Annotated in this window: 441 protein-coding genes, 7 tRNA genes and 1 riboswitch (2 of these 449 only partly in view); of the genes, 177 read left to right on the top strand and 271 right to left on the bottom strand. The window is 60.3% G+C overall.

What is annotated here, in order from left to right; translation table 11 throughout:
- Positions 1 to 232 carry the 5' portion of an Rrf2 family transcriptional regulator gene (locus tag FHT93_RS15455; protein WP_112543006.1) on the bottom strand. The gene continues 215 nt to the left of window position 1, outside the view, so only the first 232 of its 447 coding nucleotides appear in the window; the start codon lies at positions 230 to 232; its stop codon lies beyond the left edge, outside the window.
- A gap of 419 nt (positions 233 to 651) precedes the next feature.
- On the opposite strand from FHT93_RS15455, the gene FHT93_RS15450 reads away from it, so the two are divergent.
- Genes FHT93_RS15450 through cysN form a run of 3 tightly spaced genes read left to right on the top strand, consistent with a single transcriptional unit; the run spans position 652 to position 3,852 of the window.
- The gene (locus tag FHT93_RS15450; RefSeq protein ID WP_112543005.1) at positions 652 to 1,395 is read left to right on the top strand and encodes a phosphoadenylyl-sulfate reductase; all 744 of its coding nucleotides are present in this window, start codon (positions 652 to 654) and stop codon (positions 1,393 to 1,395) included.
- Between the two features lie 17 nt (positions 1,396 to 1,412).
- The gene (cysD, locus tag FHT93_RS15445; RefSeq protein ID WP_112543004.1) at positions 1,413 to 2,366 is read left to right on the top strand and encodes a sulfate adenylyltransferase subunit CysD; all 954 of its coding nucleotides are present in this window, start codon (positions 1,413 to 1,415) and stop codon (positions 2,364 to 2,366) included.
- A 1-nt stretch (position 2,367) separates the two neighbouring features.
- Positions 2,368 to 3,852, top strand: a complete 1,485-nt coding sequence (cysN, locus tag FHT93_RS15440) for a sulfate adenylyltransferase subunit CysN (protein ID WP_183848212.1) — start codon at positions 2,368 to 2,370, stop codon at positions 3,850 to 3,852.
- Between the two features lie 27 nt (positions 3,853 to 3,879).
- Here cysN and FHT93_RS15435 read toward each other — a convergent pair whose 3' ends face one another.
- Positions 3,880 to 4,932, bottom strand: coding sequence for a LacI family DNA-binding transcriptional regulator (locus tag FHT93_RS15435; RefSeq protein ID WP_113015054.1), 1,053 nt, complete (start codon positions 4,930 to 4,932; stop codon positions 3,880 to 3,882).
- Between the two features lie 521 nt (positions 4,933 to 5,453).
- Between FHT93_RS15435 and FHT93_RS15430 the strand changes: the two genes are divergently transcribed.
- Entirely contained in the window at positions 5,454 to 6,959 is a 1,506-nt protein-coding gene (locus FHT93_RS15430) for a DegQ family serine endoprotease (RefSeq protein ID WP_183848210.1), read from the top strand.
- A 51-nt stretch (positions 6,960 to 7,010) separates the two neighbouring features.
- On the opposite strand, the gene FHT93_RS15425 is transcribed toward FHT93_RS15430, so the two are convergent.
- Positions 7,011 to 8,417 carry a PLP-dependent aminotransferase family protein gene (locus FHT93_RS15425; protein WP_183848208.1) on the bottom strand — a complete coding sequence of 469 codons (1,407 nt, stop codon included), beginning with the start codon at positions 8,415 to 8,417 and terminating at the stop codon, positions 7,011 to 7,013.
- 106 nt (positions 8,418 to 8,523) lie between these two features.
- Here FHT93_RS15425 and FHT93_RS15420 point away from each other — a divergent pair, with 106 nt between their 5' ends.
- Both FHT93_RS15420 and yghU read left to right on the top strand, forming a co-directional pair.
- Complete coding sequence (locus FHT93_RS15420) at positions 8,524 to 9,192, top strand: GNAT family protein (protein WP_183848206.1); 669 nt, start codon at positions 8,524 to 8,526, stop codon at positions 9,190 to 9,192.
- A gap of 240 nt (positions 9,193 to 9,432) precedes the next feature.
- Entirely contained in the window at positions 9,433 to 10,311 is an 879-nt protein-coding gene (gene yghU, locus FHT93_RS15415; RefSeq protein WP_183848204.1) for a glutathione-dependent disulfide-bond oxidoreductase, read from the top strand.
- Positions 10,312 to 10,647: 336 nt separating this feature from the next.
- Here the strand turns inward: yghU and FHT93_RS15410 are convergent, their stop codons facing one another.
- Positions 10,648 to 10,833, bottom strand: a complete 186-nt coding sequence (locus FHT93_RS15410; protein ID WP_112542999.1) for a hypothetical protein — start codon at positions 10,831 to 10,833, stop codon at positions 10,648 to 10,650.
- Between the two features lie 197 nt (positions 10,834 to 11,030).
- A tRNA-Pro gene (locus FHT93_RS15405) sits at positions 11,031 to 11,107 on the bottom strand.
- 261 nt (positions 11,108 to 11,368) lie between these two features.
- On the opposite strand from FHT93_RS15405, the gene FHT93_RS15400 reads away from it, so the two are divergent.
- Complete coding sequence (locus FHT93_RS15400) at positions 11,369 to 11,779, top strand: hypothetical protein (protein WP_112542998.1); 411 nt, start codon at positions 11,369 to 11,371, stop codon at positions 11,777 to 11,779.
- Positions 11,780 to 11,874: 95 nt separating this feature from the next.
- Here the strand turns inward: FHT93_RS15400 and FHT93_RS15395 are convergent, their stop codons facing one another.
- The 3 genes from FHT93_RS15395 to FHT93_RS15385 form a co-directional block, all read right to left on the bottom strand.
- Positions 11,875 to 15,270 (bottom strand): acyl-[ACP]--phospholipid O-acyltransferase, encoded by a 3,396-nt coding sequence (locus FHT93_RS15395; protein ID WP_183848202.1) that lies wholly within the window; start codon positions 15,268 to 15,270, stop codon positions 11,875 to 11,877.
- 91 nt (positions 15,271 to 15,361) lie between these two features.
- On the bottom strand, positions 15,362 to 15,643 hold the full coding sequence (locus FHT93_RS15390; protein WP_008529123.1) for a YiaA/YiaB family inner membrane protein: 282 nt from the start codon (positions 15,641 to 15,643) through the stop codon (positions 15,362 to 15,364).
- Between the two features lie 34 nt (positions 15,644 to 15,677).
- Entirely contained in the window at positions 15,678 to 16,364 is a 687-nt protein-coding gene (locus FHT93_RS15385; RefSeq protein ID WP_113014989.1) for a PspA/IM30 family protein, read from the bottom strand.
- A 111-nt stretch (positions 16,365 to 16,475) separates the two neighbouring features.
- Between FHT93_RS15385 and FHT93_RS15380 the strand changes: the two genes are divergently transcribed.
- On the top strand, positions 16,476 to 17,093 hold the full coding sequence (locus FHT93_RS15380) for a TetR/AcrR family transcriptional regulator (protein ID WP_112542995.1): 618 nt from the start codon (positions 16,476 to 16,478) through the stop codon (positions 17,091 to 17,093).
- Positions 17,094 to 17,099: 6 nt separating this feature from the next.
- On the opposite strand, the gene FHT93_RS15375 is transcribed toward FHT93_RS15380, so the two are convergent.
- Positions 17,100 to 17,174, bottom strand: a tRNA-Gln gene (locus FHT93_RS15375).
- 157 nt (positions 17,175 to 17,331) lie between these two features.
- On the opposite strand from FHT93_RS15375, the gene FHT93_RS15370 reads away from it, so the two are divergent.
- The 3 genes from FHT93_RS15370 to FHT93_RS15360 are packed head-to-tail and all read left to right on the top strand — an operon-like array spanning position 17,332 to position 19,003.
- Positions 17,332 to 17,628 (top strand): cupin domain-containing protein, encoded by a 297-nt coding sequence (locus FHT93_RS15370; RefSeq protein WP_112542994.1) that lies wholly within the window; start codon positions 17,332 to 17,334, stop codon positions 17,626 to 17,628.
- A gap of 2 nt (positions 17,629 to 17,630) precedes the next feature.
- Positions 17,631 to 18,545, top strand: coding sequence for an MBL fold metallo-hydrolase (locus FHT93_RS15365; RefSeq protein WP_113014990.1), 915 nt, complete (start codon positions 17,631 to 17,633; stop codon positions 18,543 to 18,545).
- A 2-nt stretch (positions 18,546 to 18,547) separates the two neighbouring features.
- Positions 18,548 to 19,003, top strand: coding sequence for a thiol-disulfide oxidoreductase DCC family protein (locus FHT93_RS15360; protein WP_113014991.1), 456 nt, complete (start codon positions 18,548 to 18,550; stop codon positions 19,001 to 19,003).
- 152 nt (positions 19,004 to 19,155) lie between these two features.
- On the opposite strand, the gene FHT93_RS15355 is transcribed toward FHT93_RS15360, so the two are convergent.
- Positions 19,156 to 20,061 (bottom strand): DUF1499 domain-containing protein, encoded by a 906-nt coding sequence (locus tag FHT93_RS15355; protein WP_113015056.1) that lies wholly within the window; start codon positions 20,059 to 20,061, stop codon positions 19,156 to 19,158.
- 225 nt (positions 20,062 to 20,286) lie between these two features.
- On the opposite strand from FHT93_RS15355, the gene FHT93_RS15350 reads away from it, so the two are divergent.
- Positions 20,287 to 20,676 (top strand): hypothetical protein, encoded by a 390-nt coding sequence (locus FHT93_RS15350; protein ID WP_112542991.1) that lies wholly within the window; start codon positions 20,287 to 20,289, stop codon positions 20,674 to 20,676.
- A gap of 53 nt (positions 20,677 to 20,729) precedes the next feature.
- Here the strand turns inward: FHT93_RS15350 and FHT93_RS15345 are convergent, their stop codons facing one another.
- On the bottom strand, positions 20,730 to 20,975 hold the full coding sequence (locus FHT93_RS15345; RefSeq protein WP_007818080.1) for a hypothetical protein: 246 nt from the start codon (positions 20,973 to 20,975) through the stop codon (positions 20,730 to 20,732).
- A 108-nt stretch (positions 20,976 to 21,083) separates the two neighbouring features.
- On the opposite strand from FHT93_RS15345, the gene FHT93_RS15340 reads away from it, so the two are divergent.
- Positions 21,084 to 21,281, top strand: a complete 198-nt coding sequence (locus tag FHT93_RS15340) for a hypothetical protein (protein ID WP_113014992.1) — start codon at positions 21,084 to 21,086, stop codon at positions 21,279 to 21,281.
- 73 nt (positions 21,282 to 21,354) lie between these two features.
- A complete protein-coding gene (locus tag FHT93_RS15335) occupies positions 21,355 to 21,630 on the top strand; it encodes a hypothetical protein (RefSeq protein ID WP_113014993.1) in 276 nt (91 codons plus the stop codon).
- Here FHT93_RS15335 and ppdK read toward each other — a convergent pair.
- The 4 genes from ppdK to FHT93_RS15315 all read right to left on the bottom strand — a co-directional run bounded on the left by ppdK (position 21,624) and on the right by FHT93_RS15315 (position 29,709).
- Positions 21,624 to 24,290, bottom strand: a complete 2,667-nt coding sequence (ppdK, locus tag FHT93_RS15330; RefSeq protein WP_113014994.1) for a pyruvate, phosphate dikinase — start codon at positions 24,288 to 24,290, stop codon at positions 21,624 to 21,626. The two genes, FHT93_RS15335 and ppdK, sit on opposite strands and share 7 nt — an antisense overlap.
- 442 nt (positions 24,291 to 24,732) lie before the next feature.
- Positions 24,733 to 28,191, bottom strand: a complete 3,459-nt coding sequence (locus tag FHT93_RS15325) for a chromosome segregation SMC family protein (protein WP_113014995.1) — start codon at positions 28,189 to 28,191, stop codon at positions 24,733 to 24,735.
- A gap of 78 nt (positions 28,192 to 28,269) precedes the next feature.
- A complete protein-coding gene (locus tag FHT93_RS15320) occupies positions 28,270 to 28,968 on the bottom strand; it encodes a DsbA family protein (RefSeq protein WP_112971049.1) in 699 nt (232 codons plus the stop codon).
- 249 nt (positions 28,969 to 29,217) lie between these two features.
- On the bottom strand, positions 29,218 to 29,709 hold the full coding sequence (locus FHT93_RS15315; RefSeq protein WP_112971050.1) for a DUF721 domain-containing protein: 492 nt from the start codon (positions 29,707 to 29,709) through the stop codon (positions 29,218 to 29,220).
- A 97-nt stretch (positions 29,710 to 29,806) separates the two neighbouring features.
- Here FHT93_RS15315 and mutY point away from each other — a divergent pair, with 97 nt between their 5' ends.
- From mutY to FHT93_RS15300, 3 genes are read left to right on the top strand one after another with little or no spacing between them, the layout of a single operon-like run.
- Positions 29,807 to 30,898: an A/G-specific adenine glycosylase gene (gene mutY, locus FHT93_RS15310; RefSeq protein WP_183848201.1), complete on the top strand. Its 1,092-nt coding sequence runs from the start codon at positions 29,807 to 29,809 to the stop codon at positions 30,896 to 30,898.
- 2 nt (positions 30,899 to 30,900) lie between these two features.
- Positions 30,901 to 31,515 carry an HAD family phosphatase gene (locus FHT93_RS15305; RefSeq protein ID WP_112971052.1) on the top strand — a complete coding sequence of 205 codons (615 nt, stop codon included), beginning with the start codon at positions 30,901 to 30,903 and terminating at the stop codon, positions 31,513 to 31,515.
- A 3-nt stretch (positions 31,516 to 31,518) separates the two neighbouring features.
- The gene (locus FHT93_RS15300) at positions 31,519 to 31,884 is read left to right on the top strand and encodes a nuclear transport factor 2 family protein (RefSeq protein ID WP_112542982.1); all 366 of its coding nucleotides are present in this window, start codon (positions 31,519 to 31,521) and stop codon (positions 31,882 to 31,884) included.
- Positions 31,885 to 32,013: 129 nt separating this feature from the next.
- Here FHT93_RS15300 and FHT93_RS15295 read toward each other — a convergent pair whose 3' ends face one another.
- From FHT93_RS15295 to FHT93_RS15285, 3 genes are all read right to left on the bottom strand, one after another.
- Positions 32,014 to 33,144, bottom strand: a complete 1,131-nt coding sequence (locus FHT93_RS15295) for a site-specific DNA-methyltransferase (RefSeq protein WP_113116267.1) — start codon at positions 33,142 to 33,144, stop codon at positions 32,014 to 32,016.
- 147 nt (positions 33,145 to 33,291) lie between these two features.
- Positions 33,292 to 33,651 carry an antibiotic biosynthesis monooxygenase gene (locus tag FHT93_RS15290; RefSeq protein WP_112542980.1) on the bottom strand — a complete coding sequence of 120 codons (360 nt, stop codon included), beginning with the start codon at positions 33,649 to 33,651 and terminating at the stop codon, positions 33,292 to 33,294.
- Complete coding sequence (locus FHT93_RS15285; RefSeq protein ID WP_112971054.1) at positions 33,648 to 33,977, bottom strand: NIPSNAP family protein; 330 nt, start codon at positions 33,975 to 33,977, stop codon at positions 33,648 to 33,650. The genes FHT93_RS15290 and FHT93_RS15285 overlap by 4 nt, the downstream gene beginning before the upstream one ends.
- Positions 33,978 to 34,048: 71 nt before the next feature.
- Here FHT93_RS15285 and FHT93_RS15280 point away from each other — a divergent pair, with 71 nt between their 5' ends.
- On the top strand, positions 34,049 to 34,735 hold the full coding sequence (locus FHT93_RS15280; protein WP_113116268.1) for a helix-turn-helix transcriptional regulator: 687 nt from the start codon (positions 34,049 to 34,051) through the stop codon (positions 34,733 to 34,735).
- Positions 34,736 to 34,813: 78 nt separating this feature from the next.
- On the opposite strand, the gene FHT93_RS15275 is transcribed toward FHT93_RS15280, so the two are convergent.
- Positions 34,814 to 35,482, bottom strand: a complete 669-nt coding sequence (locus FHT93_RS15275; RefSeq protein WP_112543128.1) for a GntR family transcriptional regulator — start codon at positions 35,480 to 35,482, stop codon at positions 34,814 to 34,816.
- Positions 35,483 to 35,642: 160 nt separating this feature from the next.
- Here FHT93_RS15275 and FHT93_RS15270 point away from each other — a divergent pair, with 160 nt between their 5' ends.
- Positions 35,643 to 36,332, top strand: a complete 690-nt coding sequence (locus FHT93_RS15270) for an HAD family hydrolase (RefSeq protein WP_113015001.1) — start codon at positions 35,643 to 35,645, stop codon at positions 36,330 to 36,332.
- Positions 36,333 to 36,486: 154 nt separating this feature from the next.
- On the opposite strand, the gene FHT93_RS15265 is transcribed toward FHT93_RS15270, so the two are convergent.
- A complete protein-coding gene (locus FHT93_RS15265) occupies positions 36,487 to 37,173 on the bottom strand; it encodes a hypothetical protein (protein ID WP_183848403.1) in 687 nt (228 codons plus the stop codon).
- 262 nt (positions 37,174 to 37,435) lie between these two features.
- Here FHT93_RS15265 and thrC point away from each other — a divergent pair, with 262 nt between their 5' ends.
- From thrC to FHT93_RS15240, 5 genes are all read left to right on the top strand, one after another.
- Positions 37,436 to 38,836 carry a threonine synthase gene (gene thrC / locus FHT93_RS15260; protein WP_183848199.1) on the top strand — a complete coding sequence of 467 codons (1,401 nt, stop codon included), beginning with the start codon at positions 37,436 to 37,438 and terminating at the stop codon, positions 38,834 to 38,836.
- A 27-nt stretch (positions 38,837 to 38,863) separates the two neighbouring features.
- On the top strand, positions 38,864 to 40,162 hold the full coding sequence (locus FHT93_RS15255) for a pitrilysin family protein (protein WP_112542974.1): 1,299 nt from the start codon (positions 38,864 to 38,866) through the stop codon (positions 40,160 to 40,162).
- 30 nt (positions 40,163 to 40,192) lie between these two features.
- Positions 40,193 to 40,807, top strand: a complete 615-nt coding sequence (locus FHT93_RS15250) for a GNAT family protein (RefSeq protein WP_112542973.1) — start codon at positions 40,193 to 40,195, stop codon at positions 40,805 to 40,807.
- On the top strand, positions 40,804 to 43,716 hold the full coding sequence (locus tag FHT93_RS15245) for a sensor domain-containing phosphodiesterase (RefSeq protein ID WP_112542972.1): 2,913 nt from the start codon (positions 40,804 to 40,806) through the stop codon (positions 43,714 to 43,716). Before FHT93_RS15250 ends, FHT93_RS15245 begins: the two co-directional genes overlap by 4 nt.
- A gap of 113 nt (positions 43,717 to 43,829) precedes the next feature.
- Positions 43,830 to 44,138, top strand: a complete 309-nt coding sequence (locus FHT93_RS15240; protein ID WP_112542971.1) for a Dabb family protein — start codon at positions 43,830 to 43,832, stop codon at positions 44,136 to 44,138.
- A gap of 10 nt (positions 44,139 to 44,148) precedes the next feature.
- Here FHT93_RS15240 and FHT93_RS15235 read toward each other — a convergent pair whose 3' ends face one another.
- The 6 genes from FHT93_RS15235 to FHT93_RS15215 form a co-directional block, all read right to left on the bottom strand.
- Positions 44,149 to 45,048, bottom strand: a complete 900-nt coding sequence (locus tag FHT93_RS15235) for a zinc ABC transporter substrate-binding protein (protein WP_113116273.1) — start codon at positions 45,046 to 45,048, stop codon at positions 44,149 to 44,151.
- Positions 45,049 to 45,063: 15 nt separating this feature from the next.
- Positions 45,064 to 45,936 (bottom strand): metal ABC transporter permease, encoded by an 873-nt coding sequence (locus FHT93_RS15230; protein ID WP_112971058.1) that lies wholly within the window; start codon positions 45,934 to 45,936, stop codon positions 45,064 to 45,066.
- Complete coding sequence (locus FHT93_RS15225) at positions 45,933 to 46,673, bottom strand: ABC transporter ATP-binding protein (protein ID WP_183848197.1); 741 nt, start codon at positions 46,671 to 46,673, stop codon at positions 45,933 to 45,935. Before FHT93_RS15225 ends, FHT93_RS15230 begins: the two co-directional genes overlap by 4 nt.
- A complete protein-coding gene (locus FHT93_RS35895) occupies positions 46,670 to 46,801 on the bottom strand; it encodes a hypothetical protein (RefSeq protein WP_281413546.1) in 132 nt (43 codons plus the stop codon). The genes FHT93_RS15225 and FHT93_RS35895 overlap by 4 nt, the downstream gene beginning before the upstream one ends.
- Positions 46,802 to 46,957: 156 nt before the next feature.
- Positions 46,958 to 47,443 carry a peroxiredoxin gene (locus tag FHT93_RS15220; RefSeq protein WP_112542967.1) on the bottom strand — a complete coding sequence of 162 codons (486 nt, stop codon included), beginning with the start codon at positions 47,441 to 47,443 and terminating at the stop codon, positions 46,958 to 46,960.
- Between the two features lie 68 nt (positions 47,444 to 47,511).
- Positions 47,512 to 48,351, bottom strand: a complete 840-nt coding sequence (locus FHT93_RS15215; protein ID WP_183848195.1) for a protein-disulfide reductase DsbD domain-containing protein — start codon at positions 48,349 to 48,351, stop codon at positions 47,512 to 47,514.
- A gap of 141 nt (positions 48,352 to 48,492) precedes the next feature.
- Between FHT93_RS15215 and FHT93_RS15210 the strand changes: the two genes are divergently transcribed.
- The 3 genes from FHT93_RS15210 (at position 48,493) to FHT93_RS15200 (ending at position 50,546) form a co-directional block, all read left to right on the top strand.
- Complete coding sequence (locus FHT93_RS15210; RefSeq protein ID WP_112542965.1) at positions 48,493 to 49,098, top strand: YqgE/AlgH family protein; 606 nt, start codon at positions 48,493 to 48,495, stop codon at positions 49,096 to 49,098.
- Positions 49,099 to 49,192: 94 nt separating this feature from the next.
- Positions 49,193 to 49,384, top strand: coding sequence for a CsbD family protein (locus FHT93_RS15205; RefSeq protein ID WP_112542964.1), 192 nt, complete (start codon positions 49,193 to 49,195; stop codon positions 49,382 to 49,384).
- An 85-nt stretch (positions 49,385 to 49,469) separates the two neighbouring features.
- Positions 49,470 to 50,546, top strand: a complete 1,077-nt coding sequence (locus FHT93_RS15200; RefSeq protein WP_183848193.1) for a putative zinc-binding metallopeptidase — start codon at positions 49,470 to 49,472, stop codon at positions 50,544 to 50,546.
- Here the strand turns inward: FHT93_RS15200 and rnhA are convergent, their stop codons facing one another.
- From rnhA to FHT93_RS15175, 5 genes are all read right to left on the bottom strand, one after another.
- Positions 50,547 to 50,999: a ribonuclease HI gene (rnhA, locus tag FHT93_RS15195; RefSeq protein ID WP_112542962.1), complete on the bottom strand. Its 453-nt coding sequence runs from the start codon at positions 50,997 to 50,999 to the stop codon at positions 50,547 to 50,549.
- Positions 50,996 to 51,961 (bottom strand): homoserine kinase, encoded by a 966-nt coding sequence (locus tag FHT93_RS15190; protein WP_113116277.1) that lies wholly within the window; start codon positions 51,959 to 51,961, stop codon positions 50,996 to 50,998. Before FHT93_RS15190 ends, rnhA begins: the two co-directional genes overlap by 4 nt.
- Positions 51,962 to 52,026: 65 nt before the next feature.
- Positions 52,027 to 53,031 carry a 4-hydroxy-3-methylbut-2-enyl diphosphate reductase gene (gene ispH / locus FHT93_RS15185; RefSeq protein WP_113015009.1) on the bottom strand — a complete coding sequence of 335 codons (1,005 nt, stop codon included), beginning with the start codon at positions 53,029 to 53,031 and terminating at the stop codon, positions 52,027 to 52,029.
- A 64-nt stretch (positions 53,032 to 53,095) separates the two neighbouring features.
- Positions 53,096 to 53,845, bottom strand: a complete 750-nt coding sequence (locus FHT93_RS15180; RefSeq protein ID WP_183848191.1) for an SURF1 family protein — start codon at positions 53,843 to 53,845, stop codon at positions 53,096 to 53,098.
- Entirely contained in the window at positions 53,838 to 54,218 is a 381-nt protein-coding gene (locus FHT93_RS15175) for a DUF983 domain-containing protein (protein ID WP_112543126.1), read from the bottom strand. The genes FHT93_RS15180 and FHT93_RS15175 overlap by 8 nt, the downstream gene beginning before the upstream one ends.
- A 125-nt stretch (positions 54,219 to 54,343) precedes the next feature.
- On the opposite strand from FHT93_RS15175, the gene FHT93_RS15170 reads away from it, so the two are divergent.
- Positions 54,344 to 54,985, top strand: a complete 642-nt coding sequence (locus FHT93_RS15170) for a chloramphenicol phosphotransferase (RefSeq protein ID WP_183848189.1) — start codon at positions 54,344 to 54,346, stop codon at positions 54,983 to 54,985.
- Positions 54,986 to 55,061: 76 nt separating this feature from the next.
- On the opposite strand, the gene FHT93_RS15165 is transcribed toward FHT93_RS15170, so the two are convergent.
- The 6 genes from FHT93_RS15165 to coxB form a co-directional block, all read right to left on the bottom strand.
- Positions 55,062 to 55,940, bottom strand: a complete 879-nt coding sequence (locus FHT93_RS15165) for a cytochrome c oxidase subunit 3 (protein ID WP_112542957.1) — start codon at positions 55,938 to 55,940, stop codon at positions 55,062 to 55,064.
- Positions 55,941 to 55,997: 57 nt separating this feature from the next.
- The gene (locus tag FHT93_RS15160) at positions 55,998 to 56,603 is read right to left on the bottom strand and encodes a cytochrome c oxidase assembly protein (RefSeq protein WP_112542956.1); all 606 of its coding nucleotides are present in this window, start codon (positions 56,601 to 56,603) and stop codon (positions 55,998 to 56,000) included.
- A gap of 4 nt (positions 56,604 to 56,607) precedes the next feature.
- Positions 56,608 to 56,745 carry a hypothetical protein gene (locus FHT93_RS15155; protein ID WP_183848187.1) on the bottom strand — a complete coding sequence of 46 codons (138 nt, stop codon included), beginning with the start codon at positions 56,743 to 56,745 and terminating at the stop codon, positions 56,608 to 56,610.
- A complete protein-coding gene (locus FHT93_RS15150) occupies positions 56,745 to 57,701 on the bottom strand; it encodes a heme o synthase (RefSeq protein ID WP_183848185.1) in 957 nt (318 codons plus the stop codon). The genes FHT93_RS15155 and FHT93_RS15150 overlap by 1 nt, the downstream gene beginning before the upstream one ends.
- Positions 57,702 to 57,768: 67 nt before the next feature.
- Positions 57,769 to 59,472, bottom strand: coding sequence for a cytochrome c oxidase subunit I (gene ctaD / locus FHT93_RS15145; RefSeq protein ID WP_183848183.1), 1,704 nt, complete (start codon positions 59,470 to 59,472; stop codon positions 57,769 to 57,771).
- A 17-nt stretch (positions 59,473 to 59,489) separates the two neighbouring features.
- Positions 59,490 to 60,383, bottom strand: coding sequence for a cytochrome c oxidase subunit II (coxB, locus tag FHT93_RS15140; protein WP_183848181.1), 894 nt, complete (start codon positions 60,381 to 60,383; stop codon positions 59,490 to 59,492).
- Between the two features lie 314 nt (positions 60,384 to 60,697).
- Between coxB and FHT93_RS15135 the strand changes: the two genes are divergently transcribed.
- The 4 genes from FHT93_RS15135 (at position 60,698) to FHT93_RS15120 (ending at position 64,024) form a co-directional block, all read left to right on the top strand.
- Positions 60,698 to 61,360 (top strand): invasion associated locus B family protein, encoded by a 663-nt coding sequence (locus FHT93_RS15135; protein WP_183848179.1) that lies wholly within the window; start codon positions 60,698 to 60,700, stop codon positions 61,358 to 61,360.
- 78 nt (positions 61,361 to 61,438) lie between these two features.
- Positions 61,439 to 62,854: a metalloprotease TldD gene (gene tldD / locus FHT93_RS15130; protein ID WP_113015013.1), complete on the top strand. Its 1,416-nt coding sequence runs from the start codon at positions 61,439 to 61,441 to the stop codon at positions 62,852 to 62,854.
- A 12-nt stretch (positions 62,855 to 62,866) separates the two neighbouring features.
- Positions 62,867 to 63,355, top strand: coding sequence for a GNAT family N-acetyltransferase (locus tag FHT93_RS15125; protein WP_113015014.1), 489 nt, complete (start codon positions 62,867 to 62,869; stop codon positions 63,353 to 63,355).
- A 42-nt stretch (positions 63,356 to 63,397) separates the two neighbouring features.
- Positions 63,398 to 64,024 (top strand): hypothetical protein, encoded by a 627-nt coding sequence (locus tag FHT93_RS15120; protein WP_162728524.1) that lies wholly within the window; start codon positions 63,398 to 63,400, stop codon positions 64,022 to 64,024.
- Here FHT93_RS15120 and FHT93_RS15115 read toward each other — a convergent pair.
- Together FHT93_RS15115 and FHT93_RS15110 are read right to left on the bottom strand one after the other, a co-directional pair.
- Positions 64,005 to 64,313: a pyrophosphatase gene (locus FHT93_RS15115; RefSeq protein WP_113015016.1), complete on the bottom strand. Its 309-nt coding sequence runs from the start codon at positions 64,311 to 64,313 to the stop codon at positions 64,005 to 64,007. The two genes, FHT93_RS15120 and FHT93_RS15115, sit on opposite strands and share 20 nt — an antisense overlap.
- A gap of 65 nt (positions 64,314 to 64,378) precedes the next feature.
- Positions 64,379 to 65,665 (bottom strand): D-alanyl-D-alanine carboxypeptidase family protein, encoded by a 1,287-nt coding sequence (locus FHT93_RS15110; RefSeq protein ID WP_113015017.1) that lies wholly within the window; start codon positions 65,663 to 65,665, stop codon positions 64,379 to 64,381.
- Positions 65,666 to 65,898: 233 nt separating this feature from the next.
- Between FHT93_RS15110 and FHT93_RS15105 the strand changes: the two genes are divergently transcribed.
- On the top strand, positions 65,899 to 66,933 hold the full coding sequence (locus tag FHT93_RS15105) for a polysaccharide deacetylase family protein (RefSeq protein WP_113015018.1): 1,035 nt from the start codon (positions 65,899 to 65,901) through the stop codon (positions 66,931 to 66,933).
- Between the two features lie 5 nt (positions 66,934 to 66,938).
- Here the strand turns inward: FHT93_RS15105 and pdxH are convergent, their stop codons facing one another.
- Entirely contained in the window at positions 66,939 to 67,559 is a 621-nt protein-coding gene (gene pdxH, locus FHT93_RS15100) for a pyridoxamine 5'-phosphate oxidase (RefSeq protein WP_112542946.1), read from the bottom strand.
- Positions 67,560 to 67,623: 64 nt separating this feature from the next.
- Between pdxH and FHT93_RS15095 the strand changes: the two genes are divergently transcribed.
- The 4 genes from FHT93_RS15095 to FHT93_RS15080 all read left to right on the top strand — a co-directional run bounded on the left by FHT93_RS15095 (position 67,624) and on the right by FHT93_RS15080 (position 71,139).
- On the top strand, positions 67,624 to 68,082 hold the full coding sequence (locus FHT93_RS15095) for an RT0821/Lpp0805 family surface protein (protein WP_112542945.1): 459 nt from the start codon (positions 67,624 to 67,626) through the stop codon (positions 68,080 to 68,082).
- A 281-nt stretch (positions 68,083 to 68,363) separates the two neighbouring features.
- On the top strand, positions 68,364 to 69,575 hold the full coding sequence (locus FHT93_RS15090) for a DnaJ C-terminal domain-containing protein (protein ID WP_183848177.1): 1,212 nt from the start codon (positions 68,364 to 68,366) through the stop codon (positions 69,573 to 69,575).
- 122 nt (positions 69,576 to 69,697) lie between these two features.
- Positions 69,698 to 70,516: an enoyl-ACP reductase FabI gene (gene fabI, locus FHT93_RS15085; protein WP_112542943.1), complete on the top strand. Its 819-nt coding sequence runs from the start codon at positions 69,698 to 69,700 to the stop codon at positions 70,514 to 70,516.
- Between the two features lie 32 nt (positions 70,517 to 70,548).
- A complete protein-coding gene (locus FHT93_RS15080) occupies positions 70,549 to 71,139 on the top strand; it encodes a histidine phosphatase family protein (protein ID WP_112542942.1) in 591 nt (196 codons plus the stop codon).
- A 16-nt stretch (positions 71,140 to 71,155) separates the two neighbouring features.
- Here the strand turns inward: FHT93_RS15080 and FHT93_RS15075 are convergent, their stop codons facing one another.
- On the bottom strand, positions 71,156 to 71,416 hold the full coding sequence (locus tag FHT93_RS15075) for a DUF1344 domain-containing protein (protein ID WP_112542941.1): 261 nt from the start codon (positions 71,414 to 71,416) through the stop codon (positions 71,156 to 71,158).
- Between the two features lie 246 nt (positions 71,417 to 71,662).
- On the opposite strand from FHT93_RS15075, the gene FHT93_RS15070 reads away from it, so the two are divergent.
- From FHT93_RS15070 to ribB, 3 genes are all read left to right on the top strand, one after another.
- On the top strand, positions 71,663 to 74,836 hold the full coding sequence (locus FHT93_RS15070; protein ID WP_112542940.1) for an EAL domain-containing protein: 3,174 nt from the start codon (positions 71,663 to 71,665) through the stop codon (positions 74,834 to 74,836).
- A 179-nt stretch (positions 74,837 to 75,015) separates the two neighbouring features.
- Positions 75,016 to 76,113, top strand: a complete 1,098-nt coding sequence (gene aroC, locus FHT93_RS15065) for a chorismate synthase (protein WP_183848175.1) — start codon at positions 75,016 to 75,018, stop codon at positions 76,111 to 76,113.
- A gap of 10 nt (positions 76,114 to 76,123) precedes the next feature.
- A complete protein-coding gene (gene ribB / locus FHT93_RS15060; protein ID WP_112971078.1) occupies positions 76,124 to 77,227 on the top strand; it encodes a 3,4-dihydroxy-2-butanone-4-phosphate synthase in 1,104 nt (367 codons plus the stop codon).
- A gap of 33 nt (positions 77,228 to 77,260) precedes the next feature.
- On the opposite strand, the gene FHT93_RS15055 is transcribed toward ribB, so the two are convergent.
- Entirely contained in the window at positions 77,261 to 78,451 is a 1,191-nt protein-coding gene (locus FHT93_RS15055) for a winged helix-turn-helix domain-containing protein (protein ID WP_183848173.1), read from the bottom strand.
- Positions 78,452 to 78,576: 125 nt separating this feature from the next.
- Between FHT93_RS15055 and FHT93_RS15050 the strand changes: the two genes are divergently transcribed.
- The 3 genes from FHT93_RS15050 to FHT93_RS15040 are packed head-to-tail and all read left to right on the top strand — an operon-like array spanning position 78,577 to position 80,446.
- The gene (locus tag FHT93_RS15050; RefSeq protein WP_112542936.1) at positions 78,577 to 79,251 is read left to right on the top strand and encodes an ABC transporter ATP-binding protein; all 675 of its coding nucleotides are present in this window, start codon (positions 78,577 to 78,579) and stop codon (positions 79,249 to 79,251) included.
- Complete coding sequence (locus FHT93_RS15045; protein WP_113208669.1) at positions 79,251 to 79,859, top strand: energy-coupling factor transporter transmembrane protein EcfT; 609 nt, start codon at positions 79,251 to 79,253, stop codon at positions 79,857 to 79,859. Before FHT93_RS15050 ends, FHT93_RS15045 begins: the two co-directional genes overlap by 1 nt.
- A 23-nt stretch (positions 79,860 to 79,882) precedes the next feature.
- Positions 79,883 to 80,446, top strand: a complete 564-nt coding sequence (locus FHT93_RS15040; protein WP_113116294.1) for a biotin transporter BioY — start codon at positions 79,883 to 79,885, stop codon at positions 80,444 to 80,446.
- On the opposite strand, the gene FHT93_RS15035 is transcribed toward FHT93_RS15040, so the two are convergent.
- Complete coding sequence (locus FHT93_RS15035; protein WP_112542933.1) at positions 80,443 to 80,844, bottom strand: acyl-CoA thioesterase; 402 nt, start codon at positions 80,842 to 80,844, stop codon at positions 80,443 to 80,445. The genes FHT93_RS15040 and FHT93_RS15035 overlap by 4 nt on opposite strands.
- A 186-nt stretch (positions 80,845 to 81,030) precedes the next feature.
- Between FHT93_RS15035 and FHT93_RS15030 the strand changes: the two genes are divergently transcribed.
- From FHT93_RS15030 to dxs, 5 genes are all read left to right on the top strand, one after another.
- Positions 81,031 to 81,966: a histone deacetylase family protein gene (locus FHT93_RS15030; protein ID WP_112542932.1), complete on the top strand. Its 936-nt coding sequence runs from the start codon at positions 81,031 to 81,033 to the stop codon at positions 81,964 to 81,966.
- A gap of 2 nt (positions 81,967 to 81,968) precedes the next feature.
- Positions 81,969 to 82,220 (top strand): exodeoxyribonuclease VII small subunit, encoded by a 252-nt coding sequence (locus FHT93_RS15025; protein ID WP_003545921.1) that lies wholly within the window; start codon positions 81,969 to 81,971, stop codon positions 82,218 to 82,220.
- A gap of 89 nt (positions 82,221 to 82,309) precedes the next feature.
- Positions 82,310 to 83,077: an SDR family oxidoreductase gene (locus tag FHT93_RS15020; protein WP_113213029.1), complete on the top strand. Its 768-nt coding sequence runs from the start codon at positions 82,310 to 82,312 to the stop codon at positions 83,075 to 83,077.
- An 89-nt stretch (positions 83,078 to 83,166) separates the two neighbouring features.
- A complete protein-coding gene (locus FHT93_RS15015) occupies positions 83,167 to 84,090 on the top strand; it encodes a pirin family protein (protein ID WP_112542930.1) in 924 nt (307 codons plus the stop codon).
- Between the two features lie 102 nt (positions 84,091 to 84,192).
- Positions 84,193 to 86,109: a 1-deoxy-D-xylulose-5-phosphate synthase gene (gene dxs, locus FHT93_RS15010; RefSeq protein WP_183848171.1), complete on the top strand. Its 1,917-nt coding sequence runs from the start codon at positions 84,193 to 84,195 to the stop codon at positions 86,107 to 86,109.
- A 29-nt stretch (positions 86,110 to 86,138) separates the two neighbouring features.
- On the opposite strand, the gene FHT93_RS15005 is transcribed toward dxs, so the two are convergent.
- Entirely contained in the window at positions 86,139 to 86,468 is a 330-nt protein-coding gene (locus FHT93_RS15005) for an Atu4866 domain-containing protein (RefSeq protein WP_112542928.1), read from the bottom strand.
- A gap of 2 nt (positions 86,469 to 86,470) precedes the next feature.
- On the bottom strand, positions 86,471 to 87,208 hold the full coding sequence (locus FHT93_RS15000; protein ID WP_183848170.1) for an SDR family oxidoreductase: 738 nt from the start codon (positions 87,206 to 87,208) through the stop codon (positions 86,471 to 86,473).
- Positions 87,209 to 87,381: 173 nt separating this feature from the next.
- On the opposite strand from FHT93_RS15000, the gene FHT93_RS14995 reads away from it, so the two are divergent.
- Positions 87,382 to 88,257 carry an AraC family transcriptional regulator gene (locus FHT93_RS14995; protein WP_183848168.1) on the top strand — a complete coding sequence of 292 codons (876 nt, stop codon included), beginning with the start codon at positions 87,382 to 87,384 and terminating at the stop codon, positions 88,255 to 88,257.
- Between the two features lie 121 nt (positions 88,258 to 88,378).
- Here the strand turns inward: FHT93_RS14995 and FHT93_RS14990 are convergent, their stop codons facing one another.
- The gene (locus tag FHT93_RS14990; RefSeq protein ID WP_113208674.1) at positions 88,379 to 90,322 is read right to left on the bottom strand and encodes a methyl-accepting chemotaxis protein; all 1,944 of its coding nucleotides are present in this window, start codon (positions 90,320 to 90,322) and stop codon (positions 88,379 to 88,381) included.
- A 311-nt stretch (positions 90,323 to 90,633) separates the two neighbouring features.
- On the opposite strand from FHT93_RS14990, the gene FHT93_RS14985 reads away from it, so the two are divergent.
- Together FHT93_RS14985 and FHT93_RS14980 are read left to right on the top strand one after the other, a co-directional pair.
- Entirely contained in the window at positions 90,634 to 91,380 is a 747-nt protein-coding gene (locus FHT93_RS14985) for a TlyA family RNA methyltransferase (RefSeq protein ID WP_112543123.1), read from the top strand.
- Positions 91,377 to 92,627 carry a class I SAM-dependent RNA methyltransferase gene (locus FHT93_RS14980; RefSeq protein ID WP_183848166.1) on the top strand — a complete coding sequence of 417 codons (1,251 nt, stop codon included), beginning with the start codon at positions 91,377 to 91,379 and terminating at the stop codon, positions 92,625 to 92,627. Before FHT93_RS14985 ends, FHT93_RS14980 begins: the two co-directional genes overlap by 4 nt.
- 4 nt (positions 92,628 to 92,631) lie before the next feature.
- On the opposite strand, the gene FHT93_RS14975 is transcribed toward FHT93_RS14980, so the two are convergent.
- From FHT93_RS14975 to FHT93_RS14960, 4 genes are all read right to left on the bottom strand, one after another.
- Positions 92,632 to 93,105: an SRPBCC family protein gene (locus tag FHT93_RS14975; RefSeq protein ID WP_183848164.1), complete on the bottom strand. Its 474-nt coding sequence runs from the start codon at positions 93,103 to 93,105 to the stop codon at positions 92,632 to 92,634.
- A 4-nt stretch (positions 93,106 to 93,109) separates the two neighbouring features.
- Positions 93,110 to 93,442: a metalloregulator ArsR/SmtB family transcription factor gene (locus FHT93_RS14970; RefSeq protein WP_348649770.1), complete on the bottom strand. Its 333-nt coding sequence runs from the start codon at positions 93,440 to 93,442 to the stop codon at positions 93,110 to 93,112.
- Between the two features lie 323 nt (positions 93,443 to 93,765).
- Complete coding sequence (locus tag FHT93_RS14965; RefSeq protein ID WP_183848160.1) at positions 93,766 to 94,518, bottom strand: crotonase/enoyl-CoA hydratase family protein; 753 nt, start codon at positions 94,516 to 94,518, stop codon at positions 93,766 to 93,768.
- A gap of 10 nt (positions 94,519 to 94,528) precedes the next feature.
- Positions 94,529 to 96,307: an acyl-CoA dehydrogenase gene (locus FHT93_RS14960; RefSeq protein ID WP_183848159.1), complete on the bottom strand. Its 1,779-nt coding sequence runs from the start codon at positions 96,305 to 96,307 to the stop codon at positions 94,529 to 94,531.
- 309 nt (positions 96,308 to 96,616) lie between these two features.
- Here FHT93_RS14960 and FHT93_RS14955 point away from each other — a divergent pair, with 309 nt between their 5' ends.
- Positions 96,617 to 97,609, top strand: a complete 993-nt coding sequence (locus FHT93_RS14955; protein WP_112542919.1) for a transporter — start codon at positions 96,617 to 96,619, stop codon at positions 97,607 to 97,609.
- Positions 97,610 to 97,664: 55 nt separating this feature from the next.
- On the opposite strand, the gene FHT93_RS14950 is transcribed toward FHT93_RS14955, so the two are convergent.
- Both FHT93_RS14950 and FHT93_RS14945 read right to left on the bottom strand, forming a co-directional pair.
- Positions 97,665 to 98,150, bottom strand: a complete 486-nt coding sequence (locus FHT93_RS14950) for a BA14K family protein (RefSeq protein WP_113015036.1) — start codon at positions 98,148 to 98,150, stop codon at positions 97,665 to 97,667.
- A 143-nt stretch (positions 98,151 to 98,293) separates the two neighbouring features.
- Complete coding sequence (locus FHT93_RS14945; RefSeq protein ID WP_112543122.1) at positions 98,294 to 99,538, bottom strand: aromatic ring-hydroxylating dioxygenase subunit alpha; 1,245 nt, start codon at positions 99,536 to 99,538, stop codon at positions 98,294 to 98,296.
- Positions 99,539 to 99,931: 393 nt separating this feature from the next.
- Here FHT93_RS14945 and FHT93_RS14940 point away from each other — a divergent pair, with 393 nt between their 5' ends.
- From FHT93_RS14940 to FHT93_RS14930, 3 genes are all read left to right on the top strand, one after another.
- Complete coding sequence (locus FHT93_RS14940; protein WP_112542917.1) at positions 99,932 to 100,540, top strand: DUF6656 family protein; 609 nt, start codon at positions 99,932 to 99,934, stop codon at positions 100,538 to 100,540.
- A gap of 89 nt (positions 100,541 to 100,629) precedes the next feature.
- On the top strand, positions 100,630 to 101,604 hold the full coding sequence (locus FHT93_RS14935; RefSeq protein WP_183848158.1) for an L-threonylcarbamoyladenylate synthase: 975 nt from the start codon (positions 100,630 to 100,632) through the stop codon (positions 101,602 to 101,604).
- A 19-nt stretch (positions 101,605 to 101,623) separates the two neighbouring features.
- Complete coding sequence (locus tag FHT93_RS14930; RefSeq protein WP_183848157.1) at positions 101,624 to 103,054, top strand: FAD-binding oxidoreductase; 1,431 nt, start codon at positions 101,624 to 101,626, stop codon at positions 103,052 to 103,054.
- Between the two features lie 116 nt (positions 103,055 to 103,170).
- Here the strand turns inward: FHT93_RS14930 and FHT93_RS14925 are convergent, their stop codons facing one another.
- The gene (locus FHT93_RS14925) at positions 103,171 to 106,893 is read right to left on the bottom strand and encodes a DUF1217 domain-containing protein (RefSeq protein WP_183848156.1); all 3,723 of its coding nucleotides are present in this window, start codon (positions 106,891 to 106,893) and stop codon (positions 103,171 to 103,173) included.
- Positions 106,894 to 107,193: 300 nt separating this feature from the next.
- Between FHT93_RS14925 and FHT93_RS14920 the strand changes: the two genes are divergently transcribed.
- On the top strand, positions 107,194 to 107,760 hold the full coding sequence (locus tag FHT93_RS14920) for a DUF6101 family protein (protein WP_112542913.1): 567 nt from the start codon (positions 107,194 to 107,196) through the stop codon (positions 107,758 to 107,760).
- A gap of 76 nt (positions 107,761 to 107,836) precedes the next feature.
- Here FHT93_RS14920 and ubiA read toward each other — a convergent pair whose 3' ends face one another.
- From ubiA to FHT93_RS14895, 5 genes are all read right to left on the bottom strand, one after another.
- Positions 107,837 to 108,796 (bottom strand): 4-hydroxybenzoate octaprenyltransferase, encoded by a 960-nt coding sequence (gene ubiA, locus FHT93_RS14915; RefSeq protein WP_183848155.1) that lies wholly within the window; start codon positions 108,794 to 108,796, stop codon positions 107,837 to 107,839.
- A gap of 167 nt (positions 108,797 to 108,963) precedes the next feature.
- Positions 108,964 to 109,773, bottom strand: a complete 810-nt coding sequence (locus tag FHT93_RS14910; protein WP_112542911.1) for a MipA/OmpV family protein — start codon at positions 109,771 to 109,773, stop codon at positions 108,964 to 108,966.
- Positions 109,774 to 109,891: 118 nt separating this feature from the next.
- Entirely contained in the window at positions 109,892 to 110,470 is a 579-nt protein-coding gene (locus tag FHT93_RS14905; protein WP_183848153.1) for a histidine phosphatase family protein, read from the bottom strand.
- A 48-nt stretch (positions 110,471 to 110,518) separates the two neighbouring features.
- Positions 110,519 to 111,778: a cyclopropane-fatty-acyl-phospholipid synthase family protein gene (locus tag FHT93_RS14900; protein ID WP_183848151.1), complete on the bottom strand. Its 1,260-nt coding sequence runs from the start codon at positions 111,776 to 111,778 to the stop codon at positions 110,519 to 110,521.
- 133 nt (positions 111,779 to 111,911) lie between these two features.
- The gene (locus tag FHT93_RS14895) at positions 111,912 to 114,221 is read right to left on the bottom strand and encodes a Tex family protein (protein WP_183848149.1); all 2,310 of its coding nucleotides are present in this window, start codon (positions 114,219 to 114,221) and stop codon (positions 111,912 to 111,914) included.
- A gap of 238 nt (positions 114,222 to 114,459) precedes the next feature.
- Here FHT93_RS14895 and glyS point away from each other — a divergent pair, with 238 nt between their 5' ends.
- The gene (gene glyS / locus FHT93_RS14890; protein WP_183848147.1) at positions 114,460 to 116,637 is read left to right on the top strand and encodes a glycine--tRNA ligase subunit beta; all 2,178 of its coding nucleotides are present in this window, start codon (positions 114,460 to 114,462) and stop codon (positions 116,635 to 116,637) included.
- A 47-nt stretch (positions 116,638 to 116,684) separates the two neighbouring features.
- Here glyS and FHT93_RS14885 read toward each other — a convergent pair whose 3' ends face one another.
- Positions 116,685 to 116,894, bottom strand: coding sequence for a 4-oxalocrotonate tautomerase family protein (locus FHT93_RS14885; protein WP_112542906.1), 210 nt, complete (start codon positions 116,892 to 116,894; stop codon positions 116,685 to 116,687).
- A gap of 97 nt (positions 116,895 to 116,991) precedes the next feature.
- On the opposite strand from FHT93_RS14885, the gene FHT93_RS14880 reads away from it, so the two are divergent.
- Positions 116,992 to 117,906, top strand: coding sequence for a LysR family transcriptional regulator (locus FHT93_RS14880; protein WP_183848145.1), 915 nt, complete (start codon positions 116,992 to 116,994; stop codon positions 117,904 to 117,906).
- A gap of 32 nt (positions 117,907 to 117,938) precedes the next feature.
- On the top strand, positions 117,939 to 118,460 hold the full coding sequence (locus FHT93_RS14875) for a DUF523 domain-containing protein (RefSeq protein ID WP_183848143.1): 522 nt from the start codon (positions 117,939 to 117,941) through the stop codon (positions 118,458 to 118,460).
- Between the two features lie 37 nt (positions 118,461 to 118,497).
- Here FHT93_RS14875 and FHT93_RS14870 read toward each other — a convergent pair whose 3' ends face one another.
- From FHT93_RS14870 to FHT93_RS14825, 10 genes are all read right to left on the bottom strand, one after another.
- Complete coding sequence (locus FHT93_RS14870) at positions 118,498 to 120,321, bottom strand: methyl-accepting chemotaxis protein (RefSeq protein WP_183848141.1); 1,824 nt, start codon at positions 120,319 to 120,321, stop codon at positions 118,498 to 118,500.
- Between the two features lie 279 nt (positions 120,322 to 120,600).
- On the bottom strand, positions 120,601 to 122,424 hold the full coding sequence (locus tag FHT93_RS14865) for a methyl-accepting chemotaxis protein (RefSeq protein WP_183848139.1): 1,824 nt from the start codon (positions 122,422 to 122,424) through the stop codon (positions 120,601 to 120,603).
- 348 nt (positions 122,425 to 122,772) lie between these two features.
- On the bottom strand, positions 122,773 to 123,225 hold the full coding sequence (locus tag FHT93_RS14860) for a plant virulence effector HPE1-like domain-containing protein (RefSeq protein ID WP_113014684.1): 453 nt from the start codon (positions 123,223 to 123,225) through the stop codon (positions 122,773 to 122,775).
- Between the two features lie 198 nt (positions 123,226 to 123,423).
- On the bottom strand, positions 123,424 to 124,695 hold the full coding sequence (purD, locus tag FHT93_RS14855; RefSeq protein WP_183848137.1) for a phosphoribosylamine--glycine ligase: 1,272 nt from the start codon (positions 124,693 to 124,695) through the stop codon (positions 123,424 to 123,426).
- Positions 124,696 to 124,786: 91 nt separating this feature from the next.
- Positions 124,787 to 126,724 (bottom strand): DUF2207 domain-containing protein, encoded by a 1,938-nt coding sequence (locus FHT93_RS14850; protein ID WP_183848136.1) that lies wholly within the window; start codon positions 126,722 to 126,724, stop codon positions 124,787 to 124,789.
- 34 nt (positions 126,725 to 126,758) lie between these two features.
- Entirely contained in the window at positions 126,759 to 128,030 is a 1,272-nt protein-coding gene (aroA, locus tag FHT93_RS14845; RefSeq protein WP_183848134.1) for a 3-phosphoshikimate 1-carboxyvinyltransferase, read from the bottom strand.
- A gap of 83 nt (positions 128,031 to 128,113) precedes the next feature.
- Positions 128,114 to 128,665, bottom strand: coding sequence for a LemA family protein (locus FHT93_RS14840; RefSeq protein WP_112972466.1), 552 nt, complete (start codon positions 128,663 to 128,665; stop codon positions 128,114 to 128,116).
- Positions 128,666 to 128,768: 103 nt separating this feature from the next.
- A complete protein-coding gene (locus FHT93_RS14835) occupies positions 128,769 to 129,728 on the bottom strand; it encodes a glycine--tRNA ligase subunit alpha (RefSeq protein WP_112972467.1) in 960 nt (319 codons plus the stop codon).
- A gap of 135 nt (positions 129,729 to 129,863) precedes the next feature.
- Positions 129,864 to 130,055 carry a hypothetical protein gene (locus FHT93_RS14830; RefSeq protein ID WP_112541381.1) on the bottom strand — a complete coding sequence of 64 codons (192 nt, stop codon included), beginning with the start codon at positions 130,053 to 130,055 and terminating at the stop codon, positions 129,864 to 129,866.
- An 18-nt stretch (positions 130,056 to 130,073) separates the two neighbouring features.
- The gene (locus FHT93_RS14825) at positions 130,074 to 130,934 is read right to left on the bottom strand and encodes a S49 family peptidase (RefSeq protein WP_183848132.1); all 861 of its coding nucleotides are present in this window, start codon (positions 130,932 to 130,934) and stop codon (positions 130,074 to 130,076) included.
- Between the two features lie 194 nt (positions 130,935 to 131,128).
- On the opposite strand from FHT93_RS14825, the gene FHT93_RS14820 reads away from it, so the two are divergent.
- Entirely contained in the window at positions 131,129 to 132,472 is a 1,344-nt protein-coding gene (locus tag FHT93_RS14820) for an Nramp family divalent metal transporter (protein WP_183848130.1), read from the top strand.
- A gap of 80 nt (positions 132,473 to 132,552) precedes the next feature.
- Here FHT93_RS14820 and FHT93_RS14815 read toward each other — a convergent pair whose 3' ends face one another.
- Together FHT93_RS14815 and FHT93_RS14810 are read right to left on the bottom strand one after the other, a co-directional pair.
- Positions 132,553 to 133,329, bottom strand: a complete 777-nt coding sequence (locus FHT93_RS14815; protein ID WP_183848128.1) for a methyltransferase — start codon at positions 133,327 to 133,329, stop codon at positions 132,553 to 132,555.
- A 3-nt stretch (positions 133,330 to 133,332) separates the two neighbouring features.
- Positions 133,333 to 133,560, bottom strand: coding sequence for a DUF2007 domain-containing protein (locus tag FHT93_RS14810; protein ID WP_113014691.1), 228 nt, complete (start codon positions 133,558 to 133,560; stop codon positions 133,333 to 133,335).
- A 109-nt stretch (positions 133,561 to 133,669) separates the two neighbouring features.
- On the opposite strand from FHT93_RS14810, the gene FHT93_RS14805 reads away from it, so the two are divergent.
- The 4 genes from FHT93_RS14805 to moaB all read left to right on the top strand — a co-directional run bounded on the left by FHT93_RS14805 (position 133,670) and on the right by moaB (position 138,170).
- Positions 133,670 to 134,686, top strand: coding sequence for a polyprenyl synthetase family protein (locus FHT93_RS14805; RefSeq protein ID WP_007814299.1), 1,017 nt, complete (start codon positions 133,670 to 133,672; stop codon positions 134,684 to 134,686).
- 200 nt (positions 134,687 to 134,886) lie between these two features.
- Positions 134,887 to 136,719 (top strand): tetratricopeptide repeat protein, encoded by a 1,833-nt coding sequence (locus FHT93_RS14800; RefSeq protein WP_113014692.1) that lies wholly within the window; start codon positions 134,887 to 134,889, stop codon positions 136,717 to 136,719.
- 6 nt (positions 136,720 to 136,725) lie between these two features.
- On the top strand, positions 136,726 to 137,619 hold the full coding sequence (locus FHT93_RS14795) for a 4-(cytidine 5'-diphospho)-2-C-methyl-D-erythritol kinase (RefSeq protein WP_183848126.1): 894 nt from the start codon (positions 136,726 to 136,728) through the stop codon (positions 137,617 to 137,619).
- A complete protein-coding gene (gene moaB, locus FHT93_RS14790) occupies positions 137,619 to 138,170 on the top strand; it encodes a molybdenum cofactor biosynthesis protein B (RefSeq protein ID WP_112972474.1) in 552 nt (183 codons plus the stop codon). The genes FHT93_RS14795 and moaB overlap by 1 nt, the downstream gene beginning before the upstream one ends.
- A gap of 23 nt (positions 138,171 to 138,193) precedes the next feature.
- Here moaB and FHT93_RS14785 read toward each other — a convergent pair whose 3' ends face one another.
- Positions 138,194 to 138,508, bottom strand: coding sequence for a hypothetical protein (locus FHT93_RS14785; protein WP_113014694.1), 315 nt, complete (start codon positions 138,506 to 138,508; stop codon positions 138,194 to 138,196).
- 182 nt (positions 138,509 to 138,690) lie between these two features.
- Complete coding sequence (locus tag FHT93_RS14780) at positions 138,691 to 139,209, bottom strand: glycosyl transferase (protein WP_112972513.1); 519 nt, start codon at positions 139,207 to 139,209, stop codon at positions 138,691 to 138,693.
- Between the two features lie 139 nt (positions 139,210 to 139,348).
- On the opposite strand from FHT93_RS14780, the gene FHT93_RS14775 reads away from it, so the two are divergent.
- Positions 139,349 to 140,506, top strand: a complete 1,158-nt coding sequence (locus FHT93_RS14775) for a PA0069 family radical SAM protein (RefSeq protein ID WP_113115803.1) — start codon at positions 139,349 to 139,351, stop codon at positions 140,504 to 140,506.
- A 281-nt stretch (positions 140,507 to 140,787) separates the two neighbouring features.
- Positions 140,788 to 141,480 carry a ribonuclease HII gene (locus FHT93_RS14770; RefSeq protein WP_112541391.1) on the top strand — a complete coding sequence of 231 codons (693 nt, stop codon included), beginning with the start codon at positions 140,788 to 140,790 and terminating at the stop codon, positions 141,478 to 141,480.
- Between the two features lie 143 nt (positions 141,481 to 141,623).
- Here the strand turns inward: FHT93_RS14770 and FHT93_RS14765 are convergent, their stop codons facing one another.
- The 11 genes from FHT93_RS14765 to FHT93_RS14715 all read right to left on the bottom strand — a co-directional run bounded on the left by FHT93_RS14765 (position 141,624) and on the right by FHT93_RS14715 (position 152,903).
- Positions 141,624 to 142,115 (bottom strand): F0F1 ATP synthase subunit B, encoded by a 492-nt coding sequence (locus FHT93_RS14765; protein WP_112541392.1) that lies wholly within the window; start codon positions 142,113 to 142,115, stop codon positions 141,624 to 141,626.
- 3 nt (positions 142,116 to 142,118) lie between these two features.
- Positions 142,119 to 142,739, bottom strand: a complete 621-nt coding sequence (locus tag FHT93_RS14760) for a F0F1 ATP synthase subunit B (protein WP_113014697.1) — start codon at positions 142,737 to 142,739, stop codon at positions 142,119 to 142,121.
- A gap of 78 nt (positions 142,740 to 142,817) precedes the next feature.
- On the bottom strand, positions 142,818 to 143,045 hold the full coding sequence (locus FHT93_RS14755; RefSeq protein WP_003588243.1) for a F0F1 ATP synthase subunit C: 228 nt from the start codon (positions 143,043 to 143,045) through the stop codon (positions 142,818 to 142,820).
- A 67-nt stretch (positions 143,046 to 143,112) separates the two neighbouring features.
- Positions 143,113 to 143,865 carry a F0F1 ATP synthase subunit A gene (locus FHT93_RS14750; RefSeq protein ID WP_112541394.1) on the bottom strand — a complete coding sequence of 251 codons (753 nt, stop codon included), beginning with the start codon at positions 143,863 to 143,865 and terminating at the stop codon, positions 143,113 to 143,115.
- A gap of 60 nt (positions 143,866 to 143,925) precedes the next feature.
- Entirely contained in the window at positions 143,926 to 144,264 is a 339-nt protein-coding gene (locus FHT93_RS14745) for an AtpZ/AtpI family protein (RefSeq protein WP_112541395.1), read from the bottom strand.
- A 283-nt stretch (positions 144,265 to 144,547) separates the two neighbouring features.
- Positions 144,548 to 145,726, bottom strand: coding sequence for a cell wall hydrolase (locus FHT93_RS14740; RefSeq protein WP_112541396.1), 1,179 nt, complete (start codon positions 145,724 to 145,726; stop codon positions 144,548 to 144,550).
- A gap of 357 nt (positions 145,727 to 146,083) precedes the next feature.
- Positions 146,084 to 147,982, bottom strand: a complete 1,899-nt coding sequence (locus tag FHT93_RS14735; protein ID WP_112541397.1) for a potassium transporter Kup — start codon at positions 147,980 to 147,982, stop codon at positions 146,084 to 146,086.
- Between the two features lie 18 nt (positions 147,983 to 148,000).
- Positions 148,001 to 148,978: a magnesium transporter CorA family protein gene (locus FHT93_RS14730; RefSeq protein ID WP_112541398.1), complete on the bottom strand. Its 978-nt coding sequence runs from the start codon at positions 148,976 to 148,978 to the stop codon at positions 148,001 to 148,003.
- Between the two features lie 404 nt (positions 148,979 to 149,382).
- On the bottom strand, positions 149,383 to 150,531 hold the full coding sequence (locus FHT93_RS14725; RefSeq protein ID WP_112541399.1) for an Mrp/NBP35 family ATP-binding protein: 1,149 nt from the start codon (positions 150,529 to 150,531) through the stop codon (positions 149,383 to 149,385).
- 565 nt (positions 150,532 to 151,096) lie between these two features.
- Complete coding sequence (locus FHT93_RS14720; protein ID WP_112541401.1) at positions 151,097 to 151,828, bottom strand: LuxR family transcriptional regulator; 732 nt, start codon at positions 151,826 to 151,828, stop codon at positions 151,097 to 151,099.
- A 259-nt stretch (positions 151,829 to 152,087) separates the two neighbouring features.
- Positions 152,088 to 152,903 carry an IclR family transcriptional regulator gene (locus FHT93_RS14715; RefSeq protein WP_183848124.1) on the bottom strand — a complete coding sequence of 272 codons (816 nt, stop codon included), beginning with the start codon at positions 152,901 to 152,903 and terminating at the stop codon, positions 152,088 to 152,090.
- 112 nt (positions 152,904 to 153,015) lie between these two features.
- Here FHT93_RS14715 and FHT93_RS14710 point away from each other — a divergent pair, with 112 nt between their 5' ends.
- The 5 genes from FHT93_RS14710 to FHT93_RS14690 all read left to right on the top strand — a co-directional run bounded on the left by FHT93_RS14710 (position 153,016) and on the right by FHT93_RS14690 (position 157,103).
- Positions 153,016 to 153,777 carry an SDR family oxidoreductase gene (locus tag FHT93_RS14710; RefSeq protein ID WP_112541403.1) on the top strand — a complete coding sequence of 254 codons (762 nt, stop codon included), beginning with the start codon at positions 153,016 to 153,018 and terminating at the stop codon, positions 153,775 to 153,777.
- The gene (locus tag FHT93_RS14705) at positions 153,777 to 154,694 is read left to right on the top strand and encodes a 2-dehydro-3-deoxygalactonokinase (protein ID WP_112541404.1); all 918 of its coding nucleotides are present in this window, start codon (positions 153,777 to 153,779) and stop codon (positions 154,692 to 154,694) included. Before FHT93_RS14710 ends, FHT93_RS14705 begins: the two co-directional genes overlap by 1 nt.
- Before the next feature lie 31 nt (positions 154,695 to 154,725).
- Positions 154,726 to 155,358 (top strand): 2-dehydro-3-deoxy-6-phosphogalactonate aldolase, encoded by a 633-nt coding sequence (locus tag FHT93_RS14700; protein ID WP_112541405.1) that lies wholly within the window; start codon positions 154,726 to 154,728, stop codon positions 155,356 to 155,358.
- Between the two features lie 4 nt (positions 155,359 to 155,362).
- A complete protein-coding gene (locus FHT93_RS14695) occupies positions 155,363 to 156,250 on the top strand; it encodes an SMP-30/gluconolactonase/LRE family protein (RefSeq protein WP_112541406.1) in 888 nt (295 codons plus the stop codon).
- 223 nt (positions 156,251 to 156,473) lie between these two features.
- Complete coding sequence (locus tag FHT93_RS14690; RefSeq protein ID WP_113014822.1) at positions 156,474 to 157,103, top strand: PRC-barrel domain-containing protein; 630 nt, start codon at positions 156,474 to 156,476, stop codon at positions 157,101 to 157,103.
- Positions 157,104 to 157,164: 61 nt separating this feature from the next.
- Here the strand turns inward: FHT93_RS14690 and FHT93_RS14685 are convergent, their stop codons facing one another.
- The gene (locus tag FHT93_RS14685; RefSeq protein ID WP_112541407.1) at positions 157,165 to 158,532 is read right to left on the bottom strand and encodes an EAL domain-containing protein; all 1,368 of its coding nucleotides are present in this window, start codon (positions 158,530 to 158,532) and stop codon (positions 157,165 to 157,167) included.
- 128 nt (positions 158,533 to 158,660) lie between these two features.
- Positions 158,661 to 160,373 (bottom strand): response regulator, encoded by a 1,713-nt coding sequence (locus FHT93_RS14680; protein ID WP_183848122.1) that lies wholly within the window; start codon positions 160,371 to 160,373, stop codon positions 158,661 to 158,663.
- Between the two features lie 183 nt (positions 160,374 to 160,556).
- Between FHT93_RS14680 and mutL the strand changes: the two genes are divergently transcribed.
- A complete protein-coding gene (mutL, locus tag FHT93_RS14675) occupies positions 160,557 to 162,374 on the top strand; it encodes a DNA mismatch repair endonuclease MutL (RefSeq protein WP_183848120.1) in 1,818 nt (605 codons plus the stop codon).
- A gap of 67 nt (positions 162,375 to 162,441) precedes the next feature.
- The gene (locus FHT93_RS14670; RefSeq protein ID WP_183848118.1) at positions 162,442 to 162,669 is read left to right on the top strand and encodes a DUF2093 domain-containing protein; all 228 of its coding nucleotides are present in this window, start codon (positions 162,442 to 162,444) and stop codon (positions 162,667 to 162,669) included.
- Here the strand turns inward: FHT93_RS14670 and lpxK are convergent.
- The 6 genes from lpxK to FHT93_RS14640 form a co-directional block, all read right to left on the bottom strand.
- Positions 162,666 to 163,709: a tetraacyldisaccharide 4'-kinase gene (gene lpxK / locus FHT93_RS14665; protein WP_183848116.1), complete on the bottom strand. Its 1,044-nt coding sequence runs from the start codon at positions 163,707 to 163,709 to the stop codon at positions 162,666 to 162,668. The genes FHT93_RS14670 and lpxK overlap by 4 nt on opposite strands.
- Positions 163,710 to 163,813: 104 nt before the next feature.
- Positions 163,814 to 164,536 carry an HAD family hydrolase gene (locus FHT93_RS14660; RefSeq protein WP_183848114.1) on the bottom strand — a complete coding sequence of 241 codons (723 nt, stop codon included), beginning with the start codon at positions 164,534 to 164,536 and terminating at the stop codon, positions 163,814 to 163,816.
- Between the two features lie 9 nt (positions 164,537 to 164,545).
- Positions 164,546 to 165,865 (bottom strand): lipid IV(A) 3-deoxy-D-manno-octulosonic acid transferase, encoded by a 1,320-nt coding sequence (gene waaA / locus FHT93_RS14655; protein WP_112541412.1) that lies wholly within the window; start codon positions 165,863 to 165,865, stop codon positions 164,546 to 164,548.
- Between the two features lie 166 nt (positions 165,866 to 166,031).
- A complete protein-coding gene (locus tag FHT93_RS14650) occupies positions 166,032 to 166,280 on the bottom strand; it encodes a DUF4170 domain-containing protein (protein WP_112541413.1) in 249 nt (82 codons plus the stop codon).
- A 61-nt stretch (positions 166,281 to 166,341) separates the two neighbouring features.
- Positions 166,342 to 167,148, bottom strand: a complete 807-nt coding sequence (locus FHT93_RS14645; RefSeq protein WP_183848113.1) for a 3'(2'),5'-bisphosphate nucleotidase CysQ — start codon at positions 167,146 to 167,148, stop codon at positions 166,342 to 166,344.
- 16 nt (positions 167,149 to 167,164) lie between these two features.
- Positions 167,165 to 168,514, bottom strand: coding sequence for a TldD/PmbA family protein (locus tag FHT93_RS14640; protein WP_112541414.1), 1,350 nt, complete (start codon positions 168,512 to 168,514; stop codon positions 167,165 to 167,167).
- 114 nt (positions 168,515 to 168,628) lie between these two features.
- Between FHT93_RS14640 and FHT93_RS14635 the strand changes: the two genes are divergently transcribed.
- Positions 168,629 to 170,440, top strand: a complete 1,812-nt coding sequence (locus FHT93_RS14635; protein WP_183848111.1) for a monovalent cation:proton antiporter-2 (CPA2) family protein — start codon at positions 168,629 to 168,631, stop codon at positions 170,438 to 170,440.
- Between the two features lie 68 nt (positions 170,441 to 170,508).
- A complete protein-coding gene (locus FHT93_RS14630) occupies positions 170,509 to 170,898 on the top strand; it encodes a hypothetical protein (RefSeq protein ID WP_183848109.1) in 390 nt (129 codons plus the stop codon).
- Positions 170,899 to 170,929: 31 nt separating this feature from the next.
- On the opposite strand, the gene FHT93_RS14625 is transcribed toward FHT93_RS14630, so the two are convergent.
- The 3 genes from FHT93_RS14625 to FHT93_RS14615 are packed head-to-tail and all read right to left on the bottom strand — an operon-like array spanning position 170,930 to position 174,443.
- Positions 170,930 to 171,811 carry a patatin-like phospholipase family protein gene (locus FHT93_RS14625; RefSeq protein ID WP_183848107.1) on the bottom strand — a complete coding sequence of 294 codons (882 nt, stop codon included), beginning with the start codon at positions 171,809 to 171,811 and terminating at the stop codon, positions 170,930 to 170,932.
- A gap of 21 nt (positions 171,812 to 171,832) precedes the next feature.
- The gene (gene rsmD / locus FHT93_RS14620; RefSeq protein WP_112541417.1) at positions 171,833 to 172,393 is read right to left on the bottom strand and encodes a 16S rRNA (guanine(966)-N(2))-methyltransferase RsmD; all 561 of its coding nucleotides are present in this window, start codon (positions 172,391 to 172,393) and stop codon (positions 171,833 to 171,835) included.
- Positions 172,374 to 174,443, bottom strand: a complete 2,070-nt coding sequence (locus FHT93_RS14615; RefSeq protein ID WP_183848105.1) for a pseudouridine synthase — start codon at positions 174,441 to 174,443, stop codon at positions 172,374 to 172,376. Before FHT93_RS14615 ends, rsmD begins: the two co-directional genes overlap by 20 nt.
- 90 nt (positions 174,444 to 174,533) lie before the next feature.
- On the opposite strand from FHT93_RS14615, the gene FHT93_RS14610 reads away from it, so the two are divergent.
- Positions 174,534 to 174,971 (top strand): nucleoside deaminase, encoded by a 438-nt coding sequence (locus FHT93_RS14610; protein ID WP_112541419.1) that lies wholly within the window; start codon positions 174,534 to 174,536, stop codon positions 174,969 to 174,971.
- A gap of 63 nt (positions 174,972 to 175,034) precedes the next feature.
- Here the strand turns inward: FHT93_RS14610 and FHT93_RS14605 are convergent, their stop codons facing one another.
- Complete coding sequence (locus FHT93_RS14605; RefSeq protein ID WP_112541420.1) at positions 175,035 to 175,664, bottom strand: hypothetical protein; 630 nt, start codon at positions 175,662 to 175,664, stop codon at positions 175,035 to 175,037.
- A gap of 131 nt (positions 175,665 to 175,795) precedes the next feature.
- A complete protein-coding gene (ileS, locus tag FHT93_RS14600; RefSeq protein WP_113014714.1) occupies positions 175,796 to 178,702 on the bottom strand; it encodes an isoleucine--tRNA ligase in 2,907 nt (968 codons plus the stop codon).
- Positions 178,703 to 179,175: 473 nt separating this feature from the next.
- On the opposite strand from ileS, the gene FHT93_RS14595 reads away from it, so the two are divergent.
- On the top strand, positions 179,176 to 180,390 hold the full coding sequence (locus tag FHT93_RS14595; protein WP_183848103.1) for an MFS transporter: 1,215 nt from the start codon (positions 179,176 to 179,178) through the stop codon (positions 180,388 to 180,390).
- A 62-nt stretch (positions 180,391 to 180,452) separates the two neighbouring features.
- Here the strand turns inward: FHT93_RS14595 and FHT93_RS14590 are convergent, their stop codons facing one another.
- The 4 genes from FHT93_RS14590 to FHT93_RS14575 form a co-directional block, all read right to left on the bottom strand.
- Complete coding sequence (locus FHT93_RS14590; protein WP_112541963.1) at positions 180,453 to 181,436, bottom strand: bifunctional riboflavin kinase/FAD synthetase; 984 nt, start codon at positions 181,434 to 181,436, stop codon at positions 180,453 to 180,455.
- Between the two features lie 14 nt (positions 181,437 to 181,450).
- Complete coding sequence (locus FHT93_RS14585; RefSeq protein ID WP_183848101.1) at positions 181,451 to 182,299, bottom strand: TIGR01459 family HAD-type hydrolase; 849 nt, start codon at positions 182,297 to 182,299, stop codon at positions 181,451 to 181,453.
- A 228-nt stretch (positions 182,300 to 182,527) separates the two neighbouring features.
- Positions 182,528 to 183,016 carry an SRPBCC family protein gene (locus FHT93_RS14580; protein WP_183848401.1) on the bottom strand — a complete coding sequence of 163 codons (489 nt, stop codon included), beginning with the start codon at positions 183,014 to 183,016 and terminating at the stop codon, positions 182,528 to 182,530.
- Complete coding sequence (locus tag FHT93_RS14575) at positions 182,991 to 183,347, bottom strand: metalloregulator ArsR/SmtB family transcription factor (RefSeq protein WP_112541424.1); 357 nt, start codon at positions 183,345 to 183,347, stop codon at positions 182,991 to 182,993. Before FHT93_RS14575 ends, FHT93_RS14580 begins: the two co-directional genes overlap by 26 nt.
- Positions 183,348 to 183,494: 147 nt before the next feature.
- On the opposite strand from FHT93_RS14575, the gene FHT93_RS14570 reads away from it, so the two are divergent.
- The 4 genes from FHT93_RS14570 (at position 183,495) to FHT93_RS14555 (ending at position 187,684) form a co-directional block, all read left to right on the top strand.
- On the top strand, positions 183,495 to 184,136 hold the full coding sequence (locus FHT93_RS14570) for a dihydrofolate reductase family protein (protein WP_113014717.1): 642 nt from the start codon (positions 183,495 to 183,497) through the stop codon (positions 184,134 to 184,136).
- 451 nt (positions 184,137 to 184,587) lie between these two features.
- Positions 184,588 to 184,884, top strand: coding sequence for a co-chaperone GroES (gene groES, locus FHT93_RS14565; protein ID WP_004675403.1), 297 nt, complete (start codon positions 184,588 to 184,590; stop codon positions 184,882 to 184,884).
- A gap of 56 nt (positions 184,885 to 184,940) precedes the next feature.
- Positions 184,941 to 186,578: a chaperonin GroEL gene (gene groL / locus FHT93_RS14560; protein WP_112541426.1), complete on the top strand. Its 1,638-nt coding sequence runs from the start codon at positions 184,941 to 184,943 to the stop codon at positions 186,576 to 186,578.
- A gap of 659 nt (positions 186,579 to 187,237) precedes the next feature.
- Positions 187,238 to 187,684: a hypothetical protein gene (locus FHT93_RS14555; protein ID WP_113014718.1), complete on the top strand. Its 447-nt coding sequence runs from the start codon at positions 187,238 to 187,240 to the stop codon at positions 187,682 to 187,684.
- Positions 187,685 to 187,796: 112 nt separating this feature from the next.
- On the opposite strand, the gene FHT93_RS14550 is transcribed toward FHT93_RS14555, so the two are convergent.
- Complete coding sequence (locus tag FHT93_RS14550) at positions 187,797 to 188,507, bottom strand: glutathione binding-like protein (RefSeq protein ID WP_112541428.1); 711 nt, start codon at positions 188,505 to 188,507, stop codon at positions 187,797 to 187,799.
- Between the two features lie 203 nt (positions 188,508 to 188,710).
- Here FHT93_RS14550 and FHT93_RS14545 point away from each other — a divergent pair, with 203 nt between their 5' ends.
- On the top strand, positions 188,711 to 189,160 hold the full coding sequence (locus tag FHT93_RS14545; RefSeq protein WP_183848099.1) for a DoxX family protein: 450 nt from the start codon (positions 188,711 to 188,713) through the stop codon (positions 189,158 to 189,160).
- A gap of 72 nt (positions 189,161 to 189,232) precedes the next feature.
- Here FHT93_RS14545 and hisG read toward each other — a convergent pair whose 3' ends face one another.
- The 3 genes from hisG to hisS are packed head-to-tail and all read right to left on the bottom strand — an operon-like array spanning position 189,233 to position 192,562.
- The gene (gene hisG, locus FHT93_RS14540) at positions 189,233 to 189,928 is read right to left on the bottom strand and encodes an ATP phosphoribosyltransferase (protein WP_183848097.1); all 696 of its coding nucleotides are present in this window, start codon (positions 189,926 to 189,928) and stop codon (positions 189,233 to 189,235) included.
- Complete coding sequence (locus FHT93_RS14535; RefSeq protein WP_112972502.1) at positions 189,925 to 191,046, bottom strand: ATP phosphoribosyltransferase regulatory subunit; 1,122 nt, start codon at positions 191,044 to 191,046, stop codon at positions 189,925 to 189,927. The genes hisG and FHT93_RS14535 overlap by 4 nt, the downstream gene beginning before the upstream one ends.
- A 1-nt stretch (position 191,047) precedes the next feature.
- Complete coding sequence (gene hisS, locus FHT93_RS14530; protein ID WP_112972503.1) at positions 191,048 to 192,562, bottom strand: histidine--tRNA ligase; 1,515 nt, start codon at positions 192,560 to 192,562, stop codon at positions 191,048 to 191,050.
- 134 nt (positions 192,563 to 192,696) lie between these two features.
- Here hisS and FHT93_RS14525 point away from each other — a divergent pair, with 134 nt between their 5' ends.
- The 3 genes from FHT93_RS14525 to FHT93_RS14515 all read left to right on the top strand — a co-directional run bounded on the left by FHT93_RS14525 (position 192,697) and on the right by FHT93_RS14515 (position 194,310).
- Positions 192,697 to 193,452 carry a hypothetical protein gene (locus FHT93_RS14525; protein WP_183848094.1) on the top strand — a complete coding sequence of 252 codons (756 nt, stop codon included), beginning with the start codon at positions 192,697 to 192,699 and terminating at the stop codon, positions 193,450 to 193,452.
- A gap of 44 nt (positions 193,453 to 193,496) precedes the next feature.
- Positions 193,497 to 193,880 (top strand): hypothetical protein, encoded by a 384-nt coding sequence (locus FHT93_RS14520; protein WP_183848092.1) that lies wholly within the window; start codon positions 193,497 to 193,499, stop codon positions 193,878 to 193,880.
- A gap of 70 nt (positions 193,881 to 193,950) precedes the next feature.
- Entirely contained in the window at positions 193,951 to 194,310 is a 360-nt protein-coding gene (locus tag FHT93_RS14515) for a DUF305 domain-containing protein (protein ID WP_112972506.1), read from the top strand.
- Between the two features lie 61 nt (positions 194,311 to 194,371).
- Here the strand turns inward: FHT93_RS14515 and FHT93_RS14510 are convergent, their stop codons facing one another.
- Complete coding sequence (locus FHT93_RS14510; protein WP_183848090.1) at positions 194,372 to 195,421, bottom strand: aldo/keto reductase; 1,050 nt, start codon at positions 195,419 to 195,421, stop codon at positions 194,372 to 194,374.
- Between the two features lie 255 nt (positions 195,422 to 195,676).
- Between FHT93_RS14510 and FHT93_RS14505 the strand changes: the two genes are divergently transcribed.
- Positions 195,677 to 196,381: an HAD family hydrolase gene (locus FHT93_RS14505; protein ID WP_112972508.1), complete on the top strand. Its 705-nt coding sequence runs from the start codon at positions 195,677 to 195,679 to the stop codon at positions 196,379 to 196,381.
- A 17-nt stretch (positions 196,382 to 196,398) separates the two neighbouring features.
- Here FHT93_RS14505 and FHT93_RS14500 read toward each other — a convergent pair whose 3' ends face one another.
- Positions 196,399 to 196,896, bottom strand: a complete 498-nt coding sequence (locus tag FHT93_RS14500; protein ID WP_113014725.1) for a hypothetical protein — start codon at positions 196,894 to 196,896, stop codon at positions 196,399 to 196,401.
- Positions 196,893 to 197,522, bottom strand: a complete 630-nt coding sequence (locus tag FHT93_RS14495) for a DNA-3-methyladenine glycosylase I (RefSeq protein WP_112541438.1) — start codon at positions 197,520 to 197,522, stop codon at positions 196,893 to 196,895. Before FHT93_RS14495 ends, FHT93_RS14500 begins: the two co-directional genes overlap by 4 nt.
- Positions 197,523 to 197,732: 210 nt before the next feature.
- Between FHT93_RS14495 and FHT93_RS14490 the strand changes: the two genes are divergently transcribed.
- The 3 genes from FHT93_RS14490 (at position 197,733) to FHT93_RS14480 (ending at position 200,120) form a co-directional block, all read left to right on the top strand.
- Positions 197,733 to 198,485, top strand: coding sequence for a L,D-transpeptidase (locus FHT93_RS14490; protein WP_113014727.1), 753 nt, complete (start codon positions 197,733 to 197,735; stop codon positions 198,483 to 198,485).
- A gap of 135 nt (positions 198,486 to 198,620) precedes the next feature.
- The gene (locus FHT93_RS14485; protein ID WP_112541440.1) at positions 198,621 to 199,292 is read left to right on the top strand and encodes a L,D-transpeptidase; all 672 of its coding nucleotides are present in this window, start codon (positions 198,621 to 198,623) and stop codon (positions 199,290 to 199,292) included.
- A 120-nt stretch (positions 199,293 to 199,412) separates the two neighbouring features.
- On the top strand, positions 199,413 to 200,120 hold the full coding sequence (locus FHT93_RS14480) for an outer membrane beta-barrel protein (protein ID WP_183848088.1): 708 nt from the start codon (positions 199,413 to 199,415) through the stop codon (positions 200,118 to 200,120).
- A gap of 69 nt (positions 200,121 to 200,189) precedes the next feature.
- Here the strand turns inward: FHT93_RS14480 and FHT93_RS14475 are convergent, their stop codons facing one another.
- From FHT93_RS14475 to FHT93_RS14460, 4 genes are read right to left on the bottom strand one after another with little or no spacing between them, the layout of a single operon-like run.
- Complete coding sequence (locus tag FHT93_RS14475; RefSeq protein WP_112541442.1) at positions 200,190 to 200,630, bottom strand: hypothetical protein; 441 nt, start codon at positions 200,628 to 200,630, stop codon at positions 200,190 to 200,192.
- Positions 200,631 to 200,681: 51 nt separating this feature from the next.
- A complete protein-coding gene (glcF, locus tag FHT93_RS14470) occupies positions 200,682 to 201,992 on the bottom strand; it encodes a glycolate oxidase subunit GlcF (protein WP_183848086.1) in 1,311 nt (436 codons plus the stop codon).
- Between the two features lies 1 nt (position 201,993).
- Positions 201,994 to 203,199: an FAD-binding protein gene (locus tag FHT93_RS14465; RefSeq protein ID WP_183848084.1), complete on the bottom strand. Its 1,206-nt coding sequence runs from the start codon at positions 203,197 to 203,199 to the stop codon at positions 201,994 to 201,996.
- Positions 203,196 to 204,635: an FAD-linked oxidase C-terminal domain-containing protein gene (locus tag FHT93_RS14460; protein WP_183848082.1), complete on the bottom strand. Its 1,440-nt coding sequence runs from the start codon at positions 204,633 to 204,635 to the stop codon at positions 203,196 to 203,198. Before FHT93_RS14460 ends, FHT93_RS14465 begins: the two co-directional genes overlap by 4 nt.
- Before the next feature lie 136 nt (positions 204,636 to 204,771).
- On the opposite strand from FHT93_RS14460, the gene FHT93_RS14455 reads away from it, so the two are divergent.
- Positions 204,772 to 205,668: a LysR family transcriptional regulator gene (locus FHT93_RS14455; RefSeq protein ID WP_112541446.1), complete on the top strand. Its 897-nt coding sequence runs from the start codon at positions 204,772 to 204,774 to the stop codon at positions 205,666 to 205,668.
- An 8-nt stretch (positions 205,669 to 205,676) separates the two neighbouring features.
- On the opposite strand, the gene FHT93_RS14450 is transcribed toward FHT93_RS14455, so the two are convergent.
- Positions 205,677 to 206,528, bottom strand: coding sequence for a LysR family transcriptional regulator (locus tag FHT93_RS14450; protein ID WP_183848080.1), 852 nt, complete (start codon positions 206,526 to 206,528; stop codon positions 205,677 to 205,679).
- 103 nt (positions 206,529 to 206,631) lie between these two features.
- On the opposite strand from FHT93_RS14450, the gene FHT93_RS14445 reads away from it, so the two are divergent.
- Positions 206,632 to 207,618: a zinc-dependent alcohol dehydrogenase family protein gene (locus FHT93_RS14445; RefSeq protein ID WP_183848078.1), complete on the top strand. Its 987-nt coding sequence runs from the start codon at positions 206,632 to 206,634 to the stop codon at positions 207,616 to 207,618.
- 52 nt (positions 207,619 to 207,670) lie between these two features.
- On the opposite strand, the gene FHT93_RS14440 is transcribed toward FHT93_RS14445, so the two are convergent.
- Positions 207,671 to 208,828, bottom strand: coding sequence for an adenosylhomocysteinase (locus tag FHT93_RS14440; RefSeq protein WP_183848076.1), 1,158 nt, complete (start codon positions 208,826 to 208,828; stop codon positions 207,671 to 207,673).
- A gap of 90 nt (positions 208,829 to 208,918) precedes the next feature.
- Positions 208,919 to 209,797 (bottom strand): LysR substrate-binding domain-containing protein, encoded by an 879-nt coding sequence (locus FHT93_RS14435; RefSeq protein WP_183848074.1) that lies wholly within the window; start codon positions 209,795 to 209,797, stop codon positions 208,919 to 208,921.
- Positions 209,798 to 210,064: 267 nt separating this feature from the next.
- Between FHT93_RS14435 and FHT93_RS14430 the strand changes: the two genes are divergently transcribed.
- The 5 genes from FHT93_RS14430 to FHT93_RS14410 all read left to right on the top strand — a co-directional run bounded on the left by FHT93_RS14430 (position 210,065) and on the right by FHT93_RS14410 (position 215,388).
- Positions 210,065 to 210,577 (top strand): NUDIX hydrolase, encoded by a 513-nt coding sequence (locus FHT93_RS14430; protein ID WP_112541965.1) that lies wholly within the window; start codon positions 210,065 to 210,067, stop codon positions 210,575 to 210,577.
- 62 nt (positions 210,578 to 210,639) lie between these two features.
- Complete coding sequence (locus FHT93_RS14425; RefSeq protein WP_183848073.1) at positions 210,640 to 212,136, top strand: inorganic phosphate transporter; 1,497 nt, start codon at positions 210,640 to 210,642, stop codon at positions 212,134 to 212,136.
- 14 nt (positions 212,137 to 212,150) lie between these two features.
- Complete coding sequence (locus FHT93_RS14420) at positions 212,151 to 212,888, top strand: 16S rRNA (uracil(1498)-N(3))-methyltransferase (protein WP_183848071.1); 738 nt, start codon at positions 212,151 to 212,153, stop codon at positions 212,886 to 212,888.
- Between the two features lie 140 nt (positions 212,889 to 213,028).
- The gene (locus FHT93_RS14415) at positions 213,029 to 214,402 is read left to right on the top strand and encodes a glutamate--cysteine ligase (protein ID WP_183848069.1); all 1,374 of its coding nucleotides are present in this window, start codon (positions 213,029 to 213,031) and stop codon (positions 214,400 to 214,402) included.
- A gap of 95 nt (positions 214,403 to 214,497) precedes the next feature.
- The gene (locus tag FHT93_RS14410) at positions 214,498 to 215,388 is read left to right on the top strand and encodes a DUF937 domain-containing protein (protein ID WP_113211422.1); all 891 of its coding nucleotides are present in this window, start codon (positions 214,498 to 214,500) and stop codon (positions 215,386 to 215,388) included.
- A gap of 86 nt (positions 215,389 to 215,474) precedes the next feature.
- On the opposite strand, the gene FHT93_RS14405 is transcribed toward FHT93_RS14410, so the two are convergent.
- Positions 215,475 to 215,774 carry a DUF1127 domain-containing protein gene (locus FHT93_RS14405; RefSeq protein ID WP_112969800.1) on the bottom strand — a complete coding sequence of 100 codons (300 nt, stop codon included), beginning with the start codon at positions 215,772 to 215,774 and terminating at the stop codon, positions 215,475 to 215,477.
- Positions 215,775 to 215,980: 206 nt separating this feature from the next.
- Between FHT93_RS14405 and FHT93_RS14400 the strand changes: the two genes are divergently transcribed.
- Positions 215,981 to 216,940, top strand: a complete 960-nt coding sequence (locus FHT93_RS14400; RefSeq protein WP_112541456.1) for a LysR substrate-binding domain-containing protein — start codon at positions 215,981 to 215,983, stop codon at positions 216,938 to 216,940.
- 5 nt (positions 216,941 to 216,945) lie between these two features.
- Here the strand turns inward: FHT93_RS14400 and FHT93_RS14395 are convergent, their stop codons facing one another.
- The 4 genes from FHT93_RS14395 to FHT93_RS14380 form a co-directional block, all read right to left on the bottom strand.
- Positions 216,946 to 217,587: a TetR/AcrR family transcriptional regulator gene (locus tag FHT93_RS14395; RefSeq protein ID WP_183848067.1), complete on the bottom strand. Its 642-nt coding sequence runs from the start codon at positions 217,585 to 217,587 to the stop codon at positions 216,946 to 216,948.
- A gap of 258 nt (positions 217,588 to 217,845) precedes the next feature.
- The gene (locus FHT93_RS14390; RefSeq protein WP_183848065.1) at positions 217,846 to 218,721 is read right to left on the bottom strand and encodes a dienelactone hydrolase family protein; all 876 of its coding nucleotides are present in this window, start codon (positions 218,719 to 218,721) and stop codon (positions 217,846 to 217,848) included.
- A 116-nt stretch (positions 218,722 to 218,837) separates the two neighbouring features.
- Positions 218,838 to 219,254, bottom strand: a complete 417-nt coding sequence (locus tag FHT93_RS14385) for an MAPEG family protein (RefSeq protein WP_112969802.1) — start codon at positions 219,252 to 219,254, stop codon at positions 218,838 to 218,840.
- A gap of 100 nt (positions 219,255 to 219,354) precedes the next feature.
- Positions 219,355 to 220,110 carry an SDR family oxidoreductase gene (locus tag FHT93_RS14380; RefSeq protein WP_113147044.1) on the bottom strand — a complete coding sequence of 252 codons (756 nt, stop codon included), beginning with the start codon at positions 220,108 to 220,110 and terminating at the stop codon, positions 219,355 to 219,357.
- A 100-nt stretch (positions 220,111 to 220,210) separates the two neighbouring features.
- On the opposite strand from FHT93_RS14380, the gene FHT93_RS14375 reads away from it, so the two are divergent.
- Entirely contained in the window at positions 220,211 to 221,125 is a 915-nt protein-coding gene (locus FHT93_RS14375; RefSeq protein ID WP_183848063.1) for a LysR family transcriptional regulator, read from the top strand.
- A 3-nt stretch (positions 221,126 to 221,128) separates the two neighbouring features.
- Here the strand turns inward: FHT93_RS14375 and FHT93_RS14370 are convergent, their stop codons facing one another.
- The 3 genes from FHT93_RS14370 to FHT93_RS14360 form a co-directional block, all read right to left on the bottom strand.
- Positions 221,129 to 221,677, bottom strand: coding sequence for a hypothetical protein (locus tag FHT93_RS14370; RefSeq protein WP_113116570.1), 549 nt, complete (start codon positions 221,675 to 221,677; stop codon positions 221,129 to 221,131).
- Positions 221,678 to 221,679: 2 nt separating this feature from the next.
- Positions 221,680 to 223,164 carry an IMP dehydrogenase gene (gene guaB / locus FHT93_RS14365; RefSeq protein WP_112541462.1) on the bottom strand — a complete coding sequence of 495 codons (1,485 nt, stop codon included), beginning with the start codon at positions 223,162 to 223,164 and terminating at the stop codon, positions 221,680 to 221,682.
- Positions 223,165 to 223,388: 224 nt separating this feature from the next.
- Positions 223,389 to 224,381 (bottom strand): MBL fold metallo-hydrolase, encoded by a 993-nt coding sequence (locus FHT93_RS14360; RefSeq protein ID WP_183848061.1) that lies wholly within the window; start codon positions 224,379 to 224,381, stop codon positions 223,389 to 223,391.
- Positions 224,382 to 224,634: 253 nt separating this feature from the next.
- On the opposite strand from FHT93_RS14360, the gene FHT93_RS14355 reads away from it, so the two are divergent.
- Positions 224,635 to 226,053 carry a DHA2 family efflux MFS transporter permease subunit gene (locus tag FHT93_RS14355; RefSeq protein WP_183848059.1) on the top strand — a complete coding sequence of 473 codons (1,419 nt, stop codon included), beginning with the start codon at positions 224,635 to 224,637 and terminating at the stop codon, positions 226,051 to 226,053.
- On the opposite strand, the gene FHT93_RS14350 is transcribed toward FHT93_RS14355, so the two are convergent.
- Genes FHT93_RS14350 through FHT93_RS14340 form a run of 3 tightly spaced genes read right to left on the bottom strand, consistent with a single transcriptional unit; the run spans position 226,046 to position 228,775 of the window.
- The gene (locus tag FHT93_RS14350; RefSeq protein WP_183848057.1) at positions 226,046 to 226,444 is read right to left on the bottom strand and encodes a VOC family protein; all 399 of its coding nucleotides are present in this window, start codon (positions 226,442 to 226,444) and stop codon (positions 226,046 to 226,048) included. The two genes, FHT93_RS14355 and FHT93_RS14350, sit on opposite strands and share 8 nt — an antisense overlap.
- Positions 226,445 to 226,499: 55 nt before the next feature.
- Positions 226,500 to 227,219, bottom strand: coding sequence for an RlmE family RNA methyltransferase (locus FHT93_RS14345; protein ID WP_112541465.1), 720 nt, complete (start codon positions 227,217 to 227,219; stop codon positions 226,500 to 226,502).
- Between the two features lie 2 nt (positions 227,220 to 227,221).
- Positions 227,222 to 228,775: a Ppx/GppA phosphatase family protein gene (locus FHT93_RS14340; RefSeq protein ID WP_183848055.1), complete on the bottom strand. Its 1,554-nt coding sequence runs from the start codon at positions 228,773 to 228,775 to the stop codon at positions 227,222 to 227,224.
- A gap of 246 nt (positions 228,776 to 229,021) precedes the next feature.
- On the opposite strand from FHT93_RS14340, the gene FHT93_RS14335 reads away from it, so the two are divergent.
- The 3 genes from FHT93_RS14335 to FHT93_RS14325 all read left to right on the top strand — a co-directional run bounded on the left by FHT93_RS14335 (position 229,022) and on the right by FHT93_RS14325 (position 230,667).
- A tRNA-Gln gene (locus tag FHT93_RS14335) sits at positions 229,022 to 229,095 on the top strand.
- 134 nt (positions 229,096 to 229,229) lie between these two features.
- Positions 229,230 to 229,787, top strand: coding sequence for a hypothetical protein (locus FHT93_RS14330; protein WP_183848053.1), 558 nt, complete (start codon positions 229,230 to 229,232; stop codon positions 229,785 to 229,787).
- A gap of 232 nt (positions 229,788 to 230,019) precedes the next feature.
- Positions 230,020 to 230,667, top strand: coding sequence for a hypothetical protein (locus tag FHT93_RS14325; RefSeq protein WP_183848051.1), 648 nt, complete (start codon positions 230,020 to 230,022; stop codon positions 230,665 to 230,667).
- A gap of 31 nt (positions 230,668 to 230,698) precedes the next feature.
- Here the strand turns inward: FHT93_RS14325 and FHT93_RS14320 are convergent, their stop codons facing one another.
- Genes FHT93_RS14320 through FHT93_RS14310 form a run of 3 tightly spaced genes read right to left on the bottom strand, consistent with a single transcriptional unit; the run spans position 230,699 to position 232,682 of the window.
- Positions 230,699 to 231,493 (bottom strand): anti-sigma factor, encoded by a 795-nt coding sequence (locus FHT93_RS14320; protein WP_112969813.1) that lies wholly within the window; start codon positions 231,491 to 231,493, stop codon positions 230,699 to 230,701.
- The gene (locus FHT93_RS14315; RefSeq protein ID WP_183848049.1) at positions 231,494 to 232,096 is read right to left on the bottom strand and encodes an RNA polymerase sigma factor; all 603 of its coding nucleotides are present in this window, start codon (positions 232,094 to 232,096) and stop codon (positions 231,494 to 231,496) included.
- Positions 232,097 to 232,145: 49 nt separating this feature from the next.
- The gene (locus FHT93_RS14310) at positions 232,146 to 232,682 is read right to left on the bottom strand and encodes a tetratricopeptide repeat protein (protein WP_183848048.1); all 537 of its coding nucleotides are present in this window, start codon (positions 232,680 to 232,682) and stop codon (positions 232,146 to 232,148) included.
- Between the two features lie 174 nt (positions 232,683 to 232,856).
- Between FHT93_RS14310 and FHT93_RS14305 the strand changes: the two genes are divergently transcribed.
- The 3 genes from FHT93_RS14305 to FHT93_RS14295 all read left to right on the top strand — a co-directional run bounded on the left by FHT93_RS14305 (position 232,857) and on the right by FHT93_RS14295 (position 235,733).
- Entirely contained in the window at positions 232,857 to 233,909 is a 1,053-nt protein-coding gene (locus FHT93_RS14305; protein ID WP_112541472.1) for a type III polyketide synthase, read from the top strand.
- The gene (locus FHT93_RS14300; protein WP_183848046.1) at positions 233,906 to 234,409 is read left to right on the top strand and encodes an isoprenylcysteine carboxylmethyltransferase family protein; all 504 of its coding nucleotides are present in this window, start codon (positions 233,906 to 233,908) and stop codon (positions 234,407 to 234,409) included. Before FHT93_RS14305 ends, FHT93_RS14300 begins: the two co-directional genes overlap by 4 nt.
- Positions 234,410 to 234,485: 76 nt before the next feature.
- Complete coding sequence (locus FHT93_RS14295) at positions 234,486 to 235,733, top strand: FAD-binding oxidoreductase (RefSeq protein WP_113209222.1); 1,248 nt, start codon at positions 234,486 to 234,488, stop codon at positions 235,731 to 235,733.
- Here the strand turns inward: FHT93_RS14295 and FHT93_RS14290 are convergent.
- The 8 genes from FHT93_RS14290 to FHT93_RS14255 all read right to left on the bottom strand — a co-directional run bounded on the left by FHT93_RS14290 (position 235,723) and on the right by FHT93_RS14255 (position 244,100).
- Complete coding sequence (locus tag FHT93_RS14290; RefSeq protein ID WP_183848045.1) at positions 235,723 to 236,259, bottom strand: gluconokinase; 537 nt, start codon at positions 236,257 to 236,259, stop codon at positions 235,723 to 235,725. The genes FHT93_RS14295 and FHT93_RS14290 overlap by 11 nt on opposite strands.
- 42 nt (positions 236,260 to 236,301) lie before the next feature.
- Positions 236,302 to 237,144, bottom strand: coding sequence for a dipeptide ABC transporter ATP-binding protein (locus FHT93_RS14285; protein WP_018114133.1), 843 nt, complete (start codon positions 237,142 to 237,144; stop codon positions 236,302 to 236,304).
- Complete coding sequence (locus FHT93_RS14280; RefSeq protein ID WP_112969818.1) at positions 237,144 to 237,995, bottom strand: ABC transporter ATP-binding protein; 852 nt, start codon at positions 237,993 to 237,995, stop codon at positions 237,144 to 237,146. The genes FHT93_RS14285 and FHT93_RS14280 overlap by 1 nt, the downstream gene beginning before the upstream one ends.
- Before the next feature lies 1 nt (position 237,996).
- Entirely contained in the window at positions 237,997 to 238,887 is an 891-nt protein-coding gene (locus tag FHT93_RS14275; RefSeq protein ID WP_112541477.1) for an ABC transporter permease subunit, read from the bottom strand.
- A 9-nt stretch (positions 238,888 to 238,896) separates the two neighbouring features.
- Positions 238,897 to 239,901, bottom strand: coding sequence for an ABC transporter permease subunit (locus FHT93_RS14270; RefSeq protein WP_112969819.1), 1,005 nt, complete (start codon positions 239,899 to 239,901; stop codon positions 238,897 to 238,899).
- Between the two features lie 86 nt (positions 239,902 to 239,987).
- The gene (locus tag FHT93_RS14265; RefSeq protein WP_183848043.1) at positions 239,988 to 241,583 is read right to left on the bottom strand and encodes an ABC transporter substrate-binding protein; all 1,596 of its coding nucleotides are present in this window, start codon (positions 241,581 to 241,583) and stop codon (positions 239,988 to 239,990) included.
- 349 nt (positions 241,584 to 241,932) lie between these two features.
- Positions 241,933 to 242,406 carry an iron-responsive transcriptional regulator RirA gene (gene rirA, locus FHT93_RS14260; protein WP_018115077.1) on the bottom strand — a complete coding sequence of 158 codons (474 nt, stop codon included), beginning with the start codon at positions 242,404 to 242,406 and terminating at the stop codon, positions 241,933 to 241,935.
- A 197-nt stretch (positions 242,407 to 242,603) separates the two neighbouring features.
- A complete protein-coding gene (locus FHT93_RS14255) occupies positions 242,604 to 244,100 on the bottom strand; it encodes a CoA-acylating methylmalonate-semialdehyde dehydrogenase (protein WP_183848041.1) in 1,497 nt (498 codons plus the stop codon).
- A 172-nt stretch (positions 244,101 to 244,272) separates the two neighbouring features.
- Between FHT93_RS14255 and FHT93_RS14250 the strand changes: the two genes are divergently transcribed.
- The gene (locus tag FHT93_RS14250; protein ID WP_183848039.1) at positions 244,273 to 244,587 is read left to right on the top strand and encodes a putative quinol monooxygenase; all 315 of its coding nucleotides are present in this window, start codon (positions 244,273 to 244,275) and stop codon (positions 244,585 to 244,587) included.
- Positions 244,584 to 245,465 carry a LysR family transcriptional regulator gene (locus FHT93_RS14245; RefSeq protein WP_183848037.1) on the top strand — a complete coding sequence of 294 codons (882 nt, stop codon included), beginning with the start codon at positions 244,584 to 244,586 and terminating at the stop codon, positions 245,463 to 245,465. Before FHT93_RS14250 ends, FHT93_RS14245 begins: the two co-directional genes overlap by 4 nt.
- On the opposite strand, the gene FHT93_RS35525 is transcribed toward FHT93_RS14245, so the two are convergent.
- From FHT93_RS35525 to FHT93_RS14225, 5 genes are all read right to left on the bottom strand, one after another.
- Positions 245,413 to 245,634: a hypothetical protein gene (locus tag FHT93_RS35525; protein ID WP_246781604.1), complete on the bottom strand. Its 222-nt coding sequence runs from the start codon at positions 245,632 to 245,634 to the stop codon at positions 245,413 to 245,415. The genes FHT93_RS14245 and FHT93_RS35525 overlap by 53 nt on opposite strands.
- A gap of 30 nt (positions 245,635 to 245,664) precedes the next feature.
- On the bottom strand, positions 245,665 to 246,102 hold the full coding sequence (locus tag FHT93_RS14240) for a DUF4174 domain-containing protein (protein ID WP_183848035.1): 438 nt from the start codon (positions 246,100 to 246,102) through the stop codon (positions 245,665 to 245,667).
- Between the two features lie 111 nt (positions 246,103 to 246,213).
- On the bottom strand, positions 246,214 to 246,453 hold the full coding sequence (locus FHT93_RS14235) for a helix-turn-helix transcriptional regulator (RefSeq protein ID WP_018115082.1): 240 nt from the start codon (positions 246,451 to 246,453) through the stop codon (positions 246,214 to 246,216).
- Between the two features lie 224 nt (positions 246,454 to 246,677).
- A tRNA-His gene (locus FHT93_RS14230) sits at positions 246,678 to 246,754 on the bottom strand.
- 131 nt (positions 246,755 to 246,885) lie between these two features.
- Complete coding sequence (locus tag FHT93_RS14225; protein ID WP_018115083.1) at positions 246,886 to 247,335, bottom strand: phasin; 450 nt, start codon at positions 247,333 to 247,335, stop codon at positions 246,886 to 246,888.
- Between the two features lie 215 nt (positions 247,336 to 247,550).
- Between FHT93_RS14225 and FHT93_RS14220 the strand changes: the two genes are divergently transcribed.
- Positions 247,551 to 251,258 (top strand): PAS domain-containing sensor histidine kinase, encoded by a 3,708-nt coding sequence (locus tag FHT93_RS14220; RefSeq protein WP_183848024.1) that lies wholly within the window; start codon positions 247,551 to 247,553, stop codon positions 251,256 to 251,258.
- A gap of 277 nt (positions 251,259 to 251,535) precedes the next feature.
- Here the strand turns inward: FHT93_RS14220 and FHT93_RS14215 are convergent, their stop codons facing one another.
- Entirely contained in the window at positions 251,536 to 253,488 is a 1,953-nt protein-coding gene (locus tag FHT93_RS14215; protein ID WP_183848022.1) for an acetoacetate--CoA ligase, read from the bottom strand.
- Positions 253,489 to 253,650: 162 nt separating this feature from the next.
- On the opposite strand from FHT93_RS14215, the gene FHT93_RS14210 reads away from it, so the two are divergent.
- Positions 253,651 to 255,549, top strand: a complete 1,899-nt coding sequence (locus tag FHT93_RS14210) for an AsmA-like C-terminal region-containing protein (protein WP_183848020.1) — start codon at positions 253,651 to 253,653, stop codon at positions 255,547 to 255,549.
- Between the two features lie 12 nt (positions 255,550 to 255,561).
- On the opposite strand, the gene FHT93_RS14205 is transcribed toward FHT93_RS14210, so the two are convergent.
- From FHT93_RS14205 to FHT93_RS14185, 5 genes are all read right to left on the bottom strand, one after another.
- A complete protein-coding gene (locus FHT93_RS14205; RefSeq protein ID WP_018115087.1) occupies positions 255,562 to 256,380 on the bottom strand; it encodes an ABC transporter permease in 819 nt (272 codons plus the stop codon).
- 3 nt (positions 256,381 to 256,383) lie between these two features.
- Positions 256,384 to 257,295, bottom strand: coding sequence for an ABC transporter permease subunit (locus FHT93_RS14200; RefSeq protein ID WP_018115088.1), 912 nt, complete (start codon positions 257,293 to 257,295; stop codon positions 256,384 to 256,386).
- 4 nt (positions 257,296 to 257,299) lie between these two features.
- The gene (locus FHT93_RS14195) at positions 257,300 to 258,442 is read right to left on the bottom strand and encodes an ABC transporter ATP-binding protein (protein WP_183848018.1); all 1,143 of its coding nucleotides are present in this window, start codon (positions 258,440 to 258,442) and stop codon (positions 257,300 to 257,302) included.
- Positions 258,443 to 258,532: 90 nt separating this feature from the next.
- Positions 258,533 to 259,630, bottom strand: coding sequence for a polyamine ABC transporter substrate-binding protein (locus FHT93_RS14190; RefSeq protein WP_018115090.1), 1,098 nt, complete (start codon positions 259,628 to 259,630; stop codon positions 258,533 to 258,535).
- Between the two features lie 128 nt (positions 259,631 to 259,758).
- Positions 259,759 to 261,153 carry an XRE family transcriptional regulator gene (locus tag FHT93_RS14185; protein ID WP_183848016.1) on the bottom strand — a complete coding sequence of 465 codons (1,395 nt, stop codon included), beginning with the start codon at positions 261,151 to 261,153 and terminating at the stop codon, positions 259,759 to 259,761.
- Between the two features lie 179 nt (positions 261,154 to 261,332).
- On the opposite strand from FHT93_RS14185, the gene aceA reads away from it, so the two are divergent.
- The 3 genes from aceA (at position 261,333) to FHT93_RS14170 (ending at position 264,078) form a co-directional block, all read left to right on the top strand.
- Positions 261,333 to 262,622: an isocitrate lyase gene (gene aceA / locus FHT93_RS14180; protein WP_183848014.1), complete on the top strand. Its 1,290-nt coding sequence runs from the start codon at positions 261,333 to 261,335 to the stop codon at positions 262,620 to 262,622.
- Between the two features lie 13 nt (positions 262,623 to 262,635).
- The gene (locus tag FHT93_RS14175; protein ID WP_018115093.1) at positions 262,636 to 262,872 is read left to right on the top strand and encodes a hypothetical protein; all 237 of its coding nucleotides are present in this window, start codon (positions 262,636 to 262,638) and stop codon (positions 262,870 to 262,872) included.
- 105 nt (positions 262,873 to 262,977) lie between these two features.
- The gene (locus FHT93_RS14170; protein WP_183848012.1) at positions 262,978 to 264,078 is read left to right on the top strand and encodes a helix-turn-helix transcriptional regulator; all 1,101 of its coding nucleotides are present in this window, start codon (positions 262,978 to 262,980) and stop codon (positions 264,076 to 264,078) included.
- Between the two features lie 10 nt (positions 264,079 to 264,088).
- Here FHT93_RS14170 and FHT93_RS14165 read toward each other — a convergent pair whose 3' ends face one another.
- Entirely contained in the window at positions 264,089 to 264,958 is an 870-nt protein-coding gene (locus tag FHT93_RS14165) for a LysR family transcriptional regulator (protein WP_183848010.1), read from the bottom strand.
- A gap of 14 nt (positions 264,959 to 264,972) precedes the next feature.
- Between FHT93_RS14165 and FHT93_RS14160 the strand changes: the two genes are divergently transcribed.
- Positions 264,973 to 265,287: a hypothetical protein gene (locus FHT93_RS14160; RefSeq protein ID WP_246781603.1), complete on the top strand. Its 315-nt coding sequence runs from the start codon at positions 264,973 to 264,975 to the stop codon at positions 265,285 to 265,287.
- On the opposite strand, the gene FHT93_RS14155 is transcribed toward FHT93_RS14160, so the two are convergent.
- The 4 genes from FHT93_RS14155 to FHT93_RS14140 form a co-directional block, all read right to left on the bottom strand.
- Positions 265,260 to 267,104, bottom strand: coding sequence for a methyl-accepting chemotaxis protein (locus FHT93_RS14155; protein ID WP_183848008.1), 1,845 nt, complete (start codon positions 267,102 to 267,104; stop codon positions 265,260 to 265,262). The genes FHT93_RS14160 and FHT93_RS14155 overlap by 28 nt on opposite strands.
- Positions 267,105 to 267,360: 256 nt before the next feature.
- Positions 267,361 to 269,889 carry a HAMP domain-containing methyl-accepting chemotaxis protein gene (locus tag FHT93_RS14150; protein ID WP_018115098.1) on the bottom strand — a complete coding sequence of 843 codons (2,529 nt, stop codon included), beginning with the start codon at positions 269,887 to 269,889 and terminating at the stop codon, positions 267,361 to 267,363.
- Positions 269,890 to 270,197: 308 nt separating this feature from the next.
- Positions 270,198 to 270,341, bottom strand: a complete 144-nt coding sequence (locus tag FHT93_RS14145; protein WP_018115099.1) for a hypothetical protein — start codon at positions 270,339 to 270,341, stop codon at positions 270,198 to 270,200.
- Positions 270,342 to 270,507: 166 nt separating this feature from the next.
- The gene (locus FHT93_RS14140; protein ID WP_183848006.1) at positions 270,508 to 271,689 is read right to left on the bottom strand and encodes an NAD(P)/FAD-dependent oxidoreductase; all 1,182 of its coding nucleotides are present in this window, start codon (positions 271,687 to 271,689) and stop codon (positions 270,508 to 270,510) included.
- Positions 271,690 to 271,818: 129 nt separating this feature from the next.
- Between FHT93_RS14140 and FHT93_RS14135 the strand changes: the two genes are divergently transcribed.
- From FHT93_RS14135 to edd, 5 genes are all read left to right on the top strand, one after another.
- Positions 271,819 to 273,255, top strand: coding sequence for a glutamine synthetase family protein (locus tag FHT93_RS14135; RefSeq protein ID WP_112541494.1), 1,437 nt, complete (start codon positions 271,819 to 271,821; stop codon positions 273,253 to 273,255).
- Positions 273,256 to 273,264: 9 nt separating this feature from the next.
- A complete protein-coding gene (locus FHT93_RS14130; protein ID WP_113015386.1) occupies positions 273,265 to 274,560 on the top strand; it encodes an FAD-binding oxidoreductase in 1,296 nt (431 codons plus the stop codon).
- 135 nt (positions 274,561 to 274,695) lie between these two features.
- Positions 274,696 to 276,171 carry a glucose-6-phosphate dehydrogenase gene (gene zwf / locus FHT93_RS14125; protein WP_018115103.1) on the top strand — a complete coding sequence of 492 codons (1,476 nt, stop codon included), beginning with the start codon at positions 274,696 to 274,698 and terminating at the stop codon, positions 276,169 to 276,171.
- 18 nt (positions 276,172 to 276,189) lie between these two features.
- Positions 276,190 to 276,888: a 6-phosphogluconolactonase gene (gene pgl / locus FHT93_RS14120; protein WP_113116593.1), complete on the top strand. Its 699-nt coding sequence runs from the start codon at positions 276,190 to 276,192 to the stop codon at positions 276,886 to 276,888.
- A gap of 68 nt (positions 276,889 to 276,956) precedes the next feature.
- Positions 276,957 to 278,783, top strand: a complete 1,827-nt coding sequence (edd, locus tag FHT93_RS14115; protein WP_018115105.1) for a phosphogluconate dehydratase — start codon at positions 276,957 to 276,959, stop codon at positions 278,781 to 278,783.
- Between the two features lie 75 nt (positions 278,784 to 278,858).
- Here the strand turns inward: edd and FHT93_RS14110 are convergent, their stop codons facing one another.
- The 6 genes from FHT93_RS14110 to FHT93_RS14085 all read right to left on the bottom strand — a co-directional run bounded on the left by FHT93_RS14110 (position 278,859) and on the right by FHT93_RS14085 (position 285,900).
- Positions 278,859 to 279,272, bottom strand: coding sequence for a hypothetical protein (locus tag FHT93_RS14110; protein WP_029616458.1), 414 nt, complete (start codon positions 279,270 to 279,272; stop codon positions 278,859 to 278,861).
- 115 nt (positions 279,273 to 279,387) lie between these two features.
- Positions 279,388 to 280,479, bottom strand: coding sequence for a sn-glycerol-3-phosphate ABC transporter ATP-binding protein UgpC (gene ugpC / locus FHT93_RS14105; protein ID WP_183848004.1), 1,092 nt, complete (start codon positions 280,477 to 280,479; stop codon positions 279,388 to 279,390).
- Positions 280,480 to 280,500: 21 nt separating this feature from the next.
- Positions 280,501 to 282,153 (bottom strand): alpha-glucosidase, encoded by a 1,653-nt coding sequence (locus FHT93_RS14100; protein ID WP_183848002.1) that lies wholly within the window; start codon positions 282,151 to 282,153, stop codon positions 280,501 to 280,503.
- A gap of 35 nt (positions 282,154 to 282,188) precedes the next feature.
- Positions 282,189 to 283,352, bottom strand: coding sequence for a carbohydrate ABC transporter permease (locus FHT93_RS14095; protein ID WP_112541499.1), 1,164 nt, complete (start codon positions 283,350 to 283,352; stop codon positions 282,189 to 282,191).
- A 1-nt stretch (position 283,353) separates the two neighbouring features.
- Complete coding sequence (locus FHT93_RS14090) at positions 283,354 to 284,367, bottom strand: sugar ABC transporter permease (RefSeq protein WP_113116597.1); 1,014 nt, start codon at positions 284,365 to 284,367, stop codon at positions 283,354 to 283,356.
- Between the two features lie 171 nt (positions 284,368 to 284,538).
- A complete protein-coding gene (locus tag FHT93_RS14085) occupies positions 284,539 to 285,900 on the bottom strand; it encodes an ABC transporter substrate-binding protein (protein ID WP_112541500.1) in 1,362 nt (453 codons plus the stop codon).
- 295 nt (positions 285,901 to 286,195) lie between these two features.
- Between FHT93_RS14085 and FHT93_RS14080 the strand changes: the two genes are divergently transcribed.
- The gene (locus tag FHT93_RS14080) at positions 286,196 to 287,221 is read left to right on the top strand and encodes a substrate-binding domain-containing protein (RefSeq protein ID WP_018115111.1); all 1,026 of its coding nucleotides are present in this window, start codon (positions 286,196 to 286,198) and stop codon (positions 287,219 to 287,221) included.
- A 14-nt stretch (positions 287,222 to 287,235) separates the two neighbouring features.
- On the opposite strand, the gene folD is transcribed toward FHT93_RS14080, so the two are convergent.
- From folD to FHT93_RS13950, 26 genes are all read right to left on the bottom strand, one after another.
- On the bottom strand, positions 287,236 to 288,135 hold the full coding sequence (gene folD / locus FHT93_RS14075) for a bifunctional methylenetetrahydrofolate dehydrogenase/methenyltetrahydrofolate cyclohydrolase FolD (RefSeq protein ID WP_183847999.1): 900 nt from the start codon (positions 288,133 to 288,135) through the stop codon (positions 287,236 to 287,238).
- A 120-nt stretch (positions 288,136 to 288,255) separates the two neighbouring features.
- Positions 288,256 to 290,031, bottom strand: coding sequence for a succinoglycan biosynthesis protein exop (locus FHT93_RS14070; RefSeq protein ID WP_113015391.1), 1,776 nt, complete (start codon positions 290,029 to 290,031; stop codon positions 288,256 to 288,258).
- Positions 290,032 to 290,152: 121 nt separating this feature from the next.
- Positions 290,153 to 291,001: a WecB/TagA/CpsF family glycosyltransferase gene (locus tag FHT93_RS14065; protein ID WP_018115114.1), complete on the bottom strand. Its 849-nt coding sequence runs from the start codon at positions 290,999 to 291,001 to the stop codon at positions 290,153 to 290,155.
- A gap of 289 nt (positions 291,002 to 291,290) precedes the next feature.
- Positions 291,291 to 291,833, bottom strand: coding sequence for a hypothetical protein (locus FHT93_RS14060; RefSeq protein WP_018115115.1), 543 nt, complete (start codon positions 291,831 to 291,833; stop codon positions 291,291 to 291,293).
- Positions 291,833 to 292,198, bottom strand: coding sequence for a hypothetical protein (locus FHT93_RS14055; protein ID WP_018115116.1), 366 nt, complete (start codon positions 292,196 to 292,198; stop codon positions 291,833 to 291,835). The genes FHT93_RS14060 and FHT93_RS14055 overlap by 1 nt, the downstream gene beginning before the upstream one ends.
- Before the next feature lie 11 nt (positions 292,199 to 292,209).
- Entirely contained in the window at positions 292,210 to 292,776 is a 567-nt protein-coding gene (locus FHT93_RS14050; RefSeq protein ID WP_029616459.1) for a rod-binding protein, read from the bottom strand.
- Between the two features lie 34 nt (positions 292,777 to 292,810).
- Positions 292,811 to 293,221 (bottom strand): hypothetical protein, encoded by a 411-nt coding sequence (locus FHT93_RS14045; protein WP_018115118.1) that lies wholly within the window; start codon positions 293,219 to 293,221, stop codon positions 292,811 to 292,813.
- A 6-nt stretch (positions 293,222 to 293,227) separates the two neighbouring features.
- On the bottom strand, positions 293,228 to 293,980 hold the full coding sequence (gene fliR, locus FHT93_RS14040; protein ID WP_018115120.1) for a flagellar biosynthetic protein FliR: 753 nt from the start codon (positions 293,978 to 293,980) through the stop codon (positions 293,228 to 293,230).
- Positions 293,977 to 296,064: a flagellar biosynthesis protein FlhA gene (gene flhA / locus FHT93_RS14035; RefSeq protein WP_112541503.1), complete on the bottom strand. Its 2,088-nt coding sequence runs from the start codon at positions 296,062 to 296,064 to the stop codon at positions 293,977 to 293,979. Before flhA ends, fliR begins: the two co-directional genes overlap by 4 nt.
- 91 nt (positions 296,065 to 296,155) lie before the next feature.
- Entirely contained in the window at positions 296,156 to 296,422 is a 267-nt protein-coding gene (gene fliQ, locus FHT93_RS14030) for a flagellar biosynthesis protein FliQ (protein WP_112541504.1), read from the bottom strand.
- Between the two features lie 116 nt (positions 296,423 to 296,538).
- A complete protein-coding gene (flgD, locus tag FHT93_RS14025; RefSeq protein WP_112541505.1) occupies positions 296,539 to 296,997 on the bottom strand; it encodes a flagellar hook assembly protein FlgD in 459 nt (152 codons plus the stop codon).
- A complete protein-coding gene (gene flbT / locus FHT93_RS14020; protein WP_112541506.1) occupies positions 296,988 to 297,437 on the bottom strand; it encodes a flagellar biosynthesis repressor FlbT in 450 nt (149 codons plus the stop codon). Before flbT ends, flgD begins: the two co-directional genes overlap by 10 nt.
- A complete protein-coding gene (flaF, locus tag FHT93_RS14015) occupies positions 297,434 to 297,781 on the bottom strand; it encodes a flagellar biosynthesis regulator FlaF (RefSeq protein WP_112541507.1) in 348 nt (115 codons plus the stop codon). The genes flbT and flaF overlap by 4 nt, the downstream gene beginning before the upstream one ends.
- A 36-nt stretch (positions 297,782 to 297,817) precedes the next feature.
- Positions 297,818 to 298,870, bottom strand: coding sequence for a flagellar hook-associated family protein (locus tag FHT93_RS14010; protein WP_112541508.1), 1,053 nt, complete (start codon positions 298,868 to 298,870; stop codon positions 297,818 to 297,820).
- Positions 298,871 to 298,873: 3 nt separating this feature from the next.
- Positions 298,874 to 300,328: a flagellar hook-associated protein FlgK gene (flgK, locus tag FHT93_RS14005; RefSeq protein WP_112541509.1), complete on the bottom strand. Its 1,455-nt coding sequence runs from the start codon at positions 300,326 to 300,328 to the stop codon at positions 298,874 to 298,876.
- Between the two features lie 20 nt (positions 300,329 to 300,348).
- Positions 300,349 to 301,650 (bottom strand): flagellar hook protein FlgE, encoded by a 1,302-nt coding sequence (locus tag FHT93_RS14000; RefSeq protein ID WP_112541510.1) that lies wholly within the window; start codon positions 301,648 to 301,650, stop codon positions 300,349 to 300,351.
- A gap of 127 nt (positions 301,651 to 301,777) precedes the next feature.
- Positions 301,778 to 302,449 carry a winged helix-turn-helix domain-containing protein gene (locus FHT93_RS13995; protein ID WP_112541511.1) on the bottom strand — a complete coding sequence of 224 codons (672 nt, stop codon included), beginning with the start codon at positions 302,447 to 302,449 and terminating at the stop codon, positions 301,778 to 301,780.
- A 280-nt stretch (positions 302,450 to 302,729) separates the two neighbouring features.
- Complete coding sequence (locus tag FHT93_RS13990) at positions 302,730 to 303,293, bottom strand: lytic transglycosylase domain-containing protein (RefSeq protein WP_183848395.1); 564 nt, start codon at positions 303,291 to 303,293, stop codon at positions 302,730 to 302,732.
- Positions 303,235 to 304,677: a flagellar hook-length control protein FliK gene (locus FHT93_RS13985; protein WP_183848397.1), complete on the bottom strand. Its 1,443-nt coding sequence runs from the start codon at positions 304,675 to 304,677 to the stop codon at positions 303,235 to 303,237. The genes FHT93_RS13990 and FHT93_RS13985 overlap by 59 nt, the downstream gene beginning before the upstream one ends.
- A gap of 4 nt (positions 304,678 to 304,681) precedes the next feature.
- Positions 304,682 to 305,980 (bottom strand): chemotaxis protein MotC, encoded by a 1,299-nt coding sequence (gene motC / locus FHT93_RS13980; RefSeq protein WP_183847997.1) that lies wholly within the window; start codon positions 305,978 to 305,980, stop codon positions 304,682 to 304,684.
- Positions 305,981 to 305,984: 4 nt separating this feature from the next.
- Positions 305,985 to 307,265, bottom strand: a complete 1,281-nt coding sequence (locus tag FHT93_RS13975) for a MotB family protein (protein WP_183847995.1) — start codon at positions 307,263 to 307,265, stop codon at positions 305,985 to 305,987.
- Positions 307,262 to 307,900 carry a hypothetical protein gene (locus FHT93_RS13970; protein WP_183847993.1) on the bottom strand — a complete coding sequence of 213 codons (639 nt, stop codon included), beginning with the start codon at positions 307,898 to 307,900 and terminating at the stop codon, positions 307,262 to 307,264. The genes FHT93_RS13975 and FHT93_RS13970 overlap by 4 nt, the downstream gene beginning before the upstream one ends.
- Before the next feature lie 195 nt (positions 307,901 to 308,095).
- Positions 308,096 to 309,049, bottom strand: coding sequence for a flagellin (locus FHT93_RS13965; protein ID WP_112541972.1), 954 nt, complete (start codon positions 309,047 to 309,049; stop codon positions 308,096 to 308,098).
- Positions 309,050 to 309,337: 288 nt separating this feature from the next.
- On the bottom strand, positions 309,338 to 310,246 hold the full coding sequence (locus FHT93_RS13960) for a flagellin (protein ID WP_112541515.1): 909 nt from the start codon (positions 310,244 to 310,246) through the stop codon (positions 309,338 to 309,340).
- A gap of 254 nt (positions 310,247 to 310,500) precedes the next feature.
- Complete coding sequence (locus FHT93_RS13955; RefSeq protein ID WP_112541516.1) at positions 310,501 to 311,409, bottom strand: flagellin; 909 nt, start codon at positions 311,407 to 311,409, stop codon at positions 310,501 to 310,503.
- Between the two features lie 279 nt (positions 311,410 to 311,688).
- Entirely contained in the window at positions 311,689 to 312,594 is a 906-nt protein-coding gene (locus FHT93_RS13950) for a flagellin (protein ID WP_112541517.1), read from the bottom strand.
- Between the two features lie 402 nt (positions 312,595 to 312,996).
- On the opposite strand from FHT93_RS13950, the gene FHT93_RS13945 reads away from it, so the two are divergent.
- Positions 312,997 to 314,916 carry a glycosyl transferase gene (locus FHT93_RS13945; protein ID WP_183847991.1) on the top strand — a complete coding sequence of 640 codons (1,920 nt, stop codon included), beginning with the start codon at positions 312,997 to 312,999 and terminating at the stop codon, positions 314,914 to 314,916.
- Positions 314,917 to 315,020: 104 nt separating this feature from the next.
- Here FHT93_RS13945 and fliP read toward each other — a convergent pair whose 3' ends face one another.
- The 13 genes from fliP to flgF form a co-directional block, all read right to left on the bottom strand.
- Positions 315,021 to 315,758, bottom strand: coding sequence for a flagellar type III secretion system pore protein FliP (gene fliP / locus FHT93_RS13940; protein WP_112541519.1), 738 nt, complete (start codon positions 315,756 to 315,758; stop codon positions 315,021 to 315,023).
- Positions 315,755 to 316,258 (bottom strand): flagellar basal body-associated FliL family protein, encoded by a 504-nt coding sequence (locus FHT93_RS13935; protein ID WP_112541520.1) that lies wholly within the window; start codon positions 316,256 to 316,258, stop codon positions 315,755 to 315,757. Before FHT93_RS13935 ends, fliP begins: the two co-directional genes overlap by 4 nt.
- Before the next feature lie 12 nt (positions 316,259 to 316,270).
- Positions 316,271 to 316,984, bottom strand: coding sequence for a flagellar basal body L-ring protein FlgH (flgH, locus tag FHT93_RS13930; protein WP_112541521.1), 714 nt, complete (start codon positions 316,982 to 316,984; stop codon positions 316,271 to 316,273).
- The gene (locus FHT93_RS13925) at positions 316,981 to 317,520 is read right to left on the bottom strand and encodes a MotE family protein (protein WP_183847989.1); all 540 of its coding nucleotides are present in this window, start codon (positions 317,518 to 317,520) and stop codon (positions 316,981 to 316,983) included. The genes flgH and FHT93_RS13925 overlap by 4 nt, the downstream gene beginning before the upstream one ends.
- Entirely contained in the window at positions 317,517 to 318,638 is a 1,122-nt protein-coding gene (locus FHT93_RS13920) for a flagellar basal body P-ring protein FlgI (RefSeq protein ID WP_112541523.1), read from the bottom strand. The genes FHT93_RS13925 and FHT93_RS13920 overlap by 4 nt, the downstream gene beginning before the upstream one ends.
- Positions 318,635 to 319,117 carry a flagellar basal body P-ring formation chaperone FlgA gene (flgA, locus tag FHT93_RS13915; RefSeq protein WP_183847987.1) on the bottom strand — a complete coding sequence of 161 codons (483 nt, stop codon included), beginning with the start codon at positions 319,115 to 319,117 and terminating at the stop codon, positions 318,635 to 318,637. Before flgA ends, FHT93_RS13920 begins: the two co-directional genes overlap by 4 nt.
- Positions 319,118 to 319,133: 16 nt before the next feature.
- On the bottom strand, positions 319,134 to 319,922 hold the full coding sequence (gene flgG / locus FHT93_RS13910; protein ID WP_112541525.1) for a flagellar basal-body rod protein FlgG: 789 nt from the start codon (positions 319,920 to 319,922) through the stop codon (positions 319,134 to 319,136).
- A gap of 19 nt (positions 319,923 to 319,941) precedes the next feature.
- Entirely contained in the window at positions 319,942 to 320,283 is a 342-nt protein-coding gene (locus tag FHT93_RS13905; protein ID WP_112541526.1) for a flagellar hook-basal body complex protein FliE, read from the bottom strand.
- Positions 320,283 to 320,702, bottom strand: coding sequence for a flagellar basal body rod protein FlgC (gene flgC / locus FHT93_RS13900; RefSeq protein WP_112541527.1), 420 nt, complete (start codon positions 320,700 to 320,702; stop codon positions 320,283 to 320,285). The genes FHT93_RS13905 and flgC overlap by 1 nt, the downstream gene beginning before the upstream one ends.
- A 4-nt stretch (positions 320,703 to 320,706) precedes the next feature.
- Positions 320,707 to 321,099 carry a flagellar basal body rod protein FlgB gene (gene flgB / locus FHT93_RS13895; RefSeq protein ID WP_112541528.1) on the bottom strand — a complete coding sequence of 131 codons (393 nt, stop codon included), beginning with the start codon at positions 321,097 to 321,099 and terminating at the stop codon, positions 320,707 to 320,709.
- 270 nt (positions 321,100 to 321,369) lie between these two features.
- A complete protein-coding gene (locus FHT93_RS13890; RefSeq protein ID WP_112541529.1) occupies positions 321,370 to 321,912 on the bottom strand; it encodes a flagellar protein in 543 nt (180 codons plus the stop codon).
- A 2-nt stretch (positions 321,913 to 321,914) separates the two neighbouring features.
- Positions 321,915 to 323,315 carry a flagellar protein export ATPase FliI gene (gene fliI, locus FHT93_RS13885; RefSeq protein ID WP_112969851.1) on the bottom strand — a complete coding sequence of 467 codons (1,401 nt, stop codon included), beginning with the start codon at positions 323,313 to 323,315 and terminating at the stop codon, positions 321,915 to 321,917.
- 15 nt (positions 323,316 to 323,330) lie between these two features.
- The gene (flgF, locus tag FHT93_RS13880; RefSeq protein ID WP_112541973.1) at positions 323,331 to 324,065 is read right to left on the bottom strand and encodes a flagellar basal-body rod protein FlgF; all 735 of its coding nucleotides are present in this window, start codon (positions 324,063 to 324,065) and stop codon (positions 323,331 to 323,333) included.
- 249 nt (positions 324,066 to 324,314) lie between these two features.
- On the opposite strand from flgF, the gene motA reads away from it, so the two are divergent.
- The 6 genes from motA to FHT93_RS13850 all read left to right on the top strand — a co-directional run bounded on the left by motA (position 324,315) and on the right by FHT93_RS13850 (position 329,551).
- Positions 324,315 to 325,187: a flagellar motor stator protein MotA gene (motA, locus tag FHT93_RS13875; RefSeq protein ID WP_037071050.1), complete on the top strand. Its 873-nt coding sequence runs from the start codon at positions 324,315 to 324,317 to the stop codon at positions 325,185 to 325,187.
- A complete protein-coding gene (locus FHT93_RS13870) occupies positions 325,188 to 326,135 on the top strand; it encodes a FliM/FliN family flagellar motor switch protein (protein ID WP_112541531.1) in 948 nt (315 codons plus the stop codon).
- 66 nt (positions 326,136 to 326,201) lie between these two features.
- Entirely contained in the window at positions 326,202 to 326,828 is a 627-nt protein-coding gene (fliN, locus tag FHT93_RS13865) for a flagellar motor switch protein FliN (protein WP_112541532.1), read from the top strand.
- Between the two features lie 28 nt (positions 326,829 to 326,856).
- Positions 326,857 to 327,894, top strand: a complete 1,038-nt coding sequence (gene fliG / locus FHT93_RS13860; RefSeq protein WP_112969854.1) for a flagellar motor switch protein FliG — start codon at positions 326,857 to 326,859, stop codon at positions 327,892 to 327,894.
- A 131-nt stretch (positions 327,895 to 328,025) separates the two neighbouring features.
- Positions 328,026 to 329,105 (top strand): flagellar biosynthesis protein FlhB, encoded by a 1,080-nt coding sequence (gene flhB, locus FHT93_RS13855; RefSeq protein ID WP_112969855.1) that lies wholly within the window; start codon positions 328,026 to 328,028, stop codon positions 329,103 to 329,105.
- Positions 329,106 to 329,110: 5 nt separating this feature from the next.
- Complete coding sequence (locus tag FHT93_RS13850; RefSeq protein WP_112541535.1) at positions 329,111 to 329,551, top strand: hypothetical protein; 441 nt, start codon at positions 329,111 to 329,113, stop codon at positions 329,549 to 329,551.
- 59 nt (positions 329,552 to 329,610) lie between these two features.
- Here the strand turns inward: FHT93_RS13850 and FHT93_RS13845 are convergent, their stop codons facing one another.
- The 13 genes from FHT93_RS13845 to FHT93_RS13785 form a co-directional block, all read right to left on the bottom strand.
- Positions 329,611 to 330,357: a helix-turn-helix transcriptional regulator gene (locus FHT93_RS13845; RefSeq protein ID WP_112541536.1), complete on the bottom strand. Its 747-nt coding sequence runs from the start codon at positions 330,355 to 330,357 to the stop codon at positions 329,611 to 329,613.
- An 8-nt stretch (positions 330,358 to 330,365) separates the two neighbouring features.
- Positions 330,366 to 331,112 (bottom strand): helix-turn-helix transcriptional regulator, encoded by a 747-nt coding sequence (locus FHT93_RS13840; protein ID WP_112541537.1) that lies wholly within the window; start codon positions 331,110 to 331,112, stop codon positions 330,366 to 330,368.
- A gap of 600 nt (positions 331,113 to 331,712) precedes the next feature.
- Positions 331,713 to 333,410 (bottom strand): flagellar basal-body MS-ring/collar protein FliF, encoded by a 1,698-nt coding sequence (gene fliF, locus FHT93_RS13835; RefSeq protein WP_112969856.1) that lies wholly within the window; start codon positions 333,408 to 333,410, stop codon positions 331,713 to 331,715.
- A 112-nt stretch (positions 333,411 to 333,522) separates the two neighbouring features.
- Positions 333,523 to 333,912 carry a hypothetical protein gene (locus FHT93_RS13830; protein ID WP_112541539.1) on the bottom strand — a complete coding sequence of 130 codons (390 nt, stop codon included), beginning with the start codon at positions 333,910 to 333,912 and terminating at the stop codon, positions 333,523 to 333,525.
- Between the two features lie 16 nt (positions 333,913 to 333,928).
- On the bottom strand, positions 333,929 to 334,483 hold the full coding sequence (gene cheD, locus FHT93_RS13825; protein ID WP_112541540.1) for a chemoreceptor glutamine deamidase CheD: 555 nt from the start codon (positions 334,481 to 334,483) through the stop codon (positions 333,929 to 333,931).
- On the bottom strand, positions 334,480 to 334,869 hold the full coding sequence (locus FHT93_RS13820) for a response regulator (protein WP_007816129.1): 390 nt from the start codon (positions 334,867 to 334,869) through the stop codon (positions 334,480 to 334,482). The genes cheD and FHT93_RS13820 overlap by 4 nt, the downstream gene beginning before the upstream one ends.
- Entirely contained in the window at positions 334,869 to 335,915 is a 1,047-nt protein-coding gene (gene cheB, locus FHT93_RS13815) for a protein-glutamate O-methylesterase CheB (RefSeq protein ID WP_183847985.1), read from the bottom strand. Before cheB ends, FHT93_RS13820 begins: the two co-directional genes overlap by 1 nt.
- Positions 335,912 to 336,823: a protein-glutamate O-methyltransferase CheR gene (gene cheR / locus FHT93_RS13810; RefSeq protein ID WP_112541542.1), complete on the bottom strand. Its 912-nt coding sequence runs from the start codon at positions 336,821 to 336,823 to the stop codon at positions 335,912 to 335,914. The genes cheB and cheR overlap by 4 nt, the downstream gene beginning before the upstream one ends.
- On the bottom strand, positions 336,820 to 337,287 hold the full coding sequence (locus tag FHT93_RS13805; RefSeq protein ID WP_112541543.1) for a chemotaxis protein CheW: 468 nt from the start codon (positions 337,285 to 337,287) through the stop codon (positions 336,820 to 336,822). The genes cheR and FHT93_RS13805 overlap by 4 nt, the downstream gene beginning before the upstream one ends.
- Positions 337,288 to 337,293: 6 nt before the next feature.
- Complete coding sequence (locus FHT93_RS13800; RefSeq protein WP_183847983.1) at positions 337,294 to 339,594, bottom strand: chemotaxis protein CheA; 2,301 nt, start codon at positions 339,592 to 339,594, stop codon at positions 337,294 to 337,296.
- Positions 339,595 to 339,614: 20 nt separating this feature from the next.
- Positions 339,615 to 339,980, bottom strand: a complete 366-nt coding sequence (gene cheY1 / locus FHT93_RS13795) for a chemotaxis response regulator CheY1 (RefSeq protein ID WP_003570362.1) — start codon at positions 339,978 to 339,980, stop codon at positions 339,615 to 339,617.
- Entirely contained in the window at positions 339,977 to 340,273 is a 297-nt protein-coding gene (locus FHT93_RS13790) for an STAS domain-containing protein (protein ID WP_112541545.1), read from the bottom strand. The genes cheY1 and FHT93_RS13790 overlap by 4 nt, the downstream gene beginning before the upstream one ends.
- Positions 340,274 to 340,336: 63 nt before the next feature.
- Positions 340,337 to 341,965 (bottom strand): globin-coupled sensor protein, encoded by a 1,629-nt coding sequence (locus FHT93_RS13785; protein ID WP_183847981.1) that lies wholly within the window; start codon positions 341,963 to 341,965, stop codon positions 340,337 to 340,339.
- A 646-nt stretch (positions 341,966 to 342,611) separates the two neighbouring features.
- On the opposite strand from FHT93_RS13785, the gene FHT93_RS13780 reads away from it, so the two are divergent.
- On the top strand, positions 342,612 to 344,036 hold the full coding sequence (locus tag FHT93_RS13780) for a glycosyltransferase family 39 protein (protein WP_183847979.1): 1,425 nt from the start codon (positions 342,612 to 342,614) through the stop codon (positions 344,034 to 344,036).
- A 6-nt stretch (positions 344,037 to 344,042) separates the two neighbouring features.
- Here the strand turns inward: FHT93_RS13780 and FHT93_RS13775 are convergent, their stop codons facing one another.
- Complete coding sequence (locus FHT93_RS13775; RefSeq protein WP_113012953.1) at positions 344,043 to 344,348, bottom strand: helix-turn-helix transcriptional regulator; 306 nt, start codon at positions 344,346 to 344,348, stop codon at positions 344,043 to 344,045.
- A gap of 34 nt (positions 344,349 to 344,382) precedes the next feature.
- Here FHT93_RS13775 and ybaL point away from each other — a divergent pair, with 34 nt between their 5' ends.
- The 4 genes from ybaL to FHT93_RS13755 all read left to right on the top strand — a co-directional run bounded on the left by ybaL (position 344,383) and on the right by FHT93_RS13755 (position 350,091).
- On the top strand, positions 344,383 to 346,200 hold the full coding sequence (ybaL, locus tag FHT93_RS13770; RefSeq protein ID WP_183847977.1) for a YbaL family putative K(+) efflux transporter: 1,818 nt from the start codon (positions 344,383 to 344,385) through the stop codon (positions 346,198 to 346,200).
- 15 nt (positions 346,201 to 346,215) lie between these two features.
- On the top strand, positions 346,216 to 346,635 hold the full coding sequence (locus FHT93_RS13765) for a hypothetical protein (protein WP_183847975.1): 420 nt from the start codon (positions 346,216 to 346,218) through the stop codon (positions 346,633 to 346,635).
- Positions 346,636 to 346,729: 94 nt separating this feature from the next.
- Positions 346,730 to 349,279, top strand: coding sequence for a protein translocase subunit SecD (secD, locus tag FHT93_RS13760; RefSeq protein ID WP_113211386.1), 2,550 nt, complete (start codon positions 346,730 to 346,732; stop codon positions 349,277 to 349,279).
- Positions 349,280 to 349,374: 95 nt separating this feature from the next.
- A complete protein-coding gene (locus FHT93_RS13755) occupies positions 349,375 to 350,091 on the top strand; it encodes a HAMP domain-containing sensor histidine kinase (protein ID WP_183847973.1) in 717 nt (238 codons plus the stop codon).
- Between the two features lie 10 nt (positions 350,092 to 350,101).
- Here FHT93_RS13755 and FHT93_RS13750 read toward each other — a convergent pair whose 3' ends face one another.
- The 3 genes from FHT93_RS13750 to FHT93_RS13740 form a co-directional block, all read right to left on the bottom strand.
- The gene (locus FHT93_RS13750; RefSeq protein WP_112541553.1) at positions 350,102 to 350,539 is read right to left on the bottom strand and encodes a response regulator; all 438 of its coding nucleotides are present in this window, start codon (positions 350,537 to 350,539) and stop codon (positions 350,102 to 350,104) included.
- 30 nt (positions 350,540 to 350,569) lie between these two features.
- Entirely contained in the window at positions 350,570 to 351,274 is a 705-nt protein-coding gene (locus FHT93_RS13745) for a helix-turn-helix transcriptional regulator (RefSeq protein ID WP_112541554.1), read from the bottom strand.
- A 457-nt stretch (positions 351,275 to 351,731) separates the two neighbouring features.
- Positions 351,732 to 352,103, bottom strand: coding sequence for a response regulator (locus FHT93_RS13740; RefSeq protein WP_112969865.1), 372 nt, complete (start codon positions 352,101 to 352,103; stop codon positions 351,732 to 351,734).
- A gap of 258 nt (positions 352,104 to 352,361) precedes the next feature.
- On the opposite strand from FHT93_RS13740, the gene FHT93_RS13735 reads away from it, so the two are divergent.
- From FHT93_RS13735 to FHT93_RS13720, 4 genes are read left to right on the top strand one after another with little or no spacing between them, the layout of a single operon-like run.
- The gene (locus FHT93_RS13735; protein WP_210299301.1) at positions 352,362 to 354,449 is read left to right on the top strand and encodes a PAS domain-containing sensor histidine kinase; all 2,088 of its coding nucleotides are present in this window, start codon (positions 352,362 to 352,364) and stop codon (positions 354,447 to 354,449) included.
- A complete protein-coding gene (locus tag FHT93_RS13730) occupies positions 354,436 to 354,861 on the top strand; it encodes a response regulator (protein ID WP_112541556.1) in 426 nt (141 codons plus the stop codon). The genes FHT93_RS13735 and FHT93_RS13730 overlap by 14 nt, the downstream gene beginning before the upstream one ends.
- 3 nt (positions 354,862 to 354,864) lie before the next feature.
- On the top strand, positions 354,865 to 356,460 hold the full coding sequence (locus FHT93_RS13725) for a response regulator (RefSeq protein ID WP_183847970.1): 1,596 nt from the start codon (positions 354,865 to 354,867) through the stop codon (positions 356,458 to 356,460).
- Positions 356,461 to 356,482: 22 nt separating this feature from the next.
- Positions 356,483 to 358,123, top strand: coding sequence for a VOC family protein (locus tag FHT93_RS13720; RefSeq protein ID WP_183847968.1), 1,641 nt, complete (start codon positions 356,483 to 356,485; stop codon positions 358,121 to 358,123).
- Between the two features lies 1 nt (position 358,124).
- On the opposite strand, the gene FHT93_RS13715 is transcribed toward FHT93_RS13720, so the two are convergent.
- The 4 genes from FHT93_RS13715 to FHT93_RS13700 form a co-directional block, all read right to left on the bottom strand.
- Positions 358,125 to 359,822, bottom strand: coding sequence for a hypothetical protein (locus tag FHT93_RS13715; protein ID WP_183847966.1), 1,698 nt, complete (start codon positions 359,820 to 359,822; stop codon positions 358,125 to 358,127).
- 64 nt (positions 359,823 to 359,886) lie between these two features.
- Positions 359,887 to 360,780, bottom strand: a complete 894-nt coding sequence (locus FHT93_RS13710; RefSeq protein ID WP_112541559.1) for a DMT family transporter — start codon at positions 360,778 to 360,780, stop codon at positions 359,887 to 359,889.
- Positions 360,781 to 360,896: 116 nt separating this feature from the next.
- Positions 360,897 to 362,348 (bottom strand): FAD/NAD(P)-binding protein, encoded by a 1,452-nt coding sequence (locus FHT93_RS13705; RefSeq protein ID WP_183847964.1) that lies wholly within the window; start codon positions 362,346 to 362,348, stop codon positions 360,897 to 360,899.
- A gap of 98 nt (positions 362,349 to 362,446) precedes the next feature.
- Positions 362,447 to 362,875: an OsmC family protein gene (locus FHT93_RS13700; protein ID WP_183847962.1), complete on the bottom strand. Its 429-nt coding sequence runs from the start codon at positions 362,873 to 362,875 to the stop codon at positions 362,447 to 362,449.
- A gap of 156 nt (positions 362,876 to 363,031) precedes the next feature.
- Here FHT93_RS13700 and FHT93_RS13695 point away from each other — a divergent pair, with 156 nt between their 5' ends.
- The 4 genes from FHT93_RS13695 to ligD are packed head-to-tail and all read left to right on the top strand — an operon-like array spanning position 363,032 to position 366,941.
- Complete coding sequence (locus tag FHT93_RS13695; protein ID WP_112969871.1) at positions 363,032 to 363,295, top strand: hypothetical protein; 264 nt, start codon at positions 363,032 to 363,034, stop codon at positions 363,293 to 363,295.
- A gap of 32 nt (positions 363,296 to 363,327) precedes the next feature.
- Positions 363,328 to 363,561 carry a DUF2188 domain-containing protein gene (locus tag FHT93_RS13690; RefSeq protein ID WP_018113919.1) on the top strand — a complete coding sequence of 78 codons (234 nt, stop codon included), beginning with the start codon at positions 363,328 to 363,330 and terminating at the stop codon, positions 363,559 to 363,561.
- 12 nt (positions 363,562 to 363,573) lie between these two features.
- Positions 363,574 to 364,416 (top strand): Ku protein, encoded by an 843-nt coding sequence (locus tag FHT93_RS13685; RefSeq protein WP_183847960.1) that lies wholly within the window; start codon positions 363,574 to 363,576, stop codon positions 364,414 to 364,416.
- 2 nt (positions 364,417 to 364,418) lie between these two features.
- Entirely contained in the window at positions 364,419 to 366,941 is a 2,523-nt protein-coding gene (gene ligD, locus FHT93_RS13680) for a DNA ligase D (protein ID WP_183847958.1), read from the top strand.
- 60 nt (positions 366,942 to 367,001) lie between these two features.
- Here the strand turns inward: ligD and FHT93_RS13675 are convergent, their stop codons facing one another.
- Entirely contained in the window at positions 367,002 to 367,808 is an 807-nt protein-coding gene (locus tag FHT93_RS13675; protein WP_183847956.1) for a Ku protein, read from the bottom strand.
- Between the two features lie 188 nt (positions 367,809 to 367,996).
- On the opposite strand from FHT93_RS13675, the gene FHT93_RS13670 reads away from it, so the two are divergent.
- The gene (locus FHT93_RS13670) at positions 367,997 to 368,230 is read left to right on the top strand and encodes a hypothetical protein (protein ID WP_113012965.1); all 234 of its coding nucleotides are present in this window, start codon (positions 367,997 to 367,999) and stop codon (positions 368,228 to 368,230) included.
- Between the two features lie 26 nt (positions 368,231 to 368,256).
- On the opposite strand, the gene FHT93_RS13665 is transcribed toward FHT93_RS13670, so the two are convergent.
- The 5 genes from FHT93_RS13665 to FHT93_RS13645 form a co-directional block, all read right to left on the bottom strand.
- A complete protein-coding gene (locus tag FHT93_RS13665; RefSeq protein ID WP_113012966.1) occupies positions 368,257 to 368,487 on the bottom strand; it encodes a hypothetical protein in 231 nt (76 codons plus the stop codon).
- 2,651 nt (positions 368,488 to 371,138) lie between these two features.
- Positions 371,139 to 372,311, bottom strand: a complete 1,173-nt coding sequence (locus FHT93_RS13660; RefSeq protein ID WP_113012968.1) for a hypothetical protein — start codon at positions 372,309 to 372,311, stop codon at positions 371,139 to 371,141.
- 684 nt (positions 372,312 to 372,995) lie between these two features.
- The gene (locus FHT93_RS13655; protein ID WP_113012969.1) at positions 372,996 to 373,337 is read right to left on the bottom strand and encodes a hypothetical protein; all 342 of its coding nucleotides are present in this window, start codon (positions 373,335 to 373,337) and stop codon (positions 372,996 to 372,998) included.
- A complete protein-coding gene (locus tag FHT93_RS13650; RefSeq protein WP_113012970.1) occupies positions 373,304 to 373,633 on the bottom strand; it encodes a hypothetical protein in 330 nt (109 codons plus the stop codon). The genes FHT93_RS13655 and FHT93_RS13650 overlap by 34 nt, the downstream gene beginning before the upstream one ends.
- A gap of 182 nt (positions 373,634 to 373,815) precedes the next feature.
- Positions 373,816 to 373,977 carry a hypothetical protein gene (locus FHT93_RS13645; protein WP_183847954.1) on the bottom strand — a complete coding sequence of 54 codons (162 nt, stop codon included), beginning with the start codon at positions 373,975 to 373,977 and terminating at the stop codon, positions 373,816 to 373,818.
- 133 nt (positions 373,978 to 374,110) lie between these two features.
- Between FHT93_RS13645 and FHT93_RS13640 the strand changes: the two genes are divergently transcribed.
- From FHT93_RS13640 to FHT93_RS13630, 3 genes are all read left to right on the top strand, one after another.
- The gene (locus FHT93_RS13640; protein WP_113012971.1) at positions 374,111 to 374,323 is read left to right on the top strand and encodes a hypothetical protein; all 213 of its coding nucleotides are present in this window, start codon (positions 374,111 to 374,113) and stop codon (positions 374,321 to 374,323) included.
- A 79-nt stretch (positions 374,324 to 374,402) separates the two neighbouring features.
- Positions 374,403 to 374,678 carry a hypothetical protein gene (locus tag FHT93_RS13635; RefSeq protein WP_113012972.1) on the top strand — a complete coding sequence of 92 codons (276 nt, stop codon included), beginning with the start codon at positions 374,403 to 374,405 and terminating at the stop codon, positions 374,676 to 374,678.
- A gap of 548 nt (positions 374,679 to 375,226) precedes the next feature.
- Entirely contained in the window at positions 375,227 to 375,970 is a 744-nt protein-coding gene (locus tag FHT93_RS13630) for a hypothetical protein (protein ID WP_183847952.1), read from the top strand.
- 62 nt (positions 375,971 to 376,032) lie between these two features.
- Here the strand turns inward: FHT93_RS13630 and FHT93_RS13625 are convergent.
- From FHT93_RS13625 to FHT93_RS13580, 10 genes are all read right to left on the bottom strand, one after another.
- A tRNA-Phe gene (locus tag FHT93_RS13625) sits at positions 376,033 to 376,108 on the bottom strand.
- Positions 376,109 to 376,285: 177 nt separating this feature from the next.
- Positions 376,286 to 376,498 carry a DNA gyrase inhibitor YacG gene (yacG, locus tag FHT93_RS13620; protein ID WP_113012975.1) on the bottom strand — a complete coding sequence of 71 codons (213 nt, stop codon included), beginning with the start codon at positions 376,496 to 376,498 and terminating at the stop codon, positions 376,286 to 376,288.
- A gap of 122 nt (positions 376,499 to 376,620) precedes the next feature.
- Positions 376,621 to 377,241, bottom strand: a complete 621-nt coding sequence (locus FHT93_RS13615) for a Maf-like protein (protein WP_113012976.1) — start codon at positions 377,239 to 377,241, stop codon at positions 376,621 to 376,623.
- A gap of 59 nt (positions 377,242 to 377,300) precedes the next feature.
- Entirely contained in the window at positions 377,301 to 377,519 is a 219-nt protein-coding gene (infA, locus tag FHT93_RS13610) for a translation initiation factor IF-1 (RefSeq protein WP_003545338.1), read from the bottom strand.
- Between the two features lie 120 nt (positions 377,520 to 377,639).
- Complete coding sequence (locus FHT93_RS13605; RefSeq protein ID WP_183847950.1) at positions 377,640 to 378,125, bottom strand: low molecular weight phosphatase family protein; 486 nt, start codon at positions 378,123 to 378,125, stop codon at positions 377,640 to 377,642.
- A complete protein-coding gene (locus tag FHT93_RS13600; protein ID WP_112541621.1) occupies positions 378,122 to 378,595 on the bottom strand; it encodes a UPF0262 family protein in 474 nt (157 codons plus the stop codon). Before FHT93_RS13600 ends, FHT93_RS13605 begins: the two co-directional genes overlap by 4 nt.
- Positions 378,596 to 378,599: 4 nt before the next feature.
- On the bottom strand, positions 378,600 to 379,898 hold the full coding sequence (gene hisD, locus FHT93_RS13595) for a histidinol dehydrogenase (protein WP_112541622.1): 1,299 nt from the start codon (positions 379,896 to 379,898) through the stop codon (positions 378,600 to 378,602).
- 33 nt (positions 379,899 to 379,931) lie between these two features.
- Positions 379,932 to 380,369 (bottom strand): DUF2948 family protein, encoded by a 438-nt coding sequence (locus tag FHT93_RS13590; protein WP_112541623.1) that lies wholly within the window; start codon positions 380,367 to 380,369, stop codon positions 379,932 to 379,934.
- Between the two features lie 114 nt (positions 380,370 to 380,483).
- Positions 380,484 to 381,776 (bottom strand): UDP-N-acetylglucosamine 1-carboxyvinyltransferase, encoded by a 1,293-nt coding sequence (gene murA / locus FHT93_RS13585; RefSeq protein WP_113012978.1) that lies wholly within the window; start codon positions 381,774 to 381,776, stop codon positions 380,484 to 380,486.
- Between the two features lie 117 nt (positions 381,777 to 381,893).
- Positions 381,894 to 382,103 carry a hypothetical protein gene (locus FHT93_RS13580; protein ID WP_037101256.1) on the bottom strand — a complete coding sequence of 70 codons (210 nt, stop codon included), beginning with the start codon at positions 382,101 to 382,103 and terminating at the stop codon, positions 381,894 to 381,896.
- 153 nt (positions 382,104 to 382,256) lie between these two features.
- Between FHT93_RS13580 and FHT93_RS13575 the strand changes: the two genes are divergently transcribed.
- Positions 382,257 to 382,331, top strand: a tRNA-Thr gene (locus tag FHT93_RS13575).
- A 148-nt stretch (positions 382,332 to 382,479) separates the two neighbouring features.
- Positions 382,480 to 382,722 carry a DUF982 domain-containing protein gene (locus FHT93_RS13570; RefSeq protein ID WP_113012979.1) on the top strand — a complete coding sequence of 81 codons (243 nt, stop codon included), beginning with the start codon at positions 382,480 to 382,482 and terminating at the stop codon, positions 382,720 to 382,722.
- Between the two features lie 235 nt (positions 382,723 to 382,957).
- Here FHT93_RS13570 and FHT93_RS13565 read toward each other — a convergent pair whose 3' ends face one another.
- Positions 382,958 to 383,221 (bottom strand): hypothetical protein, encoded by a 264-nt coding sequence (locus tag FHT93_RS13565; protein WP_112541626.1) that lies wholly within the window; start codon positions 383,219 to 383,221, stop codon positions 382,958 to 382,960.
- 82 nt (positions 383,222 to 383,303) lie between these two features.
- On the bottom strand, positions 383,304 to 383,522 hold the full coding sequence (locus FHT93_RS13560; protein ID WP_246715587.1) for a BON domain-containing protein: 219 nt from the start codon (positions 383,520 to 383,522) through the stop codon (positions 383,304 to 383,306).
- 203 nt (positions 383,523 to 383,725) lie between these two features.
- Here FHT93_RS13560 and FHT93_RS13555 point away from each other — a divergent pair, with 203 nt between their 5' ends.
- The gene (locus FHT93_RS13555) at positions 383,726 to 384,007 is read left to right on the top strand and encodes a hypothetical protein (RefSeq protein ID WP_112541628.1); all 282 of its coding nucleotides are present in this window, start codon (positions 383,726 to 383,728) and stop codon (positions 384,005 to 384,007) included.
- 111 nt (positions 384,008 to 384,118) lie between these two features.
- Complete coding sequence (locus tag FHT93_RS13550; RefSeq protein WP_113012980.1) at positions 384,119 to 386,179, top strand: ATP-dependent helicase; 2,061 nt, start codon at positions 384,119 to 384,121, stop codon at positions 386,177 to 386,179.
- Positions 386,180 to 386,201: 22 nt separating this feature from the next.
- On the opposite strand, the gene FHT93_RS13545 is transcribed toward FHT93_RS13550, so the two are convergent.
- The 3 genes from FHT93_RS13545 to galE form a co-directional block, all read right to left on the bottom strand.
- On the bottom strand, positions 386,202 to 387,263 hold the full coding sequence (locus FHT93_RS13545) for an enoyl-CoA hydratase/isomerase family protein (protein ID WP_113012981.1): 1,062 nt from the start codon (positions 387,261 to 387,263) through the stop codon (positions 386,202 to 386,204).
- Positions 387,264 to 387,330: 67 nt separating this feature from the next.
- Positions 387,331 to 389,286, bottom strand: a complete 1,956-nt coding sequence (locus FHT93_RS13540) for an EAL domain-containing protein (protein WP_183847948.1) — start codon at positions 389,284 to 389,286, stop codon at positions 387,331 to 387,333.
- Positions 389,287 to 389,397: 111 nt separating this feature from the next.
- Complete coding sequence (galE, locus tag FHT93_RS13535; protein WP_183847946.1) at positions 389,398 to 390,432, bottom strand: UDP-glucose 4-epimerase GalE; 1,035 nt, start codon at positions 390,430 to 390,432, stop codon at positions 389,398 to 389,400.
- Positions 390,433 to 390,897: 465 nt separating this feature from the next.
- Here galE and FHT93_RS13530 point away from each other — a divergent pair, with 465 nt between their 5' ends.
- Positions 390,898 to 391,581 (top strand): Type 1 glutamine amidotransferase-like domain-containing protein, encoded by a 684-nt coding sequence (locus FHT93_RS13530; protein WP_246781602.1) that lies wholly within the window; start codon positions 390,898 to 390,900, stop codon positions 391,579 to 391,581.
- On the opposite strand, the gene FHT93_RS13525 is transcribed toward FHT93_RS13530, so the two are convergent.
- Both FHT93_RS13525 and mscL read right to left on the bottom strand, forming a co-directional pair.
- Positions 391,578 to 392,744 carry a pyridoxal phosphate-dependent aminotransferase gene (locus tag FHT93_RS13525; RefSeq protein WP_183847944.1) on the bottom strand — a complete coding sequence of 389 codons (1,167 nt, stop codon included), beginning with the start codon at positions 392,742 to 392,744 and terminating at the stop codon, positions 391,578 to 391,580. The genes FHT93_RS13530 and FHT93_RS13525 overlap by 4 nt on opposite strands.
- A gap of 135 nt (positions 392,745 to 392,879) precedes the next feature.
- On the bottom strand, positions 392,880 to 393,317 hold the full coding sequence (gene mscL, locus FHT93_RS13520; RefSeq protein ID WP_112541634.1) for a large conductance mechanosensitive channel protein MscL: 438 nt from the start codon (positions 393,315 to 393,317) through the stop codon (positions 392,880 to 392,882).
- A 221-nt stretch (positions 393,318 to 393,538) separates the two neighbouring features.
- On the opposite strand from mscL, the gene FHT93_RS13515 reads away from it, so the two are divergent.
- Entirely contained in the window at positions 393,539 to 397,039 is a 3,501-nt protein-coding gene (locus FHT93_RS13515; RefSeq protein ID WP_183847942.1) for a PAS domain-containing hybrid sensor histidine kinase/response regulator, read from the top strand.
- A gap of 3 nt (positions 397,040 to 397,042) precedes the next feature.
- On the opposite strand, the gene FHT93_RS13510 is transcribed toward FHT93_RS13515, so the two are convergent.
- Positions 397,043 to 397,606, bottom strand: a complete 564-nt coding sequence (locus tag FHT93_RS13510; RefSeq protein WP_113146961.1) for a TetR/AcrR family transcriptional regulator — start codon at positions 397,604 to 397,606, stop codon at positions 397,043 to 397,045.
- Positions 397,607 to 397,893: 287 nt separating this feature from the next.
- Between FHT93_RS13510 and FHT93_RS13505 the strand changes: the two genes are divergently transcribed.
- Positions 397,894 to 399,081, top strand: a complete 1,188-nt coding sequence (locus tag FHT93_RS13505) for an MFS transporter (protein ID WP_183848391.1) — start codon at positions 397,894 to 397,896, stop codon at positions 399,079 to 399,081.
- 99 nt (positions 399,082 to 399,180) lie between these two features.
- Here the strand turns inward: FHT93_RS13505 and FHT93_RS13500 are convergent, their stop codons facing one another.
- Positions 399,181 to 400,203 carry an LLM class flavin-dependent oxidoreductase gene (locus tag FHT93_RS13500; protein WP_112541638.1) on the bottom strand — a complete coding sequence of 341 codons (1,023 nt, stop codon included), beginning with the start codon at positions 400,201 to 400,203 and terminating at the stop codon, positions 399,181 to 399,183.
- 256 nt (positions 400,204 to 400,459) lie between these two features.
- Here FHT93_RS13500 and FHT93_RS13495 point away from each other — a divergent pair, with 256 nt between their 5' ends.
- Positions 400,460 to 400,771, top strand: a complete 312-nt coding sequence (locus FHT93_RS13495; protein ID WP_112541639.1) for a metalloregulator ArsR/SmtB family transcription factor — start codon at positions 400,460 to 400,462, stop codon at positions 400,769 to 400,771.
- Between the two features lie 79 nt (positions 400,772 to 400,850).
- On the opposite strand, the gene FHT93_RS13490 is transcribed toward FHT93_RS13495, so the two are convergent.
- The 5 genes from FHT93_RS13490 to FHT93_RS13470 form a co-directional block, all read right to left on the bottom strand.
- Entirely contained in the window at positions 400,851 to 401,321 is a 471-nt protein-coding gene (locus FHT93_RS13490) for an SRPBCC family protein (protein ID WP_112541640.1), read from the bottom strand.
- Positions 401,318 to 401,665: a metalloregulator ArsR/SmtB family transcription factor gene (locus tag FHT93_RS13485; RefSeq protein WP_112541641.1), complete on the bottom strand. Its 348-nt coding sequence runs from the start codon at positions 401,663 to 401,665 to the stop codon at positions 401,318 to 401,320. Before FHT93_RS13485 ends, FHT93_RS13490 begins: the two co-directional genes overlap by 4 nt.
- A 244-nt stretch (positions 401,666 to 401,909) precedes the next feature.
- Positions 401,910 to 404,123: a 3-hydroxyacyl-CoA dehydrogenase NAD-binding domain-containing protein gene (locus FHT93_RS13480; protein WP_183847940.1), complete on the bottom strand. Its 2,214-nt coding sequence runs from the start codon at positions 404,121 to 404,123 to the stop codon at positions 401,910 to 401,912.
- 12 nt (positions 404,124 to 404,135) lie between these two features.
- Entirely contained in the window at positions 404,136 to 405,344 is a 1,209-nt protein-coding gene (locus FHT93_RS13475) for an acetyl-CoA C-acetyltransferase (RefSeq protein ID WP_112541643.1), read from the bottom strand.
- Positions 405,345 to 405,480: 136 nt separating this feature from the next.
- Positions 405,481 to 407,274: an acyl-CoA dehydrogenase C-terminal domain-containing protein gene (locus tag FHT93_RS13470; protein ID WP_183847938.1), complete on the bottom strand. Its 1,794-nt coding sequence runs from the start codon at positions 407,272 to 407,274 to the stop codon at positions 405,481 to 405,483.
- 234 nt (positions 407,275 to 407,508) lie between these two features.
- Here FHT93_RS13470 and FHT93_RS13465 point away from each other — a divergent pair, with 234 nt between their 5' ends.
- The 8 genes from FHT93_RS13465 (at position 407,509) to FHT93_RS13430 (ending at position 416,674) form a co-directional block, all read left to right on the top strand.
- Positions 407,509 to 407,898: a hypothetical protein gene (locus FHT93_RS13465; protein ID WP_112541645.1), complete on the top strand. Its 390-nt coding sequence runs from the start codon at positions 407,509 to 407,511 to the stop codon at positions 407,896 to 407,898.
- 87 nt (positions 407,899 to 407,985) lie between these two features.
- Positions 407,986 to 408,669, top strand: a complete 684-nt coding sequence (locus FHT93_RS13460) for a DNA-3-methyladenine glycosylase I (protein ID WP_183847936.1) — start codon at positions 407,986 to 407,988, stop codon at positions 408,667 to 408,669.
- A gap of 76 nt (positions 408,670 to 408,745) precedes the next feature.
- Complete coding sequence (locus FHT93_RS13455; protein WP_113012995.1) at positions 408,746 to 409,447, top strand: SDR family NAD(P)-dependent oxidoreductase; 702 nt, start codon at positions 408,746 to 408,748, stop codon at positions 409,445 to 409,447.
- An 89-nt stretch (positions 409,448 to 409,536) separates the two neighbouring features.
- Positions 409,537 to 409,902, top strand: a complete 366-nt coding sequence (locus FHT93_RS13450; protein ID WP_112541648.1) for a VOC family protein — start codon at positions 409,537 to 409,539, stop codon at positions 409,900 to 409,902.
- Between the two features lie 284 nt (positions 409,903 to 410,186).
- A complete protein-coding gene (locus tag FHT93_RS13445) occupies positions 410,187 to 413,939 on the top strand; it encodes a peptidoglycan-binding protein (protein ID WP_113012996.1) in 3,753 nt (1,250 codons plus the stop codon).
- 225 nt (positions 413,940 to 414,164) lie between these two features.
- Positions 414,165 to 415,088, top strand: coding sequence for a sulfite exporter TauE/SafE family protein (locus tag FHT93_RS13440; protein ID WP_112541650.1), 924 nt, complete (start codon positions 414,165 to 414,167; stop codon positions 415,086 to 415,088).
- On the top strand, positions 415,088 to 415,888 hold the full coding sequence (locus FHT93_RS13435) for a TIGR02186 family protein (RefSeq protein ID WP_112969896.1): 801 nt from the start codon (positions 415,088 to 415,090) through the stop codon (positions 415,886 to 415,888). Before FHT93_RS13440 ends, FHT93_RS13435 begins: the two co-directional genes overlap by 1 nt.
- Before the next feature lie 225 nt (positions 415,889 to 416,113).
- Positions 416,114 to 416,674 (top strand): dihydrofolate reductase family protein, encoded by a 561-nt coding sequence (locus tag FHT93_RS13430; RefSeq protein ID WP_112541652.1) that lies wholly within the window; start codon positions 416,114 to 416,116, stop codon positions 416,672 to 416,674.
- On the opposite strand, the gene FHT93_RS13425 is transcribed toward FHT93_RS13430, so the two are convergent.
- Positions 416,675 to 417,250: a TetR/AcrR family transcriptional regulator gene (locus FHT93_RS13425; RefSeq protein WP_112541653.1), complete on the bottom strand. Its 576-nt coding sequence runs from the start codon at positions 417,248 to 417,250 to the stop codon at positions 416,675 to 416,677. It abuts the gene before it with no gap.
- Positions 417,251 to 417,336: 86 nt separating this feature from the next.
- Here FHT93_RS13425 and FHT93_RS13420 point away from each other — a divergent pair, with 86 nt between their 5' ends.
- Positions 417,337 to 418,278, top strand: coding sequence for an alpha/beta fold hydrolase (locus tag FHT93_RS13420; protein ID WP_183847934.1), 942 nt, complete (start codon positions 417,337 to 417,339; stop codon positions 418,276 to 418,278).
- 57 nt (positions 418,279 to 418,335) lie between these two features.
- Positions 418,336 to 418,917: a transglycosylase SLT domain-containing protein gene (locus tag FHT93_RS13415; protein WP_112541655.1), complete on the top strand. Its 582-nt coding sequence runs from the start codon at positions 418,336 to 418,338 to the stop codon at positions 418,915 to 418,917.
- Between the two features lie 5 nt (positions 418,918 to 418,922).
- Here the strand turns inward: FHT93_RS13415 and pdeM are convergent, their stop codons facing one another.
- A complete protein-coding gene (gene pdeM, locus FHT93_RS13410; RefSeq protein WP_112541656.1) occupies positions 418,923 to 419,648 on the bottom strand; it encodes a ligase-associated DNA damage response endonuclease PdeM in 726 nt (241 codons plus the stop codon).
- A 35-nt stretch (positions 419,649 to 419,683) separates the two neighbouring features.
- A complete protein-coding gene (locus FHT93_RS13405) occupies positions 419,684 to 422,194 on the bottom strand; it encodes a ligase-associated DNA damage response DEXH box helicase (RefSeq protein ID WP_112541657.1) in 2,511 nt (836 codons plus the stop codon).
- Positions 422,195 to 422,289: 95 nt separating this feature from the next.
- Between FHT93_RS13405 and FHT93_RS13400 the strand changes: the two genes are divergently transcribed.
- Positions 422,290 to 422,790, top strand: coding sequence for an Rrf2 family transcriptional regulator (locus FHT93_RS13400; RefSeq protein ID WP_112541658.1), 501 nt, complete (start codon positions 422,290 to 422,292; stop codon positions 422,788 to 422,790).
- Between the two features lie 35 nt (positions 422,791 to 422,825).
- Positions 422,826 to 423,287: a carboxymuconolactone decarboxylase family protein gene (locus FHT93_RS13395; RefSeq protein WP_112541659.1), complete on the top strand. Its 462-nt coding sequence runs from the start codon at positions 422,826 to 422,828 to the stop codon at positions 423,285 to 423,287.
- A gap of 66 nt (positions 423,288 to 423,353) precedes the next feature.
- Here the strand turns inward: FHT93_RS13395 and FHT93_RS13390 are convergent, their stop codons facing one another.
- The 3 genes from FHT93_RS13390 to FHT93_RS13380 all read right to left on the bottom strand — a co-directional run bounded on the left by FHT93_RS13390 (position 423,354) and on the right by FHT93_RS13380 (position 425,415).
- Positions 423,354 to 423,521, bottom strand: coding sequence for a hypothetical protein (locus FHT93_RS13390; RefSeq protein WP_162709948.1), 168 nt, complete (start codon positions 423,519 to 423,521; stop codon positions 423,354 to 423,356).
- A 130-nt stretch (positions 423,522 to 423,651) separates the two neighbouring features.
- Positions 423,652 to 424,287, bottom strand: a complete 636-nt coding sequence (locus FHT93_RS13385) for a YitT family protein (RefSeq protein WP_112541660.1) — start codon at positions 424,285 to 424,287, stop codon at positions 423,652 to 423,654.
- Between the two features lie 195 nt (positions 424,288 to 424,482).
- Positions 424,483 to 425,415, bottom strand: coding sequence for a methyltransferase (locus FHT93_RS13380; protein ID WP_113114879.1), 933 nt, complete (start codon positions 425,413 to 425,415; stop codon positions 424,483 to 424,485).
- A gap of 140 nt (positions 425,416 to 425,555) precedes the next feature.
- On the opposite strand from FHT93_RS13380, the gene FHT93_RS13375 reads away from it, so the two are divergent.
- The 3 genes from FHT93_RS13375 to FHT93_RS13365 are packed head-to-tail and all read left to right on the top strand — an operon-like array spanning position 425,556 to position 427,700.
- Positions 425,556 to 425,822 (top strand): DUF6460 domain-containing protein, encoded by a 267-nt coding sequence (locus tag FHT93_RS13375; protein ID WP_112969906.1) that lies wholly within the window; start codon positions 425,556 to 425,558, stop codon positions 425,820 to 425,822.
- 1 nt (position 425,823) lies between these two features.
- The gene (locus tag FHT93_RS13370) at positions 425,824 to 426,321 is read left to right on the top strand and encodes a CAP domain-containing protein (RefSeq protein ID WP_183847932.1); all 498 of its coding nucleotides are present in this window, start codon (positions 425,824 to 425,826) and stop codon (positions 426,319 to 426,321) included.
- 32 nt (positions 426,322 to 426,353) lie between these two features.
- Positions 426,354 to 427,700: an MATE family efflux transporter gene (locus tag FHT93_RS13365; protein ID WP_183847930.1), complete on the top strand. Its 1,347-nt coding sequence runs from the start codon at positions 426,354 to 426,356 to the stop codon at positions 427,698 to 427,700.
- On the opposite strand, the gene FHT93_RS13360 is transcribed toward FHT93_RS13365, so the two are convergent.
- Complete coding sequence (locus FHT93_RS13360) at positions 427,676 to 428,764, bottom strand: quinone-dependent dihydroorotate dehydrogenase (protein WP_183847928.1); 1,089 nt, start codon at positions 428,762 to 428,764, stop codon at positions 427,676 to 427,678. The genes FHT93_RS13365 and FHT93_RS13360 overlap by 25 nt on opposite strands.
- Positions 428,761 to 429,114: a DUF952 domain-containing protein gene (locus tag FHT93_RS13355; RefSeq protein ID WP_113114649.1), complete on the bottom strand. Its 354-nt coding sequence runs from the start codon at positions 429,112 to 429,114 to the stop codon at positions 428,761 to 428,763. Before FHT93_RS13355 ends, FHT93_RS13360 begins: the two co-directional genes overlap by 4 nt.
- 113 nt (positions 429,115 to 429,227) lie before the next feature.
- Between FHT93_RS13355 and FHT93_RS13350 the strand changes: the two genes are divergently transcribed.
- From FHT93_RS13350 to FHT93_RS13330, 5 genes are all read left to right on the top strand, one after another.
- A complete protein-coding gene (locus FHT93_RS13350; protein WP_183847926.1) occupies positions 429,228 to 429,626 on the top strand; it encodes a hypothetical protein in 399 nt (132 codons plus the stop codon).
- Positions 429,627 to 429,716: 90 nt separating this feature from the next.
- Positions 429,717 to 430,364 (top strand): response regulator transcription factor, encoded by a 648-nt coding sequence (locus tag FHT93_RS13345; RefSeq protein WP_113203348.1) that lies wholly within the window; start codon positions 429,717 to 429,719, stop codon positions 430,362 to 430,364.
- A 217-nt stretch (positions 430,365 to 430,581) separates the two neighbouring features.
- Complete coding sequence (locus tag FHT93_RS13340; protein ID WP_112969913.1) at positions 430,582 to 431,250, top strand: helix-turn-helix transcriptional regulator; 669 nt, start codon at positions 430,582 to 430,584, stop codon at positions 431,248 to 431,250.
- A 10-nt stretch (positions 431,251 to 431,260) separates the two neighbouring features.
- Positions 431,261 to 432,037: a thermonuclease family protein gene (locus FHT93_RS13335; protein WP_183847924.1), complete on the top strand. Its 777-nt coding sequence runs from the start codon at positions 431,261 to 431,263 to the stop codon at positions 432,035 to 432,037.
- A gap of 48 nt (positions 432,038 to 432,085) precedes the next feature.
- Positions 432,086 to 432,499: a tellurite resistance TerB family protein gene (locus FHT93_RS13330; protein WP_007821246.1), complete on the top strand. Its 414-nt coding sequence runs from the start codon at positions 432,086 to 432,088 to the stop codon at positions 432,497 to 432,499.
- Between the two features lie 65 nt (positions 432,500 to 432,564).
- Here the strand turns inward: FHT93_RS13330 and FHT93_RS13325 are convergent, their stop codons facing one another.
- Complete coding sequence (locus FHT93_RS13325; RefSeq protein ID WP_183847922.1) at positions 432,565 to 433,440, bottom strand: transporter substrate-binding domain-containing protein; 876 nt, start codon at positions 433,438 to 433,440, stop codon at positions 432,565 to 432,567.
- A 445-nt stretch (positions 433,441 to 433,885) separates the two neighbouring features.
- Between FHT93_RS13325 and FHT93_RS13320 the strand changes: the two genes are divergently transcribed.
- Entirely contained in the window at positions 433,886 to 435,886 is a 2,001-nt protein-coding gene (locus FHT93_RS13320) for a methyl-accepting chemotaxis protein (protein WP_183847920.1), read from the top strand.
- Positions 435,887 to 435,947: 61 nt separating this feature from the next.
- On the opposite strand, the gene FHT93_RS13315 is transcribed toward FHT93_RS13320, so the two are convergent.
- Positions 435,948 to 436,331 carry a VOC family protein gene (locus FHT93_RS13315; protein ID WP_183847918.1) on the bottom strand — a complete coding sequence of 128 codons (384 nt, stop codon included), beginning with the start codon at positions 436,329 to 436,331 and terminating at the stop codon, positions 435,948 to 435,950.
- Positions 436,332 to 436,691: 360 nt separating this feature from the next.
- On the opposite strand from FHT93_RS13315, the gene FHT93_RS13310 reads away from it, so the two are divergent.
- The gene (locus tag FHT93_RS13310) at positions 436,692 to 436,973 is read left to right on the top strand and encodes a hypothetical protein (RefSeq protein ID WP_112969918.1); all 282 of its coding nucleotides are present in this window, start codon (positions 436,692 to 436,694) and stop codon (positions 436,971 to 436,973) included.
- 10 nt (positions 436,974 to 436,983) lie between these two features.
- Here the strand turns inward: FHT93_RS13310 and FHT93_RS13305 are convergent.
- Together FHT93_RS13305 and FHT93_RS13300 are read right to left on the bottom strand one after the other, a co-directional pair.
- Positions 436,984 to 437,057 (bottom strand) — tRNA-Gly (locus tag FHT93_RS13305).
- 59 nt (positions 437,058 to 437,116) lie between these two features.
- Positions 437,117 to 438,211, bottom strand: coding sequence for a 2'-deoxycytidine 5'-triphosphate deaminase (locus FHT93_RS13300; protein ID WP_183847916.1), 1,095 nt, complete (start codon positions 438,209 to 438,211; stop codon positions 437,117 to 437,119).
- 73 nt (positions 438,212 to 438,284) lie between these two features.
- A riboswitch (SAM riboswitch) is annotated at positions 438,285 to 438,363 on the top strand.
- Between the two features lie 46 nt (positions 438,364 to 438,409).
- On the opposite strand from FHT93_RS13300, the gene FHT93_RS13295 reads away from it, so the two are divergent.
- A complete protein-coding gene (locus tag FHT93_RS13295; protein WP_113146935.1) occupies positions 438,410 to 439,594 on the top strand; it encodes an O-succinylhomoserine sulfhydrylase in 1,185 nt (394 codons plus the stop codon).
- A gap of 188 nt (positions 439,595 to 439,782) precedes the next feature.
- Positions 439,783 to 440,175 carry a Co2+/Mg2+ efflux protein ApaG gene (gene apaG, locus FHT93_RS13290; RefSeq protein WP_112541673.1) on the top strand — a complete coding sequence of 131 codons (393 nt, stop codon included), beginning with the start codon at positions 439,783 to 439,785 and terminating at the stop codon, positions 440,173 to 440,175.
- Between the two features lie 60 nt (positions 440,176 to 440,235).
- Here the strand turns inward: apaG and FHT93_RS13285 are convergent, their stop codons facing one another.
- From FHT93_RS13285 to FHT93_RS13270, 4 genes are all read right to left on the bottom strand, one after another.
- Positions 440,236 to 440,826: a hypothetical protein gene (locus tag FHT93_RS13285; RefSeq protein ID WP_112541674.1), complete on the bottom strand. Its 591-nt coding sequence runs from the start codon at positions 440,824 to 440,826 to the stop codon at positions 440,236 to 440,238.
- A 129-nt stretch (positions 440,827 to 440,955) separates the two neighbouring features.
- Positions 440,956 to 441,951 carry an Hsp33 family molecular chaperone gene (locus FHT93_RS13280; protein WP_183847914.1) on the bottom strand — a complete coding sequence of 332 codons (996 nt, stop codon included), beginning with the start codon at positions 441,949 to 441,951 and terminating at the stop codon, positions 440,956 to 440,958.
- Positions 441,952 to 442,042: 91 nt separating this feature from the next.
- On the bottom strand, positions 442,043 to 442,960 hold the full coding sequence (argF, locus tag FHT93_RS13275) for an ornithine carbamoyltransferase (RefSeq protein WP_112541676.1): 918 nt from the start codon (positions 442,958 to 442,960) through the stop codon (positions 442,043 to 442,045).
- 45 nt (positions 442,961 to 443,005) lie between these two features.
- Positions 443,006 to 444,205, bottom strand: coding sequence for an aspartate aminotransferase family protein (locus FHT93_RS13270; RefSeq protein WP_112541677.1), 1,200 nt, complete (start codon positions 444,203 to 444,205; stop codon positions 443,006 to 443,008).
- 425 nt (positions 444,206 to 444,630) lie between these two features.
- Here FHT93_RS13270 and FHT93_RS13265 point away from each other — a divergent pair, with 425 nt between their 5' ends.
- Positions 444,631 to 445,161 carry a GcrA family cell cycle regulator gene (locus FHT93_RS13265; RefSeq protein ID WP_112969922.1) on the top strand — a complete coding sequence of 177 codons (531 nt, stop codon included), beginning with the start codon at positions 444,631 to 444,633 and terminating at the stop codon, positions 445,159 to 445,161.
- Between the two features lie 298 nt (positions 445,162 to 445,459).
- The gene (locus FHT93_RS13260) at positions 445,460 to 446,248 is read left to right on the top strand and encodes a pyrroline-5-carboxylate reductase (protein ID WP_183847912.1); all 789 of its coding nucleotides are present in this window, start codon (positions 445,460 to 445,462) and stop codon (positions 446,246 to 446,248) included.
- Between the two features lie 133 nt (positions 446,249 to 446,381).
- Here FHT93_RS13260 and phoB read toward each other — a convergent pair whose 3' ends face one another.
- The 6 genes from phoB to FHT93_RS13230 form a co-directional block, all read right to left on the bottom strand.
- Positions 446,382 to 447,065: a phosphate regulon transcriptional regulator PhoB gene (phoB, locus tag FHT93_RS13255; RefSeq protein WP_003570612.1), complete on the bottom strand. Its 684-nt coding sequence runs from the start codon at positions 447,063 to 447,065 to the stop codon at positions 446,382 to 446,384.
- Positions 447,066 to 447,193: 128 nt separating this feature from the next.
- A complete protein-coding gene (gene phoU / locus FHT93_RS13250; protein WP_037101140.1) occupies positions 447,194 to 447,907 on the bottom strand; it encodes a phosphate signaling complex protein PhoU in 714 nt (237 codons plus the stop codon).
- A gap of 44 nt (positions 447,908 to 447,951) precedes the next feature.
- A complete protein-coding gene (pstB, locus tag FHT93_RS13245) occupies positions 447,952 to 448,767 on the bottom strand; it encodes a phosphate ABC transporter ATP-binding protein PstB (protein WP_003588779.1) in 816 nt (271 codons plus the stop codon).
- A gap of 14 nt (positions 448,768 to 448,781) precedes the next feature.
- Entirely contained in the window at positions 448,782 to 450,104 is a 1,323-nt protein-coding gene (gene pstA, locus FHT93_RS13240) for a phosphate ABC transporter permease PstA (protein ID WP_113203359.1), read from the bottom strand.
- Positions 450,101 to 451,582, bottom strand: a complete 1,482-nt coding sequence (gene pstC / locus FHT93_RS13235; protein ID WP_112541681.1) for a phosphate ABC transporter permease subunit PstC — start codon at positions 451,580 to 451,582, stop codon at positions 450,101 to 450,103. The genes pstA and pstC overlap by 4 nt, the downstream gene beginning before the upstream one ends.
- Before the next feature lie 168 nt (positions 451,583 to 451,750).
- On the bottom strand, positions 451,751 to 452,651 hold the 3' portion of the coding sequence (locus FHT93_RS13230) for a substrate-binding domain-containing protein (RefSeq protein ID WP_112541682.1). It continues 134 nt past the right edge of the window; only the last 901 of its 1,035 coding nucleotides appear in the window; the start codon falls outside the window, past its right edge — the gene reads right to left on this strand; it ends in the stop codon at positions 451,751 to 451,753.

The raw sequence follows: 452,651 nt of genomic DNA, 5'->3' as shown, positions 1-452,651 counted from the left end.
TCTCGCCGAAGGTGATGCTGTGGGCTGGCTTCAACAGCAGGTACCCGCCCTGCTTGCCGCGGCGGCTGACGACGATACCGTGGTGTTTGAGGTCGAGCAGGATCTGTTCGAGAAACTTCTTCGGGATCTTTTGCTGCACAGCAATGTCGGAAATCATGACCGGTTCGTCGGCCGCAGCTTCCGCCAGAACCGTGAGCGCCCGCAGCGCATATTTTGCCTTTTGCGTAATCATCTCGGACCGTCGACACACACAGGGCGGTGTCGAATCCGACATCGCGAAAAAAGCTAATTGCCTCTATTGCACGGCCAGCATGAACGGAATTTGAACGCGCTGGAAAAAGCCTTGAGAGACAAGTATTTTGGCCCTGTTTTTTACCCTCGGCCAACAGCTGGTAATCTATTACAAAAGAGGGCAATTTTCATCATCCGTGCCATCAATTCAGATTTCCAATTGACAGGCGCCGTGTAACACTACTATTTCTATAGACATTAAGTTCGAGGTGCGATTTCTGCGCCTGCGGCTGCTTTTCTGCATTGCGGCAGGATGGGAGAGATATTTGCTCCGCTAAGCAGTCCTTTCGAAATCCCTTTTTCTGTCCGATCCATCTTTGAGCTGCGATACTCCGGCCAATATCAAGGACAGGATCCCCCATGACTGTTATCAATCCGATCGAAGAAGCCGAGGCTTTGGCTGACAAGCTTTCGGGTCTCGACCTTGCCGGCCGGCTTTCGTTCGTCGCCGGCCTTGGCGGGCGTGTGGTCTTCACCACCTCGCTCGGCATCGAGGACCAGGTCATATCGGCCGAGATCGGCACGCATCGCCTGCCGATCGACGTCGTTACCCTGCAGACAGGCCGGCTTTTTCCCGAAACGCTTGCGCTGATCGACGAGACCGAGAGCCAGTACGACATCCACATAACCCGCTACGAACCGGAGCAGGCGGATATCGACGCCTATGCGGCGAAATACGGCATGAACGGTTTCTACGAGAGCGTCGAAGCCAGGCATGCCTGTTGTGGCGTGCGCAAGCTGAAGCCGCTTGCGCGGGCGCTGGCAGGCGCCACGATCTGGATCACCGGCCTGCGCCGCGGCCAGTCGGCCAACCGCGCCGAGACGCCCTTTGCTGAATATGACGCCGAGCGTCATCTGCTGAAGGTCAACCCGCTCGCCGACTGGGACATCGAGAAGATCAAGTCCTTCGTCGCCGATAACAGCGTGCCGGTAAACCCCCTGCATGCCCGCGGCTACCCCTCGATCGGCTGCGAGCCCTGCACCCGCGCCATCAAGCCCGGCGAGCCCGAACGCGCCGGCCGCTGGTGGTGGGAGCAGGACGAAAAGCGCGAATGCGGTCTGCATGTCGCCGAAGAGGCCGCCGCGATCGCCGTGCAGCAATAAGAAGTCTGGAGTATTTTATGCCCGATACCCGTCAGGATACGGAACTCACCAATCCGCAGAGCGCCAAGCCGCCGCTCGACCCGCATCTGAAGGCGCTGGAAAACGAAGCGATCCACATCTTCCGCGAAGTTGCCGCCGAGTTCGAGCGTCCGGTGATGCTCTATTCGATCGGCAAGGATTCCTCTGTGCTGCTGCATCTGGCACGCAAGGCCTTCTATCCCGGCCGCGTGCCCTTCCCGCTGCTGCATGTAAATACCGGCTGGAAGTTCGCGGAAATGATTACCTTTCGCGACGAGATTGTGAAGAAATACGATCTCGACCTGATTGAACATATCAATCCGCGCGGCAAGGCTGAAAACATCACGCCGTTTACCTACGGCTCTGCCCGCTACACCGACATCATGAAGACGGAAGCTTTGCGCAATGCGCTTGATGCCGGCCAGTTCGACGCGGCCTTCGGCGGCGCGCGGCGTGACGAGGAAGCGTCCCGCGCCAAGGAACGCATCTATTCCTTCCGCACGCCCGACCACCGCTGGGATCCGCGCAACCAACGCCCGGAGCTCTGGAACGTATATAACGGCCAGATCCGCAAGGGAGAGAGCGTTCGCGTCTTCCCGCTGTCGAACTGGACCGAGGTCGATATCTGGCGCTATATCCAGGCCGAGGAAATCCCGATCGTACCGCTCTACTTTGCGGCCAAGCGCCCTTATGTTGAGCGCGACGGCATGATGATCGCGGCATCCGATCCGCGCCTGGAACTGCTGCCCGGCGAAACGAAGCAGGAAGATTTCATCCGCTTCCGGACGCTCGGCTGCTTCCCGCTGACCGGCGCGATCCGCTCGACGGCCACCACCCTTGAAGACATTATCGCGGAGCTGGAGATCGCCACGGTTTCCGAGCGCCAGGGCCGCGCCATCGACCGCGACCAGTCCGGCTCCATGGAAAAGAAGAAGCGTGAAGGATATTTCTGAGATGAGTGCAGCAATTCCCGCAAACGTCGTCGCCGTGCCCGCCGCCGAGCCTCTGAAGGCCGTGCGCGACTCGCGCCCGTTGCGCCTCATCACCTGCGGCAGCGTCGATGACGGCAAGTCCACCCTGATCGGCCGCCTGCTCTGGGACACCAAGGCAGTCAAGGAAGACCAGGCAGCAGCGCTTCGCCGCGATTCCACCGGCAAGCAGAACGATCTCGGCCTGCCCGATTTCGCGCTGCTGCTCGACGGCCTGCAGGCCGAGCGCGAACAGGGCATCACCATCGATGTCGCCTATCGCTATTTCTCGACCGACAAGCGCTCCTTCATCGTCGCCGACACACCCGGCCACGAGCAGTATACCCGCAACATGGCGACCGGCGCTTCGACCGCCGATCTTGCTGTGCTGCTGGTCGATGCCCGCGCCGGCATTCTCGAGCAGACGCGCCGCCATGCGACGATCGCCTCCTTGCTCGGCATCAAGCAGTTCGTACTCGCCGTCAACAAGATCGACCTGACGAACTATGACCGTGCCGGCTTCGACAAGATCACCCACGAGTTCAAGGAATTTGCGCTGTCGCTTGGCGTCAAGCAGATTACTGCGATCCCGATGTCGGCATTGAAGGGCGAGAACGTCGTCTATTCCGGCCAGGCAGCCATGCCGTGGTATAACGGCCCGACGCTGGTCGAGACGCTGGAACACGCAACCGTGCGCTCCGGCCAGTCGACCGGCTTTCGCCTCTCGGTACAGCGCGTCTCGCGCCCCGGCGAAAGCTTCCGCGGCTATCAGGGCACGGTTGCCGGCGGTTCGGTGAAGCCTGGTGACAGCGTCATGATCCTACCGTCGGGCATGGTCGCCAATGTCACCAAGATCGTCACCTTCGATCTGGTGCGCAATGCGGCCGTTGCCGGTGATGCGATCACGCTCGTTCTCGACCGTCAGGTGGATGTTTCGCGCGGCGACATGATCGTCTCGATCGACAGCCAGCCGCAGACCGGGCTTTCCTTCGACGCGCAGGTCGTTGCCCTGCAGCCCGAAGGCATTGAAGCCGGCAAGCGCTACTGGCTGAAGAGCGGCTCGCGCCGCCAGCGTGTCCAGGTCGAACCCGTCAGCCAGCTGGAGCTGAAGAGCGGTACCTGGAACTCGGCTCAGCGGCTCTACATGAACGCCATCGGCAAGGTGCGCCTGGTTTTCGACGAAGCCGCGATCTTCGATCCCTATGAACAGAACCGGGCCACCGGCTCCTTCATCCTGATCGACCCGGAGACCAACAACACGATCGCCGGCGGTATGGTGACCGGTAAGCGCGCCGACGTCAGCGGCCTTCATGGCAATGATGCCCGCGTGATCCTGTCGCTTCCGGCCGATCTCGCCGAGCAGATCATGGCAAGCGAGTTGTTCGCCAAGCGCAGTCACGAAGCGGAGGTGCGCCGCATGACGGCATCGGAAGCGGCCGAACTCTGGTCGAGCGCGGCAAGCGATATCTAAGAAAAAAGGGGCCGACTGGCCCCTTTTTTATTGCTTCGGCATCGAGCGTGTCGACCCGCGCTCGATGATCGAGAAGCCGAGATCGACCCTCTGCTCTTCCGGCGGCTCCTCGCGGATGGCGCGCAGCAGCATATCGGCGGCGCGGCGGCCGAGGTCATGACGCGGAACATGCACCGTCGTCAGGGATGGCGAGGTAAACTGCGCGAATTCCAGATCGTTGAAGCCGCAGATACCGAAATCATCCGGCACCTTGATGCCGCGTTCATTGCACTCGATCAGAGCGCCAAGAGCGAGATCATCATTTTGCGCGAGGATCGCATCGAGATCGGGCATCCGCTCCAGCAACTCGGTGAACAGTCGCCGTCCGAGACCGATGCTCGTGGAGCCGTCGACGCCGTGCATCAGCGATGGATTGCCGAGGCCAGCCTGGCGCATTGCCTCCTCATGTCCCGCACGACTGCGGCGCGAGCGGATGTCGCTTATCCCGCCGATGAAACCAATCCGCTTGTATCCTTTCGACAGGAGGAAACGGGTGGCGGCTGTCGCGGCCACATGATGCGACATGCCGACAAGCAGCGTTTCCGGCGGCTGGCTGAGATCGGCAACGTGGGCGACCGGAAAGGCGGCTGCATCCATCAGCATCGCAAGGCCATCATAATATTCCGCGTTCACGAGGATGATCCCGGCCGGCTTCTGCGCCAGGAAGGATTTGAACTGGCTGATTTCCTGATCCGCGTCGTTGAGGGTATTGGCATATTGCACGCGCAGATCCGTAGCGCGCAACCGCTCCTCGATGCCCATCATCACGCCGGTAAAGCAGGGGTGGTGAAGCGAGGGCGTTATGACCCCGACGATGCCGCTGTGACGGCCGGCAAGCGCGCGAGCGGCGAGATTGGGGATGTAACCCATTTCGTCGACAGTGCGCAGGATGACCTCGCGCAGCTCTTCTGAGACGATTTCGGGGTTGCGAAGCGCGCGCGATATGGTGATCGGACTGACCCCTACCCTCTTTGCGACGTCGCTCAGCTTCACATGGGAACCGCGCTTCTTTTCCCGCCCCGGCTTCACTGAATCCCTCATCGCTTCCCGCATGCCACCGCGAGCCCCGCCTCCCGTCGATTCGCAGCTTCCCTTTTCTGAAGAAAAATTAATTTAGAGTCCACTAACATTTTAAAGTCCATCTCAACCGAAACGCGAAAAAACATGAACAAATATCGCAAATGTTTCGGTTTAATACGTCGCTTGCAGGCTGATGGATCACGGAAAAGTGGAATATATTTCACTATTCTGGCGCCTCGCGAGGCAGGCAACACGAGCGCCGGGATAATTTCGGCAATGCTTGGCCAGTCAAGATTAAATTATAGTAATGTGTTACGATACCGTAATATAAACATGATCAATGTTTAATTTGTAAATCCCGCAGAACGGATCATATAGGTATCAAGCGCCAATTCTTACCGATCATAGTATTCGCCAAATAATACAGGCGAAATATAAGTAATCAACGGTAAAAGCTGGTGGAAATACTCGTTGACGCCAAGGTCCATGGCATGGAACCAAGACGCCATTCAATGCCAACGCTCTCGCAAGGGACTTCCACTATGTCAAACATTCTTCGCAAGCACCGGGCCGCAGCACTTGTCGGAGCGGCCATCGTTCTCGGCGCGGCCTCGCTGCCGTTTGCCCTTTCCTCTTCCTCGACGGCTCTTGCCGCGCCGGCTGAGGCAGGGGGCGTTCTTACCTCCAGCGGCTCCTTTGCTGCCGTCGTCGATGCCGACAAGCCGGCCGTTGTGACCATCACCACCACGATGAAGGCCACCAATACCAGTGCAGACGGTTCGCCGATGGACGAGCAGTTCCGGCAATTCTTCGAACAGCAGGGTATTCCGCTGCCACATCAGGCACCGCAGCAGCAACAGCCGCAGCAGCATGCCATGGCGCTCGGCTCCGGTTTCGTCATCAGCCCCGACGGCGTGATCGTTACCAACAACCACGTCATCGACAACGCCATCGACATCAAGGTCACGCTCGACGACGGTACCGAACTGCCGGCCAAGCTGCTCGGCGCCGATCCCAAGTCCGACCTCGCCGTTCTGAAGGTCCAGGCTCCGCATCCGCTTGCCACCGTCGCCTGGGGCGATTCCGACAAGCTGAAGCTCGGCGACCAGATCCTGGCCATCGGCAATCCGTTCGGCATCGGCACCACGGTAACGGCGGGCATCGTCTCGGCCCGTGGCCGCGACCTGCACAGCGGCCCGTACGATGATTTCATCCAGATCGATGCGCCGATCAACCATGGCAATTCCGGTGGTCCGCTGGTCGATCGTGATGGCAATGTCGTCGGCATCAATACCGCCATCTACTCGCCAAACGGCGGCAGCGTCGGCGTCGGCTTCGCCATTCCTTCCTCCGAAGCAAAGGTGATCGTTGCCAAGCTGCAGAAGGACGGTTCGATCGATCACGGCTATCTCGGCGTGCAAATCCAGCCGGTCACCCAGGATGTCGCCGATGCTGTCGGTCTCTCCAAGGCTGAAGGCGCGCTGGTTGCCGCCGTCACCAACGGGACGCCTGCCGCCCATGCCGGGATCAAGACAGGTGACATCGTAACCGCCGTCGGCAGCGAAAATGTCAAGACGCCGAAGGATCTGTCGCGCCTCGTTGCCGACCTGTCGCCGGGTGCGAAGGAAACGCTGGCCGTCTGGCGTGACGGCAAGACGGTCGATCTCAACGTGACCGTCGGCGGCAATGAAGACACGCAGAAGCAGGCCGCCGTCGAAAGCAGCGATGATCAGGGCCAGGCTGCCGGTCAGCCGAGCCTCGGCATCGGCCTTGCCGACCTGACGCCTGATATCCGCCAGCAGCTGAACCTGCCCCACAGCGTTGCCGGCGCCGTCGTTGCCAACGTCAACCCGGACAAGTCAGCCGCTGCTGCCGGCATCCAGCCCGGCGACGTGATCGTCTCGGTCAACGACAAGCCGGTGCACGACGCCCGTGACGTCAAGACCGCCGTTGCCGATGCCGGCAAGTCCGGCCGCAAGTCGGTGCTGCTCCTGATCGAACGCGGCGGCAACAAGACCTTCGTGGCCGTGCCCTTCGCCGCCGCTTGAAGGGCACCCACGTGAGCACTGCGCCCGGACCCGCTCCGGGCGCATGTGTTCTCAGCTCAGGATCCGATCGAGATCGGCTGCCAGTCTTTGAACGGCAGCCGTTTCCGCTTGGGAGATACCGAAAAGGATGCCGGGGTCGGCTTTGCCGATGAAGAAGGCTGACATCGGCATCAGTCCATAGCCTAACGCATTGGCCTTGGCGACGAACGCCCGGTCGTCCACCGTCTGGTCGCAAAACCAGGCGGCAAGCTGCAGTCCGCCATTGCCACCCGAAACGGCCAGCCTGCCCGCGAAACGGCTCTCCAGCATGTCGGTCATCAAGACCATGCGTTCGGCATATTGCTGGTTCATGCGCCTGAGATAGGCACGCAGCCGGCCTTCATTGATGAAATCGGCAAGAGCCGCCTGAATATGAGTGGCGACGGCAACACCTCTGCGATGCAGCGCTTCCGACGCCTCCGGCACCAGCCAGCGTGGCACGACAACGTAGGCGACGCGCAGGCCGGGAGCCAGCACCTTGGAGAAGGTGCCGATGTAGGCCACGACTTCCGCCCTGTCGATGCCCTGCAGGGCGGCGATCGGCCGCGAGCCATATTGAAAGTCGCTGTCATAATCATCCTCGACAACGAGGCTTTCGTGCCGGCGTGCAGCTTCCAGCAGTGCCAGCCGCCGCGGCAGGCTCAGCGTCGCGCCGGTCGGATACTGGTGCGATGGCGTCACGTAGATCAGCGCCGGCTGCGGGCCTTCCACCCTGGAGACGTCGATGCCCTGCTCATCGCAGGGGACCGGCACGATGTCGGCACCTGCATCGTCGAGCAGCAGGCGGGCGGCGCTATAGCCCGGGTCTTCCATCCATGCGGTCTTGCGCCCGCTCCTTCTCAGCATTGCCCTTGCGAGCATGTCGATCGCCGCGCGCGTAGAGGGCACGATCATGACCTGCCCCGGCTCGGCGACCACGCCGCGCGTCGTCGAGATATGTTCGAGGATCGCTTCGCGCAACTCGCCGATCCCCGTCGGGTTCTCATAGCCGAGATGATGGCTGCGCAGAGACCGGCTGGACGAAGCGAGGTGACGGCTCCAGGCACCATGCGGGAAATCCGATACATCGGACACACCGGGCCGGAACAGGCCGCGGTAGGAGGGCCGGTCCGATCTCGCCTCCTCAAGAGGAGCGCGGTCGTCCCGCTGGCGTTCCGGCCGCATGCGTTCGAGGGCGGCAACCCGTGTCGCCGCACCGGCGGAGGCCTCGATATAACCTTCGGATTTCAGCCGCTCATAAGCTTCCACCGCCGTAGACCGCGCGACCTCGAGCGAGGCCGCTAGAGCGCGAGTCGACGGCAATTTGTGTCCGGCCGGAAGCTGGCCGAGCAGGATTCGGTCGCGCAGGCTTCGATAAATCTGGCCGGACAGATCGCCGCCGCTTCGATCGAGGTTCAGCCATGCAGGTGCCGATGTCATCAGTCAACTGGTCTGCCAATAAGTTTAAAACTGGACTTTTACTCCAGTCCATTTGCAAGGCAAGAGCAGCGGGAGTTCAATGCATCACTTCAATGGGACGACGGATATGACAAAGGAACTTACCGACTGGAAGGGTGTTTCGCGCCCCGACCGCGCGCCGATTGAAGGCCGCTACACCCGCCTGGAGCCACTGGATGCCGCAAAGCACGGCGCCGATCTGCTCCGCTCTGCGCAACAGCCGGGCGCTGAAGACCGCTTCCGCTATCTCTTCGAACAGGCACCGGCCGATATGGAAGCCTTCATGCCCTGGCTGGAAAAATCCGTCGCGAGCGAAGACCCGCTGTTCTTTGCCGTGGTCGACAAGGCGACGGGACGTGCCGAAGGCCGGCAGGGGCTGATGCGGATCGATACCGCCAATGGCGTGATCGAGATCGGCAACATTCTCTGGGGACCTGAGATCGCGCGCAAGCGGGTGGCGACCGAAGCGCTCTATCTTTGCGCCGCTTACGTCTTCGACACACTCGGCTACCGCCGTTTCGAGTGGAAATGTAACAACCTCAACGAACCTTCGAAGCGCGCGGCACAACGCTTCGGCTTCGCCTTCGAAGGCATCTTCCGCCACCACATGGTGCAAAAGGGGCGCAACCGCGACACCGCCTGGTTTGCGATGACGGACGGCGACTGGCCGAAGCTGAAGGCGGGATACGAGGCATGGCTGGCACCTGAGAATTTCGACGCCGAGGGCCAGCAGAAGAGCAAGCTCAGCTTCCAATAGAGATCCAAAGCGTCTCACGATCTTTCAGATGGACGTGTCACGCGCCTTGGTCTTCTGTGTCGCACGTGCTTATCGCAAAACGCAGTGCACGTTTGCGCGAGCACTGCCACCCGCGGCGATTAAAAATCCGCCGCCCTGATGACAATAACTTCATTGCTACCAATATGTTCAGGGGTCCCAGTTGAGGTTAAGGATTGGGCCGCTCATTCAACGCACGAAGTTATTCCGTCAGGAGATCACATGACCAGCTCGTCCGACTATACGCCCCCCAAGATCTGGACCTGGGACAAGGAAAACGGCGGCCAATTCGCCAGCATCAACCGCCCGATTGCCGGGCCGACCCGTGAAAAGGAACTGCCGGTCGGCCGGCACCCGCTGCAGCTCTATTCGCTGGGAACGCCGAATGGCGTGAAAGTGACGATCATGCTGGAAGAGCTGCTGGCGCTTGGCCATAGCGGCGCGGAATACGATGCCTGGCTGATCAGGATCGGCGATGGCGACCAGTTCGGCAGCGGTTTCGTCGAGGTCAACCCGAACTCCAAGATCCCGGCGCTGATGGACCGCAGCGGCGAGAAGCCTGTTCGGATCTTCGAATCCGGCGCGATCCTCACCTATCTTGCGGAAAAATTCGACGCCTTCCTACCGACCGATCCGGCCAAGCGCGCCGAATGTTTCTCCTGGCTGTTCTGGCAGGTAGGCAGCGCGCCCTATCTCGGCGGCGGCTTCGGCCATTTTTATGCCTATGCACCGACGAAGATCGAATATGCGATCAACCGGTTCGCCATGGAGACCAAGCGTCAGCTCGACGTGCTCGACCGGCGTCTCGCCGAGAGCAAATATATCGCCGGCGACGAGTTCACCATCGCCGACATGGCGATCTGGCCCTGGTATGGTGGCCTCGTGAAAGGCTGGATGTACGGTGATTCCGCCGAATTCCTGCAGGTGCAGGAGTACAAGCACATGAACCGCTGGGCCGACATGATCGGCGACCGCCCGGCCGTCAAGCGCGGTCGCATGGTCAACCGCGTCAGCGGCGAGCCCTCGAGCCAGCTCCACGAGCGCCATAACGCCAGCGACTTCGAGACCAAGACGCAGGACAAGCTGCAGGCAGCCGGCTGACGGGATCAAAGGTCAGGCGCGCCGTTGCGGACGGCGTGCCTGCGTTCGGAGAAAAAACGGCGCGAGGCGGAAATCGCAAATTTTCCCACTAAAAATGATGGGTTTTTAGGCGAACTGTACCGAATCCGGCAAAAGTGCCCTCGCCTCATTCTTCCAGTCTTGCTGAAATGCCCAAGCTCTCCTGCCACCTTTCGGAGAGCTTTCCCCATCTACCCCGCCGAAAGCCACCGGCGGGGCTTTTTTATTCCAGCGTCAGAGAACGGGGAACTCTCACCCGCGTCGGAGCGGACTGGCGCCGACGATCATGAGCAAAGCTTTGGGTGAAAGAGATTCCAGTCAGCGCCACTTCGGCTGAGGTTTCGGAGCATTCGCCTGGATCTCATGGAGCGGTGCCCGATGGCCCAGGAGCTTCTTGAGCTTCTCCTCCTCGGCCGGGCCTATGCCGAATTTTCGGCAATGCTCGGTGATGTCCTGATCTTTCGGGCCGGGAATTCGAACTTGTCGATTGTTCATCTTCTTCATTGATGCTTCCTCCTCCGAAGGAAACCAGCTTAGCGCCAATTTGTTCGTTAGCAAAATCTAAAATTCCGGGCTTGCATGGTTCAAACCGGTGCATTTGCGGGAACGATCTGATGGGCGTGGCGAGCGCGTCCCAGGGGACATTGAGGAAGGACAGAAAGCCAGAAAAGAAAAAACCCCGCCGAAGCGGGGTTTTCGGCTGGTCGGAGTGGAGTGATTCGAACACTCGACCCCCACGTCCCGAACGTGGTGCGCTACCAGACTGCGCTACACTCCGTGACCAGCGGCGCCTCTATAGACCGGCCTATTATGTTGCGCAAGCACCAAAATTCAAAAAGGCGCGGGAATTTTTGACGGGCTCGTGACAAGGTGTTTCAGCCCACCGTGCAGCAAAAAGCCACACCCTCGGCAAATTCTTCAGAAGCGGCCAAGTGGCAATTTTCTTTTGCCGGGTTACAGGCTAAAGGGCTTGACGGGACAGGCGAAACCGTCGCGAAGGCGGCTTCGCAGCCACTGGCTAGATATCAGGGACGACACGATGAAACTCCGCACCATGACCGGGGCCGCCGCGCTTGCGATTGCGCTTGCCGGATGCACCACCATACCTTCCGCCGGCAACCCGATCGAGGCGCGCTGGGTCGGCCAGTCGGCCGGCAAGTTCTTTGCCGCCTATGGCCCGCCGCTCAGCGACCGCGACGAAGGCTCCTCGACGATCTACACCTGGAAGGGCGGTTACAAGACGGTGCGCGTGCCCGCGAAATATGCCGAAGGTGCTGACGGCAAGCGCGGCAAGCAGATTGCGAGCGCCCGCACGCTTTATCTGCGCTGCCAGGCCGAAATCACCACCAGTTCCGACTATACGATCCGCGATATCCGCACCGTCACCGATATCCCCGGTGTGAACGGTCCTTCCTACTGCGCCGAATTCCTGGCGCCGGAACAGAAGTAAACCGGATTATTCGTCCGATAATGCCAACAGGCGGCCCGCAAGCCGCCTGTTTTGTTTTCACTTATGATCACTGCTGCCGGAGAATGAAGCCGGTTTTACGCCGCCTGCTCCGGCTGGGCCGCGCTCTCGGCCAATCTGCGCGCCGTCACAAAATCCACCTTCCCAGAGCCGAGGACCGGCACATTGCCGATGTTAACCTCGGCCGGCACCATCATGTCCATGGCGCCCTTCGATTTGGCGAAAGCGAGGAATTCGGCGCGAGTGGCAGTCGGCGCATCGGTCAGAAGTACGAGCCGCTCGCCCTTCTTTGCGTCCGGAATCGAGGAGACGACCGAAAGAGCGCCTGGCCAGAGTTCTGCGGCAAGGGCCTCGACCGCCGCGAGAGATATCATCTCGCCGCCGATCTTGGCAAAGCGCTTGGCGCGGCCGCGGATCTTGACGAAACCGTCCTCGTCGATGGTGACGATGTCTCCGGTATCATGCCAGCCGTCTACAAGCGGTTCGAGCACACCGGGATTTTCGGCACGCAGATAGCCGGCCATGACGTTGGCGCCGCGGACGACGAGGCGGCCACCGTCATCGATGCCGGGTACGGGTTCGAGCTTCCATTCCATGCCCGGCAGGATTTTGCCGACAGTGCCGGACTTGTTGTACATCGGCGTGTTGATCGAAATCACCGGCGCCGTCTCGGTGACGCCATAGCCTTCCAGAATGCGCAGGCCGAATTTCTCCATGTAGGTGGCGCGGGTGGACGCCTTCACCGGCTCGGCACCGGAGAAAATATAGCGGATGGAGCGGAAGTCGTAAGGGTGGGCCGTCCGGCTGTAGCCGTTGAGGAAGGTATCGGTGCCGAAGATGATCGTAGCATTCGAGACATAGATCAGTTCCGGCACGATGCGGTAGTGCAGCGGCGACGGATAGAAATAGACCGGCACACCCGAGATCAGCGGCAGCACGGTGCCGGCCGTCAGCCCGAAGGAGTGGAAGACCGGCAGGATGTTGAACACCTTGTCGCCGCTGTGGAAATCGATGCGGGCGGCGGCCTGGGCTGCATTCGACAGGATGTTGCGATGGGTCAGCACCACGCCCTTCGGCGTACCTTCTGAGCCCGAGGTGAAAAGTATGACGGCCGGATCATCAGGCTTGCGCTTCACCAGCGGCCGTGCCTTGTGCAGATAGCCCCTGATCTTGCTCACAAGGCCGATTTCGGTGCGGAGATCGTCAAGCCAGACGATCTTAACCTGCTTTTCCATCTCCTCGATGACCGGGCCGAGCTTGGCCTGGGTCACGAAGGCGCGGGATGTTAGGACATGCTTCACCTCCGCCGCCTTGCAGGCGGACAGGATATTGGCCGCACCGGCGGTGAAATTCAGCATGGCCGGCACCTTGCCTGCCGTCATCACGCCGAGGAGCGTTGCGGCGGCGCCATTGGCGTTCGGCAGCATGACGCCGAGATTGCGTTCCGGGAACATGCTGCGGAATTTCGCACCGAGCACGGCAGCACCCGTCAGCAGTTTGCCGTAAGTGAGCTTGCCGGTGACCGGATCCTCGACGGCGAGTTTGCTCATGCCGAATTCGTGGCTCGCCTCGATGATGCGATCGATGACGGTCGAGGATGTATCGGCGGTCCTGAACATTAGGTTCGACATGACCTGGTAGAGGGCGGCACCGGCTGCCGTGCGGCGCTTGCGGCCCTTGAGTTCGGCCGGAACTTCGAGCTTCACCGGTTCGAGAATGGTGACCTTGACCTTGGGGAACAGCCGGCGGCGGATCTTGCCGTCGTTGAGGTAAGAGAGATAGCTCTTCTCCAGGCCGTCGATGCGCACCGGCACCACCATCGCTCCGGTCTTGTCGGCAACCATGGCGGCGCCGTCATAAACCTTCATCAGCGTGCCGGTTACTGTCAGGCGCCCCTCGGGAAAGATACCGATCGGGCTGCCGTCCTGCACCACCTTGATCAGCGAGCGCGTTGCCATAGGCTTGGTCGGATCGAGCGGCAGGAATTTGCACATTTTCAGGAAGGGTCTTACCCACCAGGCTTGGGCGATCTTGTAATCGACCGCAAAGACCGGCTCTTCCTCGGTGATGGCGAGCGCCAGCGCACCGTCGAGCAGGCTGACGTGATTGAGCGCGATGATCGGGGCCGGCCCTGCTTTCTTGATATTTTCGAGGCCTTCGACTTCCAGCCGCATGAAGGCACGGAACAGGATCGAGACGAAATCGCGGAAGGCATTGGTCGGCAGCGTCTTCAGCATCAGCCAGGCAACGGCGAAATTGATGATGCCGAGGCCGATCAGGATCTGCGGAATAGAGGCACCAAGGGCCTGGACAACGGCAACAGCACCAAGGCCGACAGTGATGAAGAGCGCCGACAGGACATTGGCGGCACCGATGACGCGGGCGCGGCGGTCCTCATGCGCCCAGGTCTGCAGCGCGGCGAAAGTCGGAACTGCGATGAAGGCGCCTGATATCGCCATGCCGGCGAGATCGATTGCGACGCGGATCGTGTTTTGGCCGGCGAAGAAAGCCAGGATGGTTGTCGCATGGCTGGTCGATTGCAGACCCCACAGGTTCCAGGCGAGATCGAGGCTGAAGATGGCAAGCAGAGCCGTGCCGATCGGCGCAGGCAGAAGCACAATGCGGCCTGATGACATCCAGGCGGCGATGGCGGAGCCCACTGCGACTGCGACGGCAAAGACCGTCAGATAGGCCGGCACGACAATTTCCGAACCACCGAGCAATTCGGTGACCATGGTCGGCAGGATAGACAGCACGAATGCGCCGACCAGCCAGAACCAGCAGTTCATCAGCGCCGAACGCCACAGGCGCTTGTCGCTGCGAATTTCCATGACGAGGTTGTAGCTGGAGCGGATGACGTTGGTATCGATCTCGAGATCGGGAGCCTTGGAGCCGGTTGCCGGGATCATCCGGCTGGCAAACCAGCACAGCACCGAAAGACCGATCATCATCGTGCCGAAGACGAGGACATTGTCTCCGCCGGAAAAGGCGAATGCGGCAACGATGGTGCCGCCGAGGATGGCGATGAAGGTGCCGCCCTCGATCCAGGCATTGGCCTTCGGCAGGTCGCGGCGTTCCAGGTGATCAGGCAGAATGCCGTATTTGATCGGGCCGAAAAGCGCGGAGATGACGCCAAAGCCAAACAACGCCGCCATCAGGATCCAGATGGAGGAGAAGGCAAGACCGACGACAGCAACGACCGCCACCGCAATCTCGCATCTCTTCAGGAGTTCGGCGACCTTGGCCTTGTCGTGCTTGTCGGCGAGTTCGCCGCCGATTGCCGAGAGCAACAGGAATGGAATGATCAGGACGACGCCGGCAAGTGTGACCAGTGCCGCGCCCTCGGCAGCCGACATCTGGAAGAGGATCAGGAATACAAGAGTATTCTTCAGGAAGTTGTCGTTGAACGCGGTGAGGAACTGCGTCCAGAACAGCGGCGCGAATTTCCTTGATGTCATCAGGTTGGTTTGCACGGCAGATCCTCCATTGGCTCGCAGAGAAGGCCACAGAGTTGTTACGCAAGAGTTGAGTATAGCAACAACTCTGTGGTGTAGTTAATGAAGATTAGTCTTCACCGTTACGATTGAACTTGACGAGCAGCTTCTCGGTGCGGGCGTCTTCAACCTTGCGGATCAGCTTTTCGGATTCAGCATTGTCGCGCAGCGTCTTGGTTATATTCACCGTCGTCTGAACCAGCATCAGGATGCCCATTGCCAGGTAGCCTTTGCCCCAGAGATCGAGCGGCATCATATAGAGGCCGAGCGCCAGCATGAAGGCTGCGGCGCCGAAGGAGATGTAGGAGAAGCTGACCCAGCTGGCGGAGTGTTTCTGGAAACTGTCGTTCATTGTCGTGATTCCCTCAGGTTTGATGATGCTGATTTTAAGCGGCGGGGTTGATGCGGCTGCGCAGGCGGGCGAGCACGTCATCGGCGGAAGAGCGCAACGGCGCACCGCATCCGGCATTGGCAAGCTTCTCGATGATGCCGGCAGGAGCGGTCGAAGTCTCCATCGCCCTTAGGGCCGAGGCCGTCATCTCATTCTGGTTCTGGCGGATGCGAAGGCGCGCAAGCGTCTCCTCGGCATCGTCAAGCGTCGCAAGGCCTGTGCCGGCAACGACGGCATCGAGCTTCTGCGTCTCTTCGGTGGCGCGGGCCAAACGCTCGCCACGCTGTAGTTCCTGCAACCGCATTTCGGAGATGCGGACAATTCCCTTCAGCTTGTCGATAGCAGTCGTGAACTGCGCCTGGGCCTTTTCGGATTGATCGCGCTCGGCCTCGAGATAGGCGATCGCTTCGGCAGCCTCACGGGCCAGTACTTCATTGCCCTTGGCAAGCGCAGCAGCGGCGCGGGTCTCGAGATCGTCGATCCGGGAAACGATCGTTGCGTGCTGAGCCCGCTCCTGCTCGTTCTGGGCAATGGCGATCGCCACGCTGCGGCGGGCCGACTGGATCGATTGTGCGGCATCACGGATCTGCTGGGCGAGGAGAGGTACGGCATTGCAGTCGGCAAAGGCCTGTTCGGCATCGTAAGCCCTGCCCCGCAACAAAGTCGAAATCAGTTTGAACATTTCTTTCCTCCGGTTTATGAACGTTGTTCACGAGTTGAGTTATGGCAGAATCATGAACGCCGTTCAAGAATAATTTTGAACGTCGTTCATGAAGTCGAAGCGAGATGGTTAATGGCCGGGAAAAGAGAAGAAAAACGCGAAGATCTGAGGGCGCGGCTGATCGATGCGGCACGAAGCCGGATTATGCGAGAGGGGCTTGCAAACCTCAGGGCGCGCGAGATCACCCAGGATGCCGGCTGTGCGCTCGGCGGCCTCTATACGGTCTTCGCCGACCTCGCCGAACTCGTCATCCATGTGAATTCCACGACGCTGAAGGCGCTGGAAGCAAGGCTCACCTTGCCCGAGACCAGGGACAGGACACCGACGGACCGGTTGCGCAATCTGGCGCAGGGATATTTAGGTTTCGCAGTGGAAAACCGGAACCTCTGGAAAGCGCTCTTCGAGCACTACCCGCCTGAAACCAGCCCGACGCCGCAATGGCATCTCGATGAACATCTCTTCCTGATGGACGTGATCGCAGAACCGCTCGCCGAGCTGCAGCCTGATATGACGGCGGAAGACAGAGCGATACGCGCCCGCACGCTGTTCGGCGCCGTACATGGCGTCGTCAGCATCAGTCTCGAAGGCCGCTTCGTCGGTCTGCCGGCCGAGCGCCTTGCGCGGGAAGTAGATGAGCTTGTGGTGACGATTGCCGCGGGTGCGGCGACAAGGCGTTTACAAGCTACTTGAACGTTGTGGCTGGGGCGCCTGGATTCGAACCAGGGGATGGCGGTACCAAAAACCGCTGCCTTACCGCTTGGCTACGCCCCACCAGAGCTGAAGCGAATGCCGCTTCGCCAAAACGTGGCCTGATTAGCAAAGGTCGGTCTGCCCCACAATCACTAAGTTCACTGCGACGTCATATTTGTATGCGCGGCCATGCCGGCATGGTAGGACTGCAAGCATCGAACCGCCAATGGAGACACCGTTGAGCCAATATCGCGCCCGTCCACCAGCGCTTGCGACGCTGATCCTCGATGATGCCATCGTGCGCATCACCCAGTGGGATTTCGAGCCGGGTGCCGATACTGGCGTCCATACGCATGGCTTCGGCTATGTGGTCGTGCCGATGACCGATTGCCAGTTCCTGATCGAGGATGCCGAGGGCAGCCGGCGGGTGGATGTGGCCAAAGGGGCTGCCTATCGCCGCGAGGCCGGTACCGAGCACAATGTCGTCAATGCCGGCGAGCAGCCCATGTCCTTCATCGAGATCGAATATAAATAGACATGTCCGGCGCGAACTTCGATCTTTTCTTCGATCCGGCCTATGGGCGGGCGGTTCCGGTCGCAGAGGGCATCCAGCGCCTGACGGCGAATAATCCGAGCCCTTTCACCTTTCACGGCACGAACAGCTATATCGTCGGCGGCTCATCGGTCGCCGTTATCGATCCGGGACCGGCGAATGCGGCACATTTCGACGCGCTGATGACAGCGCTTGCCGGCCGGCAAGTGACGCATATTTTCATCAGCCATACTCATCGGGACCACTCGCCGCTTGCAAAACGGCTGAAGGCGGAAACCGGCGCGCTGACGGTCGGCGAAGGACCGCACCGCCCCTCGCGGCCGCTGCGCGAGGGCGAAGTCAACCCCTTTGCCGAAAGCTCCGATACGGATTTTGTGCCCGATATCGCTATTTGTGACGGGCAGACGATTTCCGGCGACGGCTGGGCGCTGACGGGGGTGCTGACGCCCGGCCACACGGCCAATCACGCAGCCTTCGCGCTCGAGGGAAGCGGCATCCTTTTTTCCGGCGATCATGTGATGGCCTGGGCAACGACGATCGTCGCACCGCCGGACGGATCCATGGCGGACTATATGGCCTCGCTCGACAAGCTGCTTGCCCACGATGACGGCCTGTTGCTGCCCGGCCATGGCGGGCCGGTGACTTCGCCTGCGCCCTTCCTGCGCGGGCTGAAGACCCATCGGCGCCTGCGGGAACGCTCGATCATCGAACGTATCCGGACGGGGGAAAGCACCATCCCCAGGATGGTCGAGATGATCTACCGCGATACCGATAAGCGACTGCATGGCGCGGCGGCACTTTCGGTACTGGCGCATATCGAAGAACTGATGGAGCGTGGCGAAGTCACCGCCGATGGGCCGCCTTCGCTTGTTGCGCATTATCGGTTGGCCGGAGGCTGAGAATGGCAAGGTCCGCGGATTACACCTATCGCGACGATCCTTCCGTGCCGGCCTTTGCTGATGACAAGCCGCTGATCCTCTTCGATGGCGAATGTGTCTTCTGCTCCGGCTGGGTTCAGTTCCTGTTGAAGCGGGACAAGGAAAAGCGCTACCGCTTCATCGTCGCCCAGACGCCGCTCGGCGAGGCGCTCTACCGGCACTACGGGCTGGAGACGCGGGATTACGAGACCAATCTGCTGATCGACAAGGGCCGTGCCTATTACAAATCCGATGCGACGATCCGGATGCTGGAAGGGCTTGGTTTGCCCTGGGCTCTGGCCGGTGTGTTGCGGATCGTGCCGCGGCGGATTGCGGATGTCGTCTATGGGATGGTTGCGCGGAACCGGTTGAGGATTGCAGGGCGGCGGGAGAGTTGCATGGTGCCGACGGCTGACGTGCGGGAGCGGTTTTTGGGGTAGTCTCCCTAAGCCTCGGTGCATGATAGCGGACAAGTTCCTGGTAAGGGCGTTTTCGTGTGCCTCACCGTATCCCGGCCCTTCGCATGGCTCAGGGCGTTCGGCCCTGCAATCGATCCACTGGATCGATTACTGCCGCTTTGCGGCACCGGGGCTCACCCACCCGCAATCCCGAGAAGCTCTGAATCGAGGGCACCAAGATATTGCTCGGCCTCTTCGGCGCTGAAGCCAAGGTCGTGCTGGCCATAGCGGGAGGCGACGCGCACGTCGACGAAGGTGGTTTCGGCCTCTTCGCGCAGGCGGATGATGAAATCGAAACGCAGGCCGAGGACGAGGGTGCGGGTCGTGCCTTGCAGGATCACGCCATTGGCGCCGCGGATCATCTTCGCCACATCATCCTCATAGGGGCGCGGCGTCGGCACCGGGATGACATCGGGCGAATCAGCCACACCGCTTTCCGGCTGGGCCGGAACCGGCTTGTCCTCAAGCTCGCGGCCGGGCGTCGTATCGCCTTCGCTTTTGGTGATGGTGACGCCGTTCTGCTTGGCGACCTTCTTCACGGCCTCCAGAACACGGTCGAGCGCTCCGTCGTAACGGCGGCCCGTGAGCTCCGGATAGGCGGAAAGCTGCTTCTCGCGGTCGCCTGAGGTCACGACCGGTTCACGAGGCAGCCAGATCTGGTCGGCCTGCGGCGTCGACAGCCAGTCAGGCGCGGAGGCGGTATCCGTGGTCACGTCGTAGATTGCCGGCAGGGTGAAATAGCGCTCCGCCGCAAAGGCGCCGATGCCGAGCGGAAAGGCGGCATAGATGAGCGCCGCCAGCGCATTCGTCCCGCCCTCGGCACCGGTCATCCAGAGGCTGCGCAGGCCGATGGCAGCCAAGAGGGTCGCGAGGACCGCGCAGCCGACAGAAACGAGCAGCACGAGGATGAGATAGGGTGTCGCCAGACCGCCGAAGCGATGGGCAATCAGCACCGCTACCGAGAGCACGAGCGCAAACGCCCCGAAATGCCGCGATAAGCGGGCAGCGCTGGAAACGGGACGATCGAAACGGATGGCCATCAAAACTACCGGTTGGTCGGCGGCGAGCAATCGAATGAAGCTGCAGCCATCGACTTTTCTAGTGCAAGATTCGTCTAAATTGAAACTCTTGTCTGAGCATTGACGAAGCAATCCACGTCAAAGGTTCAAGTCTGAGGGCGCTCCCTCTGTAAGCTATTGCTGATATGCCGTAAAAAGGCCATTCTACCGGGGTCTGATACATGTCCCACGAAACAGGAGAGACAGATGATCTCGTCCGAAATGAGGGAAAGGCCGCAGGCATCTTCGCTTGGCGGCATCGAGCGTGGCGAGCCGCTCTTGCCGCTGGAACTTCTCGAACTCGAACTCTCGCTGGAAGGCTATGCCGATGGCGAGGCCGGATTCTGCGAAGCGGTGCGCAGAGCTGCTGCCGAAACCCGAGGCGAATTTCTCTTCGACCTGCCGGCGGCGGGGCTCGTCGAAGATTGCAGGCGAATCGCCGTGCTGCGCATCCCGACGTCGGATAAGACGATGCGGGTGGTTCTGGCCTTGCTCGACCAGAACGGTACGGAAATCCGAATGCAGGCGCCCGATGAGGACACCGAACATCTGGTGCGCTTCGCCGATGCCTTCATCGAGGTCCTCGAGCGCATCTGAATCCCAAGCGTGTCGTTAGCGCAAACCCGCTGCAGATTTTTGCGGGCCATGCTTCAATCGCGGCCGGCCGCAGCTTCCGCGAGCGAGCGGAAAGGAAATTTGCGGCCGCATTCGCATTTCAGCATGAATGTTTCCTGATGCACCGAGGGGCGCTGCACAAAGAAGCCGCGCGGCAGCTGATCGACTTTGAAATCGGGTGTCTTGCGCTTGGCATCATCAATCTCGGAGGCCTCCGCAAAGCCGCTATTGCCGCATTGCGGACAGGTGAGTTTTTTCGAGAATCGATCGCGGATCGCCATGGTGCTCTTTCCTGTGAGTTGCCTTTGCTCTTACATAGGAATGCATGGCGGTGAAAGTGGAACCAAGCCTGCACCCTGCCGTTCCTTCTTCAGTGAAGGAGGTAAATCATGCCCAACAGAGACCCCATTCCGGCACCGGGCGCAGAGTCGCCGCTTGGCCCGCAGCCGACACCGGGTATTCCCGATCGCATCCAGGAAAAGCCGCCGTTGACCCCGGCCCAGGATCCGAGCGATACGAAAAACCCAGAGGATCCGCCGCTCAATCCGGCCCTTCTGCCGATCGGTGACCCCGCGGGCGCAGCCTGATAATATAGTCGGGTTGACGACGTCAGACGGATCGATTCTCCTGGCCTGGCGTTCATGCTCGAGGAAGATACCGATGCGCCCATATATCCTGCCCCTTCTTGCCGTTCTGGCCGCCGGGCTTGCCGCCTGCCAGACGCTGACGCCCGAGGAGCGGCGGGCACGTGACGAGCAGACCTGCACCGGCTACGGCTTCAAGCGCGGAACGGATGGTTTTGCGACCTGCCTGCAGCGGATCGAGCTCGACCGCCGTGCCCAGGCCCGCTACGACAGCGACTGGGTGATGGCCGACATGGCCTATAATCTGAACGGTCCCTATTACTACCCGCGCTATTACCGCTACCGTCACTGAGCGGCGGCAATGACCGCCTGGGCGGCCGCGAGCCGGGCGATCGGCACGCGGAAGGGCGAGCAGGAAACGTAATCGAGGCCGATCGTCTCGCAGAAATGGATCGAGGCGGGATCGCCGCCGTGTTCGCCGCAGATGCCGAGCTTCATGTCGTTGCGGGTGCGCCGCCCGCGCTCGGCGGCAATGCGGATCAGTTCGCCGACGCCATCGAAATCCAGGGATATGAAGGGATCATGCTCGATGATGCCCTTGCGCTGGTAGGTCGGGATGAAAGCCGAGGCATCGTCGCGCGAAATGCCGAAAGTGGTCTGCGTCAGGTCGTTGGTGCCGAAGGAGAAAAATTCGGCCGCCTCGGCGATGACGTGGGCACGCAGTGCGGCACGCGGCAGCTCGATCATCGTGCCGACGAGGTAATCGATGCGCATCTTGGCTTCCGACATGACATCCTGTGCCACGGCATCGATCTTCGCCTTGACGTAATCGAGTTCGGAGCGAAGGCCAACGAGCGGCACCATGATTTCGGGAACGACGGCGGCACCCGTTTCCTTTGCAGCCGCGACCGCCGCCTCGAAAATCGCGCGGGCCTGCATCTCGACGATCTCGGGATAGGAGATGGCAAGGCGGCAGCCGCGATGGCCGAGCATCGGATTGAATTCGTGCAGCGCGTCGACACGCTGGCGCAGTGCCGAAGGCTCCATGCCCATGGCATAGGCGACCTCGGCGATCTCCTCGTCACTCTTCGGCAGGAATTCATGCAACGGCGGATCGAGGAGACGGATCGTCACCGGCAGTCCGTGCATGACGGAGAACAGGCCGGTGAAATCGCCCCGCTGCATCGGAAGGAGCTTGTCGAGAGCGCGCAGCCTGCCCTTCTCGTCCTCAGCCAGGATCATCTCGCGCATGACATGGATGCGCTCGCCCTCGAAGAACATATGCTCGGTACGACAAAGGCCGATACCTTCGGCGCCGAAAGAACGGGCCGCGCGGGCATCGGCCGGCGTGTCGGCATTGGTGCGCACCGTCATGCGGCGGGCACGATCCGCCCAGCCCATGATGCGGCCGAAATCGCCTGACAGTTCCGGCTGGATCATCGGCACCTCGCCCTTGAGGACCTGACCGGCGGAACCGTCGATGGTGATGACATCTCCCTTTTTCAGCGTCACGCCGATGCCCATCAACCGCTCATTGCGGGCGTCGATGCGCATAGTGCCGGCGCCGACGACACAAGGGATCCCCATTCCGCGGGCGACGACAGCCGCATGGCTGGTCATGCCGCCGCGTGTGGTCAAGATGCCTTCGGCAGCATGCATGCCGTGAATGTCTTCGGGGCTGGTCTCGACGCGCAGCAGGATGACCTTGCGACCTTCCGATTCTGCCTCAACCGCCTCTTCCGCCGTGAAGACGATCTCGCCGGTCGCTGCACCGGGCGACGCCGGCAGGCCGGAGCCGATCACCTGGCGGCTGACACGCGGATCGATGGTCGGATGCAGGAGCTGGTCGAGCGTCGATGGCTCGATGCGCAGGACGGCTTCATCCTCGGTGATGACACCTTCGTCCACCATGTCGACGGCGATCTTCATGGCTGCCCTGGTCGAGCGCTTGCCGGAGCGCGTCTGCAGCATCCAGAGCTTGCCGCGCTCGATGGTGAATTCGATGTCCTGCATGTCGCGGTAATGCGACTCCAGCTCGGCGCAGATGCTGCCGAACTCGGCAAAGGCCTCGGGCATCAGCTTTTCCATCGAGGGCTTTTCGGAACCTGAGGCTATGCGCCCCTCCTCGGTGATGCTTTGCGGCGTGCGAATGCCGGCAACCACGTCTTCACCCTGCGCATTCACCAGGAATTCGCCGTAGAGGATCTTCTCGCCCGTCGAGGGGTTGCGGGTGAAGGCAACGCCCGTCGCCGACGCGTTGCCGAGATTGCCGAAGACCATGGCCTGGATATTGACGGCAGTGCCCCAGGCTTCCGGAATATTGTGAAGTTGGCGATAGGTGACAGCGCGCGCGTTCATCCAACTCGCAAACACCGCGCCGACAGCGCCCCAGAGTTGTACCGCCGGATCCTGCGGGAAGGCCTCGTCCAGCTCTTCTTCGATCAGCGCCTTGTAGAGCGAAACGACATGCTGCCATTCGGAAGCGCTGAGCTCGGTATCGAATTCGTGGCCAAGGCGCGCCTTCTCATCCTCGAGAATTTCCTCGAAGAGATCGTTGCCGAGCCCCATGACGACATCGGCATACATCTGGATGAAGCGACGATAGCTGTCCCAGGCAAAGCGCGCATCGCCGGCATCATGGCCGAGCGCCTGCACCGTCTCGTCATTCAGGCCGAGATTGAGCACCGTATCCATCATGCCAGGCATGGAAACACGAGCGCCTGAGCGAACGGAGAGCAGAAGAGGCTGTTTGCCCGCGCCGAAACGGCGGCCGGTGATCTGCTCGATATCCGCAATACCTGCGAGCACCTGTTCCTTCAATGCGGGATCGATCTTGCGGCCGTTCTTGTAATAGGTGGTGCAGGCTTCGCTGACGATGGTGAGGCCAGGAGGGACCGGGAGGCCGAGGCTGCACATTTCGGCGAGATTGGCGCCCTTGCCGCCAAGGATCTCCTTGTCTCGCGCCCGGCCTTCAGCCTGCCCATTGCCGAACGTATAGACCCACTTGGTCATCTTCCCCCCAACACCATTTCGGGGACCAGCTTAATCCCTTGGTGTTGAAATGAAAATCGACAAATGCGGCGAAATGTTGCGTCGCACAATAAATCCGCAACAGGAGGCAAGATCAAGCGGTTGAAACGGAGGAGGCGCGGTGCAAGCGCATAAAAAAAGCTTTGCGGGACTGCAACAACGGTCCCGCAAAGCCTTGTTTCCGTCCGGCCAGGAAAACCGGACGGGGGGTCCATCTATGCCATGTGATCTTCGACCGTTCGCCCCCAACCCGAAGACAGCATTGCAAATTCCACGGTACGCAACGACCGATTGCTACTTATCCGTACCGGCGCGGTTGCGATAAAACAACTTCTAATGCAATGCGCGCAAAAGAGCATCACCCAAATGGGGTACGCACCCGATGTCAGGGTGACCTTTTTTGGTCTTTAATTAAAATGCCGCCTCAGGCCGTCTCACGGAGACGCTCTGCAGTCTGCAGATCAACCGAGACCAGCTGAGAAACACCCTGCTCGGCCATCGTCACACCGAAGAGGCGATTCATGCGCGCCATGGTGATCGGGTTGTGGGTGATGATGACGAATCGTGTCTCGGTGGAGGCCGCCATCTCGTCCATCAGGTTGCAATAGCGCTCGACATTGTGGTCGTCGAGCGGGGCATCCACCTCGTCCAGCACGCAGATCGGCGCGGGATTGGTGAGGAAGACGGCAAAGATCAGCGCCATCGCCGTCAGCGCCTGCTCGCCGCCGGAAAGCAGCGTCATGGTCTGCGGCTTCTTGCCGGGCGGGCGGGCGAGGATTTCGAGGCCGGCTTCCAGCGGATCGTCTGATTCAATGAGCTGCAGTTCCGCCGTGCCACCGCCGAAAAGGTGGGTGAAGAGCCGCTGGAACTGGGCGTTGACGACGTCGAAGGCGGCGATCAGTCGTTCGCGGCCTTCGCGATTCAGGCTCTGGATCGCGCCGCGCAGTTTTCTGATGGCATCGATGACGTCGTCTCGTTCCTTGATGAGCGCTTCCAGCTTCTCGCTGAGCTCCTTCTGCTCCTCGTCGGCCCGCAGGTTGACGGCGCCCAGACGCTCGCGTTCGATCCTTAGCCGCTCCACTTCGCGCTCGACCTCGCGCGGATCCGGCAGCGTCTGCAGTCCCGGCCGGCCGGCGAGGCGCAACGCCTCATGGGGCTGTACATTGAGTGTCTCACGAATGCGCTGTTCGCTCTCCTGCCGCTTCTCGCGTGCGGAGACGAGGCGCTCCTCGGCGCGGCCGCGGCGCTCGCGGCTTTCAGCAAGCTCCGAAAGCGCTGTCGCCGCCTTGTGGTCGGCGTCGCGCTGCAGCAGCTCGGCTTCAGCCAGCAGATCAGCGGCATGACGGCGGGCCTCCTCGGCCTTCTGCAATTCCGTCAGCAAAGCGCGGCGCTTGTCATCGAATTCATCGGGCGCCATTTCAAGCTCGGCGGCTTCTTCGCGGGCCTCCTCCTCACGATCGCGGAGCGTTGCGATGTGATCTTCCGCACTTGCGGCGCGCTGTCGCCATGTCTCGCGCTCCTGGCCGATGGCGACGATGCGGCGTTGGCGCGCATCGTTCTCGCGGTTCAGGCTCTCATGGCGAGCGCGCGCTTCAGCAAGCGCACCGCGATCGGTCGCGACTTCGGCCTGCTGGAAGCGCAGACGGTCATCGAGCGCAGTCAGATCTGGCGCATCTTCGAGTTCGATGCGAGCATTTTCTTCCTGAACGGCAACATCTTCGAGCTGCGACTGCAACTGACTGACGGCTTCGGCGACGACATCGCGGCGGCGAATGAGATCGCCCGAGGCGCGCTCAGCAGCGGCCAGAGCCTCGCGTGCCTCGGCAAGATGACGGGCGGACAGGCGGTTCATGTCGCGGGCGTCAGTGAGCCTGCGCTCCTCTTCACGGATCGCATCGGCCGCAGCGGCAAGGCGCTCCTCTGCTTCGGTCAGAACATCGCGAGCGAGTTCGGCCTCACCTTCGAGCTCGGCGAGGCGGTTTTTCTGGGCGAGACGAAGAGCGGCCGCGCTCGGTGCGTCCGCGCCGGCGACATGGCCGTCCCAGCGATAAACGGCGCCTTCCCTGGTGACCAGCCGCTGGCCGGCCTTGAGTTCCTTCACCAGACGCGGCGCGTCGGTAGCGGCCACCAAGCCTATCTGGCGCAAGCGACGGATCAGCGCGGCGGGTGCACGAACGTGGTTCAGCAGCGGCACAGCACCAGCAGGCAATCCCGGATCGCCGGCACCATCGCCGTTTTCCGACCAATGGGCGGGCGCATTCAGGTCGAGCGGGGATTCGAGGTCGTCTCCGAGGGCGGCACCGAGCGCGGTTTCGAAACCGCGATCGACTTTCAGCTCTTCGGCAACCGGCGGGAATTCGCCTGTGGCGGCGCCTGCCAGCATGCGCTGGATTGTGCGTGCTTCCGTCTCAAGCGCGTTGAGCTTGCTGCGTGCCTGATCAACCGGAGCGCGGGAGAGCGCTTCCATCTCGCGCGCCTCGGCGAGTGCCAGTTCGACGGACTGGATCGCCGCTTCGGCATCGGCGACGGCGATCTCGCCGGCTTCCACCACGGCGCGCTTTTCTTCCGGGTCCGGCAGCGTTGCGATCCTCTCGCCGACACCGGCAAGCTCGCGGTTGGCCTCGTCCATCTGGCGTTCGAGCCTGAGCTTGCGATCGGCGAGATCGCGGATGGCGCGTTCCAGCTGGTTGCGTCCGGCCGCGGCTTCAGCGCGCTCCGCGGTCAGGGTGGTGAAGATACGCTCACTATCTGCCAGCTTGGTGGCAGCCTCTTCGAATACCTGCCGCGTCTCCTCGGCATAACGGCCGGAATCGGCGAGGGTTTCGGCGATATCGGCCTCTTCGGCATCGAGCCTTGCCAGGATGACGGCATTGTCGGCGACAAGCCGTTCCTCACGCCTGATATCTTCGGCAAGCTGCGTCAGACGACGGGTGAGTTCATCGCGACGGCGCAGGATGCGGTTGGCATCTTCCTCGAGCTGGCTGCGGGCGATCTGCAGGCGCTGGAGGGCGGCCGCGACCCTCGCCTCGCCTTCGCGCAGTTCAGGTAGTTTCAGGCTGGCAATGCCTTGGCTCTTAGCCGCCTCCATCTGGATCTGCGCCTTTTCGGCGACGACGACGGTTGCCTGATTGAGTGCGCTATCAGCCTCCGCCTCAGCTTCCTTCGCCTGCACCCAACGGATGTGCAAGAGCATAGCCTCGCGGGCGCGAATATCGGCAGAGAGCGTCTTGAAGCGGTTTGCCTGGCGCGCCTGGCGCTTCAGGCTCTCGATCTGGCTTTCGAGCTGTGACGTGACGTCATCCAGCCGCTCCAGATTGCTTTCTGCGGCGCGCAACCGAAGCTCGGCCTCGTGGCGGCGGGAGTGCAGGCCGGAAATCCCGGCCGCCTCTTCCAGCAACTGGCGGCGTGCCTGCGGCTTTGCGGAAATCAGTTCGCCGATACGCCCCTGCCCCACCATCGAGGGAGAGCGAGCGCCGGTGGAAGCATCCGCGAAAAGCAGCTGAACATCCTTGGCACGGCTTTCCTTGCCGTTGATGCGATAGATCGATCCCTGTTCACGCTCGATGCGTCGGGTGACCTGAATTTCATCGCTGTCATTGAAGGCGGCAGGCGCGGTACGTTCGCCATTATCAAGATAGAGCGCAACTTCGGCCGTGTTGCGCGCCGGGCGGTTTCCCGAGCCGGAAAAGATCACGTCGTCCATGCCGGACGCGCGCATGTTCTTATAGGAATTCTCGCCCATGACCCAGCGCAGGGCCTCGACGAGGTTGGACTTGCCACAGCCGTTCGGTCCGACGACACCCGTCAGGCCACGCTCGATGATGAATTCTGTCGGTTCGACGAAGGATTTGAAGCCGACAACGCGGAGCTTGTTGAACTTCATGCCACGGCCTCACACCGCGCAAAAGAAAAAGCGGGCGCACGGCTTTCGCCGTTGCCCGCCTTCGCAAAACGGTACGGATCAGAGGAGGCTGTCGATGAGGGCCGACATGGTGTCAACCGGCATGTCTCCAGAATAGCGCTTGCCATTGATGAGGAACGTCGGCGTGGCATTGACGCCGAAGTCCTTGGAACCCCGTTCCCGCGTGGCATTCACTTCATCCAGCAGTTTCTGGTTCGTCAAGCACTTCGTGAAGCTATCCTCAGTAAATCCGGCAAGCTTCGACATCTGCAGCAGTGCAGCGCGGCCATCATCGGCTGCTGCCCAGACCTGCTGCTGCTTGAAGAGCATGGCGACCATCGGGAAATACTGTTCGGGTGTTGCGAGCTCCTCAGGCTTCTGCGGGTTGCAGCGGGCAAGCATGAAGGCAGCGGCAGCGCGGGGGTCGAAGGGGAATTCGCGCAGGATGAACTCGACCTTGCCGGTATCGACGTATTTCTGCTTGATGGTGTCGAAGGTCGTGTTGTGGAAGTGGGCGCAGTGCGGGCAGGTCATCGACATATATTCGACGATCTTGACCGGGGCATCGGCTTTGCCGAGTGCCATTTCCGGCAGCGCGCCGGGCTCCAGCACCTTGGCCATGTCGACATCGCCGTCCGGCTTCGGAATTTCCGGGGCTGCCTGCGCCTGCGCCGTACCGTATACCGCCATGGATGCGGTTGCGGCGGCGACACCGCCCAGAAGCTGGCGTTTCGTCAATTGCATTTCAGAGATGCGCATGGGTTCCCCATAAACAAGTGTGGCAGCTGCTTGTGCGATATAACGGCCAGAAGCCGCTAACAAGGCACGCTTCGCCAACTTTCTTCAAAGAATTGTGACCTGCGAAAGACGAATAGTCAAAAGAGTGCAGGATTTTGCCCTATCGATTGAGATCGCGACGATTGCCGACAAGCAGAACCAGAAACCGGACCGCGTCGTCATCGAAATCGTCAATCACGCGACGGTCGCCGGCGAGGCGTCAAACGACAGCTATCTGCCCCGCTTGCCCAATACCGCCGTCCCCAGACGAGCGATCGCCTTTCTGATCTTTTCATCCTCCAGGCCCTGCATCATCCCTTCCAGCTTGCGGGCCGCCTCGCCCTTCAAGGGCGGCGGCGTGCGGGAACGTTTGACCGGCTGGTAGACCGGTTTCTGGACGATGCGGAGCTGGTGGACGGCGGCAAAGCCGAAGAAGCTGTTGATGCGCTGGATAAGCTCACCCTGCGCGTGGGTGAGGAAAAGAGCGCGTGCGCCTTCGCAGGCAACCGTCAGCACACCGGGACGGAAGCTTCCATCATCGCCGCCGCCGCGGGCCCAGGCAATCTTTTCCGGGCGGGTGCAATCGGCGAAGTCCTCGCCGGCGATTTCGTCCCAGGAGCCGAGAAGTGCGCTGTTGATGCCGGCACGGCGAGCGAGAACCGGATCGATGATGCCGTTCGTCAGCTCTGCAATCTGCTTCTCATCTTTGCGTGGATAACTCATCGAAACCTTGGTAAGCGACGTCCATCGGCGGCCGCCGGCTTGATCACGCCGCTTTGCTTCGCCAAGTATAGATCACTTCCCCCAATCGCGGCAAATAATGACGATACGCACATTGGACGCGCCGACTGCCTCCCCTCTCCTGGAATGGTACGACCGCCATCATCGCGACCTTCCCTGGCGGGTTTCGCCACCGATGGCCAAGCGCGGCATCAAGGCCGATCCCTATCACGTCTGGCTGTCCGAGGTGATGCTGCAGCAGACGACGGTGCAAGCGGTCAAACCCTATTTCGCGAATTTCCTGGCGAAGTGGCCAACAGTGACCGATCTCGCCAATGCACCCGTTGAAGCTGTCATGGCAGCCTGGGCGGGACTTGGATATTACGCACGGGCACGCAATCTCAAGAAATGCGCCGAGGCGGTCGCGAGCCGGCATGGCGGCATCTTTCCCAACACCGAAGAAGGCCTGAAAGCGCTGCCCGGCATCGGCGACTATACGGCCGCGGCAGTCTCGGCCATCGCCTTTGACCGGCAGGCCGCCGTGATGGACGGCAATGTCGAGCGGGTCATCTCCAGGCTCTATGCCATCGCCACGCCGCTTCCAGCCGGCAAACCGCTGATGCGCCAGAAGGTGGCGCTGCTGACGCCGGCTGACCGACCCGGCGATTTTGCCCAGGCGATGATGGATCTCGGCGCCACCATCTGTACGCCGAAGCGCCCGGCCTGCTCGCTCTGTCCGTTCAACGGATCGTGCGAGGCGCTCAGCCTGCATGATCCCGAGCAGTTTCCGGTCAAGGCCGCCAAGAAGGAAAAACCGATCCGGCGGGGTGCGGCCTTCGTGGCAGTCACCTCCGATGGCGATATCCTGCTTCGGCGGCGGATTGAAAGCGGCCTGCTCGGCGGCATGACGGAAATTCCGACGACAGCATGGACAGCGCGGCAGGACGGCGAGACCTCAGCCGAAGCGGCACCCTTCAAGGCTGACTGGGAGAGCGCCGGCAGCGTCACCCACGTCTTCACCCATTTCGAGCTCAGGCTTTCGATCTTCCGCGTGGCAATTACCAATCGCCTACAAATCGATGACGGCTGGTGGGAGCCAGTTATAAATCTTGAAGCTCAGGCGCTGCCGACTATCATGAAAAAAGCGATCGCAGCGGCTATTCCTCTCGCGTTCAAAACAGCCAAGGGATGATTATGGCAAACGACATCAAGCATATCGTTTTCGATATTGGCAAAGTTCTTATTCATTACGATCCGCAAATTCCCTTCAGCCGCCTCATTCCCGATGAGGCCGAGCGCACCTGGTTTTTCGCCAATATCTGCACGCACGACTGGAACGTCGAGCAGGACCGCGGCCGCACCTGGGCCGATGCCGAGGCCTTGCTGATCAAGGAGCATCCGACCCGCGAAGAGCATATCCGCGGCTTTCGCAAGAACTGGCACGAGATGATACCGCATGCCTATGAAGACAGCGTCGCGATCATGGAGGGCTTCATCAATGAAGGCCGGGACGTGACGATGCTGACCAACTTCGCGTCCGACACATTCCGCGAGGCGCAGGAACGCTTCCCCTTCCTCAAGAAGCCGCGCGGCGTAACCGTTTCCGGTGATGTCGGCCTCATCAAGCCCGATATCGCGATCTACGAAACGCATGCGAAGAGTTTCGACCTCGATCCGGCCGCGACAATCTTCATCGACGACGCACCCGTCAATGTCGAGGGCGCTAAGGCCGCCGGCTGGAATGCTGTGCTCTTCACCGGCGCCGACAAGCTGCGCGCCGACCTCGCGACTTACGGTTTGAGGGCCTGAGCCATGGCTTTCGATCCCGCTGACGCCATCGATCGCTTCCACGCGGCGATCAACGCGCTCGATTTCCCCGAGATCGAGCGCTGGTTCGCCGAGGATGCGACCTACGTCTCCAACGGCGTCGGCAGCCTTGCCGGCCGGGCCGAGATCATGGCTGCCTTCCGACGCTATTTCGACGATTACCCTGACCAGACAGCGGAAAACTCCCTGGTGGAAACGCTGACGCCGCTTTCCGGCCGGGCCGTCTGGTCTGTTCGGGCAACACACAGCAAGACCGGCAAACCGCTGATCCGCGAAGGCGAGGAGACGATCACCTTCAATGCGGACGGCAAGGTTACGCGGGTCGATGTGACCGACTACCAGGAATTCTGAGGCGAGATTGCTGCCGCTTTTGCAGAAACAAGAAGCCCGGGGTCTTTCGGCCCCGGGCTTCTTGTTTCTTCTTCCGTAACTGGAGGTACAAACCGGAAGAAGCTGTATCTCAATCCTGCAAGATGTTGCTCAATCCATCTTTGCAAGGTCGCTGCGGACGATGGACCGCAAGTCGTCGATCGGGCGCAGGGATTGCCCGTCGTCGAAGTGCCAGAAGGTCCACCCGTTGCATGCATCAAGGCCCTGCACTTTCGCGCCGAGACGATGAATGGAGCCGGCCTCGCCACCAGCGGCGACCGTGCCGTCGGCGCGCACCACGGCGCTGTAACGCCGTCTGGCATCCGTCAGCACCTGGCCGGGCTTGATAAGGCCGCTTTCGACCAGCACGTTGAAGGCGACGCGGGCTTCGGCCTTCTTGCCGGTCATGACGGTCAGTTCCGCCTTGCCGAGCGGCTCGACGGCGGCGATGCGGGCAGAGGCCGCATCGATATAGTCCTGCTCACGCTCGATGCCGACGAAGTGGCGGCCGAGACGCTTGGCAACGGCGCCGGTCGTTCCCGAACCGAAGAAGGGATCGAGAATGATATCGCCGGGCTTCGACGAGGCCATGATGACGCGGGCGAGCAACGCTTCCGGCTTCTGCGTCGGATGGACCTTCTTGCCATCGTCACCCTTCAGGCGCTCGTTGCCACTGCAGATCGGGAAGAGCCAGTCGGAGCGCATCTGCACATCGTCATTGGCGGCCTTCATGGCATCGTAATTGAAGGTATAGCCCTTGGCCTTGGCGTTCGGGCTCGCCCAGATCATCGTTTCATGGGCGTTCTGGAAACGACGGCCCTTGAAATTCGGCATCGGGTTCGTCTTGCGCCAGACGATGTCGTTGAGGATCCAGAAGTTCAGATCCTGCAGCGTGGCGCCGACGCGGAAGATATTGTGATAGGAGCCGATGACCCAGATCGTGCCCGTCGGCTTCAGCACACGGCGGCAGGCGAGCAGCCAGGCGCGAGTGAAGGCATCATAGGCCTCGAAGGAGGCGAACTGATCCCATTCGTCGTCGACCGCATCGACCAGCGACTGGTCCGGCCGGTGCAGTGTGCCGCCAAGCTGGAGGTTATAGGGCGGATCGGCGAAGATGACGTCAACCGACTGGTTCGGAAGAGCCTCAAGGGCTGCAACGCAATCGCCCTTGATGATCGTGTCGACCCAAGAACCCGGCTTGACGGAAGCCTTGAGGTCGGCAAGCGGAAAAACAGACGCCATTTAGATACTCACTCATACGCTTTACGCTTAACTGTCCGTTATGGTTACGCAAGTTGGTTACCAAAGACTGAAGCATCGACCCGTTTCGGGAAAATATTCGGGTTTGCGCGTAGGAGAGAGGCAGGCACAGGCCGGTGCCTGCCCCTTTCATTCCACGACATGAAGGCTATGGACGTGCCTGCTGTCTTCAGGTGCTTCGGCCCGCTCGATCATGCCATAATCCCTGATCACCTGGCCTATACGCAGGCGATAGTCTGCGAAAATGCCGTTGCGGCCGGCCGTCTGGGCCGCGCGATGGGCCTCGAGATTGCGCCACTCGCGAACCGCCTCTTCGTCCCTGAAGAAAGAGAGTGAGAGGATCTTGCCGCGCATAGTCAGGCTCTCGAAACGCTCGATGGAGATGAAGCCGTCGATCTTTTCGAGTTCGGATCTGAGTTCGCCGGCCAAGTCGAGATAGCGATGGCGTTCGCCGACATAGGGGATGACTTCGAAGATGACGGCGATCACGGCAGCACCAGTCTCGCATGTGGGGCCGAGACATTCTTCAGGAAGATGCGGTCCTCTTTCAGGATGAAGCGTTCACGGCGGGCGAATTCGTAGTTCTCCCGACCGAGCGGATCGGCGGCAAGCCTTGCGCGATAGGCCTCATAGGCTGTCAGGCTTTCGATGTTGTAGACACCGTAAGCCGTCGTCGCGGAACCCTCGTGCGGGCCGAAATAGCCGATCAGGTCGGCGCCGTTTCTCGGGATCGCCTGCCCCCAGTTGCGGGCATATTCGGCAAAGGCATCCTTGCGGAACGGGTCGATCTCGTAGCGGATGAAGCAAGTGATCATCGTTTTCTCCTTTCGTGTGAGAAGCGTTTTCGCACATTGCCGTACGAGAATGCTTCGGTTACGATCGAAGTATGAAAGAAGGGCCTGACATCGCGCAGATCGGTGCGCTCATCGGCGATCCGGCGCGCGCCAATATGCTGGCGGCGCTGACCGGCGGGCGTGCGCTGACGGCAACCGAACTTGCTGCGGCTGGCGGCATCACCCTGCAGACCGCAAGCACGCACCTTTCAAAACTCGAAGCCGGCGGCTTGCTGGCGCAGCGTAAACAGGGGCGACACCGCTACTTCACGCTCGCCGACGAGGCAGTCGCGCGGCTGATCGAAAGCATGATGGGCCTTGCGGCAAGCCGAGGGCATCTGCGCCATCAGCCCGGTCCGAAAGACCCGGCGCTGCGCAAGGCGCGTATCTGCTACGATCATCTGGCGGGCGATTTTGGCGTGCGCATGCTGGACAGCCTCGTTGCCTCCGGGTCGATCGATGCCATCGGCGACGGGCTTGCGGTGACGGTGAAAGGCGAGAGCGATCTGCAATGTATCGGCATCGATGTCGGCAGCCTCAAGTCCTCCCGCCGGCCGCTCTGCCGCTCCTGCCTCGACTGGAGCGAACGCCGCGCCCATCTTGCCGGCAGCCTCGGCAAGGCGCTGCTTTCGAATTTCATGGAGAAGGGCTGGGCAAGGCGGATACCGGAAAGCCGCTCTGTGGTCTTTTCACCCGAGGGCGAGCGGCAGTTCCTCAAGCTCTTTCCGCTGGAAGGCTAAGGCGCGACAAGCGTATTCCCGAATGGTTGCGAGCGACCGTGGTGCAAAACGCGCTCAGGTACCTACAATTTTGAGAATTCAGCCGACGATGGCAAAAGCTTCACGTTCGCCGCCCTTCTGGGCGGGCTGCGGGGCACGTCCGATCCACTGCACATGCTTCTGCAGGATGGCGGCAGCCTCCTCCGCCTTGCCCTGGCGAAGTGCGGCAAGGATGGCCCTGTGATCGTGATCCGTGCGTTTTTCCCAACCGGATCGCCAGGCCGAAAACAGGAAGCGGGCACTTGCCGCATGGAGGTCGTCGATCGAGGCGAGCAGGCGCGGCATGGCGCAAGGGGTGAGGATCAGACGGTGGAAGCGGCGGTTCGCCTCTTCCCAGGCATGCACATCGGCAGCGGCATCACCTTCGCGTGTCGCCTCCTCCGCAGCGTCAAGAATGGCGGGCGTCAAGTGGCGGCTGGCATGTGTCAAAGCAAGCACTTCGAGTGCGGCGCGCATTTCAGCGACCTCGCGCACCTCGGCGAGATCAAAGGAGGCGACGCGAACGCCACGGCGCGGCTCGCTGATCGCCAGTCCCTGCGCCTCCAGCCGACGGAAAGCCTCGCGTACCGGCACATGGCTGGTGTCGAACTCCTCGGCAATATGGTCCTGTCGAAGACGAGCGCCAGGCGCAATCTCGCCATGGACGATGCGCTCTGCAAGCACGCGGGCGATGCGCGCGGTGATGGTGTCTTCTGGTTCCCTGCTCATTGCCATCAAGTAGCGAGCCCTGCAGGACTTGTCGAGGTGGGACGGAACCTGCTCCCGGCAAAGCTGCCCGCACAATGCATTCCAGCCATGCCGTGCAGCCGATTGAGCTTTCGGCGGCCATCGTGTAAAGCCGCATCATCCCCGAATAAGGCATGAGTATATGGACGGCTTCGACCTCATCATCTTCGACTGCGACGGCGTTCTGGTCGATTCCGAAATCATCGCTGCCAACGTGGAATCGGTGCTGCTGACCGAAGCAGGCTATCCGATCAGCGTCGAGGAGATGAACGAGCGCTTCGCCGGCCTGACCTGGCAGGACATACTCTTCCAGATCGAGCGCGAGGCCAGCATTCCAATCTCGGCGTCCCTGCTCGACAAGTCGCAGCAGATCCTGGATGTGCGGCTCGAACAGGAAGTACAGGCTATCCCCGGTGTCGAATATGCCGTCAGCCGCCTTCCGATGAAGCGTTGCATCTGCTCCAATTCCTCGAGCAAGCGGCTCGATATGATGCTTGGCAAGGTCGGCCTGAAGCAGCTCTTTGCGCCAAACATCTTCTCCGCCAAGGATCTCGGCCCCGATCGCGCCAAGCCGAAGCCGGATATTTTCCTTCATGGCGCCAGCCAGATGGGCGTCTCGCCTTCCAGGACTGTCGTCGTCGAAGATTCCACCCATGGCGTTCATGCCGCGCGTGCGGCAGGCATGCGGGTTATCGGCTTCACCGGCGGCTCGCATACCTATCCATCGCATGCCGACAAGTTGACGGATGCGGGCGCAGAGACGGTGATTTCACGCATGAACGATCTGCCCGGCGTTGTCGCCGCATTGGCGGAGTGGGAAGGCGTGCTTTAAGGGCGCAGCCTTGAAACTCGAGCGGAAGAAATCCGCACCGGGAGCCCGCAACCTGCGGGCTTTTTTGCATCTAGGGTGAAGTTTGTCGCGCGGCAGCATGCACCACGCCAATGGGCGCGTTGGGTCTCGCAGGAGTGATCAAGCGGCCGATGCTTCAGCTGCTCTTCTTCTTCGAGTTCTTTGCGTTCTTGGAGGGCTGAGTGTCGAAACCGACATTGACGCGCACGAGAGCACCGGAGCCGACCGGCATCTTGATGCCTTCATGGCGGAATATGACCTGGGTCGCCGGTGCGCCGGCCGGGATCTGGGCTGGGAAATTCACGACTTCGGACGACAAAACATCCTGGCCATCCAGCACCGAGATGCGGATCGGCAAGGTGACCGGGCCGGAGGCGCCGCCCGGGCCGGCGACGAGGCGAAGCTGCGCCACGACGGTCATCGAAAGTGCCGTATCGTTCAGCGTGCACTGGCGGGTGTAGTCACCGAAGGATGCCTGGAAGACGACTTGCTGCGGGTCGCCGGCCTTTGCGCCCTTCGCGTAGGTGCGATAGATCGCATCCTGATCGCGCATGAATATCTGCGGGCAAGCGCCCTGAACCACCGGCGCGACCCTGCCTTGTGCGGTAACGCCGGTCCCGATCGGGGCCTGGTTCGACGAAGGATTGGTCGGTGCGACCGGCATGATCTGGGCATCGCCATTCGGCTGAAGCGGCGCCGGGCCGGTTGCCGCGGCGGTCGCCTCAGGCTTGCTGTCGCCGCCGAGGCCAAGCGAATTGCAGCCGGCAAGGGCGGCAAAAAGCGATGCAGAAACAATGAGACGCGAGACCTTGCCGAGCACGATATTCCACCCCTTGCAGACGCTTTTCTTCTAGGTGCTTGCGACTTTCCCGCAAGGCCTTTCATGACAGTTGGCGATGGTCTATATCAGCGGCGCAAAGAAAAATCGATTGGGTAAGCACCGTTTTGATGCACTTTTCGGCGCCGGATGCGGGCAACTTCAATAACATACCTGCGGCAATGCCCCGGCGAGCCGGCAAGCTCCCTCTTTTCAACGCGGCGACTGTCCGTTTTTCGCGCGGAAACTCTCCAGCCATAGATCAAGGATGACGAACGTGGACTATATCTCGACCCGCGGCGAGGCCCCTTCCCTCGGCTTTTGCGACGCCCTTCTGGCAGGGCTGGCGCGCGATGGCGGGCTCTATGTACCGCGCAAATGGCCGAGTTTTTCCAAGAAGGAAATCCGGGCGCTGCGCGGCAAGACGTATCAGGAGATCGCCTTCACCATCCTTTCGCCCTTCACCAATGGTGAAATCCCGGACGAAACCTTCCGGGCGATGATCGACGAGGCCTACGGCACTTTCCGCCATCCGGCGATCGCGCCGCTGGTGCAGACCGGCCCGAACAGTTTCGTGATGGAACTGTTCCACGGCACGACGCTCGCCTTCAAGGATGTGGCGATGCAGCTTCTTGCCCGCCTGATGGACTACGCGCTGGAGAAGCGCGGCGAGCGGGCAACCATCGTCGGCGCCACTTCGGGCGATACGGGTGGTGCCGCGATCGATGCTTTTGCCAACCGCGAGCGCACCGACATCTTCATCCTCTTCCCGCATGGCAAGGTTTCGCCCGTACAACAGCGCCAGATGACGACGTCGACATCAGGCAACGTGCACGCGCTTGCCGTGGAAGGCAATTTCGATGATTGCCAGAACCTCGTCAAAGCCATGTTCAATGACACGGCCTTCCGCGACAACGTGAAGCTCTCGGGCGTCAATTCGATCAATTGGGCCCGCATCATGGCCCAGATCGTCTACTATTTCACGACGGCGATCGCACTCGGCGGGCCGGACCGGAAGATCTCATTCACGGTGCCAACGGGCAATTTCGGCGATATCTTCGCCGGCTACTGCGCCAAGCGCATGGGACTGCCGATCGACAAACTCGTCATCGCCACCAACGAGAACGATATTCTGGCGCGCATGCTGAAAACCGGCCGTTACGATATGAAAGCGGTTAAGGCTACGACTTCGCCTTCCATGGATATCCAGATATCCTCGAACTTCGAGCGGCTGCTGTTCGAAGCCTATGACCGCGACGCCTCCAAGGTTCGCGCCGCAATGGAAAGCCTCAAGCAATCCAATGGTTTCGAAATTTCGCCCGACGCGCTGAAATTCATCAAGAAGGATTTCCGTGCCGGTCGCGCAAGCGAGCGTCAGGTGGCAGAAACAATTCGCAAGAACTATGAAGAAACCGGCTATCTCCTCGATCCGCATTCCGCGATCGGCGTCTTCGTCGCCGCCAAGAGGGAAAAGCCGAATACGCCGATGGTGACGCTTGCGACTGCGCATCCGGCGAAATTCCCCGCCGCCGTAAAATCCGCCTCCGGTATTGACCCGGCGCTTCCGACGTGGCTTGCTGATGTGATGCACAGGGAGGAGCGCTTCCAGATCATCGAGCCCGAGCTCAAAGCGGTTGAAACCTTTATCGGCAAGCATGCCCGCAGCTAGATGACGGCAAGCGCAGAAAGATAGCACATGACAGTTGAGTGCACCCGGCTCAAATCCGGGCTGACAGTAGTCACACAGACCATGCCGCACCTTGAAAGCGCTGCGCTCGGAGTCTGGATCAAATCAGGTTCGCGTAACGAGACGGAAGACGAACACGGTATTGCCCACCTGCTCGAACACATGGCCTTCAAGGGAACGGCACGCCGCTCCGCCCGCGAGATCGCCGAGGAAATCGAGGATGTCGGCGGCGAAGTGAATGCTGCGACCTCCACCGAAACGACCTCTTATTATGCCCGTGTCCTGAAGGATCATGTACCGCTCGCCGTCGATATCCTCGCCGATATCCTGACGGAATCCGCCTTCGAGGAAGAAGAGCTGGAGCGCGAGAAGCAGGTCATCCTACAGGAGATCAACGCGGCCAACGACACGCCCGACGACGTCGTCTTCGACCGCTTCTCCGAGGTCGCCTATCGCGGCCAGACGCTCGGGAGACCGATCCTCGGCACGCCGGAAACCGTCGTTTCCTTCACGCCGCAGCAGATTCGCACCTATCTCGGCCGCAACTACACGACCGACCGGATGTTCGTGGTGGCGGCGGGCGCCGTCGAGCATGACGAATTCGTTCGCTTGGTCGAAGACCGCTTCGCCAGCCTGCCGACCACGCCCAATGCGCCGCCGGTCATGGAGCCAGCGCGCTACATCGGCGGCAATGTGCGTGAGCCGCGCGACCTCATGGACGCGCAGATCCTGCTCGGCTTCGAGGGCAAGGCCTACCACGCCCGCGATTTCTACTGCTCACAGATCCTCGCGAATATCCTCGGTGGCGGCATGTCCTCCCGCCTCTTCCAGGAAGTGCGCGAGTTTCGTGGCCTCTGTTATTCCGTCTACGCTTTCCACTGGGGCTTTTCCGATACCGGCATCTTCGGTATCCACGCCGCAACCGGTGGCGAGAACCTGCCGGAACTGGTGCCCGTCATCATCGACGAGTTGCACAAGTCGGCCGACAGCATCCATCAGAAGGAAATCGAGCGCGCCCGCGCGCAAATCCGCGCCCAGCTTCTCATGGGCCAGGAAAGCCCCGCCGCCCGTGCCGGCCAGGTCGCCCGGCAGATGATGCTCTACGGTCGCCCGATCTCCAATCCGGAGATGATGGAGCGCTTGGAAGGCATCACCATAGAGCGTCTGACCGACCTAGCGGGTCGCCTGTTCTACGACACCGTTCCGACGCTTTCGGCGATCGGTCCGCTTGAGCAGCTTGCCCCGATGGAAGACATCACCGCCTCGCTTTCGGTCCCGGCACCGAAGACGAAGCAGGCGAGCCTCTGACCGACACATCCGTTGCGCCGAGGGGTATCGATGCCAAAATCGGTTTTTCGGTTCCTGTCGCGACAGCCTGAAGCGGTCGAACTCGAAAACGATAAATATGTCTTGCGCCTGCCGCGCTATCAGGATTTCAGCCAGTGGCACCGGCTTCGCGCCGATAGCCGCCGATTTCTGGAGCCCTGGGAGCCGACATGGCGGCGCGACGAGCTGACCGAGGGATCGTTTCGCGCCCGGGTGATCCGCGGCAAACAGGAATATGCTTCGGGACAGGCGGTCCCGCTCTTCATTTTTCTCAGAAAGGACATGACGCTCGTTGGCGGCGTCACCATCGGCTATATCCGCCGGGGTGCGGCCCAAAGCTGCATGATCGGCTATTGGATGGGCGAGCGTTTTGCCGGCCAGGGCCATATGTTTGCCGCACTTCAACTGGTTATTCCTTATATCTTCGCCGGGCTTGAGTTGCACCGTATTGAAGCAGCCTGTATTCCAGACAATGCACGGAGCATTCGCCTGCTTGAGAAAGCCGGGTTCCAGCGGGAAGGCTACCTGCGCGGATATTTGAAGATCAACGGTCAGTGGCATGATCACGTGATGTTTTCACGTCTGGCCAGTGACGCGGATACAGGCAGGAAACCCAACAGCCGATGAACAAAGACCGCATGCTGCTGACGTCACCGTCCGGACGAGTGATCACGGTGATCGCAGCCCTTCTCCTGTCGGTATTCGCCCTTGCCGCGGGAACCGTGCAGGCGGCCGAGCCGGTGAAGATTTCCCGCGACGATACTGCGCTGGACCTGACTGCCACGACCGAAATCTACGCCAACCAGGGCGAAGCCTTCCAGGTTTCCACCGCGGCCGGCGCCGATGGTATCCGCCGGCGTATCGAAGTGCGCGCAAGTTCGGAAAACCATCAGGGCGACTGGGCAGTCTTTGCGCTTGCCAATGTCTCGGAAGAGCAGCTTGAGCGCGTCATCGTCGCGCCGCACTTCCGTCTCGTCAATTCCAAGCTGTTCTGGCCCGATCTCGGCTCGCAGCGCATCATTGCCATTACCCCCAGCGAAGGTTTTGCACTCGACCGCCAGCCGAGCGACGAAGCCGACGTCTTCCGCATCACGCTGAACCCCGGTGCCGTCATCACCTTCGTGGCCGAGCTTGCGACACCCGACCTGCCGCAGATCTATCTGTGGGAGCCGGATGCCTACAAGGACACGATCAACGCCTTCACGCTCTATCGCGGCATCGTACTCGGCATTGCCGGCCTGCTGGCGGTTTTCCTGACCATCCTTTTCGTCGTCAAGGGAACCTCGATGCTGCCGGCGACGGCGGCACTTGCCTGGGCGGTGCTCGGCTATATCTGCGTCGACTTCGGCTTCCTTGGAAAGCTGATCAGCGTCGCCTCGGCGGATCAACGAATATGGCGCGCCTGTGCGGAGGTGGCGCTCGCCTCCAGTTTCGTCATCTTCCTCTTTACCTATCTCAATCTGAACCGATGGCATGTGCATCTGGGTTACGCCACGCTTGCCTGGGTGCTGGGTCTTGCGCTGCTCTTCGGCGTGGCGATCTACGATCCGTCGATTGCGGCCGGCATTGCGCGGCTTTCCTTCGCGCTGACGGCAGCGACCGGGCTGCTGCTCATCATCTATCTCGGCTTCAACCGCTACGACCGCGCCATCCTGCTCGTTCCAGCCTGGGCGCTGACGCTTGTCTGGCTGTTTGGCGCGTGGATGACGATCACCGGCCGGCTCGACAATGACATCATTCAGCCCGCACTCGGCGGCGGTCTCGTCCTTATCGTGCTCCTGATCGGTTTCACCGTGATGCAGCACGCCTTTGCGGGCGGCGCTTTCCAGCAGGGCCTGTTCTCCGATCTCGAACGCCAGTCGCTGGCGCTGACGGGCTCCGGCGACATGGTCTGGGATTGGGATGTAGCGCGCGACCGCGTCGTCACCATTCCCGATGTTTCCGTAAAACTCGGGCTCTCGCCAGGCACGATGCATGGCGCGGCGCGCAACTGGCTGCCGCGGCTGCACCCCGACGATCGCGACCGTTTCCGGGCGACGTTGGACGTGCTCCTGGAACATCGCCGCGGCCGGCTGAACCACGAGTTCCGCATCCGCGCCGAAGACGGGCACTTCCATTGGCTCCTGATCCGTGCCCGGCCGGTGCTCGGCTCGAACGGCGAAATCATTCGCTGCGTCGGCACGATCGTCGATGTGACCGAGCAGAAGAACTCCGTCGAGCGGCTGCTGCACGATGCGCTGCACGATAACCTGACGGGCCTGCCGAACCGGCAGGTCTTCATAGACCGCCTGCAGTCGGTGCTGACGCTGGCACCGGGTGGCGAGACGCTGCGTCCGACCGTGATGGTGATCGACATCGACCGCTACAAGCTGGTCAACGATTCGCTCGGAGTGGCCGCGGGCGACAATATCCTGATCGCACTCACCCGGCGTCTCCGCCGTCTTCTGAAACCGCAGGATACGCTGGCGCGTCTCTCGGGCGACCAGTTCGGCCTCATCCTTGTTTCCGAGCACGATCCGGCCAAGGTCGCGGATTTCGCCGATGCGATGAGCAAGGCGATCATGGTGCCGATCAATTTCTCCAACCGCGAGATCATCCTGACCGCTTCGATCGGCCTCACCTCCTGGGTGGACCAGCAGGAAAGTGCATCCGGCCTGCTCAGCGACGCCGAGCTTGCCATGTATCGGGCCAAGCGCGCCGGTGGCAACCGTGTCGAGCCCTTCCAGCCGGCCTTCCGCGATTTCGGCACAGACCGCCTGCAGCTTGAATCGGATCTGCGCCGCGCCATCGAACGCAAGGAACTTTCGATGGTCTACCAGCCGATCGCGCGGCTGGAGGATGTCGAGATTGCCGGTTTCGAGGCGCTGATGCGTTGGGAACATCCCAAACGCGGCAATATCCCGCCCTCGGAATTCATCCCGATCGCCGAAGCCTCCGACATCATTGGCGCGCTCGGCATCTTCGCGCTGGAACAGGCGACCAACGACCTGATGGGGTGGCAGAACCAGACCGGCGAACTGCCGATCTTCGTCTCCATCAACCTCTCCAGCGTGCAGCTTCTCAATAACGAGCTTTACGACGACGTCCGCTCGGTGCTGGCGAAAACCCATTGCGATCCTTCAAGGCTGAAGCTGGAACTGACGGAATCCATGGTGATGGAAAATCCGGAGCAGGCCCGTCTCGTCTTGCAGAAGCTGAAGGAAGCCGGCCTTGGCCTGGCGCTCGACGATTTCGGCACCGGCTATTCCTCGCTTGCCTATCTCACCCGCTTCCCCTTCGACACGATCAAGCTCGACAAGGCGCTGGTGCGCGACAACAGCGACAAGAAGGCAACCGTGCTGAGATCGGTGATCTCCATGGCGCGCGAGCTGGAGATGAAGGTGGTCGCCGAGGGCATCGAATCCAACGAGGATGCGATCGAGCTTGCCAAGATGGGCTGCAGCTATGGCCAGAGCTATCTCTTCGGTCCGCCGATGCCGTCGGAATCGGTGCTGCGACTGCTGAGGGAACGGTTTCCGCTGACGAAGCGGGCCTAGGCGGATTTAACTCGACTAGTGCCCACAGAGAATGCGGGGAGGACGCGGTTTATCGCCTTGCCCTCCCGGCCATGACAGTTATTCTGCCCGAAAACACAACCGGGAGGCCCCTTATGATCCTGCATTGCGTATTCATGCGGCTGAAGAGCGCCATGACACCAGATGACAAGCAGGCGCTGTTCGACGCCATCGTGGCGCTGAAGCAGGTAATTCCAGGCATTCTGGATATCAAATACGGGCCGAATGTTTCACCCGAGGGGCTGCATGGCGGTTTCGTCGACGGATTTGCAGTGACCTTCGAGAGCCCGGAGGCCCGGGATACCTATCTCGTGCATCCCGAGCATGTGGCCGTCGGCGAGCGTATCGTCACGTCAACGGATGGAGGCCTGGCCGGCCTCCTCGTCTTCGATCTGGTTCTCTAATATTCCTTGATCAGCTCGATTTCGCCATCGCGGCGGAGAGCTGGTCAACATTGTAGCGGAACATCTTCTCGTAGGTCGGCGCCGGGCCTTTGGTGTCCGACAGCGATTCGACGTAAAGCTCACCGCCCGGCTTGGCTCCGGTGGCGGTGGCAACCTGTTTGACGAGCCGCGGATCGTTCGAGTTTTCGAAGAAGTAAGTCTTCACGCGCTCCTGCTTGATCTGCTCGATCAGCTTGGCGACGTCAGCGGCAGACGCTTCGCTTTCAGTCGAAAGTCCGAGCGGCGCCAGGAAGCTGACATTATATTCCCGGCCGAAGTAACCGAAAGCATCGTGGCTGGTCAGCACCTTGCGGCTATTATCGGCGATCTTGTCGAACTTGGAATGGGCATAGGCATCCAGCTCGTCGAGCTTCTTCGTGTACTTTTCGGCATTGGCCTTGAAGGCTGCCGCATCGGCCGGATCGGCAGCGGACAGCGCTTTTTCGATGTTGGCGACCCAGATCTTCACATTCACGGGGCTGTTCCAGACATGCGGATCGGTAACGGTCTTTCCGTCCTCTTCCATGGTGCGGGTGTTGATGCCCTCGGAGACCGTGATGGGTTTGCCCTTGTAGCCGGAGGCGGTGATGAGGCGATCCATCCAGCCTTCCAGCCCCTCGCCACTGACGAAGGTGACCTTTGCGGCGTTCAGCGCTTTGGCATCGGCCGGCGACGGCTCGAATTCATGGGGATCGCCGTTCGGGCCGACGAGGCTTGTGACCTTGACGTGATCGCCGCCGACCTGGCGGACGACATCGGCAAGCACGGTGAAGGAAGCGACGACCTTCAGCGTTTCGGCCGAAGCCGGCACGGCTGAAAGCACCATCAGCACGGGCAAGGCGGCGGAGAGAAGCAGTCTGCGGGATATCATTGATGGCTCCTGTGATCAGCCCTTCAGATGCGGGCGGGGGAAGAAACGTCGGGCAAGGCCCGACGGCGCGAAGAAGATGGAGAGCCCGTAAAACAGCGCCGCCGTCATGATGATCGTTGGGCCGGAGGCAAGCTCGAGGTGATAGGACGCGATTAGGCCGAGATAGCCGGAAGCTGCGGCGCTGACCGCTGCTGTCATCATCATGGCCGGCAAACTGCGCGACCAGAGCTGCGCGATCGCGGCCGGCAGCATCATCAAGCCTACGGCCATCAACGTGCCGAGCGCCTGGAAGCTCGCGACAAGGTTCAGCACCACCAAGAGCAGGAAGAGAAAATGATAGACCGGGCCCCGCCCGGCGACGGCACGCAGGAAACCAGGATCGAAACATTCCGCGACCAGAGGTCGGTAGATGACCGCTAGTGCCAGCAATGTAACCGATGTGATGGCGCCGATCTGCGTCAGTGCCGGTGCATCGATGGCAAGGATCGTGCCGAACAGCACATGCAGCAGATCGATGTTGGAGCCTCGCAGCGAGACGATAAGCACGCCGAGGGCCAGCGAGGCGAGATAGAAGCTCGCAAAGCTCGCGTCTTCCTGAAGCACGGTCATGCGACTGACGACGCCGGACAGCAGTGCGACAGAAAGGCCGGCGACAAGCCCGCCAATGCCCATTGCAGTCAGCGACAGCGAGCCGGCAACGAGATAGCCGATCGCCGCCCCCGGAAGCACTGCATGGCTCATGGCGTCTCCCATCAGGCTCATGCGTCGCAGCATCAGGAAGACGCCGATGGGACCGGAGCCGAGACCAAGGCAGAGGCAGGCGACGAGCGCGCGGCGCATGAAGCCATAATCGGCAAAGGGAGCGAAGAAGATATCGTAGGCCGTCATGCCGCCGGCTCGCAGGCTTCGGCATCCTCGTCCCAACGTTCGGCCATGGCGCGAGCCTCAAGCAGATTGGCTGACGACATGACCTCCTGCGTCATCCCCCAGCCGATCAGCCGGCGGGCGAGCAGCAGGGTTTCCGGGAAATGCGCCCTCACCTGCTCGAAATCGTGGAGCACGGCGATCACTGTCCGGCCGTCGCCGTGCCAGCGGGCGATGATATCGAGCAGGTCCCTGGTCGTGCGGGCGTCGATGGCGGTGAAGGGTTCATCGAGCAGGATGACACGGGCATCCTGCAACAGTAGGCGGGCAAAGAGCACGCGCTGGAACTGGCCAGCCGAGAGCGAGCCGATGTGGCGCGCCTCGAAGCCTTCCAGCCCGACGATGCCGAGCGCGGCGCGGGCGCGCATACCGTCCTGTTTCGCAACGCTGCCGAAAGCACCAGCCGAGCGCCAGCTTCCGAGCAGCACCGTATCCAGAACGGAGATCGGAAAGCGCCTGTTGATGTCTGCTGCCTGCGGAAGGTAACCGAAATCGGCGCGCTGCAGCCGGTGCTCCACTCGCCCCTCAGCCGGGCGCAGTTCCCCCATGATCGCTTTCAGCAGCGTGGATTTCCCCGCCCCGTTCGGCCCGGCGACTGCCGTCAGGCTGCCGGGCTGGAACGTGCCGGAGAGGTGATGGACCGCCGGGTGGCGATCATAGGAAACTGTCAGATTGTGGAGGCGGATGACCGGCGCGCTCATGGCAGCAAGATCGCCCAATGGATCGCAAGCCACAGGAGCGCAACGATAATGATTGCGCCGCCGGCACGCAGCAGCGCCGATTGTCCGAGCAGGCTGCTGATGGCGAAACGTTGGGGGGCGGTCGGCATTGTTCATTCCTTTTATGTAATAACATTACGGTTATGTTATAACAATTACGGCAGGAATGAGGCAAAGACGACCGGCGCCATATCGGCGCCTGTTTCAACGACAAATAAAAAAGGCGCCCGAAGGCGCCTTTCACACAAGCATCGATGGGTTCCGGCTCAGAGCTGCTCGAGCATCGCCGCAGCACCGGAAACCGTCGCCTGCCCGGGCGATTCCTCGACATTGAGCGACTTCACGACACCGTTCTCGACCAGCATCGAATAGCGCTTGGAGCGCACGCCGAGGCCGCCTCCGGAAAGATCGGCATCGAGGCCGACCGCCTTGGTGAAGCCGGCATCCCAATCGGCGAGGAAGTGGATCTTGCCAAGGCCGCCCGAGGACTGCGCCCAGGCGCCCATGACATGCCAGTCGTTGACGGCAAGGACGGCAATATCGTCGACGCCCTTGGCGAGTATGGCATCGCGGTTTTCCAGATAGCCTGGCAGGTGGTTCAGCGAACAGGTAGGCGTGAAGGCACCCGGCACGGCGAAGAGCACGACGCGCTTGCCGGCGAACAGTTGCTCGGTGGTGGTTTCGACCGGGCCGTCGGTGGTTTTTTCCTTGAAGGTGGCGGCAGGAAGCTTGTCGCCGATCGCGATGGTCATGGATTTTCTCCTCGGTTCAGGCTGGCCGCGGCAAGGCCGCAGGGATGGGCAGGGACTATAAGATGCGGTCAATCAAAGGCAAGCGTGGTTTCCATGGCGCGCGTGCCGTCAATGACGAGCACACCCCACTGCTTGCCCCTTATGTCGTAATTCTTCGGCAACTTGCCGATCGCAATATCGGTGGAGTAGGCATTGCCGCTGCGGCCGATATTCGTCTGCTTCGTAAAGGCATAGCCGCTGGGACCGGTCGCGACGATATAGGGAGTACCGCCTCCCGCCTCCGGCAGTGTGATCTTCAACGAGAGCTGTTTGAGGTCACTCGATACGGCGTGTGCCACGACCTTAAAATCGGCAGTCGGGGCTTCGGGAAGACGGGCGGCAGCGTCGCGAAGGATCATCTCCTCCTGCGGGCGCGATTGGGCAACAGCTTCGAATTTCAGTAAAAGCTGCGCCTGGAAAGGAATGCAAATATCCTTGCAGATGCCAATGAACGCAGTGGCGTCTATTGCGACCGGCCCTGCCTTCGAAGCCGTCAGCGATAGTGGCAGGGTTACCGGTGCATCATAGCCGATGTCCTCGACCTTGCCGCGGGAGATATATTTCGGGACGGGATAGGAAATTGCGTCAAGCGTTACGCCGCTTTGCGGTACGATGGTGATCTGCGGGGGGATACCGTTATTGCCCGGCTCGCGCCAATAGGTAATCCAGCCAGGCTTCGGCTCGATCTGGAGGCCGGCCCTTATATGGCCATCAGCATCCGGCGGCAGAGCCACGAGACGCATCCGGCCGCCCTCATTCTCCGCCCAGTTGCTCATTTCTGCATGCGCCACCGGCAACAATCCAAGCATGGATGAAGCCGAAACGACTGCAATTAACAGGGGCCGCACAAGTAATGAAATAACTCTCATGGAACAAGGGTTTACCGAAACTCGCCAATTGCCGCTAGAAGTCCCGCCCATTTAAATCTTCATTTTCAGTTGATTGATTTGTGACATTGCCCCATGTTTCTCTTGTCGGAGCCTTAGTGCAGTCTGGCGGCAGGAGGAACCATGTCCCTTTCAACGCTGAAGAACAGACGGGAACGCGGATTTTTCGATGGTCAGTTCCTGATCGCCATGCCCGGCATGGAAGATCGAAACTTCGCACGCACGGTGATTTATATATGCGCCCACTCGGATGCGGGCGCCATGGGCTTCGTCATCAATCGCCCGCAGAGCCTTACCTTCACCGATGTGCTGCTGCATCTCGATATGATCAAGCAGGAAGATTCCATCGTGCTGCCGAAAGATGCCCGGGAATTTCCGATCCAGACCGGCGGGCCGGTCGAGAGCGGTCGCGGTTTCGTGCTGCATTCCGACGATTATATCAGCGACTCCTCCATTCCCGTCAGCGACGATATCTGCCTGACGGCGACGCTCGATATCGTCCGCGCCATCTCCAAGGGCGGCGGCCCGAAGCGGGCCACCATGCTGCTTGGCTACTCCTCCTGGGGTGCGGGCCAGCTCGAAAACGAAGTGGCCGCCAACGGCTGGCTCAATTGCGCGGCCAATGAGGAGCTGATCTTCGATCGCTGCCTCGACGACAAGTATGAGCGGGCGCTTGCCAGCATGGGTATTACACCGGCCATGCTTTCGGCCGAAGCCGGTCACGCCTGAGACTGCACCATTCCGGAACGAAATTCTTCCATTGGCGTTTCCAATCGGCAAGCGCGGGCACCCCGTCCGCGATTACCCGAGAGGAGACATCGAAATGGGTAGCACTGGCGATAAGATTTCCGGCAAGGTCAACGAGATGGCCGGAAAGGCAAAGAAGACAGCGGGCAAGGCCACCGGCGACCGTGAAATGCAGGCCAAGGGCGGCATGCAGGAAGCCAAGGGCAAGGCCCAGGTCGCAAGCGGCAAGGTGAAGGACAAGCTTAAGGGCGCTGTCGACCGCCTCTGACCGTCGGCTTCATGCCCAATTCAATGCCTGTCGCACCCATGTGCGGCGGGCATTTTCCGTCATATCCTACCTGTAGGGGGCTGCCATGAGGTTGTTTACCTGCGACAATTGCGATCAGGTCATTCATTTCGACAACAGGCTGTGCGTGCGCTGCAACCATCGCCTGGGCTTTTTCGCCAGCGATCTTTCCATGCATGCGCTGGAATCACGCGACGAGGTGAATTGGCAGCTCGTCTCCGATCCTAACCGGCTCGTGCGATTTTGCGCCAATGCGGGTCTCGACATCTGCAACTGGCTGGTCGATGACGGCAATGATTTCTGCATTGCCTGCCGACATAACCGACTTGTGCCGAATACCGACACGCAGGAGGGTATCGATCGCTGGCGGCGCATCAGCCAGGCACAACGCCACCTCTTCTACTCGTTGTTGCGTTGGAAGCTGCCGCATCCCGACCGGCAGGAAGATCCGCAAGGCGGCCTCGTTTTCGACTTCCTCGAAGACGCCGTCCAGAACGACGGCAATATCGTGCCGGCGATGACCGGGCACGAGGAAGGATTGATCGCCATCCGTGCGGCCGAAGCAGATGATCTGACGCGCGAGCAGGCGCGCGCAGCAATGGATGAACCCTATCGCACCCTGCTTGGACATTTCCGTCACGAGACCGGGCACTTCATCTGGGACAAGCTGGTGCGTGACCGCAACGGCTTAGACGCATTCCGCGCCGTCTTTGGCGACGAAAGGCAGGATTATGCGACAGCCCTTCAGGAGCGCTACGCCAATGGGCCGGCACCCGGCTGGCAGGAAAGTTTTATCAGCGCCTATGCCTCCGTCCATCCCTGGGAGGATTTTGCAGAATGCTTCGCGCACTATCTGCACATCGTCGATACGCTGGAAACGGCCCGCAGTTTCGGCATAGCGATCGACCCGCGCGGACATGAAGAGATCGCAGCGGAGGTGGATTTCAATCCTTACCGGGCGCAGAGCGCCGAGCAGCTCGTCAGCGCCTGGGTGCCGCTCAGCCTGGCGATCAACGCCATCCAGCGCAGCATGGGACAAGCCGATTCCTATCCCTTCGTGCTGTCGCAGCCAGTCGTAGCGAAGCTGGAATATATGCACGAGCTGATCCAGGCTGCCGCGAACGAGCAGCGACAGGCTGCCTGATCAGCCTGCCTTTTTGCTCTTCTTGAAAGGTTCCATACCCTTGCGGGCGAGCTCATCGGCGCGCTCGTTCTCAGGGTGGCCGGCATGGCCCTTGACCCAATGGAGCGTGACCTTGTGCCTGTTGCGGGCTTCCTCCAGCGCCTGCCAGAGTTCCGCATTTTTCACCGGCTTGTTGTCGGAGGTCTTCCAGCCGTTTTTCTTCCAGCCGAAGATCCACTTGGAAATGCCGTCCTTCACATAGGCGCTGTCGGTGTAGAGATCGACCTCGCAAGTCTCCTTCAGTGCGCTGAGCGCGGAGATCGCAGCCATGAGTTCCATACGATTGTTGGTGGTTTCAGCCTCACCACCGGAGAGTTCCTTCTCCACATCGCCGTAACGCAACACAGCGCCCCAGCCGCCTGGGCCTGGATTGCCGGAACATGCGCCATCGGTGAAGATATCGATGTGCTTCATAGGCTCAACCCGTATTCCGCAGGCGACGAAATCTGGCGATGAAAGCGCAGCTTGCGCAGATATTCCAACGGATCCTTCTTGGTGACCATTGCGCCTTCGGGCGTCGTCAGCCAATCGTAGAGACGGGTCAGAAAGAAGCGCAACGCCGAACCGCGAGAGAGGACCGGGAGAGCCTTGATTTCTGCCTCGCTCAGAGGGCGCACGCTCTGATAACCCTCCAGCATCTGCGTACCCTTGGTGATGTTATAGGCGCCGTCCTTCTCGAAGCACCAGGCATTGAGGCAGATGGAGACGTCATAGGCCAGCAGATCATTGCAAGCGAAATAGAAATCGATGAGGCCCGACAACTCATCGCCGAGGAAGAAGACGTTGTCGGGGAAAAGATCGGCGTGGATGACACCGGCCGGCAGATCCTTCGGCCAATAGGCGCGCAGGAAATTGAGATCGCTGCGGATTTCATTCTGCAGGCCAAACTCCACCTCGTCGGCGCGCTCCTCCGACTTGTCCCAGAGCATCTGCCAGCCATCAAGCGACAGCGCATTCGGCCGTGTCAGTACAAAACCTTCACCAGCGACATGCATCTGCGCCAGCGCCTTGCCGACCTCGCGGCAGTGTTTTGCCTCCGGCTTCCTCAGCCACATGCCTTCAAGGAAGGAAATGAGCGCGGCCGGACGGCCCGACAGCGTGCCGAGCAACGCGCCATCCTTGCGCGGCAATGGCAGCGGACAAGACAGGCCGCCTGCCGACAGATGCTGCATCAAGCCGAGGAAGAAAGGCAGATCGTTCTTTTCCACCCGCTTTTCATAGAGCGTCAGGATGAGCGGCGCCTTCGACGTATGGAGCAGGAAGTTGGAATTCTCGACGCCCTCGGCGATGCCCTTGTAGGAGAGCAGCTGGCCAGCATCATATTCAGTGAGAAACCATTTCAGCTCGTCTTCGGCGATATCGGTATAAACTGCCAAGGTGGGTCTCTCACTGTCGAGGCGATGTTGTCAGATGGGTGGCGCGGAGGAGAACTCCCCTCGCCTTATTCCCCGTTCACGAATGCCATGTCAGCCGTCGTCAGCTCAAGGCTGCGCAGTTCGCGGTTGACGAGGAAGTGCTCGTTTTCCTGAACCGTTTCGGCAAGCTCGACACGGGCGTCGAAGCGAGTGCGGAATGCCTCGATGATCTCATTGACGATCACTTCCGGGGCGGAAGCGCCGGCGGAAAGGCCGAGAGTGGCAATCGGACCAATCTCATCCCAGTCGAGTTCGGAAGCGCGCTGAACGAGAATTGATTTCTTCGCACCTGCCCGCAGCGCCACTTCGACGAGCCGCTTGGAATTGGAAGAATTCGGGGCGCCGACGATGATGAAGAGATCGCAGCCGGGGGCCGCTTCCTTGACCACTTCCTGGCGGTTGGTCGTGGCGTAGCAAATGGAATCGGCAGCTGGCGCATGCAGCTTGGGAAAGCGCTCTTCCAGACGCTTGATGACGCCGGCGGTATCGTCGACCGAGAGCGTCGTCTGCGTCACGTAGCCGAGATTATCGGGATCACCAGGCTCGTAGGCATCCACATCCTCGACCGTTTCGATGAGAGAGACGGTCCCTTCGGGCAGCTGGCCCATGGTGCCGATCACTTCCGGGTGGCCGGCGTGGCCGATCAGGATGACGTGGCGGCCGAGGCGATTGTGGCGCATTGCCTGCTTGTGAACCTTGGAGACCAGCGGACAGGTGGCGTCGAGATAGAAGAGGTTGCGGGCATTCGCATCCTCGGGCACGGATTTCGGCACACCATGGGCGGAGAAGACGACCGGCTGGGCACGGTGTTCGGCCGGGATCTCGTCAAGCTCCTCGACGAAGACCGCACCTTTTGCTTCCAGCCCTTCAACGACATACCGGTTGTGCACGATCTCATGGCGGACATAGACAGGTGCGCCATAGGCCTTCAACGCCAGTACGACGATCTGGATTGCGCGGTCGACGCCGGCACAGAAGCCTCGCGGACCACAAAGCCTGATCGTCAAAGGAGGTTTAGCCGCAATATTCATAACATACCCAGTTTGAGCTTCAGGGACCTCTAACCCAATATGGGGCGGAATTGAAGCGATACTATTACGCAGCACCCTTGCGGGGGCGAAACCAGGAGATGGCGACGACGACGGCGAGAACCACCGCCAGCCCATACCAGGTGAAGGCATATTGCAGATGGTCGTTCGGCAGATCGATCTGCGTGACGCCGCCGATCGGAAAACCCGCCGGATTGGGCGTGGAATCGGCATCGACGAAGAAGGGGATGACGCGGGCCTTGTCGAGATCGACGCTGGAGGCCATCACATCGAGATCCTTCCAGTAGAAGATGTTCTTCGCCACGTCATTGTCCGGCACCAGCGTGGACGGTTTTCCCGGAAGCTTGGCGCGCGCGAGGCCGGTCACCGTCTGCTGATCGGTCAGCTGGCCCTGCATGCGCATTTCCGGCTCCTTGTTCTCGTAGGGAACGAAGCCTCGGTTGACGAAAAGATAGCGCCCGTCCTCAAGCTGCAGCGGCGTGTAGATGTAATAGCCGGTCCGGCCGCGCCAGGTTGCGAAGAAGTGGCGCTCCTTGTTGTTGATATAGCGGCCGGTGGCGGTGACCGTGCGGTATTCGATATCGCCGCCCCGAGACGCCATGGACTCGATATCGGCAAGCGGAACCGGGGCTGCGACACGACGCTCGGCAATATCGGCGAGGAGGCCTTCTTTCCAGTGCAGGCGCTCCACCTGCCAGGTGCCGAGCGAGATCAGGATGGCGAGTGCGATGAGAACGGCAATGCCGGTAAAGATCGGCAGCTTGCGGCGCGGAGCCGGACTTTGGATGTCAGTCACTCAGGCGTCCCTCACGGGCATTGTGACGATATTGCATGGCGATGAGAATGCCCTTGCACCAGCGCAGTGCGAGCAGAGACAGAATGATCGTCAGCGGGCCGAAGAGCAGGATATGCACCCATATCGGCGGCGCATAATTGACCTGAAGCCAGAGCACCGAGCCGATGATGATGAAACCGACGATGAGAATGACGAAGACGGCCGGGCCATCGCCTGCATCGGCGAAGGAATAATCGAGCCCGCAGGCGGCGCAGCGCGGCTTCAGACCGAGAACGCCGTCAAAAAGCTGGCCATGGCCACAGCGCGGGCAGCATCCCCTGATGCCGGTCTTGACCGGATCGACCGGGGGAAATTGCGCGTTGTCTTCATTCATGACCATCTCCATGCAAACGGCTTTTCGCCGTCTGCCATAACTCTCCCATAAAGTATTCGCATCCCGAATGGAAATACCTGCGCGTTTTCGCCTCAGTGATTCGCGCCAACAGAAGAAGAAGACTGATGACCAACGAAAGCCATGCCGGACAGATCATTATCCTGAACGGTGCGCCGCGAAGCGGCAAATCCAGCATTGCGCGCGCAATTCAGGAAGAATTCGAGGGGCCGTGGATCAACCTCGGCGTCGACAGCTATAATGCCATGACGCCGGAGCGCTACCTGCCCGGTATCGGATTGAGGCCCGGCGGCGAACGGCCGGACCTCGAAGAACTCGTGCCGTTCCTCTACGCGGCGCTCTACGAATCGATCGCCATCCATGCCGGATTGGGCCTCAACGTCGTCGCCGATCTCGGCCACCACGACAGCTATTCGCAGCCACTCGGCATTCTCAGCGATTGCGCCAGGCGGCTCGACGGATTTTCCGTACTGTTCGTCGGCGTCAAATGTCCGATCGAGACGATCATGCAGCGGCGCGAGGTCAATCAGGACGGGCGCGAGACCCTCTACCTGCGTGCCACCGAGGAGACGCCTGTGCCGGAGCCGGTGCAGCGCTGGCAGAACGAGGTGCATCGCCCCGGCCTCTACGACATCGAGGTCGATACATCCGTGCTGACTGCGCTCGAATGCGCCGAGGCAATCCGCCATCAGCTGGATCTTGGTATCCCCGAGCCTTCGGCCTTCGAGAGGCTGGCCGGCCAGCGATAAATCAGAGAGCCACGTTGCGGCAAAGAAAAAGGCGGGGCCGAAGGCACCCGCCTTTTTGATTTCTATCCGACCCCGATCAGCCTGCTGCGACCGGAGCGCCCCAGCCGCCCCAGACGTAGATGCAGAAGAACAGGAACAGCCAGACGACGTCAACGAAGTGCCAGTACCAGGCTGCGGCCTCGAAGCCGAAGTGCTGCTTCGGCGTGAAATCACCGCGCAACGCCCTGATGAGGCAGACCAGCAGGAAGATCGTGCCGACCAGAACGTGGAAGCCGTGGAAGCCAGTGGCCATGAAGAAGGTCGCACCGTAGATCGAGTTGCGGAACTCGAACGGAGCGTGAGCATATTCATAGGCCTGGACGGAGGAGAAGAGCACGCCGAGCAGGACCGTCAACGTCAGGCCCTGGATAAGGCCCTTGCGGTCGTTGTGCAGCAGAGCGTGGTGAGCCCAGGTTACCGTCGTGCCCGAGAGCAACAGGATGACGGTGTTGTAGATCGGCAGGTGCCAGGGATCGAGAACCTCGATGCCCTTTGGCGGCCAGACGCCGCCGGTATAGGCGAGCCGCGAAGCCTGGATGGCTTCATGCGGAAAGAGGCTGGCGTCGAAATAGGCCCAGAACCAGGCAACGAAGAACATCACTTCCGAAGCGATGAACATGATCATGCCATAGCGCAGGTGCAGCGACACGACGCGGGTATGGGCGCCCTCGTGGGCTTCCTTCACGGTGTCGGACCACCAGCCGTACATGACGTAGAAAACGAGAGCGAGGCCAATGAAGAAGAGCCACGGATGGGCCCACTCGATGCCGAGAACATGCAGCGAGCCGCCGTTCAGGTAGCGCATATAGCCGACGCCGCCGAAGGCCATCAGGAATGCGCCGAGCGAGGCCAGTATCGGCCAAGGGCTCGGAGCTATGATGTGGTAGTCGTGATTCTTCTGATGAGCATCGGCCATGTCAGATCCCCGGTGTCTTCCTTCTCCGCTTCCGGCACTGCCGGAAACACTCCTCAATCAAAGTTTCTTTTCAGCCTGTCCCGCACTACCCTCATTCGAAGCCACCGGCTTCGGACCCTCTTTGGGATAGAACGTGTATGACAGCGTGACCGTGTGAATGCTTTTCGATTCAGCGGCCTTGGTAATTTCCGGATCGATGTAGAACACGACCGGCATTTCAAGCTTTTCGCCCGGCTTCAGGTCCGTTTCATTAAAGCAGAAACATTGCACCTTGTTGAAATAGGCGCCCGCTTCGCCTGGCGTGACGTTGAAGATCGCCTGGCCGCGCTGGGTTTCGTTGGACCGGTTCTCGGCGATGAAGTTGACCTGGATGGTCTCGCCGATCTTCGGATTGACCTCGCGCTCGACCGGCTTGAATTCCCATTGCAGGCCGGGAGCGACGTTCGCATCGAAAGTGACGCGCATCGTGCGGTCGAGGATGACGCTCGAAACCTGGTCCACGCGCTGTGTCGTGCCGTTATAGCCGGTCACCTGGCAGAAGAGCCGATAGAGTGGGACGGCGGCGTAGCTCGCAGCGCCCATGCCGACGACGAAGCTCAGGCACATGAAGACGACGGCAGCATTGTTGCGCGGCTTCTTCGGTGCGTTGACGGCGTCGCTCATTCCGTCAGCCTCCATGTCCCAGAAACTTGACGATGGTGATGGCGTAGAAAAGGATCACCAGACCGGCGAGTACCACACCGAGCGCGATGTTGCGATTGCGGCGCGACTTGCGTTGCGCTTCGGTCAGCTTGACCAGATCCATCAGAACGAGCCTCCTGCGTACGACACCAGCGTGGCGACCAGCCGGTCGAGCATCAGCGCGGAGAACACGGCGAAGAGGTAGAAGATCGAGAAGCCGAACAGCTTCTTGGCAGGGATCATCTTGAGATCGCCGTCAGGCATGCGCCAGACGGCGATGGAACAGTATACGAAGACCGCGCCGAGGGCTGCGGCGACGACGCCATAACCGACGCTGGCGAAGCCGAGGAAGGTCGGCAGCACCGCACAGACGGCCGTCAGCACGGCATAGGCAACGATTTGATGCTTGGTGGTGCGCTCGCCCGACACGTTCGGCAGCATCGGCACGCCAACCGCTTCGTAATCCCTCATCTTGAAGAGCGCGAGCGCCCAGAAATGCGCCGGCGTCCAGAGGAAGATGATGAGGAAAAGAACAGTGCTTTCGATCGTGACGGAATCGGTCACGCAGGCCCAGCCGATCATCGGCGGGAAAGCACCGGCCGCGCCACCGATGACGATGTTCTGCGGCGTCGAGCGCTTCAGCCACATTGTGTAGATGACGGCGTAGAAGAAGATGGTGAAGGCGAGAATGAAGGCCGACAGCCAATTGATCGCGAGACCGAGGATCGTCACCGAGAAGCAGGAGAGCACGAGGCCGAAGGCCAGAGCCTCCTTGGGCAGGATACGGCCGGCCGGAATCGGGCGCTTGGCGGTGCGGCTCATGACGGCGTCGATATCGGCGTCATACCACATGTTGAGCGCACCCGACGCACCTGCGCCGACGGCAATGCAGAGGATGGCGATCAGGCCGAGAACGGGATTGATGTGACCCGGCGCCAGCACCAGGCCGGCAAAGGCGGTGAAGACCACGAGCGACATGACCCGCGGCTTCAGAAGCTCGAAATAATCGCGCGCACTGGCCTCCGACAGGCGAAAATCGCCGTCTTCAGCAAGAGCCTCGTGATTGTCGATTACCGTCATCATTCCGTCCTGATCAAATTAACTGACAGACGCCGCAGAAGCCTGCGGCGTCTGGAAAACCGGCATCTTACTTGATGCGCGGGAGCTGTTCCCACTGGTGGTACGGCGGCGGCGAAGGCAGCTGCCACTCAAGCGTCGTTGCGCCCTCACCCCATGGATTGTCACCGGCAACGCGCTTCTTGGCGAAGGCTTCCCAGACACCGACGAGGAAGATGATCACGCCCACGAAGGAGATGTAGGAGCCGATCGACGAGACATAGTTCCAGCCGGCGAATGCATCCGGATAGTCGATGTAGCGGCGCGGCATGCCGGCGAGGCCGAGGAAGTGCTGCGGGAAGAACACCAGGTTCACGCCGATGAACATGACCCAGAAGTGCAGCTTGCCGAGGAATTCGCTGTACATGTAGCCGGTCATCTTCGGGAACCAGTAGTACCAGGCAGCGAAGATGGCGAAGACGGCGCCGAGCGACAGAACGTAGTGGAAGTGAGCCACGACGTAATAGGTGTCATGCAGCGAGCGGTCGAGGCCGGCATTGGCAAGCTGGACGCCCGTGACGCCACCGACGGTGAAGAGGAAAATGAAGCCGATCGCCCAGATCATCGGCGTGCGGAAGCTGATCGAGCCGCCCCACATCGTTGCGATCCAGGAGAAGATCTTCACGCCCGTCGGAACGGCGATGACCATCGTCGCGAAGACGAAGTAGCGCTGCGCATCGAGCGACAGGCCGACCGTGTACATGTGGTGAGCCCAGACGACAAAGCCGACGGCACCGATGGCGACCATGGCATAGGCCATGCCGAGATAACCGAAAACCGGCTTCTTGGAGAAAGTCGATACGATATGGCTGACGATGCCGAAGCCCGGCAGGATTAGGATATAGACTTCCGGGTGACCGAAGAACCAGAACAGGTGCTGGTAGAGGATCGGGTCACCGCCGCCTTCCGGCGCGAAGAAGGCTGTGCCGAAGTTACGGTCGGTCAGCAGCATGGTGATGGCGCCTGCCAGAACCGGCAGCGACAGCAGCAGCAGGAAGGCGGTGATCAGCACGGCCCAGGCAAACAGCGGCATCTTGTGCAGAGTCATGCCCGGAGCGCGCATGTTGAGGATCGTGGTGATGAAGTTGATCGCACCAAGGATCGAGGACGCACCGGCAATGTGAAGCGCGAAGATCGCAAGGTCGACTGCCGGACCCGGCTGACCGCCGACGGCAAGCGGCGGGTACATGGTCCAGCCGCCACCTGCGCCATAGGCGCCGGCCGGGCCTTCGACGAACATCGAGATGCACAGCAGCAGGAAGGCCGGAACGATCAGCCAGAAGGAGATGTTGTTCAGACGCGGGAAAGCCATATCAGGCGCGCCGATCATGATCGGCACCATCCAGTTGGCGAAACCGCCGATCATCGCCGGCATGACCATGAAGAAGATCATGATCAGCGCGTGAGCGGTGGTGAAGACGTTGAACATGTGCTTGGCGCCGTCGATGGCGGCATCACCCTCGAAGCCGTAGACCATGGAGGCCAGGCCGTGGAAGATCTGGATGCCCGGGTCCTGCAGTTCCATGCGCATGGCAACTGAGAGAAGGCCGCCGACGATGCCGGCGAAGATCGCGAAGATCAGATAGAGCGTGCCGATGTCCTTGTGGTTCGTCGAGAAGAACCAGCGGTCTGCAAAGCTCGGCGTATGCGAGTGATCGTGGTGGTCGTCATGCGCGTGTGCGTCATGAGCGTGGTGATCATGAGAATGATCGTCGTGAGCGGAAGGTCCAGCCATTGTCCCGATCCCCTATCTTACTTTGCGACGTTTTCAGCGACATCGACGGTCTTCGCAGAACCATCGGCAGCGGCGATCAGTGTCTTGTAGGCGCCGGGCAAGTCGCTGGCGGCCGTGGTCAGCCACTGCTTGTACTTGTCCTCGGAGACCACGCGGATCGCGATCGGCATGAACGCATGGTCCTTGCCGCAAAGCTCGGAACACTGGCCGTAGAAGAGGCCTTCGCGCTCGGCGCGGAACCAGGTTTCGTTCAGGCGGCCCGGAACGGCGTCGATCTTGATGCCGAAGGACGGCATGGCGAAAGCATGAATGACGTCGGTCGGCGCGGCAGTGACAAGAACGCGAACGGTCTTGTTGACAGGCAGTACGAGTTCATTGTCGACGGCCAGAAGGCGCGGATAGACAGCAAGATCGGTCTTGCCGGCAGAGGCCCGATCCGGTTCCTTCAGAAGATAGGAGTCGAAGGCGACAGGTGTTTCGCCAGAGCCCTCATATTCATAGTTCCACTGCCACTGGGTCGCGGTCGCCTTGATCGTCACATCCGGATTTTCCGGCAGGGTGAGCTGTGCGGTCAACAGAGTGAAAGAAGGAACAGCGAGGAAAAGAAGGATGAGAACCGGCCCCACGGTCCAGATGACTTCGATTACCGTATTGTGGCTCGTCTTCGAGGGAACCGGGTTTGCCGAAGCCCGGAACTTGAAACAGACGACCAGAATGAGAACGAGAACGAACAGCGTGATCGGAACGATGAACCACAGCGTATATTGTTCGAACCAGTGGATCTCCCGCATGATCGGCGTTGCTGCCGGCTGCAGTGTCGCCTGCCACGGCATCGGCTGATCGGCATATGTGCCGGAAGCAAAAAGCAGACAGACCAGCGCGGTCAGGGCTGCATAAGCCTTCTTAATCACCTTGTAATCTCCCTCGAGCGCTGATCTGCGATAAATCGAGCGCAGAATCCTTGCCATCCTGTGCGCTTCAAACCACAGTTTGGCATCCGCCGCAACAGGCAGAAGCAATTGTCTATGCGGCATTTTTGCTCAAAGACTGCCTCCTCAGCCACGGCAAAACATTCCAAGCTTTTCATCAGCATACGAAAAACCCGCTCCAGCGCCAATCCGCCCGCTGCACATTCTTTCGGCGAGGTCCTATTTCTGCCGCAGTCCCCCGGTTTTCACGGGGTGGGGCTTTTCATTTTCTGTGGGCAGCTTCACAAATAGCGGCAATGATTCGATATCCAGAGGTTTTCATGGGTTTCCGTTCCCTCGCGCGGCCTTTTGTTCTGGCCGCAGGCATCGCGACCGCCGCGACGAGCCCCGTTTTCGCGCAGCAGACGCCGACGCCCGCGCAGTCGCGTCCTGCCACGCCTGCTCCGAGGCCCGCACCGACACAGCAGCCCGCACCGTCTGCGACGCCGAACGTCGAGCAGGTAACGCCCAGCCAGGCTCAGCCGCCGGCTCCCGGCACGGTCCGTTCCAACCATGGCGCATGGTCCGTCGTCTGCGACAAGCCAGCGGGCGCCTCGGCCGAGCAGTGCGCGCTGATGCAGAACGTCATTGCCGAAGACCGTCCTGAAGTAGGCCTCTCCGTCGTCGTCCTGAAGACCGCCGACCGCAAGTCGAAGATCCTGCGCGTTCTGGCTCCGCTCGGCGTGCTGCTGCCGAACGGCCTCGGCCTCAATGTCGATGGCAAGGATATCGGCCGCGCCTATTTCGTGCGCTGCTTTGCCGACGGCTGCTATGCCGAAGTCGTTCTCGAGGACGAACTGCTCAAGACCTTCCGCAGCGGCGCGCAGGCAACCTTCATCGTCTTCCAGACGCCGGAAGAAGGCATCGGCATCCCCGTCGACCTCAAGGGCTTCGCAGAAGGCTACGACGCCCTGCCCTGATGCAGGGCTTGCTCGGGCAGTGCATCAGACCTACATCGGCTATTGAGCATTACCGCTCTTCTTGCGGAGCATAAAACCATGACCACCGATCTCCTGACGCTTTTCGATGCCGATGAAGCGACGATGCGCAAGCATGTCGCCGAGGCGCTTTCCGGCGCCGATGACGGCGAGCTCTTTATCGAGCACGCGCAGGCGGAATCGCTGACCTTCGACAATGGCCGCCTCAAGGGCGGCAGCTTCAACACAGAGCAGGGTTTTGGCCTGCGCGCGGTTGCCGGCGAAGCGGTCGGCTATGCCCATGCGGGCGACCTTTCGATTTCGGCGCTGAAGCGGGCAGCCGATGCGGTCGGCGCCGTCACGCGCGGTTATTCCGGCTCTTACGCGGCAGCACCGCAGGGTACTAACCGCAAGCTCTATACCGACGAGAACCCGATCGGTTCGCCGACCTTCGAGGAGAAGGTCAAGGTGCTGACTGATATCGACGCCTATCTGCGTGGCAAGAACGACAAGGTGCGGCAGGTCACTGCTTCGGTCGCGGCAAGCTGGCAGGTGGTCGATATCCTGCGCGCCGATGGCCATCGCGTGCAGGATATCCGTCCGATGACGCGCATCAACATCTCCGTCATGGTCGGCGACGGCGACCGGCAGGAGAGCGGCTCCTACGGCCAGGGCGGCCGCATCGGTTTCGGTGATTTCATCGCGACAGGAAGCTGGCAGCACGGTGCGGACGAAGCGCTGCGGCAGGCACTCGTCAATCTTGAAGCGATCGATGCACCCGCCGGTACGATGGATGTCGTGCTCGGCTCGGGCTGGCCCGGCGTCATGCTGCACGAGGCCGTGGGCCATGGTCTCGAAGGCGACTTCAACCGCAAGAAGACGTCTGCCTTTGCCGGTCTCCTCGGCCAGGTGGTGGCCGCCCCCGGCGTGACCGTCGTCGACGACGGTACGATCGACAGCCGCCGCGGTTCGATCACCATCGACGACGAAGGCACGCCTTCCGCCTACAACGTGCTGATCGAAAACGGTAAACTGGTCGGATACATGCAGGACCGGCAGAACGCCCGGCTGATGGGCATGGCGCCCACCGGCAACGGCCGTCGCCAGGGTTATGCACATGTGCCAATGCCGCGCATGACGAACACCTATATGCTCGGTGGGGACAAGACGCCGGAAGAAATCATCGCTTCGGTCAAGAAGGGCATTTATGCCGTCTCCTTCGGCGGCGGTCAGGTAGACATCACGTCAGGCAAATTCGTCTTCGGCTGCACCGAGGCCTATCTCATCGAAAACGGCAAGATCGGTGCGCCGATCAAGGGCGCCATGCTGATCGGCAATGGCCCGGACGCCATGAAGCGCGTATCGATGATCGGCAACGACATGAAGCTCGACACCGGTATCGGCAATTGCGGCAAGGCCGGCCAATGGGTTCCCGTCGGCGTCGGCCAGCCGCACCTGCGCATGGACCAGGTGACGGTCGGCGGCACGCAGACCTGAGGCGGTGCGATCATGGCCGAAATCGAGATTAGAACCTTCGCTCCTGACGATGCCGATGGCGTGATTTCGGTCATCCTGCCGATCCAGCGCGAAGAATTCGGCATCGACATCACCGCCGACACGCAGCCGGACCTGCGTGTCATTCCGGATTTCTATCAGTCCGGCAAGGGCCAGTTCTGGGTGGCGGTCAAGGATGGTGCCGTCGTCGGCACTCTCGGCCTCAAGGATATTGGCAACAACCAGGTGGCCCTGCGAAAGATGTTCGTGGCCGCCGAGGTGCGGGGCCGCGAACACGGTGTGGCCGCCCGGCTGCTCGAAGCGCTTTTTGCCCATGCCGGCAAAGTCGGCGTCACCGATATCTTCCTCGGCACGACGGACAAGTTCGTCGCCGCGCACCGGTTCTATGAGAAGAACGGTTTCTCCGAGATCGCCAGCAAGGACCTGCCGCGAGAATTCCCGCGAATGGCCGTCGACAGCAAGTTCTACCGGCGGACAATATAGGCTAACCTCAAGCAATAGAACATCAAGCCCATGGGGCGCTGCTTGGCGATGGAGACATTTCTGCTGAAATTCCTTTCGCCTGAGACGGGCTGCTCAGCGCACGAGATGCGCTTCGAGGCTCCGATGGAGGCTGTTGCGGCCATTCTCGACGTCGAAACATCCGAACTGGCACACCATCTCTTCTACCTTGAGAAAAGCGAACTGGACGGGCTCTCCTCGACGCTGGCCCTCCCCTCTCCCGAACCGGACGGTGAGGTCGTGCTCACCCGGCCGGGATGGATCGATTGCGTGCCCTATCTGGTCCATACTAACTTCGAGCTCGCCCTGATGCTGGACGGTCGCAAGCCATTCGCAGTGTTTTCGGACGAAGAAAACTCGGGGATTTTGGAGAAGGTCCGAGCCTACTTTCAGCCCTACGTCGATAGCGGGGCAATCATCGAACGGGTGAAGCCATTCGTTCAGGGCAAGTTTGTCCTGATTTGCATACTCTATGCACTGCCCAGGGAAGAATGGCGGTTCGATGCCTACACCGAGCTGATGAGCGGAAGACTTTGGACGGACGAAAGCGAATATCACCTGGGGCGTCTGCTCGGCTATACGGAAGAACAATGCCGATGGTGGATCGCGCAAAGACGTGAAGCAGGAAACGTTACTGCGCCGAAGGCTTGAACCGCCATTTCCGTTCGATTGCGGCGGCGAGATCCACCTCGTGACGCCGAGCAAAGAGCAAGACATGGCCGAGAATATCGGCAGTTTCGTCGGCCAGGTCGCGCTCCATCTCCTCGGGCGAACGGCCTTTGGCACGGCCGCGGCCGGTCAGGCGGTTCCAGGCCTGGGTCAGTTCTCCCATTTCCTCCTGCAGCTTCAGCAGAAACCAATCGGCATCGCGCTCGATGTCATTGGCGGCGGCGTAGGCGGACGATGAGGTCTCGAACTGGTCGGCGAGCCGTTGCAGCATGACGTTCTCCTTTTGTTTATGAGGAGAGCGCCGATTCCCGAAGTTTGTCCAGAGCGAGCCGCGGCTCAGCCCTGGTTCGGCAACAGCATGCAGTCGTAGGAGCGCTTCTTCAGGGCGTCGCAGGCAGAGGTCGCGTCTTCCTTGCTCTGGAAGCCAATGAAACGCGCGCGATAAATCGCATTGGCGCCCTTGCCGACAGCTTCCGTGTAGGGCGAGGCAGAAACCAGCGGCGCACCGGCCTCGGACTGGGCCTGCGCGAGGAGCGCGCGGGCAGCATCGGCGCTCGGGGCAGCGGAGATCTGGATTTGCCAGCCGCCTGCCTTGCCGGCCGGCGCTTTCGGTGCCTTGCCGGCATTCATGATTTCGTCCATTGCCGCCGGGCGCTCAAGCGGGACAACTCCGTCATTGGCAAAGCCAAGCGCCTTCGGTGCGGGTGCTGCTGCCTCGTCCGCAACGCGCGGCGCGTTCGCCGGCACGGGAACATCCGTCTGCTCCGCAGCCGAGGCGACCTCGACCTGCTGCTTGGCATTGATGCTTGCAGTCAAGCTGGCGCCACCGGAGGAAGCTCTGCCCATATAGCGGTCGAACAATCCGGCCATCTTGGCATCGCGGCTGCGGGCCGTGCGGCCGCCGAGCACAACGCCAACCACGCGGCGGCTGCCGTCCTTCACGGCGCTGACAATGTTGAAACCGGAGGCATTGGTATAGCCGGTCTTGATACCGTCCATGCCCTGATAGCGGTACATGAGATTGTTGTGGCCGCGGATGGTCTGGCCGCGGAAATTGAAGCTTGCGATGGAGAAGAGGCGATATTCGCCTGGATAGTTCTTCATCAGCGCCACGGCGAGCGTGGACATATCGCGCGCCGTCGTGACCTGACGCTTGTCCGGCAGGCCGGAAGCATTGACGAAGACCGTGCGGCCCATGCCGAGCTGACGGGCCCGCTGGGTCATGAGCCTGGCGAAATTGCTTTCCGAGCCGCCGAGCTTCTCACCCATGGCGGCGGCCGCATCATTGGCCGATTTGACGATCATGCCATAGACCGCCTCGCGCACCGTGATCGTGCCGCCGGCCTTCACGCCGAGCTTTGTCGGCGGACGGGAGGCAGCATATTTCGACATGGTGATCGGTGTATCCCAGGTGATCTTGCCGCGATTGAGCGCCTCGAAGGTGAGATAGAGCGTCATCATCTTCGTCAGCGAAGCCGGATGGTTCAGCGTATCACCGTTTTCCGAGGCAAGAACCTTGCCGGTGCGGGCATCGAGGACGAGGGAAGCGCTACCGGCGAAGGCCGCAACAGGTGCAGAAAGTGCCAGCGACGCGGTCAAAATGGCAGCCAAAAGCCTTCTCATGCACTTCCCCTCATTATACCCGGCGAGTCGCTACAACCGGAATTATGTCCCGTATTGTGACAGATGCCCATAATCTGGCGCGACTTTGAGGCAACGCCCAAGTTTTTTCCAAGCTTTTGTTTCGCTTGGTTAACAGCCGGTCAACAACCCGTTTTCCCTCCGGGATTCAGCAAGGTTTAACGGCGGCATTGGTAGCCTGTGTGACACGATTACAAAGCGGGGTCACGGAAAAAATGGGGCAGTGGAAGCGGCGGCTGAAGCGCATCGCGATCGGCGGCGGGCTGGAAGCGGCGTGGCTGGCGAGCGCTGCCGGGCTCATGAAGGAGGCCCGCGGACGCGGCGTCATCTTCACGCTCCATCATGTGCGCCCGCATGTCGCCCAACCGTTCGAACCGAACCAGCACCTTGAAATAACACCAGAATTTCTGGATTCAACGCTCCGGCGCCTGAGACGGATGGGCTATCGTTTCGTGCCGCTCGATGCGGTGCCCTCCCTGTTGTCGGACCCGCAGGACGATCGCCTGTTCGCCGCTTTCACACTGGATGACGGGTATCGCAACAATCTGATCCATGCCCTGCCCGTCTTCGAACGGCATCAGGCGCCCTTTACCATTTTCATAGCGCAGGGCTTTGCCGAGGGCTCGCACAGCATCTGGTGGGAAACGCTGGCACTGCTGCTTAACCGGGAAAATAGCATCGAGTTCAATTTCGGCCGCGGCAGGGAGAGACTGGCGCTCGATACGCTCGTCCGGAAATGGGACGCCTTCGACAGGCTTGCCGAGTTTATCCACAGGCAGGACGAGAGCCGCGCCCTCGCCGAGGTGGATGCGCTGGCGCGGCGCCACGGGATCGAGCCGCTCGACATTACGCGGAAACTGGTCATGGGACCGCAGGAGCTGCGCAAGCTTTCGGCAAGCCCGCTCGCCAGTCTCGGCGCCCATACTATCAGCCACAGGGCACTTGCCCGCCTGCCGCATGCCGAAGCCCGGATCGAGATGGAAATCTCGGCAGATTATGTCGAATCGATCACCGGCATTCGTCCCCGGACAATCGCTTTTCCCTATGGGACGAAGGAGGCAACAAAGGGCCGTGAAGCGGAGCTTGCGGCAAAGCTCGGCTTTGCCGTAGCCGTGACAACACAGCCGGGCTTTCCGGCAGCAAGCCAGCCCACCTATATGCCGCGTATCTCGCTCAACGGCTTTTACCAGAGGTCACGCTATGTTTCGGCGCTGGCATCAGGCATTCCATTGAAACTGCTTGGGAAATAGGTTCTTTACGGGTACATCCGCACCTTGTCCCAGCCCCCCTCGGGCGTCGGCCGGCGGAATTCGATCCGGTCGTGCAGCCGGAACTTCTGGTCTTTCCAGAACTCGATCGAGGTCGGGCGGATCCGGAAACCAGACCAGTAAGACGGGCGCGGAATATCGCCGATGGCGTAGCGCGTGGTGTATTCGGCAACCGCCTTCTCCAGGGCAAAACGGCTTTCGAGCGGGCGCGACTGCTTGGAAGCCCAGGCGCCGATGCGGCTGCCGCGGGCACGGGTCGCAAAGTAGGCGTCGGCCTCTGCGTCGGTGACCAGTTCAACAGGGCCGCGAACGCGCACCTGACGGCGCAGCGTTTTCCAGTGGAAACACATGGCAGCTTTCTTCTGTCCCAAGATTTCGCGACCTTTCTGACTCTCGAAATTCGTGTAGAAGACGAATCCGTCGGTATCGAAACCCTTCAGGAGAACCATGCGGACATTGGGCAGCCCATCTTCATCGACCGTCGCGAGCGCGACAGCATTGGGGTCGTTGAGTTCGGAAGCCTCCGCCTCCTTCAGCCACTCCCCAAAGAGCTTGAAGGGCTCTTCACTTTCCGTAAAGTCACCAGCTGTTAACCCGTTTGCCGACATATTAATTCAAATCCCGAGGTTTCTAAAAACTGACCCAGCCTCTCAGACTGGGGAAGGATGCAGGGTGGAAGTCATAGCAAAGACACATCGCCATACAAAGGGTTCGCTGCGCCGCAGCGTCAGACTCTCCATCGTCGGTATTGCGATCCTGTCACTTTCCGGCTGCATGACCGGGGGGTTCGACTTCCTGAGCTCGGCAAAGGTGGATCGTTCGGTTGCGACCGGCACGGTGCCGCAGCCCGCCCCGAGCACCGATACGCTTTCCGACGAAATGACGGTGCGCAACGCCGTGACGTCGGCCGATATCCAGAAACTCGAGGGGCAGCCGCTTCCCTGGGCCAATGCCTCGACCGGCAGCGCCGGCGTCATCGACACGATCGTCGAGAATAATGATGCCGGTCAGGTCTGCCGGCAATTCCGCACGACACGCCATTCCTATGTCGGTATCGCCAAATTCTACGGCAAGACCTGCCTTGTCGGCGGCGGAAACTGGCAGCTTCTGAGCTTCCAGCCGGAAAGCTGATCCGCTCCTTTACCCGTTTTGCGGCGTTGGCCACCCTGAAACTTCAGGGTTAATGCGGCGTGCCGATTCGCTTCAATGTTTAGTGAAAGACTAACCATTAGCGGCAAAACACCCCATATCCAGCTTCGGAAATAAGAAGTGATTAGCAACTCTCCCGCACGATCTGCCGACGAGCGTGCTTTCCTGTCGTGAACCGGGAGGCGCGTCATGAGTTGAGATTCGGTTTCCGGGAGCGCCACGAGGAAGATGCCTCCCGGATTGCGACAGCGGCGGTGCGAACAATGCGTGATCCATATAAGGTTCTGGGCGTCAAGCGCGACGCGGATGCGGACGAAATCAAGGCGGCCTGGCGCAACATGGCCAAGGCCGTGCATCCCGATCACAATCAGGGCGACCCCACGGCCACCGCGCGTTTCGCCGAGATCGGCCGCGCCTATGAAACACTGAAAGATCCGCGAAAGCGCAATCTCTTCGACAGCGCCGTACGCATGGCTGAAGCAAAGAAGCAGGAGCAGACGATCATGCAGCAGCGTCAAGCTGCGCATGAGGCTGCCGCCCGCGCCAAGGCCGCTCAGGCCAATGCCGAGCGGGTGATGGAAGAGCTTGCACGCGCCAATGCCAGTGCACAGAAGGCCGCAGCGGCAGGTGCCAAGCAGCAGCAGCAGGCAGGCTCGACCGAAGCGGCAGAAGAGATGGTCGAGCGCATCTTTGGCGCACAAGCGACCCGCAGCGCCGGCGCGCAGGCGCAACCGCAGACACAGCAAGCATACTCTCAGCAGGCGCACTCCCAGCAGGCACAGGCCAAGCCGCATGCAGCCGAGGCGGCCAGGCAGCCGGAACAGGATACAGCAGAATCCGAAACCGCCAGGGCGGAGGATGAGCAGACGGAGGCCACGACCGGCACTGGCGTCAACATGTCCCTGCCGCTCAGCCTTCTGACCTCGCTGGTGCGCCGCTTCACCGGTACCGGTCAGCCAGGCCCTGAAAAAGCACCGGATGAGGTGGCAACTGCCACCGTGACGATCGAAGACATCATGAGGGGCAGCTGGACGACGGTTTCTCTTCCGGAAGGCCGTGAAGTCGGCTTTGCCCTGCCAGCCGGCACGACCGAAGGCCATCAGGTCCGGCTCAAGGGCCAGGGATTCAAGTTGCCGGGCATGCAACGCGGCGATGCCGTCATCAACATCCATATCGCGCCCGATCCGAGATTCACCGTCGATGGTTTCGACGTGCATGCCGTGCTGCCGCTCAACATCGAGAACGCAGTGCTTGGCACCGAAGCGCGCGTCGATGGTCCGCAGGGACCGGTCAATGTAACGGTCCCCGCCTGGTCCGGTTCCGACAAGACGATCCGCATTCCCGACCAGGGGCTGACCAACGACAGCGGTGGAAAAGGCGATCTCGTCGTCGAATTGCGCATTATGTTGTGGGAAAAACCTGACGATAAGGTCACCGATCTCATGCGCAGCATGCGTGAAGGGCTATTTTTATGAAATTTTGGTGACAATCGCACCCTTTGTTACGATGCCTAACAGTTGATGATCTTGGGCCTGCTTGAACCGATTAACGGCCTATGCCATAGGCAGGATCATCAGAATTCCTAGGGAAGCGAAATATGGCTCAAGCATCCGGCCTCATGGCAGGCAAACGCGGCGTCATCATGGGTGTCGCCAACAATCGTTCGATTGCGTGGGGTATTGCCAAGGCCATTCATGCGCAGGGCGGAGAAGTTGCATTCACCTATCAGGGCGATGCCCTGAAGAAGCGCGTGGAGCCCCTGGCTGCCGAAATCGGCGCCGTCATGGTCGGCCATTGCGACGTCAGCGACGAATCGACGATCGATGCCGTTTTCGAAAACGTCGAGAAGCTGTGGGGCAAGATCGATTTCATCGTGCATGCGATCGGTTTCTCCGACAAGGACGAGCTGACCGGCCGTTACGTCGATACGACGCCTGACAATTTCACCAAGACCATGCAGATCTCCGTCTACTCCTTCACGTCGGTCGCGCGCCGCGCCGAGAAGCTGATGACGGAAGGCGGTTCGATGCTCACGCTCACCTATTACGGTGCTGAGAAGGTGATGCCGAACTACAACGTCATGGGCGTTGCCAAGGCGGCACTCGAAGCGAGCGTCAAATATCTCGCCGTCGACCTCGGACCGAAGAACATCCGCGTCAACGCCGTTTCGGCAGGCCCGATCAAGACGCTTGCGGCCTCCGGCATCGGCGATTTCCGCTACATCCTCAAGTGGAACGAGTATAACGCGCCGCTGCGTCGTACCGTGACCATCGAGGAAGTGGGCGATGTCGGCCTCTACCTGCTCTCGGACCTGTCGCGTTCCGTGACGGGTGAAGTGCATCACGCCGACAGCGGCTATCATGTCATCGGCATGAAGGCTGTGGACGCGCCTGACATTTCCGTCATCAAGGACTGAGCGTCCTTACCTGCGAAGCGGAGCCGATCCCCGTGCTTATCTATGTGATCAGACACGGCCAGACCGACTGGAATGCGGAACGCCGCCTGCAGGGGCAGAAGGATATTCCGATCAATGCGATCGGCCGCGAACAGGCAAGACAGAACGGGATCGCCCTTGCGGCGGTCCTGAAGGGCGAGGATACGGAATTCGATTTCGTCGCAAGCCCGCTCGGGCGCACGCGCGAGACCATGGAGATCATGCGATCAGCCATGGGGCTTCCGCCCAAGGACTATCGAACCGACGAACGCCTGGTCGAAGTCTCCTTTGGCGACTGGGAAGGCTATACGATAAAGCAGCTCAGGGTCTCTCAGGCCGAGCGAGTGACGGAACGCAACATCAACAAGTGGGATTTCATTCCGCCGGGCGAGGATGCGGAAAGCTACGAGATCATGTCGTGGCGAACAGGCGCATGGCTGAATTCAGTCGACCGGCCAACCGTTTGCGTCACCCATGGCGGCGTCATCAGAAGCCTGTTCAAGCTAATCTCCAACCTTCCCAAGGATGTCGCCTCCGAAGGCGAAATCCCGCAGGACCGGATTTTGAGGATCGAGACGTCGCGAGGCCAGATCGGCTGGATCTGATCCTGCAGATCCTTGCTTACTTGACGATGTCGAGATCGTTGATGACGCGCTTGCCGTCGACTTCCGTATAGAAGATCACAACCTTGACGCCGGCCTTCAGGCCTTCGAAATCGAATTCCTCGGGCGCCTGATAGGTCTTGCCGTCATCCAGCGTCAGGACGAGATTGGTAGTGTCGACCTTCTTGATCGTCGCCTCGACATCGGCACTCTCGGCAAAACTGCTCATGGGCGAAAGAAAATTTGCCGTCGCCAGAAGCGTAGCAATAACGAAACGCATGTCGGCAATCCCCTTTAAGCGCTGCCATGGATATCGAGTGGCCACAGATAAACTCCTGAATATGGCGAAAATTGCCCGGAAGAATGGCTTTCGGCGCCCAATTGATGAATAGGATTTTACGGATAATCAAGAGGCCCGTTTAACCGTCTTTTTCTCTCTGTTTACGTGATTTAGCGGCCGCGAATGCGCGCAATCGTAAATTAACCCCTGCCCCCTAAAGTCGGCGCGAATGTAGGGGTGTGTGATTTGCAATTCCGGCTGAGCAACGGCAACCAGCTGCGGCGTGTTCTGAAGAATACGCGCGTCTCTCTGCTGGTTTCCGCCATCGTGGCCATCGTCGTTATTGCCGTCGGCTTTGCACTCGACCGCGCGAATACTGCTGCCTATCTGCGCGAGCTGCACATCCGCACTGAAAACGAGACCAACCTGATCCGTGCCCGCGTGATGGCGCAGATCAATATGGATATTACCGCCGTCCGCGACCTTTCCAACCTGATCTCGCTCAGCACGCAGACGAACGAGGCGGAGATGGAGCGGCAGATCAACTGGCTGCTGATCCAGAACCCGCATTTCATCAATATTACGCTCGCGCCCGATTTCATCGTCAAATCGGTCTATCCGGCGCAATCCGACAAGGACCGAATCGGCAAGGATGTGCGCGAGCGGCTGATGGAGCGCATGTCGATCAGCCGCAATGCCGGCGACCAGTCGGCACGCTTCTACGGCCCCTTCAAGACGACGGATGCAGAAAACGCCTTCGCGATCTTCTTTCCGGTTTTCGTCAAACAGAACGGCCAGCGCCGCATCTGGGGCGCGGTCGAGGTGGTCATAGACCAAAACATGTTCTACGAGTCGACCGGCCTGATGCCAGCGCGCAACAGCGAAAATCAGGAGCGCTATCCGCATCTCGACCATCTTTCGATCGCGGTGCGCGACATCGGCATTCCGAATGAGACGGCTGCGCCCTTCTTCGGCCCCGCCAATATTTACGAAAAGGACCCGCTCCGCCGCAAGATGAGCTTCGCGGGCGGGCGATGGGAACTGGCGGCAGTGCCGAACGACGGCTGGCACGCGGTTCCCGGCAATCGGCATGAATTGCGATTGATCATCGTCGCCGCGGGCTGCGTGATCATCATCCCGATCTTTTTCGCGACCCTGCTGCTCGGCGAACGCAACCGTAACATCACGCAGCTCGAGGCCCGCGAAGCCAAACTTCTCGAACTGTCGCAGCGCCTTAACCTGGCGCTGGAATCTTCCCGCATCGGCATATGGGAGTTGCAGGAGAACGCCACCAACCTTTCCTGGGACGCCCGTGCATCCACCCTTCACGGCCTCAAGTCGATCGAAGGCAGCCGGCCGCTGGAAGTGTGGCTTTCGACGATCGTGCCCGAAGACCGCGAAATCGCCGAGGTTCATTTCTTCGGCTGCAGCATCGCGGGAGAAGCCTGCACCGCGCAGTACAGGGTGATGCGGGAAGACGGCCGGATCCGCCACCTGCGCTCCATCGGCGCCTTCTATACGGATGCCGGCGGCACAGGAAAAACAATCGGCATCGTCTGGGATGTGACAGCCGATGCGGAAGTCACCAACACGCTTCGCCTTGCCAAGGAAACGAGCGAGCTCAAGAATGCCGAGCTGGAACTCGCGCTGGAAGAACTTTCGAGCCGCGAGGCGGAGCTTTCCGAACTCTCCGGCAAGCTCGACCTCGCGCTCGATTCCTATCAATGCGGCATCTGGGAGGCCATTCTCGGCAAGCGCGGCTCGATCTGGGACGAGCGCATGCACGAGCTCTACGGATTGAAGCAGAGCAATGCCTTCGTGACCGAAGACGCCTGGCTCTCCTGCATTCACCCCGATGATCGCGGACTGGCGCTCGAAAGCGCCCGCCATTTCAAGCAAGTCGGAGACACGCATACGCTCGTCTGCCGCGTGCCGGATGAAAATGGCGGCCTGCGCTACGTGCGCTCCGTCGGCAAGGTGCATCGCACGCCGGCCGGCGAGATGAAGATCATCGGCATCGCCTTCGATTCGACCGAGGATGCGTTGATGACGCTGCGCCTCAAGGCCGCGAAGGATGAGGCGATCACCAAAAACATCGAGCTGGAACTCGCCAAGAACAGGATCGAGCACAACTCCCTGCACGACCCGCTGACCTCGCTCGCCAATCGCCGCAAGCTTGATATCGCACTGGAAAACCTGACGGATGCCGGCCGCGGCGAGCGGCAGAAATTCGCGATCCTGCATATCGACCTCGACCGCTTCAAGGAAATCAACGACACGCTCGGGCATGCCGCCGGCGACGCGATGCTGGTGCATGCTTCACGCGTACTTTCAAGAAGCCTGCGCGACAGCGATGTCGTTGCGCGTATCGGCGGTGATGAGTTCGTCATCCTCTCCTTCGACGTGGGCGATAAGGAGATGGCGGAGCTTGCCGGCCGCGTCATCGAGGAAATGCGCCAGCCGATCGATTTCCAGGGCTTTCCCTGCCGTTGTGGTGTGTCGATCGGTATTGCGCTGGCGAACGGCATCCATGTCGACGCCCGCAAGGTCCTGATCAATGCCGATATCGCGCTCTACCGGGCCAAGAGCCTCGGCCGCAATCGTTTCGAATTTTTCAACCACAATCTGCAGGCCGACATCATCAACAATAAACGCACGGCTGATGAAATCCTGGCCGGGATCGACAACGGCGAGTTCACGGCCTGGTACCAGCCGCAGTTCAGCGCCCGCACGATGAAACTGACCGGTGTCGAGGCGCTGGTGCGCTGGCGCCATCCCTCCAGGGGCTTGCTCACGCCGGACAAGTTCCTGCGCATTGCCGACGAGATCAATGTCGTGCAGACGCTCGACCGCATCGTGCTGGAGACCGCTCTGCGCGACAAGATGCGCTGGGCGGCACAGGGTATCTTCATACCAAAAATCTCCGTCAACGTTTCGGCACGGCGCCTGCATGATGGCAGCCTTCTGGAATCGCTCGAAGGCCTGCAGATCCGTCCCGGCGAAATTTCCTTCGAGCTGGTGGAATCCATTTTCCTCGATGAAAGCGAGGACGTGGTTTCGCATAACCTCGAACGGATCAAGGCACTCGGCATCGATATCGAGATCGACGATTTCGGTACCGGTCATACGTCGATCGTGTCGCTGCTCAAGCTCAAGCCAAAACGGCTGAAGATCGACCGGCAGCTCGTAAAGCCGATCGTCGCCTCCTCCCAGGAGCGCGCGCTCGTCAGTTCCATCATCGAAATCGCCCGCTCGCTCGGCGTGGAGACAGTTGCCGAGGGCGTCGAGACACTCGCCCACGCAGAATTGCTGCGCGATCTCGGCTGCGATCTCCTGCAGGGTTACGCCTTCGCACGCCCCCTCTCCTTCGATGATTTCGCCATCGAGGCGCGCGGCACGGCCTGGCTGCTGGCATCCTAGAGCGCTGTGCATCCATTCGTACGTACGAAGGCAAAATTCCGAAATACCATTTCCGCGATCGCACCATCAGGCGCAAAGAAAGGCTTTTGCCTGAACGGTTTTTTGGCCTATGAGTGTCGCGCCTTTTTGAGTAATGGCGCGGCCGGTGACGACCGGCTCCGCGCATCCGGCGGGAACACATGTCGCACAATACATTCGGTCATCTCTTCCGTGTAACCACCTGGGGCGAAAGCCACGGGCCGGCGCTCGGCGCCGTCGTCGACGGCTGCCCTCCGGGACTGCGCTTCAAGCTGGAGGACCTGCAGGTCTGGCTCGACAAGCGCAAGCCCGGCCAGAGCCGTTTCGTCACCCAGCGGCGCGAAGACGACCTGGTAAATGTTCTCTCCGGTGTGATGATGGATGCCGACGGCGAGACGATGATTACGACCGGCACGCCGATCTCCATGCTGATCGAAAATACCGACCAACGCTCCAAGGATTACGGCGACATTGCCCGGCAGTATCGCCCCGGCCATGCCGACTATACCTATGATACGAAATACGGCATCCGCGACTATCGCGGCGGCGGCCGGTCCTCTGCCCGCGAGACGGCAGCCCGCGTTGCGGCAGGCGGCATTGCCCGGCTCGTCGTGCCCGGTGTCACCATCCGTGGCGCGCTTGTGCAGATCGGCAAGCACAAGATCAACCGCGCCAACTGGGACTGGGATCAGGTCGGGCAGAACCCGTTCTTCTCTCCCGATGCCGAGATCGTGCCCGTCTGGGAAGAGTATCTCGACGGCATCCGCAAGGCCGGCTCTTCGATCGGCGCCGTCGTCGAGGTGATTGCCGAAGGCGTGCCGGCCGGCCTCGGCGCACCGATCTACAGCAAGCTCGACCAGGATATCGCTTCGCTGCTGATGTCGATCAATGCCGTGAAGGGCGTGGAAATCGGCAACGGTTTTGCTGCCGCCGAAACGAGTGGCGAGGACAATGCCGACGAGATGCGTATGGGCAATGACGGCAAGCCGATTTTCCTGTCCAACAATGCCGGCGGCATTCTTGGTGGGATTTCGACCGGCCAGCCGGTTATTGCCCGCTTCGCCGTCAAGCCGACCTCATCCATTCTCACCGAACGGCAGTCGATCGATGCCGACGGCAAGAATGTCGATATCCGCACCAAGGGCCGTCATGACCCCTGCGTCGGCATCCGTGCCGTGCCGATCGGCGAGGCGATGATCGCCTGCGCCGTTGCCGACCACTATCTTCGCGACCGCGGCCAGACCGGCCGGCTGAAATAGGACTTGTCCCATGCCTTATGACCAGAAGCGTGTTGTCGATGCTATCAGGGCCTTCGAAGCCGGCGAGATCGTCGTCGTCATGGATGACAATGATCGTGAAAACGAGGGCGACCTGATCGTCGCCGCCGTGCACGCGACGCCGGAAAAGATGGCTTTCATCGTGCGCCACACGTCGGGCATCGTCTGCGCGCCGATGCCGAAGGAAGAGGCCAAGCGACTGAACCTCAACGCGATGGTGGCGGAAAACGATTCCGCGCACACCACCGCCTTCACCGTTTCCGTCGATTTCAAGCACGGTACGACGACGGGCATTTCCGCCGACGACCGCACGCTGACAGTGCGCAACCTTGCCAACCCGAATGTCGGCGCGTCGGATTTCGTCCGCCCGGGGCACATTTTCCCGCTGGTCTCCCGCGAAGGCGGCGTGCTGATGCGCTCCGGACATACGGAAGCGGCAGTCGATCTCTGCAAGCTTGCCGGCCTGCCGCCGATCGGCGTCATCTCCGAACTCGTCAATGACGACGGCACGGTGACGCGCGGCCCGCAGGTCGTGGATTTCGCCGAGCAGCACGGGCTGAAGCTTCTGTCGGTCGCCGACCTCATTGCTTATCGCCAGCGCAAGGAAACGCTGATCGAGCTCGGTTCGAGCTTCGATATCGAGACACCGTTCGGAAAGGCCAAGGCGCACACCTATTCCCTACCCTGGGATCCGATGCAGCATCTCGCCGTCGTCTTCGGCGATATCAGGGATGGCGTCGATATTCCGGTGCGCCTGCATCCGGAAAACGTCGCCGACGATCTGTTCGGCAAGCGCAAACCGGTCGACTTCTACATGCAGAAGATCGCTGAACAGGGCCGTGGCGTCATCGTCTACCTGCGTGAAGGCTCGGTCGGCGTCGGCCATTACGACAATGGCCGCAAGGCCCGCAATCAGGGCCGCGAGGCCCATGTCGAGGCACAGACACGCGACAGCGAATGGCTGGAAATCGGCCTCGGCGCACAGATTCTGAAGGATCTTGGCGTCAGCTCCATCAAGCTTCTGACCAGCCGCGAGCGGCACTATGTCGGCCTGGAAGGTTTCGGCATCAAGATTTCCACCACCGAGATCTGCTGACCGGCGATCCCTTCCGCTCTCAAGGAGAAGGGATCATCCTTTCCAGCCGTCCAGATAGACGACTTTCTCCACGCCGGCGAAACGCGCCAGACGCTCCAGTTCTGCCTCCAGCTTTTCGAGCCGCCCGGCGGATGTCTTGACACGCGGTTCCAGCCATAGCCTTTTGACGTCCAGCGTGCCGTTCTTGCGGTCGGCCTTCATGTCGATACGGCCGATGAGCCTGTCGCCTTCCAGGAGCGGAAACACGTAGTAGCCATATTCGCGCTTCGGCTCCGGGACGAAGATTTCGATGCGGTAGAAGAAACCGAACAGTCGCTCTGTCCGGTTTCTGTCCCGGATCATCGGGTCAAACGGGCTGAGCACCCGGATTCGCGGCGGTGCTTCAGGATAGTCATCGAGCGTGCCAAGGAAATCGGCTGAAGCCCAGGAGGAACGTGGCTTGCCGCCAAGGGCCGGTTCGATCAGCACCTCGATCAATTCATCCCGATGATCAGCCACCCAAGCCTTTGCCTCATCCGGCGAGAGCAGGTCCCAGAAGGCTGCGATTTCGCCGTGCGTGGCAAAGCCCAGACGGGCAAGCGCGCTGCGGCAGGCCCAGTCGACGAATTCCTCGCGGCTTACCACCGGTTCGTGGAATTCGGCAGGGATGACGCGTTCGGCGAGATCATAGATCTTCTGGAAATTGGAGCGGCCGGCGATCGCGAATTTGCCGGTGCGCCAGAAATATTCGAGCGCTGTCTTGTTCGGGTGCCAGTTCCACCAGCCGCCGGAAACATGCCCGTCCGCCTTCATGTCGCGCGCCAGGATCGCGCCGTTCTTGGCCACCCGTTCAAAGGTCTCCTCGAAGGAGGCTTCAAAGCCTTCGCCACGCCATTTGCGCCAGCGCTCGATGATTGCCTTCTCCTCGTCGAGGAACTTGTGCTTCCAATATTTGAAGAAGGCGCTGGGCAGGATGGAGGCATCGTGCGTCCAGTGCTCGAAGAGCGAGCCATCCTTCTCCAACAGCGCGGTCAAGTGTTCGCGCCGGTAGGTCTGGTTGCGGGAAAAGAGAATCTGGTGATGGGCGCGCTCCACCGTCTGGATGCTGTCCACCTGCACGAAGCCGAGATCATGAATGAGGTCCAGCAGGCCGGCCTTGGTCAACGCGCGGTTCGGAGGCGCGCTCAGACCTTGCTTGGCGAGAAAGATACGGCGGGCATCGGAATTGGAGAGCAGATTCGTCATCCAGCCATCATAGCGCGGAAAATCTTCCTAGCCACCCGATACGATATTCCAGCCGATTTGATTTTGATCCTTTATCGGGTCATCAGCGCTCTATAAAAGCGGGAATTCAAACACGGGGACCAGAATTGAATATTCGTTTCGAGAGCGCAGGCGCCAGTTTCGGAGCAAGGGTAGCGGTCGAGCCGCTGACGCTGTCTCTCACCGAAAACCGCCTCGGCGTCATCGGGCTCAATGGCTCCGGCAAGACCACTTTCGCGCGGATGGTCAATGGGCTCATGAAACCCACCACGGGCAAGGTTATCGTCAATGGACGGGATACGCGCGACGAGAAGACGGCGCTTGCCGAAGTCGGCTTCATCTTCCAGTCGCCGCAGAACCAGATCATCCTGCCGATCGTCAGGGACGACATCGCTTTTGGACTGAAAGGCCGAGGCCTCACAAAGGCGGAGATCGAGAAAAAGGTCGAGCTGGTGCTCGCCCGGTTCAATGCCGAGGAACTGGCTCCTCGCCGGGCGCATGAGCTTTCGGGCGGCGAGCTGCAGATCGCGGCGCTTTGCTCGGTGTTGGCGACGGGTCCCGATATCCTTATCCTCGACGAGCCAACCAACCAGCTCGACCTGCGCAACCGCGCTCTGGTGCAGAAGACCATCGACGGGCTCGAAGAAAATGTCGTCGTCATCACCCATGATCTTGAATTGATTTCAGGTTTCGAGCGAGTGCTGCTGTTCCACGAAGGCAAGCTGGCAGCCGATGCGCCGGCAGCAGAAGCGATCGCCCACTACAGGGAGCTTGCGGCCTGATGCAGTCACTTTATCTCGAAGGCAACAGCGCCCTGCACCGGCTTTCGCCTCGGGCAAAGATCTTTTCGCTCTTCCTGCTCGGCTTAGTGCTGTTCATCAGCAACAATATTCCGCTGCTCGCAGTCGTCATGCTGCTGACCGTGCTCGCCTATCGCAGCGTCGGCATGCCGAAGAAGGAATCAGCCGCTCGGCTGAAACCGATCCTCCTGACAATCGCGTTCGTGGCGCTCGTCACCTTTATTGTTAATCCGTGGCATCAAGCTTTGGCAACGTTGCTACGGCTGACTGCGCTGATGCTGTTTGCCGCCGCCGTGACGGCCACAACGACGATCGCCCAGTTCATGGACGAGATAACGACGCTTGTGCGGCCACTGGAACGCATCGGCTGGGTGAAGGCCACTGATGTTGGTTTGGCGGTCGGTCTCGTGCTGCGTTTCGTGCCCGAGATCATTGCCCGTTACCATGCGATCAGCGAGGCACATGCGGCTCGCGGGCTGAAAGTGCGACCGACGACGATCCTTACCCCGCTCATCATTTTAACGCTGAGGGATGCGGATAATGTTGCTGCGGCAATTGACGCACGCGGCATTCGACGGCATGTCAGTTAACGTTTTGTGAATTGGAGATCACGATGAGCACGCGCGACCTCGTTCTTACCGCTCTTTTCGCCGCGATCATCGTGGCCCTCGGCCTGTTGCCGCCTATTTATGTCGGTATTGTCGCAGTTCCGATTACTGCACAATCGCTCGGCGTGATGATGGCAGGCGTCGTCCTTGGCGCAAAACGTGGCTCTATTGCAGTGCTTATTGTAATTGCGCTTGTCGCAATGAACCTACCGGTGCTTTCGGGCGGCCGCGGCGGAATGACGGCCCTTGTCGCCCCTACCTCAGGTTTCCTGTATGGCTGGGTGTTCGCTGCTTTTGTTACAGGCTTCCTCAGCGAGCGGCTGGTCAACGCCGGACAGTCAGGCCTCGTGCAGACGGTGAGCTTTTTCCTTGCTGCCGTCATCGGCGGCATCTTCGTGCTCTATCCATTTGGCATTATCTTTGCGGCTATTGTGGCCGATGTCACCTTGCAGAAGGCCTTCCTCGGCAGCCTTTTCTACGTCCCTGGGGACGTCCTCAAGGCCTTCGTAGCGGCCCTTGTTGGCCGAGCTGTTATGGTCGGCTATCCGTTGCTGCCGGTTCGCGCCTAATCCAGGAAGCCATAGAGCCAGTCGCGCGTTTCTTCGGGAAGCGTGACCGGCTCGCCGTCCTCACGGCTGCGTGCCTGCCAGGTGATCTCAACTTCGGCGGCACGCTCGTCTTCGATCTCGGCAGCGATAAGGAAGCCGATGGAACGGACGCCGATCTTATCGACGCCAGCAGTGAAGGTTACCGTCTCGTGATAGTGCAGTGGCCGGTGAAGGATGCAGGACACCTTGGCAGGAGTGTAAACAGGCTCGTCTTCTACGCCGGGTCTCAATGACCAGAAACCTGCAAGTACGGATTCCGCATAGGAAATATAGGAGGCCAGAAACATCTGGCCGTTCATATCGACATCGCGAAACGGCACACGCAATTCCACCATGTCCGGGCGGTTCGTCTTACTCATTTACTGGTCTGCCTTGCAGGTTATCACTGCGACCCTAGCACGGGGTCCGGCGATGTAAACGAAACAATTAAAATAGCGTAAACGCCGGCACATGGCTCTTAACTGCGGCTATGCGGCTTGTTGAAATCGGCAGGCAGTGCCCCATCTCGTGTGGATCATGACATATACGACCGATAGAGTGCCGACATGAGCACCCGTCTTTACGAACATCCCATCTTTCTCGAGCACGTGACGCCGTCTGGCCATCCCGAGCGCTCCGACCGTATCCGTGCGCTGAATGTGGCGCTGGAGCATCCGAACTTCGAGCGGCTGGACCGCAAGCAAGCCCCTCAGGCAAACGAGGATGCGGTGCTGCTTGCCCATCCGGAAGAACACCTAATCGCGGTCATGCGGCAGATCCCCGAAGAGGAAGACAAGATCAACCAGCTCGAAGCCGATACCTATGCCAGCCAGAAGAGCCTGCAGGCGGCGCTGACCGGCATCGGCGGAGCGATGGCTGCCGTCGACGACGTGTTCCGCGGCAAGGCGGACAATGTGTTCGTTGCCGCCCGCCCGCCGGGACATCACGCCGAGAAGATGACCGCCATGGGCTTCTGCTTCTTCAACAATGCGGCGATTGCCGCCCGCCATGCGCAGAAGGCGCATGGCGCAGAACGTGTGGCCATCGTCGATTGGGACGTGCACCATGGGAACGGCACGCAGGATATTTTCTGGGACGATCCTTCCGTGCTTTTCTGCTCCACCCACCAGATGCCACTCTATCCCGGCACGGGGGCAAAGGACGAGAATGGCGCGCATGGCACCATCGTCAATGCACCGCTTTCGCCCAATGTCGGCAGCGATCATTTTCGCGAGGCCTTCAAGTCGCGCGTGCTGCCGGCGCTTACCGATTTCCGGCCCGACCTCATCATCATCTCTGCCGGGTTCGACGCCCATCACCGCGATCCATTGGCGCAGATCAACCTGACAGGCGAGGATTTCGACTGGGCAACAGGCCGGCTTCTCGAAGTTGCCGACCGTAGTGCCAATAACCGGGTCGTCAGCCTGCTCGAAGGCGGGTATGATCTGGAAGGACTCGCCGAATCGGCAGGCATGCATATTCTGAGAATGATGAAGGGTTGAGAATGACTGACAGCGCCAAGCCGGAGGTTTCCGGCCTTTCCTTCGAAAAGGCGGTTGCCGAACTCGAAAGCATCGTTGCGCGCCTCGAACGCGGCGACGTGGCGCTGGATGAATCCATCGAGATCTACGAGCGCGGCGAAGCCCTGAAGAAGCATTGCGAGACGCTGCTTTCGGCCGCCGAAAACCGCATCGAGAAGATCCGCCTCGACCGCGCCGGCAAACCGCAGGGCGTGGAACCGCTCGACGGCGCCTGAGACGCGTACCGAAACTCCCTTTCAAGACACTTGGCGACCGGCTTCTGACCGATCTATGATCCCTCGATAGATATCAAGGGAACAGCAAGATGACGGACAGATTGAAGGGCAAGGTCGCCATTATCTCGGGTGGCGCGACCGGCATGGGCGGCGCTGCCTCGAAGCTCTTTGCGGCTGAGGGCGCGCGCGTCGCCATCATCGATCGCAATGGCGAGGCGGCAGCGAAAACCGTCGATGAAATCCGCACTGCGGGCGGCGAAGCCGAATATTGGACGGCCGACGTCTCCGAAGAGGCAGCCGTCAATGCCGCGGTCGCCGGCGTCGAGGAACGCTACGGGCCGGTGACCGTGCTTTTCAATCATGCCGGCACGATCGTCATCAAGCCGTTCCTGGAAACCACGCTGCAGGAATGGGATTGGCTGCACGCCGTCAACGTGCGTTCGATGTTTTTGATGACCAGGGCCGTACTGCCCAAAATGATCGAAGCCGGCGGCGGATCGATCGTCTGCACTTCATCGATCTCGGCGGTTGCCGCCACGCCGATGGAAGTGCTCTACGATACGACGAAAGGCGCGGTGCATATGTTTGCGCGTGCCATCGCGGTCGAATTCCGGGACCGCAACATCCGCTGCAATGCCGTCTGCCCCGGCTTCATCCGCACACCGCACGGCTTGCGCGAAGTGAAGGAATTGCAGGCGCATGGCGTCGATGTTTCGGACGCAGCGATTGCCGCGCAGCAGGGCCGGATCGGCGAGCCAGAGGATGTCGCCCGTGCGGCGCTCTATCTTGCCAGCGATGAATCGATCTTCGTCAATGGGGCGCATCTTTTCGTCGACAATGGCTTCACGGCGATCTGAGCGCTTAGCCGCTATCTGACAAACTGACCCTTTCGCCACAGACCGGCAGACGCTATCTGTGGCCCAGGCCTTTGTGATCGGAGTGCGTCATGTCCTTCTTCCCCGGTAAAGATCCCCTCCCCGGCGATGCCTTCGCCTGCGATGCGATCGAAAACCTGATCATCCCGCGCACCAGCGATATCGGTGGCTTCCAGGTGCGTCGTGCCCTGCCGACGCGCCAGCGCCGGCTTGTCGGGCCATTCATTTTCTTCGATCGCATGGGACCGGCGATCCTGAAGCCGGATGAGGCGCTGGACGTGAAGCCGCATCCGCATATCGGGCTCTCAACCGTCACCTATCTCTTTGACGGGGAAATCCGCCATCTCGACAGCCTCGGAACGGAAAAGGTCATCCGGCCCGGCGACATCAACCTGATGACGGCCGGGCGCGGCATCGTGCATTCGGAGCGCACGCCGGACAATCTGCGCGGCCATCCGCTCTCCATGTCCGGCCTGCAGACATGGCTGGCGCTGCCCGACGACAAGGAGGAGATCGATCCTTCCTTTGCCCATACCGAAAAGGGCGACATGCCTGTTATCGACGATGGAGGGGTGACCGGCCGTGTTGTAATCGGCTCGTTCGAAGGGCTGAAATCGCCGGTGAAGGTTTTCACCGATACGCTCTATGCGGATATTGCCCTGCAGCCGGGCGCGAAATTTCCCTTCGACGCCGCCCATGAAGAACGCGCGGTCTATGTGCTCTCGGGCGAGGTCGTCATAGCCGGCGACCGGTTCGCCCCAGACCAGCTTCTCGTTTTCCGGCCAGGCGATGCGATCACGCTCGAAGCGGGCGTCGAGGGCTGTCATCTGATGCTGTTCGGCGGTGCTGCACTCAACTCGAAACGCTACATATGGTGGAATTTCGTATCTTCCTCGAAAGAGCGGATCGAGAAAGCCAAGGAGGAGTGGCGCACCGGCCGCTTCGATATCGTCCCCGGCGACGAAGAGGAATTCGTGCCTTTGCCGGAGGGCTGAAGTGCTCTAAGGTGAAAATCTTGCGGTTATGCAAATGTAGTTGTTTTGCCGCAATTCAATCGAATAAAGCAAAGCCGATCAGTCAAAGAAGAGCGCCCGCCCGTGACACAATCCCCGAAGACCCCGCTGCTCGATCAGGTCACCTATCCTGCCGACCTGCGCAAGCTCGAGGACCGCGACCTGCCGCAGCTGGCACGCGAAGTCAGGGACGAAATGATCGACGCCGTGTCCCGCACCGGCGGGCATCTCGGCGCAGGTCTTGGCGTGGTGGAGCTGACGATCGCGATCCATAACGTCTTCAATACGCCTGACGACCGGCTGATCTTCGATGTCGGCCACCAGTGTTATCCACACAAGATCCTGACGGGGCGCCGCGACCGGATCCGGACGCTGCGCCAGGAAAACGGACTGTCCGGCTTCACCCGCCGGGCCGAAAGCGAATACGATCCCTTCGGCGCCGCACATTCCTCGACTTCGATTTCCGCCGGCCTCGGCATGGCGGTCGCCGCCGATATCGACAAGACGGACCGCCGTGTGATTGCCGTTATCGGTGACGGGGCCCTCTCGGCAGGCATGGCCTATGAGGCGCTCAACAATGCCGGCGCGCTCGATGCGCGACTGATCGTCATCCTCAACGACAACGACATGTCGATCGCCCCGCCAACGGGCGCAATGAGCGCTTATCTCGCCCGCCTTGCTTCCGGTCGCACCTATATGGGCTTCCGCGATTTCGGCAAGAAACTGACGGCCTATCTCGGCAAGAATATCGACCGCGCCATTACCCGCGCCGTCGAGCATGCCCGCGGTTATGTGACCGGCGGGACGATGTTCGAGGAGATGGGCTTCTATCATATTGGCCCGATCGACGGTCACTCCTTCGATCACCTTCTGCCCGTCCTGCGCAATGTCCGCGACAATGCGAATGGCCCGGTGCTGATCCATGTCGTGACCCAGAAGGGCAAGGGTTATGCCCCGGCGGAAGCTGCAGCCGACAAGTATCACGGCGTCAATAAGTTCGATGTCATCACCGGCACACAGGCGAAGGTAAAGCCGAATGCGCCGAGCTATACGAATGTCTTTGCCGAGACGCTGGTCCAGGAAGCTACGCTCGACGATCGCGTCGTCGGCATCACCGCCGCCATGCCAAGCGGCACGGGCCTCGACAAGTTTGCGGAGATTTTCCCGTCCCGCTGCTTCGATGTCGGAATTGCCGAGCAGCATGCCGTGACTTTCGCCGCCGGCCTTGCCGCCGAAGGTTTCAAGCCGTTTGCAGCGCTCTACTCCACCTTCCTGCAGCGCGCCTATGACCAGGTCGTGCATGATGTGGCGATCCAGGGCCTGCCGGTGCGCTTCCCGATCGACCGCGCCGGTTTTGTCGGCGCCGACGGACCGACGCATGCGGGTTCCTTCGACACGGCCTTCCTCGCCACCCTGCCCGGCTTCGTCGTCATGGCCGCCGCTGACGAGGCGGAATTGAAGCATATGGTGCGCACCGCCGTTGCCTATGATGCCGGCCCGATCTCGTTCCGCTATCCGCGCGGCGAAGGTGTTGGCGTCGACATGCCCGAGCGCGGCCATATCCTGGAAATCGGTAAGGGCCGGATCGTCAAGGAAGGTACGAAGGTTGCGCTTCTTTCCTTCGGTACGCGGCTTGCCGACTGTCTGCTTGCGGCCGAAGACCTCGATGCCGCTGGTCTTTCGACGACGGTTGCCGATGCGCGTTTCGCAAAGCCGCTCGACCACGCCTTGATCCGCCAGCTTGCCCGCCACCACGAAATCCTCATCACCGTCGAAGAAGGCGCTGTCGGCGGCTTCGGCAGCCAGGTGATGCAGTTCATGGCGATGGACGGACTGCTCGACCGTGGCCTGAAGGTTCGCTCGCTGGTGATGCCCGATATCTGGATGGAGCAGGCAAAGCCGGAGGCGATGATCGCCCATGCCGGCCTCGACCGCGCTGGCATCGTCTCGACGGTGTTCAATGCACTCGGACGCGGTGTTGCGGTCGGCGTGGCCGGCTAAGGCAGCACGCCGACACGCTTCTCTTATTCCTATTCCGGCTTTTTGCCATCACGGTAGAAGATCATTCCACCGTGATGCAGCACGCCGTCGATGAAATCGCCATCGGCGGTAAAACCGGTATCGTCCCAATATTCGATATGATCGCCGGTCACCTCATAGCGGCCCCGATAGGCGCTCGTTCGCGTACCGCGCGCCTCGTCATAACGGCCGTTCGGCAGCAATTCCTGGCGGATATGGCCGTCACCTGTAATCCACATGCCGAGATAGGGATGGTTCTGCACTTTGCTTTCCTCTGAGAAGACCGGAGATGGAGCGGCAAGCGAAAGAGCCGCCCCGACAATAGCCTCTCGGATCCGCATGGTCACATGCCCATACTGGCCGTCGGGCGGACGGTAATGTCGTTGATATCGACATCCTCGGGCTGCTCGATGGCGAAGCGGATTGCCCGGGCGATAGCGTCAGGCTTCAGGGCGATCTCGCGGAAGGAGACCATCGCCTCGGCCGAGAAGGGTTCGGTGATCGTCTCCGCCAGCTCGGATTCGACGACGCCCGGGTAGATGCAGGTCACCCGCAGTTTCCTGTTTTCCTGGCGAAGCCCATCGGAGATCGCCCGTACCGCATATTTCGTCGCGCAATAGACCGCCGCGGTCGGCACGACCGACAGACCTCCGATCGAGGAGATGTTGATGATCTGCCCACGCTCCTGCGCGTTCATGATCGGCAGCACGGCGGCAATGCCGTAGAGAACACCCTTGATGTTGACGTCGACCATGCGATCCCATTCCTCGACCTTGAGCGAGGACATCAGAGAGAGCGGCATCACGCCGGCATTGTTGATGAGCACGTCGATGCTGCCGAAAGCATCCACCGCTGCCCTGGCGAAGGCCTCGACATCGGCCCGGTCGGTAACGTCGAGCGCGCGGAATTCCACCGTGCCGCCGCTACTGTGGATTTCCTTTGCCAGTTCCTCGAGCCGGTCGGTGCGGCGCGCGCCGATCATGAGCTTTGCGCCAGCCGCGCCCAATTCGCGTGCGGTGCCGGCGCCGATGCCGCTGCTGGCGCCAGTAATCAGAACTGTCTTGCCTTTGATACCAGTCATGTTCTTTCCTCATGCTTCAATCGGGACCGCAGCCGGATGCCGCTGGTCCATACGCATGAGATTGGCCTTGCAGGGCGCCAGCCGGTAGCAAACTTTTCCGGATTTCTTGCACGATCTTCCGAAAGCGGTTGAAAGCACTTGGCATTCGACGCAGCGCGGTTCATCCTGCCTTCATGGAAAAAGTCGCCGAACTTGCAGACCTGATTGATCGCCGCACCGCGGCAGATGGCAACTTCGACACGGCGTTGCCGAGGGTCGGTATCATACGATCCTCTGCTCGCACGGAGCCTATCCACACACTCTATGAACCCTCCCTGTGCATCGTGGCCCAGGGGCGCAAGCGTGCCGTGATCGGCGATGTCGCGCATATCTATGATGCGGCGCACTATCTCGTCGTCGGCGTCGATCTGCCTGTGATCGGCGCCGTCGTCGAGGCAAGCGCCAACCGGCCCTATCTGTGTCTGCGGCTGCAGCTCGATCGCGGCCTGCTTGCCGAGATGTTGCCTGCCGTCCAGGGACGTTTATCGGAGAGCCCTGCCGCCGGTGTCAGCGCCACGACACCTGAGCTCATCGACGCAGCCGTGCGGCTGTTACGCCTGCTCGACACACCCGATGATGCAGAGGTTCTGGCGCCGTTGATCGAAAAGGAAATCCTCTACCGGCTCATCCGCGGGCCGCAGGGCGCGCTTCTGCGGCAGATCGCCAATGGCGAGAGCCGGCTCAACCAGATCGGTCGGGCGATCGACTTCGTGCGGAAGAATTTCAGCGAGCCTTTCGCCATCGAACATCTGGCTTCGGTCGCCGGCATGAGCGCCTCATCCTTCTACGAACACTTCAAGACTGTCATGGCGATGAGCCCGCTGCAATTCCGCACCCAGCTTCGCCTGCAGGAGGCGCGGCGACTGATGGTGACAGAAGGGTTGACTGCGGCCGAGGCCGGTTTCCGTGTCGGCTATGACAGCCCTTCGCAGTTCAGCCGGGACTATGTGCGCATCCATAATGTTCCGCCGCGGCGCGATATCGAGCGGATGCGCGCTTCCGCCGGCTAAAGCAATTCCAGCAAAAGTGTGCAGCGGTTTTGCGTCCGGAATTGCGTGAAAACAAAAAGATAGAGCAAAAAGAAAGGGCGGCACTGAATGCCGCCCTTTTTCGTTTCCGAAGAGGTCGCTCTCAGAACTCCGTCCAGTCTTCCTGGACGACGGCGGCTGCCGTCGCCTGCTTGCCGCCGAAGGCCTTGGTCACCTTGCTGGCAAGCGCGCGGGCCGGAGAGGCGACCGGGCGGGACGTGGCGGTTGCGGCAACCGTCCGCTGAGTTGGAGCGGCAGCCTGCGCGCCGAGCTTGAACTGGCGCAACAGATCGTCGAGGGCGGAGGCTTCCTGGGCAAGCGCGTGGCTTGCCGCCGTCTGTTCTTCGACCATGGCGGCGTTCTGCTGGGTGCCCTGGTCCATGTTGTTGACGGCGGTGTTGATCTCCTGCAGGCCGATCGACTGTTCGCGGGTGGCCGTGACGATCGCGCCAACATGACGGTTGATTTCCTGCACCTCGGCGACGATCGCTTCCAGCGCCTTGCCGGTTTCGCCGACGAGGCCGACGCCGGAATTGACCTGTTCGCTTGACGTGTTGATCAGCGCCTTGATTTCCTTGGCGGCGTTTGCCGAACGCTGGGCCAATTCGCGGACTTCCTGGGCGACGACGGCAAAGCCCTTGCCGGCTTCACCGGCGCGGGCCGCTTCGACGCCGGCGTTCAGAGCCAGAAGGTTGGTCTGGAAGGCAATGTCGTCGATGACGCCGATGATGTTGGAGATTTCGCCCGAGGACTTTTCAATCTGCTGCATGGCCGAAACCGCCTTGCGGACGACTTCGCCGGATTTTTCCGCGCCGAGGCGGGTGCGCTCGACAAGATTGCCGACATCCTCGGCGCGCTTGGCGGAGTCACGGACCGTGGTCGTGACTTCTTCGAGAGCAGCTGCGGTCTCTTCGACGGCCGCGGCCTGCTGCTCGGTGCGATGAGCGAGATCATCTGCGGCGGAGCGGATTTCACCGGCGCCGGCATTGATCGCCGAAGCGTTGCGGCCAACGGACTGCAAGGCAGCCTGCAGCTTTTCGACGGCGTTGTTGAAATCGTTGCGCAGGCTATCATACTGCGGTGCGAATGGCGTGTGGATGCGGGCTGCTACATCGCCAACGGCAAGGCCAGCAAGACCGCCGGCCAGAGCTTCGACGGCGAAGCGGATCTCGCCCTCTTCACGGGCCTTCTGCTCGTCGCTTGCCTGGCGCTGGCGCTCGGCCTCTCCGCGCATGCGGTCGGTTTCGCCGGCAAGCTGCTGTTTTTCGATCGCGGCATCCTTGAAGACCAGCACGGACTGGGCCATGCGGCCGACTTCGTCCTGACGGCCGGTTGCCGGAACCTCGATATTGTGGTCGCCGCCGGCGAGACGGTCCATGGCAGCGGTCATGCCGACGATCGGGCGGACGATGGTTCGAGACAAGGCCCAGGCAAGAGCAGCAGCGGCAAGGGCAGCGGCAACACCGCCGACCAGAAGCGTGGTCTTGAGGTCGCTGTTGGCATCCGCTTGCGCGGCAGCGAGAGCCGTCGACTTGTCACGAGCGAGCGACTTGATCTTGGCGGAAGCGGCGCGGAAGCCGTCAAGTTGGCCCTTGGTGGCGTTGACACCGATCTTGACGACGTCTGCGATCGGGGTCTCGGTTTCCTTGCGGGCCTTGGCCTGCGGCTCGGCAAGCTCATGGAAATAAAGGTCGGCAGCCTTCTGCATGTCATCGATCATCGACAGCAGTTCGGGCTGGGAAGCGGCGGTCTGCTTGGCAGCGGCAATCGCCTTCAGCATACGCTCGCGGTTGGCAAAAATATCGCCATAGGTGCTGTCGCTGCGGAAGAGGATGAAGCCGCGCAGGTTGACGGCCTGCTCCAGCATGGCCTGGAGCGCGTCATCGATCTGGTTGACGAGAAGCTCGGACTTTTCCTGTTCGGCGGAAGCGCTCGCCGATGTCGTTGCCTTGGAATAGACGAAAGCGGAAACGGAAACGAAAATAAGGATGAGTGCTGCGAAAGTGGCCGCAAGCTTACCATTCAGGGATATATTTCGGGCGAACATCGGTCAATTTCTCCTGGCGACATCAGGCGCGACAAGGGGCGACCACGCAAATGCGCAGCCACAAGACTTCTTGATGAGGAACATGATCGGCGGGGAGGACGCGGGAGCCTTCATGGCACCAAGCGATTCAAAGGCGAACCGCTACAATCAATGTGAACCTAGGCGGGCCGGATTTAAAATTGTTTAAATTTGTGCGTCGCAGCACAAGTTGCTTCGAATTATTCCAGACCGACGATGTGAGACCGTGCCCGCGTATCGGCAATATCAACAAAATGCTTGCAACCCGAGGCTTTGCCGGTCATTCACAGCCAATGTCCGATCAGAACAGCCAACGCCTCGACCAGCTTCTCGTCACCCTCGGCCTTTTTGCGAGCCGTTCACGGGCACGGGACGCCGTGTCGCGCGGCACCGTCAAGGTCGCCGGCAAGGTGGTGACGAAGGCCGGCGCCATCTTCGGGCCTGACGCGGCAATCGAGATCGACGACCCCGCGCAGGATTATGTTTCGCGTGCAGCATTGAAGCTCGTTGCGGCGCTCGACCATTTCGGGCTCGACCCGGCGGGGCGGCACTGTCTCGATGTCGGCGCTTCGACCGGCGGCTTCACGGAAGTGCTGCTCGAAAGGGGGGCTGTGCATGTCACGGCCATCGATGTCGGCCATGGGCAGATGCATCCGAGAATATCAACCGATACGCGCGTGACCAATATCGAGGGGCTCAATGCCCGCAACCTGACGGCTGAGGACATCGACCATGCGGTGGACTTCGTCGTCTCCGACGTCTCGTTCATCTCGCTGAAGCTGGCGCTTGCTCCCGCACTCGATATTGCCGAAACGAATGCGATCGCCGCGATCCTCGTCAAGCCGCAATTCGAGGCGGGGCGCGAGGCGATCGGAAAGGGCGGGCTGCTCAAGGATCCGGCCTCCGGCCCCGATGTGGCGGCAGAGCTGGAGCGCTGGTTTACTGAAGATATGGGCTGGAAGAGTTTAGGGCTCATCCCCTCGCCGATTTCGGGCGGAGACGGCAATCAGGAATTTCTACTGGCAGGGACGAAAGCGTGAGCACGGAAACCATCACCATCGACAGGCTCGGCGCACAGGGTGACGGCATTGCCGCCAGCCAGGACGGGCCTGTCTACGTACCCTTCACACTGCCCGGAGAGACGGTGGCGATCGCCCGCGTCAAGAACCAGGGCACCGTCATGTCGATCGCGTCGGCCTCGGCCGACAGGCAGGAGCCGCCTTGCCGGCATTTCGGGCCTGACGGTATCAACGGCACCTGCGGCGGTTGCACGCTCCAGCATATGGCCGATGCGCCTTACCGCGCCTTCAAGCGGCAGCTTGTTGTCGACGCGCTGAAGTCCAAGGGGCTGACGCCCGAGGTCGGCGAAATCGTCGCCGCCCATCCCGGCGAGCGACGGCGAGTGGTGTTTGCGGCGCGCAAGACCGAAAAGGACATGCTCATCGGCTTCAACCAGGCCGAAAGCCATCATATCGTCGCCATCGAGGAATGTCCCATCTCGTCGGCCGGGATCATCTCCCGGCTGCCGGCGATCAGGGCAGTCGGAGCGGCGATCGCGACCAATGCAGAGGCCTTCCGCATCGCGGTTCTGGAAACGCTCTCAGGCCTCGATCTTGCAGTCGAAGGTGTGAAGAAGCTTTCCGACCAACAGCGTCGCAAGGCGATCGAAGTCGTGCTCGGCCTTCGCGGCATCGCCCGCGTTTCGCTCGACGGCGAAATTCTCATCGAGCCAGCCAAGCCGATCGTCGAATTCGGTGGCGTGCAGGTCTCGCCGCCAGCCGGCGGTTTCACGCAGGCGACGAAGCCTGCCGAAGAAGCGATGGCGAAGCTCGTGCTTGCCCATGTCGGCAAAGCCAAGCGAATAGCGGATCTCTTTGCCGGCGCCGGTACCTTTTCGCTGCAACTTGCCCGCCTCGGACGCGTGCATGCCGTCGAAGGAGACGCCAAGGCGATCGCCGCACTCGACCACGCGGCGCGCAATACGCAGGGCTTGAAGCCTGTCACAGTCGAGAAGCGCGATCTCTTCCGCCGGCCGTTGATGACAGCGGAGCTCAAGGTCTACGACGCCGTTGTCTTCGACCCGCCGCGTGCGGGGGCCGAATTCCAGTGCAAGGAACTGGCCCGCTCGGCGGTGAAGAAGATTGCCGCCGTCAGCTGCAATCCGCTGACACTTGCCCGCGACCTCGCTATCCTCGTCGAGGGCGGCTACCGGATTACCTCGGTAACGCCGATCGACCAGTTCCTCTGGACCTCGCATGTCGAGGTGGTGGCAACGCTGGAAAAGTAAGCGGTCAGGCGACCTTCTCGCCGGCGAGGTAGCGGCCGAGCTGGTCGAGCTGTCCGGCGATGCCGGCTTGGCGATATTCGACCTTGTCGCCGCCGTCGAGGATCGTGATCTGTTCCGTTACCGTGACATGCGTGCCTTCCGGCACCGGCGTCAGGCTGATCGTCGTCAGTGACGAGGAGATGCGCCGCTCGTTGTGCGACATCGTATAGGCGTAGACGATACGGCGATCCCGGACGATATCCTCGTAACGCGCGTCGGCGACATATTCGTCACTCTTGCCGAAATTGAACCGGCTGATATCGCGGCCGCCGACGCGGAAATCATTCTCGGTATAGGTGGTGGTGAAGTCCTCGCCGATCGCCTCCCACTGCAGGCGCGCCTTCGGATCGGACCAGGCGGCAAAGACACGCGGGGCCGGCACATCGTATGTGCGCTCGATGGAGAAGGTGGAATGGAGGGTACTGTACTCTTCCTGCATGGTCTTACTCCTTTTCGGTCTTTCCAGTGTTCTCCGGCATATCCGGATTGGCTTCGAGATAGGCACCGAGCCTGTCGAGACGGTGCTCCCAGAGGATGCGGCGCTCATTGATCCAGTCTTCGGCGAAGCGCAGCGCCTGCGGCTCTATCCGGCAGGTGCGAATACGGCCGGTCTTTTCCGAACGCACCAGGCCGCTCGCTTCCAGCATCTGCAGATGCTGGAGGACGGAAGGCAGCGCCATGGGCAGCGGCTCAGCCAGTTCTTTCACAGAGGCTGGCCCTTTGCAGAGCCGATCGACCATGCTGCGCCGGGCCGGGTCCGCCAGAGCCTGAAACATCAAATCAAGTGCATGCGATTGGTTAGGCATACGCCTAACTATAGGCACAGCAGGATCGGAGTCAATAATTAGTTTGACAAACGCCTAACTATTCTGAGCCTGGAAACGGTGCAGCCGGGATGCAGGCGGCCCAAAAGCTTCGCAGCGCGGGGGTTAAGCGCGCTGCGAACGGGCGATGGCCGTGGGTGAATTCGGACAGAGGGTCGTACGAAACACGTCACGCCCGGACGGTTGGGGGATCCGTCCTCTATTCAATAATTATTCTATGCTTAAGGGATGCTTTAAATTGACAACTGATAATATTAGCTGATTTTTAGGGGTGCTCAGCGACGCATGAAAGCCTCGAAAGCCGCGCGGGCCTCAGCCGTTTTCAACCGCGCCGCGAAATGACGGGCCTCTTCGTCAATCCGCGCAATAATCTCCTCACGCGGGCCACGAATAAGATCGCGGGCAATCTTCAGCGCTTCCGGAGGCTTGGCGGCCAGCTTCGCGGCGGCAGAAAGCGTCTGGTGTTCTACCTGTTCCGCGGTCGTCACTTTCCAGATGAGACCGGCCAGCCTGGCGTCTTCCGCCGAGAAAGCCTCGCCGGCAGCGAGCATCGCAAAGGCGCGCTGCTGCCCCATGATGCGCGGAACGATCAGGCTGGAGCCCGCTTCCGGCACGAGCGCCAGATCGACGAAGGGCGTGCGGAACTGGCTGCGGTCGGAAGCGATCGTCAGGTCGCAATGCAGGTTGAGCGTGGTGCCGATACCGATCGCAAGACCATCGACGCCCGAGACGAGCGGTTTTTCGGCTTTGGCGAGTGCGTAGAGGAAATCGATCAGATCCTGCCCCATGCTGCCGCCCATGGCTGCAGCGAGGAAATCGCCGATGTCGTTTCCGGCGGAGAAACAGCCTTCCGTGCCGAAGAACACAGTCACCCTGACGCCGTTATCGCTGTTTGCGGCATTCAGCGCATCCGTCATCGTGCGATACATGTCACGGGTGAAGGCGTTCTTCTTCTCCGGCCGGTTAAAGCGGATGACCTGGACAGCGCTGTTTTCCGCGTATCGCTCGATGATGACGGGCTCGCTCATTTTCATCTCCTCAGGCAAGGATGGCACGGGCTGCGGCAAGGCTATCGGCGCCTTTGACGACACGGTCTTTCAGTGCCGCCGTTTCGGACAGAAGATTTTCAGCAGCGAAGCGGCAGAGCGCGATGCGGCTCTCGCCTGCCCCGTCCGCGGTCTGGACCAGACCACCCTTGGCAAGATAGCTGCCGGTAAGTGCAAGACCGAAAAGGCGCTGATAGGGCGTCGCGCCCGCCAGAGCCTCGGCGGATCTGCCCTCGGCAAGACGCGCGAGCAGCCAACATGTCGCCTGCTCCAGATCGGCAAGGGCGGAATCCAACCTGTCCGCCGTTGTTCCGAAACCGTCGAGGTTTGAACTGCGAACAGCCCCGGCGATCGCCTTCAACTCGGTGATGATGCCCCCGACCTGTTTGCCATCAGACAAAGGCAGCTTGCGGGTGACGAGATCGATCGCCTGAATGCCATTCGTGCCTTCGTAGATCGGGGCAATGCGGGCGTCGCGCAGATAGCGGGCAGCACCTGTTTCCTCGATGAAGCCCATGCCGCCATGAACTTGAATGCCGAGAGAGGCGACATCCACGCCGGCATCGGTAGCAAAGGACTTGGCGATCGGCGTCAGGAGAGCGGCGCGTTCCTGCCAATGTTCACGACGATCGGCAGCACGGTGCGACATATCGATTGCGTGGGCGCAGGTATAGGCAATGGCGCGTGAGCCCTGCGTCAGGGCCTTCATGGTGAGCAGCATCCTGATGACATCAGGATGCTCGATGATCGGGCTCATGCCCGGGCCGCTACAGCCCGGCGCCTTGCCTTGGGTGCGCTCCTTGGCGTAAGCGATTGCCTTCTGCGTCGCCGCTTCGCAGATCGCCACCCCCTGCATGCCGACAGCGAGGCGGGCGTTGTTCATCATGGTGAACATGCAGGCAAGGCCCTTGTTCTCTTCGCCGATCAGCCAGCCGACCGCCCCCGTCTCATCACCGAATTTGCCGTCGCCATAGATCATGGTGCAGGTGGGCGAACCGTGGATGCCGAGCTTGTGCTCCAGCGAATGGCAGTGAAGATCGTTGCGAGCGCCGAGCGAGCCGTCCTCGTTGACGAGGAATTTCGGCACGAGGAAGAGCGAGATGCCGCGTGTGCCCGCTGGCGCATCCGGCAGGCGTGCAAGGACGAGATGGATAATGTTGTCGGCAGCGTCGTGCTCGCCCCAGGTGATGAAAATCTTCTGGCCGAAAATGCGATAGCTGCCATCCTCGCGGCGTTCGGCACGCGCCTTCAGCACGCCGAGATCGGAGCCTGCATGGGGCTCTGTGAGGTTCATGGTGCCGGTCCACTCGCCAGACACCATGCGCGCCAGATATTTGTCCTTCAAAGCTACGCTGCCGTGCACATTGAGCGCCTCGACGGCGCCGATCGTCAGCGTCGGGCAGAGGGCGAAGGCCATGGACCCGGAATTCCACATTTCGAGTGCCGCGACATTCAGCATGTGCGGCAAGGCCTGGCCGCCGAACTCCTCCGGCGCGGTCAGACCGTTCCAGCCGCCGGCTGCCCAGTTGCGGTAAAGATCGCGCCAGCCGTCCGGCGTTCTTACCTCCCCGCTGGAAAGGCGGGCGCCCTGCCGGTCGCCGATGTCGGCCAGAGGGGCGATTTCCTCCGTGGCAAATCGTCCCGCCTCGGTCAGGATGGCATCGACCAGATCCTCGCCGAGATCGCCCAGAAGGCCGCTGCCCATCGCTTCGACCATGCCGGCAACATGCTTCAGCGTGAACGCGATTTCCTCGACAGGCGCCTTATACATCTTATTTTCCTCGCTTTCGGCGCACGCGCGGCAAAGCCGACGCGCAAGCCCCTCCAGCTGAAGAGCTAATTGATTTTTACGTAAACGTCAATTTGGTTTCCGTCGATAACCTCTGACGTGCGCGCCTTTTCCCTTGTGCACTTGCACAAACAAACGTCATGGAGAATCTCTAAGCGTGTCGCGATCTTTCAGGTCGGCAGCCGCGCAGCAGGTCTTTGTTTTACGCGTGCCGCTATTGCAAAACCACTGTGCAGTTTTTAGCGACATGCTTTAGTAGGATTGATCGCTTTCGCGAGAGGATCGGCAATAATGGATACCTTGCCCGTCAACATACCCGGTCTCGTATGGGCCTACCGTTTCTCGCCGGAAAGCAAGAAGGCCGTGCGGCTGCAAAACAGCGCGACGGCCGCGGAACTGACCGCCGATGACGGTTTCTACTGGCTGCATCTCAATCTTGCCGATGCCCGCGTGCCCGCCCTGCTCGACACGCTCGGGGTGATGGATGACGCCAAGTCGGCGCTGACCACCCGAGACACGCATGCCGTCCTGACCGTCGATGAGCAGATGCTCTATGGTACGCTGGTGGACTGCCAGCGCGAATTCGATCAGGACACGGCCGATCTCGGCTGGTTGCATTTCGCCATCTCCGACCGTTTCATCATCACCACGCGCCTGCAGCCGCTGAGAAGCGTAGAGCGGACGCGTGTCATGATCGAGAAGAATCCTGGCAAATTCACTCGTCCCGTCGATCTGTTCGAACTGCTTGTAACCGAGTTCCAGCGCACGCTGATCTCCGTCGTCATGGAGCTCACCGAAGAGCTCAATCTGATCGAAGACTTCGTCTACGACAACGCGCCGCGTGACGAACGCCGCAGGCTTGCTCCCGTCCGCCGCACGATCGTCCGTCTGCATCGCCACCTGCGCACGGTGCTCGCGCTGATGCGCCGAGCCGCAGCCTCCGACGAAGACGAAATGCCCTTCGGCTTCGACGATATTGCCGGGCGGCTGACGAGCCGGCTGGAGACTGTCGACCATGATGTCTACGCGCTGCAGGACCGGGCAAGGCTGCTGCACGAAGAAATCGACTCCAAGCTCTCCTCGGAGACGAACCGCCACCTTTACATCCTGTCGATCATGACGGCCTTCCTGCTTCCACCGACGCTGGTCACAGGCTTTTTCGGCATGAACACGGCCAACCTGCCCTTCGCCATCGGCGACCACGGAACGGAATATGCCATCGGGCTGATCATCGCCTCCATCGTGTTTGCGTGGTGGCTCCTGAAGCGCGTACATATCCTCTAAGCAAAAACGCCCGGCTCACTGGGCCGGGCGTTTCATCTTGGACTCTGGCTCCGCCTCAATAGTAGGGCGAATAGCACTGCTGCCGCGGACCGTTATAGGGCTGGAAAGTATTGTCGTAGGCCCTGTAGGACCGGTAGCGGTCTTCACACCAGGCGACATGGCTCGGATTGATGCCGGTGGGCGCGGGCGCGGGTGCATAGTAGCGCGGCTGAGAGGCGATGGCTCCGCCGATGACTGCACCGGCACCGAAGGCTGCCAGCGGATACCAGTAGCCCTCATAGTGACGGTAGCCTGGGCGATAGTAGGAATAACCGCGATACCCGCCATACCAGCCGGGTCGATAGGCCGGACGGTATCCCGGATAATAGCCGGGGCGATAACCCGGACGATAATAGCGACGATATTGAACGTTTTCGACAGGCGAAGACTTTTCCACCTGCGGGGCGGCCGGCATCTGGATTGCCTGCGACGGCACAAAGCTCGTCACAACGACAGCGGCGGCCATAACCGCAGTCGCGACCTTCTTACTCAGCCCAAACATTGCATATCTCCGATCAAGAGCGAAAAAGCCTGCCGAACAACGGATAAAACGGAGAAATGTTCCCGTACAACCCGTAAACGGCCCTCACGCTTATTTCTACCGGAGGCGAAATGAACCGGACATTAACCGGGTGATCTTTGCTCTCAGGCAACGACCGAGAGCTTGGCCTGATCGCCCTGCAGACGGTTGACCATGAAGTTCGAATACCATTCGAGGAACTGCATGACGCCGCCTTCATGGACCGACGAATAAGGACCAGGTTCGTAAGCCGGCGAGCGGATGCCGAATGCGTTCTCTTCGACGATGCGGCGGTCCTGATCGTTGGTTTCGGTCCAGACGTGGGTCAGTTCCTCAAGATTGTAATCGACGCCTTCGACGGCATCCTTATGGACGATCCACTTCGTCGTCACTGCCGTCTCATTGGCACTCAGCGGCAGAACGCGGAAGGAGATGGCGTGATCGCCGAGCAGATGGTTCCACGTCGTCGGATAGTGGAAGAGCAGCATCGTGCCGATACGGCTGATCTTGACGTCGTCGGAGAGCGGGCGCTTGACGGCGGGCCTGCCGGACATGGTGTAGCTTTCGGCGTCCTCAATCAGCGGCATGCGGGCGGTGCGGAACTGTCCATCTGGCGAGATCTGGAACTTGCTCGGCAGACCTGCGGCCTCGCAGCGCGCCCAATGGCCGGCGATCTCGGGATCGTCGGCACCACCATCCGTGCCGGTCACGCTCGGCGCTTCCGGATAGGTGCGGCAGAGCTCAGGATGATTTGCGGCGCAGTGATAGCACTCGCGGTTATTCTCCCATACCAGCTTCCAGTTGCCCTTTTCGATGATGGTGCTCTGGAATGCGATCTTGGCCTCGCTGATGTGATGAGGCGCCATATAGGGCTCGATCTTGTCGCGCACGGACTGGAAGTCCGGTGCGTTATTGGCGAGGCAGATGAAAACGTAACCGGCCACGATTTCGCAATGAACCGGCTTCAGTCCGTAGCCGCTCTTGTCGAAATCATCGCCCATATGGCGTGCGAAGGCGAGCTTGCCATCGAGGTCGTAGGTCCACTGGTGATAGGGGCAGACGAGGCGCACCGACGAGCCGTGCTCCTTGGTGCAGACGCGCGAGCCACGGTGGCGACAGCTATTGTGGAAGGCACGAATGACATTGTCGCGTCCGCGCACGACGACGACGGGATATTCGCCAATCTGGACGGTAAAGTAAGCGCCCGGCTTCGGCAGTTCGCAATCATGGCCGATGAAGAGCCAATCGCGATAGTAGATCATCTCCATATCCAGACGGAAATAATCCTCGTCGATGTAGAAGGGCTGTTCGAGACTGAAGCCCTCGCGGCGGCTCTTGAGCTGGCGCAAAACGTTGCTGCGAATATCCATCTGCCTATCCTCGTGCATGTGGCTGCTACTCTTCTCAGAGCCCTGCAGCGGAAGCGCGCCCGCTTCCTTCTCCATCAGGAAAACTCGTCATGGCGTTATTTAAGCACCGAGCATGCCGGCCGTTTGGTTGTAAAGCGACATCCGCTTCGAAATTGACGACAGGGAACCGAGCGGCCCTCAGAAACACTCACCAGCCTTTGATTATCGTCAATTGCGACATTTCTTGGTGCTTCAGACACAAGCGAATCCAATGCGCCGGGCACAGCTCTATCGCATTTGCGACATGCGGCCCTCAACCTTCAGCTCCCGTGCCTTCTTCCCGTTATTTTAACAGGGCGTTAAGCATGAAATTCTATCCTTGTCGGCAATCCTTCACAGCGAAGACTGCAAGCCATGGCCAAACTTCGATATTTCGACACGCGGGAAGAAATCAAGCCTGCGGAACCGCGGCTTCAAACCAAGCATTCGGAATTCCTGCGCACCGGCCGTATCAGCCGCCGCCGCGAGGACTGGCTGCCGGAAGAACGCCGCTATCTCACACATGACGAAGTCGCCGAAAAGACCGCACGCAAGCTGCAGACAGCCGGCGAAAAGACCCATCAGAACATCAACGGCTTCCACCGCTCGATCCAGTTCCCCAAGCTGATTTTCCATAGGACGCTGGCCGATAGCCCCCATCTCGGCTACTGCCATGTCACGGCCGCACGCACCAAATTCGCCCGCTACGACGAAGTGGCGTGGGCCTTCTACATCGCCAACTTCTATTCCGACATCGGCGATAACGATAATTTCTTCGACAATATCGCAGTGCAGAATTCCCGCATGTATTTCGCCGTGGCGATCAAGGCGGGTGAAAGCACGCCGGAGAGGATGGTGGTCGACCGCTCGGTGCGCGGCAATGGCCTGCTCTTCCGTACCAACGATCCGCAGATCGCCATCCGCAACATCCTCCTGCTCGGTGCCCGCAACGAGCAGCTTCGCCAGATCATTCGCCAACTGTAGCTCCAGCGACAGCTGATCCACCGTTCCGGGCGGGATTGATCGCGCCGCAAGGAAGGCCTAATGACTGCCGCAGCAAAACCGGGCAGGACATGGCAAGAATAATCGACATCAAGGCGGACAGGCAGACGGCACTCGAAGCCGGCTGCGCGGCACTTGCCGAAGGCTTTGCGATCGCCATACCGACCGAGACGGTCTACGGCCTTGCCGCCGACGCCACCAATCCGGCGGCAATCACCCGCATCTATGAGACAAAGGGGCGGCCACGCTTCAATCCGCTGATCTGCCATATGGCGGATCTTGCCATGGCCGAGACCTATGCGGAATTCGATCCCATCTCCCGTGCCCTGGCAGAAGCCTTCTGGCCGGGCCCGCTGACGCTTGTACTGCCGCTGAAATCAGGTACCGCTATCCATGCGCTGGCGACTGCAGGCCTCGACAGCGTTGGGATCCGTATACCCAAAGGTTTTACCGGCGATCTGATTCATGCCTTCGGGCGGCCGCTTGCAGCTCCAAGCGCCAATACGTCCGGCAAGGTGAGCGCCACGAGCGCTGCCCATGTCGAAGCCGATCTCGGGGGAAAGATACCCCTCATCCTCGACGCCGGCGCGAGTGCCGTCGGCGTGGAATCGACGATCGTCAAGGTCGAAAACGGCGAGCTGCGCCTCCTGCGGCCCGGCGGCCTGCCGGCCAAGGAAATCGAGCGCGTGACAGGCAAGCGTTTGCTGCGTTCGAAAAAGGCGGCAGCGGCGATCGAAGCACCGGGCATGCTCGCCTCGCATTACGCGCCAGGTGCGGCCGTCCGGCTCGACGCTACGGCACTGGAACCCGGCGAAGCTCTGATTGCCTTCGGTCCAGACAGGATGGCAGGCGCCGAGCAGGCGGCAATCGCACTGAACCTCAGCCCGCGAGGCGATCTCTCGGAGGCGGCTGCCAATCTTTTCGACTACATGAAGAGGGCCGATGCCAGCGGCGCGGCCGTCATCGCCTTTTCACCGATCCCGGACGAAGGGCTTGGAGAAGCAATCAACGATCGACTGCGGCGAGCAGCGGCTCCGCGCGAGTAAGGAAGAGGGACCGGGTTCCATGAGCAGCACAGGCATTTCTGCAGATATTGTCGAGCGTTTCACCGCCATCGTCGGCGAGAAATATGCGCTACGCAGCGAAGCTGATCTCGCGCCGCACCTCATCGAAAATCGCGGCCTTTATCATGGCTCCTCCCCTCTTCTGCTGAAGCCCGGCACGGTCGAAGAAGTCTCTGCGATCATGAAGCTTGCCACCGAAACCGGCACGGCCATCGTACCGCAGACCGGCAATACCGGCCTTGTCGGCGGGCAGACGCCGCGTGAGGGCAAGGCGGACGTCATCCTTTCGCTCGAGCGCATGAACAGGATCCGCGATGTCGATCCGGTCGCAAACGTGCTCGTCGCCGACGGCGGGGCGATCCTGGCCGAGGTGCAGAAGGCGGCCGAGGCGCATGGCCGCCTGTTTCCGCTCTCGCTCGGCTCGGAAGGTTCCTGCCGCATCGGCGGCAACCTGTCGACCAACGCCGGCGGCACGGCAGTTCTCGCCTATGGCAACATGCGCCAGCTCTGCCTCGGCCTCGAAGTTGTCCTGCCCACGGGCGAGATCTGGGACGGGCTTCGTCGTCTCAAGAAGGACAATACCGGCTACGATCTGCGCGATCTCTTCATCGGCGCGGAGGGCACGCTCGGCATTATTACCGGCGCAGTGCTGAAGCTCTTCCCGCAGCCGCTCGGCCATCAGGTTGCCTTTGCGGGGCTTTCGTCTGTCGAGGATGCGCTCGCGTTCTTCAATCTCGCTTCCAGCCTCTGCGGAACTTCGCTGACCGGCTTCGAACTGATGCCGCGTTTTGGCGTCGAGATCACCGTGCGCAATATCGACGGCGTGCGCGATCCGCTGGAGACGCCGCATGACTGGTATGTGCTTGTTGATATCTCCACCTCCGATTCCGCCGAGACGGCAGAGCGGATGATGAATGCCGTTCTGGAGCAGGGTTTCGAAGCAGGGCTCGTGCAGGATGCGGCAATCGCCTCCTCCGTCGCGCAGCAGAAGGCGCTCTGGCATATGCGCGAAAGCATGTCGGACGCTCAGAAGCCCGAGGGCGGTTCCATCAAGCACGATGTTTCCGTGCCAGTTTCGAAGATACCGCACTTCATGAAGGAGGCCGGAGAGGCGGTAATGGCGGCAATGCCCGGCGCGCGCATCTGTGCCTTCGGCCATATGGGCGACGGCAACATCCACTACAACATCTCGCAGCCGGTTGGAGCCGATAAAAATGCCTTCATCGCCCGCTGGCACGAGATGAACCATATCGTGCATGGGCTGGTGCTTGCCCATGGCGGTTCGATTTCCGCAGAGCATGGTATCGGTCAGCTGAAGCGTGACGAGCTGGCATCGGTCCGGCCCGCCATCGAGATGGAGCTGATGCGTCGCATCAAGCGCGCCTTCGATCCAGCCGGTATCATGAACCCCGACAAGGTGGTCAGCCTCTAAAGCGTGCCTTGCCACGCTTAGGTTCTTGCTTCTGCATGTCGTTAGCGCAAACCGCTGCACGGTTTTATGCGACATGCTTTTAGAACCTTCGTGGGCTCCGGCAGGCTACACCAATATCAGAGCAGCGACGACGCCTGGCCGGTACCGCCGGTCAGGAGCTGGAGCGCCGGCGACTGCTGCGTGTTGTTCTTGATGTCGTACATGGCCGTGAAACGCTTGATGAGCTTATCGACCTTCTTCGGATCCTGCAGGTCTTCGAGCTTCACGAAGCGACCGAGAAGGTCGACCTGCTTGGTCACGTCCATTGCCGAAATCTGCTGGGGCAGGCTATAGGCGGTCTGGATGACCTCATAGAGTGCCTTGTCACCGAGAATGTTGTAGAGCGACGTGACGTCACCGGCCTTGCGCTTGAAATAGAGCGCCAGGCGAACGCCATCGTTCTTTTCGCCCTCCTGGGTTTCCAGGGTCATCTGCACATATTGCTGCTGCGTGCTTGCTTCGGCCTGCTTGTCCTGGATGGCTCCCATCTTGGCACGGGTCAGGTTGCCGTCCTTGTCGAAATTGAAGGAGGCGACGATTTCCTTGAAGCGAGCGTCAGCCGTGGTGTTGAGATAGCTCTTCTTGTCGTCAGGATCGGAGGTGAAGATCTTCTTCAGCGTATCCTTGTCGTATTTCTTCGGATCGAGGCCATTTGCTTTCAGCACAAGATCCGTCAGGCGCTTGTCGGCCAGGAAATCATCGAGCGACGTTATGGTTGGAATGGTCTTGCCGAAATAATCCACTTCCTTGGTCGCATCCTTTGAAGCGCGGTCCTTTGCAGGACCGTCCTTCATGAGCATGGTCACGTGCGACTTATAATCGGTCGCATATTTCGCCATCGTGGCAGCAGAGAGCGCCGACATGGGCTCGGCAGCCTTGCCATCGGCGCCGAAATTGAAAGCACGAACCATGTTGGTGATGCGGTCATCCTTGAATGACGCGACATATCCCTTCGGATCGTAGGGGTCGCTGACGAGCAGCTTGCGCATGGTGGAGCGCGAGACGTCGTTCGTCGTCAGGCCATAGGCCTGCAGCGCCATCTGATAAAGGTCCGGATAGGAGTCGTTACCGAGGAGCGTATCGGCGGTCTTGTTGGTCTTCATGAAATCATTGACGTTCTTAACGCCATTGGCGTCATCCATTCGCGACTTGTAGTTCGCGATGATGCGGTCGATGAGATCGTTGCCCTGATTGTTGGCGCGAGCGCCGTAATTGTCTGACGTGTTCGTCGTCTGCTCACCGGTCTGGGGCGAGGTCGAGGTCGGCAGCGACCCATCCGCAGCGAAATTGAAGGCGGCGTTGAGATCAGCCTGGCCGACGGATGCTGCATGGGCCGGGTCGGTGAGAATGCTCTTCAGCTCGGCGTTGCTCGTGTCGTAGGCCAGGCCATACGCCATCTTCAGATAGTCAGTCAGGGATGAATCGGCGAGCAGCTGGTCGACATCATTGACGTCGCCCATCCGGTCAAGGGTACTTTGCTCCCGTATGCTGGCAGCCGAGTTCAAGGAGGCCATCTGCGTGGTTGTCTGCGCCGGAAGACCGGGAGCAACGGTGCCGTCCGCCTGGAAATTGAACGCAGCCTTCACATTGGCATAGGGACCGGTACCGCTTTGATCGGTGAGGATGTTGCGCAGATCAGTGTCCGAAACGCTCGCCGGAATACTGAAAGCGTAACGGATGTAATTGTTGAGCTTCTGATCGGCCAGCAACTGATCGACGCTGGCGATCGAAGGCATCGTCCTGCCGTAATAGGAGGCGGCGTCGTCCGCCTTCGTGTTCATTGCCGCAACCTGGTCGGCGCTCTGCGAGAACGTGTTTTGAGCGACCGTCCCGTCCTGACGGAAGTTGAAGAGCTGGTAGACGTCGCTATAGCCCTGGGCCGCCGCGACCGTCGGATCGGTCAGAATGCCGCGAAGCGTAGTGTCGCTGATGTCGTCGCCGATCTGCAGGTTGGTGCGCAGAAAGCTGACCAACTTGTCGTCGGCGAGGAAAACGTCAACGGCCGCGGTCGAACCGTTGTTCGAGAGATCCGGTAGCTTGGCCTGATAGTAGGACGCATTGGCTGCAGCGAGCTGATTGATGCTCTTGAGCTGCGCGGCGCTCTGGATCGTGCCGTTGATCGAACCATCCGCGTTGAAATTGAAGGCGTCATGGATGTCCTGATGGCCCGCCGTCGTGGCGTAGGCGGAATCCGTGAGGATGTTCTTCAGCTCGGCATTGCTGAAATCCTGGCCAAGGCCGTAGGCATCCTTGATGTAAGAGGTCAGAGTCTTGTCGGAAAGCAGTTCGTCGACGTTGGTGATCGTGCTCGGACCGCTCGCGGGTATCATCTTGTTCGAGAAGTAGCCGGTAACGTTCGACGCTGCATTCACCATGCCCGTCAACTGATCATAGGATTGCGCGCGCTTCGTCGGGGAGACCGTACCATCGGACTTGAAGGTGAAGGCCTTGTAAGCCTCTCCCATATCGACCGAACGGGCATAGGTCGGATCTGTCAGGACGCTCTTCAGCTGCGTAAAGCCCGGATCCATGCCGAATGCGGCGCGAACGTAGTCTGCAAGCCGCTTGTCGTTGACCAATTGATCAACATTGGTGATCGTGCCGATCTTGGACTGATAGTAGCTCTTGTTGAGATCCGACATTGCCGGGCTGGTATAGTACACATCGCTGGCTGTGCCGTCGCGGTCGACGATCTGCGGTGCAGTCTTGATGTTATACTGTTCGATGACGTTGTTCTTCTGTGTCGCAGTCTGGGCGACGCCGCCAACTGCAGGCGCGCGGAACGCGTATAGTTCTGCGACCTCATCGGTCTGGCCGGAATTCTGGGCCGAACCATCGACCGAACCATCGGCTTGGAAATTGAAGTAAGAACGAAGTTCCTTGTATTTGTCGCCGACATAGTTGAGCGACGGATTAGGGTTGTTGAGCGGCGCGTCGCCGCCAAGTGTGGCCGGATCGCTTGTCAGCACCATCTTGATGAAAGCGTCATCGGCCGTTGCCGGATCGATGCCGACGGACTGGAGCGCCACCGTGCGCAGGCGCGGATCGGCGAGCAAGTCGTCGACCGACTGCACCGAACCGATATTGGCGCGAAAATACTGGGTGTCGCCATTGTCCGGCTTGAAGTTGAACTGCTGGGCGAGCGCATAGAGCTTGTCACCGACATAGGTCTTGGTCGGATCGTAGGCCGGATCGCTCGTATCGGGTGCATTGCCGCCAAGCTTGCTGATGTCCGTGGATAGGACGCTGGCGATGTAGTCCTTCGAGATGTAGGTCGGGTCGATGCCGACGCTCTTCAACGCGTAATTCAGCAGGCGGGAATTGCCGACGAAGTCCTGGACGTTCTTCACGTCGTCCATCTGCGCGCTGTAGTATTTCGTTTCGGTGGCGGCCTGATCGGCTGCATCAGCGAAGGATTGCTTGTAGAGGCCGATCAGATCGTCTTCCTGCGCGTCCGTCTGAATATCCTTGGGCGGCGCGTGGAAATTGAAGGCGGAGGCAAATTCCTTGTAACGGGTGTCGGAAAGCTTGTTGGCGAAACTGTTCGCGTCCGTGAGATCGCTTTCCAGAACCTTCTTCATGAAGGCCTTGGCGTAGATCATGTCATCAAGCCCATAAGCCTTCATGGCGTAGCTGTAGAGCTTGTAGTCGCCAAGGAAGTCGTCGACGTCCTTCACCTTGTTGATATTGTCGGCGTAATACTGGGCATCTTTTTTGACCTGCGTCTGATTGGCGACGCGGTCGAGGCTTTTCGGCATATCACGAGACAGAATGACGTATGCCAGGGATGCCGTGATCATGAATGCGCCCTTTTCAGCAAAGTCTTTAAAGAATGACGGACTATTGGTGCGAGCATTTTGCCACGCAAAACTTACCCGAGACTTACCTGAAGCTGTCCTGCTCTGGCACGGGGCCGCGTTCATATTCCGGAAACCGTGCCATATTCGTTTTTGCTAACCATCCCCGGAGGCAGGATTTTCTTAACCGCAATTTTTAAGCTGTACGGAACGGGGGCCGCCTATTGTCGGGCCATAGAGGACGAAAAGTCCCAAGGAGAAGACCGGAAACCGGCTCTCAGGTAAGACAAGGGTAGAAATGAAATGAAGAATACCGTTCTGAAGCCCGTCTGGGCTGGCACGACATTGCGTCTTGATCCGTCTCGCTTTCCGCAGCAGGTAAGCTATGCCATCCACGACGATACCGGTGACGTCAGCATAACGATCGACGAACGCGGCGCAGTCCTGCGCAAGATTCTCCCCTCCAGCGGCCTGCCACTCTCTATCGCCCTGCCGCGACGTGTCTTCAAGGGCGTTGCAGCCCGCGCCATCGACCACGGCAATGGTGAAGTCACAGTGACGCTCGAGCTGCATCACGAAGATCCGGAACTCTGCATCCCGCTGCTCGTCGCCCACGATCTCGGCGACATCGCCGCCGACTGGCGCAGCTGGTCGGAAGCCTTCGGTATTCCCATGCTGATGGTGGAAGCCGATGGCATCGCCCGCCCCCTCGAAGAACATCTCGGCGGGCTGCGCACCAGCGAAATGAAGCCGCGCCGCCGCCACTCCTATTTCGCAAACCGTCGCCCGCGCTTCCTCGTGCGCCGCACGACCGGCAAGCTCGGCGTCCTCATGAAGATCGAAGGCAAGGAAATCATCGCTCGCAACTGAGCGATACATTCCGACCCGTTTTCAAACCCGGCCATCGCGCCGGGTTTTTCATTTAACGGACATTCCTCATATCAGTTCAAGGAATGGCGAAAAGCAGCGAGACGAACAGGCCGAGGAAGATGATCCACCCAACTCGGGTGTTCGATTTGAAGAGCGCCAGGCACTGAGCGCCGTCGTCGATGTCGAGCGTTCTGATCTGCCAGGCGAACATTCCGGCCGCAATCAACAGGCCGATGAAGGCCAGAATGCCGACGCCGGCAAGCGCGAAGGACAGGAACATCAGCACTAGGGTCAGCCCGTACAGGCCGATAAGCGCAAGATGTGTGCGCTCGCCGAACAGGCGGGCCGTCGAGCGAACGCCGATCAGTTCGTCATCCTCCTTGTCCTGATGAGCGTAGATCGTGTCGTAACCGATCGTCCAGACCACCGAGGCAAGGTAAAGCAGGACGGCAGAGAAGGAGAGGCTACCGAAAATGCCTGCCCAGCCCATGAGCGCGCCCCAGGAAAAGGCAAGACCGAGGAAGAATTGCGGCCAGTCGGTAAAGCGCTTGGCGAAGGGATAGAGGGCGACCACGCCGAGCGACAGAACGCCGAGAAGCACGGCAAACCAGTTGAACTGTAACAGCACGAAGAGGCCGACCAGCGCCTGCAGTGCGATGAAGATCTTCGCCTGCCTGCGCGTAACACGCCCTGAGGGCAGAGGACGCGAGCGGGTGCGCGCCACCTGCGTGTCGATCTCGTGGTCGACAAGGTCATTATAGGTGCAGCCGGCGCCGCGCATGGCGACAGAGCCTATAAAATACAGGAACAGATGGTAGAGAAGCAGGGCGCCGGAAAACACACGCGGTTCGATTGCCGCATTGGCGGCAAGCGTGGCCGACCAGAAGCAGGGCCACATGAGAAGCTGCCATCCGATCGGCCGGTCCCAGCGCGCAAGCTGCGCATAGGGCCACAGCCAGGGCGGCAGGATGCGATAAACCCAATTATCCGAGGGCGCATCGGCAACGCGCCCGTTGAGACCATCAATCTGTTGCATGCGGACATCTAGCGACGGGCGGCGTTGATGGTCAAGACTTCATCGCCTCCGAGGTCGCCCTTCGCGGCTCGATGGAGGTGTTTCGTCCCGCAAGGGAACTGCCCTGCGCGACAAAGGAAGTTCATCGCATCGATGGCCGGCTGGGTTTAGACGATTCGAATAGCCGATCAGTTCAGCGTGAAATTGAACTTGTAGCTTGCCGACACACCGATCAGGAACTGGTTCTTCGACCCTTTCTCCCGCACGAGGCTGCTGTCGGCTGCCGGACCAGCGAGGCGCTTATATTCCGCGAAGGCGCTCGTCGACAGGTTCTCCGTTGCGTTCCAGGTGAGTGCGGTGCCGGCACCGTACGACTGGATGCCGCCCGAGGGATCATATGGCTTCAGTCCGCTTGCAGCCGACTGCGCTTCGTTGACGCCATAATAGGAATGGAAATAGCCGCTGGTCGCAAAGGTGGCACGCGGGCCTCCCGATAGCTGCAAATCGGGCGCGATATCGGTGAAGGCATCAAGAGCCACGTCGGCCACAAGCCCGTCATGCGAGCGGATGCCCTGGCGCACTTCGGCGCGAGCGCGCAGCCAGTCGGTCGGATAGACTTCCGCAAAACCACCGATTTCGGCGCCCCATTTGACCTTCTTCAGCCCGCGCAGATCGCTGTCGTCATCCTGGTCACGCTGCGGCACGTAGCGGCCGACGATACCGGCGCGGAAGCGGCTGTTATCAACAAGGGCGAACGAGGGATTGTCGTTGCGCGAGGAAAAACGCGGGCCGGGACCTTGACGTCCTGCAGAGATCAGCGGGCTGAACTTGAATTCGTTGGTCGACGCGCCTTCGAATTTCGGTGCTGAAAAGCCCGATACGCCGACTTTCAGATACCAGTCACCCGACCACCAATGGCCGCCTTCCTGAGCAGAAGCGGTGCTGAATGAAGCAAGGGCAATAGCTAAGGAGATCGATACGACTGATCGATTAAACACAATCCGCACTCCAGAAAAACGCAATACAAGAACGGCCGCGGACGGCGGCGGTCGCTACATTTATAGCGAGGGTGTTACGTCATTCTTAACCAAGAGAGCGAGATCGAGGGGATCAGAATTACTTCTGGTTCCAGCGGCGGATGACCGGCTCGGTCAGATCGTGCTCGTAGCCGAGGACACTGACGCTCGTTGTATCCAGAATGAAGCGGGAGCCATCCTCCGGCGGCAGGCCGAGCCAGCGGGCGCCGAGAACGCGCAGGAAATGCGAGCTCGAAAAGATCAGGATCGGTGCATTGGCCTCGCGCAGTTCGGCGATGATACGATCCGCACGGGCACCGACATTGCTTGCCGCTTCACCATCCGGGCAACCATCGCGAAAGAGCCGCCAGCCGGGACGCTTGGCGAGGATTTCCTTGGTGGTGATGCCTTCATAGGCGCCGTAATCCCATTCGGCGAGATCGGCCTTGATGATTGCGCCCTCCCCGAAACCAGCAAGCGCACAGGTATTGCGCGCCCTCTGCGACGGGCTCGACCAGACGGCGGATACCGAAAGACCTGAAAGCCGCGGAGCAAGCGCGCGTGCCGCCGCCTCGCCATTTTCGGTCAGCGGGATATCGCTGCGGCCAGTATGCTGGCCGGACCGCGACCATGCCGTCTCGCCATGGCGCACGATGGTGATTTCAGGAAATGCGCTCATATCCGTCTCTCCAAAAAGAAAAAGCGCGGCCCAGCCGCGCTTTCGACATCAGAAGGTGAATTTTTCCAGGGGTGGGCGCGTCGCCTCGAATTCCCGGAGCTTCGTCTCGTTTTGCGGAATGTAATTCCGGTTATCGGGCGTCGCAAACTGGTTCTTGGTGATCTGGATCTGCTCGATGAAAAGTTCATCCCAGCGGAAGCCCATTTCGGAGCCAGCCAGATAGAATTCCCACATGCGGAAGAACTTCTCGTCGTAAAGTGCCACCGCCTCTTGCCTGCGGGCCACGAAGCGCTCGCGCCAGTGGCGCAGCGTATAGGCATAGTGAAGAGGCAGCACTTCGACGTCGCGGGTCAGCAGGCCGGCCTTTTCAAGCGGAACCAGCGTTTCGGCGATCGAGGGAATATAGCCCTGCGGGAAGATATATTTCTCGATGAATGCGTTGGTGGCGAAACTCGGCTTCGGACGCGCGATCGAATGCAGCAGCATGACGCCGTTGTCATCCAGCAGTTCGTGCACCTTCTTGAAGAAGTTGCCGTAATTGCCGATGCCGACATGTTCGAACATGCCGACCGAGACGATACGGTCGAACTTCTTGCCCGTCAGGTAACGATAGTCCTGCAGCTCGAAGCGGACGCGATCGGTAAGACCGCGTTTCTGAGCCCGTTCGCGGGAAATCTTCAGCTGCTCTTCGCTGAGCGTGATGCCGGTAACATCAAGGCCGGGCGTCGATTCCGCGAGATACATGGCCATGCCGCCCCAGCCGGAGCCGATTTCCAGCACGCGCTGACCCGGTTGCGGATTGAGCTTGGCCGCGATGTGGCGCTTCTTGGCAACCTGCGCCTCTTCCAGGCCAATGCCCGGCGGATCGAAATAGGCACAGGAATATTGCCAGTCCTCATCGAGGAAGAGTTCGAAGAGCTTTTCCGACAGGTCGTAATGGTGGGCGACATTACGCTTGTTATGGTTGACCGGTATGCGGCTCTTGAGCTGCTGCATGGCGATGCGGCCGATGAGCAGGGCGGCCATCTTGAAATCGAAGATTTCGTTGGTGGTGTTCTGCTTCACCAAGGCGAGGAAGTCGTAGATGTTGCCCTGTTCGAGGATGAACCGGCCTTCCATATACATTTCGCCGAGCTTCAGCGTCGGATCGCGACGGATCGCATCCTCGGCTTCCTGATCGGCAAGACGAGCGGCAACCGGTTCCCCGGTGCCATCGCCAATCGTGTGGGTCTCGCCGTTGGCGAGCGTAAGGGTCAAAGAACCCTTGCGGACAATTTTTTGGACAATCGATAAGAATGCCGACGCCATGGACGCCTCGCAAATGTGACAGGATGGTCACATCAACTTAATAGCTCTCTTCTGCCTTACAAGCGCCGGATTTAGCACTCCGCAGATTCAATTGCCAAAGTGTGACATTTTTGCAAATATAGGGGCTAAGCCCTTATTTTCGCTTCATGGCTTCGGCGAGCGCCGCGCCGAATGCGCCCTGGCTCTGCGGCTTGGACTGTGCCGGCTTGCGGTCCTGTTGCGGGCGCTGGCCGGCATTTGGGCGCGACTCAGCACGCGGAGAACCCGCGGAAACGCCGTCATCCTTGCGCATGGAGAGGCCGATGCGCTTGCGCTTCACATCCACCTCAACCACACGAACCTTGACGACATCGCCAGCCTTCACGATTTCGTGAGGATCCTTGATGAAGCGGTCGGCAAGCTGGGACACGTGGACCAGGCCATCCTGATGCACGCCGATATCGACGAAAGCACCGAAGGCCGCGACGTTGGTCACCGTGCCTTCCAGCATCATGCCCGGCTTCAGGTCGCTGATTTCGTTGATGCCTTCGGCGAAGGTCGCGGTCTTGAAGCTCGGGCGCGGGTCGCGGCCGGGCTTGTCGAGTTCGGCGATGATGTCCTTGACCGTCGGCAGGCCGAACTTCTCGTCGATGAACTTGCGCGGGTCGAGCGCCTTCAGCGTGGCGCTGTCGCCCATCAGCGAACGCAAGTCGCGGCCGCAAGCAGCGACGATCTTCTTTGCGACACCATAGGCTTCCGGATGCACGGAAGAAGCGTCGAGCGGCTCCCTGCCATCAGGGATGCGCAGGAAGCCGGCCGCCTGTTCGAAGGTGCGCTGGCCGAGCCGGGCTACCTTCAGGAGATCCTTGCGGCTCCCGAAAGCACCATTCTGGTCGCGGTGCAGGACGATCGCATCGGCGATCGAGCGGCCGAGGCCAGAGACGCGCGACAGGAGCGGCGCCGACGCGGTATTGAGATCGACACCGACGGCATTCACGGCATCTTCAACGACGGCATCGAGCGAGCGGGAGAGCTTCGTCTGATCGACATCGTGCTGGTACTGGCCGACGCCGATCGACTTCGGCTCGATCTTGACGAGTTCGGCGAGCGGGTCCTGCAGGCGCCGCGCGATGGAGACGGCGCCGCGCAGCGACACATCCAGCTGCGGAAATTCAGCGGCTGCGGTTTCAGACGCCGAATAGACGGAAGCGCCGGCTTCCGAGACGATGACCTTGGTGGGTTTGGGCGCCGGAAGGGCGGCAAGCATATCGGTTACCAGTTTTTCCGTCTCGCGGCTGCCGGTGCCGTTACCTATGGCGATCAGTTCGACATTATGCTTGCGGATCAACGAGGCAAGTTCGGCCTGTGTGCCGCGCACATCGTTCTTCGGCGGGAACGGATAGACGGTCGCCGTATCGAGCAGCTTGCCGGTGCCATCGATGATCGCGACCTTGACGCCGGTGCGGATACCCGGATCGAGGCCCATCGTGGCGCGCGAACCGGCGGGTGCTGCCAGAAGCAGATCCTTGAGATTGCGGGCAAAGACATGGATCGCTTCTTCCTCCGCCCTCTCGCGCAACTCGCGCATCAGGTCGAGCGACAGCGACATGGAGAGCTTCACACGCCAGGTCCAGCTTGCGGCATCCATCAGCCAGCGGTCGCCGGGGCGCGACGCGCCGATTTCATAGGCGGTCGCAATCATGCGCTCGACCGGCTTGTTCGGCGAGGCGATCTCGGCATCAGCCTCGATCGTCAGCGTCAGCACTTCCTCATTCCAGCCGCGAAGCATGGCGAGCGCGCGGTGGCCGGGAGCCGTCGCCCAGCGTTCGGAATGATCGAAATAGTCCGAGAATTTCTCGCCGGTCGCCTGCTTGCCATCCACGACCTTGGCTTTCAGAAGTGCGGCATTGCGCAGATGGGCGCGCAGCTTGCCGAGCAGATCGGCATTTTCGGCAAAACCTTCGGCGACGATGTCGCGCGCGCCTTCGAGCGCCGTCTTCACGTCGGGCACGTCGGCGGTGATATAGGCTTCGGCGAGCGTTGCCGGCTCCTTGCTGCGGTCGGCAAGGATCGCCTCGGCAAGCGGGCCGAGGCCGCGTTCCCTGGCGATTTCGGCCCGGGTGCGACGCTTCGGCTTGTAGGGCAGGTAGAGGTCTTCAAGCTCGGCCTTGGTGGCGGCGCCCGAAAGCTTCGCCATCAATTGCTCGGTCATCTTGCCCTGGCCGGTGACGGATTCGATGATCGTATCGCGGCGGGCTTCGAGCTCGCGCAGATAGACCAGACGTTCGGCCAGTGTGCGCAGCTGCGTATCGTCGAGACCGCCGGTCACTTCCTTGCGGTAGCGGGCAATGAACGGCACTGTCGCGCCTTCGTCCAGCAGCTCGATCGCAGCCTTGGCCTGATCGGGCCGGGCATTGATTTCAGCGGAGATGCTTGCTGCGAGCGAACGAAGGTCAGCGGCCATGGGATTTCCTGCGGTTTGTTAGGGTGGGCGGACCATAGCGGCGAAAAGCGGCAAGGCAATGCCTCCCGCCGCTTTCCACAGTTGAAGGCAGCGCTCCCAGCGATTTAAGCGGCATGACTGAGGCGCAATTGAGCCTTCTTCTTCCTGTTTTTGCGGTTGTGCAGATGCGGCATTCTTTGGTAGCAGAGGCGACCATTTTTGATTGCCCCTGCCCTGCAGGCGCCAGGAAAAGAGTACCATGCCGAACCTGCTTCTCGAACTTCGCTCCGAAGAGATCCCCGCCCGCATGCAGCGCAAGGCCGCCGGCGATCTCAAGAAGCTCCTGACCGATGCCCTGGTGGAAGCAGGCCTGACATACGAAGGTGCGCGCGAATATTGGACGCCGCGCCGCCTGACGCTCGATATTCACGGCCTGACGGCCCGCTCCGCCGATGTGCGCGAAGAGCGCAAGGGGCCGCGTACCGACGCTAATGAAAAGGCGATCGAGGGCTTCCTGCGTGGCGCCGGCCTTTCCTCCATTTCCGAAGCGCAGGTCGTCAGCGATCCCAAGAAGGGCGATTTCTACGTTGCCGTCATCTCCAAACCGGGTCGCAGCGCGGAAGAGATCATCGCCGAAGTCATGCCCGGCATCATCAAGGATTTCCCGTGGCCTAAGTCGATGCGTTGGGGCAAGGCTTCCTCGCAGCCGGGTTCGCTGCGCTGGGTGCGCCCGCTGCAGTCGATCGTCTGCACCTTCGGCAGCGAGCATGAAGAAACCGTTGTCATTCCCTTCGAGATCGATGGTCTCGTCGCCTCCAACGTGACCTACGGCCATCGCTTCCACGCGCCCGAGGCGATCACCGTCAAGCGTTTCGACGATTATGTCGCGAGCCTCGAAAAGGCGAAGGTCATCCTCGATGCGGAACGGCGCAAGGATATCATCCTGCATGACGCTCGCGATATTGCCTTTGCCAGCGGGCTGGAGCTGGTCGAGGACGAAGGCCTGCTGGAAGAGGTCTCCGGCCTCGTCGAATGGCCGCAGGTGCTGATAGGCTCCTTCGAGGAGGATTACCTTTCGATCCCGTCGGAGATCATTCGCCTGACCATCAAGACCAACCAGAAATGCTTCGTAACCCGCAAACAGGGCGAAGAGACGCTTTCGAACAAGTTCATCCTCGTTTCCAACATCCAGGCGACTGACGGTGGCAAGGAAATCGTCCACGGCAACGGCAAGGTCGTGCGTGCGCGCCTGTCCGACGCGCTGCATTTCTGGAAGCGCGACCAGGGCAACCTGCCGGACCTCGAAACGCTGGAAGCTTCCGCCAAGAAATTCGGCCTCGACCTTGCCAAGCCGCTCGACCAGCGCATGGCCAAGCTCGACGCGCTGAATGTGACCTTCCATGCCAAGCTCGGCACGCAGGGCGACCGCGTCGAGCGCATCCGGGCGATGGCTGCCAAGATCGCCATGCCTGTTGGTGCCGATTACAAGGTGGTGGATCGCGCCGCGGTTCTCTGCAAGGCGGACCTGCGCACCGAAGCGGTCGGCGAATTCCCGGAACTGCAGGGTGTCATGGGCCGCAAATATGCGGCGCTGCAGGGCGAAGATGTCTCGGTTTCCACCGCCATAGAAGACCATTACAAGCCGCAGGGCCCATCCGACCGCGTGCCTGACGACAAGGTTGCGATCACGGTGGCGCTCGCCGACAAGCTCGATACGCTGATCGGTTTCTGGGCGATCGACGAAAAGCCAACCGGCTCGAAGGATCCGTTTGCATTGCGCCGTGCCGCGCTCGGCATTATCCGCATCCTGCTCGAAAAGCGTGCCCGCGTGACACTATTGCCGCGCATCATCTCCCATATGCAGCGCATCGACATGGATATCGGCGCCAATATTGCTACCGACGACCTGTCGCGGCAGTTCGACCTGCTCTCCTTCTTCCATGATCGCCTGAAGGTCTATCTGCGCGACCAGGGCGCCCGCCACGATCTTATCGATGCGGTCTTGACGCCTGAATCCGACGACCTCCTGATGGTCGCCCGCCGTGTCGAGGCGCTGACCGCCTTCATCACCTCGGAAGACGGCATCAACCTTCTGGCCGGCACCAAGCGCGCGACGCAGCTTCTGGCCGCCGAGGAGAAGAAGGGCACTGTCGTTGCGGACGGCGTTTCCGAGGCCTTGCTGAAACTCGACGCTGAAAAGGAACTGTTCGCGGCCATCAGCAAGGCTGCGTCGGAAGCTGCCGGCGCCGTTGCGCATGAAGACTTCCGCTCGGCCATGGAAGCGCTGTCAAAGCTGCGTGCCCCCGTCGACCGCTTCTTCACCGATGTGCTGGTCAATGACGAGGATGCCGCGATCCGAGCCAACCGTCTTGCGCTGTTGCGGATGATCCGGGCGGCGACCGGTACGGTGGCGGATTTCTCGAAGATCGCCGGCTGAGCGGCCGACAAAAAATGGGGCCAGATGGCCCCATTTTGCTTTTGCCCTTATCGTCCCTTTTGCATCTTGGCGATGGTCAGCGTTTCGCCGGCGCGGCCATAGCCGCCGTCGACGACTTCATCGACGAGAACCATCGTGTAGGGGCGGACGCCCTCCCCGAAAAAGTCAACGAACATGGCGGTCGTGCGGAGGATGATGTCCTCCTTCTGCTCCGACGTCAGGGTACCCTCGGGAAACTTGTAATTTGCGAATGGCATGATGAACTCCTGCCCGGTTTATGTTGCGACCGGGCGAAGGTAGCGCCGATCTCGGCATGCTTGAAATTGATATGGAGTATGTGCATTCATCCACGCCATGGATTTACATGGGATCGATCTCAACCTGCTTGTCGCCTTCGACGCGCTCATGAAGGAGCGCAGCGTGACGAAGGCCGGCATTCGCATCGGCCGCACACAACCGGCCATGAGCGCTGCCTTGGCGCGGTTGCGAAGCCTGCTGAAAGACGAGCTTCTGGTGCGAGGGCCGCAGGGCCTGCAGCCGACGCCAAGAGCGCTTGATCTCGCCGAGCCATTGTCACGCGCTCTTGCCGATATCCAGCGCACACTTGATTTCACTCAGGCGTTCGATCCCGCGACCTCCTCTGCTGCCTTCACGATCGGCCTCTCCGACCACCCGACTTTCGCGCTTCTGCCGCAACTCGTTGCGCATTTCGCCAAGGCGGCTCCGGCTGCAACATTACAGGTCCGGAATTTCAGCGCGCGTAACGATGCCATCGATCTCCTGGATGCAGGAGAGGCCGATGTGACGGTGGGCGTGCCGGCAACGAAAACCGGGCGCATTCTGACCCAGCCTCTGTTTGAGGAGCGTTTCGTCAGCATCGTCAGGAAGGATCATCCGGCTGCAGCCAAGGCGCTCGATCTCGACGCCTTTCTGGCTCTTCCCCACCTGCTCGTCTCGCCTGAGAACGAGCGTTTCGGCCATGTCGATACGGCGCTTGTCAAGGAGGGACTTCAGCGGCGGCTCGCGCTAACGCTTCCCAATATGTATGCCGCACCGCTCTTGATTGCCCGCTCCGACATGATCGCAACCTTGATGGCCGGTGTCGTGGCAGCCTCCGGCCATGCGCACGAACTTACCCTGTTGGAGCCACCGCTCATGCTGGAGCCCATCCCCTTCGTCATGTCATGGCATCGACGCAACGACGCCCATCCGGCGCAGCGCTGGTTTCGGAACTGCGTTGCCGAGGCTGTGCCTGACGTCAGGCGGTGACGCCTGCATGAATATCCATTAAAGCTCCCTCCATGGTGTCCAAGATCCTCGTCAGTGCCTGTCTCATGGGCCATGCCGTCCGATATGACGGACGCGCGAAACCTCTCGTCCATCCGGCAATCGAACGCTGGATGCAGGAAGGCCTGATCGTGACAATCTGTCCGGAAATGTCGGCCGGCATGCCGGTGCCGCGGCCACCTGCCGAAATCGGCGATGCGGCTGACGGCGAGGATGTGCTGGCAGGAGCTGCCCGCGTCGTGGAACTGACCGGTGGCGATGTGACAGAGGAATTCCTGCGGGCGGCGGAAAATGCCGTGCGGCTCGCGGTCGACAGCGGCTGCCGCTATGCGCTGCTGATCGACGGCAGCCCGTCCTGCGGTTCCGGTTTTATCTATGACGGCTCCTTCTCGGGCAACCGGCGGGCCGGGAACGGCGTTACCGCGGCGGCACTGAAACGGGCAGGCATTGAAGTCTTTTCCGACCGCGAGATCGACCGGCTGATCGAACGCATCGGCGTCAACGGCACGGCCGCCGGGGATACCGGCGGCCGCTAACTTCTTTCGTGATAAAATCGCTTGCAGTCGCCCCGTCTTAAGCGGCGCGGCGACCCTGATGCATGACCGGAGCCGCAGCGGCATTGCCGATGCGGAAGCCGCGGATGAGGTTCAGCAACTCGTCGGTATCGGCAGCCAGCGTCTCGGCCGATGCCGTGGTCTCTTCGGCCATGGCAGCGTTCTGCTGGGTGGCGGCGTCGAGCTGGTTCATCGAAGACGAGATTGAGCGCAGCGTCGTATCCTGCTCGGAGGCGCTGTGGGCGATCTTGGCGACGATTTCGTTGGCAGCCTTGATCTGGTCGGAGATGCGCTTCAGCGCTTCGCCTGCCTCGCCGACGAGGCGGACACCGTGGTCGACCTGGCTGGACGAACGGGCGATCTGATCCTTGATCTCCTTGGCGGCAGCAGCCGAGCGCTGGGCCAGTTCGCGCACTTCCTGGGCGACGACGGCAAAGCCCTTGCCGCTTTCGCCGGCACGTGCTGCCTCGACACCGGCGTTGAGCGCCAGCAGGTTCGTCTGGAAGGCGATCTCGTCGATGACGCCGATGATCTTGGTGATCTCGGACGAGGACTTCTCGATGCCGCTCATGGCTTCGATGGCCTGGGTGACGATCGCATCGCTGTGGGTGGCTTCGGTCGAGACCGAGTGAACCCGCTTGCTGGCTTCATGCGCACCATCGGCGGTCTGGCGAACGGCGACGGTCAGCTCATCGAGAGCAGCCGAGGTTTCTTCCAGGCTGGCGGCCTGGCGCTCGGTGCGCTGCGACAGCTCGTTGGAGGCACGGCGGATCTCTTCCTTGGCGACGCCGATGTCACCACCCTTGGCGCTGACCTGGGCCATGGCAGCTTCCAGATGCGAGAGCGCATCGTTGAAGTTGTCACGCAGTGCCGCATATTTCTGGCCGATATCGGCGCAACGCACCGTCAGGTCGCCGCGGGCGATCTGTTCCAGCGCCTGGCCGATGGTGCTGACGACGCGGGCCTGCAGCGAGGCTTCGTCCTGCTGATGGCGCAGGTTGCTTTCGCGCTCGCTCTCGAGAGCCAGCTGCTGGGCAGCCTCGCGATCCGACATCGCGTGGCGTTCCCGGATCTTTTCCTGCAGCGACTGCGTCGCCTTCGCCATCATGCCGACTTCGTTGTTCATGCCGGTATGCGGGATCTTCAGGGAGACATCTTCCTCGGCAACCGCCTGCAGCGCCGTGTGAACGTCCTTCAGAGGGTTCGATATGCCACGGATGACCAGATAGGCGGCCACGATGGCGATAAAGAACAGCACGATGCTGCCGGACAGTGCAGACAGGATCTTGTCGTTCACCTGGGCATCGAGATCGTCCATGTAGACGCCGGTGACGACAACGACCTTCCAAGGGTCGAAAGCCAGTGCATAGGCCGTCTTGCGATAGTCACCAACGGGCTGTCCCGGCTTGGCCGTGGAATAATATTCGACGAGACCGCCGCCCTGCTGCCCAACCTTGACCAGCTCTTCGCGATAGAGCTTGCCCTTGCTATCCGGCTGACCCTTGTTGATCTGCCCGACCTTCGAGGCGTCGTAGTGGAACATCATCTGGATGTCGTAGCTGTAGCCGAAGAAATAACCGTCGGGGTCGTATTTCATGGCGTTCAGGGTGGAATAGGCCTGCTTCTGGGCGTCTTCCAGCTTCAGTTCGCCTGAAGTCACCTTCGCCTGATAGAGCTTGAGAACGGAGACCGCGGACTGGACCTCCGAGCGCAGCATGTCGTAGCGCTCCTTGTAGATCGCATTGACCGAGGAGCGGACCTGGAGGGTGGTTGCGATCGCAAACGCGATCATCAGACCGACGACCAGCAATATAAGCTGTTTCGATATTTTCAAATTTTTCATGATGCCTCGCAACGGGAATGGGTGGCTGCATTCCGGTGCGGTTTTCTACCGCCTGTGCGAGCGCGCCGGATAAAGGCGACGCATCTACCGCTGCTAAAAGAACATGCTGCGACCGGTTCGCTACGATTGGCATTCATCCTATAATAAAGCTTTAATTTTATTAGATTTTAGACAAAATTTCCCTACAAATCTGGGGGTATACCAAAAGCAAAACCGCCGGATATTCATCCGGCGGTCCGCTAATATTTTGGTGATGAAAAGGCTTGCAGTCGCCCCGTCTTAAGCGGCGCGGCGACCCTGATGCATGACCGGAGCCGCAGCAGCATTGCCGATGCGGAAGCCGCGGATGAGGTTCAGCAACTCGTCGGTATCGGCAGCCAGCGTTTCAGCCGATGCCGTCGTCTCTTCGGCCATGGCGGCGTTCTGCTGGGTGGCGGCGTCGAGCTGGTTCATCGAGGACGAGATCGAGCGCAGCGTCGTATCCTGCTCGGAGGCGCTGTGGGCGATCTTGGCGACGATTTCGTTGGCAGCCTTGATCTGGTCGGAGATGCGCTTCAGCGCTTCGCCTGCCTCGCCGACGAGGCGGACACCGTGGTCGACCTGGCTGGAGGAGCGAGCGATCTGATCCTTGATCTCCTTGGCGGCAGCAGCCGAGCGCTGCGCCAGTTCGCGCACTTCCTGAGCGACGACGGCAAAGCCCTTGCCGCTTTCGCCGGCTCGTGCTGCCTCGACACCGGCGTTCAGCGCCAGAAGGTTCGTCTGGAAGGCGATCTCGTCGATGACGCCGATGATCTTGGTGATCTCGGACGAGGACTTCTCGATGCCGCTCATGGCTTCGATCGCCTGGGTGACGATCGCATCGCTGTGGGTCGCTTCGGTCGAGACCGAGTGAACCCGCTTGCTGGCCTCATGGGCACCGTCGGCCGTCTGGCGAACGGCGACGGTCAGCTCATCGAGAGCAGCCGAGGTTTCTTCCAGGCTGGCGGCCTGGCGCTCGGTGCGCTGCGACAGCTCGTTGGAGGCACGACGGATCTCTTCCTTGGCCACACCGATGTCACCGCCCTTGGCGCTGACCTGGGCCATGGCAGCTTCCAGATGCGAGAGCGCATCGTTGAAGTTGTCACGCAGTGCCGCGTATTTCTGGCCGATGTCGGCGCAACGAACCGTCAGGTCGCCACGGGCGATCTGTTCCAGCGCCTGGCCGATGGTGCTGACGACGCGGGCCTGCAGCGAGGCTTCGTCCTGCTGATGGCGCAGGTTGCTTTCGCGCTCGCTCTCGAGAGCCAGCTGCTGGGCAGCCTCGCGATCCGACATCGCGTGGCGTTCCCGGATCTTTTCCTGCAGCGACTGCGTCGCCTTCGCCATCATGCCGACTTCGTTGTTCATGCCGGTATGCGGGATCTTCAGAGAGACATCTTCCTCGGCAACCGCCTGCAGGGCGTTATGAACGTCCTTCAGAGGGTTCGATATGCCGCGGATGAAGTAGAAGGCAGCGCCGATACCGCCAACGAAGACGATGGCGCAGGCCGTGAGAGCCTTCCACATCGTCTCATTGACCTTGGCCTGCAGGTCGTCGAGATAAACACCCGTGCCGACGACGATCTTCCAGGGTTCGAAGGCCTTCGAATAACCGCCCTTGAGGAAGACCTGGTCTTCCGGCTGGCCGGGCTTGGTCCAGTAATAGTATGTACGGCCGCCGCCGGCCTTGCCATGGTCGACGAGGGCCTGGCTGAATTTCGCGCCCGTCTTGTCGACCTGGCCGCTCATGTCCTTGCCGAGATTGACCGGGCTCGGATGGAAGACCTGGATGACGTTGTAGTCGAAGCCGAAAAGATAGCCCGATGGCTGGAAGGTCACGCGCTTCAGAATGTCGAAGGCTTCCGCCTGGGCGGCCTCATGCGTCATCTGGCCGGCCTTCTCGCGTTCGTAGAAGGTGTTGAGGACGGAGATGCCCGATTCGACCTGCGTGCGCAGCATGTCGAAACGCTCATCATAGATCGCCTGCTCGGATGTACGGATTTCAAAATAGGTCGCGACTGCAAATGCAGCCATCAGAACACCGACCAGCGCAAAAAGCTGATGGGCAATCTTGAGCTTCTTCATGATTGACCTCACGGAAAAGGTGAAAAGCAATATCCCGGATCGGTCAACTCCCGACCTGCGCGCGAGAAATCGCGCGCCCAGCTAACGCGTTCATGCGCTCTCCGGTCCTCCCTAAGTAAAATTAGAGAGGATGACTAAATTATCATTTAACAAAGGCACGACTTCTACTCGAGCGGACTAGTAGAATTGATGGGTGTCTTCTTGCAGACTTGTATAAGTTGCAATCAAGTCGCGAATGCAATCATGTAAATTAGAATATACTTATTTTAATAGAAAAACGCACCCTGCTTCTGTTCAGAGTGCGTTCGCGGTGATCGAAACTGCGATAGGAGTGGCAAAAGGATCCGACTAGAAACGGAGCTCAAACGCGGAGACGTCGAGAGGCAAGGTTCCAACAACGCCAGCCGCCACCGGCTTGGCATCGCTGCCGATAACGGCAGCTGTCGCCACATTGTCGATGCCCTCGACGGGTGCCGACGGGGCCAGCGCAAGCATCTGCTCGGGCGTTGCCTTGCTCACGAAGAGGACGGGGGAACCACCCATCCAATTTTCGGTACGATAAATTTTCTTTTCTCCGTCGACATCACGGACCTCGGCCTGCTGGAAGGCGCCGGGAAGAAGTTCCGGCACCGAATAATCCTTCTTGGAGGCTTCCGTCTGAAGCGGCGGGCAGTGGTCGCAGGTTTCGGTAATGATGCTGCCTGTTTCCTTCGCCTTGCTCGGTCCGACCACTTCGATCGATCCCGCCATGACGGAACCAGCCGCCAGCAGGAATACCGCACTGAGGAAAATCCGACGCATCAATATTACTCCGTCTCCCTTGAGAGCAGCGACGGGAAAACGGTCCACCGCTCTCAGTTTGTTCGAGCATCGGCTGTCCGAAAACCGTTTCACACTTTTCGGTCCGATGTATTGGGAGCCAGATTAGCGCAGCTTTGTTTCCATCCCGTCAGAAGAAAGGGTAAAAATTTAGCGAAACGGACCGTCGTCCGCCCCCGCTTACGCCTTTTCGCGTTCGACTGCGCGCCAGCCGATATCGCGGCGGCAGAAGCCATTTTCCCATTTCACGCCGTCGAGAAGGGCATAGGCACGGTCCTTGGCCTCACCAACCGTGTGGCCGGTCGCGGTCACGTTCAGAACGCGGCCGCCGGTTGCCACCAGAGCACCGTCCTTCAGCGATGTGCCGGCATGAAACACCTTCTCGCCCTCGCCGGCGGCCGGCAGCGCGAGGATCGGGGTGTTCTTCTCATAGGAGCCCGGATAGCCTTTCGAGGCCATGACGACTGTCAGAGCCGGGTCGTCTGTCCATTCGGCCGCGACCTGGTCCAGGGTACCGTCAGCGCATGCAAGCAGCAGCGGCAGGAGATCGCTCTTCAATCGCATCATCAGCACCTGGCATTCGGGATCCCCGAAGCGGACATTGTATTCGATGAGTTCCGGCCCCTTGGCGGTCATCATCAGGCCAGCGAAGAAGACACCGCTGAAGGGATGGCCGCTGTCGGCCATACCGCGGATAGTCGGCTCGATGATCTCCTTCATCGTGCGTTCGGTCATATCCGCCGTCATGACAGGCGCGGGCGAATAGGCGCCCATGCCGCCTGTGTTGGGTCCGGTGTCGCCCTCGCCGACGCGCTTGTGATCCTGCGCGGTTGCGAGCGGCAGAGCATTCTTGCCGTCGCACAGGCAGAAGAAGCTCGCCTCCTCGCCATCGAGATAGGCTTCGACGACGACTTCGGCCCCGGCCTGCCCGAAAGCACCTTCGAAACAATCGTCGACGGCGGCGAGCGCCTCGTCAAGCGTCATGGCGACCGTCACACCCTTGCCGGCGGCAAGGCCATCGGCCTTGACGACGATCGGCGCGCCCTGCTCTCGGATATAGGCCTTGGCCTTCGGAGCATTGTTGAAGCGTTGATAGGCACCGGTCGGGATGTTGTAACGAGCGCAGATATCCTTGGTGAAACCCTTGGAACCCTCGAGTTGAGCCGCCGCCGCAGACGGGCCGAAGACCGCAAAGCCCGCGGCACGCAGCCGATCGGCAATGCCTGACACCAATGGGGCTTCCGGTCCGACGACGATAAAGTTGATCGACTTTTGCCGGCAGAAGGCGACCACCGCATCGTGGTCATCGATATCAAGGGCAACGAGCGTGGCATGTTCGGCGATGCCGGGATTGCCCGGGGCGGCATAGAATTCCGTCATCAGCGGCGATTGCGCCAGCTTCCAGGCGAGTGCGTGCTCGCGTCCGCCCGATCCGATCAACAGAACCTTCATGCCTGATCCCTTTCCTGCCGGTCAGGCCTCTTGACCTGGCCTGTTGGTCTGGCGGTTAAGCGGGAAGGCCAAAAAGGTCAAGCGGGAATGCTTACCAGCCCCCGCCTCCGCCACCTCCGCCACCGCCACCTGAGGAACCGCCGCCGGAAAAGCCCGAGGACGAACTGGAGGGCGGTGGGGACGGAATGGTGGAAGCAATGGTCGAGGCCATCGATGACGAGAAGCCGCCAATCCGGTCCGAAAAGCTGCCGCTATTGAAGTTGCCGGAATACCAGCCAGGATTATAGGCAGCCGCGGCAGCGCCCGCCGAGGCTGCGGCCAGCCATGACTCAAAAGTCCGCGACCACGGCTTTTCGACACCGAGCGCCACCGCGTAGGGCAGCAGGGTTTCGAAATGCTGCGGCGACATTTGCGGCGCGCCGGCCATGTTCATGCGGTCCTTTTCGGCGAGCGTCAGATATTGCCTGAGGCCATCCACGCCGGCCGTCATCTTGGCGCCGAGCGGTGTCGGAGCACCCATGATGAAGAAATAGAGGATATTGAAGAGCACGATGCCGCCGACGGCAAACAGCATGGGCGTTTCGTGAAATTCCATCAGTGATGAGGCGAGCGCCAGCACGACGCTCGATAGAATGCTCAAGCCCACGAAGACGGCGATCGCGATGGCAATAACGGCGAAAATCTTGCTCACGAGCGAGCCGCCGCGATGCAGTGCTTTCGTAAAACCCGCAACGAAGATGGACAGGAAGACGGAAATGCCGATCGGGATAACCATCAGTGCGATCGTATCCGGTTCCAGCGAACCGAAGACGAAGAGGCCCACCAAAGCCGCAGCACTCAGGATCACGCCGCCGGTGATATAGCCGGCATTGGAATTGTAGTATTTGCCGCGGTGTTCCCGTTCGATCGAGGAGCGGAAGCTCTGGCCGACGGATTTGACCTTCTCGCCGTGGGCCTTGTCGATGGTCAGCGTATCGTTGCTGCCGCCCACGGCTTTCAGGAGATCCGCCTCGCCTGCCTGCAGCTTCTCCTTGCCGAGCGGCTTGTCGGTGCGGCGTATGACGATGGCGTTCTTGAGGTCATCGAGCCGGACGTATCCGCGCACGGCGAGATCGAGAGCCGTGGCCGAAAGGGCCGTCCAGCCCTGACCGGAAAAACCTCTGTTGTCGATGTAGTTGACGAGGGCCGGCGAGATGCCGGAAGGTGGATCCCATCGCGGCACGACGATCTCACGCGCCGGATCACGGCCAACCTTCAGCCAGGAGCGCGTATAATAGAGGAAGACGAGCATCAGCCCGCCGAACCCAATGAAATAATCCCGGTTATCGGTGAACCACCAGGAACTTTCCTGATCGGCACTCGGTGGATCGATCGCCCCCTTCGGCAGCTTTGCGGCAAAGGTCAGCCCCTCGCCTTCACCGAGAGGCGCGGTGGTCGCGACAACCAGCCTGTTGTCATCGATGCTTGAGCGAGCATTCTTATCCGTGGCCCCGACCGGGCCGGTGAAGAACGTCACATCCTCTGGCGTCACACCTTGGGGAAAGGTGACCGTCGCCACGGCCGAGCGGATCGGGAATATCCAGCCATTGCCGGTGACGTTCCAATAAAGTTCGTCATGATCGTTGAAATAGCGGATCTGACGGTCGGTCCGATAGGTGAAGACATATTGGTGGCGGCCGGGAGAGATCGTGACATCTTTGGAGCCGGCATAAATGCGGATGCCGCCGGAGACGGATTCCGTATGCCATGGCTCGTCCCTGCCGTCACGCTTGACCGAGACGACGCCGAAATCGACGCTGCGACGCCGCCCGCTTGCATCCCTGAACGTCAGCGGAAAATCGCGGAAAATGCCTCGCCGTATGCGGTCGCCTTCGGCATTGACGGTGATCGTTTCCGTTACCGTCATCGCCCCGCTCTTTTCCACCTGGATGGCGGAATCGAAGGACGCGATGAATTCCGCACCGATCGCTGGCTGTGCCGCAAGCGCGAGCAATAGCGCGAAACAAATGCCGAAAAACCGCCGGACCATGTCCCCTCCCGATTGCGGTCAGCCCTCGCTCAGCTCAGGCCTCGTCCTTGTAGGCAACCCCCAGCCCCGCAAGCGTACGCCAGTAAGCCGGAAAGGTCTTGCCGACACAATCAGGGTCCAGAATGGTAATGTCGTCGATCTTCAAACCGGCAAGCGCAAAGCTCATGGCGATGCGATGGTCGGCAAAGGTGTCGATATCGGCCGGTAGCGTCTGGCCCGCGAGCGCAGGGTCGGAATGGACGATCAGATCATCGCCTTCCTCGACCGCCAAACCTTCGCGAATATTGTTCAGCCCCGTGGACAGGGCGCGGATACGGTCGCATTCCTTGACGCGCAGGTTGGCAATGCCGACGAAACGGACCGGTGTCTCGTTGAAGGCGGCAAGAACCGCGATCGTCGGGATGGCGTCCTGCATCTGCGAGCCGTCTATTTCGGCCGGCAGATGCGGGAACTTGGCGATCGTCTCATAGGCCTTGGCATCTGGCTGGGTGAAGGCATCGTTCGCTACACCAAGATCGATCGTACCGCCGCTCAGCACTTCAGCGGCCCAGAGATATGTTGCCGCTGAGGCATCCGGCTCGATGACGAAATCGGTTGCGGTGTAGCCGGTCGGCTCGACGCGCCAGGTCGCGGCATCGAGTTGTTCGACCTTGGCACCGAAGGCCTCCATGGCTGCAAGCGTCAAATCCACGTAGCCGCGGGCACCGATATCGGTACCAGCAAGCGCAATAGTAACGGGCGCGTTGGCGCCTTGCTTGGCGAGCGGCGCGGCCATCAGAAGCGCAGAGACATATTGGCTGGAAAGACCGGCATCGATCTCGACGCGACCGGAGGCAAAATGCCCGTTGCCGCGCACGGTCACCGGCGGGCAGCCTGTCGGCGCCTCGGCATCGATGCCCAGCGACCTCAGCGCCGCGACGAGCGGGCCGATCGGCCGCTTGCGCATATGCTCATCGCCGTCAACCACGACCGTGCCGTCGACGGAGGCAACAGCGGCCGCCAGGAAGCGGGTGGCCGTGCCTGCGTTGCCGAGGAAAAGCGGGGCTTTCGGCTGATGGAGCGCGCCGCTGCCGGTAACGACAAAGGTCGTGTCGTCGGGCTCCTCGATCTGCACGCCCATGGCCCGCAGCGCTTCGGCCATATATTTCGTGTCGTCGCTCTTCAGCGCGCCGGTCAGCCGGCTCGTGCCCTTGGCAAGACCTGCCAAAAGCAGGGCGCGGTTAGTGATCGACTTCGAGCCCGGAACCACGGCACGACCGGTGAGCGGCTTGCCCGGCGGGATGATGGTGAGCTTGGCTTTACTCATTGCGCTTGTCTCTTCTGTCCCTTGCAGCGGCCGCGAGCGGCCTTGTCGGACTGCTCATAGCAGTTTTTGGGCAAAGACAAAGGTCAGAACTTGACTGACGGTACGGCGCGATCGGCCTCGTTGGTGATTTCGAAATATTCGCGCTTGGAGAATCCGAACTGGCCGGCAACGAGGTTCGAGGGGAAGCTTTCGACCTTGACGTTCAGATCGCGGGCAGCGCCGTTATAATAGCGGCGTGCCATCTGGATTTCGCTTTCCATCGTTTCCAGCGAGGCCTGGAGTTCGGAGAAATTCTGGTTGGCCTTGAGATCGGGATAGGCTTCGGCCAGCGCCATCACCCGGCCAAGCGCCTGCCCGAGCAGACCTTCCGCCTGCGCCCTGCCGGCAACATCGCCAGCAGGAACGGCCTGAGCCTTATTGCGAAGCTCGACGACCTCTTCAAGCGTGCTCTTTTCGTGGGCCGCATATCCCTTGACGGTCTCGATCAGGTTCGGGATCAGGTCGGCACGGCGCTTCAGCTGCACATCGATTCCGGACCAAGCCTCCTCGGCCATCTGCCGGGAACGGACGAGACCGTTATAGATGAAGATGACGTAGAGCGCGATCAGAACGATGACGCCAAGAGCGATATACATCGCGAATCCCCCCGAAAGCCAAGTCTTGCGGGAGACTACGCAGGTTTCACAGACATCGTCAAACAGTCAGAGGGGCGCGATCTTGGCTCTCGCCGCAGCAAGCTCAAGCCGCGGCGTTCACCAGCTCGAAACCACCCGCATCCGTCAGCAGGAACGCTTCGCCGCAGGCCTTGGCCAGCGTGCGCACGCGAAGGATGTAACTCTGGCGCTCGGTGACGGAGATCACGCCGCGGGCGTCGAGCAGGTTGAAGACGTGGCTTGCCTTGATGCACTGGTCATAGGCCGGGAAGACGCATTTATGCAGGCGCTGGTTGGCATTGTCGCCAGGCGCGCCGGCAGCGAGAAGCGCCTGGCATTCTTTTTCGGCATCGATGAAGTGGCGATGCAGCATCTCGGTATTGGCGAATTCGAAATTGTGGCGGGAATATTCCTGCTCGGCCTGCAGGAAGACATCGCCGTAGCTGATCTTCTCGTCGCCCTCGCGGCCGTTGAAGTTCAGGTCGTAGACGTTATCGACGCCCTGAACATACATGGCGAGGCGCTCGAGACCATAGGTCAGTTCGCCTGCGACCGGCGAGCATTCGATGCCGCAGATCTGCTGGAAATAGGTGAACTGCGAGACTTCCATGCCGTCGCACCAACATTCCCAGCCGAGGCCCCAGGCGCCGAGTGTCGGGCTTTCCCAATCGTCTTCGACGAAGCGGATGTCGTGCAGCAGCGGGTCGAGGCCGATCGCCGCGAGCGAGCCGAGGTAAAGCTCCTGCAGGTTCGGCGGGTTCGGCTTCAGGATGACCTGATACTGGTAGTAGTGCTGCAAACGGTTGGGGTTTTCGCCGTAGCGGCCGTCGGACGGACGGCGGGAGGGCTGTACGTATGCGGCTTTCCACGGCTTGGGGCCGAGCGCGCGCAGCGTCGTGGCCGGGTGAAAGGTGCCGGCGCCGACTTCCATGTCATAGGGCTGAAGAACCGCACAACCCTTGTCCGCCCAGTAATTATGCAGGGTGAGGATCAGCGCCTGGAAAGAGCGCTTCGGGTTCATATGGTCTGGAATCGTCGCGGGCATGGAAGGATACCGATTGCTTGGAATATGAGCGCGACAGGTGCCACGCAGCGCCGCAGGGGTCAAGGCTTTTGCGCCGTGTCCGGATAAAGCCGACAAACAGCCGGCCGGTCAGCGACAATCATGACCCAATTCGGCCTATTCCTCTTCCCGTTTCAGGCGATACTCGCCCGTGGCGGGATCCTTCACCAGCGTGCCGACCGCTCCCGTCTGGCGCTCCTTCTCGGCGCGGCGGGATTTTTCAGCAAGCCTCTGTGCATCGGAAACAAAGCGGCGGTAAAGCCACCAGCCCGCGCAGACGAGGATCAATAACGTAACTAGCTGTGCCATGTCCCCTCGTTTCTCCCGTTAGAGCCCGTAGCGGCTCCACAATGCCCTTTCTTCCGCCGCTTCGACAAGCCCCGATGCGAGACCGGAAGCCGCCCCTTCAAGCGAGACCGGCGAGATGCCGGGAACACGGCGACCGAGCAGGCCACGGGTGGCCGTTACGAGCTGAAGCTTCGTTTTCTGGCCATAGCGTTTTTTCAGTTCCTGGCGCATGTCGCCGAGGCCATCGATGAGGCCGAGTTCCAGGCCGCGCGTGCCGCTCCAGAAGAGGCCGGAGAAAACTGTCGCATCGTCCGTCAGCTTGCCGGCGCGGCGCTCGCGCACCATCGAGATGAAGACCTGATGGATCTCGAGCTGCAGGCTCTTCAGATATTCGATGTCCTTTTCCTTCTCGGGCTGGAAGGGATCGAGGATCACCTTGTTTTCGCCTGCCGTATAGACACGACGTTCGACGCCGATCTTCTTCAGGAGCTCCGGAAAGCCGAAGCCGCCGGAGACGACGCCGATCGAGCCGACGATGGAGGTCGGGTCGGCGATGATTTCATCGCCCGCCAGCGCGATCATGTAGCCGCCGGAGGCCGCCACATCTTCCACGAAGACCAGCACCTTCTTCTGCTTTTCGCGCGCCAGCTCACGGATGCGTGCGAAGATAAGGCGAGACTGGACAGGCGAACCGCCCGGCGAATTGATCGAGATGGCAACAGCCGGCGTGTCCTTCGCGGAGAAGGCCTTCTCCAGAACCGGCGCGACATTGGCGAGATTGAGGGTCGGGCGGAACTGACCGCCGCCGCTGATGATCGCGCCCTGCAGCTTGACGACGGGTATGACGATCCCATCCTTGCGAAACCGCTTCGGCATCAGCTTTCTCAAAAATCCAGCCATTTCTCTTCCTTCGATACGATCGGCGACGCCAGCATGCATATGCACATTACAAGGGCATTGCATGTATGCGCTGCAGTGACAAACGCAATGGCTGCGCTCTCAAAACATTGCCTCCGTATTTTCTTGTTGCGAATGACTTGCATTATCATTCTAATCAGGCATAGTGCCGGCATGGATAATTGGGTAAAAGTGGCATGGACATCATAAATCCGAACGCAAAGGGCGGCTGGCGAGCCGAGCGCGGGGAAGCCTCGCTCTCCGACGTTTACCGCACTGTTGGCACGGGACGGCACAGCTCCACATGGCGGCGCGCGGCCGCTTTCCTCGGCCCTGGCTACATGGTTGCCGTCGGCTACATGGACCCTGGCAACTGGGCGACCTCGCTCGCCGGCGGATCGAAGTTCGGTTATGCGCTGCTGACCGTCGCACTGCTTTCGAACATCATGGCGATCGTGCTGCAATCGCTTTGCGCGCGTCTTGCCATCGGCTCCGGCCGAGATCTGGCGCAGGCCTGTCGCGACGCCTATCCAAGCTATGTCGCCGTACCGCTCTGGGCCTTTGCAGAAATCGCCATCATCGCCACCGATATTGCCGAAGTGATCGGCACGGCGATCGGCCTCAATCTGCTTTTCGGAATTCCGCTCGAAATCGGCGTGGTGATCACCGCGCTCGACGTCTTCGTCATCCTTCTCCTGCAAAGGCTCGGCTTCCGGTGGATCGAGGCCTTCATCATCACGCTTCTCGGCGTCATCGCAATCTGCTTTGCGGTGCAGATCTTCCTTGCCGATCCGCAATGGGGCGCCGTCATCAGGGGCTTCCTGCCGACAACGGAGGTCGTCACCAATCCGGAAATGCTCTATCTGGCGCTCGGCATTCTGGGTGCTACCGTGATGCCGCATAACCTCTACCTTCACTCCGGCATCGTGCAGACGCGCTCCTACGGCCATACAGTGCCGGAAAAGAAGGAAGCGCTGACCTTTGCGACCCTCGACTCCACCGTGGCTCTCTGCTTCGCGCTCCTGATCAACGCCTCGATCCTGATCCTTGCCGCAGCCGCCTTCAATGCCAATGGCAAGACGGATGTGGTGGAACTCGGTGAAGCGCATTCGCTGCTGTCGCCGCTGCTCGGTCTTGCGATTGCGCCGACGCTCTTCGGCATCGCGCTGCTCTGCTGCGGCCTGAATTCCACGGTCACCGCCACGCTTGCCGGGCAGATCGTCATGGAAGGCTTCCTGAAAATCCGGCTGAAGCCATGGGTGCGCCGCCTGATCACCCGCGCCATCGCCATCGTTCCCGCCGCTTTCGTGACGATCTGGTACGGCGATCAGGGCACTGCAGAACTTCTGATCCTGACGCAGGTGGTGCTCAGCCTGCAGCTTTCCTTCGCCGTCTTCCCGCTCGTCATGTTCACGGCCAGCAAGGCGAAGATGGGGGAATTGGTGGCACCGAAGTGGCTGAGCGCCGTCGCCTATGTGATCGCTGTCGTGATCGCCGGTCTGAACGTCAAGTTGCTCCTCGACTTCGTGACCGGTGGCTAAACTTGTTCTGTGGCAATTCCTGAACTGGTTCCTTACGCAATTGCGAACGGAAACCGCGGCACAGTCTTCCTGGAATTGCTTCAGAGCCTGCCATAGGCCGCGCGGCCATTGTTGAAATCATCGACGAGAGGGGAGAACTTGTGGCTCCCCTCTTCGTGCATGACGAGAGGCGCGCGCAGGGAAAGCCTTGCCCGTGAGCCCTTGATCGCGGTCACCAGGATGCGGACGGCGTTTTCTCCTTCACGCGGATGAACGGCAGTGATCTCGATGCCGCCGAAGCGTCTGCCGCAGGCGTCGATGATCTCGGCGATCGATTGCGGCCTTGCGATCAGCGACAGTTGTCCGCCCGGTGTCATGATGGCCCCGGCCGTTCGGATCCAGCTTTCGAACAGGTCGTCCGTCATGGCATGGGCTTCGGCCTTCAGCGCATCCGGCGTCCTGCGGTCGCCGGCATCGTTGAACGGCGGGTTCATAATAACGTGATCGAAGCTTTCGTCGATGAGACCTGCGTCGTTTCGCGCCCTGGCCGTCAGCGTGACATCGGCCTCGACGACCGAGACGCGGCCCGCCATATGGGCGTTGCCAGGCAGTTCGATGCTGCGGCGGGCGTAGTCAGCCATCTCCGCCGATCGCTCGAAGAGTACGACCTCGGCCTTTGCAAGGCGCGAGGCGACGGCAAGGCCGGCTGCACCCGCTCCGGCACCGAGATCGGCCACCTTGATCGCGCGATCATCGGCAATAAGAGCAGCGAGCAGCATGGCGTCCATGCCGGCACGATGGCCCCTGCCCTTCGGCTGAACAATATGAAAAAGGCCGCGATGAAAGGCGTCTACCGTGTCAGTCATCGCCTGCGTCATCTCTCACTTCCGCTCGCGCAATTCGCCGCCGAGACCCGCATCGATGAGGATGCGCCGGGCCTGATCGGCCATCGTCTCGTCAACCAGGAGGCGGCGCGGCAGCATGCCGAGCGATCCCTCGAGCACGCTCATGCCCTGATCGGCAATGAAGCACGCAATTCCCGCATCCTTCATGAGGCTCTCGGCAAAAGAGAGCAGAACGGGATCGTTCGCGCGGATAAGCTCATGCATTTGCCGTTATTTTCCCTTCCGAATTTGCTGACAGCGACAATTCACCCCTTGCCGCCTCCATCGCCCCTTTCTATTGTCAAAGGCAACGAATGAACAGGAGTCCGGGTCGTTGGGCGTGGTCATACCGCTTGAAGAAAACAAAAACAAACTGGCTTCCATCAAGCCGCTGGTGGACCTCACCAAGGCTGACATGGAGCGGGTGAACCAGCTTATCCTTTCCAAGGCTGGCTCCGATGTCCAGATGATTCCGGAGGTGGCGAACCATCTCATCTCTTCGGGCGGCAAGCGCCTGCGGCCGATGCTGACGCTCGCTGCAGCCTCGCTTTTCGGCTACAGGGGCGAGAATCACATCAAGCTCGCCACATCAGTCGAGTTCATGCATACGGCAACGCTGCTGCATGACGACGTGGTGGACGAAAGCGACCTGCGTCGCGGCAAGTCGACCGCGCGTACGATCTGGGGCAATCAGGCAAGCGTCCTTGTCGGCGACTTCCTGCTCGGCCAGGCCTTCCGCATGATGGTCGAAGTCGGCTCGCTGGAAGCGCTGGACGTGCTTTCGTCGGCCGCCTGCGTCATCGCCGAGGGCGAAGTGCTGCAGCTTTCGGTCGCCAAGAACATGGAAACGACCGAGGATGACTACCTCTCGGTCATTCGTGCCAAGACCGCAGCCCTCTTTGCGGCTGCCGCCGAAGTCGGCCCGATCGTTGCCGAGACCAGCAAGTCCAACCGCAACGCGCTGAAATCCTACGGCATGAATCTCGGCCTCGCTTTCCAGCTGGTTGACGACGCGCTGGATTACGGCGGCAAGGCTGCCGATCTCGGCAAGAATGTCGGCGACGATTTCCGCGAAGGCAAGATCACGCTTCCGGTCATTCTTGCCTATCGCCGCGGCACGCAGGACGAGCGCGCCTTCTGGCGCGATGCGATCGAAGGCGGCAACAGCAGCGATGCCAATCTGGAAAAGGCGCTTGGCCTGATCACCAAATACGGCACGCTCAACGACACGATCCAGCGGGCCGTGCACTACGGCACGATCGCACGCGATGCGCTGGCACCGCTGCCGGACAGCCCCTGGAAATCGGCCCTGATAGAAGTCATCGATTTCTGCATCGAGCGCGTGAACTGAGGCGTGCCTCAACGAGAAGCATGACTTTGCCGCAAGGCCGCCGTCGCTTTGGCGCGGCGGGCTTTGATCAAACGTCCTTGAACGCGGGCTGAATTTCTTGCAGGGCCGCTTCAAAAAAGCCATCCTGTTGTGAATCAGTGTTTGCAACTGATTTTGCGGTCGGCACGTTGTTCCGGCCGTCCCTGAAGAAAGGTTTTCTAATGCGGCAGAGATTTGTCACCCGTCTCCTTTCGAGCGCAGCCCTCGCGGCAGTGCTTTCGCTCGGCGGGATCGGCGGCGTGAACGCCGAAGACGCGGCCAAGGCGGATGATGCCGGCAAGACCGTGACCTTTGATCCGGACAGCGTTACCACGTTCTCGGGCGCGTTTCTCGCTGCCCGCACGGCCGATGTGGACCACGACTATCCGACGGCGATCGAGCTCTACAAGAAAGCCTTGCAGATCGAGCCGGGCAACCCGGAAATCCGCCAGCGCCTGATGATCTCGCTGCTGTTGAACGGCGACATCAAGGACGGCGTGAAATATGCGAACGACCTGAAGGGTGACCCGACCGTCGAGCGTATCACCACGATCGTGCGCGGCATGGATGCGATGCGCCGTGGCGAGTTCAAATCTGCAGAATCGATCCTGAAATATGACGGGCCGAACGATCTCGACCGCATGATGAACGACCTGCTGCTGGCCTGGGCGCGCGTCGGCGCCGGCCGAGGCAAGGAAGGGCTTGCGATGGTCGAGAAGATGAAGGGCCCGGATTGGGTCCGCATCTTCCAGAACTACAATGCGGGCGCTATCGCGATCGTCAACGGCGACGTCAAATCCGCCCGCCAGCATCTCAATGATGCCGTACTGGACAAGGAAGGCGGCGCAACTGCACCCGACACTTTCATGCGCGCCATCATGGCACTCGCACGCCTCGAAGCTTCGCAGGGCAACAAGCAGAAGGCGCTCGACGCTGTGTCGGTCGGCGACAACCTGCTGCCTAACTATACGCCGCTGAACGCACTGCGCGACAGTATCGAAAAGGGCGAGAAGCAGGAACAGCAGGTCAAGAGTGCAGAAGAAGGTGCAGCCGGCGTGCTGTTTTCAGTCGGCGGCGCGCTGAACCGCGACGGTGCCGAAGATATCGTCTCGCTCTATCTGCAGACGGCCAATGCGCTCGATCCGAACAGCGCCGACACGCTGGTTCTGCTCGGCGGCATTGCCGAAAAGCAGGAACAGATGGACCGGGCCATTGCGCTTTACCAGAAGGTGCCGGCAAATTCGCCGATGCGCCGCATTTCCGAACTGCAGCTGGGCCTCGCGCTCGCGCAGGGCGGCAAAGTGGATGAAGCCCGCAAGCACCTGCAGGCGCTGATCGCTTCAGACCCGCAGGACGTCAGAAGCTATCTCGCCTATGGCAGCGTGCTTTCCGACGCCAAGGATTATCAGGCGATGGCCGATAATTACGACAAGGCTGTCGAGGTGATCGGGCCGCTGCCAGGCCGCGCAGACTGGAGCGTCTTCTTCCAGCGCGGCATCGCTTATGAGCGGCTGAAGAAGTGGGACCAGGCGGAACCTAACTTCCGCAAGGCGCTCGACCTCAATCCGAACCAGCCGCAGGTTCTAAACTATCTCGGCTATTCCTGGATCGACATGAACCGCAACCTCGACGAGGGCCTTGAGATGATCAAGAAGGCCGTCGAGCTCCGTCCTGACGACGGCTACATCATCGATTCGCTCGGCTGGGCCTATTTCCGCCTCAGCCGTTACAACGATGCCGTCGACGAATTGGAACGTGCAGCGCAGATCAAGGCTGGCGACGCGACAATCAACGACCATCTCGGCGACGCCTACTGGCGCGTGGGCCGCAAGCTGGAAGCTGTCTATCAGTGGAACCGGGCACTCGCCTCCGAACCCGAGGAAGCCCAGATCCCGAAGATCAAGGATAAGGTCGCAAACGGCTTGCCGGCGCAGGACGATGATGCCAAGGCGGCCGACAAGAAGCAGCCTGACCCTCCGCCGGCGACGCCGCCGCCGGTCGACAAGAAATCCTGAGGCAGCATGCCTGAAACGGGCATGCTGCTTTCCGGGCTCGGCGATTTCGCCGTTGCTGAAGATGCCTGCGCAAAAATCAATCTTGCCCTTCATGTGACGGGCCAGAGGGCCGACGGCTATCACCTTCTTGAAATGCTGGTGACGTTTGCGCGCCACGGCGATCGGTTGGGGTTTTCCCCAGCCGATGCCGATGACTTCACGCTTTCCGGCCAGTTCGCCGACGTGCTTGCCGATGACCCCGGCACCAATCTGGTGTTGAAGGCCCGCGACCTGCTGCGGGAAGCGGCGGGTGGTGCTCCACCTGTGCGCATTCATCTGGAGAAGAACCTGCCGATCGCTTCCGGCATCGGTGGCGGGTCTGCCGATGCAGCAGCGACACTGCGCGGGCTTATCCGCCTGTGGGACGTGCCGCTTCCGACAGAAACCATTGCTGCCCTCGCCCTAGCGCTTGGAGCCGACGTGCCGATGTGCCTGAAAAGCACGCCGCTGATTGCACGCGGCATCGGCGAACAGATAGAGACGGCCGATGCCCTGCCCTCCTTCGCTGTGGTGCTCGCCAATCCGCTGAAAGGCGTTTCCACGCCCGAGATCTTCCGGCGGCTTGTCATCAAGAATAATCCTCGCCTGGTCCTGAAAAAGTCGTCGCACTGGATGGAAGCCATACGAGCGACACGCAATGATCTTGAGCCGCCGGCGCGGGAGCTGGTTCCCGAAATTGCCGAGATTTCGGGCATGCTCGCTGCAGAAGGCGCGCTTTTCACCCGCATGTCCGGCTCTGGTGCGACCTGCTTCGGCATTTTCGAGACGCCCGTTGCCGCGCTGCGTGCCGCCGAGCGTCTTCACGCCGCGCGCCCGGACTGGTATTTCCAGGCGACGGAGACTTTCGCGGGAGGCGCGTGATGGCAGGCCTGGACGAAAAACGACCTTTTATTCCGCTCGGCATAGCGGTTCTGACTGTTTCGGATACGCGTACGCCGGCCGATGACAAATCCGGCGACACGCTGGCGGCACGAATTGCGGAAGCCGGACATCAGCTGATCGACCGCGATATCGTTCCCGACGACCGCGAGAGGATCACCGCCCGCGTGCGTGCCTGGACGGAAGCCAAGGAAATCGACGTCGTCATCACCACGGGCGGGACCGGTTTTACCGGCCGTGACGTGACGCCCGATGCGCTGGAACCGCTCTTCGAAAAGCGGATGGATGGATTTTCAGCCGTGTTCCACCGGATTTCCTACGACAAGATCGGAACCTCGACGATCCAGTCGCGCGCTACGGCAGGTGTTGCCAACGCCACCTTCATCTTCGTGCTGCCGGGCTCGCCCGGCGCCTGTAAGGATGCCTGGGACGGTATATTGAAGGCGCAGCTCGACTACCGGCAGATGCCCTGCAATTTCGTGGAGATCATGCCGCGGCTCGACGAACATCTGAAGCGCGGCGCGACGAAATAGACCGGCTGCGACAGCGATGTCCTCTATGTTGCCAGACCCGGCAGGGCGGGCATCGTTTCCCAGCTGTCGCCTGACAACAGCACGCAGCTTATGCCATGAACATCCGTGACGAGGAGCGTCCAGGTGCCGCTTTCGGCGGCATAGACCTCGAGAATGGCGTTCTGATTGATCAACCCGACTGCGGTGAGCTTTTCACCAAAGTTGCTGTCCAGAAATTTGACGATCTCGGATCGGCCTGCGCAACTGCGCATCATCTGCGATGCTGCCGGATGCGGATGCGCGATCAGCGATGTCGTCAGTATGGCGGCCAGCAGGCCGTGGACCATATTGCGTAGCATGACGCACCTCCTTTCGCCGGAAGCCCGGCAGAAGAGGAGATTTTCGTTGACCTGCTCTGCCGCTCACCGGCATCTCATGGCCATCCGTTACGAAGCGAGGCGCTTCGGCGGCGCCATGCTCCAATTATAGCGCAAAATTCGATCGCCCGCCATTTTTGCGCGATATCGCGGAAGTGCCGTAGCTACCGCGCGGCACGGGCGACCCAGGAGGGAATCAATTCGCTGGAAAGCTGACGTGGCTTCTGTGCCTTGACGAATTCGGTCAAGCGCATGCCGCTCTTTGCCGCTGAAATGGCAAGCTTCTTCGGCATGAGCAAGCCGAGTTCGAGCGGCGGCCTTGAACGACCGACGCGCTGGAAGAAGGGACGTCGATAGCCGCGCGAGGCAGTGAAGCGCGCAGGGACCTTGTTCAAGGCGACATATTCCGAAACTTCGTCGATCCAGCCCGCCTGCGGTCTTGCGCCCGGCTCGACGAAAAGCAGCCATTCGCCACGGGCCGATCGGATGATGTCCTTGATATCCCACTGCGAATGGAACCGGCAGCCGGCAGCGTCCGCCACTCGCGATGTGCCATCGCGGGAGCCGTGATCAAGCACGACCACGTCACTGACGAGGCCTTCCACGGCGCCCGCCACCAATACCGATAGGGTCTGGGCCAGCTCAGGTTCCTGATCCTGGCATTCAAGAACAACAGTCAACATTGCCTGTTTATAGAGCGCCGCACAAAATTTTGCCAGCGTGACTTTCCTTATTTTGTTCTTGCATTGTTCTCTTTTTGCCGATAGGAATATAATCATCAAAACGAGCGAAATCGAACGTTTTTCGCCGCTGGAGAATCCGATGAGACCACAGTCCCTTGCAGGGCAGACCGCATTTGCGCCTGCCAATAAGGCAGATATTGCCGACGCGATGATCGCGGCCTCGGGGCTGCGCGTCGAAGTCGACCGGCGACGCGGTCGCGGTGCGGGGCTGAACCCCACCGGCCGCTTCGAGCCGACACAGCGCGAGGCCTTCGATGATGGCTGGCAGACGCTCGAGGAACTGCCCCCCTTCAAGACGGATGTCCAGATCGAGAAGCCACGCACGGCGATTACCCGCAACGAGTCTCCCGATCTTTCCTTCGACAGGTCGATCAATCCCTATCGAGGCTGCGAGCATGGCTGCATCTACTGCTTTGCCCGGCCGACCCATGCCTATATGGGCCTGTCGGCGGGACTGGATTTCGAGAGCAAGCTCTTCGCCAAGCCGGACGCACCGAAGCTCCTGGAGCGCGAGCTTGCCAAACCCGGCTACAAGGTCCGCGTCATCGCGATCGGCACCAACACCGATCCCTACCAGCCGATCGAGAAGGAATGGCGCATCATGCGGCAGATCCTCGAAGTGTTGAACAAGGCGAACCATCCCGTTGCGATCGTCACCAAGTCAGCGATGATCCTGCGCGATCTCGATATCCTCACGGAGATGGCGGCGAAGAACATCGTGCGCGTCGGCATTTCGGTCACGACGCTCGACCGCAAGCTTGCGCGCCTCATGGAGCCCCGAGCCTCGACGCCGACGCGCAGGCTGGAGGCGATCCGCGGGCTTTCCGAGGCCGGTGTGCGTACGTCCGTGATGGCCGCGCCAATCATCCCCGCGCTCAACGATCATGAGCTGGAACGCATTCTTGATGCCGCCAAAACGGCAGGAGCGGAAGAAGCGAGTTATGTATTGCTGCGGCTGCCATTGGAAGTAAGCCCCCTGTTCCGCGACTGGCTGCTGCAGAACTATCCTGACCGCTACCGTCATGTCATGTCGCTGGTACGTTCTATGCGTGGCGGCAAGGATTATGACGCCGAGTTCGGCAAGCGCATGAAAGGCGCCGGACCCTACGCGTGGCAGATTGCCCGGCGCTTCGAGATGGCGGCGAAGCGGCTGGAGTTGACCCGTCGAAGCCTTGCCTTGCGCGACGATCTCTTCGTGCCACCGAATGGAAGCGGCGTGCAACTTTCTTTGCTGTGACTGGATATTTTCGTGCAATTCCGAAAACGCAAAACCGCGATGCACTTTTGCTGGAATTGCTTTGTTTGTTTACGCAATTCCGGACGTGAAACCGCTACGCACTTTTGCTGGAATTGTTTGTGAGCTTGCGCAAGACGTGAAGAAGACCTGCCCTGCGTCTTCTGTCCTGCGCAATTCCTGCGGATGGCCCTGACCGCACCATCTGCCGGACTGCCCCCGGCCGTCGCCGCCCTGATCCGGGGGCTTGCAGGAAATCGGGTTGGCGTGCGAGGTTCAACCGCATGAAACGTCGCACGTCACCCGATTCTCCTCTGCTCTTTGAAGAGGTCCCCCTCGTGCCGGATTTCCGGCTGGAGCTGAAGGCTCGCAAGGCCGGCCACTGGCCCGTCGCGGGCGCCGATGAGGCCGGACGCGGACCACTGGCAGGCCCTGTCGTTGCTGCGGCCGTGATCCTCGATCCCAAGCGCATTCCTGAAGGTCTCAACGATTCCAAACAGCTTTCGGCGCAGAAGCGCGAGGAGCTGTTCGTCCAAATTCTTGCAACCGCCACGGTTTCAATCGCCTCTTCCAGCTCCACCCGCATCGACGAAACCGATATCCGCAAGGCAAGTCTCGACGCCATGCGTCGCGCGATCTGCGGCCTTTCCGTACCGGCAAGTTATGTGCTGACGGATGGGCTCGATGTGCCTGTCGGGCTCGACTGCCCCGGGCAGGCTGTGGTGAAGGGCGACGCCCGATCCGTTTCGATCGCCGCCGCGTCCATCGTGGCGAAGGTGACGCGCGACCGGATGATGGCGCGCGCACATCTTGTATTTCCCGAATATGGTTTTGCCGCCCATGCGGGATATGGCACCGCGCAGCATCGCTCCGGTATCGAGAAGCATGGCCCTTGCTCGCTGCACCGGATGACCTTCCGGCCGCTGCGCAAGGATGGCGTAGAGATCGAAGCGAACGGCGAGATGCTTGGCGAGTAGCCGCGGTCGTGACTCGCATCTCAAGACCGCCCGCTCGTGTGAAACCGCCATCGCCGGCACGCGCATCAAGCCAGACAACCAACACAAATAAAAACAAAAAGCCCCGCCGAAGCGGGGCTTTTCCAATACTATCGAGCTGCAGCTCAGTTCAGGCGGGTCTTCACTTCGCCGACGGCCTGACCGAAGAGTTCGGACTGAACCTTGCCATCGGCCTGTTTACCGATAACGGCTTCGGCTGCTGCGATGGCGAGATCGACTGCGGCAGAGCGAACGGCCTTCATCGCATCGACTTCGGCCTGCTTGATCTTCTGCTCGGAAAGAGCCGTGCGGTTGGCGACGAATTCTTCCGTCTTCTTCTTGGCTTCAGCGGTCAGCATTTCGGCTTCGCGCTCGGCAGCCGCCACGATGTGGGCAGCTTCGGCTTCAGCTTCCTTGCGCTTGCGCTGATATTCGGCGAGCAGGTGCTGGGCTTCCTCGCGCAGACGCTTGGCTTCTGCCAACTCGTTGCGGATCTGATCGGCACGGTCGTCCAGCGACTTTGCCATCATGCCCGGAACCTTCAGGTAAACCATCAGGGCCAGGAAGATAACGAGGCCGACGAGGGCGAAGAAAGTTGCATCAAGAGCAAATTCCATCGATCAAGCCTCCTTCTCGGCTGCTGCGACGGCAGCGGCAACGTCAGTCTTGGCAGCGGAACCGCCGATAAGCTGTTCGACCACAGCAGACGCGGTTTCCTCGGCGATGGCGCCGACATCGGCGAAAGCCTTTGCCTTCACATCGGCAATGCGGGCCTCGGCAGCCTTCAGCTTTTCGGTCAGGCTTGCCTCAACGGCGCGGCGGTCTTCCTCGGCCTTGACCTTGGCGGCATCACGAGCGGCAGTGCCGATCGAATTCGCCTTGGCGCGGGCAGCGGCAAGTTCGCCTTCATAGGTTGCGACGGCGGCGTCGGCTTCAGCCTTCAGGCGGCCGGCCTCCTCGACATCCTGCGAAATGCGGTTGTGACGCTGCTCGATGATGGCGCCGATGCGCGGTGCGATGACCTTTTGCATGAGCAGGTAGAAAATGACAAACGTGATCACCAGCCACAGAAGCTGGGATGCATAGGTCGACGAATCGAAAGGCGGGAAAGGCCCACGCGCGTGCTCGCCTTCGGCGACGCCGGTCTCGGTATGAACCTCGCCGGCAGCCGGAGCGGCATGCGCATCCGTCGCGGTTCCCGCCGGTGCCTCTTCAGCGTAGGCCGGGGTCACAAAGTACATGCTCACCTCCAGGTGTACTGCAAATGCAAAGGATCACGGCTCGCTGTTCGCAGGCCGTGATCCATCAATCCACCGATATTAGACGGCGAAGAGCAGAAGGAGAGCAACGAGCAGCGAGAAGATGCCCAGAGCTTCCGTAACGGCGAAGCCGAATACCAGACGGCCGAACTGGCTGTCAGCTGCAGACGGATTGCGCAGAGCGCCGGAGAGGTAGCTGCCGAAGATATTGCCGAGGCCGAGAGCCGTACCGGCCATACCAAAGCAAGCCAGGCCTGCACCGATGAACTTTGCTGCTTCCGCTTCCATGTTGAACTCCTTTGAAATGGTTGTTGCGGCGAATGACTGACGCCCTTTGACGTCGATGTCGTTATCCTTAGTGCCCGCCCGGATGGATCGCGTCATTGAGGTACATGCAAGTCAGTACCGCAAAGACGTAAGCCTGAAGGAAGGCGACGAGGAACTCGAGACCGGTCAGGGCGACGGTCATGATGAGAGGAAGAACGGCTCCGCCGACACCGACTGCACCGAGGGCTCCAAGCGAGGCGACGAAGCCTGCGAACACCTTCAGCGTGATGTGACCAGCGAGCATGTTTGCGAAAAGACGAACCGACAATGAAATCGGACGGGACAGGAAGGAAATGATTTCGATCGAGACGACCAGCGGCAACAGAATGCCCGGCACGCCCGAGGGCACGAAGACATTAAAGAAGTGGAAGCCGTGCTTATAGAAGCCGTAGACGAGAACCGTGCCGATGACGAGGATCGCCAGCGCGAAAGTGACGATGATCTGGCTGGTAATCGTGAAGAAATACGGGAACATGCCGAGCAGGTTTGCCGTCAGTACGAACATAAAGAGCGAGAAGACCAGCGGGAAGAACTTCATCCCCTTGGTGCCCGCCCCTTCCTTCAGCATGCCGGCGATGAACTCATAGGACATTTCGGCAAGCGACTGCGAACGGCCGGGAATAATGGCGCGGCTCGTGGTCGAGAAGTAGAGGAAACCAGCAGCGACAGCAGCCGAAGCCACCATGAAGAGAGATGCGTTGGTGAACGAGAAATCAATCCCGCCGATCTCGATCGGCACAATCTTGAAGATCTGGAACTGATGAGTCGGATCGTTTGACACCGGTTGCTCTCTCTCTTTGATCCGCCGGAAGGCGAAAATTGCACTGGACCAGAACGGTCCTTATTTCTCAGGTGTTCTGCGATCCAGGGGTTGGGAAACCTTCCCCGCGGCGCGCAGTACATTCAGTACGCCGGCACAGAATCCAAGAAGCAGAAGAACAATCAGCCCCCAAGGCGTCGTGCCAACAAAATGGTCGAAGAGCCAGCCGAGTACAGCACCAACAACAATGGCGGAAATGAATTCACTCGAGAGCTTCATCGCCTGTGCATAACCTTTACGGCTCTGCTCGGCGCTGGCCTCCCGCGCTTCTTCCTTCCTGTCATCGACACGCTTGGAGGCGAGTTCCGCTTCCAGCTGCCGACGGCGCTGCTCAAGACTTTCTTCGCGGTCATCCGCCATCGTGCTCTCCTCCGCTCCCGTCGCCCGCAATCCCGCTACCCCGGTTTTCCGAACCACGGACGCAAAGGTTAAAGAACCTTCCGGCCCGTTCTGAAGTCGCGCGCAACATAGTTTTAGGGATTAGCATAGTCAAGGCGTAGACAGCCCGTGTCCAGCCATAAAATAACCGCAAAAAATCAAATATTTAAGCGGAATCTGGCCACCTGCGCCCGATTTCATCCAAAGAATCCGTCTTCGAACGGCGCCGGTCTGCGTAAAATCCGCAATCAGCAGCCCTTTTGCCTCAGCTCCAACCGCCGCCGTAAGTCCGGTAGAAGACATGCATGCCGATGCGGCCTACCTTTTCCATGGTCCTGGCCCAATCGGGCCGGACGTAGACGGCATGGTAATGCGTGGCCGAACCAACCTGCGGCAGCCAGATCTTGCCGGCGGTCACGGCCATGGCAACGTCGCGGGCAACGCGCCAGTGATATTGTGAATTCACGCGGTCCTTGATGTTGTCGCAGGCGAAGGAAAACTGGCAGCGGTTGCGCCAGTCCTCGTTCTGGTAGACGACGCCGCAAATGGTCTTCGGATAGGCCGGGTTACGGACGCGGTTGAGGATGACCTGCGCGACCGCCGCCTGCCCCTTCACGGATTCGCCGCGCGCTTCGAAATAGATGCCCGAAGCCAGACACTGCTGCTCACTGGCGGAGAAGACGCTTGGCGGCAGGATGCTGGCGGCCCAGGCATGGTCCTTTGGACCGATCTGCGGCACGAAGCGGCCTTCATCCTTGTCGGTCAGGATCGAATCGAAGGGGGACTGACGGGAATAATCCGGTGCGGCAGGTGCATAGGCTGTCGCCAATACGTCGGCCTTGTTGCTGGTCACGAGGCTTGCCAGCATTGCCGGAACGGCAGTGTCCTGCTGTTGCACCGGCTGTGTCTTGTAGAAGGCAGTCGCGATCTCGATCTCCTTGCCCCTGATCGCCGGCTTGACGAAGGCGGACTTGTCCTTGAGATCAAAGACCGGGCGGAAAAGGAGTTTCGTGCGCTCGAGGATGGAGCCGGCGGAGAAATCCTTCGGCGGCTGCACTCTCTCAACGGCAACGACGCGGCCCTTCTTGGCATTGCGATTGACGCGATCCTCGTCCGGGATGCCCTCGTTGCCTTTTTTGCCCGAAACGAAGGCGACCTTTCGGCCGTCCGGCAGCACCATGCCGGCGCCTGACGGGATCGAACCGGTGACCGCAGGATCGGCAAAGGCGAGTTCCGCCTGGTGAATGGAGCCTGCCGGCGAATTGGTCAGAACCATGCGCCAGCTTTCGCCATCATTATCGAGACCGGCGAGCATGGTGGCAAGATCGGCATGAGAAGCGACGCTCGGAAAGATCAGCCATCCGGCCACGCCGAAAATCGCGGGGGAGGCCCAATTCTGGGGCAAGAGACGCAGCTTGCTGCGAGAATGACCATTTCGACGCAACGCGGACTCCAGGCATGGGACGCAGGAACAGTCCCAAGAAAATCTCGCATTAACCTTGATAGCTGGTTAACGACCCGTGCCGGAATATGACCGTGAGGATTCTTGCATATGCTAATGCTCTTGGGATTTTAGGGGGATGGGTGTTCCACCCGGCGAAAAGTCCCCTCCCCACAGGCGGGAAGGGCTTAACCCGGAGAGACCGCCTTGCCGCTTTCGAAAGGCTGAAGACGTCGAAATCGTCCGCGGCAGCTTAACCCTCCCGCTTGTGGGGAGGGGTTTCGGGCGGGGTCTTTGCAAGCTCATGAGACAGCGCCGGTGCTGGATAAAGAGAGCGACGAAACCGCCCTCTCGACCCCATCAAATTATAACGTGCGAGCCCAGTTCCACCACACGGTTGGCCGGCAGGCGGAAGTAGTCAGAGGGATTGGCGGCAGCGTTGGCGAGCGCGATGTAGAGGCGGTCCTGCCAGTAGGGCATGCCGGACTTCGCATCAGGCACCAGCTTGCGACGGCCGAGATAGAAGGAGGTCGTCATGATGTCGAACTTCAGGCCGGTCTTGCGCAAGGCCGCCAGCGCCTGAGAGACGTTCTGTGATTCCATGAAGCCGAAGAGCAGTTCCACGCGCGAAAAGCGTTCGGATATCTGCTCGACCTTGTAGCGCTCCTGCGGCGAGACGCGCGGCTTGTTGACCGTGCGGATCGTCAGAATGACGTTGCGGTCATGGAGCACATGGTTGTGCTTGAGATTGTGCAGCAATGCGGCGGGTGCCGAGTCCGGATCGCTGGTCAGGAAGATTGCGGTGCCCGGAACATGGGCCGGCGAATGCTCGCTCTTGCGCTCGATGGAGCTTACGAAAGAGGCAAGCGGAATATCCGTATGGCGGGTCTTTTCCGTCAGGATCGCCGTGCCGCGACGCCAGGTCCACATGATGACGGTGAAGGCCGTGGCAATCATGATCGGAATGTAACCGCCGTCATGAATCTTCAGAAGGTTGGCGCCGAAGAAGATCAGCTCGAGAATGACCAGCGGCAGCAGCGCGATGATGGCAACAGGAAGCGACCAGTTCCAGCGGGCGCGGACGAATTCGAAGGCCATTATCGAGGTGACGACCATCGCGCCGGTGACAGAGATGCCGTAGGCGGTGGCCAGTGCATCCGAAGTCTTGAAACCGAGCACGAGGAAGATGACGCCGAAGAACAGCACCGCGTTGACCGAAGGCACGAAGATCTGCCCGGTATTGGTCTCGGACGTGAAGAGGATTTCCATGCGCGGCAGGAAGCCGAGGTTGATCCCCTGGCGCACGAGCGAGAAGGCACCGGTGATGACGGCCTGGCTGGCGATGATGGTGGCGGCAGTCGCAAGGATGACGACCGGCAGCAGCGCCCATTGCGGGTACATGAGGTAGAAGGGATCGGACATCGTCATCGGATTGCCGAGAACGAGCGCGCCCTGCCCCAGATAATTCAGCGTCAACGACGGGAAAACCAGCAGGAACCAGGCCCACTGGATCGGGCGACGACCGAAATGGCCGAGGTCCGCGTAAAGCGCTTCCGCCCCGGTGACGGTCAGGAAGACGGCGCCGAGGACCACGATGCCGTAGAAGCCCTCATGCAGCAGGAAGCTGACGGCATAATAGGGGTTGAAGGCGGCGAGAATGCCGTAATCGTCCGAAATATGGGCAATGCCGGCGGCAGCCATAACCAGGAACCAGAGCGCCGTGATCGGGCCGAAGAAGCGTGCGACCGCGCCCGTGCCGTGAGATTGCACGACGAAAAGAAGCGCCAGGATCGCCACCGATATAGGCACGATATATTCCGACAGCCGCGGCGTGACTAGCTTGATGCCTTCGACCGCCGACAGGACTGACAGTGCCGGCGTGATCATGGCGTCGCCAAGGAAGAGTGCCGCGCCCATCAGGCCGAGCAGCATGAGCAGCGCAGTGTGGCCATTGGCGGTCTTCATCAGGAGGGCCAGCAGCGACAGCGTGCCGCCTTCGCCGTCGTTGTCGGCGCGCAGCAGGAAGAGCACGTATTTGATGGTGACGATGATGGTCAGCGCCCAGATCATCAGTGAAATAAGGCTGATGACCTCGAAACGGGTGAGACCATCGTGAGCGACGGGCTTCAGCGCTTCGCGAAACGCGTAAAGCGGGCTCGTGCCGATATCCCCGTAAACGACACCTACGGAGCCTAGCGCAAGATAAAAGAGCTTGCGCGGCGTAAGGTCACGTTCTTGAGAATGGCTTTCTTCAGACATGAAGCAATTACAGGCTCCTCAGAGCCAGCCTTTCCAGCGGAAAAAGAAGAAGGGAACGACGGCTGAGATCACCATGAGGCCGAGCGAGTAAGGATAACCCGCAGCCAGGTGCAATTCCGGCATGTATTCGAAATTCATGCCATAGATGGAGGCGACCAGTGTCGGCGGCAAGAACACGACCGAAGCAATGGAAAAAATCTTGATGATGGCATTCTGCTCGATGTTGATGAGGCCAAGCGAGGCGTCGAGCAGGAAGGTGATGTTGCCGGCGACGAAGGACGCGTGCTCCGAAAGGGACTGGATGTCGCGCGAGATCGTTCGGCAGAGTTCCTTGGTTTCCTGATCGTGCTGTACGATCGGAATCGTATAGAAAAAGGTGAGAAGGCGTGAGAGCGAACCGAGACTGTCGCGCAGCTTGCTGATCATCCGGTGATGGCCGGCAATGTCCTTCAGCTTTTCTTCCAGATAGTTCGAAGGCTTGCGCACCTTCTTGGCGCGATCACCGAAGACGTGGACGGAAAGGATGTCCAGGCGGGACACCGACATTTCCAGAACTTCGGCGGTGCGATCGACAATCGTTTCCAGGAGCTTGGCAAGCAGAGCGCCACCGCTGCGCCACTGCTCGGGTATGCGGTGCAGGGCGGCGATAAAAAGGGCGAAGGATTTCGGATGGGCGTAGCGGATGGTCACCAGCTTGTCGCCGGCGAGGATGAAGGCGACATCCGTCAGGGTGGGTGCTTCCGTTTCCGCTTTCCAGATCAGCGAAGCGGTCATGTATACGGCATTGCCTTCGACGTATAGGCGGGCTGACGGCTCAATCGCCCTGAGGTCGTCCCGGGTCGGCACTTCGATGCCAAGGATCTTTTCGACATGCAGTTCTTCCTCGCGAGTCGGCTCGATCATGTCGATCCATACCATATCCGCCGGCAATTCCGGAGGATTGGCAAGATCACGGATCTCGACCGACTTGCAGTTGGAACAGTACGCTGTGATCACAGCCCGCATCTCCGGCGCCAGCGGCGCCCAACCGGCGTAACCATTTTTGTCGAAAGCCCTACCATGCCGTTGCGGGCGCGATGGCGCCTAGACGCACTCGCCATCGACCGAGACGGAAGGGGATAAAGAACGTTCATACAGCTCCGGTCATATCCGGCCTTTTCGGCCGGGTCGCTCCACCGCATCGCAGTCACCAATCCGTCGATCGACAAGCCAACTCCGAACATGCAGAGAGGCCGGAAACTTCATAAAGCAGCGGCCATACAGAGCATTTGCAGACGCGCCATCATGACGCCGGCGCGCATATGAAGCAAAGCCAGGAAATAATCAAGACATGTTACGTGAACTGCGCCTTTTCATCTCATTTCGCCCACAATTCGGGGTGATCGGCGCGTGATTCGTTTTTATTCGAATACGATCGCAGGCGCCTCACGCTGCGGCGTCTCGCCAACCTGCTCCCAGACCTTAGCAGCGATGGCGCGATAGATACCGGCGACGATGCCGTTCGGATCTGAGGCGACGAGCGGCGTTCCGGCATCGGACGTCTCGCGGATATTCATCGTCAGCGGCACTTCGCCGAGGAAGGGCACGCCGATGCGCTCAGCCTCCCTGCGGGCGCCGCCATGGCCGAAGATATCATAGCGCGTGCCGGTATCGGGCGCGACGAAATAGCTCATGTTCTCGACGATGCCGAGGACCGGCACTTCGACTTTGCGGAACATGTTGAGGCCCTTGCGGGCATCGATCAGCGCGAGATCCTGCGGCGTTGAGACAATCACAGCGCCGGCGAGCGGCACCTGTTGGGCCATGGTGAGCTGGGCGTCGCCAGTGCCGGGCGGCATGTCGACGATGAGAACATCGAGTTCGCCCCAGGCGACTTCACGCAGCATCTGCAGGAGAGCGGACTGAACCATCGGCCCGCGCCAGATCATCGCGGTTTCCTCATCGACGAGGAAACCCATGGACATGACCTTGAGGCCGTAATTCTCCATGGGATTGATGATGCGGCCGTCGATCTGGGTCGGGCGGCCGGAGATCTTCAGAAGCCGCGGCATGGAGGGGCCGTAGATGTCGGCATCGAGAATACCTACACGAAGACCGTTGGCCTGCAGGCCGAGCGCCAGATTGACCGCCGTCGTCGACTTGCCAACGCCGCCCTTGCCCGATGCGACGGCAATGATGGCGCCGATGCCGGGAACGCCGATCTTGGCAGTGCGCGGCTGCTGTGGGGCATGAGAGTGGCCGTGATGGCTATGGTCAGCCTGCGCGGCGGGACGCGCAGCAGGCGCACTGGCGGCTGCCTTCTTATCTGCGGTCAGGGCCACGAGCGCACCCTTCACACCCGGCATTTCCTTGATGACACGCTCGGCAGCAAGCCGCAGCGGCTCCAGTTCCTTGGCACGTTCGGCAGGCACGGTGATGGAGAAATAGACCTTGCCATCGGAAATGAAGACGTCGGAAACCATGCCGAGTTCGACGATATTATGCTCCAGATCCGGTCCGCGCACGGTCTTCAGCGTTTCCAGAACCTGTTCCTTGGTGACCTCGGTCATTCCGCCCTCACTGCTTCTACCTCTTCAGTAAATAGTGGAGGCTGACAGCTTCGCCAACCGAAATCGGGCAGCAGACATAACTTGCATCACGGAAAGGCAATGCGTTCTCTCTCCGCTGCGGCCATCAAGTCCGCCGGGCTTTCGCCCTGATGGCCGCAACGGACTCCCCGAGAACCGACGCAATTCGAGGCGAACTAGCGCAAGCTGAGAAAAAGACCAGAAAAAATTTTAACGAAATCGTCCGTTTTCGGAACAGAGCAACGGGCGGTTGCCCAAACGCAACAACCACCGCCGATATCGGAACGCCGGGAGAAAAGCGGCGCGATATCAGACGGCGGCGTGTCGGTCGCGCCATTGAGCTGGCGCTGTTTCAAAGTCCCCTCTGGACCTCTGCCGATAACAATGCAGGAAGCGTGCCAAATGCTGAATTTGCGGAAAAGGATGGCAATCGTCAGTTCTGGCCCGCCTGTGAAGGGCCTGGCGCTCAGATATTGAGCAGCCTGGAGTCGACTGACGTAATTTTGGGCTGCAAGGCCTGCTAAACCGGCCTTACTAAATCAGGGCCTTACTTGATGAGGCCGATGCGCAGCGCCTTGGCGACAGCCTGCGTACGGTTGACCGTATCCAGCTTCTTCGTTGCTCGGTTCAGGTAGTGATTGACCGTATGTTCCGAGAGATCGAGGATTTCGGCAATCTCGGCACTGGTCTTGCCGGCGGCGGTCCAGTTCAGGCAATCGATCTCGCGATCCGTCAGCGTGTCGGTTATGCGCGTATCGAGATTGCGGATTTCCGCCAGCCGATCGAAGACATGGATCGCGATGTAGCTCAGTTCCCGCATCTCTACCGCGGTGAAGGGCTCGCGGTCCCCGGCGAAGGAGACTGCACCGCGCGCACCTGATGGTTCGTGCGTCGGGAAATAGCCGCAGCGCACCATCTTGAAGCGTTCGAAGAGAGTCGCAACGATGCCGGCCTTGCCGTCATCGCGCGACCAGTTGGCGCGCGACGTGTCATGGAAGAACGGCAGCGTCGACGTTCGCAGCCGCCGCAGGACGGGGCTGTTCACCATCAGTCCTTCCTGATCGTAGATCGACAGCAATTCAGCGGGCCAGCTGGTGATGATCGTATTGGCCTGAAGGTCGAAGGAGGTAATCGGCGGCAGGTTCAAAACCATAAAGGCGCGGCTACGATAGGCCTCTGTCACCCGCTTCATGAAGCGAAAAATGTCGAACTGGGTTTTTAGCCCGGCGACCTCCTGGACGTAGGCGTCTTCCACCGAAGTTTGCGGTAAACTTGCCATCAGATTTTTCGCCTCCGAACCGGGCTTTGGGTAAACCGCTGGCAGCCTGTGTGGAAAAGAGGCAGGTACAGGGTGGGTTACACAACGCCCGTCAGATCAATAGGTTCAGCCTCGGCGTGCAGCGCGTTCGGCCGGTGAATTGTCGATGATTTCGCGGACGACCCCAGTTGGCGTGATTCGCCGTCAAATCTCAATAACACACACATCATAAGCATGCTATGTATCCGACGTCCAGCAATTGACTATGGTCAAGCCCGTTTCAACGCCTTGGCCCGAGGCGGATGCGCATTTCGTCCATGATTTTCCGCGCCGTCACCTGAACCGGAACGGCCCATTCCTGGAGAAGTTCCATCGACAGGCGGTAAGCGGGACCGGTAACCGAGACCCCGCCGATGAAGGAGCGGTGGTCCGACCAGATCGGGGCGGCGACACAGCGGATGCCGGCCTCATGTTCCTCACGATCGAAAGCATGACCGGCGGCAGCGATTTCGCCGATCTCCGCCAGCAGGCTCTCGGCATTCGCATGCGTCGCCGAGGTGAAGCGGTTGAAATGCAGACCTGGCAGGAGTGCATCGATTTTATCCGGTGGCAAAACCGAAAGGGCGGCCTTGCCGACGCCGGTGCAGTAACAGGGCGAGGCATTGCCGATCTGTGAATACATGCGCACCGGCTGGTGCCCTTCGACCTTGTCGAGATAAATAATGGAGGAGCCGCGCAGCACGCCGAGATGGACGGTCTCGCCGGTCTCGCGGTGAAGGGCGGCGAGGTGCGGCGCGGCGATCAGGCGAAATTCGTTGCGCGCCCAACTTCGCGAGGCGAAGTCGAGCAGCCGCAGACCCGGCGCGTAACGCCCTTCGGCATCGAGCTCGAGAAGCCCTTCTTCGACGAGATGCCCGAGCTGCCGATGCAGCGTGCCGCGCGGCTGATCGGCACGTGCGAGAATATCAGTGAAGCGCAAGGGAGCGTCGGCATGGGTGACGAGATCAAGCAGCACCATGAGCTTGCCGAGCGTACCGGTATCACGCGACGCGCCCTTGTCATCCACATGCGCCATGCTGTCGCCGCTGGAGCTCATTACCTTTCCTACCCTTGACAGGAAAGCCAGCCTATTCGAATAATTCCATATAGTCAAATTAAGTTCCAAATAGTGGAATTGGCGACAGGTGGGAGGAGAAACGGTGAGCGCTATGTCTGCACAATTTCCTGAATTCAGGGATCGCACGGTGCTGATCAGCGGCGGCGGTTCCGGGATCGGGGCCGCCCTCGTCGAGGGTTTCGCAAGGCAGGGTGCAAAGGTTTCCTTCCTCGACATCGCCGAGGCGGAAAGCCGGGCACTGGCGGAGCGGCTTTCAGAAGAGAATGCGCACCCCGTCAGTTTCTACCATACCGATCTGCGCGATATCGACGCCATCAGGCGCGCTGTCGACACTGTCGTCGCAACATCCGGGCCGATCCGGGTACTTGTCAACAATGCGGCCTGGGACGACCGGCACGAATTCGACGATGTGACCGAGGACTATTGGGACAATAACCAGGCGGTCAATCTTCGCCACGTCTTCTTCACCTCACAGGCGGCAGCCCCGTCGATGCGCGCAGCCGGCGGCGGAGCGATCATCAACATGTCGTCGATTGCCTTTAAGCTGAACATGGGCGTCTTTCCTGCCTATGCCGCCGCCAAGGCGGCAGTTGTCGGCCTGACAAAGAGCATGGCCGGAAGGCTTGGCCCAGAGAATATCCGCGTCAACTGCATTCTGCCAGGCATGGTGGTGACCGAGCGGCAGATGAAGTTATGGCTGACGGAGGAAAGCATTGCCCGCTCCGTGCAGGAGCAATGCCTGAAGACCCCATTGAAGCCGGACGCGATCGTCGGTCCGGCTCTGTTTCTTGCATCCGACTGCGCAGCCGGCATGACCGCGCAGTCCCTTATCGTCGATGGAGGCGTTCTCTGATGGCAAATCCCGCTTATGTCGCGGTGGACTGGGGCACCAGCAGCTTCCGGCTATGGCTTATCGATGCCGGTGGCGCCGTTCTCGCCGAGCGCCGCAGCGGCGAAGGCATGACGACCGCCGCCAAAACCGGCTTTTCCCAGGTTCTTGAAGGGCATCTCGCAGCCGTGGAAGCGCCTGATAACCTGCCAGTCATCGTCTGCGGTATGGCAGGCGCACGGCAGGGCTGGGTGGAGGCGGGTTATATCGACGTGCCCGCTTCGCTCGCTTCGATCCTGTCGGGCGCAGTTTCCGTGCCCGGCGAAAGCCGCGACGTGCGCATTCTGCCGGGCCTTGCACAGCGTGATGCGGCGACGCCGGATGTCATGCGCGGGGAGGAAACGCAGCTTCTCGGGGCACTCGGGCCTACGAGCCGCGGCACCCAGGCCGTCTGCATGCCGGGCACACATTCCAAATGGGTGCATGTCAGTGACGCCAAGGTCACCGGCTTTTCCACGTTCATGACGGGCGAACTTTTCGACGCCATTACCAAACATACGATCCTCACGCATGCGGTCGCCGGCGCCGAGGACCAGCCGGCCGATACCGCGGCCTTCGAAACGGCGGTTGCGGCCGCCTTCAAGCGGCCGGCTCTCGCGTCGAACCTGATTTTCACGGCCCGTTCCGGCCAGCTTCTGCACGGTATTTCGGCTGCCGCCGCCCAAGCCAAACTCTCCGGCACGCTGATCGGCCTCGAAATCGCCGGTGCGTTGCAGGACGCCGGCAAGGATACTCCCGTTACCCTCGTCGCGTCCGGACGCCTGCAGGCGCTCTACGAGCAGGCCTTCCATACGCTCTCCCTTTCCTTCACCGCCATCGACGCCGATGCCGCCGTTCGCGGCGGGCTTTCGGCCGCTGCCCAAGCCATCTGGCCGAATTGAGCCATCTCGGCGAACTGAGAAAGATATTCTGATGAACCGTGTCCCCTTCCCCAAGATGAAGCGTCCGCTGATTGCCATTCTGCGCGGCATCAAGCCCGAGGAAACCCAAGCCGTGGTCGGCGCGCTGATCGAAAATGGTCTGACGGCGATCGAGATCCCGCTGAATTCGCCGGAGCCATTCAAGTCCATCGAAATCGCAGCCAAGATGGCGCCGGCGGATGTGCTCATCGGCGCCGGCACCGTGCTGACGACAGAAGCCGTCGACAGCCTGCATGCCGCCGGCGGCAAACTGCTGGTCACACCGAATGTCGAGCCCGACGTCATCATCCGCGCCCGCGACTACGGCATGGTGACCATGCCGGGCGTCTTTACCCCGACTGAAGCGCTGCAGGCGGCCCGCGCAGGTGCGACCGGCCTCAAGTTCTTCCCTGCAAGCGTTCTGGGGCCGTCCGGCATCACCGCAATCCGCGCCATCCTGCCGCCGGAATTGGTGATTGCTGCGGTCGGCGGCGTGTCGGACAAGAACTTTTCCGACTATACCAAAGCGGGCATTTTGGCTTTCGGTCTCGGCACCAGCATTTACAAGCCCGGAATGACCGATGCAGAGGTTGCCGAGCGCGCCAAGGCGACCATCTTAGCCTATGACGCAGCCATAGGAGCATAGTCATATGACTGATATTTATGAATTCGAGGGCAAAACACTTTGCAATACCAATTCGGTTCTCGGTGAGGGCCCCACTTACGATCCCGTTTCCAATTCCGTCTGGTGGTTCAATATTCTCGGCAAGGAACTGCACGAGCTCAATCTTTCGACAGACGAGAAGAAGGTACATCCGCTGCCTGCCATGGCGAGCGTTCTGGCCCGCGTCGATTCTGGCCGCCAGTTGCTGGCGACCGAGGAAGGGCTGTTCGTGCGGGATATCGCGAGCGGCAAGCTGACCTTCTATGCGGCGCTGGAAAACGACAAGCCGGAAAACCGCTCCAACGACGGGCGCACGCACCCCTCAGGTGCGTTGTGGATCAGCACGATGAGCAAACGCGCCGAAAACCAGGCGGGCGCGATCTATCATGTTGCCGCCGGCAAGGTGACGAAGATCTTCAGCGGCATCAGCATTCCAAACTCCATCTGCTTTTCGCCCGATGGTACGATCGGCTACTTTACCGACACCCGGATCAGCCGTCTGATGCGGGTCATGGTCGATCCGCAGACCGGCCTGCCATCCGGTGAACCGATCGTCATGGTCGACAGCATGGACGAACCCGGCGGTCTCGACGGTTCAGTCTGCGATGCCGATGGCTATATCTGGAACGCGCGCTGGGGTGCCGGTGTCGTTGATCGCTACAGCCCGGATGGCCTGCGCATAGCTCGCTACAAGGTGCCGGCAGCGCAACCTTCCTGCCCGGCCTTCATCGGCGCCAATGCCGACCGGCTAGTGGTCACGACCGCCTGGGAAGGCCTGGATGAGCATGCCCGCTCCGCCCAGCCAAGTGCAGGCGCGCTGCTTGAACTCGGCATCACGGTAAAGGGCGTTTTCGATCCTGCCTATGTGATCTGAACTGCGAAGTCCGCAATTTATAAAGGCGCTCCTTGCGGGCGCCTTTTGTTTTTTTGGGGCTTTTTCCGGTCAAGGTTCCGTGAAAACTGCAAAACTTTCCGTGTCTTCGTCCGGAACCAATAGGCTGATCGGTCATTTCATTCTTGAACCGGCGCGGCAGGTATTCCTGGAAAACAGGCCCTTTCGCGCCAGGGATCACTCAAGAAACGAAGGTAGGTTCGAAATGACACGCAAACTTCTGACGACCGTTGCCGCTGGCGCATTGTTTGCCACGGCTTTCGCACCGGCAGCATTTTCGCAGACAGCTCCCCAGCCGGCTAACCCTGCTGCTCCGGCGCAGTCTGCACCCGCTGAGCCGGCCGCTCCGGCACCGGCAGAACCAGTCAAGCCGATGGCACCCGCAGGTGATGCCGCACAGGCTCCGGCCCCGGCGCCGAGCACCGACACGGCCCAAGCAGGTGGCGACAGCTATCTGACGCAGCAGGCTCCGGACCAGATCAGTGCCAATACGTATATTGGCCAGTCGGTTTACAACGGCAACAATGAGAGCATCGGCAGCGTCAACGACCTGATCATGAAGAAGGATGGCGGGCTTGTTGCGGCCATTATCGGTGTCGGCGGCTTCCTGGGGATCGGTGAAAAGAATGTCGCCGTTCCCATGAATAAGATCACCGTCGCGCAGAATACGCAGGACGGCTCCGTCAAGCTGACGACCACGGAAACTGCCGAATCCCTCAAGGCGGCACCGGAGTTCAAGACACTTGCCATGCAGTCAGCCGAAAAGGCTCCGGCGGCTACCGGCACGGCCATGCCGACGGACAATACGTCGACAGGTTCGACAACCAACAAGTAATCCGTACGGAGAGTAGAGCGTAGGTGATGGCGTCCCATGGGGCGCCATTGCTTTTTTGCCCCTATGCGCTGACGCGATCCTGTGCGCTCGTGTCGTAATAGTAGTTCTCGTGGAGGAAGCGCAGCGTGGCGATGCCATCGGCCGGCCGGCCGAAATGATAGCCCTGCCCCATGCCGCAGCCGAGCGTGCGCAGCTTGACCGCTTCGGAATAATCCTCAATCCCTTCGGCCACGACTTCCAACTCAAGGCCTTCACACATCGCAAGGATCGCCTTGATGATGTGTTCGGAAGCGCGGTCGGAATTGATGCGCGAGACAAAGGCGCGGTCGATCTTGATCTTGTCGAAGATGAAATCGCGCAGGCGCCCGAGGCTCGACTGGCCGGTACCGAAATCGTCGAGTGAGATGCGCACGCCGGCTGCCCTGAGATCGGAAATGATCCGGTGCGCCGTGTCGGCAGAACTCATGACAGCGGTCTCGGTAATTTCCAGTTCGAGGCGATGCGGGTCGAAGCCCACTCGGCCGAGGATAGACAGGATGGAGGTGCTTGTGCCCGGATCCATCAGCTGGGCGGACGATAGATTAAAGGACAGGAACAGTTCGCGCGGCCAGGAAAGGGCCGCTTCCGCAGCCTTGCGCAAGAGCGCTTCCGACAGGGCGTCGATGAAGCCTCGCTCTTCGGCGAGCGGCACGAAGACGCCGGGCGAGATGAAGCCGAGGTCAGGGTCGTTCCAGCGGGCAAGTGCCTCGAAGCCCACCACCTGATTGTTGGCGAGCGAGACGATCGGCTGGAAATGCACATCGATCGCATCCGATATGATGGCATTTCGAAGCGCCTGTTCGAGCTGGGTCGCCCGCTTCATTTCCTGCGCGATCTCGCGGGAATAGACGGTGATCTGCCCGCGCCCGCGGCGCTTGGAACGATAGAGTGCGGTTTCCGCACTTTTCAAAAGCTCTTCGCAGTCTTCGCCGGCAAATGGATAGATCGCAAAGCCGAAAGAGGCGGAAAGGCGCACATTGCGGTCGCCGAGATCGTAGGGAGCCGAGAGCACCTCACGGATCATCTGTCCGAATTTCTCCGCGCTCGCGCGCTCGAAAATCAGCGGCAGAACGAAGGCGAACTCGTCGCCATCATGACGGGTGACCAGGGCACCATCCGGAATGCAGGCCTTCAAGCGATGGGCGACCTGACACAGGATTTCGTCACCGGCAGCAGAACCGAAGAGATCGTTGATGGGCTTGAAACTGTCGAGATTGGCGATACCGATTGTGAAGGGCGCCGGATCGCTGGCCCGCTCGGCCGAAATCTGCATCACCTTATCGCGCATGCGATTGCGGTTGCCCAATCCCGTCAGCGGATCGGTATAGGCCATCGCCTGTAGCTCATTCTGACTAACGGCCATGAATGGTATTTCCGGCGACACCATCAATCCAAATCCGAGATTTTCCTCCACACCCTGGTGAAGAATGACGGCTAAGTCTTAACAATTCGATAGTAAATCGAGCAGAATACAACCCCAAGCATTCCCAAAATCTGGGGAGTTGACCGGCCTGTTGTTTAGATTTGAGCTTTGATTGGCTCGTTCATCAGATGCTTCTGAAATACCGTTTCAAGGATGTCAGGGCTGACCGGTTTCATGATGACGTCATCCATACCGGCATTGGCGCATTCTGCACGATCGCGTTCGAAGGCTTGCGTCAGCACCCCAATAATCGGCGTTCGCGTGCCCTGTCCCTCTTCCATCTGGCGAATGAGGCGCGAGGCTTCAAAGCCGTTGAAGACCGGAAGCGAAATATCCATCAGCACGATCTGCGGCCGATATTCTGCCCAGAGACGAACGACCTCTTCGCCGGTCGCTGCGATCCGATGGCGGTAACCGAGTCCTTCCAGGATCTGCGTGAAGACGATCTGGTTGATGTCGTTATCCTCGGCGACGAGAACCTGAAGACCTATGTTTTCTTCGGTCGTGGTAATTTCCCAGTCTCCCTCCGTGCCGCCGCGTCCGTTGCGGTTGAAGTGGCGGGCAATCTGGAAGGTCAGTTCGTTGGCGATCTGAAAGCCATCCATGACGAGAGTGGGAATGCCGTACTGTTCTCCAAGCTCCAGACAGCGCAGGCCCATCTGGTTGTCGATGATCAGAAGATCGAGCGAGATTCCCGAACAGCTGGCAATCTCGAGGAAACGCTCCTCCTCATCCTCGCCGCGGACCGAGCAGGATTCGAAGCCGTATTTGGCGAGCGTGCGCAGTGCGGCGGTCTCGGCAGCGAGATCCGACGTGACGACGAGGATCTTTCGGCCGGAGAAATTTTCCGGAACGATCGCCTCCATCGCTGCCGGCTCGCGGCGCTGCGATGCGTTCGGCACCGGCACATAGGCGCGGCGGTAGGTCTGATTGCTGGACGTTGTAATCTCGGAGGCCCGATGGAATTCGTCGAGATCGTCGCCGTCGCGCGGCAGGTCCTGCATGGTCGAGACGAGGAAATAACGTCCGGGCTTGCCGATCCTGTGCTTGCGGCTGACGATGTCGCGCTCGGTGCCGTCGCGGGCGATCTGGCGCTGGCGAGAGACCGACATTTCGCCGGTTTCCAGCACGTGGCGGTCGCTTTCCTCAAAGCGCTTGGCAATGTCAGGCGAAAACAGATCACCGCTCTTGCGACCCAGAACCTCGTCGGCCGTCGTCTGGTATTTCTCGCAGAATGCCTTGTTGACGGCGACATAGGCGAGGTTGCGATCCTTCACGAAGAGCGGGAACGGCAGGTGGTCGAGAATGTCCTCGGTCAGCTGCACGCGCTCAAGATCGTACCGCCACTGTTCCTCGCGCTTACGCACCTCGGAAATATCGGAAATAACGGTCACGCCGTAGCCGCTCGGCAGGCGGCGCTTGAGGAAGCGCACCCAGCGATCGGCACCGTGGCGCTCGACGGATTCAAAACGTTCGCGCCAATGGGAGGCGATGCGCTGGGACAACCAGTCCTCGCGACTGAGCAATCCCGGCTGGCGCTCGAGGGTCTGCTCGCGAATGCCGGTATCGTAGACCGCACCCAGGAAATCACGAAGGCGGGCGCCCGGGCGCAGCACGTCCTCCGACACTGGAAAGAACTCCAGGACCTGACGGCTGGCAAAGAGAAGAAGATCGTTTCGGTCATAGATGACGAATGCAGCAGAAAGACTGTCGCAAACCGCATCGAAAAGCACCGCCTGAAGATCAGCTTCAGGCGGCAGTGCGTCACTCACAGATGATGTGTCCGCCTTTTCGAAGCCGGCACTCATTCATTCACATCCCACATCTGTCCGATTTTCGCAGTCTCGGAGGTATATGAATAAAATGCCGTTTTTGTCTTAAAAGCCGCTTAACAGTAACGACCCCCAAATTTGGGGGAGAGGTCTTGAGTCATTATCTGCAGCTCGATGAAACCCCTTCCCTCCGGGCCGCGAATCCTCGAAAATAAGCCCATGGCCATCAGACAGCTCTCCGAAACGCTCATCAACCAGATCGCTGCCGGCGAAGTCATCGAACGCCCGGCGAGTGCTGCCAAGGAGCTGATCGAAAACGCGCTCGATGCAGGCGCGACCCGTATCGAAATCGCAACCGCCGGCGGCGGCAAGGCGCTGCTGCGCGTCAGCGACAACGGTTCCGGCATGGACGTCACCGATCTTGAACTTGCCGTCAAGCGACACTGCACATCGAAGATATCGGATACGCTCGACGATATCCGAACGCTCGGGTTCCGGGGCGAGGCATTGCCGTCCATCGGTTCGGTGGCGCGGCTCAGCATCGCAAGCCGCAAACGTGACAGCGCGGCGGGCAACGAAATTTCCGTTGCCGGAGGCAAGATCGTGCATCTGCGCCCGGCAGCCGCCAATCCGGGAACAATCGTCGAAGTGCGCGATCTGTTTTTCGCGACGCCGGCGCGGCTGAAATTCCTGAAGACGGAGAAGGCGGAAGCGGCGGCCATCACCGAGATCGTCAAACGCATGGCGATCGCCTTTCCGGGCGTGCGTTTCGTGCTCTCCGGCCCCGATCGCTCAACGCTGGAATTTCCGGCAACCGGCGAGGATCATCTGGCGCGCATGGCGCAGGTGCTCGGAAAGGAATTCCGTGACAATGCCATCGCCCTGGATGCCGAGCGCGAAGACGTGCAACTGACCGGCTTTGCCGGCGTGCCGACCTTCAACCGGGGCAATTCGGCTCATCAATATGCGTTCGTCAATGGCCGCCCGGTGCAGGACAAACTCATCCTCTCGGCGATCCGCGGGGCCTATGCCGAAACGATTCCCTCCGGCCGTTATCCCGTCGCGGTGCTGTCTATCACGCTCGATCCGGCGCTTGTGGACGTCAATGTGCATCCGGCGAAATCCGACGTCCGCTTCCGCGATCCGGGACTGGTGCGCGGGCTGATCGTCGGCGCAATCCGCGAAGCGCTTGCGCGTGACGGCAGCCGCGCCGCAACGACGGGCGCAAGCGACATGCTGCGCGCCTTCCGGCCTGGCTTCCAGGCGGCGCCGCAGCGACCGCAGGCACCTTGGTCGGCGGCAACCTCCCCATCCCGGCCTTATCAGCCGGCCACCGGTCTCAGCGAAAGACCGCAAGCCTCCTTCGATGGGCTTGCCCATCCGACGGCGCGTTCAGAGCCGGTTTTCGATCCCACCGCGCAAGTGCCGGCAGCAGCTGCGAGCGAACCGGCGGTACGCTATCCGCTCGGAGCCGCGCGGGCGCAGGTCCACGAAAACTATATCATTGCGCAGACAGACAACGGCATCGTCATCGTCGATCAACACGCTGCCCATGAGCGGCTGGTCTTCGAGGCCATGCGCAAGGCGCTGCATTCGAAGCGGCTGCCGTCGCAGGTGCTGCTGATCCCCGAGATCGTCGACATTCCCGAAGAGGATTGCGACCGGCTGATGGTGCATGCGGTGGAATTTTCCGAACTTGGCCTTGCGATCGAGCGCTTCGGCCCGGGCGCCATTGCCGTGCGCGAAACGCCAGCGATGCTCGGCGAGGTCGATGCGTCTGGGCTGATCCGGCAGCTTGCCGACGAGATCGCCGAATGGGATACAGCCTCCGGCCTGTCGGCCAAGCTCGAATATGTGGCGGCAACAATGGCTTGCCATGGCTCGGTGCGATCAGGACGGCGGCTACGGCCTGAAGAAATGAACGCGCTGCTGCGCCAAATGGAAGTGACCCCAGGCTCCGGCCAATGCAATCACGGGCGTCCCACCTATATCGAACTCAAGCTTGCCGATATCGAGCGACTATTCGGCCGGAGCTGAAAAAGCTGGCAAAAGGACGTTTCGGGGAGTATGGCAGACAGATGACAGACTGCGGGGAATGGAGCGCATGAACTTGTTCGAAGGATACGGAAACCGCGAGGCGAAGATCCGTTATCTGGACGGCGATTTCCAGATTCTGTCGCCCGGTTCCTATGTCGTCTGCGCACTGACAGGCAAACAGATCCCGCTCGATGAACTTCGCTACTGGAGCGTGGCGCGGCAGGAACCCTATGCCGATGTCGCCACCGCGCTTGAAGCCGACAAACGCGCCGGCATTCTGCCGAACCAGCGCTAGGCTTTCTTTTTCGCTTCCCTGAGCCGCCGCTGGCGGCAGGCTTCAAAGGCGCGATCGATAATGAGCCCGGGCGCAAGTGGATCTGTAAACGCCATCTCCACCTCTACTACGCGGCAGCGGGCCGCGAGCTGTGCCGCCTTGCCGTGATGGCCGGCGAGCCTGACAAAATCTTTAGAGGTGGTGGCGATCGTCAGATTCTGCTGGTCTGCTGTCATCAGAAGACCGTCGATCTCTTCCTCGCTCAAATGCTCGTGATCGCCGAAGGAAGTCGCGACCTCGATGCTCGCACCAAGCGAACGGACGGTGCGAAAGAATTTTTCCGGATCGGCAATACCCGCAAAGGCGAGCACTTTGAGGCCCTCCAGATAATTCTCTCCGGACACTTTCAGCCGGGCGGTGAAATAGGGTTTGGCAGCGCGCGCTGCGATCCGGACGATGCGGTCGGCCGCATTGCCTTCTCCGACCTTCAGAAGGGCGGTCGCCTCGCGCAGTTGCAGACGGATCGGCGCGCGCACCGGGCCGCCCGGCACTATATGGCCGTTGCCAAGGCCGCGTGTCGCATCGATTACCAGAAGCGCATAGTCGATTGCGAGGCGCGCACTCTGGAAACCGTCATCCATGATTATGAAATCGGCGCCCTCTTCGACCAGCCTTGCCGCACCCTCGACACGCCTGCGGGAGATTACCGTCAGTGCTTCCTGAGCCAGCAGAAGCGGCTCGTCGCCGACAGCGACTGCACGGTGATGAGAGGGATCGACGACGGTGGTGACATCGAGCGAGCCGCCATGGCCGCGACTTAGAAAACCAGGCTTGAGACCCTTTGCTTTGGCAGCACGGGCAATGGCGATTGCCGTCGGCGTCTTGCCAGCTCCGCCGACCGTGAAATTTCCGACGCAAATGACCGGGATCGGCACTGAAGCGCGGCTCGCATGGACCATGCGGTAGCCCGCCACGCGGCCATAAAGGAAAGAAAGGGGCGACAGAGCCCATGCCTGCCAACCTGCCCGCCTCCACCAGAAAGGCGGTGCTTCGGATATCATGATGCCGTCCGTTTCCCTTGCCCTCACCCCCCGTGGCGAGGTCTCACATAATCGACCGGGCGGATTGAGAAGCCAAAACGCGTGAAAATGCAAGTCTTTGGGTGTCAGGCCGGCTGCAGGTCCGACAGCAGGGCCTCGATATGCGTGATGTCGTCGAAGACATGGTCGGCGGAGGCCGAGAGGGATTCCCGCGACCCTGTGCCAGTCAAAACCGCAATCGTCAGGCCGGTTTTCGCGTTCCTGCCCATATGGAGATCGTGGTTGTTATCCCCGACCATGGCGACCTCTTCCGGCTGAAGGCCCGTTGCCGCGCAGAAGCCGAGCACCATGCCCGGCTCCGGCTTGCTGCCAAAGCCGCTGTCATAACCGGCGATGTAATCGACAAATTTAGAGATGCCGAAACGCTGGGCGGTCTGGCGGATCGAACGTTCATTGTCGCTGGAGGCAATGCCAAGCTTGAAGCCGCGCCCGTGCAGCCGTCCGAAGAAGGCGGCAAGGTCCGTCACCGGCACGGAAAATTCGGCGGCATTGGCAAAGAGATTGTCGAGCTTGATCGTCAGCTCGATCATATCGACCTTCGAGCCGGCAGCAACGAGCCCTTCGGCGATCTGGCGGGTATTGCCGGCAGCAAGCAGGCTGTCTGGAATGATATGGCCGGTGACCGGGTCCATGCCGCATTCGGCAAGAAGGTGGTCGGCAAGAACAGCGTCATCTTCGGCGGCGATCCGGGCAAGCTCACGGTTCACCGGCAACCAGCTTTCGTCGTAGTCGAGCAGCGTGCCGTCCTTGTCGAAAAGGATGCCCCTGATCTTCGTCTGCGCCGACATGGCTGCTCCTCAGGCTTGCGCCACGGCTTTCGGCAGAAGGCGCGCCTTCACCGTCAGCGGATTGATATAGGGCTCCAGCCCCTTCAACGTGGCGCTCAACGCACCGCGCATTTCATGCACGGCGGCGATGCCGGCCTGGATCATCTTGCCGCGCGCCTCGTCATTGGTCAGAAGATAATGCACGCCCTTCGCCAGCATCTCGGTATCGCGCACCATGCGGGCACTGCCGCTACGAGCGAGCTTCTGATAGGCCTCGCGAAAATTCTGGACATTGCCGCCCGACAGGATGGCGCAGCCGAGCATGGCCGGCTCCAGCGGATTCTGGCCGCCTTCGGCAAAGAGCGAGCGGCCGACGAAAGCGACTTCCGTCAGACGAAGATAAAGGCCCATTTCGCCGATCGTGTCGCCAAGGAAGATATCGACGTCGGGGGTCAGGACATCGTCCCGCGTGCGGCGGGCGACTTTCAGACCCTGCTTGACGAGGGCGGCCTCGATCTCGTCAGCGCGCTCGGGGTGGCGCGGTACGATGATGGTCAGCTGTTTGTCGCGATCGCGCAGCGCACGATGGACGATGCCGGCGGCATTTTCTTCACCGTCGAAAGTGGAGATCGCCGCCCATGTCTTGCGGTCGCCGATCTGCTTCTTGTAGCGAGCGAAAACAGCGCTGTCATAAGGCGGTGCATCCGTATCGACCTTCAGGTTGCCTGACGTGATGACCGGCACGGCGCCGAGATCGCGGAAACGTTCGGCATCGACATCCGACTGTGCAATGACGAGCGCCAGATTTTCGAAGAGTGCTTCGGCAAGCGAGGGCCGTCGCCGCCAGCGGGTGAAGGAGCGATCCGACATCCTGGCATTGACGAGGATCTGCGGGATGCGGCGATGGCCGAGTTCAAGCACCGTCGCGGGCCAGATCTCGGATTCGGCGATGATGGCGCAATCCGGCTGCCAGTAATCGAGAAAGCGGCCGACGGCGGGCTTCAGGTCGAGCGGCACATATTGATGGATCGCATCATTGCCGAGGCGCTCGGCGGCAAGCCTTGCCGAAGTGATGGTACCTGTCGTCAGGATGACATGGATGTCGCGGCGGCGAATTTCACGGATCAGGGGAATGACGGCGTTGGTTTCGCCGACACTTGCCGCGTGAAACCAGACGAGCGGGCCCTGCGGGCGATTGGCGCTCGCATAGCCGAAACGCTCCAGCCGGCGAGCACGGTCTTCCTTGCCCTTGGCGGTGCGATAGGTGATGTAGAGGCCGACGACCGGCGACGCCACAGTTCCCGCCAGACGGTACGCGTTCAGACCGATCCGCGCCATCCGAGAGCTCATTCAGCAGACCTCCGATCCATGCAGACCGACATCAATTCAATTCCCTAATTATCGTTGCGGCCGCCATGACCGATCAATTTGTTCAGAATGCGTCGAACGAGGGCGAGAACCGATGCACGAAGGCCTCCGCTGTGGACAGCGAAGGACAAGCCGATTGCTGCGCGGGTCACTTGCTCCCGGTCGTATCCTGCGGATCGAGCAAACGATGCATGTGGACGATGAAATAGCGCATATGCGCATTGTCTACCGTCTGCTGCGCCTTCGACTTCCAAGCCGTCAGTGCCGTGGCATAGTCGGGGAAAATACCGACAATATCGAGATCCTTCAGATCACGAAACTGGATGCCATCGAGGTTTTCGAGTTCGCCACCGAAGACGAGGTGCAGGAGCTGCTTTTTACCGCCGGAGTCCGTCATTTTTATTCTCTTTCTGCCTATTCTCCTCCGGCCCCTCATCTGAGGGATTTTGACGGAAACGTCAACCGTCTCTTAGCTGAGTGAACAAGTCCAGATATTCGCGGAGACGCGGGACCGGTGAAGCGCATAGCGCATCGTGGCTGACTTTCTCTCTATTATAGGTTGTCGGATGCCCCGAAAGGTCGACAAGACCGCCACCGGCACGCTCGAGGATAAGGTCGGCCGCCGCAATATCCCAGTCATGGGCATTGCGCCCGACAAACGTCGTGTCCAACCGGCCATCGGCCACCATGGCGATGCGGTAGGCGAGTGAGGGGATATATTTGACGCGCTCGCTGCGGTCGCGAACCGCCGCCGGCAAAATCCTGAACAGCTCCTCGCTGACGGCAAGCTGGCTGAGATCGGCTTCGCCGCGCGTGGAGACGGCAATCGGCTCGCCGTTCTTCAGCGCCGCACCACCCTCAACTGCCTCGTAAAGTTCATCGAGCGCCGGCGCATAAAGCACGCCGGCAACGGGGCGGCCGCGATGGACGATGCCGACGCTGACGCACCAGAGATCCTTGCCGGCAAGGAAGGCCCGCGTGCCATCGATCGGATCCACTATGAACAGTGTCTCGTATTCCAGTCGGCCTGCGTCGTCGTCAGTCTCTTCCGACAGCCACCCATAGGCCGGCCGTGCGCTGCGCAAGATGGCTTCGAGCTTTTCATTCGCGGCGAAATCGGCGGCACTGACGGGAGAGCGATCCTCGTTCTTCCACCAGACCTCCGGCGACTTGTTGAAATAACCGAGTGCAACGGCGCCGGCCTGTCTTGCAGCATCAGCGATCAACGCGAGATCGCTCTGCCAGCGGTTTTCAGGGTCGCTCATCGTTTCGATCCGTTTGTCAGCGGCCGGCAAGCGTCATGCCTTCAATCGCGAAAGTCGGAGCCGCCACACCGAACTTGCGATCGATGTCGTTGGCAAGCGTCAGCCGCATGAACATGTCCTTGAGGTTCGAAGCGATCGTCACTTCCGATACCGCGAAGGTGAGCTCGCCATTCTCGATCCAGAAGCCTGTCGCGCCGCGGCTGTATTCGCCGGTGATCATGTTGACGCCCTGGCCGATCAGTTCGGTGACGTAGAAACCGTTGCCGACGCTGCGGATCAGCTCTTCCGGCGAGATGTCGCCAGGCTCCAGCGCAAGATTGGTCGAGGCCGGCGTGACCGAGGTGCCGCCGCGGACGCCGCGGCCGTTGGTCTCGAAACCGCCGATCTCGTTTGCGGTGGAGGTGGAGAGGAACCAGTGCTTGAGCACACCGTCCTCGATCATGACCAGCTTCTCGCCGGAGACGCCTTCGCCATCGAAGGGACGCGAGGACGGGCCGCGCACGATCAGCGGATCGTCCGTGATCGAGAGGCCGGATTTCAGCACCTGCTGGCCCATCTTGTCGCGAAGGAAGCTCGTCTTGCGGGCAACCGAGGCGCCGTTGATGGCACCGGCAATATGGCCGACGAAACCCCGCGCGATGCGCGGATCGAAGATGACGGTGATGTCCTTGCCTGTCGGTACCTGGCGCGGATTGATGCGCTTGATGGTGCGCTCGCCGGCCCGGCGGCCGATTTCGGCGGGATCGTCGAGCTCGGCATAGTAAAGGCGGCTGTCGAAATCGTAGTCGCGTTCCATGCCAGTACCTTCGCCGGCGATGACGCTGACGGAATTGCCGAAGCGCGAGGCCATGTAGCTGCCTTCGAAACCGTGCGACGTGGCAAGCACCAGCCCGCCCATGCCGGCCGAAGCGCCGGCACCCGAAGAGTTGGTGACGCCTTTGACCGCAAGGGCAGCGGCTTCGGCCGCAAGGGCCGCCTCGCGCAGCTGGTCGGCGCCGACCTCGGTCGTATCGAGAAGCTGCAGGTCGGGATAGGTCTTTGCGAGCCTGTTCTCATCGGCCAGGCAAGCGAAGGGGTCTTCCGGCGAGACCTTGGCCATGGCGACGGCGCGTTCGGCCAGCGCCGTAAGGTCAAAGCCCGGATTGGCGGAAACGCTTGCCACGCGCTTGCCGACGAAGACTCGAAGCGAAAAGTCGTCGCTCTCGGAGGACTCGGTGCCTTCGACCTTGCCGAGGCGAACGCTGACAGATTGGGCGCGCGAGCGGACGACGACAGCGTCGGCGGCGTCAGCGCCTGCCTTTTTCGCCAGATCGATCAGTTGACTTGCGCGGGAAAGAAGTGTCGAGGAATCGATTTCAGAGGACATGATTTGGCCTTTCCTTCCCGTTCCATTTATTGTGCACTCCTGAAAGCATCAAGGCCGTGGATGCCGATTCTTTTCCTGGCTGCCTGCTTGCCCCGCCATCGAAAGAAATGAAGCATGTCCGCACCCAACGCGCTTTTCACGGAAACCATCCTGCTGCTCGGCGGCGCGGTCGTCGCTGCGCCGATCTTCAAGAAGCTCGGACTCGGCACGGTTCTCGGTTATCTGGCGGCCGGCATCGTCATCGGCCCGATCTTCCACGGCATCACGGATGGTGAGCAGATCCTCGATGTTGCCGAACTCGGCGTCGTCTTCCTGCTCTTCATCATCGGGCTTGAATTGAAGCCCACCCGCCTCTGGCAGATGCGGCGCGATATCTTCGGCCTCGGCACGGCGCAGGTGGTGGTGACGGGTCTGGCACTGACCGCACTCGCATGGGTCTCCGGCGCTCTCGACTGGCGCGGCAGCATCGTCGCGGGCTTCGGCCTGGCGCTCTCCTCAACCGCCTTCGCCATGCAGATCCTCGAAGGCGATGGAGATGTGAACACTCGCTACGGGCAGCGCTCCTTCTCCATGCTGCTCTTTCAGGATCTGGCGATCGTGCCGCTTCTGGCAGTCGTCACCATCCTCGATGGAAACAAGGGCAGCGGCAATCCACTGGTCGATTTCGCTATCTCAGTGGCCGCCGTCGGCGCGATGATCATCATGGGCCGATACCTGCTGACGCCCCTCTTCCAGATCATCGCGCGCACCGGCGCGCGCGAAGCGATGATCGCGGCCGCGCTTTTCGTCGTCATGGGATCAGCAAGCCTGATGCAGCTCGCCGGGCTTTCGATGGCGATGGGCGCTTTCCTCTCCGGCGTCATGCTGGCGGAATCCTCTTACCGGCACGAGCTGGAAGCCGATATCGAACCCTTCCGCGGCGTGCTTCTCGCTATCTTTTTCATTGCCGTCGGACTGTCGCTGCAGCTTCAGGTGCTGCTCGACAACGTGATCTTCATCATCATTGCCGTGCCTATCATCATGGCCGTGAAAGCGCTCATCATCTATGCGCTTTGCCGCGCGACACGCTCCTCGCACAACGATGCCGTTCGCATCGCCTTCCTGCTGCCGCAAGGCGGTGAATTCGGCTTCGTCCTCTTCACCACGGCCGCCGTCGCGGGGCTGATGTCCAGCAGCACAGCTTCGCTGCTCGTGGCGATCGTTACCCTTTCCATGGCGCTGACGCCGCTCGGTGCCGCGCTTTCCAAGCGGATGCTGTCGGGAGAAGAGCACGAAGAGCTCGACGAGGATTTCGAGGGTGCGGGCGCCGACGTGCTGATGGTCGGTTTCTCGCGTTTCGGCCAGATCGCCGCGCAGATCCTGCTTGCCGGCGGCAGGAGCGTGACCGTCATCGACTTCTCCGCCGACCGCATCCGGCAGGCATCCTCCTTCGGTTTCCGCATTTATTTCGGCGACGGCACCCGCAAGGACGTGCTGCGCTCGGCCGGCATCGACCGGGCCAAGATCGTGCTGGTCTGTACCCAAAAGAAGGAGATCACCGACAAGGTGATCGAGCTGATCCAGGCCGACTACCCGCAGACGACGCTTTTCGTGCGCTCCTATGACCGCATCCACTCGATCGAACTGCGCAACAAAGGCGTCGACTACGAACTGCGCGAAACGCTGGAATCCGGTCTGCTTTTCGGCCGACGCACTCTGGAAGCGCTCGGTGTGTCCGAAGTCGCGGCCTATGAGATCGGCGAGGACATCCGCAAGCGCGACGAGGCGCGACTGGTGCTGCAAGTATCAGAGGGTTTGCAGGCGGGACGGGATCTACTGTTTTCGACACCGATCCATCCGGAACCGTTGGTCAAGCCCAAGCGGGCAGCCGATCCTTACAAAGGCGATCCGCTGGCAAATTCGGCCGATGTAACAGCGGATGCTTAGTTTCTTCGCAATTTCGAACCCAATTGCGCTATCGCTTTTTGCGCCAATATCTCTTGGATAAGACGCTTATGAACGCGAGAATTCGAGCAAAAAGAATACTGAGGAATACCAAGCGATATGAATCTGTGCCATCGCCTATCCAGCAGCAAAGGGAGGAATTTGGCCTCTTGATAGGAGTATATTCCAATCCAAGCCCAATCGAAGATAGGATATTTATAGCGGACAAGGGCCTGTTCTGGGGTGATGGCGAAGAGGGGAGGTCATTTCTATACACTGAAGTAAAGTCGGTGTCCGTTTCAGAAGGACAACAGAGCGTTGAGATTGTTATCTTGACCAACCAGGACAGAGAATTGCGAATCCCGGTCTATGGCCGGGACGGAAAATACTCTGACTGCATGGTGATACTTCGCTTCGTCGATAGAATTACTGAGGATGCGAAGAAATATCCACACGAGTGACCCGCGCACCGATAGCCTTAGTCACGATAACCTACCGCTTCAATCGCGCCTCGATCTCCCGGTCGAGGGCATATTTCAGCTCTTCCTTCACGCCTACTGACATGGCGAGCACGTCGCGCGCCTTCAGGAAATCCATGACACCGGTGCGGCCGACGATGGGCCGCAGGAAGATATGCGGCCGCATGAGCTTCAGCTTCAGGGAAATCGCCGCCTGCATCATAAGCTGGCCGGACCCGAAAATGCTTTCCATGCGGTTCGGAATGTGAGTGCCGTCGCCTTCGGGCGCGCCGACGACATCGATGCCGATGACGATATCGGCAAGGTCCATCAGACATTCATAGGGCACGGGATTAGCGATGCCGCCATCGATCATGACCCGCCCATGCAGCCGGACCGGCATGAAGACGGCCGGAATGGCCGATGATGCGGCGAGTGCCGGGAAGAGCTCGCCGTGCTCGGCGATGACCTCAGCCTGGCCGTAATAATCCGTGGTGATCACCTTCATCGGGACCAGCAGATCCTCGAACTTCTGGGGAAGCTCCGATGGCAGGAAGGCTTTGAGAATACGTTCGAGATTGAACTGGCCGATGCGGATGCCCTTGGCGACGGCATCGCGCACGGTTGTCGGCCTCAGGCCCCAGATGCGGCTGACGACGGCGGCCTTGTTGCCCACGGTTGCCAGCGCGTGTTCGCGGATTTCAGCACCCGACATGCCGGCCGCCATGCCGGCGCCCATGATGGCGCCGATGGACGACCCTGATATTGCTACCGGGCGGATGCCGAGTTCATCCAGCGTTTCGATGATGTGGATGTGGGAGAGGCCGCGGGCACCGCCCCCACCGAAGGCGACGGCAACCGTCGGCAGATCGCTGATCGCAGGCGATTTCGGACTGATGATTTCCGCCTGCGGCACAATCTACTCCCAACGTGCCGGCTACTGCGGCTGATACCGGAAGAAATGCACTCTTGTATCGCCGAATATCCGGCTTTCGAGGAAAACATAGGAAGGATGCACCGAAACGGCAACATCGGCGCGTTCTTCCAGAACGGTAATCGCGCCAGGCTTGAGCCAGCCGCCGTCAGCAGCAGCCGCAAGCGCCTTCTCACCCAGCCCCTTGCCATAAGGCGGATCGGCAAACAGCATGTCGAAAGGCTCGAGATTGCCGACGCTGCCGAGATCGGTCGCGTCACGGCGCAACATGCGCGTGCGGCCATGCAGGCCGAGCGCATCGATATTTTCCCAGAGAAGCGCCCTGCCCTCGACGCTGTTTTCGACGAAGAGCGCATGGCGGCAGCCGCGCGAGACGGCTTCGAGACCGACTGCGCCGGTGCCGGCAAAGAGATCGAGGATCCGGGTGCCATCGATGCATTCCGGATAGGCATGGCTCAGAATGTTGAACAGGCTCTCACGCGTCCGGTCCGCAGTCGGCCGGATATCGCTGGATTTTGGTACGGCTAGCGGCCGTCCGCGAAACTCACCGCCGACGATCCGCACCGCGCGTCATTCCCTTGCCTTTCGCACCACCTCTGGACGACCCGCCGGAAGGCTTGCCGCCGCCATCGGGCCGATCGCCCTTAGGCTTGCCTGTGAAATTCTTTGCGCCACGCGGCTTATCGCCGAAGGGCTTGTCGCCAGAGGATCTTTCGCCACGGGGACGTTCCGAGCGACCTTCGCCGCCGAAGCTGCGGGCTGGACGCGACGAGCGTTCGCCGCCATCCTCACGAGCGCGGAAGGGACGTGGACCTTCTTCACCCTCTGCCCTCGGACGGCGTTCGCCGCGGGGCTTCGCACCGAAAGGCTTGTCGCCACGCGGGCGTTCCGAGCGACCTTCGCCGCCGAAGCTGCGGGCCGGACGCGACGAGCGTTCGCCGCCATCCTCACGCGAGCGGAAAGGACGTGCACCTTCTTCACCCTCTGCCCTCGGACGGCGCTCGCCGCGGGACTTCGCACCGAAGGGCTTGTCGCCACGCGGACGATCAGAGCGGCTTTCGCCGCCGAAACTGCGGGCCGGACGCGACGAGCGTTCGCCATCCTCACGCGGACGATCACGGAAGGAACGCGGACGCTCCTCCCCATCAGTGCGCGGACGACGCTCACCGCGGGGCTTGTCTCCAAATGGCTTGTCACCGCGCGGACGCTCGGAGCGACCCTCACCACGCGGCGGACGATCGCCGAAAGAGCGCTTGCGGCCGAAACCTTCGTCCTCGTCGCGCTTGCGGGGCTGCTCCTCGCTGGAACGGATCCACTCGCCATCCTCTTCGTGGACGCGATTGATCTGCGGGCGCGGACGATCCGGGCCGCGATCGAAGCGTTGTTCCTTCGCCGGGGAGGCCGTCTCGCCGCGACGACGCGCGGTCTGGGCATTCTTGGCAGCCTTGGCGGCCGCCTTCTCGCCGAGCGGACGCGCGCCGGGCGCCATCCAGACATTGGCGTTGCGACGGGTACCGAGCGCCGGGCGCTTCGGTTTGTCATCGTCGCCACGGCGATCGTCACGACGGTCATCCCGCCTGTCGTCTCGCCTGTCATCACGCTTGGTGTCGAGGCGGCTTAGCGCACGTTCGCGCTTGTCTTCATCGCGGCGCGGGCGTTCGCGGCGCTCGGGCGCCGGTTCCTCGGCCTCCTCGGCGGCAACGGCGGGCGCATTGTAGAGCGGCGCATCGAAATTCGCCTTGGCGTCTTCAATCAGCCGCGGGCCGAGCTGGTCGCGCAGCGTGCGGCCGCGCACCTCGATCACATGCCCTTCGGGTAGATCGCCGAGCTGGAAGGGGCCGTAGGAAATGCGGATCAAGCGGTTGACCTCGAGACCGAGCGCGCCGAGCACATTCTTGATTTCGCGGTTCTTGCCTTCACGCAGGCCCATGGTGATCCAGACGTTGGATCCTTGGGTGCGATCAAGCGTGGCTTCGATCGAGCCGTAGAGAACGCCGTCGACGGCAATACCGTCCTTCAGCTTGTCGAGCGCATCCTGATCGATGTCGCCATGAGCGCGCACGCGGTAGCGGCGCAGCCACCCGGTGGTCGGCAGTTCCAAGGCGCGGGCGAGGCCGCCGTCGTTGGTCAGCAGCAGCAGACCTTCGGTATTGATGTCGAGACGGCCGATCGACATGACGCGCGGCAGTTCTTCCGGCAGATTGTCGAAGACGGTCGGGCGACCCTCAGGATCGGCATTGGTCGTTACCAAGCCCTGGGGCTTGTGGTAGAGCCAGAGGCGCGTGCGCTCGATGCCGCGGATCGGAATACCATCGACCTCGATCTTGTCTTCGAGCGTGACGTTGACGACGGGCGTGTCGAGGAGCTTGCCGTTCAAGGTGACGCGGCCATCCATGATCATGCGTTCGATGTCGCGGCGGGAGGCGACGCCGGCGCGCGCCATCACCTTGGAAATGCGTTCCGCCTTGGCGTCGCTGTCCGCTTCATTGGCTACCACTTTCGCGGAAGCTGCCTTCGATGGCTTGCCGATACCGGCCTTCGGGCCGCCTTTCGGCCGCGCGTCGCGCGCAGGGGGCCGTGCGCCCGGGCGTTTTGGCTTGTCTTTGGGTGTCATTTGCTGTTTGCCTGCCTTTTGCGCCTGTCTATCAGGTCATGCACCTGCGGTTAAGTGGAAATTCTCGCGAACGTGAAGACAAATCGATTTATGGAGATGGCGTTAAAGGAAGCGCGCGCTGCGGGAGATCGCGGCGAAGTGCCGATCGGCGCCGTCGTCGTCGTCGATGGCGTGGCAGTCGCGAGCTCCGGAAACCGTACACGCGAACTCAACGATGTGACCGCGCACGCCGAGATCGCTGCGATCCGCATGGCTTCGGACAGGCTCGGCCAGGAACGGCTTGCCGGCGCTGATCTCTATGTGACGCTGGAGCCCTGCACCATGTGCGCGGCGGCTATTTCCTTTGCCCGTATCCGCCGGCTCTATTACGGCGCGGAAGATCCGAAGGGCGGCGCGGTCGACAATGGTGTGCGCTTCTATGCCCAGCCGACCTGTCATCATGCACCGGAAGTCTATTCCGGCTTCAACGAGACGGAATCGGCGGATATGCTGAGGGCATTCTTTTCGGAGAGACGAGACACGCAATAGGGCCGGTCGCAAGCGCAGCTATGCTGACGCCAAGCAGTTGATCGCCACTACGCGGCTAAAGTCCTATTGAAGGATCTGCCACCACTTTGTGCCGCTATTGGCGACCGCTGCATCCTTTTTGCGCTGCTTCGCCTTCTTCTGTTCCGGCGTACCGAGATCATCGAGCTTTGCTGGATCTTCGACAGCGCGATATTCGGTCGGCGGATCGGAAATGTAGCGGCGCTGGTCGATATAGGCGCCCTTCTGCAGGGCGCGCGCTTCGCGATAGGCTTTGGTCTGGGCTTCCGTCGTCTGGCGCCCGCCTTCGATGGCAGAGCTGGCGAGCGGCGAACGATAGCTCGGATTATCCGAGTTCTCGTCGGCTTCCTTGACGAGGCGCGTGCGGGCTTCTTCCGGGGATTCAACCCACTGCGGATTGTCCTTGTTGGCAACAGTTTCCTGCGGCTGAACGAGGGTTTCCTTCTGGTCCTTCGCGGGCATGACGAGCGTCGGACGCGGCGTATATTTCACGCCAGCATTTTTCGGGCCGGCGCCGGTCAGCGAAACCGACTGGCCGAGGTCGTCGGCAAGCTGCTCCATGGCGGTCTTGTCGGTGCCGTAAGTCGGGCTGCTGGCGCAGCCGGACATTGTGGAGCTTGCCGCCAGAACAACAGACAGGCAGGCGCCCAAACGGAACCAATGCGTCGCTAACATGAAAACCCTTCCCGCATGCCGGAATCAGTACTGCCCACCGGACAATCGTCCCCCTGACGCAAAAATCCGGCCATTTTCAGGCAGCTTTTACCGGATGAACACCATAAAGGCAATTCACCCGGCAAATATCTTCAGACCTGGATGCCGAGTTCGCGCAATGCGGCCGCATCACGCGCCGAAACATCCGGGTAGTCAGGATCGGAACCGACATCGGTGGTGATGCGCCAGGAACGGGCGCATTTCACCCCTTCGGCAAGCTTCGGAACGACAGCGACTTCAGGCACTTCCGGCAGGCGGAAGGCATCAGCCGGGCCGGCGTCCGCCTCGATCGTGATACCGGAGGTGATGCAGACTTCGCTGAAATCCTGTCCTTCGAGCGCCTTGCGCAATTCCGCGTCGGCAACGTGGACTACAGGTGCAGCTTCCAGCGACGAGCCGATGCGCTTGTCCTTGCGCTCGATTTCGAGCGCGCCGGTCACGACGCTGCGGATCGCGCGGATCTTCTTCCACTTTTCGGCGAGCGCCTCGTTGCGCCATTCCGTGGCTACCGGGGCAAACTGCTCCAGGTGCACAGAGACGGCTGAAGGATTGCGCGAGAGCCATGCCTCTTCCGTCGTAAAGGGCAGCATCGGCGCAAGCCAGGTCACCATGCAATCGAAGATCGTGCGGATGACATAGAGGGCCGAACGGCGGCGCAGGCTGGAGGGCGCGTCGCAATAGAGCGCATCCTTGCGGACGTCGAAGTAGAAGGCCGAAAGCTCGACATTGGCGAAGTCGATGAGCGCGCGGGCAATCTTCTTGAAGTCGAAGGCGTCGTAGTTTTCGCGCACGAGCTGGTCGAGCTCGGAGAGGCGGTGCAGCATCAGCTGCTCCAGCTCCGGCAGATCGGCGAGCGCGATGACCTCGCCCTTGTCGTGGGCCAGCGTGCCGAGCATCCAACGGATCGTGTTGCGCAGCTTGCGATAAGCATCGACATTGGTCTGGATGATCGTCTTGCCGACGCGCAGGTCGTCCGCATAGTCCGACGTCATGACCCAGAGGCGCAGGATATCGGCGCCGGCATCCTTCATGACTTCCTGAGGTGCGGTGACGTTGCCCTTCGACTTCGACATCTTCTCGCCCTTCTCGTCCATGGTGAAGCCATGGGTGAGGACGGCGTCGTATGGCGCCCGACCGCGGGTCGCAGCCGATTCCAGCAATGACGAGTGGAACCAGCCGCGATGCTGGTCCGAGCCTTCGAGATAAAGATCGGCCGGCCATTTCAGGTCGGGACGGTCTTCCAGCGTGAAGGTGTGGGTCGAGCCAGAATCGAACCAGACGTCGAGGATGTCCATGACCTGCGACCACTTGGCCGGGTCGTGCTCGTTGCCGAGGAACCGCTCCTTGGCGCCTTCGGCAAACCAGGCATCGGCGCCTTCGGCGTCGAAAGCATCGAGGATGCGCTGGTTGACGGCATCGTCCTGCAGCACCTGGCCCTGTTCATCGACGAAGACGCAGATCGGCACGCCCCAGGCGCGCTGACGAGAAAGTACCCAATCCGGGCGCTGCTCGATCATGGCGCGCAGGCGGTTCTGGCCGGCAGCCGGCACGAAACGGGTGTCGTCGATCGCCTTCAGCGCACGGGTGCGCAGCGTCGTGCCATCTGCCAGCGTCTTGTCCATATAGACGAACCACTGCGGTGTGTTGCGGAAGATGACCGGCTTCTTGGAACGCCAGGAATGCGGATACTGGTGCTTCAGGCGACCGCGGGCAAAGAGCGCGTTGCGCTCGATCAGCGCCTTGATGACGCGATCGTTGGCGTCACCCTTCTTGCCGTTGTCGTCGATGACGCGGGCGCCTTCGAAGCCGGGCGCGTCGGCGGTGTAGAAGCCGCCATCGTCGACCGGGAACGGGATCTTGGTTTCGATGCCGCGCGCCTCGATCTCGCGGCCATGCGCCATCCAGACATCAAAGTCTTCGCGGCCATGGCTCGGTGCGGTGTGCACAAAGCCGGTACCGGCATCGTCGGTGACGTGATCGCCATCGAGCAACGGCACCAAAAACTCGTAGCCGCCTTCGAGGCCCTTAAGCGGATGAGCGCAGGTGGCGCCGACGAGATCTGCAACCGTGACGTCGGCGAGACGCTTGTACTGCAGTTTTGCCTTGGCGAAGGATTCCTCAGCGAGATTATCGGCAAAGATCAGCTTTTCGCCCGGGCGCGGACCAAAATCGTTCTCGGCAGCCGTGACTTCATAGAGGCCATAGGCAACGCGCGAGGAATAGGCGATCGCCCGATTGCCGGGGATCGTCCAGGGCGTGGTCGTCCAGATGACGACGAAAGCGTCCTTGAGGGCATCGGAGCCTTTCGCCACCGGGAATTTCACCCAGATCGTGTCGCTCTCATAGTCATGATACTCGACTTCGGCTTCCGCGAGCGCCGTGCGCTCGACGACCGACCACATGATCGGCTTGGAGCCGCGGTAGAGCTGGCCGCTCTTGGCGATCTTCAGGAGTTCGCCGGCGATGCGGCTTTCCGCGTGGAAGTTCATCGTCAGGTACGGGTTTTCGAAATCTCCGACGATGCCGAGGCGCTGGAATTCGCCACCCTGGATGGCGATCCACTTTTCGGCATAGGCGCGGCATTCGCGGCGGAATTCGATCATCGCCGACGGCTCGGTCAGGTCAGGCTTGGCCTTGCCCTTGGCGCGGTAGTTTTCTTCCTCGATCTTCCATTCGATCGGCAGGCCGTGGCAGTCCCAGCCGGGAACGTAGTTGGAGTCGTAACCGCGCATCTGGAAGGAGCGGGTGATGACATCCTTGAGGATCTTGTTCAGCGCGTGGCCGATATGGATGTTGCCATTGGCATAGGGCGGGCCGTCGTGCAGGACGAACTTTTCGCGGCCGGCGGCGGATGCGCGCAGCTTCTTGTAAAGATCCATCTTCTGCCAGCGCGCAACGAGCTCCGGCTCCTTCTGCGGCAGGCCGGCGCGCATCGGGAAATCCGTTTCAGGCAGGTAGAGGGTCTTCGAGTAATCGATCTTTTCGGCTGTTTCGGTCATGTGTGACAATCGCTTCTGGCGGCCCGAAAAGGGCACGCGGACATGAAATCTGTGGTGACGGAAAGCGCTCGCTCAGCTCAAGCGCCAAAAACCCGGACCTTCCGGCAACTTAGCGTGCGCGGAAGACCGGGCCGATAATTCGTATCGAATGCGCCAGCCGGAATTTACTCATCGCGCCGGTTCATAGGCGCTTTTAGGCGGAAAAGGAAGAGGGATTTCAGAGCCGCGACCTTACGAAAAGCTGCACGGGGAATGCTTCGTCCCAACCGAATTCAGGAACGACACTCAGGCTCTCGCAGTTGCCCGTGCCGGTCGGCAACCGCTGGAAACAGGCGGGAGCTGCAATATTGTTGTTCCCGAGGCAAAAAACCCAACACCCCGTGTCGATTTCCCGATTGCCCGAACGTCTTTGACTTGCGGGCATCAGAAATCCATCATGCCGATCAAACCCGCTCGCAAGGAGTGATGAGGATATGAGCAGTTCCTATCGTTGGGTTATCGTCGCGGCCGGCGCACTGATGACGTGCGTTGCGCTCGGCGCCATGTTTTCTCTCGCAATCTTCCAGCAACCGATCGCCGATGCGACGGGTTGGTCGCATGCCGGTATCGCCAGCGCCATGACGCTCAATTTCATCGTCATGGGCATCGGCGGCTTCTTCTGGGGTGCTGCCAGCGACCGGTTCGGGCCACGCCCGGTGGTGCTGATCGGCGCCGTCATCCTTGGGCTGGCGCTGATGCTCGCCAGCCGCGCGGAAACGCTGCTGCAGTTCCAACTGACCTATGGCGTGCTCGTCGGCCTCTCGGCCAGCGCCTTCTTCGCGCCGATGATCGCCGCGACGACAGAGTGGTTCGACGAGAACCGCGGCCTTGCCGTCTCGCTGGTTTCGGCAGGCATGGGTGTTGCTCCGATGACGATCTCGCCATTCGCGAGCTGGCTTATTACAGCCTATGAATGGCGCCCGGCGATGATGATCATCGGCATCGGCGCGCTGATCCTGATGATCCCGGCGGCACTTCTCGTGCGCCGTCGCCCGTCGCCGCCTCAGGATATGCATGATGCCATGGTATCTGCGGATGGCGGTGCTCCCAATCTCTGGAAGGTTTTCCGTTCGCCGCAATTCATCGTTCTCGGACTGACCTTCTTTGCCTGCTGCGCAGCCCATTCCGGACCGATCTTCCATATGGTGAGCTACGCGACACTCTGCGGCGTCGCGCCGATGGCTGCCGTCAGCATCTACAGTGTCGAGGGCCTAGCCGGCCTTGGCGGACGCCTGCTCTATGGCACGCTGGCGGACCGGATCGGCGTGAAGCCGGTCATCATAGCAGGCCTGCTGGTGCAGGCCGCCGCCCTTGCCACCTATCTTGCCGTCAGCAAGCTCGGGGAATTCTATGCGCTCGCCGTCATCTTCGGCAGCGCCTATGGCGGGGTGATGCCGCTTTATGCGTTGCTGGCGCGTGAATATTTCGGCCCGCGCATCATCGGCACCGTCTTCGGCGCGGCAACGATGCTCTCCAGCATCGGCATGGCATTCGGCCCGCTGATCGGCGGCTGGATCTACGACACCTATGCCAACTATTCGTGGCTGTTCATCGGCTCCGCCCTGGTCGGGCTCGGTGCAGCAGCGATTGCGCTCGCGTTCCCGCCGCTACCCCGGCAGAAGGCTCAGCCCGCGCTTGGCACTGCCTGAGCGGTTCTTCGTTTTTGCGCAATCCCGGACGTAAAACGCTCAAGCAGTTTTGCTGGAATTGCTCAGCCGAAACAGAGCTTCCGGTCGAGCTCGCCGAGCGGTCTCACACCTGCGAGAAGAGCCCTCGCTTCCTCCTCGTCGCGCTTGATCTGCGCGACGAGCGGATCCAGCCCGTCAAACTTCAATTCGGGGCGCAGATAGCCGAAGAAGGAAACCGAACAGGTCTGGCCATAGAGATCGCCGCTGAAATCAAAAAGGTAGGTTTCGAGCAGCGGCGCACCATTTTCCGTCACCGTCGGGCGACGGCCGTAGCTTGCCACCGCATCGTAGAGCCTGCCGCTTTCGGGGCGGAAGCGGACGGCATAAATGCCGGCTGCAAGTTCCGCCTCCGGCGGCAACTGCATGTTGGCGGTCGGGAAGCCGAGCTGGCGGCCGAGCTTTTCGCCATCGATCACCTTCGCCTGCACCGTATAGTGATAGCCGAGCATGGCGGCGACCGAGGAGACATCGCCTTCCTTCAGCAGTGCGCGGATATGGCTCGATGAGACGACATCGGTGTTCTCATCGCGGAAGGCGTCGATCAGGGTGACGCCAAAGCCATATTTGTTGCCGGCATCCATCAGGAAGGCAGGGCCGCCTTCCCGGCCGCGGCCGAAGTGGAAGTCGAAGCCCGTCACAACTTCGGAAGCGCCGAGCCAGTCCTTCAATATGGAGTGGATGAAATCCTCGGCCGAACGCTGCGAGAATTCGTAGTCGAAGGGGTATTCAATGACAGCGTTGAAGCCCAGTTCTTCCAGGATACGGGCCTTGAAGGGCGCCGGTGTCAGGCGGAAGACCGGTGCATCCGGCTTGAAGACAGTACGCGGATGCGGCTCGAAGGTCAGCACCAAAGCGGGAATACCGCGCTGCCGTGCAATATCGAGAGCCCGGTTCAGCACCGACTGATGGCCGCGATGGACACCATCAAAATTGCCGATGGCAATGACGCCGCCCTTCAGATGTTCGGGCAGCGGCTCGCGGGTTTCGTTACGGTGGAACACGGTCATCGGCTTCAATTCTCTTATGCGAGGCGCGGCATCCACCACTTGGGGGCGGCTTTTTCCCGTTCGAGATAGGCGTGCAGGATCGCTTCGTCGGTCTCGCCGTTCAGCGTATATTCCTTAGCGTGGATACCGCCGCTGATGTAGAGAAGATCGAGGCCATAATTCAAGGCGCCGCGAACATCGGTCGGCATTCCGTCGCCGATCGCCAGAACGCGGTCAACGGGGAAATCGCCGTGCACTTCGCGCGCGGCGGCAAGGGTCGCCTCATAGATCGGCCGGTGCGGCTTGCCGGCGATGCGGGTGGAACCGCCGAGCTGCTCATAATAGGCAGCCATCGCGCCGGCGCAGGGAATGATGCGGTGGCCGCGCTCGACGACGAGATCGGGATTGGCGCAGATCATCGGCACGTTGCGGGCTTTGAAGTCCAGCAGCATATCGGTGTAGTCCTCGGGCTTCTGCGTTTCGTCGTCGAAGAAACCGGTGCAGACGACCGACGTGGCCTCACCTGCCGCCGCACGCTCGATATCGAGGCCTTCCAGGATCGGATTGTCGCGCTCGGGACCAAGCAGGAAAACTTCACGAGGTCCTTCAGCAATCAGCGCGCGGGTGACATCACCAGAGGTGACGATGCGGTCATAGGCGTCGTCGGGCACTCCGATCTGGCGCAACTGCTCGACGACCTGCCAGGAGACGCGGGGCGAATTGGTGATGAGAACGACCGTCAGACCCGCGGCGCGAGCGGCCTGCAGCGCCTCGCCGGCTTTCGGAAACGGATCGACCCCGTTATGCACGACACCCCAGACATCACAGAACACCGCGTCATATTGATCGGTGATCTCGGAGAAGTTCGCAATCCGCTTTGCCATTCCGCTTTCCTGCTTCGCTTTCGGTCCCCGGTGACATTGCAAAGGCAGGCTTCATTGGCAAGGCATTTCCGCAGCGACGTGACAGATACAGCCAATGGCGGCTTTCGGCACGACTTGGGTTTTCGCTGACCCCACCGAACATGTCATTTGTTGAAGCGTGAGCCTAGCATGCCGGCTTCGGCGCATCGTCGAAACCGGCAAGGCATATTACAGGCACCTCTGATGACATCAGCCGTCCAGCCAGGCGGCAAGGCCCTCGAGCGTCTGCAGCCCGTATTCCACCGCGCCGAAACCGATGACCACCTGACGCCGCTTGGCACTGGGGTGGAGCTGGCGCAGGGTCAGCACGGTCTTGCCGTCGGCCTGCTCATCAAAGGTCACGGTAACGCGGAAACGGTCGGGGTCATCAGGATCGGGCGTGCCGTAATCCATGACGATCCGCTCGTTCGGCACGATCTCCAGAAAGCGCATGAGGTTCGCGAAACGATGCTCCTTGCCCTCGAACATGCCCACCATATCGAAGCGCCAGATCCCGCCCTCGCGGATATCGGCCTCGTGGCTCTCGATGTTGAGGCCGGTCGGGCCGTACCATTTGGCCAGTGCCTTTGGATCCATCCAGGCGGCAAAGACCTTGTCGCGTGGGTGGTTCAGCAGCTTGACCAGCACGATTTCGCGATCGAGCGACCAGGTCTCAAACGGGTTTGCCATGTCCTTCATCATCCTCTTGCGTCTCGTCCAAATAGGCTTCCAGCCGATCCAGCCGCTCGGTCCAGCGCCGGCGCTCCGCTTCCATCCAGTCCGCCGCCTCGTCGAAGCGCGCCTGCACCAGCCTGCACCAGCGGCTGCGCCCGCGCTTCTCGCTGGCGATCAGCCCGCAATCTTCCAGCACCTTGAGATGCTGGGCGAAGGAGGGCAGCGCCATGTCGAAAGGCTCGGCCAGGACGCTGACCGGTACCTCGCCGGCAGCCAGGCGCGAGACGACCGCGCGGCGGGTCGGGTCGCTGAGAGCGTGAAAGGCAAGGTCGAGCGGTGTCGAGTGGTAGGGCATGTGGCCTATTAAAACGTCACCGATAGCCAGTCAAGGACAATAAGGCACTTGCCTTAGTGTTCGGCCCTCGATACAAAGGCACATGCCTTAGTGTCTGGCCTACAGATGGAGGCTGTCATGGTGCAACCACTCGCAAGGAGAACAACAGTGGTAGTTCGTGTCGATCTCATGATCTCGCTCGATGGTTTCGCGACAACGACGGACCAGACGCCGGAAGTCCCGTTCGGCGAGGACTGGTCGCGTCTCGTCGGCTCATATGTAGCAACCCGCACGTTCCGCGAGCGCGTATTCAAGGATACCAGCGGGGCTGGGACGACAGGCATCGACGACGACTACGCGAAGGCGTATTTCGAAAATGTGGGGGCCGAGATCATGGGCGCCGGCATGTTCGGTCTCCACAACTTTCCCGACGATCCGGACTGGCGCGGCTGGTGGGGTGACGAGCCGCCGTTCCGGTGTCCGGTTTTCGTCCTCACCCACAAGCCACGTCCTTCCCTGGAGATGGCTGGCGGGACAATTTTCCATTTCCTCGCCACTACACCTGCCGATGCGCTACAGCGGGCTGTCAGTGTGGCGGGCGGCAAAGACGTGCGGGTTGGCGGCGGTGCTACCGTTGTTCGCGACTTCCTCAAGGCGGGCCTTGTCGATCGCCTTCATGTCGCTATCGCTCCGATCCTGCTCGGGCGCGGCATACGCTTGTGGGACGATCTGCGCGGCCTGGAAGCCGGCTGCACGGTGAAGTCGGAAACCGCGCCGAGTGGCACCATCCACCTCACCTTCCAACGCTAGGCATTTTCTTGCGACTGGGCGACCATGGCCGTGCACAGCGGTCATGATATCGGCTTCCGTGAAGACCCTGACAATCTGCCTTGCCTGTCCAACTCGAGGCAAATGTCGACTTCCGCTGTAAAGCGGTCAACCTTGGAAGCAGGCGGGCAACGATATCGCCAGGCATTGGCCAGATGATGCGTGGCGAGTTGGCCGGCCCGCCAGCCGCCAGCCCATGTTCGCCCGGGCGGGCTAGGCTCGGAAAGGCAGGCTATGGCAAAGGCTCGGCGCCACGCGGGACAAATGCTGCATGTCTCCACAATTCCGGCACAAAAATCCGTGAAGGCTCTTCTTGACTCCTTCTGGAGCCATCCCTAAATGCACGGCGCTAGCACTCACAGGAGTTGAGTGCTAACATCCACCTTGTGGGCCACCCCGGTCCGCGAATGTCATTTGATCGAGGGATTAGACAATGGCAAGCACCAATTTCCGCCCGCTTCACGATCGCGTCGTTGTCCGTCGCGTTGAATCCGAAGAGAAGACCAAGGGCGGCATCATCATCCCGGATACCGCTAAGGAAAAGCCGCAGGAAGGCGAAATCGTCGCTGTCGGCTCCGGCGCTCGTGACGAGTCCGGCAAGGTCGTAGCACTCGACGTCAAGGCTGGCGATCGCGTTCTGTTCGGCAAGTGGTCGGGCACCGAAGTCAAGATCAACGGCGAAGACCTTCTGATCATGAAGGAAGCCGACATCATGGGCATCATCGGCTAATCAGCCGGTTGTCTTTCATCCGATATCGCTGACACCCCTTTTCAGGAGTTCTCAAAATGGCAGCTAAAGAAGTAAAGTTCGGCCGCGGCGCGCGCGAAAAGTTGCTGCGCGGCGTCGATATCCTCGCTGACGCAGTGAAGGTCACGCTTGGTCCGAAGGGCCGTAACGTCGTTATCGACAAGTCCTTCGGCGCTCCGCGCATCACCAAGGACGGTGTTTCGGTCGCCAAGGAAATCGAACTCGAAGACAAGTTCGAAAACATGGGCGCCCAGATGGTCCGCGAAGTTGCTTCGAAGACCAACGACGTCGCCGGCGACGGCACCACGACTGCAACGGTTCTCGCACAGGCCATCGTTCGCGAAGGCGCAAAGGCAGTTGCTGCCGGCATGAACCCGATGGACCTGAAGCGCGGTATCGACCTCGCTGTTGCTGAAGTCGTCAAGGATCTCCAGGCCAAGGCCAAGAAGATCAACACTTCGGAAGAAGTTGCCCAGGTCGGCACGATCTCCGCAAACGGCGAAAAGCAGATCGGTCTCGACATTGCTGAAGCAATGCAGAAGGTCGGCAACGAAGGCGTTATCACCGTCGAAGAAGCCAAGACCGCTGAAACCGAACTCGAAGTCGTCGAAGGCATGCAGTTCGACCGCGGCTACCTGAGCCCGTACTTCGTCACCAACCCGGAAAAGATGGTTGCTGACCTCGAAGACGCCTTCATCCTCCTGCACGAAAAGAAGCTTTCGAACCTGCAGTCCATGCTCCCGGTTCTCGAAGCTGTCGTTCAGACCGGCAAGCCGCTCCTCATCATCGCTGAAGACGTCGAAGGCGAAGCTCTTGCTACGCTCGTCGTCAACAAGCTGCGCGGCGGCCTGAAGATTGCTGCTGTCAAGGCTCCGGGCTTCGGCGATCGTCGCAAGGCCATGCTGGAAGACATCGCTATCCTCACGGGCGGCACTGTCATCTCCGAAGACCTCGGCATCAAGCTTGAGTCTGTCACGCTCGACATGCTCGGCCGCACCAAGAAGGTCTCGATCTCCAAGGAAAACACCACGATCGTCGACGGCGCTGGCGCCAAGTCCGACATCGAAGGCCGTGTTGCCCAGATCAAGGCCCAGATCGAAGAAACCACCTCCGACTACGATCGCGAAAAGCTGCAGGAACGTCTTGCCAAGCTCGCTGGCGGCGTTGCCGTTATCCGCGTCGGCGGTTCGACGGAAGTCGAAGTGAAGGAAAAGAAGGACCGCATCGACGACGCTCTCAACGCGACGCGCGCTGCTGTTCAGGAAGGCATCGTCCCGGGCGGCGGCGTCGCTCTGCTGCGTTCTTCCACGAAGATCACGGCCAAGGGCGAAAACGACGACCAGGAAGCTGGTATCAACATCGTTCGCCGCGCTCTCCAGGCTCTGGTTCGCCAGATCGCTGAAAACGCAGGTGACGAAGCTTCGATCGTTGTCGGCAAGATCCTCGACAAGAATGAAGACAACTACGGCTACAACGCCCAGACTGGCGAATATGGCGACCTGATCCAGCTCGGCATCGTCGACCCGGTCAAGGTTGTCCGTACGGCTCTGCAGAACGCAGCTTCGGTTGCTTCGCTGCTGATCACCACGGAAGCCATGATCGCCGAGCTGCCGAAGAAGGACGCTCCGGCAATGCCGGGCGGCATGGGCGGCATGGGCGGTATGGACATGATGTGATAGGCGTAAGCCGTCACTGACATCCATTCCGGTCTCCAGAATAGAAAGGGCGGTCTTCGGGCCGCCCTTTTTTTTGCCGATTCGAAAATACCTGCGGCTTAAACCCTTAGGCCGGCTCCTGAGGCCGCTTCTTTGGCCCGAAGCTTTCGCGAGGCTTGCGCGCCGCGCATTTTCCCCTTCAGCGCAATTCGGTTTCCGAACTGTCTAATTTACGGAAGCTGCATGCTATGGTGGGTGTGAAACCGTTTCCACAACGCATAAATGAGACTTTTGACCACAAAATTAGCGGATAACGCGCAGTCCGGGTGAAAATCCAATCATAACGTCAGCCTAACGCCCCGGAAAAAGCCGTTGCCGTTTGCGCAAAAGCTCCTATAAATCCGCGCTGCAATTGACGTTCGCACCGGAAGAATTCTCGCAACAGACGAGACCGGATACGCCAAAGGCCACGCGTGAACATTCGGGCTTTCGAAGGTCTCCGCGAACATACGAGATGACATCTTGCGGGGAAATATTCGAGCGGCGACCGTCAAAGGCGCAGCCGACCAACTGTTTCCGCAGGATGAAAGCACAGGCATGACGCCTGGTGCTACGTGATCCTGTTTCTTTGTGTTTGCCGAGCGTGTGGCAGGGGAGCCGCACCTGAACTGGGGAACGCCTTGTTTAAGATCGCCAAAGCCAATGCTGCCGCACCATTGCTGCCCGGCTCGCTGGACTACAACAATCACAACCACGACATGTTGGCACAGTTCTCGGTCTCCGAAAGCTGGATCGGAGACTTTTCGACGGGCGTGATAAAGCTCGGAGAGTGGAGCGCAATGCTGCACGGTCTCTCGGCCCAGGAATGCGGCCTGTTGAGCCTGGTGCGCTGTTACGACACCAAGGATCGCAACCACGTCCTGCAGCTCTTCGAACAGGCGGCAACGCTCTCCTCATCCTTCTGCTTCTCGACGACCATCATCATGCCGAACGGCTTCCGCCAGCCGCTTTTCTGCATGGGTGAATCGAATGGACTGGAAGAAAAGTACAGTGGCAGCATGGTCGGGGTTTTCATCTTCCCGCGTTTCAAGCTGGAAGGCGCCAGCCAGATCACCAGCCGGCAATAATCGTCCGAACGGCTCGAGGTAAAAAGGCCGGTCTCACGACCGGCCTTTCCTGTTACTTCGCTCAATTCCGGTCGTGAAACCGCTGCACGATTTTACTGGAACTGCTTCGTGATCAGGCCGGCTTCACCGGGATGTTCAGCCCCTTCTCGCTTGCAGGGCGGGCGATGCAGCGCTGCAGCCAGTCCATGACGGCGGGGAATTTCGCGTAGTCCAGGACCTCGCGGCCACCATAAAAAATGTCGGCGCCGCGGATCCACGGGAAGGTAGTGATGTCGGCGATCGTGTATTCGTCGCCCATGATCCACTGGCGGCCCTTCAGGCGGCTTTCCAGCACGCCGAGCAGGCGCTTCGCTTCATCGCGGTAGCGCTCCACCGGGTAGGAATTGTTGGCGACCTTGTCGGCGGCGAATTTATGGAAATGACCGAACTGACCGAACATCGGGCCGATGCCTGCCATCTGGAAAAAGACCCACTGGATTGTTTCATAGCGGCCTGCGGCATCGGCCGGGATCAGCTTGCCGGTCTTTTCCGCCAGATAGAGCAGGATAGCGCCGGATTCGAAGAGACCGATCGGCTTTCCGTCCGGGCCATTGGGATCGATGATCGCGGGAATGCGGCCGTTCGGATTGAGCGAAACGAATTCCGCGGTCTTCTGATCCGTCGTTGCGAAAGAAACATAATGGGGCTCATACGGCAGAGCGAGTTCCTCCAGCGCCACGGAGATCTTCACGCCGTTCGGCGTCTGAAGGGAGTAGAGCTGGATAATATCGGGGTTTTTCGCAGGCCAGCGGCTGGTGATCGGGAATGCGGAAAGATCTGCCATGGGTTTCTCCTTGGGTGGGGCGGCGACCATAGAAGATGGTCGCCATGCAAGGCAAGCCGCTCCATCGTTTCATATTAGTGAACAAACCGTCCGCTAGTGTTTATCTTTCCCTGACACCGAAAAAAGGCGAAATAGGTTGCATCCGAGGTCAACACGGTGCCGGGGCATCAAGACCTCAAGAGCCATTCAACGGAGCAACATCCATGTCGAATACGAACAACGTCCTCATCCTTCTCGCCCGCATTCTTCTGTCCTTCATGTTCATCTTCGCCGGCTTCGGCAAGGTCACCGATCCTTCAGCCACCGCCGGCATGGTCATGGGTGCCGGCCTTCCGGCCGCAACCGCGCTGACCTATCTCGCCGGCCTCTTCGAACTCGTCATGGGTATTTCCGTGCTGATCGGATATCAGGTTCGTTACACGGGCTGGCTGATCGCTGCCTTCTGTGTGTTCACCGGCATCGTCTTCCACCTGCCGACCGTCAATGTTCCTGACTTCCCGGCTGCTGCGAACGGCTGGATCAACAGCCTGAACTTCGTGAACTTCCTGAAGAACGTCACGCTTGCCGGCGCCTACATCATGCTCGCCACCAATGGCGCTGGCGCCTACTCGGTCGACGCCCGCCGCGGCCTGCAGGCGGTCGCTGCCCGCTAATTTCATACCCTCCCAAGCATGCAAAACCCGCCGTCGAAAGACGGCGGGTTTTCTATGTCACCAAGTTCGGTCTCAGAGAACCGAGCGCACGGCCTCGACGATTGCCGTCACCGTGGGCGTATCGGCATGGACGTCCTTGCGGGCACGCACCAGGCAGGCTTCCGAGCGCAGGATGACACCATCGGACAGCACCTTGAGATGGTTGGCGCGCAGCGTCGATCCAGTCGAGGTGATATCGACGATGATATCCGCCGAGCCGGATGCCGGCGCGCCTTCGGTGGCGCCCAGGCTCTCGACGATGCGATAGAGCTGGATGCCGTGCTGGCTGGAGAAGAACTGCTGGGTCAGGCGCCAGTATTTCGTGGCGATCGCCAGACGCCGGCCGTGACGGGCGCGGAAATCGGCGGCGACATCCACGAGGTCGGCCATCGTATCGACATCCAGCCAGATTTCCGGCACGGCGACGACGACATCGGCATGGCCGAAGCCGAGCCGGGCGCAGAATTCCACCCGCTTGTCGGCTTCCGCCAATCCCTCGCGCACGAGGTCTTCGCCGGTGACGCCGAAATCGACCGATCCGTTGCCGAGCTCGCGGGAAATTTCCGAAGCCGAGAGGAAGGCGATTTCCACATCGTCCCAGCCTTCAACGCGGCCGCGGTAGGAACGTTCATTGCCGACGGCGTGGATCTTCAGGCCGGCGCGCTCGAAGATTGCGGAGCAGTCGTCCTTCATGCGGCCTTTGGAGGGAAGCGCGATGGTGATCGTCATGCGGCTGCCCTTTCGGTTTCGATACGGTCGAGCCAGAGGGAGAAGCCGACGGCAGGAATACGGTCCTTGGCGCCGAGGAAGGTCATCAGCCTGTCGAAACGGCCGCCGCCGGCGAGAACCGCCGGGGAATCTTCCGCCGTCACTTCGAAGACGAGGCCGGTATAATAATCGAGCGGGCGGCCGAAAGCGGCACGGTATTCGATGAGCGAGAGATCGACGCCGGCATTGGAGAGTGCTGCCACACGGCCATCGAAACGCGCCAGCGCATTGCCTAGCTTCAGCCCCGCCGCATCGGCGAAATGCGAGAGTGCCGCAGACGCGTTGACGAGCGGTACGTTGAGCGAAAGAAACTGCTCCAGAACCTGGAAGGCCGCGTCATCCAGTCGGGTCTCGGAGAGAACGAGCTTTTCCTTGAGCCGCCGGGCAATTTCCTGCGGCGAGCGGCTGGCATTGGTGGAATAGCCGGTCGCCTGCATCGTCTCGTCGATATAGGCAATCAGCGCCGCCTCATCCTCGAGACCGACCAATTGCGCGATCTTGTCATCAAGACCGGTGACGAATTGCGGGCTGACGAGGCTCGCCAGCAGGCTCTCAAGCTGGGTCATGTTGCCGAAGGCATGGATCAGGCGCTTCTGCCAGCCGAGCGGTAGGCCGAGCGCCTGTACCACGGCCTCGAACACTGCCTGATCGCCGATGGTGACGGAGAGCGGCCGGCCGGGCAGCAGGCGCGAGAGGATGCCGACAGCATCACCGATCGCGCGGGCGTCGGCGCTGGCGATGTTGATATCGCCAAGGTCTTCGATGCCAGCCTGATAGAATTCGTTGCTGCCGTCACGTCGCTGGCGGAAGACCTCTCCGAGATAGGAGTAGCGCTTCGGCGTACCGGTGGCGCTTTCGATATGGCGCAGGCAGACGGGAATGGTGAATTCCGGGCGCAAGCAGAGGCTGGCGCCGGTTTCGCTTTCGGTCATGAAGATACGCCGGCGAAGATCTTCGCCGGCGATATCGAGAAAGGGTTCGGCCGGCTGGATGACCGGCGTGTCGATACGTTCCGCCTTGCGGGCGGAAAACTCGTCCAGAAGCTCGCCGGAGAAGTCGGGGAGATTGATGAGGGCCATATCAGCCCGCCCTCTTCCGGTCCTCCGCCTGAGCGGCGAGGATTTCCTTCACCTTGGCGATCAGGTCGGCTTCCGCAACGGTTTCCTGCGCGACACGCGCCTCGCGCCAAGTCGTGTTGTCCTCGATCTCGCCCGACAGGCGCTTGCCCTCGATGAGGTCCTTGATCTGGACGACGCCCTGCGCACGCTCGTCGCCACCCTGGATGATGGCGATCGGGCAGCCGCGGCGGTCGGCATATTTCAGCTGGTTGCCGAACTTCTTCCAGTTGCCCTGGAACATTTCGGCGCGAATACCGGCGGCGCGAAGTTCCTGCGTGAAGCGCTGGTAGCGGCCCATGGCCTCGACATCGCCATCCATGACGGTGACGAGAACAGGCTCGATAATGTCCTGCTGGCCAAGCTTGCCGAGGTTCTTCAGCGCCGTCATCAGGCGCGAGACGCCGATGGAGAAGCCGGTTGCCGGAACCGGCTGGCCCATGAAACGGGAGACGAGACCGTCATAACGGCCGCCGCCGCCAACGGAACCGAAGACGACCTTCTCGCCCTTTTCGTTGGTGACGTCGAAGAGCAGTTCGGCCTCATAGACCGGACCGGTATAATATTCGAGGCCGCGCACGACGGAGGGATCGATCTTGATGCGGTCCGACTGATAACCGGCGCTGGTGACGAGCGCGCCGATGAAATTCAGCTCCTCTACGCCCTCGACGCCCTTGCTTGTGCCGGCGACCAGCTCGGCGAGCTGGGCTGCACTTTCGGCATAATCCTTGATGCCGACGAAGAAGAGAACCTTGTCGATCTGGCTCTGGTCGAGGCCCGCACCCTTGGTGAAGTCGCCTGACTCATCCTTGCGGCCGGGGCCGAGCAGCAGGGCCACACCTTCCGGGCCGAACTTGTCGAGCTTGTCGATGGCGCGCAGGACATTGAGGCGCTGGCCGGCCTTGTCGTCGCCGCCGAGGCCGATCGCTTCCAGCACGCCGTCCAGAACCTTGCGATTGTTGACACGGATCACATAGTCGCCGCGCTTGATGCCAAGCGCTTCCAGCGTATCGGACATCATCATGCACATTTCGGCATCGGCCTGGACGCCCGGTGCGCCGACCGTATCGGCATCGAACTGCATGAACTGGCGGAAACGGCCCGGACCGGGCTTCTCGTTGCGGAAGACGTAACCGGCACGATAGGTGCGGTAGGGAAGCTGGATCTCGTTGAAATTCTCGGCGACATGACGGGCAAGCGGCGCCGTCAGGTCGTAGCGCAGCGACATCCACTGTTCGTCATCGTCCTGCAGCGAGAAGACGCCCTCGTTCGGGCGGTCGCTGTCGGGCAGGAACTTGCCGAGCGCATCGGTATATTCAAGCAGCGGCGTTTCGACCGGATCGAAACCATAATGCTCGTAGACCTCGCGGATCTTCGCGGTCATTTCGTTGACGGCGCGGAGATCGGCTGCGGAGCGGTCGACAAAGCCGCGCGGAAGGCGGGCCCTGAGCTTTTGCGGTTTCTTCTGCTTGTCGTTCATTTCGGGGGATTTCCACATATGTGACAGTGGCGGTTTCCTAGCGGATTGGGCGGGGAGCGGCAAGGGCAAGGGCCTTGATCTGGCGCCCAGAATCGATGGATCGATGCGGAAAGACCTGTCGTCAGGATATCGCCATGATCGCGGAAGCGCTTCAATATCTCGCCACAGCAGCGCTTACGGGCAGCGCGCACCGCCGCTTCGTGCGCTATTCAGTCAATCTCTGGTCGCGCGCTGGCCGCTGCAGCCGGGATTGGGCAGCCCATGAGGCCAACAGCAAGGAGGCCATTTCCACCGCGATATCAGGCCTCACGCAGCAGCGGACCGCTGTCGTGCTCGGCTCCGGATTGCTCCGGGACGTGCCGATCGAGCAACTGGCCGGGAGCTTCGATACGGTGGTTCTCGTCGACCTCGTGCATCTGGCGTCCGTGCGCCTGCGGCTGAAGGGCAAGCGCTATCGGAACGTGCGGCTGATCGAACGCGATCTCTCGGGCTATGATGACCTGGAGGCAGGGCGAGAGCCCGAGCCGCTCGGCTTCCTCAGAAGCGTGCCCTATCTCGATTTCGTCGTGTCCGCCAACCTGCTCTCGCAGATCGGGCGGGGCGTCAAACGGCGATACGAGGCCGAAGCCTCTCCCGGAATGCCGGCGGATACAGTGGAACGACTGATCGCGGCCCATATTCATGGACTGGCCGACCTGCCCTGCCGGACCTGTCTGGTCACCGATATCTCCTACGCCGTCATCGATCGCACCGGCAAGGTGCATGAGGAAGCCGATCTGCTGCACGGCGTTAAGCCACCTGAGGGGAAAGCCGGCTGGGACTGGCCCGTCGCGCCATTCGGCGAGGAGAGCCGCGACTACCAGATCGTGCACAAGGTCATTGCCGCCTGATCAGGCCGCTTGGCTTTTCGCCTGCAGCTGCCTATGTTTCTCCCATGCGCACTTTCACCCTCATGACGATGTTCTTCGGCTGGCTGGTCTACAGCACCATGTCCGCATGGGCGGGTTGCCCGACCTGCGCGTCGATGAACATGGCGGTTCAGGCCGAAGTCGGCGCGGCGCATCTCCACACCGATGGCATGGACATGGGCGGCATGATGTCGAAGAGCGGCACGGCCGCCAAGAACAATTCCGCGAAAGATCCTTGCGCCACGGGTGCTGCCCATATGCCGCTCTGCGCCGCCTGCATGGTGGTGCCGCCGGCCTATTTCATTGCCGATGACGGCAAGGCGGCTTTTGCCTATCCGGCTCCGGCGCTCGACCGGGCATTGAGGGACAACAGGCCCGCACCTCAGGCGCCGCCTCCCCGCTTGATCTGACCAATACTTTGCAAAACGGCAGCTTTTCACTGCCACCGGAACCTATTGTCAGACAGAGGAAGGAATACTCATGTCTCTGAAAATTATCACCCTTTCCGCACTCGTCGCCTTTGCGGCGCCGGCCTTTGCCGAAGATATGTCAACGATGGACATGTCCAAGCACATGGGCGGCCATGGTCCATCCAGCCAGGCCTTCACAGAGGCCAATGACAGGATGCACAAGGACATGATGATCAAACTGAGCGGCGATACCGATGTGGATTTCGTCCGCAGCATGATCCCGCACCATCAGGGCGCGATCGACATGGCGAAGATCGAGCTGCAATACGGAAAGGATCCCGAGATCCGCAAGCTCGCCGAAGGCGTCATCAAGGCACAGGAGGCAGAAATCGCCGAAATGAATGCCTGGCTGAAGAAGCACGCCAAGTAAGCGCGCGAGGAATGCGAGGGCCGCCGTCGAAAACGGCGGCCCTTTTGTTCCGACCTGTTTATTAGGCCTTGGGCTCGAAATCGACCGGTCGGCGGCCGGCGGCCTGGCGGGAAAGCATCCAGCCCGGATATTCCGAAGCGAGCGCGCTGACCTCGTCGAGGCGCTTGATGTCCTCACCATCGAGCTTCAGCTTGACGGCTGCGAGGTTCTGGTCGAGTTGGTCGACACGCTTGGCGCCGACGATCACGGTCGTCACGAAGGGCTTGGCAAGGATATAGGCAAGCGCGACGGTGGCAACGCTCACGCCATGCTTTTCAGCGATTTCGCGCATGACGGCGACACAGGCCCAGGCCCGATCCTTGTCGACAGGAGGAAAATCGAAATTGGCGCGGCGTCCTTCGCCATTGCCCGGCGCGCCCGGACCATATTTGCCCGAGAGGAGGCCGCCGGCGAGCGGCGACCAGACCATGAGGCCGAGCTTTTCTTCCTGCAGCAGCGGCACGATATCGCGTTCGAGGTCGCGGCCCGCAATCGAATAATAGGCCTGGACGGTTTCGAAACGCGCATAATCCTTGCGCTCGGAAATGCCGAGCGCCTTGGCGATGCGCCAAGCCTGCCAGTTGGACACGCCGACGTAACGCACAAGCCCACGGGACACGAGATCGTCGAGAGCGCGCAACGTCTCGTCGATCGGGGTAACCGGATCGGTGGCATGGATCTGGTAGAGATCGATATGGTCCGTCTGCAAGCGCTTCAGGCTCGCCTCGACGGAATCCATGATGTGGCCGCGCGAGGCGCCACGATCGTTCGGCTTGTCGCCCATGACGCCATAGACCTTGGTGGCGATGACGACATCCTTGCGCGGAACACCGAGGTTCTTCAGCGCCTGGCCGAGCAGCCGCTCGGATTCACCGAAGGAATAGACGTCTGCGGTGTCGATGAAATTGACGCCTGCATCCAGCGAACGCTGCACGATCTCATCGGCCGCCTTCTGGTCAACATCGGCTATGGCGCCCCAGGGGGTCCCTTCCTTGGCCTCCCCGAATGTCATGGTGCCAAGGCAGATTTCAGATACGAAAAGTCCTGTATTTCCGAGTTGATTGTAACGCATGTCGAGAAATTCCCTTGTGTCTGCCGCGATAGGGGCTTGCGGACTGCTGAACTCTATTTTTGATTATTGGCCTGCGCGCAGCAGGAACAGCCGGGGCTGGCTGCAAGGTGAGGCATTTTTCATCTAGGTCGCCGACCCGCGTTTTTCAACGGAGCCCAGCTCTGTCCAGCGCTGCGGCTACGCCCTTGTCTCGACACAGGCGAGGAATAAATTGCTTCTCGTATTTCTAGAGGGCGCATTTCAAGAGGTGCGCATATGACCGCCCGACCATTGACGACGATCGGCTTCGATGCCGACGATACACTCTGGCAGAACGAACATTATTACAGGCTGACGGAAGAGCATTTTACCAGGCTTCTTGCAGATTTCGCCGACGGCGCGAAGATTTCCGAACGGCTTCTCGAGGCGGAGAAACGCAACCTTGCCCATTACGGCTTCGGCATCAAAGGCTTCACGCTATCGATGATCGAGACGGCGATCGAGGTCACCGAAGGCAAGGTGCCGTCGAGCGTGATTGCCAAGATCCTCGATACCGGGCGCGACCTTCTGTCCCATCCGGTCGAAACCCTGCCGCATGTGCGCGATACGCTGGAAACGCTCGCCGGAAAATATCTGCTGGTCGTGATCACCAAGGGCGACCTCTTCGACCAGGAGCGCAAGCTCGCCCAGTCCGGGCTTGGCGATTACTTCGATGCTGTCGAGATCGTCTCAGACAAGACGGCTGTCACCTATCGGCGCATCTTTTCCAAGGTCGGTGATGGGCCGGAGCGAGCGATGATGGTCGGCAATTCGTTGAAGTCCGATATCGTGCCGGCCATCGCCGCCGGCAGCTACGGGGTCTTCGTTCCGCACGAACTGACCTGGGTGCTCGAGCATATCGAGGAACCGAAAGAAGCGCCGCGATTCCGCAAGATCGTCCATCTTGGCGAACTGCACGGGCTGATCGACGGTCTCGGCTGAAGCAGCTTTTGCTTCAACTACTTTCGCTTCGGAAAGAGCGACGGCTGCTCCGGCTGTTCGGTCGCCGGCTTGGCCGGTTGCGGGGCGGCCGCGAGCGGCTCGATCAGAATGCTGTAAGGTGCGCCCAGCCCGCGCCGCGGCGAAACCTTGGAATAGTAGGGGCGCAGCAGCCAGGTGGCGTTTTCCTTGACCGTCGTCTCATAGCTCGTGCCATCCTCGTCCGTGCCGAAGAAGGCCTCGTCATCGGGTTTCGACAGGTCGAAGATCGCCAGGAAGGCGAATTTGCTTTTCGTCTCGAAGCTGATCTTCACATGCTGGCCGGCACGCACCGGAAGCGTATAGACATCGCTATTGCCGAACTTGGTCCAGCCCTTCAGCTGCATGGTCACGGCCGGGAACTGCAGCTTTTCCAGCTTCTCGCCGGGATCGAGTTGCGGCGTCTGCGCAAGGGCAGCCGGGACGAAGAGAAAAAGCGCTGCGGCAAGGGTGGTAATTGATTTCACGGGCGATTTCATGGGCGCACCAATGCTGCGCGCATCGCCTCCACTTCGGCGCGGCAGAAGCAGCCTTCGAGATGATCGTTGACGAGACCCATTGCCTGCATGAAAGCATAAACTGTGGTCGGTCCGACAAAGGTCCAGCCGCGCTTCTTCAAATCCTTGGATATCCTGACAGACGTCGCCGTTGTCGGATTGGCAACGATATGTTCCCGATCAACCACAGCTGGCCGGTCTTCTGCGCGCGGCTCGTAACTCCAGAAATAGCGGGCCAGAGAGCCGAATTCGCCTCTGAGATCAATCGCACGCCGCGCGTTGTTGATCGTGGAGACGATCTTGCCGCGGTGACGGATGATGCCGGCATCGGCAAGGCAGCGGGCGATATCCTCATCGCCGAAGCGTGCCACTTTCTCGAAATCGAAACCGGCGAAGGCAGCGCGGAAATTTTCCCGTTTGCGCAGGATCGTCAGCCAGGAAAGACCGGACTGGAAACCTTCGAGACAGATCTTCTCGAAGAGCCTGATGTCATCGGTGACAGGCCTGCCCCATTCCTCATCGTGGTAACGCAGATAGTCAGGGAGATTCGCATGCCAATGGCAGCGGCTCTTGCCATCCTCGCCGATGATGATGCCGGTTTCGCTCATGCTTTTATCTCTTTTTGCGGCTTCGAATCCGGCTTTACCATTTGCAAACCTTCTTTCCAAACCGAACGATAACCCTGACGAAAAGTTTATCCGGTCCTTCGTCTTTTAATGAATCCACATTTACCATTCGCTGGCTGACGCGGTGGCAGCATGACCGCAGGCGGACAATTTCGCCAGCGCATTTTCGGTCATTTGTAGAGAGTTCGTCCGATGATGAAACCCCTTGTTCTTGCCGCAGCCATGCTCGGCATTCTGTCCACGGCCGCCCTTGCAGACGACCGCTATGCTTCCCGTCCACCCGTGGTGCTGAGCCCTGACTTGACCGCCCCCTGGATCAATCAGCTCGGCGGCGGCCGGGTCCGTCCCGTCGTTTACCAGCGTCCCGTCGTCTATCAGCAGCGCGGCCTTTTCCAGCAGCGCCGGACATACATCCAGCGCGCGCCTCAGCCGGCGCCGCAAACCGTTTCGGCCGTCCGTCCCGGTATTCCCGTCATCCGCGGGCAGGTCGAGCCGCAGTTCCTGCCGCAGATCGTCGATTACGATAACAAGGAAAGACCCGGCACGATCATCATCGATACCAATAATCGCTTCCTCTATCTCGTGATGGATGGGGGCAAGGCGCGCCGCTACGGCGTCGGCGTCGGCAAGCCCGGCTTTGAATGGGCAGGCGCCCACAAGATTACCCGCAAGTCGGAGTGGCCGGATTGGACCCCGCCTTCGGAAATGGTGAGCCGTGAAGCCGCCAAGGGCCATTATCTTCCCGCTCGCATGGATGGTGGGCCGGAAAATCCGCTCGGTGCTCGCGCCATGTATCTCGGCTCCACGCTCTACCGCATTCACGGCACAAACGCGCCCTGGACGATCGGCAGTGCCGTCTCCTCCGGCTGCATCCGCATGCGCAACGAGGACGTGGTCGACCTTTACGACCGCGTCAATGTCGGCACCCGCGTCATCGTGATGTAATGACCAAATAACACCGGCGGGCGACAAGAACAGCCGTCCGCCGGATAACAAAAACCGTATCCCTCGCCTCTCCGGCTTGAAATTCAAACCGATTTGACTAGCCTCTACGCAGTCCTGAAGGAGAGGGTATCGAATATGAAGCAATTTCTGAGGCTCGCAGCGGCGGCGGCCGTTGCGTTGTCCTGTACGGTTGTGACCGTCAGCGCTGAACCGGTCATGACGGCAACGGATGCCGTGCGTGGCGTCAAGCAGACCCGCGAGATCAAGCCGCAGTTCCGCAAGCGCGTGGTTCGTCTATCCACCAGCGAGAAGCCCGGCACGATCATCGTCGATACGAACAACAAGTTCCTTTACCTCGTGGAAGGCAACAACCGCGCCACGCGCTACGGCATCGGTGTCGGCCGTGATGGTTTCGGCTGGTCGGGTGTGGTCACGGTCGGCCGCATGTCGGAATGGCCGAGCTGGACACCGCCGGCCGAGATGCGCGCCCGCGAGGCCCGCGAAGGCCACAATCTTCCTGCCGTCCAGCCCGGCGGCCCGGACAATCCACTCGGTGCACGCGCCATGTATCTCTACAAGGGCGGCCGCGACACGATCTTCCGCATTCACGGCACCAACCAGCCCTGGACGATCGGCCTCAACATGTCCTCCGGCTGCATCCGCATGATGAATGACGACGTTTCGCACCTTTACAGCCGCGTTTCCGTCGGCACCAAGGTCATCGTCGTCGGCCCCGGCAACAAGCAGGGCAACGTCGCCTTCCAGGACAAGGGCATCGACATTCTGCGGACCATGTTTGGCGGTTGAGCAACACTTTCAATAAAAATAAAGGCGCACCCGGTGCGCCTTTTTCTCCTTTAAGATTGTGACACAGAACTCTGCCACAGAATTGAACCGATAACCTTTCTGGTGCTTCGGGGATATTCAATGGCATATGCATTGCGTCTTTCCACCTCGCTCGTGGCCACCTCGCTTCTGGCCCCCTCGCTTCTGGCAGGCCTTGCCTTTTCCGCTCTCGCGATGGCCGGCACGGCTTCGGCTGAAGATCTGGAATTTTCCATCTATGGCGGTTACCAGACGGCGCCGCATAGCCATATCGATGTTTCCGATGGCACTTCCTTCAGCGCCGGCTGGGAAGGCAAGTCGTTCGGCAGCCCTCCCTACTACGGCGGCCGCGTCACCTGGTGGCTGGGCGATTTCAACCTGCCGAACTGGGGTGTCTCTCTCGACTACACCCATGACAAGGTCTATGCCGACGACGAGACCATGGCGCGTTCGCCGGGCTGGACGCATTTCGAATTCACCGACGGCCTGAATCTCCTGACGGTCAACGGCCTCTATCGCTTCAAGGACCCGGCTCGCCGCTGGACCCCCTATCTTGGCGCCGGCGTCGGCGTGAACATTCCGCATGTCGAAGTCACCCGTCCCCAGGGCACGACCTTCGACTACGAATTCGGCGGCGTAACCTTCCAGGCACAGGCCGGCGTCGACTTCCGCGTCACCGACAACTGGTCGACCTTCGTGGAATACAAGGGCACCTATTCGCGCGTCGATGTTCCGATCGACAGCGGCGACCGCCTGAAGACGAACATCGTCACCAACGCGGTCAATGTCGGTATTTCCTATCACTGGTGATCCGGAGCAATTCCAGCAAAAGTGTCAGCGGTTTCGCTGGAATTGCGTCAAACGGAGAGAGCTGCGGGACTATTTCTTGCCGCAGCTCACCTTGCCTTCGACGACGAAAAAGCTTGTGCTACCTTCGATCCGCAAGCTGTAGGTGCCGCCGAAATCCGGCGAGGTCTTGCCGTGCTGGCTTGCGAGAACCGCGAGATCCAGCGACTCGCTTTCGGCGTCGGCACCTTCTGTCGTGAAGACTTCCAGGCGCAGATCGCCATCGCGCGACCAGCGGTTCGTCAAATCCTTCGATTCGAGGATCCGCTTGCCGAAGTTCTTAGATTTATTGTCGTCTTTGAGCATCAGCGCACCGCGGAAATGGATCAGCTGATGGCCGCCTCCATCTTCAAAAGCGCTTTCGAGCGTGAAGCGCACATCCTTGTCGTCTGCAGAACAGAAATAGCGGCCGTCTGCGTGCGCCGCACCAGCCGCGCCGAGCAATACGGCAAGCACCATCAATCCACGCCACATAGCCAGAACTCCTGAGATCGGCCCACGAAATCGGCCAATGAATCGGTGCACTCAGGCTAGCGGCAAATCCCTTAATTTTTCAGGCACAGCACCACCGTACGCCCAGTCCAGAAGCTCGACAGTGTGCAGGATCGGTATTGATGTGCCCGACCTGATCTGGGTGATACAGCCAATATTGCCCGTGGCGATGATATCCGGTTTCGTCGCTTCGATATTCCTGACCTTGCGGTCCCTAAGGCTTGCGGAAATATCCGGCTGCAGAATGTTGTAGGTGCCGGCGGAGCCGCAGCAGAGATGGCCTTCGGCGGGATCGCGAACGGTAAAACCGGCCGCCTTCAGCAGGTGCTTCGGCGCGGTGGTGATCTTCTGGCCATGCTGCATCGAACAGGCTGAATGATAGGCAACCGTAATGCCTTTCGGCGTGTGAGCGGGTAGTTCGAGCCCGGTCAAATATTCGGTGATGTCCTTGGCAAGCGCCGATACGCGCGCCGCCTTGCCGGCATAGGCAGGGTCGAGGCGCAGCATGTGACCGTAATCCTTGATCGTCGTGCCGCAGCCGGAGGCGGTGATGATGATCGCGTCGAGGCCGCCAGCCTCGATCTCGCGGATCCAGACATCGATATTGGCACGCGCCGAGGCGAGCGCCTGTTCTTCGCGGCCCATGTGGTGAACCAGGGCGCCGCAGCAAGCCTCGCCTTCCGGCACGACGACCTCGACGCCCAGGCGCGTCAGCAGCCGAATGGTCGCCTCGTTGATGGCGGGATCGAGAACAGGTTGCGCGCAACCGGTCAGGATCGCGACGCGGCCGTGACGGTCGGCCTGCGGCTGATGACGACCGGGCCGGGCGAAAGGCGATTGTGCCGGAACGCTTGACGGCGCAAGCGCCAGCATGGCTGCAAAAGGCTTCAGCGCCTCGCCGCGCAGCATGCCGGCAAACGGACGGCCGATGCGGGCAAGCGCAAGGGCCGCGCGAAAGCGACCGGGATAGGGTAGCACCGCCGCCAGAATGGCGCGCGTCAGCCGGTTCATGACCGGCCGCTTATAGGTCTTCTCGATGTGAGCCCGGGCATGGTCGACCAGATGCATGTAGTCGACGCCGGAGGGACAGGTCGTGGTGCAGGCAAGGCAGGAAAGACAGCGGTCGATATGGGTGACGACCTCGGTGTCGGCCGCACGGTCGTTCTCCAGCATGTCCTTGATCAGATAGATGCGCCCGCGCGGGCTGTCGAGCTCGTTGCCGAGGGTGACATAGGTCGGGCAGGTGGCGGTGCAGAAGCCGCAATGGACGCATTTGCGCAGGATCTGCTCGGATTCGGCCACATGCGGATCGGCAAGCTGGGCGAGGGTGAAGTTGGTCTGCATTTCAGTGTCTCGCCATCTTGCCCGGATTAAGAATCCCCGCCGGGTCGAAGCTTTCTTTCACCCGACGCGACAGCAAGGCCACGGCCTCTTCCTCGGGATGGAAGGCCGATATCGCGGCTCTCGCACCTGCCGGGGCGCGGATCAGCGTCGTGTGGCCACCGCCGAGCGCCTTGACGAAACGGCGGAGGAGATCGGCCTCGGGATCGGCCTCCATGCGCATCCAGACGAGCCCGCCCTGCCAGTCGTAGAACGCGTCGACCCCAGCTTCGAGCCTTAACGCCGCGACCAGCTGGTGGCCGATATCAGGCGCGACCGACACGCGCCAGACAGGTCGCTGCGTTTGATCGGCATAGGGGGCGACATCACGGATTTCCTGCCAGAGCTGACGGCTCGCCGTCTGGCCGAGCCTTGCGGCGTGGCCGAAGGGTACCATGGCCAACCGGAGCTTGTCCGACCGCGCGTCTACAGAACCAGGCAGGCCCTCGATGCGCAGCACTGTTGCCTCTCCCTCCGGCAACTCGCCGCCGAGGAATTTCCAGGTGACGGTCAAGGGTAGATGAGCAGCGCCGGAGACTTCCACCGGCAGGGCCATGGCTGCCGCCATCGCATTTGCGGCTTCGGCATCATTGAGGCCGGAGATGACGACGGTTTCCTCGGTCTTGGCGCGTGGCGGCACGCGGAAGGTCACTTCAGTGAGGAAACCGAGCGTGCCGTGCGAGCCGGAAAGCAACTTCACCAGGTCGAGGCCGGTGACATTCTTCATTACGCGGCCGCCGGCTTTGACGATCTCGCCCTTGCCATTGACGAAACGGATGCCGAGCAGGCTGTCGCGCGCCGCACCTGCCACGAACCGGCGCGGACCTGAGACATTGGCGGCAAAGACGCCGCCGATCGTCGGTTCGCCCGACGTGCCCATCAGGGCGCGGTGGTCCATGGGCTCGAAGGCCATCATCTGGCCGTTTTCGGCAAGGGCCGCCTCGACCTCGGCGATAGGCGTGCCCGCCCTTGCTGTCATCACCATCTCGCCGGGATTATAGGCGACGATGCCGGAGAGGGCGATCGAGCGCAGGCGGGCCTCCGCCTCCACTGCATTGCCAAAACCGGAGCGCGTATCGCCGCCGCAGATGGCAAGCGCCCTACCCTCTTGCGCATGCGCGCGGATGATGGCCGCGACTTCCTCTTCGCTTGCCGGCACCAGATCGATCATGCGGCCGAACGCCCCTCGAGCGGGAAGACTTTTGACGGGTTCAGCAGCCATTGCGGATCGAAGGCTGATCGCGCAGCCATCTGCTGGGCGAGATCGACGTCGGAATATTGATGGCGCATCAGGTCGCGTTTTTCGATGCCGACGCCATGTTCGCCGGTCAGGCAACCACCGGCATCGACGCAGAGCTTGAGGATATCGTTGCCGGCCGCTTCGGCCCTGGCGGCATCCTCGGGATCATTGGCATTGAAGAGGATCAGCGGGTGCATATTGCCATCGCCGGCATGGAAGACATTGGCAACGCGCAGGCCATAAGAGGCAACGATTTCCGAGGTGCGCTGCAGCACGAAAGACAGCTGGCTCAGGGGCACGGTGCCATCCATGCAGATGTAATCGGCAATGCGACCGGTGGCGCCGAAGGCCGACTTGCGTCCCTTCCAGATCAACGCCGCTTCGGTGGCCGACTGGCATTCGCGCACGGTTCTGACACCGTGTTTGCGAGCGATCTCCACGATGCTTTTCAGCATATCGTCCATTTCCGCTTCCGATCCCTCGACCTCAACGATCAAGAGCGCGCCGACATCGAGCGGATAGCCGGCATGGGCGAAGGCTTCGCAGATCTCGATCGCCGGCTTGTCCATGAATTCGATGGCGACGGGGATGATGCCAGCGGCGATGACATCGGCGACACAGCGGCCGGCCTCTTCCGAGCTTTCGAAACCGAACAGCACAGGACGGGCGCCCTCCGGCTTGGCGATCAGGCGCACCGTCGCTTCCGTGACGATGCCGAGCTGGCCCTCATGGCCACAGACCAGGCCGAGCAAATCGTAGCCTGCGGCATCGAGCGCCTTGCCGCCGAGTTCGATGACCGTGCCATCGGTCAGCACCATCTTGACGCCGAGCAGGTTGTTGGTCGTGACACCATATTTCAGACAGTGCGCACCACCGGAATTCATGCCGATATTGCCGCCAATCGTGCAGGCAAGCTGCGAGCTCGGATCAGGCGCATAGAAGAAACCGTCCGCCGAGACTGCTTCGGAGATATTGAGATTGGTCACACCGGCCTGAACGACAGCGCAGCGGTTGGCAAAACCGACTTCGAGGATGCGGTTCATCTTCGACAGGCCGAGCACGACGGCATCTTCCTGCGGGATGGCGCCGCCCGAGAGTGAGGTGCCGGCGCCGCGCGGGACGACCGGGATGCCATAGCGATGACAGTATTTCATCACGGCCGCCACTTCCGCGGTCGAACGCGGCAAGGCAACGGCGAGCGGCAGGCGGCGATAGGAGACGAATGCATCCGTCTCGAAAGGCACGAGTTCGCGCGCTTCGTGGATCAGGCATTCCCGCGGCAGGAGATCGACGAGATCGGCAACGATTTCCTTGCGGCGCGCCAGAACGTCAGGACGCGGAGCGAGGAACGAAATCGCGTCGGACATGGCGTTCTCCCTCGGCCAACATGACGGAAACCGGTGACAAATCCTCCCTGCAACCGGTTCTTTCGGCTTAGCACTTTCCCGATACCGGCGCAAATGTTAAGCACTTATGCCAAAAGGGAAAAAGTTATAAAAGCTTATGACCAATCTGGGTGATCTCGAAATCTTTGCCAAGGTCGTTTCAACCGGCAGCATGTCGCTCGCCGGCCGCGCGCTCGGCTTTTCCCCTGCTGTCGTTTCCAAGCGCATCAAGCGGCTGGAAGACCGGCTGGGCACGCGGCTTTTGCAACGCACGACGCGACAGATTTCGCTGACTGAAGCCGGCCAGGGTTTCTACGACCGCGTCCTCGGCATTCTGGCGGGGCTGGAGGAAGCAGAATTCTATATTTCCGGCCGCTCGGCGCAGATGCACGGCACGCTGAAAATTTCCGCCCCCACTTCCTTCGGCCGCATGCATATCGCGCCGTATCTGAAAGCCTTCATGGAGGCGCATCCGGAGCTGGCGATCAATCTGGTGCTGACCGATGAATTCAGCGACATCGTCGGCGGCGGCTTCGATCTCGCCATCCGGATCGCGGAACTCACCGATTCCAGTCTCGTGGCGCGGCGGCTGGCCCCTGTGCGCCGCGTGCTCTGCGCCTCGCCCGACTATATCGCCGCTCATGGCATGCCCAAACATATCGAAGAGCTGAAGCAGCACCGCTGTCTGCCCGCCCATAACAATGACGTCTGGCGGCTGGATGGGCCGGACGGTGCCTTCAGCCTGCGGCCCGAGGGTATGCTGATCACCAATTCCAGCGAAGTGATCCGCGAAACTGTCATTGCCGGGCTCGGCATTGCGCTGCGCTCCACATGGGATATCGGCGAGGAGCTGAAAAACGGCAAGCTCATACAGGTGCTGCCGGCCTACGAGGGCTCACACAATGTGACCCTCTCCGCAGTCTATCCGAGCCGCCAGTTTTTGCCGGCCAAGGTTCGGTTGTTCATCGATTTTCTGGCCGAGCTTTACGGTCCTGTCCCCTATTGGGAGCGCTGAGCGGGCGATTATTGCGCCAGCCTCTCGATGACGAGATCGAGAAGCGCCCTCAGCCGCGCCAGCCGCTTCATATCGCGGTGATAACCAACCCAGGTATCGCGACCTGGCGGCGGCTCGCCGAGATCGACAGGTTCGATGGCCGAAATGGCATCGCCAAGCGGGCGCGGCAGGACGGCAAGGCCGGCGCCTCTGGCACAGAGTGTCGCCTGCACATCGCGGTTATTGCTGCGCATGGCGATATCCGCCTTTGGCAACTGCCGCTGCAACCAGCCGACATCGGGCATGCCGCCGAAGGCCTCGTCCATTGTGACGAGCCGGGCGCCTTTACCATCGCCCGCCTCAGGATGCGGCAGACCGCGGCGGATATAGAGACCATAATCGATATGCAGCAGCTTGCGGGATATGACCTCGGCCTCGGTGAAAGGCGCAATCCGGAAGACGATATCGGCTTCCCGACGTGAGAGGCTGAGAAGCCGGCTGTCAGTCAGCAGTTCGATGACGACCTTGGGATAGGCAGCAGAGAACTCGGCAAGCACCGGTGAAAGAACATGGGCGCCGAACCAGTCCGACGAGGAAAGCCGCAGCAAGCCATCGAGCTGCCTGCTCTGGCCGGAGAGCTCGCGCTCCAGCCCGAGCGCTTCCTCTTCCATGCGCTCGGCATGGGCGAAGACAGTGGTGCCTTCATCGGTCAGGACAAAACCGTTGGCTGTGCGCTGAAAGAGCGTCTGGCCAAGCGAGGTCTCAAGCACCCGTAGACGCCGACCCATGGTCGGCTGCGTCAGCCCGAGGCTGCGCGCCGCGGCACCGAGTGTTCCGAGGCGTGCGATTGCGAGGAAGAGTTTGAGATCGCTCCATTCCAACAGCCTAGCCTCAAACAAAATTGCATGATCTTCATTCTGTATCTTTCATTTTCATTCATAATTCAATGAGGCATTCTGCGTCCAACAAACCAAGGAGAGTTCCATGAGCACGATGAAAGCCGCGCTTATCGAGGCGCAGAATTCAGAATTCAAGATTGCCGATATCGCAAGGCCATCGCCCCAGGCCGGCCAGATCCTCGTCCGCATCAAGGCGGCCGCACTCAATCCGCTGGATCTGAAGATCCGGGCCGGCGAGGCCGCGCATGCCCGTCACCCCCTGCCCGCCATCCTCGGCATCGATATGGCAGGTATCGTGGAAACGGTTGGCCCAGGCGTCGAAGGCTTTCGCCCTGGTGACGAAGTCTATGGCATGACCGGTGGTGTCGGCGGCCTGCAGGGATCGCTTGCCGAATTTGCGGCCGTCGATGCCGATCTCGTGGCCCTCAAGCCGCGCAATCTCTCCATGCGTGAGGCAGCGGCCTTGCCACTGATTGCAATTACCGCCTGGGAAGGCCTGGCGGAACGTACCCAGGTGAAAGCCGGACAAAAGGTGCTGGTCATCGGCGGTGGTGGCGGCGTCGGCCATATCGCCGTGCAGATGGCGGCTGCTGCCGGTGCCCAAGTCTTTGCCGTCGATGGCGGTTCGAAGGCCGAATATATCCGCAGCATCGGGGCAACGCCGATCGACCATGCCAAGGAGACTACGGAAGATTATGTTGCCCGGTACACCGACGGAAAAGGCTTCGACATCGTCTATGACACGATCGGTGGCAAGGGGCTCGACGCCGCCTTCCAGGCTGTCGCCAAGTTCGGCCATGTCGTCACCAGCCTGGGCTGGGGCACGCATTCGCTGGCACCATTGTCGTTCAAGGGCGCGACCTATTCCGGCGTGTTCACGCTGGCACCGCTGCTGACGGGTGAAGATCGCGCCCATCATGGCGAGATCCTGAAGCAAGTCGCATCACGCGTGGAAGCTGGCTCGCTGATGCCGAATCTCGACCGGCGGCAATTTGCGCTTGGAGACGTGGACGAAGCCTACCGGCTGCTCGAAAGCCGGCAGGCTGAAGGCAAGGTGGTCGTCGACATCTGACGACCACCGCAATTCCGGACGCAAAATCGCGATGCGCTTTTGCTGGATTGCTCTAGCGCGCGAGATCGAGATAGGCGCTCGCAACCATCGCATCGATATCCGCCGGAACCGACACGATGCAGGATTCGGCGCCGACGCCACGCTTTGCGACCCGCTCCAGGCAGCGGGCCTGCAGGGTGAAGCCGAGGTCCATGGATTCCACGGAATTGCCAAGCGGACGCGGGCCGGCCAGGTTGGCCATATGTCCGCCGCCGAGAACGTGGAATGACCTGCCGTTCTTGAGATGGAAGGTCTCGATAAAATCGGCATCGTAGCGATCGATATCAACGACATCGGGATGGCTGCGGAAGGCGGCCACATCGATCTCATGCGGGAAATGTCCGCCATTCATGAGGATTGCACCGTCCTTGATCAGCGCCAGATCGGCTGCTGTGACGATACCGGGGAAACCGGTAACGGTGGCGATCACGTCGGCCGAGCGGATCGCCTGTTCGCGGAGCGGCGTGATGAAACCGTCGAGATGCGCCTCGAGGCTGGTGACGGGATCGATATCGACGACGCTAACCGTCGAGAAGGCATTGCGGAAGGCAGTTGCCGTGCCCTTGCCGCAGGCGCCGTAACCGAAGACGGTCACGCGTTTGCCATTGGTGGAACGGTTGGTAAAGCGCATGTAGCTTTCGAACAGGCTCTGGCCGACGGCGTGCTTATTTTCTGCGAATTGCTTGATCGGGCTATCATTGATGACGAGGATCGGCATGGCGAGCCTTTCGCGCATCGGCAGCAGGCGGGTTCGGCCGGATGTCGTTTCTTCGGTGCCGCCGAGCAGATTGGCATAGGGCTTGTCGGCGGCAATGGCGAAAAGATCGCCGCCATTGTCCAGCAGGAGATCGGGCTTCTCGGCAACGACGGCTTCAAGGCTCTGATGGTGGGCGACAGGATCGGTCGTCTGGGTTGCGAAGACTGTGATGCCTTGCGCACGCAGGAATTCCACGGTTGCCGGCTGCGTACTGTTCAGATTGCCGGTGCAGATCAGGCGCGCCCCTCCGGCCCGCAGTGTCATCAGGAGAGCGACCGTCTTCGGCTCCAGATGGATGCCGGTGCCGATCGAAAGACCGGCAAAGGGGAGCGTCCTTTCGAATTCCACAGCCGTTGCCCTCAGCAGACGGCAGCTATTGCCGATCCAGTCTATGCGTGTCGCAGATTTTTCCATCTCATGCCCTTTCGTTCCCTCTGTTCTAGCGAGGCAACGATAGGGCGGGCATGGAGATATTTCTGATGAAAGAGCAGAAAAACTGCCCTTTCAGGACGCGCCGCCTGAGCCCAGCAGCCAGCTGCGGAGTGCCGCAATGGCCGGCCGTTTCGCGTCTGATGTCCGGCAGCAGAGGCTGTAGCCTGCCGGCCGCCGGATGAAGCCGTAAGGGGCGACCAGAATGCCGCGGTCGAGATCGCCTTCGATCGAGGCCTTCGGCGCCAGCGCAATGCCGAGGCCGGCGCGGGCGGCGCCAACAGCCAGAAGAATATCTTCAAATTCCCGAAGACGGGAAAAGGCAACCGGCGGCGTGCCGCTTTCCGCAAACCATTCCGTCCAGAGTTTCGGCGCGCTGCGGCTGACGAGGATGTTGGATTGCGCCAAGGCCGCGACATCGCCTGCAAGTCTTGCGGCGATTGCAGGTGTTGCAACCGGGCCGAATTCATCCTCCATGAAGCGTGTCTCGGTGATACCGGCAGAGGATCTGATCTCGCCGCCCATGATCACGGCATCGAAATCCGGATGTTGCGACAAGGGTTCGACCACCGTCATCGGCACAATATCGATCTCGATATCGCCAAGGCTTGCCTGCATGTCGCCCACCCGCGGCATCAGCCACCAGATGGCGAAGGCCGAGGGCACGCCGAGACGGATGCGCTGGCTGCCCGCCTCCTCGAACGCATCGGCAGCGCGCCTCAAGATGGTAAAGGCGGTTCCCGCTGCCTCGGCAAAGGCACGCGCCTTTTCGGTTGGAACCAGTCTGCGGCCGTCGCGCACGAAGAGCTTGCTGCCGAGGTGATCTTCCAGCGTCGATATCTGCTGACGCACGGCGCCGCGCACCACACCCAGCTCTTCGGCCGCCTTCAGAATGCTGCCGTGGCGACAAACGGCTTCAAAGGCGCGGATCGCATTGAGGGGCGGAAGTCGCATGGTTACCACACTTCGAAAAATACCGTGGAACAAATGGGCGCGGCATTGATTGGGATGCCGGACAGGCCCATATTGTACAGCTGTGCAAGACGACGCATTCGGGACAGAAAATGGCGGAATTTCCAAACCTGCCTGGCTTCGATTTTTTCTATGTAAGATGAAATAAATCGCGTCCCGGTTCGTTTTGCACGTATGGATCGCGCAAGCTTTTCATACCATGCTAATATAATAACGACTCAGCTCGACGATCTAAAGGTGACCCGACAATTGACTCTTCTTGCCCGCCTGGCTTCCGATGTGCAACTCATGTTTCGGCGTCCGCCGCGACAGCAGTATGCTGCACTCTGCTACCGGGTCAAGAAGAAGACCGGCAATCTCGAAGTTCTGCTGATGACCAGCCGCGACACCGGTCGCTGGGTAATCCCCAAGGGCTGGCCGATGGCGCGTAAATGCGCCTATGAGGTGGCAGCCCAGGAAGCCTTCGAGGAGGCTGGCGTGCACGGCACGGTGGAGATGGAATCCCTCGGTTATTATACGTACCGCAAGGTTCTGCGCGACGGCCTGAAAGTGACCTGCAAGGTGCAGGTCTATGCTCTCGAAACGACGAATGTGGCGAAGAACTTCAAGGAAAAGGGCGAGCGCGTCGTCGAGTGGGTTTCCTGCGATGAAGCGGTGAAGCGCGTCCAGGAGCCCGAACTGCGCAATCTCTTTCTCGCCTTCAAGCAGCGCATGACCGAGCGCCTTTCCAACGGCATATCGAAACAAATTCCGGCAGAATAAGTCTTGCCATCTTGTGCGGCTAGAAAAGGCAGCGCAAAAGCAGGACTTGGCCAGGAAACAGAATGCCGCAACGCAACCCCGTCCTTACGAAACGCACGCTTGATAAGGATCTCGACAAGGTTACCCATGTCGAGGATGCGGCTAAATATGTCTCGCGACGGCTGGTGGCACCGGGGCTTGGCCTGATCTTTCTCGGCCTGGCAATGCTTTTTGCCGGTGTCTATGTGTTCGACAGGCCGGGTGCGGTGCTTGTCATTGCGGCTGCAGCACTTGCCGCCTACATGGCGATGAACATCGGCGCCAACGACGTGACCAACAATGTGGGCGCAGCGGTCGGCGCACGCGCCATCACCATGAAACAGGCGCTCATCGTCGCCGCGATCTTCGAGGTGCTGGGCGCGACGATTGCCGGCGGCGAAGTCGTCAAGACGATTTCCTCAAGTATCGTCGACACGGTGCAAGTGCCGCAAGCAATGCTCGGCTGGATCATGATGGCGGCGCTCACGGCTGCCGCACTCTGGATCAACCTCGCCACCTGGATGAATGCGCCGGTTTCGACGACGCATGCGATTGTCGGCGCGGTGATCGGAGCAGGCGTGGGAGCGGTCGGGTTAGAGCCGGTCAATTGGCGGGTGATGCTGGAAATCACCGCGAGCTGGGTGACATCGCCGCTGATTGGCGGGCTGATCGCTGCGGGGCTCCTTTATCTGGTCAAGACACTCATTGTCTATCGCGAGGACAAGATCGCCGCCGCCAGACAATGGGTGCCGGTCATGATCGCCGTGATGGCCGGCGGTTTCATGGCCTATATGGTGCTGCAGCTCGCGCCGCGGGAACGATATCCTTCACTGACGATCCTCCTGATCGGCATCGGGATCGGTCTTGTCAGTTGGCTGGCCGCTCGGCCGATCATCCAGCGGCAGGCAGAAAATCTCGAAAACCGCAACAGCTCGCTACGCACACTGTTCCACTTTCCGCTGATCGGCTCGGCCGCCCTGCTTTCCTTCGCGCATGGCGCCAACGATGTCTCCAATGCGGTCGGCCCGCTTTCGGCGATCGTTCATTCGGCCGGTATTGCCGATAACAGCACGGTCGGCCATCCGCCACTCTGGGTGATGCTGATCGGCGCCCTTGGAATCTCGGTCGGTCTCCTGCTTTTTGGGCCGCGCCTCATCCGGCTCGTCGGCGAGGAGATCACCAAGCTCAATCCGACGCGCGCCTATTGCGTGGCGCTCTCGACCGCTTTCACCGTTATCGTCGCCTCCTGGCTCGGCCTGCCCGTCAGTACGACCCATATCGCCGTCGGCTCGGTGTTCGGCGTCGGCTTTTTTCGCGAGTGGTACACGCGCCATTCGAAGCGACGTATCGAGTTCATACGCCGCAAGACCGAAAACTTCGAGATCGACGAGCCGGAACCGAATGTCCACGAAGCCCGGCGGCGCTATCTGGTCCGCCGGTCGCATTTCATGACGATCATCGGGGCGTGGGTGATCACCGTGCCGGTTTCAGCCGCGCTTGCGGCGATGATTTATTGGGCTATGTTCGCGCTCTTCATGTGAATCAGGGTCTTAAGATGCGCGCCAATTTCCGCATGCAGCGGCTTTTCATCGATGCTCCCTTGTCAAGAGATGCCGCCGTCGAGGCCAATTCCGACCAGTTCAACTATCTCGCCAACGTGCTGCGTATGGAAGAGGGCGCGGAAATCCTGCTCTTTAACGGCCGCGATGGGGAGTGGAAGGCGAGCCTCTCCTTCCCGACACGCAAGCGTATCCTGCTGACGGCGATTGAGGAGACCCGGCCGCAGCCTGCTCCTGCCGATCTTCACTATCTCTTTGCGCCGCTGAAGGTCGGCCGCATGGATTATCTGGTGCAGAAGGCAGTGGAAATGGGAGCCGGCCTGTTGCAGCCGGTCATGACCCAGCACGTACAGGGCAAGATTACCAATCTCGACAAGATCCGCGCCAATGTCATCGAAGCGGCGGAACAGTGCGGCATTCTCGGCATTCCCGATGTAGCCGAGCCCATGCGCCTTGCCGACCTGCTCGACCGCTGGCCTTCGGACCGGCGCATCATCTATTGCGACGAGGGCGATGCCGGACAGAACCCGCTGCCGCTGCTTACCAGGGTGGCGGAAAGGAAGCTCGCGCTGCTGGTCGGCCCGGAAGGCGGCTTCTCGGAAGAGGAACGGACGCGGCTGCGCAGCCTCGATTTCGTGACCGCTATTCCGCTCGGGCCGCGCATCCTGCGCGCCGACACGGCGGCAGTCGCAGCAATGGCGGTGATACAGGCTGCCATCGGTGACTGGAATTGACTGCGCATGCCGAATGCGCGGAAGTGCCGCTATTTTTTTGATGACTTGTTGAAACAATTTCACTTGCAACTTAGCTGGCTTGCGCACTAATCACCCTTCCAATTGCCCCGGCCCCGGCGCCTTCGAATACAGGTACTTTCATGGCTCGCGATACTACCGACCAGACGCCGATCTCTTCGGTTCAGGAGCTGACCGATTATCTCGCGGCCGGCAATAAGCCGAAGGAGCGTTTCCGCATCGGCACCGAGCATGAGAAGTTCGTCTTCTTCCGCAAGGACAACAGCCCGGTTCCCTATTTCGGCGAGGCCAGCATTTCGGCGCTCTTGAAGGGCCTGCAGGCCAAGAGCGGCTGGGAGCCGATCCTGGACGGCGACAATATCATCGGCCTTGGCGAGCAGAGCGGCATGGGCGCCATCTCGATCGAGCCCGGCGGCCAGTTCGAACTCTCGGGCGCTCCGCTCGAAAACATCCACCAGACCTGCAAGGAATCCAACCAGCATCTGGCACAGGTGCGCGAGATCGCCGAGCCGATGGGCATCGGCTTCCTCGGGATCGGCGGCAGCCCGACATGGACCTATGCGGAAACCCCGCATATGCCGAAGTCTCGCTACGAGATCATGACCAGCTACATGCCCGATGTCGGCACCCGCGGTCTCGACATGATGTACCGCACCTGCACGATCCAGGTGAATCTCGACTTCTCATCGGAAGACGACATGCGCCGCAAGATGCGCGTGTCGATGAAGCTGCAGTCGCTGGCAACCGCGCTCTTTGCCTCTTCTCCCTTCACCGAAGGCAAGCCGAACGGTGCTCTTTCCTGGCGCGGCGATGTCTGGCGCGACGTGGACAACCAGCGCAGCGGCCTGCTCGACTTCACCTTCCGCGACGATTTCGGTTTCAAGGATTATGCCGAGTGGGCCCTCGACGTACCCATGTATTTCGTCATGCGCGACGGCCACTATCATCGGGCGACCCACGTCACCTTCCGCCAGTTCATGAACGGCGCGCTGAAGGGCGAAATCGCCGCGTACGAGCCGACGATGGGCGACTGGACGAACCATCTTTCGACGCTGTTCCCGGATGTACGCCTGAAGCGCTTCCTCGAAATGCGCGGTGCCGATGGCGGCCCATGGCGGCGCATCTGTGCCCTGCCGGCCTTCTGGGTCGGCCTGCTCTATGATGACACCGCTCTGCAGGCGGCCGACGAACTGACCAAAGACTGGGGCTTTGCGGAAGTGAACGCGCTGCGCAATGTGGTGCCGGACGAAGGCCTCAAAGCCACCTTCCGCGGCCATGCGCTGATCGAGACGGCGCGTGAGGTCGTCAATATTTCCCGGGCCGGTCTCAAGGCGCGCAACAGGCTCAACGGCGACGGCGTCGACGAGAGCATCTTCCTGGCGCCGCTCGACGAGGTTCTCGCCAAGAAGGCGACGCTCGCCGAGGACCTGCTGGCGCTCTATCACGGCCGCTGGAATGGCTCTGTCGAGCCGGTCTTCCAGGAATATCAATACTAAGAGGCGATTGGCCCCTTCCAAAAAGGCGTTTGCGCATTCCCATTTCGAGCTATAGTGGCACGAACATGCGCTGCGAATCTGGGAGAGGGACTTTCATGCTGCCGCTTTTCGACATGATGATGCAGGCGCAGAACGGCGCGGCGATGGATGCCATCGCCAAGCAGTACAACCTCGCACAAGAACAAGCGACGAAGGCGATGGCGGCGCTGATGCCGGCATTTTCCGCCGGCCTGAAGCGCAGCACCAGCAATCCCTATGATTTCGTCGGCCTCATGCAAGCGGTGGCATCCGGCAATTATGCCAGATATTTCGAGGACATGAGCAAGGCCTTCACCCCTGAAGGCATTTCCGACGGGAATAACGTCCTTTCCCAGCTTTTTGGATCGAAGGAAGTCTCGCGCGCCATCGCCGCGCAGGCCGCTCAGATGACCGGCATCGGACAGGAGATCTACAAGCAGATGCTGCCGGTCATGGCCGGTACGTTGATGGGCGGGCTCTTCAAGCAATCGACGGGACAGATGGCCTCGCCGGTCAATCCCTTCGTCAATACCGCCATGGGCGAGACGATCCAGAAATGGCTTGAAAGCACCGGTTTTGCGCCGAAGCCGAAGGTCGCACCCGAACCCAGCATTTTCGATAATCCGTTCACCCAGGCCATGCAGCTGATGTTCAGCGTGCCGAAGCCGGAGCCTCAGCCGCAACCCGCCAATCCCTTCCTCGACAATCCCTTCACCAAGGCATTCCAGGAGATGATGGCAGGGCTCCAGCAGCCGGCAGCCAAGGCTCCGGAACCGCCGAAGGACGCGCCGAAAGCCGAAAATGACAGCTATACCGAGATGCTGAACGCCATGTTCGACAGCGGTCTCGAAGTGCAGAGAAGCTATCAGAAGAGCCTCGAGGCGATCTTCGAGGCTTATCGGCCCAAACCTGGCCCCTCTCCCGAAGATCCCGCTTCCACAGGCCCGTCAACACCGGGCAAGAAATAAAAAAACCCGGAGATGGCTTGGGAAAGCCGATCACCGGGTTAAGCAGCAGGGCTATTGGCTATCACCCTGCGGGGAAACGCGTGCGTTCAGTCCCTGTAGGGGCGCATGACCGCAATATGCCAGCGGCGCTTGGCCGCCTGCGTCAGGTGCTCCGACGGATCTTCAAAGAAGGTCGAGGCGAGGAAAGCGGAGGTGACATCGGCCCGCGTCAGGCCGATATCCCGCAACTGATTGTCATCGAGCTCATGCAGCCCGTTCACCTGCGAGCGATTGCGCACAATGCGAAGGGCGTTTGCCAGCGGTGCAAGGCCAGCCACAAGACGTTGCATGAACGTCGGGGCGAGCTTGCCGCAGTCGAGTTCTAGTGTCTGTTCATGAGTGCGCATCGAACTCTCCTTTCTTCGGGGCGCAGAACAGCCCACCCCGCCTGCGAGGTCGTGCAGGAAGGGTCAAGCTGGTCACAGGCGGACAGGCAGGGTGTCTGTCCTTCACTTTGCTTGATTTGCATCCCGAAGATGCCAAAGAGCTATTGATCAGTCCAACGAATGTTTCTAATGATTAACATCAGAGATCTTTATGGGTGGATGGGATCATGGCGGCGCCTCTTGATATCGACCAGTTGCAGACCTTCATCGCAATCGTAGACTCCGGCAGTTTCACCAAGGCTGCCGACAAGGTCTACAAGACCCAGTCTGCCGTCTCCATGCAGATGCGCCGTCTGGAAGAGCGCATCGGAAAGCAGCTCTTCATCAAGGACGGGCGCGGCAACCGCCTGACGGTCGAGGGCGAAAAGCTGCTCAACTACGCGCGCCGCATCATCCGCCTGAACAATGAGGCTATCGCCGCCTTCGACGACAACCGGCTGGAAGGCACGCTGCGCATCGGCACGCCTGACGATTATGCCGATCGCTACATGCCCGAGATCATCGGCCGTTTCGCCAAGACGCATCCGAATGTGGAACTCTACATTGTCTGCGAGCCTTCGGTCGATCTTGCCGAGCGCATGCACAAGGGCGAGCTCGATATCGCGCTTGTCACCCACAATCCGCGCGAGCGCATTTCGGATGTGGTTCGAACAGAGCCGCTTTGCTGGGTGAGTTCCGCCAACCATCCGATCCGCGACGATGCGCCGGTGCCACTCGCCGTCGGCCGGCGCGATTGTCAGTGGCGCCAGCTCGCCTGTTCAGCACTCGATGCCGTTGGCCGCGAATATCAGGTCCTGTTCACGAGCTGGTCCTGCACCGTGGTCGCCTCGGCCGTGCTCGCCGGCATGGCGGTTTCAGTCATGCCGGAATCCGCACTTCGGACGGGTATGAAAGTCCTGAGCCAGGCAGACGGCTTCCCTGCCCTGCCCCCGGTGCAGATCGGCATCATGAAGCGGCCCGGCGTTTCGCTGTCGCTGATGAATGCGATCACGGCGCATATCACCGCCTGCCTCGACAACATCACGCCGACCGTCATCGAAGACGGGCTGGAGCAGGATGTGAAGACAGGTTATGCCCGTCACTATCCGCGGCTGAAGGCTGCGGCGAGCATGATGCCGAGCTGGTAAAAGGTTCAGGCCGCCGACGCGGATGTCGGAGCAAAGAGGGAAGCGCGGATGACGCGCTTCCATTCCTCGAGAATACGCTCGCCAAGGCCATCTTCGCTCAAGACCGCAAGGCGAATTGCCGCGCCGATCAGATGGCTGAAAAGGTAAGTGCGCGCTTTCATCTGCTCATCGCAGAATTCCGGCGCCTGACGGCGCACAGCTTCCTGGAAGATCTCCGCAACCCGGCCGCTATGCTCGATGTTCAGGCGCAGCAGGTCCTGATCTGTCTCCGTACCCATCCAGACGCCGAGATAGGCAGCATCATTGCGGTATTCGGTGTAATACCAATCGATCATCGCAGAGATCAGGTCGAGCGCTTCATCCAGGGAACGAACATCCGCGAACATCTCAGCCGTCTTCTGCTGGATTGCCTGCGCATGACGGTCGAACAGCGCTTTGACGATCGCCGCTTTCTCGGGGAAATACTGATAGACCGAGCCGATCGGAACGTTTGCGGCGACGGCAAGTTCAGTCATCCGCATGGCGCTGACGCCCTTTTCGGCAATGAGAGTGGCGGCGGCGTTGAGGATAAGGTCCAGCCGCTGGATGCTGCGCTCCTGTTTCGGCTTTCTGCGAAGAGCAATACGATCCGAAATGTCCGCGCCCATGTGGTTCCCATCTGTCTCGTTATTCAGCGGCGCAAGCGATCTGTCATACCGGCGCTTCGGGCCGATATGACATGCAGGTATTCATCCGTCGTAAATGGAAATGGTCGGATTTTAGGCAATGGCAAGAGCCAATAAAAAACGGGGCATTACGCCCCGTTTTGGTCTGTGCAAAAAGAGCGCTTAACACTTCGTTAAGCAAGCGGGCTCGGCACGCCTCACCGAGCCCGTTTCTTCCTGCGACATTCTGCGGAAGTCTGCTCAGGCAAGGTTCTGCTTCAGGAACGCGACCGTGCGGCTCCAGGCGAGATCGGCCGCTGCCTTGTCATAGCGGGCAGCCGAGGTATCGTTGTTGAAGGCGTGGTTGACGCCATCATAGACGTAGATTTCGAATTTTTTACCATTCTGCTCCAGCGCCTTCTTGTAGGCATCGATGCCGGCATTGATACGATCGTCGAGGCCGGCATAGTGAAGCAGAAGCGCCGCCTTGATGTTCGTAACCGCCGAGGCCGGCGGTTGTGCTCCATAGTAGGCCACGCCCGCTTTCAGTTCGGGCGACTTGGTGGCAAGGGTGTTGACCGCGCCGCCACCCCAGCAGAAGCCGATGGCGCCGACATTGCCGTTCGTCGTATCGAGCTTGGAGAGGTAAAGGACAGTCGCCTCGCCATTTGCGGCGACGGTGGCCGCATCGAGTTTGCTGAACATATCGCGCGCCTGATCCTCATTCTCGGGCGTGCCGCCCTGCGGCGAGAGGAAATCCGGTGCGAGTGCCACGAAACCTTCGAGCGCCATGCGGCGAGCGACATCGCGGATATGCGGATTGAGGCCGCGGTTCTCATGGATGACGATGACCGCGCCGAGCTTGCCGGATGCATTCTTCGGCTGCACCAGATAGCCTTTCATGTCGCCGCCGCTGCCCGGATAGGTAATATTCTGGCCGGTCAGTCGATCGTCATTTTCGGCGACGACCTCGGCGGCTGCCTTGTTGGCGGCAAGCAGCGGCGCGATTGCGGCTGCCGCGGTTGCAGAGCCTGCAAGCTTCGTAAGCTTGTCCATGAAGCTGCGGCGATCCAGCGTCAGATGCGTATATTCATCATAGGCGTTGATCATTGCCTGCGTAATGACGGGCTTTTCCATGACAGACCTCCTCTGTTCCCACCCCATGCCCAATCGGCAAGGGGGAACATAGGTCAGCGGCCGATAACGCAGGAACAAAACTGTGTTACCGGCCTACCTGGAGAAAATCGCGGGGATCAGGAGAATAGCATCCAGCCGGCAAGCCAGGCCCACATGCCAGCCAACACGACGAAGCCGGCGGCAAAGAGCGGGCTGCGATAGCGCAGGTCGTTGCTGGTGACGTGCACATAGGCATGCGCATAGCGCAGGGCGACGAAAAGCCAGGCAAGCACGACCGCCACCAGATTATCCGCCTCGGTGATATAAAGAAGAATGCTGCAGGCATAGAAGAGTACCGGCAGCTCGAACTGGTTGGCGAGGCTGTTCTTGACGCAGAGACTTTCGACGGGTTCGTCGCGGTTTTCGCGATAATCGGATTTCTTCATCCGGCCCTCCTGGACCACCTTGCGGCGGCGCAGGCCAAGCAGCCCGTAGAGAATAAAGACCAGCAGAACATGGGCAAGCAGAGGCCAGAACATCTCGAAGCCGGTCATCAATCATTCCTTCGTTTACGCGACTGCGCGACCAGTAGCGGAAAGGCCGGATGGATGCCAGAGCCAAGACGGCCCGCCATGGAGCGGGCCGTCTTCAGGGTCAGACCTGGGCAATACCGCCGTCGACAAAGATCTCGGCGCCGGTGATGAAGCTCGAGTCATCGGAGGCGAGGAAGAGCGCCGTTGCAGCGATTTCTTCCGGACGTCCGACGCGGCCAAGCGGAACCTGCGAGGCCAGGTAGTCCAGCAGGCCCTGCTGCTGCGCCTTGTCCTGGCCGGCGAGTTCGACGAGGCCGGTCGTCTCCGTTGGGCCGGGGCTCAGCGTATTGATGCGGATGCCGCGATCCTTGAGATCGAGGATCCAGTTGCGGGAGAAGTTTCGGATTGCAGCCTTCGAGGCCGCGTAGACGCTGAAGGCCGGCGTGCCGGTGGCGCCTGCCGTCGAGCCGGTCAGGATGACGGAGGAACCCTTGCCGAGCAGCGGCAGCGCCTTCTGCACGGTGAAGAGCACGCCCTTCACATTGCGGCCGAAGGTGTCGTCATACTGTTCTTCGGTAATTGCGCCGATCGGAGCGAACGAGCCGCCGCCGGCATTGACGAAGAGCACGTCGATACGGCCGGCCTCTGCCTTTACCTGATCATAGAGACGGTCGAGATCGGAAAGATTTGCGGAGTCGGCCTGAATGCCGGTGACATTGCCGCCGATTTCGGCGACGGCCGCATCCAATACTTCCTTGCGGCGGCCGGTAATGAACACGCGCGCGCCTTCGGCTGCAAAGCGCTTTGCGGTGGCAAGGCCGATGCCCGAAGTGGCACCAGTGATGACAGCGATCTTTCCATTCAGTCTGTTTGTCATTGTCGTCGTCTCCTGTTGTGTTCGACTGAGCTGAAGATGTGGACGGCGATATCGTTTCGGAATAGAAAGAAATGAAAGACATCATTGCAGGAATGAAACAATGAGTTTTCCGGATTTCGAAGGCCTGGCGATGTTTGCCAAGGTGGCCGAGGAGCGCTCCTTCGCTCGTGCCGCCAAGACGCTCGGAGTTTCGGTACCGACGGTTTCGCGGGCGGTAAGCCGGCTGGAGGAGCGGCTCGGCGCACGGCTCTTCAATCGCACTTCGCGGCAGCTGGCGCTGACTGATTTCGGGCTGCGGCTGGTGGATCGGGCCCAGCACATCTACGCGGAGGCAGAAGCCGCGGAGAATGCGGCGCGCGAGCTTTCGAGCCAGCCGCGCGGGCTGATCCGTCTTGCCGTGCCGATGGTGTTCGGGCGCCAATGGCTGGCGCCGATCCTGCCCGATTTCTTCGAGGCCTATCCCGAGGTCTCGATCGATATGCATATGAGCGATGCCGTAGTCGACCTCGTCGGCGAGGGTTTCGATGCGGCTCTGCGCATTGCCGTGCTGCCGGATTCCTCGCTGGTGGCAAAGAGGCTGACGCCTGTGGCGCCCTTCATTCTGGCAGCACCGGCCTATCTCAAGAAATACGGCTGCCCGCGGCATCCCCGAGAACTCGTGGCGCATCATTGCCTCGGTTATGCCTACCGGCCGCGGCAGGATATCTGGCGTTTCAGCAACAAGGCAGGAGAAGAGGAAATCGTAGTGCCGACCGGGCCATTACGCGCCACCAATTCGGAGGCCCTGATCCCGATGGCATTGCGTGGCCTCGGCATTGTCGAACTGCCGGAGTTCATGGCCTACGAATATCATGACGACGGGCGCCTGAAAGCGATCCTCACCGACTGGACCCTGCCGAAAGGCGCCGTCTATTTCGTCACGCCATCGGCGCGTGCCCGGCCGGCAAAGGTGGAAGTGCTTGGCGATTTCCTTGCAGCGAGGCTCTCGCACCCTGTCTGGCGCTGGCCGCGATAGGGTTTAGCTTTCGCGCGATTGGTGAAGAAGCGCACTGCGCACAAGCAGGATGGCGCAGACGGCAAGGCTCGCGAATTTCAGCTTGGTCATCCACGGCAGGATTTGGGCAGCAAAGCCCGCGGCACCGCTATTGCTGAACGCTACGAGGCTCGAGATGTTTTCCCCGTAATCGGCAAAGCCGTAAAGGAAGGGCAGAATATAGGTGATCCGGCCCAGAAGACGCGGCGCCTGCTTGCCGCGCCATGTCTTGATCGGCCCGAGCCGCAGGAAGATCAGGAATAGAAGGGCTGTCAGCAGGGCGGGAAAGAGGAGTTCCGGGCCGAAATACATGGCCCGGAGAATGCGGTTTGCCGTCTCGTTCTGATCGAGCAGCGTCTGCATGTGGAAGACGGCGGACACATCGTAGCCGGAGAAATAGGTGTCGAGCATCGCCTGGCCGGTCTCATGCTCGAAGGGCACGGTGTAGCCAAAGGTGGTCCAGCCGAGAACGACGAGGCAGAGGGCTGCGAGCAGCGCGATGATCCAAAGTGGAATTGCGCTGCCCGCTTTCATTGTCAGACGCCAACGCCCGGATAGTTCGGGCTTTCGCGGGTGATCGTCACGTCATGCGGATGGCTTTCGCGGAGCCCGGCACCGGAGATGCGCACAAAGGTGGCGCGCTCCTGGAACTCCTTGATGTCCTTGCCGCCGACATAACCCATGGCAGCCTTCAGGCCGCCGGCGAGCTGATGTAGGACGCCGGAGACCGGACCCTTGTACGGTACCTGGCCTTCGATGCCTTCGGGCACGAGCTTCAGCGTGTCGCGCACCTCTGCCTGGAAGTAACGGTCTGCCGAGCCGCGTGCCATGGCACCGACCGAACCCATGCCGCGATAGGCCTTGAAGGAGCGGCCCTGGTAGAGATAGACCTCGCCCGGGCTTTCATCGGTGCCGGCAAGCAGCGAGCCCACCATGACGGCGGAAGCACCCGATGCGATGGCCTTGGCCACATCGCCCGAGAACTTGATGCCGCCATCGGCGATGACAGGAATATCCTGGTCCCTTGCGGCCTCGACTGCCGACATGATCGCAGCGAGCTGCGGAACGCCAACGCCGGCGACGATACGCGTCGTGCAGATCGAACCCGGTCCGATACCGACCTTGACGGCGTCAGCACCGGCATCGATCAGCGCCTTGGTGCCATCATAGGTCGCGACATTGCCGGCCATGATGCGAACGGAGTTGGAAAGCTTCTTGACGCGGCCAACCGCTTCCAGAACGCGGGCGGAATGGCCGTGGGCCGTATCGACTACGAGCAGGTCGACGCCGGCATCGATCAACCGTTCGGCACGCTCGAAACCATCGTCACCGACGCCGACGGCAGCGGCAGCCCGCAGGCGGCCCTGCGCATCCTTGGAGGCGTTCGGGTTCAGCTGGGCCTTTTCGATATCCTTGACGGTAATGAGGCCGACGCAGCGGCCTTCGCCGTCGACAACCAGCAGCTTCTCGATACGGTGAGAATGCAAAAGGCGCTTGGCCTCCTGCTGATCGACGCTCTCCTTGACCGTCACGAGGTTTTCTCGGGTCATGAGTTCGTAGATTTTCTGGCTGGGATCTGAGGCAAAGCGGACGTCACGATTGGTGAGGATGCCGACGAGGCGGCCGGATTTTTCGACGACCGGAATGCCGGAGATGCCGTGCATCTTCATCAGCGCCAGGGCATCGGCAAGCGTCGCGTCCGGGCCGATGGTCACGGGATTGACGACCATGCCGCTTTCGAACTTCTTGACCTGGCGAACCTGTTCGGCCTGCTCGATCGGCGTCAGGTTCTTGTGAATGACGCCAAGGCCGCCGGCCTGCGCCATGGCGATCGCCAGGCGGCCTTCGGTCACCGTATCCATCGCTGCAGAAATGATCGGGATATTCAGCTCGAAGTCGGGTGCGAGGCGCGTTGCGACGCTCGTCTGGCCGGGGAGGACTTCGGAATGACCGGGTTGCAGCAGCACGTCATCGAAGGTGAGTGCGTCCAGTCCGGTTGGCGTTTCTATGATGCGAGCCATGGCCAAATTCCTTCAAGAAAGAAAAATGCGACCCACCCGGTACGAATCGTCCGCACCGGCGGTGTGCATGAGTTTATGGAAGTTGGCGAGGGCTGGTAACACGTCTATGACAGGAAGGAAATAGCAAAAAGGCCCGGCACGGGGCCGGGCTCGGTATGGCAGCCATGCAGAGAACGCGTGTCGCATGTCGTTCTCGCAAAACCGCGACGCACTTTTGCGCGACCTCAGATGTCGAACTGATAGGTCTTCGGCACGAAGCGGTAACCGGTCTCCTGTTTCTCCACGAAACCGACCGCCGGGAACGGCATGTGATAGCCGAGGAAGGCGATCTTGTCGCTGGCGATCATGTCGAACACCTTCTTGCGGGTCGCGGCCGCCTGAGCCTTGTCCATGTCGAAACGCACTTCCCAGTCCGGACGCTGCAGCGACAGGATGTAGTGGTTTGCCGTGTCACCCGTCATGATCAGCCGTTTGCCGTCGGACTCGACGTGGAAGATCACGTGGCCGGGTGTGTGGCCTGTCGCGAGCATCGCGGTCAGGCCAGGTGCGATGCTGTCGCCTTCCTTGACGAAGGTCGCCTTTTCGGCGAGCGGCACGACATTCGCAAGCACCGCCTTGTGGCCGCCCTCCGCCGGCGTGCCTTCACGCGCCTTGGCCGACCAGAAATCATATTCGGCCTGGCCGATAACATAGCGGGCATTCTTGAAGGCGGGTGCGCCATTTTCCATGAGGCCGCCGATATGGTCTCCATGCAGATGCGTCAGCGCCACGACCGTGACGTCGTCAGGCGAATAGCCTGCGGCCTTAAGACCGGCGGTGAACTGGCCCATGCCCCGCTCGCGACCGCCGGCCCCAAAGCCGGTATCGACGACAATGACATCGGAACCCGTATCAACGACCACAGGCGCATAGCTGTTTACGAACTTGTCGGTCGGCAGGAAATTGGCGGCGAGAAGCGCCTGAACGGCCTGCGGATCCTGATTGGAACCGAAGGTTTCATTCGGCTTTTCAATGACATTGAAACCATCGCGGACGGCAGTGAACTTGAATGAGCCGAGCTTGAACTGATTGATCTGCGGCTGCGGGATGACTTCCATATTGCCTGTTTCTCCAGTTGCGGCCGCCTGGGCCGTTACTCTCAAGATGACCGGCGCGGCCAGCAGACCAAGGCCTACGGCAAAAAGCGTGCGCCGCTTTATTCCATCAGATGTCGTCATATATCCATCCTCCATACTGTGCGGTGCGTCGCCGCACGACCCCCGATATGTCCTGCCGTTCCAGCGAGATTTCTTGCTCCGGCCGGGTAAGCATATGTCAATCTTGAGAGATGAAAGTGTCGAGCAAGTCGTCTCACGCAGTCGTGATCCAAACGTGTCACCGGGATCGATTGAGGGATTGGCAGAGCCCCTATCTGGGACTACACAGCACGGGCCTCCCAAGCCCCATCCGCAGCCATCAAGGCATTCGCCTATGAACCGCATCGTCCCCCTGATCCTCGCCGTTGCCCTCTTCATGGAACAGATGGACTCGACAGTAATCGCAACGGCCTTGCCGGCGATTGCGGCCGATCTGCATGTGGGACCAATTACCCTGAAGCTGGCGCTTACCTCCTACATGGTGGCGCTTGCGGTGTTCATTCCGATCAGCGGCTGGATGGCGGATCGCTTCGGCGCCAAGAAAATCTTCCGGCTGGCGATCTGCGTCTTCGTCGTCGGCTCGATCTTCTGCGCCTTCTCTTCGAGCCTCGTCGAATTCGTCATCGCACGCTTCCTGCAGGGCATGGGAGGCGCGATGATGACGCCTGTCGGACGCCTCGTGCTGGTGCGGACGACGCAGAAGAGCGAGCTGGTCTCGGCCATGGCGCTATTGACGATCCCGGCCCTTGTCGGTCCGCTTGCCGGTCCGCCGCTCGGCGGCTTCATTACCACCTATTTCAGCTGGCACTGGATCTTCCTGATCAACGTGCCTGTCGGCGTCATCGGCGTATGGCTGGCGACGATCTTCCTGCCGGAAATAGAAGCGACGGCTCCGCCGAAGCTCGATTTCAACGGCTTCATCCTGACCAGCCTTGCGGCCGCCGGCGTCGTCTTTGGCCTGTCGGTCGTCAGCCTTCCGGCCCTGCCGCCGATCATCGGCATCTCGGCCACGGCAATCGGCATCATCTGCGGCGTGCTCTATGTGCGCCATGCCCGGCGCTATCCGACGCCGATCCTTGACCTCAAACTATTCAAGAATTCGACCTTCCGCGCCTCTACGAGCGGCGGCACGCTGTTTCGCATCTGCGTCGGCGCCATGCCCTTTCTGACGCCGCTGATGCTACAGCTCGGATTTGGCCTGACGCCCTTTCAATCGGGCCTTATCACATTTGCCGGCGCGATCGGCGCCATCACCACGAAGTTCATCGCGCGCCGCGTCTACAAGGCTGTCGGCTTCCGCACGACGCTTCTGTGCGCCGGCGCCGTCACCACGGTCGTGACGGCCGTGACCGGCCTCTTCACGCCGGAGACACCGCATCTCGTCATCATCGGCGTGCTGCTATTGGGCGGCTTCTCCCGTTCCTTCATGTTTACCGGTGTCAATGCGCTGGCCTTTGCGGATATCGACGATGCGCAGGCAAGCCAGGCGACATCCATGGCCTCGGTGATGCAGCAGATCAGCCTGGCGCTCGGTGTTGCGCTTGCCGCATCGATCCTGGAAACCTCGATCTATTTCCGCGGCGCCGAACTGCAGGTCATCGATTTCCACATCGCCTTCTTTGTCATCGCCGGCCTGACCGTCATCGCAACCATCCCCTTTGCCCGCATGGCGAAGGACGCAGGGGCTTCCGTTTCCGGCCACCGCGCCAAGCGCGTGCCGCCGACGATCAACGCCGAGCAGGCCGTCAAATAAAGCGCGGTTCTTCGGCTTTCTCACAGACGGCGCACAGCTTGTTGCCGTCGAGATCCCGGACATAGGCCGCGTAGAAATGCACATGATAGGAGCGCAGCCCCGGCTTGCCTTCGTCGATAGCGCCAGTGGCCATTGCCGCCGCATGGAAGGCATCCACCGCCGCTCGCGTCTCCGCCTCGAAAGCCACCATGGAGCCGTTGCCGTTCGTCGCGCGGCGCCGGTTGAAGGGAGTTACCACCCAGAAGCGGCAGCGCGTGTCGCCATCGGAGGCATAGCCGATTTCCTCCTCCGAATTGCGCTGGCGCCGGTAGCCGAGCACCGGCAGAACGGCATCATAGAAATGCCGCGCGCGATCGAGATCGTTGGTGCCGAATGTAACGTAGAGAAGCATGGGATCGATAGCATCCAGTCCAGGGAAATCATCATCCGCAGGACTGGCGCCAAGATCAAGCGTCCTCGGGCTCCGCCTCGGCCTTGCGGCCTTTGAAACCCTTCGCCAGAAGGAACATCTCGACCGATTCGGCACGAGATGACGCAGGCTTGACGTGCACGACCTGGCGGAAATGCTGCTTCAGCATGGCGAGCAGATCTCGCTCGGTGCCGCCTTGGAAGGTTTTGGCGAGGAAGTGCCCGCCCTCCCCAAGCACCTCGACGGCAAAGTGCGCTGCGACCTCACAAAGGTGCATGGTGCGCAGGTGATCGGTGCGGTGATGGCCGGTCGTGGGTGCCGCCATGTCAGAGAGCACCAGATCCGGCGTACCGCCAACGGCTTCCATCAGCTTTTCCGGGGCTGTCGGATCAAGGAAGTCGAGCTGCAGTACCGTGACGCCGGGAAGCTGCGTCATTTCCAGAAAGTCGATTGCGGCGACGCGGATATCCTCATCCGTCGATCCGGTCACTTTTGCGGCGATCTGCGACCAACTGCCGGGAGCGGCCCCGAGGTCGATGATGCGCCTTGCGCCCTTCAGGATGTTGTATTTCTCATCGATCTCCAGCAGCTTGAAGGCCGCGCGGGCGCGATAGCCTTCCAGCTGGGCGCGCTGCACATAGGGATCGTTGATATGGCGCTCCAGCCACTGGCGTGAGGAGGCCTTGAGCTTCTTCTTCTTGACGCGTTGGCCGAGCTTGCGGCCGGTGCGGCTTCCCGCAATCGTTGGCTTGGTCATGCCTACCCCTTGTTTCCCCGCTGGCCGCGGCGGTTGCGATGGCGCCGCCAGACGCCGTCATCGGCCATCATGTCGGTGAGCAGGCCTTCCCTCAAGCCGCGATCTGCCACACGCATGCGCGGGCTCGGCCAACGGCGCCGGATCGCCTCCAGGATGGCGCAGCCGGCAAGCACCAGATCGGCGCGATCAGGCCCTATGCAGGGATTGGCAGCGCGGCTTTCGAAATTCCAGGAGAGAAGCTTCGCCTGCATGGCGGAAACCTCATCATCCGACAGCCATATGCCATCGACCTTGCGGCGGTCGTAACGCGGCAGGTCGAGATGCACGCCGGCAAGCGTCGTCACCGTGCCCGAAGTGCCGATCAGATGGAAATCGCCATCTTCGGCAATCTCGATCTCGGGGCAATCGAAACTCGACAGCATGCCCGCAACCTCGCTCACCATGCCCTCGAAAACATCGGGCGTCACATCCCGGCCACCGTGCCGTTCCGAGAGGGTGACGACGCCGACGGGCAGCGAGGTCCAGTGGGTGATGTGATTGGCAAGGCGGGCGAAGCGGTTATCGCCGATGCGGATGACGGCAATTTCCGAGGAACCGCCGCCGATATCAAAGAGGACGACGGAGCGCGTCTCGCGGCCGACCAGAGAGGAGCAGCCGGAAACGGCAAGCCGCGCCTCGGTTTCGCGATCGATGATCTCGAGCTCCAGTCCGGTCTCGACTACAACGCGCTGCAGGAACTCCTCGCCGTTGGCCGCCTGGCGGCAGGCCTCGGTAGCAATCAGCCGCATACGGCGGATGTCGCGGTTCCGGAGCTTGGAGGCGCAGATTCTGAGCGCATCGACGGCCCTTTCCATCGCCTCGTCGGACAGCCTGCCGCTGGCGGCAAGCCCTTCGCCAAGGCGCACGATACGGGAAAAGGCATCCACGACGCGGAACTGGCCGGGGCGCGTCGGCTGGGCGATCAGCAAGCGGCAATTGTTGGTGCCGAGATCGAGCGCAGCATAGAGTTCGTCCGGCCAGGGATGTTCACCCCCTGCCCGCCCCTCTTCATGACCTGGATGACGGTCCCTGCGATTCGCCGCTTCACCATCGCGCATCTCGCGCGGCAGAGGGCGCGACGGCGCTTCAGCGCGATGTTCGGGCCTGGCGGACGGCGTCGGCTGCACGGGAGCGAGCGGCCTACCCTGCAGGCCGCGCTTGCTGCGATGCTTGCGTCGGTTACGCCGGCTGGAGGACGAATCACCATCCGGCCGCGGACTATGACCTTGACTGACGGCCTGAACCACAGGCTGCGGCTGGACGACAGTATCGGATTGGGATGCGCCACGCCCACCACGACGACGGCGTTTCCGCTTGCGGGCCGGGCTTTCGGCGTCTTCCTTCGGGCGCGCTGCCTCCCCGGCGTGGCCGGAGAGATCATGCGAAGCGGGATGAGCGGCGCCGCGGGATTGCCCGCCACGCTTGCCCTTGCGACGCCTGGACTTCTTGCCGTCCTTGCGCCCTGCCGCCGACGCCCCGTCAAATTGCGGCTTCACGCCGCCTTCGGGGTCTTCCACGTTCGTTTTCCATCGCGCCGCGCAAGTCCAGAAAGGTATGCAGCAGGCGCTCATTCGATTTTTGCGTTGGCGCGAAGATATCAGCGAGTGGCGAAATCACCAAATTCTTTTTGATTCCGGATTTTAACCACCTGATTTTCACCCGCCGTGGAGGGATCGAATTTTTTCAAAACGGGTATTTGCATTCGGCGTCGTTTTGGTTATAAGCGCCGCACAGCAGCCAAGCCATGCTTCGGCAGCGCCTGCTGGGGAATAGTTCAATGGTAGAACGACGGACTCTGACTCCGTTAATCTTGGTTCGAGTCCAGGTTCCCCAGCCAAATTTTCTCTCCCGCTAAACTCTGCGATCTTCAGTTCATATCTTTTCTGCGCCCAATCTTGCGCCAACCGCAGTAGCAAAACCTCAACCTTCCGCCGCTAGAATCACCCCAGCTCCCTGGAGACGATTCGAGCCATGAAGACCTTTTCTGCGATATTGCTGGCGGCACTTCTCCTACCGGTCACCGCCCGAAGCGAGACGGCCCAGAGCGAGACAGAATGGATGGGCGAAGCGCGACAGTGGTCAGTCGGGTTCGTCGGTGATAAACCATCTTATTGCCGGCTGGTCTGGAACAACGAGCTCGGCAAGACGGTCGAATTCCGCCAGAGCCTCGATAGTGCCATGTGGCTGGTTTCGAAGGATGGCTGGGATATTCCCGAGGGCACGACGACCAAGGTGACGCTCATCGGCTATTCCGGCACCAAGGCTGTTGCGGCCGAAGCCTTCGACAGCAAAACGCTTCGCATCCTGCCGGCAACCGAGAAGACGGGCGTGGCTCAGATCAAGAAGGTCCTGAAGAATTCCTTTGTCGGCACGCCGGATATGGAGCTGGATTTTGCCGGAAATGAAGAGCCTTGGGTGGTGCCTTTCTCGCGGTTGCAACAGATGTATACGACCTACGTCAACTGCCTGAACCGCCTCGTCCCGGCCAATCAGGCCAGCCAGGTTTCGGACAAGACCCAGCCGTTCTAGAGCGCGTCGCGATCACTCGGATTCGCTTGCCAGGCTTTACCTCGTCATCTCCCCCGCAAAACCGCCGAACACTTTTGCGCGATATGCTTTCGATGCCCGCGTTCTGCGTCGCCACGCCGCAGTAGCGCGCCACAAATTCGGCCTGCGCCACAATGATCCTCACGGTCGTACCCGCCGCATTTCGTTCGTGCGGACAGTTGGATTGGTGTTCTTCCCATCTCAGGAGGCCCCTATGCAAAGGCTTCGTATCGCATTTCTCATGAGCGCCGCGGCAATCGCCGCCGCACTTACCGGCCCGGCTGTGGCCGAGAGCCTCGATCACAAATCACCCGATACCCATGTCCTCGTCGTGCGATTGCCCGATGGTTCGCTCGAGCGCATTCGTTACGCCGGTGACCGACCGCCGCAAATCCGGTTCGACAGTGAGCCGGATTCGGGCCTTTTCGATCCCTTCTGGCCTTCCGTTCCCTTTGCCGATCTGGACCGAATATCCGCGGACATGGACCGCCAGGCTGCCGCGATGATGCAACAGGCAGACAGCATGATGCAGACATCGCCGGGCAATCAAACTGATGTCGACCTCAATGGGCTGCCGGCCGGCATGCAGGGCTACTCGATGGTTTCGACCATGTCCGGCAGCGGCGTCTGCACCCGCAGCGTCCGTTATTTCAGCGGCGCTGACGGCAAGCCGCATGTCGAGAGCAGCACGTCCGGGAATTGCTCGGCCGGCAAGGCAGCGGGCGCACCGTTGCCCGCCAAGGCGCCGCGACCGACCCTGAAGCCGAAAACCTCTGGTGTCATCGAGGTCAACGCTCAGCCGCCGGAATCGGATGGCGGCGCATCACTGGCAAATCTTCTGCTTGCCAGCACGGCGAATTGACGGATGACGGCCAGAAGCCGTCAGCTGCTCGTCAGACGGAGATCTTGCTCCGTACCGCATCGGCGATCTCGGTCATGCGGTCGACAGGTGCGTGGCCAATGAGCATGAAGGCATGGGTGGCGTTCGCCCAATAGACGACATTCATGCCCTTACGGCCTTCGATATCGGGGGCCTTCGGGCCGCCGTCGGAGGCGACGATGCAGAGCGCCATTGGGCCAGTCTCGGGATCCAGATAGGCGATCTGGGCGAGCGGCTTGCCATCATATTGCAGGATCTGGGCGCGCTTGAAATCGATATCCGGCAGGGCGACCTGCTCCGGCGAGAGTTGCAGGCCGAGATTGCCGTCCAGACTGGCGAGCTGCGCTGCCTGCACATCTCTGGCCGGAACGGGACCGGCGAGCGTTTGAGGCGTATAGAGCGAGATATATTCGGCAACGACGGCGCGCCATTCGCTGTTTTCATCCTTGCGCGAGAAACTTGCCCCGACACCGATCATGGCGCGATCGACGGCGACGCCGGCAACGACCGACGCGGCAAGCGCGCCGAGAAAGCCTCGACGGCTCACGAAGGCAGCCGGCCTTGCAGGTCGGGCGGCGGGAATGGCTGATAACATGGCTACGAGCCTTGCCCGCGGAGCGGCATCGAGCAGAGGCGCAAAGGCTTGCTTGTAAGGCAGGCTTGCCCGCGCCAGGAATTCCAGCCGTTCGACGACAGCCTCGTCTTTCTCGACCATGGCCTCGATCCGGGCAGCTTCTTCAGGCCCAAGTTCACCGTCGATGAAGGCGGTCAGTTCTTCGTCGGAGGGCATTGAGTGCTTCGTGTTCATTCAAATCCCCCCTGCCGGTACGGCCTCGGAAAGCTTCGCGCGGGCAGCTGCCAGCCGGCTCATCACGGTGCCGATCGGAACATCGAGTATGGCGGCGACCTCGCGGTAGGAAAGCCCTTCCACATAGGCGAGGAAAACCGCCGAACGCTGCGCCTCTGGCAGCGCGTTCACCTGTTTCAAAACCTGGTTCGCCATGACATGCGTTTCGGTGTCGCGGGCGCCGTCAAAGGTGAGCGCTTCGTCGGCATCGACGAACCCTTGACCCTGGCGCACGCGACGGGCGCGGATTTCATTCAGCCAGATCGAATGCAGGATCGAAAACAGCCAGCGGTCGAGCCTTGTGCCTGCTACGAACTGATCGACCCGCTCCAGTGCGCGAACACAGGTTGCCTGCACAAGATCGTCAGCCACGTCGCGCTGATGCGAAAGGACGAAACCATAGCGCCACAGACGGTCGAGATGTTCCGCCAGGCCGCTCCTGATATCCGCTTCGCTCGCGATGGTCGCCTCCGCGCTGACTGGCTGTTTCAGAATCGCCGGTCGGACCGGCGATTCTGTTCTGGCGCGACTATAGGCAGGAAATGTGGTATGTGCGACCGACATCCGGAAATACCCTTCAATCAACCTTGCCTCTCTCCTGCCTCGCGCAAGCTCAGATCTTCGACGGATCGATGATGGCAGCGTTGAGGTCCTGATACTCCTCGCATCCGGTGCCGCAGATCGCCTTGATTGTCGTCAGTTGCTCCTTGGCGAGGTCGAGCTCACCCTTGATGACATAGGCTTCGCCGAGATATTCGCGGACCTTGGCATATTGGGGATCGAGCTTCACCGACTGCAGATAGTAGGAGATGCCCTCGTCCGTGCGGCCGAGCTTGCGGGTGGCATAACCGCGATAGTTCAGCCATTCGGCGTTGTTCTTGTCCTGGACCGTGTCGAGCATGGCGAGCGCTTCTTCATAGCGGCCCGCCTTGGCGAGCGAGTAGGCGTAATCGGTACGGTTGTCGTCCGTTACGTTGGCGCTCTGCTGCTTGACGCATTTCTTTGCCTTCTTGTCGTAGATCTCGCCCTTCTTGCAGACCGGCATGGTGCTGCTGTCGTCGCCGATCGCGAAGACGGGGCCGGAGAAGACAGAAGCGGCAATGCAGCTGCCGAGCACGAGGCAAGCAATGCGGACAGTCTTGGTCGTCATGGGATAACTCCTCGGAAAATGACGTTGCGAGGAGTGAACACCTCTGCCAGCAGCTTTATTCGGCCGTCTCCAGAATTTTTCGGATCACTGCTTCGTGAAATGCATCAAGTCGAATAAACTCGCCAGCCGGCGTGTTTTCCGCTTGTTCCGCCGGGAACGACCAAGGAGAATATTGTGTCGCAATCCGTTAGACTCTTAAGTCTTGTCACCGCAGTTCCAGACCATATCATCCCGCAGAGCCAGGCTGCCGAGGCCTCAGCCCGCCTGTTTGCCGACCGCTTCAAGGAATTCCGTCACCTCGCGCGCGTCTTCGAGAATGCCGGGATCGCAAAGCGTCATGCCGCCCGCCCCCTCTCCTGGTTCGAAGAGACGCATGGCTGGCAAGACAGGATGGAAGCCTATGAAGAGGTCGCCGGTGCGCTGTTCGTTGCAACGGCAAAGCGCGCGCTTGATCAGGCAGGGTTAACCGTCGATCAGGTCGATTGCGTGGTGACGGTCTCCTCCACCGGCATTACTACGCCCAGCCTCGATGCTCGGCTCGCCGGCCGGCTCGGGTTTCGCGCGGATATCGAGCGCGTGCCCGTCTTCGGTCTCGGCTGCGCTGCCGGCGTTTCCGGTTTCGGCATCGCCTCGCGGCTGGCGCGCAGCCGCCCTGGTGCCGTCGTGCTCTTCGTCGCTATCGAGCTTTGCACGCTTGCATTCCGTCTGGACGAGCTGACCAAACCGAACATCATCGCCACAGCGCTTTTCGGCGATGGGGCGGCAGCCTGCGTGCTGCGATCGGGCGAAGGCGGCGTGGCGGAAGTGGAATCGGCCGGCGATCATCTGTTTCCCGATACGCTCGATATCATGGGCTGGAAGATCGACGATACCGGGCTCGGCATCCTGCTGGCGCAGGGACTACCGCCTTTCGCAGAAAAGGAACTCGGCCCGGCAATCGATGGCATTCTGGCGCGCAGCGGGCTAAAGCGCGGCGATATCGACCGTTTCATCTGTCACCCCGGCGGCACCAAGGTGCTGACTGCGATGGAGAGCACGCTTTCGATGGCGCCCGATACGCTCGACATCGAGCGTTCGGTGCTTGCAGATTACGGCAATATGTCCTCGCCGACAGTGCTCTTCGTTCTGGAGCGCGCTATCAACAAAGGCCTGCCTGACCGGGCGGCGATGATCGCCATGGGACCAGGATTTACAGCAAGCTGCGTAACATTGCGGAGGGTCGCATGATGTGGCCTTCCATCGCTCTCCTGACCTTCGTGACCGCCCAGAGGCTCTTCGAACTCGTCATAGCGCGCCGAAACACGATGGCACTCTTTGCAAGGGGAGCGCGCGAGATCGCGCCCGACCATTACCCCTATATGGTGGCGCTCCATACGGGCTGGCTCCTCGGGCTCTGGATGCTGGCGGCGGGACAGCCGATCCAGCTCTTCTGGTTCTGTGTTTTCATGCTGCTGCAGGTGTTGCGGCTATGGGTGCTGGCGACGCTCCGGGAGCGCTGGACGACGCGCATCATCATCCTGCCTGGCGCCCCGCTCGTCGAAGGCGGCCCCTACCGCTTCTTCAAACACCCGAACTACATGATCGTGACAGGCGAGATCGCAGCCCTGCCTCTTGCCTTCGGCATGCCGTTTTATGCGCTGGTCTTTTCACTCCTCAATGCCGCCATCCTGACGGTGCGCATCAGGGCTGAAAATGCCGCACTGAAAAGCGCAATGATTTTGAAATGAAATGCGATTTTTCGTTTGCGCCGCCGCATCGAGATGGGCATTTTAGCTCTCAAAATGCAGTGGAATGCAGGCGAAAATGACCAAAAACGCAATCGTGCTCGGCGCTGGTATCGTCGGGGTTTCGACGGCCATTCATCTTCAACGCCGCGGTCGGCAGGTGACGCTCATCGACCGCAGGGAGCCGGGTCACGAAACCTCCTTCGGCAATGCCGGCCTGATCCAGCGTGAAGGGGTCATGCCCTACGGTTTTCCCCAGCAGCTCGGGCTGCTGCTGCGCTATGCGCTGAACAACCGCATCGATGCGCATTATCACCTGAAGGCACTGCCGAGCCAGCTCGCCTTCCTCGCCCGCTACTGGTGGAACTCCAATCCGAAGCGGCACGAGATGATTACCAAGGCCTATGCGCCGCTGATCGAGAATTCGATCATCGAGCACAAGGACCTGATCGAGGCGTCGCATGCCGAGGCTCTGATCCGCAGGGACGGCTGGATGAAGATCTTCCGCACCGAGGCCAAGCGCGATGAGGCCTTCGTGGAAGCTGCGGGCTGGAAGGATCAGTTCGGTGTCAGCTACGAGAGCCTGACATCTGCCGATATTGCCCGGCTGGAGCCGAGCATCACCGGGAATTTCGTTGGCGGTTTGCGCTGGGTCGATCCCTGGTCGGTTCTCGATCCGCATGCGCTGACACGCGCCTATCGCAGTTACTTCGAAAGCCTCGGCGGCCGATTCCTGACCGGCGATGCGGCATCGCTCGGGCCGGGCGGATCCGGCTGGAAGATCATGACGTCAGAGGGCTCGCTGGAGGCCGATGATGCCGTACTGGCGCTCGGTCCCTGGGCAGCCGTCGCAACGCGCCGTCTCGGCTATTCCTTCCCGCTCGGCGTCAAGCGCGGCTATCACATGCACTACGCTGTGCAGGGCAATGCTGTGCTCAACAACTGGACGCTCGATTCTGAGCGCGGCTACTTCCTGGCCCCTATGAATCGTGGCGTGCGCCTGACGACGGGGGCCGAATTCGCAACGCTGGAGGCACCGAAAACACCGGTGCAGCTCGACCGGGCCGAAGCCGTGGCGCGGACGATATTTCCGTTGGGTGAGAGACTGGATCCGGAACCGTGGATGGGTGCGCGGCCCTGCACGCCTGACATGATGCCCATCATCGGCAAGGCACCGCGCCATCAGGGCCTGTGGTTTGCCTTCGGCCACGCCCATCATGGGCTGACACTCGGGCCGGTGACGGGACGCGTGCTGGCGGAACTGATGACCGGAGAGACGCCGTTCATCAATATCGCGGCCTATTCGCCCAATCGGTTCAACCCGTAATGCCAAAGGCGGCGAGAGCCTGCAGGGCCTTCGCCGCTATATCCTCGATCGTATCGTCGATATCGACGGTCACGACACCCTTTTCGCCTGTCGGCGCTTCCAGTGTCTGCAGCTGGCTTTCCAGCAACGACGTCGGCATGAAGTGGCCCTTGCGGTGCGCCATACGATCCGTCAGCAGTTCTTTCGAGCCTTCGAGATAGACGAAATAAAGGTTATCGCCAGCTGCCGTCCGCAAACGGTCGCGGTAGATACGCTTCAGCGCAGAGCAGGAGACGATGATGCCTTCGCCCTTGGCAAGCGACGCGTTCATCGTCTCGCCGATAAGGTCGAGCCAAGGCATCCGGTCCTCATCGGTCAGCGGAATGCCCTTCGACATTTTCTCGACATTGGAAGCGGGATGCAGCGCGTCGCCTTCGACGAACGGCAGGCCGAGGCCTGCCGCTATCTTTTCGCCGATCGAGGATTTGCCGGAACCGCTGACCCCCATGACGATGATTGCATGGAGGGTTCCGTTATTCTCGGTCATCGCTGATCTCGCTCATCGTCGCTGCGTGGAATGCCTACGGGATTATGAAGCCGCAGGCAACGCAGCATTCTTGCGTGCAAGACGCGCCCTGATCGTTTCGACATCCGCGCGCGGCGTCGCTGCAAACAAGGTCTTGGTATAGTTGTGCTGCGGGTCGCTGAACACCTGATCCCGCGTGCCGTATTCGACCGCCTCGCCGAAATACATCACCATCACTTCGTCCGCCATGTAGCGCACGACCGAAAGGTCATGGCTGATGAAGACATAGGTGAGGTTCAGCTCGTCCTGCAGGTCGGCGAGCAGGTTCAGCACCTGTGCCTGCACCGACAGGTCGAGTGCGGAAACCGGTTCATCGAGAACCAACAGCCGCGGCTTCAGCATCAGTGCGCGGGCAATGGCGATACGCTGGCGCTGGCCGCCCGAGAACATGTGCGGATAACGATTGAAGTGGACGTCCTGCAGGCCGACCTTCTTCAGCATCGCCATCGCCAGATCGCGGCGTTCGGCCGCCGGCGTATTGGTGTTGATGAGCAGCGGTTCCATCAGGATATCGCCGATCTTCTTGCGCGGGTTCAGCGATCCGTAGGGATTCTGGAAGACGATCTGGACCTTGCGGCGGATCTCCGGCGTCAGGTCGCCCTTGAAGATATCGACCTTCTTGCCGTCGATCATGAGATCGCCCGAGGTTGCCGGGTCGATCATCGTGACGATACGGGCGAGCGTCGACTTGCCGCAACCACTTTCGCCGACGATTGCCAGCGTCTTGCCCTGCTCGACGGAGAAGCTCACGCCCTTGACGGCATGGACCGTTCTCGCCTTCTTGAACATGCCGCCCGGCAGGTAATAGTCGCGGACGATGTTCTTTGCTTCGAGGACTGGCGTCATCAGGCCGCTCCCTCCACAGTCTTGTTCGGATTGAAAAGTTCGCCGATGGTCGGCAGCCGGTCGCCGGTCGCATTGTCGGGAAGTGCTGCAAGCAGGGCCCGCGTGTAATCGCTCTTCGGCGCTTCGAAGAGCGAAAGAACATCAGCCTCTTCCATCTTGCGGCCCTTGTACTGAACGATCACCCGGTCGGCCGTTTCTGCAACCACGCCCATATTGTGGGTGATCATGATCAGGCCCATGCGATGTTCCGTCTGCAGGCGCATCAGCAGATCGAGGATCTGCTTCTGGATGGTCACGTCGAGCGCGGTGGTCGGCTCGTCGGCGATCAGAAGCTTCGGATTGCAGGCGATTGCAATGGCGATCATGACACGCTGGCACTGGCCGCCCGACATCTGGTGCGGGAAATGGCCAAGCCGCTCTTCCGGATCGGGAATGCCGACCGCCTGGAAAAGCTCGATCGCGCGCTTGCGGCGAGCCGCCTTGTCGAGGCCGAGATGGATTCTCAGCACTTCTTCGATCTGGAAGCCGACCGTGAAGCAGGGATTGAGGCTGGCGATCGGCTCCTGGAAGATCATCGACATATCCTTGCCGATGATCTCGCGCCGCTTGGCGCCGGACATGCCGAGCAGGTTCTGGCCGTCAAAGAGCATCTTGTCGGCCGTCACCTTTGCCGTCCAGGGCAGAAGGCCCATGGCAGCAAGCATCGAGACGGACTTGCCCGAGCCGGATTCGCCGACGATCGCCAGAACTTCGCCGGCATCGACCTTCAGCGAGACGCCGTCGACGGCGCGGAAAGGCCCGGTCGAGGTCTGGAATTCGACGACGAGATTTTCGATTTCGAGAAGCGCCATCTCAGGACCTCTTCATCTTGGGATCGAGCGCATCACGCAGGCCATCGCCCATCAGGTTGATGGCGATAACGGTGATCAGGATGGCAAGACCCGGAAATGTTACGACCCACCAGGCGCGCGAAATGAACTCGCGAGCTTCGGCAAGCATCGTGCCCCATTCGGGTGTCGGCGGCTGGGCGCCCTGCCCGAGGAAGCCAAGGGCGGCGGCATCGAGGATCGCGGCGGAGAAGGCAAGCGTTGCCTGGACGATCAGCGGTCCCAGGCAGTTCGGCAGGATCGTCTTGAACATCAGCCGGAACGTGCCGGCGCCGGCGACGCGGGAGGCGACCACATATTCCTTTTCACGCTCAGCCATGACGGCAGCGCGCGTCAGGCGCACGAAATGCGGCTGGTTGACGATCGAGATCGCGATCATGGCATTGAGCAGGCCAGGCCCGAGAACCGCAACGAGCACGAGGGCCAGAAGCAGCGACGGGAAGGCCAGGATGATATCCATGAGGCGCATGATGACGATATCGACGCGACCACGGAAATAACCGGCAACGAGGCCGATCAGAACGCCAGCAACCACCGACAGCGTGACGACCACGACACCGATGAACAGCGAGAAGCGTGCGCCGAAGATCAGACGCGACAGGATATCGCGGCCGACGGCATCCGTGCCGAGCGGATAGGAGAAGCTGCCGCCATCCATCCAGAAAGGCACGGAGAGCAGGAGCTGGCGGTTCTGCTCGTTCGGCGCATGCGGGGAGACGAGCGGTGCGAAGATCGCCAGCAGAAGGATGATGAGGAAAACGAAGAGGCCGATGACGGCGCCCTTGTTTCGCGAGAAGTAGTACCAGAATTCCGTGAGGCCGGAGGGCTGGTCGGATTTTGCAGTAACCGTGCTCATGAACCGCTCCTAGTGCCTGATACGCGGATTGATGAAGCCGTAGGCCAGGTCGACGATCAGGTTCACCAGCATGATGATGCCGGCGATCAAGAGGAGACCACCCTGGACGACTGCATAGTCGCGTTTGAAGACAGCATCGACCATCCACTTGCCGATACCCGGCCAGGAGAAAATCGTCTCGGTCAGAATGGCGCCTGCGAGCAGCACGCCAACCTGCAGGCCGATCGTGGTGATAACAGGGATCATGGCGTTTCTGAGTGCATGAACACCGACGACACGGAACGGCGCGAGACCCTTGGAGCGGGCCGTGCGCACATAGTCCTCGCCGAGCACTTCGAGCATGGCCGAGCGGGTCTGGCGGGCGATCACCGCAAGCGGGATCGTCGCCAACACCACGGTCGGCAGAATGAGATAGCTGACGGCCGAGGCGAAGGCGCCCTTCTGGCCGGACAGAAGACTGTCGATCAACATGAAACCGGTGACCGGCTTGAAGAAATACATCAGCGAGATGCGGCCGGAGACCGGCGTCCAGCCCAGATAGCCGGAGAAGAAGATGATGAGCAGCAGGCCCCACCAGAAGATCGGCATCGAATAGCCGATGAGGGCAACACCCATTACACCCTGGTCGAACCATGTGCCGCGTTTGACGGCTGCAAAGACACCCGCCGGCACGCCGAGAAGGACAGCCACCAGGATGGCGCAGAGCGACAGCTCGAGCGTTGCCGGGAAAAGCGTGAAGAACTCGCCGAGTACAGGGCGCTTGGTGACGATCGAGGTGCCGAGATCGCCATGCAGCACTTTTCCGAGATAGTCGAAATACTGCGCATACATGGGCCGGTCGAAACCGAGATCGTGCATGATCTGTGCGTGACGTTCGGGTGCCATAACACGTTCGCCCGACAATAGCATGACGGGGTCGCCAGGAAGCAGGCGGATGAACGAGAAGGCAATGAGCGAAACGCCTAGGAAGGTCGGTATCAGGACTGCGAGGCGCCCGATGAAAAATCGCAACATAGCAGGTTGTCCAATAGTTTCCGGCGGTCAGGTAAAACCTGACCGCCGGTCAAGCCCGGTTTTTGCCGGGCAGTTTATCATTTTTCTTATTCGGCGATATCAACGCCGTCGAAGCGGTGAATGCCGAGCGGGTCCATGAAGAAGCCCGACACCTTCTTGCTGACCGGTACGAAAACCAGCGAGTGGTCGAGTGCTGCCCAGGGAGCTTCCTTCTTAAAGATCACCTGAGCTTCTTCGTAGAGCTTCGTACGCTCAGCAACGTCAGCCGTCTGCTTGGCCTTGGTCATCAGAGCGTCGTAGTCCTTGTTGCACCACTGAGCGCGGTTGTTGCCGCCGACAGCGTCGCAGCCGAGCAGCGTGTCCATGAAGTTGTCCGGGTCGCCGTTGTCGCCGGTCCAGCCGAGGATGACGGCGCCATCGCGCTTCACATCGGAGGAGAGCTTCAGATATTCAGCCCATTCATGGGTGACGATCTCGACGTTGACGCCGATCTTGGCAAAGTCGGCCTGCATCAGTTCGGCGGCGCGGCGAGCGTTCAGCATGTACGGACGCGAAACCGGCATTGCCCAGATCTTCATCGACAGATCCTTGACGCCAGCGGCTTCGAGAGCCTTCTTGGCACCGTCCGGATCGTACTTGTCGTCCTCGACGTTGTCGTTATAGGACCACATGGTCGGCGGGATCGGGTTCTTGGCAACCTGGGCTGCGCCCTGGAAAACGGCGTCGATGATCGCCTGCTTGTTGATCGCCATGTTTAGCGCGCGGCGAACTTCCGGCTTGTCGAACGGAGCCTGCTGGGTGTTGTAGGCGAGGAAGCCGACGTTCAGGCCCGGTTGTTCCATAACCGTCAGGTTCGTGTCCTTCTTCAGCTCGGCAACGTCGGCTGCGTTCGGATACGGGATCAGGTGGCATTCGCCGGCCTTGAGCTTCTGGGCGCGAACAGCAGCGTCGGGGGTGATCGCGAAAACGAGATCGTCGATCTTTTCCTTGCCCTTGAAATAGGCTTCGTTGGCCTTGTAGCGGATAACGGCATCCGGCTGATAGGCGACGAAGGTGAAGGCGCCCGTGCCGACCGGCTGCTGGTTGAACTGGGCCATTTTGCCGTCAGCAGCGAGCTTGTCGGCATATTCCTTGGAAACGATGGAAGCGAAGTCCATCGCGAGGTCGGCCAGGAACGGCGCTTCCGGATGGTTCAGCGTGAACTTGACCGTCAGGTCGTCAACCTTCTCGACCGACTTGATGAGGTCGGGGAAGCCCATGCCGGCAGCGTATTCGTAGGAACCGCCTTCGACATACTTGTTCCACGGATTGTCGGACTTGATCTGGCGCTCGAAGGAGAAGACGATGTCGTCAGCGGTCAGATCACGCGACGGGGTGAAGAAATCGGTCGTCTGGAACTTCACGCCAGGATGCAGCTTGAACGTATATTCCTTGCCATCCGGGGAAACCGTCCAGCTGTCGGCGACGCCAGGCTCGATCTCCGTACCACCGTGCTTGAATTCAACGAGGCGGCTGTAAACCGTGCGCGAAGACGCGTCGAAGGTCGTGCCCGCCGTGTAGAGGCTCGGATCGAAGCCTTCCGGCGATCCTTCGGAGCAGTAGACAAGCGTCTTGGAATACGCGGCGGTGGCCATGACCGAAGCCAGGGCTGTCGCTGCGAGCAGGACAGAGAACTTTTTCATGATGTCGTTTCCCAGGTTTGTTCTTTTTTGATCTTTAGAGATCGGGAGCTCATTACCCCGATCAACGGGCCGATGGAACGATATTTATTTGCTGAAAGCAACGGCATCCGCAGAAAATTTTTCCAGAAAAGTAATTTTAGAAATTTTCGGTCAAAAATAGGCCAAAATTTGCAAGATTGAGGCAGATTTCATCCGATTCCCGTCGCTTTTGGTATAATTTCGCGTCGCGAAACGGCTTTGAAAGCGGTTTCAAGCTGACCTGATATATCACTACTCCGTGAGCGCCAACAAAAAACCACGGCCATCGAAAGCGACCGTGGTTCATGAGGCAATCGGAATAATTCTGATATCAGGCAGCTGGTGCCGGAACAGCCGGTTTGCGCAGATCACCGGTGAGGCCAAGCAGAAAGCCGATCTGCGGCCGCGCCTTGACCAGATCGTCAATCGAATATTCGGTCAACACGTCGAAGAAAGCATTCAACGCCTTGCGCAGCGCAGAGTTGAGGCCACAACTGTCCACCAAAGGGCATTCGATGGCACCATCCTCAAAGCATTCCGCCATGGCGAAACTGTCTTCGGTGACCTTCACGACATCGAAAAGGCTGATATCAGTCGCCGGCCTGCCAAGGCGCACGCCGCCGTTGCGGCCGCGCACGGTTTCGACCAGGCCCGCCTTGTTGAGAGGCTGCAGGATCTTGAACAGGAAGAGCTCGGAAACACCATATGCCCTGGCAATCTCCGGGATCCGGCTCAACTGTCCTTCATTGGCTGCACAATACATCAACATGCGAACCGCATAGTTGGTCTGCTTCGTCAACCGCATGCCAATCTCCTGAATCGTCTTTGCAAGGGGTATATAGTGGCATTCGCAGTTTTGAACAATTCCAAAATATGAAATTCACATTCAGCTTAACTGAGGCCGATTGCCGCTGGCTTCAGCCTTGGGAAAACCGCGAAAGTACAATCAAAGAAAAAGAGGGCCTTTCGGCCCTCAATTTCTGATTTCAGGTCTCTTTAGCCTTACTTCATCGTCGGCATGACGAATTCGGCGTCGCCCTTGATACCCGAGGGCCAGCGCGCGGTAACAGTCTTGGTCCGGGTCCAGAACTTGATGGAATCCGTACCGTGCTGGTTGAGGTCGCCGAAGCTCGAAGCCTTCCAGCCGCCGAAGGAATGGTAAGCAAGCGGCACCGGGATCGGAACGTTGATGCCGATCATGCCGATATTGACGCGGGAGGCGAAGTCGCGGGCAGCATCGCCGTCACGCGTGAAGATCGCAACGCCGTTGCCGTATTCATGCTTCATCGGCAGGGACAGAGCTTCTTCATAGTTATGGGCGCGGACGACCGAAAGGACCGGTCCGAAGATCTCGGTCTTGTAGATGTCCATCTCGGGCGTGACGTGGTCGAACAGGCAGCCGCCGACAAAATAGCCGTCTTCATAACCCTGAAGTTTGAAATCGCGGCCGTCGACGACGAGCTTGGCGCCTTCTTCGATGCCCTTGCTGATCAGGCCCTGGATGCGGTTATAGGCATCCTTGGTGATGACGGGACCCATATCGGCCTTGTCGTCGGTGTAAGGGCCGATGCGCAGGGACTCGATCTTCGGCACCAGCTTTTCAACGAGGCGGTTGGCGGTTTCTTCACCGACCGGGACGGCAACGGAGACGGCCATGCAGCGCTCGCCGGCCGAACCGTAGCCGGCGCCCATCAGGGCGTTGACGGCCTGGTCCATATCGGCATCGGGCATGATGATCATGTGGTTCTTGGCACCGCCGAAGCACTGGGCGCGCTTGCCGTTCGATGCAGCCGTTCCATAGACGTAACGGGCGATCGGCGTGGAGCCGACGAAAGAGACGGCACCAATATCGGGATCGGTGAGGATCGCATCAACGGCAGTCTTGTCGCCGTTGACGACGTTGAGGATGCCAGCCGGCAGACCAGCCTCGATCATCAGTTCGGCAAGGCGGATCGGCAGAGAGGGATCGCGCTCGGAGGGCTTAAGGATGAAGGCATTGCCGCAGGCGATCGCCGGAGCAAACATCCACATCGGGATCATGCCCGGAAAGTTGAAGGGCGTGATGCCCGCGCCAATGCCGACCGGCTGGCGGATCGAATACATGTCGATCGCAGGACCGGCACCTTCGGTGAACTCACCCTTGGCAAGATGCGGGATGCCGCAGACGAATTCACAGACTTCGAGGCCGCGGATCACATCGCCTTTGGAATCCTCGACCGTCTTGCCGTGCTCGCTGGAGAGCAGCGTCGCAAGCTCGTCCATGTGCTGGTTCAGGAGATCGACGAACTTGAAGAAGACGCGTGCACGACGCTGCGGGTTGGTGGCAGCCCATTTCGGCTGCGCGGCCTTGGCGTTTGCAACGGCGGCGCGCAGTTCCTCGACGCTTGCGAGCGCCACCTTTGCCTGCACTTCGCCGGTCGCCGGATTGAAGACGTCGCTGGTGCGGCCGCTGGTGCCGGCAACCTTCTTGCCGCCAATGAAATGACCAATCTCACGCATGGGTATTCCTCCTGATATTCTGGATGGCACAACAATCGCACTTCAATTTTCACAAATCAATGCGCTATAGTAAGCAACCGTTGTGCGTATATTGTAGTCCTACGACTGCAGTGAGCGCTCCTGCTACAAAACTGGCACCGCATAGGAACAAGTCAAAGGGAAGATCGAACCGATGAGTGAGAAACCTATTGTCAGAATGGCGGAGCTGGAGATCGATCCAGATACGATCGAAACCTACCGGGCGCTCCTGATCGAGGAAATCGAGGCATCAGTCGCGCTGGAAGACGGTGTCCTTTCTCTGAATGCCGTCTCCATCAAGGATCATCCGAACATAATCCGTATCCTTGAGGTCTACGCCGACCGGGACGCATATGAGGCTCATCTGCAGACGCCGCATTTCCTCAAATACAAGAAGGAGACATCAGACATGGTGACATCGCTGACGCTCATCGACGTCGATCCGATTGCGATGCGCTCAAAACCATGAACTGGGATGACGTACGAATTTTCCTGGCCGTCGCCCGCACAGGGCAAATCCTAGCCGCATCGAAGCGGCTGGGGCTCAATCACGCCACGCTCTCGCGCAGGCTGACATCGCTGGAAGAGGCGTTGAAGACACGACTTTTCATCCGCCGCACAAATGGGTGCGAGTTGACCGCAGAAGGCGACATATTCCTTGCCTCGGCAGAACGGATGGAGACGGAAATGCTCGCCGCGCAGGCCAATCTCGGCCACACCGATACGGCCATTGCGGGGACAGTACGCGTCGGCGCACCTGACGGGTTCGGTGTTTCTTTTCTTGCGCCACGCATGGGCAGGCTGATCGAGCGCCATCCGGCACTGAAGATCCAGCTGGTGCCGGTGCCGCGCTCCTTTTCGCTGTCTCAACGCGAAGCGGATATCGCCATCACGCTGGAACGACCGGAACAGGGCCGGCTGGTTTCCTCCAAGCTTACCGATTACACGCTTGGGCTCTACGCATCGGCGGAGTATCTGACGCAACGCAAAAAGCCCGGCGATATCGATGACCTGAAAGCGCATCCGCGCATCGGCTACGTCGAAGACCTGATCTTCACTGCCTCGCTGAATTTCTCCGGCGAAGTGATGCGCAGCTGGGATGCCGGGTTCGAGATCTCGACGGCGATCGGCCAGACGGAGGCCGTGCGCTCCGGTGCGGGTATTGGCATTCTGCACGACTATATCGCCCGGCAATATGAGGAACTGGTCCGCATCCTGCCGCAGGTTTCCATTCGCCGCGCCTATTGGACGACCTATCACGAAAGCGCACGCGATCTGGTGCGCGTGCGCAGCGTCATCGACTTTCTGCAGGAACTCGTCGACGAGGAAAGGCAAATCTTCCTTTGAAGCCTTTCCCGGTTCGAAGATGCTTTGCCGGTTCCTCGTTCTCATCAGGATTGGGAAGCGGCGTTTCATCCGGCAACCGATCAGGCTCCGGCTCCTTGATCGGCGGCACCGGTTTCCAGCCCGGTGATGGCATCGGCTGATCTGGAATGGGTTCGTTCGGGACGGACATGGCCGGCTCCTTTACGATTGCTATATCCGGTTATTTGTCTGCGCTGACGGCATCGGCAGCGCGCATCGGCATGCTGTCGATGATGGCGAAAAGTTCCGATGATGTGATCGGCTCGCTGACTTTCAGCTTCACCGTGCCGTCCTTGCCGAGCAGGAAGGCGGCGAATTCACCCGGGTCAGGCGCACCGAGTTCTTTCCGGAGCGCTTCGCCATCCAGCCCGTCGCCGCTTCCGAAGACCGGTTTTATGCTCGATCCAACGAGCTTGAGGACGACCATATCGCGTTCGTCGAGCGCATCGCGATCGGCAAGCAACTGGTTTTCCTGTCGTGATGCGCGGGAATTATCCCGGTCGGCAATCACAACGAAGACGCGGTTCTTCCACTGGAACTGTTCGAGGCTGGCGACGGCTGCGTAAGCCGCATTGGTCTCGTCGATCTTCGTTGCGCCGTAAAGAAGGGTCTTGGACATACACATACTCCCGTCACCGGTGAACGGTGCGGGAGCCGCAAGAGTTCCAACTATGTTGCTTTAAAAGGGACGACGGCCGATCAGAAATTGCTGATCGGCCCCGTCGCTACGTCAGATATGCAGAAACGCAGAAATCGGAACCTGCAGGGCTGCAGCAATACGCCTCAGCTTTGCGGGATCGGTACTTTCGCCGTTTTCAATTTCGAGGATTTCGCCATTGGCCAGACCGCAGGTCACTGCGAGGTCTTCAATACTGTAGCCAACCGCACTGCGTGCGCCCTTAACCGCAGCTGCCACGTCAATCGGGGAAACAGCGGTCGATTCCTCTATATTCTGAACAGAAATGGACATCAAATTCTCCTTAATGCCTCGGTGGACTGTCCCTACCCCCAGGCGGCAAGCCGCCAGCATTTCGCGACGCAACGAAAACATTGGGCAATTGCTGCATCGCACCGCACATAAATAGGTAAACTAATGTTAACGGCAATAGCAAAATGCGAGGAGGCATCATTTTGACGTCAAAAAGCGCCGATGCCGTGCACTGCCGAACAGGAATACCAACTTATGGGAGAGAATGGTACGGTTGGGGGGTCTCGAACCTCCGACCTCAGGTGCCACAAACCTGCGCTCTAACCAACTGAGCTACAACCGCACAATTGCCGCGCTCGGCGCGACGGGGGTCACATACGAGGACTTGAACTTTAATTCAAGCCCCGATTTGCCTTCAATATACAAAAAGGCCAAACACGCGGTCCAGCCTTTATTGCATATGGCGATTGTCGATCAGGCAACCTTGAAGGATGCCATGGCCTTTTCAGCGGCTTCCTTGGAAGGCTTTGCAACCTTCTCGGCAACCTGCTTGGTGGTTTCCTGCAGCGCCTTCGCCTGCTCGACGGTCACTTCAGCCTGCTTGCGCAGGAAGGAGGTCTGCAGCTCGAAGAATTCGGCGACGGACTTGACGCCGAGAAGCGCTTCCATGTGGGAGAGCGAGCTTTCGGCGTTGACGCGCAGCGCGTCGATCGCCTTGAGGCCGATTTCAACGCTGCCGGCCTGCGCGGTCTGCACCGTTGCTTCCAAGGTCTTGCCGGCTTCTTCGCCTGCAGACTTCAGCTTGGCATAGGCTTCCTTGGACTGCTGAGCACCCTTTTCGGCGAAGTCACGGAAGGACTCAGCCAGCTTGCTCGGGTCGAAAGAGGCAATTGAAAAAACGTCATCGGTCTTTATGGTAGCCATCGGATCGCGTTCCTTTAAGATGGGCAAAGCTCCTGCCCGCGATAAATTGGATGGATCTTATATAAGGCATTCCGTTGTGCATTGCAACATTATTGTGCGACGCACAATACGTTAACCTTTCCGGCCGAAAGCTCCCGGCTCTTCTGGACCGGTCGCAGACCTGCAGTTATTAATAAGCAGTTAATTTGAAGAGGCCGAAAGCGACAGGTTCGATCATGCCCGCAGTCCAGTATCCGTTCATCGATATTGCCGTTCATGCGCGGGTTCGTGAACGATTTTCGCGTGGCGAGGCCATGGTCCTGTTCTCGGGCGACCTTTCCCGTCTGCTGTGGGCAAACGGTGCGGGAGCCGAGCTTTTTGGCCATACTGCGGTCTATGATCTGCTCGACCAAGGTATCAGCCACGCCGATATCACCTTTCGCCAGCTCGAAGCGACTGCCCGCCAGCTCAGCGAAGTCGGCGACCAGAAAACCTTTGTCATCCGCATCGCCAAGGGCTTCCAGCGCGTTCAGGCTCCGGCTTCATCGGAGCTCATCCGTCTCGCTTCGGGCGAGAAGGCAATCCTGTTTTCCGTCCCGGTCTCCACTCGTCCACTGACGGCGGGCGCAAGCGCTGCGCAGATGCTGCAGGGACTCGATGATCCGGACACGCATATGGCGGTGATCGGGGCCGAAGGTGACGTCATAGCCGCTTCGCCAGGTTTCGCCTCGCTCGGCATCACTCAGCAGGCGGCAAGGACACTCATCACGCTTGCCGGAGCCCACCCGGACCGGCTGGTGAAGCGACCGGTCGCAACCGGTCGTGGCTATCTGCCGGCTGCCGTCGGCAAACTCAACGACGAGCCCGCACTCCACCTTCTCTTCGCCGTCGAGACGGCAATCGGTCATCTCGACCCGATCGAGCCCTCCGCCAATGTCGAAGAGCCTGCGCCGCAGGAAATTCCACCGGCAGAAACAGTGGCTGATATCGCTGGTGTCGCGGCGCCTGCTGCCGGCTTTACCGAAGCCGAGGCGATCGATGCCGTTTCCGGCATCGAAGAAGTCGAGGAAACGCTGGAAGACATTACCGGCGAGACGGAGGGCCCAGTCGAGGTCAGCGAACCGGCAGCGATCGAAGCCCAATCCGAGCCGCAGGTGGACGAAGGCGTTTCCGGTCCTGAAGTCGACGTCGAGAATACCGACGGGCAGATGGAGCAGCCGATTGAGGCGTCTGCTGCAACGGAAGCAACCATGAAGACAGGTGCAGAAGCTTCGGTTGCCGAACAGATCGAGCCGTCCGCTTCCGTCGCCGAAAACTTCGCGGCAGCACCCGTGGTTCCGGATGAGCCTGACAGCGCCCCGAAAAGCAGCTTCGTCTTCAAGCCGAACAGCCGTGCCACCCGCTTCGTCTGGAAGATCGATGCGGAAGGCCGTTTCAGCGAAGTTTCGCATGAATTCGCCGAAGCTGTCGGCCCGCACGCAAGCAACATCATCGGCAGCGCTTTCTCGGACATCGCGGCCCTCTTCAACCTCGATCCGGAATCAAAGCTCTCCGAGGCCCTGGCACGTCGCGACACCTGGTCCGGCAAGACGATCTACTGGCCGATCGAGGGCACGAGCCTCGTCGTACCGGTCGATCTCGCCGCCCTGCCGACCTACACACGCAACCGCGACTTCGATGGTTTCCGCGGCTTCGGGGTGGTGCGCCTGTCGGACGCGCAGGAAGACCCTCTGGCACTCGGACTAACGCTCGGGCCAGACGGCATCGGCCATGATGCCTCCTATCTTGGCCCGGCCAACGAAACGGTGCCGGAAGAGGCTGAACTGCCGCAAGAGCAATCTGACGAGGCTGCCGAGGCTGCGCCGCAGGGCGAAGACGCAGTAGCTGCCGTCGACGAAAACACCGGCTCGGACGTGGAAGCAGCGGCAGAAGAAACCGTCCCGGAAGCGACGGTTGCTTCGGAACCTGTCGCCGAGGAGCAATCTGTCGCCGAGCATCGTCACGAGCCGCGCGACGGGCAGGACGAGCCGCCGGCGCTGCGCCTTTCCGAGACGCCAAGCCGCCGCTTCACCGACAAGATCGTGCAATTGCACAGCGCTGGCAGCGGCCTGACGGCTGCCGAACAGGCAAATTTCCGTGAAATCGCCAAGCGTCTCGAGGCCTTCGGCGCGCGCCACGACGAGCCGGTCACGCCGCCGCAGCCGGAGCCTGATGTCGAACAGGCAGCGGCTCCAGAAGAGACAGTTAACGAGCCTTCCGCCTTCGAGCCGACAGTAGCTCAGGAAGCAATCTACGAAGCCGCGGCAGAACCGCTGGCGGAAGAGACTGCTGCCGAAGCGGAAGAAATTCCTGCAGCTGAAGCGGAAGACGAGGTGACGGAAGGTCTGCAGGAGACGGTCAGCCAGATCGAGGTCTTGACCAGCTTCATTCCGCCGCGCGTGAAGATGACGGACGGGCTTTCGGCTGCGACCGTCGATCTGCTGCCTGTTGCGGTACTGATCCATGCCGGCGACCAGCTGATCCATGGCAATCCGGAGTTCATGCGGCTGACGGGCTATAATTCCGTCGAAGCTCTCTCCGAAGTAGGCGGCATCGACGCGCTGCTGCAGCGCCACGACCTCGAAAACGGCACGGGTACGATGATGCTCGTCAAAGCAGATGACAGGCTGGTACCGGTCACGGCCCGCCTGCAATCGGTTCGCTGGGAAGATTCCAACGCCCTGATGCTGGCGCTGATGCCGGTCGAAAGCCGCGAAGAAGGCAAAGGCGAGGTTATCCGCCTCGACCAGCGCACCGACCGGATGGTGGAGAAGGTCGCCAAACTGCAGGTCGAGGTGGAGGAATTGCGCTCGATCCTGGAGACGGCGACCGATGGCGTCGTGGTCATCGGCACGGAAGGCGATATCCGCTCGATGAACCGTTCGGCAAGCGCCCTCTTCAACTACGACGAACAGGAAACGCGCGGCAAACCCTTCGTCATGCTGTTTGCCCATGAGAGCCAGAAAGCAGTGCTCGACTATCTGCACGGGCTTTCCGGCCACGGTGTCGCAAGCGTGCTGAATGATGGGCGCGAGGTGATCGGCCGCGAGGCTGCAGGCGGCTTCGTGCCGCTGTTCATGACCATGGGGCAACTGACCTCTTCCAACGGTTATTGCGCCGTCATTCGCGATATCACCCAGTGGAAGCGCACCGAGGACGAGCTGCGCAATGCCAAGGGCGCAGCTGAAACCGCCAATGCCCACAAGACGGATTTCCTTGCCCGCGTCAGCCATGAAATCCGCACGCCGCTCAACGCCATCATCGGCTTTTCCGACATGATGGCGAGCGAGCGCTTCGGGCCGATCGGCCATCCGCGCTACATCGAATATGCAAACGACATCGGCCGTTCCGGCCGGCATGTTCTCGATATCGTCAACGACCTGCTCGATATTTCCAAGATCGAGGCGGGTGAGATGGATCTCGACTTCGCCTCCGTCGGCCTCAACGAAGCGATCTCGGAAGCAGTGGCACTGGTGCAGCCGCAGGCAAACAGCCAGCGGGTCATCATTCGCACAGCCCTGTCGCAGTCGGTTCCCGACGTCGTCGCCGACCTGCGCTCCATCAAGCAGATCGCACTGAACATCCTGTCGAACGCCATCCGCTTCACGCCATCAGGCGGGCAGATCGTCGTTTCCACATCCTATGAGACGAACGGCAGCGTGGCGGTGCGGGTGCGCGATACCGGCATCGGCATGACGCGCAGCGAACTCGACCAGGCAATGAAGCCATTCCGGCAGGTGTCCTCCACGCAGTCGCGTCATCGCGGCGACGGCACCGGACTCGGCCTGCCGCTCACCAAGGCAATGGTCGATGCAAACAGGGCGATTTTCTCGATCAATTCTGCGCCGAATGAGGGTACGCTGGTGGAGATCACTTTTCCGTCACAACGTGTGCTAGCGGGTTAAAGCCTCGTTCTCCGCGCAATTTCAAACGCAGACCCGCTTTGCGTCTCTTCTGGAAACGCTCGCCAAAGAAAAGGCAGCCGATGGCTGCCTTCGAGAGTTGGTGCTGGTAAAACAAGAGCTTAGTCTGAGAACGTCATGTTTCGGGAACCGCGGTTCCAGACCATCTCTTCATGTATGGTCTCCAAGTTGGCTTCACCTTTGACAAACCTTTCTTAATGAAAGGTTTCCAGTACGCGGAATTGATCAACGGCAAAAGCTTGTAGTTTAGCAGCCGCTATCAGACCTTCAGTTCGTCCAGTCCAGCAAAAAGCTTGAGTGCTTCGGGGTTGGCGAGTGCCTCCTGATTTTTCACCGGCCGGCCGTGGACAACCTCGCGCACGGCAAGTTCGACGATCTTGCCGGACTTGGTGCGCGGGATATCTGCCACCGCAATGATCTTGGCGGGCACATGGCGGGGAGAAGCGCCGACACGGATGCGGGTCTTGATCGCCTTGATCAGATCTTCACCCAAGGCGACGCCGGAGGCGAGGCGGACGAAGAGGATGACGCGCACATCGTCATCCCAGTCCTGGCCGATGCAGAGCGCCTCGGCCACTTCTTCCATCTGCTCGACCTGATTGTAGATTTCCGCCGTGCCGATGCGCACGCCGCCGGGATTGAGCGTCGCATCCGAACGGCCATGGATGATGAGGCCTCCATGTTCGGTCCATTCGGCGAAATCGCCGTGGCACCAGACATTGTCGAAGCGCTCGAAGTAGGCGGCGCGGTACTTGGCGCCATCTGGGTCGTTCCAGAACATGACCGGCATTGACGGAAATGCCTTGGTGCAGACCAGTTCGCCCTTTTCCCGGCGGACCGGCTTGCCTTCGTCATTCCAGACGTCGACGGCAAGGCCGAGGCCCGCCCCCTGGATCTCACCGCGCCAGACGGGCTGGAGCGGATTGCCGAGCACGAAGCAGGACACGATGTCCGTGCCACCGGAAATCGAGGCAAGCTGGACGTCTTCTTTGATCCCTTCATAGACAAAGGTGAAACCTTCAGGCGACAGTGGCGAACCTGTTGAAGTAATCAACCGCAGGCTCGACAGATCATGGCTCACACGCGGCGTCAGTCCGCTCTTGCGTACTGCGTCGATATATTTGGCCGAGGTGCCGAAGATCGCGAATTTCTCCTTGGCGGCGTAGTCGAAGAGCACGTTGCCATCAGGCGCAAAAGGCGACCCGTCGAAGAGGCAGAGCGTGGCGCCGGAGGCTAGCCCGCTCGCCAGCCAGTTCCACATCATCCAGCCGCAGGTGGTGAAATAGAAAAGCTTGTCCCCCGGCCGCAATCCGCAATGCAGGCGATGCTCTTTCAGATGCTGGAGCAGTGTGCCGCCGGCCGAGTGCACGATGCATTTCGGTACGCCTGTCGTGCCCGAAGAAAACAGAATATAGGCCGGATGAGCGAAGGGGAGTTGCACGAAGTCGATCGGCTTCGGCTCGTGGGGAGCGATGAACTCCGAAAGCGTCACGCCGCCGGCGGTTTCGCTCGCAACGTCTTGCGCGTTGCCAGCATAGTGGACGACCAGCGTCGGCACGCCGAGGCTCTTTGCGACACTTGCCACCTTCGACTTCACGTCCTGCAGCTTGCCATTGTACCAATAGGCGTCGCAGGCGATGAACAGCTTCGGCTCGATCTGGCCGAAACGGTCCAGGACACCCTGCTCGCCGAAATCCGGAGAACAGGACGACCAGATGGCGCCGATCGAGGTTGCCGCCAGCATGGCAGCTACCGTTTCCGGCATATTCGGCATCATGGCGGCAACACGGTCGCCCTCGCCGATGCCGAGCACGCGAAAGCCCTGCTGGAGCTGTGATACAAGCGCGCGCAACCGATCCCATGACCAGCGGTCTTCGACCTTGTCCTCGCCGCGGAAAATGATGGCATCGCCCTGCCCGCTTCCGCTCAGCAGGTTTTCGGCGAAGTTCAGGCGCGCCCCAGGAAAGAAGCGCGCTTCCAGCATGCGGTCGCCGTGAACGAGAATATCCGCGCCGCGCTCTCCCTTCACGCCGCAGAAATCCCACAATGCCGACCAGAAATTTTCCCGATCGGCAATCGACCAGGCATGCAGATCCTCAAAGCCTTTCAGGCCGAGACCGAAGTCTGCGTCACAGCGCTGCATGAAGGCATGGATCGGGCTATTTTCGATCCCATCTTCCGTGGGTTGCCAAAGCGGCTGATTCTCCTGCATTCAATCCTCCTCCCCAATGCAGAACTTATATCATGCTGCATTGCATTATAAAGTGTGCAACGGCCCGATCCGCTGCGCGTTGGATTTGCATATGCCCGGTATTTCATATATCCGGCAAAATCAGAAAATAACCGGTAACCGACTGAAATTCCGGCGGAGCTCATGGGTACGTCAAGAGAAGGCAGATGGCGAAAAAGGATTGGCCCCGCCTCGCGCTGGCTGCCGGCCTTTGCCCGTGTCTCCACCATCGTATTGCTAGCCGGCCTTGCCTTCTTCCTCGCGCTCAGGATCGCCGCGCCCTATCTTATTTCCACCGGCTTCGTGCGCTCCGGCATCGAGGACGCCCTGTCGAAATGGACGGGCTATCACGCCGAGATCAAGGGCAATCCGGTTCTCGAATTCTGGCCGACGCCGCGCATCACGCTAAATGACGTCACCATCCGGCAACCGCGTGAAAGCGGCGACAAGCTGCTCGGCCGCATCGAAAGCCTTTCAGCCGATTTCAGCCTTATCGATGCGCTGCGCGGCCGAACACGCTTCCACCAATTTCACCTTCTGCGGCCCAGCCTCGCGCTGACGCGTGATGAAAACGGTCTGATCGACTGGAGTTACGCCGGCCTTCTGGCGCGGGCCATCGGTGGGGTGCGGGACGAAAGCGGCACCGAGGTTCTCGATCCGAAGCTCGACGCCGATATCGGCGCCGTGACGGTCGAGGACGGCATGCTGACCTTGACCGACACACAGACGGGCAATGTCTACCGCTTCGACGACGTCGCAGCCGATATCGCCTGGCCGAAGCTGTCGAGAGCGATTTCGGCCGTCCTTATTGCACGGCTCAACGGTCAGGACCTGAAGGTCGATTTTTCCTCGGCTGCGCCACTGCTCGTCTTTGCCGGCAAGAATGCAGAGATGAAGGCCTCGATCGCTTCGAACCTGATGACCGCGCGCTTCCAGGGCGTCGGCAGCATGGTGAGCCTCTCGTCGGTCTCAGGCAATATCAACGCCAGCTTTCCGGACGTGCCGGCCCTCTTGCAATGGTCGGGCCGGTCGATCCCCGGCATCGAGTCGCTCAAGAGCGCATCGGTGACCTCGGACGTGGCGTCGGTATCCAACGGTTTCCGCTTCAACAATGTCAGCATGACGCTGAACGATGCAAGCGCCACCGGAGTGATGGATCTGACCGTTGCACCTGGTAAGCGGCCGAAGATTGGTGGGACGCTTGCCTTCGATCAGATGAACCTCAAGCCGTTCCTCGATGCCTTCGCGCTCAGACTTGCGGCCGGCGGCCTGGGCGACATGCTGCTACCGAGCCCTCTCGGACCGCTGCAACTTCTCGATCTGGACGTCCGGCTTTCCGCGCGACAGGCGCAGATGGGGATCTTTTCGCTCGCGGATGTCGGGGCCAGCGTGATCGTCGCCGGCGAGGAAGCGAAATTCGATATCGGCGACAGCCAGTTCGAGGGCGGCGAAATGACTGCCCATCTGGAGGCGACCCGCCGCGATTTCGACGGTGGCGGCAAATTGCAGCTTTCGATCCGCAATGCGGATTTCAATGCTCTTGCCGAAAAATTGCAGCTCAAGGGGCCGCTACCACATGCGACCGGCTCTCTCGACCTTTCACTGCAGACCCCGAAAGCGATCTGGACGACGGGACTTGCCGATGTCACCGGCAAGCTGAAATTCTCGGCGGGAGCAGGATCCATTCCCGGCGTGGATATTACAGCATTTCGTACTCAGGCTGCGCAGAAGCCTTTCTTCGCCCTCAGCTCTGCCTCAAACGGGTCTTTCGCCTTCAACAAGCTCGATCTCCAGGCCGACTTCACCAACGGCACAGCAGAAATCCACGACGCGCGTTTTGCCGGTTTGGATCAATCGCTGACGCTGTCGGGTCTCATCACTTATGAGTCCAACGGACTTGCGCTCTCCGGCTCACTGGAAGCGACCGACCCGGCCAAAGTGGCCGATCTGCCGCTGCTACCCTTCTTCATCGGCGGCTCGTGGCCAAACCCGGTCATTTCGCCGGTGCCGCTGTTCAACACACCGACGAAAACCCAGCCCTAACGCAATTCAGCTTTAAGCAGTCGCCGCCGCAGCCCTCTCATCGCGCTCGCGCTGAACCTCGCGACGCTTGGTGACGACGGATGCACAGATGACGCCGACCGCTACGATCGCGATCAGGATGGTGCAGACCGCGTTGATCTCCGGCGTCACGCCGAGGCGTACCTGGCTGTAGATCTTCATCGGCAGCGTGGTCGCGCCCGGCCCGGACGTGAAGCTTGCAATCACCAGATCGTCCAGCGACAGGGTGAAAGCCAGGATCCAGCCTGAAAAAACTGCCGGCGATATGATCGGCAGCGTGATTTCGAAAAAGGTGCGCACCGGCGGTGCACCGAGATCCTGGGCCGCTTCCTCGATCGACTGGTCGAAGCTCAGAAGCCGCGACTGCACGACGACGGCGACGAAGCACATGGTCAGTGTCGTATGCGCCAGCGTAATGGTCCAGAAGCCGCGGTCAAAGCCGATCGCGACGAAGAGCAGCAGCAGCGACAGGCCGGTGATGACTTCCGGCATGACGAGGGGCGCGTAGACCAGCCCTGAAAAAAGGATGCGGCCGCGGAAGCGCGTGAAACGAACCAGGGTGATCGCCGCCATCGTGCCGAGGATCGTCGCGAATGTGGCCGACAGCAGGCCGACACGGATCGTCACCCAGGCAGCATCGAGCAGGGCCTGATTGGAGAGTAGCGAGACATACCACTTGGTCGAGAAGCCGCCCCAGACGGTGACGAGCTTCGATTCATTGAAGGAGAAGATCACCAGAAGCGCGATCGGCAGGTAGAGAAAGGCAAAGCCGAGCACGACGGAGATGATGTTGAAACGGGTCCATCTGAGCACGGCTTATCTCCCTGCCTCATCGGCTTTCGCCTGCACGTTCTGGAAGAAGACGATCGGGATCACGAGAATGAGAAGCAGGATCGTCGCCACGGCCGAGGAAACGGGCCAATCGCGATTGGAATTGAACTCGTTCCAGATCGTCTTGCCGATCATCAGCGTCTGCGAGCCGCCAAGCAGATCCGGGATAACGAATTCGCCGACGGCCGGAATGAAGACCAGCATGCAGCCGGCAATGACGCCGGGGATCGACAGCGGAAAGGTGACGCGCCAGAAGGCCCGGATCGGCGTGCAGCCGAGATCCTGCGCCGCCTCGATCAGCGTGCCGTCCATCTTTTCCAGCGCCGAATAGAGCGGCAGCACCATGAAGGGCAGATAGGAATAGACGATGCCGATATAGACGGCGGTATTGGTGTTGAGGACGATCAGCGGGTTGTCGATGAGATGCAGCGACAACAGAAGCTGGTTCAGCAGCCCCTCCGGCTTCAGGATGGCAATCCAGGCATAAACGCGGATCAGGAAGCTCGTCCAGAAGGGAAGGATCACCAGCATCAAGAGCGTCGGGCGCACGTTGCGAGGCGCCTGCGCCATGCCATAGGCGATCGGATAGGCGATCAGAAGCGTCAGCAAGGTGGAGATGCCGGCGATGACGACGCTCGAGATATAGGCGTTGAAATAGAGCGGATCGTCCGTCAGGTAGCCGTAATTGTCGAGCGAGAAGGTCGAAATCTTGTCCCAGAAACCGGCCCAGCCATCAGCGAGCGCGAAGACCGGCTCATAGGGCGGCATGGCGATCGCCGTCGCCGACAGCGAAATGCGGAACACGATGAAGAACGGCGCCAAAAAGAAGAGCAGCAGCCAAGCATAGGGAATGATGATGACGAGGCGGTTGTAGAAGCGTGCGGCCAGCGTTCCCATGGTCTCAATCCTTCAGCAGCACGCCGCCGTCCTCATCGAAGGAGACCCAGACTTCCTGATCGTAGGTGAAGGGGTCATCGACGGAGCGCTGTGCGTTGAGAGAGGAGGCCTTGACGACATTGCCGTTCGACAATCTGACGTGGAAGACCGTCATGTCGCCGAGATAACCGATGTCCCAGAGCTCGCCCTTGGCGGCATTGATCGAGGCATTGGCGGGCGCCGTGCGCGTGACGCGGAGCTTTTCCGGGCGGATCGCGAAGCCGAGCGCGGCACCGATGGCAGGCGCATCGGTCGAGGCAGTGCGGACCGTGAAGCCGCTGTCGACGGCAATCTCGACAGCACCGTTTGCGGTCGTGGTCACCTTGCCGTCGAAAATGTTTACGTCGCCGATGAAATCCGCAACGAAGCGGCAGTTCGGCGCTTCGTAGATTTCCGCCGGCGTGGCAACCTGCACGACCTTGCCATGGCTCATGACGGCAATGCGGTCGGCCATTGTCATGGCTTCTTCCTGGTCGTGGGTGACGACAACGAAGGTCAGGCCGAGGCTCTGCTGCAGGTCCATCAGTTCGAACTGGGTTTCCTCGCGCAGCTTCTTGTCGAGCGCGCCAAGCGGTTCATCGAGCAGCAACACCTTCGGGCGCTTGGCAAGAGAACGGGCAAGGGCGACGCGCTGGCGCTGGCCGCCGGAAAGCTGGTTGGGCTTGCGGGAAGCGAACTGCTCGAGCTTCACGAGCTTCAGCATCTGCGAGACACGCTCGGCCATTTCGTCCTTCGGCATGCCGTCCTGCTTGAGCCCGAAGGCGATGTTCTTCTCGACCGTCATGTGCGGGAAAAGAGCGTAGGACTGGAACATCATATTGACCGGCCGCTTGTAGGGCGGCGTACCCGAAAGATCGGTGCCATCGAGAATGATCTCGCCCGATGTCGGCTGTTCGAAACCGGCCAGCATGCGCAGAAGTGTAGACTTGCCGCAGCCGGAGGCGCCGAGCAGCGCGAAGAACTCGCGGTGATAGATATTCAGCGACAGATCGTTGACGGCGGTAAAATCGCCGAAGCGCTTGGCGACATTCCTGAAGGCAATGAACGGTTTTGCTGATGGATCGGACCAGGGTGCGAATGCGCGGCGAATATTGCCAAGAGACTTCATATTATTCCCCGAAAATACAAGGTTTCAGCCGGCCTCGACCCGGGCCGGGAATGGAAAGGCCCGGACGTTTCCGTCCGGGCCGAAATCTCGTTACTGGCCGGTGACGACCTTGGTCCAGATTCGTGTCACCAGTCGCTGCGTTTTGGGATCGAGCGGCGGCACCGTGAAGAGCTTGGCCATGATCTCCGGCGTCGGATAGATCGCCGTATCGTCGATCACTTCCTTGTCGAGGAACTGCTGCGAGGCCTTGTTGCCGTTTGCGTAGAAGACGAAGTTGGATGCCTTGGCGGCGACTTCGGGCTTCATCATGTAGTTGATGAATTCATGCGCCTCTTCGACATGCGGCGCATCCTTCGGAATGCCGAAGACATCGAAGAAAATCTGCGCACCCTGGTTCGGAACCGAATAGTCGACATTCACGCCGGCCTTTGCCTCGGCTGCGCGATCCCGCGCCTGGAAGACGTCGCCCGAAAAGCCGAGCGCAATGCAAATATCGCCGTTGGCGAGCGCGCTGATATATTCAGACGAGTGGAACTTGCGAACGAAGGGACGAACGGCGAGCAGGGCCTCCTGCGCCTTGTTCAGGTCCTCCTGCTTCTTGCTGTTCGGATCGAGGCCGAGATAGGCCAGAACGGACGGAATGACGTCTGTCGGAGAGTCCAGCATGTAGATGCCGCAATCCTTGAGCTTGGCGGCCTTTGCCGGATCGAACAGCGCATCCCAGTTCGGCTTCTCGTCCGTGCCGAGTGCGGCCTTTACCTTGTCGACGTTATAGCCGATGCCGGTCGTGCCCCACATATAGTCGACGGAATATTCATTGCCCGGATCGAAGGTGGCGACGCCCTTCGTCACGACGTCCCACATGTTCGACAGGTTCGGCAGTTTCGACTTGTCGAGTTTCTGGTAAACGCCGGCAGCGATCTGGCGCTGCATGAAGGAAACTGTGGGAACGACGACATCATAACCGGTGCCGCCGGCCAGGAGCTTGGTTTCCAGCGTCTCGTTGGAATCGAAGGTGTCGTAGACGACCTTGATACCGGTTTCCTTGGTGAAGTCTTCGAGGATCGAGCTGTCGATATAATCGGACCAGTTGTAGACGTTGACGACACGCTCCTGGGCGAAGGCCGGCGCAGCGGCAAGAAGAGCGACAACGGCAACTGCCGTCAGGTTAGTTATTCTTGACCTCATGATATCTCCTGTTTTTTTAAAGGTATCGCGCCCCCGGACACCTCTTATTCCCTCTGGTTTGGCTGCAGACTAGAAAGGAATTTCTACGCCTACAAGCTCAAAATCCTGCGGCGTCAATGATTTCACAATCACTGGAAATCGAAGCTTCCGAGACCGGCAGAGGTCTCGTCCAGAGCGAGTGGACGTGTCAGTGGCGGCTCGGCCCGGAAAAGGCATCCGCGCCTTTCACAAAGACGGCAGGCGGGGCCGACCGCGACCGATAGAGCATCGCTTCTGCCATAGACCAGACTGTCGCGCAGGGCGGCATCGCAGCCGATCAGCAGAGCCGTGCGCCGCGCCCGTTCGCCGTACTCCACAACCGGCCCTTCGAGCGTGCGCGCGATCGTCAGGAAAGCCGACCCGTCAGGCATGGTGACCGTCTCGGACAACACCCTGCCCGGCTCAAGAAAGGCGGTGTGGACATTAAGCTTCGGACAGTTGCCGCCAAAGCGGGCCTGCGGAAAACCCTGGGCGCCCGTTCTGCGAATGACATGGCCCGCAGCATCGGTTTCCATCAGGAAGAAGGGAATGCCGGCAGATCCGGGACGCTGCAGCATGGCGAGGCGCGAGGCGGCCTGGCCGAAGGAGACAGCGAAACGGGCACGGATGAGATCGATGTCGTATCGGGTATTCTGGGCGGCAAGAAGAAAGGCCCCGTAGGGCATCAGTAGCGCGAGCGCCGCAGTCCGCGTCAGCTCGAAACGGGCAATGCGCCGCGCCTCGTCGGATGACAACGGCAATTCGTCAAGCGCGGCTTCGATTTGAGATCTTAGCGCGAGCCTTGCGACTTCGATGGCTATTTCCTGCGCCTGGTCCGCCCCCGATAGACGCTCGGACAGAAAAAGACGCATCGAGTGACGATCGAAACGCCGGCGCAGGTCCGGCATGACATGGACAGGCAGAATCCGGACGCTGATCCCCCGCTCGCTCTTCAGCCAATCCTTCAGACCGGGGCCACCGGCCAGTCCATTGGCAAAGCCTTCCGCCGCCGCGTCTATCTCGCCGAAATAGGCGGGGCGGCGCTCCAGCACTTCCCTGACTTCATCCAGAGGCAGGCGGCCGGAGGCGACAGGCGCAGGGCCTTCGCCCGCCATCAAGGTCGTCAAATCGGAAAGTCGGGCAGCCTGCTCGCGATAGGCCCGGTAGAGCTTGATCATACCGCCAGCCGCATTGGGGGCGGCATCAGCCACTTCGACAAGCTCCTGCTCACCCGGCAGTTCACCCGACAGCAACGGATCGGCGAACACTTCCTTCAACTGGCCAAGGCCGCCGGCGGTTTCGCCCTGCAGTTCCTCAAGATCGATGCGGTAGACGGAAGAGAGCTTGAGCAGCAGCTGCACCGTCAACGGGCGCTGATTGCGTTCGATCAGATTCAGGTAGGAAGGGGAGATTTCCAGCGCCACGGCCATGGCCGTCTGCGTCAATGCCAGCGCATTGCGGATGCGCCTGACTTTCGGTCCTGCAAATATCTTCCGTTCCGCCATGTCACATCTTTACACGCCGAAATTTACAATCTTTTACAAAGTTACAAATTCATCCTGTAAATCCTTCTCATCCTAACCTCTTTCTGCTTCTGAAATCAAAGGTTTTTCTGGCTATTTTGTCCATTTCTGTAAAATCTGTCATCAGCGCTCAAGCGTTGAAAGCCAAAGAGGAGATTGGCATGACAGATTTTTACAAACTCATCCGTAATGCCCCCGAGGGACGTTTTGCCGGTATCGAGCGGCCGTATTCCGTTTCCGATGTCGAACGCCTGCGCGGCTCGGTGGCACTCCGCTACACGCTGGCCGAAATGGGAGCTCAGCGCCTGTGGCAACTTCTGCATGAGGAGGACTTCGTCAACGCGCTTGGCGCGCTTTCCGGCAACCAGGCCATGCAGATGGTGCGCGCCGGGCTGAAAGCGATCTATCTTTCCGGCTGGCAGGTCGCCGCCGACGCCAATACCGCCTCGTCGATGTATCCGGATCAATCGCTCTATCCCGCCAATGCCGGGCCGGAGCTTGCCAAACGCATCAACCGCACGCTCCAGCGCGCCGACCAGATCGAGACATCCGAAGGCGACAGGCTCTCCGTCGAGACCTGGTTTGCACCGATCGTCGCCGATGCCGAAGCTGGTTTCGGCGGGCCGCTCAACGCTTTCGAGATCATGAAAGCCTATATCGAGGCGGGCGCAGCCGGTGTTCATTTCGAGGATCAGCTTGCCTCGGAAAAGAAATGCGGCCATCTCGGCGGGAAGGTGCTGATCCCGACCGCCGCCCATATCCGCAATCTCGACGCGGCGCGGCTTGCGGCCGATGTCATGGGTGTGCCGACGCTCGTCATCGCCCGCACCGACGCAGAAGCCGCCAAGCTTCTGACCTCAGATATCGACGAGCGCGACCAGCCTTTCGTCGACTATGATGCCGGGCGAACGGTCGAGGGCTTCTATCAGGTGCGCAATGGGCTGGAACCCTGCATTGCACGCGCCGTCGCCTATGCATCGCATTGCGACCTCATCTGGTGTGAAACGTCGAAGCCGGATCTGGAGCAGGCGCGCCGCTTTGCCGAAGGCGTACACAAGGTGCATCCCGGCAAGCTGCTTGCCTACAATTGCTCGCCGTCCTTCAACTGGAAGAAAAATCTCGACGATGCGACGATCGCCAGGTTCCAGCGCGAACTCGCGGCCATGGGCTACAAGTTCCAGTTCATCACGCTCGCCGGGTTCCACCAGTTGAACTACGGCATGTATGAGCTGGCCAGCGGCTATCGCGAGCGGCAGATGGAAGCCTTTTGCGAGCTGCAGCAGGCGGAATTCGCAGCGGAACCACGCGGCTATACCGCCACCAAACATCAGCGCGAAGTCGGCACCGGCTATTTCGACGCCGTGTCGCTGGCGATATCCGGTGGCCGCGCCACGACCACGGCCATGGGAGAATCAACCGAACACGCCCAGTTCAAACCGGCTGCCGAGTAGAGGAGGAAACGACATGGCATCCATTGCGCGCGTCCGCGAACGGACGGAAGAGCAGGCAAGCAGCATGACGGACGATCAGCAAACGCTGATCCGTATGCTCGCCAACGATCTGCACAGGCTGAATCTATCGGTGATGAAGGCGGTCGAGGCCGGTGTTTCGGTGGAGCTTGTGCGCTCCGCCCGTCATCATGGCGGTGACGGAAACTGGGGAGATCTGCTGATCCCCGTCATCGTCGCCAACAGAAATTAGGCTTAAGGTCCGGTGACAAAGACCACCGGACCTACGCTATTTGACGCAATTGTCAGCAGAACGGAGTCGCGGCATAATTGAGCATATCTTCGAACGGAACTGCATATGCCCGGTTCGCCGCACGCAAAACTCGAAGTTCTGACCGATCTGATCTATGGCGCTCTCTTCGGCGAGACGTCGTGGCAAGCCTTTCTCGATGCCTTGGCCGCGACGATGCCGGATGCCAAGTCGACGTTGTTTTTCCACGATGCCATCGCGCGCACCGGCGGCCTCTCGCTTTCCTCCGGTCTCGCGGAAAAGGAAAGCGAGGCCTATAACCGCTATTACGCAGCCATCAATCCCTGGATGCCGCGCGCCGCCACCCGGCCGATCGGCCTTGGCGTGATCGCCGACCAGATGCTGCCGCGCGAGCAGCTCCTGAAGACGGAGTTCTACAGCGATTACCTTCGCTGGATCGGCTGCGAAAGCAGTGTCGGCGTGACGATCATGCGTGAACGCGGACGCTCCTTCAATCTTTCGACGCTGACCTCGTCTTCCGATCCGGATTTCAATCGCAGCAATGCCGAACTGCTCAGCGACCTGGCGCCGCATCTGCGCCGAACCTTCGATTTCATTCGCCGTGAGCACCGCGACCCTCATAATAATGAAAACGGATTGGCGCTCTTCGATGCGATCGGCGTCGGCATCGTCTATATCGGCGAGGATCAGAATATCCGCTCCATCAACAGTGCGGCTGAGAGGATGATCGCCGAGGGCGAGGCGATCGGCGTCTCCTCGACCGGGCGGATCATGATCAATGACGGCGAGCTTGCTTCGCGTCTGTCGGTGCTGCTGCGCCACCGCCTGCAGGCAGCTTCACCGGCGAGCACACTGATCAGAATGAAGAATTCCAGCTTCAAATGCACGCTGGTGAAGATGCAATCGGATTTCATCACCCAATTTCTCGAAGGACCGACGGTGGCAATGATCATCGAGCGGACGAGCGTGCCTCTGCGGCCCGATCTCAACGACGCCCTGCCGCGCATCGATCAGCTAACGGCAGCCGAAATGCGGATCGCAGCCGGCATCGCTGCGGGCCTGTCGCTGCGCGAGGTCGCACGGACGAACGATGTCAGCTACGAGACGGCGCGCTCGCACCTCAAGAACATCTATTCGAAGCTCGGGGTGAACAGCCAGGTGGGGCTCGTGCGGCGACTGATGCCGTAGCGCAATCCGGCTAGCTGCGGCTGGCGCGCTTGCCGGCGAAGAGGTCGGTGTAGCTTTTCAAAAGCTTCGTCATACGGTCGGCGACCGTCCGGATTTCCGGGCGGTGACGATCCTCGGCATTCATGACGATCCATTGGCGATGACGCAGTTCCGGCAGTTCACCGCCGCATCGCTCCAGTTCGGGATCGAGATCACCGACGAAACAGGGCAATACCGCCTTTCCCGCCCCCGCACGCACCAGATCCGGCAGGGAACGCGGACGGTTGACGGTCGCGACGATGGCCGATCCTGCATTCTGATAGGGCCAGCGCAGGTAGGAGGAGATTGCATCCTCCGCGCCGACGGCGATCCATCTGGCATCGTCCCGGCTGGCATTGCGCCTGACATAGACCGCATAGGCGACTTCGCCGAGCAGGCGGGCGGCGAGATTGCTTTCGTCCGGCTCGAAGGCACGGATGCCGATATCGCTTTCCCGGTAATTCAGGTTCGCCCTCGCTTCGCCGATGGTCAGCGCGATGCCGAACGCGTCCGCCGGCATGCGGATTGCCGAAAAATTCTCCGTCAGCAGCCAGGAGATCCATGTACCGGCCGTGATCCTGACGGTGCCCCCGCCCTCGGACGATTGCCTCCATGCGTCGACCTTGCGAGCGGCGGCCTCCATCTCCTGCAGATGATCGACGAGGATCTGGCCATCTGATGTCAGGCGGTAGCCTGTCTGGCTGCGGTGAAAGAGTGCGCGCCCGAGTTCCTGCTCCAGGTCGAGCATGCGCCGGCCGATCGTTGCCGGGCTCAAAGCAGTGGCGACGCTTGCGCCTGTCAGGCCGCCAGTGCGGGCGACGTGCAGGAAGAGCTGATAGGAATCCCAGTTACTGTTTTTCATGAGTGAAAAACATAATGGGATTTCGCCTGTTTAAGAAGCGAATTTTGATGTGTAGATCAATTGATGTCCACAAACGAAAGGACATCACGATGATTGAAAGTTTCCTGATCGCCGACATTGCCGGCCGGATGCAGCGGGCAAGATTGCTGCAGCGAACGAGACGCGACCGGATAAAGGAAGAAGACGCCTTTTACGACAACGCTGGAAGCAGCCCCCTGGTGCGATTTGCAGCCTGGCTGACGCTGCCGGCGGAGGCCGCCGGTCGCACGAAGGTGCGCCCCGGCAAAGACGAATGCGGGTATCAGGCCGCCTGTCTCACGCGGCCATGAGCGGCAGCGCCTTCGGCCAGCCGGAACTGCTCGATCAGCGCCATCAGCATGTCGGCCTCTTCCGCCAGCTGGCGGCTCGCCTGCGTGGCTTCGGCAACCATCGAGGCATTCTTCTGCGTCATCTGGTCCATCGCATTGACGGAACTGTTGACGTCCTGAAGGGCGGCGGACTGGTCGCGGCTTGCCGTGGCGATAGTCTCGACGTGACCGCTGATTGCGATGATCTCGTGGCTGATCGAGGCGAGCACGCTGCCGGTCTTCTGCACCAGTTCCGAACCTGCATTCACCTCGCGGGTCGACTGGTCAATCAGCGTCTTGATCTCCTTGGCAGCATTGGCCGAGCGCTGGGCAAGTTCACGCACTTCCTGCGCGACGACGGCAAAGCCCTTGCCTGCCTCACCGGCACGCGCTGCCTCGACACCGGCGTTCAAGGCCAGAAGGTTGGTCTGGAAGGCGATGTCGTCGATAACGACGATGATCTGTTCGATGCGCTGCGAGGCATCTTCGATGCGGCCCATCGCAGCGACCGCGTCGCTCACGACAGCACCGGAACTGTCGGCCGTCCGTTTGGTCGCGGCAACCACATTGTTTGCCTCATGGGCGCGTTCGGCCGATGAGCGGACCGTGACGGTGATCTCTTCGACGGCAGCGGCCGTTTCTTCAAGGCTTGCGGCCTGCGATTCCGTGCGTTTGGAGAGTTCGTCCGCCGAGGCCGAAACCGAACCGCTGTTGCGCTGGATGGAAGCGGCACTGGCGCGAATGCGTGTCAGCGTATCCTGAAGGCGCTCGAGCGACGTGTTGAAGTCCATGCGAAGCTGTTCGAGCCGGCCGACGAAAGGGGTTTCTATCATCTGCGAGACATCGCCCTGTGACAGGCGTCCCAGCCCCGCGGCAAGCTGATTGACGGCAAAATCGATCTGGCCGTCGAGCGTGCGCTTCTCTGCATCGTTGCGGGTGCGTTCGGCATCGTTCAGGGCTCGCTGTTCGGCTGCCTGCGTTTCCAGTTGCTGGCGAGCGACTGCGCTATCGCGGAAGAGAGCAAGCGCGCGGCCGATCGCACCGAATTCGTTCTTCTTTTCGACACAGGGAATAGCACTGGCAAGATCGCCCGAGGAAATGGCATGCACGCTCGATGTCAGCGCCTGCATCGGCTTTACGGAGCGACTGATCGCATAGAAGGCGAGCACACCAACGAGCAGCATCACCACCGCACCGACACTGAGAACCAGCATCTGCAATTGGTTCATCCGCTCATAGTAGACTTCCATGGGTATGCCGATGAAGAGGATGCCGATCGTGGAACCGGAGGGATTCTTGACCGGGAAATAACCCGTCATGAACTTGCGGCCGAAGAGGTCCGCCGGCCCGTAATAGGCATTGCCCTGAGCAAGCACGGGCTGGGCCGGATGATCGGCTGCGAGCTTCGTGCCGACAGCACGGTCGCCATTTTCCTTCTTCACATTGGTGGAGACGCGAACGTAATCGCCTCCCTGTTTTTCGAAAATGGTGGCGACACCGGCAATCGACTGCGCCGTGCGGTCAACCAGTGAATAGTCGCCGAAGGCCGGGATCTTGTCTTCGGTTACGCCTGCCAGTGCGTTGTTCATCACATCGACGCGGACATCAGCGTCGCTTGCGCCATAAAGAACCGCCATCGAACGGCTCGCATCCTTCGCATCGGAGACCGCACTCTCCATGACATAGGTGCCGAGATTGTAATAGGTCACGCCGACAATGGCCGCAGTACTGATCGCAAGCAGGAACAGCGTGATCGCAACGATCTGACGCACGATGGACGTTGAGAAGAAGAGCGGCATCTGGAACCCCTGGCAAACACAACTGGTATCGGGTTCATAAGAATGCGTTAGGGAAAATTTTCCCTTAACGCAGGGGTGCCGGAGGCACTTTACTTGGCTTTTTTCAAATTTAGTATGACTTGATGAGCACAGAAGTGGCCGGGAGGGAAGAAAAATTTCAATCTTCCGATTTTTTGCGCAATCTATGCGCGATTTTATCGAGAAACAAAAACGGCCCCGAAACCGGGGCCGTTGGTCTTAAAGGCTGAATGTCGGATCAGGCGGCGCGATACATATGCATGTCGCTGTCGCCGTCGATCTTGAACTGCTGCACGAGGTGCAGCAACGCGTCTGCCTCGTTTGCGAGCTCGCGGCTTGCTGCAGTGGTTTCTTCCACCATTGCAGCGTTCTGCTGGGTCATCTGATCCATCTGGTTGACAGTGGAGTTGACTTCCTGCAGCGCGCTCGACTGGTCGTGGCTTGCGCGGGCGATCATTTCGACGTGCTGGCTGATCGTGACGATCTGGGCACTGATCTTCGCAAGAACCGTGCCCGTTTCCTGTACGAACTGCGAACCGGAATTGACCTCGTTCGTCGATTTGTTGATGAGACCCTTGATCTCCTGCGCGGCAGCGGCAGAGCGCTGGGCAAGCTCGCGCACTTCCATGGCGACGACGGCAAAACCCTTGCCGGCTTCACCGGCGCGAGCCGCCTCGATACCGGCATTGAGTGCGAGCAGGTTGGTCTGGAAGGCGATCTCGTCGATGACGCCGATGATCTGCTCGATCTGGCGCGATGCGTCTTCGATGCGGCCCATCGCATCGATCGCGTTGTTGACGACGACGGCGGAGTCGTCGGCGCTGCGCTTGGCCTGGCGGACGATCTGATCGGCATCCTTGGCGCGTTCGGCGGAGGAGCGGACAGTGACGGTGATCTGGTCGACGGCGGCGGCGGTTTCTTCCAGTGATGCAGCCTGCTGCTCGGTACGCTTGGCGAGATCCTCGGAGGACTGGGCCATCTGGTTGCCGTTGCCCTGGATCATCTGCACGTTGTCGCGGATCTGGCTCATGGTGGCCTGCAGGCGCATCATCGAGCCGTTAAAATCCTGACGGAGCTGTTCGAGACGGCCGATGAAGGGCGTGTCGATCGTCGTCGAGATATCGCCCTGCGACATGCGCTCGAGACCGGCGGCAAGCGCGTTGACTGCATACTCGATCTGACGGTCCATCTCGCGCTTTTCGGCATCGTTGCGCTGACGCTCATGCTCGGCGGCCTGACGCTCTTCGTCGCTCTGCTCCTCGATGCGGATCTTGGAGATGGCATTTTCCTTGAAGATGCCGAGTGCGCGGGCCATGTCGCCGATTTCGTCGTAACGCTTCTCACCTGAGATGCTGGTGTCGAGCGCTCCTTCGGCGATGCGGCGCATGGCGGCGGTGATCTGGGCGATCGGCCGCTGCAGCGTCAGTACCAGCGCAATGCCGCCGACGATGGAAACCAGGATGCCGAGTGCGGTCGTGCCGACGGAGATGCTGTTGGCCTGATCACGCTCGGTCCCGGCCGACTGTTTCTGCTCTTCCGCGAAGCTCGTCAGCTGACCCCAGACACCATCGAGTTGCTGGCGTGCGGCGACGTAATCGCTCGTACGCTGATTGATCACATCGACAAGGCTCTGTGCGCCCTTGTCCATCGAGGCGAGAGCGGGCGTAATCGCGTCGACAATATCACCGGCGAAATTCATGCCCTTGGCGCTGGCCTGAAGGGTATTGAGCATGGTGTTGAGCGTGGCGATTTCCTGGTTCAGCCGAACGCGATTTTCCTTGCTCGGCTTGGCATTGAAATCGGCAAGCACGAGCTGCAGCGAATAGATGGAGCTTTCAAGGCGCCGTGTATCTTCCAGAACCGAGTTGGTCTGGGCGATGCGGCTGTCGAGCTCCACGAACGTTGTCGTCGCTTCACGCATCATCTGCGTGGCGGTGAGCTGAGTGTAAGTCGACATCTGGCGGAAGCGGGAAACAAGACGGCCGAGATTTGCAACGCCGTCGTCCGTGCCAGCCTCGGGCGCCGCCGCCTGAGCCTTCAGGTCGCTAACGGTCTGCGCCATGGACTGCGTCATGCTCTTCTGGTTCTGCGGGACGGAGATTTCGATCATGCGCTGCGCCTTGATGATCTGAGGCAGCGCATCGGTCACGACCTTCAGCTTGTCAGGCGAAGTCTGGGCCTTGTTGAAATCATTCATGGCGGCTGCGAGCGCATCGCCGCCCTTCAGCAGACGATCGGCAGCGCGCAGCGTTGCCGTCGCGTTGCCTTCGTCGGTACGGATGTTTTCTTCCAGCTGCTTGGCATCGTAGCTGACGTTGAAGCGGTTGGTGATCATCACCTTCTGGGCGTCATCGATCTGCTTGCGAAGAGCCATTTCCTGTTCGTGCAGGGTCCAGAGCTTGCCGACGGTATCCGAAATGCCGTTGGTTCCCTCGATCGCCGCCTGCAGGTTATCATGGCCGGAATTGTCGCCGATCTGCGCCATGGTGGCGTCCAGCGTCTGTCCCTGCGCCTTGATGTCGGCATAGAGCTTGTCGCGCGCTTGTTCGTTGGTGGTCTGCAGGAAGTCGTCCATCGAGGCGTAGAGATCCTTGAACCCACTCAGCGACTGGAGAACGCTGTTGGAAATCTCCATCCGGCCCTGCAGCAGACCGGATGCATAAAGGCCGGTCAGACCGACGGCGGATATGGTGACGACGAAAGGCAGAACAAAAATCAGAACCTTTGTCTGAATCTTGAAACGAGAAAGAATCTTGTCAATGAACATGGCGCGCCGTGCCTTTCATACACCACTCCTCCCGCCGGCAGCCTTCTGGCGCCAGCCGGGTGCATATCGAGCTGATCTACTAACAGTTGGGAAGACCCTGGAACGGGCGGCAATCATTGCCAGTTCATTTCCGGCCGGGCCGGAAATACCCAAATATTCGTCTACAATGTGTCAGATTAGATATTAATTTTCGGATAAGCGGTGAGAGCGCGTTAGCCGTGATCGCACAATAGTTGCAAATTGCACGCTGCGGAATCGCGATATATCAGTCGCGACACCGAACATTTCCATTTCAAGCTGCGGAAAGATCAGATGAAGTGGGAAAGAAGAACTGCAATGCAGGCGGCGGTTGCGCCGGCGGCGAGCATCAGATAGCGCAGAGTTACGAGCTTCGTATCAGGCTTTGCCTGGGCAATTGCAATGGCGCGGGCGCGTCGAGTGTTTCTGTTCATTGCGAAACCTCACTTCTGTCTAAACACAACAATCCAACAAAACGGCTTGTCGGTAAAGCTTAATTTAGGAACGACTTTGCCAACCTGCCATTGAGACAGGATGGCGCAGGCAATCTTAAGAAGTCTTGAATCGGCAAAAAGGTTTCACGCCTACAAATATTGGCATTTACAATGTCTCACCGGCGGCAAATCCGGAGGCCCAGGCCCACTGGAAATTATAGCCGCCGAGCCAGCCGGTCACATCGACACATTCGCCAATGAAATAAAGGCCGGGAACATCTTTCGCCTGCAGGCTGCGTGAATCCAGGGCGGCCGTATCGATGCCACCGAGCGTGACTTCCGCGGTGCGGTAGCCTTCGGAGCCGGAAGGCTTCAAGGACCAGTTCTGTGCGGCATCTGCCAGCCTGGTCAGCAGCTTGTCGGAGAGGTCGGCCATGTTGCCGATGACGCCCTCGCGCTCGACGATATGTTGCGCGAGGCGCTTCGGCAGGATCTCGCCGAGCGCGGTCTGCGCGGACTGACGTCCGTTTACCTGTTTCGCCTTTTTCAGGTGCGCGGCGATATCGATATCCGGCTCGATGTCAACGGTGATCGCATCGCCCTCCCGCCAGTAGGAAGAAATCTGCAGGATGGCTGGACCACTGAGGCCGCGGTGAGTGAAGAGCAGGGCTTCGCGAAAGGCGGTCTTGCCATGACGGATTTCGGCTGGCGCGGAAATACCTGAAAGCGGCGCGATGCTCTCGAGCAGGATTGAATCAAGCGTGAGAGGCACAAGGGCGGGGCGGGTCTCGGTAATAGCCAGGCCGAACTGCTCGGCAATGCGATAGGCAAAACCGGTCGCTCCCATCTTCGGAATGGATTTTCCGCCGGTCGCGATGACGAGCGAGGAAGCTTCGAACAGGCCTTCCGATGTCGCAATGCGGAAGCCGCCGTCAGTCTTTTCAACGCCCGATATTTCGACACCGAGATGCCAGGCAGCGCCCGCTGCGCGCATCTCGTCGAGAAGCATGAAGATGATGTCCTTGGCGCTGTTGTCGCAGAAAAGCTGGCCAAGCGTCTTTTCATGCCAGGCAATGCCGTGACGATCCACCATGGCAACGAAATCGGCCGGGGTGAAACGGGCAAGCGCCGACTTGCAGAAATGCGGATTGGCGGAGAGGAAGTTCTTCGGGCCGGCATTGATATTGGTGAAGTTGCAGCGGCCGCCGCCGGAAATTCGGATCTTCTCGCCCGGCGCGCGGGCGTGGTCCAGCACGGTGACGGAGCGACCACGCTGTCCGGCGCGGATGGCGCACATCATGCCCGCGGCACCCGCCCCGATGACGATCACATCGCTCTTGTGCCGCACAATCCGTTTTCCCTGCTGAAATCGCGTCTTCTTTTTCCATCAGAGGGCGAAAGTCAACGCCTTTGCCCCCCTCGCCAATTGCCAAACTCCGGTTATGATGGCGCTACGATCAACGCAAACCGGTGTGTCATGTCCCCAAAAAAGACGACGCTGAAGCCTGCCAGAAACGTACCCGCCTCGAAGAAATCCCCTCCCGATCCCGGATCTCTGCGCGGTGTTGCGAACTGGAAGGAAGCGGCGCAGTGGCTGAGGGCACGCGGTATCGAAGACATTGAATGCATCACGCCGGACCTTGCCGGCGTGCCGCGCGGCAAGATGATGCCGTCCTCCAAGTTCACCTCAAACACATCGCTCGCACTGCCTTCGGCGATCTACCGTCACACGATATCGGGCGAATATCCCGAGGAGACCGAAAGCTTCCGCTATGAGCCGCGCGACAGCGACCTGAAGCTCGTGCCCGACCTTTCCACCCTGTCCGTGGTTCCCTGGGAAACCGACCCGACCGCGCAGGTCATCTGCGACATCGTCAATTCCGACGGCCAGGAAGTTCCCTACACGCCGCGCAACGTATTGAAGCGCATTCTCAGCCTCTATGCCGAGCGCGGCTGGAAGCCGATCGTAGCGCCGGAAATCGAATTCTACCTGGTCGCCACGAATGACGACCCGGACTATCCGCTGCATCCGCCCAAGGGACGTTCAGGTCGTTCAATTCTCGGCGGCCAGGGCTATTCGATCGCCGGCATCAACGAGTTCGACGAACTGATCGACGACATCTACCACTTCTCGGAGAAGCAGGGCCTCGAGATCGATACGCTGATCCACGAGGAGGGACCGGCGCAGCTCGAAATCAACCTCCGTCACGGCAATCCGATCGAACTTGCCGACCAGGTGTTTCTCTTCAAGCGCACGATCCGCGAGGCAGCGCTGAAGCACAATATCTATGCCACCTTCATGGCAAAGCCGATGCAGGGCCAGCCGGGCTCGGCGATGCATATCCACCAGTCTGTCGTCGACATCGCGAGCGGCAAGAACGTCTTCTCGAACAATGATGGTTCGGCCTCGAAGGAATTCTTCCACTTCATCGGCGGCATGCAGAAATACGTGCCGAGCGCGCTTGCCATGCTGGCGCCTTACGTGAATTCCTACCGGCGCCTGCAGCCGGATATGTCCTGCCCGGTCAATAATGCCTGGGGTTACGACAACCGCACGACGGCCTTCCGTGTGCCGGTCTCCGATCCGCAGGCGCGGCGCGTGGAGAACCGCCTGCCGAGCTCGGATGCCAATCCGTATCTGGCGCTCGCTGCCTCGCTTGCCTCCGGTCTGCTCGGCATCATGAAGGAAATCGAGCCCACGGCTCCGACCGAGGATGCCGCCAACGAAGGCTCGATCGACCTGCCGCGCGGCCTTCTGGAAGCCGTGGCACTGCTGGAAGACGAGCCGGCTTTCGAAGAGGTCTTCGGCGCAGAGTTCATCGGGCTTTATGCCGGCGTGAAGCGGGGCGAGTTCGAAACTTTCATGCAGGTGATCAGCCCCTGGGAGCGGGAATTCCTCCTCCTGAACGTGTGAGGCTTCGCCATGACGCAAGAGACATGGCAAAGCCCCATTGCCCCAGGCGTCTCCTGGTATCAGGCAACGGTCGGCGAGCGGCCGGATTATCCGGCACTCGACGGCTCCAGGCAGTGTGACGTCGCCATTATCGGCGGCGGCTACACGGGCCTTCAGGCCGCCTATAATCTCGCCAGGGCTGGTGTTTCGGTGACGCTCATCGAGGGCAGCAGGCTCGGCGACGGCGCCTCCGGGCGCAATGGCGGCCAGCTCGGCACCGGCCAGCGTTGGTGGCCGGAAGAGATGGAGGAGAAGATCGGCTACGAGCGCTCCAAGGCGCTATTCGATCTTGCCGAAGATGCCAAGCGGCACCTCATGGATTTTGCGACCGAGCACCAGATCGATATGGACTATGTGTCCGGTCAGCTCAGCGTCGCCCACAAGGAAAGCTACAAGCGGTACTATTACGAGAATGCGGAAATCGCGGCCTTCCGCTACGACTATCCGCATCTGCGTTTCATGGACCGCGAAGAGACGCAGGAGCGGCTTGGTTCCAAACGCTTCTATTGCGGGGTACGCGATACCGGCACCGGCCATATCCATCCGCTGAAGCTGCTGATCGGCCTTGGCAGGGTGGCAGCCAATGCCGGGGCCGATATCTTCGAAATGACCAAGGCAAAGTCGATCGAAGAGCGCAGCGGCAAGGTCGTTATCGAAACCGAACGCGGCACGATCACTGCCAACAGGGCGCTGATTGCCTGTAACGGCCATATCGGCAATCTGGAGCCGATCACGGCCAGCCATGTCATGCCGATCCGCTCTTTCATCGGCGCGACTGTGCCGCTTGACCGGTTCCCTAATGTGATACCGGGCGGCGAAGCGGTGGCGGATTCGCGGTTCGTCGTGCGCTATTTCCGCAAATTGAAGGACGGACGGCTGCTCTTTGGCGGGCGGGAGGCCTACACGGCCGACAATCCGCGCGACATTTCGCAGCATATCCGCCGGCAGATCGCCGAAATCTACCCCGCGCTCAAGGATATCGAGATCACCCATGCCTGGGGCGGCTCGGTCGGCATCACCATGCCGCGCCAGCCCTTCGTGCGCGAAGTCATGCCGGGCGTCACCTCGATCGGCGGTTATTCCGGCCACGGCGTCATGCTGTCAAATTACTGTGGCAAGCTTTACGCAGAAATGGTGCTGGGGAAATCGGCCGATCTCGATCTGTTCAAGGCGCTCGATATCCCTGCCTTTCCGGGCGGCGCGCGCATGCGGGCGCCGCTGCTTTTCCTTGCCTTGTCGTGGTTTGCCCTCCGCGACAAGTTTTAGTTCGATTGCGGATTTCCTCACCGGACAATTCGCTCTAAAACCGATGTCCGACAGATTCATTGCACCGCACACTGGCTTTTTTAAATCGATTAGATTAAAACGGCCACCAACCAAGCCTGATTGAGAGACAAGCTCATGAGCAGCCAGATCATTCCCGTTGAGCCTTTTGATTACGTCGTCTTTGGCGGCAGCGGCGACCTTGCCGAACGCAAGCTTCTGCCGGCGCTTTATCATCGCCAGATCGAGGGCCAGTTCTCGGAGCCGACCCGTGTCATCGGCGCTTCGCGCAGCCCGCTTTCGCATGAAGAATACCGCAAGTTCGCCAAGGATGCGCTCAAGGAGCACCTGAAGAAGGGCGAATATGACGAGGCCGAAGTCGAGAAATTCTGCTCCCGTCTCTTCTATGTTTCCGTCGATGCCCGTACCGATACCGGCTGGGACGTGCTGAAGAAGCTGCTCGACGAGGGCAAGGACCGCGTGCGCGCCTTCTACCTCGCTGTTGCTCCGGGCATTTTCGGCGACATTTCGCAGAAGATCCACGACCACAAGCTGATTACCAAGTCGACCCGTATCGTCGTCGAAAAGCCGATCGGCCGCGATCTGGCTTCGGCCCTGCAGCTCAACGACAATATCGGCCGCGTCTTCAAGGAAGAGCAGATCTTCCGCATCGACCACTATCTCGGCAAGGAGACGGTGCAGAACCTGATGGCGCTGCGCTTCGCCAACGCGCTCTATGAGCCGCTCTGGAACGCCAATTATATCGACCATGTGCAGATCACCGTTGCCGAAGCCGTCGGCCTCGAGGGCCGCGCCGGTTATTACGACACCGCCGGCGCGCTGCGCGACATGGTACAGAACCACATCCTGCAGCTTCTCTGCCTGACCGCGATGGAAGTCCCCTCCTCGATGGATTCGGAAGCCGTTCGCGATGAGAAGCTCAAGGTTCTGCGCGCGCTGAAGCCGATCAACGCGTCCAATGTCGAGCAGGCGACGGTTCGCGGGCAGTACCGCGCCGGCGCTTCCGGCAGCGGTCCGGTCAAGGGCTATCTGGAAGAGCTGGAAGGCGGCGTTTCCAACACGGAAACCTTCGTCGCCATCAAGGCCGAGATCAACAACTGGCGCTGGGCGGGCGTTCCCTTCTACATCCGCACTGGAAAGCGCCTCGCCGGCCGCGTTTCGGAAATCGTCATCACCTTCAAGTCGATCCCGCACTCGGTCTTCGACCAGGCCGCCGGCCGCATCAGCCAGAACCAGCTGATCATCCGCCTGCAGCCGGATGAAGGCGTCAAGCAGTCGCTGATGATCAAGGATCCGGGCCCGGGCGGCATGCGCCTGCGGAATGTCTCGCTCGACATGAGCTTCGCCCAGGCCTTCAACGTCCGTAACCCGGATGCCTACGAGCGTCTGCTGATGGACGTTATCCGCTCCAACCAGACGCTGTTCATGCGCCGTGACGAAGTCGAAGCGGCATGGCAGTGGGTCGATCCGATCCTCAAGGGTTGGGAATCCACCGGCCAGCAGGTGCAGGGCTATACGGCCGGCACCTGGGGTCCAAGCCAGGCCATCGCGCTGATCGAGCGTGACGGCCGCACCTGGCACGACGACATCTAAGTCCAAGGGTCCGAAGATATGGCATCGACACTGCATTCCTTCGCTAACGCCGCCGAACTTGCCGCCAGCCTTGCAGACAAGGTCTCCAGCGTCCTTTCGGCAGCCATCGCAGCGCGCGGAGCGGCAAGCATCGCCGTTTCCGGCGGCTCCACGCCGAAAGCCTTCTTCCAGGCGCTTTCGACGCGCGATATCGACTGGGCCAAGGTGACGATCACGCTTGTCGACGAACGTTTCGTTCCCGCCGACAATCCGCGTTCGAACCACCTGCTGGTCGATGCCAATCTTCTTCAAAACAAGGCGAAAGCGGCACGTTTCGTGCCGCTTTACCAGCCCGCCGCCTCCGTCGAGGAGGCTGCGAAGCTTGCAACGGTAAAGAGTGCGGAGATCGGCATCCCCTTCGATGTCGTCATTCTCGGCATGGGCGGCGACGGCCACACGGCCTCGTTCTTCCCCGGCGGCAACAATCTGAGCGTTGCGCTCGATGCCAGGACACCGCGCGGCATCATCACCATGGACGCGGAAGGGGCTGGCGAACCGCGCCTGACCTTCACGTTCTCCGCACTGCAAGATGCCAAACTGCTCATTCTCCACATTGAGGGCGAAGGCAAAAAAGACGTTCTCGCCAAGGCAGAAGGCACAGGCGAAGAGGCAGACATGCCGATCCGCGCCATTCTGCGCCGGGCCACTTCCCCGGTCGAGATCTACTGGGCTCCCTGATAGGGCCTTACAGCCGCCGAAGCCGGCGAACAGAACATTGACGAACCAAAACAAGGCAGGGATTTTCCATGTCCGCTCACGCACGCATTGCTGCGATCACGAATCGCATTGTCGAACGCTCGAAGCCGACCCGCGAGCGCTACCTGGAACGCCTGCGCGCTGCCGCCTCAAAGGGCGTCAACCGTTCGGTTCTCGGCTGCGCCAACCTCGCCCATGGCTTTGCCATCTGTTCCCCCGCCGAGAAGGATGCGCTTGCGGGCGACCGTGTGCCCAATCTCGGTATCATCACCGCCTATAATGACATGCTCTCGGCCCACCAGCCGTTCGAGACCTATCCGGCGATCATCCGCGAAGCCGCTGCCCAGGCCGGCGGCATCGCTCAGGTCGCAGGCGGCGTGCCGGCAATGTGTGACGGCGTCACCCAGGGCCAACCCGGCATGGAGCTCTCGCTCTTCTCGCGTGACCTTATCGCCATGGCAGCGGGTGTCGGCCTGTCGCACAACATGTTCGATGCCGCCCTCTTTCTCGGCGTCTGCGACAAGATCGTCCCCGGTCTGATGATCGCCGCCCTCTCCTTTGGCCACCTGCCGTCGATCTTCATTCCAGCCGGCCCGATGACGACGGGCCTGGCGAACGACGAGAAGTCGCGCGTGCGCCAGCTCTTCGCCGAGGGCAAGGTCGGCCGTGCCGAACTGCTGGAAGCTGAATCCAAGTCCTATCACGGCCCGGGCACCTGCACCTTCTACGGTACGGCCAATTCCAACCAGATGCTTATGGAGATCATGGGCTTCCATATGCCCGGCTCCTCCTTCATCAACCCAGGCACTCCTTTGCGCGAAGCGCTGACCCGAGAGGCCACCAAGCGGGCGCTCGCCATCACAGCACTCGGCAACGAATTCACGCCGGCCGGCGAGATGATCGACGAACGTTCGATCGTCAACGGCGTCGTCGGCCTGCATGCGACGGGCGGTTCGACGAACCACACGATGCACCTTGTCGCCATGGCTCGCGCCGGCGGTATCGTGCTGACCTGGCAGGATATTGCCGAGCTTTCGGAACTGGTGCCGCTGCTTGCCCGCGTCTATCCGAACGGGCTTGCGGACGTGAACCATTTCCAGGCAGCCGGCGGCATGGGCTTCCTCATCAAGGAACTGTTGAAGCAGGGTCTCGTGCACGACGATGTACGCACCGTCTTCGGTCACGGGCTGCAGGCCTATACGGTCGATGCGCAGCTCGGCGAAAACGGCGCCGTCGTGCGCCAGCCCTCGCCGGAGAAGAGCCACGATCCGAAGGTGCTCGCCAGCATCGAAACGCCTTTCCAGGCGAATGGCGGGTTGAAGATGCTGCGCGGCAATCTCGGCAAGGCGGTCATCAAGATCTCCGCCGTCAAGGCGGAGCGCCATATCATCGAGGCGCCGGCAATCGTGTTCCATAGCCAGCAAGAACTGCAGGACGCCTTCAAGGAGGGCAAGCTCAACCGCGATTTCGTCGCTGTCGTGCGCTTTCAGGGACCGAAGGCCAACGGCATGCCGGAACTGCACAAGCTGACCCCACCACTCGGCGTGCTGCAGGATCGCGGTTTCCGCGTGGCGTTGCTGACCGACGGGCGCATGTCCGGTGCATCCGGCAAGGTTCCGGCGGCAATCCATGTCACGCCCGAAGCTGTCGATGGTGGCCCGATCGCCCGCATCAAGGACGGCGACATCATCCGTCTCGATGCGATCAGGGGCACGCTCGAAGTTCTCGTCGATGCTGCTGATATGGCCGAACGCGAACCTGTTACGATCGATCTTTCGGACAATGAATTTGGCATGGGCCGCGAGCTTTTCGCGCCGTTCCGCCACGCGGTCGGACCGTCCGACCAGGGTGCCAGCGTGCTCTTCCACGCGCACTGACATCCCTCATCGATGCAAAAGAAAAACCCGCGGCCGAAACCGCGGGTTTTTCATATCCAGCGAGACGCGAGACTGTTACGCGCGGATATCGAGGACGTAATCCTTGTGAGCCGGGTGCGTGCTGTAGACGAAGATCTTGTTCAGTTCTTTCTGCGTCAGCAGGCGCAGGAAGCGAACCTCGATCGTGTTATTCGGGAAAGTCTTCATCAAGAGGCAGCCAACCTTGGTGATGCGGGCATCCGGAATATCCAGGTAGAACTGTTTTGGCAGCGTATACTGCGTGAGGATCGCCAGGATCGCGCTGCTCATGGATATACGGACGATATCGCAGCGGCGCGAGGCGGCATGCATGACGCCCTTTTCCGTATATTCGATACGCGCGGCGTTCATCGTGTCTTCCATCTTGAACCGCGATTCGCGGTCGTACATGAAAGATTCTTCCTTCGCCAGGAAGTGCGATTTCGCAGGTGTTGGATTCGATGCGGCCATGGCCTTAGTCCCCTCAGTCTTGATGAGAAAAAGGCTAGCACCGCATGTTTAACAGAAAGTGAGAATCCTTCCCCTTGGCAGTCTCAGGAGGAAGGATTCCACCAAAAATGGATGATCATTTCCTATAGGTGTGACCGGCCGCATCGAAGAGGTGCAGTTTCTGCCGGTCGGCCACGAAATGCATCTTCTGGCCGCGCTTTACATCGAAGACTCCGGGCAGCTTGACGATGATCGGCTCACCCTGGACCAAGCCTTCAATGTACAGAAGCGTCACTTCGCCGAGCTGCTCGACGATCGAGACTTCGCCCTCGAACAGATAGTCTTCACTGGGATCGGCGATGCGCAGGTCTTCCGGGCGAACGCCGAAGCTTGCCTGCTTGCCCTTTTCCGATGCCGCAGTGGCGATATCGAGCGTCACGGACTTGCCGCCGGTCAGCGTCACCGTCGTCGTGGCACCGGCATCGGTGATCGTTGCCGGGATGATATTCATGGCCGGCGAGCCGATGAACTTTGCGACGAACAGGTTTGCCGGTCGCTCGTAAAGCTCCAGCGGTGCGCCCACCTGCTCGATATTGCCGGCGGAAAGAACGACGATTCGGTCCGCCAGCGTCATCGCCTCGACCTGGTCGTGCGTGACATAGATCATCGTCGTATCGGCCATCTGCTCGTTGAGCCGCGCGATCTCGATACGGGTCGCGACGCGCAGTGCCGCATCGAGGTTCGAGAGCGGCTCGTCGAAGAGGAAGACCTTCGGATTGCGGCAGATGGCGCGGCCGATCGCCACGCGCTGACGCTGGCCGCCCGAGAGCGCCTTCGGCAGGCGGTCGAGATATTTGGTCAACTGCAGGCTTTCGGCGGCAGCCCGCACGCGGCGGTCGATCTCCTGCTTGCTCTCGCCTGCGATCTTCATGCCAAAGGCCATGTTGTCGAAAACAGTCATATGCGGGTAGAGCGCGTAGGACTGGAACACCATGGCAATGCCGCGCTTGGAGGGCGGCACGTCATTGACCAGCATGCCGTCGATATACATCTCCCCGCCGGTGATGTTTTCCAGGCCGGCGATCATGCGCAGCAAGGTGGACTTGCCGCAGCCGGAGGGGCCGACGAAAACGATGAATTCGCCCTGGTTGATTTCCAGATCGATGCCGTGGAGCACGTCCACGGAGCCGTAGGATTTGCGGATATCCTTAAGCGTCAGTCCAGTCATTTTCCTCTCCCCTCCTGATCCTTAAGCGAGGCGGGCGAAATACGCCCCCCAGGCCGGAATATCGATCCTGTCGCCGTAATTGTTGCTGTTAAAGCCGTGCCCCGTCAAAGCTTGCCACTCGCCCGCCGGCAGGGTGACATTGCTTTCTGCCGGCCCCATGTTGAAGATGCAGAGCAGCGTCTCATTGCCGTATTCACGTGTGAAGACCAGGGCATCGCCCTGCGGATCCTCGAACTCGATTTCGCCCTTGGCGAAAGCCGGATGCTGCTTGCGAAAGGCGAGGAAGCGGCGGTAGTGCTCGAGCACGGAATTCTCGTCGCCCTGCTGCACGCTGACGGCGCGCAGGATGTGCTCGACCGGAACCGGCAGCCAGGGTTTCACCGTCGAGAAGCCGCCCTGTGCGACCTGGCTGTCCCAGACCATGGGCGTGCGGCAACCGTCACGCCCCTTGAACTCCGGCCAGAACTGGATGCCGTAGGGGTCCTGCAGATCCTGATAGGCGAGATCGGCTTCGGTGAGAGCGAGTTCCTCACCCTGATAAAGGCAGACCGAACCGCGCAGCGTCATCAACAGCGAAGCGTAGAGCTTGGCAAAGGAATCGTGGTCGGCAACCAGCGCGCCCCAGCGGCTGACATGGCGCATGACGTCATGGTTCGAGAAAGCCCAGCAGGCCCAGCCATCGGGAGCGGCGGCGTCGAAATCCTTCATGACTTCCTCGACGCGCTCCGGCGTCAGCGGATCGGGCGCCAGGAATTCGAAGGCATAGCACATGTGCATCTTGTCATTGCCGGAGGTGTATTCGCCGACGATTTCGAGGCCACGCTGGCTGTCGCCCACTTCGCCGACGGCGGCAATGGCGGGAAACTCTTCCAGTACGGCGCGGAAGCGCTTCAGGAATTCGAGGTTCTCAGGGCGATTCTTGTCGTAGAGATGCTCCTGGAAATTATAGGGGTTCACGGCAGGCGCGGTGGACGCATTGCGGCGTTCCGGGGCAAGCGCCGGATTGTCGCGCAGAAGCTTGTCGTGGAAATAGAAGTTGATCGTGTCGAGGCGGAAGCCGTCGACGCCGCGCTTCAGCCAGAAACGGACGACATCAAGCAGGCGGTCCTGAACCTCGGGATTATGCAGGTTCATATCCGGCTGCGAGGTCAGGAAGTTGTGCATGTAATATTGCATGCGCGTCGGATCCCAGGCCCATGCGGAACCGCCGAAGATCGACAGCCAGTTGTTCGGCGGCGTGCCGTCCGGCTTGGCATCGGCCCAGACATACCAGTCGGCCTTGGCATTGGTCTTGCTCGTGCGGCTTTCGACGAACCAGGGATGCTGGTCGGAAGAATGCGAGATGACGAGGTCGATCATCACCTTGATGCCGAGACGGTGGGCTTCCGCTATCAGCGTGTCGAAATCGATCAGCGTACCGAAGATGGCGTCGACGTTTTCGTAGTCCGAGACGTCGTAACCGAAGTCACGCATCGGCGAGGTAAAAAAGGGCGAAATCCAGATGGCGTCGGCGCCGAGATTGGCGACATGCGGCAAGCGGGCGGTGATGCCCTTCAGGTCGCCGATGCCGTCGCCGTTCGAATCCTGGTAGGAGCGCGGATAGATCTGATAGATCACCGCGCCGCGCCACCAGTCCTTGTCGGCGGTCAGATTGGATTGGGAAGCCACACTCATGGAATATCCTGTCTAAGCTTAAGTCTTGGGATGGATCAGCCTCCCTTGACCGACCCCGCCAGCAGGCCGCGCACCAGATAACGCTGCAGCGAGAAGAAGACGAGCAGCGGTATGATGATGGTGACGAAGGCTGACGCCGTCAGGATTTCCCAATTGCCGCCGCGCGAGCCAAGCAGCGCATTCAGCGCTCCTGTCAGCACGAGGTGGTCCTTGTCGGTGCCGAGGAAGACCATGGCCACAAGCAGGTCGTTCCACACCCACAGGAACTGGAAGATCGCGAAGGATGCAAGCGCGGGGAAGGACAGAGGCAAAACGATGCGGGTGAAGATCTCGAAGTCGCTGGCGCCATCGACGCGGGCGGATTCGATGATCTCCTTGGGCAGGCCGGCAATATAGGCCCGCAAGAGATAGATGGCGAGCGGCATGCCGAAGGCGGTGTGCGCCAGCCAGATGCCGGGATAGGTCTTCGACGGCTGGCCGATCGCGGTGCCGATCTCGTTATAGAGACGCAAGAGCGGGATGAGCGACATCTGCAGCGGCACGACGATGAGGCCGACGACGAGTGCAATGAGAAGCGCGCGGCCGGGGAATTCCATCCAGCTCAGCGCGTAGGCGGCAAAAGCGGCGATCAGGATAGGGATGATGGTCGCCGGAATGGTCACTGTCAGAGAGTTGATGAAGGACTGGCCGATACCCTCGCTCGTCAGAACGGTCTTATAGTTCGCGAGCGTGAATTCCGGCGGAGCCGATGCCGCGACATAGATGCGGCGCGGACGTTCATCAGGCGAAAAGGCGACATTCTTCATGTAGCGGTAGCTGCCGTCGCTGTTGATGACCAAGCTTTCGCCCTCGCCGAGGTCGGCGGTCTGACCAGCCTCGAAAGCCGAAGGCTGCTGCACACGTACGCCGAAGGCCTTGACCGAGCGGCCAGGCTGATCGGCCAGCACGTTGCCCGTGATCACATAGATATCGCCTTCCTGCTTTGCCTGATCGGGGGTGCCGAGGCGTGCGGCCACAGTCTGCGTGGAACCGGCAAAGGCGGTCCACCAGCCGGAAACGGTGATCTGGTCCTTGTCGCGCAGCGCACTGACGAAGATGCCGAGGGTCGGCACCAGCCAGATGATGACGATGACGAGAACGCAGAAGTGGACGAAAAGACGGGCCGGGCCGATCTTGAAGTAGCTTGCAGCTCTCGTCATCTCAGCGTCCCTTCAGTTCGGCATTGGCGCGGCGCACGTTCCACACCATGATCGGCGTGACGGCGAGCATGATGATGATGGCGATGACAGCGCTTCGGCCGGAATCGCCGCCGCCGCGGAACAGCCAGTTGAACATCAGGTTCGCCAGCACCATGGTCTGCCACTGGCCGTTGGTCATGGTGAGCACGATGTCGAAGACCTTGAGGACGAGGATGGTGATCGTCGTCCAGACGACGGCGATCGTGCCCCAGATCTGCGGCACCATGATGCGCCAGAAGATCTGCCAGCCATTGGCGCCATCGATGACAGCTGCCTCGATCGTCTCCTCCGGGATACCGCGCAATGCGGCCGAGAGGATCACCATGGCAAAGCCGGTCTGGATCCAGACCAGGATTACCATCAGGAAGAAATTGTTCCAGAAAGGAACGGAAATCCAGACCTCAGGCGTGCCGCCGAATGTCTGCACGATGGCGTTCAAAAGGCCAATCTGCACATCGTTGCCGCCGCGGTATTCATAGATGAACTTCCAGATGACGGAAGCGCCGACGAAGGAGATCGCCATCGGCATGAAAACGATGCTCTTGGCGATATTGCCCCACCAGATGCGGTCGGTCATGACGGCGATGACAAGGCCGAAGAAGGTGCAGCAGGCGGGCACGACGGCCAGCCAGAGAATGTTGTTGAAGATCGACTGGCGGAATTCGCGGTCGTTCAGGGCCCAAAGGTAGTTCTGCGCACCGACGAACTCGTTGCCCGACCGGTCGTAGAAGGACAGGATGAAGGTCGCGACCACAGGATAGACGAGGTAGACGACCAGCAGAAAAAGCGCTGGGAAGAGAAACAGCCAGGGCCGGATCATCGCGCGCCGGTTCAGGTTGCGTGAAGCCTGACGGATATCACCGTCCTTCACCGGCAAGGCGAGATCGAGGATCTTGTTCGAGAAAAAGAAATAGGCCGAACATGCGAAAACGGCGACGACCACGACGCCCAAAGCGGACACTATCTGCGACAGCATTTCGTCCCTCCCCTGCTTCCCTGTCTTATTTTGAAGGGTTAATGCCGGACACCGTCAATATTGCTTGTGGGTTTGACCACAGGATCCGGCACAACCGGGCTCCCCCTCTGGAGCCCGGCCGTTCATTCCGGTGATGCCGCCGGTCGCCCGGCGGCACGAAATGGCAGGAAATTACTTGATGCCGTCCCAGGCGCTCTGGATTTCGGCTGCGGAGTCCTGAGCGGACTTGCCGCCGACGAAATCAACCATGCCGGTCCAGAAGGCGCCAGCGCCGATCTTGCCAGGCATCAGGTCAGAACCGTCGAAGCGGAAGGTCGTGGCCGAGGTCAGGATCTCGCCTTCCTTCTTCATCTGCGGGTTGGCGTAAGCATCGACATTGACGCCCTTGTACGGGGTCAGGAAGCTCGACTGCGCCATCCAGAGTTCATGGGCGACCGGCGTCTTCAGGAAGTCGACGAAAGCGCGAGCGGTCGGGGAGTCCTTGGCGATGGAGACGAGCGTACCGGCACCCAGAACCGGCTTGCCGAGATCGGCATGCGCAGCATAGGTCGGCATGTAGAAGAAGTCGGCATCCGTGCCGAGCTTCGTGCCTTCAGGGAAGAAGGACGGGATGAACGAAGCCTGATGGTGCAGGTAGCACTTCGGCGGAACGGCGAAGAGGCCCTTCGGGCTATCGCGGAAGTCGGTCGATGCAACGGCTGCAACGCCGCCGTCGACATATTTTTCGTTCTTGGCGAACTTGCCGAATTCGTCGATGGCAGCAACGACGGCCGGATCGGTGAACTTCACTTCATTGGTAGTCCACTTGTCGTAGACCTCGGGCTTCTGGGTGCGCAGCATGATGTCTTCGACCCAGTCGGTTGCCGGCCAGCCGGTTGCGCCGCCGGAACCGAGACCGATGCACCACGGAACGCCGCCGTCCTTAACGATCTGGTCGGTCAGGGCGTGCAGCTCTTCCATGGTCGTCGGGACCTTGTAGCCTGCCTCTTCAAAGTTCTCAGGAACATACCAGACGAGCGACTTCACGTCGGCCTTGTAAGGGAAGGCGAAGTAGGCGTCCTTGCCGTCCTTACCCTTGTAGGTGCCGTAACCGACCCAGCTGTCGCCGGCGCCGTAGTTGTCCTTGACCCACTTGGAAGTATCGTCGCCGAGCGGCGTCAGGTAACCCTTGCTCGCGAGATCGGCCAGCAGGCCCGGCTGCGGCAGAATGGCGATATTCGGCGGGGAGCCTGCCTGCGTATCGATAACGATCTGCTGCTCGTAGTTTTCAGAGGAGGAATACTTGGCGTCGATGCCGGTCGCTTCGACGAAATAGGCGAGGATGCTCTGGAAAAAGGCTTCATCTTCGCCGCGCCAGGGACCGAAGATCGTCAGCTGCTGACCCTTCAGGTCGGCATGGGCAGCCTTGAAGTCGTCATAGCTCTTCCAGTTGAACTTGGAGTCCTGACCCGGTGCGAATTTCAGATCCGCTGCCGATGCAGCGCCCGCAAAAAGCGCCGCAAGTGCAACGCCCATCAAGAATGACTTTTTCATGTGATCAACCTCCCATCACAATCGGATAGCGCAGAATTTCTTCCAAAGGAAATCTCAAAGCGCTTTGACAACGCAACTCATTCCCTTTTGGCCGAATGAAGTCAAGCCATTTTGCGAAAACGGCAGGAATACCGCCACTGTATCGCGTCGCAGCAAGGCTTAATGGGGAATATGGAGCGATTTTTCTTGAGTCAAGCGCAGCAGATGCTACATATTTGAAAGCGCTTTGGAAGCCATTGGGAGGCGGCGGCCACTATTTTACGGCCACAGGGCAGGCCGGGAGGAAGCATAGCAGGTGAATCTCAAACAGCTATCGGAATTGCTGGGGCTTTCGCAGACAACTGTGAGCCGCGCACTCAACGGCTATCCGGAGGTCAACGAGGCAACCCGGGAACGCGTGCTCCGGGCGGTCAAGGAAACCGGATACCGGCCCAACAAGGCCGCCCAGCGGCTTGCCACCGGCAAGGCCGGCTCGATCGGCCTCGTCATGCCGACAGCGCCCGGCCATCAATCGGACGTGCATTTCGGCGAGTTCCTGACCGGTCTCGGCGAAGAAGCGGTGCGTCATGACTTTCACTTCGTCATCATGCCGGCCGACCCGGACGACGAGGTCGCAGCGCTGCGGCGTCTCGCGATCAGCGGCAATGTGGACGCGCTCTTCGTAGCCTATATGCGCGGGCACGACCCGCGGCTTGCCATGTTGAAGTCGCTTTCCATGCCCTTCGTGGTGCATGGCCGCTCCTTCGGCTCGGAACCGGACTATCCCTATCTCGACATCGACAATGAGGCGGCTTTCTACGATGCAGCGAGGCTTCTCCTGCAGCTCGGCCACACGCGCTTTGCGCTGATGAACGGGCCGCTGCATCTCGATTTCGCCATTCGCCGCAGGAACGGGCTCATTGCCGCGCTGGCCGAACGCGGGTTGGAGCTCGAGGAAGACTGCACGAGCCATACGGTCATGACGGACGAGGAAGGACTGATCGCCATGGAGCGCTTCCTGCAGCTTCCGGATCGGCCAACCGCCATTTTATGCTCCAGTACGGTGCTTGCGCTCGGTGCAATCCGCGCCGTCAATCAAGCCGGATTGAAACTCGGCGAGGACATTTCGCTGATCGCCCATGACGATGTTCTGCCGCTCCTGAAGCCGGAGAATTTCTCCGTGCCGCTGACGACGACACGCTCGTCGCTGCGGGCGGCCGGCGTGCGCATCGCGCAGCGGCTCATCGGTACGGTCAAGCAGGCGGGCCCCTTCCCCGAACAGGAACTCTGGAAGACCGAGTTGATCGTCAGGGCCTCGACAGGCGCCGCGCCCCAGAGTTGATTAAAGGGGGATGATCAGAATACCGGCGGCGTCAGTCCTGCCGAACGATGGGCGGCAATCACCGTATTGGCCATCAGCATGGCGATCGTCATCGGGCCGACGCCACCCGGAACCGGGGTGATGACGGCAGCAACCGGAGAAACCTCGGCAAAAGCGACATCGCCGACGAGGCGGGTCTTCCCCTCGCCGCGTTCGGGGGCGGCAATGCGGTTGATGCCGACATCGATGACGGTGGCACCGGGCTTGACCCAATCGGCTTTGACCATTTCCGGACGACCGACGGCGGCCACCAGAATATCGGCATTGCGGCAGATGCCGGCGAGATCCTTGGTGCGCGAATGGGCAATGGTGACCGTCGCGTTGGCATTCAGCAGAAGCTGCGCCATCGGCTTGCCGAACAGGTTGGAGCGGCCGATGACGGTGGCATTGAGGCCGGAAAGATCCTCACCATGGGTGCGACGGACGAAGACCATGGCGCCGGCCGGCGTGCAGGAGACGAGGCCGGTCTTCAGGTCACCGGTCGCAAGCTTGCCGGCATTGACGACACTCAGGCCATCGACATCCTTCTCCGGCAGGATCGACTGGATGATCGCCTCGCTGTCGAGATGTTTGGGCAGCGGCAGCTGCACGAGAATGCCGTGGATCGACGGATCGGCATTGAGCGTGGCGACGAGGGCGGCAAGCTCCTCCTGGCTCGTCTCGACCGGCAGCGTGTGCTGGACGGACTTGAAGCCGCATTCCTTGGCCATCCGGCTCTTGGAGCTGACATAGGTGTGGCTCGCCGGATCGTCGCCGACGATGATGACCGAAAGGCCCGTCCGTACGCCCTTGGCAGCCTCAAGCGCAGCATTTGCCGATTTCACGGTTTCGATCACGGATGCGGCAACCTGCTTGCCGTCGATTACTGTCGTCACGCGTCTTCTCCGCCCAGTTTCGCGCCAGTCTATTCGCCCGCGGCGGGAATGATTTCCCGATAACGCCCTATCCCGTTTAAAAACGGCAAATGCAAGAGCAATCTGCCGTCGGGCGTTCGCCTACCGGGAAGCCTGGTGGGCGTGAAGGCGATCGCGCAGGCTGGCGATCTGCGAGCGCAATGCATCGACCTCGTTCGCCGTCTGCGGGACCGGCGCCGGTTCGGGGACCTGGGCAAGTTCGGGCACAGGGGCGAGAATTTGATCCTGGACAGGAATTTCATCCGGCTGGACCGACACCTGTTCGGGCTGTCGGCGGAAGCGACGCGGCAGAAAAACGAAGCCCAGGCCTGCCACCAGACCTGCAAGGCCGCCCACCAAGGCATTGAAAGCGAAACTGCTGCCACCGGAAACCGGCAGCACAAGAGCGGGCTTGCGAACCGTGGCCCTGCCGTCGCCGATGGCACCTGTCGTGGAAACCTCTTCGTCCAGGCGCGAGCGGGCGGCAGAGGCCTTTTCCCGCAACTCGGTCAGCTTGGCGAGATCGACGCCGGTATCGCGGCTCTGGGCAATGAGCGCGTTGCGGCGGTCGCTCAGTTGCCTGCGCGCATCGACGGCAGCCTTGGCTGTCCCACTTGCGTTCTGGGCGAGGCGCACAAGTTCCTTGCCGATGCTGTCCTTCAGACCGTCGACCTCGGACTGCTGCTGGAGCAGGCGCGGATGGCGCGGCCCGAGGTCTGCCGAAAGCTGCGCGAGCGCCGTCTTGGCAATCGCATATCTGTCGCGCAGATCCTGCAGGGCGGGTGAGATCATATCCGAAGTGAGCGAGCCTTCCAGCACGTCCGCGAGCTTGGCGGCCTTCAGCTTGTCGGCCTGTTCCTTGGCGGTCAGGATATTGTCATCGGCATTCTTGAGATCGGCATCGAGGCCGGCGATCTGACGCTGCAATTGCGTCGCAACCTTGACATTGCCCTCGCCGTTCTTCTGGCCAAAAGCCATGAGCTCTGCCTGAGCCTGATCATTTTCTTTTTTCAAGGCAGTGGCCGTCTCGGCCGCCTTGCTCGCGGCACTGCCGCCGGTCACCGCATCGGACAACCGCATGGCGATTCGTGTCGATTTGTCGCCATCGGCCGTCGTTACCATCAGGCGGATCGTGCCAGTGCGGTCATCGGGAATAATCGCGAGGGCAGATTTCAGCGCGGCCTCGGCGCGCGATGCCGGATCAGCCGCCGCGCCGCTGCCGGAGAGAAGCTCGAAGGCAACACCAAGTGCATTGGCATTGTTGCCGGCAAATTCCGGATCGCGGTCCAGCTTCATCGCTGCAACAGCTGAGGTGATGACAGGTACCGAGAACAGTCTTCTGACAGTTTCCCCGACAAGCGCAGCCCGGTTACCTGCATCTGCATCCACGGCAAGTGTCGTTTCTGCTGTGTAACGCGCTGGTTCGGATGGCATCAGGACGGGGGTGGCAGCACCAACGAATGAGAGGGCAACAATGATGAGGGTGCTCCTGCCCCATTTCGCGCGCCCTATTTCGCGTGAGACCGGCAAAACGGGTGCTTTTTCGACGGGAGCGATGTGATGAACCTGGACGTATTGCGTCGCTGGCTCCGCTGCGGGAGAAGAGGGCTCAAAAGCGGGAGCGGAAACGGAAGAGATGTCGTTAGCAGCCTGAAGGCGCGAACCGAGGATCGTTTCGATCCGATCGACCAGCGGTTCAGTCTGCCGCGCTTTCGCGCGCTGCACATCAAGCAGCCGGCTTATGGCGTGCAGCAGTTCGGCTTCCGAAGGGCGGATCTCCGGTGCACTGGTACTCTCTGCTGCGTGACTTTGCCGCTGGCCGCGCGAGAAGCTGGTTGCGCGATCATGGAAACTGCTTTTCGCCCTGGAATCGTGCATTGGCGTCACATCTCATGCGCATGATAGCCGAGTTCGCTCAACCGCGCCGACGCGGATGATTAAGCTACTCTAAATATATATGGCAAAGAAATGGTTAACCGCAGCCTGCAGAAATCTGTAATCAGCCGGCTTTCTTCATCTGCTCGATTCTCTTCTGTTCGCCCGCAGCGTGCGTCGGTTCAACCGGCTGGCTGAGAATACGCGCGCGCCGGCTGAAGCGATACTGGAAGACCCGGAAGAGGAAAATCGGGATACCGATAATATAACGGCGCCAGAGGCGCGCCGGCTCCTGCACCAGGCGATAGGCCCATTCGAGACGCATCATGCGCACGGTCTTCGGCGCGCGGGGGACGGTGCCGGAAACGAAATCGAAAAGTGCACCGACCGTCAGGACGAGACGCGCGTGATCGGCGCGGATATTCTGGTGAACCCATTTTTCCTGCAGCGGCGTGCCCATGCCGACAATCAGGATATCGAGCTTCTGACGCTCCACTTCGGCGGTAACAGCTTCCGGATTTGCCTTGTCGAAAAAGCCGTCGGAGATGACGAAGAATTCGTGCCAGGGCGTATGCCTGGAAAAGTTCTCGGCCGCCTTCTCGACAACCGCACGCGCGCCGCCGATCAGACCGATACGGCGCGGCGTTTCCATGAAGGTCAGGAATGCCGGCACGAAATCGGTACCGTTCAGATTGGCGGGAAATGGCGAACCATGCGTGACCTGGGATGCGATGTTGAGGCCGATACCATCAGGCAGGACCAGATTATGCGACATGATCTGATAGTATTCGTCATCGCCCAGGGCGGTCAGCATGTTGTGGGCGTTGACGAAGCAAACCACGGTCTGCCCGACAGGGATGGAAGCCAGTTCGTTGATGAAAACCAGCGCGTCGTCCCAGCCGAGATCGCAGACCGGCAGATCGAAAATCGTCCGCCGCGATGCAAGCACCGCGAAGTTTGCAATCAAATTCATTCCAACCTCCTGCCGAGGGTGCGTCATGCGCCCGACATCCTGGAAAACAAGCCCACATTTCCGCAGCGGAGGTCTTGTGAGGACCAGCGGCGTCCCGCCTGAAGCGATTTCCCCCAACCCGTGGCGGCATCATCCCAAGCTTGTGCCGCGTTTATATCAACTCTGCTTCAAACAACCCTTAGGAAAAACCTTTGGATTTTCATGCGCGCATAAGTAGTTCGTTAACCAAGACGAGAACGCAAAAAACGGCGCCTTTCGGCGCCGTTTTGAATTGACCGATCAATGGTGATCAGTGACTGGCCGAGGGAGCCGGCGTTTCGGATGCGGGCGCGGTCTCGACGATCTTGACCGGCGCTCCAACCTTCTGCGGCTTGCCGCCGGAGGTTTCCTTCACGTCTTCCTTCGACAGATAGTCGAGCTGCTCCAGCATGACATCGGCCACATATTCGCCGCCGAGACGCTCGTTCATGCCCTTCTTGATCTGTTCGCGGAAAGCCCCGGGATCGAAGGCCTTGATATTGGAGACGTCGATCATCTTGTTACCGACGAGCAGACTGAAGAGTTCGTCGGTCGTCATTTCCGTGATCGGCAGGTTGAGGCCTGCGATCATATCCTTGTGCATCATGAAGGAGATGCGGCCGAGGAAATAACCGTTGACCGCACCGTTGCCGATAACGGGCACGGTGATCGTCTCGCCCTTCACCAGCTCGAGCGCGCTTTGCTTGGTATCCGCTTCAACCGGCGCCGGCGCAGTCGCCATGTTCACCGAGAAATAGACCGATGCCAACGTGACGGCGCAGACCCAGACGCCTGTGAGGACGAGCTTGATCATCAGGCATCCCGCGCGGCGAACTGTTCCTGGGAATAGGTGCCGTCAGCATCGGCATCCTGCACGGCGTTCTTCAAGAGATCGGCAACGGCGCGAACCGCCTCCAGATGCGCTTCGACGCGGCGGGCGTTTAGCGTAAGCTTCTTCTTGAGGCCATGAAGCTGGTCCAGATGCGAAGCGGCAAGCTCGGCCGGATCGGTGTCGCGGAAGAGCATCGAGAGCTCGTACAGGCACCGGCTCTTGTGCGCATTGGAGACCTTGAGATCGAACTGCGGATCGCTGCCGATCCGAGTGTTCTCATTGTCGATTATCATTTCGAGGCGCCCGAGAACGGATTTGATCCTGTATTCGTTCGAAACTATTTCCATTTTATCCTCGATTATGCGTCGCTTGTTGCGGACTTATTGTCGGCAGTCGGAGTGCCGAAGGTCTTGCGTTGAAAGTCGTCGATCATGCTCATTGCAGTCTTGCGGTCGTCTTCATCCGTGGAGGCGTTGACGATCTTGCCTTCCTGGCGGCGCAACTGCTCGGAATACATCTGCTTGGCAATTCCGATGCCGTCGCCCTGAGCCATGACGTTGCCGAGCTGCTCGGCCATCATGCCTTTCCAGATATCGCCCGTTGCGCCCTTGCCGAAGACATTCTCGGCATCGCTCGGCAGCATGGACTTCACGAAATTCTGCAGAACCATAGCCTCGAACTTCCGGTAGGTTTCCGGCACGTCCTCGGTCTTTTCGCGGTTCTGGATATTGTGCAGGCCGGTCTTCTGCTTGACGTTGTCGAGAATGTCCACTGCGGAAGAAAAACCGTTACCGCTGTCGGCCAGGCTTGTCGCAGCAAAAGCGGCGCGGCTGGCTTTCAGCTTTTCCTGGGCAGCCTGAACCTCCATGGGGTCGGCCGCCTTGACGACGTCCATCACCAGATCGCTGGGGGGTGAAATAGCCACGTTACAATCCTCTAATGTAAGATCGTGGCGATTATTATTTTTGAAGCTTGCTGGAGGCTGGCGTTGCGAACTGCTGATCGATTACATCGTAGACGGCATTGTCATCCGCCTCACGACGCTCGGCCTGAAGGGCATCGAGCATGCTTTCCTCCAGCCGGTCGCCCTTGGCGCGCTCGCGCGTCAGGCGCATTTCATGGACCTGCTGCATGCCGGTCAATTGCTGATCCTTGATGCTCAGCCTGCCGAAACGATCTGCATAACTCTGCGAGAAAGCACGATGGACAGGGTCCAGCGAACCGAGCGCTAGAATGGCGACATCCATGGCTGCATTGACTTCGGCGCGCTGGCGGCTGGTTTCCGCCAGATCGTACTCCGCCATTTTTTCGAGATGCCGCTGAACCGTCACCAGACGCTTGAGCTTGTCGGAGCGCTTCTTCTCCATCATCGTCCCTCACTTTCCCACGAATATGCTGCCGAAGGATTGGGCGAACTGGCTGATCAATGCAGCGATCGAGAAATAGAGCAGGAAGAGGCCGCCCATGAGCAGATAGGGCGTGGAGATGAAGTAGACCGGGATCTGCGGCGCGAGCTTGTTGATGAAGCCGATCGAGATATTGAAGATCAGTCCGTAAATCAAATAGGGGCTCGAAAGCCGCAGCATGATGTAGGTGGTCTGCTCCAGCGTATCCGTGAAGGTGATGAGCGTGGAGCGCATCTGCATCAACCCGCCGAAGGGCATGGTCGTGTAGGAATCGATCAGCGCGCGGAAGACGATGTGATGGAAATCCATGATGAAGAGAACCATCAGGCCGGTCATCGTGATAAAGGCCGTCAGACTGATTTCGGGCGAATCTTCGACGATGTCAGACGTGCTCGGCTGCGTGTAGCCGACCATCATCGAGACGATCGTGGCCGCGAACTGCAGACCGAGCGTATAGAGCCGGGCGAGCATGCCATACATCACACCGATCAGTGATTCGCTGAAAATCAGGCCGATATAGGTACCGGAACTGGTGTGGACCGACGGATAGACCGTGTCCCAGAGCACCGGCAGAACGGCAAGCGAAAGCGCGCCGGCAATGAAGACGCGCAATTGCTCCGGCACGCGGCCCGACGAAAAACCCGGAAGGGTCAGCACACAGCCGCCGATCCGGCAGAAAACCAGAAACAGCGCCAGAACTGTCCCTTGCGGGTCTGAAATCATGAAATCGAGCCCAGAATCTTGATTTCGATGCCCTTGGCCAGTTCCACATGCGAGAGAACGGGAAGCGTTGCGAAGAGTCGCTCGATGATCATGCGGACATAGGAGCGTGTTTCCGGTGAGGTGACAAGGGCGAAAGGCAGGCCTCTGTCCATGAATTCACGGATAACTTTCGTCGCCTGTTCGCTGAACTCTTCGAGCGTGCGCGGATCAATGTCGAATTCGACGACTTCGCCCTTGGCATCACGCTTGAGCGCCTGGTGGAAGGCGAGATCCCATTTGCTGCCGAGCCGCAGCACGCGCAGCACGCCGTTGTCGGCAAGGTCGCCGCAAAGCTGCTGGGCCATGCGGATGCGGACGTGCTCGACGATCTGCTCCGTCTTCCTGACATGCGGGGCAAGTTCTGCGACCGCTTCCAGAATGAGGTGCAGGTTGCGGATCGAGACGCGTTCGGCAAGAAGCAGCTTCAGCACCGCCTGCAGGCCCGAATAGGACATGTGGGACGAGCAGATCTCATCCGCGAGCTTCTTGTATTCAGGGTCGAGACGATCGATCAGGATCTTCACGTCCTTATAGGACAGAAGCTGCGGCAGGTTGTTTCTGATAACCTCGCTCATATGCGTCAGCACGACCGAGACGTTGTCGATCGGCTGGAAGCCTTCACGCTTCAAATCTTCGGCGAAGTTTTCGAGGATCGAAACCGCCGGCATGCCGAAAGCGGGTTCGCGGATTTCGTCGCCGGGAATGCTCGGCTTGCGACCGGCGCCGGTGACGACGAGAACTTCGCCGACACGCAACAGGTTCGAGGCGACAGTCGTGCCGTGGATGCGGATCTGATACGACTTCTCGGGGATGCCGATATCGTCGGTAACCTTGATTTCCGGCACGACGAAACCGTATTGGGTGGCGAACTTCTTGCGCATCTTGCCGACGCGGAAGGCGAGTTCCTGATGGGCGCCGAGCAGGCGGGTCGAGACCATCTTGCCGAGAGCAAGCTCGATTTCGGACGTGCGCAGAACCGCCTTGACCGAGTCCTTTTCGAGCTCCTTGGTCTGGACGACCTTCTTTTCCTCGGCTTCACGGCGAAGCAGATTTTCGGCTTCGGCCTGACGCGGAATGAACCAGGCGCCGAAGGCGAGAAGACTGCCGAGGATCACGAAGGGCACAAACGGCAGGCCCGGCATCAGAGCGAGGACGAACATCAGCACGGCCGACACGGAGAGTGCGCGGGGATAGCCGCTCAGCTGATTGACGACCGCCTGGTCGGTGGAGCCGGTGGTGCCGCCGCGCGAGACGAGCAGGCCGGCGGCGAGCGAGACGATGAGGGCGGGCATCTGCGAGACGAGGCCGTCACCGACCGACAACTTGACGAAAACGTCAGCTGCTTCGCCGATCGGCATGCCATGGCGGAAATAGCCGATGATGATGCCGCCGAAGACGTTGATGGCGGTAATCAGAAGACCGGCGACAGCGTCACCGCGAACGAATTTCGAGGCACCGTCCATCGCACCGAAGAAAGAGCTTTCCTCTTCCAGTTCCTTGCGGCGGCGCTGGGCTTCCTTTTCGTCGATGATGCCGGCCGAAAGGTCGGCGTCGATCGACATCTGCTTGCCGGGGATGGCGTCCAGGGTAAAACGCGCGCCCACTTCTGCGATACGCGTCGCACCCTTGGTGATAACGATGAAGTTGATGGTGATGAGGATCAGGAAGACGATCAGACCGATGACGAAGTCGCCGGACATGACCAGGCTTGCAAAGCCGGCGATGACGCCGCCCGCCGCGTCATGTCCCTCGTTGCCGTGCGAAAGGATGACGCGCGTCGTGGCGATGTTCAACGCCAGTCGCGTCATTGTCGCGATCAGAAGAATGGTCGGGAAGGACGAGAATTCGAGAGGTTTCTGAATCCACAGCGCGACCATGAGGATCAGCACCGAGAAGGCGATCGAGAAGGCCAGGCCCATGTCGATCAAAAACGGCGGGATCGGCAGGAAGAGGATGCAGATAATACCGATGATGCCCAAGGCAAAACCGATATCACGCAGACTTGGGGCGGCTTTCGGAAGGGGTAGTGCAGGTGGTTGCGCCATGGCGATTCCGTCTCTTCATGAGAGGAGGCGAACCTCAGAGTCCGCCCAATTCGGATCGACAGTTAAATGGCGAAGCTTGCGCGAAGTTGGCTCAGAAGCCTGACTGGATGCGCGAGAAGACCAGATTGGTGAAGATGGAAATCTGCGAGCCCACGAAGGGGGCCGAAATGCCGACCGTGACCAGAACGGCTACGATCTTCGGAACGAAGGTGAGTGTCGCTTCCTGCACCTGCGTGAGCGCCTGGATCAGCGCGATGACGAGACCGACGACCATTGCCGCAATGACCGCAGGACCCGCGGCAATGAGGACGGTCCAGATAGCAGCCTGGAACAGGTCGAGTGCATCAGCTTCATTCATCGTCAGGCAACCTCATATCGCCTTGAAAGCAGCCAGCCCGGCTTTAACCGGACTGGTATTTTTGGCGTCATCCAAACGAACGAGCGTCAGGCCCTTTCGGCGCCGCCGTCGTCACTTCAGGTATTATCCGAACCGCTATCGTCGCCCGAAGGATTGGTCGGCGCCGAATCAGAAATGGAGATGCCAGCCTGAATGAGGATTTTACCGCCATTGTCCAGCGTTGCAATGAGGCCGTCGGAATAAACCTTGACGGATTCAACCGTACCCTTGGTTTTGCCGTCGGCGCTTTCCATGTACTTGCCGACATAGCTGCTTGCCTGGGTCAGGCTGGAGCTCGTCAGAAGCGTATCGAGCTTCGTGTTCGTCTGGATCGTCTGCTCGACCTGCGAGAAGCTTGCAAGCTGAGACATCTGCTCGCTGGCATCCATCGGATCGGTCGGATCCTGATTCTTCATCTGCGCGACCAGAAGCTGAAGGAAGTTATCGTAGTTCAGCGTGGCCTTCTGCTGCGCAGCATTGGACGAGCCATATGTGCTGCTGCCGCCGCCTACGCTCTGGGTTCCGTCTACCGCCATGGTGCGATCTCCCTGCGAATCTGCTCGACCATTGTCGGGGGCAGCTCGTGATTGTTGAGAATGCCGTCTTCGATCGCGTAGAGACCGCGGATCGCCTTCAGCGCGTCAAAGGCGCGGCCGGTCGAAACGAGTGCGTCGATCCGCTTCAGTTCGGCGAGGATTTCCTCGTTCTTGAAGCATGTGAGCAGCATCGTGATCGATTTGCGGAACATCGCCGTCGAATGTTCCTTGCCCTCGGGATTGATGAGGATCATCTGGGCAATGAAGTAGAGCTGGCGAAGCGGCGTGGTCGCGCCTTCCGGCTGTAGCACGTGGTTTTCGAGAAGGAACGTCACATCGTTCAGGAATTCCAGTGCCACCTTACGGTCGACACGCAGGACAGCGCCGTTGATGAAGATTCTTTCTCCGGCTTTCAGAGAAATGCGAAGTGTACTTTTCATTTAAGTCCATCCCTGATGATGGTGGTAACGTCGATGATGCCCTGGTAGTTATTCGACTGACGTTTTCTAATTCTGTCGCATTCCTTCAATATCCAGATCGCAATCGAAATAAGGTTCGCCCTGAGCTCGATCTCCAGCTGGTTGTCTGGATGCTTCAAATCCTCAACGAAGCTGATCCAGACCCTGCGGGTGTAGAAGAGAGCTTCAATAGCCTCCCGGCTGTACTTCTCTTTATCGCGCGCCGCCGAAAGCAGTTCGATCGAACGTTCGAGAACCTGCCATTCCCGCTCCTTCGCGTCGGCAACCGAGTCTTGCATGACCTCGGCATAAGAGAACTGATACATTCATGCATCCTTCTTTATATTGCGCGCCTTTGATCATCAAAGGTAGTTCACGAGACTCAACTGCTGAATCTTCGATACGATCGTGTAAGCGGTTTCGAGCTGTGTTTCCAAAGTCTTGACAAGGGTCGAGGCCTCGTAGGGATCAACACCCTGGATATCGACGAGCTTGGTCTGCATGATGTTCGCCTGGGCATCGAGGGCGTCATTCGCCTTTTCGACGCGCTCCTGCGAGAGGCCGAGCTGACTGGCCTGGGTAACGAGACCCGTGGTCGCCCTCGTCGTGTATGTGATCGCCTTGGAGGAGACTGCGCTCATCGCATCGGTGCTGAGATTCTGGCCGAATAGCGCGGCCGTCGTCACAGTTGCCAGAGCGAAGTAACGCATGCCCTCGGAATTGGCGCTGGTCGAGGATTCAACGACTTCCGAATTGCTGATGCGGCTCGTCATGTTCTGACTGGACGCCTTCGACCAGCCGGTTGTCGGATCCGTCCAGGCGGCTTCGCTGAACATTGGCTCGACCTGGGTCTCGATGAATGTCTTCATCTCGTCGCCGGTGAGCTCGTTAACCGGCTTCGGCGTCGGCAGGCCTGCCGCGTAAGCATTCAAGGCTGTAACGATCGCCGCCGAAGTCGCCGCCGTCTTGTCCGTCAGCGGCTGAATGTCGGTATTGATGCCGGCGAAGAGGTATTCGCCGTTCACCATCGAGTTGGACGTGTCCATCATCGTCGAAAGCGCGCTCGTGGCCGACTGGATAGCGACCGTGACGCTGCCCGGATCGTGGCTGCTCTGCAGCGCGGTCAGCTTGGACAGGAAGCCGTCCCCGGCCGTCTTCATTTTGGTGAGCCCGGTCTGGGCCGATTCCATGCGGGCATCTACAAGCGCATTGCTGAGCTTGATCGATTTGATGCGGTCGACTTCGCGGGTGAAGTCGATGCTCTTGGCTGCGTAACCGCCCAGCGACACACCAATATCGGCGTAGGTGCCGGTGGTCGCTTCCATCGTCGCCTTCGTCATCTGGTTCTGCGCCTGGCGGATCGTCAACCGCATGGCGTTCTGAATGGCCGAACTTGAAATAAATGAGCTCTTCATGGCTTAACTCGCAATATCCAGCAATGCTTTCAACATTTCATCAACGGCGTTCAAAATCTTGGTCGCCGCCTTGTAGGACTGCTCTATGTCGAGAAGGAGCGTCAGTTCCTCGTCGAGGTTGACGCCGGTTTCATTGGAATAAGCTTCATCGGTTCGTGCTGCGGCAGCTTGAGTATTTTCCGCCGCCGTCGTCGCGTTGCTGCGGTTCTGCTCGAGCCAGCCGATCGAATTGGTGGCAAAGGTCAGGATGCTGACATTGGTGTCCAGACCGGTACTCGGATCGAATGCAATCCCTGAATCCATCGACGTATAGAGACGGTCGAGTTCTGCGGTATAACCGCTCGAACCCGTCGGGTTCGCAGCCGTGCTGCTTGCATTGATGTTGCCGTCACGCAACCGCATCGGATCGCCGCCCTTGGAGGTGACGACACGGTCATTGATCGCGATCGTTCCGGCGATGCCCTTGATGACGGTGCCAGCCGGCGGAACCCCGCCTGCGGTGCCGGTCGTCGGGTTTGTCCAGACGAAGAGGCCGGGATTGCCGTCTTCCTGGTAAAGGTTCACGAGGCCGCGAGCGACTTCGTCGAGCTGGCTCTGGAACGTCGGTGCGATATCATCGCGGATCTGCAGAAGCGAGGCGAGGCTACCCTTGGCATTCGTCGTCGAGCCCGAGCCCATATTGACGGCCACGCCATCGACATAGACCTTGTTGCCGACTGTGTCGGCCGCGTAAGACTGCGTCGGCTCGAAGCTGACTGCGCGCGGGATCGTCTCGAACAGCGTCGTGCCGTCGGCTGTGTAGAGCACCATGTCGTTGTTGGCGCGTGTCGCCGTAGACACGCCAACGATCTGGTTGATCTGCTTGAGGACCTTTTCGCGCTCATCGAGAGCGCTTGACGGATCTTCGTTGGATGATGTCGCCTTCTTGACGGCATTGTTGGCCGTTTCGAACTGCTTCAGCAGGCTGTTCAGCGAGTCGACCTGATTCTTGATCTGCTTGTCGGCATCGGAACGCTGCTGCTGCACTGCCTTGGAGGCATTGTTCAGCGAGGTTACGACGTCCTGCGCCGCCGTAATCGCACCCTGGGCAGCAATAAGGTCACCGGGGGTGGCGCGGAACGTGCCGAGCTTGTCACGGAAGGTGCGCAGGGCCGTTTCGGGCGACGTTTCGTTGTCGTTGCCGCCCATGATCGATTTCAGATCTTCAAGGCCGCTCAACAGGGTCTGTTGAGCGCTGTCCTGCGAGGACGCCTTGAGATACTGTTTCAGCAGCGCATCTTCCTGTGCGCGGCTGATCTTGACCACCTGGGCGCCGTTCAGCGAGGTGGTGAGCATCGCCTGCCGGCGCACATAGTCCTTGTTGCCGGCGTTCGAGATATTGTTCGATACGATGCTGCTCTGCGCGCCCGTATTGTTGAATATGCTCTGCGCGGTGTTAAGTGCTGAAGTGAGCGACATGGCTTACCCGTTACCCTGAATTAACGCTTGAGGTTGACGAGGACGTCCATAAGATCGGAACCCGTCTGGAACACCTTTGAGTTGGCGGTGTAGCTGCGCTGGGATTCGATCATTTCGGTCAGTTCGCCGGCGAGGTCGACGTTCGAGCCTTCGAGGGCGCCCGACTGGATCTTGCCGAAACCGCTGGTCTGCGGGAAACCGGTGACGGTCACGCCCGACTTGCCGTTGGCCGAATAGACGTTGCCGGACATCAGCGTCAGCAGGTCCGGGCTCGGCACATTGGCGAGCGGGATCTGGAAGACGGGCTTGGTGCTGCCGTCATCGTACTTCGAGTAGACGATACCGTCGGAGTCGATGGTGATATCGACCGGCGAATTCGCGCCCTGACCGTCGACGTTACCTGTACCCGAGAAATTGTCGCCGACCTGGGAAAGATCGAGCTTCATATTGATGGTGAGGCCGGTTACCGGATCGACGATATTGGTCGTCGACGGGGCCGCCGGGACAGTCATCTGACCCTTGTCGTCGAACTGGATGGAGGTGACATTCACCGCCGCCGAGGAATAGGGGAACGAGCTGGTGCCTGTCGTTGCCTTGTCGGCATTGCGGTAGACCGCCATTTCCCACTGGGTCGTACCAGCCGCGGCCGGCGGCGATGCGGGATTGGGAACCTTCGTGTAGTAGATGTCGTACATCACCTTACTACCGAGCTTGTCGTAGGTGACCATCGAGTATTTCTGTGTGTCGGACGTCACCGTAGCGGAGTTTGCGCTTGGCAGGTTGGCCGGGACCGACACAATCTTTGCGCCGGGCTTGAGGTTGCCGGTCCATGAGCCGTTTGAGGTCGGAACGGCCGCCAACTTCTGGTCGCCGAGGACGTTGATCGGAACGAGGCCGTCAAAGCCGTTGACGACGACTGCCGGAGCAGAGGAACCCCACGGATAGCCCATGAGCGTGAAGCCGGCCGAGTTGACGAGGTTGCCGCTGTCGTCCTTCGTAAAGTCGCCAGCACGCGTCAGGACGGGAACACCATCGCCGCCCTGGACGATGAAGAAGCCGTCGCCGGAAATTGCGAGGTCGTAACCGGAGGTCGTGTAGGAAATGTCGCCCTGGTCGGAGACAGCCTGGCGAACCGTCGTCGTCACGCCGCCCGAGTTGTAGTTACCGGAGCCCGACGGCAGGACCAGCGACGAAAACGCGGTCGAAACTGCCTTGTAGCCGCTGGTGTTCACGTTCGCGATGTTATCGGAGACGGTGCTGAGGCGGTTTGCCTGAGCGTTCATCCCCGATACTGCCGTCTTCATGCTGCCGAAAATGCTCATCTGAAAACCTCGTTTTACCTGTTAAGTGCAACAGTATTTGGCGGGCCTTGCGTGAAGCTGTCTGTTGTGCCGGGTCGCCGACCGAAATATTCCGGCTTTCCCGCGCGGCACGACCCGCGCCGAAAAATCAATTCCAATCAATGCAGTAGCCAAGGAAGCGCTTGGAATCGACCGGGTCGACGCCGAGCTTCTTGCGCAGCTTCTTGCGCAGCTTGGAGATGTGGCTTTCGACGACGTTTTCTTCGACTTCCTCATCGAAAATGCCGTAGATCGCATTGAAGATCTGGGTCTTGGTGACGCGACGGCCGCGATTGGCAATCAAGTATTCGAGGATGCGGCGCTCGCGGCGCGGCAAGGCGAAGGTTTCGCCGTTGATTTCCGGATCGCGCCCGTCGGAGAAGACGCGGATGGCGCCGATGTCGGTGTGGTTTGCGATCGCCTTCAGGCGACGACGGATTGCAGCGGCACGCGCGAGAATCTCACGCGGATGCACCGGCTTGCGTACAACGTCGTCCACGCCGCAGTCAAAAAGGGCCAGCGTGTTTTCGAGTGACGGTTGATCGCTGACCGCAATCACCGGCGCCATCGAGCGATCCCTGATCGCACGCGGCAATTCCATGGCCCGCTGCCCCTGGCCGATCAGAAATGCCTCGACCGCGGCGATGTCAGAATCAGCCGCCGTTTGCACCCATTCGCCGAATTCACCGGGATCAAAGCCGGTTGAGGGAATGCCCTCACGACCAAAGAGAGAAGTGTAACCATCCTTCACGAGCTCACGCTCATCAACCACTACGATCATTCGTCCGCCTCCGAATCAGTGTGGCACATCGATGATCTATGGGTACGAATCGCGCGAATCTGCAGCAACTCGTGAAAGTTAATGGCGGAAATTAATAATTGATTAAGATTTGGGTACCGATTTGATCTACATATAGTAGGTCGACGAAGTTATGCACACAAAAATTTCGTGGAAAAGTTAACGCCTGCTTAATTACGCCTTGCAAGCGGGTTTTGTGCCGAATTCTTGCCACACTATGACACAGTTCGGTCATAATTGGTGAATTCAATTATTAATTGAATTAATTTCCGCAGAAATTGCTCGCATTGGGAGTCCACTTGCCATAGCCGGTGGCAACCAGATTTGCGATGACGCGGCAGACATATTGCTTCTGCGCCGGATTATTGTTCGGCCCCGCGTGGTATCTGGCTACCGCCATCGTCCAGGTCTCATGACGATCGTGAAGATTGCGCAAGAACTTCGCTGCGTACTCCACGTTGCGGTGGGGATCGAACATTTCCTCCACGGAGCTGAAGTTTTCACCGTGGAAATAGTGATTGATTTGCATACATCCGATATCGATGAGCTTCGCGCCGTCCCTGCTGGCAGTGTCGAATTGACGCAACGCGGCTTGCTCGGAGGCAGGAAACAGCGCCTTGCCTTCGACGTTCATCGCATAGGGATAGAGCGAACCCTTGCGCCCGGTTTCCGTCAAGCCGACCGAATAGAGGATCCCCTCGGGGATCCCGTATTTGGCTGCTGCAGACTGGATCTCACGCTCGCAGGCGCCTGTGGAGGCGGATGCGCTAGAGGTAGACGCTGCCAGGGCGGCTGCCGCCAGCGTCGATAGCAGAAGCGTTCTCAACACCGTTGCCGCCCGCACCATTGAAGCCTCCATCCGTCTGCCGCGCTGTCTGGTTCTGGCGCTCGCGCGCCTCGCCGCCCTGGCCTTGCTGGGCGAGCGACTGTTGCTGCTGCTGGGAAGTCTGTCCCTGGCTGTTTGCCTGGTTGCCGGCATCGGACCGATCCACTGGCGCCATGCTGATGGTCACGTTATCGACCGCATAGCCCTGGCTGCGCAGCGCCTCGAGAATCTTGCCGTGGTCTTCCTTGAGCTGGCGATAGGCCGCGCCGGTCTCGACCTTGAGGTCGACATTCAGCGTATCGCCTGACAGCCGCATCGTCGCCGTGACGAGGCCAAGATCGATCGGGCTCATCTGGATCTTGAGGGTGTTCACCACCTTGCCGGTGCTTGTCCATTCAGCGGCGTTCGACAGAGCAGAGCTCGGCTGCATAGCCTGTGCCCATTCCTTGTCACCTGAAAGTGCCGCTGTCACGTTTGCGGAATTCGGGTTCTGAACCAGGCCGAGATAACGACGCGATTCCAGGACGGAAACATTTTCGACGCTCGACTTTCCCGACTTCTCGCCGGGTTGCTCGGTACCGATATGCATGTCCATCGACTGGCCACGGCCATCGGCACGGCTGATCCTGAACGTCTTGCCTTCGGTGCCTTCGGCATTCTCCGTTCCCGGCACACGCGCGTCATTGCCATGCGGGGCGACGGCTGCCAATGCATCCGACACGTGCGCACCAGCCTTCGCACCGTTTACGCCTTCGGCGTTGGCGTCCTTCTTGCCGGCCATTGCGTCGTCCGCCTTCGCGGCCGCATGATGAGCCGAAGCCTGCAGGACAGCCGCGGCGTCCCCGGGCTCCTTCTTCAGCAGGCCGAGAACGTCGGTGATATCGCCATCGCCGGGCTCTACGTCCGCGCCTGTATCGACAGCGGTGTCGCCGCCGAGCGCACCGATCTTGACCTGTTTGGCAGGCTTGCCCCCCGCCTGAGCAACGGTCTCGGCTGCCTCATCCTTGGCGCCCGGCTTGCCCAGTCCAAAGACAGCTGCGTCCTTCTCCCTTACAGACTTCGCAGGCATCTTGCCGGCGTTTGCGATGGTTTCGGACTGCACGTCCACCTGTCCCTGGAGCGAGGCGTCATTCAGATCGATCAACGGCTTCGGATTGCGTCCGCGCAAGTTCCGCGCCGCGGCCTCGGCGCTATCGCTGGCGTCCTGCTGGCCGGACTTATCGACGCCATCCGCATCCTGATCGCTGTTGCCGGCCTTGGAGAGGACATCGGAGAAGCCGCCGTTCTGATCCGCGGCGTCGCCTCTGCCGGCCCCCCGACCGGATCTTACGGACGCAGACGCATCCGTGCCGGGCGCTCCGCCCGAGACGCTGATATCCATCATCATCTTACTTGCCTTCTTGGGCCAGGAGACCGTCGATTTCGTCGAGCTTGGATCGATTGGTCGTCACGAAAGAGGTAAATGAAGGGTCGACATCCTGGCCCCCCGTGCCAGCAGAAGCCTCGCCTTCGACAACAGGTTCCGGGGAGACGCCATGCGCTCCTTCCGGTTGCGCGGCCGTGGCGGCTGCAGCCTGTTCAGAAGTAATTTCTTGATTAGTATTATTAGGGGTGGAGCCTTGCGTCAGGCTTGCCGGATCCGGAGCCCTCAATATCTGCTCGGCAACGGAGCGAGCAGCTGCCTGCAGTGCCTGATCCTGCGGCGAGAGAGATGCGCCGGAGATATTGGCGATATATTTGGCCGCCTGGTCAATATCGTCGGTCGGGACGTTTGCCATGCCGTTGTAGAAATCGGCGAGTGGTCCGAATGGATTGTCGGTCCCCTCGCCCAGCGACTGAACGCGCTGAGCGGCCATACGGGCGAGATCAGGCTTTCCAGCAATCGCGGCAGCGCGCGCGACGCGCAGATAGACCTCGCGCTGGCGTGGGGCATCCATGAAGGAGAGGATATCGACAACCGTCTGTGGCTTCACATCGTGATCGTGGCTGACAATCAACTTCACGAAGAGATCGGCGAATTGGCTGGCATAGGGCGAATGGAGGAAGCGGCGGATATAGCGCTGCGAATAGGCAAGCCCCCTGTCGACCTGCCCGGTTTCGACGCAGATGGCGACCGAGCGGCGCAGCGCCGCCTCTTCCACGATCGTGCCGGGTGCGTCAAGGCGCGCCTTGTCATATAATGCAAGGGCATCCGTCGGCTTCGTGGCGATCATCACATTGCCGCCGATCAACGCCAGATAGGGGCCAATCTTCTTGCCTTCATATTCCTTGGCTGTTTCTTCCAGCGTCTTGGAGACAAGAAGGCCCTTGCCGCTCAGATATTTCCGCAACACATCGGTAACGCGATTGTCGAAGTAACCGTTGACGTCATGGGCAACGAGATATTCCAGCGTCTGAGGATTGCCGCCGCTCATTACATAGATCAGCGCGGCATCGACGTTGCGATCGTCATCATAGACGGACGGATCGACATTGCGCAGGCGCTGATCGATCTTGCCAAGCATGAAGCGCTGCATTTCGCCGGCGGAATGATCGCCCGTTACAACCGAGTCCTGAACGAACTGCAGCGAGCGCAGCATTTTGTACGGCGCGAGATCGTCCGCATCTGCGGCATGGCTGATGGCTGGCGACATCATCGCCAGGCCGAAGACCGCATATCTGAAATAGCGATGCTGCCTGCGCGTCATGCGACTATCCTTGATCTGCCTGCACGAGAATCTCGATCCGGCGGTTTGACGCGTTGTAGGGGTCATCAGGCAGCTTCAGGCGACGGTCGGCGAAGCCGGAAACCTGGGAAATACGCTTCTCGTCGAGGCCGCCGCGAACGAGCATGTAATAAGCGCTCTGGGCACGGTCCATCGAAAGGCGCCAGTTCTCGTTGAGATCGCCCTTGAACGGCCGCCCGTCCGTATGGCCGCGGATGGCAACCGCTCCGCCCCTCTGCTTCAGGATCGCACCGATCTTCTGCATGGCGAGGACCATCTCCTGGCGCGGCACAGCAGAGCCGATATTGAACATGGAATCGTCGTTCTGGTCGGAAATGCTCACCAGCAGGCCGCCCTCGGACGCCGTCACCGTCAGGCCCTCGGCGAGCTTGCCGGCAACACCGGAGATCTGCTGGGCAATCTCCTGCTGCAGTTCCTCGGCCTGCTGCTTTTCTTCGGCTTGCTTAGCCTCTTCCTTCTTGTCGGCGTCCTTGGTCTTGTCCGCCTGCTTGTCCTTGGTCTTATCCGCCTTCTTGTCGGCCTGCTTCTCTGTCGAAGCGGCGACGGCAGCGCTGTTGGGATCCTTGCTCAACAGAGTGGAAGGCTGGGAATTTTCGGCCTTGGCGAGCTCATTCGGTTCGGCCTTTGAATCGAGCGGCGAAGGCTGCTGTGGCTTGCCGGCAGTCGTAACTTCGACCTGCTTGGTCCAGAAATCCGGATCGAACGGGTCGCGGTAGGCCTCGCCGCCATCGGCGCCGGTCGCCGGACCCGAATCCGCCGCACCGCCATCGCCCTTGGCGCTGACGTTTGCCTGCTGGCCAACTTCCTGGGCAATCTCGGCAAGAACCGAATAGGGGTTCTCGAAGAAATCGGCTTCCGAGTAATTGGTCTTGTCGCCGGAGGTCGAGGTCTGATCGTCGCCGTCGGCGGCAGACTTGCCCTGGTTCGGATTCTCTTCCTTTTCCTTCGACTTTTCTTGGTTCTGCTCGCCTTCAGCCTGGTCGACCGGCTTCTTCAGACCCTTTTCCGTCGGCTTTTCATCCGAAAGTTTGATCGGATTGAAATAGGTCGCGATCGAGGCCTTGGTTTCCTCGTTGGCGGCGTTGACGAGCCACATCACCAGGAAGAAGGCCATCATTGCCGTCATGAAGTCGGCATAGGCGATTTTCCACGCACCGCCGTGAGCGCCGTCATGATCTCCACCGCCATGTTTCTTGACGATGATGATCTCGTTCTTTCCGTGGTGATGGTTTTCGCCGTCGCTCATTCGGAAACTTTCTTCAAGCTGGCCGCCCAGGCGGAAATGCGGGTCACGAGTACGGTCTCGCCGATCTCGGCAGCAAGGTCGATGTCATCAGCCTCATGATGGCGGACCAAGGCGGCATGTTCTCCGAGTTCATCCTTGAGGATATCGAAAAGCTTGGCCGGACCGCGCACGACGACCGGCACCGCCGCACCGTCGAGGATCGCCTCGCGCAGCAGAACGGCAAGATTTTCGGCAGCTTTCTTCGCGAGCGCCTCGGTCATCACAGGTGCGATTGCCGCCGCGGTCACTTCGCTGACGAGCGTAGCAATCTCTTCGGCCATGTCGCGGATGCGGGAAGCGATCACCGCAGCCGCTTCGATTTCGTAGCGAAGCCTCAGTTCCTCGATCTCACCGGCATGCGCCTCGGCGGCGGCCCGGGCCTCGCTTTCGTATTTTTCGGTCAGGTCCGCAGTGGCTGCCGCGAAGCCCTCGGAAAAGGCCTCGCGCCGCTCTGCCTCGACGTCGACCTCGGGCTCCTGCGGCAATTCCGCAAACGCGGAGGCGGTTTCGGTCGCGAAATCATCTACATCGATGATCGGTGCCGAGGGACTCGGCTCACCGAAATCCTTCAAATACCGGGAAAGCATAATGCTCATAAAAAACCGTCCAGTATTCGGGATGCACGCGGCATGCCCCCGCTTGAAAAATGACCATGTCCTTGCCGGCATGCCGTTCCGGTTCGGAAGAGGCCTGGGGCCTGTTGCCGGCATGGATTCGGACGCTGCCTTCATGCCGGAAACTAGAAACCCAAACTTGCGCGAGGATGAATGGTACCGCCCTCGCGCCGATCGTTATTCGAGCAGGATCAGAATTTTGCTGGCGGACGTATTGAGGATGGAGATCGCTTCAACGGCCATCTGCTTCTGAGTTTCAATCGCCTTCTGGCGGGTCGAGGCCTCGTCCATATCGGTGTCGACGAGGGCACCGACACTCTTGTCGATAGCGTCGGACAGGTCGGCTGTGTAGTCGATCTGGTCGTCGATGCGGGCCTTCATGATACCAATCCCTGCCGCCGAATTCGTGAGCTGCTTCAGCATGGAGTCCGTAGCCGTCAGCATATCCATGAGCTGCGAGTCGGTGGTCGACTTGCTGATCGAGATTGCCGTGCCCGTCGCCGGCGTCCCGGAGTTCGCATTCAGGAGATAGTAGTTGCGCACCGGCGTGCCATCGACATTGCCGTTGACATCCTTGGTAAACAGGCCGCCACTGGCATTAGTCTTGTCGATCAGGATGGTCTGGGATGACGGAAAGTCGACGGTCTGGGCCTGATACTCGCCGGTCGGGGCGCGTACGAAGCTGCCGATGATCTTCCATTGCGGGGGCGCCGCAGGCTCGCCGTTCAACAGCCAGTTTTCGCCGGCGAAGGCCGTTCCCTCCACCATCGTCTGAAGCTGGTTCTTGTATTCCGTGATTTCCGCATTGATCTTGTCCTTGTCGGCGCCTGGCTCCCGCGCGGCAACCAGCTTGGCTCTGAGATCGCCGAGAAGATCGATGGCGGAGTTCATCGCCGTATAGGTCGAATCGACCTTCGCCGCGCCGAGGCCGAGCGCATCGCCGATGGTGCCGAGATTGGTGCTGTCGCCGCGCATGACGCTCGCGATCGACCAATAGGTCGCATCGTCGGACGCGGTCGCGACCCGTTTTGCCGTGGAAATCTGCTGCTGTACGTCGCTTGATTCTTTATTGATGCTGCGCAGCACTGCAAGCGCACTCACCGCGGCCGCGTTGGTAATCTTGACGGTCATCGACATGGTCTCGGAAAGGTGAAGGGATCAGGCCGGTTTGCCGGCAGCGACTGAAATGGCATCATGCCGCCGGCGGGTCCCCCACGCCGGTGTGTCGCAAAACAAATCAACTCCCGGCAACGTTAACCTGATATCAACCACTTCCGCAAGAGCGGAAACGGGAATAAAGCAGCGTCGCCGAAGATCCAACAAGCCATTGAAATAAAACGAAAACCGCGCCGTTTTGGCGCGGTTTCCAGGCTGCCGCGAAATGGCGGCACAAGGTTTGGTCCAGCTTCGGCCGCCGCCTTAGCTGCGGAAGAGCGTGAGGACGTTCTGAGCGCTGGAATTTGCGATCGAAAGTGACTGGATCGCCAGCTGTTGTTGCGTCTGCAGCGCCGTAAGCCTGCTCGATTCCTCTTCCATGTCGGCGTCGACGAGGCGACCGACACCCGAGTCGATCGAGTCGCCGAGGGCCGCGACGAAGTTCTCCTGCAGCTCGATACGGTTGGAGATGGAGCCAAGCTGAGAGGCTGCCTTCGTCATTGCCTCCAGGCCTGCTTCGATTGCCGTCAGCGCCATGGCGATTTCCGGCTGACCGAAGGAGGTGATGTTCATGGTGTAGATCGAGCCGATCGTACCGTTGGAGGTACCGATAATGCCGGTGCTCGAGTCGATTGTGCCCGTCGTGGTCATGCCGAACAGGACGTTGCCGTTGGAAGACGAGTCCAGGACATAATCGGTCGTCTTGACCGAGACATTGCCGTTGCCGTCGCGGACGAAGGTGGAAACGACGCTCTTGGTCGTGTTGCCGGCAACCCAGTTTTCACCGGAGAAGGAAGCCGACTGGGAGATGCTCATGAGCTGAGCCTGGAGCTGGCTGATTTCTTCCTGGATCTTGGTCTTGTCGACGCCTTTTTCAGTTGCCGCGACGATCTTGGACTTGATTTCGCTGACGACGTCGATGGCGTTGTCCATTGCCGTGTAGGCCGTGTCGACCTTTGCGGCGCCGAGACCGAGAGCGTCGGACACTGCGGAAAGAGCCTTGTTGTCCGAACGCATGGTCGTTGCGATGGACCAATAAGCTGCGTTGTCTGCTGCCTTTTCAACGCGATAGCCGGAAGATACGCGATTTTGAGTATCCTGAAGATTATTGCTGATGCCGCGGAGTGTCTGGAGAGCGGCCATGGCCGCGACGTTGGTCAAAATGCTGGTCATGAAATGATTGCCCCTTGTTGGCAGACATTAATAAAAGGGACATTCGGGAATAGCGCCCGGGAACGACGATCAGCCTTCATGCCTGTTAACCCGTTCTTAAATTTGGTTAACTCGTCGTCTCGTTGAGACGCAGAAAATAGCAATATGGTTAATCAATCGTTAACGGAAATTAAAAAAAGCCGCGCTCCATCGAAGCGCGGCTCGATTTCGATAGGACCCGCCGGTTACCCGGCGGGTTATATTTCGAGATCCTATTAGCCGCGGAAGAGCGACAGGATGTTCTGCGAAGAAGAGTTGGCGATCGAGAGAGACTGGATCGCGAGCTGCTGCTGCGTCTGGAGAGCAGAGAGCTTGGAGGACTCTTCTTCCATGTTGGCGTCGACGAGGCGGCCAACACCGGAGTCGATCGAGTCGGAGAGCGAGTTGACGAAATCGTCCTGCATGGTGATGCGGGTGGAGATCGAACCGAGCTTTGCACCGGCAGAGGTCATGGCCTTCAGAGCGTTTTCAACGGTCGTCAGAGCCGTGCCGAGGTCGCCGAGGGTCATGCTGGTGATGTCGAGGCCGTAGACCGAGCCGGTCGGGCCGTAGGACGAGCCGAGGATACCCGTGGAGGTTTCGACCTGACCGTTGGTCATGCCGAACATGACGTTGCCGACCGAGCTGTTGTCCAGGACGTAATCGGTCATCTTGACGGAAACGCCGTTCGAGCCATCGCGAACGAAGGAAGAAACAACGCTCTTCGTGCCGTTGGCGCCAGCAACCCAGTTTTCACCGGAGAACGAAGCCGACTGAGCGATGCTTACCAGCTGGTCCTGCAGCTGGTCGATTTCTTCCTGAACCTTCTTCTTGTCGACGCCGTTTTCGGTAGCGGCAACGATCTTGGCCTTGATTTCGCCGACGACGTCGATAGCGCTGTCCATGGCGGTGTAGGCAGTGTCAACCTTTGCAGCGCCGAGGCCGAGGGCGTCGGAAACAGCCGAGAGAGCCTTGTTGTCCGAACGCATGGTCGTTGCGATCGACCAGTAAGCAGCGTTGTCGGAAGCCTTCGCGATACGGTAACCAGAGGAAACGTGGTTCTGCGTCGTGTTGAGGCCCTGGTTGATGCCGCGCAGCGTCTGGAGAGCAGCCATTGCTGCGTTATTGGTGTTGATGCTGGTCATAGTTTTCTTGCCCCTTTTGGCAGATTTGAAGAAGGGACATTCCGGATTTGGGCCGGCCCACAGCGATCAGCTTCATGCCTGTTAACCATTCTCGTCAGGGTTAACTCGCCGTTTCGATGGGCTTAGAAAACACCAAGATGGTTAAAGAAAACTAAATTCAAAAATGGAATTTCGTAAAAATATCTGATACTTAGAAAGGTTTTCATTAACTGAAAATTAAAACATTCGAGGCCGGGGTTACCCGGCCTCGACGTTTTTGGCGATGTTGCTGGACCGCTCTTAGCGGAAGAGCGACAGGATGTTCTGCGAAGAAGAGTTGGCGATCGAGAGAGACTGGATCGCGAGCTGCTGCTGCGTCTGGAGAGCAGAGAGCCTGGAGGACTCTTCTTCCATGTTGGCGTCGACGAGGCGACCGATACCGGAGTCGAGCGACTTGCTGAGCGAGTTGACGAAATCGTCCTGCATGTTGATGCGGGTGGAGATCGAACCGAGCTTTGCACCGGCAGAGGTCATGGCCTTCAGAGCGTTTTCAACGGTCGTCAGAGCGTTGCCGAGGTCGCCGAGGGTCATGCTGGTGATGTCGAGGCCGTAGACCGAGCCGGTCGGGCCGTAGGAGGTGCCGAGGATACCCGTGGAGGTTTCGACCTGGCCACCGCTCATGCCGAACATGACGTTGCCGACCGAGCTGCTGTCCAGGACGTAATCGGTCATCTTGACGGAAACGCCGTTCGAGCCATCGCGAACGAAGGAAGAAACAACGCTCTTCGTGCCGCTGGCGCCAGCAACCCAGTTTTCACCGGAGAACGAAGCCGACTGAGCGATGCTTACCAGCTGGTCCTGCAGCTGGTCGATTTCTTCCTGAACCTTCTTCTTGTCGACGCCGTTTTCGGTAGCGGCAACGATCTTGGACTTGATTTCGCCGACGACGTCGATAGCGCTGTCCATGGCGGTGTAGGCAGTGTCAACCTTTGCAGCGCCGAGGCCGAGTGCGTCCGAAACAGCGCCGAGAGCCTTGTTGTCCGAACGCATGGTCGTTGCGATCGACCAGTAAGCAGCGTTGTCGGAAGCCTTGCCAACGCGGTAACCCGTCGAAACGTGGTTCTGCGTGGTATTGAGGCCCTGGTTGACGTTACGCAGCGTCTGGAGAGCGGCCTGGGCGGAAGTGTTCGTGTTAATGCTCGTCATAAGTGTGTCCCCTAGAAAAACTAGATACAAAAAGGAGGACATACCGGACTATAAATACCGGCGATGACGGACCAGCTTCATGCCACTCGGTGCCTTTATCTCTTGGCCCAAACCCGTCATGTCGAGGGCAATCTCGCAGCCAATACTTGCCAACTTCTTAAAAGCCGAGGGGTCGGCCAAGTCGCTTCAATTCCATGGTTAATGTTACTTGAATTTGTCTTCCAGGAAGCAGCTTTCCCGGAAAGCGGGTATGCGACTGCACCGGTTTCAAGCAAGCTTCGAATGCCAGTATGGCAGAAGCCGGGATAGTATCGTCGGGCAACCTGCTTTTAGCGGGACGGTCCGATTGCGCGCCCGTCGATCACCATTTCATGCCGGAACATTTCCTCACGGAGTTAGGTTTTGAACAGCAAAGTTTCGTTCTCGGCGGCATCCCGCGACTATCAGGCGGGCCGCTATACACAATCTCTGGCGACGCTCAACCAGCTCATCGACACTCAGAAGGACGCCAAGACCTACGCCCTCCTGGCCAAGAACCTGTTGCAACTGGGCTTCAAGTCCGATGCAGCCAAGGCCTATGGCCTCGCAGCCGACTGCGCCGGGCAAGGCGGGTTCGAATTCCTGAAGACTGCCGCCAAACTCCACCTGGAAGCCGGCAACGACGACGACGCCCTGCTGATCGCGATGCGCAATCTCGGCAAGGCTCAGGAAGATGCAGAACTCGCATTCATTATCTCGACGATCTATGTACGCCGGCAGCGGCGGGATCTGCTGCGCCCGTTCAAGAAAATCCTGTCCGAGAGCATGAACCCGGATCATATGCGCCTTGCCGCGCTGCTGCTCAACGACGACCTCATGGACGAGACGAACCAGCAGCTCGCCCGCAACCTCTTCCGGCGCTTCCCGGGCAACCTCGCCTTCCGTTTTCTGTATCTCGTCTGCGTGCGCGAATTCAACGAATTCGATGAGGCGAACAAACATCAGGCGCCTATCGACGCTGCCCTTGCCAAGGGCGACATCGACACGCTGAGGAAGGACAACCCGTTCTATCATCTGCATTGGTGCGGCGACGAGGATTTCAATCGCTATGCGACGATCGGCACGCAGCCGCTGGACCCGGTGCGCGTGGATTATCGACGCGGTCTGCCGCATACCTGGTCCGACAAGATCCGCATCGGCTACATGTCCTCGGACTTGTGGGACGGTCACGCGACGATGAAGCTGCTGCAGCGGGTTCTCGAGCTTCATGATCGCAATCGGTTCGAAATCACGCTCTTCGATCACACCCAGCCCGAGTTTCTGGAGAAGAACGTCGCCGATCGCAGCCGCTGGGGCAAGATCGTCAACACATACGGCCTGTCGGACGCCGCTGTCCTGAATGCCGTTCGCGCCGAGAACATCGACATCATGGTCGACCTCAAGGGCCACACCTCGGGAAGCCGCGCGTCGTCCTTCAATCAGCCGCTGGCGCCGATCCAGGTCGCCTGGCTGGGCTTTCCCGGCAGCACGGTCAATATCGACCTCGACTACGTCATTGGCGACCACTCGGTGCTGCCTGACGTCGCCAAGCCCTTCTATCACGAGAAATTCCTGCGCATGCCGGAAAGCTACCAGCCGAACGATCCGGCAAACCGCCCGCGGCCGCAGCCTGTCACGCGGGCAGAGCTGGGCCTCCCGGAAGATGCCTTCATCTTCGCCTCGTTCAACGGCAACCGAAAGATCACCTCCGAGGTCGTCGACAGCTGGTCCAGGATCCTCAAGCGTGCGCCCGACAGCGTGCTCTGGCTGATGGCAAATACGTCCCGCAACAAGGACAATCTGCTGGCGCGCTTCCAGGCCAATGGTATCTCCGCGAAACGGATCATCTTCTGCCCGCGTGCGCCCTATGAAGTTCATATCAGCCGTCAGCAGGCGGCCGATCTCGGCATCGATACATTCCCCGTCAATGGACACACGACCACCTCGGAACAGCTCTGGGGCGGCCTTCCTGTTCTGACGATGAAGGGCACGAACTTCGCCTCACGCGTCAGCGAAAGCCTGTTGAGGGCAATCGATCTGCCGGAACTCGTCGCCGACGATCTCAGTGCCTACGAGGATCTCGCCGTCGAGCTCGCGCTCAATCCGGAACGTGTCGCGGGCTACAAGAACCATCTGAAGGACAAGCGCTACATCGCGCCGCTCTTCGATGCGGAACGTTTCTGCCATCATCTCGAGCGCGGCTACGAGCTGATCATCGAGCGGCGGAAAAACGGCCTCACCCCCGACCACATCGACGTTCCCGCCCTACCGTCGCGCACCGAGCCTTTCGGCTCGAACGACTGAGGCCATCGTCATTGCAAACACGAAGCCCGCCGGAGCGATCCGGCGGGCTTCGTGTTTGTGAGAAAGGGAATGCGGCAAACTGACTGGGAGCCTGACCTTGCCCGTCAGCTGAAGGAGCGCACCAGACTTCCGACCAGAAGGTTCCAGCCGTCGATCAGGACGAAGAAGAGAATCTTGAATGGCAGCGAGATCGAGGTCGGCGGCAGCATCATCATACCCATGGCCATGGTGATCGTCGCAACGATCAGATCGATGACGAGGAAGGGCAGGACGATGAGGAAGCCGATTTCGAAACCGCGCCGAATCTCCGAGATCATGAAGGCAGGCAGCAGGATGCGGTAGTCGATCGGATCTGTCGTCTGGATATTCTGGCCGCGCTCGCGGGCTAGGTCGGCAAAGAGCGCGAGATCCTTGTCACGCGTATTGGCAGACATGAACGTGCGGAACGGTTCGGCGATGCGTTGAACCGCCGTTGATTCATCGATCTGGTTTGCAAGCAGCGGCTGGACGCCGTCCTGCCAGGCCTTATCGAAGGTCGGCGACATGACGTAGAAGGTCATGAACAGCGAGAGCGAGAGAAGGATCATGTTCGACGGGGTCGAAGACAGGCCCATGCCCGTACGCAGGATCGAAAAGGCGATGATGAAGCGCGGGAAGCTCGTCACCATGATGAGGATGCCCGGCGCGACCGAAAGCACGGTCAGAAGGCCAAATGTCCTGATGATCCAGGCGGCGGCGGAGCCGTCGACCGGGATATTCAACAGATCAGTCGGAAGCTGCTGTGCTACCGCCAGTTCCGGCACCGCCATCATGGCGGCAAGGAAAACTATGAGTCGAATCATTCGATGACAAAGGTCCTGAACATGACCTTCGATACGCGCCCTTGAGAGCGAAGGTCAACACGTTCCTGGATGTCATCCTTGAGATATTGAAAGCCCCGCGGCCCTTCGATCTGCTGAAGGGAAATGGTCCTGATATAAGCGAGGATATCCTGGTGAATATCCTCGGCGACCTTGACATCCGGCGGCCCGTTGAACATCAGCGCCACCTCGAGTCGGATCCAGTTTTCCGAGGGGTAAGCCAGGTTCGAGGTGACCGGGTCCAGCACGACGATGTTGTTGGCTTCCGTGGCGATTTTCGGAAGGCCGCCCTCGGCCTTCTTCTTGGCCTCGGCCTCCTTCGCCTGTTCGGCCTCGGTGGCGCTGCGGATGTTCGGAGCTACCATGTTGCCGACCGCCCAGCCGCCGCCGGCACCGACAAGCGTCAGCACGGCAATGCCGATGATCGTCATCACCGTGCCCGACTTCTTCTTTTTGCCTTCGTCCGTTTCGTTGTCTGCCATTTTGGTTCAGCCTCAAAGCGGCGAGAAGAGATCGACGGCCTGCTGGCCGCGCGGCGGCTGCTGCACTTCCATCAGGCGGCCGCGGCCGCCGTAGGAAATGCGGGCTTCTGCGATCTTGTCATACGAGATCTGGTTGTCGGAATTGACGTCCTGCGGACGTACGATACCGGCGACGTTAAGGATGCGCAGTTCCTGATTCAGGCGCACTTCCTGCGAGCCGCTGATGACCAGGTTGCCGTTTTCGAGGATGCCGGTAACGACCGCCGCCACCAACAGGTTGAGCTTGTCGGTGCGCTCGATCTTGCCCTTGCCGTCCGTGCTCGTGTCGGAACCGTAGGTCAGATCCGTCTTGGACTGTGGTGTCCAGCCGAAGACCTGCGCGTTGACGTCCCAGTTCATCCCGCTTGAATTCTTGCGGCTGCGGTTGGTCTCGTTGTCGAAGGAGCCCTTGTCGTTGATCTGGATATCGACCGTCAGGATATCGCCGACGTTGAGCGCGCGCGCATCCTTGAAGAGCGCGGCCTGCGAATCGCTCCACAACGAATAGCCCTGCGCAACCGCGCGCGGTTGCTTCGGATAAAGCGCCATCTGCGGCGTTTGGCCATAGGCAAGACCGCTGCCGATCGGGCTCATGGAAGGCGCGCGGCCGATCTCGTTGACTGCCGTGGATTGGCAGCCAGCAAGGAGGGCAACAGCGGCGATCACAGCCGGTAAACGCTTATTCATGAAGGATCCTTCGAGGTATTGGGATCAGATGCACTTGCGATGATGCTGGCGATGTTGGCAGCCTTGGTGGAATCCATCTCGTTCAGGATCAGGCTGGATTGGCGCGGCCCAAGCCGCATGATGACGGCTGCGGCCAGTTCTGGCTTGACGTCCTGCAGTTGAAGGGCTGCCGCATCCGGCTTCATCTTCTTATAGATGTCCGTCAGGCCGGCCTCGGCCTGCTTGAGGAAATCGTCGCGCCGCTTCAGCCAGTCCTGGTATTCGGCCTTGCGCCTGTCCATTTCGGCAACGCGGCTGTCGATATCGGCGCGCAGCTTTTCGAGCTCCTGCCTCTGCAGGAGATAGCGCTGATCGCGAGCCGGATCGGCGATATTCGTGCAGAACTGCTTGACCTCGTCCGTCGAGGTGATGTCGCCTGCCGGCGCCACTTCCTGGGCGAAGGCGCCGGGAATGGAAAGTAGTACGAGGCCCGCGGCCGGCAAGGACAGCCGGCGCAACAGCTGGACGACAGGATTCTCGCTCTTGACCTTGATCATTGCAGCACAAGCTCCGCTTGCAGGGCGCCTGCAGACTTGATGCCCTGGAGAATGGCGATGATGCCATCCGGTTTGACGCCGATATTGTTCAGACCGGCAACGAGGGTGCGCAGGTCAGGACCGTCGATGATCGCAACCCGGCCGCCCGTTTTCTGGGCCTGGATATCCGTCTGCGGCTGGACGGCCGTCTCGCCGCGAGAGAACGGCTCCGGCTGGATGATCTGCGGCGTTTCGGTCACCTGCACGGTCAAAGTTCCATAGCTGACGGCGACCGGCGAGACGCGGACATCCGAGCCGATGACAATCGTGCCGGTGCGTTCGTTGATGACGACCTTGGCCGGCGTGTCAGTTTCGACCACGAGATTTTCGATATCGGCCATCAGGCGCGTGAGATCGGCCTCGCGTGGCTTCTCGATGACGACTTCCTGCGAATCCTTGGCTTCGGCGACCGGGCCGCCGAAGCGTGCCTTGGCATAGCCATTGACGATATCGGCGATACGGATCGCCGTGGAGAAATCCGGGTTGCGCAGCTGCAGAACGAGATTGACCGAATCCTTGAAGCGGGATGGCAGCTCGCGCTCGATGATCGCGCCGCCCGGCACTCGACCGGCCGTCGTCACGCCTTCGGTCACGGTCGCCGCCTGTCCCTGGGCCTGGAAGCCGTTGACGATGGCTGCACCCTGAGCGACGGCATAGATCTGGCCGTCGGCGCCTGAGAGCGACGTCATGACGAGCGTACCGCCGCGCAGCGACGTCGCGTCGCCGAGCGAGCTGACCGTCACGTCGATCCGGCTGCCGGGGCTTGCGAAGGGCGGCAGGTTGGCCGTGACCATGACAGCCGCCGTATTCTTGGCATTCGACTGGCTGCCCTGGGTGGAAATGCCGAGGTTCTGCAGCATCGCGCGCATGGACTGCTCGGTGAAGGGCGAAGCGCGGAAGCCGTCACCTGTACCCTGCAGACCAACGATAAGGCCGTAGCCGATAAGCTGGTTGTCACGGCCGGCCTGCAGCGAGGCAATATCCTTGATGCGGGACGTCAACGCCCAGGCAGGCGCGACATCGGTCAGGCTCATCGCCAGAACCGCAACCAGGCTCAGAATACGAAAGAAGAAACTCATTTTGCCCTCACATGGACCGTACCATCGGCGAGCACGGTGCCGCTGACGATGACGCCGGAGTCCATATTGCGTGCACGGATCATCTGGCCGGTCGCACCATCTTCAAGGGGCGAACCGGCAGCGGAAATGGTCATCTGGCCGAGCTGGAAGACCAGGCGGATGTTGGAACCGCGCGTCACGGTATAGGGTTCGCGCAGGGCGGAGATCGAAATCGTCCGGCCCGGCAGGAGCGTGCGCTTGGAAACGTACCCTTCGACCTGCGAGATCGACTTTGCATAGTCGCCGGCGAGGTTGGGATTCGTGACTTCGACTTCCTGAAGCTGAGAGTTCGAAATCGTGTCGCCGGGGTAAATGATCGTCGTCGGGACGACGGCATAACCCATGCCGGCATCCGCTGCGACCGGCACGAACATGCCGGCGATTGCGATCGTGGCCGCAGCCACCCATCCCTGGACGTATCCTGCCCGGCGAAACATCATGTTCGGCCCTTCCCTCTTACTTCAGGTTCTTGCTGACGATGGATGCCATTTCGTCAGCGGTGGTGATCACCTTGGAGTTCATTTCATAGGCGCGCTGGGCCGAGATCAGTTCGGTGATTTCTTTCACCGGGTCGACGTTCGACGATTCCAGGTAGCCCTGCTTGAGGTAGCCCATGTTGTCTTCATCGGGATTGCCGATGACGGCATCGCCGGATGCCGGGGTTTCCTGGAAGAGGTTGTCTCCGATCGGCTTCAGGCCGGCCTCGTTGACGAAGTCGGCAAGCGTGATCTGACCGAGCGTCGTCGGATCGGTCTGGCCGGGCAGCTTGGCGGTCACTTCGCCGGAGCGGCTGATCGTCAGTTCGGTGGAACCCTGCGGGATGGTGATGCCGGGGATGACCTCATAGCCGTCGATGTTGACCAACTGGCCCTGGTCGTTCTTGTTCAGCGCACCGGCGCGGGAATAAAGCGTCGTGCCATCGGTCGACTGGATCTGGAAGAAACCCTTACCGACGATTGCGACGTCGAGGTCGTTACCGGTCTGGGTCAGCTCACCCTGGAGATGCAGATTGCGAACGGCAGAGGTCTGAACGCCGAGGCCGATATTGGCACCTTCCGGCACGATGGCCTGGTTGGCTCGGTTGGCGACACCCTTGGCGCGCTCCGTCTGGTAGAGAAGGTCGGTGAATTCTGCGCGGGCGCGCTTGAAACCGGTCGTATTGATGTTCGCGATGTTGTTCGCGATGACTTCCAGGTTGGTCTGCTGGGCATCCATGCCCGTTGCTGCGATGGCGAGCGCTCTCATGTGTTCGTCCTCAAATCAGTTACATCTGCATCTTGGTGACTTCGAGGAAGGCCGAAACGACCTTGTCGCGAATGGCGATTGCAGTCTGAAGGGTCTGTTCCGCCTGCAGCATCGAATCGACGACTTCGCGTGTGGAAGCCGTGCCCTTGATGCCGGCGAAGGACATGTTTTCCGCACCCTTGAGGCTGCTGACGGCTTGGGTCGCCATGTTGCCCATGACGGAAGCAAAGCTCAGGCCGCCGGATGCACCGGCCGCAGCAGACGAGGCCGCAGTCGTGGAGGAGGCGGAATTTTCGGTATCGATGGCGCCGAGGGCGCGGGTCATCGAAAGATTGCTGACATTCTGTACGCTGCTGATCATTATTGTCCGCTCTTCAGGAGATCGATCGTCGAGGAGATAAGGTCGCGAGTCTGCTTGATTGTCTGCAGATTGGCGTCATACGAGCGGTTGGCTTCACGCATGTCGGCCATCTCGATGAGGATATTGACGTTCGGCATCTTGACGATGCCCTTGTCATCCGCAGCAGGGTTGCTCGGGTCGTATTCCTTGGTGAAATCGCCTTCGTCGGTCCCGATCTTCTTGACGTTGACAGTCTCGACGCCGCTGGTGCGATCGAGCTGCTGGCCGAAGGTGATCGTCTTGCGGCGATAGGGATCGGCACCCGGCGTGTCGCCGGTCGAACGGGCGTTGGCGATGTTTTCCGAGACGATACGCAGACGTGTCGACTGCGATTCGAGCCCGGAGCCTGCGATTTTCATTGCTGCTGAAAGCGGATCCATCCGTCTACTTCCTTACCGTCATCAACATCATTCGATGAAAGGAACTGACGAGCGAGGTGTTCAGGTCATACTGACGCTTGATCTCGCCCGACTTGGAGAGTTCTTCGGCGATACCAACGGTGTTGCCGGATTCCTGGACACCGATTTCCTGATCGAGCGCGGCGTCCTTGACGTCGATATCGCCGCTCGTGCTGAAATCGTTGCCGCTCAGATGCATCGGATTGGTGCGCGCCATGGTCACGTCCGACTGGTCGAGCACGGCCTGGAAAGGCGTCACATCCTTTGCACGAAACTTCGGCGTGTTTGCATTCGCGATGTTGCCGGCAACAACCTCCTGACGGATCGTCAGCCATTCCGCCTGCTTTGAAGCCAAGTCGAAAAGTTGAATCGGTTGCATGAGAACTCTCCGTTTTTACTAGGCCGAACCTAGGGCGGTAATCTTGCGTGGGACTTACGGTAAATGCAGGATTTGCAGGCCATTGCTCGAGGTTACTTGCAGACATCGACCAACCGTCGCCCGACCGTTTCTCCGACACGGGCCTGCAGCGATTCACCTTTTGTCTGAACTGAAGCGTGTCACGATCCTCAGGGTTCGCCACCAACACTTCAGGCCTTGATTTCGCACGTCTTTGTCGCAGAACCGCTGCCCGGTTTTGCGCGGCATGCTTCAGTTGTTCTGGTAGATCTCACCCTTGGAGGTAACGATCACCCACTTGCCATCGCGCTGTTCCAATGTGGCAAGGCGGCTTTCGTCAGGCAGGATCGAGCCGACGCGCACGACATACATGCCGGAGGGATCCTCGATGAGGGCCCGGCCGTTGGCCACGTGCAGCAAACGGAAAGAACCCTTGCCGGGGAAAGGCTGGTCCTCCATCAAGGCGTCGCCGTTGCGCTCCTTACCGAGCTCGGAAACGGTTGCCGTCGTCAAATTGTCGATCGGCGGGACTTTCTTGCCCTCATCGTTCTTGTTGACCATGGCGAGCGGCGATACGCTGAAGACGTTGCGCGCCGGCCAGTCTGGCAAATCGCGGGAGGCATTGCTGTCGGCGACGTTGATGCCGAACTTGTCCTCGTTGAAGAAGACGTACCAGGGGAAGAAGGCGGACGCACCGGCAAGTGCCAGACCCAAAAAGGTCAGCGCGCGATCGAGCAGCACGCCTTTGTTGCGCTCTTTCAGTGCGGCTATCCGTTCGTCTTCGAAATCGGCCATGATCAGGCCCTCCTTTGAATAGGCGCACTCGGAGTGGGTACGCCGGCGGCGGCCTTCAGAGCACCGGCAAGATCCGCGAAGGCATCGAGCGATTCTCGGTCTCCGGGAGACTGTTTCAGGACGTCATAGATGATCGGCACCTGCCTGACCGCCATGTCGAGATCGGCATCAGCGCCCGGGCGGTAGCCGCCGATAAGGCGCAGGTCGCGCGTTTCCTCAAAGCGGTGGATCAGCACCTTGAGGCGCGAAACCAGCTTCTCCTGATCCGGGGTCCAGGCCTTGCGGGCAAGACGCGAGATGGATGCAAGCGGATCGATCGGCGGGTAGCGCCCCTCCTCCGCCAGGCTTCGCTGCAGAACGATATGACCATCCAGAATACCGCGCGTGGAGTCGGCGATCGGATCGTTATGATTGTCGCCATCGACAAGGATGGAAATGATCGCGGTGATGGTGCCCGCACCTTCCGCACCGGGACCGGCGCGCTCCAGAAGGCGCGGCAGCTCGGTAAAGACGGAGGCCGGATAGCCGCGCGCAATCGGCGGCTCACCGGAGGCGGTCGCGACTTCGCGGATTGCATGGGCAAAACGCGTAACGCTGTCGACGATGAAGAGGACGTTTTCACCCTTGTCTCGGAAGTGCTCGGCGATGGTTACGGCCGTCAGCGGCGCCATCTTGCGCAGCATCGGGCTCTCGTCACTGGTGGCAACGACCGCAATCGCCTTCTTCATATCGCTGCCGAGCGTATCCTCGATGAATTCGCGGACTTCACGACCACGTTCGCCGACCAGCGCGATCACCACCTTGTCGAAAGCATCGGCACGAGCCAGCATCGATAGCAGCGTCGATTTGCCGACACCGGAGCCGGCGAAGATGCCGAGGCGCTGGCCGAGGCAGAGCGGCGAGAAAATATCGATCGCGCGCACACCGGTCTTGAACCCTTTTTCGACGCGCTGGCGCGTCATTGAAGGCGGCGCAGTATTCGAGATCGACCGGCGGTCCAGGCCTTCAGTGATCGGGCCGAGCCCGTCGATCGGCTCGCAGAGGGAATTGATGGTGCGACCACACCAACTGTCCGACGGGGAGATGCGGAAGGCGCCCTTGCGGATGACAACGTCATGGATGCCGATCGGCTCGCCCGGTTCGATGGGGCAAACATAAACCAGATCCGGCTCTACCCGGACAACTTCGCCAAGATGGATACCCGTCGCGGATTTATGGGCGACGAACTCGCCAAGACGCACATACCTCGAAAGGCCGCGCACGGTATAGTGACCGGCTGCGATCGTATGAACGCGGCCGCCATGCGTCACAGAGAATTCTGGCGAGGCATAGCGTTCTGCAAGGGCGCCGAGATGCGTCAGCTTCGGCGAGAGTGCGTCTTCGGTCAACAGCGTGGTGTTCATGCTTCACGCCCTGCCTTAGCGGCTGCCGCCCAGCGTCTGAACCGCTTCCTTGAAGGAATCTTCGCTGTCGCGCATCAGGGACGAGACGCTTTCGAAAGCGCGGTTCACTTCGATCAGCTGCGTCATCTCATGCATCGCATTGACGTTGGAATTCTCGAGGTAGCCCTGCTCGACACCGACATCGAAGCGATCGACGACGGCACGCGGCTGCTCTGTCGTCATGACACCGCTATTTTCGTAGCGCAGGAAACCCTTGTTGAGATCCGCTTCGAAGAGGCCAAGCGAGCCGACCTGGCGGTCGTTCTGGTAGATGATGCCGTCGGTGCCGACCTTCGGTTCGCCGCCGGCTGTGTTGAGGACGATGGGCGCACCACCCGCATCGAGAACCGGATAGCCGCGGGTGGAAACCAGTTCGCCGGTATCGCGCATCGTGAAGCGGCCGTCCCTTGTCAGAACGCGGCCCGCCGGTGTGTCGAGAGAGAACCAGGCATCGCCCTTGATGGCGAAATCGAGCATGTTGCCCGTGTGCTGCATCTCACCATGGGAAGTGTCCATGTAGTCGTTGCCCTGGGAGACGAAGGCGACCTTGGTGTTCGTCTTGTTCTCGTTGTTCGCCATCATTTCGTCGAACTTTACCTCGGTGCCGCGAAAACCGGTCGTGTTCACGTTGGCCATATTGTCGGCGATCGTCGTCAGGCGTTTTTCGAGAGCCATCTGGGACGACAGGGAAACGTAAAGACCGGATTGCATGTCGGTAAGCTCCACATTGGCGATAAACGGGACGAAACACCGGGCTCCTTTTCGTTCGGCCACGGGTTCCGCTGAGCGGCATCTCAGACATGGGCGCGCATAGGCCCACTCGTCACGTTCAATATGAAGGCAAATCCTTGCGCGAAACTGGCAGCGCAAATGCATACGCCAAAACGGCATTCATCAGCCTCACGCAAGGCACAAATCCTATCCGTCGCAAAGAAAAGCAACGTTCAGATTGGGCTGACGATGAATATTATTATCGGATTTGTAGTTGTCTGCGGCTGTATCGTCGGTAGCTTCATGGCCATGGGCGGCGAAGTCGATGCTCTTTTTCAGCCCTTCGAATTCCTGATCATCGGCGGCGCCGGCCTCGGCAGCTTCATCATGGCGAACCCCATGAAGGTGGTGAAGGACTCCGGCAAGGCGCTCGGCGAAGCCTTCAAGCACTCCGTTCCCAAGGAGCGCAACTACCTCGACACGCTCGGTGTGCTCTATTCGCTGATGCGCGACCTGCGTACGAAATCGCGCAACGAAATCGAAGCGCATATCGACAATCCGGCCGAATCGACGATCTTCCAGCAGGCTCCGACAGTTCTGAAGAACAAGGAACTGACGGCCTTCATCTGCGACTACGTGCGCCTGATCATCATCGGCAATGCCCGATCACACGAGATCGAGGCGCTGATGGACGAAGAAATCAACACCATCCTTCATGACAAGATGAAGCCTTACCACGCGATCCAGATCATGGGCGATTCGTTCCCCGCCATCGGTATCGTCGCGGCGGTTCTCGGCGTCATCAAGGCCATGGCGCATATCAATGACTCGCCGGAAGTGCTCGGCCACCTCATCGGTTCGGCACTCGTCGGCACATTCCTCGGCATTCTGCTTTCCTACTGCGTCTGCTCCCCGCTGGTCTCTCAGATCAAGGTCGTCCGCTCCAAGCAGCACCGCCTCTACGTTGTCGTCAAGCAGACCCTGCTTGCCTACATGAACGGCTCGGTGCCGCAGGTCGCCCTCGAATACGGCCGCAAGACGATCTCGGCGTATGAACGCCCGTCGATCGACGCAGTGGAACAGGAAATGATGAACCCAGGTGGCGAAAACAAGGCAGCTTAAATGACTATGAGCAATGCTTCGCATGACAACCAGACAATGGATCCCGCCCTTCTTGCCAAATTGACCGGCGGTCTCGGTGACAGGGGCAGGGTTGCCAAGCTCTGCAGTTCCTTCGGCGACATATACAGCGAATTCTTTCCCGACGTCCTGAAAAGCGAAACCGGCCTCGATGTGACAGTCGGCTATCTTGGCTGCGAGATCGGCTACAAGAATCACCTGATCGACGATCTCAGCACCAACATGACGCTGGTCGATGCGACGCTGCGCAATTGGTCGCAGAACATCACCATCGGCTGTGGCAACGGTTTCATCATCACCCTGATGGAGCACCTGCTTGGGGCCACTGCCGAAACGATCGAGGAACCGGCCGACCGGCTTCTCTCCATTATCGAACTCGATCTCGCCGGCATGGTGTTCGACAAGATTTCCAAGGTGCTGCGCTCGGCCGTGAACGCGCCAGGCGGATTCGAGCCCAGCCTCTCGGCGCCCTTCGCGCATGAGGCCCGTGTGCGTCCGCCGGAAGATCGCACCGACGAATTTGCCGCTGCGATCAACATGTCGATCACGCTTGCCGGCATCGTTTCCGAATTCAGCCTGATCGTGCCGCAGACGGCACTGCTCAAGACGACGGTTTCGGCCCCGAAGCCGAAGAAGCAGCCCAGCAAATCGCCCGAGTTCACCGAGCAGATCGGCGACCAGGTTCGCCGCTCGCAGGTCACCCTCGAAGCGAAGATCCATCTCCAGGACCTGACATTGCGGACGATTTCCAAGCTAATGGCTGGCGATGTCATTCCTTTCCGGGACAGTGGCGACGTGCGCGTTGAAGTCAGCGCCAACAGCCGGGAATTGTATGTGTGCGAGTTCGGGCGTTCAGGCGACAACTACATGGTGCGCGTGAAAGACACCATGAATTCGGATGACGAGCTGATCCGGCACTTAATGAATTAATCGGTTCTCTCGCTCTCAGCGCCACAAAGGCAGTTTGAGGCAAGTTTCAACTGGAATAGTGATTTCATGGCTACGAAGAAGACACAGCAGAATAGTGACCTCTCCCTGGACATGCCGGGCAATGAAGCCGATCTGGATCAGGCTATCGACGATCTGCGCGGCGTGTTGAAGAAAGATACGGACGGCGACTTTCCGCAGTTCGGCGACGACCTGCAGAACGATGCTTTCGCAGCAGGAACGGACCTCTCGCCATTCGGCGGTGATGCCGGCGAAACATCCTTCGGCGGTGCCGATTTCGCAGGAAGCGATTTCGGGGGCGGCGATTTCGGCGACGATGCTGCCGGCACCGGTGCAGCAGGCTTTCCCAGCCTCGACGCTGCGCCGAGCTTCGGCGGCAATTCCTTCCAGTCCGCTCCGGCACCGCTCGGCAGCGCGCTGAACTCGAACTTCGACCTGATCATGGACATTCCTATCGATGTCCAGATCGTGCTCGGGACGAGCCGCATGCAGGTTTCCGGCCTGATGAACCTCACCGAGGGTGCCACTATCGCGCTCGACAAGAAGATCGGCGAGCCGGTCGAAATAATGGTGAACGGCCGCAGGATTGCACGCGGCGAGATTACGGTTCTTGATAACGACGACACGCGATTCGGTGTAAAACTGATAGAAGTTTTGAGCACGAAAAAAGCCTGATCCCTGTGTGGGACGGAGAGGTTAGACCATGATGGACTTTGACGATTTCGGCGGCGCACTTGCCGGGAAACCGTTGACCCAGGCTGAAAAGGCGGCGGCAGTTCTTCTCGCTATGGGGAAGGGGGTCGCCGGCCGGCTGCTGAAATATTTTACGCAGGCCGAGTTGCAGACCATTATCGGATCTGCCCAGGCGCTTCGTGCGATCCCGCCGGACGAGCTCCTCCAGCTCGTCAGCGAATTCGAAGATCTCTTCACCGAAGGCGCGGGTCTGATGGACAACGCCAAGGCGATCGAAGCCATCCTCGAGGAAGGGCTGACCCCTGACGAAGTCGACAGCCTTCTCGGCCGCCGCACCGCTTTCCAGGCCTACGAAACCTCCATCTGGGATCGTCTGGCCGAGGCGGAACCTGCTTTCGTCGCCCAGTTCCTGTTGCGCGAACACCCCCAGACCGTTGCGTATATCCTGTCCATGATGCCCTCGTCCTTCGGCGCGAAGGTATTGCTGCAGCTTCCCGACAACCGTCGTGCCGACATCATGAACCGCACGGTCAACATGAAGAGTGTCAGCCCGAAGGCTGCACAAATCATCGAAAACCAGGTGATGACGCTGCTTGCCGAGATCGACGCAGAACGCAACGCATCGGGCTCCACCAAGGTCGCCGACCTGATGAACGAGATGGACAAGCCACAGGTCGATACGCTGCTCACCTCGCTCGAATCGATCAATCGCGAAGCGGTCAACAAGGTTCGTCCGAAGATCTTCCTTTTCGAAGATCTCATGTTCATGCCGCAGCGCAGCCGCGTCATGCTGCTCAACGACATCTCGACCGACGTCCTCACAGTCGCCTTGCGTGGCGCATCGGCGGAAATCCGCGAATCGGTTCTTTCCTCCATCAGTCCGCGCCAGCGCCGCATGATCGAATCGGATCTTCAAAGCGGCATGGCCGGCGTCAATCCGCGCGAGATCGCGATTGCACGGCGCGCCGTGGCGCAGGAAGCGATTCGCCTGGCCAATGCCGGCCAGATCGAGCTCAAGGAAAAGGAAGGCGGTCCGGCGGCCGCCTAAATCATCGCAGCTGTTGACAATTCGACTGGCCGGCAAGGCGGCGGTTGATCGACAAGACGCACACGTCTACCCTTCCTGGAAACGGGCCGCGCTTTAGCAGCGGCCTTTTTCTTTGACGGAGGGCCGCAGACTTGGCCGATGAAGACAAGGACAGCAAAACAGAAGCCCCTACCGCGAAAAAGCGGTCTGATGCTGCCGAAAAAGGTAATACCCCCCACTCGCGTGAAATTTCGATCTTCACGACGATTCTCGCGACCTTCATCTACCTCGTCTTCTTCCTTCCCAGCGCAACGTCGCACATGGCCGAGACCCTGCGCGACATCTTCGAGCAGCCAGACCAGTGGAAGATCGAAACCGGACCTGACGTCATCTCGCTCTTTGTGAAGCTCGGCTGGGCCGTTGCGGCGCTTCTTGCCCCGGCCTTCATCATGTTCATAGTGTTCGGTATCGCCTCGTCCGTCTTCCAGAACCTGCCAACACCGGTTCTCGAACGCATCCGTCCTCAGGCTTCGCGTATTTCGCCCGTCAAGGGATGGTCGCGGCTCTTCAGCGTCCAGGGGCTCGTCGAATTCGGCAAGTCGCTGTTCAAGGTGGTCGTCGTCGGAGTGATTCTCTTCTTCGTCCTTAGAAGCGAATATTTCGGCTCGATCGATGCGATGTTCTCCGACCCGCAGACGATCATGGTTCGCATGATGACGGCCATGCGCAAGATCATCATCGTGATGCTGATCGCCACCGCCATCGTCGCCATCGCCGACGTGTTCTGGACGCGCTACCACTGGTTCACCGAACTGAAGATGACGAAGCACGAGGTGAAGGAAGAAAACAAGCAGTCGCAGGGCGACCCGTTCGTCAAGAGCAGACAGCGCTCCGTCATGCGTGACCGCGCCCGCCGGCGCATGATCGCCAGCGTTCAGCGCGCCACCCTCGTCATCGCCAACCCGACGCACTATGCCGTGGCGCTGCGCTACGTGCGCGAGGAAAACGATGCGCCGGTCGTCCTGGCCAAGGGCCAGGACCTTATTGCGTTGAAAATCAGAGAGATCGCCGAAGAGAACAGCATTCCCGTGTTCGAGGATCCACCTCTCGCACGCTCCATGTTTGCGCAAGTCTCGGTGGATAGTGTCATACCGTCAGTCTTCTATAAGGCCGTCGCGGAACTCATTCACCGGGTTTACGCCGCGGAGGCCAAGAACAAACGGGTAAGATAAGTCGAATGAAAAAATGCCCCTACTCTGCCCAGCGTGAAAAAATCCTTGCAGAAGCAATCAGCCCGGTCGCAACCGAGCTCCGGCTTCTGGACGCATCCGATCTGATTTCTCTGCTGCGTTTCGAGTATTACGGCAATCTCGCCGACCTCGTCGCCTCCGCAGCGGAACTGTTTTTCCATCCCGGCACCGTCAACTTCGGCCTGGGAGGAAATTATACGCTGGAATGGGGCGGCAAGCCCGAAGTCGTGCTCGATCTGGAAATCAAGCCGCGCGGCGTGACCGTCTATGCGCAGCTGACGCTGGCCGAGGACCATGCCGGTATCGAGATCAATCATATTTCCTTCCAGAACGCTTCCAGCGATCCGGACGCAAACACGGCTTTTCTGCAAAGAAGCCTGCACGAAGCGCGCTATATCGTGGCAAAGCCACAGGCGCTCGCCGGCTAAAGCAGTTTACGCTTGGGAATATCAGGCCCGGCCCGCAAGGCGCCGGGCTTTGCCGTTCTTTAGCTGATGTAGCCGAGCCGGATCGCCTTGGCGATCGCCTGGATACGGTTGACCGAATCAAGCTTGATGGTGGCCGAGCCGAGATAGGCGTTCACCGTGTGGACGGAAAGGCCGAGCTTGTCGGCGATTTCTTCGCTGATGCGGCCGTCGCCGGCAAGCTGAAGGCAGGCGATCTCACGCTCGCTCAGCGCTTCCGTTGCCGCCGCACGACGTTCGTCAAGCGACAGCAGGTCCATCATGACATTGCAGCATCGGCCGTGCAGCTCGATGATCGTGTCGCTCAGGGGATCGAGATCGTCGCCCGTGAAGAGCACGAAGCCGTTGCCGATAGCGCCGAGACGCACCGGAAAGGCAAGACCGGAGAAAGGGACCACCCCGTCTTTCAGCCTCACCATGAAAGGTGAGAAGTCGGCAGGACCCGGAGCCGCGCGATCATGGCTGCCCGCCCAGAACAGCGGCAGCAGCGAACGATCGATGTGATCGAGCAAAGCCTCGCCATGGGCATCGACAAAGGCCTTGCCGAAGCCGGCATTCGAGGGACCCCAGTTTTCCAGCTCGCAGATCAGTCGCTGCTTTGCCGGCACGCCGGAACCTGTGACACGAAAGACAGCGAAACCTTGCGCATCCGCGAGCTTCTGCATGGCAATCAGGCGCGGAAAAAGGTCAGACCGGCTGGAAATCCTGTTCACGCGCACCATGCGCATCTGGTCCGTATTGCCTATCGCCCTGCCTGGTTGATGCCCCATAATTCCCCTCAAACGAGATTGTTGCGAACGGCGAAGGCTATCGCCTCGGAACGCGTCTTCGTTGCAGTCTTGCGCATCACGCTGGTAATATAGTTATTGATGGTATTCCGGGAGATACCGAGGATCATGGCGATCTCGTCGCTTGTCTTGCCTTCCGCGATCCAGAAGAGACATTCCAGCTCCCGCTCCGTCAGCTCGAAATCGCGATCGACCTTCGTGCCCCCGCACCGAAGGAAGCTTGCGAAATAGCCTGCAAGAAGGCCCACGTCCCGGAGACGTTCCGGCGAAAGCACGAAACCTTCCCTGAACAGGAACATCAATGCCAACCGAGATCGGCCGACATTGAAGGTCAGAGAGCAATATTGCCGGCTTGCGCCGTGTGGCACTTCAACGCTGTCGGGCAAAAGCGCGAAGCCCGGCTGCAGCACCTGCATGCATTTTTCGAATTCGGTCGAGCGCGCATAGCCGGATACCAGGTCATTGGCGACCTCCTTCACCAGATCGAAAGGCCAGTCGGACGACACGATAAAGTCCAGACCGCTTTCCTGGATGAGGTCACAGCGCGCCATCAGATAGTGCATGGCACCGACATATTCGGTCAGCGCCTGCAAGCCGGCTTGCAACTTGCCGGTTTCGGCGATGATGCGCAGACGATTGATCAGCTCGTGGCGCGGCAGAAGATCCGGCACATTGGCGCCGACGAAGTTCGCCATTTGCTTCTCGCCTCTATTCGCCTGAAATGTGTCCATATCCATTAGCAGTGACCTGCGGCTGAGAAACTATCGATTCTCGCAAAGAAGTTCTGTTTTAGGAAAAGGATTCAAACACATGCCCCACGCGAATCCCATTTCGAATCACTTAAGGGTAAGCCAACCACCGCAAATCACCATCTCCGACTTCTGGGGATTTACTTTTGTGGCCTTCCATGCGGTGATTCGACCACCATTCCACTCTCGCGAATATAGATAAAGTAGGATGATTCTGGCTTTGGCCGCAATGTTCCTCGCCTTATGCGCGAGTGGGGCTGCGCGGAATTATCGGTCTGAATGGCGTAATTATCACAGTTCCGGCTAGGGACGCGCCGAAACCGATCGCCCAACGGAAGCAAATATCAAACGCGTGAAAGCAACGACCTGTTGTTCTATTGGAAGCATACTTACGTCGTCCGCCTTATTCAGGGCTTCAGCGTCGCGAAGACGACGCCATCTCTTTGCCGCAGGATCTCTACATCCGAATTCTTCGTTACAAAGTAATCGGGTCCTTACGGGCCGGCTACCGGTGCCGATAACGTTTCCGTTACTGATCGGTCTATCCACAGCTGAAAAAGAAAAAGGCCGGTTTCCCGGCCTTTGTTATCATGCAGCTTCGTCGATGGCCCATTTTCTGAGGATCTTCGCAGCGCGTTCCTCGTTGATCTCCACCATACGGGCAAGCTTGCGTTCCGGACCTTCCTTGACGCGGCGGTTGAAGTTGCCGTCGTCGTCGCCGAGACTGAGCAGATCCTCGGTACTGTCGAAGCCGAAGTCGGAGCCGAAGCCATCCATGAGAGCACCGCCCGCCGCAGCACCCGCCGGTGCGAAGTCGGGAAGTTCCAGGCCGGCCGATTCCGGAGTGGCGTCGCCGAAGACTGCGGCGGAGGATGTACCCGAGCCGCTGACGGTGCGGATGAGAGGACGCACGCCCAGCCAGATCACCACGAAGGCTACCGCAACGAAGGCCAGCGAGTTGATGATGCCTGCGAGGTTGCGGCTCAGCATATCCATGACATGGACACCGCCGTTAGCATCGTCGAGCAGCTGGTTTTCGAGGAAATCCATCGGGGTGACGGTGATGACGTCGCCGCGGTTCGGATCGATGCCGGCGGCCGAGGCGACGATCTTCTGCATCTCGGCAACATAGGCGTCAATCTTGGCCTGGTCGGCGGGCTCGCCTACCATCTTGGCGATACGGCCCTTGTTGACGACGACGGCGACCGAGAGCTTTTCGACCCGGTAGCTGTTGCGCGTGGTGGCCGTGGTCTTGCTGTTGATTTCGTAGTTGGTCTGTTCTTCCCGCTTGTCGGACTTGTCCTGCGATTGCGGACCATTTGCGCCGCCGGCCTGCGGGGCCGCCTGCGGAATGTTCTGCTCGACCGTCGTCGCATTGTCGGACTGATTCTGCTGCGACTGCTGTGCTTCCTTCGTGGAGCGAACGGAGCGCTCGACCTTGGATTCCGGATCGTAGGTGGTTTCCTGGATCTGCTGGGCGTCGGTGTTGAGATTGGCCGTGACGCTGGAGCGGAAGTTGTCCATGCCGAGGAAAGGTGCGAGCGCCTTGTCGATGTTGGATTCGACTTCCTGCTGGACATTCTGGACGATGTTGAGCGAGCGGTTCAGCGTGCCGTTGGCGGCATCATCGCCGGAAGCGAGAAGCTGGCCGGCCGAATCGAGGATCGTCACGTCAGCGACATCGAGCCCCGGCACGGCCGAGGCGACGAGATGGCGGATCGAGGTGGCCGCGTTTCGTCCTGTCGCGGCGCTGGCGCGAATCATGACGGAAGCCGTCGGCTTCTGTTCGGCCTTCCGGAAGTTGCCGACCTCGGGCATGACGATGTGGACGCGTGCGGCGGTGATGCCTGAGATCGACTGGATGGTGCGGGCGATTTCACCTTCGAGCGCGCGGACGCGGGTCACTTCCTGCATGAAGGAGGTGAGGCCGAGCGAGCCGACATTGTCGAAGAGTTCGTAGCCGGCATTGGCGCTGTTCGGCAGGCCACGCTCTGCAAGCAGCAGACGGGCCTTGCCGGTCATGCCGGCCGGTACGGTGATGCTGGAGCCATCTGTCCCGACCTGGAAATCGACATTGCTTTCAGCGAGCGCCATGCTGATCTGATTGAGATCAGTCGTCTCCAGGCCGACATAAAGCGTTTCCTGGGCCGGTTTGTTGACGAAAATTGCGGCCGCCAGGATGATTGCGATGGAAGCGGCGCCGACCCCACCAAGGATCATCAAACGCGTCCGCCCAAGGGAACCAAAGTTCTTAATAATCTGAACTAATTGATTTAACAGATTCATTCTGTTCTCGCACGATCCGTCAAAGACAAAGCAGGCTTATTGCCTCATTTGACGAATAGACGCCGAAACTTGTGCGAGCGTTTCGTTCAGCGCATCTAGGAGAATTGCAGTATCAGAAGAAATCGAAGTCGCCAGCAGCCTTGCTGAGCGGCTGGGAGTGGCCGTGGCGCGTACCGCCGCCGAGCGCTTTCTGCATCTCGGCAAGCTTGACGAGGCTGAGTGCGGTCGCGACATCGATCGACCAGTTATGCGGAATTTCACCGGTGATGGTGTCGATGAACTCGGCGAGGCCGCGTGATTTCTGCACGGCGAGATCGATACCCTGCATCACCTTCATGCTATCGGGAGAATTGAGGATTTCCGAGCCGCCCAGTTCGATCAGCTGAGGTTCGATCCGTTCGATCAGGTAGGCAACGTCGTGAAGCTCGGAGACAATGCGCATCAATACGTCGCTGAGCGCCTCAACCGGCGATGGCGGCTCGATCATCGGTGTAAAAGTCATATAAAAATCCTCGCCATTAAAAGAATTCGATACTGGTCTCGGCGGGCTTTTGCGGAGCGGCGGGGCGCTGCTCGAGAGCGACAGTTCTCTGGGTTTCGGCGCCGGTCAGGGGGTATTGCCGGGCACGGCCGGACACCGGCCAGTATTCGATCTTGCGTCCATGCTCACCGCCCGTGCTGGAGCTGACCACCGGAATGCCTTCATCTCGAAGGAACTGCATGGCGAAGGCTGCGTTCTGCTCGCCGACATTCGAGAATGTCGAGATCGTCTTCGCTCCTCCGAAGATCTTGGCCTCCAGCCGGTCGCGCCGCGCGCCCTTTTTCAGGAGGCCGTTAATCAGCAGTTCCATGAGATGCACGCCGTAGCGCGTGGCATCGCCGCCGGTCATCGGGGTGTTGCCTGTCCCCGGCAGCAGGAAGTGGTTCATGCCGCCGACACCTGCGACGGGATCTCTGAGGCAGGCTGCCACGCACGAGCCAAGGATGGTCGAAAGCACCGCATCCGGATCACTCAAGACCTTGTATTCACCCTGAATGATGTGCACGCGGCGGGCCGCACCCTCAGTGATCATTTCAGGGCTCCAAACACGGCTTCGATGGCCGCTTTCATCTTTTCGATGGTGAAGGGCTTCGCCAGAACGTTGTTTGCGCCAAGCTGCGCTGCCTTGGTCACCAGCGCACGGTCGCCCTGTGCGGTGAGGATGATGAAGGCCGCCTTCTTGGTGTTCGGGTTGCTGCGCACGGCCTGAAGGAAGCCGATGCCATCCATCTTCGGCATGTTGAAGTCGGAGATGACGAGATGATGGGGCTGCTCCGCCATGATCTTCATGCCCTGCTCGCCATCGCCGGCAGAGGTGATCTGCTTGAAGCCCAGCTGCGTCAGAGCGTCGCTGAGCAGCAAGCGGCTTGTAACCTGATCGTCAACGATCAGAACTTTGATTTTCTCCGCGATCGACATTATTCTGTCCCTTCCTTTCGGGCGGCTGTCATTTTCAGTATCTCTTCGCCGATAGCAGTCAGCGGTAGCTGCTGCTCAACTGCGCCAAGTTCGTAGGCAACTCTTGGCATTCCGTAAACAACGCAGGTTTTTTCGTTCTGACCGAGCGTTCTTGCCCCTGCGTGGCGCATTTTCAACAGCCCGGCGGCGCCATCGCGCCCCATGCCGGTAAGGATAACGCCAACGGCATTGCGCCCGGCGAGTTCGGCAACCGAATCGAAGAGCACGTCGACCGACGGGCGGTGGCCATTGACCGGCGCCCGTTCCACCAGCCGGCAGCAGGGCGCCGATGCATTGGAGACCTGCAGATGACGTTCGCCGCCGGGTGCGAGATAGACCTTGCCGATCTCGAGACGGGCGCCATCGGTCGCTTCCTCCACGACCGGCGCACAGAGGCGGTTCAGCCGCTCGGAAAAGCTCTTCGTGAAGGTCGGCGGCATATGCTGAGTAATGACGGTCGGCGGGCAATTCGCCGGGAATTTCTGCAGCACGGCGATCAGGGCTTCAACGCCACCGGTCGAAGAACCGATCGCGACGATCTTGCGGCCGACGCGGAAATCGGCCACTGCGGTCGGTATGACAGCGGCAGGCATGGCCGGCTTGGCGAAATTGCGCTGTGTGCGGGCGGCGGCCTTCACCTTCTCGATGAGGTCGCCGAATGGGCGCGGCTCGCCCGGCTGCGGTTTGCCGACGCAATCGAAGGCACCGATTTCGAGGGCGGCGAGTGTCGCCTCCGCGCCGCGATGCGTCATGGTCGAGACCATGATGACGGGCATGGGCCGCAGGCGCATGATTTTCTCGAGGAACTCGAGACCGTTCATGTTCGGCATCTCGATATCGAGCGTCACCACATCCGGGTTCAGCCGCTTGATCGCCTCGCGCGCTTCCAGGGCATCGCCGGCCTGACCGATGACATCGACTTCGGGATCCGAGCTCAAAACGGCCGAGATCAGGCCGCGCATGGTCGGCGAGTCGTCAACGACGAGAACTCTTGCCGGAGCGCTCATGCCTTCCTCCCGATACCCTTGGTCGTATAGCGATAGGTGGTGATGCCGATATTGTCGAAGACGTTCTTGGCTTCGCCCGAAACTCGCTCGGAGTGGCCGATATAGAGATGACCCCCTTCCGGCAGCAGGCCGGCGAAGCGCTGCCAGATCTTCATCTGCGTCGGCTCGTCGAAATAGATGACGACGTTGCGGCAGAAGATGACGTCGAACTTGCCCTTGAACGGCCACTGGGCCATCAGGTTCAGCTCGTTGTAGGTGATGAGACGCTTCACGCGGTCGTCGACCTGGTACTTGCGGCGCCCCTGCATCTCGACCTCGGTAAACCATTGCTTACGCATGGCAGGCGAGACGGTTTCCAGCGCGTTTTCATCGTAGGCACCGGTACGGGCGACCGCGAGGATCTTCGGGTCGATGTCGGTCGCGAGAATCTTGAAGTCGTAGTCGGCGACATTCGGCATCATTGAGAGGACGGTCAGCGCGATCGAATAGGGCTCCTGCCCATCCGAGGACGCAGCCGACCATATCCGCACACGGCCGCCGGCACGCGCCCGGTTCAGAAGATCGGGCAGGACGTGGTCGCGCAAGTGTTCGAAATGATGGTTCTCGCGGAAGAAGCGCGTGAAATTTGTCGTCAGGTGCGACAGCATCTCGCGCCGGGCGGCAGCACCGGCCGGCGAGGCGACAAGATCGCAATATTCGCGAAAGCCCGAAAGGCCGAGATTGCGGATGTGCTTCGACAGACGAGAGTAGACCAGCGAAGCCTTCGTCTCATTGAGAAAGATGCCGGCATCCGCATAGATCATGGCGGCGATTTCCGAGAGATCGCGGCGCGTCAGCGGGTATTCGCCGCTCGCCAGAACCTCGTCGGCACCAGGCTGCCTCTGATCTTTTACGCCAAGTGCATTCATGCGGCTTCGCTTTCGGTATCTGGGAACAGGGCTTCGAGTTCGATCAGGCAGATCATTCGCTTTTCGATCGAGAGAATGCCGCGAGCGAACTGACGCTGAAGGTCCGAGGAGATCTCGGGTGTCGGCTGAATGTCATCGTCGGTGACGGTCAGGATGTCGGAAACAGCATCGACCAGCAGGCCCACCACCTTGTGGTGGACCTGGGCGACGATGATGACGTGACGGGCACTCGGATCGGTCGGCTTCATGCCGAGCCGGGCCGACAGATCGATGATCGGCAGCACTGCACCACGCAGATTGATGACGCCCACCATATAGGATGGCGAGTGTGGCATTCCGGTCGCCGGGGTCCAGCCCCGGATCTCGCGGACCGCCATGATGTTCACGCAGAATTCCTGATCGCCGATGCGGAATGCGATAAGCTCGTTTCCGCCGAGGGTCAGATTTTTCGCCGTGTACGACATTGCCTCTTATCCTACTGCCGCCAGAGACATTTCCGCCTTGAGGGACTGTCCGCGCGAGGCGCCGACCACCGCATCCACGTCCAGGATGAGGGCCACGCGACCGTCACCGAGGATGGTTGCGGCAGCGATGCCCGGAACGTGGGTGTAGTTCGCCTCGAGGCTCTTGATAACGACCTGACGCTGCCCCTGGATCGCATCGACCATGAGGGCGCGCTGACCGCCGCCTTCGGATTCGACGAGAAGGGCGACACCTTCGACCGGGTTTGCCTGGGTGGCGCGGAAGTTCAGGATGCGACCGACATCGACCAGCGGGCAGAAGGAATTGCGGATCGAGATCAGCCGGTGGCTCGCACCGAAGGAGTGGATCGCGGCGGCTTCCGGCTGCAGGGTTTCGACGATGGCCGTCAGCGGCACGACCAGCGTCTGGCCGGCGACCGTGACCACCATGCCGTCGAGAACAGCGAGCGTCAGCGGCAGGCTCATCGTGAAGACGGAACCATGGCCCGGCTTCGAGGTGATGTTGATGCGACCGCCGAGCGCCTGGATCGAGCGCTTGACGACGTCCATGCCGACACCGCGACCGGAAATGTCGGAGATCTTGTCGGCCGTAGAGAAGCCCGGCAGGAAGATCAGGTTATCGATTTCCTCATCCGACAGGTTGGCGTCAGGCGAAATCAGCTCGTTGGCGATCGCCTTCTGGCGGACCTTCTCGCGGTTGATGCCGGCGCCGTCGTCGGCCAGTTCGATCAGGATGCGGCCCGAACGATGTTTTGCCGTCAGGCGGACCGTGCCTTCGGTGTTCTTGCCGGCAGCAGCACGCTTTTCAGGCGTTTCGATACCGTGGTCGACGGCGTTGCGGATCATGTGCGTCAGCGGCTCGGCCAGCTTGTCGATGACCGTCTTGTCCACTTCGGTGTTTTCACCTTCAGTGATCAGGCGGATCGACTTGCCGGTCATGTCGGCAATTTCGCGGACGATACGCGACATGCGCTGGAAGACCGGCTTCACGGGCTGGGCGCGGATCGCCATGACCGAGTCCTGGATCTCGCGGGTGAGCTGCTGCAGCTCTTCGAGGCCCATATTGATCGAGGACGTGCCGGTCGTATCGTTTTCGATGACGCTCTGGGAGAGCATCGCCTGGTTGATGACAAGCTCGCCGACGAGGTTGATCAGGCGGTCGACGCGATCGAGATCGACGCGGATCGTCTGGCCGGCGCTGGCAGCGGCATTGTTCTGGGCGGCAGCACTTGCTGCTGCAGCCGCAGCGGCGGCAGCCGATTCCTTCTTTTCGACACGGGCGGCAGCAGCAGCCATCTGCGTGACGTTGGTCGCCGTTTCGGCAGCAGCAACGGCCGCGGCCGTATCGTCGGCCGTGGTCTCGGCAGCAGCCGGTGCTTCAGAGGCACCGCCATCATCCAGGATCGAGAGATCGAACGGGACCGGGATCATCGGCAGTTCTTCATTGGTGTCGCCGGGCTTGCTGTCCTCTGCCGGCCTTACGGTCAGATCGCAATCCCATTCGGCGAATTCGAAGACCGAGCGGATGGCGTCTTCGCCCTTGTCCGTCTTGATCGTGATGTTCCAGAAGAAATAGGCGCCTTCCGGATCGATCTCATCGAGGCCGGGCAGAGCATCGGTGTTGCAATAGATGCTCATCTCGCCGAGGCGGGAGAGATCACGCAGCAGAAGGGTGGCGTCATTACCCTTTGAATAGAGTTCGAAGCGCGGCTTGAAGATGATTTCATAGGCCGGCAGATCGATCGGCTTCTCTTCACCGCCGAAATCGTCGAAGGAGAAGGGGATCGGCTGGAAGCCGCTATCGTCGGTCGGCTTCGGAGTCGGGGCTGCGGCAGCCGGAGCAGCAGCGGCCTTGGGAACCGGCTTCGGTGCGGGCGCCTCGGAAACTGCCGAGGGAGACGGCATCTCGCCGTGGGCAAGCGCTTCCAGTTCCTTGACCAGGCCGCGGCTTCTGCTTTCATCGACGCTGCCGCCATCGCGGGCAGCATTGGTCAGGTCGGCGAGCACGTCGGCCGACTTCAGCATGACCTTCAGGACGTCCTGGTTCGGCTCAAGCTTGTTGGAACGAACGCAATCAAGTGTGGTCTCGAAGACGTGGGCGAAGGCGACGAGGTCATCCAGACCGAAGGCACCGGCACCGCCCTTGATCGAATGGACCGCGCGGAAAACCGCATTGACGGTTTCCGGGTCGCGATCGCCATCATTCATTTTCAGGAGACCGGATTCCAGTTCGGCGAGCTGTTCCTCGCACTCCTGGAAAAAGATCTCTTTGATTTCGTTCATATCCATAGGAGCAAATCCTGGGCTTTTTAGGCGGTTACACGCTCGATGGCATCGATCAGCTTGGCGGGGTCGAAGGGCTTGACGATCCAGCCGGTGGCACCAGCCTGGCGGGCACGGTTCTTCTTTTCCGCGTCGCTTTCAGTGGTCAGCACCAGGATCGGGATCGCACGGTACTTCTCGTTGCGACGGACACCTTCGATGAAGCCGAAGCCGTCGAGGCGCGGCATGTTGATGTCGGTGACAATGACGTCAGGATTGGACTCTTCGAGAACCTCGAGGCCTTCAACGCCGTCTTCAGCCTGGATCGTCTCGAAACCCGCGTTGTTCAGGGTTACGAGAAGCATGTTCCGGATGGTACGGGAATCGTCCACCGTCAATACTTTCTTCTTCATTGCCGGATCTCCTTGGCAAGCAGATGGTCGATGTCGACGCCAACCAACTGCATGGTTTTCGTGAATGCGTCGGACACCTTCGAGAAGGTGATCGACTGCTTGTCCTGGTCCCAGGTCTTCTCGGCGGCCATCAGAACCTGGGCGCAAAGAGCGCCGATGCGTTCGACTGCCGAAGCATCGATCGCCAGAGGGTTTCCGCGCATGGAGAGAAGCTTGTCGCGCAATGCGGACGCCTCATTGAGATCAAGAACCGCTGGCAACTCCAGCGTCTTGGCACTCTTCTTTGCTGCCATCAGCTTTTCCTTGTCCCCTTGTCCCCAACCCGCGAAAGCGAGCCGGCGTCATAATCCGATAGGTTAGTAAACATTCCGCCCACCTCCCGCTCTCGCGACAGGCAACGGCATGGTAAAATCGTCGTTTTCGTATTCGTCTTCGACCGCTTCCGGACGCGCCGCGATCGCAACCTGCTGGGGCGGGGCGGCACGTGCCGGCTGCGGCCGGGTTGCATAAGTGTTTTCACGGGCAATGCGGAATTCACGGATCGTCTGGCCAAGCTCGAGAATGACCGTGTAGAGGTGATCGGCGCCTTCGGCAGAACGCTCGGCGAAGCTTGCATTGTCTGCCACTTCGCCGCCGAGACCCTTTACATCGGCAGTCGCGGCTTCGAGGCCGGCGGCATGTTCACCGGTCTCGCTGGCGATATTGGCGATCGCGGCGTTGATGTCAGTCACCTGGCGGACGATGCTGGCAATCGAATCCTGCGTGCGTCCGACCATCTGAACGCCGGCATCGACCTGCGTCTTGGTGGTGGTCACCAGCGTCTTGATTTCACGGGCCGCTTCTGCGGAGCGCTGGGCGAGTGCCCGCACTTCCTGCGCCACGACGGCAAAGCCGCGGCCAGATTCGCCGGCGCGTGCGGCTTCGATGCCAGCATTCAGGGCAAGCAGGTTCGTCTGGAAGGCGATCTCGTCGATCGCGCCGATAATCTGGCCGATCTTCTCCGCAGACTGTTCGATATCAGCCATGGCGTTGATTGCCCGGCCGACGACCTCGCCGCTTTCCTCGACGGCCGCACGGGTAGCGGCAGCAGCCTTTTCGGCGGCGCGGCTGCCGGCAGCACCCTCGCGGACCCGCTCGGCAATGCCGGCAAGGGCGGCAGCGGAAAGCTGCAGGCGCCCGGCCTGACCGGAGGCATTGCCGGCAAAGCTGCGGGATGCGCCGGCAAGCAATTGTGTTCCGGCTTCGGCCTTCGCATTGCGCTCGGCAATCGCAGCAAATTCCGTCTGGAGGTTGTCGAGGGCCGCGTTCAGCGCTGCAGCAATGTCGGCGTGAGCGCCATCGACCGGTGCGCGCTGCGTCAAGTCCCGGGCTGACAGGCTTTCTATGACGTCACTGAAGATACGGGCGATTTCCGCCTCACCTTCGGCACGCTGATCGGCGAGTACGCGCTGCTGCGTGGCGCGCAGCGCATTGAAACGCAGCGAGACGGCGATTTCGACATCGACCATCACGATACGGAGGATCGATGTCATCAGGTCGGTGATCTCGCGAGCACGACGCTTGGCCGATGGCAGGACCGGGCGGCCGGCCAGTTCATCGGCGAGACCGGAAATCACGTGCTCCAGCATGACGCCGTGGCCTGCCACGTGCCAGCGGGGATCCAGGCCGATCTTGCTTTCGGTATCGGAGAGAACCTTGACGCGTTCCGCGTAGAGGCTGTCGAAACGTGCATCCGTCAACACATCCCAGTGTGAGGATTGCAGATCGTGAAGGCGCTCGATCTGACGCTCGCTTTCGAAATTGCGCGCGGCATCCGGGAAAGACTGGAAACGATGGAAGAGATCGCGCAGGCCGGCCTTCAGATGAGCTTCAAGGGCAGGCCGATTACGGCGGACCATCTCGCACTGGTCGGTGTCGAGACCTGCAAAGCGCAGGCGATCACGCAGGCTGCCTGCCTGTGCTCCCCGAGCCTGATCTGATGGCATATCCTGCCCCAACGCCTGTCCCCAACCACTTTCCGGGCTAACCCGGCCAAAAACTTTTGACGTTTCCGAAGAACGCTACGCACGGAGACCGTCTTCGCCATCGGTAACGACCGACGGACTGAAGCCTCCTGATCAGCAATTCTGTTTCGGAGCTGCCTGAAGAGATGGATACCGGATCGACCCGGTACGGCGGGGCGGCGTCATGCCTGGTGGGAACGAGTGCATCTTCCCATTCCGACGTGTAACTCAATGTTTATGGTTAATTCCTTGCTTGAAGGTTAATAAGCCCTTCGCGTCGATAGCTTTTGAAACAATTCGCCAGACTTGACCTAGTAAATACTGGCACAGAGTTGCATCGCTGCTACAAGGCACACGCAAGCTCTATGTTATAGAGCCGATTTGAAGAGCCTGACATGATGTCAACAAGGAAAGAGAAATGATAGTTCTCGGAATGGGTTCCTGCCTGATCGCGATTGCGATCGCCGCGGCCATCACCCTCCTCGATGTGATCGCGGCACACCGCGACAGCCGCACTCTTCGCGTCTTCTAAGACGCCGCCCTCCGACGCTCCTTACCTTTCCCGTTGGCAGCCCGATACCGTTGGTGTATCGACACGCGCTCCTGTGTCAGCGGAAGTAACCAATTAATGTCAGCTCGGACCGGCCTCTTCATCATTCTGGCGTTCACGATTTTCCGCCTCGTGACGCTTCATTTTGATACAACGGATCTGTTCGTCGATGAGGCGCAATACTGGTTCTGGTCTCAGAATCTCGATTTCGGCTATTATTCAAAACCGCCGATGATCGCCTGGGTGCTCAGGATCTTTACCGAGCTTACCGGCTCCAGCGACATTTACTGGCTGCGGTTTCCCGGCCCTCTCTTCCACATGGCAACCGCGCTGGTGCTGATGAAAATGGCGAAGCGCTTCATCGGGCCGGAGATCGAAGGCTGGGTCGGCGCGACCTATATCACGCTGCCGGCGGTTGCGCTTTCCTCTGTCTTCTTTTCCACCGACGTCATCCTGCTCTTCTTCATAGGCATTGCGCTCATTGCCTATTTCGAGTTGATGCGGCGTCGCTCTGTCGGGCTGGCTCTCCTCATGGGTGTCGGCGTCGGGCTGGCGTTCCTGACGAAATATGCCGTGCTCTTCCTTGTGCCGGGCGGCGCGATCGCGATGCTGCTCATTCCGGCGGCGCGCATCTCGGTGCGCGATTTCATCATCGGGGTCGTTACATCGGCAGTCGTCGCCGTCCCGAACCTCTGGTGGAACCTCCAGAACAACAATACGACGGTGCGCCACACGCAGGATATCGCCCACTGGAGCGATCTCGGCATCAATATCCGCGGCGGGCTGGAATTCTTCTCGGCGCAGTTTGGCGTCGTCGGCCCGATCGTCTTCTTTGCCATGCTCTGGGCCGTCTGGAACATGATCCGCGGCCGCAGCGAGCCGCGCGAGAAGATACTCGTCTGGCTGTCGATCCCGGTCGTGCTGCTCATTACCTTGCAGGCGACAATTGCCAAAGCCTATGCCAACTGGGCCGTAACGGCCTATGTGGCAGGCATCGTGCTGGCCGTCTGGGTGCTTTATCGCCTGTGGCCGAAGGGGCTCAGAACATCGCTCACCATCAATGGCATTGCCTGCCTGCTCTTCCCTTTCGCACCGATCTTCTCGCATCAACTGGTGCTGCCCAACGGCAAGGAAGTCATGGAACGCTATCTCGGCCGGTCCGAAGTCAGCCGTGAGGCTGCCGACCTTGCAGCGCAGGCCGGCGCCGGCATCATCGTCACCGACAACAGGGACATGGTCGCCGACCTCTTCCACACTCTGCGGGATACGTCCTACAAGATCTATGCCCGTCCGCCGGCCGATCTGCCGGACAGCTATTACGAGCAAGAATTCGCCCTGCCGGCCGATACCAGCGGGCAAGTCCTATTCCTTACTTCCAAGCCGCTGAACTGCGCAAACGAAACGCCGGAAATGCTGAAAAGCTGGCAGCCGGAAAAAGGTAACTACAAAGGCGATACGATCTATGTCTACAAGGTCGGCGCGGCCTGCCTGATGCGGCCCTGAGGAAGTTCAATTCACGGGGCCGGGCAGGCAGAGGCCGGTTCCGCAGCCTTCTATTTCGATAAATTTTACGCCGCCCTCCTCGAAGGCAAGGCGCAACTGTGCCTCCGTCGCGCGATGGATTTCGTGATGACGGCCTTCATAGTCGCGGATCGTGCTGCGGGAGACGGCTGCCTTGTCAGCAAGATCCGTCTGAGTCCAATCAAGCAGCCCACGAGCCGCTCGGCACAAAGCGGGCGTCAGAATTGTTTCTTTTGCACCTTGACCCATAATTCCAAGCCGCCCATATTGGTCGATATAAATCATATATGTCATGTTTTGAACAGGATTTCCAGACCGGGAGAGAGCGATGCCTCACGATACGCCTTTGATTTCGACAATCGTCGGCGGCCTCGTGCTGGCATTTATTCTAGGCGCGATCGCCAATCGCCTGCGCCTTCCTCCACTTGTGGGATATCTTGTCGCGGGCGTTCTCGTCGGCCCCCATACCCCGGGTTTCGTTGCCGATCAAAGCCTTGCGCCGGAGCTTGCGGAAATCGGCGTCATCCTGCTGATGTTCGGCGTCGGCCTGCACTTTTCCCTTAAGGACCTGCTCTCCGTGCGAGGCATCGCGGTGCCGGGTGCTGTCGTACAGATCGGCTTTGCCACGCTGCTCGGCTGGGGTCTCGGCGCATTTCTCGGGTGGCCGACGGGGGGCAGCCTCGTCTTCGGCCTTGCGCTTTCCGTCGCCTCGACGGTGGTGCTGCTGAAAGCCCTGCAGGAGCGGCGTCTTGTCGAAACGGAACGCGGGCGTATCGCCGTCGGCTGGCTGATCGTCGAAGACCTAGCCATGGTGCTGGCTCTGGTGCTGATCCCGGCCGCGGCCAGTATCACCGGCGATGGTCATGGCCCGGTCGAACCTCTTTCGGCGGGCCTCAACCGGCTTCTCGGCCTCGATCTCGGCGTCGGCGGCATCATCGCCATGACGCTGGTCAAGGTCGCGCTGTTCGTCGCGCTCATGCTGGTCTTCGGCCGCAAGCTCATTCCCTGGACGATGCATCGCATCGCCCATACCGGCTCGCGCGAGCTTTTCCGCCTCGGCGTGCTGGCCATCGCACTCGGCGTCGCCTTTGGCGCATCCAAGCTTTTCGGCGTGTCGCTGGCACTCGGCGCCTTCTTTGCCGGCATGGTTCTCGCCGAAAGCGAACTCAGCCATCGCGCCGCCCAGGAAAGCCTGCCGCTTCGCGATGCCTTTGCGGTGCTCTTCTTCGTCTCCGTCGGCATGCTGTTCGATCCGAACATCCTGATCGAAAGGCCGCTGCCGGTACTCGCGACCGTCTTCATCATCGTGATCGGCAAATCCGTGGCGGCGTTCCTGATCGTCCTGCTTTTCAGGAAGCCGGTCGGCACGGCGCTGACGATCTCCGCGAGCCTCGGGCAGATCGGCGAATTTTCCTTCATCCTCGCCGCCCTCGGCGTCGATCTCGGCCTGCTGCCGGAGGAAGGCCGAGACCTGATCCTTGCCGGCGCGATCATCTCGATCATTCTCAACCCCCTGCTCTTCTTCGTCTGTGACCGCATGCGGCCGCTCCTCGAAGCCAAGCGCGAGGAGCCGGCGGAAGCTCCAGTTCCGGCAACGGATACCGTCACAGCACATGTGGAAGAACACGTTGACGCGGACGACGTTCACCCGACGGCACTGAGCGGCCACGCAATCCTCGTCGGCTATGGCCGCGTCGGCAGCATTGTCGGCCAGAACCTCAAGTCCGCAGGCACTCCTTTCCTTGTCATCGAGGATTCCGACAAGCGCATTGCAGAGCTGCTTGCGCAGGGAATCGAAGTGCTCTCCGGAAATGCCGTCAGCCGCGAAACACTCGGCCTCGCCAATATCGCCGGCGCCCGCAGCCTCGTCATCGCCATTCCGAATGCCTTCGAAGCCTGCAGCATTGCCGAGCAGGGCCGCACCATCAATCCATCGATCCTGATCGTCGCGCGCGCTCATTCCGACGCCGAGGTAGACGAACTGCGGCAATACGGCGCCGATACCGTGATCATGGGTGAGCGGGAAATTGCGCTTGGCATGGTTGACCGGCTCGCTCAAGTGCATCATGACAGTGCACCCTATGAAGACGGACCTTCGGCTGGTACAATCGTGCCGTCGGTGGAGCCTCCGCCGGAAAAAGAATGAGAGATTGGCGCGCCTTTGAGCCGATTTGGGAGTGAAATCGCTGAGACAGGGGAGACGGAGCTGGGTCAGCGCCGTCTGGCAAGTCGTATTGCCGCTTCCGTTGTCGTCGCGTTTCTCGCCTATCTCGGCCTGCTCTTCGGCGGCAATATCGTCATCAGCCCGTCGTCGGCGCCGAACAGCCTGTCGTCTTCCAGCCGGGATTCGCAGCAGTCGCAGGTGACTGCGCGCGACGCCATTCGCGGCTTGCTGATCAGCGACCGCAAGATGGCACCGAAACAGCAGGTCCACGATGCCGGCCCGGCATCGCTGAACGCTGCGCCCGCACTGCATATTGCCGACTGGCGCCAGGCCGCCCCGGCACCTGAGTTCGAAGCCCCGCTGCGGCCTGCCACAGCCCGGGCTCACCAGCCCCGCGCACCGCCGCAGGCTGCCTGAATCACGTCACCTTCGGGTGCTTCTGATCAAATAGACATGTAGACATGCCGCAGCGCGGTCGCGCGGGCCAAAGCATTATCCAAGGACTTAAAACATGCGCAATTCACCATGGCTGGTGTTCACCTATACGGTGATCATCGTGCTCGGCCTGTTGATCGCCCTTCCAAACGCGCTGCCGCCAAGCGTGCTCCAGCGCATTCCTGCCTGGCTGCCGCATAGCCAGGTCTCTCTCGGTCTAGACCTTCGCGGCGGTTCGCACCTCGTGCTCGAAGTCGATGAAGCCGACCTCACCAAGGAGCGCCTGAACTCGCTGCTGCAGGATGCGCGCCGCGTGCTGCGCGAAAAGAACATTCAGCCGAAGTCGATCGTCCGCAACAATAACAATATCGTTGTTTCGCTCGCCGATCCCCAGCAGAGCGATGCGGCCGTCACGCAGCTTCGCACCCTTGGCAATGTGATCTCCAGCGGCATCAGCGCCGGCCAGTCCGACCTTGCGGTCACGGCCGACGGCGGCAATATCACCATTGGCTTCTCGCCGGCCGGTATTGCAACCAATGTCGACAATGCCGTCGCACAGAGCCTTGAAGTCATCCGCCAGCGCGTCGACCAGGTCGGCGTTGCCGAGCCAACGATCCAGCGCATCGGCTCCAACCGTATTCTCGTCCAGCTTCCGGGCGCACAGGATCCGTCCCGCCTTCGCGAACTTCTTGGCTCCACCGCCAAGATGTCCTTCCATATGCTCGCCCCGAACGGCCAGGCCGGCCCCGGCGTGACGATCATGAAGGACGACGAAGGCAACTCCTATCCGGTTCTCGACCGCGTCGAAATTTCCGGCGACCGCCTCTCGGATGCCCGCGTCAGCTTCGACCAGAACCAGCAGCCGGTCGTTACCTTCCGCTTCGACAGCGCCGGTGCTACCCGCTTTGCCGATATTACCCGTCAGAATGTCGGCAATCCCTTCGCGATCGTGCTTGACGACAAGGTGCTGAGCGCACCTGTCATCCGCGAGCCGATCACCGGCGGTTCGGGGCAGATCTCCGGCAACTTCACGACCGAGAGCGCCAATACGCTCGCGGCCATGCTGCGCGCCGGCGCCCTGCCCGCCAAGCTGACCGTCATCGAAGAACGCACCGTCGGCGCCGACCTCGGCGCGGACGCGATCAAGATGGGCCTTTATGCCGGCGTCGTCGGCTTCGTGCTCGTCGCCGCCTTCATCTTCGTGCTCTACGGCACCTGGGGCATTCTCGCCAATATCGCGCTTCTGATCCACACGATCCTGACCTTCTCGGCACTGACGCTTGTCGGGGCGACGCTCACCCTGCCCGGCATCGCCGGCGTCGTGCTCGGCATCGGCCTTGCGGTCGACGCGAACGTCCTGATCAACGAACGCATCCGTGAAGAAACGCGCAAGGGCAAGAGTGCCTTTGCGGCTATCGACACCGGCTTCCGCCGTGCCTACTCGACCATTATCGACGGCAACATGACGGCGCTCATCGCTGCCGCCATCCTGTTCTGGTTCGGCTCCGGCCCGGTTCGCGGCTTTGCCGTGACCATGGCGCTCGGCCTGATCATCTCGATGTTCACCTCGGTCGCCTTCGTGCGTGTCACGATGATCGAGATCGCCCGTCGTCGGAAGTTGAAGGTCCTGAACATCAGGCCGCTGATCCCCTTCAGCCCCTACGACAAGCATATCCAGTTCATGAAGGCACGCTTCTTCGGCGTGACCGTCTCCGCGCTGCTGTCGATCGCTTCGATTGCCCTGTTCATCTATCCGGGCCTCAACTACGGCGTCGACTTCCGTGGCGGTATCCAGATGTCGGTGAAGACGCAGGACGCTGCCGATCTCGGCCGCTTCCGCGAAGGTCTGAACGGCCTTGGCCTCGGCGAAGTCGCGTTGCAGTCCTTCGGCGACAACAAGACCATGCTGGTGCGCGCGCAGCGCCAGGACGGTGGTGAGGAAGCACAGACGGCCGCGGTGACCAAACTGAAGGCCGAGATCGTCAAGATCGACCCGTCGGCGACCGTGACCGGTACCGACGTCATCGGTCCGAAGGTTTCCGGCGAGCTTGCCTGGGCCGGTATCCTGTCGGTCGTCGTCGCAAGCCTTGCGATGCTGTTCTACATCTGGTTCCGCTTCGAATGGCCGTTCGCGGTCGGCGCCATCGTCACTCTGGTGCTCGACGTGACCAAGGCGATCGGCTTCTTCGCGTTGACGGGACTGGACTTCAACCTGACGGCCATCGCAGCCATCCTGACGCTGGTCGGCTATTCGGTGAACGACAAGGTCGTCGTCTACGACCGCATGCGTGAAAACATGCGCCTCTACAAGTCGATGCCGCTGCGCGAAATCATCGACAAGTCGATCAACGAGACGCTGGCCCGAAGCCTCTATACCAATGCGACGGCCTTCCTCTCGCTGCTGCCGATGGCAATCTGGGGCGGCAGTGCCGTGGAAAGCTTCGCGATCCCAATGGCCTTCGGCATTCTCGTTGCCGCTGCATCGTCGATCTTCATCGCAGCGCCGATCCTGCTCTTCCTCGGCGACTGGCGCCGCCGCCATGCCAAGGCAGTCGCGGCTTCGAACGATGCAGCCGTGGAAATCATTCCGCCGGATGCAGGCCAGCCGCGCAAAACGGCAGGCTAAACCGCCGATATTTAAGGTGACTTGGAGAGGGCGCCGGTTGCACAGCCGGCGCCCTCTTTCTATGTTCGGTTCAAAGAGATCGGGAGCACCGCCACATGTCTTCCAACCCGACGGCGAAAAAGCCGGAAACCGGTTCCACTGATAATCAGGAGGAGCGTATCAAACGCTTCCTCGCGACCGCTTCGCACGACCTGCAATCACCGCTCCGCCATATCGCCATGTATGCGGAAATGCTGCTCGACGACCTTGAACCGACGCTCGACAGCGAACAGCTGCAGAGCTTGAGAACGATCATGGACAAGGCCCAGACGGCACAGCGGCTTACCAAGGCATTGATCAGCCTTGCAGGAACGACACGCCAGATCACCATCAGCGACGTGCGCCTCACCGATGTTGCGCAGGAGGCCTGGAAGCAATCGGTGGAGGAATTTCCCGTGGGCGGTGCCGCACTCGATGCCGACAATCTGCCCCTCATCCGCAGCGATGCGGCAGTTCTGACTATTGTTTTGAGACACCTCTTCTCCAATGCGCTGACATACCACGGCGCGGCCGCGCCGCATGTGATCGTGACGGCCGCACGAGAAGCTGCTGACTGGCGCATCATCGTCACCGACAACGGCTGCGGCATCGAGCCTGCCTATCGAGAGAAGATCTTCGATGCCTTCTGGAAGCTGCCGAAAGCAGGCAGCGTGCCCGGCCCCGGTCTTGGCCTCACGACCACGCGGGATCTGCTCGCCGCCTTCGGCGGCGACATCAGGCTCGACCATTCCGATGAGAGCGGCAGCCGCTTTGCGATCCGCCTGCCGGCATAGAGCTTCCTGGTCAGATGCTGTAATCATCCTTCCAGAAATCCGGGACATCATATGTCACGTATTCTCGGATGATGTGCTGTAGCGTCTGGACGTCGATCTCGTCTTTGCCAATACGGAAATCGACACCGTAATCGGGAAATTCCTGGAAATAATTGCCTGATATGTCGGTCGAGATGACGCCAATCGGGCCGGTATAGCCAATACCCCGGAGTTCAGGCACCGTCTCGCGAAAATCAGCGTTCGGCAGCAGGCGGTTGTCGAGAAGGACGAGATCGAAGCGAGCAGCCCTTATCTTGTCCAGCGCATCACCGATCGATTGAGAATATTCGACGTCGACGGGCGGTTCGGAGAGGTCTGCGATCTTCTTTTTGAGCGAACGGAACTCAATGAACTCGTCATCGACGAACAATACCTTCACCGCATTCCTGCGCGTTGCTTCCGCACTCATCGTTTCACCTTTCCCCGACGTGAAACCGGCTCACGAAACCAGACCATTTCGCAACGCAATCGCCACCATATGAACGCGGTTGACAGCATCAAGCTTCCGGACTGCGGCCGTTATATGGGAATTGACCGTGTGTTCGGAAAGGCCGAGGATGATGGCGATCTCCGCGGAAGTCTTGCCTTCGCTCGTCCACTTGACGATTTCGGTTTCGCGCTGCGTGAGCCGACCGGACATTTCCTGCGTCAGGATTTCCTCATACAGCTTGTCGAAGATGCGCATGGCATCGAGCAGAATATCCGCCACCTCGCCCTGGTCCGGCTCCGGTCGCGGGCCGCTGAGCACCAGGCTGTAGCGACGTCCTTCCGGCGTAAACAGCGGGATGAAAAGAAATGTGCTGCCGCTGAATTCGTTGAAGACCAAGTCTGGAGGGTAGCCTTCTATCGCCGCACTTTTCCCATGTACCGGCGTCGTCAGGAACTGCGCCGTCCGCGCCTTGGCAGTTCCCAATGCTTCCTTGAGAGTCTTGACAAAGAGGCTCATGCGCCGTTCGGCGACATTGGTGATGACGACATCGCGTTCGCCGAAAGGCGCTGCAGCCTCCGAGATACGCGCCAGGGTAAAATTGTCGAAATTGTAATGCTGCGCGGCCGCCTTCAGCAGGCGAAAAAAATCCGTGCGATTGATCGCCCGGCTCAGTTCCGGACCCGCATGAAAGGGAACTGCGGCAGCACTGGTCATTCCGACTCTTCCTCCTCCCCAATTCTCATTCCGGCGATCCCGAAATCTTGGGATATACGTCTAAAACGCGAACAGCTACAAAAATTGCGAGACGGTTGATGATCGATAGCGAAATGGGGACTTTCAATATCGCAAGCGGAGACATCTCAACTACAGGTGATGCATAGGGCAGTTTACTCGAATAGTAGCTCTTACCTAGGTATCGCAATCTCTCTGCATTCAACATCCATGGATGCGGAAGACAGTGCCGGAAGTAAGCGCGGGAGAGCCGGTCGGGCCATTCAGCTAAGGGGTTGGCTGACGTTCGTGGCGGCGAACATGGATCGGGCGGCTCTCTCAGTGCTTTTTGATTTTCTTCTCTTGGGTTGCATTTTGAAATGCGCTGCCGGGCTTGTCAATTGTGCTTTGTCGCACACATCGGGCACTTCAGGGATGCCGATCTGCGGCATTTCCGCAATCATCGATTGCCGGTGATGCTGGCAAAATCCAACGGTTTCTCAAGGTAGAAATCGGCACCAGCGGCAAGCGCCCGTTCCCGGTCCTCCGCTGCATCAGAACCACTGCAAACGCCGAGCCGCATGGCTGAAAAGCGACCCTCTCCCCGCAGCCGCGCGATCAGCCCGCTGCCGCTGTCAAGAGGCATATAGAGGTCAGCGATGAGTATATCCGGTACGCCTTCGCCTCTTTCCAGCCGCTCCTCGAGCGCCTCGAATGCAGCCTGTGCGGTGGAGAAGCAGAATAGATCAACATCCACCTTCTGTTTCTTTCGGATATAGTCGATATAGAAGAGATCATCCCTGCTATCGTCGACGTAAAACAAGATCGGCATCTGGCACCACAATCGGGATATTGTTTCGGCGGCTCTATACTGTCCTTGGCTGAGACTTTAACGCCACTTCGCTAAAATTCGATATCGACCTTTGATGATTTGTTGTCGAAAAAGCATGTTTTGCCCAACAATCTGGCTATTGAGTATTCGTCGATTTCGGAAAAGATGGCTTGCCAACAAAGACATGGCGGAAAGGTGGTGCAGGTGCGGGATGCTGGCAATGCGGGACGGGACGGGACGGAAAGCGGTCACTACCGCATGGTCGCGATCGTCATCGGCTACCTGCTCGTCCTGCTTGGCCTGACGGTGGTAGCCGGGTGGCTGCTCGAGATCGAAATCATCATTTCGATCGTGCCCGGCTTTCCCTCCATGGCATTCAATACCGCCATCTGCTTCGTTCTGTCGGGTATCGGGCTCGCCGCTTCGATGGGAAAACGCAAGCCCGGCCGCATCGTGCCCCTCATCGCTTGCGGCCTTGCCGCTCTGATTTCCGCGGTGCGCCTGACAGAGATCATCACGCTCGGCCGCACGATACACAATGTCGATGTGTTCCTGACGCAATTTCTCGTCTCTCCAAGCTTTGCCGAACAGATCGGCGGCGGCATGGGGCCGAACACCGCGCTGATCTTCCTGATATCAAATCTTTCCATTCTCCTTGCGCTCTATGGGAAGGAGCGGCGCGGCCAGCTCGTACAGGAACTCACCAGCTATATCGTGATCACGCTCGGCATGATCGCGCTTGCCGGATACATCACCAATGCCGAACAGGGGTATCGCTGGGGTCCCTATGCCGCGATGGCCCTGCCGACGGCTATCGGTCTGGTGGCTTTGGGTTGCGGGCTTCTCGCCAGATCCTGGTGGATGTTGCCAACCAACCGGGCACAGATCCCCCTCTGGATACCGGCGTCGATCTGCTTTACCGGCCTCATTGTCGATCTCTACACGCCACTTGGCGTGGCAAGCGGCATTCTCTATGTCCCGCTTGTGCTGACAGCGCTCTGGTTCGGCAATCGTAACGCGCCGATCTTCTTCGCTTTCGTCTGCACTGTACTGATCCTGCTCGGCTTTTTCGCCGTCAACCATGCTGAGAACGAATTTTGGCGCGAAGCCGCCAATCGGTCGATCACGGCAGCGACGCTCTGGCTGATTGCCATTTTCGTCTTCTATTTCATGCGCAACAACCAGCGTCTGGAAACCGAACGCATCCGGTTCAGCGCGCTCGTGCGCAATACGCCCGACGCGGTGATCGCCATCGACGAGGCGGGGCGGATCATGAGCTTCAATCCGGCGGCCGAGACCATGTTCGGCTATACATCGCAGGAAGCGATCGGCAACAACATCAAGATGCTGATGCCGGAACCCTATCATTCCGAACATGACGCCTATCTCGGCAACTATCGGCGCACCGGCGAGGAACGGATCATCGGTACGACGCGCATGGTCTCCGGCCGGCGCAGGAACGGCGTGGTTTTCCCGATCGACCTCTCGGTCAGCGCCGTCGTCGCCGGTTCGAGCAAGACCTTCGTCGGCATCGTGCGCGATATCAGCGAGCGTGTGCGGCAGGAAGAGCGGATGAAGACGACGCTTGCCCAACTTGAGGAATACACAGCCGATCTCGAACGTTCCAACCACGATCTCGACGAGTTCGCCTATATCGCCTCGCACGATCTCAAGGAGCCGCTGCGCGGCCTGCACAATCACTCACGTTTCCTGCTGGAAGACTACGAAGAGAAGCTCGACGATGACGGGGTGCGCCGGCTCAACCGGCTGGTTCGGCTCAGTCAGCGCATGGAAAAGCTCGTCAACGATCTTCTCTATTTCTCGCGCCTCGGCCGCCAGCAGCTCGCGGTCAAAAGAACCGATATCGGTTCGATCGTCCGCGACGTCGCCGCCACCATGGAGCTTTTTCTTGAGGAACGGCATGCAAAGGTCGTCATCGACGGCCTGCTGCCGGAAGTCGTCTGCGATGCGCCGCGCCTGACCGAAGTGTTCCGCAATCTCGTCACAAATGCGGTCAAATACAACGACAAGCCCATGCCGCTCATCAGCGTCGGCTATCTGGAACGTTATGTCGGCAGGGACGGGACGACAGCCCGCAACGTCTTCTACGTGAAGGACAACGGCAAGGGCATACCCCAAGAATTCTACGAGGATATTTTCCGCATTTTCAAACGGCTTGAAAAATCGCAGGATTCCGAGGACGGCACCGGCGCAGGGCTCACCTTCGTGCGCAAGATCATCGGGCGTCACAATGGTGAGATATGGCTGGAGTCGGACATTGGCATCGGCACGACATTTTATTTTACCCTGGGAAGGAAGCGCGAGGGCCAGAATGCAGCAGCGTGATACGCAACCGATCCTCATCGTCGAGGATAGCGAGGATGATTTCGAAGCGACGATGCGCGCCTTCAAGCGCACCAATCTGCGCAACTCCATCCGCTGGGCCGCCTCCGGTCAGGAAGCACTCGACGTGCTCGCCACCATGACGCCGAAGCCCGGCCTCATCCTGCTCGACCTCAATATGCCGGGCCTAGACGGGCGCAAGACCCTTGAGGCGATCAAGTCCAATCCGCATTGGCGCAAGATCCCCGTCGTGATCCTCACGACATCGGACGACGAGCGCGACATCGAGGGCTGCTATGCGCTCGGTGCCAACACCTATGTACAGAAGCCGGTCGATCTCGATGGACTATTCGCCGCTATCCAGCGGCTCAAGGAATACTGGTTCGAAATCGCAATCCTGCCTTTAGAGGACTGACGTTTGGCGGAAGACTGCTGCGTTCTCATCATCGATGACAACATAGACGACCGGGAAGTCTATCGCCGCATGCTGGCACGCGTCTCCGGCACGAATTATATCGTGATCGAGGCCGAGACCGGTGACGAGGGTCTGGCCCTCAGCAGCCAGAGGCACCCTCACTGCATCTTGCTCGACTATTCGCTTCCCGGCCGCGACGGCCTTGGCGTGCTCTCGGAAATCCTCGCCCAGGGTGCCGCCGCCAATGTGGTCATGCTGACCGGCCAGGGTAACGAGACCGTCGCCGTTGAAGTGATGAAAAGCGGTGCGCGCGACTATCTCACCAAGGATGCGCTATCGCCCGAAACCCTGCACCGCTGCATCCAGAATGCGATGATGCATGGCGCGCTGGAAGCAAAGCTCGAGCAGAAGCGGCAGTCGCTCGAAATCTTCACCCGCGCCATGGCGCATGATCTCAAGGAGCCGCTGCGAACAATCAAGTCCTTCAGCCGCATCCTGCATGGCTCGGCCGAATTGCCGGCCGAAGACCGCGAGCTTCTCGATTATATACTGAGCGCCGCCGATCACATGGAAGACCTGATCGTCAAGGTCTCGGGCTTTACGAGGCTGGAGGTTTCGAGCGAACTCGAGCTCAAGCCCGTCCCCTTGTCGGCAGTGCTCGATCAGGTGGAGCACAATCTGCACCAGCAGATCGAAAGCCGGCAGGCGATCGTCGTCCGCGGCCAGTTGCCGGAGGTGATGGGCGACGCAACCCTGCTGATCCAGCTTTTGCAGAACCTCGTCTCCAATGCGATCCGCTATTGTGAGGATACCGTTCCGGAAGTGCGCATTTCGGCCATAGCAGACAGGGGAGTCTGCCGCCTGACGATCGACGACAACGGGCCGGGCATCGACCCCGATCATCGTGAGCTGATCTTCCAACCCTTCAAGCGCCTCGTCGGCCGCGGCATCGAAGGCACAGGGCTCGGGCTTGCCATATGCCGCCGCATCGCGCAGCTGCATGGCGGCTCTATTTGGTGCGAGGCGAAGACCGGCAGAGGTGCGACCTTCCTGCTCGAAGTACCACTCGCGGAGACATCGGGCGGACAGCCGATCACTCGCAAACAGTCCCCGACGGCAAAAGCATCCGACCATGCGAGCGAAAGCCGCGGCAGGCTCGCCGAAGTGCTGCTGGTGGAAGACAGCCCGGCCGATATCCAGCTTCTGAAGATCAAGCTGATGCGCCGCGAGAAGGTGAATTTCAACCTGCATGTGGCGACCAACGGTCGTGAGGCGATGCGGCTCCTGGAGCAACGCGCAGGTATCCCGGACGAACCGCAGATCGACCTGATGTTGCTCGACATCAACATGCCGATCATGGACGGTTTCGAAGTGCTGAATGCGCTCTCATCCGATCAACGGCTGAACCGGATTCCAGTCTGCGTGCTGAGCACATCAAGCGACGAAAGCGACATGCAACGGGCAAAGGATCTCGGCGCACTCGCCTACATGGTCAAGCCGCCGACACTGCAGCAACTCGAGGAAGCGTTAGAGGAAGTCGAGACGCTGGAGCTCCTGCCGCGCGGTGATGCACTTGTACTTTTTGCGGAACAAAATTAGAGAGAAGGCCATTGGCAACGGCATGACGCTAGCAACGACCCTCATACTCGCGCTCCTGGCCTCGCCTTTTCAATTCGGGCTTTCATCCATGGCTTCAGGCATACACCATATCACGCTGATCACCCGCAAGGTGCAGGCGAACGTGGATTTCTACGCCGGATTCCTTGGTATGCGGCTCGTCAAACAGACGGCCGGTTTCGAGGACGCCACACAGCTTCATCTCTTCTATGGTGATGCCGAAGGTACTCCGGGCTCGCTCGTGACTTTCCTCGTCTGGGAGGACGGAGCGCCCGGTCGCGCCGGCTACGGCCAGATCAGCGAAATGTCGCTGGCGATCGATCCCTCCAGCATCGGTTACTGGCTGACGCGCGCGATGCGCTTCGGCTTCCGCTCGGAAGGTCCGGCAGATGAATTCGGCGAGCCGGTTCTGCGGCTGAAGGATTCTGACAATGTCATCGTGAAGCTCGCCGGCGCCAAGGATCTGAAATCGCCAACCGTCTGGGATGGCGGCGAGGTGCCGATCGAGCATGCCGTGCAGCGCGTGCGTGGTGCGACCATGCTGACTGAAAAGCCGGCGGAGAGCCGCCATTTCATCGAAAGCCATTTCGGCTATAGGTTCCAGGCAAATCGGGGCACGATCGATCGCCTCGTCTCGCAGTCGGGCGACGTCATCGACGTGCGCGATGCGCGTGGCTTCTGGGGCGGCGCGCCGGGCACCGGCACGTTCGACCATGTGGCCTTCCGCGCCGATGACGACGAAGCCGTGCTTGCCATTCACACGGCGCTCGAAAAGGAAAATGCTTCGGCAACCAACCTGCACGATCGCAAATACTTCCGCTCGCTCTATGCCCGTGAACCCGGCGGCACGCTCATAGAGCTTGCCACCAACCAGCCAGGCATGCTGGTGGATGAGCCGAAGGCTACCCTCGGCAGCAAGCTTTTCATCCCACCGAAGGATTCGATTACCAGTCTCAGCGACCTCAAGGTCGTGCTGCCGCAATTTTCCATGCCCGGCAAGCCGCGTATTAATTACCGCGACCTGCCTTTCGTCCATCGTTTCTACACGCCACCGGATCCGGACGGCAGCGTCTTCGTGCTGCTGCACGGCTCCGGCGGCAATGAGACGACGCTGATGCCGCTCCTGAACAAGGTCGCTCCACGCGCCACACTCCTCGGCGTGCGCGGTCGTGCGACCGAAGAAGGCTTCCCGCGCTGGTACAAGCGCATCACGCCTTTCTCCTTCGACCAGGACGACATCAAGAACGAGGCCGAAGCCTTTGCCGCCTTCATCGAAGGCGCGGTCAAATCCTACGGCCTCGATCCGAAGAAGGTCGTCTATGTCGGCTATTCCAACGGCGCGAACCTTTTGAATTCGCTGCTCTACCTGCACCCGAACCTGGTGCACAAGGCTGTGCTCCTTCGCTCCATGCCGGTGCTCAGCACCTATCCTCATGCCGACCTGAAGGGCACGGACCTGCTCGTCATCAGCGGCAAGATGGATGCCTATGGCAAATATGCGAGCGAACTGGAAACCCGGCTGAAGACATCGGGGGCGACTGTCGATTCCGACGTCATCCCCGGCGGTCACGATCTCGGCGATGCCGACGTGCCGATCATTCAAAAATGGCTGCTGCAGGAAAACAAACTGCAGGAAACCCAGTAAGCTACCAGTGGAAACGGTCTGGGCATGATGCTGGCACGGCCTCCAGTGCCGCCGGCGCCTTGCGATCGATCGCGTAAAGCCTCGCAAAGCCAGCGTCTCGCAGAAGGCGGGTACCTGCCGGCATGACGTCGCCGACATTCTGATCGACGGTATCGGCGTTGACGACCATGATGAAATCAAACTTGCTGCGCCAGTCGACGAGATAGGGCGTGAAGCTGGCAGCCTCCGCCATCAGGCCCGGACAGGACAGAACACCGGTTGAAAAGAGATTTCCTTCCGGTACCGAACGGTCTGACCAGGAGGGCAGGACGGCAAGAGGCTGCTTGCCCTGCGCGCTGAAGAGCGTCGGGACAAAAGCATGCGCCAGAGGCACCGCCAATGTCGGCAGATGCCGAAATGTATCCTCGGTGAATGCGTAATGCCGCTGATCGAGTTTTATCTCGGCAAAGGCCGGATCGTGCTGCAGCGGCAAGATCGCTGCGCCGGGAGGAACAGCTTCAAGCACCTTCTCAACGCTGGTAACATCGGCCTGCCCCTGCCACCAGTTGAAGCCGATCCAGGCGGTTCGGCCAAGGACAGCGATATTCAAGGCGATGAACAGGACGATGGCCTGACGCCGGCCGACTTTTTGGAAAGGGCAGATCATCACCATGCCGACAAGGGCAGCCATGATGGGAAAGCGCCAGCTTATCCAGCCGGTACCGAAGGCATGCCGTGGTGAAAGGATGGCTAGAACAAGAAGACCGGCCGAGGTGATCACAAGCCCCGCATGAACGCGCATGTCCTTTGCGGCAACCGCCCTGCTGCCGACGAGCAGAATCGGTACAAGCAAAATGACATCGACGATCGCAACATAGGTCCAGACGGCCGACAGCAGGTTGAAAATCAGCAGTACCGGCCCGTCGTTCCAGGCCGCCAGGATGCCGCCAGCATGACTGCCCGGGAGCTCTGCGGCGGTCAGTGCCAGCACAAGCGGCGGCAACAGGCAGGCAGCCATTGCAGCGGCAAGTCTGCCGGCGAGACGCAACACCGCCGTGCGCGATGTGAGAATGTCAAAGCGCCAGGAAAATTCCAGCCCGCAGACGATCGCCAGAAAGAAGCCTACCGAGAAGATATGCACGACGGTGAGAAACAGCGACGCGGCCACCCGCCAGAGGAAGAGCCTGACCGCAGAACCGGACTGCAGCCGGTGATCCATCGTTGAAAACAGTAACGCAAGGCCGAGGCCGATCTGGAAATTGATGAAACCGCCGATCAGCGTGGCGCACCAGGCGAAATACAGCATGCCGATCTGCCAATAGTAGCTGCCGCCGAACAAGCGGCGATGTAGAGCGATTGCGCCAAGCGGCGGCAGGACAATGGCCAGGAACAGCAGGGTACGGGCGAGCAGCGAGACGCCGATGACAGGACCGATGAAACGGGCAAGCAGATCGATGCCGACATTGGTGAAGGTGCGGTTCCACTCGATCGCGTAGATCTCGGGGAATGGTGCTTCCCTTATGCCGCCGGCAAGCAGCCACATCCGGGCATAATGGTTGGCGTAATCGAGCAGCGGCGGAAATTTGAACAGGCCGACAAGGATGGCGACAAGCCCCATGAAGACGAGCAGAGGCGCCGTCGACGCCTGCCGGGCAGTCACGTCCCGCAGCTTTGCCGCGTCGTGGACTTCAGCTGAAAATATCTGACCAAGGTTCGCCATAGCCAATCCCGTCCGAACTCGTCGACAGGTCTAGCAGCCAATGGTCAAGCTTCCTTTAAGCGTGTCACCCTCGCCTGGCGATCATGATGCCTGCAAGCACGATGAGGCCGCCCAGGGCCTGCATTGCGGTGATCGACTCGTTGAGCAGCGCCCAGGCGAGAATGGCCGCCACGACCGGCTGGAGAAGCAGGGTCAGCGAGGAGAAAGCGGCCGGCAGGTAAGCAAGCGCATAGGCGATCGCCACTTGGCCGCCCGCATGGCTGACGAAGGCAAGGCCTGATACCACCGACCAGCCGTAAAGGCTTGCCGGCAGCATGTGGCCTTCGAAGAAGAACGCGAGCGGGAAGACGCCGACCGCGGCAGAGGCCGTGCTCCACAGCATGATGCGGATCGTATCGAAACGACTGCGCAGCGCGCCGATTGCCAGGATGTAGCAGGCGTAGAAGAAGGCGGCGATCATGGCGACCCCATCACCACGCAGGTCGCCGTTTCCAAAGGCAGCAGGCCCGCCCTTCAGCACGATTACGCCAACCAATGCCAGGACCAGACCGAGCACGAAGACGCGGGTAACCTTGGCGCCCAAGAATAGAAATCCGATAGCGGTGACGAAGACCGGGGCAAGGTTTGCAAGCAGTGTCGCATTGGCGACGGAGGTCATGGTGATCGACAGATGCCAGGCCGACAGATCAAGCGCCAGCACGGCGCCCGGCAGGATCAGCATACCGTAATCGGCAAGGCTCTTCGGCTTGGGACCGGTATCCTTGCGCAGAAGCGAGAAGATGAAGATCGGGATCAGCGCCAGCGCCACACGCCAGAAGGCCGTTGCCATCGGCCCGACCTCGGAAAGCCGCACGAAGATTGGCGATCCGCCGATCGCCGCACCGCCGATAATGAGGGCGATGAGCGGGAGGCGGCTGGAAGACGGAGTTTCGGAAACGGGGGAAGCGGCCTGCGACATGATCTCGATGCTTTCTGCACGGCTGATCTCGCAAGCCGCGACTGACGCAGCGACTATCAGAAGTCGCGCCTCGATGACAGTCGGTGAACGACAGATCGATCAGAAATAGATCGTGATTATCCCTCGGCCGCGGCTTTCAGCTTTTCTGCGATCTCGCGGGCGACGAAGACCGCATGCTCTGTGATTTGCGGCAATCCCATCAATTCGCCGAAGGTGCCGCGTGCAAGCGGACCGGAAATGAGCAAGGTGGGAATCACCTGACCATCCGCTCCGAGCGCTTCGGAATGCTCGGAACAAGCAAGCCCGAGACCGGCCGGGTCGAGGACGAGACAGCCTTCGCGCGCGAGTTCTCCCAGCCAGGGCTGTGTCTGCAAGATGCCGCCATGCGCCGGACCAGTCGTGACGACGACGGCGTCGAACGTGCGTTCCAATCTTTCGCGGGCGTGCCGCGGCTGCAGGGTGACACGGATCGTTTCACCCTCGACCTTGGCGTCGGCAACGGATGCCGCAAGTACTTCCAGCCGGCCGGCTTCGATTGCCGAATCGAGCACAGCCTCCACCTGCGGGGCGATGCGGAAACGATGAACATCCCAATATGGTCTGAGATGTCGGACGATACGCCGCCGCTCGGCGACGGGCAGAGCACGCCAGAGATCGTGACCCTGGGAGCGCACCTGATCGATGACGGCATGCCAGCTCAAGCCCTGCTCAGCCGCCTGGCGAATGGTCAGCCGGATCCTGCGCAACAATGCGACTGCAGAGGATCCCGGATCGGCGATGAAATCGCCGAAGGGCTCCTGCGGAGCCGCAGCATGGCCGCGAGAGCGCAGGCCGCGGCGGGAAATCGCGACGACGGGACCTTCATGGCCGTTGCGTGCAAGCGAGGCGATGACATCTGCCGCCGTCAGACCGTTGCCAATGACGAGAACCCTGTCCTGCGGCCGCACGATCTCCAGGGAGCCGGGTTTCGTGGTATCGGCGACGAAACGAGGATGGCTTGAAAGAATAGCCGCGAGCCTGCCCGGTGCAACCGGGGGGGGATGGCTGGTGGCGATGGCAACGATATCGGCTTGCGTCCGACCACCCTTGGCGTCGAGGATCACCCAGCCATCACCCTTGCGGCGGATGGCCGTCACCAGGGCGCGGCGATGCGTGATGGCACCCGACTTCAGGAAGGGTTGCAGAAGCGAGCCGACATAATCGCCAAAGACACGCCGGCGCGGGAACAGCTGGCCATTCTCGCGCGCGGCCTCGGGGTCGTCGCGCACGGCATTGTTCATCTCGATCCAGCGCTGGAACTCTTCCACATCGTCCGGCTGCAGGCTCATCTTGGCGGCCGGTACATTGATGCGGTGCGCCGGATCGACAGTGTCATAGGCAAGACCGCGGCCCAGCATGGGGCGCGGCTCGAAGACCACAATCTCGGGCACATCGTTGCCGGCAAGCTTCAACAGATGATAGGCGACGCCCGCTCCTGAAACACCGCCGCCGATAATGGCGACAAGCGGCCGCCGGGATTTCTGTTCGGTCGAAAGTTCTGTCTGAAACTGCATCTCAGCCGGCATCATTTCAATGGATGCGAAAGCATATGTGGAGCACGGCGGCCACGCAATGCTTCGGTCCTATTGTCTATAATTTTTATGCAGAAATATCTGCGGCAATGCGGTCATCCGGAAATCGTGGTTGCGAATTCCGGCGTGCCCCGGATGGTGTTGCTGACCGTGCAGATTTCGTCTTCGGCCATATGGGCGATCTTGCGACGCGTTTCCTCGTCAATATCGCCCTTGATGGAGAAAACGATGTTGAATTTCGCGACGCGGGACAGCCCTTCCACAGCCTTCTCGCCGGTCACATCAGCGGTGATCTCCGTGACCTTGTCAAGGATGCCGAGCTGGCTTGCCGCCATGCGGGCGCTGAGCACGAGACAGGCCGAAAGCGAGGAATAGAGCAGATCGAGCGGATTGAAGCCCGGCTGCGACGGGCTGGTGACGATATCGATCTCGCCGCCGGTAACCGAGGTGACATGCGGGAAACCGACACGGCCGAGAACAGCCTTTGCACCGGTGGGACGGGGACGAGCCTTGAGATCGGCCATTTTGAAATCCTCTATCAAATATAGCTTTCAGATAGTGGTTCCGGTCCAGAGCCGCAATGCGGTGATTTGATTTTCACTCAGCGCTACCGAACGGAACTTTTCTACTTCTCAGCAGTTTTTTTCTAAAGCAACCTCATGAAGAGGCACGGTTTCTCCATGCCCAATGCTCGCCACATCGACCGCAAGCACAAAACTATGGATGCTCGCGACCGGCTGATCGTTGCGCTCTACGCCCAACTCAAGGCCGAGCGGGAAACACGCGAGACGTTGGAATGGGCAATTCGCAACGGTGCAGTATCCAAGGAAGTACTGGAGGCGATTGCCGGCGATCCAGTTCCGGTCGTCACCAGCGAGGATATCGCATCGCTCGAAAAGATCATCGCGCTTGACGAGCGGCGCAGCCGCCCGTCCCGGCAATGAATGACCAGAACGGTTGACAAGGAGGAGAGCATATGGCCGACATCACCTATCAGATCGTTCCCCACGACAATGGTTGGGCTTACAAGCTCGGCGACACATTGTCCGAACCCTACGCTACCGCTGAACAGGCAATGGATCGCGCGAGAAACGCCGCTGCTCGCCAGAAGATCGGCAACGGCGATGCGCTGCTCGCCTATCCAGCGCCAGATGGAAACGGCTGGAAATTCCAGCCACTTGAAACCGACAAAGGCAACGGCAGGCTCTGAACGGAGGGGGCGATGGCAGCACGCGCAAGCTGGAAGGGCCATCTGAAGGTCGGCGATCTCGCTTGCGCCGTCGGCCTTTATACGGCCGTCTCCTCGTCAGATCGCGTCTCCTTCAACATCATCAACCGCAGGACCGGCCACCGCGTCGAGCGGCAGTTCGTCGACAGCGAAACCGGCAAGCCGGTGGAGCGGGACAACCAGGTCAAAGGCTACCGAATGGAGAGCGGCGGCTACATTCTCATCGAAGGCGATGAGATTGCCGAGATCATGCCCGAAAGCGACAAAGTGCTGAATGTGCAGGGCTTCATTCCCTGCGATGGGATCGACAAACTCTATTTCGACCGCCCCTACCATCTGGCGCCGGTCGACGCGCACGATGCGGAAGCGCTGGCGCTGATTGCGAGGGTCATGCTTGACGGCAAAATGGCAGCCCTTGCCGAAGCCGTGCTCTTCCGCCGCAACCGCACACTGCTCATCCGCGTACAGGACGACCATGTCATCGCGACCATGCTGAACTTCGACTATGAGGTGCGCTCGGCAAGCTCCGTCTTCAAGGACATTCCCGATATCAAGTTCGACAAGGAGATGCTGGAGCTTGCGGGGCACATCATTGCCACCAAGCAGGGCAGCTTCGACCCGAGCCAATATCACGACCGCTACGAGGCAGCACTCGTCGAGCTGGTAAAAGCCAAGATCGAAGGCCGTGCGCCGCCGAAACGCAAGCGCGAGCCCGAGCGCAAGGTGGTCGATCTCATGGAGGCACTGCGCCAAAGTGCGAAAATGGGCGGCAAGACGCCAACGAAGAAGCCCGCCGCCCGCAAGACCGCCGATAGAAGCAGCAGGAAGGCAAGCTGATCATGGCGCTCGAAACCTATCAGGCCAAACGGGATTTCAAGATCACGCCAGAGCCGCGCGGCAAACAAGGCCACGCGAAGGGCAACAGCTTCGTAATCCAGAAGCATGACGCCACACGGCTGCATTACGACTTTCGGCTCGAGATGGACGGCGTGCTGAAAAGCTGGGCCGTTACCAAAGGGCCGAGCCTCAATCCCGAAGACAAGCGCCTGGCTGTTCATGTCGAAGACCACCCGCTCTCCTATGGCGATTTCGAGGGCATCATTCCGAAGGGCCAGTATGGCGGCGGTACCGTGATCGTCTGGGACCGCGGCACCTGGACACCGCTTGGCGACGCGCACAAGGCCTATCGCAAGGGCCACATGGAATTCGAACTCGACGGTGAGAAGCTGAAGGGCCGCTGGCACCTGGTGCGCATGCATGGAAAACCCGGCGAGAAACGTGAGAACTGGCTACTGATCAAGGGCGACGATGAAGAAGCCCGGCATGAGGGCGGACCCGATATCCTTGAAGAGCGCCCCGAATCCGCCAAAACCGGTCGGCAACTCGAAGAGGTGGCCGAAAATCCAGACGCAACCTGGCACTCCAGACCGGAGGGCGGCAAGGCTGTTGCCGCAAAAGCGAGGGCGCCGGCCAGAAAGGCCAAGCCTGCTGTCGCGCAGAAGCGGGATTGGCCGAAGGGAGCGAAAAAGACTGTCATGCCCGGCTTTACCGAGCCGGAGCTTGCCAAACTCAAACCGAAGCCGCCGACCGACGAGGGTTGGATTCATGAGATCAAGTTCGATGGCTATCGGCTGCAGGTTAAGATCGAGCACGGACGTGTGACGATGTTGACACGCAGCGGGCTGGACTGGACGGAAAAATTCGGCAGGGACATTGTCGATGCCTTTGGCTCCGTTGCGGTGGAAACGGCTGTTCTCGACGGCGAGCTCGTGGTCGAGCGTGATACCGGCGCATCGGATTTCTCCGCCCTGCAGCACGACCTCAGCGAAGGCCGTTATGATCGCTTCGTCTTTTATGCTTTCGATCTGCTTTATATCGATGGCTACAGCCTGCTGAACGTAAGCCTCCTCGAACGCAAACATTTGCTCGAAAGCCTGCTGCCCGATGATAGCGGCAAACTGCGCTACAGTGCGCATTTCAACGAGGATGGCGGGCTGGTGCTGAATCACGCCTGCCGGCTCAGCCTCGAAGGTGTCGTATCCAAGCAGCGCGACAGCAAATATGTCTCCGGTCGCAACGGCGAATGGATCAAATCGAAATGCTCACAACGGCAGGAATTCGTCATCGGCGGCTACGTGCCCTCAACCGCGATGAAAAATGCCATCGGCTCGCTCGCCATGGGCTATTACGAGGACGGCGCACTGAAACATGTCGGCCGCGTCGGCACCGGCTATACGGTCACGACGGCACAGATGCTTTACGAGCGGCTGTCGGCCATGGAGATGAAACAGAATTCCTTCGACGACAAGCTGACCGCGGAGGAGCGGCGCGGCCTGCACTACGTCAAGCCGCAGCTTGTTGCCGAAGTGGAGTTCCGCGCATGGTCGGCCGATGGTAACCTGCGCCACGCAGCCTTCCGGGGATTGCGGGAGGACAAGCCGGCAAAGGATGTTGTGCGCGAGATGGAAAAGACGACCGCAAAAAACCTGCCAACATCGGCAGTGCAGCTCACCCATCCCGACCGTATCTATTGGCCTGATGAGGGTGTCACCAAGGAGGGCCTTGCCAATTATTATGCGCAGGTCTGGCGTTTCATGGCGCCCTATGTCGTCAATCGACCGCTGGCGCTCCTGCGTCTGCCCGATGGGATATCCGGCCATCAGCGCTTTTTCCAGAAACATGCCTGGAAGGGCATGAATGACCATATCGAGCAGATTACCGACCCCAAGGACAAGGGTGGCGAGAAGCTGCTGCGTATTGGCGATTACGATGGCGTCGTGGCACTGGTGCAATCGGCGGTGCTCGAGATCCATCCGTGGGGCACGACGACGGACAACTGGGAAAAGCCGGACATGATCACCATGGATCTCGACCCCGGCGAGGACGTGCCATGGGAAAATGTGATAGCGGCCGCTTACGAACTAAAGGAGCGCATCGAAGGCGAAGGCCTTGCAGCTTTCGTCAAGACTTCCGGCGGCAAGGGCCTGCATGTCGTGGCGCCGCTTGAGCCGAAGGCCAGCTGGGTGGACGTGAAGGGCTTTGCCAAATGGCTGGCGGACAGCATGTCGAAAGATCATCCCGACCACTACCTTGCGACCGCAACGAAGGCGAAGCGCAACGGCAAGATCTTCATCGACTATCTCCGGAACGGCCGCGGCAACACCGCCGTTGCCGCCTATTCCACGCGTGCCCGGCCGGGTGCCGCCGTCTCCATGCCGCTGGAGTGGAGTGAACTGACCACCGAAATCGGCCCCGCCTATTTTACCGTGGACAATACGCCAGCGCGGCTCGATGCGCTTAACAAGGATCCCTGGGACGGGTTCTTTGCGGCTGCCAAGCCATTGCAGAAGCGGAAAAGATAGGCGCGAGTCTATGCACAGACCGACAGCCCTCCCCTTCCGGGGAACGGAATCCGAGAAGTCCTATCGCGACTTTCCGCGATCGCCCTCAGCGGCGAGGCTCTTCTTCAGCGCATCCATGATGTTGATGACATTGCCCGTCGATTTCACCGGGGCAGGCTTGCGGGGTAGGGCTGTCTTCCTGAGGCTCTTTTCTTTACCGCGGATCAACGCCTTCAGCCGCTTCTGAACCGGATCCTGCACCATCGAAGGGCTCCATTCCTTCGTCTCTTCCTTGACCAGCTTCTTCATCAAGGTCAACAACTCGCTATCGACCTTTGCCTTCATATCGAGGTCGGCTGCCGGTTCGCGCACCTCGTCGCCATAACGCAATGTCCAGAGAACGATGCCCTTGTCCTGCGGCTCCAGCAGCACGGCCCGTTCGCGTCGGTAGAGCACCAGCCGCGCAATGCCGACCACATCATTGGCCCGCATCGCCTCGCGGATCACGCAGAAGGCTTCCATGCCGACCTTGTCTTCCGGCGCCAGGAAATGCGGCTTGTCATACCAGATCCAATCGATCGATCCACGCGGTACGAAACTGTCGATATCGATGGTGCGGGTGCTCTCCAGCCCTACTTCCTCGATCTCCTCGTCTTCGAGCAGGACGTAGTCGTCCTCGCCGCGCGGATAGCCCTTCACCTGATCTTTCTCAGAAACGGGCTTATGCGTGACGCTATCGACATAGCGGCTTTCGACGCGATTTTTCGTTGCGCGGTTCAACACATGAAACCGCACCTTGCTCGACTCCGTCGTCGCCGGCGTCAGTGAAACGGACGCTGTGACAAGCGAGAGCTTAAGGTAGCCTTTCCAGAAAGTTTGACGGGCCATGCGCCATAAACGGAAATCGTCCCGAGAGGTTCCGCCCGGGAGGGCTTTGGACGCGAAAAATTCCCTCCGCCGGCGAAGTTTCGACGTGACAGCCAAGAGTTCACGGCCGCAATCACATATTCGTTTCGACAATTTCCTGACACGATTTTCGTACCAATGGTTCGATGTCGTTATGAGCAGGCAAGCACATGCATAAAGAAGATGTCTCCCGAGCCAAGAAAGTCGCTTTCGTCCTCACGCTGTTCTTTGGTGTGATGATATCCTACGCGAAGTTTGCCGGACTTTTTCCGCCGCCGAATTTCAGCGACGAAAGCAAGTATGGCCCGGCGGGCTGGTTCTCAAGCTTCGACCTCGGACCGCCACCATTCTTTCACCCAAAGGATTTCCGTCCGATTGAAGAACGGCGCGACATTTCCGGCTGAAGTAGGGGCTGACCCGGTTTCTGCCTTCAGGAAAAACCGAGGGCGGTTCGCCACTCTAGCATTTTCTTGGCAATCCATTCTTCGTACGGCTGGATATGCTGGTGTAGAGACCTGATGCTCGCCCGCTCCATAACAGCGAGGAAAACACCGTCATCTCCTAACGGTTCGCCAAGTATCTGCCGCGCATCGAAGTCGCTTCGCGTCAGAAATACGATGAATTCGTCTTTGTATGCACGCGGGTCGAAATGGGCGAACATGTTACGGTACGTCCGCCGGAGTTCAAGTTCGTCAAGCTTGCTATGAGTATCTGTCAGGGTAGACTTCTCTGAAGGACGGGCCGCAACGCCATTCTTTACAATAGGAGAATTAGTCGCGTCGCTGACGCTTCATGAATACTCTTGCCCTTGTCTTTGTCAGGCATGACGGATGCTCGCGCAAATACTTCCATAGACCTTCGAAGATTGAACTCTACGTAGTTGTACAACTGGACATATCGACCGAGTAACAATGGATCCTCGTCCTTGAGCGGCCTCGTTTGGGCGAAGCTGTCAAGCGATGAGGCGATCTCATTATGGATTGCGAGAAGTCGCTCGGTGGCGAGTTCTGGTGGGAGCATCTTTGTGAACTCAGGCCGGCTGAGTAGTCAATTACCACCTGACATCGTCGGTCTCATCAAAGGTAAAATCTATGACAACCACCACATCACTGCCCTAGGCAGCGAAACCCTTCCCATTGTCGAAGCCGACTTCGCGGCACAAATCCGCCTTCCTGGGCGTTGGCGCGAGGTTCGGAAGAATTAAATAGCAGCATATGATGACCGTCTGCGGGCATCGTCGATCCATGTTACTGCGATATTTAGCATCCTAGAAATCGTTCGGATCAAGATCCAATATTGTTAAATCGGAATACCTCCGTACATTAATATTTCTGCCGTCAAACTCGGTGGTAACGCTTATGGAGGAGAAGAAATCGGTATTTTTTTATGAGATATTGCTTCAGTCGTTCGATGTTTGGCTGAGCCTTGGCTCTATAATGGTTTGACTGGCAATTATTCTTCTGTGCACTATTATTGTTTCCTTGAATGTCAGATATCGCAACCTGATAGTATTCGCAATAATTGGAATTATAGTTGTTTCTTTTTGGCTATGACATTGCATTTTTCAGGGCTACGGGAATAAGCTTTATTACAAAGAAGTATAGCGAGCTTGCAGACATACTTTGGCTCCGGAGCTTGGGGCGACCTTGCCGATGCGATATCGACTAAATTCAAGGGTTCCCTCTATCCAGTTGGCAATGCTGTTTCAAAGCTAGTTAAGAAGGACGATAAGTACCCATATGCGGTGTCGATCCCGGCAAAGGAGTGCCGCTACATAATAGCACAGCCTCCCGCTGATATCCGAATATTGCTTGAGAAACCCCCAACGGCATCAATAAGGACAGAAGTTGACGAACGTTCGTTTTACCGATGGATGACTGTATGTAATGAAGACGCAGCGCCTACTTCGCTAAGCTATCAGGTAAGTGTGACAGAAGTCGATAGCATGGTTCGCGTCTCGACATTCAGTGACAGACCAGCAACTGCGACAACGGATAGGACTGCTGCAACACCCGCGGATCCGCAGACATCAGATATACCACCTCCTGGTCCTCCGCTTACACTCGCAGTTTGGGTCGGAGAACTTTTAGGAAATTGTCCAGGAAGAGTTGATATCTTCCTACTTTGCGGAAGCCAAGTCGACGGTGGAGTCGCAAAGAAACAATGCACGATGCGCGGTTTTAAGGATGGCAAAGTGGTCCCACGGATAAACGTCGGTGGTAACCGATGCGGGTATTTTATTGGTGACTTAGTGTGTAGCTGAACGCAATGCAGCGTCCACTTCCGAGGCGCTCAAAAACGGCCGAGTGACACGGGCCATCTATCAGTTCTTTACAGCGGCTTAAGGGCTGGCGACCTTTGCCACAAGGTGAAGGTCAAGAGGGCAAGCCTTCGTCTGTTGACGGTACCGTTGCCGCACCGAGTCCTCGCATCGTGAATGCCGCCAACCAGCAGGTAGTGCCGACTGTCGGCAACTATCAGAACAACGTCGCCAATCGAGACTACCGAAACTGCTGACGACGTCCGCACAACACCCTCAAAAATCAATCACGGCCCGCCATCGCGCGGGCTTTTCGTTGTGAAGACGGCATGCCTCACCCAACTGAAATGACACCTCGATCGGGAGCTGGATTGCCGGCGTTCGGAGGTATTGCTCCAGATCTAAAGGTTCCGGAGAGCTTTAATCTGGCCGGCGGCACAATGCCGGCGGAACGATCGTTCACAAGCTACATCTATCATGAGAACATGATCGATCGACGATAGCCGTAAGCAAGGCCGATTGTTCGCAAGAGGTGGAAGCGTCGCTTGCTTCGGCGACAGTAATTTCTCGGGCATGAGCTTTGGTGATATCCCTTTCGCTGAAAGCTATGGCATTTCCGGCGACACCCTTGGGGGGTATCTGGAGGCTACACCGCGGCTATTACTCGTCGCTGGGCCGCGCCAGGGCAATCTTCCTTGGATGCTTTCCGTTCAATGATATCTGCGTACCTTCACCGAGCGTTCCGACCATCCAGATAGTTTATTCGTGGATCCTGGACTACTTCACCGGCCGCTCGTTATTGTTCCCCCAACGAGAACCAATAACGGCACGTGGAATGGGAACATCGCGACTTTCAACACATGGCTTCGATCGACATAAGCGGCCCGTCCTCAGTGCGCTATCATCCACCATTCGGACCTTCAGGATGGAAGCGGCGCCGCCTTGCCCGGTTATACAATTGACGGCCAGCACTGGAAGATCCAGGCTGCGTTGCGGAATGTTTAAGCGGACGCGGCTCTTTGATTGAAGGGGGAGCGCCGTTGGCGCTCCGGTTATTGGGTTGAGGCAGCTTTCGCTAAGGCTTCTAGAGATAGCTTCCATACGTCATTATGGAGAAGGCCGGCAATCAGGAAGAGATCACCATTGTGCTCGACCAAGCTCGAAGCATGTCGACGTGGTATCGACCCAATTGGCGCTATCTGCGTCCAGTTTTTTCCGTCTTTCGACGCCCATGTATCGCTTCCGAGATTTGACTGCTTACCGATCGATCCGTCCTGAACGATCAAATATCCGTCATGCCCGATAATGCTGACATGACTCCGTGCCGGCCACTCGGCACGATAAGTCACATTCTCCCAGTTTTTGCCATCTGTGGAGCGCCAAACATCAGCGTAAGCTATGCGAGTATCTGCGAGCGGCCCGTCCGGAGCGAATGGGACGATTTCACGAATTCCCCCGCCCATTATCCACATCGCGTTGTCGTGAACTGCAAAGCCGGAAATAAGTGAGCGGGGCTCCCATGCCGCGTGTTCGGTGACCTTTACCCATGTTTTCCCTTCGTCACTCGACCATACATCATTGAAGGCCCGCGAAAGACAGTACGGCTTGTTGCATGATTCTCCGCTCGTGCCATCAAATGTCTGACCACCCATAGCCCAGATCTTGTTATCGAAGACGCCGATGTAGGGATTGTAGCGCTTGCCCCAGGGAACATCTGGTTCTTGCTGCCAATTGATACCATCTGATGACGACCAGACGTCGGTCCTGAAGTCTCCGCCGATCATGAACAGCCGATCTCTCAGGACAACAAACCCGCCAAGATGGCGTCGAGGCCAAGGGACGGTCTCCAAGGCAACTTCCCATTTCTGACCGTCCTTCGACCTATATAGTCGGTTGGGGATTTCGCCCGGGTTGTATCCGTTTGTCAGCCAAATATAGCCTTTGAACGATGTAACAAATGCTCCATCACGCGGGTCAAAAGGAGCATTGTCGTTGACGATTTCCCAGGCTTTCGTCGAGCTTGGCTGCTGCGCAGGGGAGGAAGGATTGGACTGCGATGCTGCTCCGAAACCCTGTCTTTCATTCAGCAGTTCAATCTCATCGCGTAATGACAATATTGGTTGCCTGATAAAATAATCAGCAAAATTCACTACTGCTGGCTTAACTGCAAAAATGCCTGCGGCAGCCACGATAATGCTAAAAAGCACTACGGCGACGATCTTCATTCCGTGTTCTCCGTCACAAACTGAACACTTATTACTCAGTCAGAGCGGCAACCATGCGGAAATATTCCACATGGGAAGCGCTCGCTGTACGTGTATCAGAGTTCTTAGCAAAAATTGGCGATGATGCCAACAGCAGGCGGAATTTACGAGCTTGTAGAGACCGGTCGGGTGGCAGTTGAGTGCAACTGGGCGGATCGTGAGGGCAGCCTGAAGCTTTCGGCCGAGGCCCGTTCCAACGCAAGCCTCGGCCGGGGATCGGTCCCGCGTCGGGAGTTAACGAACTTCGTCGACGCATCGATAAGGTGTCTCGCCGGGCTTCGAAAGATATCCGCTAAAGTAGGTGGTTTGTGATTTTTGATGGGGGAGAGGCCTGCTGTTTCCCTACCGCGGCGGGGGGATGCTCTCATCGAAATTCAAGTCGCAAGCGTGCGTTGCTGATCGACAAACATGGAGACGACCCATGATTGACCGGACTCGCCATCAACATCTACAGCCCTCTTGTATTGTATGCGACCACAGAAGGATGTTTCTGTGTTTTTCACGAAAGACATCTTGCTACTGGACACGCACAAATATGTACAAAGTATGTGATCCAGCCTTCAAATTCTTGAAGTCGACCTCGGAGAGATTTCGGTTTCCCACCGCTTCTCCAATGGTGGTCTCGCCAGCTGCTATGGACCAAAATTACATGTCTTTGTCTGGCTGGATACCGCCTAGATGCCCGATACCAGCGGGGAGAGGGTCGGGAAGAATATTGAAGCCGGCTGCGTATTTTGCCTTATACACCGGTGACTGCCCAGTATTGCGAATATTGAACTCATGTCGCAGTAGCTCGTCAGGGCGCACAATGGGCGTCTCGACGTCGATTGAGATGTGAGCCTTGACCTGCGCATGGCCCACCTCTCGATCATTCGTAATCGCCTGCCGGGTTTGCCGCAGCGACATCCACACCAACAAAAGTCCAAGTGCGCTGATCGCTATGCTGCCTATCGTTAGCCAAACCTGTATCCCCGTCCAGAAAGCCATATCTTGCTGAGCTTCCAGATCTTGATCGGCGCTTGCATTTCCTCGTAGGCTTTAATCTCGCGCGCTAGGCATCTTCCGAGAGTCTCGCCGGGCAGAGCCAAGACTTTACAGCGGGCTGCTATTTCTTTGGCGGCCTTCTCGCGTTCGGCGTCGGCGCGGCCCTTCTCTTCTTGATAGGATCGCCTGTCTTCATAGTAGAGTGAATAAGTTAAAAGCCCGGCATTGATCGCGAACAACACGGCTACGGCCTGCATGGTAACGGCGCCTGCGCGACGAATGGCTTCGTAAAAAGACATGTGAGGCCTCGGTAGGTGATACCGAATCCTCGGGCCGATCTCGTCTATTGTCTAGGCGTAGGTTGCATTGCCCACAAGGAAATTGAAACCTCCAGTCGCGAATGTGTGCGTGCGTTTTTCCTCGGCACGGCCTTCATCCGTGACGGGCGGCTCCTGCGCAACCTACAAATTTGTCAACGGAACTATGCGGCATCCTTCGGCAAATAGCCCTTAATCTCGAGATCATCGACAATCAGCTTTTCAATGTAGCTGGCGACGGTACGGCGATCTGCCTTTGCTGCAGATTCGAGTGCGCTCTTCACGGCCGGCTCAACGCGTATTCCCAGGCTTGCGGTTCGGGTCACTTCTGTCTCCTCATGTGGTGGCGGGTGCGGTAGCGGTCGAAAGCAAATGTTAGCGCTTTGCCGCATTTGTTAGTTGTTCGATTTTAAGAATCGTTTTACAACAACTAACATTGCTGAACAACGGGGGCTGAGAATGAACGCGCACGCCATCATCACCACAGCGGAGCCTTACAGATTTCAAATCGGCCAAACAGTCGACCACATCGGCGGAAAAATGAGATCGATCATCGTCGATCGCTACATCACCATGATGGGGCGGGAAAACTATCACATCGTCGTGTCCGCTGAGGACGCGGCCGGACGACCACTTCGGATCGTCGCTGGCACCGCGCCGGTCGCCGCATAGTGGCAAAGCTTCCACCCTCCTTCAGCCTGCGCCCATACGCTCAGCTCTGAGTCAAGGCCGCACTGAAGACGCGCGACGGATGGTTATTGAGCTGCTGCAGGCCGGCAAGGCAGATCGCGTCGTGCAAGGCATCGCCGCGGATCTCCTGAAGCCTAGCAAACGCTCTGCCGGCCGACTTAAGGCCTTGCCTGCATTCTGGATCGAAATCGGTGAAGACTTCTACCGGATGCGCGAGGCTGGCGTGCGCTACGACACGGCACTCTCAGAACTCGGTGCAAAGTACGGCTTCAGTGAGAGTCACATACGCAATGCCATCGCCACCTATGATGACACCGACGAATGGTTCCGCAATTAATGCAGGGTTCTTTGCCTAACGCTTGATCTATGAATCGATGATTGCTCCGTCTGCCACCACAGAGGAGACGAGGATGACCGCCGCCGTTCTTGCCCAGAGAAGATAGCGCGCATCGCTACGCCGAATGATCAACTGTGCCGAAAATCAGAGGAGATACGATGCCAGTTAATCTTGGATGCCAACTTACCTTCCGTCCCGAGAACCCAGTTATTCCATCGGTCGCGCTGCTAGAAGCGATTTGCGCGATGCGGGTCCGCAAAGGGGTGCGACCCGCCGCTTCGAACGACAATCTGAAGCGTTGCGCATGAGAACAAGATCGCCGCTTATAGCAGCAAACGACAATTTTCCACCCAGACTTCTAACGAAGTCACAGGCCGCTTCATAGTGCGGGCTGAGCCTGCCGACATTTGGTTCTGTTTGCCCAGTGCAACCAATCGCGCTGGGCGTCGGCGTGCGTATGGAGCGCTACGACCTGCGAGAGCTTGACGGCTGGATCGACGGGCTGCGAGAGGCAGGGAATCCTTTGAGGAGGGCCGACGCGCTGCTCGATGCGCTATGACTGGCACGGTCGTCCGGGTGAAAGCATAAAGCGGTATTTTGAGCCCGAGACCGGCAAGTGGTATGCCGACCACCGAAAGTCCGGGAAGCGGCTAAAATCCGAGTTTGGCACCTCAGCGTTTTTCGCTGAGCTCGAGGCCATCAACGCAGAGAGCCAAGGCATAGAGGCGAAAGCGGGCACACTTGGCGCGCTCATAGTTTCCTATCGTGGATCGGCCGGCTTCAAGTCTCTGAAGTCGCGCACAAAGTCCGACGATGAGAAGGTTCTGGAGTATCTGCGGCCGCTGGCGCCTTCGCCATTGGCTGAACTGACACAGGGCTGGATCGCTCGCCTGCGCGATAAGACATTCGAAAACGCGAAGCGCAACTTCGCGAATTATGTTCTGACGGTTCTTAGCATCCTTTTCGAGCACGGCATCGAGCAAGAGCTGGTGTCGGCGAATCCGGTTTCCAGGGTCAAGCGCGTCCGCAAAGCGACCGACGCAACCGAGGCAAACCGCCCATGGATGGATTACGAGGCCTTCGGCACACCCTCGCGACGATCCTGCGTGAAATGGGCAAGGACTACTCGACGATCGCCGACATACTCGGGCAGAAAACCGAGGCTAGGGCGAAGCACTATTCCCGCCGCGCTGACATCTCAAAGAAGATGGCTCAGACGGTCCGCGAGTTTGAGGCTGAAGTGGACAGACGGAAAACGAAAGACGTCTAGAAAACGCAAAAGCGGCGTCTAGACCGTATATCCTGCAGACCAAAGGAAGGAGCTAAAATTTGAGCAAAACCAAGCCATTAGGAATGGTGCCCAGGACCGGAATCGAACCAGTGACACGCGGATTTTCAATCCGCTGCTCTACCAACTGAGCTACCTGGGCTAACCACGCTTCTCGAAAAACATTCCGGCTTGGAATGTCAGGGCCTTGGTTCGCCCCGGAAGCGAGCGGGGTTATAGCATCTTGTTCGCCCATGGCAAGCATCAAATGATAGTTTTTTGACGGTCCGGCAGATTTTGGCAATTTGCGAGAAAAAATAAGGGCTTCGCGGTGGAAAACCTAGTTTTCCTCGTCGGGGTATTCCGCCTTGGTCTCGTCGTCGGCCACGGGAATGGCGTAGGAACCCGTCAGCCAGCGCGACAGGTCCACCTCGCGGCAGCGGTTGGAGCAGAAGGGATAGTGCTCGCGGTTCGACGGTTTGCCGCATTCCGGGCAGGGACGCGTCTTGCGCAGCGGCTCGACCTTGCCTCCGGTCTTCTTTTCATCGGACATATTTTCCTCCTACAGCATGGGTCCGAAAATCGTTGCGATTTTCAGAAAGCCTGATGCGTAGATTCAAAACGCTAAAGCGTCCCTTGTGCGTCCGAAAGGACGCACAACGCTCTAGCTGGAGATCAGCCCTCGGGCCAACGGCTGTGGACGTCGAAGCCCTCGCCGGTCAGAAGCAGGATGGTTTCATAAAGCGGCAGTCCCACGACATTGGTGTAGGAACCCACCATTTTCTGCACGAAGGTGCCCGCGAGCCCCTGGATGCCGTAGGCACCAGCCTTACCGCGCCATTGACCTGACGCAATGTAGTTTTCGATCTCGAAACTCGACAGGCGCTTGAAGCGCACCTTGGTCTCGACGATCTTCTGGCGCACCTTGCGATCGGGTGTGATGAGGCAGATGCCCGTATAGACCACATGGTTGCGGCCGGAGAGCAGATGCAGCGAGCTTGAGGCTTCGTCGGCAAACTCTGCCTTGCCGAGGATGCGACGGCCGACGGCGACCACGGTATCGGCGGACAGGATATAGCTGCCCTTCCAGGTGATGTCGCCCTTGATGGCGGCAAGTGCCGCCTCTGCCTTTTCGCCCGATAGGCGACGCGCCAGAGAGCGCGGATGCTCCGACTTCTTCGGCGCCTCGTCGATATCCATCGGCATGAGGCGCGAGGGCTCGATGCCAGCCTGATTGAGCAGGTCGACGCGGCGGGGCGAGCCCGAGGCCAGAATGAGCTTGTATTTCAGCGCCATGGAACCTCGACCATCGGCAGGCGGGAGCGAAAGCTCCGGGGAAGCTTCGCAGACCAAGCTTACTTGAAGCGGTAGGTGATGCGGCCCTTCGTCAGGTCGTAGGGCGTCATTTCGACCAGAACCTTGTCGCCGGCGAGAACGCGGATGCGGTTCTTGCGCATGCGGCCGGCGGTGTGGGCAATGATCTCATGCTCGTTTTCGAGCTTCACGCGGAACGTCGCATTCGGCAGAAGTTCGGTCACGATGCCCGGGAATTCGAGGACTTCTTCTTTCGGCATATAAGGGTTTTCTTCCTGTGTGTTGGGTAAAAAGGCGCAAGGCGCCTGAAAATTTGCGCGGAAACTACACAATCAACGGGGATTTGTGAACCTCGTAGATCGGGCTTTCTGACTTTTGTTTCACGCCGATTGCGCCGCGATGCCATTTCTCTTGAGTAGCCGGCTTTCGATGAGGCCGGCGAGATGATCACGAACCTCGCGGTAGCCGTCCAATATCTGCTCACGCGTGCCGGTCGCGACCGTCGGATCCATGGTCGGCCAGTAGACAACGTCAACAGCGCTGGAGCGGGTCAGCTCGAGGGCTGCGTGATGGGCCGGCGGCGAGAGCGTGATAATGAGGTCGAAATAGTCGTCCTCAAGCTCCTCCATCGTCTGCGGCTGCCGGCGGCCGAGCGACAGGCCAATTTCCTCCAGCACGACATCGACGAAGGGATCGCGCTCACCGGCGCGAACACCGGCAGATCGTATATAAGTATTGGCCGGCAGAATGCTACGGGCGATCGCTTCGGCCATCGGCGAACGGATAGCGTTCATGCCGCACATGAAGAGGATGGCGCCCGGCCCCTTTCCACCCTCGGTTTCAACAGGCGGCTCCATCGCCGTCATCCACGCCAGTAGAGCACGCAGACCAGCGTGAAGAGGCGCCGGGCGGTGTCGAAATCGACGTCGATCTTGCCGGAGAGACGATCCTTCAGCGTCTGCGAACCCTCGTTGTGAATGCCGCGCCGGCCCATGTCGATCGCCTCGATGCGGCTTGGAGAGGCCGAACGGATCGCCTCATAATAGCTTTCGCAGATCATGAAGTAGTCCTTCACGATCCGCCGGAAGGGCGTCAGGGAGAGGATATGGGTTGCGACATCCTCACCCTTTTCCGTGGTGATCGCAAAGACAAGCTTGGAATCGACCAGCGAAATGTTCAGCCGGTAGGGCCCGCCGGCATGGCCTGACGGCGCAAACGAGTTCTCCTCGATCAGATCGAAGATCGCGACTGCCCGCTCATGCTCGACATCGGGCGTCGAACGGCCGATCGTATCGTCAAGGACAACGTCGCAGAGCCGGAAGTCGTCCTTCGCCATTCCCTCACCTTTCGAGGTTGAGGCGGATCGCAACCGATCGCGCATGGGCATCGAGGCCTTCGGAGACGGCGAGCGCAATCGCCGCCGGGCCGAGGTCGCGAAGCTGCTGGGGACCAAGGCGCAAGATCGAGGTGCGCTTGACGAAATCGAGAACCGACAGGCCGGAGGAGAAGCGGGCCGAACGCGCCGTCGGCAGCACGTGGTTGGAGCCACCGACATAATCGCCGATCACTTCGGGTGTATGGGCGCCGATGAAGATCGCGCCAGCATTGCGGATCTTCTCCACAAAGGCATCAGGATTGGCGACGGCCAGTTCCAGATGTTCCGCGGCGATGCGGTTTGCGAGCGGGATGGCATCCTTGAGATCGGAGACGAGGATGATAGCGCCGAAATCGCGCCAGCTGGCAGCGGCAGTTTCCGCGCGGTTCAGCGTCTTCAGCTGCCGTTCGACGGCTGCTTCAACCGCCTTGCCGAATTCCTCGTCGTCCGTGATCAGAATTGCCTGAGAGCTCTCATCATGCTCGGCCTGGGCGAGCAGATCGGCGGCGACCCAATCGGGATTGTTATCCTTGTCGGCGATGACGAGCACTTCCGAGGGGCCGGCGATCATGTCGATACCGACAGTGCCGAAGACATGGCGCTTGGCGGCGGCCACATAGGCATTGCCGGGGCCGGTGATCTTGGCGACCGGGGCGATCGTCTCCGTGCCATAGGCAAGGGCAGCAATCGCCTGCGCACCGCCGACGCGGTAGATCTCGCTGACGCCTGCAAGCTTAGCTGCGGCCAGCACCGCCGGATTGACCGAACCGCCGGTCGCTGGCACTGCGATAACGATGCGATCGACACCTGCGACCTTCGCCGGTACGGCGTTCATCAGCACCGAGCTCGGATAGCTCGCCGTACCACCCGGTACGTAGAGGCCAACGGCTTCGATCGCCGTCCAGCGCGAGCCGAGGCCGACACCCATATTGTCTTCGTAGATATCGTCCTTGGGAAGCTGACGACGATGGTGGGATTCGATGCGGAGAGCCGCGACCTTCAAGGCGCCGAGCACTTCCGAGGGGACGACCTCGACGGCGTTCTCGATCTCTTCCTCAGTGACGCGCATCGGTACCGTCGCGTAATCGATGCTGTCGAACCTCTTCGAATATTCGGCGAGAGCAACATCGCCGCGGGCGCGCACATCATCGATGATGGCGCGCACCACGGCGTTGACGTCTTCGGAGACCTCGCGCTTGGTGGTCAGAAAGGCTGCGAAGCGCTGTTCGAAACCGTGGGATGTCTGATTAAGCCAGATTGCCAAGGCCGGAATTCCTTCTTGCTCGAACTGTTGGGCTCAGGTGCCGGGATGACGCGGCTTGGAACCCGTTTCCCAGGCGCCGCCGACATCGGCAAGCTGCATTTCGATGCATTCGACATCGAGAATGATGGAGGCCGCGCCCGACAGCGAGAGCTCGAGCGTGCCTTCCGGCCCTTCGCCCTTCTGCTCGAATTGCAGGGCAAGCAGCGACAGCACATCATCGCGGCGGGCGCGGTCGATGCCGATTGAGCGGACGGATAGCACACGCTTGAATACGAGGGCCGCACGACGGCGCTCAAAACCTTTGCGTTTTCGGGCCGCTTCTTCCCAGACGAACCGGTTGGCGGCAATTGCGAACTGCTTGTCGCGCGGCGACCAGTCTATATCGGCTACCTTGAAGACACTGTCCTGCACATGTGCGGAAATGACCGCCAGGTCCTCGGCATCGAGCGCAACAAGTTTCAGGTCGGTCATCCAGCCTCTATCCCGTATCTTTCGGCCGCAGGTGCGGCGATCTGTCAGACAACGGAAATAAGGCGCGGCGGCCAAATACGCAACCGGGATAAAGGGCGCATGTGCGCCCTTTTCTTACTCGCTGACGCGTTCGACGATGGCGCCGCAGCGGGTCAGCTTTTCTTCCAGCCGCTCGAAGCCGCGATCGAGATGATAGACGCGGGACACCGTGGTTTCGCCTTCGGCGGCAAGGCCGGCGATGACGAGGGAGACGGAAGCGCGAAGATCGGTCGCCATGACGGGGGCGCCCTTCAGCCGCTGGACACCTTCGATCTTGGCCGTCTGGCCGGAGAGCGAGATCTTCGCGCCAAGGCGGGCGAGTTCCTGCACATGCATGAAACGGTTTTCGAAGATGGTCTCCGTGACATGCGAGACACCGGAAGAGCGGGTCATCAGCGCCATGAACTGCGCCTGCAGGTCGGTGGGGAAGCCCGGGAAGGGATCGGTGACGATATCGACCGGCTGGATGCCGGCGCCGTTGCGCTTGATGCGCATGCCATTGTTCGTCGACGAAATCTCCGCTCCGGCGCGGCGCAGCGTTTCGAGAGCCGTTTCCAAGAGGGCAACATCGGTATTTTCAAGCACAACATCGCCGCCGGCCATGGCGACGGCCATGGCGTAGGTGCCCGTCTCGATGCGGTCAGGCAGGACACGATGGCGGGCACCCGAGAGCGAAGTGACGCCCTCGATCGTAATGGTCGAGGTGCCGGCACCGGAAACCTTGGCGCCCATGGCGTTGAGGCAATTGGCAAGGTCGACGACCTCAGGCTCGCGGGCGGCATTGCCGATCACGGTCGTGCCGCGAGCAAGCGTTGCCGCCATCATCAGCACATGCGTTGCGCCGACGGAGACTTTCGGGAAGGTGTAATGCGTACCGATAAGGCCGCCCTGCGGCGCCTTGGCGTTGATATAGCCGCCGTCGATTTCCATCGTCGCACCGAGCGCCGTCAGGCCGTCGATGAAGAGATCGACCGGGCGCGTGCCGATGGCGCAACCACCCGGCAGCGACACGCGGCAATAGCCTTCGCGGGCGAGAAGCGGACCGATGACCCAGAAGGAGGCGCGCATCTTCGAGACCAGCTCATAGGGGGCGGTCGTATCGACGATGGTGCGGCAGGTGAAATGGATCGTGCGGGCGTAAGAATCTTCCTGGCGCTCGCGGCGGCCGTTGACGGCGACGTCAACGCCGTGATTGCCGAGGATGCGCATCAGCAATTCGACATCGGCAAGATGGGGCACGTTTTCCAGCGTCAGCGTATCGCTCGTCAAAAGCGAGGCGATCATCAGCGGCAGCGCGGCATTCTTGGCGCCGGAGATCGGAATGATGCCATTGAGCTCATTACCGCCGACAATTCTGATACGATCCATGTGCACTTACGGGCGAGGCCCGCCTTTCCTCAAAAAGTTTTGCCTGTGGGGGCAAGGCAAGAAGTCGGGGTCTTTAGAGCAAATCCCCGTACGCTTCAATTCGTCGCGGACCGAACATTACGATTCGTCCATTTTTGCGGCAGCAGTCTTTGCCGCGGGCAAGCCATCCGTCTCGTCCGCCTGGCCGGAGCGGCGAGCCCGTACCTGCTGTTTGCGTCTGGAAAGATTTTCTCTCAGCTTTTCGGCAGCCCGCTCGCGCCGCAATGCCGCCTGGGCTTCCATGGCCGCTTTCCGGCTCTGCCGGGCCTTTTCAGTCTCTTCGTTCATGCCCCAGAAGTAACCGAATTCGCGCCATTCCAAAAGTGCTCCGAACGTTATTCCCAGAGAAGTTGGAATTTGCGGCTTGCACTCCTGCCGAACCTGTGGCAATAGCCGCCCCGTTCACGCGAGTTGAGCGTTTCGCTTCACGCGTCTGGTCCTGCTGCCGTAGCTCAGTGGTAGAGCACACCCTTGGTAAGGGTGAGGTCGGTGGTTCAATCCCACTCGGCAGCACCAGTTTTCTCCTTTAGCATTATCCACCGCGCCAATCGGCGCCATTGCTGCCGGCAAAAATCTCGCTAGAATATTAGCATTCTGAAGTCCTTGCGGAGGAACCGGGAGGCTTCAATCACTGTTTCTATCGAGACATGCTGGAGGAGCGTCGATGGCAACTGAACGATGGAATGGTCCGATCAAGGTAGGTTTCGAAGGGGCCGGAGCACGTACGGTTAACGGACCGTTCGACGCCTTGGCGTGCCTTGCCGAGCACTGGCCTGCCATGCGCGGACTGAAATACCTCAGGGCACGGAGCGTCTGCCGCGCAGCACTCGATGGAAGAAAGACCGTCGAAGAGGCTCGCGCGGAGTTTATGGCAGCGGCCGAGGAAGCAAAGCTTAATGTGCATTAAGTCTTCAGCGGCGGTTTCGGACAAATAAAGTCCAATCCGTTCCGAAACGGAGCAATGCTTAATTTTCACTTAACCCTGCACGGAGCTCGCGCAGGGCTTTGTTTCGAAAGATATTGCGTCGCTCATCTGTTCATCAATAGAACGACGCCAGCCATCATGATGATGGTCAGAGGCTCGTCACCCTCTGCGGGAGACTGCAGACGAGCCTCGTCCGCAAGAAAATTAGAATATTCGATCAGCAGTCCGAAGTATTCTCATCCTGGACCTGAATATATCCCACACCGACGATTGTGCCATCTGCGACACGGATGAAGGACGGCAGGTAATGCGGCTCGGCGGGCTCGCAGACGGCAGCGCTGGTATATTCATTCAGCGCGATTTCGTCCTTCGGCAAGGCCGAATAATCCATATCGGTTTCGAGTGAGGCATAGGCGGAGCCGGCAAAGGCGCCGCACCCAATAAGAAGGCCCCAGGCCCAGAGGCGTATAAGCGTTTGCATTATTGTCTCCAGCATTGAAATCAGCTTTTCAACACCGAAGGCAGGGCGTTGGTTCCTTGAAAATCTTCAAGTGGACGGTGATTTATTTCACCAGCATGCGGCAATGGACGTAACCGCTTCCGACAATAGCCTCGGCAATCGCCCGAGCCCGCTCACTGTCGCTCCATTGGCGCACGAAGCCTTCGAGAATGACGAGGGAACCGATGGTGGAGACGATGATTTCGGCTGCATCGAAATCGCCCGCGGCATGCAGGGCGCTTTCCACGGACGCGCGCATGGCGGCCGTGTTGCGGCTCTTCATCCAGGCCTCCTCGTCAGTCGGCGAGTTGTGAAATCGCAGCACCATGGTCGTTCCTGACATTGGCTAATAGGGATTTAACGCTGGAAGACGACGTTTGTTGCGGCGCGCGGTCGGCCCGATGCATAGTCATCACGATGGTGCTGCTGAAATCTTGAGGGAAATGTCGGTAGCCGCCGTAAACAATTGCAGCCGAGGAAAAGACGATGAAAGCGCTGGTGCCTGCCCTTCTTGCGACGACCCTTTTGGCCACACCCGCTCTGGTCGGCTGCTCCGCCGCGGACGCGCCCGCACTAGAGCCAATTCCCGGCAGCATCACCTATGGCGGGCAGCCGCGCACGAAGCTGACGAAGTCGCCGATCGGCAGCGCAGTGTACAACGACTTCTACGATCAGCAGGGCCAGCGCGTCTACGAAACCTATATTCTTCAGCCCGACCGCAGCCTGAAGCTGGTGCGGCGCCAGATCGTGCCGGATTTTCCGCAATAGTGCGTGGCCGCCTCTGCCTGCTTGACAGCGGCGCCAATCGAGAACATCCAAGGAACATCTGATTTTATTCGCGGGTGCTGATTCTCCCGTGAAGCCCAACCGGACGGCTGGATGTATCTCGAAAGACTCAATCCCCAGCAACGCATGGCCGTTGAACACGGCACGCTTGCAGACGGCAGTCATGTGGCGGGTCCGCTGCTGGTCATCGCCGGGGCCGGATCCGGCAAGACGAATACGCTTGCGCACCGCGTTGCCCACCTGATCCTCAAAGGCGCCGATCCGCGCCGAATCCTGCTCATGACCTTTTCCCGCCGGGCAGCAGCAGAAATGGGCCGCCGCGTCGAACGCATCTGCGGCGAGGTTCTCGGCAAGAATTCCGGCATCATGGCGGATGCACTTGCCTGGAGCGGCACGTTTCACGGCATCGGCGCACGCCTCTTGCGCGACTATGCCGAACAGATCGGCATCGATCCGGCCTTCTCCATCCATGACCGGGAAGACAGCGCCGACCTGATGAACCTCGTGCGTCATGATCTTGGTTTCTCGAAAACCGAGAGCCGGTTTCCGACAAAGGGAACGTGCCTGGCGATCTATTCGCGCGCGGTAAACTCGGAAATGGAACTGCCGCTCGTGTTGCGCGACGCCTTTCCCTGGTGCGCCACCTGGGAAAAGCAGCTTCGCGAGCTTTTCGCCTGTTACGTCGAGTCCAAGCAGAGCCAGAACGTGCTCGATTACGACGACCTGCTGCTCTACTGGGCGCAGATGGTGGCCGAGCCGATGATTGCCGAGGATATCGGCAGCCGCTTCGACCATGTGCTTGTCGACGAATATCAGGACACCAACAAGCTGCAGTCTTCGATCCTGCTGGCGCTGAAGCCGACCGGCCAGGGCCTGACCGTCGTCGGCGACGATGCGCAGTCGATCTATTCCTTCCGCGCGGCGACGGTGCGCAACATCCTCGATTTTCCGGCCACCTTCAGCCCGCCCGCCAACATCGTCACGCTTGACCGCAACTACCGCTCGACGCAGCCGATCCTGGCCGCCGCCAATGCCGTGATTGACCTTGCCTCCGAGCGTTTCACCAAGAACCTCTGGACGGAACGTGAATCGCCGGAACGGCCGCGACTGGTGACTGTGCGCGACGAGAATGATCAGGCACGTTATGTGGCCGACAAGGTTCTCGACAATCGCGAAGAGGGCGTGAAGCTGAAGAGCCAGGCGGTGCTCTTCCGCGCCTCGCATCACAGCGGCCCGCTGGAAGTGGAGCTGACCCGCCGCAATATTCCCTTCGTGAAGTTCGGCGGCCTGAAATTCCTCGACAGCGCGCATGTGAAGGACATGCTGGCGGCACTGCGCTTTGCCCAGAACCCGCGCGACCGGGTGGCGGGCTTCCGGCTGATGCAGATCCTTCCGGGGGTCGGGCCTTCTACGGCGCAGAAGGTGCTGGACCATATGGCTGAGGACCCGAGCCCGGTTGCGGCGCTCGCCGCCATGCCTGCGCCGCCACGCTCGGGCGACGACTGGACCTCCTTCGTTTCGACCATGCAGCAGCTGAAGACCGGCAAGGCCGGCTGGCCCGCTGAGATCGAGCTGGTGCGGCAATGGTATGAGCCGCATCTGGAACGGCTGCATGAAGATGCGAGCGCCCGGCTTGCCGATCTCATCCAGCTCGAACAAATCGCCGGCGGTTATGCTTCTCGCGAGCGCTTTCTGACCGAGCTTACGCTTGATCCGCCGGATGCAACCTCGGATCAGGCTGGCGTGCCATTGCTCGATGAGGATTATCTCATCCTTTCGACCATCCATTCGGCCAAGGGACAGGAATGGACCAAGGTCTTCATGCTGAACGTCATAGACGGCTGCATTCCCTCCGATCTCGCAGTCGGGACGACGGCGGAGATCGAGGAAGAGCGGCGCCTCCTCTATGTGGCAATGACGCGCGCCAAGGACAGTCTCGACCTCGTCGTGCCGCAGCGCTTCTTCACCTATGGGCAGAATTCGCAGGGCGACCGGCATGTCTATGCGTCGCGCAGCCGCTTCATTCCGGCCACGCTGCTGCAATTCTTCGAGGTTTGCGGCTGGCCGCAGGTCAAGACCGATACGGCAGCCGCCCAGCAGGCGCGGCAGGTGCGCATCGATGTCGGCGCGCGCATGCGGGGCATGTGGCGCTAGAGCCTTTCCCGATCAAACAGTGTCAGAGCGAAAGCGGCGGCTTGGGCGATTCGAAGAAGCGGCCGATCATTTCATCATTGACCAGGGCGATCGTCGGCGGCGACCATTTCGGATTGCGATCCTTGTCGATGACGGCTGCGCGAACGCCCTCGTAGAAATCCGGACCGTGCAGGACGTGCATGCAAGCCCCGAGCTCGCGGGCCAGGCATTCGCCGAGCGTGCGGCTCTGGCGGCCGGCTCTCAGCAGCCGCAAGGCAAGCTTGAGACTGGTCGGCGATCGTGTGAGCATCACACGGCGGGTTTCGGCGGCGAATTCACCCTCCTCCGCAGCGAGTGCGGATGCGATATCCTCCACGCGGTTGAAATGGAAGGCACGGTCGATCATTGCGGCATTGGCCTGCAACCTGCCTTCATCCACTTGTTCCGAGAGATCGCGCAGCACCGCATCCACATCATCAGACGAACTTCCCGCAGACAGGTTCGTCAGACGGTGGACTGCCTCTTCGAGGCGCGAGGAAGATATATAGACGTCAGCGAGGCCGGTATAGATTGCATCGGAGGCATTGATATCGAGCCCGGTCAGGGCCATCCAAGTACCGCTTTCACCCGGCGTGCGAGGCAACAGCCACGTGGCGCCGACATCTGGAAAATAGCCGATACCGGTTTCCGGCATGGCAAGGCGGGTACGCTCGGTGACGATCCGATGGCGGCCGTGGCTGGCAAGCCCGACGCCGCCGCCCATGGTGATGCCGTCCATCAGCGCCACATAGGGTTTCGGATAGCTGGCAATCCGGTGATTGAGGCGGAATTCCTCGCGCCAGAAAGTTTCCGCCAGGCCATCGCCGGAACGCCCGCTCATGTGAATGGCGCGGATATCGCCGCCGGCGCAGAAGCCGCGCTCGCCCTCCCCCATCACGAGGACGCTGGCCACCGCTTGGTCACCGGCAAACTCGTCAAGTGCGGCGGCAATCGTACGCACCATCGGGATCGTCAGGCTGTTCAGCGCCTTTGGGCGGTTCAGCCGGATAAGGCCCGCCGTGCCACGCCGTTCAACGATAACTTCGCTTTGATTGCTATTGTCCATGATCCACCTCACTCCTTCCCTAGGAATAAACGGGGTCGGGCCGACGTTCCAGTGGCTGGCTGATCAATCAGGCCGAAAGGGACTGAGAAACGGTGACGTCGCGCCTGACCGCGTAGTCGATCGCCAGTTCCAGCGGCAGCGGCCGGGAGAAATAATAGCCCTGCGCCAATCTTACGCCGATGCCTTTCAGCGACTCGGCCACCTCCTCGCTTTCGACACCCTCGGCTACGGAGGCGATGCCGAGGTTCTGGCAGAGATTGGCGACGGAACGGGTGATGTTCATGCAGCGCGCATCGCGGTCGAAATTCATCACGAAGGCCTTATCGATCTTCAGCTTGTCGAAGGCCAGGCGATGGATATGGCTCAAGCTTGAATAGCCCGTGCCGAAATCATCAAGCGCAATCGAGATGCCGGCGGCGCGCAGCATGCCGATCACCTGATCGGCAGTATCGAAGTCAGACAGCAGCGCCGTCTCGGTGATCTCGAATTCGATGCGTTTTGGGTCGACGCCCGACCGGTTGATCATGGCGAGCAGGGCCATCGAGGTTTCGTGATCGCAGATGTCGCGGGCCGACAGGTTGAAGGAGACGCGCAGATGCGCCGGCATGATCTTCAGGGCGTCGAGCGCCTGGCCGAAGAGAATGCGCGTCACGCGGCCGATCACGGCGGTGCGTTCGGCAGCCGGGATGAAGGCATCCGGGCTAATACGGCCGAAGCGCGCGCTGTCCCAACGCGCAAGCGCCTCAAAACCGACGACACGGCCGCTGCGCAATTCGACGATCGGCTGATATTCGAGCTTCAACTCACTGGCGAAATTCTCGGTCTGCAGTTCGAGCTCGATCAGGTAGCGTTGTGTGAGGATCTTTTCGTGCTCCGGCGAAAAGAATTCCACACCGCCGACACGCTTGCTCTTGACCTGATAGAGCGCGAAGTCCGCTTTCTCGTAGAGGTCTTCGGCCGTGTACTCGCCCGCCTCAGGATAGACGATGCCGCAGGAGCCGGAAACACGGACCGAACCGTCCGGGATGTCATAGGGTTCGCGCACGGCCGCGCATAGCGCCAGGCCGAGATCGGAAATTGCCCTGAGCGTCATGTCAGCGGGGAAGATGATGCCGAACTCATCGCCACCAAGGCGTGAGACGATGCCCTGATCGCCCAACAACGAGACGAAGCGGCGCGCCGTCTCCTTCAATACGACGTCGCCGGCCGCGTGGCCGAAGACGTCATTGACCGGTTTGAAGCCATCGAGATCGACGATGCCGATGACTGGCGGTGAGGCGGGATCCTTCAGCAGCATCTGTTCCAGCGACAGGAAGAAACTGCGACGATTGGCAAGGCCAGTCAGTTGGTCCTGCAAGGCATTGCGACTATTGACGCGATTCAGTTCCTCGGCTTCAGCCTGCTTCTGCTTGAGCTCTTCTGCAAGCCGCACGAGGTGCGCGAAATTCTGGAAGTAGCTGTTGATGACGCGCAGGAAAGGCAGCACCAGGAACAGGCCGCTGACGGCCGTTGCGACGAAAACCGGGTTGCCGGAAAAGAGAAAGGTCACGATCATGGCCGTAAAGGTGATGACCGTGGTGATTGCTGCGGCGAGCGGCAGGTGCATCAGGCAGAAAACGCAGGAAATGCCGGTTACGACCAGAAAATAGGCGATCTGCCCCTGCTGCGAGGCATCGCCATATCGATAGAGCGCGATAGCCCAACCGCCAAAGCCGATGGTGAGGATGACCGCGCCTGCTAGCGTTACCTTCATGAGCCGCAGCGCGCGCTCCGGAGTGACATTTTCCTTGCCTGATATTTCCCACCAGCAGAGGCGAAAGACGCAGACAATGCTGAGCCCGACGGGAATGTAGAGCGAAAGCCAGAGAGGCGCCGACCTGATGTGAGTGATGGCCACAGCCAGCGCATTGATGACAAGAAGAACGTAGAGAATCGGAATCTGTGACGACAAAGCCTTGAACTGTGCCACCAGAAACTTCGGATTATCTTTTTGCAGCCGCAACGAGGCTATGAAGTTCTTCATGATCCCTATTCCCTTGGCTGAAGTTGGCCAGAGAAAGCTTGATTATTCCTTATTCACGTAACGTCGGGCCACCCGTATCTACGCCGGAATGGCAAGTTGTTCGGCTACATCTCAGAAAGAAGCTGCAGCCAGTGCGCGATGAATGCTGTGCAGATCGTCGACGCTCTTGTTCATCAGGAAAAGCTCCCAGTCGAGCGAGCTGCGGACGATGGTTTCCAGTGAGTCATATCTCGGCGCCCAATCCAGCACGCGGCGGGCAAGCGTCGCATCGGCGACGACGCTTGCGGCGTCACCCGGGCGACGTGCCGCCATGTTGATTTTGAACGAATGACCGTTCAAGCGGGTGACCATGTTCAATACATCGAGTACGGAATAGCCGTTGCCATAGCCGCAGTTGGCGACAAGTGGTCCCCTGCCTTGGCGCAGATGCTCGAGTGCCTTCAAATGCGCCGCCGTCAAATCACTGACATGGATGTAGTCGCGCACACCGGTGCCATCATGGGTCGGGTAATCGAAACCATAGACGGTAATGCTGCCACGCTTCCCGAGCGCAGCCTCACAGGCGACCTTGATGAGATGGGTCGCACCCGAGGTCGACTGGCCAGCGCGCAGCTGCGGGTCGGCGCCCGCGACGTTGAAATAGCGGAGCGCCACATAGCCGAAGTCATAGGCGGCCGCGGCGTCACGAAGCATCATTTCGGTCATCAGCTTCGACTGGCCGTATGGATTTTCCGGATTGAGGGGTGCCGTTTCCTTCACGGGAGCGGAGCTCTTCTGCTGGCCGTAGACAGCGGCCGTCGAGGAGAAGACGAAGTTGCGGATACCGGCCTTGATCGAAGCGCTCAGCAGCGCGCGCGTTTTGCCTGAATTGTTATCGTAGTAGGAGAGCGGATCGGCAACCGAAACAGGGACGACGGCAGAGCCGGCGAAATGGATGATTGCCTCGATATCGTTCTCGATGAAGATCTTCTTCAGCACATCCGGATCGGAGACATCGCCAAGATAGAAGCGCGCCGCCGGCGCCAAGGCCCAGCGAAAGCCGGTAGAGAGGTTGTCGAGCACGACGACGTCTTCACCGGCATCCAACAGCGTCCAAACCATGTGGCTGCCGATATATCCAGCCCCACCTGTCACCAGAACCGCCATGTCTGCATTCCCTGTTTTATGTTTTTTCGGGAACATCAGAACGGGTTTTTCCTTTCCGATTTTGTTATCAAGCAGCCTCGGAAAGCCTTTGCGGCCGGTATGTTTCGACATGTGGTTAGAGGCGGATTTCCGGCTTTGCTACAATTTTACGGACCGGCCGATTTCGGAACGAAAATGCCTCCTGCCCCTCTCTTTCAGCTTTCATTGACATCACGCACGCGGCGGGGCAAACTGAGGTCATGAACAACTTCGCGTTTCAGGCTATGACGATGGGCATGACGACCACCCTTTGCGGTGGGGGCGTCGGCTTGTGACCTGAAACTGTTCACATCACCCGATCCAACCCCGCCGGACGCGCGGGGTTTTTTGTTTCTGCCCCGATGTCCGCCCCATGCAAGGACTTCTCGTGGCACAATATCTTCCTTCCATATCTCGTGACCTGCCCCTCTCCAACAGGGAGCAGCAATGATGAGACTCTACCTGTCATCCTATCGGCTCGGAGCGAGCGCCTTCCGGCTCAGGAAACTTCTCAATGGCGGGCGGCGCGCCGCAATTATCCAGAATGCGCTGGACTTCATCCCGGCCGAGGCGCGTCGCGCCTATGAGGCCAATGTCTACGATCCCAAGGAGGAGCTCGCCGATTGGGGGATCGAGGCGGAAGAACTGGATCTGAGGGATTATTTCGGGGAGCCGCGTGTTCTTGAAAAAGCGCTCGCCGGGTTTGATCTCGTCTGGGCCGTCGGCGGCAATGCCTTTCTTCTACGGCGCGCCATGCGGCAGAGCGGCTTCGATCAGATCATAGGGGAGTTGCTGCGCGACGATGCGCTCGTCTACGGTGGGTTCAGCGCCGGGGCAGTCGTGGCGACGCCCTCGCTCAAGGGCATCGACATCATGGATGATCCGCGGCAGTGCGCGCCAGGCTATGACGAGAGCGTTCCTTGGGAAGGCCTTGGCCTCGTCGACTTCTCCATCGTTCCGCATTATCGCTCGGCTCATGATGAGGCAGAAGCGGCCGAAAAGGCAGCCAACTTCCTTGACGAAACCGGCATGCCCTTTCAGCCGCTCAGGGACGGCGAAGTTATCATCGTCGAGGGTCGGAACGTGACGCTGCTTCCGGTCTTGCCGGAAGCGATGCGCCGTTCCGCTTAAATCTTGAGGATGTAGTCGGCGAGCCGTTCGGCAGCGACCGCCACCTGTGCCGGATCGCGCAGAAAGCAGGCACGCAGGAAAAGTGCGCCGCCCGGTCCGAAGGCTGTGCCGGGCGCAAGGCCGACGCCGGTTTTGTCGACGATGTCGATCGCGGCCTTGCGGCTGTCGGTAACGCCGTCGATCTTGAGGAAGGCGTAAAGCGCACCGTCGGGCTTCAGCGTTTCAACGCGGTTGGTGGCGATCAGCGTCTCGCAGAGGATATCGCGGGAGCGGGTCGCCTTCTCGATATTCGACTGCACGAAGGCGTCACCTTCGTTAAGGGCCGCAACCGCACCCTTCTGCATGAATTGTGCTACGCCGGAGGTTGAATACTGGATGAGGTTTTCCAGCACCTGTCCGGTCTCCGGCGGGGCGACGATCCAGCCGACGCGCCAGCCGGTCATCGACCAGTTCTTGGAGAAGGAGTTGACGAAGATGACCTTGTCGCCCGGCTCCATCACATCCAGGAAGGACGGCGCGCGACCGCCAGCGTAGAAATAACGCGCGTAGATCTCATCTGCCATGATCCAGAGATCATGTTTACGAGCAAGCGCCAGGATATCGGCCAGGTCCTTCTTCGTCGCGGTCCAGCCCGTGGGGTTCGACGGCGTGTTGATGAAGAGGCCGCGCGTCTTCGGCGTAATGGCTGTTTCAACGCGGTTGAGATCGACCGCCCATTTGCCGCCTTCAAACTGGAGCTCTACGCCAACCGACCGCGCGCCGGCGATTTCAAGGGCGGCGGCAATATTCGGCCAGGCCGGAGTGAGATAGACGAACTCATCGCCGGGTGCAGTCAGCGCCTGGACGGCGATCTGGATCGCCTGCATGCCGGAACCGGTCACATAGAAATGCTCCGGTGCCAGACGGATACCGAAATGCCTGAAATAGTAATCCGACAGGGCCTGGCGCAGCTCGGGGATGCCGCGCTGCCAGGTGTAGAAGGTCTCGCCGGCGGCGAGCGCCTGCATGGCCGCCTGATTGATGAAATCGGGAGTAGGAAGATCGCCTTCGCCGACCCAGAGCGGCAAAAGGCCCTCACGGCCGCGGGCATAATTGACGACTTCGACGATCCCGCTTTCTGGCGCTGCGACGGCGCGCGGGCTGAGGCTGCTTATAATCGACATGCATATCTCCGGTTCACGCCTTCATAACGGATTTGCAGGCGCAAATCCCATGACAAAGCGTGATGGCATATCGATTTTCGTGATGGATGAGCCCGGCCGGAATGGGCGGGCCCTCACCCGGATCAGACCGTCAGATCAGACGGCCGGGCGCTTGGCGAGAAGGTCGCGGATTTCCGTCAGCAATGCGACATCGGCCGGCGGCGGCGGGACCTCTGCCGGTGCGGCCTTTTCCTTGCGCTCGACCTGCTCGCGCAGGATGTTCACAGCCTTGATCATCAGGAAGATGATCCAGGCGAGGATCAGGAAATTGATGAGGACGGTGATGAAATTGCCGTATGCGAAAACGGCCCCACCTTTGCGGGCTTCGTCAAGGGTTGGCCCAACGGCTTTGTCCGACAGCGAAATGTAGTAGTTGGAAAAATCGAAACCGCCGAAGATCGCGCCGACGATCGGCATGATGATATCCTCGACCAGCGACTTGACGATCCCGCCGAACGCGCCGCCGATGATGACACCGACTGCGAGATCCATGACATTGCCGCGGGCGATGAACGCTTTGAACTCATTGAGCATCAGATCTGTCTCCCCTCGATGCATTTTTCAAAGACATGCCATTGTTTTCATTAGCTACACCTTCATCTCAATTAATCAATCGGCAATTGGAAATATTCGGACATCATCCCCTTCCGCGTAGAACTTAAGACCAAGACCGCGGGAATTTTCAAACCTGCTGAATTGCCCTAATCTTCAAACCGTTCCGGGAGGACGGCGGATAGTCCGCCGGCGGAGGGTCAATGCTTCCAGGCTGGGTCATATTTGCGTTTGCCTTGGGCTATCTTCTGCTGCTTTTCGCAGTGGCAAGCTATGGCGACCGCCGGAGCCGAAAATTCGGCGTGCCGGAGGGCGGCCGGCCTGTTGTGTATGCGCTCAGCCTTGCGATCTACTGCACGTCCTGGACCTATTTCGGCGGTGTCGGCCTTGCTGCGCATCACGGGCTGGAATTTGCCGGCATCTATATTGGGCCGATTCTCGTCTTCACACTCGGCATGCCGCTATTGAAGCGCATTATCGAACTCGCCAAGGCCGAGAAGCTGACATCGGTGGCCGATTTCATTGCGGCGCGCTACGGCAAGAATTCCACTGTCGCAACCATCGTGGCGCTCATCTGCCTGATCGGCACCATTCCCTACATCGCGCTGCAGTTGAAATCCATCTCCGCGACTGTCACGGCCATGGTCAATCCGTCCGACTACGGTATCGGCAGCGGCAATCTCTATTTCCTCGACCTGCCGCTGATCGTGACGCTTGTGCTTGCCTGCTTCGCCATCATGTTCGGCACCCGCCATACCGATGCGACCGAGCATCAGGACGGGCTCATCCTCGCGGTATCGATGGAATCGATGGTGAAGCTCGTTGCCTTTCTGACGGCGGGCATATGTGTCATCTGGTTCCTGTTCGACGGACCGAGCGACCTGTGGCGGAAAGGATCGGAGAACTCCCTGGTCAGTGCCGCCCTCGACTATCAGACTCCGCTCAGCCGATGGATCACGCTGACACTGCTTTCGGCCTTCGCCATTATCATGCTGCCGCGCCAGTTCCACGTCACGGTGGTCGAAAACCGAACGGCAAAACAGCTCCGGCTCGCCGGCTTTCTCTTCCCGCTCTACCTGATCGCCATCAATCTCTTTGTGCTGCCCGTCGCCATCGGCGGGCTGCTCATCTTCGGCGGCAACGGTAATGCCGATCTCTATGTTCTTACCCTGCCGCTTGCAGGGCAGATGCCTGTCGTCTCGCTGATCACCTTCATCGGCGGCTTCTCGGCGGCGACCGCCATGGTGATCGTCGACTCCGTGGCGCTTTCCATCATGGTGTCGAACGACATCGTCATGCCGTTCTTCCTGCGCCGGAAGCTCGCGGGCCTTGCGAGCCAGCGTGACGACTTCGCAAAGAGCCTGCTCAATATCCGCCGCAGCGCCATCTTCGCCGTACTGCTGCTCGGATACGCCTATTATCGTTCGACCGACAGCACTGCGGGGCTTGCCTCGATCGGCCTGCTCTCCTTTGCCGCCATCGCGCAGATTGCACCTGCCCTCTTCGGCGGCATGATCTGGCGGCGGGCAAATGCGCGCGGCGCCATCCTCGGCCTGACCTCCGGCTTCACCATCTGGGTCTACCTGCTTTTCCTGCCCTCCTTCGGCGGCCCGGATTATTCCTATGTGGCAAGCAGTTTCCTCGGTTTCATCTTTCCCGGCACGACGCTCTTCACCGATCCGGATGCCGATCCGCTGGTCAATGCGACGGCGATGAGCCTGCTCGTCAATACTGCCGCCTTCGTCGTGGGCTCGCTGACGCGCAATGCCAAGCCGCTGGAACGCATCCAGGCCGGCATCTTCGTCAAACGGCATTCGCGCTCGCAATTTGCCACGCGCGGCTGGAAGACCCGTATCAGCGTCGGCGATCTCAAAACGGCCATCGCCCGCTATCTCGGCGAAGAGCGCATGCAGCGCTCGCTTGCGACCTATGAGCAGACCTCGGGGCGCAAACTGGAGGATGATCAGCCGGCCGATATGGCGCTCATCCATTTCACCGAGCAGCTGCTCGGCAGCGCCATCGGTTCTTCGTCCGCACGGCTGGTGCTGTCGCTGATCCTGCAGAAGATCGAGGATGCCTCTTCGGATACCGCATGGCTGCTCGACCAGGCGAGCGAAGCGCTGCAATATAATCAGGACATGCTGCAGACGGCACTGTCGCAGATGGATCAGGGCATTGCCGTCTTCGACAGTTCCAACCGGCTGACGATCTGGAACCGGCGTTTCCGGCAATTGCTGGACCTGCCTGAAAATGCGGGCCAGGTCGGCTTTCCGCTATCTGACATCGTCAGTATCCTTAGCCATCGCGGTGACATCGCGCCCGGTGACCAGGGCCAAGCGGTGCGGCATTTCCTGACGCTCGACAAGCCTTTCCCGCTGGTGCTTGCCGGCGGCGAGCGCATCATCGAAGTGCGCTCCAACGCCATGCCGGACAAGGGCATCGTCGCGACCTTCACCGACATTACCCAGCGCGTGGCCGCCGACCAGGCACTGAAACAGGCAAACGAGACACTGGAACAGCGCGTCGCGGAGCGGACGGCGGAACTGACCCGGGTCAACAAGGAGCTGGCGGAGGCACGCGCGGCGGCGGACGAGGCCAATATCGGCAAGACCCGATTCTTTGCCGCCGCCGGCCACGATATCCTGCAGCCGCTCAATGCGGCCCGGCTCTATTCTTCCGCACTCGTCGAGCGCATGGCGCAATCGGAAAACAGCCCGATCGTGCGCAACATCGATTCCGCGCTGGAATCGGTTGAATCCATTCTCGGCGCCGTGCTCGATATTTCCAGGCTTGATACCGGCGCCATGCGCCCGCGGCTGGCATCCGTGCCGCTTTCCGACCTGCTCGAGCGTATCGAGACCGATTTTGCGCCGATCGCCCGCGAGAAGAAGCTGAAGCTCAAGGTCCTGCCGACCTCGCTGCGGGTGCGCTCCGATCCGAACCTGTTGCGCCGCCTGGTACAGAACCTCGTTTCCAACGCCATCAAATATACGGTCGACGGCAAGGTGTTGATCGGGGTCAGGCGACGCGGCAATCAGGTGATGATCCAGGTGATGGATTCGGGCATCGGCATTCCGCCTTCGAAATTCCGGACGGTGTTCAAGGAATTCGCGCGGTTGGACGAAGGCGCCAAGACCGCATCGGGTCTCGGGCTCGGCCTCTCCATCGTCGACCGCATCGCCCGCGTGCTCGGCCACAAGGTCGAACTTCAGTCGACACATGGCAAGGGAACGGAATTCCGCGTTCTCATGCCGCTCGACATCTCGAAGAGCGCGGAAACAAATGCCGCCGTGGTTCCGGTCGATCGCACAGCCGAGCCATTGAAGGGATTGCGCATCCTGTGCATCGACAATGAAACCAAGATCCTTGAAGGCATGCGGCTGCTGATCGATGGATGGGGCTGCAACACGCAGGCGGCGGATTCGCTTTCCGCTGTCCAGACGCTTTCGATGCGTCAGCCACCGGATCTTGTCATCGCCGATTATCATCTTGCCGACGGAACCGGGGTCGCAGCGATCCTGCATCTCCGCCAGCATTTCGGCATTGAGATTCCCGCACTGCTCGTCACAGCCGACAGGACGCTGGAAGTGCGGGCAGAGGCAGAAAAGCACGGCATCGCGGTGCAGCACAAGCCGGTGCGCCCTGCGGCATTGCGCGCCTATATCACCCAGATTTCAGGGCTGAAGCGCGCCGCCGCCGAGTGAAGATCAGGCCACCTTGCGCCGGTCGAAAAGGTGGTCAACAAGTTCCCGTACGCGAGCAGAGTTCGGAGCATCGCCGAAGAGGGTGCGATACATGATGGGTGCAACGACACTATCCATCACCGTATCGACATCGGGAAAGGCCTCGCCCCTCCCCTTCGCCCTTCCGGCGATCGCTTCAATCTGTTGACGGGTGAAGTTGCAGCACTTGTTGGCATTATCACCGGTCTGGGCAGCGAGCACGTCGCGGATATATTCACGACCGGGGCCGGAGGACATTTCCTCTGCATATTGTTCGGCCCAGGCTTCCAGATCGCCGGCGCCGGTACCGGTATCGACCGGTTCCATGTCGGGACGCAGACGTTCGACGGCGACGTCGGCCAGTAATTCCTGCAGATCACCCCAGCGGCGATAGATGGTGGACGGCGTGACACCCGCCCGCGTCGCGATCAGAGGAACGGTGATCTCCGTTCGGCTCATCTCCGCAAGAAGCTCACGCACTGCGGCATGCACCGAAGCCTGGACACGTGCACTTCTGCCACCCGGACGGATATTCTCTTTCACTGCCATTTCAACCCAACTTTCTCAGCCCCGAAGCGCACCGCGACCTTTCGGTTTCGCCTAGCATGCTTCAGGTCCCGTTTTAACATGCCGTGGTCGCAAAACCGCTCCCCAGTTTTGCGGGACATGCTCTCTTTGCTTGCCCACAAGTCCGGGCGTTGCCCACCTTGCTGGAACTGCCCCGGCACCAATAGATCAGAAACATTCATCGATCCATTAACGCAAATTATTTGCTTTTACCGGCGCCTCAACCTAAATAAGGCTAACGCAACGATTTAGCTTTAATGGATCAATATATGGTCGTCGCTCCTGAATCCATCAAGAATTCGTCACCCATGGGCTTCCATGCTCTGACGCTGGCCATCTTCTTCGGTGCATCGGCTGCGCCGACGCCGCTTTATCGCATCTATCAGGAAGTCTTTGCCGTTTCTCCCATCCTCATCACCGTCATCTTCGCCGTCTATGCCTTCGCTTTGCTCGCCACTTTGCTGATCGCCGGTTCCATCTCCGATCATCTCGGACGGCGACCTGTCATTTTTGGCGCGCTGGTGCTGGAGATCATCGCCATGGCGCTATTTTCCATCGCCAGCGGACCGGAATGGCTGATCGCGGCGCGCATCGTGCAGGGTATCGCCACCGGTATTGCCGGCGCCTCCCTCGGTGCAGCTCTTGTCGATGTCGACCGGGCCAAGGGGCAGATCGTCAACTCCATTGCACCGCTTTCTGGCATGGCGGTCGGCGCGATCGGAACCAGCGCGCTGATCCAGTACGGGCCGGAACCACTGCATCTCGTCTACGCCCTGCTTCTCGTCGCCTTCACCGTGCAGGCCTTTGCGCTGTGGCTGACGCGAGAAACCGCCGGCACGCGGCCCGGCATCTTCACTTCGCTGAAGCCGACGATTTTCATTCCGCAACAGGTAAAGAAGCCGCTGTCGCTGGTGACGCCGATCAATATCGCCAACTGGACGCTCGGCGGCTTCTACCTGTCGCTCGTGCCTTCGCTGGTCGTCTCCACTACCGGCAGTCGCGCACCGCTGACGGGTGGCGCGGTCGTGGCAGCGTTGATGTTGTCCGGCGCAATTACCGTTTTCCTTCGCCGCAGCCGCAGCCCGAAGGGCAATCTCGTCTTCGGCGTCGCCTCCCAAACAGCGGGTATCGCAACGGTCGTCGCTGGCGTGCATCTTGCCAGCGTGCCGCTGCTGCTCATCGGAACGCTTTTGACCGGCGCCGGTTTCGGTACCAACTTCCTGGGCTCGATCGGCACGATCATGCCGCTCGCCAAGCCGGAAGAACGGGCCGGCCTACTTTCGGCCTTTTATATCCAGAGCTATCTCGCCTTCAGCCTGCCAGCCATCCTTGCGGGCTTCCTCGTCAAGTCGATCGGCTACGGCATGACCACAGACATCTACGCAACCGGCATCGTCCTCGTCAGCCTTGCCGGGTTGGTGATGATGCGCTCGACAAGGGATACGGCGACGGCTTAAAGCGTGCCGCGATCTTTCAGATCCGCCACGCTTTAAGCTCCCGTTTTCTCACGTCGTTATCGTAAAACCGCACGCACTTTTGCGCGACACGCTATGCGATCACCGCCAGCCGAGCGCCGGCGCGATATATTTCATGATCGATTCAATAACGTGGGCATTGTATTCCACGCCGAGCTGGTTGGGGACGGTGAGAAGCAGCGTATCTGCCTCGGCGATCGCCTCGTCCTTCTTCAGCTCCTCGATCAGAGCATCAGGCTCGGCGGCGTATGAACGGCCGAAGATCGCCCTCGTATTCTCGTCGATGAAGCCGATCTTGTCCTGCCCTTCATTGCCATAGCCGAAATAGGAGCGGTCGCGATCGTTCACCAGCGCGAAGATGCTGCGGCTGACGGAGACGCGTGGCTCCCGCTGATGACCGGCTTCCTTCCAGGCCTCGCGATAGGCGCGGATCTGTTTGGCCTGCTGGATATGGAAGGCCTCGCCCGTCTCGTCGTCCTTCAAGGTCGAGCTTTGCAGGTTCATGCCGAGCTTGGCGGCCCAGACTGCCGTAGCGTTCGAGCCGGCACCCCACCAGATCCGCTCACGCAAGCCGGCGGAATGCGGTTCGAGCCGCAAGAGGCCGGGCGGATTGGGGAACATCGGCCGCGGATTGGGCTCGGCGAAGCCTTCGCCCTTCAATATTTCGAGGAAAACCTCGGCATGGCGGCGCCCCATATCTGCATCGCTCTGGCCTTCCGGCGGATTGTAGCCGAAATATCGCCAGCCATCGATGACCTGCTCCGGCGAACCGCGGCTGATGCCGAGCTGCAGGCGCCCGCGAGCAATCAGATCGGCAGAGCCGGCGTCTTCCGCCATGTAGAGCGGGTTCTCGTAGCGCATGTCGATGACTGCGGTGCCGATCTCGATGCGGCTGGTCCGGGCACCGACAGCGGCCAAAAGCGGAAAGGGCGAGGCAAGCTGGCGGGCGAAATGGTGGACGCGGAAATAGGCGCCATCGGCACCGAGTTCTTCAGCTGCAACGGCAAGATCGATCGACTGCAGCAGCGTATCGCCGGCGGAGCGCGTCTGGGATTGCGGCGAGGGCGTCCAATGCCCGAACGAGAGAAAACCGATCTTCTTCATGATTCCATCGCTTGAACTGAAGTGTGCCTGCACGCTTCTTCTCATGATTCCTGACAGGCATATAGGCGCGCACGGGAGATTTCTGAACCTGGTGACTGATCAAATGCAAATTCGGCGCCGGTCAATTGCAGCACGGAGCCCTGCTTCTCCTGACACCTCCAAAAAACATGAGGAAAAATTTGTTCCCGGCCATACTCTTAAGACAATTCTTAATTAGTCATATAAATAGCGGCCGCAAGATTGTGAAGGGAATGCGATGAATACAGATAGTTTTGAAAAGAAAGCCGACCTGCTGCTGGTGATGGCGAATGCCCATCGACTGCGGATGCTGAAGACGCTTGCCGAGCGCGAAGTGGCGGTCAACAATCTCGCCGATATTATCGGAATCAGCCAATCGGCCCTCTCCCAGCACCTCGCCAAGCTCCGCAGCAGGGACCTCGTCAAGACGCGGCGCGATGCGCAGACGATCTACTACTCGGTCAAATCCGAGAAGGTCCATGTGATCCTTGAAATGCTGAGCGAGATGTTCGACGAAGGCCAGACAACGGATCACCGACTGGCAGGTTAAGCGATCGGTGTCACCCGGCATTCTCCGCCGTTCCCAGTTATCGCCCTAGCCCGGCCGCTATACCGGGCATGAGTTTTCTTTATTTCTCCACCAGCTTCGCCAGCTGCGCGGCGACCGTGCCCCAACCGTCATGGAAGCCCAGTTCTTCATGCGTGCTGCGGGTCTCCTTGTCCTTGTGCATGACGACGGCACTGTAGTCGGTCCCTTCGGGATGATCGGCGAGGGTGATGATGGCTGTCATGAAGGGGGTTGGCGCAGGGCGCCAGCCGCCAAGGAGCGCATTGGTGAAGACGATGCGACGCCCCTCCTGAACATCCAGATAGCAGGCACTGAGATGGTGTTGAAAGGGACCGCCATCCTCGCTCATCTCGGTTACAAGGGCGCCGCCGGGTTTGACGTCCATGGTGGCGACACGGCAGAGCGCCGGTGCGGGTATCCACCATTTTTCGAATTGTGCCGGGTTGGTCCAGGCGCTCCAGACGGCGGACGGCGGTGCCTTGATGACGCGCGAAATGGTCAGATCGAGATCGGGATTCACATTTGGCTTCATTGGGATTTCTCCTCCTTCGATTGCGTGGCAGTGACGAAAGCTTCGAGCCTGTCGGTGCGGGCCTCCCAGATGGCGCGCTGAGCCGAAAGCCAGCCTTCGACCATTGCGAAACGCTTCTTCTCCAGCGTGCAGGTGCGCACACGACCCTGCTTCTTCGTTTCGATAAGCCCTGTCTCTTCGAGCAGGTGGATGTGCTTCATGAAGGACGGCAACGCCATGGCGAAAGGCTTTGCAAGATCGCTGATGCTCGCCGGACCGGTGCCGAGCCGGCCGATGACGGCACGGCGCGTGGGGTCGGCGAGCGCCAGGAAGATGCTGTCGAGCTGATGCGAATAGTAATCCATGAGGCTAAGTATCATGATGCGATACTTAGCGCAAAAGCTAAGTGTTTTTGGCCCAGAGTGTCCGGCAGAATTGTGAGTAACTGAAATTGCGCGGTCGCCTCACTAACCCTCTCCCCGGTGGGTAGAGGGGACGTGGGCTACGACGCCTTTGAGAGCGCGAAAACAGTGTGGCAAAACCCCTCTCCCCTCGGGGAGAGGTGGCCCGAAGGGTCGGATGAGGGGGCTCCGGACGTTCCCGCTTCGTTTAAGCAGCCTTGTCAGCCGCCGGATAGGGATCGAAACGACCGTAGAAGGTTTCGCCCTTGGCGGCCATGTCCTTCAAGAGCGGCGTGGGCTTGAAGTGGTCGCCGTAGCTGGAGGCCAGCTTTTCGGCGAGGTCCACGAAAGCATTCACGCCCATGCCGTCGATATAGCTCAGCGCACCGCCGGTATAGGGCGCGAAACCGAAGCCAAGGATGGAGCCGACATCGGCTTCACGCGGATCGGTGACGATGCCTTCTTCCATCGTGCGGGCGGCTTCGAGAGCGATCGTCACCAGGAAGCGCTGCTTCAGGGTGTTGACGTCGACCTCAGCGGCCGGTTTTTGCGGATAGAGGGTCTTCAACTCGGGCCAGAGGAATTTCTTGGCGGGCTTGGCCGGATATTCGTAGAAGCCCTTGCCGTTCTTGCGGCCGCGGCGGTCGAGTTCGTCCACCAGCTTGTCGATGAGGGCGAGGTGGCGCTCGTCGACAGCCTTGGGGCCGAGATCGGCGACGGTGGCCTTGAGGATCTTCTGCGAGAGGTCGATTGCCACTTCATCGTTCAGCGACAGCGGGCCGACCGGCATGCCGGCCATCTTGGCGGCATTTTCGATCATCGCCGCCGGCACGCCTTCGATCAGCATGTCATAGGCTTCGTGGATATAGCGGAAGACACAGCGGTTGACGAAGAAGCCTCTGGTATCGTTGACGACAACAGGCGTCTTCTTGATGGCGGCGACATAATCGAGCGCCACGGCGAGCGCACGGTCACCGGTGCTCTTGCCGAGAATGACCTCGGTCAGCATCATCTTTTCGACCGGCGAGAAGAAGTGCACGCCAATGAACTGATCCGGGCGCTTCGAATTTTCTGCAAGGCCCGTGATCGGCAGGGTGGAGGTATTGGAGGCAAAGACGGTCGTCTCCGGGATGACGGCTTCGACCTGCTCGATGACCGCCTTCTTGACGGCGCGATCTTCGAAAACCGCTTCGATGACCAGATCAGCGTCTTTCAGGTCTGTATAGTCGGCAGACGGCGTGATGCGGGAAAGAAGGGCCGCGCCCTCCTCCTGCGTCAGCCGGCCCTTACCGACGGAATCCTTGACGAGGCCTTCGCCGACGCCCCTGCCCTTGGTGGCGGCTTCGATATCGCGGTCGATGAGAGTCACCTCGAAACCGGCGGCGGCCGTGACATAGGCGATGGAGGCGCCCATGAAACCGGCGCCGACGACACCGATCTTCTTCAGCTCCGTCTTGGGAACGCCAGCCGGGCGGCGGGCTCCCTTGTTAAGCTCCTGCATGGAGATGAAGAGCGAGCGGATCATCGAGAAGGCTTCGGTCGTCTGCAGCACCTGGGTAAAATAGCGCTGCTCGATCTTCAGCGCCGTATCGAAGGGAACCTGCAGGCCTTCATAGACGCATTTCAGGATGGCGAGCGCGCCCGGATAGTTACCCGAGGTTTCGCGGCGCAGGATGGCGGGTGCAGCCGGCCAGAGCTGGGCTGCAGCTGACGTCCAGATGCCGCCGCCTGGAACCTTGAAGCCCTTTTCATCCCAGGGGGCGACGGGCTTCAGGCCGTCCTTGATCATCTGCTTGGCGGTCGGGATCAGCTGATCCGGCTCGACCACCTGATGGAGGAGGTTCATGGCCTTGGCGCGCGAGGCGTTCAGCGACTGGCCCGTCGTCATCATCTGCAGGGCGGACTGGGCATCGGTGAGGCGCGAGATGCGCTGCGTGCCGCCGGCACCCGGAAAGATTCCGACCTTGACTTCCGGCAGTGCGATCTTGACGCTCTTGGCATTGGAGGCGACGCGGCCGTGACAGGCGAGCGACATTTCCAGCGCGCCGCCCATGCAGGTGCCGTTGATGGCGGAGACCCAGGGCTTGCCGCAGGTTTCGAGCTTGCGGAAGAGGCCAGTCATCAGGCCGACAAGATCGAAGAGCTTTTGTGCCGCGCCGTCAGGATTTGCGGCTTTCTCCTGCTGATAGAGTGTGAACATAGCCTTGATCATCGAGAGATCAGCGCCGCCGGAGAAGGAAGACTTGCCCGAGGTGATGACGACGCCCTTGACGGCACTGTCGGCAACGGTGGCATCGATGATCGCATCGAGTTCGCTCATCACCTCTTCGGTGAAGACGTTCATCGACTTGCCGGGCATGTCCCAGGTGACCAGGGCAATACCATCCGCATCGGTCTCGACGGTGAAGTTGGTGTAGCTCATCGTCTCTCTCCCTTAGACGCGTTCGATGACGGTTGCCGTGCCCATGCCGGCGCCGATGCAGAGGGTGACCAGTGCGGTGTTGAGATCGCGGCGCTCCAGTTCGTCCAGCACAGTGCCGAGGATCATGGCGCCCGTGGCACCCAGCGGATGTCCCATGGCAATTGCGCCGCCATTGACGTTGATCTGGTCGTGCTCGATGTCGAAGGCCTGCATGTAGCGCAGTACGACGGCGGCGAAGGCCTCATTCAGTTCAAAGAGATCGATATCGGCAAGCGTCATGCCCGTGCGCTTCAGGAGCTTTTCGGTGACATCGACGGGGCCGGTGAGCATCAGCGCCGGGTCGGAGCCGATATTGGCGAAGGCCTTTATGCGTGCGCGGGGCTTCAGGCCCATGCTCTCGCCACCGGCTTTAGAGCCGAGCAGGACGGCAGCGGCGCCATCGACGATCCCTGAGGAATTGCCGGCATGGTGGACATAGTTGACGCGCTCGACTTCCGGATGAGCCTGGATGGCGACGGCTTCGAAGCCGCCCATTTCGCCAGGCATCTGGAAGGACGGATTGAGGGAGGCGAGCGCCTGCATATCGGTGCCGGGACGCATGTGCTCGTCATGGGCAAGGATCGTCAGGCCATTCTGGTCCTTGACCGGGATGACGGAATTCTTGAACCAGCCATTGTTCCAGGCGTTTGCCGCCCGCTTCTGGCTTTCGACAGCATAGGCGTCGACGTCGTCACGCGAGAAACCGTATTTGGTGGCGATCAGATCGGCCGACACGCCCTGCGGCATGAAATAGGCCGGGAAGTTCACCGAGGGGTCCATGAACCAGGCGCCGCCGGACATGCCGAGGCCAACGCGGGACATGCTTTCGACGCCGCCCGCGATGACGATATCGTCAGCGCCCTGCGCAATCTTGCCGGCGCCGAAGTTCACGGCGTCGAGACCGGAAGCGCAGAAGCGTGAAATCTGCATGCCGGGCGCCCTGGTCGAATAACCGGCTTCGAAGGCAGCGGCCTTGGGGATGACGGCGCCGGCATCCATGACCGGGTCGACACAGCCCATGATGATGTCGTCGACGGTTTCGGTGTCAAGACCGTTGCGGTCGCGGATCGCCTCCAGCGTCTTCGCCGCAAGGCGCACGGAGGGCACTTCGTGGAGCGAGCCATCCTTCTTGCCGCGGCCGCGGGGCGTGCGGACGTGATCGTAAATGAAAACCTCGGTCATTGTTTCATCTCCCTGGCGGCGCAAAGGCGCCGGTGAAATCGTCTTCCGGCAGGAAGGAGCCAGAGACGGCCGCGCTTGCGGCCCCCTCATCCGGCCCTTCGGGCCACCTTCTCCCAGTGGGGAGAAGGGGTAGTGATCAAAACGCTTCGGCGGCCAGTTCCATCATCGTGTCGGCACCGGCTTCGATGCGCGTCTTGCGCAATGCGGTTTCGGGCATTACGCGCTCCATGAAAAATTTCGCCGTGGTGAGCTTGTTCTTCAGATAGTCTTCTCTGGCATCGCCCGCGGCAAGACGTTCATTGGCGGCTTTGGCCATACGCGCCCACATATAGCCGAGAATAACAAGGCCAAAGAGGTGCATGTAATCGGTGGAGCCGGCACCGGCGTTATCGGGCTTCGCCATCGCATTCTGCATGAACCACATGGTCGCGCCCTGCACGTCGTTCAAACCCTTCTTGAGGTGCTTGGTGAAGAAGCCGAGCTCTTCGTCATTGCGGTTTTCCTCGCAGAAATCACCGATCTCCTTGAAGAGCGCCATGGCCGCGCGACCGCCATTCAATGCCAATTTGCGGCCAACCAGATCGAGCGCCTGGATGCCGTTTGCGCCTTCATAAATCATGGCGATGCGGGCATCGCGCACATACTGGCTCATGCCATGCTCTTCGATATAGCCGTGGCCGCCGAAGACCTGCTGGGCCATGACGGCATGATCGAAGCCCCTGTCGGTCATCACGCCCTTGAGGATCGGGGTGACGAGGCCGAGAATGTCGTCGGCCGTCTGGCGTTCCTTCTCGTCGCTGGCGCGGTGGGCGATATCGGATTTCAGCGCGGTCCAGAGCAGGAAGGCGCGGCCGGCCTCGTTGAACGACCGGATGGTCATCAACGCGCGACGGATATCTGGGTGGACGATGATCGGATCGGCCTTCTTGTCCGGCGCCTTGACGCCCGACAGGGAGCGACCCTGGATACGATCGCGGGCATAGTTTGCGGCGTTCTGATAAGCGATCTCTGAAATGGCGATGCCCTGCAGGCCGACCATCAGACGGGCCTCGTTCATCATCACGAACATGGCGTTGAGCCCGCGGTTTGCCTCGCCGATAAGATAGCCGGTCGCCTCGTCATAATTCATGACGCAGGTGGCGTTCGCGTGAATGCCCATCTTGTGTTCGATCGCGCCACAGGTAACGCCGTTGCGCACCCCGGTACCGCTATCGTCAGCGGCCAGAAACTTCGGCACGATGAAGAGCGAAATGCCCTTGGTGCCTTCGGGGGCGCCCTCGATACGGGCGAGCACAAGATGGACGATATTGTCGGCCATGTCATGTTCACCGGCGGAGATGAAGATCTTCTGGCCTGAGATCCGATAGCTGCCGTCAGCCTGCGGTACAGCTCTGGTGCGCAACATGCCGAGATCTGTGCCGCAATGCGGCTCGGTGAGGTTCATCGTGCCGGTCCAGGCACCCTCGACCATCTTCGGCAAGTAGGCGCGCTTCTGCTCTTCGCTGCCGTGAACGAGGATGGCAGCAATCGCGCCCTGGGTCAGGCCCGGATACATCATCAGCGACATATTGGCGGCCGAGGTATATTCGCCGACGGCGACGTGCAGCGTATAGGGCAGGCCCTGGCCGCCGAATTCCTCCGGCACGGCGAGGCCGATCCAGCCGCCTTCGCGATAGGCCTTATAGGCTTCCTTGAAACCCTTCGGTGTCGAAACCGTGCCATCCTCTTGACGCTGGCAACCCTGCTGGTCGCCGGAATAGTTCAGAGGAAACATAACCTCCTCGGCCACTTTCGCCGCTTCGCCCAGAATAGCCTCCACCATGTCAGGCGTGGCATCGGCAAAACCCGGGAGATTGTTGTAGCGCTCGAGACCCAGCACGTCGTTCAGCACGAAGAGCGTGTCGTTCACCGGGGCCTTGTAGACTGGCATCGTTCGAATTCCTCCAATTCGGCAACCGGATCGCTCCGGCGTTGACACTCTCTTACAAAATATTGACGTTTGCGTAAACGTCAAATCCGGAGTGCGCGCGATTTTGTGAGGTGGCGTGGAGAGAGGTGAACCATGCACGCGCATTGTCACAGAATGGTAATAGTCCGTTGCTTCTCCGGCCAAGCGCGCTACACTCCATCCTGCGACTTTGGAAAAGCCTGGGAGGAGCTGTTCATGAAAAGAGCGTGGCCTGCGGAGTTCAATTCCATCTTCGATACGGCGGAACTTGTGACCATCGAGCCTGTGACTGTGGAACCGGTCAATGGCGAAAGAGTGGTTGCGCATGACGAGCCGCCGTCTCCGCGCAGGGCGCTGAGGGTGCGCATTCCCATGGAAACCTATGAACGCATCTGGCCGCTTGCCGAAATGCGTTTCCGGCCGGCCGAGGGGCCTTATGCCGGCAAGGCGGTGACGCTGATCGCCACCAATCCACACTATCATCCATGGCACCCCGCCGATGGCGGCTGCGAAGAAAAAGTCGGTGACAGCGGGCGCCATTACAAGACCGATTATCTGGTCGTGCATTTCCTGCTCGACGACGTGCGTGAATCCGTCGCCGCCTGAGCGGCGATCTCGAAGCCAAACGGCTTGAAGACAAGGTCGCTCCCGGACTAGGCTTGCGCCAGCAATGTCTATTTCGGGAGCCTAGCCTTGAGCGATTTCGATATAATCCGTCAACGCGCCGAGCAGAGAAAAGGCGGCGCCGACGCGCTGAAGGCGATGCTGCCGGCCATTCCTGACCATGAGGCGCTGCGTGCCCTGCGGGATGACCGCATCCTGTCGCAGATGACGAAGCGCGTCTTCTACAGTGGCTTCGTCCACAAGGTCATCGATAATAAATGGCCAGGCTTTGAAGAGGCTTTCGACGGTTTCGATCCTGCCGCCCTCAATATCGCTCCCGACGAATATTGGCATGACCTGACGAGCGATGATCGCGTCGTCAAGAACGGCGCGAAGATCATGTCGGTGCGCGCAAACGCCGCCTTCGTACGCGAGATGGCGAACGAGGCAGGTAGCGCTGGCGCCTTTTTCGCAAACTGGCCACGTGAGGATCATATCGGCCTGCTCGACGTGCTTGCCAAACGCGGCAACCGGCTGGGCGGAGCCACCGGTCAATATTTCCTGCGCGGTATCGGTCGCGACGGCTTTATCATGACATCAGACGTGCTCGCCTGCCTGAGGGATGCGGGCGTGCTGCTCTCGGCATCCGGAACCGGCAAGAAGGATCAGCAGCTGATACAGCAGACTTTCAACCGCTGGGCCGAGGAGACGGGTCTGCCGCTCGCCCATCTCTCGCGCATCTGCGGGCTTTCGATCGACGCTCCCCAGGAATGAAATATTTCCGGCCGACGGTTTTTTGACAGGCTGCGACTGCCTACCTCTCCGGAAGGTTCATCCGAAGGAGAAGATCATGGCCGAGTTTCCCTATCGCAGCGCGCTGATCGTCGGTGCCGGTTCCGGCATCAGCGGCTCGCTTGCCCGCAAGCTTGCAGAGCGCGGCGTCAAAGTGAGCCTTGCGGCGCGCAATATCGGCAAGCTCGGGCCTCTGCTCGATGAAACCGGGGCGAAGGCTTTTGCCACCGATGCTTCACAGCCCGCGGCGGTTTCTGCCCTCTTCGAGCGCGTCGATGCCGAAATCGGCGAGCCCGATGTCGTCATCTATAATGCCAGCGGCCGGGTGCGAGGGCCGATTGCCGAACTCGATCCCGCAGAGGTGCAGCAGGCGATCGCCACCAGTGCCTTTGGCGGCTTCCTCGTAACCCAGCAGGCGGCCAAACGCATGATCGCGAAAGGTCGCGGGGCTATCCTGCTGACGGGGGCGACGGCCAGCATCAAGGGCTATGCGCAATCGGCGCCATTTGCCATGGGAAAATTTGCGTTGCGGGGTTTGGCACAAAGTGCTGCCCGCGAACTTGGGCCGCGCGGGATCCATGTGGCGCATTTTATCATCGATGGCGCCGTGCGTTCTGCCATGAGGCCGGATAGCGAAGACAAACCCGACGGTACGCTTTCGCCTGATGCGATCGCACAGTCCTATATCGACGTGCTGCAGCAGCACCGCAGCGCCTGGTCGCAGGAAGTGGAGTTGCGGCCCTGGACGGAGAACTTCTGATCCAGACGGTCTCGATCGCGCATAGATGCTTTCCCGAAGGCGTCGAAACCGGTAGGATCGGTTTGGCTTCGAAAGCCTGGGAGGGAACGATGCTGCGTCTGGACCATGTGACGATCGATACCCGCGATGCGCCTGCCATGATCGCTTTTTTCGAAGACATTCTTGGCGTGAAGGAAGGCTATCGGCCACCCTTTCCCTCGCGCGGTCACTGGCTTTATCTCGACGACAAGCCGGTGATCCATCTGAGCCTGACGGAGCGGGCGGGCGATTTTCCGCCCGGTATCTTCAATCATGTGGCCTTCAGCCTCTTCGAATTCGAACCGGCACTCGCCCGTATCAAAGCGAGCGGCTATCGCCATGAATATCTCGACATTCCGGATACCGATCTCGGCCAAGTCTTCATCTATGGGCCAGAAGGCGTGAAGATCGAGTTGCAGTACAAGCGACCGATCTGAAGATTTGCGCGCGCCAAATTGGCACGAAGAGCGCAAAAGTTAAAAAATTCTCATCCGGGTTAACGAGTTCTTTACCACGTTTCGTGAAAGGTGCGCGGTGAGCATTGGCGATCTGCATTCCTTTTTTTTGTCTCGCGTTTCAGGAGTGCCGCCAAAATCTGTCCAGCTTGAGGAAAGTCTAATTGATTATTTCCTCATGGATGGCGCTCTCCGCTGCGTGCCCCGGTACGCTTCGGAAAAGGCAATGATCGGGCCCGGACCGGGCAATCGAAGCGAGCAAGAACATGAACGGATCGCGATCACATTCTTCCCGGCATTCCGACAGAACCTCGCTCGACGCGTTGAACCGCACGATCGAAGGGCTGGAAGCGCGGATCGAAGGCTTGATGGGCAGCGGACGCGAACAGCGACCCAGCAATCCGACGCCAGACCGCGATCTCTACGTCAGTTCCTATACGCCGCGCGCTGCCGACCCGCTGGCGGAAATCCGCCAGCGCCAGCGCGCGCTTGATGCTACCAGAGAGAACCGCGAACGCGCCTATACGCGCGAAGCGGCACCGGCCCTTCTGCGTGAACCGGCCCTTGCGCCTGCTCCGCAGCGCGCGCCGGCACCGCAGCCGGCCGCACCCGCCTTCCGCGCCTCCGGCGACACCATGACCGAAATCGCCCAGGCCCTCGTCAACCTGCGACAGGACCTGAAGCGCGACATTTCCGAAGGTGTCACGCGCGAGATGAATGCGCTGCGCACGGAACTGCGAGAGATCAAGGCGAGCGCGCAGGACAGGCATTTCGCCGACGACATCCGCGCCGACATGGGTCGCCTGTCGCAGAGCATCGCGCAGCTCACCAGCCGCTCGGCTGGTCCGGAGGCTACCGGCCTGCGCAACGAATTCGAAGAGCTGCGTTCGCTGATGGACGGGCTGGCGCGCGAGGATTCCATGCGCCACATGGAACAGCGCTGGGACAATGTGGAAAACCGCCTGGCAGAGCTCGACACGGCCGGGCTGCAGGAAGAGCTGGTGTCGCTCGCCTACCGGCTTGACGACATCAAGCGGCATCTTGGCGGCATGGGCGAAAGCCCGGCCGTGCACGCACTGGAAGACAAGCTCATCACCATCGCCTCTGCGGTCGAGCAGTTCGGCAACCTCATCCAGCCGCACGACCGGATCATGTCCGAGCAGTTCGCCGCCATGGATACGCGGCTCGACGAGATCAGCCGCGCGATCGCCGCCAGCGGACGCAGTGCTGCAGGCGGTGATCCGGCACTGATGCAGCGGTTGGAAAATCGCCTTTCCGCGCTTGGCGAGCAGATCGAGCTGATGGGCCGGGCCGCCATAAACCGTCCCAACCCGACCGACGAGATGGCCGGCCGGCTGGAAGCATTGACGGCGCGCGTCGAGGACCTTGCCAAGGCCGAGGCGACTTCGCGTCTCGACGAGCGGCTGGAGCACCTTTCCTACTTGCTCGAGCGCACGCAGAAGGCCGCCCCGCAACAGGACCTGACCGGCGCGCTTTCCGACATTTCCCGCAAGATCGATGCGCTGGAAAGCGGCTCGGTCAATGATGCGCTCGCCCAGAGGCTCGACTATCTCGCACGCCGCATCGACGAGATGGAAATCCGCCCCGTCCCGGCGCCTGTTATCGACGACAGCGCCTTTCAGCGTATCGAAGGGCGGCTTAGCGACATCGCCGCAAGGCTGGAGGAAAGCACCGCAGCTGCGCCGACCGACACGCGCGCGCTGAAGAACCTCGAGGAGCAGATTGCAAATCTCTCCGAGCTCCTGAATACGCCGCGCGAAAATGCGGAAGTATCCGCGGATCTCGACCGTCGCATGGGTGCAATCGAAGATTATATCGCGACGAACGACGAATATATCATCGAGGCGGCGCGGCAGGCAGCGGAAGCCGTGGTTGATGCCTATTCGCGCAACGGCGGAGCACAGGGCGCTGCACCCGCAGAGAGCGACATGTCGGCCCTCATCGCACTCGCCGAAGATCTGCGGAACCTCGAAGATTTGAGCCGCGACAGCGAGGAGCGCACGCACAAGACCTTCCAGGCCCTCCACGAGACGCTGCTGCATATTGCCGACCGGCTGGATACGATGGAGGAGCGGGTTCGCCCGGCCGCCCGGATGCCGGCGGCGGAAGTCGATTTCGACGTTGACCCCTACGCACTCGTCGATGCGGGCAGCGAGCCAGCCAGGGCGCCGGTGATACCGGCGCCGAAGGCCTCGCCTGTGCTGCGCACGGCCGATATCGCCGAAGAGACGGCAGTGCGTATGCCGGAAGCGGCTTTGGCCGACAGCACCAGCGCGATCGCCATCGAAGCGACGAGCCAGTCGGAAAAGCCTGTCGTTCCCGCCAAGGGTAGCCTGCTTGCAAGCCTTGGCCGCAAGCTGATGCCATCGCGCAAGACGGAGGCAAAGGCCGCTGCCGAGCGCACGGTCATCGATCCCGCACCGTCAATCGATCCCGTCGATGTCGTGCCGGCAGAGGCGGCGAACGAATTGCTCGAACCGGGCTCTGGCGCACCTGATGTCAAGAAGATCCTGGAGCGCGTGCGCGCCAGCCAGAATGCCCAGCGCGGCAAGCCGGCGACCGAAAACGATCGGGCCGACTATATTGCCGCTGCGCGCCGCGCCGCGCAGGCCGCCGCCATGGAGATCGACAGCAACGCAAAGCCCGCGACCCGCGCCGAGCGTCGTGCTGCGAAGCCTGAAAAAGCCGGCAAGGGTGGCGCCTTCTCGCGCTTTCGCCGGCCGATCCTGCTCGCGGTCGGGGCCGTGCTGCTGGCCATCATGGCTTTCCCGCTTGCCCGCACGTTGACCACGGGCGAAAAGGCCCCGCCCCCGGCTGAAGTCTCGGTTCTGACCGACGCGACCGAAACACCGCAGGCCAATATGGCAGCCCCGGCACCGGTTGCGCCGGAAGCAGCCGCGCCCGAAACCAGCGCTCCGGCGCCGATGATGACGCCGGAGGCAGCACCTTCCGAGGCGACCGCGCCCGCAGAGCCGCAGGCAGCGACACCCGATCACCTCACCGATGCCACGCCGCTTGACGGCGAAGGCGCAGAGGATTTCAGCCAGGCGCCCGCGCAGAATACGTCCGGCTTTGTTCCGAACGCTCCCGCGGCGCCGACGACGATACCTGCCGCTTCGATCATCGTTCCCGATACGATCCAGCCGCAGCCGCTTGCCGATGCAGCGCGCAATGGCGACGCGCTGGCGCTCTTCGAGATCGGTGCGCGTTATACCGAAGGCCGCAATGGCCTAGCCGCCGACCAGAAGCAGGCCGCGAGCTGGTATCAGCTCTCGGCCGACAACGGCTTCGCACCGGCACAGTACCGTCTCGGCAGCATGTATGAGAAGGGCAATGGCGTCGACCGCGACGTGCAGAAGGCCAAGAGCCTCTACGAGCAGGCTGCGGGCCAGGGCAATGCCAGCGCCATGCACAATCTCGCAGTGCTCTATGCCTCAGGCGCTCTCGGCCAGCAGGATTATGCGACGGCCGCAACGTGGTTCCAGAAGGCTGCCGACCTCGGCATCACCGACAGCCAGTTCAACCTCGCCATCCTGTGCGCCCGCGGCAATGGCGTACCGGCGGATCTGGAAGAATCCTACAAGTGGTTTTCGATCGCCGCCAAGTCGGGCGACAAGGATGCTGCCCAGAAGCGTGACGAAGTCGCAAATGCCATGAAGCCGGACCAACTCGAGCGCGCCCGCGCCAAGGCCGAGCTCTGGAAGCCGCAGCCGCTCGACAACAAGGCGAACGGCATCGAGGTTCCCGATGCATGGGCAAGTGCCGCCGCACCAAAGACGGCCACCGTCGACATGAAGAAAGCGATCCGCAACATCCAGGCGATCCTCAACAATAACGGATTCGACGCTGGCCCAGCGGATGGAGAAATGGGCGCCAAGACGGTGACTGCCATCAAGAACTTCCAGAAGTCGATCGGACAGGAGCCGACCGGCAAGGTCAACGACGATACGGTGAAGGCGCTTCTGGAACGCAACAAACCGGGCGCCAAGGCTATCTGAGATCGCCCGGCGGCGCTCTGCCGCGGGGCTTTTCGCCTTTTCGAGCCACCTGTCACAAAACCTGAAAAAAGCCGGATTATGCGGGACATATCGAGACCCGCATCCGGCTGATCGCGCTTTTTTCCTTCGAAAGCCTCTGGCAACGATTTCACAGTAGGATGCGCCATTCGAACGGGGACGTGAGACAGGCCGCCGCGGCGGGCGCGGCGATAATCGGGGTCGGCTGTGACAATCTATCTGCCCATCGCAGAATTGTCGGTGAACATCTTCATCATTCTCGGCATGGGGGCCGCCGTTGGCTTCCTGTCGGGCATGTTCGGCGTTGGCGGCGGCTTTCTGATCACGCCTCTCCTGATCTTCTATAACATTCCGCCGGTCGTCGCCGTCGCCACCGGGGCCAACCAGGTGGTCGCTTCCTCGATCTCCGGGGCGATCACGCATTTCCGGCGCGGCACGCTGGATGTGAAGCTCGGATCGGTGCTGCTTGTCGGCGGTCTTTCGGGCGCGACTGTTGGTATCTGGATCTTCTCGCTGCTGCGCGCGATCGGTCAGCTCGACCTCTTCATCTCGCTGCTTTACGTCGTCTTCCTCGGTACAGTCGGCGGGCTGATGCTCTGGGAAAGCGTCAATGCCATGCGCCGGGCGGCCCGCAACGAGGCACCGGCGCCCCGCAAGCCCGGCCATCAGCACTGGGTTCACAAGCTGCCGCTCAAGGTGCGGTTCAAGAAATCGAAGATCTATCTGTCGGTTATTCCGATCGTGACGCTCGGCTTTGCGATCGGCATCCTGACCTCCGTCATGGGTGTCGGCGGCGGCTTCATCATGGTTCCGGCCATGATCTACCTGCTGCGCATCCCGACCAATGTCGTCGTCGGTACCTCGCTCTTCCAGATCATCTTCGTGACCGCCTATACGACGATCGTGCAGGCGGCGACCAACTATTCCGTCGATATCGTGCTCGCGTTCTTCCTCATGCTCGCCGGTGTCATCGGTGCGCAATATGGCGTGCGTGTCGGCCAGCGGCTGCGCGGCGAGCAGTTGCGCGCCCTGCTCGGTCTGCTGGTTCTAGCCGTCGGCCTGCGCCTTGCCGTCGCGCTGATCGTAACACCGCAGGATATCTATTCGGTGGTCATGGGAGTGGGGAACTGATGTTTCGGCTCCTCCTGCTTCTTGTCCTTCTCATGCCTGTGACCGCGTCGGCGCAGATGATGCTGCCCGGACAGGGAACGACGCAGGCCGAACGCGAATTGCTGGAAATTGGCACTTCGACCAGCGAGATCGCCATCACCTCGGATTTCCGCGGCGCGGACCTGACGATTTTCGGTGCAGTGACCAATACGGACGACCTGCTGCTCGCCATCGGCCAGTATGATGTCATCGTGGTTCTGGAAGGACCGCGCGAGGATGCCACCGTGCGCAAGAAGGAGCGGGTCTTCGGCATCTGGATCAACACCTCGTCGATGACCTTTGCCGACGTGCCGCATTCCTATTCAATGTCGAGTTCGCGTTCCATCGATGATATCACGACGCCGCTGGACCTTACCGGCGAAGGGATCGGCATCGACCATATTCCGCTGCGGCCGATCGATTTTGCCGGTAATTTCAACAGTCTCAACGAATTCCGCACCGCCTTCCGGCGCATACAGCAGGTGGGCGGGCTCTACGAGCGCGATCCGAGCGGCGTGCGCTTCGTCTCCTCCAACCTCTTCAAGGCAAGCCTGCGGCTGCCGGCCAACATTCCGAACGGCGTGCATACGGTGCGCGCCTATCTGTTCAAGAGCGGCAAGTTCGTGACGCAGAAATCGCAGCCGCTGCGCGTCATCAAGACGGGTATCGAGCAGACGATTACCGATGCTGCGCATGAGCAACCGATTTTCTACGGCTGTTTTGCGGTACTGCTGGCCGTGCTGACGGGATGGGGCGCCAGCCTGATCTTCCGCAAGGATTGATCCGCGGATCTCCGCCACCGGTCGATAAGTTTCAGATAGGTTTTCATCAAACATCCGACGGCCATCACGTAGCGGACGGCAAAAGCGTGTCCCGATGCCCGCTGCTGCCGCCTTTCAAACTCCCCCATTTTTAACCGCTTGCATTTTGCTATCAGTTAGACTATTTTCAAAACTAGTTGTTATTAGCAACTAGTTTTGAAGAGGACACAGTCCAAGGAGGATGAGATGAGGAAGCTTGTTGTCTGGAACCTGATGACGCTGGATGGCTACTTCGAAGGGACGAAACCGTGGGACATCGAGTTCCACAACCTGGCCTGGGGGCCGGAGCTCGAAAAATATGCCGAGCAGTTCGGCGAGGAAGGCGACCTTCTGGTCTTCGGACGCAAGACCTATGAGGGCATGGCGGCCTATTGGCCAACCGCGGAGAGCGAGGACAAGATCAAGGCCTATATGAACGGCATCGCCAAGATTGCCGTCTCGCGGAGCATGGAAAAGGCGGACTGGAACAATACGCGCGTCGTCAACGACCCGGTACCCGAACTGAAGCGGCTGAAGGAGGAGCGCGGCAAGACGATCTTCATCTTCGGCAGCGCCGAGCTTGCCGATGTCCTCTTGAAGGCTGGACTGGTGGATGAAATCCGTATCTGCCTCGTGCCGGTCATCCTCGGCGGTGGCAATCCGCACTTCAAGCCCGCGGAAAACCAGAGGGCGCTGAAGCTGCTCGATTCCTCGGTGACCAAGAGCGGTGCGGTGATCCTGCGCTATGAACCCGGCACCGCAGAATGATCATTTTCCGGCTGCAGCCACCAGGGCTGCAGCCGCTTCGCCGGCCGTTTCCATATAGGTCGGATCGCGATGCAGGAGTACGGCGGCAAAGGAGCCGTCGAGCAGCAGCACGATCTGGCGGGCGAGTTTATCCGCGTCAGCACCATGCTCAGCCTCGAAGAGCGTCACCAGCCAGTGCTCGACATTCTTCTTATGCGCGGCGCCGACCTTGATCGCGGGATGGCCGGGCATGTTTGCGAGTTCCGCCGAAGTTCTGAGATATCCGCAGCCCTTCCATTTCGGGTGCCGGGCAGAACGGGCGAGATTGTCGAAAATGCCCTTTACCTTCGCCGCGAGATCGCCGTCCGTTTCCGCAAACCAGCGCCTGTAGACAGCGAGATTGGGCTGATCCCGGCTTTCCAGATAGGCGGCGATCAGATCGTCCTTGCTGTCGAAATGATAGTAGAGGGTGCGCTTGGTGACATCTGCCTTCTCCGCTACCGCATCGACGCTCACGGCGCGGATGCCGTCGCTGTAGAAGAGTTTCGCGGCGGCTGCGACGATGCGCTCCCGCGTGTCTGATGCGGATCTGACCATGACAGCAGTGTATACCGACTAGTGAGTGTCATCAACACGGCTTGACGGCTAGTGTCCTGCAGGGTCAGGGACGAAGGGGACGACAGATGCCGGCTGCAGGCAAACGCAGGGAGAGTGATCTTATCAAGGAGGCGGAAGCCGTCGTGATCGAGTGCTCCGATGGTGTTGCGCTTCACGGCCACATCTGGAGTGCGACCAGCAAACGCAGCAATGGCAACGTCGTCATCAATCCGGCATCCGGCGTTGCGGCGCGCTATTATCACTATTATGCGCGCTTTCTCGCCGAACATGGCTTCGATGTACTGACCTATGACTATCGCGGCATCGGCCTCTCGCGACCGGAGCGGTTGCGTGACTGCGGCTATCGCTGGCGGGACTGGGGCGAGCGGGATTTCGATGCAGCGCTACGTTTCATGGAGGCCCAAAGGCCCGGCCGAGAGCTCTTTGTCGTTGGGCATAGTATCGGCGGCTTCCTGCCAGGTCTTTCGGCGCATTGCGACCGCGTTGCCCGGATGCTGGCGGTCGGGGCACAATATGGGAACTGGCGGGACTATGCGCCTGATCATCGCGGGCGGCTGTTCGCGAAATGGCATCTTCTGATGCCGGCGATAACGTTGCTTGCCGGCTATTTTCCCGGACGGTGTCTCGGCTGGCTCGAAGATCTGCCGAAGGACGTCGCGCTCGACTGGGCATTCCAGCGGGGATGGAACAGTCCTCGCTCGGCTGCAAAAAAAGACGCCTCAAAATCCTTCGAAGACTTCCATGCACCGATCCTCGGCCTCACCGTCACCGATGACGAGATTGCCACGGTGCAGGCCATTCGCCGCGGCCTTTACCACTATCGCAATGCCAGAGTGGAGGAGGTGCTGCTGGCGCCAGACGATCTCGGATTTCCAAGGATCGGGCATTTCGATCTTTTTCATGCTCGCCATGCCGCCGGCTTCTGGCTGGATACGCTGCTCTGGCTGCGGGACGGCACCAATCCCTGGCCTCACAAAAAGCCGCCAGAACATCTCGTATTCGCATAAAAACCGCTCTTTAACGTTTACGAGTTAGTAATCTCTCGGAAACGAGAGGTTTGTATCATGCGTACTCGTATCGTGCTTGCGGCCATCGGGCTGGCCCTGCTTGCCGGCTGCGCGACAGCGCCCCGCCAGACGAGAAATATCTGCGCCGTCTTCGATCAGAAGGACGGTCTCTTCACCAGCTGGCAGGGCGCCGCAGAGCGTGCCGAGAAAAAATACGGCGTGCCGGTGCCGATCCTGATGGCGACCATGTATGTCGAATCCGGGTTCCAGCCCTATGCGCGTCCGCCGCGCACAAAACTCTTCGGTTTCATTCCCTGGACGAGACCGTCGACGGCCTATGGCTACTCACAGGCGCTGAACGGAACCTGGGATCACTACCAGTCCGAAACCGGCAACTGGTCCGCGCGTCGCACGAACTTTGGCGACGCGATCGATTTCATCGCTTGGTACCACTACAGCAACGCGCAAACGACGGGCATTCCGCTCAACGACGCCTATAACCTTTACCTGGCCTATTACTCCGGCCCGACCGGTTACAAGCGCGGCGACTGGCGCAGTAATGGTCAGCTGCAGCAGACGGCACAGAAGTTTGCACGGATGGCCGGGACATATCAGCAGCAGTTGCAGGGATGTAATTAAGCCTTTCAGCCGCGCAGATTGCCGTAGCGCACCGAATAGATCCGGTCGCGTCCGAGCAGATGGGCGATCAGCGAAGCCTTGTCGAAGAGGCCCTTCATCGCCTTGTGGCCAAGGTCGAGGCCACCGCTCATGACGCCGAAGGCTGGCATCAGCAGACGCGCGCCGTCGGTCGCAAAGCAGGGACGGCGGACGGATTTTTCGCGGCGGCGGACGGTGGCCGCCGGATGCAGATGGCCGGCGATCTCGCCCTTCTGCAGACCCTCGCGCGGCTCGTGGCGGAAGGTCAGGCCGGCGTAAAAAAGTTCATCCGAACAGGTGCCGGGCAAGTCGACGGTACCGTCAGGGTCGTGGTTACCGTTGATCCAGATCCATTCGCGGCCGCGGGCCATTTCGACGATCAGGGCACGGAAGGCATCCGGCAGGTGCTGCGAGCCGACACGGTCGTGGAAATTGTCACCCAGGGATATGACGAGTTTCGGATCGTAGCGGGAAATGACGGCGGCGAGCACGGTCAGTGTCGCCAGCGTATCGTAGGGCGGCAACATCATGCCGCGGCGGGCGTAAGCTGCGCCTTTTTCCAGATGGAGGTCGGAAACGACGAGAATGCCGGCATCCGGCAGGTAGAGCGCACCAAGCGGATCGCAGACGGCGGCAACACCGTGGATGGCGGTTTCGACGCCCGGTATTGCAGCAAGGCTGATCATGTCGCGCGCGAGCGCTAGGCGGTTCATCACTCTCGTATTCCCAATAATTCAGGCCCGATTTCTCAGGACATGGCCTCGGCGATCAGATCGTCGGCGGCTTCGGCAAGCAGCGCATCATGGGCCTGACCCGGCACCGATTCCCGGCCGATTTCCAGCATGACCGGCACGGCGAGCGGCGAAATATGGTCCAGCGCCCGGTGGGTGATATGGCCCTTGATTCGCCTCAGCATATCGCCAAGGCGGGAAATATCCAAAAGTCCGGTCGAAGCATCCTGCCGTGTTGCCTGCAGCAGGATGTGATCGGGCTCGTGGGTGCGCAGCACATCATAGATCAGATCGGCGGAGACGGTGATCTGCCGGCCGGTCTTTTCCTTGCCCGGATGGCGTCGCTCGATCAAGCCTGCAATCACGGCGCAATTGCGGAAGGTGCGCTTCAGAAGGAAGGATTCGTTCAGCCAGGATTCCAGATCATCACCCAGCATGTCCTCGTCGAAGAGATCTGAGAGGCTGAGGCGCCCATTGGCGATCATCAGGCCGAGGTCTTCCAGACCCCATATGGCAAGGGAATAATCCGTCGCGACAAAGCCGAGCGGTTTTGCCCCTGCCCTGTCCAGTCGGCGGGTGAGCAGCATGCCGAGCGTCTGGTGCGCAAGACGGCCCTCGAATGGATAGATGACCATATAGCCGCGGCTGCCGCGCGGGAAGGTTTCGATCAGCAGCTCGTCGCGCTTCGGCAGCAGCGATTTTTCCTTCTGCAACGACAGCCAGTCGCGCACCTGATCCGGCAGACGGTGCCAGCGGGCGGGATCATCGAGCATCGAGCGGACCTGATCGGCGAGATAGGTCGAAAGCGGGAATTTGCCGCCGGCATAGGAGGGGATTTTTGGATCGAAGGAATAGGCCTGGCTGACCAGAGCCTCGTTTTCCCGGATACCTTCGAAGCGCAGAACCTTTCCGGAGAAGATGAACGTATCGCCAGGGGCCAGCTGTTCGAGGAAATATTCCTCGACCTTGCCGAGCACGGCGCCCGGACGGCCGAGCCTGCCGCCCTCGCCGCGCTTGGCCATACGGATGTTCAGCATCGGGTCTTCGACGATGGTGCCGAGGTTCAGGCGATATTGCTGGGCGACCTGCGGATTGGAGACGCGCCAGCGGCCTTCCTTGGTCTTGCGGATGCGGGCGTAACGCTCATAGGTGCGCAGGGCGTAACCGCCGGTCGCGACAAAATCGACAACGCGCTCGAAGGTCTCCCACGCAAGATCGGCATAAGGCGAGGCGCTGGTGATCTCGTCATAGAGTTCCAGCATGTCGAAGGGTTCAGCACAGGCCATGCCGAGCACGTGCTGGGCCAGCACATCGAGACCACCACGGCCGACGGGCGGCGTATCCTGTGCGCCGATGTAATTCGCATCGAGGGCAGCCTGGCACTCCATGACCTCGAAACGGTTGGCGGGAACGAGGATCGCCTTCGACGGCTCGTCCATGCGGTGATTGGCGCGGCCGATGCGCTGCGCAAGGCGCGAGGCGCCCTTCGGCGCACCGACATGAATGACCAGATCGACATCACCCCAGTCGATGCCGAGGTCGAGGGTCGAAGTGGCGACGACGGCCCGCAAGCGGTTGGCGGCCATGGCGGCTTCGACCTTGCGGCGCTGCGCAACATCCAGCGAGCCATGGTGGAGCGCGATCGGCAGGTTCTCCTCGTTGACCGTCCAGAGCTCCTGAAAGAGCATCTCGGCCTGCGAGCGGGTATTGACGAAGAGCAGCGTCGTCTGATGGTCGATGAGCTGGCGGTAGACATCCGGGATGGCATATTTGGCGGCGTGGCCGGACCAGGGGATGCGTTCTTCCGTATCGAGAATGGAAATATCGGGCTTGGCGCCACCTTCGACGAGTACGAGGCCAGCGTGGTTCGCCCTGCCCTCCTGCTGCGCCACCAACCATCTCTGCAAATCCAGGGGTTCGGCAACGGTAGCGGAAAGGCCGATGGTCTTCAGATCGGGCGCCAGCCGACGCAGGCGGGCAAGGCCAAGCGAGAGCATATGGCCACGCTTTGAAGTGACGAGCGAGTGGAGTTCGTCGAAGATGACGTATTTCAAATCCCGAAAGAAGCGTTCGGCTTCCCGGTTTGCAAGCAACAGGGCCACCTGTTCCGGCGTCGTCAGCAGGATATCCGGCGGGTTCAGCTTCTGGCGCTGGCGCTTGGCGTTCGGCGTATCGCCGGTGCGGTTCTCGATCGAGATCGGTAAGCCCATCTCGGTAACGGGCTTCATGAGATTGCGCTCGATGTCGACAGCCAGCGCCTTCAGCGGCGAGACATAGAGTGTGTGGATGCCTGTGAAGGCCGAGCCCGGCGGGATTTTGCCGCGGCGTGTGAGGTCGGTCAGCGACGGCAGAAAGCCGGCGAGCGTCTTGCCGGCGCCGGTTGGCGCGATGAGTAACGTACTTTCGCCGGCTTCGGCGCGGGCCAGCAATTCAAGCTGATGGGCGCGCGGGCGCCATCCCTTTTCCGCAAACCAGCGGAGGAAGGGTGGGGGCAAGGCAAGGCTGGTTTCGGCATCGATCTGATCCACGGGGCAAATGTAGTTCAAACATCAGCGAATAGAAGCGCTATTGACTCCTTGGCATAATCATGGATAAATTATATCCATGATATAGGAGATTGGCCATGAAGCTTGGTGACGGTGTCGAACAGGGCATTCATTGCACGGCAGTGCTGGCCGGGCTCTCCGAAGGCGGCGTGTTATCGGCTGCGGCCCTTGCCGAATATCACGGTGTCTCCACGAGCTACCTGCTGAAGCATCTGCAGGCGCTTTCGGGGAGCGGAATTCTGGAAACAGTGCCCGGTCCCAAAGGCGGGTATCGACTGGCGAAGAAGCCGGAGGATATTTCGCTGCTCGATATCGTGCTCGCGGTCGAAGGGCCGGCACCGGCCTTCCGCTGTTCGGAGATCCGCCAGCGGGGGCCGAACCCGCTGCCGCAGCGCTATTTCACGAAACCCTGCCAGATCACGGCGGCAATGCTCAGAGCAGAGCGCGCCTATCGCGCCGAACTCGCAAACACCAGTATCGCCGAAATCCTGGCCGAACTTTCCGCAGATGATGACGGCGGGATTGCTGCCAGAGGCTGCGCCTTCATGGAAATGCACGAGAGAAAAGCGGCTCGCTGAGCCGCAACAACAAACCCCAACCCAAGGAGAATACCATGCAAGCACGTTTCAACTTCGGCAAAGCCGCCCCGGATGCCTACAAGGCCGTCGCGGCGCTGGAGCAATATGTCCAGGAATCCGGACTGGATAAGCGCTTCATTCACCTGATCAAGCTTCGCGCCTCGCAGATCAACGGCTGCGCCTATTGCGTCGACATGCATTCGAAGGAAGCGCGCCACCACGGCCTTTCCGAACAGTGGATCAACCTCATGTGCGTATGGCGGGAATCGCCTGTCTATGACGCCCGCGAACGCGCTCTGCTCGCCTGGGTCGACGCGGTGACGAAGATTGCCGAGACCGGTGCACCGGATGCAGATTACGAGGCGCTGAAGGCGCATTTTTCAGAGGAAGAAATGACCAAGATCACGGTTGCGATCGGCACGATCAATATCTGGAACCGGCTTGCCGTTGGCTTCCGCAGCCAGCATCCGATCGATGCGCCGCTAAAGGCAGCCTGATAGATTCCGCCTGAAGGGAATTCATCCTGTGACCGACCCGAAGTATCGGGTCGGTTGACTATTTGGTCACTTGTGACCCGTCATTGCCCGTGCGGCAACGGCTGCAGGCCATTTGCCCGACAGGTCGACGCTGTTGAATATGTCGCGAATGACCTTCGTTATTTCCTCTGCGGAAGAACCCTTGGTGTATTCTTCCTGCATGCGGCGTCTGACAAGCTTTTCCAGATCTGACATAGCTCACCTCATCAATTCCGGCGCGGGGGAAAGTTTCACGCCGGGATCCATCACAGGCAAGTTACGTTTTGTTTATAACGGATTACCAATTTGTAAGGTTGAGTTTCCGGGCAGATCAGCTGGGAGAATGTTATAGCGCGATGTAGCGGTCGGCCCGATGATTGATCGCGACGAAGAGGTTGAGCACGACCGCGCCGAGCACGGAATAGAAGACGACCGGCGGCGTGGTGACGAAGAAGGCGGCTGCCAGCACGCACATGTCGATCGCGAGCTGTACGATGCCGGCGCGGATGCCGAAACGCTCCTGCATATAGATGCCGAGGATGCCGACGCCGCCGAGGCTGGCGCGATGGCGGTAGAGAGCAAGAAGCCCGTAGCCAAGCAGCAGGCCACCGAGAAGGGCTGCCCATGCCGGATGGATGGCGGCGATTTCCATGACCTTCGGCTGCAGGCTGGAGAGCAGCGACGTCAGGCCGATGGCGATGAAGGTCTTGATCGTAAAGGCTGTGCCGAGGCGCTTCCACGAGAGGTAGAAGAAGGGCAGGTTGAGCAGGAAGAAGGCGAGGCCGAAGTTCACTCCGAAGGCGTAGTGAAGCAGGAAGGCAACGCCTGCGGTGCTGCCGGTCAGGAGTCCGGCGCTGGCGAGCACATAGAGGCCGAGCGCGGAGATGAGGCTGCCGGAAAATATGCCCTGCACATCCTCGACCGGCGTGTGGCGTGTCGCGGTGGTATTCCAGAAACCGAGGGCACTGATGATCTGGCTCATGTCGCGATCTCCAATAGCGGCTGTTCCGGACCGGCCGGAGGTAGGGGCAATGTAGGGATGGATGCGGCGCGTGCTGCGCTTTTGGAGCGCGTCGCTGTCTCGCGGGATGGCCGAATTATCAGGCCTTGCCCGGTTGTGCGCAAGCGAAATACGTAAGCAATGCTGACCTATTTTAAAATCGCAAGAAATATGCGCTTAAGCCGCCTTGCGCGTAAGGAACAGAATGCCGGATATCGGTCTGCCGCCATCTTTGCGAATGGTGGTTTTGACGATATCGAGAATTTCGAGGCCGTGGGCTGACGCCAGTCCCTCGATGTAAGTTTGCGAGTGAGCATAACGCAGCGACGGCGCCAGGCTGAAGCCGTCGCCCTCGCCGCCATCCTCGACCGAAAAGACGATGTTGGCACCTGTTGCGGCGAGGTCATCGACGATCGCAAAGACGCTTTCGAGATTGCCGAGATACATCAGCACATCGGCGGCCGTGACGAGATCGGCACGGTGCCGCCCGCCATCGGAGAAGATGCCGGAAGCTTCAGGCGCCAGCGACAGATCGGCCTGGGCGAGATGGTCATAGGCATGCTTTTCGGCGGCCTTTGCCAGCATGTTCTGTGACAGGTCGAAGCCTTCGAGGCGCGTGACGTGGGCGCGGATTTCGGGGCCGAGCAGGCCCGTGCCGCAACCGAGATCGACGGCATGCTGATAGTGCCTGCCGGTGGAAGCGATCAGTGCCGCGAGCTTCTGCGGCACGGAATAATCCAGCTTTTTTACCAGGGAGGTCTCGAAGCGCTCGGCATAATCATCAAAGAGGCGCTCGACATAGCGGCTCGACGGCTGAGCGGGCGTCTCGGTATCGCCAAGCAGCGCGAGCTTCAGGCCCGCCCCGAAGATATCCTCGGGGTCGAGGTCCAGCGTGCGGTGATAGGCTTCGACGGCAGCATGCGCCTTACCCGCCTTTTCACGGTAGGTGGCGAGGCGATACCAGCCGGCGGCCCAGGCCGGAGCAAGTTCCAGCGCCTGCTCCATCAGCTCGGCCGCCGCTTCCGCTTCGCCGCCCTCGTCGAGCATCTTCGCATAGTCGGCACGGCGGTCGGCGATGACGTCGCCGGAAGAAAGCTGGCTTGGCTGCATGATCGGACCCTTTGGCTGGCGGCATTTGGCTGCGGCCACAAAAAAACTCAAGTCCTATTTCAGAGGCGGTGCTGCCTTGGCGGAAAAGGCTTGCGGCCGAATCGCCGTGACCGTATCTCAAGGCAAACAGGAGATGGCGCATGTCCGATCAGGTAAACAGATTCCTCGGCGATTCCATTGGCCGCACGATCATCAAGCTTCTGGTGGTCTCGCTGATCGTCGGCTTCGTCATGGCCATATTCGGGCTCACCCCTTGGGAGCTCATCTACAATTTCCGCGATTTCGTGGTGCATCTGTGGCGGCAGGGTTTTTCGGCGCTCGGGCGCGTCGGCGACTATCTGATGCTGGGTGCGACCATCGTCATCCCGATCTTCATCATCATCCGTCTTTTCAGCTATCGCAAATAACATGAGCTCAATCATCCTTTCGCGCCGCGGCATTCTTCAGCTTTCGGGCCTCGCACTGGCCGCCGGCATTGCCGGCTGCACGACCACGCCGAAAATGGCGAGCACACCATCCGACGGCGTCGATCAGACCGCTTCGGCGCTGCCGCTCGTCAACCAGCTGCGCACCAAGAATGGCCTGCCGCCGCTCAGCGTCGATCCGCATGCAAGTGCCGCCGCGATCTTCCAGGCCAAGCGCATGGCCAGTGCGGGCAAGATGAAGCATCTGATGGGCATGACGGACAGTTTCGGCGCCCGCGTGAAGGCGAGCGGCGTTTCCCTTCCGGCCGCCGAAAACATCGCAGCGGGCCAGCAGAGCGTCGATGCGGTCGTCACTGCCTGGATCAATTCCCCCCACCATCTGGAAAATATGCTCGGACGCTATAGCGGTCTCGGCGTTGCCGTTGCACATAATACGGCTTCGAAGAATCTGCCCTATTGGGCGATGGTGCTTTCCAACTGAGGCGACACCGCCTCTCTCCCCAAGAGGCGGATATGGATACAGGCGGCAGCAGAAATATATTGGCCTTCGACGTGACGCACCGGCTGGTGCTGTCGATCGCCATTCCGATGACGCTCGGCTTCATGACGACGCCGCTGCTCGGCATCACCAATACTGCCGTCGTTGGCCACATGGGCGATCCGGAAGCGCTGGCGGGGCTCGCCATCGGTGCCATGCTGTTCGACCTCATCATGGGCAGCTTCAACTTCCTGCGGGCGTCCACGACCGGATTGACGGCGCAAGCACTCGGGCGGCGTGATCAACACGAGCAGCAGGCCGTCTTCTGGCGAGCGATGGTCTCCGCACTCGGCTCCGGTCTGGTGCTTCTGGTGCTGTCGCCGCTGCTGATTGTTGTCGGGCTGAAGCTGATGGGGGCGGAAGGCCGTATTGCCGAGGCAACCAGCACCTATTTCTCGATCCGCATCCTCGCAGCCCCGGCAGCCCTTGCCAATTACGCGTTGCTTGGCTTCGTGCTTGGCCGCGGACAAGGCCGGACGGGACTGCTGCTGCAGGCGGTGATCAACGGCATCAACATCCTGCTCTCCATCTATCTCGGGCTCTCGCTCGACTGGGGTGTTTCGGGTGTCGCCTGGGGCACGATGGCGGGCGAAACGGTGGGCGCGCTTGCCGGTCTCTTCATCGTGCTGCGCAGCTTCGATCGGGCACATCGGCCAAATCGGATGGAGATCTTTTCGCGCAGCAAGCTTGCCGAGCTTTTCGCGCTGAACCGCGATATCCTGATCCGCACCTTCGTGCTGATCGGCTCCTTTGCGATCATGACCCGCATCGGCACCAGCTTCGGGGCCATTACCCTTGCAGCCAATGCGGTGCTGATGAATTTCTTTCTCTTGTCGGGTTATTATCTCGACGGTCTTGCCAATGCCGCCGAACAGATCACCGGGCGGGCGATCGGCGCGCAATATAAGCCCGCCTTCGATCGTGGCCTGAAGCTCACGACGCTCTGGTCCTTCGGGCTTGCGGCAATCATTTCCGCCTTCTTCTATTTTGCCGGTCCTGCCCTCATCTCCGGACTGACGAGTTCGCCGGAAGTACAGGCAGCCGCCGAGACCTACCTGCCCTGGGCGGCGGTGACGGGACTGACAGGCGCACTCGCCTTCCTGATGGATGGCGTCTTCATCGGCGCGACATGGTCCGTCGACATGCGCAACCGCATGCTGATGTCCTTTGCAGGCTATCTTGCCATGCTTGCCGTCTTCGTGCCGCTCTTCGGCAATCACGGCCTGTGGCTGGCGATGAATGCCTTCCTGCTGTTTCGCGGTTTCTTCCTGGTCGTGCTGGTCAAACCGCGCGCAGCTCAGACCTTTCGCGCTGCCCAGTAGTCGAGCCTGCTATCCCGGAGATCGCGGATCGAGGCGACCTTTTCGCGGTCGAGCAGCTTTGAGAGGCCGCGCACGACGGTGCCGGGCAGGCCCGGACCTTCATAAACCATGCAGGAATAGAGCTGCACGAGATCGGCCCCTGCCCTGACCTTTTCCAGCGCAGTCTCGGCCGAAGAGACGCCGCCGACGCCGATGATCGGCAGAGCGGGACCGACGCGCTTGCGCATCCTGGCGAGTACGGCCGTCGATTTTTCGAACAGCGGCGCGCCGGAAAGGCCACCGGTCTCCTTCGCCTGGGCTTGATCCTTCAGGCCGTCGCGCGAGAGCGTCGTGTTAGAAACGATGAGACCATCGAGTGCATGTGACAGCGCCTCTGCAGCAATGTCATCCATGCCTTCTTCTGTGAGATCGGGGGCGATCTTCAGGAAGACCGGGATTTTCCGTCCGGCCTTTTCCGCTTCCTCGTCACGCGCCGTCAAAACAGCCGACAGAAGGGCCGCGAGGCTTTCGCGCGCCTGCAGGTCGCGTAGGCCCGGCGTGTTGGGCGAGGATATATTGGCGGTGAAATAGCGGGCGACCGAATAGAAGCGGCGGATGCCGGCGACATAGTCGGCGATGCGGTCCTCGCTATCCTTGTTGGCGCCGATATTGACGCCGACGATGCCGGCGCGACTGACCTGCTGAAGGCGGCGGAAAGCTGCATCATGGCCTTCATTATTGAAGCCGAGGCGGTTGATGACCGCATCGTCTTCCACCAGACGGAAGATGCGCGGGCGCGGATTGCCCGATTGCGGCTTCGGGGTGACGGTGCCGATTTCGGTAAAGCCGAAGCCGAGCTTCAAGAGCGCTTCCGGCACCTCGGCATTTTTGTCGTAACCGGCTGCCATGCCGAGCGGATTGGGAAAATCGAGCCCGGCGACGGTCTGGCGCAGGCGCGGGTCCGGCGCGATACGGCAGGCGGGCACGACGCCTGACTTCAGCGCCGCAATCGACATGCCATGCGCGGTCTCCGGATCGAAGAGGAAGAGGCCGCGGCGGGCGATGCGCTTGAAGGGGTCGATCACGCTGAGAGCTCCGGAAAGATGTGAAGGCCGGCATTATCGAGCGGCAGCGCGGCCTCCCAGAGCACGGCCGAAAGCGACAGGTCGGCATAGAGATGCGGGAAGAGCGCGCCGCCGCGTGAGGGTTCGAAGACCAGCTTGTCGCCAAAACCGCTCCCATCGATCGCGACGAGGACGAGACCGGCCTGGCCGGCGAAATGCAGGGCCGCGGTCTGCCTGACCTGGTCCGCGGTCGAGAAATGGATGAAGCCATCCTTGATATCAATGCCGGCGCCATGAAAAATGCCGGTTTGTCTGGCCTCCTTCCAGAGTGCCTCCGGCACGATCTTGTAAAGGGTCGGTGTCGCGGTCATGATGATCCCGTTGGCTGGCCTTGTTAATGAGGGCTTTGCCCCAAAGAGACGGCGATGTCCACGCCTGCGGGCGCAAAAACGGACGGGTATCACGCTTTGCGGAGGATGAGACGATGAAGGCATTTGCAGTACTGCTTGCCGCCGGTCTTCTGCCATGTGCGGCACTGGCGGCCGAGCCGGATACCGCCCGCTTCCAGCTCGAACGCAGCGGCGACCATTTCGTGCGCCTCGACAGGCAGACAGGGGCGATGTCGCTCTGCACCGAGAAGGATGGTGCCCTGGTCTGCCGCATGGCCGCCGATGAACGCGCGGCTTACGAGGACGAACTCGATCGGCTCGCTGATCGCGTAAGCGCGCTGGAAAAGAATTCAGGCGCCCGGCCCGCCTTGCCGACGGATGCGGAAGTCGACCGATCGATCGGCATCATGGAGCGGATGATGCGCAGTTTCATGGGTATAGTTCGGGAATTCCAGGCGGAAGACAAGGCCAATCCCCTTCCGCAGCGGAGTTGATCTGGTTATATTCATATAAGTGGAGAGTCATGTTCGTGCGGGGGAGCCGGACAGGACTGACGGGATCGAGCTCTTGGGAGGGAGTTTTCGATGCAGGAACAGACCATCATCATCGCTGACGACCACCCGCTGTTCCGCGACGCTCTGCGGCAGGCGGTGACCGGCATGGACGGACGGCAGGCGATCGTCGAAGCCGGAGATTTCTCGGCGGCAAGAACGGCTGCGGGAGAGCACCCGGATGCGGACCTGATGCTGCTCGATCTTGCCATGCCAGGAGTCAGCGGTTTTTCCGGTCTGATGGCGCTGCGCTCCGAATTCATCAGCCTGCCGATCGTCATCATATCCGCGACCGACGACACCACGACAATCCGCCGGGCGCTGGAACTTGGCGCTTCCGGCTTCATTTCGAAATCTTCAGGCATCGAGGATATCCGCCGCGGCATCCTGACAGTGCTCGCGGGCGACATTGCGACGCCCGAGAGCTATCGCGACGGACAGGAACAGGACCCCGATGTCGCCGACCTCATCCACCGCCTGCACACGCTGACGCCGCAGCAGAGCCGGGTGCTGACCATGCTCGGCGAAGGACTCCTGAACAAGCAGATCGCCTACGAGCTCGGTGTTTCCGAAGCAACGATCAAGGCACATGTCTCGGCAATCCTCCTGAAGCTCAATGTCGACAGCCGCACGCAGGCAGTGATCCAGCTCGGCAAGATCAATATGGCGATGGTCGCCTAAAGCGTGGCGCGATCTTCGGATTCGCTTGCCACGCTTCAGGCTTTTGTTTTCGCATGTTCGTTATCGCAAAACCGCTGCGCACTTTTGCGCGACATGCTTTAGCCTGCGCACACATGAGACAGGATTTTATTCCTCATTTTCGCTTTACTCGGGGAAATGCCTCGGTTAATCTGCCGGCGATAAAAAGCGGCCGGATGGACCGCGGAACCGGACGCATATGCTGTCACATGACCAGATCTGGGGAGCGATCGACAGGCTTGCCGAACGGCATGACCTGACGCCGTCTGGTCTTGCGCGGCGAGCGGGTCTCGATCCGACCTCCTTCAACAAATCCAAGCGGCTATCGGCAGACGGGCGCCTGCGCTGGCCTTCGACGGAATCCATCGCCAAGGTGCTGGAGGCGACGGGGGCGAGCATGGAGCAGTTCCTCGGCTTCATGCGGCCGGCGGGGGCTGCGGCCGCAAGCCTGCCGGAGGGAATTTTTGCCTCACAGGGGAACTCAATTCCGCTGCTCGGCTTTGCACAGGCGGGCGCCGGCGGCTTTTTCGACGATGGCGGCTTTCCTGCCGGCCAGGGCTGGGATGTTGTGGAATTCCCAGCCGGCCCCTCGCAGAAGGCCGGCGTCTATGCGCTCGAGATACAGGGCGAAAGCATGATGCCGCTCTACCGCGACGGCGATGTGCTGATCGTGGAGCCCGGCGCGCAAGTGCGCCGCAACGACCGTGTGGTCGTCAAGACACGCGAGGGCGAGGTCATGGCCAAGGTGCTTCTGCGGCAGAGCCCGCGCTCCATCGAACTTTTGTCGCTCAATCCCGAGCATCCCAACCGGACGATCGAGCTTTCCGACGTCGAATGGATTGCCCGTATCATCTGGGCCAGCCAATAGGAAAATAATCATGCGCCCTGCAGCCTTGATCACAGGTATCGCGGGGATGGCGGTCGTGGTCGGCCTGCTCTTGGCCGGGCAAGCACGGCTCAGTGGCGGCGGGGGGCTGGCATCTGACGCCGATGCCGGAAATGTCGCCGCGGCGCTGCCCGATGCGACCGCCGATATGGCAAAGCCGCCTGCATCGCTCACGGATGAAGACGCCGAATTGATCGCCCGGGCAACGGAGCCTGCGCCAACCGAGCCGGCAGCGGCTCCATCCGAAACCCCAGCAAGAGCTTCCTCCGAGAATGCGCCAGCGGGGGCAACCGCGCAAAGCGTTCCAGCGCCGACGGAGACGCCATCACCTAACCCTGCCGGAAAGGACAGCGTGGAACTGCTGCGACCGACGGTGGAGAGCGCCGGTATTCTCTCCTTCGGTAAACGCAGGCTGCAGATTGCCAATATCATCGAGACGCCCGCCGACAAGAGGTGCGGCTCGGACGGAAAGCAGTGGCCGTGCGGCATGATGGCGAAGACGGCGCTGCGGCTCTACCTACGCAACCGCACGATCGATTGCGACCTGCCTTCCGGTGCGTGGGAGGACATGGCAACTGCTGCCTGCCGGCTGGGGCAGCAGGATATCGGCACATGGCTGGTTGAAAACGGCTGGGTGGAGGCGCAGCCGGGTTCACCGCTTGCCGCTGCCGGCGAAAAGGCAAAGCAGGCAAAACAGGGCATTCACGGCGAGGATCCGCGCCGCAGGCCGGCAGCTGCAGTCCGGCCCGAAACGGCCGCTCCCTTGTAATAGAGACCGCCAATTCCTAATCTCCGCTCATCGAAGAGGGAATCAGACATGAACAAGCCGCTTTCCGCCCATGACGCGCTGATCTATGTGATGGTGATGGCATCCGCCGTCGACAGCACCATGAACGACCGGGAAATGGAGAGAATTGGTCAGCTCATTGGCTTCCTGCCGGTTTTCCGCGATTTCGACGACGACAATCTGATTTCCATCGCCCGCGATTGCGCCTCGCTGCTCGCCGGCCCTGAAGGGCTGGATGTGGTACTTGAAACCGTTCGCGATACACTGCCTGCCCGTCTCTATGACACGGCCTATGCACTGGCAGTCGAAGTCGCCTCGGCCGACCTTTCCGTCAAGGCAGAAGAACTACGGCTGCTCAGCCTGCTGCGCGACCGTCTCGGTCTCGACAAGCTGACCTGTGCCGCCATCGAGCGCAGCGCGATCGCCCGCTTCCGCAAGGGCTAAAGCTTTCGGCTTTTTTAACGCAATTTCCGGACGCTGAACCGCTGCACAGTTTTGCTGGAATTGCTCTAATACAGCCCGTAAGGGAAATAACGCAGATAGATTTCCTGCAGGCGGCCATTGCGCGAGAGCGTTGCGAGCGCATGGTCGATTGCTGCCGTCAACACGCTATCGTTCTGGCGCAGCATGATCGTCATTCCCTCGCCCAGGAAATGCTCGGACATATAGGGACCGTCGAACAGGGCGCAGCATTTGTCCGAAGCTGACGAAGCAACCCAGAAGGAAAGCTGCAGTGCATCGGCAAAGGCAGCATCGATCTTGCGCTCCTTCAAGGCCGTCAGCAGTGCTTCCTTATTGTCGAAGGGCTGAGCCTTGATGGCGGGGAAGAAGGCAGCAAGCATCGCCTCATGCACGGTGCCCTTGACGACGCCGACGGAATGGCCGGCGAGGCCGGCAGCCGTCGTTCCGGTCACGGAGGCGCCTATGTTGCGGACGAAGCGGGCCGGCAGCATCAGATAAGGGCGGGAGAAGAGAAACTCGCGGCGCAACTCGGGCGTGACGGCAAGGCCGGCAATGACGGCGTCACCCTGTAGGCCGGCGAGCGCCTTCTGCAGGTCGGCAAAGGGCAGCGCCTGGATCTGGCACTTGTCGGCGATCTCCAGCTCGGTGCAGATCTCGCGGGCGAGATCGACGTTGAAGCCGGAAAGCTTGCCGTTCTGATCGGTGAAATTGAAAGGCGGAAAGTCCACCGAGGTCAGAAAACGCAGGCGCACGAGCGAGGAGAGATCAGGCTTTGCCAGCCGCTCGCGGGAATCGAAGAGCAGAGGCACGGACAGGCCCGGTTGCTGCGCAAATACGGAAAAAGCCGACAGCAGCGCAACCGAAAACAGGCAGAGGATGAAAATCCCTACGCGAGCCATAAACGCCGGTTTAGATTGCACCATTATGACCTGCCTAGAGATTACATGCGGGCTTGGCCCTCCGCCGAGCTGTAGCAGAATCATCCCGTGTGGGGAATATGGCCGAGCCGTTCTGCCAGCTGCCAGAGGCGCAAACAGAAGGTCTGTTCTGCCTTCAAAGCTGACTTTTCAACAGCGCCATCCAACACAGATCACTCCGGCATTCTGCGGAGCGGTTTTGCGATCTCTGCGACGAGAGCGGCCCGCCCCCCTGAAATTAACAGCAATCGCATGCCCTCGTTAGCGCGGAATTAAGCAATATCCGGTCTTATTTGGCGCGACGACACCGACCTCACCGGCCGACCGCATGATGCGCATGTCGAACCTCTCAAGGTATCTCCCGCCACCGAAATACCGAAGAATTGTTCTGCAACAAATGATTTCAAAAGCGCCGGGTTCGCAACACACCCGGCCAATCGGGTGACATTCCATGCTGAAACATCTGAAAATCCGTACAAAAGTCATATCGGTCGTGGCGCTCCTGGGGCTGATCACCATGGCCGGACTGGTCTATGTCATGTCGGAGTTCCGCCAGGCGGACGCGACCTATAGCGCCTTCATCGATCATGAGGCGCTGGCCTCGATGCAGAGCGCTCGCGCGAGCGCATCGGTCGTCGCCTCGGTGCTGCAGGTGAGCCTGCTTGCCGACATGAAGCCCGATACGCCGGCATTCCAAACGGCACTCGCCACTCCGAGCAAGCTGCCGCAGGCGCGCGACCGCATGAAGCAGGCGCTGGAGCTTGTGCCCAGCCGCAAGGCCGCGATCGATGAAATCCAGGCTGGTATCGATGAAATCGAAACGCTGGCGAACAAGATCATCGAACAGAGCAAGGCCAAGGACAGCGCCGGCGCCCTGGCAAATGTCGCTCTGATCAACGCCAAGCTCAACGCATTGACGCCGAAGATGATCGCCAACAACGATGCGATGATGACGATGCTCAACGACGGCGGCGACGCGCTTTCGGCTTCCGTCAATGAGCGGATCTTCTTCTGCTTCATTCTGATCGGCATTGCGGTTCTGGCAGCTGTCGGCATCAGCGTGGCCGTGGCGCAGATCGGCATCGCCGCCCCGATGATGCAGCTTCGACTGCGCATGACGCGGCTTGCCGAAGGCGATACCGCAAGCGATATCAGCGGGCTCGACCGCGGCGACGAGGTCGGTCAGATGGCCAAGGCCGTCTCGATCTTCCGCGACAACGCGATCGAACGCGCCCATATCGAGGCACGCGCCGAAGCCGACCGCAGCCTCGGCGACAACGAGCGCCGGGAACGCGAAGCGCAGAGAGCTGCGGAAGCCGCCGATCTCGAGCGCGCGGTCAACGCGCTCGGAGACGGCCTGCGCCGACTCTCAGCCGGCGATGTCGCATCGCATATCGAAACGCCTTTCGTCGCGCATCTCGACGCGCTGCGCCAGGACTTCAACAATTCGATCGAGAAGCTCAACGAGACCCTGCACACGGTCGGCTCCAATGCCCGCGCGATCAGCGCCGGCGCCAACGAGATCCGGTCGTCTGCCGACGAGCTCTCGAAGCGCACCGAACAGCAAGCCGCCTCAGTCGAAGAAACGGCGGCAGCGCTCGAAGAGATCACCACCACCGTAAGAGACGCGGCAAAGCGGGCCGAAGAGGCAAGCCAGCTCGTTGCCCGCACCCGCCTCGGTGCCGAAAAATCCGGCGACGTCGTCCGCAAGGCGGTTGCCGCCATGCAGCAGATCGAGCAATCCTCCGTCGAGATCGGCAATATTATCGGTGTCATCGACGATATCGCCTTCCAGACGAACCTGCTGGCGCTGAACGCCGGTGTTGAAGCAGCGCGCGCCGGTGAAGCCGGCAAGGGCTTTGCGGTCGTCGCACAGGAGGTGCGTGAACTCGCACAGCGTTCGGCAAACGCCGCCAAGGAAATCAAGGCGCTGATCACAACATCGGGTACGCATGTGCAGACCGGCGTCAGCCTTGTCGGCGAAACGGGCAAGGCGCTCGACGCAATCGTCCACGAGGTGCAGGAAATCAACCAGCACGTCCATGCGATCGCAGAAGCAGCCCGCGAGCAGTCGACCGGCCTGCAGGAGATCAATACAGCCGTCAACACCATGGACCAAGGCACGCAGCAGAATGCCGCCATGGTCGAGGAATCCACTGCAGCCAGCCATGGCCTTGCCACGGAAGCGGCAGCACTCAACAACCTGCTCGGCCAGTTCCGCCTGACGGGCACCGGCGGCTTCGTTGCAAGCGCGTCGATCCCGACGGCACCGGCCGCGCCGCGCGCCGCCACACGCCCAGCCGCCAGAACGCCGGTCCGCGTTGCCGAAAGCACGACACGCCCGAAGGCTTCGCCTGCCCGCGCGCTCGGCCAGAAGCTCGCCAGCGCCTTCGGCGCGAGCAATGCCGCTGCCCCGTCCAGCAGCCAGGAAGCCGACTGGACGGAGTTCTGAGCAAGCGACAAATTGCATGAGGATGGGCGGCTTCGGCCGCCCATTCGTTTCAGGTCTCTGTTCAGACCGGTGGACGCCAGCCGACTTCGACAAGAATGTTACCGGGCGCGGTGCAATGGAAGAGCCAGCCGCCGCGAATGGCGGCAGGCGGCCCTGAGACAGCGGCGCTGTCCGCTGCCAGGCGGCCATGAAGCCCATCGACATCCGACCTTTCAGCAAGGATAAAGCCGATATGATAGGTTTGTCGCTGCAGCTCGACCTGATCGGCACTTCCGAATTTTGACAACGGGCGACTGAGAACGACCTCCGTGCCCTGGTCGTCGTCGAGGATCGCCCGGCCGATCCGTTCGTTCATCTCCCGCAATTCGAGAGCGAAATACCGCAGGAAGAAATCCGCCGTAGCGGCAATATCGGGCACGTAGAAATCAAGATGGTTCAAACGCATGACTGTCTCCTTTGAGAATAAATCCCGGAGGAGTGCGTCTTTTAACGCTCCGCATGCCGCCGGGACCCCGCATTCGCATGCGGGCCACGTCGCGGGTTCTCGTGTGATACACGGAGCAGAGCTTCCCATGGTGGGAGGGACCGGGCTTACCTTATCCGGTCCTGCCTTTTTCGACATTGCCGCTCTAGCAGATCGGCCCAAGAGCGGCAACATCGCCGGGCGAGTCACTTTCGCCAAGCAGCAGGCTGTTGGTCGTAAGCCTCTTCCCGAAGGGTTGAAGACACCGGTGCCGTTTGTGTCGTGAGCTTTCGGCGATTTGAGGTAGAATGGCGCCGTGCTGCGGAAAGAAAGGCATCCAACATGAAACTGATCGCACTTGGCCTGATCAGCGCGCTGGCGCTCGCCGGCTGCACCACCGTCGAGTATAACGGTCCCGGCCTCGAACCCATTCCCGGCAGCATCACCTATAGCGGTCAGCCACGTTCGAAGCTTACCAAGTCGCCAATCGGCTCGACCTTCCCGCACGATTTCATCGACCAGTACGGCCGGCAGGTCGAGGAAACCTATATCATTCGCCCGGATCGCTCGCTTGCGATCGCGCATCGTCGATATCGGCCAATCACAATTTTCGGAAGAGATTGAGGAGGGAAGCTGGAGCGGGTGAAGGGAATCGAACCCTCGTATTCAGCTTGGGAAGCTGCTGCTCTACCATTGAGCTACACCCGCCAACCGCTTGAGACTTCCAACAGATGGCCGCCGCTGTCAAGTCGCGGCGTCACCGCATATCAGATGCGGAAATGCTTCGACAGCTTCAGGCCCTGGGCCTGATAGTTGGAGCCAAGACCCGAGCCGTAGAGGCTCGAGGGCTGTTCCTGCATGTGTTCGTAGATCAGGCGGCCGACGATCTGGCCGTCTTCGAGGATGAAGGGCACTTCGTGGCTGCGCACTTCGAGCACCGCGCGGCTGCCGCGACCGCCTGCCGGAGCATGGCCGAAACCGGGGTCGAAGAAGCCGGCATAGTGGACGCGGAATTCGCCGACGAGTGGGTCGAAGGGCGTCATTTCCGCCGCGTAGTGCGGGGGAACGTGTACGGCCTCGCGCGAGACCAGGATATAGAACTCGTCAGGGTCGAGGATCAGTTCGTTGCGGCCGCGGCTGTAGAGCGGTTCCCAGAAATCATAGATATCGTGCTGGGCCTTCTTGTCGACATCGACGACGGCGGTGTGGTGTTTGCCGCGGTAGCCGATCAGGCCGTCCTTGTCGCCCGTCAGGTCGATCGACAACGCGATGCCGCCGCCGGAAATGTTCGGCTGCTTGGCTGCGACCAGCGTTTCCGTCTCGTGCAGTTTCAGAAGATCCGGCTCACCGAGTACCGATTGGCCGAAACGGAAACGGATCTGCGAGAGACGCGAGCCGCGGCGCACGACGATCGGGAAGGTGCGCGGGCTGATTTCGAGATAGAGCGGCCCGGAATAGCCTGATGGGATCTTGTCGAATTCCTGCGCGTAATCGGTGATGACACGCGTGAAGATATCAAGGCGACCGGTCGAGCTCTTCGGATTGGCCGAGGCCGACATATTGGCCGGCAGATCGAGATGCTCCATCAGCGGCACGATATAGACGCAGCCGGTTTCCAGTACCGCGCCTTCGCTGAGGTCGATCACATGCAGGCTCAGCCGATCGAGCTTGTCGGAAACGAGATGGGACGGGCCAGGCATGAAGCTGGCGCGCACCCGGAAAGCCTTGGCGCCCAGCCGCAGATCCAGGCTTGCCGGCTGGATCTGGTCGCGATCCAGCTCGCGTTCGCTTTGAAGACGCCCGGTTTCAAACAGCGCGGCAATTGCGCGGTCAGCCAAAATTCCAGTTTCGCGAGCCATCATGCTCCATCCATATACTCGCCGAGACAAAACCAAAGTCGGGGAATTGACGCAAGCTTAGAACGGCAGTATTGCAAATTTATCCCGTGGTGATTTGGCCGGTCGGCTTGCAGCCACGTTAAACAAGTGGCTAAAAAGACCGGGTTGAAAACCGGTCTGCATTTGCGGCCGGTTTTTTTGTTGTTTGAAAGTGGTGATGGCATGAGCAAGACCTGGCGCCCAGCAACCCAACTCGTCCACGGCGGAACGCTCCGTTCGCAGTATGGCGAGACTTCAGAGGCAATCTATCTCACGCAGGGTTTCGTCTACGATACGTCCGAAGCAGCCGAAGCGCGCTTCAAGGGCGAGACCGATGGTTTCATCTATGCGCGTTACGGCAGCCCCACCAATGACATGTTCGAAAAGCGCATGTGCATGCTGGAAGGCGCTGAAGACGCCCGCGCCACCGCTTCCGGCATGGCCGCTGTTACTGCTGCCATCCTCTGCCAGCTGAAGGCCGGCGATCATATCGTTGCTGCGCGCGCCCTCTTCGGCTCCTGCCGCTGGGTGGTTGAGACGCTGGCGCCGAAATACGGGATCGACTGCACGCTGATCGACGGTCGCGACCTCGAAAACTGGGAAAAGGCTATTACCCCAAAGACCAAGGTCTTCTTCCTGGAAAGCCCGACCAATCCGACGCTGGAAGTTGTCGACATCGCAGGTGTCGCCAAGCTCGCCAACCAGATTGGCGCAAAGGTCGTAGTCGACAACGTGTTTGCAACGCCGCTCTTCCAGAAGCCGCTGGAGCTCGGCGCCCATATCGTCGTCTATTCGGCGACCAAGCATATCGACGGCCAGGGCCGCTGCCTCGGCGGCGTCGTTCTCTCCGACAAGGAATGGATCGACGAGAACCTCCACGACTATTTCCGCCATACCGGCCCGGCCATGTCGCCGTTCAATGCGTGGACACTGCTGAAGGGCATCGAAACGCTGCCGCTGCGCGTCAAGCAGCAGACGCAGAATGCGGCTGATATCGCCGACTTCCTCGCTGATCAGGGCAAGGTCGCCAAGGTCATCTATCCCGGCCGTAAGGACCATCCGCAGGCCGATATCATCGCCAAGCAGATGTCGGGCGGCTCGACACTCGTCTGCTTCGAACTAAAGGGCGGCAAGGAAGCGGCCTTCGCGCTGCAGAATGCGCTTGAGATCGTGAAAATCTCCAACAATCTCGGCGACTCCAAGAGCCTGATCACCCATCCGGCAACGACCACGCACAAGAATCTGACGGATGAGGCTCGCGCCGAACTCGGCATCTCGCCGGGCACGGTACGCCTCTCGGCCGGTATCGAAGATACGGACGATCTCATCGAAGATTTCGCTCGCGCTCTGGCCAAGGTTTCGGCCTGACATCAAGGCACGGCCGCCGGCAAACGCCGCGGCCGTCGCATTTGCCTTGAAATTAACACTGAGAGTTAGGCTTAATGAACGAAAGGCGGCCCAACTGAAGGTAGTGAGGCCGCGATCACTGTACCGTTTCTTGACGGAAGAGTCCTCGTATAAGATACGGGTAACGTATCCTGACTAAGGTGTAAGGCATGTACCGCGCCCTCACACGAGATATCGAAGTCGTTGTCGAGCCGTTTTATCTGGAGGAGCAATCCGATCCGGAAGACGATCGCTATGTCTGGGGTTATCGTGTGGTGATCAGCAACAACTCCGATATCGCCGTCCGTCTCGTCAACCGCTACTGGAACATTACCGACCAGAACGGGCAGATCGACGAGGTCAGCGGCCCCGGCGTCGTCGGCGAGCAGCCGCGGTTGCAGCCGGGCGATACCTATGAATATTCCTCCGGCTGCCCGCTGGATACGCCATCCGGCCTGATGTTTGGCCACTACCAGATGGAGACGGACGAAGGCGAGATGTTCGATGTCGACATACCCGCCTTCTCGCTCGATTCACCCGGCCTGCTCAGGGTGCTGAACTAAAGCGTAGCCTCGCTATTTGCGACGATGCGTCAATCTTGAGCCTTCAGTCGTCAATCTCTGTTAAAGTTCAAACGGATCCGAGGCGGTCTGAGCATCCGGTTTTGCATCGAATGGATCCTTTGACTGTGGCGGTTTCGGCTGTTTGGCCAGGACAGCGTCAACGGCCTTCTGACAGGCGATCATCTCATCAATAGCCTTGACGGAGTTTTTCAGACTAAGGGCGACTATTCGCTTGCCGTTAAAATCGGCGCGAAAACCCAACTTGACGGCAAACTCGCTAACCAAGTTAGTATCTTTAAAATCAATGCGTAGTCCCTTTTCACCGTTAAAGACCACAGCGCTTGCATCGACAGTCCATTTGGAGCGGTCCAGATAGAGCTCGATCGGGTATTGCTTGCCTTCCTCCAACGATTTCCAATTGTCATTGACCATCAGAATATAAAAGGGATGGTCCTTATCGAGGAAATTGAAGCCAAGACGGAAAAGTGTACGATCCTCAAAGGCCGTCGCTACAAAGCAGGCGCTGCCCAAAGTCAGGTCGGCAGCCACCGTCCAGCCGCCGACTTCTTTCCATAGCATTGTCTCGTCACTGGCGAAGCTCGTTTGCGGCACCGCAGCTATCAGCGCGAGAAGCAAACACAACAGCTTCATTGGCACCCATCCCGTTTTCATAGACCAACCAATGAAACGCATAGGCACACAGTGACTACCAAAAGTCGAGTCACTGTGCTGTACCATCGCCTGTTTTTATTGGACGTTCTTCCCTTTCAACTGGGAATACTAAGTAAGCTGAGACGCGACCTCGTCCACCGGGAAACGATAGGTCGTGGAGCAGAACTCGCAGGTCACCGCGATCTCGCCGTTTTCCTGACTCGCCTCGATTTCCTCCGCGCTGAAGCCCTTCAGCACGCCGCCGATCTTTTCGCGCGAACAGCTGCAACGATCGAAGACCGCCCGCGGATCGTAGACGCGCACGCCGCGTTCGTGGAAGAGGCGGAAGAGCAGGCGTTCCGTGCCGACCTGCGGATCGGTCAGTTCGTCGGCATCGACCGTTTCAACGAGCGAGCGGGCCTCCGTCCAGGCATCATCCTCAACATGGGCGCGCGTAGCCGTGTCGCCATCGCCGCCATGAAGATCGGGCTGGCGCATCCGCTCCGGCGCTTCCGGCAGGAACTGGGCGACGAGGCCCCCTGCCCGCCAGCGGTGACGCGGCTTGCCGTTCTCGTCGCGGTCGAAGAGTTCGGCAGCGGCAAGGCGCACACGTGTCGGGATCTGCTCCGACTGGCGGAAATAGACACCGGCTATGTCTTCCAGCGAGGTACCGTCAAGCGCGACGATGCCCTGATAGGGCTGGCTGAACTTGCCCTGGTCGATGGTGAAGGCGAGCACGCCCTTGCCGAGCAGCTGTTCCGGTTCCGTTTCGCCTGCCGCAATCGCCTTGTCGAGCAAGGCCTGATCGAAGCGGGCGTAGGCCCGGACATTTTCTGGCGTGGAGAAATCGGCGACCAGTAGATCGACGGGGCCGTCGCTTTTGGTCTGGACCGTGAATTTGCCCTCGAATTTCAGCGAGGTGCCGAGCAGCACCGTGAGCACCACCACTTCCGACAGAAGACGGGCGACGGGCATGGGATAGTGATGGCGCTCGAGGATCGAATCCAGCATCGGGCCGAGCTGGACGGCGCGACCGCGCACATCCAGCCCTTCCACCTGGAAGGGGACGACATGATCATCGCCGGCGAAATCGAACTCGCCGAGGGCGGCGGCAGCTTCTGCCATGGCTTTCACTCCTGTTCTGTCAGAGCAGCCGGCTAGCGTACCGGCTGCTTGCGCAGCCGCGAGTTTTGGACTCGCGACATCCGATTATGGTTCAGATCGCGCCCAGGCACCAAGCAAGAATCGACTTCTGCGCATGAAGACGGTTTTCCGCCTCATCGAAGACCACGGACTGCGGGCCATCGATCACCTCATCCGTCACCTCCTCGCCGCGGTGGGCGGGAAGGCAATGCATGAACAATGCATCTTTGCCGGCCTGCGCCATCAAATGCGCATTGACCTGATAAGGCTGGAAGACATTGTGACCACGGGCCCGATGTTCCTGATTCATGGAGACCCAGGTATCGGTCACCACACAATCGACGCCGGCGACCGCACGGTCAGCATCATGGTAAAGCATGATTTCGGCGCCCTCATTGCGGGCCCAGTTCAGATAGTGATCCTTCGGCTCGGAACCAAGGGGTACCGCCATGTTCATGCGGTAGCCGAAACGGGCAGCCCCTTCCACGAGGGAATGCAGCACGTTGTTGCCGTCGCCGGTCCAGGCGATCGTCTTGCCCTTGATCGGGCCGCGATGCTCTTCGAAGGTCATGATATCAGCCATGATCTGGCAGGGATGGGTGTCATCCGTCAGCGCGTTGATGACGGGCACCGTGGCATGCTCGGCAAGCTCCAGCATCCGGCTGTGCTCGGTCGTACGGATCATGATGGCATCGACATAGCGCGACAGGACCTTGGCCGTGTCGCCGATGGTCTCGGCGCGGCCGAGCTGCATTTCAGTACCCGACAGGAACAGCGTCTCGCCGCCGAGCTGGCGCATGCCGACATCGAAGGAGACGCGGGTGCGGGTCGACGGTTTCTCGAAGATCATGGCCAGCATCTTGCCGGCGAGCGGCTTGTCGGCGGAACCAGCCTTGAATGCCTGCTTTCGCACCTTGGCATCGTCCATGATGGTTCTGAGGTCGGAAGCGGTGACTGCGGAGAGATCGAGGAAGTGTTTGGGGGAAGCCATTGTTCGTTACCTGCTACGCCCGCCAGCGGGCGGGGCAATATCCTATCAAGCGGTCTTCTTGACCTTGGCGGCACGGATGCTTTCGGCAGCGCGTTCAAGACGGGAAAGACCCTCGCGCGCCTCCTCGGCGGTTACGACCAGCGGCGGCAGCAGGCGGATGACATTGTCGCCCGCCGGGATCGCCAGAAGGTGTGCTGCGCGAATTTCCTTCAGCAGTTCTGCCGAGGGGATGGCAGCCTTGACGCCGAGCAGTAGACCTTCGCCCCTGATATCCTCGATCACATCGGGATAGCGATCCTTGAGCGAGGCAAGGCCCTGACGGAAGACGAGGGTCACATCCCGCACGTGCTGCAGGAAGCCCTCGGCCAGGATGACATCGAGGACCGCGTTGCCGACGGCCATGGCCAGCGGATTGCCGCCATAGGTCGAACCATGCGTGCCGGCCTTCATGCCCGAGGCTGCTTCTGCGGTCGCAAGGCAGGCGCCGAGCGGGAAGCCGCCGCCGATGCCCTTGGCAACAGCCATGATATCGGGCGTGACACCCGACCATTCATGGGCAAAGAGCTTTCCGGTGCGGCCGACGCCGGTCTGAACTTCATCGAGAATGAGGAGCAGGCCATGCTCATCGCAGAGCTGGCGGAGCGCCTTCATGAATTCAGGCGTTACCGGGCGCACGCCACCCTCACCCTGCACGGGTTCGATGAGGATGCCGGCCGTCTTGTCGGTAATCGCAGCGCGTACCGCCTCGACATCGCCGAAAGGAACCTGGTCGAAACCGGGGGTCTTGGGGCCGAAACCTTCGAGATATTTTTCCTGGCCGCCGGCTGCGATCGTCGCCAGCGTGCGGCCGTGGAAGGCGCCTTCGAAGGTGATGATATGGAAGCGCTCCGGATGGCCCTTGGAGAACTGGTAGCGGCGTGCCGTCTTGATGGCGCATTCGAGCGCCTCGGCGCCGGAATTGGTGAAGAACACCTTGTCGGCGAAGGTGGCCTCGGTCAGGCGGTTGGCAAGCTTCTCCTGGCCGGGGATCTCATAGACGTTGGAGAGGTGCCAGACCTTGTCGGCCTGATCCTTGAGAGCGGCCACGACATGCGGATTGCCGTGTCCGACAGAGGTAACGGCAACGCCCGCACCAAAATCCAGATATCGCTCGCCGGTTTCGGTGATCAGCCAGACGCCTTCACCTCGCTCGAACCGCAGCGGGGCACGAGAATAGGTATCATAAAGCGGCGAGGCTTCAGCCATGGCGCGATCTCCTTCAATCAGGCTCTGAGGCAACGGACTCCGGCTAAGAAAACCAGGTCCGAAAAATTAAAAATGCCGCCTTTCGGCGGCCTGAAGCACTATTTACTTTTCGCACTGCAATGTCAACAAAACTGAGGATTTAGCGCATGCGTCAAGCCTGCAATCCGCATTACAGGTCTATCAACAGCTAATGTTGCAGAAATGACTCTCCCGGGAAGCAAGTTGGGGAAAACTACGAATTCGGATTCATCGGATTCCTGCGACTCTTGTCACAGAGTCAGGCTCACACTAGGTTAAAGTTCAATTACTAGACTGCATGCGGCGGAACTAGTCACCAAAATTGATCAGGCGTTTCTTGCTTCGGAGGCTTCCGAGGCAACGGTGAGGGATTCTGCCATCACCAACGCGAAAGGTGGAGACAGGGCATGAACTGGACAGACGAGCGTGTCGAAAAGCTCAAGAAGCTTTGGTCGGAGGGACTGAGTGCCAGCCAGATCGCTGCGCAACTTGGCGGAGTAAGTAGAAACGCTGTTATCGGCAAGGTTCACCGGCTCAGTCTTCCCGGCCGCGCCAAGGCCGGCGGCACCGCAACCACGGCGCGTGCGCCCAAGCGCAACACCTCTGCGCCCCGCGCCCCGAACTATGCATCTCGCATCGCCACCCGCACCGTGACGCGCCAGCAGGGCGCAACGATGCTGAAGGAAGAGATCGAGATCGAAACGGTCGAGGAAATGGAATACGTGCCGGCCAAAAACGTGGTCGTGCCTATTTCGCGCCGCCTCGGCCTGACGGAACTGACGGAGCGCACCTGCAAGTGGCCGGTCGGCGATCCGCTGAAGGACGATTTCTACTTCTGCGGCTGCGACTCCCCGGATTCATCGCCCTATTGCAACTACCACCAGCGTCTCGCCTATCAGCCGGTGAGCGAACGCCGCAAGGCTGTCCGGGTCGCCTGAGCAGCGATCTTCCAACAGACGCAATGTATCATCACCCCTCCTCGCCTCGCGCGGAGGGGTGATTTTTTAGCCGGCACAGGAACGCCGGAAAACGGTTCCTGACCACGATCTGCGGAAGGCCGATCTCTGCCTGCATCCACCTGCCTGACAATGCGAGCTTATGTGGCCAAGACCATCGATGCGTTTCAGCCCCATGCTGGCATGGACTGGTGGTCGTGGCGCTGTGGCGCGATTTTCTGATACAGATGCGGTATTCTCGTGGAGTAGCACGGCACACATAGTCGCTTGGGGGGTGCCAATGGAGATCGATATAAAGCGGATGACAATGGGGTTCGTCGGGGCGGGCACGATTACCGAGGCTGTCGTCACCGGATTGGGCAAGACAGCATTTGGCGACACACCCATCGCGCTGTCACCTCGTAACGCAGGCGTCGCCTCCCGGCTCGCGGCGGCAAACGGGAATGTGTCTATCGCTGTGGGCAACCAGGATGTTCTCGACCGTTCCGATCTCGTATTTTTGGCAGTGAGGCCGCAAATTGCCGAGGAGGTCATCCGCTCGCTTCGATTTCGGCCGGGCCACCATGTCATCAGCTTTGTCGCGGCTACGCCAATGGATCAACTGCTGGCGTGGATCGATCGGCCGGTTCGCCTGAGCCTGGCAATTCCACTTCCGTTCGTCGCCGATCTCCAGGGGGCGACTGCGATCTACCCTCCCGACGAGGTCTCCCACACCCTCTTTTCGGCGCTCGGAACGGCGATTCAGGTTGAAGACAAGCAGGAGTTCGAACTTCTCGCGGTGGCGAGCTGCCTGATGGCCAGCTATTTCGGCATCCTGGACGCGACGTCGACCTGGCTGCAGAGCAAGGGGCTCTCGGGAGCGGCTGGCGACGCCTACCTCCGTCAACTGTTTTCCGGCCTCGCCCATGCCGCCCGTTCAAAACCTGTCGCGAGTTTCGATGAACTCATCGGCGAGCATTCGACCAAGGGCGGATTGAACGAACAGGTGCTCGAAGACTTTCGTGCGTTTGGCGGCACTGCGGCTCTGCAAAAGGCTCTTGATCGAATTCTTGTGCGCATTCGTCTGTAAAAAGCAGATCCTTTCGAGGTTCGCTTTCGGCGCCTCGCGTCGGTTTTCATAAGGAGCTAGGGGGGCCAGATAGACAAACGGGCCGCCCGGCAAGCGAGCGACCCGTCTGGACCTCCGATCACTCGGACTAAGCTTAAGCTTCCATGGAATATCCCGCGCCGCGCACGGTGCGGATGACATCCTGCATGTTGGAGAAATTCAGCGCCTTGCGCAGGCGGCCGACATGGACGTCGACGGTGCGCTCGTCCACGTAGATATCATGGCCCCAGACGCCGTCGAGAAGCTGCGAGCGGGAGAAGACGCGGCCCGGCGAGGACATGAGGAATTCCAGCAGGCGGAATTCGGTCGGGCCGAGGCGAACTTCACGGCTCTTGCGATGGACGCGGTGCGTTTCGCGATCGAGCTCGATATCACCACATTTCAGAACGGTGGAGAGCACCTCGGGACGGGCGCGTCGGAGCATCGCCTTGACGCGGGCGACGAGTTCCGGCGTGGAGAAGGGCTTGACGACATAGTCGTCCGCGCCGGTCGAAAGACCGCGAACGCGCTCGCTCTCTTCGCCGCGCGCCGTCAGCATGATGATCGGCAGGCGCTCGGTTTCCGGCCGCATGCGCAGCCGACGGCAGAGCTCGATGCCGGAAACGCCCGGCAGCATCCAGTCAAGGATGAGCAGGTCCGGCGTGCGCTCCTGAAGCCGGATTTCGGCTTCGTCGCCACGAAGGATCGTATCCACCTCGAAACCTTCGGCTTCAAGGTTGTAGCGGAGAAGCACGCTCAGCGCCTCTTCATCTTCAACAACTGCAACTCTTGGGATCATGCGTGTCAGTCTCCTAATGCATGATCCTTAAACCGGGGGTGATTTAAGCAAGGGACCATGCAAGACTCGGAATTGGCTGCGACCCTTGCGCGCCCCGACGGGGCGCGCACGCAATCGGCAGGTCCGGATTACTCCGTGACCGCACCAACGGTATTGGAGCTGTCGTCCTTCGGACGCTCGCCCTCCGGCTGGGCGCCGGTTGCCATATAGTAGATCGTCTCGGCGATGTTGGTCGCGTGGTCGCCGATGCGCTCGATGTTCTTGGCGCAGAAGAGAAGATGCGTGCAGCTCGTGATGTTGCGCGGATCTTCCATCATGTAGGTGAGGAGTTCGCGGAACAGCGAGGTGTACATCGCGTCGATCTCGTCGTCGCGCTCGCGGATGGACTTGGCCTTGTCGGCCGAGCGATTGGTGTAGACGTCGAGCACTTCCTTGAGCTGGACCAGCGCCAGTTCGGAGAGATGCTCGAGACCGCGGGCGAGCTTGCGCGGAACGCCGGTGCTCTGCACCGCGATAACGCGCTTTGCGGTGTTCTTGCCGAGATCGCCGACGCGCTCGAGGTCGGCGGCGATGCGGATCGAACCCATGATCTCGCGAAGGTCGGACGCCATCGGCTGGCGGCGGGCGATCGTGACGATCGCCTTGTCGTTGATCTCGCGTTCAGCGTGATCGAGGATCACGTCGTCGGAAATGACCTTCTGAGCGAGTGCGGTGTCACCGTTGACCAGCGCGCGAACTGCGTCGGCGCCCATCTGTTCGGCAAGACCACCCATCTCGGAAATGCGCCGGGACAGGAACTTCAGATCGTCGTCATAGGCGGAAAAAATATGTGTCGATGCCATGGGGCTTTGTCCTCGAAAATCGGGAAGGCTTCACATTGCCAAAATCAGCCAAACCGGCCCATGATATAGTCCTGGGTGCGCGGATCGTCCGGATTGGTGAACATCTTGTCAGTATCGTTTTCCTCGACCAGGTTGCCGAGGTGGAACATGGCCGTACGCTGTGATACGCGCGCGGCCTGCTGCATGGAATGCGTCACAATGACGATCGTGTAGTTTTCACGCAGCTCGTGGATCAGCTCTTCGACCTTTGCAGTCGCGATCGGGTCGAGCGCCGAGCAGGGTTCGTCCATCAGGATGACTTCCGGGCTGACCGCAACGGCGCGTGCGATGCACAGACGCTGCTGCTGACCACCGGAAAGGCCGGTGCCGGATTCATGCACGCGGTCCTTGACCTCGTTCCAGAGGCCGGCGCGCTGCAGGCTGGTCTCGACGATCTGGTCGAGGTCGGCCTTGGACTTTGCCAGACCGTGAATGCGCGGGCCGTAGGAGACGTTTTCATAGATCGTCTTCGGGAACGGGTTCGGCTTCTGGAACACCATGCCGACGCGGGCGCGCAGTTCGACGACGTCGATATCGGGATCGTAGATATCATCCGTGTCGAGCGTGATCTTGCCGGTGACGCGGCAGCCGTCGATCGTGTCGTTCATGCGGTTCAGCGAACGCAGGAAGGTGGACTTGCCGCAGCCCGAGGGGCCGATCAGCGCGGTCACGGTGTTTTCGCGGATGTTCAGATTGACATCGAAAAGCGCACGCTTCTCGCCGTAATAAACGGAGACATCCTGACCGATCATCTTATACGGAACGTTGCTCATTTTCTGGTCCAGCGCCTTCTCGACTGCGGCTTCCGTCAACATGTTCATGATCTTTACTCCGTTTACCAGCGGCGCTCAAAGCGACGACGCAAGAGGATAGCTCCGATGTTCATGACGATCAGGAACAGGAGCAGGACGATGATGGCACCCGAGGTTCTTTCCACGAATGCGCGCTCGGCTTCGTTGGCCCACATGTAGACCTGAACCGGAAGTGCCGTGGAGGGATCGAGCGGAGTGGCCGGCGCCTGGGCGACGAAGGCGACCATGCCGATCAGGAGCAGCGGCGCAGTTTCGCCGAGTGCGTGGGCAAGGCCGATGATCGTGCCGGTCAGGATGCCGGGCATTGCAAGCGGCAGCACATGGTGGAACACCATCTGCATCTTCGAGGCGCCAAGGCCGAGGGCTGCCGAGCGGATCGACGGCGGTACGGCGCGCAGCGCCGCACGCGTCGCGATGATGATCGTTGGAAGCGTCATCAGGGTCAGCACCAGGCCCCCGACGAGCGATGCCGAACGCGGCAGGCCGGCGAAGTTGATGAAGACCGACAGGCCGAGCAGACCGTAGACGATCGACGGAACGGCGGCGAGGTTGTTGATGTTGACCTCGATCAGATCCGTCAGCTTGTTCTTCGGCGCGAATTCCTCGAGGTAGATCGAGGCTGCGACGCCGATCGGCAGCGAAAGGGCAAGCACGATGAGCATCAGGTAGAGCGAGCCGATGAGGGCGACGCCGAGACCTGCGGCTTCCGGACGGCTGGAATTGCCGTTGACGAAGAGGCCGGTGTTGAACGTCTTGTGTAGAGCACCGCTCGCCTTCAGCTCGTTCATCCAGGCAACCTGCTTGTCGTTGACCTTGCGGTTCTTCTCATCGACCGAAAGATTGATCTGGCCTTTGTTGGCGCTGTCGATATTGGCATCTGCAAGCACCGTGACATTGACGGTCTTGCCGATGATCGACGGGTCGGCAACGACCATGTCACGCAACTGGATCGGCGCGCCCTTGGACAGCATGGCGGACGCGTCGCGCACGTCAGGACGGCTCGACGCATTAATGCCGAGCTGCTTGACGATCGCGTCACGCAGCAGAACCGGATAGTTGGCAGCGACCAGCACCGAGGGGTCGGTTGCACGCTTGTTGTCCGGGTCGAGCGTCTTCTCGGCGAACTCGATCGGCAGCGTGATCGACGTCTGCTGGAAGGCCGTATAGCCGTTGCTGATGACCGTCCAGAGCAGGATGAAGAGGAAGATGAGGCCGAACGCTATGGCTGCGATGCCATAGGCCTGGAACCGGCGCTCGGCGGCATAGCGACGCTTGATGCCGATATCGCGACGCGGGGGCGCCTTGGAAACGGTGACGCCGCTGACGGGGGAAACAATATTCGTCATTCGTACTGCTCCCGGTATTTGCGCACGATGTAGAGCGCGTAAATGTTGAGGCAAAGCGTGATGCAGAACAGCGTGATGCCAAGTGCGAAGGCGACCAGCGTCTGCGGCGAGGTGAACTCAAGGTCGCCGGTCAGCTGGTTGACGATCTTGACGGTCACGGTCGTCATCGGCTCGAAGGGATTGATCTGGATACGGGCGGCGACGCCGGCGGCCAGAACCACGATCATGGTTTCGCCGATGGCACGGGAAGCCGTCATCAGCAGCGCGCCGACGATACCGGGAAGAGCTGCGGGCAGGACGACCTTCTTGATGGTTTCGGAGCGCGTGGCGCCGAGGCCGAGCGAACCGTCGCGCAAGGCACGCGGAACGGCGGTGATAATGTCATCCGACAGCGAGGAAACGTAAGGGATCAGCATGATGCCCATGACGATGCCGGCGGTGATGACGCTCTGCGCCTGGATGAAGTTCGTATAGTTACCGGTCAGGAGACCGCTGATCTGCGACGAGAAATCACGCAGAAACGGCCCGACGGTGACGAGCGCGAAGAAGCCGTAGACGATGGTCGGAATGCCGGCGAGCACTTCGAGAAGTGGCTTGGCGATCGAGCGGATCTTCGGAGAGGCGTATTCGGCCATATAGATGGCGGCAAAGAGGCCAACCGGCACGGCGACCAGCATGGCGACCAGGCCGATATAGAGCGTGCCGAGCAGGAGCGGGATAAGCCCGAACTGGCCGAAGGAGGAGCTGCCCGCACCGGCAAAGCGCGGATCCCAGACCGTTCCGAAGAAGAAGTCGACGAAGGGAACGACGGAGAAGAAACGGGCCGCTTCTGACAGCATCGAGAGAACGATGCCGATCGTCGTCAGAATGGCGATGGAGGATGCAACGAGCAGCGCCCAGAGCATGACACGCTCGACACGATTGCGGGCGCGGAAGCGCGGAGCAACCGAGCGCAACGCATAGAAGGCGCCTGCGACGGAAATGAGCAGAACGATCGCCGTCATGATGGTGCGGCTCGTCATGCTCTCAGAGTTCAGGGTCTTTGCGGCATCGATCATGTAAGGCTGCGGCTCGCCGGCGAGCGGCACACCCTTTTCACTGAGCTTTGCCTGCAAGCCCGCGGGATTGCCCGAGAGGGAGGAAACCTCATCCGAGGTCAGCAGGTTCATGCCGCGGGCAATGGTGGCGACCATGCTGTAGGCGAGATCCTGCTGGACGGCCGGCTGCGCCTTCACGTCGTCAGGAAAGGCGCCGCGAACGGAAGAAGAGATGATGCCCGGGCTGACAGCCAGCCAGACACACAGAACGATCAGGGACGGCAGAGCAGCCCAGATCGCGGCATAGGAGCCATAATAGGCCGGCCGCGAATGCAGGGCAGCAGATCTGCCTCCGGAAAGTGCGCTAGCGCGGCTGCGCGCAGCCACATAGGCAACGGCGCCGATCACCACCAGGCACAAGAGTATGATTGATGTGCTCATTCGTTACGTCCCCAGGCCCACAGCCCCCAAAGAACCCGGCAGCTCCAGGAGCGTGCCATCGGCTTCATTATCATGGAGAAGAAGTTCACCCGTCCGGCGCCCCATTGGAGCCGGATGGATAAGGCGATGCCGGCGCGACGCCCCCTAGCGTCGCGCCGGCAAAGTTCATTACATGGTCTTGCCAGCCTCTACGTCCTTGCGGATCGCATCGCGCTCTGCATCCGGAGCAGCAACGAGACCGTATTCGGCGAGCGGGCCGTCAGGGCCGATCATCTGGTCGGATACGAAGAAGTTGACATATTCCTTCAGGCCCGGAACGGCGCCGAGATGTGCCTTCTTGACGTAGAAGAACAGCGGGCGGGAAACCGGGTAGGTGCCGTTAGCGATGGTTTCCGTCGACGGAACGATGCCGCTCATGGTCGCAACCTTGAGCTTGTCGGCATTGTTTTCATAGAAGGAGAGACCGAATACGCCAACGCCGGTCTTATTGGCAGCGATGCGTGCCAGCGTTTCCGGATAGTCGCCGTCGATGTCAACGGCAGCGCCGTCCTTGCGAACTGCGACGCAAGCCTTGCCCTGGGCAGCCTTGTCGGCGATTTCCTTGGCGATAACGTCGGTTGCGCCGGAAGCCTTGCAGCCAGCAGCGAGAACGTTCTGTTCGAAGACTTCGCGGGTGCCGTGCTTTTCGCCCGGGATGTAGGCAGCGATATCAACAGCCGGAAGCTTCGGGTTGACTTCGGACCACTTCTTGTACGGGTTGGCGACGAGCTTGCCGTCAACAACGACCTGGGCTGCGAGGGCCTTGTAGATGTCGGCCGGAACGTAGGCAACATCCGGGTTGGAAGAGTCGGTTGCGAAGACGATGCCGTCGTAGCCGATCTTGACTTCCTGGATGTCGGTTACGCCGGCAGCCTTGCAGGCTTCGGCTTCGCTCTTGTTGATCGGGCGCGAAGCGTTGGCAACGTCGATCGTGTCTTCACCGACGCCCTTGCAGAATTCCTTCAGACCAGCGCCCGTGCCGCCGGATTCGACGACCGGCGTCTTGAAGTTGGTGAAGGTTTCGCCGAAG

Origin of the sequence: Rhizobium sp. BK379, from assembly GCF_014193955.1 — a bacterium.
Taxonomy (GTDB): domain Bacteria; phylum Pseudomonadota; class Alphaproteobacteria; order Rhizobiales; family Rhizobiaceae; genus Rhizobium.
This window is presented reverse-complemented; position numbering and strand designations above follow the sequence as displayed.

Coding starts and splice junctions, on each gene's coding strand:
- FHT93_RS14280 (WP_112969818.1), bottom strand. CDS start 237,995: ATGGCGCTTCTCGAAATCGAAAATCTCGTCGTCGAATTCCAGACCTCG.
- FHT93_RS14865 (WP_183848139.1), bottom strand. CDS start 122,424: ATGAAGAAGCTCAAGATTGCCCATCAGCTTTTTGCGCTGGTCGGTGTT.
- FHT93_RS14235 (WP_018115082.1), bottom strand. CDS start 246,453: ATGTCCATTTCTGTTCAGAATATAGAGGAATCGACCGCTGTTTCCCCG.
- FHT93_RS13320 (WP_183847920.1), top strand. CDS start 433,886: ATGCTGAAACATCTGAAAATCCGTACAAAAGTCATATCGGTCGTGGCG.
- FHT93_RS14725 (WP_112541399.1), bottom strand. CDS start 150,531: ATGACCGAGGTCACCAAGGAACAGGTTCTGGAAACGCTGAAGACCGTG.
- FHT93_RS14165 (WP_183848010.1), bottom strand. CDS start 264,958: ATGAAAAACAGTAACTGGGATTCCTATCAGCTCTTCCTGCACGTCGCC.
- FHT93_RS13780 (WP_183847979.1), top strand. CDS start 342,612: ATGTCAGCTCGGACCGGCCTCTTCATCATTCTGGCGTTCACGATTTTC.
- FHT93_RS13455 (WP_113012995.1), top strand. CDS start 408,746: ATGGCCGAGTTTCCCTATCGCAGCGCGCTGATCGTCGGTGCCGGTTCC.
- flaF (WP_112541507.1), bottom strand. CDS start 297,781: ATGTATCAGTTCTCTTATGCCGAGGTCATGCAAGACTCGGTTGCCGAC.
- FHT93_RS15255 (WP_112542974.1), top strand. CDS start 38,864: ATGACAGTTGAGTGCACCCGGCTCAAATCCGGGCTGACAGTAGTCACA.
- FHT93_RS14820 (WP_183848130.1), top strand. CDS start 131,129: ATGGACATCATAAATCCGAACGCAAAGGGCGGCTGGCGAGCCGAGCGC.
- FHT93_RS13785 (WP_183847981.1), bottom strand. CDS start 341,965: ATGCCATCAGATCAGGCTCGGGGAGCACAGGCAGGCAGCCTGCGTGAT.
- FHT93_RS13975 (WP_183847995.1), bottom strand. CDS start 307,265: ATGAGCGACGGCGAAAACCATCACCACGGAAAGAACGAGATCATCATC.
- FHT93_RS13935 (WP_112541520.1), bottom strand. CDS start 316,258: ATGGCAGACAACGAAACGGACGAAGGCAAAAAGAAGAAGTCGGGCACG.
- fliN (WP_112541532.1), top strand. CDS start 326,202: ATGGCTACGAAGAAGACACAGCAGAATAGTGACCTCTCCCTGGACATG.
- FHT93_RS14210 (WP_183848020.1), top strand. CDS start 253,651: ATGGGTACGTCAAGAGAAGGCAGATGGCGAAAAAGGATTGGCCCCGCC.
- FHT93_RS13260 (WP_183847912.1), top strand. CDS start 445,460: ATGGAGATCGATATAAAGCGGATGACAATGGGGTTCGTCGGGGCGGGC.
- FHT93_RS14795 (WP_183848126.1), top strand. CDS start 136,726: ATGCCTGAAACGGGCATGCTGCTTTCCGGGCTCGGCGATTTCGCCGTT.
- FHT93_RS14690 (WP_113014822.1), top strand. CDS start 156,474: ATGACACGCAAACTTCTGACGACCGTTGCCGCTGGCGCATTGTTTGCC.
- ispH (WP_113015009.1), bottom strand. CDS start 53,031: ATGAATATTGCGGCTAAACCTCCTTTGACGATCAGGCTTTGTGGTCCG.
- FHT93_RS15020 (WP_113213029.1), top strand. CDS start 82,310: ATGACGGACAGATTGAAGGGCAAGGTCGCCATTATCTCGGGTGGCGCG.
- FHT93_RS13700 (WP_183847962.1), bottom strand. CDS start 362,875: ATGGCCGATCTCAAGGCTCGTCCCCGTCCCACCGGTGCAAAGGCTGTT.
- pgl (WP_113116593.1), top strand. CDS start 276,190: ATGGCATCGACACTGCATTCCTTCGCTAACGCCGCCGAACTTGCCGCC.
- FHT93_RS15425 (WP_183848208.1), bottom strand. CDS start 8,417: ATGACATCGGCACCTGCATGGCTGAACCTCGATCGAAGCGGCGGCGAT.
- glyS (WP_183848147.1), top strand. CDS start 114,460: ATGCCGAACCTGCTTCTCGAACTTCGCTCCGAAGAGATCCCCGCCCGC.
- cheD (WP_112541540.1), bottom strand. CDS start 334,483: ATGATCACTGAGGGTGCGGCCCGCCGCGTGCACATCATTCAGGGTGAA.
- yacG (WP_113012975.1), bottom strand. CDS start 376,498: ATGTCCGATGAAAAGAAGACCGGAGGCAAGGTCGAGCCGCTGCGCAAG.
- FHT93_RS15305 (WP_112971052.1), top strand. CDS start 30,901: ATGGCAAACGACATCAAGCATATCGTTTTCGATATTGGCAAAGTTCTT.
- fliG (WP_112969854.1), top strand. CDS start 326,857: ATGATGGACTTTGACGATTTCGGCGGCGCACTTGCCGGGAAACCGTTG.
- FHT93_RS15040 (WP_113116294.1), top strand. CDS start 79,883: ATGAGCACGCGCGACCTCGTTCTTACCGCTCTTTTCGCCGCGATCATC.
- FHT93_RS13370 (WP_183847932.1), top strand. CDS start 425,824: ATGAGCTCAATCATCCTTTCGCGCCGCGGCATTCTTCAGCTTTCGGGC.
- FHT93_RS13905 (WP_112541526.1), bottom strand. CDS start 320,283: ATGATCAGCAGCGTACAGAATGTCAGCAATCTTTCGATGACCCGCGCC.
- purD (WP_183848137.1), bottom strand. CDS start 124,695: ATGAAGGTTCTGTTGATCGGATCGGGCGGACGCGAGCACGCACTCGCC.
- cheY1 (WP_003570362.1), bottom strand. CDS start 339,980: ATGAAGAAGAAAGTATTGACGGTGGACGATTCCCGTACCATCCGGAAC.
- FHT93_RS14585 (WP_183848101.1), bottom strand. CDS start 182,299: ATGGCAAAGCGGATTGCGAACTTCTCCGAGATCACCGATCAATATGAC.
- FHT93_RS14810 (WP_113014691.1), bottom strand. CDS start 133,560: ATGCATGAGCTTATCCGCGCGAACGATCCCGTTCTGCTCTCTTTTGCC.
- FHT93_RS14295 (WP_113209222.1), top strand. CDS start 234,486: ATGACCAAAAACGCAATCGTGCTCGGCGCTGGTATCGTCGGGGTTTCG.
- FHT93_RS14525 (WP_183848094.1), top strand. CDS start 192,697: ATGATCGCGGAAGCGCTTCAATATCTCGCCACAGCAGCGCTTACGGGC.
- FHT93_RS13480 (WP_183847940.1), bottom strand. CDS start 404,123: ATGAGCTACACCAACTTCACCGTCGAGACCGATGCGGATGGTATTGCC.
- FHT93_RS14515 (WP_112972506.1), top strand. CDS start 193,951: ATGTCTCTGAAAATTATCACCCTTTCCGCACTCGTCGCCTTTGCGGCG.
- fabI (WP_112542943.1), top strand. CDS start 69,698: ATGGCTCAAGCATCCGGCCTCATGGCAGGCAAACGCGGCGTCATCATG.
- FHT93_RS14425 (WP_183848073.1), top strand. CDS start 210,640: ATGCCGCAACGCAACCCCGTCCTTACGAAACGCACGCTTGATAAGGAT.
- FHT93_RS15055 (WP_183848173.1), bottom strand. CDS start 78,451: ATGACGAATCTGCTCTCCAATTCCGATGCCCGCCGTATCTTTCTCGCC.
- FHT93_RS14765 (WP_112541392.1), bottom strand. CDS start 142,115: ATGGAATTTGCTCTTGATGCAACTTTCTTCGCCCTCGTCGGCCTCGTT.
- FHT93_RS15035 (WP_112542933.1), bottom strand. CDS start 80,844: ATGAGTAAGACGAACCGCCCGGACATGGTGGAATTGCGTGTGCCGTTT.
- thrC (WP_183848199.1), top strand. CDS start 37,436: ATGACGAACGTGGACTATATCTCGACCCGCGGCGAGGCCCCTTCCCTC.
- FHT93_RS14605 (WP_112541420.1), bottom strand. CDS start 175,664: ATGTTAGCGACGCATTGGTTCCGTTTGGGCGCCTGCCTGTCTGTTGTT.
- FHT93_RS15110 (WP_113015017.1), bottom strand. CDS start 65,665: ATGAGAAGGCTTTTGGCTGCCATTTTGACCGCGTCGCTGGCACTTTCT.
- FHT93_RS14345 (WP_112541465.1), bottom strand. CDS start 227,219: ATGACCAAGCCAACGATTGCGGGAAGCCGCACCGGCCGCAAGCTCGGC.
- FHT93_RS15170 (WP_183848189.1), top strand. CDS start 54,344: ATGACCAACGAAAGCCATGCCGGACAGATCATTATCCTGAACGGTGCG.
- FHT93_RS13465 (WP_112541645.1), top strand. CDS start 407,509: ATGAAAAGAGCGTGGCCTGCGGAGTTCAATTCCATCTTCGATACGGCG.
- FHT93_RS13845 (WP_112541536.1), bottom strand. CDS start 330,357: ATGGGGCATCAACCAGGCAGGGCGATAGGCAATACGGACCAGATGCGC.
- FHT93_RS13500 (WP_112541638.1), bottom strand. CDS start 400,203: ATGAAGAAGATCGGTTTTCTCTCGTTCGGGCATTGGACGCCCTCGCCG.
- galE (WP_183847946.1), bottom strand. CDS start 390,432: ATGGCGGTTCTGGTGACAGGTGGGGCTGGATATATCGGCAGCCACATG.
- motA (WP_037071050.1), top strand. CDS start 324,315: ATGAATATTATTATCGGATTTGTAGTTGTCTGCGGCTGTATCGTCGGT.
- phoB (WP_003570612.1), bottom strand. CDS start 447,065: ATGATCCCAAGAGTTGCAGTTGTTGAAGATGAAGAGGCGCTGAGCGTG.
- FHT93_RS15365 (WP_113014990.1), top strand. CDS start 17,631: ATGTCCGGCGCGAACTTCGATCTTTTCTTCGATCCGGCCTATGGGCGG.
- FHT93_RS14830 (WP_112541381.1), bottom strand. CDS start 130,055: ATGGCACAGCTAGTTACGTTATTGATCCTCGTCTGCGCGGGCTGGTGG.
- FHT93_RS14990 (WP_113208674.1), bottom strand. CDS start 90,322: ATGTTCGCCCGAAATATATCCCTGAATGGTAAGCTTGCGGCCACTTTC.
- mutL (WP_183848120.1), top strand. CDS start 160,557: ATGGCCATCAGACAGCTCTCCGAAACGCTCATCAACCAGATCGCTGCC.
- FHT93_RS13775 (WP_113012953.1), bottom strand. CDS start 344,348: ATGACATATATGATTTATATCGACCAATATGGGCGGCTTGGAATTATG.
- FHT93_RS13690 (WP_018113919.1), top strand. CDS start 363,328: ATGGCCGACATCACCTATCAGATCGTTCCCCACGACAATGGTTGGGCT.
- FHT93_RS13490 (WP_112541640.1), bottom strand. CDS start 401,321: ATGAAGCCAAATGTGAATCCCGATCTCGATCTGACCATTTCGCGCGTC.
- FHT93_RS13495 (WP_112541639.1), top strand. CDS start 400,460: ATGAATACAGATAGTTTTGAAAAGAAAGCCGACCTGCTGCTGGTGATG.
- FHT93_RS13430 (WP_112541652.1), top strand. CDS start 416,114: ATGAGGAAGCTTGTTGTCTGGAACCTGATGACGCTGGATGGCTACTTC.
- hisG (WP_183848097.1), bottom strand. CDS start 189,928: ATGACGATCACCATCGCGCTTCCCTCCAAAGGCCGCATGAAGGACGAC.
- FHT93_RS13995 (WP_112541511.1), bottom strand. CDS start 302,449: ATGATCGTAGTGGTTGATGAGCGTGAGCTCGTGAAGGATGGTTACACT.
- FHT93_RS15160 (WP_112542956.1), bottom strand. CDS start 56,603: ATGAGCGACGCCGTCAACGCACCGAAGAAGCCGCGCAACAATGCTGCC.
- FHT93_RS13720 (WP_183847968.1), top strand. CDS start 356,483: ATGACGCTAGCAACGACCCTCATACTCGCGCTCCTGGCCTCGCCTTTT.
- FHT93_RS15025 (WP_003545921.1), top strand. CDS start 81,969: ATGACTGACAGCGCCAAGCCGGAGGTTTCCGGCCTTTCCTTCGAAAAG.
- FHT93_RS13660 (WP_113012968.1), bottom strand. CDS start 372,311: ATGAAGATCGTCGCCGTAGTGCTTTTTAGCATTATCGTGGCTGCCGCA.
- FHT93_RS14410 (WP_113211422.1), top strand. CDS start 214,498: ATGCTGCCGCTTTTCGACATGATGATGCAGGCGCAGAACGGCGCGGCG.
- ctaD (WP_183848183.1), bottom strand. CDS start 59,472: ATGGCTGGACCTTCCGCTCACGACGATCATTCTCATGATCACCACGCT.
- FHT93_RS14610 (WP_112541419.1), top strand. CDS start 174,534: ATGGAGATGGCGTTAAAGGAAGCGCGCGCTGCGGGAGATCGCGGCGAA.
- apaG (WP_112541673.1), top strand. CDS start 439,783: ATGTACCGCGCCCTCACACGAGATATCGAAGTCGTTGTCGAGCCGTTT.
- FHT93_RS15135 (WP_183848179.1), top strand. CDS start 60,698: ATGATTCGATATCCAGAGGTTTTCATGGGTTTCCGTTCCCTCGCGCGG.
- FHT93_RS14445 (WP_183848078.1), top strand. CDS start 206,632: ATGAGCACGATGAAAGCCGCGCTTATCGAGGCGCAGAATTCAGAATTC.
- rnhA (WP_112542962.1), bottom strand. CDS start 50,999: ATGAAGCACATCGATATCTTCACCGATGGCGCATGTTCCGGCAATCCA.
- FHT93_RS14330 (WP_183848053.1), top strand. CDS start 229,230: ATGAAGACCTTTTCTGCGATATTGCTGGCGGCACTTCTCCTACCGGTC.
- FHT93_RS13555 (WP_112541628.1), top strand. CDS start 383,726: ATGAAAGCGCTGGTGCCTGCCCTTCTTGCGACGACCCTTTTGGCCACA.
- FHT93_RS14400 (WP_112541456.1), top strand. CDS start 215,981: ATGGCGGCGCCTCTTGATATCGACCAGTTGCAGACCTTCATCGCAATC.
- ileS (WP_113014714.1), bottom strand. CDS start 178,702: ATGACCGAAACAGCCGAAAAGATCGATTACTCGAAGACCCTCTACCTG.
- FHT93_RS13355 (WP_113114649.1), bottom strand. CDS start 429,114: ATGACCGCGACACCGACCCTTTACAAGATCGTGCCGGAGGCACTCTGG.
- pdeM (WP_112541656.1), bottom strand. CDS start 419,648: ATGAACCGCCTAGCGCTCGCGCGCGACATGATCAGCCTTGCTGCAATA.
- FHT93_RS13840 (WP_112541537.1), bottom strand. CDS start 331,112: ATGGATATGGACACATTTCAGGCGAATAGAGGCGAGAAGCAAATGGCG.
- FHT93_RS14200 (WP_018115088.1), bottom strand. CDS start 257,295: ATGGGAACGCTGGCCGCACGCTTCTACAACCGCCTCGTCATCATCATT.
- FHT93_RS14480 (WP_183848088.1), top strand. CDS start 199,413: ATGGCATATGCATTGCGTCTTTCCACCTCGCTCGTGGCCACCTCGCTT.
- FHT93_RS14070 (WP_113015391.1), bottom strand. CDS start 290,031: ATGCACGATTCCAGGGCGAAAAGCAGTTTCCATGATCGCGCAACCAGC.
- groL (WP_112541426.1), top strand. CDS start 184,941: ATGGCAGCTAAAGAAGTAAAGTTCGGCCGCGGCGCGCGCGAAAAGTTG.
- FHT93_RS13685 (WP_183847960.1), top strand. CDS start 363,574: ATGGCAGCACGCGCAAGCTGGAAGGGCCATCTGAAGGTCGGCGATCTC.
- FHT93_RS15090 (WP_183848177.1), top strand. CDS start 68,364: ATGCGTGATCCATATAAGGTTCTGGGCGTCAAGCGCGACGCGGATGCG.
- FHT93_RS14130 (WP_113015386.1), top strand. CDS start 273,265: ATGACGCAAGAGACATGGCAAAGCCCCATTGCCCCAGGCGTCTCCTGG.
- FHT93_RS13755 (WP_183847973.1), top strand. CDS start 349,375: ATGTCTTCCAACCCGACGGCGAAAAAGCCGGAAACCGGTTCCACTGAT.
- FHT93_RS14995 (WP_183848168.1), top strand. CDS start 87,382: ATGGAAAAAGTCGCCGAACTTGCAGACCTGATTGATCGCCGCACCGCG.
- FHT93_RS14160 (WP_246781603.1), top strand. CDS start 264,973: ATGGGATTTCGCCTGTTTAAGAAGCGAATTTTGATGTGTAGATCAATT.
- FHT93_RS13445 (WP_113012996.1), top strand. CDS start 410,187: ATGAACGGATCGCGATCACATTCTTCCCGGCATTCCGACAGAACCTCG.
- FHT93_RS14100 (WP_183848002.1), bottom strand. CDS start 282,153: ATGAGTGTGGCTTCCCAATCCAATCTGACCGCCGACAAGGACTGGTGG.
- FHT93_RS13735 (WP_210299301.1), top strand. CDS start 352,362: ATGGTCGCGATCGTCATCGGCTACCTGCTCGTCCTGCTTGGCCTGACG.
- flgF (WP_112541973.1), bottom strand. CDS start 324,065: ATGCAATCCGGTCTTTACGTTTCCCTGTCGTCCCAGATGGCTCTCGAA.
- FHT93_RS13330 (WP_007821246.1), top strand. CDS start 432,086: ATGAACAAGCCGCTTTCCGCCCATGACGCGCTGATCTATGTGATGGTG.
- FHT93_RS14900 (WP_183848151.1), bottom strand. CDS start 111,778: ATGGCGTCGGCATTCTTATCGATTGTCCAAAAAATTGTCCGCAAGGGT.
- FHT93_RS14800 (WP_113014692.1), top strand. CDS start 134,887: ATGCGGCAGAGATTTGTCACCCGTCTCCTTTCGAGCGCAGCCCTCGCG.
- FHT93_RS13705 (WP_183847964.1), bottom strand. CDS start 362,348: ATGATGCCGGCTGAGATGCAGTTTCAGACAGAACTTTCGACCGAACAG.
- cysN (WP_183848212.1), top strand. CDS start 2,368: ATGAGTGCAGCAATTCCCGCAAACGTCGTCGCCGTGCCCGCCGCCGAG.
- FHT93_RS15430 (WP_183848210.1), top strand. CDS start 5,454: ATGTCAAACATTCTTCGCAAGCACCGGGCCGCAGCACTTGTCGGAGCG.
- rirA (WP_018115077.1), bottom strand. CDS start 242,406: ATGCGGTTGACGAAGCAGACCAACTATGCGGTTCGCATGTTGATGTAT.
- FHT93_RS13285 (WP_112541674.1), bottom strand. CDS start 440,826: ATGAAGCTGTTGTGTTTGCTTCTCGCGCTGATAGCTGCGGTGCCGCAA.
- FHT93_RS14275 (WP_112541477.1), bottom strand. CDS start 238,887: ATGAGCACGGTTACTGCAAAATCCGACCAGCCCTCCGGCCTCACGGAA.
- FHT93_RS14775 (WP_113115803.1), top strand. CDS start 139,349: ATGAGACCACAGTCCCTTGCAGGGCAGACCGCATTTGCGCCTGCCAAT.
- flgB (WP_112541528.1), bottom strand. CDS start 321,099: ATGCAACCGATTCAACTTTTCGACTTGGCTTCAAAGCAGGCGGAATGG.
- FHT93_RS14375 (WP_183848063.1), top strand. CDS start 220,211: ATGAGTTTTCCGGATTTCGAAGGCCTGGCGATGTTTGCCAAGGTGGCC.
- FHT93_RS14630 (WP_183848109.1), top strand. CDS start 170,509: ATGAACGCGAGAATTCGAGCAAAAAGAATACTGAGGAATACCAAGCGA.
- FHT93_RS15105 (WP_113015018.1), top strand. CDS start 65,899: ATGGGGCAGTGGAAGCGGCGGCTGAAGCGCATCGCGATCGGCGGCGGG.
- FHT93_RS14535 (WP_112972502.1), bottom strand. CDS start 191,046: ATGGCCCTCATCAATCTCCCCGACTTCTCCGGCGAGCTTCTGGACGAG.
- motC (WP_183847997.1), bottom strand. CDS start 305,980: ATGACGCGCAGGCAGCATCGCTATTTCAGATATGCGGTCTTCGGCCTG.
- FHT93_RS13420 (WP_183847934.1), top strand. CDS start 417,337: ATGCCGGCTGCAGGCAAACGCAGGGAGAGTGATCTTATCAAGGAGGCG.
- FHT93_RS13415 (WP_112541655.1), top strand. CDS start 418,336: ATGCGTACTCGTATCGTGCTTGCGGCCATCGGGCTGGCCCTGCTTGCC.
- FHT93_RS14065 (WP_018115114.1), bottom strand. CDS start 291,001: ATGAATTTGATTGCAAACTTCGCGGTGCTTGCATCGCGGCGGACGATT.
- FHT93_RS13925 (WP_183847989.1), bottom strand. CDS start 317,520: ATGATCAAGGTCAAGAGCGAGAATCCTGTCGTCCAGCTGTTGCGCCGG.
- ugpC (WP_183848004.1), bottom strand. CDS start 280,479: ATGACTGGACTGACGCTTAAGGATATCCGCAAATCCTACGGCTCCGTG.
- FHT93_RS13265 (WP_112969922.1), top strand. CDS start 444,631: ATGAACTGGACAGACGAGCGTGTCGAAAAGCTCAAGAAGCTTTGGTCG.
- FHT93_RS13380 (WP_113114879.1), bottom strand. CDS start 425,415: ATGCAGCCAAGCCAGCTTTCTTCCGGCGACGTCATCGCCGACCGCCGT.
- ppdK (WP_113014994.1), bottom strand. CDS start 24,290: ATGACCAAGTGGGTCTATACGTTCGGCAATGGGCAGGCTGAAGGCCGG.
- FHT93_RS14155 (WP_183848008.1), bottom strand. CDS start 267,104: ATGCCGCTCTTCTTCTCAACGTCCATCGTGCGTCAGATCGTTGCGATC.
- FHT93_RS14735 (WP_112541397.1), bottom strand. CDS start 147,982: ATGTCTGAAGAAAGCCATTCTCAAGAACGTGACCTTACGCCGCGCAAG.
- ybaL (WP_183847977.1), top strand. CDS start 344,383: ATGCCTCACGATACGCCTTTGATTTCGACAATCGTCGGCGGCCTCGTG.
- FHT93_RS14175 (WP_018115093.1), top strand. CDS start 262,636: ATGGCATCCATTGCGCGCGTCCGCGAACGGACGGAAGAGCAGGCAAGC.
- hisS (WP_112972503.1), bottom strand. CDS start 192,562: ATGAACGACAAGCAGAAGAAACCGCAAAAGCTCAGGGCCCGCCTTCCG.
- ligD (WP_183847958.1), top strand. CDS start 364,419: ATGGCGCTCGAAACCTATCAGGCCAAACGGGATTTCAAGATCACGCCA.
- FHT93_RS14440 (WP_183848076.1), bottom strand. CDS start 208,828: ATGGAAAAATCTGCGACACGCATAGACTGGATCGGCAATAGCTGCCGT.
- FHT93_RS14545 (WP_183848099.1), top strand. CDS start 188,711: ATGTCGAATACGAACAACGTCCTCATCCTTCTCGCCCGCATTCTTCTG.
- FHT93_RS14970 (WP_348649770.1), bottom strand. CDS start 93,442: ATGTTTCAGGCTCTGGCGGACCCGGCCCGGCGCAGCATGGTCGATCGG.
- FHT93_RS14770 (WP_112541391.1), top strand. CDS start 140,788: ATGAAACGTCGCACGTCACCCGATTCTCCTCTGCTCTTTGAAGAGGTC.
- FHT93_RS14270 (WP_112969819.1), bottom strand. CDS start 239,901: ATGTTGCGATTTTTCATCGGGCGCCTCGCAGTCCTGATACCGACCTTC.
- FHT93_RS13375 (WP_112969906.1), top strand. CDS start 425,556: ATGTCCGATCAGGTAAACAGATTCCTCGGCGATTCCATTGGCCGCACG.
- FHT93_RS14010 (WP_112541508.1), bottom strand. CDS start 298,870: ATGAAGAGCTCATTTATTTCAAGTTCGGCCATTCAGAACGCCATGCGG.
- edd (WP_018115105.1), top strand. CDS start 276,957: ATGTCCGCTCACGCACGCATTGCTGCGATCACGAATCGCATTGTCGAA.
- FHT93_RS14705 (WP_112541404.1), top strand. CDS start 153,777: ATGGCAAATCCCGCTTATGTCGCGGTGGACTGGGGCACCAGCAGCTTC.
- FHT93_RS14575 (WP_112541424.1), bottom strand. CDS start 183,347: ATGCCCTACCACTCGACACCGCTCGACCTTGCCTTTCACGCTCTCAGC.
- FHT93_RS15225 (WP_183848197.1), bottom strand. CDS start 46,673: ATGAGCGCGCCGGTCATCCGCCTCCACAATCTGACAGTTTCCTATGAT.
- FHT93_RS14950 (WP_113015036.1), bottom strand. CDS start 98,150: ATGTTTGGGCTGAGTAAGAAGGTCGCGACTGCGGTTATGGCCGCCGCT.
- FHT93_RS13950 (WP_112541517.1), bottom strand. CDS start 312,594: ATGACGAGCATTAACACGAACACTTCCGCCCAGGCCGCTCTCCAGACG.
- FHT93_RS14085 (WP_112541500.1), bottom strand. CDS start 285,900: ATGAAAAAGTCATTCTTGATGGGCGTTGCACTTGCGGCGCTTTTTGCG.
- FHT93_RS13970 (WP_183847993.1), bottom strand. CDS start 307,900: ATGAGCATTATGCTTTCCCGGTATTTGAAGGATTTCGGTGAGCCGAGT.
- FHT93_RS15325 (WP_113014995.1), bottom strand. CDS start 28,191: ATGAAGTTCAACAAGCTCCGCGTTGTCGGCTTCAAATCCTTCGTCGAA.
- FHT93_RS13315 (WP_183847918.1), bottom strand. CDS start 436,331: ATGCGTTTGAACCATCTTGATTTCTACGTGCCCGATATTGCCGCTACG.
- FHT93_RS13715 (WP_183847966.1), bottom strand. CDS start 359,822: ATGGCGAACCTTGGTCAGATATTTTCAGCTGAAGTCCACGACGCGGCA.
- FHT93_RS13325 (WP_183847922.1), bottom strand. CDS start 433,440: ATGGTGCAATCTAAACCGGCGTTTATGGCTCGCGTAGGGATTTTCATC.
- FHT93_RS15280 (WP_113116268.1), top strand. CDS start 34,049: ATGAAAGAAGGGCCTGACATCGCGCAGATCGGTGCGCTCATCGGCGAT.
- FHT93_RS13650 (WP_113012970.1), bottom strand. CDS start 373,633: ATGTCTTTTTACGAAGCCATTCGTCGCGCAGGCGCCGTTACCATGCAG.
- FHT93_RS14245 (WP_183848037.1), top strand. CDS start 244,584: ATGAACTGGGATGACGTACGAATTTTCCTGGCCGTCGCCCGCACAGGG.
- FHT93_RS13335 (WP_183847924.1), top strand. CDS start 431,261: ATGCGCCCTGCAGCCTTGATCACAGGTATCGCGGGGATGGCGGTCGTG.
- FHT93_RS14850 (WP_183848136.1), bottom strand. CDS start 126,724: ATGGTCCGGCGGTTTTTCGGCATTTGTTTCGCGCTATTGCTCGCGCTT.
- ribB (WP_112971078.1), top strand. CDS start 76,124: ATGCCTTATGACCAGAAGCGTGTTGTCGATGCTATCAGGGCCTTCGAA.
- groES (WP_004675403.1), top strand. CDS start 184,588: ATGGCAAGCACCAATTTCCGCCCGCTTCACGATCGCGTCGTTGTCCGT.
- cysD (WP_112543004.1), top strand. CDS start 1,413: ATGCCCGATACCCGTCAGGATACGGAACTCACCAATCCGCAGAGCGCC.
- FHT93_RS13350 (WP_183847926.1), top strand. CDS start 429,228: ATGAAGGCATTTGCAGTACTGCTTGCCGCCGGTCTTCTGCCATGTGCG.
- FHT93_RS14870 (WP_183848141.1), bottom strand. CDS start 120,321: ATGAAAAATTTGAAAATATCGAAACAGCTTATATTGCTGGTCGTCGGT.
- FHT93_RS35895 (WP_281413546.1), bottom strand. CDS start 46,801: ATGCCGACCGCCCCCCAACGTTTCGCCATCAGCAGCCTGCTCGGACAA.
- FHT93_RS15320 (WP_112971049.1), bottom strand. CDS start 28,968: ATGCGCATCTCTGAAATGCAATTGACGAAACGCCAGCTTCTGGGCGGT.
- FHT93_RS15315 (WP_112971050.1), bottom strand. CDS start 29,709: ATGAGTTATCCACGCAAAGATGAGAAGCAGATTGCAGAGCTGACGAAC.
- FHT93_RS15215 (WP_183848195.1), bottom strand. CDS start 48,351: ATGAGAGTTATTTCATTACTTGTGCGGCCCCTGTTAATTGCAGTCGTT.
- FHT93_RS13830 (WP_112541539.1), bottom strand. CDS start 333,912: ATGACTTTTACACCGATGATCGAGCCGCCATCGCCGGTTGAGGCGCTC.
- FHT93_RS14815 (WP_183848128.1), bottom strand. CDS start 133,329: ATGACGCAGGCGATGACTGACACGGTAGACGCCTTTCATCGCGGCCTT.
- flgK (WP_112541509.1), bottom strand. CDS start 300,328: ATGTCGCTCACTTCAGCACTTAACACCGCGCAGAGCATATTCAACAAT.
- FHT93_RS14135 (WP_112541494.1), top strand. CDS start 271,819: ATGTCCCCAAAAAAGACGACGCTGAAGCCTGCCAGAAACGTACCCGCC.
- FHT93_RS13955 (WP_112541516.1), bottom strand. CDS start 311,409: ATGACCAGCATCAACACCAATAACGCAGCAATGGCTGCTCTCCAGACG.
- FHT93_RS14825 (WP_183848132.1), bottom strand. CDS start 130,934: ATGGCTGGATTTTTGAGAAAGCTGATGCCGAAGCGGTTTCGCAAGGAT.
- FHT93_RS14110 (WP_029616458.1), bottom strand. CDS start 279,272: ATGGCCGCATCGAATCCAACACCTGCGAAATCGCACTTCCTGGCGAAG.
- FHT93_RS14645 (WP_183848113.1), bottom strand. CDS start 167,148: ATGAGCGACCCTGAAAACCGCTGGCAGAGCGATCTCGCGTTGATCGCT.
- FHT93_RS15385 (WP_113014989.1), bottom strand. CDS start 16,364: ATGTTCAAACTGATTTCGACTTTGTTGCGGGGCAGGGCTTACGATGCC.
- FHT93_RS13530 (WP_246781602.1), top strand. CDS start 390,898: ATGATGAGACTCTACCTGTCATCCTATCGGCTCGGAGCGAGCGCCTTC.
- FHT93_RS13385 (WP_112541660.1), bottom strand. CDS start 424,287: ATGAGCCAGATCATCAGTGCCCTCGGTTTCTGGAATACCACCGCGACA.
- FHT93_RS14185 (WP_183848016.1), bottom strand. CDS start 261,153: ATGGCGGAACGGAAGATATTTGCAGGACCGAAAGTCAGGCGCATCCGC.
- FHT93_RS15210 (WP_112542965.1), top strand. CDS start 48,493: ATGTCCCTTTCAACGCTGAAGAACAGACGGGAACGCGGATTTTTCGAT.
- FHT93_RS15015 (WP_112542930.1), top strand. CDS start 83,167: ATGTCCTTCTTCCCCGGTAAAGATCCCCTCCCCGGCGATGCCTTCGCC.
- FHT93_RS15150 (WP_183848185.1), bottom strand. CDS start 57,701: ATGACGGTAATCGACAATCACGAGGCTCTTGCTGAAGACGGCGATTTT.
- yghU (WP_183848204.1), top strand. CDS start 9,433: ATGACCAGCTCGTCCGACTATACGCCCCCCAAGATCTGGACCTGGGAC.
- FHT93_RS14935 (WP_183848158.1), top strand. CDS start 100,630: ATGGCAAGAATAATCGACATCAAGGCGGACAGGCAGACGGCACTCGAA.
- FHT93_RS15250 (WP_112542973.1), top strand. CDS start 40,193: ATGCCAAAATCGGTTTTTCGGTTCCTGTCGCGACAGCCTGAAGCGGTC.
- FHT93_RS13805 (WP_112541543.1), bottom strand. CDS start 337,287: ATGTCGTACACGGCGAAAAATCTGACCCTCGGCGGAAACGAGCTTATC.
- flgA (WP_183847987.1), bottom strand. CDS start 319,117: ATGATGTTTCGCCGGGCAGGATACGTCCAGGGATGGGTGGCTGCGGCC.
- FHT93_RS14220 (WP_183848024.1), top strand. CDS start 247,551: ATGCCCGCAGTCCAGTATCCGTTCATCGATATTGCCGTTCATGCGCGG.
- FHT93_RS15380 (WP_112542995.1), top strand. CDS start 16,476: ATGGCCGGGAAAAGAGAAGAAAAACGCGAAGATCTGAGGGCGCGGCTG.
- FHT93_RS15245 (WP_112542972.1), top strand. CDS start 40,804: ATGAACAAAGACCGCATGCTGCTGACGTCACCGTCCGGACGAGTGATC.
- flhA (WP_112541503.1), bottom strand. CDS start 296,064: ATGGCGCAACCACCTGCACTACCCCTTCCGAAAGCCGCCCCAAGTCTG.
- FHT93_RS13960 (WP_112541515.1), bottom strand. CDS start 310,246: ATGACCAGCATTTTGACCAACGTCGCGGCCATGGCCGCTCTCCAGACA.
- flbT (WP_112541506.1), bottom strand. CDS start 297,437: ATGAAAAGTACACTTCGCATTTCTCTGAAAGCCGGAGAAAGAATCTTC.
- FHT93_RS14745 (WP_112541395.1), bottom strand. CDS start 144,264: ATGGCGGATGACCGCGAAGAAAGTCTTGAGCAGCGCCGTCGGCAGCTG.
- FHT93_RS15435 (WP_113015054.1), bottom strand. CDS start 4,932: ATGAGGGATTCAGTGAAGCCGGGGCGGGAAAAGAAGCGCGGTTCCCAT.
- FHT93_RS14505 (WP_112972508.1), top strand. CDS start 195,677: ATGACCGCCCGACCATTGACGACGATCGGCTTCGATGCCGACGATACA.
- FHT93_RS13485 (WP_112541641.1), bottom strand. CDS start 401,665: ATGGATTACTATTCGCATCAGCTCGACAGCATCTTCCTGGCGCTCGCC.
- cheB (WP_183847985.1), bottom strand. CDS start 335,915: ATGAGCGCTCCGGCAAGAGTTCTCGTCGTTGACGACTCGCCGACCATG.
- FHT93_RS13655 (WP_113012969.1), bottom strand. CDS start 373,337: ATGGCTTTCTGGACGGGGATACAGGTTTGGCTAACGATAGGCAGCATA.
- FHT93_RS13605 (WP_183847950.1), bottom strand. CDS start 378,125: ATGACGGCGATGGAGCCGCCTGTTGAAACCGAGGGTGGAAAGGGGCCG.
- FHT93_RS13670 (WP_113012965.1), top strand. CDS start 367,997: ATGCATAAAGAAGATGTCTCCCGAGCCAAGAAAGTCGCTTTCGTCCTC.
- FHT93_RS35525 (WP_246781604.1), bottom strand. CDS start 245,634: ATGTCCGTCCCGAACGAACCCATTCCAGATCAGCCGATGCCATCACCG.
- FHT93_RS15355 (WP_113015056.1), bottom strand. CDS start 20,061: ATGGCCATCCGTTTCGATCGTCCCGTTTCCAGCGCTGCCCGCTTATCG.
- flgC (WP_112541527.1), bottom strand. CDS start 320,702: ATGGATCCGCTTTCAGCAGCAATGAAAATCGCAGGCTCCGGGCTCGAA.
- FHT93_RS14510 (WP_183848090.1), bottom strand. CDS start 195,421: ATGCGTTACAATCAACTCGGAAATACAGGACTTTTCGTATCTGAAATC.
- FHT93_RS13640 (WP_113012971.1), top strand. CDS start 374,111: ATGAACGCGCACGCCATCATCACCACAGCGGAGCCTTACAGATTTCAA.
- FHT93_RS15410 (WP_112542999.1), bottom strand. CDS start 10,833: ATGAAGAAGATGAACAATCGACAAGTTCGAATTCCCGGCCCGAAAGAT.
- FHT93_RS14495 (WP_112541438.1), bottom strand. CDS start 197,522: ATGAGCGAAACCGGCATCATCATCGGCGAGGATGGCAAGAGCCGCTGC.
- FHT93_RS14920 (WP_112542913.1), top strand. CDS start 107,194: ATGAAGAATACCGTTCTGAAGCCCGTCTGGGCTGGCACGACATTGCGT.
- FHT93_RS14695 (WP_112541406.1), top strand. CDS start 155,363: ATGACTGATATTTATGAATTCGAGGGCAAAACACTTTGCAATACCAAT.
- FHT93_RS14640 (WP_112541414.1), bottom strand. CDS start 168,514: ATGTCCTCTGAAATCGATTCCTCGACACTTCTTTCCCGCGCAAGTCAA.
- FHT93_RS14710 (WP_112541403.1), top strand. CDS start 153,016: ATGTCTGCACAATTTCCTGAATTCAGGGATCGCACGGTGCTGATCAGC.
- FHT93_RS14760 (WP_113014697.1), bottom strand. CDS start 142,739: ATGTACTTTGTGACCCCGGCCTACGCTGAAGAGGCACCGGCGGGAACC.
- FHT93_RS13565 (WP_112541626.1), bottom strand. CDS start 383,221: ATGCAAACGCTTATACGCCTCTGGGCCTGGGGCCTTCTTATTGGGTGC.
- fliI (WP_112969851.1), bottom strand. CDS start 323,315: ATGAACACCACGCTGTTGACCGAAGACGCACTCTCGCCGAAGCTGACG.
- FHT93_RS14580 (WP_183848401.1), bottom strand. CDS start 183,016: ATGAAGGACATGGCAAACCCGTTTGAGACCTGGTCGCTCGATCGCGAA.
- FHT93_RS14490 (WP_113014727.1), top strand. CDS start 197,733: ATGATGAAACCCCTTGTTCTTGCCGCAGCCATGCTCGGCATTCTGTCC.
- FHT93_RS14840 (WP_112972466.1), bottom strand. CDS start 128,665: ATGTATATCGCTCTTGGCGTCATCGTTCTGATCGCGCTCTACGTCATC.
- FHT93_RS14670 (WP_183848118.1), top strand. CDS start 162,442: ATGAACTTGTTCGAAGGATACGGAAACCGCGAGGCGAAGATCCGTTAT.
- FHT93_RS14350 (WP_183848057.1), bottom strand. CDS start 226,444: ATGCTTCTCTACGTTACATTCGGCACCAACGATCTCGATCGCGCGCGG.
- FHT93_RS13295 (WP_113146935.1), top strand. CDS start 438,410: ATGAGCAAGACCTGGCGCCCAGCAACCCAACTCGTCCACGGCGGAACG.
- FHT93_RS14720 (WP_112541401.1), bottom strand. CDS start 151,828: ATGGCAAGTTTACCGCAAACTTCGGTGGAAGACGCCTACGTCCAGGAG.
- FHT93_RS13345 (WP_113203348.1), top strand. CDS start 429,717: ATGCAGGAACAGACCATCATCATCGCTGACGACCACCCGCTGTTCCGC.
- ubiA (WP_183848155.1), bottom strand. CDS start 108,796: ATGCAACAGATTGATGGTCTCAACGGGCGCGTTGCCGATGCGCCCTCG.
- FHT93_RS13920 (WP_112541523.1), bottom strand. CDS start 318,638: ATGAGTTTCTTCTTTCGTATTCTGAGCCTGGTTGCGGTTCTGGCGATG.
- FHT93_RS14320 (WP_112969813.1), bottom strand. CDS start 231,493: ATGAACACGAAGCACTCAATGCCCTCCGACGAAGAACTGACCGCCTTC.
- FHT93_RS14955 (WP_112542919.1), top strand. CDS start 96,617: ATGGATACCTTGCCCGTCAACATACCCGGTCTCGTATGGGCCTACCGT.
- FHT93_RS15115 (WP_113015016.1), bottom strand. CDS start 64,313: ATGCTGCAACGGCTCGCCGACCAGTTCGAGACCTCATCGTCCGCCTAC.
- FHT93_RS14285 (WP_018114133.1), bottom strand. CDS start 237,144: ATGACGCCAGTCCTCGAAGCAAAGAACATCGTCCGCGACTATTACCTG.
- FHT93_RS13695 (WP_112969871.1), top strand. CDS start 363,032: ATGCCCAATGCTCGCCACATCGACCGCAAGCACAAAACTATGGATGCT.
- FHT93_RS13600 (WP_112541621.1), bottom strand. CDS start 378,595: ATGGCGAAGGACGACTTCCGGCTCTGCGACGTTGTCCTTGACGATACG.
- FHT93_RS13630 (WP_183847952.1), top strand. CDS start 375,227: ATGCGCTATGACTGGCACGGTCGTCCGGGTGAAAGCATAAAGCGGTAT.
- aceA (WP_183848014.1), top strand. CDS start 261,333: ATGACAGATTTTTACAAACTCATCCGTAATGCCCCCGAGGGACGTTTT.
- FHT93_RS13665 (WP_113012966.1), bottom strand. CDS start 368,487: ATGTTCGCCCATTTCGACCCGCGTGCATACAAAGACGAATTCATCGTA.
- FHT93_RS14700 (WP_112541405.1), top strand. CDS start 154,726: ATGAACCGTGTCCCCTTCCCCAAGATGAAGCGTCCGCTGATTGCCATT.
- FHT93_RS14520 (WP_183848092.1), top strand. CDS start 193,497: ATGCGCACTTTCACCCTCATGACGATGTTCTTCGGCTGGCTGGTCTAC.
- FHT93_RS14415 (WP_183848069.1), top strand. CDS start 213,029: ATGGCTCGCGATACTACCGACCAGACGCCGATCTCTTCGGTTCAGGAG.
- FHT93_RS14045 (WP_018115118.1), bottom strand. CDS start 293,221: ATGATGGAGAAGAAGCGCTCCGACAAGCTCAAGCGTCTGGTGACGGTT.
- FHT93_RS14290 (WP_183848045.1), bottom strand. CDS start 236,259: ATGACCGAGAATAACGGAACCCTCCATGCAATCATCGTCATGGGGGTC.
- FHT93_RS15345 (WP_007818080.1), bottom strand. CDS start 20,975: ATGGCGATCCGCGATCGATTCTCGAAAAAACTCACCTGTCCGCAATGC.
- FHT93_RS14885 (WP_112542906.1), bottom strand. CDS start 116,894: ATGCCATTCGCAAATTACAAGTTTCCCGAGGGTACCCTGACGTCGGAG.
- fliP (WP_112541519.1), bottom strand. CDS start 315,758: ATGATTCGACTCATAGTTTTCCTTGCCGCCATGATGGCGGTGCCGGAA.
- FHT93_RS14905 (WP_183848153.1), bottom strand. CDS start 110,470: ATGAGCGCATTTCCTGAAATCACCATCGTGCGCCATGGCGAGACGGCA.
- FHT93_RS14000 (WP_112541510.1), bottom strand. CDS start 301,650: ATGAGCATTTTCGGCAGCATGAAGACGGCAGTATCGGGGATGAACGCT.
- FHT93_RS14190 (WP_018115090.1), bottom strand. CDS start 259,630: ATGAGGTCAAGAATAACTAACCTGACGGCAGTTGCCGTTGTCGCTCTT.
- FHT93_RS14940 (WP_112542917.1), top strand. CDS start 99,932: ATGGCCAAACTTCGATATTTCGACACGCGGGAAGAAATCAAGCCTGCG.
- tldD (WP_113015013.1), top strand. CDS start 61,439: ATGACCACCGATCTCCTGACGCTTTTCGATGCCGATGAAGCGACGATG.
- FHT93_RS15450 (WP_112543005.1), top strand. CDS start 652: ATGACTGTTATCAATCCGATCGAAGAAGCCGAGGCTTTGGCTGACAAG.
- flgG (WP_112541525.1), bottom strand. CDS start 319,922: ATGAGAGCGCTCGCCATCGCAGCAACGGGCATGGATGCCCAGCAGACC.
- FHT93_RS15400 (WP_112542998.1), top strand. CDS start 11,369: ATGAAACTCCGCACCATGACCGGGGCCGCCGCGCTTGCGATTGCGCTT.
- FHT93_RS14465 (WP_183848084.1), bottom strand. CDS start 203,199: ATGATCGATCTGGTGCCGGCAAGCGAAGAGGAAGTCGCGGCCATCATC.
- FHT93_RS13425 (WP_112541653.1), bottom strand. CDS start 417,250: ATGGTCAGATCCGCATCAGACACGCGGGAGCGCATCGTCGCAGCCGCC.
- FHT93_RS14780 (WP_112972513.1), bottom strand. CDS start 139,209: ATGTTGACTGTTGTTCTTGAATGCCAGGATCAGGAACCTGAGCTGGCC.
- mscL (WP_112541634.1), bottom strand. CDS start 393,317: ATGCTCAATGAGTTCAAAGCGTTCATCGCCCGCGGCAATGTCATGGAT.
- FHT93_RS15205 (WP_112542964.1), top strand. CDS start 49,193: ATGGGTAGCACTGGCGATAAGATTTCCGGCAAGGTCAACGAGATGGCC.
- FHT93_RS14090 (WP_113116597.1), bottom strand. CDS start 284,367: ATGCTGTCGCAGATAGTGTCCGCTTTGGGCGTCGTGGTCGTCGCCGTT.
- FHT93_RS14055 (WP_018115116.1), bottom strand. CDS start 292,198: ATGGAAATAGTTTCGAACGAATACAGGATCAAATCCGTTCTCGGGCGC.
- FHT93_RS13740 (WP_112969865.1), bottom strand. CDS start 352,103: ATGCCGATCTTGTTTTACGTCGACGATAGCAGGGATGATCTCTTCTAT.
- FHT93_RS15200 (WP_183848193.1), top strand. CDS start 49,470: ATGAGGTTGTTTACCTGCGACAATTGCGATCAGGTCATTCATTTCGAC.
- FHT93_RS13570 (WP_113012979.1), top strand. CDS start 382,480: ATGGCAACTGAACGATGGAATGGTCCGATCAAGGTAGGTTTCGAAGGG.
- FHT93_RS13400 (WP_112541658.1), top strand. CDS start 422,290: ATGAAGCTTGGTGACGGTGTCGAACAGGGCATTCATTGCACGGCAGTG.
- FHT93_RS14170 (WP_183848012.1), top strand. CDS start 262,978: ATGCCCGGTTCGCCGCACGCAAAACTCGAAGTTCTGACCGATCTGATC.
- FHT93_RS13310 (WP_112969918.1), top strand. CDS start 436,692: ATGAAACTGATCGCACTTGGCCTGATCAGCGCGCTGGCGCTCGCCGGC.
- FHT93_RS13965 (WP_112541972.1), bottom strand. CDS start 309,049: ATGACCGTCAAGATTACCAACGCGGCCGCGGTGAGTGCGCTTGCAGTG.
- FHT93_RS13510 (WP_113146961.1), bottom strand. CDS start 397,606: ATGGCAGTGAAAGAGAATATCCGTCCGGGTGGCAGAAGTGCACGTGTC.
- FHT93_RS14975 (WP_183848164.1), bottom strand. CDS start 93,105: ATGCAGGAAGAGTACAGTACCCTCCATTCCACCTTCTCCATCGAGCGC.
- FHT93_RS13545 (WP_113012981.1), bottom strand. CDS start 387,263: ATGGACAATAGCAATCAAAGCGAAGTTATCGTTGAACGGCGTGGCACG.
- flgH (WP_112541521.1), bottom strand. CDS start 316,984: ATGAATAAGCGTTTACCGGCTGTGATCGCCGCTGTTGCCCTCCTTGCT.
- FHT93_RS14360 (WP_183848061.1), bottom strand. CDS start 224,381: ATGACGACATCTGATGGAATAAAGCGGCGCACGCTTTTTGCCGTAGGC.
- FHT93_RS14095 (WP_112541499.1), bottom strand. CDS start 283,352: ATGACGAGAGCTGCAAGCTACTTCAAGATCGGCCCGGCCCGTCTTTTC.
- FHT93_RS14475 (WP_112541442.1), bottom strand. CDS start 200,630: ATGTGGCGTGGATTGATGGTGCTTGCCGTATTGCTCGGCGCGGCTGGT.
- FHT93_RS14370 (WP_113116570.1), bottom strand. CDS start 221,677: ATGAAAGCGGGCAGCGCAATTCCACTTTGGATCATCGCGCTGCTCGCA.
- FHT93_RS14485 (WP_112541440.1), top strand. CDS start 198,621: ATGAAGCAATTTCTGAGGCTCGCAGCGGCGGCGGCCGTTGCGTTGTCC.
- waaA (WP_112541412.1), bottom strand. CDS start 165,865: ATGAGCTCTCGGATGGCGCGGATCGGTCTGAACGCGTACCGTCTGGCG.
- FHT93_RS15175 (WP_112543126.1), bottom strand. CDS start 54,218: ATGAATGAAGACAACGCGCAATTTCCCCCGGTCGATCCGGTCAAGACC.
- FHT93_RS13850 (WP_112541535.1), top strand. CDS start 329,111: ATGAAAAAATGCCCCTACTCTGCCCAGCGTGAAAAAATCCTTGCAGAA.
- FHT93_RS14550 (WP_112541428.1), bottom strand. CDS start 188,507: ATGGCAGATCTTTCCGCATTCCCGATCACCAGCCGCTGGCCTGCGAAA.
- guaB (WP_112541462.1), bottom strand. CDS start 223,164: ATGGCTCGCATCATAGAAACGCCAACCGGACTGGACGCACTCACCTTC.
- FHT93_RS13505 (WP_183848391.1), top strand. CDS start 397,894: ATGGTCGTCGCTCCTGAATCCATCAAGAATTCGTCACCCATGGGCTTC.
- FHT93_RS14595 (WP_183848103.1), top strand. CDS start 179,176: ATGAGCAGTTCCTATCGTTGGGTTATCGTCGCGGCCGGCGCACTGATG.
- pstB (WP_003588779.1), bottom strand. CDS start 448,767: ATGAACATGTTGACGGAAGCCGCAGTCGAGAAGGCGCTGGACCAGAAA.
- FHT93_RS14250 (WP_183848039.1), top strand. CDS start 244,273: ATGAGTGAGAAACCTATTGTCAGAATGGCGGAGCTGGAGATCGATCCA.
- FHT93_RS14755 (WP_003588243.1), bottom strand. CDS start 143,045: ATGGAAGCGGAAGCAGCAAAGTTCATCGGTGCAGGCCTGGCTTGCTTT.
- FHT93_RS13890 (WP_112541529.1), bottom strand. CDS start 321,912: ATGGCCGATTTCGAAGACGAACGGATAGCCGCACTGAAAGAGCGCAAC.
- FHT93_RS14195 (WP_183848018.1), bottom strand. CDS start 258,442: ATGAAGTCTCTTGGCAATATTCGCCGCGCATTCGCACCCTGGTCCGAT.
- FHT93_RS15300 (WP_112542982.1), top strand. CDS start 31,519: ATGGCTTTCGATCCCGCTGACGCCATCGATCGCTTCCACGCGGCGATC.
- argF (WP_112541676.1), bottom strand. CDS start 442,960: ATGGCTTCCCCCAAACACTTCCTCGATCTCTCCGCAGTCACCGCTTCC.
- FHT93_RS14380 (WP_113147044.1), bottom strand. CDS start 220,110: ATGACAAACAGACTGAATGGAAAGATCGCTGTCATCACTGGTGCCACT.
- FHT93_RS15350 (WP_112542991.1), top strand. CDS start 20,287: ATGATCTCGTCCGAAATGAGGGAAAGGCCGCAGGCATCTTCGCTTGGC.
- FHT93_RS14420 (WP_183848071.1), top strand. CDS start 212,151: ATGCGCGCCAATTTCCGCATGCAGCGGCTTTTCATCGATGCTCCCTTG.
- FHT93_RS14310 (WP_183848048.1), bottom strand. CDS start 232,682: ATGACGACCAAGACTGTCCGCATTGCTTGCCTCGTGCTCGGCAGCTGC.
- FHT93_RS14660 (WP_183848114.1), bottom strand. CDS start 164,536: ATGTCGGCGCAGACGAAGATCAGGGGCATCCTTTTCGACAAGGACGGC.
- FHT93_RS13800 (WP_183847983.1), bottom strand. CDS start 339,594: ATGGATATGAACGAAATCAAAGAGATCTTTTTCCAGGAGTGCGAGGAA.
- FHT93_RS13280 (WP_183847914.1), bottom strand. CDS start 441,951: ATGGCAGAAGCTGCCGCCGCCCTCGGCGAGTTCGATTTCGCCGGCGAT.
- FHT93_RS15360 (WP_113014991.1), top strand. CDS start 18,548: ATGGCAAGGTCCGCGGATTACACCTATCGCGACGATCCTTCCGTGCCG.
- FHT93_RS13550 (WP_113012980.1), top strand. CDS start 384,119: ATGTATCTCGAAAGACTCAATCCCCAGCAACGCATGGCCGTTGAACAC.
- FHT93_RS15005 (WP_112542928.1), bottom strand. CDS start 86,468: ATGCGGATCCGAGAGGCTATTGTCGGGGCGGCTCTTTCGCTTGCCGCT.
- FHT93_RS14390 (WP_183848065.1), bottom strand. CDS start 218,721: ATGGAAAAGCCCGTCATTACGCAGGCAATGATCAACGCCTATGATGAA.
- FHT93_RS14650 (WP_112541413.1), bottom strand. CDS start 166,280: ATGACGGACTCCGGCGGTAAAAAGCAGCTCCTGCACCTCGTCTTCGGT.
- FHT93_RS14145 (WP_018115099.1), bottom strand. CDS start 270,341: ATGAACAGAAACACTCGACGCGCCCGCGCCATTGCAATTGCCCAGGCA.
- FHT93_RS13435 (WP_112969896.1), top strand. CDS start 415,088: ATGTTTCGGCTCCTCCTGCTTCTTGTCCTTCTCATGCCTGTGACCGCG.
- FHT93_RS14060 (WP_018115115.1), bottom strand. CDS start 291,833: ATGATCAAGCTCGTCCTCACAGGCGTCTGGGTCTGCGCCGTCACGTTG.
- FHT93_RS15125 (WP_113015014.1), top strand. CDS start 62,867: ATGGCCGAAATCGAGATTAGAACCTTCGCTCCTGACGATGCCGATGGC.
- FHT93_RS13750 (WP_112541553.1), bottom strand. CDS start 350,539: ATGAGTGCGGAAGCAACGCGCAGGAATGCGGTGAAGGTATTGTTCGTC.
- FHT93_RS14635 (WP_183848111.1), top strand. CDS start 168,629: ATGTCCGCACCCAACGCGCTTTTCACGGAAACCATCCTGCTGCTCGGC.
- flgD (WP_112541505.1), bottom strand. CDS start 296,997: ATGGCGGTAGACGGAACCCAGAGCGTAGGCGGCGGCAGCAGCACATAT.
- FHT93_RS14460 (WP_183848082.1), bottom strand. CDS start 204,635: ATGTCCGACGCGATTTCGTTCCTCGCTCCGCGTCCTGACGTTCTGGCG.
- fliR (WP_018115120.1), bottom strand. CDS start 293,980: ATGATTTCAGACCCGCAAGGGACAGTTCTGGCGCTGTTTCTGGTTTTC.
- FHT93_RS13450 (WP_112541648.1), top strand. CDS start 409,537: ATGCTGCGTCTGGACCATGTGACGATCGATACCCGCGATGCGCCTGCC.
- FHT93_RS13365 (WP_183847930.1), top strand. CDS start 426,354: ATGGATACAGGCGGCAGCAGAAATATATTGGCCTTCGACGTGACGCAC.
- FHT93_RS15295 (WP_113116267.1), bottom strand. CDS start 33,144: ATGGCGTCTGTTTTTCCGCTTGCCGACCTCAAGGCTTCCGTCAAGCCG.
- FHT93_RS15235 (WP_113116273.1), bottom strand. CDS start 45,048: ATGATATCCCGCAGACTGCTTCTCTCCGCCGCCTTGCCCGTGCTGATG.
- FHT93_RS15390 (WP_008529123.1), bottom strand. CDS start 15,643: ATGAACGACAGTTTCCAGAAACACTCCGCCAGCTGGGTCAGCTTCTCC.
- FHT93_RS13675 (WP_183847956.1), bottom strand. CDS start 367,808: ATGGCCCGTCAAACTTTCTGGAAAGGCTACCTTAAGCTCTCGCTTGTC.
- FHT93_RS14615 (WP_183848105.1), bottom strand. CDS start 174,443: ATGACACCCAAAGACAAGCCAAAACGCCCGGGCGCACGGCCCCCTGCG.
- cheR (WP_112541542.1), bottom strand. CDS start 336,823: ATGAATGCACTTGGCGTAAAAGATCAGAGGCAGCCTGGTGCCGACGAG.
- FHT93_RS13635 (WP_113012972.1), top strand. CDS start 374,403: ATGGTTATTGAGCTGCTGCAGGCCGGCAAGGCAGATCGCGTCGTGCAA.
- FHT93_RS14500 (WP_113014725.1), bottom strand. CDS start 196,896: ATGAAATCGCCCGTGAAATCAATTACCACCCTTGCCGCAGCGCTTTTT.
- fliQ (WP_112541504.1), bottom strand. CDS start 296,422: ATGAATGAAGCTGATGCACTCGACCTGTTCCAGGCTGCTATCTGGACC.
- zwf (WP_018115103.1), top strand. CDS start 274,696: ATGAGCAGCCAGATCATTCCCGTTGAGCCTTTTGATTACGTCGTCTTT.
- FHT93_RS14265 (WP_183848043.1), bottom strand. CDS start 241,583: ATGAAAAAGTTCTCTGTCCTGCTCGCAGCGACAGCCCTGGCTTCGGTC.
- FHT93_RS15045 (WP_113208669.1), top strand. CDS start 79,251: ATGCAGTCACTTTATCTCGAAGGCAACAGCGCCCTGCACCGGCTTTCG.
- FHT93_RS14355 (WP_183848059.1), top strand. CDS start 224,635: ATGAACCGCATCGTCCCCCTGATCCTCGCCGTTGCCCTCTTCATGGAA.
- FHT93_RS14895 (WP_183848149.1), bottom strand. CDS start 114,221: ATGGCCGCTGACCTTCGTTCGCTCGCAGCAAGCATCTCCGCTGAAATC.
- glcF (WP_183848086.1), bottom strand. CDS start 201,992: ATGCAGACCAACTTCACCCTCGCCCAGCTTGCCGATCCGCATGTGGCC.
- FHT93_RS15220 (WP_112542967.1), bottom strand. CDS start 47,443: ATGACCATCGCGATCGGCGACAAGCTTCCTGCCGCCACCTTCAAGGAA.
- FHT93_RS14965 (WP_183848160.1), bottom strand. CDS start 94,518: ATGAGCGAGCCCGTCATCATCGAGCGATACGCGGAAAACAGCGCTGTC.
- FHT93_RS14945 (WP_112543122.1), bottom strand. CDS start 99,538: ATGGATATTCGCAGCAACGTTTTGCGCCAGCTCAAGAGCCGCCGCGAG.
- FHT93_RS13540 (WP_183847948.1), bottom strand. CDS start 389,286: ATGAAGAACTTCATAGCCTCGTTGCGGCTGCAAAAAGATAATCCGAAG.
- FHT93_RS13340 (WP_112969913.1), top strand. CDS start 430,582: ATGCTGTCACATGACCAGATCTGGGGAGCGATCGACAGGCTTGCCGAA.
- FHT93_RS14300 (WP_183848046.1), top strand. CDS start 233,906: ATGATGTGGCCTTCCATCGCTCTCCTGACCTTCGTGACCGCCCAGAGG.
- FHT93_RS13790 (WP_112541545.1), bottom strand. CDS start 340,273: ATGGCAGCAAAGAAGAGTGCCAAGACGCTGGAGTTGCCAGCGGTTCTT.
- FHT93_RS14590 (WP_112541963.1), bottom strand. CDS start 181,436: ATGACCGTGTTCCACCGTAACGAAACCCGCGAGCCGCTGCCCGAACAT.
- FHT93_RS15030 (WP_112542932.1), top strand. CDS start 81,031: ATGAGCACCCGTCTTTACGAACATCCCATCTTTCTCGAGCACGTGACG.
- FHT93_RS15230 (WP_112971058.1), bottom strand. CDS start 45,936: ATGACGGCCTACGATATCTTCTTCGCTCCCTTTGCCGATTATGGCTTC.
- FHT93_RS13300 (WP_183847916.1), bottom strand. CDS start 438,211: ATGATGGCTCGCGAAACTGGAATTTTGGCTGACCGCGCAATTGCCGCG.
- FHT93_RS14785 (WP_113014694.1), bottom strand. CDS start 138,508: ATGCTACGCAATATGGTCCACGGCCTGCTGGCCGCCATACTGACGACA.
- FHT93_RS13390 (WP_162709948.1), bottom strand. CDS start 423,521: ATGTCAGATCTGGAAAAGCTTGTCAGACGCCGCATGCAGGAAGAATAC.
- FHT93_RS15165 (WP_112542957.1), bottom strand. CDS start 55,940: ATGGCCGATGCTCATCAGAAGAATCACGACTACCACATCATAGCTCCG.
- FHT93_RS14215 (WP_183848022.1), bottom strand. CDS start 253,488: ATGCAGGAGAATCAGCCGCTTTGGCAACCCACGGAAGATGGGATCGAA.
- FHT93_RS13730 (WP_112541556.1), top strand. CDS start 354,436: ATGCAGCAGCGTGATACGCAACCGATCCTCATCGTCGAGGATAGCGAG.
- murA (WP_113012978.1), bottom strand. CDS start 381,776: ATGGATCGTATCAGAATTGTCGGCGGTAATGAGCTCAATGGCATCATT.
- FHT93_RS14925 (WP_183848156.1), bottom strand. CDS start 106,893: ATGATCACGGCATCCCTGGCATACGTCATTCTGTCTCGTGATATGCCG.
- FHT93_RS14405 (WP_112969800.1), bottom strand. CDS start 215,774: ATGCGCACTCATGAACAGACACTAGAACTCGACTGCGGCAAGCTCGCC.
- FHT93_RS14325 (WP_183848051.1), top strand. CDS start 230,020: ATGCAAAGGCTTCGTATCGCATTTCTCATGAGCGCCGCGGCAATCGCC.
- FHT93_RS13270 (WP_112541677.1), bottom strand. CDS start 444,205: ATGGCTGAAGCCTCGCCGCTTTATGATACCTATTCTCGTGCCCCGCTG.
- aroC (WP_183848175.1), top strand. CDS start 75,016: ATGTCGCACAATACATTCGGTCATCTCTTCCGTGTAACCACCTGGGGC.
- FHT93_RS13475 (WP_112541643.1), bottom strand. CDS start 405,344: ATGACCGAGGTTTTCATTTACGATCACGTCCGCACGCCCCGCGGCCGC.
- FHT93_RS14985 (WP_112543123.1), top strand. CDS start 90,634: ATGTCCGATCAGAACAGCCAACGCCTCGACCAGCTTCTCGTCACCCTC.
- pstC (WP_112541681.1), bottom strand. CDS start 451,582: ATGAGCACATCAATCATACTCTTGTGCCTGGTGGTGATCGGCGCCGTT.
- FHT93_RS15155 (WP_183848187.1), bottom strand. CDS start 56,745: ATGGATCTGGTCAAGCTGACCGAAGCGCAACGCAAGTCGCGCCGCAAT.
- FHT93_RS13710 (WP_112541559.1), bottom strand. CDS start 360,780: ATGTCGCAGGCCGCTTCCCCCGTTTCCGAAACTCCGTCTTCCAGCCGC.
- FHT93_RS15335 (WP_113014993.1), top strand. CDS start 21,355: ATGCGCCCATATATCCTGCCCCTTCTTGCCGTTCTGGCCGCCGGGCTT.
- FHT93_RS15270 (WP_113015001.1), top strand. CDS start 35,643: ATGGACGGCTTCGACCTCATCATCTTCGACTGCGACGGCGTTCTGGTC.
- FHT93_RS13615 (WP_113012976.1), bottom strand. CDS start 377,241: ATGGCGCTGAAATACAAGCTCATTCTGGCCTCGGGCTCGCCCCGCCGC.
- FHT93_RS14930 (WP_183848157.1), top strand. CDS start 101,624: ATGAGCAGCACAGGCATTTCTGCAGATATTGTCGAGCGTTTCACCGCC.
- FHT93_RS13515 (WP_183847942.1), top strand. CDS start 393,539: ATGCTTCCAGGCTGGGTCATATTTGCGTTTGCCTTGGGCTATCTTCTG.
- FHT93_RS14715 (WP_183848124.1), bottom strand. CDS start 152,903: ATGAGCTCCAGCGGCGACAGCATGGCGCATGTGGATGACAAGGGCGCG.
- FHT93_RS14455 (WP_112541446.1), top strand. CDS start 204,772: ATGACCAATCTGGGTGATCTCGAAATCTTTGCCAAGGTCGTTTCAACC.
- FHT93_RS14835 (WP_112972467.1), bottom strand. CDS start 129,728: ATGCCCGCGACGATTCCAGACCATATGAACCCGAAGCGCTCTTTCCAG.
- FHT93_RS14150 (WP_018115098.1), bottom strand. CDS start 269,889: ATGTTCATTGACAAGATTCTTTCTCGTTTCAAGATTCAGACAAAGGTT.
- FHT93_RS13580 (WP_037101256.1), bottom strand. CDS start 382,103: ATGAACGAAGAGACTGAAAAGGCCCGGCAGAGCCGGAAAGCGGCCATG.
- FHT93_RS13745 (WP_112541554.1), bottom strand. CDS start 351,274: ATGACCAGTGCTGCCGCAGTTCCCTTTCATGCGGGTCCGGAACTGAGC.
- aroA (WP_183848134.1), bottom strand. CDS start 128,030: ATGAGTAAAGCCAAGCTCACCATCATCCCGCCGGGCAAGCCGCTCACC.
- FHT93_RS14960 (WP_183848159.1), bottom strand. CDS start 96,307: ATGTATAAGGCGCCTGTCGAGGAAATCGCGTTCACGCTGAAGCATGTT.
- FHT93_RS13395 (WP_112541659.1), top strand. CDS start 422,826: ATGCAAGCACGTTTCAACTTCGGCAAAGCCGCCCCGGATGCCTACAAG.
- moaB (WP_112972474.1), top strand. CDS start 137,619: ATGGCAGGCCTGGACGAAAAACGACCTTTTATTCCGCTCGGCATAGCG.
- FHT93_RS13525 (WP_183847944.1), bottom strand. CDS start 392,744: ATGTCGATTATAAGCAGCCTCAGCCCGCGCGCCGTCGCAGCGCCAGAA.
- secD (WP_113211386.1), top strand. CDS start 346,730: ATGCGCAATTCACCATGGCTGGTGTTCACCTATACGGTGATCATCGTG.
- FHT93_RS15285 (WP_112971054.1), bottom strand. CDS start 33,977: ATGATCACTTGCTTCATCCGCTACGAGATCGACCCGTTCCGCAAGGAT.
- FHT93_RS15420 (WP_183848206.1), top strand. CDS start 8,524: ATGACAAAGGAACTTACCGACTGGAAGGGTGTTTCGCGCCCCGACCGC.
- FHT93_RS15000 (WP_183848170.1), bottom strand. CDS start 87,208: ATGACTGGTATCAAAGGCAAGACAGTTCTGATTACTGGCGCCAGCAGC.
- FHT93_RS14225 (WP_018115083.1), bottom strand. CDS start 247,335: ATGGCTACCATAAAGACCGATGACGTTTTTTCAATTGCCTCTTTCGAC.
- FHT93_RS14880 (WP_183848145.1), top strand. CDS start 116,992: ATGGATTTACATGGGATCGATCTCAACCTGCTTGTCGCCTTCGACGCG.
- FHT93_RS15075 (WP_112542941.1), bottom strand. CDS start 71,416: ATGCGTTTCGTTATTGCTACGCTTCTGGCGACGGCAAATTTTCTTTCG.
- FHT93_RS15275 (WP_112543128.1), bottom strand. CDS start 35,482: ATGAGCAGGGAACCAGAAGACACCATCACCGCGCGCATCGCCCGCGTG.
- FHT93_RS15340 (WP_113014992.1), top strand. CDS start 21,084: ATGCCCAACAGAGACCCCATTCCGGCACCGGGCGCAGAGTCGCCGCTT.
- FHT93_RS13820 (WP_007816129.1), bottom strand. CDS start 334,869: ATGTCGATCGCGGAGAAAATCAAAGTTCTGATCGTTGACGATCAGGTT.
- pstA (WP_113203359.1), bottom strand. CDS start 450,104: ATGACGAATATTGTTTCCCCCGTCAGCGGCGTCACCGTTTCCAAGGCG.
- FHT93_RS14240 (WP_183848035.1), bottom strand. CDS start 246,102: ATGTCCAAGACCCTTCTTTACGGCGCAACGAAGATCGACGAGACCAAT.
- infA (WP_003545338.1), bottom strand. CDS start 377,519: ATGCCGAAAGAAGAAGTCCTCGAATTCCCGGGCATCGTGACCGAACTT.
- FHT93_RS14875 (WP_183848143.1), top strand. CDS start 117,939: ATGGTGTCCAAGATCCTCGTCAGTGCCTGTCTCATGGGCCATGCCGTC.
- FHT93_RS15240 (WP_112542971.1), top strand. CDS start 43,830: ATGATCCTGCATTGCGTATTCATGCGGCTGAAGAGCGCCATGACACCA.
- mutY (WP_183848201.1), top strand. CDS start 29,807: ATGACGATACGCACATTGGACGCGCCGACTGCCTCCCCTCTCCTGGAA.
- FHT93_RS14255 (WP_183848041.1), bottom strand. CDS start 244,100: ATGCGTGAGATTGGTCATTTCATTGGCGGCAAGAAGGTTGCCGGCACC.
- FHT93_RS14680 (WP_183848122.1), bottom strand. CDS start 160,373: ATGAGTGCCGGCTTCGAAAAGGCGGACACATCATCTGTGAGTGACGCA.
- lpxK (WP_183848116.1), bottom strand. CDS start 163,709: ATGATATCCGAAGCACCGCCTTTCTGGTGGAGGCGGGCAGGTTGGCAG.
- FHT93_RS13470 (WP_183847938.1), bottom strand. CDS start 407,274: ATGCCAGTCTACAAGGCCCCGGTGAACGACACGCTCTTCGTGCTGAAC.
- phoU (WP_037101140.1), bottom strand. CDS start 447,907: ATGGCATCGACACATATTTTTTCCGCCTATGACGACGATCTGAAGTTC.
- FHT93_RS14385 (WP_112969802.1), bottom strand. CDS start 219,254: ATGACCGGCTTCGAGATGTTCTGGCCTCTGCTTGCCCATGTTCTGCTG.
- FHT93_RS13870 (WP_112541531.1), top strand. CDS start 325,188: ATGACTATGAGCAATGCTTCGCATGACAACCAGACAATGGATCCCGCC.
- FHT93_RS14860 (WP_113014684.1), bottom strand. CDS start 123,225: ATGCGTCGGATTTTCCTCAGTGCGGTATTCCTGCTGGCGGCTGGTTCC.
- FHT93_RS13590 (WP_112541623.1), bottom strand. CDS start 380,369: ATGACCGACCTGAAACTTGTTGCGCTCGATGCCGAGGACCTGGCGGTC.
- FHT93_RS14315 (WP_183848049.1), bottom strand. CDS start 232,096: ATGTCGGTCGCACATACCACATTTCCTGCCTATAGTCGCGCCAGAACA.
- FHT93_RS13985 (WP_183848397.1), bottom strand. CDS start 304,677: ATGATGGATATCAGCGTCTCGGGCGGAGCGCCCGGCACGGATGCGTCT.
- FHT93_RS14435 (WP_183848074.1), bottom strand. CDS start 209,797: ATGCGACTTCCGCCCCTCAATGCGATCCGCGCCTTTGAAGCCGTTTGT.
- FHT93_RS13560 (WP_246715587.1), bottom strand. CDS start 383,522: ATGAAGAGCCGCAACACGGCCGCCATGCGCGCGTCCGTGGAAAGCGCC.
- FHT93_RS14395 (WP_183848067.1), bottom strand. CDS start 217,587: ATGGGCGCGGACATTTCGGATCGTATTGCTCTTCGCAGAAAGCCGAAA.
- pdxH (WP_112542946.1), bottom strand. CDS start 67,559: ATGTCGGCAAACGGGTTAACAGCTGGTGACTTTACGGAAAGTGAAGAG.
- fliF (WP_112969856.1), bottom strand. CDS start 333,410: ATGAATCTGTTAAATCAATTAGTTCAGATTATTAAGAACTTTGGTTCC.